Here is a 461,373-nt window from a genome sequence, read left to right on the forward strand (position 1 = left end):
ACTAACAGTGCCAAACCCGCTTCGGAAATGAAAAGCAGTGTGGCGGCTTATTTAAAAGCAAACCCTTTGGAAGAATTAATGCGTGTAAACGATAACGGTAAAAACGTAAAAATTTATGTAAAATCAGGAGCTACAAGCAGTCAGATTAAAGAGTTGCTGATGTATATCGAAGGAGGAAGCGGTAAAGGAAATGAAACCGTGCTAATGTCATTAACCGGTAACTTTGATCTGGATGAGATTGCAGCCTTAACAGAAAAAATGAAACTTCCGGGTGGTGAGTCTTTAAAAAAAGCATCACAGAAATAATATAAAAACAGAATTCCTGCTCTTTCCAAAAGGGCAGGTTTTTTTAACATAAATATCAGATATATGAAAAAAATAGGAATCCTGTTAGCTGCACTTTCGTTATCGCTGGCCGGTTGTGAAAGTAAACCGAGTTTACAAAAGTATTTTGTAGAAAATTCGGAAAAGAAAGAATTTATAGCTGTTGATGTCTCGCCTAGTATTCTTAATACGGATAAAGTAACATTGTCGGCTGAAGAAAAAGAAGCTTTAGAATCCTTTAAAAAAATGAATGTATTGGCATTTAAAGCAGATGCTAAAAATGAAAAAGAGTTTGAAGCTGAACGAACAAAAGTAAAAGAGATTCTTAAAGATGAAGAGTATCAGGAACTGATTAAAGTAGGAAACGGAAAAGAAGGCGGAGCTATCTATTTTGTCGGAGATACCGATCATGTTAGTGAGTTTGTTCTTTATGGAAGTAAAAAAGAAAACGGATTTGCTGTAGTTCGTATCCTGGGAGAGAATATGAATCCGAATCATGTAATGTCTCTTTTGGGCTTACTGAAAAAAGGTAATATCGATATGGAACAACTTAAACCGTTACAACAGTTAATGGTTAAACCATAAAAAAAAAGCCCGTCAGGGCTTTTTTTTATTTCTTCTTGAAGTTTCTTCCGTACCAGATTAAAAAGCCGGTAACCGGAAGCATTCCGCAAATAAAACACGCGATAAAAGCAATAATTTTACCGGGAATTCCTAATATGGCTCCGACATGAATATCGTAATTGGCCGTAATCAGTTTCTCTCCGAAATTTTTTTCGCTATGATCACGTTCCAGTAAAAGCTTACCGCTATATTGATCAAATTGTAAATTGTGACTAATATAATAGGCTCCTGATACTTGTTGTACATAGACATTGATCACATCTGTTTCACTTGCCGGTTTTCCATAGCTATAAGCACTCGCATCAGGATATTTTTCACGGCTAACCGCCAGAGTGGTATCCAAAGCGGAAACAGTACCCGGTTTTGCAATAACAGATTTTTCAGTTTTAACATCCGGAGGTGTAGTCGTTCCTGCTCCGGCTACATATACAATAGCCTGAAACCATGTAAAAGCCCATACCATACCGGTAAATGCAATGATTACTGCAATAGAAGCGATATAAAAACCGAGAATATTGTGCAGATCATAATTTTTACGCTTCCATTGTGTCGTTGGTTTCCATTGGAACCATACTCTTTGTTTTCGAGCTGCTTTGTTTTTGGGCCACCACAAAATAATACCGGTGATCAACATGATCACAAACGTAAAAGTGCCCCAACCGATAATCGGTTGTCCGATTTCGGTTTCTAATAACAAACTCCAGTGTAGAAATTTTACAATATTGAAAAAATCGGTGGTTTCATCATAAATACCCTGAATCTTTCCGGTATAGGGATTTACATAAATGGTCTGGTAATAGTCAATATTCCCGAAATAAAAGATTGAATCGGGTTTGTCACTTCTTTTAAAACTACGAAATGTCCAGGTTTTATCCGGATCATTATAAACACCGATGGAAGCACTTTTTATACGCTCTCCCAGTTGCTGTTGTGTACTTTCCCATAATTGACTGACAGGAATTGTTTTTTCGGCTTTTTCGGTTACGTAAATAGCGTCCCTGCGAAGCCATGTTGTAATCTCTTCGTTAAAAACAAAGATACAACCGGTTACGGAAAGAAACAGTACAATAATACCGGAAGCCAATCCCAGCCATAAATGGATTTTTCCGATCCATTGTTTAAAAGTTTTGTTTTTCTTTTTGGTCATTATGGAAAACAGTTTTAAGAATAATTAGTTCGGAAGCGTATAAACAGCACTATGCCAGATAAACTGATAGTCTTTACCGTTGTAATTTCCGGGTGTTTCTTCTTTATTTGTCGCTTCAACTACATATTGTGTCGCATACGGTGTTTTAAAAGTAAGCGTCCCGTTTTTATCGGTTTTGATTTTTCTGGACCATTGATCCGGAATAAATAAATCGATTTCTTTTTCGGCAAACGGTTCGTTTTTATAGGTAATTTTTAAAGTTACTTCTCCCGTTTTTTTGGAAATGTCAGCGATTGACAAACCGGATGGATTTTGAGAAACGGAATCAGTAGAATTAGTACCTACGGTTGTTTTAGCGGTAGCGTGATAATGGGTTTTAAAAATCCCGAAGTTATATTTGGTAAAATCGATCACCTCAATTTTATCGTTATCCAAAATAAAAGTGTAGGTTCCGTTTGTTTTTGGAGTGAATGATGCTTTGTAAAATAAATCGGAAGGGGTAACGTCCAGTTTTGTTTTGTCTCCGTTCGGTGCAATAGCCCAAAGGGTAAAATGCTGCATTTTATTAAAAGTATCACTGCCGACTTTCTCACGTACACCGTGTCCGTATTCACCGAAGTAAACTTTTACTTCCTGTGGCGTATTGATTTTTCCTTTTGAATTGGTTTCAATCCACATAAAATGGGCAAAACTTTTTGAAATTCCCATTACAAAAAGGGCAACAAATAAAAACAAATTTCTCATAGTGATTATATTTTAAGGATTAAGACAAAAACTCCCCATCAGGGGAGTTTTATAACTAACGAAATAAATTAAAATTTATAAGTTAATCCGGCCGTGATAGAACGTAATGCCTGCGGACTAACTGTTGACCATCCTGAATAATATTTCTCATTTGAAATATTGTTCATTTTCAGGATAATGTTGAATTTATCACCCGTATAGGATAATGCTGTATTGATTACCGTATAACTTGGTAGGGAGAACGTACCGATATTTGAACGGTTCAGTGTTTTTTGCTCACTGGCATAATTTCCTCCGAAACCAAAACCGAAACCTTTAATACTTCCTTCAGTAAAAGTATAATTAGCCCAAAGATTAACCAGAGTTTCCGGTCCGGCACTTTCGGGACGAAGTCCTAAATAACCGGAAGTTTCCAGGTCTTTGGTTACTTCTGCATTATTATTACTGAAACCGGCAATAATGTTTAATCCTGCTACCGGATTTGCTACTACGCTTACCTCAATACCTTTGCTTCGGATCTCTCCGCCTTGTGTATAAGTAGCCGGTCCGTTTCCTACATTCATTACAATATTGCTTACTTTAATGTCGTAATAACTTACTGTAGCACTTAATTTATTGTTGAAGAAATTTGATTTCACTCCAAATTCCAACTGATTGGCTTTTTCAGGATCGAAGGTACGGAAGCCTTCTCTTTCCATAGTAGTTTGGTTGGTGATAGCTTGTGGTAATACGTTTTTAAATCCGTTCATATAATTAGCAAAAACAGATAATTTGTCCTGAATCGGTTGGTATAATAAACCGAATTTAGGAGAAAAAGCAGTTTGTCCTTTCTTTTCATCTTCCACTTGTCCGATAAAATGATCAACACGTAAACTCCCCATAGCTGATAAAGTAGGTGTAATATTAATTACATCTGAAATATAAGCAGCATAGGTTTCCGTTTCAGCATTAGATCGGGTAAAAGTTGTTGTAGCCAATGCTGTATCGGCAGCTAATTGTGTCAGGTTTCCGGTATCGGCACCGGTAGATAAAGTTACTTTACCCAGTCCTGTCCATCCGGAACCGTTATCTTTTTGGATACCGTTATAATAGTCTAAACCAACTACCATACGGTTACGTAAACCGGCAATTTTAAAATCTCCGATAAAGTTTTGTTGAATATCAGTACTATACGTCTGAGCGTTTGCTTTTGTAATATAACGATCAAAAGAATCATCAGTTCCGGTACTGTATAAATAAGAATAATATCCGTCAGATTTTGCCGTACTTCTGGAAATTGCCGTTTGGGAAGTCCATGAATCGGATAGTTTGTATAACATCTGCGCCTGTAAGCTAAAACTTGGATTGCTGATAGAAAAGGCGTTTGAAGTAAATGAATTTTTATAGTTTTTATCGAATAGTTCGATGCTGTTAAACGGCAATGGCGAATTTCGGTTTAAGAACAGCATTGGAGCATAGGAACCTTCTGAACTTAAGAATTCTGTATTGATCATAAAGGTTAAACGATCGGAAGCTTTATACGTTAAGGACGGTGCTACAAAAAAAGATTTGTTATAACCCGCATCCTGAAAGCTGTCACCGTTTTGAAAAGCGGCATTTACACGTAAAAACACATCATTATTTTTACCAAGCGGCGTGTTAACATCTGCTGTTACTCGGTTTACACCGTAAGTTCCGGCTAAATAAGACAATTCTCCTCCGAAAGTTTCATATGGTTTTTTAGTCACAACATTGATCAAACCACCATAAGAGATCAGGCTACTTCCGTATAAGGTTCCGGACGGACCTTTGATTACTTCAATACTTTCGATATTTGAAAAATCAATTTTACCGTTATTGATATACGGTAAGCCATTTAACATCGTGGGTTGTACAGAGAAACCGCGCATTGAAAAATACTCGGCACCGTCACCGCCACGTCCGGTCGATTCCCATAAACGGGTTACTCCGGTAGCATTTTTAAGGGCATCATTAAAATTGGTTACTACCTGTTCTTTTAACAATTCAGCCGGAACCGATACATAAACCTGTGGGTTTTCGATATCTTTTAACGGCATTTTGGAAACCGTTGTGCTGGTTCTTCGGGTAAATTTGTTGGTTTTTTTCTCGTTGATCACGACATCGTCAAGCTCATTAACGGCTTCTTTTAAAATGATGTTCGGAACTACGGTTTCTGCTGTGTTGACAGTAACTTTTGTTTCTGTTCTTTTGTATCCTACCATGGTTATACGGAGTGTATATGTACCATAATTCAGATTGGAAAGTGTGTACTGACCATCATAATTTGATGCCGTACCGAATGAAGTTTTTAATATTGTAATACTGGCATTGGGCAGCGCAACACCGGATTCATTTTGAACAACTCCTTTTATCGTTCCTTTGTTTTGTGCAAATGTTACGATCGAGAAAAAACTCAATAGTAACACAAGGATTTGTCTGTTCATCGTATTGTTTTATTTAGATTTATTAAACTTTATGCAAAATTAAATTCCAGTGTTTTAATAGCCAAATTAATTTAGAATAAATAAAAAATAATATGTAAGATATTGATTGTTATTGTTTTGTGTTTTGTGTTGCGTAAAATTGAGTAGAAAATTATAAGATTTTTTTTCTAAATTCTAAGCAACAAAATTAGCATACCAAATCTGAATTGTTAATTTTTGTCGGATTTTTAAAATTTCACTTTTTTGTGACATAATATTGCAGGATCTTTAATTTGTAGCTTGTTATAACTTTTGGATCTACAACTATTTTATTTTTGGAAGAGCAATAAATCTTCTGTAACTATAGAAATCTTATAAGAAATCGTTGAAATTTTATAACGGTATAGGGTTGAAGTCTGACCTACTTTTGAGTAATCAAAATTTAAATTCAGACAAATGAAAGATAATATAGTAGTGATCGGTGGTTATGGTGCTGTTGGTGGTGTCATCAGTCGTAATTTGGCCCATTATTTTCCGGGAAAAGTTATTGTTGCCGGAAGGAGTTGGGATAAAGCGGAACAATTGGCAAAGAAATTAGAACATAAAGTGCTCCCGTATCAATTGGATATATCAGATCCGGAAAATATTGTTTTACCTGCTAATACAAGTTTAGTGATCATGTGTATTGATCAGGATAATGCCCGTTTTGTAGCACAATGTATCGAAAGAGGAATACATTACATTGACATTACAGCAAATCAAAAACTGATAACCGAAATTGAATTGCTGGACGATAAAGCTAAAAAGAATGAGGTAAGTGTTATTCTGAGTGTTGGTCTGGCTCCGGGAATTACTAATTTACTGGTACAACAAGGGATAAACCAACTACCCGAAAGTATTTCGGCTTCTATCTCGATGGTATTAGGTTTAGGGGAGAAGCATGGTGATGCCGCATATCGATGGACTTTCGACAATATACATTCTTCTTATATACTGATGCAAAATGATAAACCGGTAACCGTTAAAAGTTTTTCGATTCCTGAAAAAACAACATTGCTGGGAAATCGCCGGTTTTATTCGTTTAATTTTTCGGATCAGCACACTTTGTCAAAAACAACACAACTAAAACAAGTGGTAACGCGAATGGCATTCGATTCGGAATGGATAACGCGCGGTATGGCAATATTACGAAAGACAGGTCTAACTCGGCTATTCCGCTTCAAAATGATACAGAATAGTTTAATTCCGATATTTAAAAAATTGGGTATCGGGAGTGATGTATTTGGAGTGAAAGCGGAAGTTGTCAATTCGAAAGGCATGCGCTATAGTTGTAGTCTAACCGGCTATGGAGAAGGGAAAGTCACGGCATATTGTGCTATAGAAACGGCTTTATACTTAAATGATAATCCTGCTTTATTTGGTGTCAAACATTCGCATCAGATCATTAAAAATATTCCCGACTTTTTACAGCGCCTGAAAAAATATGATGAAACATTGCAAATTAGTATTGACTGATAAAGAAAAAATAATACATTTGCGATAAATAAATACTTGATCACTCAAATATATATCAATGATAAATAAAGATTTAATTTTTCTGATTAACATGGCCAAAGTTCAATCGGTTGTGGCGAGAAGATTCGATGCGCTTAGTGTACATGGAATCGGATTTAGTGATTTTATGATATTGTATTTACTCAATACGGCGCCGGAACATAAGATGCGTAGAATTGATTTGGCAGATAAGATCGGATTAACGGCTTCCGGTGTAACTCGTTTACTGGCTCCGATGGAAAAAATCGGATTAGTAGGAAGAGAGGCTAATCAGCGGGATGCCAGAGTTAGTTATGTAGTAATCACAGCAAACGGAGAAAAAATATTTGAAGAAGCGAAGGTAACGGCTGAAATAATTGCTAAAGAAATTCTGCCGGCTAAAAAAGGAAAATCACTTCGGATGATGTTGGAACTTTTGGCTGATCTCGGCGGAAACATCCAATAATGTTTATCGATAAGAAATGAAAATAATGACAACAACAAAATATTTATACCCTGAATATGAAGCAGGTAAAAGATTGTTTCAGAAAAACATATCGGGTTCGATTGTAAACCTGAATCTGATCCGGTTAAAAGAAATAGCAGACTATTCGGAGAATCCGGATTTAAAACCGGAAAATGAGATAACCGGTCGGGAAGCTTTTTTAAACTATATCCGGAAAACAGAACCGTTTCTAACAGCAGCAGGCGGAGAAATTCTGTATATCGGAAAAGGCGATCATTTCCTGATAGGTCCGGATTCTGAGCGTTGGGACATTGCGATGCTCATCCGCCAGAAAAGTGTTGGCGACTTTTTTAGCTTTGAACAAAACGAAGCCTATATGAAAATTGCCGGACATCGTAAAGCGGCTATTGAAGATTCCCGTTTATTACCGCTTGAAGATATTTTATTAACGGATTTATAAGATAGGATGCAAACGATAAAACAAGATAATGTCGAATTATGTTATGAGGTTTTAGGCGAAAATAATAAACAAAACCTGATATTGATTTCCGGCTTAGGAAGCCAGATGATTCGTTGGGATGCTGATTTCTGTGCTGTATTAGTACAAAAAGGTTTTCGAGTAATCCGGTTTGATAATCGGGATTCCGGTTGTTCCGTTTTTCTTTCGAAACAAAAAGAAGAATATGGAAATGACATTGAAAAAGCTTTTGAAAAGGTAAAAGCAAAAGGTGCTCCGTATTCGCTTTATGATATGGCTACAGATGTAATTGCTTTGATGGATCACTTGCATATTGATAAGGCTCATATCGTAGGTCGTTCTATGGGAGGGATTATAGCGCAATTAATCGGAGCAGATTTTCCGAACCGTGTTTTGTCACTAACCATTATTATGTCGACTTCTCTGAATCCGGTTTTGCCACCCGTAGCTCCGGATGTTATGGCAATGATGACTCGGAAACCGGTTAATCCGATTGCAGACAAACAAGGTTATATAAAGGATGCTTTGGCTTTTGCCCGACGAATTGGCGGAACAAAATACCCATTAGATGAAAACAGGGAGATCGAATTGATTGAAAATGAATTGAAACGTTCTCGATCTGAAAACGGTACGCTACGACAGTTGTTGGCGATGGGAACTATGGTGTTTGATGAAACAAAAGCAAAACAAATTACGGTACCGGTTGTGATCATCCATGGAACGGATGACCCGATTTTTCATCCTGATTGTGCCGTGGATCTGGCCCGTTTAATTCCACATGCTAAATTGCTACTGATGGAAGGTATGGGACATGCGATCCCTTCGGAATTGTATTCGTATTTCGGAGCGGTAATTGCTGAACAATCTAAAGGAATCTTATAAAGAGCCAATCCGGTTATTTTTTCTGTATCCATAAAAATAAGATTTTCTGTATCTGTAACTATAGGTTGTGACGCTATAGCTTTGTATTGTTTTAAAGAACAGAATTATGAAGCAAACCCAGTCAGACAAAGCGATCTTGCATATTCAGGAAGTATATGCTTCCGATATGACGCAATTAAAATCTTTCTTTAATGTATTGCAGGATCAATCACAGGAAATGCCGGTAAATGAAACTTTCGGAATCCCTTTTTTACAAATAAAAGAAGAAGAAAAGTTAATCGGTTTTGCTAGTTTGATACTAGATGAAAATGATAAAGCCGACTATGTTTTATATCCGAAGAACCTGACTAATGATAAAGATGATCAACAATGGAAAGAAAAAGTAGATAATGTTTTCCGTGAAAAACAACTGACTTTTTTTAAAGATAAAGATGCTTTTCAAAAAGGAATCATGCGATTGTTAAATTGGTTGAATCACAGTTATAATTAAACAGAGCAAAACAAAAAATGTACATTTGTGAAAACAGTTCCTATGAAGACTAAAGAAGCATTATATCAGAAAATAGCGCGAACCATTACGGAACAAATCCAAAACGATACTTTGCAGCAGGGTGATAAATTGCCCTCTATTCGTAGTGCCCAAAAACTATATAATGTAAGTCTTAATACGGTAAAACTAGCTTATCTCGAACTGGAAAGTCATTCTTTAATTGAGCCACGACCTAAATCAGGTTATTTTGTGAGTCAGACAGCGCAACGGAAACGGGCTTTACCGACTATAACCCGGATTACAACATCGGCGAAAGAAGAAACACCGCAGGATTTGATCGATAAGGTTTTCGGAACGATAGCCAAAGAAGATGTGACCCAATTTGCTCTGGGGATTCCGGGGAAAAACTTTCTTCCGTTGGCGAAGCTAAATAAAGCAATTGTAAAAGCTGTAAAAGATAGAAATGATAGCGGAACGTCCTACGAACCGGTTCAGGGAAACGAACATTTGCGTCGTGAAATTGCCAAATGGGCGATGGTGTTGGAAGGAAAAATTACAGAAGATGATCTGGTTATTACTTCCGGAGCGATCAATGCGATTTACAACGGATTAATGGCTGTAACTAAACCGGGAGATGCCGTTGCAGTTGAAACACCGGCTTATTTCGGAGTGTTACAGGCGATTCAACTTTTGGGATTACGAATAATCGAAGTACCGACACATCCGGTTTTGGGCGTCGATCTTGATGCATTAAAAAAAATACTACCGGAGGTAGCGGCCTGTTGTTTTGTGACTAATTTTAATAATCCGATGGGATTTCAAATGCCGGATGAAAATAAAAAAGAATTGGTTCGGCTGATTACACATTATAATGTACCGCTGATTGAAGATGATTTATACGGAAACTTATTTTTTGGTGCTGAACGTCCTAAACCCTGTAAATATTATGATGAAGCCGGATTGGTAATGTGGTGCGGATCGGTTTCGAAAACAATGGCTCCGGGTTATCGGGTCGGATGGATTGCACCGGGACAATTTAAAGACAAAATCATTCGGCAGAAGATCGGACAAACGGTTTGTTCCCCATCCTTATTTTCGGATGTGGTTGCCCACTTTCTGGAATACGGTAGATATGATCATCATTTGCGTACGTTTCGTCATAAAATGTATGCTAATTACTTACAGATTCAACGTGCTGTAGAAGCCTATTTTCCGGACAATACTAAAGTATCACAGCCCAAAGGCGGTTTTATGCTCTGGTTAGAACTCGACAAACGAATCTGTACGGAAGATTTATATGATCAGGCCATAAAACAAAAAGTGAACTTTGCACCGGGAAGGATGTTTTCACAATACAATCAGTATAATAATTGTATGCGTCTGAATTATGCAATGGAGTGGACCGACCGGGTTGAAAATGATCTGAAACTATTGGGGCAGCTGGTAAAAAATAGTATTTAGTTTTTTACCGTTATCCTTTTAAACCGTTTTACTAAGTAGCTGACGAATTCGTGATGGTAAGGTTCCGTTAACTTCTATTGTCATGATATCAAAATCCCAAATCCATTCGCTGAGTATTTCATTAACCTTATAACGAAGTTTTGGCAGATCGGATTTCTCACAACCTATTCGATCCGGATTCTCAATAGGAACAAAAACAAGAAGGTCTATTTCAGAGCTTAATTCCTGTACTTTTTTATAATAATGCTGAATGTTTTTATTTTTATCCATAGCGTGGATATAGGCTAAAAGGTCAATCGGACACCGATCAAAAATAACATCATCCTCACTTTCCGGAATTTGCTTTACAGAAAAATCGAATTGTGTAATAAAATCGTCAATATCGGGTGATTCTGAAAATAGATAGCCGGTATCTTCCAGTTCGTAATAGGGTTCCCGATACAATTTATAACCGGGTAAATGCTCGCATAGTTTCTCGGCTAATGTTGTTTTACCAACCCGATGGGCTCCAATTATTGCTATTCGCATCTTGCTTGTTATTATTTACGTAAGATTTTATCCATTGTCTTTCCCTTTGCCAATTCATCAATTAATTTGTCCAGATAACGGATCTTCTGCATAAGCGGATCTTCAATAGCTTCTACACGGTAACCGCAGATCACACCCGTAATTTTCGAGGCATTCGGATTAAGTTGAGGTGCCTGAGCAAAGAAATTTTCAAAATCGGTTTTGTTGGCAATATGATCCTGAAAAGAAGATTCATCATAACCCGTCAGCCAGAAAATGATAGTATCAACTTCCTCTTTAGTACGCCCTTTTTTTGTTGCCTTTTGGATATAATGCGGATAAACACTAGCAAACGACATTGTGTAGACTTTGGTGTTATTCATGTTGTTTGAATTTTAATTTACACTATCTGAATTGTACAAAATTATATAATTGAAAAAGTATTTATAATAAAAAGGAACCTATTTAAGATTAATATTTACACGATTTTATTACTTGTTGAAAATACAATATCGGGAGCTGGAATATACTGATTTTTGAAATAAATTTAGTATATTACAATTGTAAACAAAGGAGTTATGCAGGAATTGCAATTAGTGTCAGTTGGAGATGTACTTATAGGAGGTACTACAAAACCAGTCAATATTATTGCATTAAATGAGAATGGAACCCCGTGTAAATATATACTGAAGTTGTTTACTAAGAAACAGATTTTACAAGGTATATCAGTAGCAAAAGAAATAATAAGCTCGGAGCTGGCGAAACAATTTAATCTGATCTGTCCTGATTATGGAGTTATAAATTTTGAACATTCAGAAATCAATAATCTCTACGGAAAAGAAAGGTTGTATTCACTTGATGAAGGTTATAAATTTTGTAGTAAATTCATAGGGCAAAGTGTTATTTTTACTCCCTTGGTGACAAAAAGCTTTTTGAACGATTATGATTATGCAAATATTTTTGCGTTTGATTTTTTTGTTTATAATATTGATAGAGGAGGTGTACGTAAAAAACCAAATTTATTAATTAATGACTCAGATTTAATATTGATTGACCACGAACTCACTTTCTCTTTTATTGATTCAGATAAAAAAGTTGATTACGAGTCTTATTTAAGAAATTACCCCTACCAACATCACATTTTGATAAAGTATTTAAAGTCCTCGAGACAAAAAAAGCATTTGTTCGATGAGTTTTTGGAAATGTTAAAAGTATTGAATTTGAGCAGTCTAAATAGTACTTTTGATGGGTTAGAACGGCTGCAAATACCTCATTATGAACGAGAAAAATTTATTAATTATTTCATGTGGGCTAAACAGAATGTCACTATTTTTGAACGGTACTTAAAAGGAATGATTCAATGAAAACGGATTTTTACACATATTGTATATTAAAATACAAGCATTCGCCTTATTTAGACGAGAGTATAAATATAGGTGTGCTTATCTATTTTGAAGAAAGTAAAAAATTTGTTTTTAAATATTCTAAAGCCTTAAACCGGATTAAAAGTATTTATTGTGACGTTCCTGAAAAAACAATAAAGGAATATATCAGGCAAATCTCAAAATATCTGGATGGATATAGGAGTGAAGATACTATTTTCAATTCTTCGGAAGGTTTAAATTTGAAATCATTTATATCGGCCAATATTTTACCTGACGATAGTACGGTAATTCAGTTTTGTAATTTTAAAACAGAACCAACAAGAGGTTTGAATGAGGAATTAATTGAGAAAATAATACTTGAAAAAGAATTTATTGATGATATTAAAGGGAATTTAAATCAACAACAAGAACCTAAAATAATTTCTCATCTATATACTGAATTAAAAAAGTACGGATTAGAGAATGTTGCGTTCAAAAACAGATATAAAAAGGACTTCAACATCCAAACAAATACGGGTAATTTTCATTTTGATTTCGCATGGAAGAATGGTGTTTGGAATCTGGTAAAGCCAGTTGGGTTTGACTTAAAAACTCCTGAAGGAATCATACAAAAAGCAAGAAATAATTTAGGTGAATTTACAGATTTTAAAAGTGAAGTAAGTGAAACGGATTACAAGTGCAATTTAATTGTTGGTGAGCCTATAGACCATTCTCTTTTTAAAAACTATGAAAGTGCGTTGAGTATTTTACATAAAATACCAAATATCAAAATTATAGAAGAATCGATGCTAAAAGATTATTCACAGGAAATAATTGAAGCGCTATCTAAAAGTGATATATGATAAAATGTTCAAATAATCTAAATTTATAAGATAGAAAATTAAGTATAAAGGCCAATTCAACTTGTTGAATTGGCCTTTATACTTAATTCATTTTTCAGAAATTAATGCTCACTAAAAAATGCCAACATCGTTTCCAAGGCTTTTTCAGAATGCATACGTTCTCCGTTTTCCAGTGATTCCCGAGCGGCTTTGGCTGCTCTTTGGCGCATATTGACTTCGTAAGCTGTTATGGCTTCCTGTATTGTATCATATTGATCAGAAGTTAGGTGTTCACTTAGTTCCAAGGCATCCAGCATGGCCATATTGGCACCTTCTCCGGCAAACGGAGGCATAACATGTGCAGCATCACCCAGCAATGTTAAATTGGAACGACTTTTCCAGGTTTGATCCAAAGGCATACAGTAAATCGGACGGGGGATGGCCGGTATTGTTGCATTTTTAAAAAGTTCATACCAAATAGTTCCCCATTGCGGATATTCAGTTTGGAACCACTGTAGTAATTGATCGGTATCGGAGTTGTCCGGAATAGTTACTGTCGGATTGTTCTCATCGGTTTTATAACTCGCATAAAAAGTTAAGTCACCATTACCTTTCATTCCCATTAGTAAACATTTCGAATTTCCGAAAGCCATAATTTTTCCGCCATCCAACATAGAATGAATGTGAGGAGCTGCTTTTTCGGCATCGGTAACGTTTACCTCCAGCATAGTGATCCCGGAATAAAAAGCTTTGATATCCGTAAGATATGGGCGGATTTTAGAGTTGGCGCCATCTGCGGCAATAACAATATCGGCGTAAGCAGACGAACCGTTTTTAAAGTACAATTGCCAGCCGTCGTTTTGTGGTTCCATTTGCAAAAAATGACTGTCCCATACTACGGTTTCAGGGTGCAATGATTCCAGTAACATATTTCGTAACGGACCGCGATCGATTTCAGGACGAAAATGAGCACTGCCAAAATTTTCTTCCTGTTTCGCATCATGATCACTATAAAAAATGGCAGCATTTTGGTTTACGATAAGCTTTTTATCGGCACCGGGACGGAAATTCTTTTTGAAAACAGCTAATAAACCGGCCTGACGTATTGCGGCCAATCCCGATTCATCATGCATATCAAGCGGAGCACCTTGTATACGGGCTTCTTTATTGTAATCGCGTTCATATACTTTTACATTTACTCCTTTTTGCTGTAAAAGCCGCGCTAATGTTAAACCACCCGGACCACCGCCCACAATAGCGATTTGCTTGTTATTTAATTTCATACCATTAAAGTTTATTTACAGTACAAAACTATTGCTGTTTTAAAACGGATAATAGTATAAATCGGTCGTTTTGATTTTTAGATAATTCTCCCGGAGCCACACCGGAAAATTTTTTAATTTCCTTTATAAAGTGATTTTGATCTGTAAAGTTGAGTTCAGGGAAAAGTTTTCCCTGTGCAATATGTTCTAATGAAGCTCTGAACCGTAATATAGTGCAGAAGGCTTTTAATGATAATCCGAATTGCTGATTGAAATAACGATTAATTTGCCGACAGCTCCAGGCTACTTTCTCTGAAAGTTCTTTAATGCTCATTTCCCCATTTGACTGATAAATTAGTTCAAAAAGAAGGCGTTTTCGGTCATCAATTACTTTCGGTAAAAGCTCGGTTATCTTTTGGGTTGCTTTTGTCTGAAAATGATCAAAATCACTGAAATCATCTGGCGTAAAATTCCAGAAATCATTCGGGAGAAGCGTAGCGGTGTTCAATAAATTGGTAATAGAAGTGCGCAGAATATACTCAACCGCCAACGGTTTAAAACTAATTACAAAAGTATGAGTATGAGGAAGAATACTTCTTTGTTCGGGAAAGGTTTCTAATCCGACCAGTGTAATATGAAAAGGTTCAGATGCCGATTGAGAGAAAAACAGATCAATTCGCCCATCGGGAACAATCATAACTTCCTTTGCATGATCCGATGGATTATAAAACATACCGATGCTTTCTACAAAGTCGGATAACAAATGTATCGGCGGAATAAATTGATATCGGAAATCCTCGTTCATAGCCATTATCAGGTAGCAGTTTGTCGTTTTAAAAGTAACAAATTATCAAATACGGAAAAGGATACAGGTAAAATTAGAACACGTTATGATTATAGTTTATGAAGTAGATGTCTGAAGAGTCTTTAATGTGACTTTTTTTGTACGATGTTGAAATTTAGTGGATTGAATTCTGTTGTTTACTTTTATACTATATGGAAAAGTATAGAAAATGAGAATAGAACAATTTAATTCCGTTGCGTTAGAATTATATGAAATGAAGGGTATAAGAGGCGGACGAATACCCTGGCGTAAATTATATGAATGGATAGATAGAGGCGTTAAACTTATTGAATTAGTCGATATAGCTGATCGGTTTATAGAAGGTTGGAATGAAGTTGAATGTGATTGTAAATAAAAAAACAAGGATATTAGCGGCAGTTTTTTTTATACATATATTGGCTATTATAGTATTTGAGTTAATTGTATCCCATTGTAATATTGATGTTGCAAAATCCAAGCAGCATAATGATTTAAATAATCCGTTGAAATTATTATTTTCGGCGGTTGTTTTTGCACCTGTCATTGAGGAAATAATTTTTAGATATGGTTTAGTAAAAAGTAAATATTTTTATTGGGGTACTATTTTTAGCGTTGTTTTTATACTGGTAACTAATTTTAGTGACTATTTTAAAGGAGCTATAATTATATTAAATGTATTGTCATTTGGCTTTTTTTGTTTTTCAGACAGAAAAGTAGTTCCTCAAATGGTTTTGATAGCCAGTGTATTTGTTTTTACCCTTATCCATATTTCGAATTACGATTCAGTTGCTCTTAATGGACTTCCGGTTTATGCGTTAGTATTACAGTTTTTTCCGCAGGTTCTTGCAGGAATTATATTAACAGGTATTCGGTTGTATTCCAGGCGATTTTTGAGTGTTATAGTATATCATGGATTGTATAATCTGGTGTTTTTTGGTTTAGCATTACTACAGGTTTAAAAGAAAAAAATTATGAATGGTTTTAGTATAATATCAAAACAAGAATTAAGGCAAATTAACGGAGGTGACTGGTTAAAAGATTTTGGAGGTAGTTGCCATAGAGCATGGTGTAGCATTAAAAACGGACTGGAATATCTAAATGAAGTTGGTAATGGAGGAAGAATGCATTCCGCAGGTTAAATAGTGCAATAGAATTTCAGAGAGGAGAATAACGCATCTGTTTTGTTTTTAAGTGTGTTCCAGTCGAAAAATAGGAGTAAAGAAGAGAGAATAATTGGCAGTTTTTGTTTGCGGGTGCTTAAAAAATTCACATATGCGTGTAAAATTTTTTAAAATAACAATAAAAAGATAACACAATTTTAAAATAATAGTAGAAAATGAATTTTTATAAGAAAATTTAACAAATTCATAAAGTATTATTTTGTAGTAAAATTTTGATGTAGAATATAATACTCTATTTTTGGCACAATTTTACAAACACCCATGAATAGGTTTACACCTTTACTCTTATTATTAGCAGGTTCTGTTTTTTCACAATCGGATTCACTGTCAGTATTAAACAAGCGTTTTCAAGACCGAAAAACGCAAACATATACGATAGATTCCGAAACGGAGAGAATTTATTATCAACCCAAATGGCATGAACCGATTACCAATCTTTGGCAGGATTTTAAAGATACCAATAAGGATTTTGTAGCGGATGATCATGCCTGGTATTTAGGAGGTGCGTTAGCTGCAACAGCTGTGATGATTCCGTTAGATCAGGATATCGTCGATGAATCCAGAAGGTTTGCCGAAAGTATAGGATTGTCAGCAGATAATAAATACGGGACTTTAGGGCCATTGAGCAATATACCTCAGAATCTTGGTGCTGCATTCTATCTGACCGGTAACGGAACAACGGTATTATTACTAACGGCCGGTTTTATGACTCATGCTGTTTTTACAAATGATTACCGTGCTTATGCTACTGCTTCCGGTATGTTAGAAAGTATGGCACTTTCCGGTTTCTATATACAAGTGCTTAAAAGGACTACAGGTAGAGAAAGCCCTTTTATCGCCAGAGAAAACGGAAATCCGGGCGGTGATTGGAATCCGTTTCCATCTTTTACAGCCTATGGTGAAAATACACCAACTTACGATGCTTTTCCATCCGGACATCTGGCAACTATAATGTCGGCTTTTACAGTAATAACCACCAATTATCCGGAAGTGAAATGGTTGAAACCGGTGGGCTATTCCGCTATTGGACTTTTGTCTTTTCAAATGGTGCAAAGTGAAGTACATTGGATTTCAGATTATCCTCTGGCTCTACTTATCGGTTACTTCAGTGGTAAAAATATAGCCCGAAACCGATTTATCGACCGAAAAACCGGTCAGGCTAATCTTCAAAAAAAATATGACATCCGGGTTACCGGAAACTACCTTCGAGACTTTCAGACTTTAGGCCTTAAATTAACATTCTAAATGAATCAAATCGCTACTTTACTACGTTGCATTGCACTAACATTATGCCTGCCTACGCTGGTTTTTTCGAACACGGAAACCGATACTATAATTCATAAAAGCCACTTTTCGTATAAGCAACTAATTATACCTTCTGCGCTGATTGCCGGAGGAGCGCTTTTGAGACATTCAGCTATTAATAATGACGTAAAGGAATTCCGGGATCACAATTTTGGAAATTTTAAATCCTCATTCGATGACTATTTTCAATACAGTACGGTTTTGTTAACGTTTGGAGGGAACTATATGGGATTTAAATCGGAGCATAGTAATACCCAAATGGCTTCGAATATGCTGGTTTCAAAATTGTTGCTCACAGCAATAGCTTTACCGTTAAAAAATAATATAGGGGATTTAAGACCGGATAACTCAGGAAATAATGCATTCCCATCCGGGCATACTGCGGCAGCGTTTACTTGTGCGACCTTGCATTTTTTAGAGTATAAAAACAGTAATATCTGGTTTGCCAGTAGTGGTTTTTTAATAGCAACAACTACAGGAACTTTCAGAATATTAAACAATCGCCACTGGTTGAGTGATATAACGACCGGTGCCGGTATTGGAATGACTACAGCAGTTTTGACTTACTATTTTAATCCGCTTACTTTTGAAATCAAAAAAGATAGTAGGGTGAGTTTTTGCCCGGCTTACCTTGAGAATAAAGCCGGATTAGCGCTAAATTACAACTTTAAATAGTTTAAAGTAAAACATAGATTACACTGTATAATCAGAAGATACTTATTTGTGTCTTCTGATTTTTTTTTGCAGGATATTAAAAGGTAACAACCGGATTCTTAACATTAAGAATAAATAAATTGTATTGAGTAGGAGTTCTGGAAGATGCTATTCCAGAATGACTCCAGTTTTGAATTGTAGTATTGTCACTCTCAAGTTTCAAATTACAATTTAAAATCTTAAATGGCATTATGTTATCAACGACTAAAACCCTCATTTTATTTGTTTTATTCTCCTTTTTATCTTTTGAAAATACACATGCACAATTAAGTCCGCCGGGATTAGGTAAAGCAAGAAGCGCTTTTTGGTCCGCTTTCGGAATCAAACAAAAATTAGATTCATTAGGAAAGAAAGAAACTATGACGTATTTCGGATTAGGACAAAAAAGTGATCCGGATAATTATAATGCGTTCGATGATCAGGCTATTCTGGTGCTAAATCATGAGCGATACCACAATTTTAAACTCAATCAGCAATATAGTTATGCGGTAAGTTATCGCAGACAAAATAATTATGAAAGCCAATCACCATATCGTTCGGAAGGTGTGGAACAGGAATTTCGGGTATATGGGCGTTATAGCTATACGCTAGATTTGGCTAATCAGTGGAAATGGAAAAACACTATACGTCAGGAATTCCGGAAGTTTTATACGGCTGACTTTCGTCCGGCAGATGAAAATTTCCAGTTTAGAACCCGTTTAAAAACCCAATTGGTTTACCATTTTCCATCCAAAAATAAACAGGCGCTGGCTTTAAGTGCAGAAGGGCTTTTTGCAATAAGTAAGTATAATACAAACGAAAAAGAATCAAAATTCGGTTATAAAGAAACCCGTTTGGGATTGTATTATTTATTTCAAATTCCGAAAACGCCACTTTCTATGGATATCGGATATGTTAATAATCGGATCAAAGGTTATCGAGCAGCGAAATCCGGAGTGCATTATCTGGCTGTCGATCTGATTTGGACAATTCCATACCGACACAAATTAGAATGTAGGATATGATAATGTCAGATTACCCGGATTATAGTAACTTTAATTCCGAAATAGTTGAAATCCATACGTCAAACAGATGAATAAAATGATAAGCCTGTTTTCCGATAATCCGGGAAAGTTGTTTATAGTTGATGGAACAGGAGCATTAATTACAAGTGCGCTGCTTTTTGTATTTCTAAAAATACCGATGTTAAATACAGGTTTACCAGATGTAGTATTGGTTGGCTTATTAGTTATCAGCCTTTTGATTTCCTGTTATTCATTTGTTAGCAGTTTTGCGGTAAAAAAGAAACGGAAAAACTTTATTATACTGAACGGAATCCTGAATCTGTTTTATTGTTTACTGACATTCGGATTTCTGATGTATTATCATCGGGAAGTTACAGTACTCGGAAAGATCTATTTTACTCTTGAAATACTAATTATAGGCGTTCTGATTTATGTCGAATTACTAACGGCAAAAGCGATCCGAAACTAAAACGTATAAACGGATTTCAATTTTGAAGAATGTTTATAGTTTGTTTTTTCGGTATATATTCAAAGTTTCATGATCAAATCCGATAATAGCTGCAATTGCCAGAAAGGTTGCAATTTCATAGCTTACATTATCCGAATCAACAGGATGATAGGCACCGTCAATAACTTTGTAATTGAAACTGAAGCTGCTAAACGGAGAAAGTCCTTTCGGAATATTGATGATATTTTTTATTGTCGATAAAACGGCATCTATATACACAGACGGAATTTTCTCTTCCGAAACATCCCAGATAAATCTACCGAAGTCTCTTTGCATAACGATATGAATTACGCCATATCGACTACGCCCGGTGTGTTGTCGTATACAACTTCCTTTACCTTCATATAGGTCTTCTGTAAACTGAAATTTCGCAAAAGCCTCCCGGATTTCTTCATACGGAAGATGTTGTGATTTAGTAGTATGAATATAGAGTTCCATCGGATTTTAGATTGATCATACGAAGATAGAATTTATTTTGATCAATTTGAAAATGCAGCAACCGAATGTGTTACAGTCTTTTTTATAACTTGTGAGGAATGCATTAATTCGCTAATTTGCGAAATAAATTGACTTCCGAATCTTGTTATGATACGTATTTATTTTGTTGATGCGTTATCGATAATTATTCTAAAACCAAATGAAAAAATATATAGCTTTATTAGGTATCGCCGCAGTACTGGCTTCGTGTGCTTCTAATAAGAATTCCGCTACTAATAAAGAACCTGATTTTTATCAAAAAATAAAAAATGTTCCGGACAGTATAAAAGTTGGAGAGATAACGGTTCTTAATCTGTTTAAACATCAGATTTTAGCTCATGAAACACCAGAATATGACAGTCTGAGAATTGTTGAGAAAGTCTATAAGCCGCATAAAGAATTATGGGCTAATTGTTACGGGATGATATTCGGAGAAGAAAATGCTCCGAAATTCAATACGCCTGAAGGAATGATGGAATGGAACAAAAAATTGTATAAGGAGAATAAAATATTTTTTGATCAACGTGTTTCAGAACTATTAAAAGTGGATCTGGAAAAAATGATAAAAAACAATTTATTGAAATTTGAAAAGCTTGTTCCTTATATACCCAAAGCAAAAATCAGTATTCTTTTTACTCCGATTACAGGAATTGGTTTTGGAGGTTGCGAAGCGGAACAGTTTGCTTTGGAATTAAACAATAAGACCCTTGATGTCGCTTATACTGTTGAAAAAGGATTGCCACATGAATTAAATCATCTGGTCTATGAAAAATTCAGAGATGAGGATCCGGATAGCGGTACTGCGTTAAGTCAGACGATAGATGAAGGTTTTGCCTGTTATTTCACCTATTTGTTTTTTGATAAGAAGATTACGGAATATGAAGCGGTTGAAAATATGACTAAAGCGAATTGGAATTGGTTTTTACAACATGAAAAGGAAATTTATACAAAAGTAAAACCGTACTTTTCAGATAAATCAGGGAATAATCCGTTGTTGCGAAACGATAAGTTAAAACTGTTTCCTGATGCTCCTAAAACGTTGAACTATTGGCTGGGCTTTCGGATTATTTCGAAATATGTTGAGAAGCACGGAGAAAAATCATGGAAGGATATTTATAATTTGACAGCGAAAGAAGTACTCGAAAAAAGCGGGTACGAACAATTTATTAATACACTATAATCTTTATACAGCACTGATTTTACAGATGAAAAAAATACTATTTACCGGAATGTTACTGATAGCGGCTCTAAATTTAAATGCCCAAACAGAGAAGATACAACTTGTTTCTAAAAATTATGAATATAAAGCGGATGAACAATTTTATGATGATTTATTCGATGGGATTACGAAATTAAAGTTTCATTTTGAAGATCCGACATTGCTTTTAGGAAAGAGTTATCAGATTATTTTACAGGAATATACGAACGGAAAACTGTCCCGTGATGAGGTCGTTCTTAACACCAAAAAAGAAGGACTGCCTAAAATTGATAAGGAATTCTCATTTTATATTTACTCACAGCAATGTAACGGTAAACTTAAGTTGGGATTCTTTTTTAAAAATTTCATAAATAAAAAAATGTATCCGACCAACAAAATTTTTGAGGACGGAACATTTGATTTGAGAGATGTTACCGGTGATACCGGGAAAATAGATTTTGAAACAGATAAAAATATTCAGATTGCTTTGATAACGCCGCCTAATGAAAATCCGGCTATCGGAAATTTAGGCTATTGTGAAGTGTCAAAAGGAAATATTGACGTCAAATCCTGGTATGCTAAATATAAGATTCCACAGTTTTTCCTTATTTATCTTAAGGTTGAATAAGATATAAAGCAATCGATTGATCCGTTTACGGATCTTTAAAAGAAGCGAATAAAAGTAAAATTCCCATTCCCGAAAATATCCGGAAATGGGAATTTATATTATTCTACACCACCGCCTAAAGCACGATACAGATCAATAGCGGAATTAATCCGTTCCAATTTTATGGCTATTGCTTCCAGATCATTTTGTAACGCATTGTTTTGCGCAGTTATGACTTCGAGGTAGTTAACCATCCCATTTCCGTATAGCAACGTAGCATCTTTTACTGCTTTTTCCATTGCTAAGGACTTATGATCAATTAATGTTGATCGTTCTTCAGCATATTTCAGTTTAGCCATTGCATCCGAGACTTCACCTATCGCAGTCGTATAGGATTGTTTAAACGAAATTACGGCTTTCTCCTGTTCCAGTTTGGCAACTTTATAAGCAGTACTCAGCTCTTTTTTTCGGAATAAAGGTTGTACTAATCCGACAGCAATTGTTTTGGTTATGGAACCCGGAAAGTCAAACCATTTTTCGAATTCAAATGAATTAGCGCCTATTTGCGGTGTTAATGTAAGCGACGGATACATAGCCGCTTTTGCAAGTCCTGATTTTGCTGCGGCCGACATTACCATATATTCGGAAGCCTTAACATCCGGACGTCTGCTTAACAAAGAAGCCGGTATTCCGGCTGGAAATTTGGCTTCAATTGTACTGTTGTCAAAACTTCCGGAACGGATAATTTTATCAGGAAATGAACCGCATAAAAGTTGTAATGCATTTTCCTGTACCGCAATCGCTGTTTTTGCCTGGGGAATCAGAAGTTCGGCTGTTTTTTTCTGGGCTTCCGTTTGATTAACAGCAAGCGAACTTATAACGCCGGAGTTATACTGAAGGCGCATCATCTTTAAAGTAACATCCGTTATATCAATATTCTTTTCGGCTATTTTTAGCTGCTCGTCCAAACCTAAAAGCGAATAGTAAGCTTGTGCTACCTGAACAATTATTCTTGTTTTTAATGCCGATAGATTCTCTTTTTGTGCAAAATAGCTAGCTCTGGCATCTCGTTTTTGCAAGGCGGCCTTCCCCCAAATATCCGCTTCCCACGATAATGCCAGATTAGCGTTATAATCGTCAAGATACTTTTGCCCGGTAAACTGTTCGCTTAAAGAACCGTTTAGGGAAGTTTTCGATAAATACGATCTGTTGGCTGTTACATTCAGATCCAAAGTGGGCAGTAATGCCAGTTTAACCTGTTTGTAGTTCAGGTCAACCTGTTCCATCGTTTTGAGAGCAGTAGCAATTTCAAAATTTTTGGTCAATGCCTTATCGATCAGTTCCTGTAGCATCGGATCTTTGTAAAACGCTTTCCAGGGCATCGCAATGGTATCACCGGTAAGTAGAAATGCTTCCCGATAAGCTGTAGGCGAATTCAGTTCCGTACGCTGGTATTTTTGACCCACCACACAGGAGGAAAGGACTACCGATGCAAGGGCTGTTATGGTTATATACTGTATTCTTTTCATTATTTCTTGATAGTTGAATTAATCTTCTTATTCACTCCGAAAATTTTTTCCTGTAAGTATTGGAAGAGTATGTAGAGTAAAGGAATCACAAATAAGCCCAATACTACACCGCTAAGCATTCCGATGGAGGCACTAACACTGATCGATCGGTTACCGACAGCGGTTCCGCCTGAAGCGAACATAAGCGGTATCATACCTACAATAAAAGCCAGTGACGTCATAATGATAGGTCGTATTCTCGAGCGTGCACCTTCTATAGCCGACTCTATAATGGAAAGTCCTGATTGTCTTCTCTGAACGGCAAATTCTACAATTAGAATAGCATTTTTGGCTAGTAAACCGACAAGCATGATAAGTCCCACCTGAACGTAAATATTGTTATCCAATCCTACAGCTTTAATTCCTAAAAAGGCACCCAAAACTCCGGTCGGAATAGAAAGCATGACGGCTAACGGTAACAGATAACTTTCATATTGCGCAGCTAAAAGGAAGAAAACGAACAAAAGACAAAGTCGAAAAATGGCGATGGTTTGATTTCCGGCCGCTTTCTCCTCAAGGCTTAAACCGGTCCATTCATAACTATAATCCGATGGCAGTTTATCCATTACCGATTCAATATTTTGCATGATATCACCATTGCTAAAACCCGGTAATCCTACAGCCGTTATACTTACGGAATTGTACAAATTATAACGGTTTACCGATTCAGGACCATATACTTTTTTAAGCGTAACCAATGATTTTACAGGAACCATTTGCATATCGGCATTTCGTACGAAGATCTCATTAAACGCTTCTTCGTCTGTTCTGAAAATACCGTCAGCCTTTACATTAACTCTGTAAAACTTACCGAAACGGGTAAAATCGGATGATTGATCACCGGAAAAATACGTCTGAATATTGTTGAGTAATTCCCGTACGCTTACGCCCATTTGTTTCGCTTTATCTTCATCAACTTCGAGTTCCAGTTGCGGATAATCGGCTCTGAAAGTGGTATAAGCATATTGTACACCCGGTTGCTGCATGATCTGTCCGATTACGTTATCGGCCATCGCTTTTAGTACTGCGGGATCTTTAGCCATTCTGTCCTGTAATACAATTTCTGCACCGCTGGTAACACCGAAACCTTCTACCGGCGGACTTCTGAAAACCATTACTGAACCTTCTTTTATGCCGGCGAGTTTACCGCTAACGATGCTCATTATTTCATCAATGTCTTTAACCGTTCCCCGTTCTTTTTTAGGCTTGAGTTTGATAAAACCCATCGCATAAGCCGGGCTGGCACTATTACTTAAAATATTAAAACCGGTAATACTGGTGTTGTTTTCAATAGCTTCTACATTGTCCAGTTGTGCCTGTATTTTTTCAACTGTGGCTGTAGTTCTGTCCAATGCCGTTCCGGGTGGCATGGTAAGACTGTAAATCATAAAACCGTCATCTTCCAGGGGAACAAAACTTTTTGGAGTCGACATCATACTGTATACCGCCAATGCGATTATAGCCGTCACAAATCCGGTGGCAATCCATTTTCTACCGATTAAAAAACGGATACCTCTGATGTATCTTCCGGTCAGGTTGTTAAAAGAAGTATTAAAACCGGTAAAAAAGCGTTGTTTAAAACCGGATTTACCGTGGTGATCGTGATTATTCTTTAATAAAATGGCACATAGGGCAGGAGTTAGCGTTAGTGCATTAACCGCCGAAATAATAATAGCTATAGCAAGCGTATAAGCAAACTGTTTATAAAATATACCCGATGAACCGGTCATAAATCCGATAGGGATAAATACAGCCGACATAACTAAGGTAATTGAAATAACCGCTCCTGTAATTTCAGACATTGCATTGTGAGTGGCTTCTCTGGGACTCAAACCGGCATCTTCTTCCATTTTACTGTGAACTGCTTCGACGACTACGATAGCATCATCGACCACAATACCAATTGCCAGTACTAAGGCAAAAAGGGTCAATATATTTATCGTAAATCCGAGAATCAACAGGAAGAAAAACGTACCTACAATCGCTACGGGTACCGCGATAGCCGGAATAATAGTCGAGCGCCAGTCCTGAAGAAATAGAAAAACCACAATAAATACCAAAAGGAAAGCTTCAATCAGTGTCGATTTAACCTGTCCGGTAGCCTCATCAAGACGCTCTTTCGTACTCATTACGTTTACGTATTTTATACCGGGAGGGAATGATTTTGACAATCGTTCAATTTCACGATTAACACCAATTTCGATGTCATTCGCATTGGAACCTGAAGTTTGCAGAATCGCAATTGTAACGGCATTTTTACCGTCGGATTTATTATCACCGCTATAAGAAATTGAGCCAAACTCAATGCGGGCAATATCTTTAAGACGCAATAAATTACCACCGGTATTTTTAACGACGATATCAGCATATTGTTCGGGTTTGTTTTTCTTCCCTTTATAGCGGATAACATATTCCAAAGCCGATTGTGATTCTTCTCCTAATTTTCCGGGAGCCGACTCAAGACTTTGGTCAGCGATAGCATTGGTTACATCGGAAGGAACCAGTCCGGCATTGGCCATTTTTCTCGGATCCAACCATACACGCATTGAATAATCCTTTTGTCCGAAAATCTGGGCTTGTCCGACACCGGGAACCCGTTTAATTTGAGGAACAAGGTTAATATTCGCGTAGTTCTGTAAAAACAGCTCATCGTATTTTTCGTTGTCTTCCGTATAAAGGTTGAAGATAACGATCATACTGTTCTGTTGTTTCGATGTGGTTAATCCCATTCGGATAACCTCCTGCGGTAGTTTGGGCGTCGCCTGTTGCACTCGGTTCTGTACATTTACCGCAGCCTGATCCGGATCAACTCCCTGTTTAAAGATAACGTTAATCGAAAAGGTACCGTCATTACTGGCGGTTGATTTGATATACTGCATGTTTTCCACACCGTTGATCTGTTCTTCTAAAGGCGTTACAACCGAACGAATTACCGTTTCACTGTTACCGCCCGGATAGGAACCGGTTACCGTTACCGTGGGTGGAGAAATATCGGGAAATCGTGTAACCGATAATCTTGTCAGACCGAGGATTCCCAGTATGACAAGGACAATAGAGATGACTGTGGCCAAAACCGGCCTGTCGATTATATTTTTTAACATTTGAATGATTTTTGTGAAACGGAACTTATTTTTTTTCCTGTGTTGATGCGCTTACTTTGGGAGTAATTTCCAACCCGTCGGACAACGCATCGATGTTGTTTAGTGCCACCTTGTCGCCTGATTTGATGCCCTTGCTTACAAAGTAATTGCTATCAGTACTTCCGGCAATTTCAATAGGTGTCATCGCAACTTTATTTCCTTTTAAGATGAATACAAAGAACTTATCCTGTATGTCTTTTACGCTGGCCATCGGTACGCTGGTAACTGCCGATAGATTGCTGTTTAAGATTACTCTGGCTGAACCGCCGGAGCGCAGATATTTTTTCGGATTCGGGAAGATGGCTTTTAAGGCGATACTTCCGGTTGTTCTGTCGATATTCCCGCTGGCAATTTCTACAGTGCCTTTATGTTCGTAGGTGCTGCCATCGGCCAAAATAAGTTGTACCCCTTTATTGTCGGCAGTATCTTTAAGAAAAGCCAGATAATCGGCTTCACTTAAGGAAAAGTAAACAAATACCGTATTAATATCTGATAAAGTGGTAAGTGGTTCAGTATCACCCGGAGTGACAAGGTTCCCGATACGATTTGGAATACGACTGATATATCCGCTTACCGGTGCTTTGATCAAAGAGAAATCGGCGTTAATACGGGAAGAACCCAACGTTGCTTTTGCCTGGGCAAGTTGCGCTTTCGCAGCTTCATAGTTAGCTTCGGCGGTTTTTAACTGTATCGGAGCATATACTTTTCCTTCGACTAAAGGTCTTATTTTTTCCACTTCCAGTTTGGCATTGGCCAGATTTGCCTCAGCATTTTTGTACGCAGCACTACTGTTATTGACTTGTTCTTCATAAACATCACCCTTAATTTTAAATAGTGCCTGTCCTTTTTGAACGTAGTCGCCTTCTTTTACAAAAATAGCCTCAAGATAACCGGAAACCTGTGCTTTTATGGCAACATTGACACTTCCTTCGATCATCCCCGGATATTTTTTATTGATAGCACCCGTACCGGATTCTACCGTTAAAAAGTCAACTTCGGGTTTTGGTATTTGTTGTGAAAGATCAGCTTCTTTTTGCCCGCATGAGAATAATGTGGCTGCAACCAGTAAAAGAATTACCAGGTTACTATTGCGATAGCTTTGGATAAATTTCATTGTTATTTTTTGATTAAAGATTTATGAGGCAAAATAACAGTGTATCAAAACAGAAAATTTGAATATTTAACCGAAGTGTATTTTTTAATAATTGAAGCGGTAATTAGGAGGATTTAAAAAATAGGCAGTGCTTCGTTTTTTGTAGTATTAATAGTCAATCCAGGTTTTTAAAAGACCTGCTTTTTCCCGACTTACAATGATTTCAAGACCGGGATTATTTTTAATAAGCACTACCAGTTTGGAATTAAAATGATTGTAGATCTGATCGATTGCATCAATATGAATGATATACTGACGGTTTGCTCTAAAAAATAATTTAGGATCAAGCTGGCTTTCGAGTTCATCCATTTTTAAAGGGATAACTTCTTCAGTACCATTGTGAAGTTTAGCTTTTATGATTTTAAGTTCTAAAAAGAAATATTTGATATCGGATACCAAAAGTGTTTTAAATCCGTCGCGATAGGGAAGTAGAAAACGACTGCGATATTCTTTTGCGGAAACGAAATTAAGAAGGTTTTCCAGTTTTGTATTCAATTCATCTTTTACTAAGGTATCCAGTTTGGAAAAAGCGGCGGCTAATTCTTCCGGAACCACCGGTTTAAGCAGGTAATCGACACTGTTGAATTTGAAAGCTCTTACGGCATATTCATCATAGGCAGTTGTAAAGATTATCGGGCAGCTGATTTTTATCTTTGATAAAATCTCAAAACTAAGTCCGTCACTCAGGCGGACATCCATCATAACTAAATCAGGAGTAGGGTTTGTACTGAACCAGGCAATGCTGTCGGTTATACTTTCCAGAACAATAAGAATATGCGCATTCGGTTTTAATGCCATGATAAGTCGGGTTAACCGATCGGAATTCGGTTTTTCATCTTCAACTATTACAATTCTCATTTTTATGACTTTAAGTTGATTATTACTTTAAATGAATTTTCATTTTGAATGATTGTCGGTGCGGTTAAGCCAAGCAGATCGTATCGTCCTATAATGTTTTTTAAACCCGTTCCGGAAGAACTGACACTACCTTGTATGGGAATTATCGTATTTTCGACAACTAACTCGGTATCACTTTGGCTATATACAGAAACCTGTAAAGGATTTGTTTTGGTTGTCTGATTGTGCTTTAAGGCATTTTCGATTAATAGCTGTAATGTAAGCGGTGGCAGGAATAATCCGAAAGAAGCTTTGTCGATATTAATTTTAAAGTTTACACCCTGACCGATTCTGTTTTGTAATAAAAAGATATACGATTCTACAAATTTTAATTCTTCGGAAAGCGCTATCAGGTCTTTTCTTGAGTTGACCAATAAATAGCGGTACACCTTTGAAAAATTCTCCGAAAATTCATACCCTAATTTCTGATCTTTTAAGATAAGTTCAGAAAGGACACTAAGATTATTAAAGACAAAATGCGGATCGATTTGGAGTTTTAAAGCATTGAGTTCAGCTTCGGTTACGGCTCTTTTCATATCGGCGGCCTTTAGTCTTTGATCAGCGGCTTCAAGTGCTGTTTTTTTCCAGTTATCAATCAGATAACTTCCGGTATTGATGCTACCGATAATAAGCCCGATGATTATACTACCAATGGCCCACATCCAGAGATCTTCAAAATCACATAAAGGATCATCTGCGCATTCCTCATCATAAAAAAGCATACTTAATGCAATCTGAAACAGAACGATTACGATAACTCCGGCGATTTGTAAAAGGATCTGGGTTAAGGCGCGTTGTAAAGTTTTTTCAGTCCACGGTAACTTTTTATTGAGTGTTTTGTTCAGGAAAATACTAAACCGAGAAATTAAAATACAGAACAGCAACGATAAGCCGATATCGCAAAATATAACGGTTATCGGTTGGGTAAATAAAATTTTCCAGTAATAAGCACCCGGATGGAGCAAAAATGAAATGATATAATACAGTAAAAGGGAAAGAAGTGTATAAAGTACACGTTTCCATCTTCTGACAAGATATTGGTTTATTTCATTGATCATCATAATTGTTTGCTTCCGATAAATTCAGGTATAAATATAGGCTTTATCATTGAACATGTTTCGTATTATCCGTCAGGAAGAGTAATAGCCATATTGCTGATTCCGAGTTTTACGTACAAATAGAAAGATTAAACAAACACAAAAAGTGTAAAAAGTATTGAAGTGTCGTTTTTATTGTCTAAAGCGTATTGAGTTGCGACTGAATCTTTGAAATAAAAATAAATAATGAGTAGGAGTAGTGTGTGTCCGAAAAAAATAACGTCCGATGAGGTGAAAAGAATTTAAAAAAAAACAGGACATTATGGAGGAGGTGGATTTTGTCTTTATTTTAATGGGATACTGTATTTTTTTCGGCTCGGCTAAGCGTAGTCCGATTTTAAAATGGAAGTACCCCATTAAAGAATAGAGTTGTTTTTATAATAAGCCGGTTATTTCGGTGGCGATAACATCCGGATTTTTACCGTCAACCGACACTACGTGTTTGGCCTGATGATAAAAATAACTTCGATCGAATAAATGTTTGGCGATAAACTCTTCGACTTCCGCTTCTTTTAATCCGGATAATAGCGGTCGGTTGGCTCGTTCGTTCTCCAAACGCTTTATAAGCTCTTTAATAGACGCTTTCAGGTAAACCGATACAATTCCGTCTAATTTCAGAAATTCGTGATTATTGGCATAGCAGGGAGCGCCACCGCCAAGACTCAGTATATAATGCTCGTTTTCGGCGATAAAAGATTTCAGTTTTTCATGTTCCAGTTTCCGGAATTTAATCTCACCGAATTCCGAAAAAAGTTCCGGGATCGTTTTTTGTGTATCTTTTTCAATAATTTTATCTAAATCGAAAGCGGGGATTCCCGTCATTTCCGATAACAATTCACCAATGGTGGACTTTCCCGACCCCATATATCCAACAAGAACAATTTTACTCATAATAATAAATACCTCGCTTACAGAAACTTAAAAAAATAGTTACAAAAAAACACAAATTTAAACCAAAAAAGTCTTGGATAATAAAAAATAGGCCTTATATTTGCACCCGCAATCAGGAAATGATTTCAGACTCGGTAGCTCAGCTGGTAGAGCACATCACTTTTAATGATGGGGTCCTGGGTTCGAATCCCAGCCGGGTCACTAAATGACTTAAATTTATTTCTTGAAAGCACAGACTCGGTAGCTCAGCTGGTAGAGCACATCACTTTTAATGATGGGGTCCTGGGTTCGAATCCCAGCCGGGTCACAAAAAAAGTCGAACGCAAGTTTGACTTTTTTCTTTTATGGCCACGTGGAGGAATTGGTAGACTCGCCATCTTGAGGGGGTGGTGTCGCAAGACGTATGGGTTCGAGTCCCATTGTGGTCACCAAATGGTACAAATGTAAATCTACTGCATTTATACCATTTTTTTATTCTTTAATTCTTTGTTGATCAACAAGGTGAAAATCAAAACTTTATTTATCCGGATGGTTCGAAAAGCTGAACTGTTAAACATTACTTTTTAACGGGAACCGAACCCAATATCTTTCTTTTGGTTGCCGGTGAATCTCAAAATTTAATAGTAGGTGTATTCTTTGTAAAGAACATATTCTATTTTTTGCTTACTACTGTTTTTGTATTCACAAATAAAGGTTGGATTTTCAGAGCTGTTATATTTCTGAACGATCAGCTCTCCGAAGTTTGTAACTTCGGAGCATAAAGTCTCAAAATTTAATAGTAAGTATATTCTTTGTAAAGAACATTTTCCATTTTTTGCTTACTACTGTTATTGTATTCGTAAATAAAAGTTGGATTTCCATGGTTGTCATATTCTTGAACGACTTGTATTTGATATGACACCACCATTTTTCCATCAAAGTTGTTAGTTGTCTTAATTGTGGTTTCCAGTATTTTATCGTCTTTGTAGGTCGTTTTGTATTCTTCCATGAATAGGACAGTCTCTTTATGCTTATAAACACTTTTGAGCAAGCTGTAATTTTTATCTAAGGTAATAAAGGTTATAAAAGTACTGTCTTCCGGAGAGCGTATTGCGTAATTGTAATCGTCTGACCAAACGTGTTTGAAGTTGATTTTTTTTAAATCGCCGTCATCAAATCGTCCTGTTTCAATGAAGGATATTGCTTTTCCTTTGCCGGAATAACGGCTTAAAAACGCTGATTTACCCGTTGTACCAAAATCCCATAGTTTATTAATTGTAATGACATTACCTATGCTGTCGAACGTCATAGTAACTTTCCCTGTGTAGTTGGCGTTTTTGAGTGGTATTTTTCCGTTTTCTACTTTGTATGTGTAGGAGATTACTTCTTTTACAGCTCCTTTGAGTTCTGATTCTAATTTCTGTGTGTAAGTAGTTTCGGTAATTTTATTTTCTTGTCCGTTGCAAGAAAGGAATACCTGAAAGAATAAAAGTGCTATTGCTGTTTTTTTTATCATTTTTTTGGTGTCAATTTCGTATTTAATGATGTCCAGGTGTTCAGATAAGATTAACCCGGATCTGAAAATCTATTTCTTCAATCGAAAAATAAGATTATAGCGTCCTAAATTAGAAAAAATAAACATTTTTGACGGATAAAATTCAACAATTGTATTTCTCACAGATTCAGAATCATTAATATTTCTTTCTAATTATATTTGTAAAAAATTTCTGATTCATTTAAATAAGATAGAATTATGAAAGAAGTAGTAGGTAAGATCATAAGTAATCAAACAATAGCGTTAAAGGAGAATCATTCCTTTTTCTTCTGTGATTTACGTGGAACAAAGATTATTCTAAACGCAAATCAGTTACAAATTGTAGGTTGTATTATCGATGGACTGTGTTTGGATATAGAAAAAGAAAAAAGTAATGTAGTAATGGAGCTAAATCTTAATTTGGATTTAGACGATGAAACTAAAATAATACAAAAGCATATTGCGACTAATACGATCAATATACAGCGGCCGATTATTAGTGAGGAGTTATTGCAATTATTTAAAAAGGTGCTTACAGTTGAAAATTATTACAAAGGCCGGGATAATGAGCGCTTGATAAATTATATCATTGAAAAGCAATGTTTTGAGAACGTACCCTTGTTAGGTATTTGTTTTTTATATGCGGGGAAAGAGTGGGAAGTGAAAACTCAAATAATACAATGTTTATACGAAGAAGATAAATTTAGAAACCGGGTTTATGCCTACAAACACGATTTGTTAAAGCGATCTTATATGTTACTTTTTGATGAAGAATATATTGTCAGAGATTTTACGGCACATTTGATATTGGATTTAAATCCCGAGGCGGAGGAATTGAAACTAAATGATAAAAATTATATTCTTGGAATTAAAGCAAAATATTTATTTGACGGTTTAGCTATGCTTGATAAAAGCTATTATCAATATATAGAGGATACGATTTTATTAAACGGACTTAAAAGTGACGATAGCGATACAGTAATTAATAGCATTAAAATAATGAATGCTATTGCTGTTTTCAGATTCTGGGATAGGTTAGTGGCTTATATAAAAAACAAAGAATATGAAAAGTTAGGTGATACTTATATTTATGTTTTATATAAAATATTGTCCGTGTTTAGGGATAGTGATTATTATGAAGAAGATTTCAGCTTTTATGAGCTTTTATTGTCTTTTGAAGATGAACATATTCAGGAAGATACATTATACCTTGCCTATAAAGCCGATTATGAAAATACGGATCTTATAAAAGGTTTTATTGAGAAAAATAAAGATAAAAAAATGGTACAGCGGTTTCTTGAGGATATTAAGGAAGAATAATAAGGTGCTTATGAGGGAATGAATTATGTATTACTGATCATTATTGCAATTCAAATCCGGTAGAATCCACTTTTAATGGCTTTTTTGTTAGAAAATACTTATTTTTATACTCGAAAGATTGGGAGGAATCCGATTAAAAAATGCAGCGAATTGTTTATGCGATAATAAAAGATTTAGTAAATGAAAACACATAAAGAGAATTACCCGCTTGTTAGTTTTATTGTTGGCTTTTTGGTCTGGTTGTTAGCCACTGTTTTGTTTCGGGTTGCAGGACAACATTTTTTTATTGTCGACAATGTATTCGTAATGGTGGCTTTATATATTATTCTGATACCGGCATTGGGTTTTATTGCAACGATGGTCTTTAATAAGTTTAAATTGGATAAACTAGAAAGTATAAAATCGGCAGCCATTATGGTTTTACCGGGTATGCTACTGGATACACTATGCGTACAGTTTTTCGGAGAATTATTTCCTAATATGCCTGAAGCGTATAGTAAAACTTTTGCTTCCTGGTTAATGTTTGCATATTCTATTGTTTTGATTTCAGGTCTTTTGAGGAAAACTGGAAGGTAAAACGGATACTGTATAATCGGATAATACGATCGTTTTTGAAATGAAAGTATATAATATGATTTGCGGATATCTTTCCTTTATGGATAAAACAGTAATAATGATGAAAAATGATTATTTCGAATCTATTTCAGTTCTAAAGTGACATTTTTTTAATTTATATACTTCTTATAGTAAGTTACTTATGAATTTTTTAAAGATTCACCGATAAAAAAAGTAAAAAAAACTAGCACAGTAAAGTAAAATTTCCTTTCTTTGCACCCGTTAAAAACAACAGCTTAGTCGCTAATTAAGCGGTGATAATTTAAGCAGAAAGTTTTAAAATCATTGAACAGTTGATTTGAATTTTTTATCATTAGGTTCATTGATTAAAGTCTGAAATAGCGAAACAAAACAGACATTATATTTATAGACTCGGTAGCTCAGCTGGTAGAGCACATCACTTTTAATGATGGGGTCCTGGGTTCGAATCCCAGCCGGGTCACAAACAGAAAAGCGCACTATTTAGTGCGCTTTTTTCGTTTAACTATTTATCGTAGTGAAATCCTTAAAACAGTCTGATAACTACCAATCTTGATGAGCTTTAATTTGTAAATGATGATAAAGAAAGGATAACGCAGTCATTACTGTTGATCAAATCAAATAAAAATCAAACGAATTCTATTTTGTTTAAGATCGGATCAACAGCAGGAGACGCGTATACGTTATTATTCGTTTACCACCGGTGGCATCGCAGCATTGGCTTTTGTCATGCGATCTTCACCTTCTGGTGTCTGAAAGTCATAAGGGGTTTCGCCTACTTGAATAAAAATGCCGTCTTTTATCAGCTGTGCATCGATATAAGGATTGTCTAAAATGGCTTTTCCGCCTTGCTTTTTAAACTCTTCCGCATCATAATATTGCAGCCAGTATAACCCCGGAAAATCATAAGTGCGGCTATTTATCCTATATCTATCTCGATATGAATAAAAATCTACCGGAGAGACACTTAAGCCTTTTAAATTAATTCCTTCTACTAATTTTAAGGCCATTTTTTTAGTTAGATGATATTTGTCTTTTTCTACTAAAGGAATACAGATTAAGCCACTTCCGGCTGATTTTGTAATCCTGATACTCGGTTTTTCTGCTTCTGATTGATATTCTATACCGTATTTGTTACGACTAAATGCCTTTAAGGTTTCTTTGTCGAGATAAGAAGTTACAGGTCGTTCTATCACCTCTTTTGTTTGGTTAATATAAGCGATAGTTGGAGGAGAAAGTAATTCTTCACAAAGATTTAATATAAACAATATTTCCTCATCTGTTAAGGCTTCTTTTGTATCAAAAAAAATATAATTCTCTTTCATTAGGGAATATAATTATAGGTTTAAGGGAGTTCTAAATTTATTTTTTTACCAGCATTATCAATATAAGAAATTTTAACGTAACCACGTCGTTTAAAAACCTCTAATATTGAGTTTTTGTTTTTATTGGCAGCCTCTAAATTACTAAAAACATATTCAACTTCATGAATTTTTCCGGCGTCAAGCAATTTTTTATAATCGAGCATTTGATTTAGCTGTTCATTACCAAATTTGCCGGTAGTATTCTTAAATTCAAGTAATACAATGCCATTTTTGGTATAATGCGCATCACCGGTAATGGCTTTTTTTATTCCTAATGATTCCAGCTCTTCGGCAGAGAAAGAAAGTTTTCCTTCCAGTTTGTTCCAGTCATTTGCGCCAAGTTTTCCGCTTTTGTGGTTAGCGCGTAGCCATTCCTCAAAGATACTACCTCGGGAGGCCTGTTGGTCTACCAGTTTCAATTCATCGAGTTTACGGATGTCGGCAATTGTACTACTTTCACCAATGGCTTTGTTCATAGCTGCTACGACTTTACCACGGGCATTGGCTATACCACTGTTAAGTCCGATGCTGCCTAGAAGATCGGTGTTGATTAACTTGTCGATTGCTTTTTTAACATTGGGCGGCAGGGTATTGTTGGTGTAAGCTGTAACCAGTTTTTGTTCCGTAATTTCCCAAAGCTTGAGGTTTTTCTTGGAATGATTGGACGATGAAGCGAACCATCCCAGTACCTCGGTTTGACCTTCGAAATACTCTGCAATGGTTTTTGTGAAAGTCTTGCTGTTTTTTATATCAATACCTTTAGCATATTGATTACCGTAATTTAAGTATACCGAGAAGTCTACATCTTGGGATCCTTTTATATAGGCTTCCCATTTTTTTGTAATTTTTTTCAACACATCCAATGCATCTTCAGAACCGTTCAATACGGTATTCAGATAGCGATAGTCACCAAGTAGTATCTCAGTAAGTTCAGGGTGTTTCGCAGCTGGTGAGCGTTGAATAAGACTTACGAACTCTGGTAGATCATCTATGTATTTACCGCCCGGACCGCTAAAGTGCGTCATTACTTTGGTCCATTGTTGCATGTCTTTTCCTGTCAATTCAAATACGCCGTTAATGCCTTTGGCAAGACTCGGATTGACAGCCATTTGCGAACCTAATCTTGAAAACATTACCACGTCAAGGTTTTTAGCCTCTGACAGTAGTTTAAATAATTCAGGACTGTCCTTTTGTAAATGATATAAACCTACTTTTACCAGACCGGATTGTTCTTCGCCCAAAGCCTCCAGAAAACGCAGGAATTTTTTGTCGGTTACCAACTTTAGTTTTTGAGAGAAAGTAGTATACTGATTCAGGTTCTCCAAAAAGGCTTTTTCGGTTACATTAAGCAGCTTGCCTTGACCTTTTAATTCGGTTAACAGTAAAACAGCACTTTTTTCAACACTCTTACCTAATTTTACAGCCTGATTGACCGCTTTTATAGCCTTGACGGCATCGAAAAGATCGATTCCCAATCCGACAGCAGAGAGAATAACAGGAAGTAAAGACTGATCTAAATTGGCGAGTTCTTTGTTTCCGTCAAACGAGGTGTTGGAAGCGGCCGTATTGATTTTATATCTGTTGTATTCTATAACCAGATCGGTAACGCCAAGTCCGACACTACCTGCAACTAATGCTCCTCCCAATATGGTTGTAAGTCCACCGGTAAAGAAACCTGCAATGGCAAGTACCAAACTCAATCCTGCAATAAGCAGGCTGATCAGGCTATCGTTGAAAGCTACTTCGGAGATCTTATCATTGATCGCATTACTGGTGTTCGAGCCGTTGATGATACCGTAGTCATTCATTACTTTTCCGATAACCGGACTGAACGACCATAGGAAATCAGGATCATCTTCTATTTCCTCTCTTACGGAAATAATATTTTGTGGTTTTTCCGAATAGATTATATTTTTTAGTTCTTTTTTTAAGTCACTGCTGGATTTTATATGAGCCAATGAAACAAAGTTTAAACTCAGGTCTTGTAATACCAGATGATCTTTAGCTTTCTCCGGTTTTTGTAAACTGTTTAAAGTGTTTTGGTATTCCCGAACCGGAGCGACTATATCCTGATGGTAACTGTTAAGATAATCTGCGCCGTTAAACTCACCTTTATAAAGTGTTTCTCTCATCATCGATATGATTGTTTTATTCTTTAAGATAAATTCCTCAGGCAATTCATGCATATGTGCTGCAATCAGGTTCAGATAGCTGGCACAAAATGCGGGCGTATTAAGAATAAAACGGGTATTGTCCTTTTCGAGTAATTTTTTAGTTAGAGAATCCGGGCCAAACGACATGAATAGAGTAACCAAGAAGCTATCAAATTCTTCACCACCGTAAATTTCTATCAGTTTTTTATATTCTGCTTTTATAGGTGGAGTTAACGGTACTACATTTTCCGGGGTTACTATTTGGATGAATTTTCCTGCGGATTGAGCATATTTACGTATGGCGTTACGTATAGGTTTAGATGAACCTTCTATAATTTCGACAAGTTCATCAAGTTTTTCGTCATTTTTATAAAACATCTGGATTTTTGTCAGCTCCATTTCGTTCTGTTTCAGCATTTCCAGTGCTTTGTTTTTAATAGCCTTTTGAAATACATATAAGAATTCTTCAATGTATTTTTCGCTAAGCCCTTTAAATTGCAGCTCTTTTTTGAACTCGTCCTCTTTATATCCTTTAAGATAGCTTTTTAATAAAGCCGGGTCGAGTTGCTCAATGTTGGCGATATATTTGGTCAGGATGATTTTTTCAGTTTCAACCTCTTTGTGTGCCTTGTCTATAATCTTGTTAAAATTGGTCGTGTCAGTGACTTCCTTGGTTCCGCCGTCACCTTCTACGATATTAGCTTTACTTATGATTCTGGTTATAATTTCATTGATTTCTTCACTACCAACGTCTTGCCAGAAATAAAGATCGGCTATGTAAGCTTTCAGGTCTACTGTGTAGTTCGCCGAGTTTTCGTATTTTCTGTAAAGTCTAAAATTACGCCTCAGTTGTGCTATCATTACATTAGCTTGCTGTTCGCTATAACCAAATACAGATTGGTAATAATAAATAGTAGCAATGGTTTCATCTTTATCTTTTTCTATAGGTTGCGGAAGTTCTACTTTTACAGATATGTAATATTCTCCGTTAATGTGGTATAAGTTGTAAGGGGTTCCGTCTGATGTTTCTGAAAATTCTGATCCGGAAGTTTTTCCCGGCATCACTTCGTTATTTTGCTCAGGTGTTTCCAGTGCCTTGTTTAGTTGTAATAAGGTAGTAGCATCAACGATACCGGTAGGTTTGATGTCGTGCTCTTTCTGAAAGGCTATAACGGCCAATTGAAGATCTTCCCAAAAAAGCATGTCTTTCTCCTGTATATTGTATTTTAGAGTATTAAAAGCTTTTTTTAGCTTCAGTACATGCGGTCCCTTGTGATGAAGTTTGATGACCGATTGTCCCGTTGCTACTTTTCGGAATGCTTGATTTCTAAACGGTTGGTAGGTTAGAGCGATAGTATCTCCTTTTTCCAATAGAATGTCGGAGTCCTCATCGGTAATCTCAAATTTCTCTTTTTTTTCCGGATTATAGCCGGGATCCTCCTCCTTGTCGGCATCTGTGACACGGGAAGAAAATGTTTTAGTGTATTTGTACATGATTCATTTAGCATAGAATTAAAGCCCAAAAATCATATAAAAAGAGAAAAAAAAGACGTTTATTAGCGCGTGAAATCGGTCTTTGCAGTAAATAGGTTTACCAGTAGAATATTGAGTAATATGTATTTGGCCAGTATATAAACGTTTTCCCGTGCAGTACACAAAATCGGAAGGCTTATTTTACGGAAGGCTCAACCGACTTCCGGTTTTTAGCGGAAAAATGTATTTTAGGATAGACTTTGCAGAATGATAAAAAAAATACCCGACTTGTTGAAGTCGGGTGTAAATTTTTAAGTCTTTTTGATAAAAGAAGAATGTTCTCTTGATTGTAAAAAATGAAGCAGTTTAGCTTAAATATGCATATTCATCTGTATCTTCAAAAACAACCTGTATGTGTTCCAACAGGGAAGTCGATAATGATAAGCCTTTAAAATCCGCTTTTACCGGGTATTTTTTATGATTACGATCAACAAGTACCGCAGTTTTGAATTTCTTTAACGGAACATCTAAAAAGTGTTTTACACCGTAAATCAACGTGGTACCGGAGTTTAAAACATCGTCAATCAATACCAGACATTTATTCTTGTATTCTTCCGGTGTTAAAGAGGTTTGTATCGCTTCCTGTGGTTGTGTTTTGTTGATTTTTACTTCGCATAAAACGACTTTTAAATCGGAAATCTGTTCCAGTTCCCTTGCAATTTTTTGGGCGAAAATATAGCCGTTGGCCGCAATACCGGCTAAAACGACCTCCTTCTCATCAGCAAAAGTTTCATAAATCTGATAAGCAATTCGCTTGGTTTTATGATTGATTTCCTGTTGTGTCAGAATGATATTCTTCATAGTTGTTGTGTTGTTATTTTTTTTTCAAAGATAAAAAACAGTTCCCGATCCTGTCTCGGTTTAATCGAGTTATGTGCTCTTTCTAGTTTTTTGATAGTAAAAGTGTCTGCAAAAAGGCCTCGGTATTCGGTTTCGCTACCGCCAAACGGAGGGCCGGCTTCCGTAAGCGGAAAATCAAATAACAATCCGGCTATCTTTCCGCCGGGTTTTAGGATTTCGTGCATCTTTACAGCATATTGCGGACGTAATTCCGGTGACAGGGCGCAAAAAAAGGTTTGCTCTAAAATCAAATCAAACGTATCATTCAGATCAAAAAAATCACCCAATAGTAATTGAGAATCCGGGAAATTCGGATTTCGTGATTTTATGTTTTCTAAAGGAGTGGGAGCCAGGTCAATAATAAAAACATTATGGAAACCCTGTGAAAAAAGATAATCCAGTTCATGTGCGTTACCGGCACCCGGAATCAGGATTTTAAGCGTTTTATCTATAATTTGATCAATATATTCTTTTAAGGGTGCGGTAATAGAACCGGTATCCCAGGGCGCTTCATCGTTTAAGTAACGGTTTTCCCAGTATTCTTTGTTAAACGGCATCATCTTCAAAATCTATGTTATCATCAGTATAATCGTCAATGTCACGACGATCTTTTTTGGTTGGTCTTCCGGTTCCTTTGGCACGATAATGTTCTTTAGACAAGCGAAGTAGCTCCAGATGTTCAAATGCTTCTGCCGGTGTTTCATCTTTACGGTAAATATCGACCAGTTTGGCACCGACACGGTTGTCCGGAACGTCTAAAACAGTTAGAATATAGTTGATTTGGTCTTTTCGTAATGTGATTTTATCGGTTGGAAAAACCTCTCGCGATGGTTTGGCAGCCTGCCCATTTACAGTGATATGTCCTTTTTTACAAGCCTCTGTGGCGATGTTTCTTGTTTTGTAGTATCGGACGCACCACAAATATTTATCCACTCTCATATGAAAATTCAAAATTCGATGTTAATATTAAAACAAAAATAAAGGAAAATTGTATCTTGCACCGTTAAATTTTATTAATAATGAATAGAATATATAAGATAGTTGGAAGCGCCTTATTAATGGCAACTCTTTTTGCCTGTGATGATAAAGGTGCTGCTACTGTTGAAGTCCGTGATTACGCTCAACAATTTGCTGCTGATAATGTAGCTATTGAGGCTTATTTGAAAACACATTATATTGAGGTGACTCATAATGCACATGGCGATGTTGATGAAATGAACATAAAAGCAATTCCGGACGGCGGTTCTCAGGTCTCGATTTGGAATCAGACGACCTATCCGTTGCAATCGAAAATTGTAAAATTGCATAATATAGAGTATAAAATGTATTACCTGAAGATTGCCGAAGGTACAGGTGATGCGCCTTGTGGAGTTGATAAAGTATTTACGTCTTACCGCGGATTGTTGTTAAACGACGGTCAGTTTGATTATGCACCAAACGCAACTGAAATTAGTCTTATAGGAGCGATTAAAGGATGGGAATATATTTTCCCGGAATTTAAAAGAGGGGTGACAGTTGAAAATACAAACGGTGAAGGTGTGCCGGATGGTACATTACGTCATGAGGATTATGGTGCCGGTGTGGTATTCCTACCTTCAGGATTAGGATACTATGCAAGTTATGTTGGAAGTATTCCGGAGTATTCGCCATTAGTATTTACATTTAAATTATTCGACATCCAGTTTTTAGATCAGGATGGTGATGGTGTTTTATCGCGTTATGAATATGGATTTGATGCAAACGGTGTCTTAATTGATACGGATGGTGATGGTGTAGCTGATATTTTTGATATTGATGATGATAATGACGGTGTGTTGACAAAAGATGAGATTCGTATACCGGGCTCAACTACAGGCGCACAATATTCTTATGACCAGATTCCGACTTGTGAAGGCGGTAACGGAAAGAAGAAACATCTTGATCCGAGTTGTCACTAATAAAATAGAATTATAAGAAATAAAAAAGCGGTTCCGATTTCGGAACCGCTTTTTTTATAAGCTACGGTAAATTATTTACGTTTTAAAACTTTCTCAGCTGCTGCTTCGATAGCCTGGTGGTTCAGTTTGTATTTTTCCATTAACTGATCCGGTGTTCCGCTTTCTCCGAAACTATCCTGAACGGCAACATATTCTTGTGGAGCCGGATTGTGTAATGATAATGTTCTTGCTACACTTTCTCCTAAACCGCCAAGCATGTTGTGCTCTTCAGCAGTTACCACACATCCTGTTTTAGCAACCGATTTAAGAATTGCTTCTTCGTCCAGTGGTTTAATTGTATGAATGTTGATTACTTCAGCACTGATTCCTTTAGCCTCTAATGCTTCCGCAGCAACAAGCGCTTCCCATACTAAATGTCCGGTAGCGATAATCGTTACATCAGTACCTTCATTTAATAAAACGGCTTTACCGATTTCAAATGTTCCGTTTTCCGGTGTAAAGTTTGGAACGGAAGGACGCCCGAAACGTAAGTAAACCGGTCCGTGATGATCAGCGATAGCTAAAGTAGCTGCTTTAGTTTGATTGTAATCGCAAGTATTGATTACAGTCATTCCCGGTAGCATTTTCATTAAACCGATATCTTCAAGGATTTGGTGCGTTGCACCGTCTTCTCCTAAAGTTAAACCGGCGTGAGAAGCACAAATTTTCACGTTTTTATCCGAATAAGCAACTGATTGACGAATCTGATCATAAACTCTTCCGGTTGAGAAGTTAGCAAAAGTTCCGGTAAAAGGAATTTTTCCGCCAATTGTCATTCCGGCTGCAATACCGATCATATTTGCTTCGGCAATACCGATCTGGAAAAAACGCTCCGGATGATTTTTCTTGAAGTCATCCATTTTTAATGAACCGATAAGGTCGGCACATAAAGCGACTACATTTTCATTCTTTTGTCCTAATTCGGTTAATCCTGCTCCGAATCCGGAACGGGTATCTTTATTTCCTGTATTGGTGTATTTTTTCATTGTTGACTTTAAAATTAAAAGGTTTTAAACGGGATAAGCGAATTAATAGTCGCCTAATGTTTCAGGGTTTTGCGCCAGAGCACTCTCTAATTGTGCATCGTTAGGTGCTTTTCCGTGCCAAGCGTGCGTATGCATCATAAAATCAACTCCGTTACCCATTTCGGTATGTAATAATACACAAACCGGTTTTCCTTTTCCGGTTCTTGATTTCGCTTCGGTCATTCCGGCAATAATTGCTTCAAGATTGTTTCCTTCTTTGATTTCCAAAACATCCCATCCGAAAGCTGTGAATTTAGCATTTAGGTCACCAAGCGATAAAACTTCCTCAGTTGTACCGTCAATTTGTTTTCCGTTAAGGTCAACTGTAGCAATGTAGTTGTCAACTTTTTTAGCAGAAGCATACATGGCAGCTTCCCATATCTGGCCTTCCTGTAACTCTCCGTCACCGTGTAAGCTGTATACGATATGATTGTCTCCGTTTAATTTTTTGGTTAAAGCAGCACCGATGGCTACCGACATTCCTTGTCCTAATGATCCTGATGCTACACGAATACCCGGAAGTCCTTCATGTGTAGTTGGATGTCCTTGTAAACGAGAATTGATCAAACGGAAAGTAGCTAATTCCGATACCGGGAAATAACCGCTTCGGGCTAATACGCTATAAAATACCGGTGAGATATGTCCGTTGGAAAGGAAAAACAGGTCTTCTCCAATACCGTTCATATCAAAACCTTCTTTGCGGTTCATTACGTTTTGGTATAAAGCTACCAGGAATTCTGTACATCCGAGAGAACCACCCGGGTGTCCTGAATTTACAGCATGAACCATACGAAGGATATCTCTTCTAACCTGAATTGTTAAGTCGTTTAATTGTTGAGTGTTAGGCTTCATTTTTTATGTAAAAGTTAAACTAGGGCAAAAATAGTTTTATTTTAAAGATGTACCAACTCTTTTTCTCTTTTATGAATGTTATGGGTATAATAAATGCGGAATTGTCCTGTTAGATCTGCTTAAATTATAGTACTTTTAATGACTTTTTATAACATTCTATTTCCGATAAACAAAATGAAACGATTTTTAACGATCTATCTGGATTCGTACCGGGGATTGTCGCGCCCGGCCTGGATGCTGGCTTTGGTTATTTTTATTAACAGAAGTGGTGCTATGGTACTGCCTTTTCTGGGTATTTATATGACTCAAGCGTTGCATTTCTCTTTAAAAGAAGCCGGAACGGTTTTAAGTTGTTTCGGATTGGGAGCGGTAACCGGATCCTGGTTAGGCGGGTGGCTAACGGATAAAGTAGGACATTTTAAAGTTCAGACGGCCAGTTTGTTTTTATCTGTACCGATGTTCTGTGTGCTTCCGTTTTTTAAAAGTGTTACAACATTAGCAATCGGAATCTTTATTTTAAGTGTGATCACCGATTCGTTTCGTCCGGCCAATTCGGTTTCGGTAGCTTATTATGCTAAACCGGAAAATATTACCCGCGCGTTTTCCTTAAATCGGATGGCGATTAACCTCGGATTTTCGATAGGTCCGGCTTTGGGTGGTTTGTTAGCACTTATTTCATACGATTGGCTTTTCTACGGGAACGCTATCGGTGCTGTGTTAGCCGGTAGTATGTTTTTCTTTTACTTCCGCAACCGAAAAGGAAATGAAGCAGTACTGACAAAAGAAGCGCATGAAGCGGATTCGCAAAAGGAAATTTCACCCTATAAAGATAAACAGTTTATTCTCTTTAATATATTGACGGCATTATATGCGATTTGTTTTTTTCAATTGTTGAGCACATTGCCGTTGTTTTATAAAGAGATGCATAAATTATCTGAAGCGGATATAGGGATGTTGTTAGCGTATAGCGGTATCGTGGTATTTGCGTTGGAAATGCTGTTGGTTCATATTGCCGAACGAAAAATGACTTCGGGACAAGTAATTATTATCGGAACCCTTCTTTGCGGTTTGTCCTTTTCCATGCTGATTTTACCGGGTAAATTTTTATTGCTGTATAGCTCCATGTTCTTTTTGTGTATTTCCGAAATACTGGTGATGCCATTTGTAGCCACTGTAACCGTTCAGCGTTCGGGAGTGACAAATCGCGGCGCTTATATGGGATTCGGTGCTTTGGCTTATGCAGTAGCGCATATTGTTTCGCCGTATTGCGGAACCCGAATCGCTTCGTTTTATGGTTTTGATGTACTTTGGATTGTAACAGGTGTGCTAACAATAATAACGGCTATAGGATTTTATTTTGTAATGAAAAAAATGGAATAGCCTTTTGGGCTTACGACCCGAATGCCGTAGGAAATAAATGATTTATCGTTAATATTTTCTAAGTATCGTCCTGTTCAATTGTCGAATTCGATTATCTTTGCCGATTGTAAAAAGTAATTATGAAGTTCGATTTATTACACAAAGATCCGCTATCTAAAGCAAGAGCGGGAAGTATAACTACCGATCACGGTGTCATTGAAACACCGATATTTATGCCAGTAGGAACGGTGGCTTCTGTAAAAGGAGTACACCAGCGTGAATTAAAAAATGATATTAACCCGGATATTATTTTAGGGAATACCTATCATTTATACCTGCGTCCGCAAACCGAAATTCTGGAGAAAGCCGGAGGATTACACAAGTTCATGAACTGGGATCGTAATATATTAACGGATAGTGGCGGTTATCAGGTGTATTCACTTTCTTCTAATCGGAAAATCAAAGAAGAAGGAGTGAAATTTAAATCCCATATTGATGGTTCATATCACTTTTTTTCACCGGAAAACGTAATGGAAATCCAACGTACAATCGGAGCGGATATTATCATGGCTTTCGATGAATGTACACCGTATCCTTGTGATTATCGTTATGCGAAACGTTCGATGCATATGACACACCGTTGGTTGGATCGTTGTATCACGCATCTTGAAAAATTACCTTTTAAATACGGTTATGAACAAACTTTTTTCCCGATTGTTCAGGGAAGTACTTATAAAGATTTGCGTCAACAATCGGCAGAATATATAGCGAGTGTCGGAGCGCAGGGTAATGCAATTGGCGGACTTTCAGTTGGGGAACCGGCTGAAGAAATGTATGCAATGACGGAAGTGGTTACGGCCATTTTACCGGAAGATAAACCGCGTTACCTGATGGGAGTGGGAACACCAATCAATATTCTTGAAAATATCGCATTGGGAATTGATATGTTTGATTGCGTAATGCCAACCCGTAATGCGCGTAACGGAATGTTGTTTACGGCTAACGGAAGTATCAATATCAAAAATAAGAAATGGGAAGCCGATTTCTCTCCGATCGATGAAATGGGAATTACCTTTGTAGATACTGAATATTCAAAAGCCTATTTACGTCACTTGTTTGCAGCAAATGAATACTTAGGAAAACAGATTGCTACAATTCACAATCTGGGCTTTTATATGTGGTTGGTTCGCGAAGCCAGACAACATATTCTTGCCGGTGATTTTTATGAATGGAAGCAAAAAATGGTGAAACAAATGAGCCAGCGTTTATAATTGAACGCCAACTATTAATTTTCGAAACTCCGGATGAAAATAATTGATAAATATATTTTAAAACGTTATCTGGGAACCTTTTCGGTAATGTTATTGATGTTCATCCCGATTGGGATTGTAATTGACGTTTCCGAAAAAATCAATAAGATGCTGGCTAATAAAGTGCCGCTAACAGCGATTTTAAAATACTATTACGACTTTACAATATATTTTGCCAACCTGCTTTTTCCGATATTCCTGTTTTTATCGGTAATCTGGTTTACCTCAAAACTGGCTAATAATACTGAAATTATTGCCATTTTAAGTTCCGGAATTTCGTTTAGTCGCTTTTTGCGGCCTTACATTATCGGTGCAACACTGGTGTCGTTGTTTTCTTTGGTAATGGGATTTTTTCTCGTACCGAAAGCAAGTCAGGGATTTAATGATTTCCGGTACAATTATCTCTCCAGTAATCCTACCGTCAGGGAAAATCAGGATGTCTACCGGCAAATTAGTAAAGATGAATTTATCTATGTGAGTAATTTTAATTATGAATCAAAGATTGCGTTCAACTTTACTTATGAAAAATTTAAAGGGGATCAGTTAGAATATAAGATCAATGCAAGTCGAATCAAATGGAATCCGGCTGATAGTACGTATACTTTATTTAATTACAGTAAGCGTACCATTGGTAAACTGGACGATGTTATTGAAAGAAGAGATCAGAAAAAAGTAGACATGGATTTTGATCTGGAGGATTTAACTCCGGTAGTATATGTTGCCGAAACGATGACATTAGGAGAATTAAACCGTTTTATTGAAAAAGAAAAACAGCGAGGTTCACCCAATATCAATACCTATCTGGTTGTAAAATATAAAAAATACAGTATTCCGGTTTCGGCCTTTATTCTGACTATTATAGCCGTTTCAGTATCTTCAATGAAACGAAGAGGAGGAATGGGAGTGAATCTGGCATTGGGAATTGCAATTGCCTTTACTTTTATCTTTTTCGATAAGATCTTTGCTACACTGGCCGAAAAATCCAGTATTCCGCCATTGGTTGCCGTATGGTTTTCCAATTTTGTTTTCGGAATTTTAGCCGTATATCTCCTTAGAAATGCAAAACGATAATATTAAAAGTTATGTACACCTCCATTTAATCGTTTTTATATGGGGGTTTACTGCTGTTTTAGGCGGATTGATCACATTACAAGCATTGCCGTTGGTATGGTATCGAATGATGATTGCTTTATCATTGATTTTCCTTTTTCTTTTATTCCGTAAACGACCGGTTGCGGTTTCGGGTAAAGTAGCGACCGGCTTTTTACTCGGCGGACTCGTTATTGCCCTACATTGGCTAACCTTTTTTATGGCAATTAAGGTCTCCAATATATCAGTTACATTGGCTTGTCTTTCTACCGGTGCCTTTTTTGCATCCTTTCTGGAACCGATTTTTTACGGGCGGAAAATGATCTGGTACGAAGTATTGTTCGGTGTTATCGTCGTTATCGGATTGGGAATCATTTTTAAGGTGGAAGGAAACTATGTGGAAGGAATTGTTCTGGCTCTGATTTCGGCTTTTTTATCGGCATTATTTTCAGTGATCAATGGAAAATTTGCACAAAAGCACGAGGCTTCGGTAATTACGTTTTATGAATTGCTGGGCGGTGTAGGCTTTCTTACGCTTTATATGTTGTTCTCAGGCTATTTTACTAAAGACTTCTTTATACTATCCATGTCGGATTGCATTTGGTTGCTGGTATTAGGCTCGATTTGTACGGCCTATGCGTTTCTGGCATCGGTAAAAGTAATGAAGTATCTAAGTCCGTATACCGTTATGCTAACCATCAACCTGGAGCCTATTTACGGAATTATTTTAGCTGTTTTAGTCTTTAAGGAAAAGGAAAAAATGAGCTCGTCGTTTTATATGGGAGCAGCGATAATACTGCTCACGGTTATACTGAACGGAGTGGCTAAGAACTATAAAAAAATAAAAACAAATTAATAAATTGTTACTACAATATAAAATGATAATTTATCTTTGTAGCGCAACTAAACCCAAAAAGGTATAAGAAAATGGAATATTTAGATTTTGAACTTCCTATTAAAGAGCTTGAAGATCAATTGGATAAATGTCAGATCATAGGTCTTGAATCGGATGTAGACGTATCAAATACTTGCAAACAAATCGAGAAGAAATTAGAAGAAACGAAAAGAAATATCTATAAAAATCTAACGGCTTGGCAACGTGTACAGTTATCAAGACATCCAAGCAGACCCTATACAATGGATCACGTTAGAGCGCTTTGCGGAGATACTTTCCTTGAACTTTTTGGAGACAGAGGAGTTAAGGACGACAAAGCAATGATCGGTGGTTTAGGTAAAATCGGAGGTCAGTCCTTTATGATCGTTGGTCAGCAAAAAGGATACAATACTAAAACAAGACAGTACCGTAACTTCGGTATGGCAAATCCGGAAGGATATCGTAAAGCACTTCGTTTAATGAAAATGGCCGAAAAATTCGGAATTCCTGTAGTTACTTTAGTAGATACTCCGGGTGCATATCCGGGATTGGAAGCGGAAGAAAGAGGACAAGGTGAAGCGATTGCCAGAAATATTTTCGAAATGATTCGTTTAAAAGTGCCGATCATCACTGTTATTGTGGGTGAAGGTGCTTCAGGTGGAGCATTAGGAATTGGTGTTGGTGATAAAGTATATATGTTAGAAAACACCTGGTATTCGGTAATTTCTCCGGAATCGTGTTCTTCGATCTTATGGAGAAGCTGGGAATATAAAGAGCAGGCTGCCGAAGCATTGAAACTGACATCATACGACATGAAAAAGCAAAAACTGATCGATGATATTATCCCGGAACCGCTTGGTGGTGCCCATTACGACAGAGAAACCACTTTTAAAACAGTTGAACAGTATATCATGAAAGGATATAATGAGTTAAAAGACTTATCAACAGAAGAATTGGTGGAACAGCGTATGGATAAATACAGCAAAATGGGTGAGTTCAAAGAATAAAAACAATTAACTTACAAATACAATCATCCGAAGTCTTACAACTTCGGATTTTTTTTTACTTATCAACATTAACAGGTCGGTTATAAACATTTATATGCTGACAAATCAAAATATTTTTACCCAAAAAATGGCTACCTTAGCAATATGGAAAACCTCAAAAACATAAACCCCATTCGAGTAGATAAAACTACTATCATTAACCTGGAAAAAGGGAAATTGCCACCTCAGGCACTAGACCTAGAAGAAGCAGTTTTGGGTGCGATGATGATCGATAAAAAAGGTGTGGACGAGGTAATTGATATCTTACAACCCGATGCCTTTTATAAAGACGCACACAAATACATTTTCGAAGCAATTGTTGAACTTTTCAATGATACGCAACCAATTGACTTATTAACGGTATCGGCTCAATTAAAGAAAAACGGTAAGCTGGAATTGTCCGGTGGCGATTTCTATCTGATTCAGCTCACCCAGAAAATTTCATCTTCCGCACACATCGAGTTTCACTCGCGTATTATCCTGCAAAAATACATTCAGCGAAGTCTGATTAAGATTTCAAATGAGATTATTGAGGAAAGTTACGACGAAACAACCGATGTTTTCGACTTGTTGGATAAAGCAGAATCGAAACTGTATGAAGTAACGCAGGGAAATATTAAAAGAAGTTCCGAAACGGCACAGAGTTTAGTAATTCAGGCTAAAAAACGAATTGAAGAAATTTCGAATAAAGAAGGATTGAGTGGTATTCCGACCGGTTTCCACGATCTGGATAAACTAACCTCCGGTTGGCAGCCTTCGGATTTAATTATTATTGCGGCACGTCCGGGTATGGGTAAAACCGCATTCGTACTTTCGATGGCGCGAAATATGGCAATCGATGCCGGTGCACCGGTAGCTTTATTCTCACTGGAGATGTCATCCGTACAGTTGATCACGCGTTTAATCTCTTCCGAAACTGGTTTATCTTCCGAAAAACTGCGTACCGGAAAATTGGAAAAACACGAATGGGAACAGCTTTCAATTAAAGTAAAAAACCTTGAAAAAGCACCGTTGTATATCGATGATACACCTTCGCTTTCCATTTTTGACTTACGTGCCAAAGCCAGACGTCTGGCCTCACAATATGGAATTAAAATGATCGTAATCGATTACCTTCAGTTAATGACTGCCGGTGGAGGTGGTAAAGGAGGCGGAAACCGTGAGCAGGAAATCTCGACCATTTCCCGAAACTTAAAAGCACTGGCAAAAGAGTTAAATGTTCCGGTAATTGCTCTGTCGCAGTTATCGCGTGCCGTAGAAACCCGTGGAGCCAGTAAACGACCGTTACTTTCCGACTTAAGGGAGTCCGGAGCGATTGAGCAGGATGCCGATATCGTATCGTTTATCTATCGTCCGGAATACTATAAAATTGATGAATGGGATGATGAAGAACGTTCGCCAACACAAGGTCAGGCTGAATTTATCGTTGCAAAACACCGTAACGGGGGATTGGATAATATCCGTCTGAAGTTTATCGGAAATCTCGGTAAATTTGACAATTTAGATGATTTTAGCTCACCATTCGATGAATTACCTTCGCGAATGAATGCCGATGATACTGCATTTATAACCAAAAATCTTCCTTCTGCTAATGAAGCTTTCGGAAGTAATATGAATAATTTTGACGATGACAGCGATGTTCCGTTTTAAAAAATAATACAAGGTCTGCCGGTGGCGGACCTTTTTTATGTGCTTTGTTTTTGAAATAACGTATATTTGAAAATAAAAATACAGAATGCGTCTTAAATTAACCCTCTATATCACTTTATTACTGTTGTTCTCGCTGTCGGCAAAAGCCGCTTTTATTCTGTTACCGATGGAAGCAGAAGGACAACAAAACCATTTGAAAGCTTATGGGATTACCTATTGGGCTTTGGATAAACAATACAAAGTAAGTTGGTTACTCAATTATAGAGGCGGTTCATTTTTGTTACCGGATGCACCGGAAATCCGTAAAGAATGCCAGATTCGCGGCGTTACATTTGAAGTCCTTTCAGACGGAAAGGCTAATAGTATACTCGATGAAATCAGTTCGCCATCACAAAATATGGAAACCGTTGTATTGGAAAAAGCGCCCAAAATTGCAGTATATACACCAAAAGGAAAACAACCCTGGGATGATGCCGTTACTTTGGTGTTGACTTATGCGGAGATTCCATTTAAAGCTATATATGACGAAGAAGTTTTAAGTGACGCCTTGTTATTATACGATTGGTTGCACTTACACCACGAAGATTTTACCGGTCAGTATGGGAAATTTTTCGGAGCTTATCGCAATGCACCGTGGTATATTGAACAGAAAAGAGAAGCAGAAGCACTGGCTACTAAATTAGGATTCCGTAAAGTGTCTGAAGAAAAACTGGCAGTAGCCAATAAAATAAGAGATTTTGTAATCGGTGGCGGTTTTATGTTTGCGATGTGTTCGGCAACGGATAGTTTTGATATTGCATTGTCTGCCGAAGGGGTTGATATTTGTGAACCGATGTTTGATGGTGATGATAGTGATGCAAATTACCAATCGAGAATTGATTACAACAAGAGTTTTGCCTTTAAAGATTTTATATTGGAAAGAAATCCGATGGTTTATGAGTTTTCCGATATTGATATGTCCCGCAAACGAAAAGTAATTCCGGAAAACGATTATTTTTCATTGATGGAATATTCAGCAAAATGGGATCCGATTCCAAGTATGCTGTGTCAGAATCATACACAGTTGATTAAAGGTTTTATGGGACAGACAACAGCTTTTGACAGTGACCGGATCAAATCGAGCGTACTGATTATGGGGGAAAATAAAAGTAATGGAGAGGCGCGATATATTCATGGAACACGAGGAAAAGGAATGTTCACTTTTTATGGAGGTCATGATCCGGAAGATTATGAACATCGTGTAGGTGATGCACCAACCGTTCTGGATTTGCATCCTAATTCACCGGGTTATCGTTTAATTTTAAATAACGTGCTATTTCCTGCTGCAAGAAAGAAAAAATTGAAAACTTAGTTTTTGTTTGTACAATATAATATAAGGTCGGTTTTATACCGGCCTTTTTTATATAATTTATATAACATTTTTATAGCGGCTGAAGGCTTGTTTACCTGTTTTTGATGATTTGATCACTATTGTGTAACAAATAGTGACAAAATGCGATTATTTTTAAGCTGAGTATTGAAAATAAAATTAATAGTATTATTTTTACACTGAACTTAATCACTATTATATGGCAAAAAATACCATTACTTTAGACACAGCTCGGGAATGGGCGGAACGTTGGAACAAAAAAAAGGGTTTATATGAAGGACATCATAAGCTAAAAGCATTTTTAATTCCGGGAGTAGATGTTACTCAGGCGATGAGTGAACCGGGAGTTGTTAATGTAAGAGCTTATCTTGGTGTAGACGAAAATCATAAAGAAAAATTAATGATCGTAGGTGTTGACGCCGATGGGAATGATATGATCGACGCTGATAAAGGGCTTTATATTTTCGATTTCTCAGAACCATGCCCAAGTACGTGTAACAAAAAACCGCCATTTATTAATGCGGGAGAATAAAAACGTAGCTTTTGATTAATTATATCGTTTATTTAGGGTATCTGTTTTCGGGAATCAATCTGTTGTTGTATTTAAAAAGCTACAGGAGAGAAGAAAAAGCCTTTAAAATATTTACCCTTTATTTACTGGTTATCGCAATTATCCAGTTTTTTACCAGCTTACTTAAAAATAAAGGAATCCATAATCTGTTCCTTTCCCATTTTTATTTTATACTTCAAATGGTGTTTTTAAGCTTTTTTTATCTGGAAATACTGGAAACAAAAATGCAACGGCGCATTGTCCGAAGCTGTTTAATCGGATGCCTGGTTGTTTTAGGAATGCAATATTTAACCGATAAAGAACAGTTTTTCCGTTTTAATCTGTTCGAAATTTTTATCACATCGTATCTGATTATCATCTATTCGATGTTTCATTTTTACAACCTGTTAAATAAAGAAAAACGCTATTATTATTGTAATACCGGTGTGCTGATGTATCTGTTCGGAAGCACGGTGCTATTTCTTTCAGGGAATTTGATCAATACATTACAACTCGAATTCCGAAATATAGTCTGGTTGCTAAATGCCTGGTTGGTTGTAATCTATCAGATCTTTATCTTTATCGAATGGCGTAAACGTTCGCTGGAAAACAAAAGAAATAATGAATAACCTGAATCCAAAAGACATGGAAATAATCAGCGCGGTGATCTACACGTTCATTGCGTTTGTTCTTATGATTATTGCCGTGCTGTTTTTTGTGTATTATTCCCGGAAAAAAATCATTCAAAAAGAACTGGAGAAGAAAGATCTTGAAATCGATTATCAGAAAAAACTGTTACAAGCAACTATCCTGACTCAGGAAAAAGAAAGGGAGCGGATTGCACAGGATTTGCATGATGATATTAGTTCGAAGCTTAATATCATTTCGCTTAATAGTCACTTATTGGCTTCCGCTGATTTATCACCGGTTGAAGTAAAAGAAATAACAGATAATATTGTTACGACTACTGCTGTAGTTCTGGAAAGTTCCCGTACAATAGCCCATAATTTATTGCCGCCGATATTGGATAAATTCGGTTTGCATGCTGCGATCGAAGAATTGTGTCAGCAATGTAGCGGAGGCGATATCAGGATCGATTATAAAAACGGTTATAAACAACGGATTTTTGAAACAATTCCTAACGAACAACACCTGCATATTTTCAGAATTTTACAGGAATTGATCAATAATTCGTTGCGACATGGTAAAGCAACACGTATTACAATCAATTTTGATATAGATAAAAACGAAACACATTGTCATTATTCTGATAACGGAAAAGGATTTGATACAAAAGAAATTAAAAAACTGGCAGGTCTCGGTATGAAAAATATCGAAAGTAGGGTAGCAATGTTACATGGTACATTGAAGGTAGAAAGTGAAATCAATAAAGGAATTCAAGTGACGATAAAATTTTAATTGCAAATTATGGCGGATCTTATCAAAATAATTTTAGCGGATGATGAAGCATTATTCCGGAAAGGAATTGCTTTTATCCTGCAACGGGAGAAAAACTTCGAAATACTTTTTGAAGCTTCTAACGGGGCGGAACTGATCGATTACCTGAACTTAAACGAACAAAATTTACCTGAGATTATTTTAATGGACTTGAAAATGCCAACGGTAAATGGGGTAGAAGCAACAAAATTTATTCATAGGAGATATCCGCAAATCAAAATTATTGCCCTTACAAGTTACGATTCAAAACCGTTTATCGCCAATATGGTTCAGGTTGGTGCGGCATCGTATATGGTTAAAAATGCTACGCCAAAAGAAATGTTGTTTACGATTAACGAAGTAATGGATAAGGGATTTTATTACAATGATAATGTAATGCAGGTTGTTAACGAAAACATGATTCTGGAACAGAAAAAATCGAAGACAAACCTGGATGAAGATTATCTGACAAACCGTGAAATCGAAATTCTTAGATTGATTTGCAGTCAGATGAGTACAAATGAAATCGCAGACAAATTGTTTATCAGTCCGCGAACCGTCGAAGGACATCGTAATAATCTGTTACTGAAGACAGATTCTAAAAATGTGGCAGGACTTGTGGTTTATGCCATTCAGAATAAAATTATCTCTCTGGATAGTTTATCGTTCCAATAACAGCAAATTTTCTGAAAAAGTATAATTTTGTGGTTCAATTAGAGTGACTAAATGAATTATACGACAATACTTCAGGAAATATACCAACAAATAAAAAGACTACCGGTTACCGGAAACGTAGCCACAACGATACCGGAATTAGCTAAAATCGATCCGCAGAAATTTGGAATGCACCTGACAACTATCAATGGTGATGATTTCGGAGTCGGAAACAGCGAAGAAAAATTTTCCATACAAAGTATTTCTAAAACATTATCTGTAGCGATGGCTTTTTCGCTTTTAGGTGAGCGTATGTGGGAAAGAGTAGGTGTAGAACCATCCGGAAATCCGTTTAATTCCTTAGTTCAATTGGAATATGAAAAAGGAATACCTCGTAATCCGTTTATCAATGCGGGCGCTATTGTTGTAGCTGATATGCTATTGTCGCAATTAAAAGATCCTAAAAACGATTTCCTGAATTTTGTGCGCGCACTGGCAGGAAGTCCGGAAATAAACTTCAACCTACAAGTAGCGGAATCGGAAAAACTTACCGGTTTCCGGAATGTCGCATTAGCTAATTTTATTAAATCGTTCGGAAATATTGAAAACGATGTCGATGCCGTTCTGGATTTTTACTTCTTCCAATGTTCAATTGAAATGACTTGTAAAGAACTGGCACATTCATTTTTCTTCTTTGCTAATGGAGGAGTAACCAAAAACGGAGATCCGGTTTTAACCCAAAGTCAGGCGAAACGATTAAATGCGTTGATGCAGATGTGTGGTTTTTATGATGAATCGGGTGAGTTTACCTATAAGGTCGGATTACCGGGGAAAAGTGGAATAGGCGGCGGAATTGCAGCTTTATATCCTAAAAATTTCACAGTCACAACCTGGAGTCCGAGATTAAATGAAAAAGGAAACTCCGAATTAGGCATGAATGCTCTGGAATTATTGACAACCAAAACTGGAATGTCGATCTTTTAAATCCGATGGCTGACAATAAAATCCTGTAAACAACCCATTATTGGAATCGCTGTTTGCTCCAGTTTCGTATTTGTTCTTCATTTTGAAAAGACCAGACTAAAATTCGGGATACTTTATTTCCCTGTTCCATTGTAATTGTCTTAACTGTCGGAACTTTAATCTTTTTTAAAATCGAGTAGAAGGCTTTTAAATTATCATTTTTGGAAACCAATGTAGAAAACCAAAGACATTGGGATTGAAAATGCACACTTTCATAAATCATATTGGTAATAAAGGCACGTTCTCCGCCTTCGCACCAAAGTTCATTATTCTGACCACCAAAGTTGAGTATCGGTTTATCTGAAGTTGCTTTTCCAAGATTTTTTAGTTTGCGTTGGGTACCTTTTGTAGCCGCTTCGCGTGAATCGTGAAAAGGAGGATTACAAAGGGTAAAATCAAAAATGTCCTTATCGTTGATTATATTTTTAAAAATATGGCGTTTGCTTTCCTGTAATCTTACGACTATTTCGTTTTGAAGCGTTTCATTATTTGAAATAATTGTCTCAGCTGTAATTTTTGCCGGTTTGTCCAACTCAGTGCCAATAAATGACCATCCGTATTCCTGATGTCCAATAATCGGATAGATACAGTTGGCTCCGGTTCCGATGTCCAAAAGGCGAATAGTATGGCCGGTTGGGATTTTTCCGTTGTTGTATTCAGCTAAAACGTCGGCAATATGATGAATATAATCAGCACGACCGGGTATAGGCGGACAAAGATTTGTTTTGGGTAATTCCCAGTAATTGATGTTGTAATAGGCCTTTAAAAGACTTTTATTGAGTATTCTTATCGCGTCCGGATTAGCAAAATCAATGCTTTTATCGCCAACGGGAGTTGTAATGATATAAGCTTCCAGCTCCGGATAGGTAGTAATCAGAAAATCAAAATCGTAACGACTGTTATGTTTATTTCGGGGATGTAAGGTTTTCGTAGTACCGGAAGGAGTGCTTTTTTTCATTTTTCTAAAATAGGATACAAAGGTACTACAATTATCAGGAAAGGAAAAGTTTCCGTCTTGTATTAGCGGTAAACAAAAAACCCATTCAAAAGAATGGGCTTTGTAATAAGTAAGATAAATATGTTTAACAAACGTTTTATTTAATTTTAGTTACGATAGCTGCGAAAGCTTCAGGGTGGTTCATTGCTAAATCGGCAAGAACTTTACGGTTCAATTCGATGTTGTTAGCTTTGATTTTACCCATAAATTGAGAATAACTCATTCCGTGTAAACGAGCTCCTGCGTTAATACGCATAATCCATAATGCACGGAAATTTCTCTTTTTTTGCTTTCTTCCACGGTAAGCATATTGCATTGCTTTTTCTACCGCGTTTTTCGCTACTGTCCAAACGTTTTTACGTCTTCCAAAGAATCCTTTGGCTTGCTTCAATACTCTTTTTCTTCTAGCTCTTGAAGCAACTGAATTTACTGATCTTGGCATAATTCTTAAATTGTTTTTGTAGCAGGCGTCCTTTTCAGGTTCTTTTGAATATTATTCTTGGCACTGCTCCAGGGTTATTAAATTGTTTTAACCGAAAGAACGATTAGATAATTCTTAATTGTTCTTTTACACTCTTAACGTCAGATGGGTGAACCAAAGCTGCGTGAGTTAAAGCTAATTTACGCTTTTTAGATTTTTTAGTCAAAATGTGACTTTTAAAAGCGTGCTTTCTCTTGATTTTTCCAGAGCCAGTAACTTTAAAACGTTTCTTAGCACTAGATTTAGTTTTCATTTTAGGCATTTTCTTCCTAGGTATTAGATTTATCTTACTTATTATTTTGATTACAATTTGAAAAACAAACTGCAATATTATATCAGGGACTTAAAAAGTCCGTTGATTAAAATGGAAAGAATCAGCTTATTTTATTATTGCTTTTTCTTTTTTGGTGCGATGAACATGATCATACGCTTACCTTCAAGAACTGGTAAAGCTTCTACTTTTCCGAATTCTTCAAGATCCTGAGCAAGGCGTAATAACAAAATTTGCCCTTGTTCTTTATAGATGATTGATCGTCCTTTAAAGAATACGAATGCTTTTAATTTTGATCCTTCCTTAAGGAATTTCTCTGCATTCTTTTTCTTAAATTCATAATCGTGCTCATCTGTCTGAGGACCAAAGCGTATTTCCTTTACAACAATCTGCGAAGACTTAGCTTTTAACATCTTGTCTCGTTTCTTCTGCTCATAAAGGAATTTTTTGTAATCCATTATTTTACAAACAGGAGGAGCTGCATTGGGTGAAATTTCAACCAAATCCAATTCTTGCTCTTCTGCCATTTGTAAGGCCAAAGATGTTTTGTAAACACCTGGCTCAATGTTCTCTCCTACAAGGCGAACTTCAGGAACACGGATAGCATTGTTTGTTCTGTGCGGATCCTTTTTTTCTACTCTGGGCTGAAAGCCCCTGTTGTTTCTAATTGCTATGGCTCTAAAAATTTAAGTTAAACTTAGAATGATTTTAATGTCTTATTGATTTCTTCTTTTACCAAAGAAGCAAACTCTTCAATTGTCATGGTCTGATTAGACTTACCGGCATCACCGTGACGACGCACTGAAATTGTACCGTTTTTCTCTTCCTCTTCTCCAACAATCAGCATGAACGGTAATTTCTGAACTTCTGCTTCCCTGATTTTTTTACCGATCGTTTCGTTACGATTATCAATTAGGGCGCGAATTTCGTGATTTTCTAGCAAATCTAAAACTTTTTTGGCATAATTTTCATATTTCTCGCTCAAAGACAGTATAATAGCCTGCTCCGGCATTAGCCATAACGGGAAATTCCCACCAGTATGTTCTAAAAGAATTGCAATGAATCGCTCCATAGAACCGAAAGGCGCACGGTGAATCATTACAGGTCTATGTAGCTCGTTGTCAGATCCTTTATAAGTTAGTTCGAAACGTTCCGGTAGGTTGTAATCTACCTGAATCGTACCCAATTGCCAACTTCTGCCTAATGCATCTTTAACCATAAAGTCCAGTTTCGGACCATAGAAAGCGGCTTCACCATATTCTACAGTTGTATTCAGTCCTTTTTCTCTTGCAGCATTAATAATGGCGCTTTCAGCTTTTTCCCAGTTGTCATCAGAACCGATATATTTTTCCGGTTTTTCCGGATCACGTAATGAAATCTGAGCTGTAAAGTTTTCAAAACCTAAGGATCCGAATACATATAGTACTAGGTCAATAACGTTTTTAAACTCGGCATCCAATTGTTCAGGAGTACAGAAAATGTGAGCATCATCCTGAGTAAATCCTCTAACACGAGTTAATCCGTGTAATTCACCACTTTGCTCATAACGGTAAACAGTTCCGAATTCTGCATAACGTTTTGGAAGGTCTTTATAACTCCAAGGTTTTGCGTTGTAGATTTCGCAGTGATGCGGACAGTTCATCGGTTTTAATAAAAATTCTTCTCCTTCGGCCGGTGTGTGAATCGGCTGAAAACTGTCAGCTCCGTATTTAGCGTAGTGTCCGGACGTCACATAAAGTTCTTTCTGACCAATATGAGGGGTCACTACTTGTTCATATCCAGCTTTTTTCTGTGCTTTTTTTAAGAATTGCTCCAATCGGTCACGTAAAGCAGCTCCTTTAGGTAACCATAACGGAAGACCTTGACCTACTTTTTGGGAAAAATGGAATAATTCCAACTCTTTTCCTAACTTTCTGTGATCGCGACGTTTTGCTTCTTCCAGTAATTCCAGATAATCGGTCAAATCCTTTTGTTTCGGGAATGAGATACCGTAAACACGGGTTAACTGTTTGTTTTTTTCATCTCCTCTCCAATATGCGCCGGCAACCGATAATATTTTCATCGCTTTGATCAAACCGGTATTCGGAATATGACCACCACGACATAAATCGGTAAAAGTAGCATGATCACAGAATGTAATCGTACCGTCTTCCAGATTTTCGATTAACTCTGTTTTATAGGGATTGTTTTCTTTTGCGTAAAACGCTAATGCTTCTGCTTTAGTAGCGGAACGCATTTTGAATTCGTGTTTTTCTCTCGAAATAGCCAAAACGCGATCCTCGATAGCTTTAAAATCGCTGTCAGTTACTCTTTGGTCGCCAAAGTCAACGTCGTAATAAAAACCATTGTCAATAGCGGGACCGATAGTTAATTTAATCCCGGGGTACATTTCCTGTAACGCTTGTGCCATTACGTGTGAAGTAGAGTGCCAGAAGGCTTTTTTTCCTTCCTTGTCGTTCCATGTATATAATATAAGAGCACCGTCCGTGGTTAATTCGGTCGTGGTTTCAACTGTTGTACCATTAAAAGAAGCTGAAATAACATTTCGGGCCAATCCTTCACTAATGCTTTTGGCAACATCCATCGGAGTTACACCTTGTGCAAACTCCTTTACCGAACCATCGGGTAATGTAATCTTTATCATATATTAAATTTATAAAGCGCAAATATAAATGTTTACAAAACGACATACAATATATATAGGTAGGATAATTGTAAATATTTTATTAGGATATTGATGAGGATTTAGCGGATTGTATACTTATGAAGTAGTTTTTAAATTTAAAAGTTATGAAATTGTATGTGAAATGTATCGGATAGTCTACTGTTTATAAAGCCTGATCGTTTTATTTCATCCGGACACACCCGCCATATTTTTAAACCTGTCGGGTTTTGTATTTCGGTTTACTCTATATATTATAATGTAAAGTACCCGTTTTTTCTACCTGACAGGTTTTTAAAACCTGTCAGGTATGATTTCTCCAAACCGTCCTAATATATAGGAGTAGATGTCTTTTCTCTTTCTTCTTTTTTCGGGATGATTAGCATTAAAAACCGCCCTATATATAGGAGTAGATGTCTTTTCTCTAGCTTCTTTTCTCTTAGATCTTATGATTGCAGCAAAAAAGGAGTTGTGTTACTAAATGGTAATGAGGGAGTTAAAAAATAGTTTTAAAAAAAGGTTTAATAAAGTTTGCGAAATCGGAAAAAGGTTCTAGTTTTGCAGCCGCAATAAGGAAGTTCATTGAGAGTTAGCAGCAGATTGGAAATTGACTAAGGAATAGAAAAAAAGTCAAAAAAAGATTTGCGAGAAACAAAAAAGCGAATTATCTTTGCAGCCCGCAAAACAGGGAAGTTCTTAAAGATATTGAGTGAGGAAAACGAAGAAAATTTTTTCAAAAAAAACTTCAAAAAAATCTTGCACAGTTTTAAAAAAGTTTCTACTTTTGCAGCCGCTAACCGAGAGAGGTTAGTTGGAAAAAGAGAATGACACGTTCATAGACATATTGGATTGACAGCATACAAAGAGAGAGTAAGATTTTTCGAGTATAAAAAATTAGACCTGAGAATTATCGACAATATTAAAAATATACGATGAAGAGTTTGATCCTGGCTCAGGATGAACGCTAGCGGCAGGCCTAACACATGCAAGTCGAGGGGTAGGATTAGCTTGCTAATCTGAGACCGGCGCACGGGTGCGTAACGCGTATGCAATCTACCTTGTACAGAGGGATAGCCCAGAGAAATTTGGATTAATACCTCATAGTGTTTTAGAGTGGCCTCACTTTATTACTAAAGTTCCAACGGTACAAGATGAGCATGCGTCCCATTAGCTAGTTGGTGTGGTAACGGCATACCAAGGCAATGATGGGTAGGGGTCCTGAGAGGGAGATCCCCCACACTGGTACTGAGACACGGACCAGACTCCTACGGGAGGCAGCAGTGAGGAATATTGGACAATGGGCGCAAGCCTGATCCAGCCATGCCGCGTGCAGGATGAAGCATCTATGGTGTGTAAACTGCTTTTATACAGGAAGAAACCCTACCACGTGTGGTAGATTGACGGTACTGTAGGAATAAGGATCGGCTAACTCCGTGCCAGCAGCCGCGGTAATACGGAGGATCCAAGCGTTATCCGGAATCATTGGGTTTAAAGGGTCCGTAGGCGGTTTTGTAAGTCAGTGGTGAAATCTGGTCGCTTAACGATCAAACGGCCATTGATACTGCAGGACTTGAATTACCAGGAAGTAACTAGAATATGTAGTGTAGCGGTGAAATGCTTAGATATTACATGGAATACCAATTGCGAAGGCAGGTTACTACTGGTTTATTGACGCTGATGGACGAAAGCGTGGGGAGCGAACAGGATTAGATACCCTGGTAGTCCACGCCGTAAACGATGGATACTAGCTGTTGGGCGCAAGCTCAGTGGCTAAGCGAAAGTGATAAGTATCCCACCTGGGGAGTACGAACGCAAGTTTGAAACTCAAAGGAATTGACGGGGGCCCGCACAAGCGGTGGAGCATGTGGTTTAATTCGATGATACGCGAGGAACCTTACCAGGGCTTAAATGTAGAGTGACAGATTTGGAAACAGATTTTTCTTCGGACACTTTACAAGGTGCTGCATGGTTGTCGTCAGCTCGTGCCGTGAGGTGTCAGGTTAAGTCCTATAACGAGCGCAACCCCTGTTGTTAGTTGCCAGCGAGTCATGTCGGGAACTCTAACGAGACTGCCGGTGCAAACCGTGAGGAAGGTGGGGATGACGTCAAATCATCACGGCCCTTACGTCCTGGGCTACACACGTGCTACAATGGCCGGTACAGAGAGCAGCCACTGGGCGACCAGGAGCGAATCTATAAAACCGGTCACAGTTCGGATCGGAGTCTGCAACTCGACTCCGTGAAGCTGGAATCGCTAGTAATCGGATATCAGCCATGATCCGGTGAATACGTTCCCGGGCCTTGTACACACCGCCCGTCAAGCCATGGAAGCTGGGGGTACCTGAAGTCGGTGACCGCAAGGAGCTGCCTAGGGTAAAACTAGTAACTGGGGCTAAGTCGTAACAAGGTAGCCGTACCGGAAGGTGCGGCTGGAACACCTCCTTTCTAGAGAAAGATAAGCATCAGGTTTATGATACAAGAGATTTTACTCTCGCTGTTAGTTCAAAAAAAAGAAAAGTAAAAAGAGTTTAAACTATTTTTAGAGGAAAATGTGAGTTTTGATTTAAAATTCAGCATTTAAAATTTAAAATACGTTAAAAATAGTCTCGTAGCTCAGCTGGTTAGAGTACTACACTGATAATGTAGGGGTCGGCAGTTCGAGTCTGCCCGGGACTACAACTTTTACTTAGAAGGAAATTCTGGAAGTTGGGATTTGGATTAAGGGTTATTAATTCAAAATTCGAAATTCAACATTCAAAATAAGAAAGAATGGGGGATTAGCTCAGCTGGCTAGAGCGCCTGCCTTGCACGCAGGAGGTCATCGGTTCGACTCCGATATTCTCCACGATTCCATAATAATGGAAAATAGTTCATTGACATATTGAGATAAGAAAACAAAAAAATTAGAAAGCACAGAATTTAGGGTGCATCGTAAGATGTATTTTAAAAAAGTAAGTACAATAAGCAAAATAAGGGCGTATGGGGGATGCCTAGGCTCTCAGAGGCGAAGAAGGACGTGATAAGCTGCGAAAAGTTACGGGGATTGGCACATACGAATTGATCCGTAAATATCCGAATGGGGCAACCCACTATGTTGAAGACATAGTACATCGATAGATGGGCGAACCCGCTGAACTGAAACATCTAAGTAGGCGGAGGAGAAGAAAACAAAAGTGATTCCGTAAGTAGTGGCGAGCGAACGCGGAAAAGCCCAAACCAGTGCTGTTACGGCAGTGCTGGGGTTGTAGGACCACGACATTTCTTGCGGATTGAATTGGAATAACCTGGAAAGGTTAACGATATAGGGTGATAGTCCCGTACAAGTAAGAGAAGATAAGAATAGTGGTATCCTGAGTAGGGCGGGGCACGTGAAACCCTGTCTGAATCTGGCGGGACCATCCGCTAAGGCTAAATACTCCTGAGAGACCGATAGTGAACCAGTACCGTGAGGGAAAGGTGAAAAGAACCGTGAATAACGGAGTGAAAAAGATCCTGAAACCATACGCCTACAAGCGGTCGGAGCCCTTAAGTGGGGTGACGGCGTGCCTTTTGCATAATGAGCCTACGAGTTACCGTTGCTGGCAAGGATAAGCACTTCAGGTGTGGATCCGTAGCGAAAGCGAGTCTGAATAGGGCGCCATAGTCAGTAGTGGTAGACGCGAAACCGTGTGATCTACCCATGGGCAGGATGAAGCTGTGGTAACACACAGTGGAGGTCCGAACCGGTTGACGTTGAAAAGTCTTCGGATGACCTGTGGGTAGGGGTGAAAGGCCAATCAAACTCGGAAATAGCTCGTACTCCCCGAAATGCATTTAGGTGCAGCGCTGATTTAGTTATATAGAGGTAGAGCTACTGATTGGATGCGGGGGCTTCACCGCCTACCAATTCCTGACAAACTCCGAATGCTATATAATGATTTTCAGCAGTGAGGGCATGGGTGCTAAGGTCCATGTCCGAGAGGGAAAGAACCCAGACCATCAGCTAAGGTCCCCAAATGTATGCTAAGTTGAAAAAACGAGGTTTGTCTGCCCAGACAGCTAGGATGTTGGCTTGGAAGCAGCCATTCATTTAAAGAGTGCGTAACAGCTCACTAGTCGAGCGGACGAGCATGGATAATAATCGGGCATAAGTATACTACCGAAGCTATGGATTTGTATTTGATACAAGTGGTAGGGGAGCATTCTAAACTGGGTTGAAGGTGATATGTGAGTATTGCTGGACTGTTTAGAAAAGAAAATGTAGGCATAAGTAACGATAATGCGGGCGAGAAACCCGCACACCGAAAGACTAAGGTTTCCTCAGCTATGCTAATCAGCTGAGGGTTAGTCGGGTCCTAAGGCGAACCCGAAAGGGACAGTCGATGGCCAACGGGTTAATATTCCCGTACTACTTATAATTGTGATGGGGTGACGGAGTGATGAAAGTACCGCGAACTGACGGAATAGTTCGTTAAAGCACCTAGCTATAGGTCCCGTAGGCAAATCCGCGGGAACTGGTGAAATGCGATAGTACACGGAGTCTTCGGACAAAGTGATAGTGTACCTAAGGGCTTCCAAGAAAAACCTCTAAACTTAGATTATAAGTACCCGTACCGTAAACCGACACAGGTAGTCGAGGAGAGAATCCTAAGGTGCTCGAGAGATTCATGGCTAAGGAATTAGGCAAAATAGACCTGTAACTTCGGGAGAAAGGTCGCCAGCAGCAATGCTGGCCGCAGTGAAAAGGTCCAGGCGACTGTTTATCAAAAACACAGGGCTCTGCCAAATCGTAAGATGAAGTATAGGGCCTGACACCTGCCCGGTGCTGGAAGGTTAAGAGGAGATGTTATCTTCGGAGAAGCATTGAATTGAAGCCCCAGTAAACGGCGGCCGTAACTATAACGGTCCTAAGGTAGCGAAATTCCTTGTCGGGTAAGTTCCGACCTGCACGAATGGTGTAACGATCTGGACACTGTCTCAGCCATGAGCTCGGTGAAATTGTAGTATCGGTGAAGATGCCGATTACCCGCAGTGGGACGAAAAGACCCTGTGCACCTTTACTATAGCTTAGTATTGACCTTGGATAAGTGATGTGTAGGATAGGTGGGAGACTATGAAGCGGCTTCGCTAGGAGTTGTGGAGTCATTGTTGAAATACCACCCTTTGCTTATCTGAGGCCTAACTCTTCGGTGAAGAGGACATTGCTTGGTGGGTAGTTTGACTGGGGTGGTCGCCTCCAAAAGAGTAACGGAGGCTTCTAAAGGTTCCCTCAGCACGCTTGGTAACCGTGCGTAGAGTGCAATGGCATAAGGGAGCTTGACTGAGAGACATACAGGTCGATCAGGTACGAAAGTAGAGCATAGTGATCCGGTGGTTCCGCATGGAAGGGCCATCGCTCAAAGGATAAAAGGTACGCCGGGGATAACAGGCTGATCTCCCCCAAGAGCTCATATCGACGGGGGGGTTTGGCACCTCGATGTCGGCTCGTCACATCCTGGGGCTGGAGAAGGTCCCAAGGGTTGGGCTGTTCGCCCATTAAAGTGGCACGCGAGCTGGGTTCAGAACGTCGTGAGACAGTTCGGTCTCTATCTACTGTGGGCGTTAGAAATTTGAGTGGATCTGACTCTAGTACGAGAGGACCGAGTTGGACAAACCTCTAGTGTATCTGTTGTCCCGCCAGGGGCACCGCAGAGTAGCTACGTTTGGAAGGGATAAGCGCTGAAAGCATATAAGCGCGAAACCCACCACAAGATGAGATTTCTTTAAAGGGTCGTGGGAGATGACCACGTTGATAGGCTATAGGTGTAAAGGCAGTAATGTCATAGCCGAGTAGTACTAATAACCCGTAAGCTTATGTACGTGTCCTTCCGCCGCAAGGCGGAAGGGAAGTCTTTCTGACTGATGTTTTTGATTTTTTATCTCAGTATGTTAAAATATTAGTGTCTCGTTTAGAGAACGAGACCAACGATTTAAGGTGGTTATTGCGGCGGGGCTCACCTCTTCCCATTCCGAACAGAGAAGTTAAGCCCGCCTGCGCAGATGGTACTGCAATCCTGTGGGAGAGTATGTCGCCGCCTTTCTTTTAAAAACCCTATCATTACCGATAGGGTTTTTTGTTTTTATATAATGTCGGATCCAGCCCAAATGGAGCCGACATTTTTATTGCTACATGTTTTGTTTCTTAATAAAATGAAACTAAAAATAAAATACTTGCATTTTCATTCATTTTTACAACAATTTATTACAGATATAAATAAATTTCTAAAATATAATTATCTTTATTATCATTAATCACTTTATTTTAAGCCGAAAAACGAAAATAAACATTACATAATTGAATGGCAATTACTTCTAGTTTATAAAAAAAAATCAAATTAAACGATGTGTTTTGTCATGTTTTTTAGCTTTTATTAGCCGGAACTTTGTACTACTTAAATGAAAATCTTAACAGAGGAATTGAGAATATAAGTCTTAATAATTAAAATTTTAGTATTATGAAAAGCACAAGAAAAGAGCATGATTTTTTAGGAGAACTAGAAATCCCAAATGAAAAATATTATGGTGTTCAGACATTACGAGCTAAAATGAATTTTAATATTACAGGTATTACCCTTAATAATGAGAAAGGATTAATAAAGGCATTAGCACAAGTAAAAAAAGCGGCTGCTTTAGCGAATAAAGATTGCCATGTCTTAGAGCCTAAAATTGCAGATGCGATATGTTTTGCTTGTGATAAAGTGATAGAAGGAAAATTTGATGACGAATTTGTTAGTGATCTGATACAAGGAGGCGCAGGAACATCTGTCAATATGAATGCTAATGAAGTTATTGCCAACATAGCATTGGAATATTTGGGACATGAAAAAGGAGATTATAAATATGTACATCCGAATAATCATGTAAACTGTTCTCAATCAACGAATGATGCTTATCCTACAGCTGTACGATTAGCACTATATTATAAATTAGAAACTTTTTGCAAAATATTGACTCGATTAGGAGAGGCTTTTGCTGCTAAAGGTGAAGAATTTGAAGATGTCCTAAAAATGGGGCGCACCCAACTTCAAGATGCTGTACCAATGACTCTTGGGCAAGAGTTTCAAGGTTTTGCTACTACTATTGCTGAAGATGTACAGCGATTGCATGAAGCGCAAAAATTGCTGTTAGAAGTTAATATGGGAGCAACGGCAATAGGAACAAAAGTCAATGCTCCTGAAGGTTATCCGGAATTATGTGTGCGTTATCTCGCAGAAGAAACCGGATTACCACTTCAATTATCACCTGATTTAATTGAAGCGACCAGCGATACCGGTTCCTTTGTTCTTGTAATGGGAACTTTAAAAAGAACAGCTGTAAAGCTATCTAAAATATGTAATGATTTACGATTATTAAGTTCTGGACCTCGTACAGGTTTGAATGAAATAAATCTTCCTCCTTGTCAGCCGGGATCCTCAATTATGCCGGGTAAAGTTAATCCGGTAATTCCGGAGGTTGTTAATCAAACGTGTTTTTATGTCATCGGACAGGATATGACGGTTACAATGGCTTCCGAAGCAGGTCAACTACAACTTAATGTGATGGAACCGGTTATTGGTTTTGCATTGTTTACTTCACTGGAATATTTAGGTAACAGTATTACTACTTTAATTGATAAATGTGTTGTTGGCATCACTGCTAACAAGGAACACTGTGCTAAATTAGTAATGAATAGCATCGGTATAGTAACACAGTTAAATCCGATTTTAGGATATGAAACCTGTGCCAGTATTGCCGGTGAAGCTTTGTTATCGGGTAAAAATGTACATCAAATTGTTGTGAACGAAAGAAAATTGATAACCCAGGATAAGTGGGATGAGATTTATGCAATGGAAAATTTAATCCATCCGAAATTAATTGTATCTTAAAAATAAAGTATATAAAATGAGAAAGATAATAAGTTTATTGTTTACTGTTTTGATCGTATTTCAAATACAGGGACAATCCAAAAATACCAAGAATAAAGAGATAGAATTACCTCGTATAATGATCTTGGCTACCGGTGGTACTATAGCCGGTTCAGGAGAATCTTCCTCAAAAGCAGCTTATACTGCCGGACAAATACCGATTGATAATTTATTAAATGCTGTACCGCAAATTCATGAAATGGCCCGAATAAAAGGGGAGCAGATTGCTCAGATCGGAAGTCAGGATATGAATGTGGAGACCTGGTTAAAATTGAGTAATCGTATCAATGCAATTTTCGAAAATAATGAAGCAGATGGTGTTGTTATAACACACGGTACAGATACACAGGAAGAAACGGCCTATTTTTTATCACTAACCGTTAAGTCAGATAAGCCGGTTGTTTTGGTAGGTGCTATGCGTCCGGCAACGGCGATGAGCCAGGATGGAAACCGAAATCTTTTTGATGCTGTGATGGTTGCAGCCGCCCCGAATAGTCAGGGAATCGGAGTAGTAACGGCAATGAATGAAGAAATCTATGCTGCTCGTGATGTGACTAAAACGGTAACAACAAGTACAGCAACTTTTAAGTCTCGAAATTTTGGACCGATAGGCTTGATTTATGATGGAAAAGTAAGTTATTATTATAAGTCATTACGTAATCCTGAGCAAAAATTCAATATAAAAGGACTAAAAAAGTTGCCACAGGTTGAGATTATTTACGGATATGCAGATGCTAGCCCTAGAGCTATTACGGCTACGGTTGAAGAAGGTGCTAAAGGGATTGTATATGCAGGTATGGGAAATGGTAACTTTAATGCTCCGGTTGGAAAAGCATTAGAAAATGCGGTTAAAAAAGGAGTGACTGTCTGTCGGGCAGCTCGTGTCGGTGCGGGGAGAGTGACGCTACTCAATGAAGTGGATGATCAGGCGCTAGGGTTTGTAGTGGCTGACGATTTAAGTCCGCAGAAAGCCCGTATATTGTTGATGTTAGCTTTGACACAGACTCATGATCAGAAGACAATACAAGACATTTTCTTTAAATATTGATAAAGTCCGTTTTTACCACATAAAAGGGCAGGCAGTCTGCTTAGCCCTTTTTTATTTATAAACTTTAATAGAAATGCTTATGTTATTAATACAGTTTATAATCTTAATAGCAATGATTCTGATCGGATCTCAGATGAAAGGTATCGGATTGGGAGTAATGGGGATGGTAGGATTAATGATTTTTGTATTCCTGTTTCATATGCGTCCGGGTGATCCGCCGATTGATGTAATGCTAGTTATCATGACTATAGTGTCAACTGCAGCAACATTACAGGCATGTGGAGGTTTAGATTATTTAGTACAATTAGCCGAGAAAATTATTCGAAGTAATCCCTCTAAAATCGTTTTTATAGCACCGTTCACTGTTTATTTCTTTTGCCTTTTTGCCGGTACTGCTCATTTATTATATTCATTATTGCCTATTATATCAGAAGTTGCTGCCAAAAAAAGAATCCGGCCTGAACGTCCGTTAAGTGTGTCAGTTATCGCTTCCCATTTGGCGATAACCGGTAGTCCGATGAGTGCCGCAACAGCAGCTTTTGCAGGTGCGGGAATATTAGCGTATCCCGGAGCCTTGATAGACATTATGAAAATTTGTATTCCGGCATGTCTTGTGGGGATTTTATTTTCCTGTCTTGCTGTACTAAAAAAAGGAAAAGAACTGGAGGAAGATCCTGTTTTTATAGAAAAGATGAAAGATCCTGAGTTTGCCAAAAGCCTGGATTCTGAACCGGGAAATCAACCGAAAAAACTAAAAAAAGGAGCAAAAACCTCCGTTGTTATCTTTGCTATCGCCGTCTTATTAATCGTTCTTGCGGGTGCCTGTCCGCAATTATTACCTCAATTCGGATCCGGTGACGCTACTTTGATTTTAACGGCAAGCGGAGAACTAAAAATGGTGGGTGTTATCAGTATAGTTACCCTAACGGCATCGGCTCTTATGATGCTGTTAACAAAAACCAGTGCTGTCGAAGTAACAAAAGTCAGCTTGTTTAGTGCTATGGCTACCGCAGTTGTCTCTGTATTCGGTGTTGTTTGGATGAGTGCCACATTTATGGCACATAATCAGGTTGTTATAAAAGGATTTATGGAAGAAATCGTCACACAATATCCATGGTCTTTTGCTATTGCTGTTTTTGCTTTAGGCGCTTTAATGTTTAGTCAGGCTGCCACAACAAAAACAATGATGCCATTGGGGATGGCACTCGGTGTTCCTCATTATTCCCTGATCGCAATCTTTCCGGCTGTTAATGCTGATTTTGTATTACCCGGGTATCCGACATTATTGGCTGCTATCAACTTTGATAGAACCGGTAGTACAAAAATTGGAAAATTTGTGGTCAATCACAGTTTTATGGTTCCGGGGTTAGTTGCCGTTATTGTCGCCATTGCGATGGGATTCCTGCTAGGAGCCTTTTTATAAATGTAAATAATACATGCCATGAAAAAATATGTTCTTATAATATTGTTTTTATTTGTCCAAGCGATGATGTTCGGCCAGGATTATCAAATGAGTAATGATTCAATTTCAAAGCCGATCATTCCTAAAGATCGACTGGAGTTACTCAAAAATGTGGATTTGATCTTTAATATGCGGTTTGCTAATGATAATCTGTTTCGCAATGGAAAATTTGAAGAATCCACATTTAGTAATAACCAGCTGCGACTTGAAATCAGAGGAAAGATTCATGATAAAGTATATTTCAGATTCAGAGATCGTTATACAAAGAGTACGGATCCCGGTTCACGTGATAATACCAGCCGTTCAACTGATATGGCTTATATCGGTATAGATCTTACTCCAAAAATGCGTTTGAATCTGGGGAAAATGAGTGCCGATTGGGGCGGATATGAGTTTGATCTGAATCCGATTGATATCCTGGAATATAATGATATCATAGAAAATGCGGATAACTTTCTTACTGGTGTAGGTGCTACCTATCAGGCTTTCAAAAACCATTCGTTTGGCTTTCAGATACTGAATTCAAGAATATCTGATTTTGAAGATGTCTACAAAGACAAAATCCCGTTAAATCTTGAAAAAGCAAAAATTCCGATGGCTTATATTACTAATTGGAGAGGAAGTTTTTTCGGAGGAAAGTTGGAAACCATTTATAGTTATAGTTATTTTAAAGAAACTACCCAGAAAGGAATGAATTATTATTCCCTCGGCCATAAATACCAGGATAAAAAACTGACCTTAATGTATGATTTTAAATATAGTAATGAAGGAGTAGACAGAAAAGGAATTATCACCAATATGATCCCGGGAGAAGAAGTAGAAGTGCAGCAAAATGTCGAATATCTGGAGAATTGGATTAGAGCTGAATACCTGATTTTTCCGAAAGTAAATCTGTCCCTGACATTAATGAACAGTAATGCATATGCTAAAGATATTGTTGCTCCGGGCAGTGGTAATAGCCATATCCGATCTAGCTATGGTTATATTCCGGCTGTGGAATACCTGCCTTTTAAAGATTTGAATATCAGGTTCTATATCTCCTATGTTGGGCGCTATTATAAATACTCAACATTTGCACAGGAACATTTAGGACAAGTTGATTACAATACCGGACGCCTTAGTATCGGATTTATTGCACCTTTATTAGTTTTGTAGCTGAGTTCTTCGTTATTATGATGTAGCTTACAAAATTTGCTGTAAAAAATCCCTTTCGTTTTGAAAGGGATTTTTGTTTTAACCGTGTATCGTTTCTTGTTTTCCGTATTTGGTAATAATAGAGGTTTCATACGCAATCCATTCCTGCCAACGTTTTTCTACATCTGTCGTTTCAGTATATTTTCGGGCAAAATTTAAAAAGGTAGTATAATGTCCGGCTTCACTTATCATAAGCTCCCGGTAAAAAGTGGCCAGCTTTTCATCCTGAATGTTTTGTGATAAAACTTTAAAACGTTCACAACTACGCGCTTCAATCATCGCAGAAAATAAAAGTCGGTCAACAAGCGATTCATTGCGACTGCCTCCTTTTTTCAAGAATTTAGCCAGTTCATTTACATAATCATCTTTTCGCTCTCTGCCTAAAGCTAATCCCCGTTCTTTAATAATATCATGTACCATCTCAAAATGTTCCAGTTCTTCCCGGGCAATTTTAAGCATTTCGGTTACCAATTCTTCCTTTTCGGAATTAATTGTAATTATCGATATAGCGTTTGTAGCCGCTTTTTGCTCACACCAGGCATGATCAGTTAAGATTTCCTGAATATTCGATTCTACTATAGTAACCCATCTTGGGTCGGTTTTTAATTTTAAGCCTAGCATCGTAATAAAATTTAATCGTAAAAATACAATTTTAATACGAGAGTCCGAAATGGTCTTAACAAGTAGTATATTTGTTTTTTAGAAGCACAATAAAATGCCGTTACTACTTATCATCGGTTATGTTTGGCCGGAACCGGGATCATCGGCAGCCGGAAGCAGAATGCTGCAATTAATCCGCTTTTTTCAGTCTGAAGGTTTTGCGGTTACATTTGCCAGTCCGGCAGCGCACAGTGAATTTGCGATTAATTTGTATTCAATTGGCGTAACTCCCGAAACCATTCGACTTAATTGTTCCAGTTTTGATGATTTTATTCGGGAAATCAGACCGGATGTCGTGTTATTTGATCGTTTTATGATGGAAGAACAGTTCGGATGGCGTGTAGCCCGATATTGCCCTGATGCGATACGAATATTGGACACGGAAGACCTACATTGTCTACGGGAAGCAAGACGATTGGCCTATAAAAGACAAACCGATTACAGAGAAGAATTAGTAACTTTAGAAATAGCTAAAAGGGAAATCGCTAGTATTTTCAGATCGGATTTGACTTTGATGATTTCCGAATTCGAGATGGAGTTGTTGGTGAACAATTTTAAAGTAGATCCGGCAATTATACACTATATTCCGTTATTGGTCGATTCGGAACAAAGTAGTTTAGTACCTTTTGAGGAACGGAAAAATTTTGTTTTTATCGGTAATTTTTTCCATGAACCGAATTGGAATTGTGTCAAAGTGTTGAAAAATGAAATATGGCCGGTATTAAAAGAGAAAGTACCGGAGGCAACAATGCAGATTTACGGAGCTTATGCCACTCAGAAAGTAACAGATCTTCATAATCCGAAAGAACGTTTTTGGATAATGGGAAGAGCAGATGACGCAAAGGAAGTTATTACAAATGCACGGGTTTTGTTGGCACCGATTCGTTTCGGTGCCGGAATAAAAGGAAAATTATTGGAAGCTATGCTTTACGGAACGCCAACAGTAACAACAACCATCGGTGCAGAATCAATGCAGGATAATGGTGACTGGAATGGTTATATTTCAGATGATGCTGCTGCTTTTATTGCAAATGCAGCAACTTTGTATAGCGATTCGGAACTTTGGAATCGCAAACAGCAAAATGGCTACCGGATTGTAAAAGCACGGTATACGGCAAAATGGCATTTGGAAGCCTTAAAACAACGATTACACGATTTACAACATGATCTGAAACAGCATCGGCAAGCTAATTTTATCGGCGCCATGCTACAACATCATTCCATGCAAAGTACGCATTATATGGCAAAGTGGATCGCCGAAAAAAATAAAGCCACCCAATAGGTAGCTTTGTTATTTAGGTGTTGATTTCTAAATCACGGATATAATCTTCATATTCATAAAAGAAACGCTCGAAAGCATCCATCGTTTCATTGAAAAAATCGAAAGTCTCCGGCCAACTGGCTTTGTTAAAAAGACTAATACCGGTTTTCTCGATCCATATCTTACTGATTATTTTTCCGGTTTCCAGGTAAAAGTTGCGTTCTAAAATAGCATCCGGTAGAAATTCATCATGTAAAATACTGCGTAGCGACTCGATTTTTTCGTAATAGATCTTTCGCTTTTCATCATCTTTACTTTCAATATCCAATGTGACCTGAGCTTTTTTATTATCGACATAAAACTTAAAGGAAAAGTCCTTGATTTTGGTGTCATATAACAACCATTTCCGGGGATAAGCAGTCGCAAATTCGGTCCAGAATTCTTTTTTTATCTTTTGAGCTTCTTCTTTACTGAACATTTTTTCTTTAAATATTTGTTTTAATAAAATTTGCCAAGAGTTTTTTTTGAGGTAACTTTATAGTTAGGTTTTATAAGAAACGCAACAAAACAATGGACTTTCAGGATTTTTTAAAATATATACCAAAAATAGAAAAAGAAAAACTTCTGGCATCGGATGCACATATAAAAATGGCACCCCTGGAACGTATTTCGACCCTGAAGGAAGCAAGTTATGTTGACAAAAATCCTAGAAGGGCCGCAGTAATGATGCTGTTTTACCCGAAAAATCAGGTAACACATCTGGTGCTGATTGTACGAAATTCGTATCCCGGTATTCATTCGTCCCAAATCGCATTTCCCGGTGGTAAAGTCGAACCGGAAGACCGAAACCTGATTCACACGGCTTTACGCGAAACACACGAAGAAGTTGGGATTGCACCTAATCTGATCGAAGTGATCAAACCGTTTAGTGAGATTTATATTCCGCCCAGTAATTTTTTGGTTTCTCCTTTTATGGGAATTGCAATGAATGAACTGCATTTTATCCCGCAATTAGAAGAAGTCGCTCAGATTATTGAACTGCCATTAGATCAATTTCTGGATGACGAAATAATTGTGGAAGTCACCATGACAACTTCTTATGCAACCAATATCAAAGTGCCGGCCTTTCAGATCGAAGACCATATTGTTTGGGGCGCCACTGCTATGATGATGAGCGAACTCAAAGAAACTGTTAAGAATGTAATCTAATCGATTTGTTTTCTATACATTTGCAGTTCTTTTTTGATATTAAACAGTAAAAAAATGGGATTGTTTAAAAGAAATCCTTTTGGACATATACTCTTTATAAAAAAATGGCTGATCCGTGTTTTTGGTGCACTTACACATCGAAGATACCGCGGTTTTAACGAATTGCAGATTGACGGATCGGAAATTATAAGAGCATTACCGGATAAAAATGTACTTTTTATCTCCAACCACCAGACTTATTTTGCCGATGTCGTGGCGATGTTTCATGTATTTAATGCCAGTTTAAAAGGTAGGGAAGACAATATTAAGAACATCGGATACCTTTGGGAACCGAAACTCAATATTTATTATGTGGCGGCCAAAGAGACAATGCAGGCCGGACTTTTACCCCGAATATTATCGTATGTCGGAGCAATTACAGTAGAGCGTACCTGGCGATCAAAAGGTAAAGATGTCGCTGAAAATGAAAAAAGAGATGTAAATCCAAACGATACCGAAAACATTAAAATAGCCTTGGCTGACGGATGGGTGATTACATTTCCTCAGGGAACGACTAAATCATTCAAACCGGTTCGAAAAGGAACGGCACATATTATCAAACAGCATAAACCGGTTGTCGTACCGATTGTTATTGACGGATTCCGTCGATCGTTTGATAAAAAAGGACTGCGATTAAAGAAAAAAGGAATACTACAATCTTTTATCATTAAAGAACCGCTCGATATTGATTATGAAAATGATACCATCGATGAAATCGTAGAAAAAGTAGAATTTGCAATTGAACAACACCCGTCGTTTTTAAAAGTAATCCCGGCTGAAGAAATTGAAGCCCAGGAAGAACTGAACAGACAGCGACAATGGGATTATTAATAAAATAAAAAGAGGCTTTTAAGGCCTCTTTTTTTATAAGTCAATTTTCTTTAACTCTTCATAGTTCTTATATAAACGACGTAATAAATAGCCGTAGATCAGACGATAGAACAGCCATATTATACCCACAAATATGGAGAAGAATATAACTGAAAATCCAATAATCATCATCCAGAACAACAAACTTTGGTCATTTCCTTCAAACTGACCGGACATTCGATTGAATTTTTCATCATAAATAAAAGTGGCTACCATCATCGTGATAAATATAATACCAATCATAACCAGATTATACCAGATATAATACTGTACGGTTTTACGCGTTTTCAGAATACTTTTCATCAACGACTTCACACTGTCGGTTGTATTAATACTTTTAAAATTCCGGTAAAAAAGAAATATAAATGTAAAAATTACAATATAGTTAATCACTGTAAATGTATTGATCAGTGATTTAATATGATAGGACTCCAGTGTCTTTAGATAATTTTCGTCCGCAGTGCAAAGGCTGATTAAGCTCCAGGCGATCATTTCTAATATACTGATGATAAAAATCCATTTTACGATGGAAGACGACTTTTTATGCAGCATAGCATAAATTTCCTGTTCCGTAATTTTCGGAAAGGAATGCTCGTTTTTCTTCCAGTCTCTTTTTAATAAATCTAACTCTTCCATGACAATCGCTCCCGTTATGGATTTACAATTTTTTTTAGTTTCCCCTTGATCCGGTTCATTTTTACCCGGGCATTAACTTCACTAATTCCAAGGGTTTCGGCGATTTCTGTATAATCCTTGTCTTCAAGGTACATAAAAACCAATGCCTTTTCAATATCATTTAACTGATGTACGGCTTTATACAACAACTTAATCTGTTCTTCTTCTTCATAGTTATAATCCTCGTGGTTAAATCGGTGTATTTTACTGTCAAATTCTATGGTGTTAACCGATTTGGTTTTCTTTCGGTATAAGGTAATGGCAGTGTTTAAAGCAACCCGGTAAGCCCAGGTGGTAAATTTGGCTTCCCCGCGAAATTGCGGAAAGGCTTTCCAAAGCTGAATGGTAATCTCCTGAAATAAATCTTTATGCGAATCCTCATCAGAAGTATACAACCTGCAAATCTTGTGTATAATATTCTGATGTTCTTCTAATTGTGATACAAAGGACTGTTCCAGACTCAAACTCATAAACGATTAGTAGCGTTATAGCACGAATTGTTACAAATGTAAAGACTTTATTTTTCGAATAGTTGGTAGCGCTGTTCTATACAAGGTTTGACAAAAAAAGGAAGTGTGAGAATCCTGTTTAAAAAGCCATTTGAGCCGATTAAACTTCGTAACTTTATAGACTAAATTTTAACAAGAGAAAATGAACATTCCCAGGTCGAGTTTTCCACGGATAGTCATCATAGGAGGTGGTTTTGCCGGTATTGCACTGGCTAAAAAATTACGTAATAAAAATGTTCAGGTAGTGCTGTTGGACAAGCACAATTATCACACGTTTCAGCCCTTACTTTATCAGGTGGCAACCGGAGGATTGGAAGCCGGATCGATAGCCTATCCGATCAGAAAAGTGGTACAGGATTATGATAACTTTTATTTCCGATTGGCTCAGGTTAAAGAAATTGATACCGATGCAAAAAAAGTAACGGCCGATATAGGAGATTTGTATTACGATTATCTGGTTATCGCTACGGGATCGAAAACCAATTATTTCGGAAATAAAGAGATCGAAAAAAACAGTATGGCCATGAAAACCATACCGCAATCGCTTAATATTCGAAGTTTGATTCTGGAAAATTTTGAACAGGCTTTGCTGACAAATGATATCAACGAACGATTAAGTCTGATGAATTTCGTTATCGTTGGAGGCGGACCAACAGGAGTTGAATTGGCGGGAGCATTGGCCGAGATGAAAAAAGCGATTCTACCTAAAGATTATCCGGATCTTGATGTACGAAAAATGGAAATCAATCTGATTCAGGGAACCGATAAAATACTGGATGCAATGTCTCCGAAGGCATCCCGAAAAGCAGAAGATTTTTTAAGTGGTTTGGGGGTTAGCATCTGGAAAAATGTAAGGGTGACCAATTACGACGGTAAAACGGTTACCACAAATTCGGATCTGACTTTTGAATCGGCTACTGTAATCTGGACAGCGGGTGTTAAAGGAGCTGCCATTAAAGGTTTAAAACCGGAAGCATTAGCCGGTAATGAACGGATTAAAGTGGATGAATTTAATCAGGTATTAGGATATGAAAACATTTTTGCCATTGGTGATATTGCCGTGATGGAAGGTGATAAACATCCGATGGGACATCCGATGATGGCACAACCGGCATTACAGCAAGGTACATTGCTGGCTCAGAATATCATAAAAAAGATTCAAAAGCAAAAAATGAAGCCTTTTGTATATAACGACAAAGGTTCGATGGCTACTATCGGACGAAATAAAGCAGTTGTCGATCTACCGAGATGGCATTTCAACGGTGTTTTTGCCTGGTTTGTTTGGATGTTTGTCCACTTGTTTTCCTTAATCGGATTTAAAAATAAAGCCGTTGTATTTATGAACTGGGTTTATAATTATATCCGTTTTGATCGGGAAGGACGTTTGATCATTCGACCTTATAAAAAGAAAAGTGCACAGAGTTTTACTCCTGATGAGATATAATAGAAAAGACACCATTCAGGTGTCTTTTTTTATAACGGCTTTTCGCGATAATAATGAATCAGTAAGTCAACAAATTTACTGTAACTTTCCATACCGTCTTTTTGCTGATTGATCTTTAAAAAATGATCATAGAAAACTTTAAAAAGCGGTTCCATAAAATTCTGATGACTGTCCCAAAAGGTATCCGAATCTTTAAAATTCGCCAATACGCCGGGATGAATCAACGGGAGTAAGGCTTCACTTCCGCCTTCCTGTTTTAATTCGATATTATGTAAACAATAGCGTAGTGCATAGGTATAGCCGGAATATTGAAAATAGATATCATCATTGTGTATAGAGGCCATATAACCGATAAAATTGGCTTCACTCTCTGAAGCATAACCGATTTGGTGTGCCATTTCATGACAAGTTGTTGTCGCAAAATTGGGAAGCGGAATCAAATCATTAACCTGCGCTTCATTTGTAAACGGATTCAAATAACCGCTAAATCCCATATAGGTTAAAGGAGTGCTGATCAATGATGCTTTAACCGATTTATGCCGGTAACTGAAAAACGGAAATGTTTTAGCCAGATGTCCGTAACCGTTTATTGTTTTTTCAAAAATCTGATCACGGGTATACGGAACGGTAACTTTGAGGCTGTCGTTTTTTTCAATTTGGGAGTGGATTGTATTTACCTTAATAATAACACGTTCGGTAAAACGGATGAGTTCTTCCATAGAATAATCGCGTTCCAGCTTTAGTTTCTGATACAACGGAACCCGGATATAATTAATACCCCATAAAAGGTTAAACAGAAAGTAAAAAACAGAAACAAAACCGATAAGGCTTAACAAGTTGTCTTTCCACGCTGTTTTCCAGGTTTTTCGCTTGTTCCAAAACCAACGCAATAACAGAAAAATTACAATTCCATAAATCAGATCGCCTACGGAAAAAGGAATTTTACCCAATGTAATCCGTGAAATTCGGGACAAAACAGGATAAAAACCGTTGCTGTAATAACGCTCGACAAACTCAGGGAAAAAAGAAAGAAACTTTAGTAAAAGGAATTGAACCACAAGTAATAAGGGTAATACGAGCTTTTTATTCATCAGCAAAATTTTTATAAATATAAAAAATGTTAATTTAAGAAGCTGTTAATTTTCTTGTTGTATATTTGCATTTAATTAGAATAGATAAAAATAACGATAGCAATTATTCTGGGAATGAAAAAGTTAGAAGCGCCTCAAAAAGCAATTTATTTCTGTGATGGCAGCAAATGCAGCAAGGAGAATAAGAACAACCGTAAAGCAATCCGTTCACTGGTAAAAGAAGCGGGTTTGAAAAATGAAGTGACTTTGGTTAAAACGTTTTGTACGGATAATTGTAAATGTGCACCGGTTATAGCTGTTCAACCGGAAAATCTTTGGTTTGGCGATGTATCGGAAAAGAAAGCTATTCAGATCTTCGAAGAATATATAGCGCCTCCTGTTCTAAAAATCGCGAAATAAAAGTCCTTTTTCTTTCATAAATTTTCCTTTCCGTTTTCCTTAAAATAACCCGACTTGATAGTTGTCGGGCTAAAAATCTTTGTACCTTTGGAATTCAAAATTTGAATTATAACTACAAAAGGTAAACTATGAGCCAGGAAGTAAGAAATCTTGAGCCTAAACAGCTTTGGAATAAATTTGCTGATCTGAATGAAGTACCGCGCCCTTCTAAAAAAGAAGAGCGTGTGATCGCTTTTATGATGGACTTCGGTAAAAAATTAGGATTGGAAACCCTGAAGGATGAGGTAGGTAATGTGATCATTAAAAAACCGGCCACCGCAGGAATGGAAAATCGTAAAACCATAGTAATGCAATCGCATTTGGATATGGTTCACCAAAAAAATAACGATACCGTTTTCGATTTTGATACTCAGGGAATCGAAATGTATGTAGATGGCGACTGGGTTCGCGCTAAAGGAACGACTTTAGGTGCGGATAACGGTCTTGGTGTGGCTACAATCATGGCTGTTTTAGAAAGTAATGATATTCCACATCCGGCTATTGAAGCGCTGTTTACAATTGATGAAGAAACCGGTATGACCGGAGCTATGGGATTAAAAGGAGGATTACTGGACGGTGAAATCCTTTTAAATCTGGATACGGAAGAAGATGATGAAATCGATATCGGATGTGCCGGAGGTGTGGATGTAACTGCCGTTAGAGAATATAATGAAGAAGAAACTCCGGAAGGTTCTGCGGGTTATACGATTACTGTTAAAGGTTTAAACGGAGGGCACTCCGGAATGGATATTGACAAAGGATTGGGTAATGCCAATAAAATCATGAACCGTTTATTGTTTGACGGATTTGAAAACTTCGGATTACAGATCGTTGAAATCAACGGAGGAAGTCTTCGTAATGCAATTCCAAGAGAAAGTGTTGCAAAAGTGATCATTTCTCAGATTTATGATGAAGCTTTTGTTTTTGACATGCAGGAAGTAATCAATGATATCAAAACGGAATTCAAAACTACCGAACCGAATCTGACTATCGAAATTACAAAATCCGATTTACCGGCTAAGGTTATGGATTTAGGTGTTCAGGAAGGATTGATTCGTGCGTTGTATACTGCGCATAATGGTGTTTACCGTATGAGTGCGGACATGGAAAATCTGGTTGAAACGTCTAATAACATTGCTCGTGTGATTGTTAAAGACGGAAAGATTTCGATCCAGTGTTTAACGCGTTCTTCGGTAGAAACAGCAAAATTCGATTTGGCTAATGCTTTGCGTTCGGCTTTCGAATTAATCGGATGTGAAGTGACTTTCGCCGGTTCTTACCCGGGATGGACACCAAATGTAAATTCACCGATTTTGGATGTATTGACTTCAATCTATGAAAAGCAAAACGGAAACAAACCACACGTTGTAGCTTGTCACGCCGGATTGGAATGCGGAATTTTAGGAACAAATTATCCGGAGATGGATATGATTTCTTTTGGTCCGACGATCAAAGGAGCACATAGCCCGGATGAAAGAGCTTCGATTTCGTCTGCTCAGAAATACTGGAAATTTGTATTGGAAATTTTACAGAATATTCCGTTAAAAGGATAATATAGAAGTATTTATATAGAAAACGTCTCTTTAATTAAAGAGGCGTTTTTTGTTTTACTGTGTCTAATTGTTTAGCATAGGTTTTAAATCGGTGTTCTTATTGCGCAGATCTAATCCGCCTTCGTATACTGATTTTAGATTGACCAGATAAAATGACCAACCACCGTGGCAACCCAATCGTATATTTTTTTTGGAAGATTTGTCTGTTGGAATATTTTTCTGCGTCAGTTCAACCAAAACATAGTCTTCGTAAGCAGTCAGTTTAACGTCAACCAGACATTGACCGGCAAAAGTGAATTGTATAAGATCACGACCGTTGGCTTCGGTAAAAGTTCCCATTTCAATATCGGGATAAAGAAACCAGTTCCATTCATATCGGTACCCTTTGGAGATGCTTTCCGATTTAGGAATCAGTGTGCCTTCAGCATCAAAACTATCGGCTTTGCTTAAGAACCATTTTTCCAGTTCCGAAGCTTTGGTCCAGGCAGCATAAAGATTTGAAAGTGTTGTGTTTATTGCGATCTTAAGTGTAAAACGGGTCCAGTCGAAATTTTCCATGATTACCTGATTTTTAACCCAAATTTAGCGAAAATTCTAAAGGATTTTAACGATACAACTAAACGGATTTTTTTGTAATTTTGCACTCCAAACAAAGGAAAAACAAAATGTTAGATAGACTTCAGATAGTAAAACAACGCTTTGATGAGATTTCGGACTTAATTATCCAACCGGATGTTATTGCCGATCAGAAGCGTTATGTACAATTGAATAAAGAATACAAAGATTTAAAAGCATTGGTTGAAAAACGCGATGAGTATGTAAATCTTGACGGAAATATCAAGGAAGCCAATGAAATTATTGCGGATGGTTCAGATCCGGAAATGGTGGATATGGCTAAAATGCAATTGGAAGAAGCAAAAGAACGTTTACCGCAACTGGAAGAAGAAATCAAATTTTTACTGATCCCGAAAGATCCGGAAGATGCGAAAAACGTTATGGTGGAGATTCGTGCCGGTACAGGTGGAGATGAAGCCAGTATTTTTGCAGGTGATTTATTCCGTATGTATACAAAATACTGTGAAAACAAAGGATGGAGAACATCTGTAGTGGATTTGAATGAAGGAACTTCCGGTGGATTTAAAGAGGTAATTTTTGAAGTAACCGGAGAAGATGTTTACGGAACATTAAAATTTGAAGCCGGTGTTCACCGTGTACAACGTGTACCGCAAACGGAAACACAAGGACGTGTCCATACATCAGCAGCAACGGTAATGGTATTGCCGGAAGCAGAAGAATTTGATGTACATATTGACATGAACGATGTACGTATCGACTTTTTCTGTTCGTCAGGACCTGGCGGACAATCGGTAAATACAACCAAATCGGCAGTACGTATGACTCACGTTCCAACCGGATTGGTGGCACAATGTCAGGACGAAAAATCACAGCATAAAAATAAAGACAAAGCATTAACGGTATTGCGTTCCCGTTTATATGAAATGGAATTGGCAAAGAAACAGGAAGAAGATGCTAAAAAACGTAATTCACAGGTAAGTAGTGGTGACCGTTCTGCAAAAATCCGTACCTATAACTACCCGCAAGGTCGTGTAACGGATCACAGAATCGGATTGACGCTTTACGATCTGGACGGTGTAATGAACGGAAATATCCAGAAAGTAATCGACGAATTACAGTTGGTAAGTAATACGGAGAAATTAAAAGAAAGCGAAGTATTTTAATGATCTGAAATAAAATATCAAAATGTCACACCAAAGGAATCTTACGTGTGGCATTTTTTTTAAAATGATAACTCAAAACAACACACATCTTGACAACACAACAACTAATTGAACAGATTCATCAAAAACAATCCTTTCTTTGCGTAGGACTGGATGTTGATCTGACCAAAATTCCGGAGCATTTATTACAATATGAGGATCCGATTTTTGAATTTAATAAAAGAATTATCGATGCCACACATGACCTGACGGTTTCCTATAAACCGAATACGGCATTTTATGAGGCGTATGGTATTAACGGATGGAAATCACTGGAAAAAACCATTCGCTATATCAACGAAAAATATCCGAACATTTTTACTATAGCTGACGCGAAAAGAGGGGATATCGGTAATACATCATCAATGTATGCTAAAGCTTTTTTTGAAGATCTGAATTTCGATAGTGTAACTGTTGCACCTTATATGGGGAAAGATAGTGTGGAGCCTTTTCTGGCTTTTGAAAACAAACACACCATTATGTTGGCGCTGACATCAAATGAAGGGGCTTTTGATTTTCAAACGCTAAATATAGATGGCGAAGAATTATATAAAAAAGTAATTGCTACCTCTAAAACCTGGAAAAACAGTCAAAACCTTATGTACGTGGTTGGCGCTACTAAAGCAGAATATTTTTCGGAAATCCGAAACATCATTCCGGATAGCTTTTTATTGGTTCCCGGTGTCGGCGCACAAGGAGGAAGCCTTTCGGAAGTTTGTCGTTACGGTATGAATGCAAATGTAGGATTACTGATCAACTCTTCCAGAGGGATTATTTATGCTTCTAAAGACATGGATTTTGCCGAAAAAGCAAGAGCGGAAGCATTGAAAATCCAACAGGAAATGAAAGCGATTCTTGAAAACAGCTAACAGTTGATTAATCCGGAAGTTTATCCGTCAAATACAAATACGATTGTATTGAATGATGGACAAACAGATCGGTATCACTATCCGGATATTGCGCATAATAAAGCGAATCAGGGTAAAGAACGATCATATTTCCGGTTCGGACGTAATGATTGGATTCAAAATATTCCGGTGATTTAAAACCGACTAATTGTTTGACAACAAATTTAGATGCGACTTTACCCAGATATTGCTGGTAACGTCGCATTGCTTTTTTATTGTGTTTGGTTAATTGATTGTAAACGTGTTTTAAAGCCAGATTGGTAGGGAATTTCTGTTTCTTAATAAGACTTTTAGCATTCTTAAACGGATTGGTAACATTGAAATCGGTTAGCGTCTGAATCGAAACCGGTACTTCCGGAACCCAGTCGGCGGCATTGACAATCGTATAAGACCATCCCATTTGTCGGGAGGCTTCATATTCGTATGCAAACGGAAGATTGCCCGGTTTTGGGGCTGCGCTGCAATAGGTTTTAAAATGAATATCAGCAGGAAGTACACCGGTTTTCTGATAGTATAGAAGTTGTGCGGTGATGAGGTAGCTGATACCGCCTCCCTGACTGTGTCCGAAAATTATAAAATCCCGAACACCGGATGTATATTGTTTCCATAAAACGGGAATAATATCCTGAAGTAAATAAGCACTGGCTACGCTCCAACCTACATGAACAGCGGCACGCGGATTGTCAGCAAAATGATAATCAAAAGTAACAGTATCACTCAGATGTAATTGCCCTTTGGCCGGAATCATGGCAGCATAAAAATTAGCCAGCCAGCTTACTTCACTTGGCGTAGTACCGCGTATGCTGATCACATTGATCTGATCCGGACTTTCATACAGTTCCCATTTGTTAACCAATCCCATTTCTTCCGATCGGTACGTTCGTCTAAAACGGGAACTTTCCGGAATATCTTTATAATGTGTACTGTCACTCCAACGGGAATAAGCACGTAATAATTCGGTGTATTCCGATTTATCAAAACCGGGTTTTAATTTTTGGGCAGAAAGGTGACCAAAAGCCAGAATCCCGATTAGCAGGTATAAAATCTGTTTCATTTTATATTGGTTTTCCTTACTAAGATACTACTTTTTGTATTTTCGTAATATAGAAATTACTTGCGAAACAATTGAAAAATTGATCATTATTGAAGTAAGCTTTACTTATCGGTCATTTTTAATGAAGAAGTAACTGAAGAATTAAATGATTGAATTTGTCAGCATAATATAGAGGTGTAATATGATGTTGTTTTTCATTTAAAAAAAGATTTAGAATTATTCGGAAGTGATGTTAACAGAAAAATTATTGTGATAATGAAAACTGTATGGGATACCATTTTTCTTTTTTTTAAAGTATTAGCCGAGCCGTTTGTCTTGTGTGTTTTGATTATGATAATAACCGTCATTTTTAATAAGAAGAAAAAAAAGAGAGCAGTAACCATTAGTTCTATAGTATTAGTATTGGTTATTGTAGGGATCGGTAATGGATTTTTAGGAAAAATAACCGCAAACTATTTGCAAAAAGAGTATAAGAACAGGACGAATTCTAATCCCGATATTCCTGCGGTAATTGTTGTATTAGGTGGTGGAATCACCGATTTTAACGGTATAGAATCACCGCATATTACATCTTATTCCAGGTTGGTAGCGACTACCCGACTATATAATGAGGTCCGAAAACGACAACAATCCTGTACCATTCTTGTTTCCGGAAAAGGGAATAGTACCATTACTTCCGAAGCGGTGCTTTTCCGAAAAGCACTTATGGCTATGGGAATACCGGATTCGGATATTATAGAAGAAGACAGGAGTGAGAATACTTATCAAAATGCAAAATATTCCAGTGCAATTTTACAAAAACAGAAGCCGTCTCATGTGTATTTGGTTACTTCCGGTTTTCATCTGAAACGGGCGCTTCTGCTATTTGAAACTTTTGGAATTACAGGAGTTCCGTATCCTTCGGATTATATAAATACCAGACTAACCGTTTTTCCGAATAGCTATAATTTTGCTTTTACCTCTTTTATGTTAAAGGAAATTGTAGGAATTGCACAGGTTCATTTTTATAATAGTTTGGGACTTAATAAATCAGAAAAGCAAGTTCGCTAAATTTCAATTCCAAAAGATCGGGGAAGTTCGATTTTAAAGAACATTAAAGTATCCCTTTTTGTATTTTTGTGAAATGAAAACGTTAACAGATCAGTTAGGAACGCAGCATTTATTTGAGAATACGCCGTTACGAATAGTATCACTTGTTCCTTCGCAAACCGAATTACTTTTTGAATTGGGGCTGGAAGACCAACTTGTTGGAATAACCAAATTTTGTATTCACCCGTACCATCTTAAATCGACTAAAAAAATTATTGGCGGTACTAAAAAAGTACACTACGAAAAAATACGATTGCTAAATCCCGATATTATTATCGCGAATAAAGAAGAAAATACGGCTGAAATTGTTGCAGAATTGTCTAAAGTATGTCCGGTTTGGGTGACCAACATTATTACGATTGAAGATAATCTTCAGATGATTGCTGATTTCGGACAGTTATTTAACAAACGAACTGATGCGCAGAAATGGATTGAAAAAACGCGTTATGCCTACGAAGATTTTAAGCGCTTTATTGCTGATAAACCCGAAAAGAAAGCCGCTTATTTTATATGGCGGGAACCTTATATGGCAGCGGGATCGGATAATTTTATCAATGAATTGCTAAAGCTTAATCATTTTAAAAATATCTATGAAAATAAAGGCCGTTACCCGGAAGTAGAGTTGAAAAAAATACGACTAGAAGGGGATCCGGATCTGGTTTTCCTTTCTTCAGAACCGTATCCGTTTAAAGACGAACATGCCTTTGAAATAGGAAGATTTACCCATCATGCGAAAACCGTTTTTGTTGACGGAGAAATGTTCTCCTGGTATGGTAGCCGACTAGTAAAGGCTTTTGCCTATTTTAAGCAGTTACACGAACGCATTACCTGATAAAAAAAGCGGCTCCGATATTGGAGCCGCTTTTATTTTTGACAATAAATACCGGATTATTGTCGCTTGAACACGTATCGTTTCATAACTGAAATACCATTTACGTTTACCGCAACTTCATAATAGAATTTGTTTCCGTTGTCTGTAAAAATAATATTCATAGTATCTGTATTATTAGCATTAGTCAGGCTGTATAAGTTGTTCCCCGGATTGGTCCAGTAACCGATTACAGTATCGGATAAAACACAAGTTCCGCCGTTGTTTCCGCCGTGATCGTCATCGTCATCATCGTCACTGGTTCCGCCGCCGTTACCCGGGTTTGGATTAACCGGTCCGTGATCATCATCGTCGTCATCATCGTCGTCGTCACCGCCACTGTTATGATCGTCATCGTCGTCATCGTCTCCTCCTTTTTGAAGTGTTGAATCGTCAAATCGACGGCCACCGTTACCATACATTTCATGTGTAAATTGTTGTTCGCCGAAAATGTAAGTTTCCTGTAAGTTACAGTTGTTTAGGGTTACAAGCTGGTTGTTGCTGTATTCTTCAACCAGTTTCCAGGTTCCGATAACCGGATTACTTTGTAACGCTACAGTGTCTTCATCCTTGTTACAGCTAAAGAATACGATCGTAACGACCAGTGTTAGCATTAAAAATAGTTTTTTACTCATAATTGATTAAGGTTAAAATTAAATATAGTTATTGATCATTTGATTTTTACTGAACGAATTTGATTGCGAGAGAGATGATATCGGCTTTTAAAGCATCACTTCTTTCATAGCGATTGTAGCGTAGATCCAGGTTTTTTAAACCGAATCCAAGAACACGCTTACCGGTAAGCAGATCGGTATAACTCACGCCGAGGCCATATTGATGCGTGTCGAAAGTGGACAGATCATAATCAGACGTATAGTAACGTTGATACGAATAATGTTTTTCAAACGGAGCAAAATAGCGAACACCTTTCTGAGTATAAAAACGGTACATCGGTAGTAGCGTAAAGTGTTCCGAAATACGGTACGGAATTTCAATACTGGCCGTATGAGCTTCAAGTCCCCAGTCATCAGCATAAAAACGGTAATAGCTGCGAAGTACAAATTGCTCGCTGATATAGTAATTAAGACGAGCTCCGATCGGAATTTTAAATCGGGTATCCGGCAAACGTTCCACATCATCCGATAATCTGAAAACACCAACGTTACCGGGTTTGTCATAAATCGGGATATAGCGCGGCTGACCAATATAATAATTGGCTTTATCCGCAAAATAAATACGATGATACGGAGTCGAAAGCAATCCCTCCTGATATAAAGCATCCATAAATAAGGATACTTGCAGGTTTCGGTTTAATACCTGTGATAATCCTAATGAAAAGGAATACGAATTCCGGTTTTCATTCGAAAACTCATGGAATGACTTTGGAAGGTAATTGGTTGTTTGCTGACCGTATTCATCTAAAATAGTAACGCCTTTGAAATAACCGTTATTTTGGAAATTTACTCCATATAAAGAATATTCATGTAATTCAGTAGGGTAGATGGCATACCATTTATCAAAATAGGCACTCGCTTTAAAGTTGACTTCGGTATTTTTATCGTTAAATAATTTTGCGATTCCGGCACCTACACCAAAAGACTGATAATCGTATTCTTTCGAAACACTACTGTTGATATTCCAGATCGTATTTCGATTGTCTGAACTATGGCTATAACTGGCTGATAATGTTTTTAAAACATCTTTACGGGATGCTCCTGTCGATTCAATCCACGGACTTCCGTATGGAGCCGGTGTGGTTGTAGTCGTATAATCATCATCATCCTTATTGGTATAGGGAACAGATGATCCCATTCCACGGGAAGCGCCGGTATTGTTATTGTTGGTTGTAGTAAACGAACCATCGCTAACAAACGGGTTGATATTACTGGACGAAGCTGAGGTATAGGCTGAAAAACCGGCGTCAATTGTTAGTACATCATCATCGTTCACCGGGATGGTTAAAACGATATTCGCCGTATAATCTTTTAATTCTTCAGTACCGACACCACCGCCCACCGCAGAGTGTTTTCCTTTTTGTTGGTAATAGCTTCCCAGAAATTCGATTTCCGAAGTTTCTAAAACGCGTTTTTTATAGGTATTCGCGTTTTCGTCTTCCTGAGCATTTACAATCGAGCAACAGAAAAGACTGGTATAAAAAAGTATTTTTTTCATGATTTAATTGCAACCACAGCCTCCACCTGTTTTACCGCCATTTGCACCGGAGGCTCCTTCACGATAGATTTGAACGTTGGTTTCATAACGCTCAGATGAACGAGCGGATAATTTCATGTCGGGGTCGTTTATGTTTTGTTTTTCGTATTCCTTAACAGTATTACAGGAATAAAGAACGAAGCACAATAAAAAGATTATTGCGGGTTTCATTTGTTGGTCCTTTTTAACTTTTTGTGGTCAATATTTTTTGAATAGATAATCTTACCGTTGTCGGTAACAATTACAGCACTAATCTGAGGAATCTGGTTGATGAGGTTCATGCCAACTTCTTTACCGAGTACCATCACGGAAGTCGAAATTCCGTTAGCCATTTCTGCACTTTTGGCAAAAACAGTTACACTGGATAAACCGGAAGCCGGATAACCTGTTCTCGGATCGATGATATGGGAATAGCGTTTTTTATCGATTTCGATAAATTTTTCGTAACTGCCGGAAGTAACCACAGCACCGTCTGTAAGCGGAAAAATCGCAAAAATCCGGTCTTTGTTTTTCGGATTGGTAATTCCGATTGTCCAATCTTTACCATCCGGTTGTTTTCCCCAGGTATTCATATCGCCCGATGCATTGATAATTCCGGCAATAACACCTTTTTCCATCATGAGTTCTTTGGTTTTATCAGCGGCATATCCTTTTCCGATTGAGCCGAAACCGATTTTCATACCCGGTAATTTGAGGAAAATAGTACGATGTTCTTTATCCAGTATAATATTCTGGTACCCGATTTTTTTTACCGATTCCTTTACTTCTTCCGGAGAAGGTAATGAAGTCATACTTCCGTCATATTTCCATATTTTATCGGCTGCGGCAAAGCTGATGTCAAATGCACCGTCTGTGAGTTTTGAAAAACCGATGGCGCGTTGTGTCAGATCAAAAAGCTCCTGATCGACAACAACGGGTTTGATTCCGGCATTCCGGTTGATTTCGGAAACCTGAGTATGCGGCATCCATTCTGAGATCAGATTTTCAATCCGGGATATTTCGACTATAGCAGTGTCAATATAGGCATTGGCAGTTGGGATGTCTTTGGCTACTATGGTAATGTCAAAACGACTCCCCATAAGTTTTACAACTCTTTTCTGTGCTACCTGTGCCTGAACTGCAAAACTACCGATCAGGAAAAATGTTAGAAGTAAACGTTTCATATTTTATTTTCCAATGTGTGTAATAATTCGATATAAGCCGATGGAGGAATGTTTTTATAACCGGTTTTGCCAAGTACTTTTCCGTTTTTGTCCAGTACTACAACTAATGGGAAATGGCCTTCTTTGTTATATTGTTCCGCCAGGCTGTTATTTTGTGACTTTTGATTTTCAGATAAATTATTGGATTTCTTTTTCGGAAAGTCTACTTTTACCAAAATCCAGTTTTTTTTTGCTTCGGTTTTAAACTCTTCCGAACTCCAGATGGTTTTGTCCAGTTTGATACATGGCGCACACCAGTCGGAACCGGAAAAAACCAGTACGATATTTTTGTTTTCGGCTGTAGCCAGTTTTTTACCGTCTTCGAAATCAGACTCCCAATGTTGGGCATACGTAAAGGTACTGATTAGGAGTAAAAATAAGTAGGGGATTTTCATGGTTATTATTTTTTGATAATTTTTTGAGAAACGGTCTTACCATCTTCAAATTCAATCCGTGCTGTATAAATTCCGTTTGCAAAAGCGGTTAAATCGGCTGAATTAGTATTGGAAACGGCAATTATCTGACCGATTGGGTTAAAAAGGGTGATTTTTTTGATCGTATTGATTGATTCAAATGTAATATTACCCTGAGTTGGATTAGGGAATAAAGTTACAATGGGCTTATCAAAATCAGATATTGTCAAAGGTTGTTGTGTTATTGTGATGGCATAATCTTCAACTTCACCACGCGCACTTCCTATAAATTCGCAGGATTCAGCAGCTGTAACGGCAGTTAATCGTTTTGAACGGATTCGCATTCGGGTTGTACCGGCTAAAGCTGTCGTCGGAATTGTAATCTGGTTGCTGCTAAAAGTGGCACTGTTACTACTGTTAATAGTCCCTAAACTAAAAAATTCACTGCTTTCGAAGGTTCCGTTCTGATTAAAATCAATCCAGACACCAACACCGCCACTACTTCCCGGATTGTCTACGGTTACAGAAATTGTTTGAGTTGAACCTTTTGTTAGCTGACCCGCTGCTACAGTACCAGTATAGTCGATATAGGAATAATTATCCTGACTACAATCGGTTGTATTATTGATTCCGGCAAATGTTACGTTAGTAATAGTTCCGCCATACAGGCAACTGTTGTTATTCGTAATCGTACAGTAAGTCGCAGTAGGTGTATTCGCATTCATTGTAATCTGAATGTTCGGACGGTAATAATCACCGCTCATAGCCGAATTGCTGCTCCAGGGCGTTGCTGTTGGCGTAAAGAAATCTACACCACTACTGTATTTACGACACAAATAGTTTGGATTAGTTGTCGTAGCACGGAATCTCGGATAATTGTTGTCATCTTTGGTTGCAGCATCCCGAACTACCAATATGAATAGATTCCCGGCATTTTTGTCATAGGTAAACGGAGCTGTAAGGGTTACTGTATTCCAACCGGCCGATGCTATTGTTGGGATTGAACCTGAAAATACTTCAGTGTAACCTGAAAAACCGGTTCCGACTGTTCCCGATGGTAAAGCCGTTTGGGTTGTAGTTCTCAGATAAATCTTGATATTATTGGTTATTGAAGCATTAAAAGTTGAACTGTGTTGCCAGGATAAGGCAGTAATAGTTCCGGAATTGTCGATTTCGCTGGAAAGATAGAGGCTTTCACTGGCCGATTTTTCATAAACACAGTTTACGGGAGCATTACTGGTAATATTGTTGCTGGTCTCGTTTCCAATACGAATCGGTTGCGCCACACTGTCTGTGACAGCTAGCCATAGTAATGCAGTTAAACAGGCGTGTATAGTTCTTGTCATTTTGTAAGTTATTTTTATTTATACTAAATCTAAATAATTTGCAATACTACTAAATTTTCTCAATCATTTGGTCTTTGAACGATATTTTTTTGAATTTTATTTGATGAATATGACTTCTTGTTGTTAATAATTAGGTTATTCGTAAAGTAGAATCCATTCATTGTGAGTGAAATAGTTCCATTTGGCTTTGGCAAAATCAATATTAGGATCGATGAGCCTCCTGAGTGGTTTTTTATTTATTGAGACCTTCGAATCGATATAAATGTGAACCTCTTTTCCCTTTTTTTGATACTCTTCTTTTATTTTTTGAGCGGTTTGCCAGATCATATCGGGTTTGGTTTGCATCCCGCGAATCTGTTTTTTGGTCAGTATTCGTTTTAATTTATAGCGTTTTTTCTCCTTTGTAACCGGATCCACAACATAGAATTTGGAATAGCCGCTACGATTGCGAAGCATCATCCGCCAACTTAAACGATGACCTTCTTCTGTCCACAATACATCACCTTCAATCAGCCAATGGCGTAACGGGAATAGCGACTGGAAAATAAAATAAGGCACGAAAAAATAGATCAGGATTTTTTTTCCGGAATAATCAGCGTGAACAGGTATAGGTGCTGTAATTTTCTTTCGGAAGAAAATACGTCGAATGGTTTCAGGCGGAAAAAATAAAATGGTAAAAGAAAGCGCCAGAAAAGGAAATATACCGATTCCGAGGTGTAGTTTATTAAAAACGTGAAAAATCAGTGACGCAATAAAAGCCAGAAATCGGGTTCTGCGCCATAGCAACAACGGAACAACCATCAGATCAAACAGAATACCGGCATAGGCAATAAACAGGTAAAACCATTTTTGAGAATACAGATTTTCAAGTGTGGGTGTAGCATGTTTTCGTAGCATTTCCCGAGTAAAAGTACCGTCCAGCCAGTCGGGATATAATTTGGCAACCGTTGCATAAAAATACACAATACCAACCTGAAGAATCAAAACCCAGATACACCACTGTGGGATGGCATTACGCCGAATCGATGGTTTTAATTTTGCATCGACAGAATAGGCACAGTTAGCCGGTAAGAAAAGCATGATCAAACAAAGTAGTAAAAGCAGATAATGATGATTATTGTATGCGGTTTTCTGCATAAAGTACACACCGGTCCAGAGGATGGTAAATAATCCCAGACTCCAGCGATAAAAAAAACCAATTGAAATTAATAGTCCCAATAAAGCCATCGCATAGAAATAATAAAGCATTCCGTCACCGGGTAACGGTTGCAGCCAATCCATTCCGATATGGGAGAAAGTATAGGACGGTAGCATAAAGTTACGACGCACCCAATCGGAAGAAACCGACTGTACACTATGTAAGGCAATTAGTAAACCAAAAACAATCCTGAAAAGTACCAGTTGAGAATAGTCAATCGGAGTAAATAAGGCAGATACAAATTGATCCCGCTTTCTTTTTAGCTCGCTTATTGTCGATAATAAACTGTTGGAGGCTAAAACGTTAGCGAATCTTGATTCTTTTAACATAAAATAATCTTAAACAAAAGTTAGGGCAAAGTTAAAAAAATATTACACTTATTTAGACTTATTAAAAATAAATATATAGCTTTGCCCAAAATTTCAAAATTATATGAACCGAATATTACTATTATTACTCGCCGGATTATCGTATACTGGATATGCACAAACCGTTGATTCTACGAGTATTAAATTACTTAAAGAACAACTTAAAAAAGAACTTAAAGAGGAGTTGCGACAAGAAGTAAAAAATGATTTTGCGAACGACAATAAAAACCTTTTTAACTGGAGTAAATTTACTTTAAGCGGATACGGAGTAGTGAATTATTATAACTACCGTCGCTATGATACCGACCTTGGAATGAAAGATAAGTTTGATGCCGAACGTCTAAACTTATATTTGGGATACAATTTTAACGATTGGATCAGTTTTAAATCGGAAATTGAATTTGAACACGGTGGAACAGGTTCTACAGTAGAACTGGATACACAGGAAGAAGCAGGAGAATACGAACAGGAAATCGAAGCGGGTGGAGAAGTAAAAATCGAGCAGGTTCATGTGAATCTTGCAATTCGCCCGTACTTTAATGTACGTGTTGGTCGTATGAAAATCCACTTCGGATTGGCACAGGATTTAGATCGTCCGATCTCTTATTTTACAACGCACCGTCAGGAAATGGAAAACGAAATTCTACCGTTAGGTTGGTATGAAAACGGAGTACAGTTCCACGGAACTTTCTGGAAAAAAAGATTAAAATATGAAGTGTCGGTAACTAACGGTTTAGATGCTTCCGGATTTAGTTCAAGAGGATGGATCAAAGAAGGATACCAGACCCGTTTTGAAATGTCTGTTGGTGAAAGTTGGGCGCTTACTGCACGTCTGGATTATAAATTCGGAACGCATAAGAATACCTATTTCGGAGTTTCAGCCTATATCAATGATGCTGCTGCCAATCGCCCTAAAAACGATATGAAAGAATCAGCTTATGTGACCATATTCGAAGGACACATTACCTATGATGAAGATTACCTGCGTTTCAACTCTATTTTCTTATACGGTAACCTTGAAAATTCCAATATCGTTTCCCGTAGAAATGCCAGTTTATCCAATAATTTAGGAGTGAAAAGAACTCCGGTTGGTAAAAGTGTAGTCGGTTTTTCAGCAGAAGTAGGTTATGATATTCTTCACTTCTTTAATGCTAAAGCCAAACAAAGATTATATCCGTTTATGCGCTATGATTACTACGATACCATGCATGAAGTGGAAGGAAATGTTGTGCGTAAGCCACGTTGGGAACGCAGTGCTATTATGGGGGGGGTTAACTGGTTTGTACATCCGCAGATTGTGTTAAAAGCACACTATCAGAACAGAAAATTAGGATCATACCAGTTTGATCCGGTAACCGCTCTGAATACAGGTGAAAGACAACAGGAGAATACTTTTTCAGCCGGAATCGGATTCTCGTTTTAATTATAAATTACTAATTCAAATTATTTAATAAATGAAAAGAAGAATTTTAAGCTTAGGATTTGTCGCAATGGCAATGGCATTGGTAAATTGTAGTAATAATGACGATACTAACTATGTAGATCCGAATGCATCACTTTTTACAGACGTAATCAGCAATGTGTCTTCTAATGTAGTAGTGGAAACCTATAAAACATTAAATCAGAAAGCTGGAGAGCTTAGAACTGCAATCAATACATTAGCAACAACACCAAATGAAGCGAACCTTACAGCGGCAAAACAAGCCTGGATGAATACCCGAAAACCATGGGAGCAATCAGAAGGATTTTTATACGGTCCGGTTGCTGATGATGCTTTAGGTAACGGTGGTTTGGATCCGGCTATGGATACCTGGCCGGTTGACGTGGAAGCGATGAATAATATTTTATCGAGTAGCCAACAAATTACGGCTAACCTTATTGCAGCGAACCCGGAAGCACGTGGTTTCCACTTAATCGAGTTCTTGTTATGGGGTGAAAACGGAACAAAAACGGCGTCTCAACTTACAGCTCGTGAATTACAATATCTAAAAGCGGCTGCTGAAGATTTACAAAATAATACACAGACATTGATCAATGGATGGAGTGTTTCTTCCGGAAATTATGTTGGGTTTTTCTTGACTGCCGGAAATTCAGGTAACGTAAAATATCCTTCACAAAAATCAGCTTTAGAAGAATTCGTTCACGGTATTATTACTATTGCTGATGAGGTTGCCAATACAAAAATCCAGGAACCGTTAAACGGACCGAATGGAGAAGGTGTTTCACCACAGGCGGAAGAATCACGTTTCAGTAAAAACTCATTATTGGACTTTGCTGATAATATCCGTAGTGTTCAAAATATCTATTTGGGAGATTACGGTAGTGTAAACGGAAAAGGGTTAACAGATATCGTAGCGGCAAGAAATCCACAATTGGATACGGCTATCAAAGCTAAAATTTCTGAATCAATCGCTGCAATCGAAGCAGTACCGGTATCATTTACAGATGCAATCTATAACAACAGACCGGCTGTAGAAAATGCACAGCAAAAGGTAAACGAATTGTTTAGTATGCTACAAACACAATTGTTACCGTTAATTAACAATTAAGAATAGTAATTGCCATAGTAACTATAAATTTTGACTATAATTTAGTTTCACAAAACGCGAAATTTTGTGAACCTTTATTATGATGTCTTCCTAATCCCTCACCTAATATAATTTAAGTGAGGGATTTTCCAATGAAAAATAACATGATAAAAAAATACATAGCGCTTAGCTTGTTGGGAATGACTTTGCTTTCCTGTAGTAATAATGATGGTGATGCTGCCGAATATGAAAACATCCCGGATTTGAATGATCGGTTAATGGCCGGTGGAGAAACAACTGTTTTTCTGGCGACCAGTAATGCCTTCAGTACGCCGGCACCGAATCTGGATCCGCAGAGTCTGGGATTGCATTTGTCGGGTGATGTACAATTTGAATCGATTTTTGTTACAGCTCCGGCCAACGTAAATTCCGGTTTAGGACCGATTTTTAATAATTCTTCCTGTATTGCCTGCCATCCTAGAGACGGACGATCGGCGTTTCCATTGATCATTAATAATCGCAGCGGTTTATTAGTCAGAGCCAGTATACCGGGAACGGATGCACATGGCGGACCATTGGCTGCGCCGGGATTCGGATTGCAGATTCAAAATCAGGCGTTGTTCGGATATACACCGGAAGCAGCTTATCAGGTAACTTTTGAAGAACGTACGGAAACATTGGCTGACGGAACGGTTGTCACGCTTAAAAAACCAATTATTACACTTACAAATCCGTATACTCCGTTTCCGGCCGGTATGATGTTATCACCTCGAATCGGAACTCCGGTTTTCGGATTGGGATTATTGGAAGCAATTCCGGAAGCGAATATTCTCGCACTTCAGGATGTTAACGATAATAACGGAGACGGCATTTCCGGAAAAGCAAATTATGTATGGGATCCTGTTTTACAACAAACGGTTTTAGGACGTTTCGGATGGAAAGCCAATACCGGAACTATTTTGGTACAATGTGCTGCCGCTTATGTAGAAGATATGGGAATCACCAATTATGTTTTTCCGAATGAAACCGGACATAATCAGTCGAACGGACAAGACGGTCTGAATGATGATCCGGAGATTACAAATGATGTATTGGATCAGGTTGCCTTATATTGTAAGACACTCGCAGTACCGGCACCGAGAAATATTAGTAACCGACAAGTACGCGAGGGCGCCGGAATTTTTGAACGAATAGGATGTGCGCAATGCCACACTCCAAAACAAACTACCGGATTTAGCCCGATTGCAGCATTGTCTAATCAGACTATTTTCCCGTATTCCGATTTATTACTTCATGATATGGGAGAAGGACTGGCTGATAACCGACCTGATTTTTTAGCAAGCGGAAGTGAATGGAAAACAAGACCTTTGTGGGGGATCGGATTAACCGAACTGGTCAACGGACATACTTTTTTCCTGCATGACGGACGAGCACGTAATCTAACGGAAGCGATACTATGGCATGGCGGTGAAGGGCAAAAAGCAAAAGATCGCTTTAAACAACTTTCTACTTCAGAAAGAAATGCTTTGCTTGCATTTTTAAATTCCTTATAGAACTATTATATCCGACGGGTTTTCAAAATTTGTCGGGTATGACCATAAAAAAAGCCGGTGTGAGAAGCACCGGCATTTCTTTTTTAACTAACCCTAACCAAATGAGAAATCATTTATTACTCTGCAAATGTCCGACAATTTTTTAAGCTGTAGTGTTAACAGAATGTTATTTGTATGTTATTGATAATTAAAAAAATAGAATCCTGAGAATGTTTTAAGATTTTTCTTTCTGAACGGGTCGTTTTTGTATTTTCTATAATAAAAGATTATTTTTTATCCTGCATCGCGAAGACTTTTTTCAACAAATCCGAACTACGGGAATTCAAATTACCGCGGATGTCTTTTTCTTCTACCGAAATCATTTTAAATACACCTTCCATAGCTTCGTTAGTAACATAATCCGTTAAATCGGGATTCACTTTTTTCACCAACGGTATTCCGTTATATTTATTGATAATGCCACTCCAAACTTTATCCGCTCCGACTTTTTCAAACGAATTTTTAATCACCGGATTAAATTTAGCATACAATGCAGTCGATGTTGACGTTTGAAGATAACTCGTTGCTGCGGTTTCATTACCCAAAAGAATGTTTTTGGCATCAGTAAAAGTCATCCCTTTAATCGCATTTACAAAAATAGGTGTAGCTTCTTTTACTGCATCTTCTGCGGCACGGTTCATCATTTTTAAACCTTCATCTGCCAGACTTCCCATTCCCATACTACGTAGGGTCTTGTCTACTTTCTGTAATTCTTCCGGCATCAAAATCTTAACCATTTCATTTTTATAGAAACCGTCTACCTGCGTCAGTTTTACAACTTGCTTCTCTATACCTTTATTTAAGGCCTCTTTTAAACCGGAAGCAATATCGGTTTGACTTAACAATCCGGAGTTTTGAGTTTTAGTTTTAGTAGTGCTTTGGATTTTGTCGGTCAACTTTTTTAAAAGCTGTGCATCGGCAGAATGGGATAAAGGTAAAAGGGCAAGGAGTAAAATTATTTTTTTCATAGTAATTGTTATTTATAGTCAAAGGTAATCAAAGTTTATACCAAAATGTAATATAGTTTTTGGTTATCAAAAAATAAAAACAATCAATTTGAATTATATGTTTTGTGTGCTTTCATTCGATAATTTTGAGTAAATTTAAAGTGAATAGGAGTTGATACTCAAAACTTTAAACAACGAGCTATTTATTAATTCAAAAACAAAGTGAAAATGAAAGCACACAACAAACTAACAACTGCCTCAGGAAAACCGTATGTGGAAAATGAAAATTCACAAACTGCGGGAGCCCGTGGTCCCATTTTACTTCAGGATTTTATATTGCATGAAAAAATGGCACACTTTAACCGGGAACGTATTCCGGAAAGAGTTGTGCATGCTAAAGGTTCCGGAGCTTACGGGACTTTTACGGTAACCCATGATATTACGCAGTATACCAAAGCAAAATTGTTTAATAAAATTGGAAAAGAAACCCGTGTTTTTCTTCGTTTTTCTACGGTTGGAGGAGAAAAAGGTTCGGCTGATTCGGAACGGGATCCGAGAGGTTTTGCTATTAAATTCTATACCGAAGACGGAAATTGGGATTTGGTAGGAAATAATACTCCGATTTTCTTTATTAAAGATCCTAAAAAATTCGGCGATTTTATCCATACACAAAAAAGAGACCCGCAAACCAATTTAAAATCACCGACAATGATGTGGGATTTTTGGTCGCTAAACCCGGAAAGCTTACATCAGGTACTAATATTGATGTCCGATCGCGGAACACCGAAAGGATATCGTTTTATGCACGGATTCGGAAGTCATACTTTTTCAATGATAAATGATAAAAACGAACGTTTTTATGTGAAATTCCATTTTAAATCGGCGCAGGGAATTAAAAACTTTACCGGACCGGAAGCGGATCATATGCGTTCGCAAGATATGGATTATGCACAACGTGATTTGTTTGAAGCAATCGAAAACGGACATTATCCGAGATGGAATCTGAAAATTCAGGTGATGACGGAAGCAGAAGCGCAGACGTATCATATCAATCCGTTTGATCTTACGAAAGTATGGCCACATGGTGATTATCCGTTGATTGATGTTGGGGTATTGGAACTGAATCAAAATCCGGATAACTACTTTCAGGATGTAGAACAGGCCGCTTTTGCACCGGCACACGTTATAGACGGAATCGGATATTCTCCGGATAAGATGTTACAGGGACGTCTATTGTCCTACCCGGATGCACATCGTTATCGCTTAGGAACCAATTATGAGCAGATTCCGGTGAACCGTTGCCCGTTTGCAGTAAACAACTACCAACGCGACGGTATGATGCGAATTGATGGTAACGGAGGTAGTAATCCGAATTATTTCCCGAATAGTTTTGATTCTATTGAAGTTGATCAATCTTATAAAGAGCCGGCCTGGGATTTAGGAAATTCCGTAGCCGACTGGTACGATCGCAATGCGGAGGGAGAAAATGATCATTATTCTCAACCCGGTAAATTGTTCGCTATAATGACACCGGAAGCACAACAAAATACAATCAATAATATTGTTGGTGCGATGAAGGGAATTGGCGGACCGAAAAAAATGGAAATTATCAACCGACAATTATGCCATTGGTTTAGAGCCGATCCGCGACTTGGAGCGGGAATTGCTAAAGGTCTGGGTGTGGAAGTGGATATGGAAAATATTCATAAAGCGTAAACCGAAAATAATACACTAAATAAGTAAACGAAAAGGCTCCTGTTAAGGAGTCTTTTTTATTTGAAACAAATAAGCATTGTTATTTATGCGGATAGGGTTGATGATCATAACTGAGGCCGCGACTTAATTGCCATTCGCCGTTTTCAAGTAACCAGACATGTGTAAATTTTGCAATGCTGGTCGGATATTCCTTTTTGTTTTTACCGGTTTCATAAAAACGATGGCTTCCGGTTTGTATTGCGCCATATAAAACACCGTTTTGTTTTAAGGGATAAACTTGTAAACTTCCGCGAACTAATTCTCTGCGGGATTTGTATTCCGATTGACAAAGGCCGTTTTTTATCCCGGAAATAAAATCCGCTTTTGATTTTGTAATACCACCCAGATCGTGATAAAATTCAAAATGAGTGCTGACAAGTTTCTCAAATTGACGAATGTCACAGGTATTAAAACCGACCGTAAACAGCAAACTGTCTTTCTCTTTTAAAGTTCGATGTAATTCGGATGTTGGTGCTTCCTGACTAAACATAGTGGTAGCGGAACTGAGAATGATCAATAATAATACAGGTAGTTTCATCATTTTCTTTTATCAGTCCGATAAAGTGATCGTTTGTTACAGTTCATATGCCGCTGGTTTTTCAATTATAGTTGTAGTATAATTTAAAATCTCCCGTTTTTTATGTTATAAAAATAGGATAAAACCCTTTTGGAAGATCATCTATTAACAATCGAATCCTTTTTTAATCTTTCAGAATTCACTACATTGCGACCTCAAAATTCAGAATAAAAATGGAACAAGCACAACCTTACCAACCTGTTAATAAAGTTCGTATTGTTACGGCTGCGTCTTTATTTGACGGGCACGATGCGGCTATCAACATCATGCGTAGAATTATTCAGGCTACCGGTGTTGAGGTGATCCACTTAGGACACGACAGAAGTGTGGAAGAAGTAGTAAATACAGCAATCCAGGAAGATGCGAATGCAATTGCGATGACCTCTTACCAGGGTGGACATAACGAATATTTTAAATATATGTACGACCTTTTAAAAGAAAAAGGAGCCGGACATATTAAAATTTTCGGTGGTGGAGGCGGTGTAATCCTTCCGGAAGAAATCAGAGAATTACATGAATATGGAATTACAAGGATTTATTCGCCGGATGACGGTAGAGAATTAGGATTACAGGGAATGATCAACGATTTGGTGCAACGGGCCGATTTCCCGGTTGGAGATAAATTAAACGGTGAGATTAACCATTTGGAGGAAAAAAATCCAACGGCTATTGCCCGCGTGATTTCGTCGGCCGAGAATTTCCCGGAAGTAGCAAAAGAGACATTAGATAAAATTCATCAGAAAAATAAAGAAACTCAAATCCCGGTATTAGGTATTACCGGAACGGGTGGAGCCGGAAAATCATCATTGGTAGACGAATTAGTACGTCGTTTCCTGATTGACTTCCCGGAAAAAACAATCGGTTTGATTTCAGTTGACCCTTCTAAGCGAAAAACAGGAGGTGCCTTGTTAGGAGACCGGATTCGTATGAATGCAATTAACAACCCAAGGGTATATATGCGTTCATTGGCTACACGTCAGTCTAATTTGGCTTTATCTAAATATGTAGCTGAAGCGATTGAAGTATTAAAAGCAGCAAAATATGATTTGATTGTACTGGAAACGTCCGGTATTGGTCAGTCAGATACGGAGATTCTGGAACATTCCGATGTATCTTTGTATGTAATGACACCGGAATTCGGAGCGGCTACACAGTTGGAAAAAATTGACATGTTAGATTTTGCCGACTTGGTAGCGATTAATAAGTTTGATAAAAGAGGGGCTTTAGATGCGATCCGTGATGTTAAAAAACAATACCAGCGTAACCACAATCTATGGGATGTAAATCCGGATGCTATGCCGGTTTTCGGAACGATTGCTTCGCAGTTTAATGATCCGGGAATGAATACGCTTTATAAGTCGATCATGGATAAAATCGTGGAAAAAACAGGAGCGGCATTAGAGTCGACTTTTGAAATTACCCGCGAAATGAGCGAAAAAATATTTGTGATTCCGCCGCATAGAACCCGCTATTTGTCGGAGATCGCAGAAAATAACCGTAAATATGATGAGGTGGCAGCCAGTCAACAGGATGTCGCTCAGAAATTATATGGAATTTTTAAAACGATAGAAACGGTATCCGGTCAGAAACCGGTAATTGATAAATCGGGAATTGAAGAAAGTTCTATTGCTACGCAGGATGAAGATAAAAAGTTATTCTTATCCTTATTGGCAAAAGAGTTTGATCGGGTAAAAATGAATCTGGATCCGTATAACTGGGAAATTATTTTAACCTGGGATGAAAAAGTAAACAAATACAAAAATCCGGTTTACAGTTTTAAAGTTCGGGATAAAGAAATTAAAATCGCAACGCATACGGAAAGTTTATCGCATTCGCAGATACCTAAAGTGGCTTTGCCTAAATATCAGGCCTGGGGCGATATTTTGCGTTGGTCTTTACAAGAGAATGTACCGGGTGAATTCCCGTTTGCTTCCGGTTTATATCCGTTCAAGCGTGAAGGAGAAGATCCGACACGTATGTTTGCAGGTGAAGGAGGACCGGAGCGTACTAACAGACGTTTCCATTATGTAAGTTTGGGAATGCCGGCAAAACGACTTTCTACCGCTTTTGATAGTGTAACATTATACGGTAATGATCCTGGACATCGTCCGGATATTTATGGTAAAATCGGAAATGCCGGGGTATCAATCTGTTGTTTGGATGATGCTAAAAAATTATACTCCGGATTTAATCTGGCGCACCCGATGACATCCGTAAGTATGACGATTAACGGTCCGGCACCGATGTTATTGGGCTTCTTTATGAATGCAGCAATCGATCAGCAATGTGAACTTTATATTAAAGAAAACGGACTGGAGAAAGAGGTTGAAGCTAAAATTGAAGCCATCTATAAGAAAAAAGGCGTTGAACGTCCGCGTTATAATGGTGATTTGCCAAAAGGAAACGACGGATTAGGATTAATGTTGTTAGGAGTTACCGGTGATCAGGTATTGCCGTCGGATGTATATAATGATATAAAAGTAAAAACGTTGTCGCAGGTTAGAGGTACCGTTCAGGCGGATATCTTAAAAGAAGATCAGGCACAAAATACTTGTATTTTCTCTACCGAATTTGCATTGCGTTTAATGGGGGACGTTCAGGAGTATTTTATTACACAAAACGTAAGAAACTTCTATTCAGTTTCCATTTCGGGATATCATATCGCTGAAGCCGGTGCCAACCCGATTACACAGTTAGCTTTTACTTTGGCAAACGGATTTACGTACGTTGAGTACTACCTGAGCCGTGGAATGAATATTAATGATTTCGGACCGAACTTATCATTCTTCTTCTCGAATGGTATCGACCCGGAATATGCCGTAATCGGACGAGTAGCACGTAAAATCTGGGCGAAAGCACTTAAAAATAAATACAGTGCAAATGAAAGAGCACAGATGTTAAAATACCATATTCAAACATCCGGACGCTCATTACACGCACAGGAAATTGATTTTAATGACATTCGTACGACATTACAGGCGTTGTATGCGATTTATGATAACTGTAACTCGTTACATACAAATGCTTATGACGAAGCAATTACGACTCCGACAGAAGAATCGGTACGTCGTGCAATGGCGATCCAGTTAATTATCAATAAAGAACTTGGATTGGCTAAAAATGAAAACCCGATTCAGGGATCCTTTATTATTGAAGAATTGACGGATTTGGTTGAAGAAGCTGTTTTATCCGAATTTGACAGAATAACGGAAAGAGGTGGTGTGTTAGGAGCAATGGAAACAATGTATCAGCGTTCAAAAATTCAGGAAGAAAGTTTGTATTACGAAACATTGAAACATACAGGTGAATTCCCGATTATCGGAGTAAATACATTCCTGAGTTCCAAAGGATCGCCAACTGTTGTGCCGGCTGAGGTAATCCGGGCTACTGAAGAGGAAAAACAATTCCAGATTCATACATTGGAAAATCTTCATAAAGCCAATGCAAATGAAGTTATAAATCAATTGAGTATTATTCAGGAAGCTGCTATTCAGAATGAAAATATATTTGAAAAATTAATGGATGCTGCTAAATATTGCTCATTAGGTCAGATCACTTCGGCTTTGTTTGAAGTAGGAGGACAGTACCGTAGAAATATGTAAACATTGATTGAATTACAATAAAAAAGAGCACCTATTACAGGTGCTCTTTCAGTTATAACTAACCTCGATTATTAATTAATAATTATCTTCTTAGTGGTGGATTGGCTTTCGGAAGAAAGACGTAACAGATAAAAACCTTGTGGCAGATCGTTTAAAGTGTAAACTTCCTGATTGTGCGATGGTTTTTTGATTTGCTGTACGATTTGACCATTAATATTGATCAACTGAATTTCGTCCAGTTCTTTTTCCGAATGAATGTTAATTGTATGGTTGTTTGAAGGATTCGGGTAAATAGAAAGATTGGCGATGGCTTCAAAACTATCCGTAGACAATGTAGGACCCCAGATTATTTGTACGTATTCTGGATGATCAATATATGGGTTACGGTTGTTTTGGCGGGCATAAATAGCATTGTTACGGTCAATTTCTCGTTGACTTACCGGATCTTGTGTATGCCAGGTATATAAAATTCGTAAAAATGTAGTAGTGAAAACCTGGTTGCTGGTACCGTTAAACATCGCGTATGAATAACCGGCTACTGTATTTTCATAACGAGTAGCAAAATAAAAATACATACGGGCGATATCACCTTTAAATTCATCAATTGGTTCGAATACGGTTCCGGTATATCCGGCAGCATAACCACTGTTTGAGGCCGATCCTAATTTTGATCCGTTTGTTGATGTCCAGGTTGCAGTTCCTACAACACCATGTGGCCAGTTGTCTCTTCTGTTGTTTACGTAACCGTCAGTTGGCGGAATGTGGTGCGCATCAGAATACATTGGTGTTTGAGAACCAAAAACGGATTGTGGTATAGTGTGTTCTCTGTTATAACAGGCTCCTTCACCACTATAATTACCACACTGATCGGTTTGATAGGTATAGCTATAAGCATCCGGCCCTGCCGGTTTTTCGGAATAAATATCTAAAATGGTATTGTCATTTTCATAATAGTGGTCACGGTCTGAAGTGCCGTAAGTAACCCAAAGGCCATTATATGTCCTGTCGGTATGACCTTTAATGATGTTGTATAATTGGGTTTTTAAGGTATACCCGGTACCAGTTGCCGAATTGTAATATCCGGCCGGGATCTGGCTAAATCCCAAAAATACCGACATCAATAACGCGGTAGTGTAGAGTTTTTTCATATAGGCAATATTAGGATTCAAATGTAGAATGTTTGCCGTTACAAAAAAAGAATTTTAACTATTTAAAAACTAGTAGTTTACATTTTGAATAAATTTTTTTGTTTTCGTAAGAAAATAAATAATAAACCTGTAACTTTTCGTGATAATTGTAAAATTGTGATATAAAAAAAACCTGCCGGATAGCAGGTTTTGTATAAGTGAAAAAACAACGTTTAGTTGATGATAACTTTTTTCGTCGTACTCATATTTTCAGATGATAATCGTATCAGATAAAAACCTTGCGGTAAGTTCTCCAATGTATATACTTCCTCGTTATGAGCCGGTTTTTTAATTTGTTGAATGAGCTGCCCGTTAATATTGATCAACTGTATTTCGTCCAATTCTTTTTCAGAATAAATATTGATTTTTTGATCCTGAGATGGATTCGGATACACCATTACATTAGCCAATACATCAAAACTATCCGTAGATAGCATACCTGGCCAACGATTTTCAGCAGCCGGTCCGCCCCAAATAACTGTTGCTAAATACGGATTATCGATAAACGGGTTACGATTACCTTGTCCGTACGTATTACTGGCATTACCTAAATAAGTGTTTCTGCGATCTTCATATTCTGAAACCGGATCCTCAGCATTCCATTGTAATAATAAAGCAACCATATTATTGTCTGAAGAGACAGTAGAACCGGTAGCAACATTTTTCGGCAAACAACGGGTTGGGTAGCGTAGGTACATATACATAATCATTCGGGCTACATCACCTTTCCATTCATCGCCCGGATACCATCCGCCGGATACAGATCCTGAATTACCGGAACCCGGTGCAAACTTCAAACTTCCGCGGGCACCGTTACGTTGTACATCAGAAGCACGTAAGTGGTGTGCATCAGCTCCCGGACCGGAAGTTCCTAAATCCGGAGTTCCTAACGATTTAGCAAAAGTGTGTTCGCGGTTCCATTCGCAGGTAGTACCACCTCCGTTACTGTTCTTGTTACGTCTTCTGTGGTCATTATCATCAGAAGAAGAAGAAGGACAAATGTTGTTACTGAAACCGTACAATAATAATACGTTAGTGTTAGACGCATCATTCGGATCAAGATCAATAATTTTGTCTACACTCCAAATGTCATCATAACTCAGTGTCTTAGTATGTGTGCTGGTGATTTTGGTCGCCAACGCACTTTTTAAGTTGTTGCCGGTTACAGTCCAGTTAAAACCGTTATAGTACGGTGTAGCCGGAGCACCTGCTTGTGCGAAGCCCAATAGAGGAAGAAGGGCTAACGCGAGTGAGTAAAATTTGTTCATCATTAAGTTAGTTTATCATTTTTATTGCTTTCGGTTGAAAAGCGCCATATAAAACCCGTCAAATCCGGATTCTGACGCCAGAACCTTAATGTCTTTTACAAATTCAAACTGTTTACCGGATTCGGTTTTTAGAAATTTCTGAACCTGTTCCTGATTTTCAGAAGGTAATACCGAACAAGTTGCGTAAACTAACTTTCCGCCCGGTTTAACTATTTTGGAATAGTTTTCAAGAACTTCTGCCTGAACTTTACGAATGTTGTCAATAAATTCCGGTTGCAGTTTCCATTTACTATCCGGATTTCGTTTTAAAACACCTAAGCCACTACACGGCGCATCGATCAATACGCGATCTGCTTTTTCGTGTAATTTTTTGATCACTTTAGTGCTGTCGATAATGCGGTATTCAATATTAAAAGCACCGTTTCTTTTAGCGCGAAGTTTTAATTGCTTTAGTTTACTTTCATATAAATCCATAGCAATTAACTGGCCTTTATTTTCCATTAATGAAGCCATGTGAAGTGTTTTTCCGCCGGCTCCGGCACAAGTATCAACTACACGCATTCCCGGTTTTACATCAAGGAAACGGGCTACCATTTGAGAAGAAGCGTCCTGTACCTCAAACATACCGTCTTTAAACGCTTGTGTAAGGAATACATTGGCACGTTCTTTTAAAACCAAAGCATCCGGATAATCCGAAACGAATTCTGTTTCGATATCCTGATCCATTAAAATAGCACGTAACTTTTCTTTGGTCGTTTTTAATGTGTTGACACGTAGGATTACTTTGGCCTGCTCATTTTGCGATGCAATTTCTTTTGTCCATAAAGTTTCCCCTAATTCCTGTACACCCAAATCATCCATCCAATCCGGAATAGATTCTCTGAATTTTCTGATTTTTGATAATTCGTCAAAGCGACCTTTTATTTTTCGGGCCGGTGTATTTTCAAAATATTTCCAGTCCGGCAGCGTATAGCCGCGAAGGACAGCCCAAACGGCGAAAACCCGCCATACGTTATCACGATCATAAGGTTCTTTTACCTCTGCTATTTCAGCATAAAGGCGTTTCCAACGTACGATTTCATAAATGGTTTCTGCAACAAACTTACGGTCGTGGCTTCCCCATCTTTTATCTTTTTTTAGGGCTCTTGCCACTACTTTATCGGCATATTCTCCTTCGTTGAAGATAGCCATTATCGAATCAATAACTGTAAAAACTAGGTTTCTGTGTAATCTCATTTGTGTAAAAATCAGCTTGCAAAGATAGTTAATTTATTTACTTACAAGTCTATCTGTACCTGTTAATAAATGAAGAAGGCGTTTCGCCGCATTTTTTTTTGAATAATCTCGAAAAATAAGCATAATCATCATAACCCAGCTGAGCGGCTACTTCGGCAAAATTATTTTTAAAGCGTACCAATTCCCGTTTGGCTTCCAGAAATACCCGATCGAGAATTACATCGGAAGTAGTTTTTCCAACCATTGATTGCGTAATCCGGTTTAAGTGCTTCGGACTTACATTGAGCCATTCGGCATATTGCGAAGGGGATTTTTCGGTCTTATAATGCTTTTCAATTAAACGTTCCAATTCCTGAAAACGCAGTGCATACGGGCTTTGTATTGCAGGACCGGTAGTGTTTTTGTCAATATAAAGACGTGTACTCTCAATATAAATCCGATCGATCAGATTAATGATTTTCTGTGTTTTTAAAACAGCATTGCCTTGATATTCCACTAGAATTTCATTGAAAACGGATGAAAAGTTTTCAGCATTGTCATCAAGGTATAAAAAAGGAGCATTCTGTACACTGTAAAAAAACGGATAATTATTGATTTTGACCCGATTGTAATGTAGGTCATAAAAAGTTTGTGTGTGAAAAAAGATATAACCCCGAATATCTTCTGATAATTCCCAATGATGAGTTTGTCCCGGATTTAGAAAAAAAAGACTTCCGGGTTTAACGGGATACGATGTAAAGTCGATTTCATGAATACCGGTTCCCTGCGTAAAAAGTACAGTCAGGTAAAAGTTGTGCTTGTGTGGTTTATGAATGTTTCGGTGATTGGTAATTATATGGTTTTCAATAGTGTTTGCGTAAAATTCTTTTCTGTTTTCACCGGGTTCAAATTGTTTTATGTCAAGAATAGCGGTTTTCATAAAACGAAATTAGTTTTTTAATATGTCCTAAAAGTACAAAAACTTGTGTGATTCGTCTATAGCTTCTTCGGAAATTCTTGTGAAATTTGTAGAAAAAAAGAATATGTCAGTTATAAAGAACATCGTAACGGAAAAATGTCCTAAATGTCATCAGGGACAGGTTTTTGAAAAAAAAGGAAATATTTTACTTTTTCAAATGCCGAAAATGAATACGCATTGTTCCCATTGTGGGCATAAATTTGAAAAAGAACCGGGTTATTTCTTTGGTTCTATGTTCGTAAGTTATGCTGTGGCTGTGGCCGAAATGGTTGCTTTTTTCCTAATCATCCAGTTTTTTGTGGACAGTTTTGTGACTATCGTGGTACTCATAGGATTGTTATCCATCTGTTTAAGTACATTTAACTTTAGGATGTCGAGAATGCTATGGATGTATTTACTGGATGGTAAAAATAAGCAGTTGTAACGGGAAAATGTTTTGTACATTAGCCTTTTAACGCTGTACGGATGAAAAAAAGGCTGTTTGTAGCAATTGTATGTATTTGCTTTTCCTGTAATAAACTGAAAACATCGACCGGCTCTGTTGAGAATAATCATGTTGCCGAACTTCAAACGGATTTGAAAAATCTGGTTATTGATACATTACTGACCGATAAAATCAGTATTCGGGCTATTACGATTGATAGTAATCGCGTTTGGTATGCCGGAAGTAAAGGGAAATACGGTTATGTAATGCTGGACGGTACTAAAACGTTTAGCGGTCACATTGATAAAGAAACGTTCCAACCGGAATTCAGAAGTATAGCACAAACTAAAGATTACGTTTTTATGATTAGTATTGCCAATCCGGGATTACTATATCGGATAACTAAAGACGGAAAACAGGTGCAATTAGTATATGAAGAAAAAGGGGAGAAGGTCTTTTATGACAGTATGCAGTTTTGGAATGATCAGGAAGGTATAGTTGTAGGAGATCCGACTGAAAATTGTTTCTCATTATTACTAACAAGAGACGGCGGAACCAACTGGAAAAAAATTACTTGTGATCAATTACCGGAATTGAAAGAGGGCGAAGCCTTTTTTGCGGCAAGTAATACGAATATTGTAATAAAAGGAAACGAAACCTGGATGGCTTCAGGCGGAAAACATTCCCGTATTTTTTATTCACCGGATAAAGGAAATACATGGAAAGTATATACCACTCCGATTATTCAGGGAGAAGCAATGACCGGTATTTTTTCAGCTGATTTCTATGATAATGCTATCGGATTTGCCGTTGGTGGAAATTATGAAAAATCGTCCCAGAATCACGGAAATAAAATCAGAACGACTGATGGCGGACGTACATGGAATCGGGTAGCTGAAAATAAAGGATTCGGATATGGATCCTGTGTACAGTTTTTTCCGGATAGTAACGGAAAAGAGTTACTGACAGTTGGAGCAAGTGGCCTGTATTATTCGGCCGATTTCGGTGAAAACTGGAATAAAATTGCAGATTATAATGACTTGTTTACGATTCGTTTCGTCGATCGAAAAACCGTTATTGCTGCCGGAAATAATAAGATATTGCGATTCCGATTTCAATAATAAAAACGATAAATGGCTAATGCGTAAGCGTAGTTGTACGATATAAAAAATGCCCTCAATAGTGTTTACTGAGGGCATTTTTATTTGTTCCTTTTATATTATCGGCCGCGATCTTTCATTTGTCGTAAAAGCTTGCGGTTAAAATCATCTTCTGCTTTTTTGAGTTTCAATATTTTTGTCGGACTCAAAACCGTTTTAAGATCGGCAATAAACTTTAACTTCAGATTAAAAAGTTCTTCCTCGGTATTTTCCATCTGATTTAGAAAAACCAAGGCTTCTTTTTCACTCATCTTATCGATTGCGCCATCGTTCATATTACTTTGGAAAACCCGCATTTTTTTATGACGTAATTCAAACTGTCTCTCGTCGAAAGTGTTGTAAATCGGCCAGAATTTAGTAGCTTCCTCGGTAGTTAAACCTACTTCAGTAGTGATAAAAGCAACTTTTAATTGCTTGATCTGTTCTCTTTTTTCTTTAAAACCCTGTCCGAAAATTGTAGCAGACATCAGTAAAAACAGAAAAGGAAATATTCGTTTTGTAATCATAGTATTATTCATTTAAATAAAGGTCTAAATTGTTGTGATCAGACAGATAAGCTTCTACTGCATCATTATTTAAAACAATCGTTTTTTCCAATGCTTTAATATCACTTTCGTCCAGATGCTGGATAATATCATACGAGTTGACATTAGCCTGCAAATAGGTTTCAACCGTAGTATCGTCTAAACTTTTTACAGAATTTCGCTGACCGTTATAATAAATCGATAAACCGGCGACTAACAGGAATGTGGCGGCGATACTCGACATCCATACGCTGCTACGTTGCCATAACGGAATTACCCGGGCTTTTGGCTGCGGTAATTGCTCCATTATCTGGGTTTCTAACCGGTCAAAATAGTTATCCGGTGTTTTAAATCCGGATCCTATTTTCGGATCGTTCTGTAAATCAAACTTTTTCATTATTCTTATTTTTCGTTCTTCGCTAACACTTTTTGTGAGTTTTAATCGTGTTATTTCCTGTTCCTGTTATTTATTTGACAAAATTCCGCCCCAAAGGTTTAAACGGAATTTAAATATTCTTCAATTTTTTTTACGGCATGATGATAGGAGGCTTTTAATGCTCCGACTGAAGTACCCAAAATCTCCGATATATCTTCGTATTTAAGTTCTTCAAAATACTTCATCTTAAAGACCAATTGTTGCTTTTCAGGCAATATCGCTACCGCTTTTTGTAACTTTAACTGGATTTCATCACCGTCATAATTCACATCAGCTTCAAGTTTACCCACTGCTTTAGATTGTAATTCTTCACTGCTGATACCGGCTTTTCGTGCCCGTTGATTAATAAACGTAATCGCTTCGTTTGTGGCGATACGGTACATCCAGGAAAACAATTTACTTTCACCTTTAAAATTACTCAGATTGTTAAAAACCTTGATAAAGGTATTTTGAAGGACATCATCAGTATCATCATGATCGAGTACAATATTTCGGATATGACGATACAACGGCCGTTGGTATTCGGACAGCAATCTTCGAAACGCTTCATTTTGCGTTTTCGGATCGAGTAACTGACGGATAAAAATAGCTTCGTCCTGCAAAAGCGATTGTTTTTATGGGTAAGACTAAAGATAACCGAAAAAGTTTAATCGATAAAATTCTTTTTCCGCAACCCGAAACGAATAATGGAATAAAGCGTACTTTTGCAAAAACAACAACACGCTATGGTTAAAACCGTAATTTTTGATATGGACGGGGTAATTGTCGATACCGAACCGGTTCATAAATATGCTTACTACAAACACTTTTCGGAATTGGGTATCGAAGTTTCGGAAGAAATGTATGCCTCTTTCACCGGTAATTCGACCCGGAATGTTTTTCAGAAATTAAAAGAAACGTTTCATTTGTCGGATGATGTGGAAGAATTGATCCTGCGAAAACGCTTTCTTTTTAATGATGCTTTTGATACTAAGGAAGATCTGGAATTGATTGAAGGCGTAAAAAAACTGATCATTGATTTGCACGAAAACGGGATGCAACTGATTTTAGCTTCTTCGGCATCGAAAGGAACGATTGAAAGAGTGTTTAACCGATTTGAACTGAATCCGTATTTTACACATAAAGTTAGCGGCGAGGATTTCCCGAAATCAAAACCGCACCCGGCTATTTTTCTTCATGCGGCATCGTTGTCTGTTGCTCCTATCGAACATTGTATTGTAATTGAAGATAGTACCAATGGTGTGAAAGCTTCTAAAGCTGCCGGAATATTTTGTCTGGCTTATAATAGTCCGAATTCTAAATTGCAAGATCTATCGGAAGCAGATTTTGAAATAGGACATTTTGATCAGGTCAATTACGATATAGTATCACAGATAAAAAAGAAAAAATAAAAGCAGCCGTGGGTTTATCCTACGGCTTTTTTATAGGTTGTCAGACATCTTTCGCGTGCCGTTTTATGATCCACAATCGGTAACGGATAAGCAGCTGTTCCCAGTTCCGGGATCCATTTTTTGATATAGTCCAGGTTTTTGTCAAATTTTTTAATTTGCTCGGTAGGATTAAAGATTCTGAAATAAGGCGCGGCATCTACACCGGAACCGGCTGCCCATTGCCAGTTTCCAACATTGCTGGCTTGTTCATAATCGAGAAGTTTCTGCGCAAAATAAGTTTCGCCCCAACGCCAGTCAATCAATAAATGTTTACAAAGAAAACTGGCAACAATCATTCGTACCCGATTGTGCATATGTCCGGTCGCATTGAGTTCGCGCATTCCGGCATCAACAAAAGGATATCCGGTTTTACCGTCACACCATTTCTGAAACAAGGTCTCATCATTACTCCATTGGATGGCATCGTATTTTTCTTTAAAACTGCGATTGACCGTATGTGGGAAATGCCATAAAATTTGCATAAAAAATTCCCGCCAGATCAGTTCGTTCAAAAACGTTTGATTGCGAAATGTAGCAGCAAACCGAGCCATTTGTCGGATACTGACAGCACCAAAGCGAAGATGGGGTCCTAACATTGAAGTTCCTGAAATCGCCGGGAAATTCCGGGTTTCTTCATAGTGTTCGATCAGCTTATCGGAAATGTCATAAGGTTGCATCGCAATTTCAGAACGACGGAACCCGATAGTACCAAGATCCGGAAACGGATAGGAATGCGAAACCAAATTGTTTAATAAAGTTTCCGAAGGATAAAAAGGAAGGTTGGTTTTGTAAAAATGTTCTTTCCACTTTTTTGAATAAGGCGTATAGACAACATAAGGTGTGCCGTCATCTTTTACAATTTCTTTCTTCTCAAAAATCACCTGATCTTTAGCCGTTTTAAACGCAATATCGTTTTCTTTTAATAACGTATATATTGCAGTATCCCGTTTGCGTGCGGAAGGTTCATAATCATGATTGGTATAAACGGTTCGGATCTGATTTTCCGTGATCAGTTTTCGGAATATACTAACCGGTTCCCCATAAAAAACAGCAAGTGATTTCCCTTTTCCGGATAATTGTTGCTGTATTTTTGTCAGCAATTCATAAATAAAGGACACGCGCGCGTCATCGGCCGGTAATTGAGAAAGAATGTCAGTATCAAAAATAAATATGGGAAGTACCGGATTCTCACTGTTCAAAGCGTGAAAAAGACCAATATTGTCCGTGAGGCGTAAATCACGTCGAAACCAGAAAATGTTGATGGTTTGTTGCATGTTGTGTTTTTGCATTAGTTTATTCCGGATATCGGCCGAATAGTTGTTCCAGTTTTTTCTTTCGGAAATCGAAAATAGCATTTAGTTTCGGGCGTACCAAAAACGGATGAAAGAGATTCCCGATAAAACCGAAAGGAACCTTATAATGAATAAGGTCTTCCATTTCGATACCGCCTTCGATTTCACGGAAAAAATGTTTGTGATGCCAAAATTGATACGGACCGAATCGCTGTTCATCCACAAAATAAGCATTTGTTTCCATATGGGTGATTTCAGTTACCCATTGCATCGTTATACCGCGAAACGGACTGATTTTATAATGGATAATTTGTCCGGAAAACATCATACGGTCATCTCCGGATAAAGTTCTGAATTTCATATCGTCCGGTGTAATCGTATTCAGATTCGACGGATCGGAAAAAAAAGCCCAGGCTTCTGCTATAGAAATCGGGAGTTTTTGACGGGTATGTAAAGTATAAAGGCTCATGTTTACAACAAAATTACAAATGTTTGCTTTGATGCCGGATACAATCCGCAACGGTTTTTTCTTTTACATTAAAATTAACATTTTAAGTGCCTTTTTTTAGTATTTTCGTCTGAAAATAAACAAAATAATTATGAAGAGAATTATTATAACTGCGGCTTTTTTTATAGCAACTTTAGCTATTGAGGCTCAGGTAAAAACACCACAAGCCAGTCCTAAAGCAGAAATAGAGCAGGTAGTGGGATTAACGCAGGTAGAATTGGATTATTCGCGTCCGACAGCTAAAGGGCGTGGTGTATTCGGAGAATTGGTTCCTTACGGAAAAGTATGGAGAACCGGTGCGAATGCTAATACAACCGTTTCATTTAGCGATGATGTTGTTATTGACGGTAAAACGTTGAAAAAAGGAAAATATGCATTATATACGTTACCGAAAGCAGATTCATGGGACGTTATTTTCTATACGGAAACGAATAACTGGGGAACACCTCAGAAATGGGATGATTCAAAAGTTGCGTTACGTACAACTGTAAAACCGGAAACTTTAGGAAGAAAAGTAGAAACGTTTACAATTACGGTTAACAATATTGATAATGATTTCGGAAGCCTTGAAATTTCATGGGAGAAAACATTAATCGCAGTTAAATTCGGAGTGCCTACTCAGAAAGCAGCGATGAAAAGTATCGAAGATGCATTGGCCGGACCAAAAGCGGATGATTATTTCTCAGCTGCACAATATTACTATCAGTCAGGTGCTGATATGAATAAAGCATTAGACTGGGTAAATAAAGCTATCGGTGGAAAACCGGAAGCACCTTTCTGGTATTTACGTTTAAAATCGTTAATTCAGGCAAAACTGGGTGATAAAAAAGGAGCTATCGAAACAGCTAAATTATCACAGGCAGGTGCTGAAAAAGAGAATAATGCTGACTATGTGAAAATGAATAAAGATTCAATTTTAGAATGGTCTAAAAAATAATACCGCTTTTAGCGAACGGAAGCCGACTTTTAAGTCGGCTTTTTTTATGACTTTTTTAGTTGATCAAGACTCTTGATATAGGTTTTAATCAACGCCAGCCCATTGGGATCGGTGATGGTAGTGCCAAGCTTAGGCATATGTAATTCACCCGAAGTTTCCATACGGAATAGAATGTTTAATCGTTGACGGGCAATACCTGTTTTTTTATATGGGATTTCATAGGCTAAATACAAATTTTTAAAACCTGCCATTCCGGATGGATTATGACAATGGGCACAATTAATGTCCATATAAGCCCGCGCTCGTTTTTCTAAAGATTCCGTCGGATCATTATAATCCGGTAGTTTAGTATTGATGCTTTGCTTTGTGATACGTTGTTTACGGTGCAGATAATCCAATTGCGAAACCGTTTCGCCGTTTCGGATAACCATTCTGTTCAGATTACGAATCTTGGGTCCGATGGGTTGTAGCGTTCCGTTGTGCCGATGACAAGCTGTACATTCCGCTTCTGAAGGAATAGTATAGTGTATCGTTGCTTTATTTTTTCGTTTTACAGCTACGGTTGCGCCCTTTGAGATTAAGTAGGCTTCTGTTTGTGTAGCATTCCATTGATAGGTAGCCGCATTCCATTGCTCATTTTTTAAATACAATACCCGGGTTTCTATAATTTGTCCTTCGTAGTAAAAAGTTTTGGCTAGTAAAGATTCTTCCGGAAATTGAGGCAGTCCGCCATCAACGTTTTTGAGTTTGGTGCCTTTCGGTAGTCTTAAAAGACGTTGTTTTTCAGCATGATCGGTAAATAGCGTACTGTTTAATTCCAGTTGCTCAATACTATCATTAGGAATCAGATCTTGTAACGAACCTTTAAACAATCGTAATTCGGATAAACGATTCGGAAATTGATAATTGTTAGTTATCGGGCGATGGTATTGCCTACCCAAATAGGCTATTCCTATTGCTATAAGAAGCAGACCAATTACAATCGGTTTGGATGATCGCATTCGGATTAAAGTTTTAGAAAGGACGTAGTAACGGACGGGAAGCCAACGGTGAAAAAGGCCATGGAATGGCAATAAAAATCAGTACTAATCCCAGTGTAAACCAGGTCAACATCGTTCTGTATTTTTGAGTGTCGTCGGTTTGTCGCTTTGCTTTCGCGGAACCGATCGAAATAAAAAGAATCGCTATAAACATCAGTATGATATGAATGACCCCGAAAAATAAGGCTTCCGTATTCAAATTTCCGGATTTATAAGTATCATAAAAGTACGATACAAACGGACTCTGCGTATACAACAGCATTCCGATTACTAGCTGAATATGCGATATCGTAGCTGTCCAATGGCGTAAGTGATTCACGCTTTTACTAAACGCCGACTTTTTTATATATCCGAAAGCAGCTACGCCTATGGCTAGTAAGAGTGAAAGCAATACGAACCATCGAAATAAAGAATGAAGTGATAAAAGTATAGGATACATACTGTTTTATTTTGTCTGACAAAGGTATCTAAAAAAACATACTAATTAGTATGTTTTTTTGATTTAAATACAGAAATGAAAGAAAATACGTTCTTGATCATATAAAACGATACGAGTAGAGTATCTTTAAAAAATTAATTTTAGAAGATGAAAAAAACGTTATTCTCCTGTTTATGTCTGTTTATGCTTTCAGAATCGTATGCACAGAAAGCTAAGAATGATATTATTACAACAGATATTGATCATTTTTGGGAAGCGTATGATGCTATACTGGCAACAAAAGATAGTGCCCGCCAATATGAATTACTGCAAAAATTATATTTAGATAAAGGAACGGATGGATTAAAGTACATCCGGCAACGACGACGTTATACGGCTAAAGATTATATAGATGCCATTAATAAATATCCGGCGTTCTGGAAATCAATCCGAAAAAATACCAATAGCGTTGCTAAACTTAGTCCGAAAATATTAAAGGATATTGCACGCTTAAAAGAAGCTTATCCGGAATTGCAACCGTCTCCGATTTATTTTACGGTAGGGGCGTTTCGAACGAACGGTACGATTTCTAATCACAATGTATTGATCGGAAGTGAAATGGCTCTGGCGGATAAAAGTGTCAATGCAACGGAACTTCCGGAACATTTACAGGCATTTTATACGACCTTAAATCCGATAGATGATATTGCGCTTTTGTGTACACATGAATATGTACATACACAACAAAAAGAAATGACCGATAAGTTATTGTATTATTGTTTGTATGAAGGAGTCGCAGAATTTGTATCCACTAAAGTTACCGGAAAACCGTCTTACACGCCGGCAATTGAATTTGGAAAAAAGAACGAAGCACGTGTTAAAGCTCGTTTCGAAAAAGACATGTATCAAATTGACAATGCGTATAACTGGCTTTGGGGAACAAATCGGAATGAATTAAAAGAACGGGATCTGGGCTACTATATCGGATACTCGATTTGTGAAAACTATTACAATCAGGCAAAAGATAAGAAAAAGGCAATCAAAGAGATGATCGAACTGGATTATAACAATGAAGCGCAAATGGATGCCTTTGTAGATCAAACCGGATTCTTTTCCCGTACTGTAAAACAGATCAGTGAAGATTATGAGAAAATGAGGCCAACGGTTACTGAAGTAAAACCTGCTGCTAGCGGAAAAGATCTTATTCCGGCCGGTCGGATCACTGTTACATTGACATTCTCTGAAGAAATGGATAAAAATTTCAGAGGATTTGATTTCGGACCACTTGGAAAAGAGCATGTTTTGTTAGTCGATAAAATAATCGGTTTTTCAGAAGACGGGCTTTCCTTTAGCTTTGAAACCAAACTCGAACCCGGTAAGCAGTATCAGTCTACGGCAACCGCAAGATTTCGAAATAAAGACGGCATTATGATGCGTCCTTTCCTGATTGATCTTACAACAGCAAAATAATTATAAAAAATTGTCCTTTTTCTAAAAGTTCAATTGTCATACATACGGATAACAATAATTTAAAAACGAATGTTATGAAAGAATTTTTAATGCTGATCCGCGAAAGTGTGGATTACGGAAATTTTTCTGCTGAGGAAATGCAGGAAGATATTGAAAAACATATGGAATGGGTGGCTTCGTTAGCCGATAAAGGACACTTTAAAGAGGGAAATCCGCTTGAAGCTGAAGGATGCTGTATTCGCGGAAAAGAACGGATCATCACAGACGGGCCTTATATTGAAACAAAAGAATGCATCAGCGGATTTTATTTTCTACTGGCGCATTCACTGGAAGAAGCACGGGAAATCGCAAAAGGATGTCCGTCATTAGAACTCGGAGCAATGGTGGAAATCCGACCGGTTATGGCTACTGATGATGAAGCATTCGGAGGATAAACAACCGATTAATCACTTAACGGCACATCTTTTCCGTGAAAATGCGGGAAAGATGACAGCCGTATTGTCCCGATGGTATGGAATTGAAAACCTGGATTGTATTACCGATGCGATACAGGATACTTTTGAATCGGCTATTTTAAAATGGCGGTATTCCGGAGTGCCGGATAATCCTGCTGCCTGGCTCATGAGGGTCGCCCGCAATACGACCATTAACCAACTGAAACGGAACCGCAAAACGACTTCGTTAACCGAAATTGATAATATCAAAAAAACAGAACCGGATGTTGTTTTTTCAGATCATGAAATAACAGATAGTCAGTTTTGTTTGTTACTGGCTTGTTGTCGGTTGGAATTGTCTGTTCAAAAGCGAATTATCATTACGTTACATATTCTTTGTGGTTTCGGAACCAAAGAAATTGCAAATGCCTTATTGATGTCGGATGATGCCATTAAAAAAGCGTTATACCGCGCTAAAGCGGATCTGAAAAATAAACAGCAATTATTTGTAAATCCGGGGCAACAGGATATACAGACTCATATCACGTTACTACATACCTTGTTGTATCTTTTGTTTAACGAAGGATATAAAGTAACAAACGGAAAAACAGGAATTAATACCGATTTGTGTTATGAAGCGATTCGGCTGCTAAAAATGGTTCGGGAATATGATCCGACGCATACAGAAACAAACGGACTGCTGGCGTTGTTGTTTTTTACAATTGCCCGATTTCCGGCGCGTATGACTACAACCGGCGAATGGCTTACGTTGGCGGAGCAGGACCGAAACTTATGGAATGATAAATTGATAGCGGAAGGCTTTTATTATTTAAATCACGCTCGTCCGGAAAAGGAGTTAAATGCCTATTACCTGGAAGCTTTGATCGCTTCGTTACATTGTACTGCTCCGAATTTTGATCAAACCAACTGGACACAAATTGTTTATCTGTATCGTCAGTTGGAAGTACTACAGCCCGATTCCGTCTTGTTACGCCTTAATCGGATCGTCGCTGAAATGCATGTTGAGATGAACTTTGAATTATTGGAAGCAATAGACCGGTTGGAAACGTTACTAACCAACGAAGATCGTTTTGTATTCCTGACGGCTAAAGCTTACGGCTATAAAAAACTGGACGATACCATAATGGCGGCCAATTGGTATCGTGAAGCATTGTCTTATGCCAAAACGGAAATAGATAGGACCTTTATACTGAAAAAGTTGGCTTCAGATCAGTAAGGTAATTTTTTAATTCTTCCAGATAAAGTGCATAGCAGGAAATTCCTTCCAGTTTACCGATATTACGGATTCCGCCGTAACCGGTCATTATAAACAATGCGATTTGCTGCGGATTGCGATCAGGACGAATTGTCTGCTGTTGTTGCTCCGATACAAGACAATCGGTAATAGCAGTTCTCCAGTCGGTCATTAAAACTGAAAGTGCTTTTCGAAATGTTTCGTTTAAAGGCGCCATTTCTTCAATCAGATTAAATGCCGGACAGCCATAACGCACATCAAAGAAATCGGTGTCATGTAACAAATCACACATCATATTGTAAATTGCTTCCAACGGTTTTTCAGTTTGTTGTAAAGGACGTAGCATCACTTCATACATATTGGGGCGCATATACTCATTGATTAACGCGACAGCCATCTCATCTTTATTTTTAAAATGATAATAAAAGGCACCTTTCGTTACCTGAGTAGTCGCAATAATGTCATCAATACTCGTTGCCTGATACCCTTTTCTGTAAATCAGTTCAAAGGATTTTTGGAGAATGGACATACGGGTTTGGGCTGCTTTCGACATAGATAGACGGATCTGATAAGCGAATGTACTATAAAAATAAGAATGTGCCAATATCATTATCGCCAGAATGCCTTAACGCGCAGGTCTTCCGGATTCCAATTCTTTTCATTTCTGAAATAGTATTTGATTAGTTGACATACTTCCGGTGCACCGGTTATATAGGCCAATCGCTTTTCGTTGAAATCAGGAAGTAGTAAAGCCATTTTAGAGGTTATAGCTTCCGGATCAAAAGGAGAAAAAATATGATAATCAAAAGGGAAACTCCCGTCAATATCAGGAAAAATATCCCGCTGGTGTGGTGCATAGATAAAACTAAAAACAGTTTTACCCACCGGTAAATTACGGTTGATTTCATATAGATGCGAAAGTGCTGTTATATCACCGATCATGACATAATTATCGGCACTTTCATCGATAAGAAGTTTTCCCCGTGGTGTTTTAAAATAAACCGTATCTCCGGCTTCCAGTGTGTGAACCCAATGCGCTCCTTTACCGTTTGAAAAAGTGCAAATGGCTACATCAATACTATTTTGAACCGGTTCGTAATTCCAGATACTGTATTTACGGTGTTCTATATGTTGATCATCTATAAAAAGTTCAATTGTAAAGCCCGGAATGTATTCCATTTCAGCGAAATAAGGACTTGTTATTTTAAGATGAAAAGTATGTCGGGTTATCCGTTGTATACTTTTAATAAACCCTTTACAGGGTACTTCTGAGCTGTTTTTCTCGTTTGCCATACTAATGTTTTTAATAAGGCAAATTTGCAATATGGTCTCCGGCTAAACATTGACCTGAATCAAAAACGATTATATTTTGGATTTTAAACGACTTAACGTTTCCTGTGAAATGTTGAGGTAGGAGGCCACCATTTTATTGGATAAACGATTAACCAATTTCGGATTGATAGCCAGTAGCTCGCGGTACCGTTCTCCGGCATCCATTGTGATAAACGACATAAGGCGGTTGGTATTGTTCACATAAGCCATTTCGAGATAATGCCGGTAAAATTTTTCCCAAACCGGAATTTCTTCCAGTAAAGTATAAAAATCCTGTTGTGTGATATAGAGCAATTCGGTCTGTTCCAATGCCTGAATATATTCCAAAGAGGGTTTGTTTGTAATAAAACTAACCAAAGCAGTTGCAAAATTATTTTCAAAAGCAAGATAACGGGTAGCATCCTGACCATCTTCATTGATAAAAAAGATGCGTAAACAACCTTGGCCAACGAAAAACATCCGTTGGCTGGTTTGTCCGTTTGTAACCAGAAGTTCGTTTTTTTTTGGTTTTAACGGTTTAAAAAACGATAAAATGGTTGTAAGTTCGGTATCGGTAACAGCAATTTCTTTTGAAATATAATCCGCTAATTGTGAATACATCTTTATTTAATAGTCGGTTACAAATTTACGGTAATAGTAGATATCTTCGATCGATAGGACAATCAATTGCTGTTCGAGGGCAAAATCAATAATCTCCGGTAAGCGCGAAACCGTTCCGTCCGGATTGGTCAGTTCGCACAAAACCGCTTCCGGACGCAAGCCGGATAATTTCATTAAATCGATACTGCCTTCGGTATGGCCGTTTCTTCCGAGAACACCTGAATCATTGGCTCTTAACGGAAAAATATGCCCCGGACGAGCCAGATCTGTCGGTAACGCTTTCGGGTTACTGGCTGTACGAATTGTTTGTATACGATCGGAGGCAGAGATACCTGTTGTAATTCCTTTTTTAGCTTCTATTGTTATCGTAAACGGTGTTTGGTATTTACTGGAATTAGCGGTTACCATATAGGGTAATTCCAGAGCGTCTGCTTTTTCGTTGGTCAGGCATAAACAAACGATTCCGCTACAGGAACGAAGCATTAATGCCATATCGCAAACAGTCATATGCTGTGCCGGAAAGATAAGATCCCCTTCGTTTTCACGATTCTCATTGTCAATCAGTAAAATACCTTTTCCGTTTTGTAAAGCATTGATAGCATTTTCCACGCGAACTTTACTTGTTGTGCCAAACGGATGCAATGCGGTAAGTGTAGCGGTCGTCATTATTTTTCGGTAAATTTTTCCGCCAATTTTCGGGCTTTCGGTATAATAATAAAGGCAGCGAGATAGGCAACCGGAAGCATTACGCTCCAGGCTTTTAAAAATTTAAAAAACCAATCTTCTCCAAAACCATAGTTGCGAATCAATCCTACAAACGCCATAATAAGTGTCATCGGAATGACCACAAAAAGGGTGTTGATGTACTTAAAATACTCTTTTTTCATTTTATTTTTTTTTAAAATTATTATGGCACAAAATTGAAACAAGCGGATGTTTAAAACATTGACATGAATCAAAAAACGAACAAGAGAAAAGAAATACACAAAAGGGTATCGGCATTTTGTTTTTTTATGGAAATCCGTACTATTTATAGTATATTGTGATATACTATTGTAGATGTTTACTAGTTTAACTTAAAGCCAATAAAAAATGGGAAAATTTGTAATTACAAAAAGAAAAAATGACGAATTTCAATTTGATTTAAAAGCCGGAAACGGACAGACAATTCTAACCAGCGAAGGTTATACTGCTAAAGCGGGTTGTACAAATGGTATCGAATCCGTACGGAAAAATGCGCAACTGGATGAACGTTTCGAACGTAAAACGTCATCTAACGGGAAACCGTTTTTTAATCTGAAGGCGTCCAACGGGCAAATTATCGGAACAAGCGAAATGTATGAATCCGTAGCAGCACGTGATAACGGAATTGAATCCGTAAAAAAGAATGCTCCGGATGCAACTGTAGAAGATTTATCGTAATGAAGAGTATAAAACCGTCTGTTTCAGGACGGTTTTTTTATAGTATTCCAAACGGTAGCGTTAATCCGGAAAATCTGTACCGGCATTTCCATAAACTCAGTAGTTTTATCTATTTGCATCCCATTTTGAAAGGCCACTTTTTGAGAATCGGTATTGTGAATATTGATAATCGAAATAACGCTTCCTGCTTGTTCTTTTTCAAAAGCAAAATCCCTGCATTTTTGAGCCGCTTCCGATGCATAGCCTTTCCCCCGATGTTCCGGTAAAATGGAATACGTTACTTCTAATTCCAGGATACCGTCAATATTACGAACAATAAGTCCGCTTTGACCGACTATAATTCCGGTCGCTTTTTCCGTTACAATATAAGCACCGCCGAGATTGTTTTTATAGCGCTCGAAAGTAAGATTCAGCCAATAGCGGCATCGTTCTTCCGCAGTAGCAATAGCCGTCATTCCCAGATTTTGGATGACAGTTTCATCACTGTAAAACGGCAACCACATTTCAAAATCATCTTCTGTTACTTTCCGAAAGGATAAACGCTCGGTGGTGGCGCCTTCTAAGTTATGTCGCATGTTTAAGTGTCGTATTTGTTTCGTTGTCCTGCTAATTTTTGAAGTAACTAAAATAGGAAAAAAGGCAGTCAGGTCGTTAGGAACTCTTCCTTAATATTTAATATGTATATTTTTAAATTATTATTTTGTAGTTATAAATTATTGTTTTACGATAATTAATTATATATTTGCGTAAAATAATTTAAGATGAAAAAAGTGCGCTTACTCGCTACGACCTTGTTTTATATAACACGGACAGCAGCAATTCCTTATTTGCTTACCGCATTGTATTGTGTGATCTGTTTTGTATTAGGTACGGTACAATACACCGAAGGCGGGGAACGTTTTATTATTCATTATCCTTTTACTCAAAAACGATATTTGTTGGGAGATAGTACGGAATTTTACTATATCTTCGAAATGATTGCCTTTATAGGACTCTATGGCGTATTTTTCTGGTTGCTCGGGACTGTTTTTGATGCCTTTCGTCAACCCAGGCTTTTTACGGAAAAGAATGTCGGCCGACTCAAACTTTTTTATACGCTGAATTTTATTGTTCCGTTACCGTTTTTGATCGGACATCTATGGTATTCCTATGAAGTAAGCCTATTGATCAGTTTAACCTTTTTACATTTTGTAATCGGTATTTTTGCCTATTTTATGGCTGCCATTTTCGAACAAGGACTTAACTTGCAAGCCGAACAGGACTTATATATATAACCATGCCTATTATTGTAAATATCGATGTGATGCTTGCCAAACGAAAAATGCAAAGCAAAGAATTAGCTGAAATCTTAGGGATTACACAAGCTAATTTATCCATTTTAAAAACAGGAAAGGCAAAAGGATTCCGCTTTGAAACGCTGGAAGCCATCTGTAAAGCTTTAGATTGTCAGCCGGGCGATATACTGGAATACAGGGAAGCATAACATCATCTTAACAGCTCTTTTAAAAAAAAATACACCTATACAGGTGCCGGGCTTTTATTGCCCGAATTTTTTCAATAATCATCAATCAAATTCAATCAAAATGAACAGTTTACAAATCAACAAGCTTAGTAAGCGCTACAGTAACGGTACGCAAGCTATGCAGGAAATTTCGCTTCAGATCGGAAATGGAATTTTCGGACTTTTAGGTCCCAACGGAGCCGGAAAATCGACTTTAATGAAAACGATAGCCGGATTACAACAACCCGATAGCGGTTCGCTGCTTTTTAACGGAACCGATATTGTCGCTGATCCGTTTTATATTAAAAAACAATTGGGCTATTTGCCACAGGATTTTGGGGTTTATCCGAAAATCAGCGCCTATGATTTATTGGATCATCTTGCGGTTTTAAAAGGAGTAGAAAATAAGAAAGAACGGAAGGAACAAATCCTGGCTTTATTGGAAAAAACGAATCTGTTAGCCTATAAAAATAAAGCGGTTAGTTCTTTTTCCGGCGGTATGCGGCAACGATTTGGCGTGGCACAGGCTTTATTAGGAGCTCCCAAAATTATAATTGTTGATGAACCTACGGCCGGTCTGGATCCGGAAGAACGAAATCGTTTTAATACATTGCTAAGTGAAATAGGCGAGCAGGTTATTGTGATTTTATCTACCCATCTTGTGGAAGATGTACGGAATCTTTGTACGCAAATGGCCATTATTCAGGAAGGAAGTGTAAAAGCGTACGGCGAACCGATAACGTTTATCCGACAACTGGACGGATGTATCTGGCATAAAAGGATAGACAAAAAGGAACTTGATTTTTTCCGGGAAAAATACCACGTTATTTCGGTACAGTTATTTGCCGGGCAACAATCGGTAACAATCTTTTCAGAAACCGATCCGGGCGAAGGATTTTCAATGAAATCGCAGGATTTGGAGGACGTTTACTTTTATCAACTTTCTAAAAAAGGGTGATATGATAACCGAAATTTTGAAATTTGACTGGAATTTTTTCGCTAAGAAAAGATCCTTTCCGGTAATGCTGTTGTTTTTTCTGAGCTTTGGTATTTTTACTACCGTTGCAGCGAATTTTCCGTTTCCTGAAACGTATCGGAATGCGCCTTATACAATTACGTATATCATAGGAGTAATGTCATTGATCAATATTTTTACGGTGACGCTTTTGGCTGCTCAGGGTTTATTACGGGAAAGCGATACCCGATTTGACAGTATTTTGTATGCTACACCAATCCGAAAACGCAATTATCTCGGAAGTCGTTTTATAACCATTTTTCTGATAACGGTGCTGACTTTCGGATTGTATGGTATCGGATTATTTTTGGGACATCAATTATTTCGCGAACATCCCGGAGATTATACAAACACCGGAATCGGAACCTATTTATATGCATTTTCGGTTCTGGCATTACCCAATATTCTTTTTTGCACGGGGATAATTTGCAGTATCGGAGTACTGACCCGAAATAAGATTGCCATTTATATTTCGGGACTGTTTATCTATTTTTTGTATTGGGGAATTGCGATGTTTGCTAACTCACCTTTGTTAGCGAATGCATCACCGGTTTCAGACAAAACAATGCAGTTGATGGCTCGGATCGATCCGTTCGGATTATCAGCTTTCTTTGAACAAACCCGATATTGGTCGGCTTTAGAAAGAAATAATGAAGTGATCGCATTACAGGGTGATTTTCTGTTTAATCGGTTGTTGTTCATTGCAATCGCTTTCGGATTGGTTGGTTTGGCTTATAAACGTTTTACATTAAGTGTAGGAAAACAAAAAACAGAAAAGCAGAAAAGGGACAAAGAGATCGGAATCGTTTTTAACTATCAGCCGATAAAGACGAAAGTTAAAGGTTACAGTTATGATTTCAGAGCGTGGTTTAGTTTTGTAAAAACCGATGTAAAAGCAGTATTCAAAACCGTTCCGATATGGATTATGTTATTAGGTTGGGTGTTTTTCCTGGCTATGGAAATTGCCGGAAATATTAATGCAGGAGTCCGTTTACCGGAACGTTTTGCAACAACGGCATTGATGATAGGCGATATATTAAAACTATTTCCGATAATTGGTTTGCTGATTGTATTGTTTTACGGCAGTGAGATTTATTGGCGTAGTCACAGTAGCCGTTTTGATGCTCTGGAAAAAACAACACCGGTATCTGGAGGCGTTGTGCTACTGGCAAAAGTAACCGTTCTTTCACTTGTTCCGATTATTTTGATTGCCGCCAGTATAGTAACCGGATTGGTATTTCAGTGGGTATATAATGATGCAATAGTTGACTGGGGATTGTATTTGTCGCTTTTCTATCTGATCGGCTTACCGTTGATGTTAAGCGCAGCTTTTGTCATCGGTATTCAATCGGTAAGTCCGAATCGATATATCGGATTGATTATTTCGTCGGTTTTACTATTGCTAACAAATACTTCTTTGGGCGGTATGTTTGGGATGACCCATCCGCTGTGGCGTTTTGCTAATGCTTATCAGGGAAATTATAGTGAAATGACTGGTTTTGATATTTTTATAACAGCCTTTCATATAAAAATGATTTTTTGGACGAGTGTTACGACGGTATTTCTGATTGGAATAACAACCCGTGGGAAGCATTTTAGAAAAATACACTACCTTTTATTACTAATAAGTTTGACAGTAGCCGGATGGTCGGGAATTCAGATAGTCACAAAAACAACAATATCGAAGAAAAACGAACGAAACGATTGGAAGCAGGAATATGAAGTACGATATAAAAAGTACGAATCCTTACCACAGCCAATTATAACCGATGTAAAAACCGATGTAGCCTTATTTCCGGAAAAGAATGCCTATACCGTTACCGGTATTTATACTTTGATCAATAAAAATACTACGGCGATTGATTCGGTTTTGGTTTATGCTGATAAAGATTTCGAATGGTCCGGGATCACAATTTCAGGAGCGAAATTAGTAACAAAAGATACAGCTTACGGTCATTATTGGTATCGTTTTGCATCGCCGCTACAACCGGGACAAACCACCCGGATGCATTTTCATTTTAGTTATTCCGCTTCAGCGTTTAACGATTTTATCCGTTTTAATACAATAGTACAGAACGGAACGTTTATTCGCATCAGTAATTTTTATCCGGGATTCGGTTATCGGTCGGATAATGAAATTGAGGATCATAAAGAACGTAAAAAACGAGGATTAGAGCCTAGTACTCTTGTAATTCCTTTAGAGCGTAAAACCGATAACGTGGAGACTTTTATCAATCTGGATATGACTATTGCAACAGCATCGGATCAAACAGCTATCGGATTAGGAACACTGAAAAAGAAATGGAAGCAGGATAACCGACAGTATTTTCATTATAGTACGGAATCTCCGATACCGTTCCGTTTTGTTGTGACATCGGCTCGATATGCCGTAAAAAAACTAAAATACCGCGATATTGCTTTGGAAGTCTACTACCATCCGGAACACGATCAAAATATTGATCATTTAATTAAAAATGCAAAATATACCTTAGATTATTGTGAAGAAAATTTTAGTCGGTATCCGTATAAAATACTGCGTTTTGCTGAGATTTCATCCTTTACAAAAGGGTTTGCCGGCACTGCTTATCCAACCGGATTTTTTATTAATGAAACATTTGGCTTCCGAAATAAAGCCGAACAGAACCCGGAAAAAGACATCATTAATGAAATGGTTAGTCACGAATTAGCGCATACCTGGTGGGGAAATGCAATGATCAATCCGGATTATCGGGAAGGAAGTAAATTGCTGACCGAAACGTTGGCGATGTATACTGAACTAATGGTTTATAAGAAGACTTATGGTTCGAAAAATCTGCGGTCGCGGGTTGCAGTACATCGGGATCTGTATTTTTCCGGACGTTCGTTTACAACCGAAGAACCGTTGTATCGTTCCTATCCGGATAAATCATTTTTGTGTTACGACAAAGGAATGGTGGTGATGTATCAGTTGGAAAAGCGAATCGGAGAACAGCAGCTCAATAAAGCACTTCGTTCTCTTTTAAACCGATATGCTTATCCGAAACAACCGCCAACCGCCAATGATTTATTACAGGAATTTTATAGGGTAAGTCCACCTGAGATCCATTCTAAAATAGATGAATGGTTTAAAACGATTACGACTTATGATCTTGCATTGGAAGAAGTAAGCTGTACAAAAGACAAAAACGGAACGTATGATGTCAAAGTAAAGATAGCAGCAACGCAATATAAGGAAGATGGGAACGGTAACCGGAAAGAGCAGAACTTTACCGAGCCGATAGAAATCGAAATCAGTTATCAGGACGGAACTTCACAGCTATTGGTGATACCTAAAGAACAATTCGGATTATGGCAATTCAAATTAAAGCAAAAACCGGTTGCGATTACGCTAGACCCGAATCTGTTGTTTTTGGAGATGAATACCGAAGACAATCATAAAACATTGTAAAAAGAAAAAGGATGGTATTGAACTGCCCCCAAATAGTGTCTAAACTTTTGGGCGCACTCTAATTTAGCCATCCTTTTTTTATACATTCTTTCGATTACTCGTTTTTTAAAGAAGCCATATCAATAACAAAACGATAACGAACATCGCTTTTCAGCATACGCTCATACGCTTCATTAATGTCTTGCATCTTAATAATTTCAATATCGGAAGTAATATTGTGCTTTCCGCAGAAATCCAATAATTCCTGAGTTTCCGCAATACCGCCAATAACCGAACCGGCAACTGATTTTCGACCCATAATCATCGGAACAGTATTTAACATCGGCTCCAGATTCCCCAGATAACCGACTAAAACGATTGTTCCGTTAATATTTAAGGTTGGAATATAATGATTAACATCATGTACATAAGGAACAGTATCAATGATCAAATCAAATTTACCTTTAACCGTTGCCATTTGCGTAGCATCAGTAGAGATGATCACTTCATCTGCGCCTAAATCAAATGCATCTTGTTCTTTTTTCGGAGATCGGGAAAATAAGGTTACATGTGCACCTAATCCTTTAGCCAGTTTGATCGCCATATGACCTAATCCGCCTAAACCGACAACAGCTACTTTACTGTTTTGATTTACTTTCCAGTGACGTAAAGGTGACCAGGTTGTAATACCGGCACAAAGTAGCGGAGCAGTAGCCGCCAGATCCAGATTTTCCGGTACTTTTAGTACGAAATGTTCATCTACAACAACTTTTTCAGAATAACCGCCATAGGTGCGTAGTCCTAAATGTTTGTCCGGACTGTTATACGTTCCCGTGAATCCCGGAATACAATATTGTTCCAGATCGTGTTTACAGTGATCACACTCCCGACAGGAATCAACAAGACATCCCACTGCAGCCAGATCGCCGACTTTAAATTTGGTAACACCGCTACCCACTTTCGTGATTTTACCCACAATCTCATGTCCGGGAATAGCCGGATAAACAGTTCCGCCCCAATCGTTACGTGCCGTGTGAAGATCAGAATGGCAAACCCCGCAATACAGGATGTCAATTTCGACATCTTTCTCAGTAGCTTCCCTGCGCGGAATGGTTAACAGCTCCAAATCAGCATCAATTGCCTGGGTGCCGTATGCTTTTACATTAAATTTTTCCATAGTAGCTTTTAGTTTTATATGATTTGTATTGTTCAATTTGCAAACAGGGCTGCTGCATAACACTGAAAGACAGAAGAACCCTGCAAAATTCCAATCTATTTTTTAAACGGGGCGTATACGGATTACGGTATTACTTACCAATTTCACTGATTGTAATAATCGGATGATTGTTACAATAAAATTATGCAATAACTTTGATTCCTGAAATAAAATCAGAATGGAAAATATCGTACGATTTGATACAGTAAGTGAATATAATAGTTATTACAACAGTGATACACAGCATCCTTTGGTGAGTGTGATCGATTTATCGAAATCGGACAGAAAGATTAATGTTCGGATGAATTTCGGATTTTATACCGTTTTTCTGAAAGATGTTAAATGCGGAAATCTCCGTTATGGCTGTAATTATTATGATTATCAGGAGGGAACATTGGTTTTTCTAGGTCCCGGACAGGTGATGGGGATTGAAGATAACGGACAGCTATATCAGCCACAGGGATATGCCTTGGTTTTTCATCCGGATCTGATTCGCGGAACAGCACTCGGACGTTTTATTGATGATTATACGTTCTTCTCGTATGATGTGCATGAAGCACTCCATTTATCTGAAAATGAACGAAAGATTATTATTGATTGTCTTTTAAAAATCAAACAGGAGCTTGATCAACCTATAGATAAGTATAGTAAAAAACTGATTGTTAATAATATTGAATTGTTTTTAAACTATTGTGTTCGTTTTTACGACAGGCAGTTTGTGACGCGGGATACGGCTCATAAAGGTATTCTGGAACGATTTGAAACCGTACTGAACAACTATTTTCAATCGGATAAGCCGCAAACAATGGGACTTCCTTCAGTCGGTTTTTGTGCCGAAGCGTTATTTTTATCGGCTAATTATTTCGGCGATCTTATTAAAAAAGAAACCGGAAAATCGGCTCAGGAATATATACAATCAAAGGTGATCAATACGGCAAAGGAAAAAATGTTTGACCGTCATAAATCGGTAAGTGAAATTGCATATGAATTAGGATTTAAATATCCGCAGCATTTTAGCCGGTCTTTTAAACAACATGTAGGAGTATCTCCCAATGAATATCGTATTCAGAGTCATTCTTAAATAGAGATTGTTCCACCGGGAGATAACAGAGCATTATGAAATGCTTTTAATTAGCTGTAGCAACTATAAAGTCAATTATTAATGTCAGAATACTGATTATAAAATAACCCCAGGCTTTGATCCGGTTACTGCTTTGTTTTGCCGGATCAATGTCTACTTTAACATCAACCTTAACATCGCGATAGCCCATATGACGTAACCCGTCCCGATAGCGCAGGTCTTTTTTATAAACACTTTGTTTTTCGATACGATACATCAGTTTATAATTTTTGGTATAATTAAAATAACCGCGATAAAGTAGAATCAACGGACCTATAAAAGGAAAAAACAAAGAAAATACCGATGCCCAAAACAGTTTAATGATTATATATTCTTTGTGGGGTTTTAAATCAGCGGTATTCGCGTAGGGATTCGATTGTTGTTGTGATAGCGGAGCAACATATAAATTGTTTTGGGAATTACTATAATTCCGTCCCGCTTGTCGTGCAGCTGCAAAAGCATAGTTTTTTGCTAAGTCATAAATAAAAGACATAATAAAAGAGGTTAGTTATTAATACATTGTGAATGGTATCGCAAACTTACCCGCTGCAAGAGATTTTTCTTTACGGTTTTCCATAACGGATAAAACGGAACGAAAAGTAAAGATTTTATGAAGAAAAGTTCTTGTAAGAAACCCCGCTATTAAGGGTGAAATCACCTAATTTTGAGTAGGTTTTAATTGTTTTATATTTAAAAAATTGTGTTAATATTTGTTTTTTATCTTTAATATGTTGTATTTGGTCTAAAAAGTATATGTTAAAAAGTATAATATAATGGGTTTTTATATATTTGATGTTGCAAATTTAAACTCAATATGTCTAATTTATTTGGATCGATCATCAGGTTTTTTACAGGAAGCAGGAAAAAACAAGTAAGTTTTGAAAGCGACTCCAATGTAAAAAGACAAAATGGAAAGAAACTTTCCAAAAAGAAAAAACAAAACTGGTATTAAAAAAGGCTCCAAAAGGGGCCTTTTTGTTTTAGTACTATTGCTTACCGGTTCGGATTGTTTGTTATGTTATTAACGATTGTATGCGTAATCGGTTTTAGTGTTTTTTCGGTGACCGGATGTAAACCGTGATAGGTAAACAATTCGTATTGTCCGTTTAACTTGGAATACCAGATCAGCGGTTTGCCGTACGGATCAAAAAAAGTCAGCGTATCACTATAGGCAACTTTCCTAAATTTTTCTAATAGCTTATCATTTAACGGAATTCGGTAAACTTGTATTTCCGGATCGCTACAATCAATCTTTTCATAATGATCTTCCATCCATATCATACAGTTTTTAGGTGTAAAAACCGTTTTATTAAGTCCCCATACTAAAATAACCATTACCAGAATACTTCCGATGATGATATACATCTTATTCGGCCGGGGCGGAATTTTGCGTACTGTCGTTGCCGGCGGATAGGTGAGAAATCCCATAGGTTTTGTATCGTCATATTCGGAATCCGGCGGTTTATTTTCGGGATTGTCAATTACTTCTTTCGTTTCTGTTTCAGTCGGAGTTTCTTCCTCTCTTTTATCTTGATCAACTATATCGGTTGTTAGCTCCGGAGTTATCCCGGTAGACGGATCTATCGGATCATTATTAGCTGACGCGTTATCTTCACTATCGGGTGCTACTTCCGGGATTTCTTTCGTATCGGGTTTAATTTCTTTTGGTTTATCTAAAGGAGGTAAAGGCTCTTCGAAATCTCTAAATTTAGCATAAGGTCTAGGATTGTAGTTGACTAATATAGCTACTAATTCACACACTTTAGAACTGGGATTTTTTACATCTGTAGTTAAAAAATAAGTAACATTTCGAAAACGGTTTAGATTAAAATCTTCTATAGTTTTTAACTGAATTTTTTCATTTTGTTCGAGGCTAAAACGGAAGAAACTAGCAAACGTATTTTTATCATCAGAAGATAAACCGTTCTTAAATAAATCCTCACATAATTCTTTTAGAGGATTACGTTTAAGGTCATTAAAATAAAGAGCATATTGACCATTTTTTTCTTTCTCATATTTTGCTTTTATAGCGTTTATATATTCTTTACTGGTTCGCATAATGTCGTAAAAAAAGTAAAAATTAAAGGTTATTTAGTAAAAAAAGTAAATAAAGGATAAATGTTTAACTGCTTGAAAAATAACTGATTCCTTTGCTTCAGAATTAGTTCAGTCCCGATATGCATTACAGGACAAATGTACAAGACTACTTCTACTTTGATGATACGGAAAAACGTAATATAGTTATCCGGGAAGTATAATTCATATTATGCTTTTTCTGTCTCATCAACACTTCCCAACATCAAAAATCAACGGCGTTGCCACCAAACAAACCTCCGGGACAAGGTCCCGGACTGCAACGCCCATTTCTAATTTTTAACTGTAAATATCATGAAAAATTTATATTTGATAGCAGCTGTTGCTGTAATGGGATTGTCATTAGTATCGTGTTCAAATGATAAAAGTGCTGAAGAACTGTTCGCTCCTTCTACGAAACAACAAGAGGAAGTATTGCAAAATTTATCCGAATATGATGACTATCTGATAATGGCTAAACCGGGCGATACTATTCCGCCCAATCAAGAAGGTGGCGGTGGAACAGGTGAAGACGGTACAATTCCGGTAAAACCACCTAAAAAACCATAAAAATTGACATTATAATCTTATCGTAATTTTATTAACTTCGGGGAATGATACTTAAAAAGTTTTATTCCCCGTTTTTATTATTGCTAATTGCGATTTTTATAGCTTCCTGTGCGAAAAATAATGAGCACAACGCCAATCCTGCCATAACTCAGATTCAGCACTATATTCAAAATAGTACTACGGATGCTGACAGCTCGGGTGACTATCGGATGAAAGAAGCGAATAAGGCATTGGAACTGGCAATTGCAGCCGGCATTGATTCCCTGGAATTAAAAGCCATGAAGGCAAAATCGGAAACCTTTAGCTGGTATTTCCCGGATAAGGCGGAAGCTTTTGCTAAAGAATATCTGAAATTTTCGGAACAGAAAAAAGATACCTTTCATATTGCAATTGCAAAACGGGATTTAGGATTTTATTATAAAAATACGGAGAAGGATAGCCTGGCTTTTGCCTATTTAAATGACGCCAGAACATTATTAAGCAAAAGAAATTATGAAATAGAGGAAATGTATGCGCTGTTATTGATGTCGGATATTGCCGAAAGATCCAACGATTATTCAACAATGGAAGGATTGAATGTTGAAGTATTGTCTTTAAATAAAAAAGTAAATAGCCGGTATTATTTTACCAGTGCCAGTAACAATCTGGGAATCGTTTATAAATCGTTGCGAAATTATATGATTGCGATTGAAAATTTCCAAAATGCGGCCGATAGTACCGAAGATCCGAGTGACCGACTCATTATTAAAAACAACATCGGACTTAGTTATGCCTACAAAGCAAAGGAAAATAAAAAGTATTTTGAGGTAGCCCGGAAAACGATAGAAGAAGTAATCCAGGATGCGAAAGTTGAGCGTACTTTGGCCAGAGCCTATGATAATATGGGATTTGCCTATTATAATGCCGGTAATAACAAAAGCCTCGAATATTATAAGAAAGCCTATGAAATGCGATCCGCTGATCCGACTTTGGCCGGTGATTTAATTATTAGTAATCTGCATCTTTCGGATTATTATAAAAACAGCAATCCGGCTTTGGCCACACAATATGCAAAAGATGCCTATGACAGAGCCACAAAAATGAGACGGATTGACGATCGTTTGGACGCATTAAAAAAATTAACGGTCTTGACATCGGGACCGGATGTGAAAAAGTATTCCCTAAATTTTCAAAGATTAACGGATAGTATTACTGAAGTACGTCAGACTGCAAAAATGACCTTCACTCAGATTAAATTTAAGTATAGTGAAATTCAGGCTGAAAATTTACGCCGAAAAGCAAGTGAAGCACAAAAAACGGCACAGTTGGCATTAGCACAAAGACGACAGATTGCTATGATTGCGATTTTGGTAGCCGGTGTGTTGATTATTCTTTACGTGTTTCGCCGGATGCGGGAAAAAAATAGAATTGAAAAACTCCTGGAATCCTATAAAACGGAAACCCGAATCGCTAAAAAAGTCCACGATGAACTGGCAAATGATGTCTTTAATGTGATGACTTTCGCTGAGGTAAAAGACTTATCGGATTCGGAAAATAAAGAAATGCTATTGGAATCTCTTGATAAAATTTATATCGGAAGTCGTAATATTTCTCACGAAAACAGCGCGATCGATACCGGAAAAGAGTATCCGGAACAGCTTAAAGAAGTGATCAAAAGTTATAAAAGCGAACGGGTTAATGTGATGTCCAGCGGTATTGACGGAATTAACTGGGAAGAAGTGGATCCGACCAAAAAGATTGTTGTTTACCGGGTTTTACAGGAATTATTGGTCAACATGAAAAAACACAGCCGAAGTTCACTGGTTGTCGTGCGTTTCCAGTTAAACGATACCAATATCCAAATTGATTATTCCGATAACGGTATTGGTATCGATAAAAATAAGCTGGCATTAAAAAACGGACTTCGAAATGTGGAAACCCGTATCGAAAGCATTTCCGGAACCTATACTTTTGATTCTGTTCCCGATAAGGGATTTAAAGTAAGTTTTTCATTTCCAAAGTAAATTACACGAAGTATGTTTAAAAAGATTTTAATTGCCGAAGATTTCGATACCGTTAATTTAGGGGTAAAACAAATGTTGGAAGAGCTTGTCTCGGAAGATAGTATTCACCATGTTCAGTATTGCGATGATGCATTGCTGAAAGTAAAAAGAGCCAAAATCGATCAGGAACCGTTTGACTTATTGATCAGTGATTTGTCATTTGTCGAAAATAAATTCCGGGACAATAAACTGAATTCCGGAGAAGAGCTTATTGAAGCCGTACGCCGTGAGCAACCGGACATCAAAGTGATTGTATATTCGGTCGAAACAAAACCGTATGTAATTAAAGGTCTGCTGGAAGAATTGGATTGTGATGCCTATATCAATAAAAGCAGAGAAAGCATCCGGGAATTAAAACAAGCCATCAAAACGATTTATAATAGCGACGAAAAATTTGTATCGCCGGAGTTAAAATACGGTAAAGCCGATTGCGAGCTTGATGAAATAGACGAATTGGATATCCAGATCATTCTGCTATTGTCGAAAGGGTTTGATCAGGGCGAAATTGCCGATGATATGCATTATAGTAAGAGTAGTATTGAAAAGCGGATTAATCGGTTGAAAACATCATTAAAAGCTAAAAATAATCCGCATCTGGTTTCGATCTCAAAAGATCTCGGATTAATTTAACCCGGATGAGTCGAATAAAGCACCTCTTAATAGGAGGTGTTTTTTTTTGAATCGGTCCGGATGCTTTTACGTAAAACCGTAATGGATTCGTTTTACATCAGTTTAGTTTTGGAAAGTAAAAATGGTAACCACCTAAAAACAAACGATGATGAAACATTTTCTTTTTTCCTGCTTATTATTACTGACAATAAACAGTGTTCGGGCGCAACACAATACAACAAAACTTCTGGCTTCCTGCTGTGATAAAGGAAGCAGAGGTTGCACGGGATCCGATTATTGTACGGCCTGTACGAATTGTTCCGGATGTAAACACTGTTCGAACGGAGGTTCTTGCGGCGTTTGCAGAGATAGAAGTCCGGAAGTAGTCGAATATAAAAGAAAAGAGAAAAAAACGCCTACCGGCTCTAAGGTGAAAACGGTAACCATAACCCGTACACCCTCATTTTACAGCGGACAGCCCATTTTTATAACCACAATGTTTATTACACTCAGAGAAGGTCCCGGTAACCATTACAAAATATTGGAAACCGTGAAAAAGGGAGAAAGGATTATCTTTCAGGAAAAACGGAAACCCTGGATTAAAGTTAAAGCCGAAAAAACAGGAACAATAGGCTATGTTCATCAGGACGTCTTAGAATAGCAATGATAAAAAAGTTATTATTTTTAGCAATACTGCTACTTTACACTTGTATTCTTTCAGCCCAGATAAAATTGTGCAGCTGGAATTTATCGGATTTCGGAAAAAGCAAGAATAACAAAACAATAGCCTTTATTGCCAATACGATCCGGGATTATGATGTGGTTGCCGTTCAGGAAGTAGTAGCCGGATATGGAGGAACACAGGCTGTAGCCCGGTTAGCGGCTGAACTTAATCGTAAAGGAAGCAAATGGGATTATGCAGTTAGTGAACCGACATCAGGATCGTCTTATAAAACCGAACGCTATGCTTTTCTGTGGAAAACGGCAAGAGTACGAAAGATAAAAGTCTGGCTTGAAAAAGAGTACAAGACGGATATCGATCGGGAACCTTATTACGGAACATTTACCAGTAAAGGGAAAGAATTTACAGTGGTTAATTTCCATGCTATCACGAAAAGTAGCCAACCGGAGACGGAGATCAAGCATTTTAAAAAGCTACCGGCAAACTATCCGAACTGTAATTTGATATTCGCAGGCGATTTCAATTGTCCGCAACAACATACGGTTTTTAATCCGTTAAAAGGAATGGGATTTCAGCCGGTTTTTCGGAATCAGAAAACAACATTAAAACAGCATTGTATACAACAGGAATGTCTGGCTTCCGAATTTGATAATATCTTTTATCAGACAAAAAAAGTCCGATTGATCGATAAAAAAGCACATCTCTTTTTTCAGGAATTTGAAAGTCTGAATTGGGCGCGGAAAGTATCCGATCATATCCCAATCGGATTTAGCTTTTTGCTTTTGTAATTGTAAAGAAGAATAATCCACTAATTATAGCTTATGAAAACAAAATTACTGCATTACGCCCTGTGTATGCTCCTCACGGTAGCTTGTCAGGAGAAAGAATTACTGTTAAATCAGGAACCGGAATATAAACCGGCCGGCATTATGACAACTCCTTCCAGTGTTGCCATTATTAATGAACCGGATACGGGTTGGGATGGCGATTATTGTGCTACAATATCAATTAACGACCTGGAGGAGAAAAGTATTTCCAGTGAAAATCTGATCATTAAAGTCGCAAAAGGATACCTTAAGGAAATCAAAAATGAAGATCGTACTGTTATACAGGATTTTAAAGATGTTTTTTTTAATGAAGACGGATATACGGAATTTCAAACCCACGGAAAAGAATACCGGATTAACATTAAAGCATCACAGGAAGATTGCTTTAGCGGCGAATTAAAAGGATTCTCAGTTCAGTGCAACGGAAAAACACAAAAAGGGAAACGCTGTAAGAATAAAACACTCAGCGGAAAGTATTGCTGGCACCATAGAGAATAACCGGTTTGTAAGGATTATAACATCGTTAAAAGCACTTTTTATAAAGAATGCGATTAATTTGAGTTCGTTTTGACTTGTTTTTACAGGTTGATGGCTGCCATTTTAAGACCGGATTTTATAGAAAGTGTTTTTTTTATCTTAAAAAATACAAAGAAATCTAATGTATTGTATTACTTGTAGTTTTCCTGTTAATAATCGTTAAAATTATGTTTTTTTTAAGTTTGTCAGTGTTTGCATTTTGTAAATTTGTTTTTAGGGGATGAAGTTATAACACTTCATTATTGAGCAAATTACAATCTACGATTTTCATAATGCAAAAGAGTATAAAGGATCTTCGAATCTTGCTGGACAAGAATTCGGACGATAGCAATTTTAATATTATTTCTTCGATCACAGACATTAAAGGAACCATTATCTATGCCAACCAGAAATTTTGTGAAATTTCCAAGTATGAGGAAAGGGAACTGATTGGCGAAAACCATAGCTTACTCAATTCCGGGCATCACCAAAAAACGTTTTTTAAAGCGATGTGGAAAACCATCGGAAACGGAAACGTATGGGAAGGTGAGATCAAAAACAAAGCGAAAGACGGTAGTTTTTATTGGGTATATTCCATTATTTTTCCGGTTTTTGACACCAATAATAAAATTACGCAATACTTCTCCATCCGGGTTCCGATCGATGAAAAGAAAAAACTGGACGAACAACGCGAAAAAAGAATCCGGCGACTCGAAAAAATACTGTTTAAAATATCCCATGAAGTACGACAACCGGTAACTCAGATTTTAGGGGTTTCCGATTTGTTAAAAGAAACGCAATTGAATCAGGACGAATTACAAATGCTGATTGAGGGAATGAAAGAATCGGCCGATTTATTAAACTTATATACCCGCGAACTCAATCAGTATGTTCATAAGATGAAAACCGAAGAGTATGAACTGTTATTATCGGATTACGAAAATCCCGTTCTACCGGCCGGTACCGGACAATAGAGCGGCCTTGATTGGTACGGTTCGGATTACAAACGGAATAAAAAAAAATATATCTTTGTAAGATAACCAATCCCCATCCGATGACAGCTGAATATAATATACTAATTGCCGATGACCATAGTGTCGTACGACAAGGGGTGTCACTCATCCTGAAATATTCACTGCCTGATATCAGTATTGTCCAAACCGATACACTAAATGGGATTTTAGAAAAAGTAGCAGTAACTGCTTTTGATTTGATCATTTTAGATATCAATCTACCCGGCGGCAATAATGTCTCCATGATCGAAAAAATCCGAACAATAAGTCCGGAAGTCAAAATACTGATGTTTTCGGCTTTTGAAGAAGAAGTGTATGCTATGCGTTACCTTAATTCAGGAGCTAACGGTTACCTGAATAAACTAGGGAATGAAGATGAGGTTGTAGAAGCGGTTAAAAAAGTATTGACAACCGGGAAATATATCAGTGACAATCTGAAAGATAAATTGATCAATGATTTATTAAATAACGTCTCGCAAGCGAGTCCGCTTGAGCGTCTTTCGAATAGGGAACTTGAAATTAGCCGGTTATTGGTTAACGGTTACGGAAGTCTTGAAATCGCCAATCATCTGAATATTCAAATGTCTACGGTAAGTACCTATAAAAGCAGGATTTTTGAAAAACTGGATATTAAAAGTGTGGTTTCGCTGGTTGATCTTTTTAAACTTTACGAAGAAAACAGCTAATACTGTTTTAATGTCAGGGTAATAGCCGTTCCTTTATTTTGTTCACTTTCAATCGCAATTTCTCCGTCAACCAGATTAAGCAACTCTATAATGATATGAAAGCCAATTCCTTTTGTAAATTGTTTTTCATAGTTTTCTGATTTCATTTTTTGCGAAAGCGATTGGTAGTATTCCAACATTTCAGGACGCATTCCGCTACCGGTGTCAACCAATCTTATATGAACATAGCCGTTATTACATAGCGCACTAAAACGAATAGTACCGTTTACCGTATTTTTAATCGCATTATCAAGCAAATTATGAATGATAATGGTAAAAAGCTGTTGGTTCAGGTTCAGATAAATTCGGTCGGAAACAGTGTTTTCAAGAACATTTCGTTTTGACTTTGCAATCGGATCAAATAGTTTAATTTTTTCATTGATCAAATTGTATAAACTAAAGGATTCATTCTGGAGATTATCTTTATTCAGGTAAATTTTAGAGTATTCCAGTAAATTGTTTACAAAATGAAACAGTTCAAAGGATGAGGTATACATCGTTTTGATATTCTCCTGGAAATCCGGATTGTCGCGGTCCAGGTTTTCATATAGATATTTTCCGGTCAACGCCATATATTTTAGCGGACTCTTGATATCGTGCGTAATCGAACCGATCAGTCTTTTATGCGAATGAATCTGTTCGCTCAGATCGGCTTGTGTCTGAGTAAGTGCTGTAATCGTACTTTTTAATTCGGCTGTACGAAGGGAAACATTTCGTTCCAGTAACAGATTTTGCTGGCGGATGTATTGGGTACGCTGACGGAATCCGTAATACAAAAGTAAAGATGCACCTAAAATAACCAGACTTTTAAACCAAATCGTTTGCCAGAAAGCAGGAGGAACAATAATTGTGATGGTTTTATAATCATATTTCGATTCGAAACCGTTTAATTTTCGAGCCGTTAACCGATATTCACCGGGGGAGAGAGTCGTATAGGAAATCGTATAGTTTTCGGTGGTTTTGGTCCAATACGGATTGACTTCATTGCCTTCCAGTTTAACTTCGATATTCAGGTTTTCGGGATTTCCGTAAAACGGACTGTTAAAGGAGATGACAACGCGCCCGAATCCTCTGTTTAATTGAAGAGTATCATTAAAAAAAACGGGACGATCATCAATTCGCGCTTCATTGCTATAGATAGGTGCCGTTGGTAAAATAGGAGTGACGTTTTTACTGTCAAAATAAGTAAGGCCTTCAAAGGAAGGTAATGCAATATAACCGTTTGGTAAATTAGTAGCACACGGGAAACATCCGCCGTTAAATTCATTGGTGCTAAAACCGGAATTTTTATCGTAATAATGATAATATACTGTCTGCCGTTTTTTATCGGCATAATCCAACAGGTTTTGTTTTGAAGCCTGGAACAACCCCTTGTTGGTCGGAATCCAGATAAACCCTTTTTGATCTTCTGCAACACAATGTGCCGAACGGATATATTTGTTTTTATCGAACGGGAAATGAGTAGTGCCTTTTCCGTCCCGAATCAGAAATAAACCGTTGTTATAGGTACAGATCCAAATGTTTTTAGCATCGGAACTATTGATTCCGCGAACAAACGATTCGTTTACAACCGTATTTTTAGTGATATATTTATTATCGATATCCAAATGATATAATCCGGATGGCGATCCGATAATTACGGTATTCTGATTTGTTTTATAAATACTACAGGGTGAAAAATTTAGATTAGTGATTACGGGAATTAATTTGGGAGCTTTAGCATTGGGATCAATTTTATAGATTTCCCCTTTTTTATAGGTCTTACTGTCGGTTGTTCCAATCCAGATCATACCGTCCGGAGCTTTGTAAACCGCGCTCATAAAATAATTTAATGTCCAATGATCAAATTTAGTGTAACCGGATTCTTTTTTATAGCGGTACAAATCCCGGATATCAAGCGTCCATAAATCGCCGTTATTGTCCATTATGGAGTAAAACTTATTGGTTTTAACCGGCTGTTTTAAATGTCGTATAGCGCCTTTGTAATCAATAATCTGATCGGTTCCGGTTAATACACTGGTCGAGTCAAACAATACATTAGAATAGACAACCGGATCTTTTTCATCGACAAAATTTTTAAAAAAATTCTGTCGGATAATCGTAAAACCCTTAGTAAGGCTACCCAGATAGAGAATTCTTAGCTTAGCATCATAATAAATGGCACAAACTTTATTTTGAATAATATCGAATCCGGACAATACTTCGATTTTATGCAATCCGGTTTTATCGGCAGAAAGAAAATAGAGTTTTTTATCGGCATATAAAAAAGCCTGATCGATGGCATTGTTAATATAAATATCGCCGCTTTCTTTTGGCGGATTATCCAGTGCGATAGGAATCAGTTTTTGAGGAGTAACCTCAAAATAGGAAGCTTTACTTTTTAGATAGAGTATATTATTAAGGATAAAAAACCGGGAGTCCATGTCGAGCTTATGAGCGTAACGATTGATCACCTTTTTGGTAGTTGCGGAATAATAACGAATACTATCCGGAGAAATCTGAAAAACTTTATCACGGATTAGAATATCATAACGGCGATAATATTTAAAAAACTCCGATGATATTTGTACATTATTACCAAACAAACGACCGATTTCATTTAACGGATGAATATCTTTTCCGTCTTTATAATAGAGTTTCGGGTTTTGTTCGATCTTTAAAATCTGGCCGAGATCATTGCTGATATAATTACCGTCCTGATGATACGTTTTTTTTATAAACTTCATCCGGTTAGACTTTAGTCCTTTTACATTATCACTATTATATACTTTAAACTGTTGTCCGTCGAAACGAACCAGACCGTCTTCGGTAGCCAGCCAGATAAAGCCGTGTTGATCCGGGACTATCGATTTTACACTATTTTGAGGAAGCTCTCCGTTATCAGAGGTATACCATTTATAAGTATGTTCCTGTTGCCCGAATGCCGGTAAATAGCTGATTAATAAGAGTAATGTTAAACGGAGAAAAGTATTCATAGGAACGTTTAAAAAACCGGACTATTTTTAGATACGTCGGGAAAGGTTCAATATTACAAAAAAATAAACAAGATCGGACGACTATTTTTGTAGAAATAATTCTACAAGATGTAATAAAGAATCGTTACAGTAAAATCTCTTTTTAGTTCAGATATTTGTATTCCCCAAATTTTAGAATTGATACCGGTTTATAATCTAATCAAAATACAATCAATCCTAAATAAAACATTATGTATATCAAAATATTGTTTGATAATGCCCGGCTAAAAGGTGTTTTAAAGCTTATTTTAATATTGTCAATTGTACACCTTGCTTGTTTCTACTCCAATTTACGTGCACCTTTCGGATTGTTATACGGTCCGTTATTGTTGTTAATTGTCAGAAAAATGGAGGCAAGAAGATTCTGGATGCATATTCTGCCTTTCTTCCTGTTTAGCTGTTTGTATCTGGCTTTTACAATAGATGCAGCTGTTTTAGGAGGTTGGCAACGTTATTATGCCGCTTATCTGATTGTACTGGCAGTTTCGCTGTTTTCGTATGCTTTGACTATATCAATGATCAATAGCGTTAAAAACAATACAGCTTCGGATGCGGATAAAGAGTTTATACAATTATTATTGTATGGCTGTTATTTTGCGGCCATATTGGTCACTTTATTAGCGATTCGTATCGGATTAGGTATTCTGGATTTTGGTTTTGATCCGGTTTCGATGTTGTTTTTTCAGTTAGGGATCTTTATCGTATTGATTTGTATGTTTCTGGTATTTTCCGGAAAAAAAGAAAAAGGAAGAATAAAACAAAAAAACAGAACAGGAATTACGGGATTGGATGATTCGGTTTCTACACTGTACATAGAAACACTCGAAAAATGTGTAAGGGAAACCGATATATATCGTAATCCGGATATTTCACTGGAAATGTTATCCGTCGAAACAACGATTCCGAAACATCATTTGTCGCAATTGTTAAACGGATATCTGGGGAAAAATTTTTATCAGTATATAGCCGAATTACGGATTGAATATGCGTTAACCCGACTACAAAATGATTCCGGAATTAAGATTGAATCATTGGCTTATGATTGCGGATTTAATTCGAAAACATCTTTTAACCGCTATTTTAAAGAATACACCGGTTGTCTGCCATCCTATTATAAGACAAAAGTACAACACTTATAAAAGGATATCCTATGCTCTTTTTGCTCCTTATATTAGTATCAGCTACTAATGCTTTGACATTATATGTCATTTTAAGAAATAATTCAGACACTCCGTTTGATAAAGTAATCCGTTATGCGGTTCTTGTCTCGCTGGTCCATTCGGTTTACGCACTTTGTGCCCGATACTATTTTGCCGACAGCCCTTTTATTGACAGCGGCGTTCCGTTTGGTTTGCTGTACGGACCGATATTGTACTTTCTGGCTTTTTCAAATGATGAAAAACGACCGAGCCGGAAAAATATACTATTGCATTTGGGTCCCTTTTTACTGGTAACAATAGTTTACATTGTATTTTTAGTGAAAGCAGAAGTGCTACAAAACTTTAGTTTGCCATATTTTATCATATTGTATTCCGGTAAAGTTTTATCGATGGTGCTTTATGTGTCTTATCTTTTTTTGAACCAGAAAAAAATGATTGCAGATGGGCGTCTTAGAAAGCTGATCAATTCAGGGGCAACCTGGCTTTTACTGATCGCCAGTCTTTTTGCCAGTCTTATATTTTCGAAAGTTTTTCAAAAGGAGGAAATGGGGGCGTTATTTCCCGGCGTTATCCTATACGGTGTGATGTTGTTTGTTTCATTACTGATTTTTAAATATTGTATTGATAGTTTGTTACAATATAGTAAGACGGAAGAAGCTTTGTCGGATGATGATTTACAGATGACTAAAAAGCAATATCAAAAATCGGCACTGACTCCGGAAATTCTAAGGGAATATGAACAAAAGCTGAATGAAATGATGGAGAAGGAACAAATTTTTCTGGATACTGAATTATCATTGGAAAGTTTGTCGCGAAAGGTGAAAATTCCGAAACATCATTTGACGCAGCTGTTTAATATGACAATAAATCAGACTTTTTATCAATATATCAATTCGTATAGGGTAAGTTATTCTTGCCAATTACTATTGGACGAGCCGGAAACGAACCTCGAAGAAATTGCTTTTAAAAGCGGATTTAATTCAAAAGTGACCTTTAATCGCTACTTTAAAAATCTGATGGAATGTACACCATCGGAATACCGTCAATCATAAAAAAAGACAACAAAAGTAAAAAGTAGAAACAGGATTGTATATCCTGTTTTTTTGTACCCGTATTTCTACCCGATTTTTTACGGACTATTTTTAATTTATTGATATTCAGTATTTTGTAAAATATTTATCACGTTTCAATCGTGTGGGAAGTACATCATGCCACACGATTGAAACGTTTTAAGCCTTTGGTTTTTGGAATTTCGCACTTGTAAAATCTTACAAAGGAGTAAAAATTAAAAACCAAAAAAATGAACGAAAATTACAGTTATAGTGACAAGAAGTTGTCCTATCGACAGAGAAGTAGTTGTTTTCAATTGTTGTTGGCCAACAGGAAGAAAACATACCTCTTGTTCTTTATTTTTATGATTACTGGTTTCTGGAATGCAATGTTTGCCGATGGAAGTAAAGACTTCTATCCTTCAGGCGCTACAGGTAACCGAGCCTTTTTGTACAGTAATGCGTATGAATCTGGCGGAACTACAATCCGGTCATGGCCTTTTAAAACATTAGGAACTCATTATGTATATGCGAAAGTGGGCGAGACCATCGCTGCTGCTTCCAGTGCACAAGGGGTAACCAATGGAAGAATACGGCTTACAGCTCCGGATGGAACAGTTTATCTTTCGGCAAATAATGCAGTAGGTAGAATTGCGAACAGAGCGGAAGAACTTGCCGGACCGCTATATTCGGGGCAAGCTACGGGAGCAAATCGCTACCAACCTTTTACTACGGTAGTGGCTGCAGGAGAGGAAGGAATCTGGAAAGTTGAGTTCTTACCGTCCGGATCGGAGACCAGTTCATCAACCCCTGGTGTTACGGATATCGCAGCAGATGCCAACTGGACACAAGGAACAAATACCGAGCTTATTGCAGCCTGGGATGTATCGGTTCGAAACAGTACGAACACAGCCTGGTTAAATGGTAGGGTATATACCAATATCTTAAACCTGCATATTTCAGGATCGTCCTTTTTAGCTAATAAGGCTTTCTATGGTAATATGTATGTATTAACACGTGACGGTATTGCGTATCGTGTTACGAATAACGGATCTAATGGAGTAGGATTTACTTTTTTTGTAAATAATAAAGGATTCCTGACAGCTACGGGAGATCCGTCTTATAAAAGTTTGAATATTTCAGACCCGACTGATGCGCAGTTCCGGATTCATGATCCGAGAAGCCAGGATTCAGGGTCGAATGTAACGCACAAGATTTTTTATTCTAAACCGGCAGTGGATTTACCTTCAAGTGCCAGTATTAGCGGAGGAACAACATGGCTGAAAAATGCAGTTTTAACCCCTACAGCTTCTAATATTACCTATACCGGAGTAGAAGGAACACCGGATTTATCAGGTAATAAAGGAGCTTATATCGGTTTTGATTCGAACTTGGCGGGAACCTATCGAATTGAGATTATTGGCGGTTTCCCAACCCGAGTTATTAACGGAAACTGTATTGTAGGAACGAATACAGTATATTGGGACGGAAGAGATGGTAGCGGAAATATACTTCCGGCCGGAACGAATATCGGGGAAATCCGGGTTCAGCTATTCGGAGCCGAAGTACACTTCCCGTTTATCGATATGGAGATTAATCCGGGAGGAATTATAATCGAACAATTGGATAACAGTTATAATGTATATTCACCAACTAAAGATTTGGTTTATTGGGATGATACGGATGTAACCGGAGGTATGGCAACACACCGATCGAATCCTTTGGCTTCCGGAAATGCCGGAATTTCCAGTAATACTAACGGACACAAATGGGGATTATATACCTCAGGTAGTAGCGGAAGCGGAAACAGCGGAACCGGATCATCCAGTTTTGGAAATGAGAAATCAATGGATACCTGGAGTTTCGTTCCGGGTGAAGTGATTGTTAAAACATTGGATGTTGTTGTGGCAGCCGCCGATTTAGAGGTGGTGAGTGTTGTCCCTTCAACTACAACGGTTATTGCCGGGCAAAATATGAGTTATACGGTAACGGTGAATAACAACGGACCAAGTGCAGTTACCGGAGCAGGATTTAATTTTATAGTACCGGCCGGATTTACAATTAATACGGTAACGTATGTAAATAGTCAGGGAACGGTTGTTGTAGTAAATGGTACGATTGATCCGGTAACCGGAAATTATACGGCTAATCTGGATATGACAAATGGTGGTCAGGTAGTATTTACAATTAACGGAACTGTGAGTCCGACAGCGGGCGGACAACCGTTAACAGTAGAAGCAAGTATTATTCGACCGGCGGATGTAACCGATCCCGATGCAACAAATCCGGGAACGAACCCGCCAACTGATCCGCATTTGGAGTGTTTAAACGGAACAGCTGTGGAAAATTGTAACAATATCAAATACAATACAATTACACCAATCGTTGCTGCTGATTTAGCGGTGACAAAAACGGCGAGTAACATGACACCGTCTGTAGGGGATCAGATTACTTTTACGATAACGGCGACAAATAACGGTGCCGGAAATGCAACAGGAGTTCAGGTGGTAGAACAGCTACCAACCGGATATACCTATGTATCTTCCACAACAACTGCGGGTACTTTTAACCATGTAGCCGGTTTATGGACGATTGGTAACTTGACAAACGGTCAATCACAAACTTTAACCGTTACGGTTACAGTAAATGCTACCGGTATTTATACTAATAATGCTATTGTTTCAGGAAATGAGAATGATCCTAATCCAACTAATAATACAGCGACAAGTACGCCAACAAGAGCGATTAGCGTTGTAGTAGCAGAAAACGATAGTGCAACAAACATCAACGGAACAACAGGCGCAACAAACGTAGTTAATGTATATACAAATGATACCTTAAACGGCACAGCAGTTGTACCGTCAGAAGTAATTTTGACAACAACAGTTCCGAACCCGAACTTAGTATTAAATCCGAATGGAAATATAGACGTGATTCCGGGTACACCGGCAGGAACGTATACGTTGACGTATCAGATTTGTGAAGTATTGAATCCGACCAATTGTGATACAGCAGTTGTAAGTGTAACAGTTGTAGCACCGGTTATCAATGCCGAAAATGATAGTGCAACGAACATCAACGGAACAACGGGAGCAACAAACGTAGTTAATGTATATACGAATGATACCTTAAACGGCACAGCAGTTGTACCGTCAGAAGTAATTTTAACAACAACAGTTCCGAACCCGAATTTAGTATTAAATCCGAATGGAAATATAGACGTAATTCCGGGTACACCGGCAGGAACGTATACGTTGACGTATCAGATTTGTGAAGTATTGAACCCGACCAATTGTGATACAGCAGTTGTAAGTGTAACAGTTGTGGCACCGGTTATCAATGCCGAAAATGATAGTGCGACGAACATCAACGGAACAACAGGCGCAACAAACGTAGTTAATGTATATACGAATGATACATTAAACGGCACAGCAGTTGTACCGTCAGAAGTAATTTTGACAACAACAGTTCCGAACCCGAACTTAGTATTAAATCCGAATGGAAATATAGACGTGATTCCGGGTACACCGGCAGGAACGTATACGTTGACGTATCAGATTTGTGAAGTATTGAATCCGACCAATTGTGATACAGCAGTTGTAAGTGTGACAGTTGTAGCACCGGTTATCAATGCCGAAAATGATAGTGCAACGAACATCAACGGAACAACAGGCGCTACGAATGTGGTTAATGTTTATACAAATGATACCTTAAACGGCACAGCAGTTGTACCGTCAGAAGTAATTTTGACAACAACAGTTCCGAACCCGAACTTAGTATTAAATCCGAATGGAAATATAGACGTGATTCCGGGTACACCGGCAGGAACGTATACGTTGACGTATCAGATTTGTGAAGTATTGAATCCGACCAATTGTGATACAGCAGTTGTAAGTGTAACAGTTGTAGCACCGGTTATCAATGCCGAAAATGATAGTGCAACGAACATCAACGGAACAACAGGCGCTACGAATGTGGTGAATGTATATACGAATGATACATTAAACGGCACAGCAGTTGTACCGTCAGAAGTGATTTTAACAACAACAGTTCCGAACCCGAACTTAGTATTAAATCCGAATGGAAATGTAGATGTGATTCCGGGTACACCGGCAGGAACGTATACGTTGACGTATCAGATTTGTGAAGTGTTGAATCCAACTAATTGTGATACAGCAGTTGTAAGTGTAACAGTTGTAGCACCGGTTATCAATGCCGAAAATGATAGTGCGACAAACATCAACGGAACGACAGGCGCAACAAACGTAGTTAATGTATATACGAATGATGCATTAAACGGAATAGCAGTTGTACCGTCAGAAGTGATTTTGACAACAACAGTTCCGAATCCGAACTTAGTATTAAATCCGAATGGAAATGTAGATGTGATTCCGGGTACACCTGGAGGAACATACACATTAACCTATCAGATTTGTGAAGTATTGAACCCGACCAATTGTGATACAGCAGTTGTAAGTGTAACAGTTGTGGCACCGGTTATCAATGCCGAAAACGATAGTGCAACGAACATCAACGGAACAACAGGCGCAACAAACGTAGTTAATGTATATACGAATGATACATTAAACGGAATAGCAGTTGTACCGTCAGAAGTGATTTTGACAACAACAGTTCCGAATCCGAACTTAGTATTAAATCCGAATGGAAATGTAGATGTGATTCCGGGTACACCTGGAGGAACATACACATTAACCTATCAGATTTGTGAAGTGTTGAATCCAACTAATTGTGATACAGCAGTTGTAACGGTTTTTGTTATGGAACCGGAACTAACGTTGACTAAAGATGCTATCAGTGGTACATATGATAGTGTTGGAGATCTAATTCAATATACATTAGTAGTAACTAATACAGGAAATGTAACGGTTAGTAATATGACAATAACAGATGCCAATGCAGATGCAGGTAGTATTTCTCCTGCTACAATTAGTACTTTGGCACAAGGGCAGAGCGTTACGGTTACGGCAACACATACGGTAACTCAAGCGGATCTGAACAATGGATTTGTTCGAAATTTAGCAACTGTTACAGGAGAAGATCCTAATGGAGGTCCGGTTACAGATGAATCGGAAGATCCGACTAATCCGTCACAACCGGGAAATAGTGGATATGATCCGACTTGTCCGAAGTGTACAATTACAAACTTGACACAAAATCCTGCAATTGCTTTAGTAAAAACAGCGGTATTTAACGATACCAATGCGGATACTTACGCACAGGTTGGTGAAACGATTACGTATACTTTTACAGTAACCAACACGGGTAACGTAACGGTTAACGGATTAGTGATCAACGATGCATTAATCGGAGTAGCGAATTTATCGGTTAACCCTGCTATATTAGCACCGGGTGCTATCGGAACAGCTACAGCGACTTATACGCTAACTCAGGCAGATATTAATAACGGACAAATTAGTAACACGGCAGTTGCAAGTGGTACATCTCCGCAAGGTGATCCTGTAGAGGATACATCGGGAACCAGTACGACCAACGATACGCCAACAGTTACTACTTTACCGCAAAACCCTGCGATTGCTTTAGTAAAAACAGCGGTATTTAATGATACCAATGCGGATACTTACGCACAGGTTGGTGAAACAATCACTTATACTTTTACAGTAACCAATACGGGTAACGTAACGGTTAACGGATTAGTGATCAATGATGCATTAATCGGAGTAGCGAATCTATCAGTAACACCGGCTACATTAGCACCGGGTGCGATTGGAACGGCTACAGCGACCTATACGCTAACCCAGGCAGATATTAATAACGGTCAGATTAGTAATACGGCAGTTGCAAGTGGAACGTCTCCACAAGGTGATCCTGTAGAGGATACATCAGGAACAAGTACGACCAACGATACGCCAACAGTTACAACTTTACCGCAAAACCCTGCGATAGCTTTAGTAAAAACAGCGGTATTTAACGATACCAATGCGGATACATATGCACAGGTTGGTGAAACAATCACCTATACTTTTACGGTAACTAATACAGGAAACGTAACGATTAACGGATTAGTGATCAACGATGCATTAATCGGAGTAGCGAATTTATCGGTAACACCGGCTACATTAGCACCGGGTGCGATTGGAACGGCTACAGCGACTTATACGCTAACCCAGGCAGATATTAATAACGGTCAGATTAGTAATACAGCTGTTGCAAGTGGTACGTCTCCGCAAGGTGATCCTGTAGAGGATACATCAGGAACAAGTACAACGAACGATACGCCTACGGTTACAACTTTACCACAAAACCCTGCTATTGCTTTAGTAAAAACAGCGGTATTTAACGATATCAATGCGGATACTTACGCACAGGTTGGTGAAACAATCACCTATACTTTTACGGTAACCAACACGGGTAATGTAACAGTTAACGGATTAGTGATCAACGATGCATTAATCGGAGTAGCGAATTTATCGGTAACCCCTGCTACATTAGCACCGGGTGCTATCGGAACGGCTACAGCGACTTATACGCTAACTCAGGCAGATGTTAATAACGGACAAATTAGTAACACGGCAGTTGCAAGTGGTACATCTCCACAAGGTGATCCTGTAGAGGATACATCAGGAACAAGTACGACCAACGATACGCCAACAGTTACAACTTTACCGCAAAACCCTGCTATTGCTTTAGTAAAAACAGCGGTATTTAACGATACCAATGCGGATACTTATGCTCAGGTTGGTGAAACAATCACCTATACTTTTACGGTAACCAACACAGGAAACGTAACGGTTAACGGATTAGTGATCAACGATGCATTAATCGGAGTAGCGAATTTATCGGTTAACCCTGCTATATTAGCACCGGGTGCTATCGGAACAGCTACAGCGACTTATACGCTAACTCAGGCAGATATTAATAACGGACAAATTAGTAATACGGCAGTTGCAAGTGGAACGTCTCCACAAGGTGATCCTGTAGAGGATACATCAGGAACGAGTACAACGAACGATACGCCTACGGTTACAACTTTACCGCAAAACCCTGCGATTGCTTTAGTAAAAACAGCGGTATTTAACGATACCAATGCGGATACATATGCACAGGTTGGTGAAACAATCACCTATACTTTTACGGTAACTAATACAGGAAACGTAACGATTAACGGATTAGTGATCAACGATGCATTAATCGGAGTAGCGAATTTATCGGTTAACCCTGCTACATTAGCACCGGGTGCTATCGGAACAGCTACAGCGACTTATACGCTAACTCAGGCAGATATTAATAACGGTCAGATTAGTAATACGGCTGTTGCAAGTGGTACGTCTCCACAAGGTGATCCTGTAGAGGATACATCAGGAACGAGTACAACGAACGATACGCCTACGGTTACAACTTTACCGCAAAACCCTGCTATTGCTTTAGTAAAAACAGCGGTATTTAATGATACCAATGCGGATACATATGCTCAGGTTGGTGAAACAATCACCTATACTTTTACGGTAACCAACACAGGAAACGTAACGGTTAACGGATTAGTGATCAACGATGCATTAATCGGAGTAGCGAATTTATCGGTAACCCCTGCTACATTAGCACCGGGAGCGATCGGAACGGCTACAGCGACTTATACACTAACCCAGGCAGATATTAATAACGGTCAGATTAGTAACACGGCAGTTGCAAGTGGTACATCTCCGCAAGGTGATCCTGTAGAGGATACATCAGGAACAAGTACAACGAACGATACGCCAACGGTTACAACTTTACCGCAAAACCCTGCGATTGCTTTAGTAAAAACAGCGGTATTTAATGATACCAATGCGGATACATATGCTCAGGTTGGTGAAACAATCACCTATACTTTTACGGTAACCAACACGGGTAATGTAACAGTTAACGGATTAGTGATCAACGATGCATTAATCGGAGTAGCGAATTTATCGGTAACCCCTGCTACATTAGCACCGGGTGCAATCGGAACGGCTACAGCGACTTATACACTAACCCAGGCAGATATTAATAACGGTCAGATTAGTAACACGGCAGTTGCAAGTGGTACGTCTCCGCAAGGTGATCCTGTAGAGGATACATCGGGAACCAGTACGACTAACGATACGCCTACGGTTACAACTTTACCGCAAAACCCTGCGATTGCTTTAGTAAAAACAGCGGTATTCAACGATACCAATGCGGATACATATGCACAGGTTGGTGAAACGATCACCTATACTTTTACGGTAACCAACACGGGTAACGTAACGGTTAACGGATTAGTGATCAACGATGCATTAATCGGAGTAGCGAATTTATCAGTAACACCGGCTACATTAGCACCGGGTGCTATCGGAACAGCTACAGCGACTTATACGCTAACCCAGGCAGATGTTAATAACGGTCAGATTAGTAATACGGCAGTTGCAAGTGGTACATCTCCGCAAGGTGATCCTGTAGAGGATACATCAGGAACAAGTACGACCAACGATACGCCAACAGTTACAACTTTACCGCAAAACCCTGCTATTGCTTTAGTAAAAACAGCGGTATTTAATGATACCAATGCGGATACTTACGCACAGGTTGGTGAAACAATCACCTATACTTTTACGGTAACCAACACGGGTAATGTAACGGTTAACGGATTAGTGATCAACGATGCATTAATCGGAGTAGCGAATTTATCGGTTAACCCTGTTATATTAGCACCGGGTGCGATTGGAACGGCTACAGCGACTTATACGCTAACCCAGGCAGATATTAATAACGGTCAGATTAGTAATACAGCTGTTGCAAGTGGAACGTCTCCACAAGGTGATCCTGTAGAGGATACTTCGGGAACAAGTACGACCAACGATACGCCAACAGTTACAACTTTACCGCAAAACCCTGCGATTGCTTTAGTAAAAACAGCGGTATTTAACGATACCAATGCGGATACTTACGCACAGGTTGGTGAAACGATTACGTATACTTTTACAGTAACCAACACGGGTAACGTAACGGTTAACGGATTAGTGATCAACGATGCATTAATCGGAGTAGCGAATTTATCGGTTAACCCTGCTATATTAGCACCGGGTGCTATCGGAACAGCTACAGCGACTTATACGCTAACTCAGGCAGATATTAATAACGGACAAATTAGTAACACGGCAGTTGCAAGTGGTACATCTCCGCAAGGTGATCCTGTAGAGGATACATCGGGAACCAGTACAACCAACGATACGCCAACAGTTACTACTTTACCGCAAAACCCTGCGATTGCTTTAGTAAAAACAGCGGTATTTAATGATACCAATGCGGATACTTACGCACAGGTTGGTGAAACAATCACTTATACTTTTACAGTAACCAATACGGGTAACGTAACGGTTAACGGATTAGTGATCAATGATGCATTAATCGGAGTAGCGAATCTATCAGTAACACCGGCTACATTAGCACCGGGTGCGATTGGAACGGCTACAGCGACCTATACGCTAACCCAGGCAGATATTAATAACGGACAAATTAGTAATACAGCTGTTGCAAGTGGTACATCTCCGCAAGGTGATCCTGTAGAGGATACATCGGGAACCAGTACAACCAACGATACGCCTACGGTTACGATTTTACCGCAAAATCCACAATTGGCATTATACAAAGACGGAACGTATCAGGATACTAACGGTGACGGTGTTGTAAATGCGGGTGATACCATTGCCTATACATTTACCGTTTCAAATACCGGAAATGTGACGATTACCAATATCACGATTAGTGATCCTATCGTGACGGTTACCGGCGGACCTTTAAGTAGTCTGGAACCGGGAATGACGAATAGTACAACTTTTACAGCTATGTATACGATTACACAGGCTGATATCGATGAAGGTGCAGTGTATAACCTGGCTTTTGTTGAAGGAACTGCTCCTGATGGAAGTACAGTTGTAGACGATTCGGAAGATCCGACACCAATAGATCCGAATGATCCGTTAATTGATCCTGCTTGTCCGGATTGTACCGTAACACCATTAATACAAACGCCAAGTATTGCTTTAATCAAAACAGGTGTGTTTAATGATAATAACCATGACGGAATTGCTCAGGCCGGTGAAACGATTACTTATAGTTTTACAGTAACCAATACGGGTAATACAAGCTTGTCGAATGTAACAATTACTGATCCGCTACCGGGTGTGGTGGTAACAGGCGGACCGATCAATCTGGCTGTAGGAGCAAGCGATAGTACGACATTTACTGCTGTATATGTGATTACTCAGGCTGATATCATTGCCGGTTCGGTTAGTAACCAGGCATTTGTAAACGGAACAAGTCCGCAGGGAGAAGTGGTAACCGATAGTTCGGATGATCATGATCTGGTAGGAAATAATCCGACAGTTATCACAGTAAACGGTTGTACGATTAATGTATTCAACGCGGTTTCTCCAAACGGAGACGGTAGCAACGACATCTTATATATTGCAGGTATCGAGTGTTATCCGAATAATGAAGTGCTGATCTTTAACCGTTGGGGTGTTCAGGTTTTCGAAACCAAAGGATACAACAATAACGATAAAGTATTTAAAGGATATTCTGATGGAAGAGCGACAATCAGCTCATCAGAACCATTGCCGGACGGAACTTATTTCTATATATTGAAATATACGACTGCTGACGGAGCAACTCAGGAGAAAAACGGATACTTGTATATTACTAGATAATTGAAATCCCGGGGGAAATCACAGTACCCCGGGTTTATAAAACAAAATAAAAATGAGAACAAAATTTATACTTTTCGTTTTACTGTTAACCGGTATCAGCGGATTTGCCCAGCAGGATGCTCAGTATACCCAGTATATGTACAATACTATTAATGTTAATCCGGCTTATGCAGGTTCGAGAGGCGTAATGAGTATTTTCGGATTACACCGTACGCAATGGGTAGGTTTGGAAGGAGCGCCGGTTACCAATGCCGTATCGTTAAATACACCCCTGAATAATAGTAATCTTGGTTTGGGATTGTCTTTTGTTAATGACAGAATTGGCCCGGCCGATGAAAATGCGATTTCAGCTGATTTTTCGTATACCGTTAAAACATCGGAACGATTTAAATTGTCATTCGGATTGAAAGCAACTGCTCACTTGTTAAATGTTGATTTTACAAAACTGAATGTGTACGATTGGTCTGATCCGCGTTTCCAGAATAATATTGACAATAAATTTTCGCCCAATTTCGGAGCCGGAATCTATTTCCATTCCGATAAAACCTATGTGGGAATCTCGGTGCCTAATTTTTTGGAAACCAAGCATTATGATAAGAGTTCCCAATCTACGGCAAAAGAAAACATGCACTATTATCTGATCGCGGGACATGTGTTTGAATTGGGAGCCGATGTGAAATTTAAACCGGCCTTATTGACGAAAGTGGTTCAGGGTGCGCCTTTACAGGTGGATGTATCGGCTAATTTCTTGTTGTATGAAAAATTTACAGCCGGTTTGGCCTACCGTTGGGATGCAGCATGTAGCGCATTAGTCGGTTTTCAAATCACAAACGGATTGTTTGCCGGATATGCCTATGATATGGAAACAACTAAGCTGGCTGACTATAATTCAGGATCACATGAGATTTTCCTGAGATTTGAATTGTTTAACAGAAATAACAGGATAACATCTCCGAGATTCTTCTAATTAATATAAGGACTATGAAAAAAATAGTATTGCAGTTCGGCTTGATGATATTGATTTCATCCGGAGTATATGCTCAAAATGGAAAAATCAAAACGGCTAATAAAGAATATGATAATTATGCCTATATCGATGCGATTAAAACCTATGAAAAAATAGCCGAAAAAGGATATAAATCGGTCGAAGTATTGGAAAAGCTTGGTGATTCCTATTACTTTAACGGAAAGTTAGATCAGGCCGCCAAATGGTATGGCGAATTGTTTGCCTTTTCTCAGGATGTTGATGCTGAATATTATTACCGATATGCGCAGTCATTGAAATCGATTGGTGAATATGAAAAAGCAAATCAGATGCTGGCTAAGTTTCATCAGAAAAATGCCAGTGATGTCAGAGGGAAAATGTATCAGAATCAAACCGATTATCTGGAAGTGATTAAACGGAATTCGGGTCGGTTTACTATCGATAATGCAGGAATCAGTTCGCAGTATTCGGATTATGGAAGTGCTATTGTAGGTGATAAAATGGTGTTTACTTCTGCCAGAGATACTTCCGGTGTTTTCAGTAAAAGGGTACATACCTGGACCGGGGAATCGTTTACAAATATGTATGCCGTTACTGTAAATCAGGATGGTTCATTATCCAAACCGGAACGTTTTGCCCGCGAAATTAATACCCGTTTCCACGAAGCTACGCCGGTTTTTACAAAAGACGGAAAGACAATGTATTTTACCCGAAACAATTTTAATAACGGGAAAAAGGGAAAAGACAGTGATAAAACGACACTGCTAAAAATTTACAAGGCTACATTAGAGGATGGAAAATGGACGAATGTCACAGAATTACCATTCAATAATAATAGTTATAGTGTAGCACATCCCGCTTTAAGCCCGGATGAGAAAACGTTGTACTTTGCCTCCAATATGCCGGGAACATTAGGTCAGTCGGATATTTTTAAAGTAGAAGTTAAAGCAGACGGAAGTTTCGGAACACCGCAAAATCTGGGACCGACAATCAATACACCGGGAAGAGAAACTTTTCCGTTTGTATCGGATGATAATGAACTGTATTTTGCATCCGACGGACATTTAGGATTGGGCGGACTGGATATTTTCGTTTCAAAACCGACAAGTAACGGAATGTATAAAAATGTAGTAAACATCGGAGCACCGGCGAATAGCCCGAAAGACGATTTTGCTTTCCTGATCAATTATACAACCAAAAAAGGGTTTCTGAGTTCCAACAGAGATGGAGGACAGGGTATGGATGATATTTACACCTTTACCGAAAATAAAGTATTACAGTATGCCTGCGAACAATTATTAGCCGGTATCGTAACCGATTCGGAAACGGGAGCACCATTGCAAAAGGCAAAAGTTACGCTGTTTGATGCTAATTTTAAAATGCTGAAAGAGGTAACGACGGATGCTAATGGAAATTATAATTTCGGAGAAGTGGACTGTCAGCAGAAATATTTTGTAAAAGCAGAATCGCCACAATATAATACACGTGAGATTAGTGTTGTCATTCCGGAAACATCCGGTACAACCAATCTTCCGGTTGCATTGGATAAAACAGTTAAACCGGTGCAAACGGGAGACGATTTAGCAAAAACATTCGGAATAAAAATTATTTATTTCGACCTTGATAAATGGAATATCCGACCGGATGCGGCCGTAGATTTGGCGAAAATCGTAGAGGTAATGAAAGAATATCCGAAGATGAAAATCGATGTTCGTTCGCATACCGACAGTCGCCAAACGCATCAATATAATGAACGTTTATCAGACAGAAGAGCAAAATCGACGATCGCCTGGATGGTAAAACAAGGTATTGAAGCTTCCCGACTAACCGGAAAAGGATATGGTGAGACACAACTACTGAACAAATGTGCCGATGGTGTACCTTGTTCGGAAGCAGAACACCAGCTAAACCGAAGAAGCGAATTCATCATTATTTCAATGTAAGACAATAACGAATGAGTTTAGGACAATTAATAGTACTACTCCTGTTGGTCCTCGTTTTTGTGTGTTCCGGACTTATTGTCGTAAACGGGATGATACATGATCGGGAAAGGGCTATAAAAATAGGATTTGCAGGAGTAATCATTGCACTTTTGCTGCTCTTGGGAAGCTATTGTGTCATCTTTGAATTCTGAACATACACCATCATGTATATGTTTTAAATTAGGTTCTGACAGAGTCGGGTTTTCCCGGCTCTGTTTTATTTTATAAAAACGAAGTCGTGCTGTAAAACAATCCCAAATTATTATGATGGCATATAATAAATAACTACTTTTGGCACGTTTTTAATATACTTAATATAGAATAGTATGGTAAAAGATTTATTCGAAAGAATTCAAAGTAATAAAGGTCCTTTAGGAAAATGGGCTTCTCAGGCTGAAGGATATTATGTGTTTCCGAAATTGGAAGGACAGTTGGGACCTAGAATGCAGTTTCATGGAAAAGAAATTTTAAACTGGAGTATCAACGATTATTTAGGATTAGCTAATCACCCTGAAGTTAGAAAGGTAGATGCACAGGCAGCATTAGATTATGGTGCAGCTTATCCGATGGGTGCCCGTATGATGAGCGGACACACCACAATTCACGAACAATTGCAAAATGAACTGGCGACTTTTGTGCAAAAAGAAGCAGCTTATTTGTTGAATTTCGGTTATCAGGGAATGGTGTCTATTATTGATGCTTTGGTGACTAAAAATGACGTAATTGTATACGATGTAGATTCGCATGCCTGTATTATTGACGGAGTACGTCTGCATATGGGAAAACGTTTTACGTATAAGCATAACGATGTAGCCAGTCTGGAAAAAAACCTGGAGCGTGCTACTAAAATGGCTCTGGAAAACGGTGGTGGAATCTTAGTAATTACCGAAGGTGTTTTCGGAATGAGAGGGCAACAGGGAAAACTAAAAGAAATTGTTGCCTTAAAAGAAAAATATAATTTCCGTTTATTGGTTGACGATGCACACGGATTCGGAACATTAGGTACAACCGGAGCAGGAGCAGGTGAAGAGCAGGGATGTCAGGACGGAATCGATGTTTATTTCTCAACATTCGCTAAATCAATGGCGAGTATCGGAGCGTTTGTTGCAGCTGATCAGGATATTATCGATTATCTGAAATACAATTTACGTTCACAAATGTTTGCAAAGTCATTACCGATGATTATGACGGTTGGCGCTTTAAAACGTTTGGATATGTTACGTTCAATGCCGGAACTGAAAGCAAAACTGTGGGAAAATGTAAATGCACTTCAAAACGGATTAAAATCAAGAGGATTTAACATCGGAGATACGAATACTTGTGTAACGCCGGTTTATCTGGAAGGTAGTATTCCGGAAGCGATGGTAATGGTGAATGACCTACGTGAGAATTATGGTATTTTCTTATCGATTGTGGTGTATCCGGTAATTCCGAAAGGTATTATCCTGTTGCGAATGATTCCGACAGCTTCACATACTTTACAGGATATCGAAGAAACATTAAGCGCATTCGAAGCGATCCGTGAAAAACTGACTAACGGAACCTATAAAAAGATAGCTGAAGAGACAACAGTAGACGTAAGCGCTCAGTAGTTTTTTATACAAATAATTTTACACAACACCGGGAGTTTTTTCGGTGTTGTGCGTTTTTATACGATGAATAGCCCAATTTTTTAACACAGATTAACGCATAAAAGTCCTATTTTTGCTGCAAATAAATTAACTATGAAATTAAATAAATTAACAGGGATTGCCGCTTTGGCCCTTTTTGCAACTGTAATCGGTTGTCAGTCAGATGATACGAACGGTGTAAATCAGAACGGAGATGCTGATAAGATTATCTTAAATTCAGACAGTAATGCTTTAAACCAGCGAATTAGTTATGCTAATTCAGGAGTTATTGACCTAATCGGAAATACAGGTGGTAAGATGAGTTCTGCAGCCACTGCAAGTGATTTCCCTTTAGCTGTAGTAGCAGAAGTGAATGCTCCTGTTTACAACGGATTCCGATTAAAAGCGACACACGTGGATATTAACGGGCCTTATGCTTATGTTTCGTACAATACAGACGGAGATAAATATTTAGGAGCTATCGACGTGATTAATATTTCTAACCCGAATAACCCGCAATTGGTTGTTCAGGCGATTTTCCCGAAAAGTGATATCAGTGCAGTTTCCTATAACGACGGATATTTATTTATCGCAGGAGCAAGCAGTGTTGATGCTTCTCCTAACTTAACAAGCCCGGCTTTCGTGGCTAAAATGCCTTTACAAAACGGATTGTTGACAAATAACTATGCATCAACTAGTGTTTTAGGTAATGTAGCTACTGATATTTTTGCAACAAGTTCTAAATATTATGCAGTTTCAGGGAATAACGGAGAATTAGTGCGTTATAATAAAGCAGATAATACTTTTGAAGCAGCTATTCCGGTTGCGGATCTTAGAGCTTTAGGAAGTATCAACAATAAAATTGTTGTATTAAGCGGTACTCAGGGGGTTAAAGTTTATGATGCAAACTCTTTCGCATTACAATCTTCATTTGCAACGTCTCAAGATGTAGCGGATGCAAAAAGAACAATCGATTTCTCTGATAACAGAGTTTTAGTATCAGAAGGACGTAACGGTTTAGGTGTTTATAACCTTGCCAGCGGTTCAAAATTACAGACTATTGCAATTCCTACGAATGTAACAGGAGTTGATCAACAAGATGTAGTAACCAATGCAGTGTCTATCAATAACAATAAAGCGTTTGTTGCAAACGGAGCAGCCGGTTTATATATTTATAATACATCAGGTAATTTAAGTTTATTAGGTTCGTTACCATTAAACGGTACGATTTCTAATGCTTCAGCTAACTATGTAAAAAGTAGCGGTGATTATATCTTCGTAGCTAACGGTAACGGAGGTTTAAAAATCATCAAAATGGTAACACCTCCTAACAATTCAATTGATTGTACTAGTTTTGCCACTTACCCTGGTGACCAATGGTTGAATGTAAATTCAGGTCAAAACTTACAATATCAAGGTTCTGCTTCTGTACAGGGAGTTAACGTAAATGCTAACCTTACTTTCTGTGGTTCATTAGCAGTATCACAAGGATTAAATATTAATAGTGGTGGTGTGTTCTACATGAAAGGAGCTTTAGCACAAGGACAGGCAAGTAATCCTTGGAATGCATTAATCATCAACAGTAATGCGAAATTGAAAGTTGAAGGAAGTGTAGTGATCTACGGTAACCTGATACTAAACAGCGGGGCAACATTGGAATTTGTTGGTAACGGTTCTTCAATTACCATCCACGGAAGTGTAACAAAAGGAAACAATGTAACCATTACAGGAAATTATACCGATACAAATAATAAATTAAATTAATTTATCGGATCTCTCAAAAAAGCAAAAGGGCTCTTCTTATATAGGAGAGCCCTTTTTTATAGGGTAATTTTGTAAACAGGCGGTTTTATCCGTTTCGCATATGACCGGTCTGTTTCGTTTATTTATAAATCCTTGCGGAATGTTTTGCGTCTTTTATGAATAGTCGGGCTAAAGTTCTTCCACAACTGCTGTATCTTTTTATTTTCTTCCAACTGCGGATTGGTTTCTACTGTCAGAATGCCGCGTTTGGTGAAAACTTCATACATCCTTTTTAAAATCAATGCCGTTACGCCTTTGTTCTGATAGTCCGGATCAACACCGATCAGGTAAAATTCGGCATGGTCGTTTTTCTTCATCGCACGTAAAAGATGTAAGAATCCGAAAGGAAACAGCTTACCGTTTGCTTTTTGAAATGCTTTGGAAAAAGAAGGCATTGTAATGCCGAAAGCAATCATTTTACCTTCTTTATCGGTCACACAAGTGATAAAATCCGGATGGATAAATGAGATGTATTTTTCTTTATAATGATCGATTTGGAATTGTTCGATCGGTACAAAACTTTGTAATTCGGCATACGTTTTATTAAGTAAACCAAACATTTCATCTACATAGGGAATAATGTCTTTGGTTCTCTTAAAATTAAGACTTTTGACTTCATAACGTTGCTCGATAATTCGGGATAACGGTTCGATCTTACCTAAGTCGACCAGCTTAGCGTCAATTTTATATTCGAGCCATTCCGCTTCTTTTGAATAACCTAGTTTTTCAAGATGCTCCGGATAATAAGCATGGTTGTAAAGACCGATCATCGTGGCAATCTGGTCGAATCCTTCGGTTAGCATTCCGGCTTTGTCCATGTTGGAAAAACCCACCGGCCCCTCAATGTATTCCAGATTGTTTTTTTTACCGAGTTCGATCACTTTATCCAGTAATGCTTCGGTAACACTAATGTCATCAATAACATCAAACCAACCGAAACGTACTTTTGACTTTTGAAGTGTATTGACTTCGGTCCAGTTAATAATGGCCGCTATACGTCCCACAATCTTAGTGTCTTTATAAGCCAGAAAGTAATGAGCTGTTACGCTTTTAAAAATGTCATTTTCCGGATTAAAACTCTTTAATTCGTCTTTGATAAGCGGTGGAACCCAATATGGATTGTTCTTGTATAATTGAAAAGGAAAAGTGACAAAATCGGTCATTTCCTTTTGAGTAAGCGCTTCTTTTATTTGAATCATTTTAAAAACTATTCGGGTTGTATCTCATCGACACGTTTTTTCTTTTCTTCTTTTTTACCGCCTTTTTTGCCTTTTTCTTCTTTACCGCTCTTTATTTCAACCGGCTTGTAATTTTTGTCAAATCGCCATGAAAATCCGATTCCGCCAACAATTAAAGCGGGAGTGTCTTTGATATTGGCACCGATAGACGCATCGATCTGCATATTTTTTTGAAGTAAATAAGCAGCTCCGCCTCTAAAAATGACATCGGAATAATAATCACTTTTATACCCCTGATTCTCTATAAAAGCCGACCATTTAGCGTTGATACCGCGAGTTAAGGTAAGAATATAACCATAACTGGAATAATCGGAGATAAATTTATCCGCTATAAAGTTTCCGACCAATACCCATTGCGCACCGAAATGATTTTGAGTGATCAACATAAGTCTCGGACTAATAGAAGGTTCGTCGGGGATTTTATAATGATCAGAAAGGGCGAAATTAGCACCGGCATAAACACCTACAGCCGGAATAAATTGACGCCATTTAAAACGATGATTGGCTTTCCAACTGTAAATATTTACTTTTTCTTCGTGGTTTTTAAACGGATCATAAACCAGATATTTCGCACCGATTAAAGCTTGTTTGATTCCGTTACGATTCGTTTCGGAATAATCGGTTTTATAAGTATCAGATTGATATTGGATATCACCGATAAATTCCAATTGCTCCAGAATTGCACCGTAACGTAAACTCAATTCGCCCCCGAATCCGGACGATTTATACCCTAAATATTTATGCTTGTCATTAATATAATAGGTGCCGGCTTCTGCCTGAATTACTGTTTTTCCTACCGAAAAGGCGCCATGGGATTTACCCGGACGATTCGAGTTGATTTCGTCGGTAAACTGGGCATAGTGTACGGTAGTGCTTAAAAGTAACAGACCTGCGATCTTAAATTTAAAATGCTTTATCATGAGTGGGGGGATTTATGATAACGAATAAAACGTAAAACCAAAAGTAGTTATTTTATTATTATTTTAAGAATTAGAATTTATTTTTAACCGAAGGATTTAGTAAATTTGAAAAAATTTAATTATTATGGATACGGCATCATTGACTGGACTTGTAAAAGTATTGTTATGGATTATTGTAATTTACTATGCCTTAAAATTTGTAACGAAATTATTAGCCCCTTATTTTTTGCAACAGGTGGTGAAAAAGGCTGAAGAGAATTTTCAACAGCAGCAACAATATTATAATCAGCAACAATCACAACAACAAAATACACAAACCAACTTTTCATCCGACAAACCGAGAGAGAAGAAAAAAGTGGGCGAGTACATCGATTTTGAAGAAATAGAGTAGTGTTTAAAACTACTCTTTTCTTTTTTTACAATACTTTTATTTCTATTTTAGCCTACTATTATTAGGCTAAATTCGTTTTATGAAAAACCTTTCTAAATTTTATCCCCATGTACTGGCAATAATAGGCTTTGTACTAATCTCTTTATTATATTTTCATCCTGTATTGCAAGGGAAAAAAGTTTTCCAGTCCGATATCGCACAATATATCGGTATGGCGAAAGAACAAACTGATTTTAGAAAAACAACCGGTGATGAACCGTACTGGACCGACAGTGCCTTCGGTGGTATGCCAACGTATCAGTTGGGCGCGAATTACCCTAATAATTTTATCAAACAACTGGATTCGGTAATCCGTTTTTTACCACGCCCGGCCGATTATCTGTTCTTATATTTCCTTGGATTTTATATCCTGTTACGGGTATTTAAAGTCGATAGTCTCAAAGCGTTTTTCGGAGCACTCGCATTCGGTTTTTCGACTTATCTGATCATCATTCTGGGTGTTGGGCATAATGCTAAAGCCCACGCGATTGCCTATATGCCAATGGTCGTTGCCGGAGTAATCCTGGTCTTCCAGAAAAGATATCTGGTCGGTGGATTGCTAACGATGGTTGCTGCGGCATTAGAGATTAATGCGAATCACTTCCAGATGACCTACTACCTTTTATTACTCTTATTGGTAATCGGGATTTACTATCTGATTCAGTATGCTAAAAATAAGGAAATCCAGAATTTAGATAAAATCGCCGGAATTTTTGCAATCGCCGGAATTTTGAGTATCGGAGTGAATGCTACAAACTTGATGGCAACATCGGAATATGCAAAATACAGTACGCGTAGTGATAGTGAACTGACTTTTAACCCGGACGGAGCTAAAAAAGAAAGTACTAACGCAATGTCGTACGATTATATAACGGAATACAGCTATGGTATCGCCGAAAGTTTAAACCTGATTGCACCGCGTTTATTTGGTGGTTCTAATCATGAGAATGTGGGTGAAAACTCACCGATGTATGAATTTATTTCCAATCAGGGGGCATCGCCAAGTCAGGCTAAGGATTTTGTTTCCAGTGTACCGACGTATTGGGGAGCTCAACCAATTGTAGCCGCACCGGCTTATATCGGAGCGATCGTTTTCTTCCTGTTTGTATTGGCAATGTTTATCGATAAAAGAAAAATTAAATATGCATTTTTAGCCGGAGCTTTATTATCATTATTCCTGTCATGGGGGAAATATTTCCCGGCACTAACGGATTTCTTTATCAATTATGTGCCGATGTATAATAAATTCAGAGCCGTATCTTCTATTCAGGTCATTCTGGAATTGTGTATTCCGGTATTGGCAATATTAGGATTACAGTCCTTTTTTACGGCAGATGAAAAAGAACGTTGGAGTGCACTTTGGAAATCCGCAGCGATAACATTGGGTATTGTAGTACTATTGCTATTTGCTAAAGGAATGTTCAGTTTTACCGGTGGAAGTGACAGTGTTTACTTACAGGCTTACGGCGAAATGGGACCTCCGTTTGTGGCAGCATTAAAAGAACAACGAGCTGCAATGTATATGTCTGATTTATTACGTTCAGGCGGATTGATCCTTGTAGCAGCCGGAGTTTTATGGTTGTTTACTCAAAATAAATTATCTCAGATTACAACAGTGGTTCTGGTTGGAGTATTAATGGTAGGTGACTTGTTTATGGTGGATAAAAACTATGTGAACAGTGACAGTTTCGTATCGGCCCGTCAGGCGGATGTACCATTTGAAGCAACACCGGCAGACGAACATATTCTAAAAGATACAACACATTACCGCGTATTCGAAGTAGAAGGAAACATGTCGAGTGCGAGAGCATCTTACTTCCATAAATCAATTGGAGGGTATCATGCTGCGAAACCGAGAAAAATGCAACAGCTATTCGATTATCAGATTGCTAAAAATAACGTAGGTGTGTTGAACATGCTGAATGTTAAATATGTTATTCAGAAAGATGATCAGGGGAATGATGTTCCGCTTAAAAATCCGGAAGCTAACGGAAATGCGTGGTTTGTAAGTGACGTTAAAAAAGTGAACACTCCGGATGAGGAGATGAAGGCGTTGGACAAACTGAATACAAAAACAACAGCAGTATTGAATCAAAAAGAATTTTCCGGAGCTGTTAAAGAAAATACATTTGTGAAAGATTCTACGGCAACAATTGTTTTAAATACCTATAAACCGAACTATCTGAAATATACGTCGAATAATCCGAATAAAGGATTGGCCGTTTTTTCAGAAGTGTATTATCCGAAAGGGTGGAAGGCAACCGTAGACGGTAAAGAAGTACCGCATTTTGCAGTAAATTATGTGTTACGTGCTATGGAAGTACCGGCCGGGAAACATACGATCGAATTTAAATTTGAACCGGAAGTGATCAAAAAAGGTAGCACTATTGCATTAGTGAGCTTTTTAGTGATGGTACTATTGATTGTAGCCGGAATCTATTTCGACAACAAAAAGAAAAAAGCAGCGTAGTCGCCATATAAAAATTAAGAATGAAAAAAGTACTGATTATAACCTATTATTGGCCGCCTGCCGGAGGACCGGGTGTACAGCGTTGGTTAAAGTTTGTGAAGTACTTACCGGAATTCGGGATTGAACCAGTTGTGTATATACCAGAAAATCCCACTTATCCTTTATTGGATACCAAACTGTTGGATGAAGTTCCTTCAGAAGTAACAATAATAAAAAAGAAAATTACGGAACCGTATGCCTGGGCATCGGTTTTTTCTAAAAATAAAACAAAGAAAATCAGTTCCGGGATCATTCCGAATAAAAGGAAACAATCTTTTTTGGAACGCCTGATGTTATGGACCCGCGGTAATCTCTTTATTCCGGATGCCCGCGTATTATGGGTAAAACCTTCGGTAACATTTTTGCAGCGTTATATCAAAGAAAACGGAATCGATACGGTAATTACAACCGGTCCGCCGCATAGTTTGCATTTAATCGGAATGCATTTAAAAGAGAAAACCGGAATCCGATGGATAGCTGATTTTCGGGATCCGTGGACAACTATCGGTTATCATAAAGCCTTAAAGCTTTCGGATTATGCAGCCCGAAAACACAAAGAACTGGAAAGTAAAGTGATGCAGGAAGCCGATTTTTTATTGGTAACCAGTAACACCACTCAAAAAGAGTTTAAAGCTATTACATCCCGACCGATTCATGTGATTACCAACGGATATGATGTGGAAAATATAACCCGATTGCCTTTGGATGAGAAATTTACATTGGCACATATCGGTTCGTTTCTGTCCGAACGTAACCCGAGAATTTTATGGAAAGCCCTTAGTGAACTAATCAAAGAGGAACCTGATTTTAAAGACGATTTTCAATTGAAACTGATCGGTGCAACGAGTCAGGAAATACTGGAAACGATCGAGGAATTCCGACTTTCGCCTTATGTTAAGAACATGGGATATGTGTCGCATCAGGAAGCTGTGCAGCAACAAAGAAGTTCGCAGGTATTACTGTTGATTGAAATCGATTCGGAAGAAACGAAAAGTATTATTCCGGGGAAATTGTTTGAATATATGGTTTCGGAACGACCGATTCTGGCTATTGGTCCTGAAGATGCTGATTTTGCAACTATAATAAAACAAACGAATACCGGAGTATTTGCTTTATATGATGATAAAGATCGGGTGAAAGAAACGATTTTGTCTTATTACCGACTTTATAAAGATCAAAACCTAAAAGTATATCCGGTAGGATTGCAACAATACAGCCGTAAGAACCTCACGAAACAACTGGCTGATTTATTAAAATAGGATGGGAATTGTAATTAATCAATCCATAAAGAACACTATTATTACCTATATCGGTTTTGCAATCGGTGCAGCGAATACGTTGTTTATGTATCCGAAATTTTTAGGAGAAACCTATTACGGACTAACCGGGTATTTACTTTCATCTGCCAATATTATTATGCCGTTGATGGCTTTCGGCGTTCATAATACACTTATTAAATATTTTACCCATTATAAAACCGAAACGGAAAAAGAACAATTTTTAACCTTTGTATTATTTCTTCCGTTTTTACTGATTATCCCGATGATGTTGTTCGGAACGTTCGGCTATTCGGCAATCGCATCATTTTTATCCCGAAAAAATCCGATTATTTACGACTATGTATGGCAAATTCCTGTAATTGGTCTGTGTATGGGGTATTTTGAAATCTTTTATGCCTGGGTAAAAGTGCATATGCAATCGGTTTTCGGAAGTTTTATTAAAGAAATTGCCCTTCGGATTTTTATCACCATCTTCTTGCTTGCGGTTTATTTTAAATGGATTTCGCCGAAAGCTTTTGTGAATTTTCTAATGCTTATTTATTTGGCTTCCATGTTGTTAATGCTTTTTTATGCGTTTAAGGTCAAGCCGATAGTATTTCGCTTTAAATTACCGGAAAATAGCCGTGCCGTTTTGGTTTATTCGTCTTTTATTATCCTTTCGGGAAGTATAGCCAATATGTTATTGGATGTCGATAAAAATATGATCGGACAATATATAGCAATTGAAAATATAGCCTATTATTCGGTGGCGATTTTTATTGCGACGGTTATATCCGTTCCAAGTCGGGCGATGCATCAGATTACGTATCCGATTACAGCCAAACTGATGACGGAAAACAAGCACGACGAATTAAACGAATTGTATAAAAAAACATCGATTTCGTTACAAGTTATCGGCGGACTGGTTTTTTTAGGTATACTGGTTAATATTAAAGAATTATACACTTTGTTACCGGCTAATTATAGCGGTGGTATTTTTGTAGTCTTTGTAATCGGTCTTTCTAAATATTTTGACTTGCTATTAGGGAATAACAACGCAATTATTTTTAATTCGAAATATTACCGTGCCGTTTTATTTTTAGGATTGTTATTGGTTTTTCTGACGGTGAGTCTGAATATGTATTTTATTCCGCGAATGGGGATAGAAGGCGCCGCGATTGCTACATTAATTTCGATTACAATGTATAGCCTGGCGAAATTACTGTTTGTAGTTGTTCGTATGAAACTCTATCCGTTTTCCCGAAATACACTCTATTCTTTAGGGATATCATTGTTTTGCTTTTTCACCTTCTATTATTGGGATTTCCCGTTTCACCCGGTTATCGGGATTATGCTGAAATCCGCTCTAATCACAATCGTTTATCTTTATCTGAATTATATCTTTAAGATCTCAACTGATGTTAATGCTGTAATGAATAAAGTATTGGTGATGTTGAAATTAAGATCCTAAAAAAAGAAAACCCGATCAGCTGTAATTGCGTCACGGGTTTCTTCAAACTAACCAACCAAAATTTTAATGTAATCTCTTTTATTTCTTGTCGTTTATATCTTTGATATCGGCATCCGTCATTTTTACTTTGGTACCGTCGGCTTTATAGTAATAATAGTCATCATCATTAGTATTTTGCCAAGATCCGCTGTTGTCGTAACCATCCTGATAGTAGCCGTTACCGCCATTACCATTGTTGTAATAATCATTCCCAAAAGGAGCATAGCTATAACCTTGTGATGCATTGTTAACATAACCACGGATGTCTACAATCTGACCTCTTCTGTTATAGATGATGCGTAATCCGCCTACTTGTGTTAAAGCAAAACTGTTATAACTCATATATACGCTTCCTACTCGTTTTACACGGTTTGCACTGTCGTAATTGATGAATACATTACCAACGCGTCGTACTCTTCCGTAATTGTCGTGTTCAATGCGTACACCGTAGTTGCCACGACCCGGAGCACCATAAGTCGTATTTACACCACCACGTCTTCCGTCGCGATATACAATAGTTCCGCTTGTAGCAGGCTGTGTGTTAAAATCCAGTTCACCGTTAGGGAAAACATAAAAAGCAATTCCGCGTTCCATAAATTGAATAGGTTCTGCATTTCTGTAATCGATACCATAACGCGGTCCGTTTGCTTTTGCATCAGAAAAAACGGGATTTACTGAAGCCTGAGCCATACTTCCCACCAGGAAGATACTGGCTACTAAAAGTGTAATTTTTTTCATAATACCTTATTTTAATAGTTTCCTACTCGTAAAGTTTTTCGGTTCCACTTTCCGGAATCTGATATTGGATTCCCTTGCTTATCCTAAGTCCAATTTACGTGCCAAAATGTGAAAAGAAAGGCAACTATTTTTTAGAATTACTGTAAGTGGTTGGTTGACAGTTGATATAAAGTTTAGGTGAACTATTTTTTTAAAGTAAATTTTTAATTTCACTATGTAGAGAAATTAATATTTCTTATATTCGTTTGCCGATCTGTTGGTAATAACCTATTAAAACCCCCAAATCTTTACAAAAAAATGGAAAACTTAACTAAAAGCTTAATGCTTTCATTGTTTGCCACAATGTGTGGAAGCGTCGCAACCCGGGCGCAGACTTTTAAACAGGATTACGCGGATATCGTGAATCAGGCTTCGCAAACCGGGATCGTAACCAATCTAACGGAATTTGAGAATTTTGGTCTGAAATATCGCGGTACCGTAAATCAGGCCAATACGTTACAATGGCTAAAAGACAAATACCTGAGTTACGGGTATACGGCAAGTCAGTTATCGGAAGATACATTTAGCTATTCCGGATCGACTTGTAAAAACCTGATCGTGACAAAAATGGGTACGGTTTACCCGAATACGTATGTAATTGTCTGCGGACATTATGATACGGCTGTCGGAAGTGGTACAAATGACAATGGTAGTGGTGTCGTAACCATTTTGGAAATTGCCAGATTACTGCAAAATGTGCCGACCGAATATTCGATTAAATTCATCAACTTTAGTGGTGAGGAAGACGGATTACTGGGAAGTGAACATTATGTGAGTACCGTGGTAAACGGAACAACCCCGAAAATGGATATTAAATTGGTTTTTAATATTGATGAGATCGGAAGTGTAGCCGGAATGGTGAATGATAAGATTGTTTGTGAACGGGATCTTTTTGCGCCGACTTCAAATAATGCAGCTTCCGATGCGGTAACGGCAGAGTTAATGACATGTACCGAACTTTATTCGCCTTTAAAAGCAGAGTTATCCTATGCGTACGGATCGGATTATATGCCTTTTCAGGAAAACGGAGAAGTGATCACCGGATTTTTTGAGCATTATTATTCCCCTCATGCACATACAACACAAGATTTATTGATCAATTTGGATACGGTATATGTATATAATGTAGCCAAAGCGGCAATTGGTGCTACTTTGCATTTTGCTACAGCGGTGATACCTACGACACCGGATAGTGCTAAAAAAGATTTTAATGTAAGCTTTTTTCCGAACCCGGTTAAAGATCGCTTAACGATTAATAAAGGACAACTGGATAATAAAGAATACGTTTTTTCTATAGTTGATATTAACGGTAATACGGTATTACGCGAACAGCTTGCTAATGCAGAGTTGTTGGAAACAATCGATATTACAAAATTAAAGAAAGGTCTTTATTTGGGCGTTTTGGAAACCGGTGAACACCGAATTACTAAAAAAATCGTGATTGAATAGATTATAATACTACTTTTTTTATTGAGCAAATCGGTTCGGTTTTTCTGTGATGAACAGGAAGACACGAACCATTTGTTTTTGGAATTTATTGTCCGGAACTTTTATAATGCTTTGTTAGCGGACAAAATTCATTTCACGGACTAAAATTGAGTAATCTTTTTACAAAAGTTAAATGGTTTATTGTGTTGGTTTTTAGTTTTTTAGTTGGATAAAATGATGCGAATATTATTTTTAATATCAGCTATAGCCTAGTTTGAAAAATTACTATCTTCGTATGCCGGTTTTCGGTAATAACCCAGAGAAAAAGAATTAACTAACTAGGAAAAATGAAAAACTTAACTAAAAGCTTAATGATTTCATTATTTGCTACAGTATGTGGAACCGCAACCCAGGCACAGGTTTACATACAATCGTATGCAGATATTGTAAATCAGGCTTCTCAATCCGGTATTCTGACTAATCTGACAGAATTCGAGAATTTAGGAGTCAAATTCCGGGGAACACCGGCGCAGGCCAATACGTTACAATGGCTTAAAAACAAATATCTGAGTTACGGATATACAGCCAGTCAGCTAACGGAAGATGTCTTTACCTATTCGGGAGCAACCTGTAAAAACCTGATCGTAACGAAAATCGGTACCGTTTATCCGAATACCTATGTGATTGTTTGCGGACATTATGATACGATTACCGGAACCGGTACAAACGATAACGGTAGCGGTGTTGTGAGCATTCTTGAAATTGCGCGTTTACTGCAAAATATTCCGACAGAGTATTCGATTAAATTTATCAATTTTAGCGGTGAAGAAGACGGATTACGCGGAAGTCAGCATTATGTGAGTACAATTGTAAACGGAACGAGCCCGAAAATGAGTATTAAGCTCGTGTTTAATATTGATGAAGTAGGAGGAGTAGCCGGAATGCTAAACAATACGATTACCTGTGAAAGAGATACCGGAAATCCTTCGGCAAATAATGCGGCTTCCAATACGATTACAACTGAATTGATCAAATGTACTCAGTTGTATTCGCCTTTACAAACTAAATTGTCATATGCTTACGCATCGGATTATATGCCGTTCCAATCAAACGGTGAGGTGATTACCGGTTTCTTTGAAACAAACGAAACCACACATGCTCATACGGCACAGGATTTATTGATCAACATGGATCCGGTATATGTATATAAAGTTGCAAAAGCAGCAACAGGAGCTACGTTGCATTTTGCAAAAGCAGTTACAAATTCGACTTTAGGAACGGATGGATTTGAAAAAGATTTTAATGTAAGCTTTTTTCCGAATCCGGTTAAAGACCATTTAACGATCAATAAAGGGAATTTGGAAGTGAATGATTATATATTTACTATTGTCGATATTAACGGTAAAGAGGTATTGCGACAACAGGTAAGTAATGCAAAATTATTGGAAACAATTAATATTGCTAAACTTAGCAAAGGTATGTATATGGGAATCCTGGAAACGGGTGAACACCGTGTTACTAAAAAGATTCTAATTGAATAAGTTACGCATAAAAAAACAGCCTGATTATTAATCAGGCTGTTTTTTTATTATAATTTCTCTTTTAAATATTTTCCGGTTGCGGAATCTTTATTTCGGGCCACTTCCTCCGGCGTACCGAAAGCGATTAGTTTTCCGCCGTTTTCACCACCTTCGGGACCAATGTCGATAATATAATCGGCACATTTGATCAGATCAAGATTGTGTTCGATTACAATTATGGAATGCCCTTTATCGAGTAGCGCATCAAAAGAAGCCAGTAATTTTTTGATATCGTGAAAATGCAATCCGGTTGTCGGTTCGTCAAATACGAATAATGCTTTTTCTTTGGTTACCCCTTTGACTAAGAAAGAAGCTAGTTTAATACGTTGGGCTTCTCCTCCGGATAAGGTAGAAGAAGATTGTCCTAATTGTACATATCCCAAGCCTACATCTTGTAACGGTTGTAATTTTTGAGTGATTTTGGTTTGCTTATGCAGATTGAAAAATGCGATGGCATCATCAATCGTCATCGTTAAAACATCATCAATATTTTTGTTTTCGAAGTTAACCTCAAGTATCTCTTTTTTAAATCGTTTTCCGTTACAGGTTTCACATTCCAAATGAACATCGGCCATAAACTGCATTTCGATAGTCACGGAACCTTCTCCTTTACAGGTTTCACATCGTCCGCCGTCTACGTTAAATGAAAAGTGTTTCGGTTGATAGGCTCTCATTTTCGAAACCGGCTGCTTGGAAAACAGATCCCGGATATCATCATACGCTTTGATATACGTTACCGGGTTGGAACGGGAACTACGACCAATAGGATTCTGGTCGACATATTCAATATGTTTGATATGCGAATAGCTTCCTTTTAATTCACTGAATTGTCCTGCTTTTTCTCCAACGCCTTCCAGTTGTTTTTGGATGGCCGGAAAAAGGATTTTTTTAACCAATGTACTTTTTCCGCTTCCGGAAACCCCGGTGATTACTGTCAGACACTCTAAAGGAAATGTTACATCAATATTTTTCAAGTTGTTTTCCCTCGCTCCGACAACATCAATATGGTTTTTGAATTTTCTCCTTTTTTTCGGAACTTCAATTTCCATCGTTCCGTTTAAATATTGAGCGGTTAACGAATCAGCCTGTAGTATTTCATCATACGTACCTTGAGCGACCAAATGTCCGCCATAAGTTCCGGCTTCGGGTCCGATATCGATAATCATATCTGCGGCTTTCATGATATCCTCATCGTGTTCGACAACGATAACAGTATTTCCGAGATTACGAAGGTCTTCCAGTACTTTAATCAGTCGTTCCGTATCTTTCGGGTGTAAGCCGATACTGGGCTCATCCAGAATATACATGGATCCGACAAGGCTACTTCCCAGTGAAGTTGCCAGGTTAATACGTTGCGATTCTCCTCCGGATAACGTAGCGGAATTACGGTTTAAGGACAGATAATTTAATCCTACTTCATCTAAAAAGCGCAAACGGTTATTGATTTCAATTAAAAGACGTTTGGCTACTTTCTGATCATATTCAGATAGTGTAAGCTCTTTAAAAAACACAATCAGATTTTTGATCGGTAAATCAACCAGATCAGAAATTGTTTTTTCGCCTACTTTCACATAGTTAGCTTCAGGGCGTAATCGTTTTCCTTTACAGGTATTACATTTTGTTTTTCCGCGGTAACGCGATAACATTACCCGGTTTTGAATTTTATAATTCTTTTCTTCCAGTTCCTGAAAAAAATCATCCAGACCGGTAAAAAAATTATTTCCTTTCCACAGCAGGTTTTTTTGTTCTTCCGATAACTCGAAAAAGGGCTTGTGGATCGGAAAATCAAATTTATAGGCATTATTAACTAATTGATCGCGATACCAGCCCATACTTTCGCCACGCCACGGATAAATAGCATTTTCATATACGGACAATGCGGTATTCGGAATCACAAGCTCTTCATCAATACCGATTACATTTCCGTAGCCTTCACATTTCGGACAAGCACCATACGGGTTGTTAAAGCTGAATAAATGAACATTGGGTTCCAAAAACAGTATACCGTCCATTTCAAAATTATTACTGAAAATAATTCGTTTTTCGCTGTTCAGTTCCTGTAGGTAACATTCGCCTTTTCCTTCGTAAAAAGCGGTTTGTGCGGCATCGGCTAACCGATTGTAAAATTCCTCTTCTTCTTTGACGATAATACGGTCAATGATTAGGAGTATATCTTTATTGTCTAATGTATGTTGGTCGATCTCATCAAGACGAACCATTTGATTATCAATCAGTATTCGGGCAAAACCTTGCTGTAGTAAGACTTTTAATTTGTCTTCCAGTTTTCGTCCTTCTTCCAGATGGATAGGAGATAATAGCATCCATTTGCTTTCCAACGGAAGTTTTTTGACTTCGTTAACGACATCTGTAACAGTGTCTTTTTTAACTTCTCTACCGGTAACAGGAGAAAAAGTTTTTCCGATTCGGGCATAAAGCAATTTCAGGTAATCGTAAATTTCGGTGGAAGTTCCTACCGTCGAACGGGCGTTGGTTGTATTTACTTTTTGTTCGATGGCAATAGCCGGTGCGATTCCTTTAATATATTCCACTTTGGGTTTATCCAGCCTTCCTAAAAACTGACGGGCATAGGAGGACAAACTTTCTACATAACGGCGCTGTCCTTCGGCATATAAAGTGTCGAAAGCCAGACTCGATTTTCCGGAACCGGATAAACCGGTAATCACAACCAATTTGTTCCGCGGAATCGCTACATCAATGTTTTTTAAATTGTGTAATTGAGCCCCTTTGATAATAATGTTTTTTTTAGGCTCCAGAGTGGTGATGTCAGTTTTCATAGATTACAAAGATAAGCAAAAAGGGAATTTTTTGGTATAATAATATAATTCCCGAAAAAAAGAAGTTTCCTTTGTGAGACCCCGTTAAAAGTAGTGGTATCACTGAGATTTTCCTAAAAAATGGAGGATTTTACTACAGGAAAATATGTTAATTTTTAAAAAACGGTTGCGATGTAACAAAAAATTATGTTATATTTGGCTTAACATTAATTCCAATTTAACATTTGCCTATAGGATAAAAATACTTTTTAGACACTATTTTCTCAAAGAACCAAACCAAAAACTAAAAGGTATTATTATGGCTAATGTTGTACTTCCAGACGCTGTCTTAGTAAAAAATTATGTAGGGGGAGATGAAACTGCTTTGGCTACATTAATTGAAAGACATCAATCCAAAATTTATGGCTTTATTTATTCTAAAGTGATGGACAGGGAAATAACAGAAGATATTTTTCAGGACACTTTTATTAAAGTCATCAAAACGTTGAAATCGAAAAATTACAACGAAGAGGGAAAATTTCTGCCTTGGGTAATGCGTATTTCGCATAATCTGATCGTGGATTATTTTAGAAAATCAAAAAAAATGCCTTATCACAGGGAAACGGAAGAATTTTCTATTTTCTCTATTATGACGGATAACAGCCCGAACGTTGAAAGTAGAATTATCAGTGAACAGGTTGAAGTGGATCTGCAACGTCTTATCGAAGAACTTCCTGAGGATCAGAAAGAAGTGTTAGTAATGCGTATGTATCAGGATCTCAGCTTTAAAGAAATCGCTGATTTAACAGGAGTAAGTATTAATACTGCACTGGGACGTATGCGTTATGCATTAATGAATCTTAGAAAAGTAATTGAAAAGAATCAAATAATTTTGACGAACTAAACAATATTAGTGCTGAAGTTGCGTTATTGTGTATATATCCTAAATCACAAGTATGGCAAAACTTTACTCTAAGAAAAAAACAGCAAGTCAGACCATGTTACCTAAAAAAGAAACTATAAGTTTTTTACTCAGCTATTCAAAAGCGTTGAGTATTGTCAAAGTAGGCGATTTGACGTTTGAAAACCTTGCTAATTAAGGAAACATCCCGATGCTATGAGTATCGGGATGTTTTTTATTTAAGCGGTTTGGTTTTCTTTTTATAATAGTCATCGATAACCGATTTTCTACCGATGGTCTGGGTGATAATATCTTTTTCAAGATCCCATCCTCTGGCCGGTGAGTATTCTCTTCCGTACCAGATAATCTGTAAATGAAGATCGTTCCATAAATCTCTGGGAAAAATACGTTTGGCATCTTTTTCGGTTTGCTGAACATTCTTTCCGTTTGAAAGATTCCAACGGTACATCAGACGATGAATGTGAGTGTCTACCGGAAACGCAGGAACACCGAATGCCTGTGACATGACCACACTGGCTGTTTTATGACCTACAGCCGGAAGCGCTTCCAATGCATCAAAATCCTTTGGTACTTCACCGTTGTGCTTTTCAATCAGAATTTGAGATAAACCGTAAATTCCTTTCGATTTCATCGGCGATAATCCGCAGGGTCTGATAATTTCCTTAATTTCTTCTACACTCATTTTAACCATATCATACGGATTATCCGCTTTAGCAAAAAGCAAAGGCGTAATCTGGTTTACGCGTACATCTGTACATTGTGCTGATAATAAAACGGCAATCAGAAGGGTATAGGGATCTTTATGGTCTAATGGAATCGGAATTTCCGGATAAATTTCGTTTAACGTTCTTATAACAAAATCGACTTTGTCTTCTTTGGTCATTTTTCCTACTTTTATAAAAACAAATATACGGTTATGATGACATTAAAAAAAGGAGATAAGGCTCCGAATTTTTCAGGAGTGGATCAGGATGGGAAAACACATACACTGACCGATTATAAAGGGAAAAAACTGGTAGTGTTTTTTTATCCGAAAGCCAATACACCGGGCTGTACAGCGGAAGCGTGTGATTTAAGAGACAATTTTGAACGTTTTAAGGCAAATAATTACGAACTGTTAGGTGTGAGTGCCGATAGTGCAAAAGCGCAAGGGAAATTTAAAGATAAGTATGAATTTCCGTTTCCGTTATTGGCCGATGAAGACAAAACGGTTATCAATGCTTTTGGTGTTTGGGGACCGAAAAAGTTTATGGGTAGGGAATATGACGGAATTCACAGAACAACTTTTGTGATTGATGAAAACGGTGTGATTGAGGATGTAATTACGCAGGTTAAAACCAAAGCACATGCGGATCAGATTTTAAAATAAAAATGAAAAGGCCGGAATTTAATTCCGGCCTTTTGCTATAGAAAATTGATTTATTGTTCGATTTCGTTGGTTTCGCCACAGCTAAAAAGATGATCGCGTTTAATTAATTCGGATATCCCTTCGGGTAGCATATCTTCCCATCCTTCTTGTCCTTCGTGAATCATTTTTAAAACTTCACGGGAGAATATTTTCAGGTGCTCTTTATCAAAATCGGTAATGTCTACTACTTTTCCGTTATAGGCGAAGAACTTGTACAGCTCTTTCATTCGCGGATGTACTTTTAGATTTTGCGAAGTGATAACATTGCCTTCTTCGTCTTCCATCGGATAAAGGAATACTTTTAAGTCACGGTAGAATAATTTACCGAATGCTTCCAGAATTCCTCCGCTAAGGTGACGGTAATATTTCTCGTCAAAAATATCAATCAGGTTACTTACGCCCATTGCTAATCCCATTCTTGCTTTCGAGTATTCTGAAAAATATTCGACTACTTTATAGTATTCCTGGAAATTTGAAATCATTACGGTTTGGCCTAATGAACAAAGTAATTCGGCACGATCCATAAAGTCACGCTCATCGATTTCACCCTCGGAACGAAGGTTGGATAAGGTGATTTCAAAAATAACCATGGTGTTATCCTTGTCTACTTTTTTCTCCTTTAGGAACATTTCGTATGACTTTTGGTACATATCCATGTTCACTTTGGTTACCGGACGGAAACTTCCGCGTAATGCCAAAATATTTTTGCGATACAGAATAGATGCCGGTAAAATGTTGTTACCGTTCGGATCAAACATTACAGCATCAGTCATTCCGTTTTTAACAAGTTGTAAACTCATCAAACGATTGTCGACCTCTTTAAAACGCGGACCGGAAAAGTTAATAGTATCAATTTCTAATTGATCTTTGTCCAGGTGATCGTATAAGTAACGAAGTAATTTTTTAGGATCGTTGTATTTATAAAAGGCTCCGTAAATAAGATTTACGCCCAAAATACCTAATGTTTCCTGTTGTAGTCGGGAATCGGTTTCTTTAAAACGAATGTGAAGGATAATTTCGTTATAATCTTCTTCCGGATCCAGTTGGTATTTTATTCCGACCCAACCGTGGCCTTTGTATTGTTTAGCAAAATCGATAGTTGCTACCGTATTGGCATAGCTAAAGAACATTTTGCTGGGATGTTTATCTCTTTTTAAACGTTCTTCCACAAGTTGAATTTCGTGGGATAACATTTTTTTTAAACGACTTTCAGTAACATAGCGACCATCGTCTTCTACACCGTAAATTGCGTCACTAAAGTCTTTATCATAAGCAGACATCGCTTTTGCAATCGTTCCGGAAGATCCTCCGGCTCTGAAAAAATGTCTTACCGTTTCCTGTCCGGCTCCGATCTCTGCAAAAGTCCCGTAAATGTTTTTGTTGAGATTGATACGGAGTGCTTTCTCTTTCAGAGCAGGAATATGTTCTATTTCCCGGTCACCCTTAAGAGTAATTTCGTTATCTGTGTTTTTCATAAATGCCATAATACTGCAAAGTTAACAAAATAGGCAGTCTAATAAAAGCTAAATAATCCTATTTTTAATGTTAAAATAGATGTCGGTTATCATAAAAAACAGATAATCAGTGTTTTTTTTCTCAAGTGTGCGACTATAAAAAACAATGCCGGTCAGTTACGACCGGCATTACCAAAAAACTTAAGTAAGGATTAATCATACTATTTCAAGGCAACCTGAAACAGTATTATTGTCATCTTCTGTAAAAGAAAATTATATTTCATTTTTGAATACCACACTTATTTTGTTTCGGATCATTGTGTGTTCCAAAAAGCGAAAGTGGCATCCAGATTGTTTTCTGTAGAATTGTTAAACATGTTTTTGATATTATTTTTCCAGCCATCCCATTTTTTCTGATTTTGTAAGGCATCTTCCATTTGACGGATAGTATAACCGGATACCTGATCCTGATACGAACGCGTTAATAGTGAATATGGGTTAGAATCGGTGAAATAATAGGAAGAGGTACGTGTTTTAAAACCATCCAGCGCATCGTGTACCATTCCGGTATAACGAAGTCGGTTATAAGACGGTTCGTAGCTCGTGTACACCATTCGTGTCAGGCTACGTTCTACACCGCGTGCCCAGGATTCGATAACGATTTTATCAGCATCTCTGTAATTGTTACTGCTGCTCATACTCCAGTGCGAAGCATGTGTTAGCTCGTGAATGGTAGTGGCATAGGTGCGATAACGCGGATTTTGCGGATTAAAGATATGGATATGACTACCCAGACCTAAAAAGCGTCGCGCCGGATTAGCATTACCGTCGTACTCATTATTTACTTCATCTACAGCTTTAATCTTAAGCTGCGTTCTCCAGAAACCGTTTTGAGGTGGTCTTCTTAATCCTTGAATATTTTTGTAGTAGTAATGATGAGCAGCACGGAAAATAGTCGAGTAGTAGCTGTGAATACTGGTAGTTCCGTGGTGTACATCCCAGTTTCCGGTTTTTTTAGGACCATCCAGCTTTGCAGTTGAAAAGATCCATCCTTTACGGATTTCGAAATCATATCGCTCATATTTGTAGCTATAGTTAGCCGGGTTTTTAAACGTACCGTCACAGCTGTAATAACCAGCGGAATTTACAAATCCGACATGAGTGGTAAACCATCTTCTGGCCTCAACTTTCAGACCTTCCACACCGATAGTACCCAACAAATCGTCCTGCATTGTAATTCGTCCTGCCGGTCTCCATTTGCTTTTGGCTGCCAGTCCGTTTTCTTCTTCATAATTACCGGTTAAGAGTAAGGAACGGTCAACCAGTTCGTCAGCTGAAATTCCGTTTAAGATAACTGTAGAAGGGATTTCTCCTTTACCGTCTTCTATTTTTTCTTCATCCGGTATAAATAACTCTTCCAATATTTCATGTGGTACTTCCGGCATTGGTCGGTTAACCGGAACGGAAGCATATTGGAATCCGGGTTGATCTTCCGGAATGCCTTCGTCGCGATAAGTACTTAAATCAAATCCTTCAGGGAAAGAAACGTCCAGCGGGTAATTATAAAAAACAAGCGTGGAATCTTGTTTTAATAAAGCCATTGTTTCTTCGTTTTCAGGTCTGAACTTTACATAATAATGTGTGGTGGTGATTCCCGACATCTCTTTTGCCCGGTTAATATCACCATCTGTTAACAGATCTGCATAAGCTATTAACATGTTAGTAACGGAATACGGGTTTTGTAACTGTACCGCTTCATCCGGTAATCGCTGTCCGACAGCATTTGACTGCCCGGCTGAATCTTCTGTCCAGTCTTTTGTTTCACAGCTAACCATCAATAAAAGGGCAACTGTAAATACGCTTAGTAAAACTTTTTTCATTTTTTGTTTTTAAGGTTAATAGTAATGTTGCAACTCGTGTGGAATTCTGAAGATGTATGTACTTAAGTAATTTATTTGATATTTTTTTTAGGAATATCATGTTTATTCGCTTTTTGTGCTTTTTTTTAAAATTTTAAAGACGGGTAAAGCAATGGATAATGATCTCCTGAAAATGGATTTTAATGGTTTATTTTTATAAATACTTTAAAATTAATATGTTTAAAAATATATATAAATGTTATAGAAAAAACAATTGGTTGTTATTTTTGTGAATTCGATATCGCTTTAAGACTGGTTAATGGTTCAAAATGCGAATATTTTAAAAAATGCACTTGTTTTTTTTAATATCAAAAATATAGTGAAGTGTTGTAAATTATTTTTGTAGCTTTTTATTTGTTAAAAATATTTTGATTGTAAAATAAACCTACATTTTATAAATAAAAAGGGGCTAAGAGTTTGAAAAGTAATAAACGGAATGCAATAAAAAACCGTTCATTGAGAACGGTTTTTTATTATAACTGAAGACTTTGTTATTGTTGTTTTTCGACCGAATCGTAGCATAAATCGACAACATGGTCTAAGGCATCTAAAATAGCTTGTTTTCCTTCGGGTTGATTAACGTCGATTCCGCAAATCGTAACGCCGTTCATTTTAGCATGTAGGGATAGGTAATAAATTCCGCCGATTTGTAGTGCCATTAAAGCTCTGATGTTAACTTTAGCGTCTTTAAAATAGGGATCGGTGTATTTAAAAAACTCTTCACCGACTCTTTCACGTAGTTCTGCGATTTCTTTTAAAAGAGGAGTGAATTCGCTGAGTTCCCAAAGGATCATTTTTTGCATTTCAATATCTTCAAGGAAAGCTTCAAAATGGCCTTTTAAGAAATACTGACCATCCGTTCTGCTGACATGACTTGCAGTGATAATATCGGGAACTTTATCATCGTTAAATGAATTGGACCAATAATCCCGTTCCCGGATGTAAGTTTCAATAAGATTGTTAACGTCACCGAAATAAGCGTAAATCAATTTCCTGTCCAAACCGGCAACAGCAGCAATTTTTGCAACTGTAAGACCTTTATAACCTTCTGATTTTAGTACAACTCCCACGGCATCAATGAGTTTTCGCATCGTGCGGGCTTTTTCTTTAATCGGGCCCTGAGATACTTTTCTCTTTTTGGGTTGACCTTTATCGGGTTGCTCCTCGTTTTTCATGATAGTAGTTATTTGCCTTGCAATATCTGATTTTTTGTTCTAAAATTCAAGCCTATTAAGGCTTTATTGGCATGTTTTTGATTGATTATTGCTTATGGTTCACCACTTTTTGTTTGATTAGGACAGTGAAATCTGTAACGATTTAACGGAACAATAATACTAAAGGTACAAAAAAATTAACATAAATAACATACTGTTATTCGGATCATCTCTAAATTGCTAAAACAATTCATTTTTAACAGTAGGGAAATTCGCTATTATAAAAGAGAGATTCTTATTTTTGTAAAAAAGAACATTACTTTGAAAGTATATTTTTTGGGAACCGGAACTTCACAAGGTATTCCTATTATTGGAAGCGATCATCCGGTTTGTCTGAGTCCTGATATAAAAGATAAACGATTACGGGTTTCCGCTTTAGTAAGCTGGGACGATCATTGCTATGTTATGGATTGCGGACCGGATTTCAGACAGCAGATGTTGGCTGCCGATTGTCGTAAATTGGACGGTATATTATTTACGCACGAACATGCCGATCATACAGCCGGATTGGACGATATAAGACCTTTTAATTTCCGGCAAGGACCGATGCCGATTTATGCGCATAAACGGGTTATTGAAAGTCTTCAACGACGATTCGATTATATTTTTGAAACGGAAAACCGTTATCCGGGCGCTCCGTCGGTATTGGTTAATGAAGTAATCAATCATTCCGGATTTGAAATCGGCGGAAAAAAAGTGATTCCTATTAATGTATGGCACGCGGATTTACAGGTTTTCGGTTATAGAATTGACGATTTTGCTTATCTGACGGATGTTAAAACAGTTGATCCGGAAGAAGCTGAAAAACTTAAAGGGGTGAAAGTTTTAGTGATCAATGCACTTCGGATTGAACCGCATATATCCCATTTTAATTTGGAAGAAGCGCTGGATTTTATAAAATTTATTCAGCCTGAAAAAGCTTATCTGACCCATATAAGTCACCATATGGGATTTCATGAAGCGGTGCAACAAACCTTGCCTGAAAATGTATTTCTGGCTTACGATAATTTAGAAATAGAAATTTAATCCCTATGAAAAAAGCAATATTATATCTTTTTATCCTGTCTTTATTGTTTAATATTTTTCAGTATATGAATTCAACGAAAATACTGAAAACGCAGGAAAAAGAACTTGAAAGCGCCAAAACCAGAATTGGTAAGGTAAGAGATTCTCTGAACATCCTTCGGGAAGAAAAAAATGACAGCGATTTTTTCTCTTTGGATTATGACGATGACGCTCAGGAATATTTTTCGCAGTATGACGTAACTCAGGTTGCGGCAAAAGTTAAAGAGGATTTAGTAACATTAAACGATGATAAAACCGGAAATCGTTTGATACCCTATGAAGCGATTGACGGAAATAAGTTTTTTATCAATAAAATAAAAATTTTAAATCACCGTTGGATTATAGCCGACTTTTATAGCGGATCGGTTAGAGGACAAATTCTGTTAAAGTATTTCTATAATACGGACAAACCAACCGATTTTGAAAGAATAGACACAATTTTGTTCTCTAATACGGTGCAATAAAATGATTATTTTGTAAATTTAAAGCTTCAATTTAGCCTGATTACTGGGAATGGCCGGATTGAGAAACAAAAGATAACCGAATGAAAAATATTATTCCCTTAATAGTATGCAGCTTTCTTTTTGTATCATGTGATTTTATCATGAAAAAACATGATGATGAAAAAGAAGTTATCGTAAATCCGAAACCAATGGTATTAGGAACCGACAGAGATGAACACGGTTGTGTCGGCTCTGCCGGCTATCGTTGGTCTGTACTTAAAAATGATTGTATTCGTGTTTTTGAAGAAGGCTTTCGTTTAAATCCTGTTAAAGAAACTACGGTTGATGAAGAGGAAGAAATTGAAGAGCCGATTATCAGTGGGTTTGTAACTTTTGAAAAAGACGGTGACCGCGCGGAATTGTTTTTACCGGACAAAGAGAATTCTGTAATTCTTACACGGGAAAAAGAAGGAAAACCGTATAATGGAGAAGGATGGACCTTAGAAACGGAAGGCGGACTTACATTAAAGAAAGAAGGGACTGTAAAATATAAAGGTGCCTTAACAGAAGAAAAACAAGTGACAGGAAGCGATAATCCTGAGCAATAAAATAAAAAAGTCCGGTTTTACCGGACTTTTTTATTTATAAAGTTTGCTGTAACCAGCTTTTAAAATCGTAAAAATTTTGTGGAGCAACACCATGTCCAACCGGATATTCTTTATAAACAACATCCAGTTCCAGTGCTTTTAAAAATTCCGGTGCTTTTCTGGCCCAATCTACCGGAATTACCTGATCTGCCGTTCCGTGTGAAATAAAAAACTTCAGCTTTGAAAGGTTGTTTTCAGTATAGCCGTTACTTAATATAGCCGGATTGATATAACCGCTTAATGCGACCACACGTTGAATTTTTTCCGGATCTGATAAGGCCACGGCATAACTCAAAATGGCGCCCTGACTAAATCCGATAAGTGTTACTTTATTTTTATCAATAGGATATGTTGCAATTAATTCATCAATAAATGTTGAAATTAACTGACGGGATTCAATTGCTTCATCATCATCCGAAAACTTATTGGCATCATTATCAAAATGAATACTGTACCAGGCATTACCGTACGGTGGCATCGGATGTGGTGCGCGGGCAGAAATGACATAATATTCTTCCGGCAATTCCGAAGCAAATGAAAACAGATCTTCTTCGTTACTGCCATAACCGTGAAGTAATAGTAATAGCGGATTTGTATCTGATTTAATTTTGGGTTCTCTAACGAGATGAAATAAGGATAAGCTCATTGTTATGCTAAATTTTTAAACCATTTTTGGAAATATTCACCTAAAATCGGAGTCGTTTTCATATCATTTTGAATAGCGCCCACAAGGCTGTACGCCCAAAGTACAAAAAAGAAAATAAAAAAGGCAGAGGAAACCATCCAACTGTCAGCATAACCCACAAAATAAGCCAAAACATAAAAGGTCAGATTGATTCCGAGTGCCTGACGAATATGAAAACCGGCAAATCGGGTTTTGGATTCCATGTTCATTGTTAAGGCGATAATTGTTCCGATAATTGTAAGATAGCTGATGATAGCAACTGTACGGCTTTGATCTGCATTGTTTTTCATTTTTTATTCCTTTACGATTAATTTTTCGTTGTTGTAAATTCCATACACTTTTCCTTTCATCGGTTGTCCGAGAAAAGCGGAATTTTTAGACTTCGAAAGAATATTTTCTTTAGTAAATTCCCAGTTACCTTCGGTTGTAAACAAACTCAGACTGGCTTTATGACCTTCTTTTATCGGATGCTTTTCGATACCGAATGTGTTTTTACCGGCGGTAAGTTTTGTTATAATTACATCGACAGGTAATACAGTTAATAAAGCTCCGAAAGCACTTTCCAGGCCTATTGTTCCGTTTTTAGCATTGTCGAATTCCATTTTTTTATGCTCAATATCTAAAGGATTATGATCGGTAGTAATCATGTCGATAGTACCATCTATCACACCGGCAATTAATGCTTGTCTTTCTTTTTCGTCTCGTAACGGAGGCGTAACTTTATAACGGGTGTCAAATCCGGATAATTTTTCATCGGTCATAACCAAATGATGGACGGCGACACTACAACTTACCTGTAGTCCTTTTGCTTTCGCTTCGCGTATTAAAGACACGGATTTGGCTGTGGATATTGTGGGAATATGTAATTTTCCACCGGTATATTCCAACAGAAACAGGTTGCGGGCAACATGAATTTCTTCGGCCAGTGCCGGAATTCCTTTTAATCCCAATCGGGTACCGGCAATTCCTTCATTAACGACTCCGTTCCCTTTTATTTTTTCATCCTGACAATAAGTAATAATAAGTCCGTTAAAATCCTGAGCGTATTGTAATCCGATTTTTAACAGATTGGCATTGTCCAGACTTTTATTATAATCGCCGAACGCAATAGCGCCGGCATTAGTCATATCAAATAATTCAGCAAGGTCATTTCCCTCACTATTTTTGGTCAATGCGCCTATTGGGTGTAATTGCGTAGCGGTATCTTTGGCTTTATACAATACAAAATTAACTTCGGTCTGATTGTCTACTACCGGAGCCGAATTAGGTTGTAGTGCAATATTAGTGAAACCGCTTTTGGCAGCCACATTTAAACCGTTGGCAATTGTTTCTCTTTCTTCAAAACCCGGTTCACCAAGTGATACGGAACTGTCAAACCATCCTTGAGAAACATGAAGATTATCGAATTCGATAACAGTAGCATTCTCTTCATTTGAAAGATTCGGGCCAATATTACGGATAATACCATCGATAATTTTCAGGTCCGTTTTCTGATTGTGATACGGACTTTCGGTATCGATGATCGTTGCGTTTTTAAGAATTACATTCATTTTACGAATTTTTGGATCAGTAGTTCTAGTAATAAAAATAGTAGTGTTGCGATAATAAAATACTTCCAGGCTTCACTGGCTGTTCGGGTCGAATGAATATCGTTGTAAACAGTGGCAATAGAGTCGGTTTTGGTATATTTATTAAAAATGTTTTCGTTTTGTAAGCTCAGATCACTTTCGGTTCGGGCATGATTAAAGCTGATGTTTTTTAAGCTGTTATTGCCTTTGGTGATGGCATAATTTCCGGATTGTTCCGGGTAATCGCCAAATGATAATTTAATCTTGTTGTTCAGAATTTGTTGTGTCGGAATAAAATCGGATTTTTCATTTTTCACCGTTACGACTTCATCTTTCGATAAAATTACGTCCAGTATCATGCTCTGATTGTCACCTATAGTAAATTCAGCTATTCCGGTTTTCGGATTGTTTTGCGCCATATTATAGAATGTAGGCACAATTAAAGGTGAATTCTGAAAATTACTGTTTGCCTTATTTATCGGAGCTGAAAACAAGTATAAAGTTCCTATTTTGTTGGTTACGGCACTTAAGAACGGACTTTGGTCTTCGTAACTTAAAATACGGGCCGAATTCCCGCCGACGGTAAAGGAAGTATTTACCTTCGGATACTGGAAGTTATCGGTTTTCTTTTCAAATACGGTTTGATATAACGGATGATTAAAAGCTATTTTAGTGACCTGACGGGATGTGTTTTGTAATGGTCCGATTTTAGAAATACCGAAATTACCTAAAAAACCGGTTAAATTCTGAACGGAAGTTTCCGCAGCCGGAATTAGAATAATTGTACCTCCTTTGTCGTAAAAAGCCTTTAATGTTGTGGTTAAAGCTTGTGGAATATCTTTTAACTCATTAAGTAAAATCGCATCCTGTTTGTCAAGTGTATTGTAATCTAGTGTTGTTAAAACCGTGCTTTTATAATTGAACTCATCCGATGTGTAGATACGGGATAAAAAAGCATTTTTATCAGCTTCGCCAATAGCCATCACATTGGATTTTTCCGGTTTGGATATACTGAAATAATAGGTATTATCATAGTTAAGACTGTTGTCTTCTAAAGCGACATAACCGTGAAAATCTTTTCTTGGAAGATTAAACAGAATTGATTTTTTGGGATTATCAAACGTAATCACTGTTTTGGCCACCAGATTGGTTCCGTTATAAACAGCCATCGGAACTTCGGATTGCAGATCACCGTAAGCGCTGACATCTACTTTGATTTCGTAAAAATCGTCTGAGTGCTGATTGATTACAACCTTGTCAATACTGGCGTTGTTTTTGTTTTCCGCTTTTGGAATGATACAATAGGTCGGATTTTGATCGTTAAGTTTATCGGTACTTTGCGTATTTTGGTTTACGGCATCGGTAATGATAACAATATCTTTAGGTACATCCTGTTTTTTAGCTTCAACCTTATTCAATAAAAAATCAAGTCGGAAGGGAGTCGCACTATACGATAAAGATTGTAGTTCTTTCTGAATCGAACGAATGTCGGTATCCCAAAAAGCTTCGGTATTGGTTAGTAATGAAAAACGTTGATTATCGGATGTGTTTTCAAGAAGATCCTGTACGGCTCTTTTTAATAATTCTCCGCGATTCCCTTTAGCCTGCATTGAAAAAGAATTATCAAGCAGGATGATCATTTCATTTCCTGTGTTTTTAGTGTCTTTTGCGTTAAAAAAAGGTTGGGCAAAAGCAAAAATCAAACAGGCCAGTAACAATAGCCGGGTACATAACAGCAACCATTTTTTAAGTTGGGAACTCTTTCGTGTCTGTATGCTGACTTCTTTCAGAAAACGGACATTGGTGAAGTATTCTTTTTTAAATCGACGCAATTGAAACAAATGAACCAGAATTGGTATAACCAATACGAATAGGAAATACAGAATTTCAGGGTGTTTAAATTGCATCGTATTTTAATGTTTGTCAAAAATAGTAATTAGTTTTTAGTTTTGGACATTACTTTTAAGACCAATTATTTCTTTTTTCTTTTGGCAGCTCTGTTTTTTTCGACAGCCCGGTTACGCGGTTTTGTTTTTCGCGGATTACGTTTTCCGGGACCACCAAGATTTACTTTTTTGTTTTTTTCTGATTTGTCGTGATAAGCACCGCCACCGTCTAGTTTTGTTCTTTTTAAAAGGAATTTTACTTTTTGTTTTTCTTTTTCAAATTCCAGTCGTTTTTCTTCAATTTTTACCGCATCCGGAATTGCCAGCATTTCCAGTTCTTTTTCCATCAATAATTCCGATTCTACCTGGAATTCTTCTTCTTTCGGATCAATTAAACTGATTGCGATACCTTCTTTATCGGCACGACCGGTACGACCGATACGGTGAATGTATTGTTCCGGAACTTCTGAGAACTGCATATTAACAACATGGGTGATATCCGAAATATCCAAACCACGAGCCATAATATCAGTTGTTACAATACCGCGAAGGTTACCTTCCTGAAATTCGGCCATTGTATTCAAACGGTAATTCTGTGATTTATTAGAGTGGATTACCCCAAATTGACCCGAAAAGTCTTCTTCAAGATGCTCCATAAGGATGTCGGCTACTTTTTTGTTGTTTACAAACACCAGAATACGCTCCAGGCTTTCATCTTCCGTCAATAAATGTTTTAATAAATTGACTTTGGTCAGGAAATTAGGAACATGATATCCGATTTGGTGAATTTTTTCCAATGGTGTTCCGGATGGAGCCAATGAAACTTCTTCCGGAAAATCGAAATAGTCGTCCAAAATCTCATCTACCTCATCAGTCATTGTAGCTGAAAATAAGATATTTTGACGTTTTGGTTTCATCATCGATAAGATGGAAGTAATCTGAAAACGGAATCCTAAATTCAGAATCTCATCAAATTCATCAATCACCAGTTTTTGCATTTCGTCAAAACGAACTACATTGTCAAGCGCCAAATCCATTAAACGACCCGGTGTTCCGACTAAAATGTCCACACCTTCATAAACGGATGTTTTTTGTGTATTAATATTAACACCACCATAAACACCCAATACGCGGACGGACATGTATTTGGATAGTTTTTCAACTTCTTCTGCTACCTGAACCACTAATTCCCGGGTTGGTACTATAATGACCACTTTAGGCGTGTGGGTTGGTGTAAATTTCCACTGTTTTAGAATTGGTAATAAATAGGCAAAAGTCTTACCGGTACCGGTTTGGGCAATTCCCATCATATCGCGTCCCGACATAATTACAGGGAAAGAACGCTCCTGAATAGGAGTAGGCGTTGTTAATCCTATTTCGTCTATTGCTTTTTGTAAGGATTTGGGAAGATTAAATTGCTCAAAAGTGCTCATACAGTGTCTATTTTCGGCAAAGATACGATATTTATTTTTTTATAGAATTCCGGATAAAAGGCGAAATAGCTACTCTTTTTTTTCTGCCGTAATTTTATAGGTACAACGGGTGCCGCCGGATAGCATATGATCAAGGCGCTCTACCTGAACTTTTTTTCCTAATACGGACTGAAATGTTTCCAGTTCTGATCGGCAAAAGCCCTGACAAACCGCAGCGGCAGCGCAAATAGGGCAATGGTTTTCGTAAAGAATAAAGTGATCTTCTTCCTGAACGTATCCGGCCATATAGCCTTCATTATTACGGATTTCGGAGAGTATTTGTATTCGCTTTTCTAAATCAGCAACACCGGAAACGGCTTCGATATACTTGTTTTTGACCTCATTGGTATGCGCTTCAATTACCGCATCCAACGCTTTTTCGCCTAAAATCTCTTTTGTTTTCTGAATGAGCTTAACCGTTAAATCGGCATGCGTATCCGGAAAACGGGAATTACCGAGCTGAGTAAGTGACCAGATTTGTTGTGGTCGGCCACGTCCTTTGGAGATCGATTCGGAAACGACTAAACCTTCGGAAGCCAATTTTAAAATATTAAAACGAGCGCCTTCTGTAGTAACGTCAAGCTCTTTTGCAAGTGCAATGATCGATAGTGGTCCCTTTGTTTTTAATAGCCAGAGTGCCCGTTCATGTTCCGGTAATTTAATTTTCATAATAAACAAAGTGATTATTTGGTTTATTAGGCAAAATTAGTACATTTGCTGCATAATAAAAAAGTAACGATTGTATTTTTACAGGATTAGTGCGAAATTCGCAGGAATAATGTAAGCAGTGACGATCATTTTATAGTGAAATATGACAGATGATTATAGTCCGATTGAAAATAAAGTAACGGCATCCGGAATCGTAAGGCTGGATTTACAGGAATATTGTCCGATAGTATCTTTTGCTGATTTTGATATTCGTCCTTATCTGTATGAGGAACTGATCATTATGGAAAAAAGTTTTAGAACGGCAATGGATGCTGTAAATTGGGGAGATTATTCCGGGAAAGCAGTATCGGTTCGTTGTTCGGTTGATGCGATTATACCGCAATGGGTCTATATGTTAGTTGCAGCTAAATTAAAACCTTATGCGATGTCAGTAATATTCGGTACTGAAAAAGAACATCAGATAAAACTTTGGGAAAAGTCAGTTGAAAATGCTGATTTGTCTTTTTATTATAATAAAAAAGTGGCTTTTAAAGCCAGTGAACAAATACCGGACGCGTTGTATATTTGTGCAACTAATTTGTTGGCCGGTAAAGTAGCCACATTGATGTATGGCGAACCCGGTTTGCCGAAAGTGATCCGGAAATATTAACTCTATTACAAGTGATGTATGAATGTACTCGTATTTAACGGTGCTTTGGAAAGAAGATCAAATGCCACCTCTCATAAAATTGCCGATTATTTCAAAACCGGTTTTGAAGCAGCCGGTGCCAATGTAACAATCTTTAATTTGTCGGATTCCGGAATTCCATTGTTTGATGTAACCTTAAACGCCGTTCCGAAATCAGTAGAAATGATGGCAAACGTATTTCGAAATGCCGATATTCATATTTGGATGACACCGCTATATCATGGTGGGATGACCGGAGTAATGAAAAATTGCCTGGACTGGTTGGAAATCAGTTCAAAAGAATTTACGCCGTATCTGACAGACAAAACAATCGGACTGGTTTGTTGGGCCGATGGAAGTCATGCGATGAACGGGATTAATAATATGGATGCTGTAGCCAAATCACTTCGTGCTTGGACATTACCGTATAGCGTACCGATTGCCCGAAAAGCATTATATGATCAGGAAGGTGAATTTTCAGAAGAATACCGTCAGAAGTTTGATCAAATGGTGAAATTGCTCTCCAGCAGTAAACACTATAAATAATATACGGAGAAAGAGAATTAAGTACTTTTTATTTGTATTTGTAATGATGTTCTGATATACTAAAGTTTATACAGATAGATTGTATAGAACCGCAGTGGATAGTTGCTATGTAAAATAGTACTATTTGCTGCGGTTTATTTTTTTGTGATAGTGATGAAGGAGGAAATTAAAAGGACAAAATGGGTTCAGTAATGACAGCATAAACGGTTGTATTATTGTTTTATAGTAACTTCTGTTATGTTTTAACGGAGTGGGAGTGTTGTCATTTTTAAATTAAGAGAATATGAGCGTAATTACTATTGTGAAAAAGTATAAAATCGGTTTTTTAACCGTGTTGCTTTTTGTTTCGTGTAATTCTGATGAATCCATTATTGTAAGGAGAGATTTAAGCGAAGAAGAGAAGAATTATAAAAAGGAATTGATACTGGAAAAATTTAAAGAATTAGGGTTAAATCCGGATGAGGTATCGTTTACAGATGATATCAATCCTAATGAATGTATTATTCTGAAGTCATTAGACGATTTAGAAAAGATATTTCCCAGAGATACTATTTTAAACGAAGAAGAGCTGTTGCCTGTGTTGGATACAGTACAGGGTAATACTACTACTATAAAGTATGGTCGTGACTGGGATTGGGTTGATTATTGTTATTATTCCGGACAATTTCCGGTTCGTGGAGCTTTATATATGAATATGAATCTTAGTTTTAATTATAGCAGAAGTTTATTGGATGCAGGACAATTAGATGCAATTACCAATGTTTTTACGGATATTACAGGTTTTACATTAGGAGTGTCCTATAATCAAAGTTTTTTTTATTTTAATGCAGATCGAGGGGCGCCTTATGACCTAACTGTGGAAGGAATTTTAAATTATAATTTATTTTTCGAAGGAACTGTTACAGTTTATAGGTGTAGAATGATAACTAAAGGAAGATTTAGTCCTTCACTTAGTAAATATGGAGGACATACATCATTCGCTTTTTTTACGACATATTTAAAAGACATAGAATAAAAAGATTATTTGTGAATGATTTATTACTATTTAAAATTAAAGAAATGGATGTATTCTATTGGCAATTGTTCCTGCTGTTTTTGATTGCATTTATCATTTTCAGCTTGTTTCGATTAAGTAAATCGAGATTGGAATCGGATAGAAAAATTATCTGGTGTATACTGATACTTGCCTTTCCGGTTTTGGGAAGTCTGGCCTATTTTATCGTAGGAAATAAATAATAGTACGTTGATAAACTCCGCAAGCGTTTTAATCTGCATTTTGTGATAATTTAGCTTTTTATTTAGAATGATTCTTATTAATTTTGCCCGACCTTGAATTTGCAAGCGTTCTTGCAAAGAACAGGTGTAAAACCAAATTATCATGACTATAAACATAAAACAGCTATTTATCGCTTCGGTAATGTTTGCTTCTGTAACGCTACACGCGCAACAAAATGTATTTTTAGAAAGATCATTCTGGAAAACCAATCCGGATATTACTAAAATCAAATCGGAAATCCAAAAAGGAGGAAACCCGTCACAACTTAATAGTAATGCTTTTGATCCGGTAGTGTTTGCTATAACGGAACAGGCTTCTAATGATGCAATTAAATTCCTGTTGTCACAGGATGGTAATGATGTTAATAAGCTTACACACGACGGAAGAACCTATCTTTTTTGGGCCGCTTATAAAGGAAACATCGAGTTGATGGAATATTTGTTAAGCAAAGGAGCAAAAACCGATTTAAAAGATGATAAAGGCTATACGGTATTAAATTTCGCTGCTGCTTCAGGACAAGCCAATACAAAAGTATATGACCTGTGTCTTAAAAACGGAGCTAACCTTAAAAAGGACCTAGATCATGAAGGAGCTAATGCACTTCTTTTGATCGCTGCTTATGATAAGGATTTTACGTTAATCGATTATTTTACGACTAAAGGACTGGATCTTAAAAGTACCGATGCAAACGGTAATACAGCTTTTAATTATGCAGCCAGAACAGGGAATATCACTACGTTAAAAGCGTTATTAAAAAAAGGAGTGAAGTTTAATGATAATGCTATGATTTTTGCCAGTCAGGGTACTCGTAGCACTGCTAATACACTGGATGTTTACCAGTTTCTGGAAGAGTTGAAAATTAAGCCGACGGCTATCGGGAAAAACGGAGAAACGGTATTACATGCGATCGTAAGAAAAGACAAACAAGGTGAAATTATTAAATATTTCCTTTCTAAAGGTGTAGATGTAAACCAACCGGATAAAGAAGGAACTACTGCATTTATGAATGCTGCTGCGAGTAATAGTGATGTTGAAGTAATCAATATCTTATTGCCGATGGTTAAAGATATCAATCAGGCGAATAAAAAAGGACAGGCAGCATTGGCATTGGCAGTGCGTTACAATTCTCCTGAAGTAGTTCGTATCTTATTAAATAAAGGAGCTGATGTTAAAGCGGTTGATGCAGCCGGGGATAACGTAGTGGCTTACCTGATGCAATCGTATACACCACAAAAAGCAGAAATGTTCCAGGCGAAATTAAAAACATTGGAACAAACAGGTATAAATGTTGCAGCACCTCAGAAAAACGGAAATACGTTGTATCATATGGCTGTAGCTAAAAATGATATATCGTTAATTAAACTTGTCGAAAGTTATAATGTTGACATCAACAGTAAAAATAAAGAAGGAATGACTGCCTTGCACAAAGCAGCTTTGATCGCTCAGGATGATACGATCTTAAAGCACCTGATTAATCTTGGTGCTAAAAAAAGTGCGGTAACCGAATTTAAAGAAACTGCATTTGACCTGGCTTCTGAAAATGAAGCATTGACTAAAAATAAAGTAGCTATCGATTTCTTAAAATAAAAACATGAAAAACTGGTATAAAATTGCCTTGGCTCTGGCTTTAACCCTTGGTTCCGGACTTACGATGATGGCACAAAAAAGCGGATCTTCTAAATATAAATGTATGGTTCAGATGACGAACTATCCGGGAGAAGGAGCGTATATTGTTGTATCGTTAATTGATCCGAAAGGCGCTTATGAAAAAACGCTTTATGTGATGGGTGATGATAAAAAATGGTACAAGGACATTAAAGAATGGTATAAATTTCATTCTAAAAAACCGTCTAATATCAGTGCAATTACAGGAGCATCCGTATCAGGAGGTGAAAGAAGTATAACAGTACTGGAATTGGAAAATGCTAAGATTGATGCCGGATACAGTCTTCGTTTTGAAACCGCTGTGGAAAATCAGGAATATCGCGTTAAGGATATTGAATTTCCTTTGACAACCGCTAACCTGTCCGGTAAAAATGAAGGTACGGGATATATCCGTTACGTACGTATTAGTCCGAATTAACAACAGGAAATATGACCATCTCTATATGGAGATACAGCCATTTAACTTTGGCTGTATCTTCTTTTCTCTTTATAGCACTAGCCTCAATAACGGGAATTGTTCTTGCTTTTGAACCCGTTTTACAAAAAACACAACCGTATCGCGAAGGTGATTTTAACCAAATCACCGTGGCAGAAATGATTCCGGTACTAAAAAAGGAATATGCCGAAATTACAGATGTAACGATCGATGCGAATCAGTTTGTTATCGCTAAAGTAATTGATGATAACGGAAATGATACTACGATTTATGTAAATCCCAAAACCGGAAAATCATTAGGGACAGTTCCAAAAGAAAATGCCTTTTTTCAATGGGTAACCACGTTACACCGTTCTCTTTTTTTACATGAAACCGGTCGGATTTTTATAGGTATAACTGCTTTTTTACTTTTTCTTATCGCCACTTCAGGAACCGTTTTAGTGATACAACGACAACGCGGAATTAAACGTTTTTTCCAGCGTATCATAAAAGAGAATTTTGCTCAGTATTATCATGTGGTGCTGGGACGATTAACACTGATTCCGATTTTAATTATTACAATAACCGGAACCTATCTGTCACTGGTTCGATTTGAATTAGTACCATCGGATACCAAGATTACACATAAGATTGATTTTGATGCTATCCGATCAGAACCGGCCGGAAAACCAGCTGATTTTAAGGTGTTTAAAAATATGCCGTTATCCGAAGTGCAATCGATAGAATTTCCTTTTTCGGAGGATGTAGAAGATTACTATACATTTAAATTAAAAGATAAGGAACTGGTTGTCAATCAGATTACCGGTGATATTCTAAGTGAGATCTCCTATTCTAAGGCGACCATTTTTTCCAATTTGAGTCTTACATTACATACCGGGCGGTCGAGTGCCGTTTGGGCCGTTATTTTGGCAATAGCCGCCGCTAATATCCTGTTTTTTATCTATTCCGGTTTTGTTATTACATTAAAAAGACGTGGTAACCGAATCCGTAATAAATTTAAAGGAGATGAAAGCCGGTTTATCATTTTGGTCGGATCTGAAAACGGAACAACTTTCCGCTTTGCGAATGCATTACAGCAACAATTACTAAAGCAGGGTGAAAAGTCCTATATCACCGAAATGAATAATTATACCGTTTTCCCTAATGCAGAACAATTGATTTTGATAACGGCAACATATGGTTTGGGAGATGCTCCTACGAATGCTTCAAAATTCCTGTCATTATTGGAAAAGTTCCCACAACAGCAAAACGTTCAGTTTTCGGTTTTAGGTTTTGGTTCCAGATCCTATCCGGATTTCTGCAAGTTTGCGTATGACATTAATAATACACTTAATTTGCAAACCTGGGCACAACCTTTATTGGATATCCATACAGTGAATGATAAGTCACCGGATGATTTCCAACGTTGGATGAATTTATGGTCACAAACTACAGCTATTCCGTTTTCAGAACCGATACCGGATTTTAAACTAAAACCAAAACAATTACAATCGTTTACCGTAGTTTCAAAAACAGAATTGGCTCATACCGACGGTGCTTTCCTGATTCAACTTAAACCAAATAAAAAACAAAGATTCCGATCGGGTGATCTACTGGCTATTTATCCTGCGAATGATCATCGTGAACGACTTTATTCGGTCGGAAAAGTGAATCATAATTTACAGTTGAGTGTCAAATTACATACCGATGGATTAGGATCATCATTTTTATACCACTTAAAAGTAGGAGAGACCTTTAAAGGCCGAATTTCCAAAAATGAACATTTTCATTTCCCGGAAAAAGCCCGTAAAGTAATCATGATTTCAAACGGAACCGGAATTGCTCCGTTTTTAGGAATGCTGGACGAAAATAAAAATGCCGATTGTTATTTATACTGTGGTTTTAGAGGAGAAGCTTCTTTTGCATTGTACAACGAAAGTATAGACGGATACCTTAGCAAACTACAATTAAAAGAAGTGCATATTGCTTATTCGCGAGAAGGAGAAAAACAATATGTAAAAGATTTATTGGCACGGGATTCGGAATTTATAGCAGCAACTTTAAAATCCGGTGGCGTGATCATGATTTGCGGATCATTGGCAATGCAACAAAACGTAACCGCTTTACTTGAAGTAATCTGTAGCGAACAAAATAATGTGGAATTGGGCTATTACCAATCACATGATCAAATATTGACTGACTGTTATTAGTTATTAAACATCAAAAAAATTTAAAAGCGCACCGATTAGCAGTATAATCGGATGCGCTTTTCTTTTATTATGGCTCTATAATAAAATTTCATTCATAATGGCAGCATCCTGTAATTCAGTAATAAAAGCGGTCAGATGGTCAATTTCCACGTGATCCATCACAACAATTTTATACCATTGATTAGAAGCATCGTGTTTTTGCGGAACCAGATTATAACGGTTTGCTATCGGTTCCGGAATATAGGCAGCCTGAATGGTTACAATATTCATAAACGGTTCTCTGAAATAGGTTATTTCAAGTAAATCCAGTTGTTGACATAACCATGCTGTACGCATCTGTAATATGGATACTTTTTCAAACCATCCGTGAGCACCGTAAGTAGAAAGGATTAACCAAACAGCAACAGCGTTACTGCCGGAGCGACTTCCGCAAAGCGTAAGATCAAGACCTTCTACATATTCGGCTTCTTTAGTCAGTACATTTTGAATAAGTCCTTTACGACAAATAAAAATACCGGTTCCATAGGGTGCCTGAAGCATTTTATGCGCATCGATAGTAACAGAACTTATTTTCGGATTACGGAAATCAAGAGTAGAGGCAGCATTACTAAACGGATAAACAAAACCGCCGTATGCCGCATCAATATGTAGTTTGTAATCCAATTGTTGTTTTTCCAGCGCATTAGTGTAAACATCCGGATTGTCTACTGAACCGAACATGGTTGTTCCCATATTAGCAACTACAATAAAATATTTCTTTCCGTTATTTTTGGCTGTAGTAAGTAAATTGTCCAGAAGGGATACATCGATTGACCGGGTTAGAAAATCCACAGGAGCTTTTAACCAATCGATCATTAGTAGATTTGCACCTTTTGGAATAGAATAATGGGTGTCTTCCGAAGCCAGAATTGCGATTTCATTTGGTTGGGCTCCCACTGTATTCATAAAATAATTTCGATAAATCCACAACGCCTGTATATTCGCTTCGGTTCCTCCGGGCGCTATATAACCGTCAAAATGTTCCGGATCGGAGTGAAATATATCAACAGCAATTATATCAAGTACTTCGCGTTCAATTTCCTGAGTTCCTTTAAAAGCTTTTTCGGAAGTGCCAAATGTATGACATCCGATATGATTCGGATTGGCTACAAACGATTGCAACATAGGAGCATCCTTTAAAAACGGTGCTTCTTCGTAAAATACTTTTCCATCCAATTTAGACGCCGGATAACCTAATGAAGCATCTTTTGAAAAGTCAACATTTTCTGCCAATGCCCGCTGAATGCGAGTTTGTCGTTCTGTAACTGTTAATTTTTTCCAGTAATACATGTTTTGTGTGATTTTCCACAAAATAAAGGCAGGTTTTTTTACTAAAACATGATAAATATTAGGTTTTAAAAATAAAGAAAGCGTTTAATTATAAGAGGGAAATAAGCCTGTTTTTAAGAGAGGATCACTGTCATTTACATATAAAAAGAAAGGGCTGCCTTGAAAGTCAGCCCTTAATTAAAAGAAGTTATTCGGAATTAGAAAACCATTTTCAGCGTTTTCACTTCGTTGTTAACTGTTACAGTTCTTACAATAATTACCTGATTATTGCTGTTCAATTTATCGATTGCAATAACAGCAGTATTGTAATTGTCTCCGTTGAACAATACTTTTCCGGAAAGATCAAATATGGTTACAGATTGGATTGCATCAACAGAAGATACAAGGTTGATTACATTGTTTTGTTTGTAAACCGAGATAGCATTTACCGGTTGACCTAAAGTAAGGTTTTCACCCATTTTAGCAACGATTTCAGTAGTTGTAACCGCAATTACATTAGAATTATTACTAGTATTACCGGCAACAGCTCTTACTCTGTAGTAGTAGTTTTTGTTTGGTAATAATCCGGATACCGGAAGATTAACACCGTTAGTAGCAACATTCTCATATCCGGGAACAAAAGAAGGAGTTGAACCAGAGAAAGTATGCGTACCTAAGTTCGTTACATCATTCATAGGTAATACATCCCATTCTGTAGCCAATGTAGGGAATCCTGAAGTTGGATTTACAGTTACACCAGCAATAACAGATGCTTTACGTACTAAAGTTTTATCAACAGTAGTTAATGAACCGCTTGTCCAGGCTACTCCCGGATCTTCACCGATTCTTCCGATAATATCTACGTTTGAATTTGTAGAAATTTTGTATAAAGCTACAGCATCATTACCGTTAAAGTTTACAGAAGCAACTACAGTAGCAGAACCGGAGTAGATAGAAGCTCCTGAATTACGAATAACGATTGTACTACCGTTAGCTAAAGTTCCTGATAATTGAACATCATTTGCAGAACCTGAAGCACTTGTACTTCCGTTAGAATATAGACGTACACGGTAGTCTGATAAATTTACAGCAGCACCTGTACCGTTGTAGATTTCTAAATATTTGTTTGTAGAAGAACCTTCAACATACTCAGAGAAGAATAAATCAGTAGCAGCTGCAGTTGAACCAAATGTTGGCGACTCACTTACGTCAACACGGTAACTCATTGCTCCGAAAACCTCATCCCAGTTTGCAGTAAAGCTATTAGCAGTAACAGCAGTAGCAGGAGTAGCAACAGGAGCCGGAACCGGATTTGTAGTGAATGTCAATACCTGACCATAGCTGGTACCTCCGTCGTTTATAGCGTAAGAACGAGTGTAGTAAAGTGTTCCTCCGAATAAATCAGAAACATTTACAGTATAAGCTCCGATTCCCGTTCCGGAATCGGAATAAGCAATTACATCCGTTCCTCCGATCACAGGTGAAGGGTTGCTACTCACAAGAATACCTCTTTCAATTACAAGAGAACATCCTTCATCGGTAACTTCTCCGGTAACGTTAGCATCATAAGCAGATAATACTTCAGCTGTATTTGTAGCTACAACAGCAGCTTTGTTTACACCGGTTCCGTTGGCTACAGTAGTAATAGAAGTACCACCACCGGCAATAGTTACGTTAGTGTTATAAACAGTAGCAGTTGTCGGTTCGAAACGTACATATACTATTTGAGAATATGTTCCTCCGGTTTGTGTTAACGTAAGTGTAGCAGTAAATGGTCCTGCTGCATCAGTAGCAAAAGTGAAACCGGCAGCCGGTCCAACTTCGATATTGTCAGTTGTAAGGTTGATACCGGAAACAGTCATATTTTTTACAGTACTTAAGCCATTAGCACATACTTCACCGAAGTTCGCTAATTCCGTTACTGTAAATGTAGGCTGAGTGTTAGCAATAGTTAAAACCTCAATTGTGTTAGAGTTTCCGCTTGTATTACCGGCAACAGCTCTTACACGGTAGTAGTAGTGTTTTTCAGGAGTTAATCCGGTTACATTGAATTGTGTATTGTTTACAGTTACGTTTTCATATCCGGCAAGGAAAGAAGGAGCGATACCGTCGAAAGTATGAGTTCCTAAATTCGATACATCATTTAAAGGTAATGCATCCCACTCAGTAGCCAATGTAGGGAATCCAGAAGTTGGATTTACAGTTACACCAGCGATAACAGAAGCTTTACGTACTAATGTCTGATCCATTGTAGATAATGAACCGCTTGTCCAGGCTGATCCCGGATCCTGACCGATTCTTCCGATGATATCTACGTTAGAAGCTGTTGAAATTTTATATAAAGCTACAGCATCATTTCCGTTGAAGTTAACAGAAGCAACCACAGTCGCAGTTCCTGAATAGATTGAAGCACCTGAATTACGTAATACAACTGTACTGCCGTTTGCTAAAGTTCCTGATAATTGAACATCGTTTGCAGAACCTGAAGCACTGCTGCTACCGTTAGAATATAAACGTACACGGTAGTTTGATAAATCAACACTAGCACCGGTACCGTTAAAAATTTCTACATATTTATTTGTTGAAGTACCTTCTACATATTCAGAGAAGAAAAGATCAGTAGCCGGAGCTGAAGAACCAAAAGTAGCTGACTCACTTACGTCAAGACGGTAGCTTGCTGCACCTGCTGAAGCATCCCAGTTAGCTGTAAAACTATTGTGTGTAATGTTAGTAGCATCTGTAGCAACAGGAGCAATAACCGGATCAGTAGTAAATGTTAATTCCTGACCGTAAGTAACACCGCCGTTATTTACACTATATCCTTTTGTATGATATACTGTACCTCCGATTAAACCGGATAAGCTGGTTGTATAGTTTCCGATACCTGTTCCGGCATCCGTTACCTTGATTACATTTGTTCCGCCAATTAAAGGGTTAGCTGAAGTACTGTAAACAATACCTCTTTCAGTTACTGTAGAACAACCTTCAATGCTTACTTCAGAAGTAACTTTTGCAGTTGCAGCACTTAAAGCACCGGCTTCGATTGTAGTAATAGAAGATAAAGTGTTGATTCCGGTTCCTGAAGCACTGATTGTAACAGCCGGAGCACCTCCGCCAACGATGGCAATATTTCCGCTGTAAGCAATAGCATCAACCGGAGCAAAACGGATATATACGGTTTTAGAGAAAGTTCCGCCGGTTTGAGCAATAGATACAGAAGCGGTATATGTTCCTGTTTCGGTTTCAGAGAATACAAAACCGGCTAAAGGACCAACAACTACAGCATCAGTAGTCAGGTTGATTCCCTCAACAGTAAAGTTACTTGTATTTGAGAACTGGTTTACACAAACTTCTCCGAAAGCACGGATATTACCTACAGTTAAAGTTGGTAAAGTATTTACTAAAGTACTTTGAGTAGCATCAGGACCAAAAGAAGTTTCTAAGGCAGGAGTAGCCTGATTTCTGGCTTTTGCACTAAAAGTATAAGGTGTATTGTCAGCCAGACCGGTTACAGTAATTGTACCCCATTGTGCAGCTGTTCTCCATACCGGATTTACACCTAAAGTACCGTTAGCTTGTACATAACTGCCGTTAGTTTCACGGATAGCATAGGTAGTAACTGCCGGATTACTGTTTTGAGATGTAGTAGTAACAGTAATGTCTAATGTGTAGATTCCGGGATTGTTTACAGTTAACAACCCTGGAGTGTTAGCAGCTGTATAAAAATTAGAACCCGTACCGTTAGTAACTGTACTTCCTGAAATTCCAACCGCTCTGAAATAATATTGTGTATTAGGTAATAAGGAATTTAATGCAGCACTGATTCCTGTTACCGTTGTTCCGCTAACAGAAGAAGGAGTAGCAGCAATACTGTTTCCGTAAGCCGAAGAAATACCCCAGTTAAATGAAGCAGCCGTTGTAGTTCCGTTAGCATTTACAGTTCCGTTAAGTGTAGCAGATGCAGCAGCAATAGCAGATGCAGCAACAGTAGTTACAGTTGGCGCATCAGCACCCCACGAAAGAACAACATTGTCTAAAGCAATACCGTCACGACTTCCGGATCCGCTGATTTCATCATATTTCCAACGAATCCATACGTTTCCGCTAAGATTGTTGATTGCAGAAAGATCGATATCAGTATAATTGGTAACTGTACCTTCTGCCAATGAACCGGATGCATATGCACCACCGGCTACAGGTGTAAAACCGCTGGTAGCAGATGTAGTACTGATTTCAAGATCAAATGAATTACTACGGGCCTGTTCTCTGATTTTGATTACATCATAAGAAATTTTTAATCCGCTTTTTCCGGTTGTATTCGTTAATCGTAATACAATAGATCCCGGAGCGAAAGCACTTCCTGATCCTAAGATTCCGATTTTTGAACCGTAGTTGTAGTTGGCTCCGGAAGTTGACGCGGCATTACCTACTGTCATGGCATTATCCACAGCCGTACCGTTATAAGAGCTCCATCCTGTAGGATAAGAAGTCCCGGTAGTACCAGGTGTGGTGTTAAAATTTTCCGAATAGGGAGAGGTTCCGGGCAAAGTAACCTGACCCCACATTACTGTCGTTGCCAATAAAGACGTGAACAGCAGACAGGCATTGCCAAATGTCTTGTGTAAATGTGTTTTCATAAATTAAAAGATTTGGTTGTTGTATTGATTATCAATACAATACAAACATATAAGCTATCAGTTAAAAATGACCGTTTCTAAGATTGTGTTATGGTAACCTGTAGGTTATTCTTTATTAAACATAATGTTACCGGTTTAAATTATTTGTTAAATGAAATGAGATGTTTTTGTCTGTTTCGGTAGACGTAACGCGAATAATTTGACTTTTCATGTAATTATAGTATACGTGATGTAATTGTTAAGAAGATAATGGATTTCAATAAGTACCTCTGGTAGATGATTGAAAAAAAGGAGAAGATGAATTGATTATAGTATCAGAAATGCGGCTGATAACCTATTGGGTTAAACAAGGAAAAAAGATTCATTTTAAATGAAAAAAAGTGCAGCACTGATATAAACTGAACTATATTTTGAAAATTTAGCTACTAATTTATAAACAGATAGGTATGAAGCGAATAATTACTTTTATTTTAGTTGTAGTAGCATTGCCGGTTATGGCACAATGGCAAAATGTTGCTATTGAGTTTGACTCTCTTGATCGGCAGTACAGAATATATGTCCCTTCCGGACTTTCTGACAGACCCTTGTCTTTAGTTTTTGGTTTTCATGGGTTAGGAGGCAATATGACAGCGTTTAGCAATCTGATCGCAATAGATAGTATTGCTGATAATGATAATATTATTGTAGTTTGTCCACAGGGAATCGATGATTCACTTCTAGGTTTTGGACCGGCATGGAACGCCGGTGCGAGCCCGGCTACTTTTGACCTGGAATTGAATAAAGACATTGACGATGTCGGATATATTCGTTTCTTAATAGATAAATTATCGGTAGAATATGCCGTGAATCCGGATAATGTATTTGCCTTTGGTTTTTCCTTGGGCGGTTTCATGACTCAAAAACTTGCACTGGAATTAAATGATAAGATAAAAGCGTTTGCTTCTGTCGCGGGTACTATCGGTAATGAGATTTTGCCGATTCCGGACGATAAGCCCGGACGTCCGGTTTCAATAGCTCATTTTCATGGGACGAGTGATCTTGTTGTTGGATATGACGACAATTTTTTCGGATTAAATGTAGAGGATATGATTCAATTTTGGAACACCAATAATCTCGGAAATTTTTTACCTGAACATATCCTTTTACCGGATATTAAACCGGATAATTTAACTGTAGATTATTATAAATATACCAGTGATTTCAATGATTCGGAGTTGGTATTATATAGAGTAAATAACGGAGGGCATGAATGGCTACAAAAAGGGATTAACGATATTTCCTATACCGAAGAGATATGGAAATTTTTTAAACGGGATAATACGCTTTCAAATAGATCGTTTAACAATCCGGAAGTTGATTTGATCATTTATCCCAATCCGTCATATGGTGATGCGATAAATATCAGATTGACCGGAATAGAATCATATGGGAATAATCCGTTAATCGTTAGAATTTATGATGGTATCGGAAATAATATTATGGAGAAACAAATTAACCTATATTCGGATGAATGCAGAATAGTAACCAACGGTGTTTTGAGTAAAGGGATATATTGGGTTGAAGTGATGCATACTGATTTTAAAGTCGGTAAAAAATGGATTGTGTATTAATCATGAATTTATATAAGAGAAAAAGCATATTCATTTGAATATGCTTTTTCTCTTATTGTATACCGGCAAAAACAAAAGGTGGTGCATTTTTAAAATGTTCCAGAGCATTACCGGAATAGGTTTCCTGATTTTGGACACTAAGTTTTTTGACTGGTGCTTTTTCGTTAAAATCTATTTTTTTTAAGTCAACCCAAAAAGTATTGGGAGTTAGAACGGTTTCAAAATAATAAACCAGATGTTTCTGATCGGAAACCGAACGCCAGCGGGTGGAAGAAATATTTGGTTCTTCCGGAGAAGAAATTCCGAAAGGAACAGAACAATTTCGAATCACGCTTAAAACACTTCCCACTGCTATTCGGTTGTCATCCGTTTGTGGAATAGCACTCAAATAAAATTTTGCCCGGGTAAAACGATCAGCGGCCCGGTTAGTACCCGGAAGCATAATATTACCCGGAATACTTTTCCAATAGTTGTTTAATGCCAATTGTTCTTCAAATATAGGAGAATTGGTCATTACCGTATAAGTAGGATCATGATGGATCACTAGTTTACCGTCAATATATTCGAAAATAGCATTATCACCGTAAACATCAGAAATTGATAAATGAAGTGTAGTGAATTTATCGGTACCCGGAATAAAATCGGATACAATCACAAAACGCTCTTTGCTTAATTCTGAAACAGCCTCATTTACAGAAGCAAAATTATCAAGAACATATTGTGCCCAGGCTGAAATCGCAAGACCTTTTTGTTTCCCATTTTGATTATAAGTCGGGTATTTGGATTCAACAAGCCATAAAACATTAGCAACTAAACCTTTTTCGTTCATACCGTCTGTTGTTGCAATATCATAAGCACTTGTAATTAAGCTACCATATTTAGACTTCCAAAGCAATGAGTTTTTTCCTGCTTCTCCATTGCGTTCCATACCACGGGGGAAAATCCATAGATTGGCCGGAATATCATCTTTCCAGTCCATAGATCGGGCTGTAATAACAGTATTGTTAGGACCTTTATATACTAATCTTGTACAGGCAGTAAGATCTTTGGGGAGTAGAAAAATTAAAAGTAAAGCGAAACTCAAACAGTGCTGAATACTAAAAAGCCGGAATTCTTTTTTGAAAAAACAGTTCATATGAATAGAATTTGGAGTTACAATCAAATAAAAACGTATTCAATTTAATCAAAATTAACGGAATAACCAATGTTAGGATTCTTATTTATTGATAATTATAAAAGGAGTGAACTGTTTTTCATATAGGATCATAACGATATAATTATACAATGAGAGTTTCAAAATCGGGAATTAATGGTCAAAACATGTTCAGAAAAGGTCAGTAAGGTTACTAAGGATAAGTAATTAAGCTAGTTTTATGAATAGAAAAGAGAAAGAGATTTTTTAAAAACACAGGAATTATGGAAATAGTTACTTTAGAGAGTAAAGTGTATCGGGAACTGTTAGCTAAAATTGAAAGAATAGAAGAATATATAACAGGGAATAAACCGAAACCAGTTAAAGATCAGGATGAAATATGGATGGACAATTATGACGTATGTCAACTGTTCCATATTAGTACGAAAACATTGCAGCGTTTGCGTAAAGATGAGTTATTACCTTATACTAAATTAAGAGGGAAATGTCTTTATCGGATGTCAGATATTGAAATTGCATTAAATGAACGGTTAATTAACAGGAATCCTAAAAAATTAGATGAGTTCAGAAAAAGCTATGTAGGGAAAAACAAGTACAAATAGTACTATTACTAACGATTTATTAATTGGTGTAACGTTAAAACAATTGAATAAGAAATGATGAATAAAATAAGCTTGTCAGTGAAAGAACAATGGAAATTAACAGGTAATAAAGAGGCTGTTTTTTTGAAAAAATAGTTTTATTTATTACGATACAGCATATGAATAGGGTTGTTTGTGTTTGATTATGAGGTTTTTAAGTGATATTCGAAAGGACAAAAGAAACCTGAAATCAGAGAAAAAAGCATTGATTTAATAGTATTATTTTAATTGAAAATTTAACATTTCTTAAAAGGTCTGTATACACAACTTTATATAATTTTGATTCCATCATTATGAAGCTAAAAATTAGACTTTTTATAGCATTATGCATCGTGTTGCTGAGCAGTTCTGTCGGGCTTTCCGCCCGTACAGTGCATCAGCAATTTTTCGGTTATTCGACAGCAAAGAATTCTGAAAAAATTCAGGAAGCAGGTGTATACAGAGCACAAAGTGATATCACAAATTACACTTCTTGCCATGTAGAAAAGCTAAATGATAAAACATACTCAACCGATAATGAGACGGAAGAAAATGAACTGACGTCTTCTAAAAAATGGTTAGAGCTAAACAATTATTTTGCGACACTTTTAATTGCGCAAACACCCGATAGGGTATACTGCAACGTAAAAAAGAGCTTACTGTTTTGTAAGCCCTTTTTGTTTTTACCATCCTGCAAAAAATTTATTGTCTTCCGCGTCATCAGGATTTGATTTTTCACCTCACAATCGGTAGGTAACACTACTATCTCCTCAGTTGTATCACGGCTCATTCTCTCCGGAATCTTACGGTTAAGAGACAAGATAGTCATGCCTGTACACTAAAAAAAAACAAAAAAATATACTGCTTAAAAGCAAAACCATTATGAAGAAAATCCTAATGCTCACAGGGTTATGTGCCTTGTTGTGCTCCATTGGCTGTACGTCAAAAAAAGAAGAAGAAAAAGAAGAACAAGTTAAATTTCTGGTAACCAATCCTATAAAAAAGGATACACTGATCACGAAAGATTATGTTTCCCAAATCCATTCCATACGCCATATTGAACTTAGAGCTCAGGAAAGAGGGTACCTTGAAAAAATTTATGTAGACGAAGGACAATTTGTAAAAAAAGGACAATTATTGTTTCAGATTATGCCAAAACTGTATCAGGCTGAAATGCAGAAAGCCGCAGCTGAAGCCAGTTTTGCCGAAATTGAATATAAGAATACCAAAAGATTGGCGGATAAAAATGTAGTAGCTCCGAATGAGTTGGCTATGGCTAAAGCCAAATACGATAAGGCTAAAGCCGAATTATCGCTGACACAGGTTCATCTTGGTTTCACCGAAATCAGAGCTCCGTTTGATGGTATCATCGACCGTTTTCACGTAAGACAGGGAAGTCTTGTTGATGAAGGCGATTTATTGACAAACCTGTCTGATAACAGTAAAATGTGGGTATACTATAACGTACCGGAAGCAGAATACCTGGATTATAAAGCCAAAGTAAACAGCAACAGTGCACCAACAGTAAACTTATTAATGGCCAACAATAAAATGTTTGATTATACGGGTGTGGTAGAAACTATTGAAGGGGAATTTAATAATGAAACCGGAAATATTGCCTTTAGAGCCACTTTTCCAAATCCTAAAGGATTGTTACGACATGGGGAAACCGGTAATATCAAAATGGGAGTGCCGCTTAAAAATGCTATTCTGATTCCGCAAAAAGCAACTTTCGAAGTACTTGATAAAAAATATGTATATGTTGTAGATAAAGACAATGTATTGCGATCAAGAGAAATCGTACTTGGTGCAGAATTACCACATCTTTTCGTTGTAAAAAGCGGCTTGTCAACAAATGATAAAGTGCTTCTTGAAGGTATACGCCTTGTAAAAGAAAATGAAAAAATTGACTACAAATTAGCGAAACCGGAATATGTTATGTCGCATTTGGAACTATATGCGGAATAATCGAAATAAGTAAAAAGAAAAAACATGTTTAGTAAATTTATACATAGACCTGTATTTGCAATTGTAATTTCGATTATGATCGTTTTTATGGGATCCCTGGCAATTAAACAGTTGCCGACATCGCAATTTCCGGATATTGCACCAACAACAGTAAATATTTTTATTGCGTATCCGGGATCCAGTGCAGACGTATTGGTAAAATCAACCTTAATTACATTAGAGAACGCTATTAATGGTGTTCAGGATATGCGATATATGGCGACCGATGCTACCAGTGCGGGTGAAGCCACATTAAGAATCATTTTCGAACCGGGTACAGATCCGAATCAGGCCGTCGTGAGGGTCAAGACGAGGGTGGATCAGGTAATGCCGTTATTACCCGAATTGGTTCAAAGAGAAGGAGTTGTAATTACGCCGATTCAGCCAAGTATGTTGATGTATATCAACTTATATGCTAAAGGCAAAAACATGGATGAAAAATTCCTGTACAACTATGCCAACGTAAAAATGCTTCCTGAAATCAACAGGATTAAAGGGGTGGCCCGATCTCAAATATTAGGAAGTAGAACTTATGCAATGCGTATCTGGTTAAATCCGGATAGAATGAGAGCGTATAATATTTCTGTAGATGAAGTGATGAAAGCTTTGGGTGAGCAGAGTATCGTAGGTCGTCCGGGACGTATCGGACAAAGTTCCGGTATTCAGGCACAATCGTTGGAATATGTTTTGACCTATAAAGGAAGATATAGTGAACCGTCGGAATATGAAAACGTAATCATTCGCGCTAATGCCGAAGGAGAAAGCATAAAATTAAAAGATATCGGTAGAGCGGAACTTGGAAGTGAATTCTTTGATATCTATTCTAATTTAGACGGGCATCCGTCGGCTTCAATCGTACTAAAACAAAACTACGGAAGTAATGCAAACGATGTAATTAAACAGGTAAAAGCCAAATTGGAGGAGATGAAAGAAACGTTCCCTCCGGGATTGGATTATAAAATCAGCTATGACGTGTCGAAATTCCTGGATGCCTCTATGGAACAGGTAGTAGATACCTTACGTGATGCCTTTATATTGGTTGCTCTTGTTGTATTTATTTTCCTCGGTGACTGGCGTTCAACATTGATTCCGATATTAGCCGTTCCGGTTTCGTTAATCGGGGCCTTCTTTGTAATTCAGTTTTTCGGAATATCGATTAACCTTGTAACATTATTTGCCCTTGTACTGGCAATTGGTATTGTGGTCGATGATGCCATAGTCGTCGTCGAGGCGGTGCATGCGAAGTTTGAAGAATTCCCGCATATAACACCGTATCATGCTGTCAAAAAAGTATTAGGAGAAATCAGCGGTGCGATTATCGCGATTACGGCCGTAATGGTATCTGTATTCGTACCGATATCATTCATGTCGGGTCCTGTAGGAACATTCTATCGCCAGTTCTCTATTACAATGGCGAGTTCAATTGTGATTTCGGCCTTAATTGCATTGACCCTGACACCGGTATTGTGTGCTATGTTGCTGAAAAATAATCACGGTAAGGAAGTTAAAAAGAATATATTAACGAAGAGCCTGGATAGTTTTAACCGTGTCTTTGATAAAATGACCGGAAAATATGTAACGTTACTGAAATCGATCGTAAGCAGAAGATGGCTTACATTCGGGGTACTAATTGCATTTTGTGCGGGTACTTTCTATGTGAATAAGATACTTCCGTCCGGATTTATTCCAAGTGAGGATCAGGGAACTATTTATGCGATCATCCAGACACCGCCGGGATCTACTTTGGAAACAACCAATCAGGTTTCACAGCGATTACAGAAAATTTGTGAGCATGTAGACGGAGTAGAATCAGTATCTTCTTTGGCCGGTTATGAAATTATGACAGAAGGTAGGGGATCCAATGCCGGTACTTGTCTTATCAACCTGAAAGAATGGTCGGAAAGAAAGCATACGGTTACGGAAATCATGGAAGAACTGGAGGAAAAAACAAAAGGACTGGGAGCTAAAATTGAGTTCTTTGAACCGCCGGCCATTCCGGGATTCGGTTCCTCAGGTGGTTTCTCAATGCGTCTTTTGGATAAGAGTACTACGGTAGATTATAAAGACTTCGATAAAATAAATAAAAAGTTTATGGAAGACCTGGGGAAACGTAAAGAATTAACCGGTTTGTTTACCTTCTTCGCTGCCAATTATCCGCAATATGAACTGGAAATTGACAACCAGTTAGCAATGCAAAAAGGAGTATCTATCGGAAAAGCGATGGAAAACCTGGACATTTTGATCGGTAGTACCTACGAACAGGGATTCATCAAATTCGAACGTTTCTTTAAAGTATATGTACAGTCGGATCCTAAATTCAGAAGACTCCCATCGGATATCTTAAACCTGTATATCAAAAATGATCATGGTGAAATGGTGCCGTATTCAGCCTTTATGCACTTGAAAAAGACACAGGGACCGAATGAGATTACCCGTTATAATATGTACAATTCGGCTGCAATACAAGGACTTCCGGCTAAAGGATATACCACAGCCGAAGCAATTCAGGCCGTTCGTGAAGTGGCTAAAAAATCATTACCAAAAGGATACGATATCGCATGGGAAGGTCTTTCTTATGATGAAGCCGGTAAAGGAAATGAATCGATCTATATCTTCTTAATCGTATTGTCGTTCGTTTATTTTGTACTCGCTGCACAATATGAGAGCTTTATTATTCCGTTAGCGGTGGTGTTTTCACTTCCTGTCGGAGTTTTCGGTTCGTTTTTACTGCTAAAATTAATGGGACTACAAAATGATATTTATGCGCAGATCGGACTCATTATGCTAGTTGGACTACTCGGTAAGAACGCCGTATTGATAGTCGAATTTGCCGTCCAGAAGCGACATGAAGGTTCTACAATACTCGAAGCGGCGATTGAGGGGGCCAAAGTGCGTTTCCGACCGATTTTGATGACTTCTTTTGCCTTTATTGCCGGATTAATTCCGTTGATGTTAGCAAGCGGAGCAGGAGCTATCGGTAACAGAACACTTGGTTCAGCAGCACTTGGAGGTATGCTTTTCGGAACCGTTTTCGGGGTGATTATCGTACCGGGATTGTATTTTATTTTTGGTTCATTGGCTGATGGCCGAAAACTAATAAAAAATGAAGAAGATAATTCTTTATCAGAAGTATTTGTTCATCAGATAGATAATTTTACAAAAGAAGAAGAAGAAAATGAATAAGCAATTAAACAGATATATTGGTATAAGCGTAAGCTGTTTGTTCTTAACTGTTGCGGGGTGTAAAGCCCCGGCAACATTAGGAAGATCGGAAAACAAAAATGTCCCGGCTGCTTATAATGCCACTGCCGCTCAGGATACGGTTAATACCGGTAAAATGAAGTGGAAGAATTACTTTACGGATCAATACCTGACTGCACTTATTGATACAGCATTGGTTCACAATCAGGAATTAAATGTTACGTTACAGGAAATAGAGATTAGCAGAAACGAAATCAGAGCCCGTAAAGGAGAATACCTGCCGTTTATCGGACTTAAAGGTTCGGCCGGTTTTGATAAAGTAGCCCGCTTTACAAATATCGGGGCAATGGAAGCCAATACCGAAATCAAACCCGGAAAGGAAATGCCTGAACCGTTACAGGATTATGCAATCGGAGCTTATGCGACCTGGGAACTGGATATCTGGAACAAACTACACAATGCTAAAAAAGCAGCTGTAAGCAAATATTTGTCTTCCGTAGAAGGAAAAAATTTCACTGTTACAAATCTGATCGCTGAAATTGCAAATTCGTATTATGAGTTACTGGCATTGGACAATCAATTGGCTATTGTAAAGCAGAATATCGAAATTCAGGGGAATGCATTGGAAATCGTAAAACTGCAAAAACAAGCAGCACGTGTTAATGAATTAGCGGTTCGCCGATTTGAAGCACAAGTACTAAATACAAAAAGTCTTCAGTTTGACATTCAGCAGCGAATTACCGAAACAGAAAATAAAATCAATTTTCTCGTGGGACGTTTCCCGCAGCCGGTTCAGCGTAGTTCCGCAGCATTTGTTAGTTTGACTCCGAATATGATTCACTCCGGGATTCCGTCTCAATTACTGGAAAACCGACCGGATGTAAAACAAGCGGAGTTTGATCTTGTAGCTGCCAAATTGGATGTAAAAGTAGCCAAAGCCAGATTTTATCCTTCCTTAGGTATTTCGGCCGGAATCGGTTATCAGGCCTTTAATCCAAGTTATCTGATTAAACCGGAATCGTTGTTGTATTCATTAGCCGGTGAACTGGCAGCTCCGTTAATTAACCGGAATGCGATTAAGGCAACGTATTATAGTGCCAATGCAAAACAAATTCAGGCGGTATACAATTATGAACGTACAATTTTAAATGCTTATATCGAAGTCGCTAATCAATTGGCTAAGATCAGTAATACGGAAAAAACATTTGACTTGAAATCCAAACAGGTGGAAGCCTTGAACCAGTCAATTGAAATTTCGAATGATCTTTTCGGTTCCGCCAGAGCAGATTATATGGAAGTGTTAATGACACAACGCGATGCACTGGAATCTAAATTTGATCTGATTGAAACGAAGATGAAGCAGATGAACGCGATGGTTAATATCTATCGTGCATTAGGAGGTGGATGGAATTAAATATTCTGCCCGCAATGTCGGGCGATTATTAAATTTTATTGATAGTTAGTGAGTTAAAGCCTTCAGGGAATACCTGAAGGCTTTTTTAGTTCATAAGCCTGCCTTTTTCGTTGCTTGATGTATAAAAAAGATAAAAAAGTAAGATATTTGAACTTTTACTGTTAATTCATTATATATTCCTATTTTTATAGCATCTTTTTTGAAAGTGTTTAATTTAATTGTGAAGTATGAAACTAAGATATCTGTTAGTAATAAATATGCTATTTGTAGCTTTTGGATATGCCCAAACGTCTAAAAAGGTCTATTTTATCGGTAATAGTTATACGGAATATAATAACCTGCCGGAATTGGTACAAAAAATAGCATTGTCAACAAATGATTATATTGATTATCAAAGTTATACACCGGGAGGTTCCCGTTTCCAGCAACATGCTTCAAATCCGGTTGTGCTCAATAAAATAGCAGAAGGAAACTGGGATTATGTGGTCTTACAGGAACAAAGTCAGTTGCCGTCTTTTTCACAACAACAGGTTGCTGCTCAGGTTTATCCTTATGCGCAACAGTTGGTTAATGCAATCAAACAAGCCAATCCTTGTGGTTCGGCTATTTTTTATATGACCTGGGGACGAAAATTCGGAGATCAGCCCAATTGTAATAACGGTCTCACACAAGTATGTACGTATGAAGGAATGGATGATGCCTTGTATAATTCGTATATGCAGATGGCTGCCAATAATAAAAGCCTTGTTTCTCCGGTTGGAAGAGTATGGAGAGCGCTCCGGGAGCAAAATCCGGATATGGAACTTTATGTGGCGGATGAATCACACCCGTCTTATATCGGTTCGGTGGCTGCTGCTTTTACTTTTTATACCGTGATTTTTAAAAAGGATCCTACATTATCAACTTTTGTCGGAAATCTATCGCCAACAGATGCGAGCACGATCAAAGCTGTTGTTAAGAGTATTGTATGGGATCATCCGGAAACCTGGTATATGGGGATTCATGACAATCCAACGGATTTTAAATTTGAACTTCTGCAAAATGGAGCTTATCAGTTTACATCGTTAAATCCTACTGCAACAACATTTTTATGGAATTTCGGAGACGGAACAACATCGACTTTACCGGATCCGACACATACTTTTCAGAGTAATGGTAATTATACCGTAACATTGACAACAAATGCCTGTAATACAAATACAACAAAAAGCCAGACAGTTGAAATTACTTCATTATCCAATACCGGTTTTAATGTAAAAGACGTACGCATTTATCCGAATCCGACTTCTGATTTTGTTTATTTAACTACTGATCCATCCGATGTGATTACGCTTTATGACGTAGTGGGAAAAACCATAAATGCGCCTGTTTCTTTTACCAATGAAAATGTTCAGTTAGATATAAAAAATCTGACTTCCGGTATTTATTTTGTACACATTCAAAGAGGAACAGAAAAGCAGATTCATAAACTGCTGAAAAAATAATAGCTTGTACAATAAATGGCTATGAATAAATTTAATAGAAGATCACTTGAGAAATCACAGTGATCTTTTTTTTGGAGTAATTACAGTGGTTTACAGCTTAAAATAATTAGTTTTGTTTTTCCTCTTTTCTAGCTTTAACTAAGTTAAAATTACATACCAATATGAAACTGAATCTGGATCAAATCAGACAAGACACACCTAATTGTCTGGATAAATTATATTTTAATAATGCCGGTGCATCACTTATGCCGAAACCGGTAGTAGCCAAAATTCAAGAGTATCTCATAGAAGAAGAGAAGTACGGCGGTTATGCAGCCTTTGATCGGAATAGTGATGCGATTCAGCAGTTTTATAATGAAACGGCACAGATGATTGATGCAGCTCCTCATAATATTGCATTTGCCCATAGTGCGACCGATGCCTACGCAAAAGCGTTATCCGCTATCGATTTCAGAGAAGGAGATGTATTGCTAACTACAGCCGATGATTATGTGACCAATCATATGCAGTTTCTGTCGCTACAAAAACGTTTTGGGATTGTGATTAAAAAAGTGCAGACACAATCCAACGGTGATATTGATTTTGAAGATTTTGAACGAATCATTAAAGAGAAAAAGCCTAAGTTGATTGCTGTTACTCATATTCCGACCAATTCCGGATTGGTTCAGGATGTTGAGAAAGTCAGCGAAATATGTACAAGAGAAAACATTATATTCCTTTTAGATGCTTGCCAGTCGGTAGGACAACTACCGGTATCGGTTGCTAAAATAAAATGTGATTTTATGAGCGTTACCGGAAGAAAGTTTTTACGCGGACCGAGAGGAACCGGTTTTTTGTATATATCAGATGCAATGTTAGAGCAGGGGAGCCATCCGCTTTTTATTGACGGTGCCGGAGCTATATGGCGTTCAGAAAATAGTTTTGAGTTGATAGAGAAAGCCAAACGATTTCAGTATTGGGAACTTCCGTATGCGTTAGTATTGGGATTAAAAGAAGCAATCTTGTATCAAAAAAATATCGGGATAGAAAATATACAGCATTACAATGATGAGGTAATGGCCTATTTACGTCAAAATATTGCTTCGATACCGGGTGTTGCTACCTTTGATAGAGGTTCGGTTACCAGTAATATTCTCACTTTTACAAAAGAGAATAAACCGATTCTGGATTTAAAAGCGGCATTATTAAAGAAAGACGTTTATTGTAGTATCAGTGCCCGTGAATCCGGATTGATTGATTTTGATAAAAAGGGAATACCGGGTGTGGTACGAATTTCTCCTCACTATTATAATACGATTGCGGAAGTAGATCAACTTCTTAATCACATCAACGAATTATAATAAGAGTTGATTTCTATAAGTGATCAAAATACATCCCTTTTTTAGTGATTAATGTTTGAATAATTCTTTCAATGCGGGTTCATACCAAATATGATTTTCTACAGAATTTCCGGTATCGAAACAGAATATGTAATTCGTAAAAGGAATAGTATAATACCCGAATAAGTCAGAAGGTAGTTCGGGGACGATATCTTTACTGTTTATGATAAAAGTAAGTCTGGCAGCATTGGTGTCATGGATTCTCTTTATTTCATTTGTGAAATTCAAATCACCGGAGCGAGGCATTCCGTAAGTAAAAAGGATAGGTGTAAGCCCGGGTGTTGTAAGCGTAATATCGTAGGTTAGTAATAATGCAATTGATCCTCCCATACTGTGACCGGTAATTCGTAAACGGGAAGGATTCCATTGTTGTATGATATGAAATAACGCTTCCCGTAAACCTTTGTATACGCTGTAGAACCCTTGTTCTATTTTAACCTCTTTTTCCGATCCTGAAAAGGATATAAACGGGACTTGACTAACTTCTAAATCTTTAATCCAGTCCATAATGTTTTCCGTTCCTCTGATTGCAATAATGAGATCGCTCGGATCTGAATTGCTCTGATAAACATAAGACCAGACTTTTTCGTTTCCTTTGGCGATGTCGATCTGTAATCTTTCATCAATAATCGCTTTTTCGTTATTTAAGAGACTAAAAAATCGCAAAGATTCGATTTGGTGGTATCCGTCTAAAACGGGTCTTTGATCATAGACAGTCTGAACAGCATGCATCATAAATACTGCTTCATCGGGTTCAATAAAAGCTGCAAAGTTTTCTTCCGGACGCGGAGACGGAACCTGACACAATTGAATCCGACTTGGGAGTGGTGTCTTACAACAGGAAAAGAGTAGACAACAACAAAAAATAGCGATCAAAAGTCGAAAGCTGATTTTTACGGCACTATATTGTAATAGAGATGACATGGCTTATGATTAAACACAGATTAAATCTATGAAAATAGAAGTATATAGGTTGTTGAGCTATCTGTTTTGACTATTTAAAGGAGAGTATTGTCTTATATCTATGAAAAAATCCGGATTGTATATCCGGATTTCATGTTGTTCTTTAGAAACGAATACGATTATTTTATACGCTTCATCGGGAATGTTTGTTTGCGTAGCTGGCCGTTTTTTGTTCCTGAAATTTCAGCGGTCAAAGCGTCCTGACTCTTTTTGGTATACATAATAATTTGGGGAAAATCATGTTGTTTGTTCTCAAATACTAATTGTGTTTCGGTAACGGTTTTCGCAATAAAATGGACCGGCTTATTATTGTTCTGATCTTTAACCGTTGGAATATAAAATAAGGTGTTATGATCCTGAATCAATTGTATAGTTTCAAATACAATAGTGTCTTTGTCTTTCAAAATATAACTTTTTCCAAGATATTCCCGATCGTTTATTTTACGCCAGGTTTCATACATAATTCCTTTTGATGTTTTGTTTTCCCAGGTGCCGATTAACCATTCGGCTTTTTTAATAGCATCGGATTGTGGTGCCGTTCCGGCTCCGAAAAAGGTAAAACCGGCAATTAAAAAGCATAGTGTTGTTTTCATTTTTCTAATTATTGTATTGGATACCACAAAGTTGCAGGATATGTTTCTTTCGGAATTGTAAAAATGCGACAAATTTATGCTGTACCGTAAAAAAGGGATGACATTTTTAAATGATCACCATAAAATTCTTTAGGCGTCAATCCGGTTAATTCTTTAAAATCTTTGATAAAATGAGCTTGATCATAATATTCACCCTGATAAGCTAAAGCCGTCAGGCTACTAAATTGTTGTGCCAGTAACATTTTGAGCGTGGCTTGCAGCCGAATGGTTTTAGAAAGTTGTTTCGGACTTAAACCGATAACAGTCGCAAATTTTCGTTCCAGTTGCCGACGGTTAATATGAACTTGTTTTGATAATTGATCAATTGAAAGTTGACCGCTTGCGGTTAAAATTGTTTCTACCGTTGTTTTTATAATCCGATCTATAGTGTGAATATCCGTCAACCGATTTAATAAAAACGATTCGATTGCCTGTATTCGTTCACGGGTTGCAGTAGCATTGCCGATTTTTTGTCCGATTTCAAAACCTTCATTTCCAAAAAGCTTTTCAAGTGAAACAGCTGTGTTTTCCATCTCTTTGATCGGAATGGAAGCAAAAGGAAGGAATCCTTCGGGATGGAAACGAACGGAAAAGATTCCGGTGACGCCGGTCGGTTCAATTTCCAATGGATGTGTTAGCTGACCGATTACAAAACAGCGCGGTTGAAGGATTGAATTTTGAGCATTTGTATATTGCCGGTACAAATCGCCATAGTGGAAAATCATTTCCATACAACCGTCCGGTACAATAGTTTGCCGCTCCGTATTGGGTTCTTCCTGACTTTCCAGTGTCCAATAACATTTTACAAATTCCTGTAATGCTGATCCGGGTTCAAATGTCTGATAATCCATCGGAATTTTGAATTAGAAAGTTTGATATCTGGCTAAATTAAAAATAAATAACCTAATGCTGCTTTTTAAAAAGCCATTTCGGAATCGCATCGGTTAACAAAAAGGGGATCATGATATTGTGATGATTCAGATATGGAAATGAAGTGAATACCAGTTTTTTGTTGCCTTTTAATCTTCTGAACAACATTTCGCTACCCGGATAAGGGTTTTCATCATCTTTTTCACCATGAATGAGCCATATTTTTTTGGTAACCAATTTATCGGTATTCGAAAGATCCGGAACACCGGCAATGGAAACAAGAGCCGCAAATTGATCCGGATTCATAGAAAACAGATTCTGAGCGGTAGAAGCACCCATTGAATAACCAACAAGATAAATCCGATTGCGATCGATATTCGGATATTCCTGCTGTATTTTACGAATAAGATCTAATAACAGGACAACCTCATCAGAAGGTTTGGCTACTAAACCGTTACCCGTATCCGTATAATTTGATGAACGCCGACTAAATTGCGGAGCTAATACAAAACATTTATAAGTCGTATATATCGTATCCCGAACCCATATCCGGGCTAAAGGTTCCAGTTGATTTTCGTTGTCGGTTCCAATCCGACTGGAATTATGGAATGTAATAACTAACGGATATTTTAGGGTTGTATCATAATCTTTCGGTGTAAGAAACCGATACGGAATAGTAACATCCTTGTTTTGATACATCCGTTTTTTGTAATTGTCAACCGGAAGTTTATTGAGTTGTTTTTTAACCGTGATGGCGTAAAGACTGTCTATATGTGTCGTGTCTGAAAGTTGCTGTTGTGCAGTAACCACAGTTGTGAATAAGAAAAGGATTAAGGCTATAGAAGGTTTAAAATAGATCATATCGTGGCAACATATTCTTTTTGTAAAATAACGAATTCCTTTATTTTTTTCAAAGCCGGATCGCATATAATAAGCTTATTGTGCCCGATTGTTTTCGTCAAATTGAACTTTTTTTGTAGCACCGTTAATCGTTTCATTTCCGAATTTATAGGTTACAGATATATTGAAAAAACGATTACTGGATCGATTTGTGTAGGTCGATAAAAAGTTCGTAAAATATTCATCACCCCTTGATCGTGTTGTTGCAAATACGTCATTTAGCAGAATCGAATAAGAGAGTTTTTTATCCAATACGCTTCCTTTTAAGCCGATATTGCTTCTGAAATAGCTATAATATTGCGTATTTCCATATCGGTAGGGTGTATTCCCGTCTAGGGTTACAATGACAGACAATGTTTTATCTCTTTTAATAAAAAAGGTATTGGTCAGATTACATTCGCTAAAAAAACTGCCGGCTGCGGCAATTACTTCTTCTGAATGGGATTTTGCTTCCAGATAATTGCTTTGTAATGTGACTGTATTTTCCATCCAGCTTAATTTATTTTGCGTATAATTGATTTCAAAACCGTATCCGTATTGCGTAAAAAAGTTTTCAATTCTTTCTACGTTTACGCCGTCAACAAAGCGTATTACACGATCCCAGTTGTCGGTCGAACGAACATAATACATATTGACGTTGAAATTGTTTTTTAGGGTATAGTTCAGTTCAACGGAATTGCTGAAGGAAGGTTTTAAATACGGATTTCCTTCTTCGTATTCATAAACGGAAAAGTATTTTCGATACGGATTCAAATTCTGGAAATTGGGTCGGTTGATTCTTCTGGAATAACTTAAACTAAAACTATGATCGGAATTCGGTTTATAAGATAAATAACCGGTTGGAAAAAATTGCCCGTATCGACTGGAATGGGTTACATTTTGATTGGGTGATGTGCCTTCCAACGTCGTATATTCATAGCGTAAGCCTACTTTGGTTTCCCATTTGGAGCTCAGTTTTTTCATCAAGCTGAAATAGGCCGCAAAATTATTTTCCTTATAAAAGAAATCATTGCTTAAAAGCGGATTTAAAACCGGAAAGTTATTGATTACGTTATAGTTTTTGAGTAAGGCATCGTTTTGGATTGCCGTGTATTTTATCCCGAATTCGCCGTCAATGGTAAACATTTTTTTCTCCAGATCGGCTTGCAATGCATATATTTTATAACGGCTGTAATTGGTATTTACGATCGTATTTTCGGAATCGTTTTCGTAGGTAACCGACCATTTATCGGCATCGGTTTTGGCATCCAGAAAATTACCCGAAAGGCGAAGCATTGTGCCGATAGTGTCTAGTTTCAAATCGTAAAACAACGTACCGGAATGATAATGGTTTTGTAAGCTGTCATTGGAAGCCGACTGAAATTGTTTTTCACTGGTTCCGACTTTTCGATACGTATTGATTTGAAATAATTTGATAGCATTCATAGTCGAATAATTATAATTAAAACCGAGTACGCTTTTGGCATTTAATTGGTATTCCGACTTTATACTGGGATTTAAAAGCGGGGATTTATGAAGTACTTCTTCTTTAGTGTCCCAATAGTCACCGTTGTAATAATTGAGTGTGTTTTCGGAATTTTGTTGTCGTCTGAAATTACTGCCGTTAAAACCGAATGACATCGAAAGACGCTCATTCTGATAGTTAAATGTACTTCCGATGCGCCCGGAGTTTAGTTTGGATTTCGAATATAAATTGCCACCGGTCTGTAGCGAAGCATTCCATCCTAATTTTACGTTTTTCTTTAAAATAATGTTGATTAATCCGCTTTGACCTTCGGCTGTATATTTTGCAGGAGGTGTAGTGATGACTTCTATTTTTGCAATATCATCCGATCGGATACTTTTCAGATAATTTTGAAGATCTTCACCTTGTAAATTCAATAATCGGTCATTGATCATCACTGCGACAGAACTTTTACCAGCAATGGAAATCGCATTATCCGTAACTTTTACAAGCGGTGTATTCGATAACGCTTCTAGTGCATCGGTACCTTGTGAACTAATCGAATTTTCAACATTAAAAACAGTTCGGTCGACCTTGCGTTCAATTAATTTTTTTCGGGTCGTAACGGTTACTTCCTCCAGGTTTTTTTGAAGACCTGCCGGTTCGTGTAAGATGATGTTTCTTATCGTATCATCTTTAATTGTGATCATTTCTAATAATAAGGTAGTATTCTGTTTTGAAATTTCGAAAAAGTAATTACCGGCCGGTATTTCGATCTTATAATAACCGTTTTTGTCGGTAATGCCGGTTTTCGTAATAGTAGTATTATTAATTGTTAAAAGCGCACTTTCTACAGGATTATCAGTATTGTCTTTTAGTATTCCGCTAATGGTTTGTGAGTAGGTTGGTAAGGAACATAGCCAAAAAAAGAACAATAGTATTCTTCCGGTATAAACAGACTTTACAGCTATCATGTTTTTTAATTGTACTTGGGGTTTATTTGATAATAGAAGAAGTCAAATATAAAAACTACCAAAAGTCAGCCTTTGCTTTTTTATACAAAAGGGTACTTTTTTTATACCAAAATAACGTATTGTAATTCCTGTTTTTCGGAGCTAATTGTTTCGTATAAAAAGTTAAATGATTGGTATAATTATACAGATCGTATTGGAGTGACAAGAATAGTTTTACGGTAAAAAATAAAAATTATGAAAGCACTATCCGTATTCCTTTTATTCCTCATTTATAGTTTTATCAAAAATTCGAATGACTGCTCGTCCTGTTATTATTTTAAAAATAACAACGAGATAACCTTTATGAAATACAATGCTAAAGGCGAAAAAATCGGAAAAGAAATTGCATTGGTAGAAAAGATTGATGCCGGTAAATCCGGTTATAAATTGATGAAATATGATAAAAATGACACCTTTAAAGAAGAGTCCTTTGCCACGGTTACCTGTACCAATGATGCTTTAAAGATCGGTTTTCAGATTCCGAATGAGGTAGCTGATAATTCAGGATCAGCGTATTATATGTATCCGTCAGCGATGAAAGTGGGACAGCTATTGGAGGGAAGCATCAGTTTTGCGGTTAAAACCAAAGTAAACGGTAAAAAAACAGACATTTCATTTAGTGTCAAAGACCGAAAAGTAGTCGACACTGAAAAGGTAACCATACCTTATGGAACGTATGATTGTTATAAAATTCAATACAATCTGACCGTTAAGTTTAAGGTAATCGGCATTGCAATACCGATGAATTTAAAGATTATCGAATGGTTTAGTCCCGGTTTCGGCGTAGTTAAAACCGAAGCCTATAATAAAGACGGCAATCTGGAGGAAACTTCGGTACTAACCTCGATTCGGATAAAAAAATAGATATTGGTTTAGTTTTCTAAAAAGCAATCGATAAACGCTTTGCGATACGTATTTCCTAACGGTAATTCGGTTTCATTTATAAAAACGGTATTGGTACCCACTGAAGTTACCTGATTTTTATTTACAATATAGGATTTACTGATGCGTTTAAATTGACTTTCCGGTAAATAGGCATGAATTGTTTTCAGGTTCATGGCTGTAATGATTTTGTTGTCTTTGATATGAATCACGGAATAGTCTTTCATTCCTTCGATATAGCAGATGTCTTTATGCAGGATTTTATACACCCTGCGATCGGCCTTTACGATAATGGTATTTTCTTCCAGTGCATCCGGTTTTGATTTTTCGAAATCATCCGACAGGAAAAAATGATATTCGATTGCTTTGGTAACGGCTTTTAGAAAACGTTCTTCCCAAATGGGTTTTACCAGATAATCCAGTGCGTCAATTTCATAGCTTTCCAATGCATATTGTTGATGTGCCGTAGTAAAAATGATGAGGGTCTTTTTAGGAATACTACGGGCAAATTCAATACCGCTCACGCCGGGCATTTGTATGTCCAGAAAGATAAGATCGACCGGATTATTTTCGATATATTCCCGCGCTTCCCGTGCATTTTTAAATAATCCTTTTACGATAAGAGAAGGCACTTTGGCGGTTAACGAAAGTAATCCCTGGCGGGCAATCGGTTCGTCATCTACAATAATACAATTCATAGTGTGATGGTTAAGCTTACAAAAAATTCGGTATTTTGATTTTCAATAATCAGCTGGTTTTTTTCCGGAAAAAGTAATTGTAATCTTTTTTTGATATTGACCAAACCTAATCCGTTGTGTTCCGTAACGACATCACTTGTAATGCCAATGGAATTCCGACAACTGAAAAGTAAAATATTTTTTTCCAGATGAAAATGAACGGTTACAAAGGGATTTTCCTGATCAATATGTTTTACGGAGTTTTCAATAAAAGGAATGAATAATAAAGGCGGTAAAAATACGTCTTTCTGCTCTCCGGTTATTTCGATGTTATATTTGAAATTGTCTTTTCGTAGGGATTCGACAAAAAGAAAGTTTTTAATAAAGGCAATATCTGATTTTAAAGAAACGCGATCACCGGTACCGCTATAGATCTGATACCGCAATAATTCCGATAAATTAAGAATGAGTTTCGATGCCAGTCCGGGATTGCTTTCGGTTAATATGTTGATGTTATTCAGCGTGTTGAATAAAAAATGGGGGGATAGTTGGTTTTTTAAAATCGCAAGTTCATTTTCAAAATTTACTTGTTGTAACTGATTAAGCTGTTCCAGGTTTTTTAGCCAGTAACCTAATATTTTAATAAATATCGGTATAGAAATCAGCACCATAAAGGTTAGCGAAAAATAGAGAAACCGAATGAGTAATTTCGATGGAACAATAGGGTATATGGTATCGAGGTTGGGTTCAAAATGGAAATACAGCAGATATTCGACAGTAGTGATAAGAATAAAGATAATCAGTGCTGTAAGCGATATTCCGGTGATAAAAGCAGCGATTCGTCCTTTTAACAGGTATTTTGGAACCAAAAAATAAATGGTAAAATACGAGGCTGCCATGACATAGACAAAGTCAAGAATCTTACCGTAAAAAATAACCGTAGAAGTGATGCCCTGATTGACCGGGATAAAATAAATAAGAAAAAAAACAAAAAAGAGTAGGTGTCTCATTATGCGATATTTCGGAGACAACAAAAACTCTTTCCATATGGGAAAAGCAGTATCGGATTGCATAGTCAGTATTAAAATTCAGATGAACTGTCTGATTGATAGTAAACGGTTACTATTGTTAAATATAATTAATTTATAAACGGATAGCGAAGGAATATAAGGTTTGTTGTTGTATTTCAGTTTGTTTTTGGAAGTAAGAAAGTTGTAAGGAAAAGTATTTCGGCATTTTTCTGATAATTATTGTTTTCTGATTTTTGAAAGCCGTGTCCTTCATCTTTAGCTCCAAGATACCACACGGTTTTTCCTTTTTCCTGTAAGGATTGAACCATTTGTTCCGATACCTGATAATGAACTCTCGGATCGTTATAACCCTGAACAATAAATAAAGGCGAATTCATCCGGTTTACGTTGGTTACAGGAGAAATACGCAGTAAAAAATCCCGGATTTCGGGAATCCGTTCATCACCAAATTCAACCCGGCGCAACTCTTTCCGATAGTCAGCTGTTTTTTCGAGGTAAGTAACAAAATCGGATATGCCTACTACATCGATTCCGCACCGTATTTTGTCGGGAAAATTGGCCAGAGCGGCCAGAACCATGTAGCCTCCATAGGATTCACCAAATAACGCAATTCTTTCTTTATCGAACTGCGGTTGCGTAGCGATCCAGTCCAGTAATATTCCGATATCTTTTACAGCATTTTCACGGGACAGACCATCGTCTGATTTCATATACGATTTCCCATAACCGTTTGACCCTCGAATATTCGGAACAATTACAGCTATTCCGAGTTCATTGACCAAAAACTGATGCCATTTATTAAAAAAAGGTAGTGCCTGATATTCCGGTCCTCCGTGAATATCGATATAAACCGGATGCTTGCCGCTTGTTTTCGGTTCGTATAGAAAAGCAGGAATACTATAATTTTTATTAATGATAGGATCATAAGCCGGTAAACTAACGGACCGGGCTTGTATAAACGCGAAATCGGTTTTCTTAGATCCGTTTTTGTTGGTCCATTGGAACAGTTGATCTTTTTCAAAATCATATGTATATACTTTTCGTTTGAATGTACTGCCATAAAAATTAAAAGCAACTGCATTTCCGTTTCGATTTATTTTTAGATTTCGGATGATACCTGTCGGTAAAGTAGCGACCCGTTTATAAGTGAAATCGGTTAGATTCATCCGATATAGTGCCGAATATCCGTTTTCATTAACGGTAAAAGCCAGATAATGGCCTTTTGAAGCCATTGAAATTGCATCGATATCCCACAGAATTTCGTTTGTCAGTTTTCGTGAAGTACCCGTTTTATAGTTATAGAGCATCAAATGCTGAAACTCAGATCCTTCATCTGAGACGATCAGAATCGTATCACTATCGGAAAGAAACATAGCATTGGAATGAGCAATTTCTTTTCCGCTGTTGATTTGTTGTAATTCACCCGTATTAATGTCATATCGGTAGAGTTCTTTATTATTCTCCGAAATAATTTTGACAAAAAGAATACGATTTGTGCGAACATCCCAATCATATATAACGGCTTCATCGGTTATATTTTGAATTAAAAGCGTATCGTTATACGGAGGATTTATATTTCTAAGGTACAAATCGGTTTCCCGATCTGTTCTCGCATTGGATTTGTATAGTATTTGTCTACTGTCGGGTTTCCAAAATGGAGTGGTACTTCGCGTACCGATTTCCGTTATGACGGTATTGATACCGGTTTTAATCGAATGTAAAAAAAGCTGATACCTTTCATCACCATTGGTATCTTCCAGAAATAAAAAAGAGTTATGATCCGGAGAAAGATAGTCACCTAATCCTTGATTCATTTTATATTTTTCTGTTATGGATCCGTTTGGCCGATTCATTTTGTAGATAACCGTTCCGCCGTTTAATAAAATCCCATTATTGTCCCAGTCGATAAAAGCAGGGAAATCGATAGTACTATTATACGCTTTTAAAACCGCATTCGGATTGGCGTTTATCGTATCCGGAATACCAATAGTAACGAGATTGTTATTTTGTCCGAAAATAAACGGTGTTGTCAATATTCCGGTAAAAAGAAACAGGATGTTTAACAGTAATAATCGGTTTTTCCGTGTAGCATTCATAGCTCTTTTTGGTATCGGAAGCTTTTAAATCGGGTTTAAAGTACGATTTATTTGATAGTTTAAAAATCCTTTTTTATACAAAATGGTTATTTTTTTATACCAAAGTAAGGATTCAAGCCGAAAGAATGACTATCAGATGACCGGAACCGTTTTTTTATTATATCGCTATCAGGGTTGCGGTCATCTTGGCAATCAGCTTTTCCTGTAGACTGTCATAGACATAACCTTCACAAACGGTTAGTGTTCTTCCGGACTGAAGTACCTTACCAATGGCAATAAGTTTGTTTGTTTGTTTGTTTGTTTGTTTGTTTGTTTGAGCCGGTTTCATAAAATTGACTTTTTCGCTCTGCTATTGAGTAATTGTTTATTTCCTGTTTTTTTAGGATATGAATTTGTTTTTGTGTCGGTTTTGAAATCCGGATGTCCTTTTCAAATGTTTAGTTAATACTTAATAAACTTTGTCCGCTCAATGTTGTTGTTATCATGGATATAGTTGATTAAATATAAACCATTATCTTTTAATAAAAGCGGAGATATAGGGATACGATTTAAATCAGGACGGTTGCTCACCAATTCATATTTTAAGCTTTTTTAAATCCGGTCTCTATCGGTTTCTACAAAATCCTTCCTTCATCATAACAATCGATCAAATCAATAAAAGAATCTAAAGCCGGTATTGGATGTATATTTCCATTTGGATATTCTTGTTTACAGTAAGGATACTCTAAATCAGCATTGGTAACATAATTCAGTTCTCGTCCGTCCGTTCATTTTTTCAGGCTAAAATTTTGCAAAAAAATAATGTTGTTTTAAAAAAATAATGGGGAGAATATTTTTTTATTATTAGTTATCTTTTTTACAAGTTAGTTCTTCTTCCAGATTCTTTATCTTTTCATTTAACGAAAGAGTGTATAACGTTAGTTCTTCTATTTTTTGAATAAAAATCATATTCATTTGATGAGCTGTATAGCCGTTCTCTTTTATACTTTTTTCTGAAGGAACATTCGGTAAATGTTTATTTTGATAGATATAAGCTCTCAGTTCTTCTAAAGGCATTAAATCATAGTTGGTATTAAAAACAGTATCTTTCCAGGTAGCAACATTGGCAAACGCAAAATCTTCTGAAACAATACCTTTTTCAACCCACAACGAATAACGATCCAGATAACTCGGATTAAATTTTGCTAATATTCCTTCAGCTGCTAATTCAGCTTTTGGGCCAATATAAGTAGCACCTGCTACAGTTAACGTCGCATGTTCAACATGTTTACGGGTATTAATTGACATTTTTACATCATCGTCATTTATAGTTCCATAATCACAGATGATTTTATTGGAGTTTATAAAAACACTATCGTTACCGTCTCCAATCGTTATTTTATTCCCTGTCTTGGATTCTAAAAATATTCCGTCATCATCACCGGTACTCGACAAAAGTGTTTTTGTATTACTTGTGTTAATCGTAAAAACATCACCGTTTTCATGATTTGATGTAGATTCTACCCTAAAAACACCCTTAACATGTAATCTGGATTCCGGAGCTGTCGTTCCTATTCCAACCAAACCTTCTTTTGTGATTCGCATTAATTCGTTTCCATATGAATTGGGTCTGTTAGTAATATCTGCGCCTCCGGAATCAATAAAACGAAAACCATCCGCATAGGAAAAAGTAGAATGGTTTGTAGGCGCTTTAGGGTTTAATGAAAAATTTAAATAATGATCTTTTCCAAAAAATATACTCGTTCGGGCATCTCCGGTTTGAAGAAAAATATAGGGATAAACCTTTGATTCCTCAGCATAGGTTCGGGAATCATTAGCCATAAGAGAGAGATAAACATTGTTATTTGGCGAAGGAATTTCAAGAGATAAACCGCTTTGAAGTAGTATTAATTGCATCAATAAATCTGAAAATTGATTACCTCCATTGTTCCACCACTTAAAACCAGCTCCGACATCATTACTGTTATCATCATCATCTACAGTCCATGACCAGCTAGGAGAGTTTGTGAAATCATCTCTGGCTCCGTTATAGGTAGCATTGTAAGGAGGAGGAACTAAATTTGGTCTTCGGTTTTGAGCATTACATTTTAAACAAAATAGTAGTACCGGAGCAAGTATAAATAATACTTGAAATAGTGTTTTTTTCATTTTATTATCGTTTTAAATTTAGAAAACAAGTGATATAAAAGCCATGGCTTCCTGATTAGGGGGAATCGAAGCATTGGTTTGCCATTTTAAGAGGGATATTCTTTTGCGAATTATAAAAAGTAAAAAATAGAGGGGAATAATGTGTGCTTATTATCTACAGATGGGGAAATCAATCTGTTTTGTTTTTTTATACTGCTCAAAAATAGGAAAGTATAGGGAAATTTAAAAGGTAAACGAGTGACGTTAATAGGACTTTTAGGAATTATTATCCTAAATATTGGAAATAAATCCAGTTTGCTACATTGTATTTATTTTATAAGTTTTGACGCAAATAGGAATGAATTTGAGTAGCTGTAGCCTAAAAAAGTAAAGTATATTTTCCGGTATTGGAAAACTTAGAATAACAATACGAACAGGACTCAAATATGACGTATTTATTCTATAATTTCAGACAAGCTATACTACCTTTAAAACAGTATTATAGACTTTAAGTCTGTTTTGCCAGAATGGCGCATTCAGCCAGCGTTTTTCATTACTATAAAGTTGGGTTCGCTGTGTAAAATAAGTACTATAGGTAGCTTTACAATATTGTGCATATTGTTGGAGTACTTCCTTATTCTGAAAATCGGTTTCAAAGAGTTGAGCGGCTATTTTTCCGCTGCGAATACCCAATGACAGTGCTTTATGAATACCTTGAGCGGCTATTGGATCATAACAAACGGCAGCATCACCGGTAGCAAGCCAACGTGAACCATACGGTTTTTCCAGATATGATGAATGTACCGGTGCATGATACCACTGACCTTCCTGTAGTTGTATACAGGATAAGTGTTTTGCTATAAGATGGGTACGATCAAGAGCCGGTTTGCGGTTAAGAACATCATTATATCCGGTTTGTTTTAATAATTGCGGTTCGGTTACAAATAAAGTTATTAATTGGTTTTCGGGTAGTTTTGCCATATACCACCAACCGTTTTCTTCGGCTTCAATTAGTGTTTGTGCAGTAATATGGCCTTCGGTAATTTTCTGCATACCGATAAGGGCAACCATCTGATCGTCGATTCTACGTATGGCACCTTCTGTACGTGAAAAACGGGCCCGAGCACCTGATGCATCAATTACAAATCGGGTAATAACCTGTTCTTGTTTTTGCGTTTTTTGATTGGTAAATAGCATTTCATAGGCTGAAGTACTAGTATTAAACTGATGCTTAATATAATTATAGCCCCATTCAAGATGTACAGAAGGATAAGAGGTAAGAGAATCAACAAGCATCTGATCAAATTGTAATCGATTGAGTCGGTAAGGAGGACCCATAGGATCGAGCAGTGCATCGTTATATCCGGGTTCATTCCGTCCCCATACTGATGCATGACCGGGATAACTAAAATGGGATCCGTCACTGAAAATTTCCGATAAACCAAGAGCGGCGATACAAGATAATGCAGTCGGTGGTATACTTTCTCCAGGGCGATGAATACCGGGCAGACCGGCATCGGCAACCAGTATTTTAAGATCAGTATGCTGACCTAAAGTAATGGCTGCCGATAATCCGGCGGGTCCTGCTCCGAGTATTACAATATCATATGTGTTTACGTTCACTGAAAACTATAATTTTGGAGGATTGGTATTAAAAGGCCATTGTAAAATGGGATTATCGGAGATAAGTGAATCGTCAAATTGATTCTGTACTTCCAGATAATATTCCGGATCGTAATCATCGCCGATAGCCGTTCCCTGAATCACGATACCTAATTTATGCCAGTCGGTTACAGCCTGTAATGCTTTTTGAAAGGTACTGGCACTTTTCGGATCCAGAGCATACGTTCCCGGTCCGCGGATAGCCCATTTTTGATGTGGTAATACATTATCAACAACCTCATCGGCAACATAAACCGCATCCGGACGTTGTGCCGGCCACGACCAATATAAGGTGGTTCCGTTTCCGTTGGTCATATTTACGCCACCGGTATTAATACTCGGTTGATGGATCGAACATGAGTTATAATCGGTTTGCCACGGAATAGCCATAAATTTGGAAAGATCACCGGGTTCAAGTCCGGAAGCATTGTTTTGCATCGGAAACCAGCCGGCGGATAGAAACGGTGCAGTAGCTACCGCTTTATCATAATCGAGTGCTATAGCTTTTACACGGAAAGGTCCGGCACCGGTTTGCTTCCAGTCCTGATGGTAAATCTCCGGGCAACGTACTACATAACTCATTTCGATACCCGGCACATAACGACCGCCTAAGCAGTTGCTGAGAGAGGCCATGTCGAGTGTTTCACCCGGACCTAATTCCGGTCCGTTACCTTCAATATATTTTTTCTTACTCCATTGTTCTAAAAAGAAATATTGTGTCTTACTTACAGTTAAAAATGAAGTACCGGCATCACCCACGGATAAGGGCATTAATGGGACTCCGGTATTGACTTCCGTTGGTGTTGCATTCGGGTTACGGACGAAATTCAGTCCGGCCATAATGGTCCGGTCGGGATTATCTTTTGCGGTAATGGCATCGACTGCTTCGTGTGCCCGAACGGCCATTTTAGGTAAATTAACGGTCCATCTTTGTAATAATGCTGCTCTGAAAACAGGGCGGACCATCGTTTCAAAAGCGGGTAGATAAGCCGGATTAAAAATACCGGTTTTGGTATTAAATAAGTCCGGTTGCAAATTCATTTCTCTTACCCAGGTATCATATACATCATCCCAAATGGAAACAACATTTCGGATTTGAGGCGCATAAGCCGGATCACAACAAACGACCCAGGCATTAAAAGCTGTTTCTGTCGATCCGTCTTCAAATACAATAGTTGCAGATACCGGTCCGTCGGAAGTATCGTCAAACCAACTGGCATTATTTAAATCGCCGGTAAGCGGAACCGGATCGCCGTATTCATCGTATTGTGCTGCTGTACAGCCTTTTCCTGCCAACACTAAAAGTCGTCCCTGTTCGTCGGTTTGTACAGAACCTAAGGATTCTAGTTTCCCAGCCGGATAAAATAACTGACCTTTCGGAAAATGTTGCGGATAATTGTCGATCGGAGTAATTACTCCTTTATTATTAGCATAAGTCGGTTTACTCACACCGTTGAAGTCGGAACTGTTTTGTTGTCCTATTGAAACGGCTCTTGGTCCCGGATCGATCATCAGACTACTAAGTCTGGCGGGTGAATTTACATCACCGTATACCTGTGGATTACGCAACTGCGGAACTTTTCCGTCCTGATAAGCATTGATACCAACAAGCGGTACAACGTTATAAGCTGCCGATTTTTTATTGGCCAAATGTACGGTCCATACGATATCTTTTACAATACGACCATCGGCTAATTGTATGCCTTTGACAATTTCTACAGGCTTTTCCGGACAAGGATAAACACTGATGTCTGCCGGTTCATAATAATACAGTCGGAATCGGGCAGCCTGTCGTTTCAGATTACCGTCTTTGTCTCTGAGGTCGTGAATATCGATAGGGGTATTTTCGGTACCGGCTTTTATAGGTAGTCCGCCGGTTGTATTGGTCTCTTTTTGCGGTAATCCTGCGCTCGTTTCGGGCGAAAGATAGTATTCATCACTGGTCCCGATACGGGCAAAATTTATAGTAGGATGAATTCGAAATAGTTTAGATGACATAGTTGAATCGATTTAAGGTTAACTGAATTGAGGTGTAACACCGTTTTTCCAGCAATTCTGGATAGCAGCTCCGACACTAATCATGACGCGAACAAAATCTGCGGGGTTTTCACCCGCAAAAAGCAATTCGATACTGCGGCATAATTCGGCAAAGTGTTCTTTCAGAATGTGTAGTAATTCTTTGTCATAAGCCGTATACTCACTTTCCGGTTTTACCGGATAGGTAGGTTGCAATTGTTTGGCTTGCTTAATCTGCATAAACTTGTCGAAATGGTCGTCTTCCATAAACTTATCATCAGCAGTGTTTTGGAATGCATCCTTAATCTGTACTTGTTGGCTGGCGCCTTCTCCCTGATCGGTAATAAGGTTGATCAGCATTTTAACCTGATAAAAACCATCGGATCCGTTTTCCGAGATATTCATATTTGAAAGGTTACGGTAAAATGCGGAGAAATGATTCACCTGATTAATTCCGCCTTTGATCTGATTTTTAAATTGTCCGGCTCCGTATTCCAGCGCTTTGTAGAAATCGGCGATATTAGCGTATTCTTTTACATTCTCTTTTAGCGACGGTTTTGAAGAAGAATCCCAATCCGGGTACTCAACCAGACACATTGCATTAATACGGGAAATGTCGAGCGGACCAATCTCGGCACTATACGGTTGGTATTCACTTGTCGGATTAGGTACATCCAGATTAAAATCAAGATGCGGAATCGTTTGTCCGGAATATACCGGTGGTGTAATCTTGGGCGAATAGCCATAAGCATTTGCTATATTGGCCGCACTTTGAAGATGTAACATCTCCTGATTAACGATCGTCTGAATCAGTTGGAAGGCATCTGAAGTCCGATCGATAACTGAGTACATGGCCGACATATAGAATGGGATCGTCCATAGCTCAAGATCGGCGGCATATTGCAGATGCTCGTGCAGGTGTTTGATATTCCACGAGGGATTATCGGTTACTGTAGTTTGAGTTTGGGTTTGCATAATGTTTGTTTTTGTTGGTATAGTTAGGATTACCGGAAACGGCCAATGGATATGGCTACGACTTCCAGATTGGATGTTTGCGAGGCATAAGGATCATAGAGGTAGTGCGGTTCTTCCATTCCGCCTTTCCAGGGACCGAAAATAAAGCCTACCGGCACATCAGTGTTATCAGTAAACATATAAAGCTGACCGTAACCAACACCGGAATCCGTATCATTATCACCGGAGCGGGAATCGTTAAAGTGAAGTGAACTTCCGGATGCCGTACTGTCGTATACCGAAATACGATAGGCATTGCTAACCGAACCGGATAAGTTTTCAAACAAACTAAGCGATACCGGTTCCGGAGCTTCTGTAAGTACCATAAAATGCCCGTTGGATTCTCCGTTTTGATAGGCCATACAAACGATATCACCAGCCTGAGCCGTTGAAAAACCGCTTTTTGGAGCACCGTTATAATTTCCGTCATTTTTTTGTTTTTTTATACCGGGAACATAAACGTTTCCGGAAACATAACTCCAACGTCCGGATAATAATACAGGAACAGCTACAGCAAATTCAAAAGCAGAAGGAACCCAACCTAAAGCGGCAAAATGAGCTTGATCGGTATCGACCTGACTTTTAAACAAACAAAAAGCGTTTTGCGCCAGCTCATTATTACCTACTGCAATCAGAACCCGGGAAGCAAAACCTACGCAGTCAATATTGGCATTAAAGCTGGATGTTGCAGGATCATAAGCAGCATTCGGGAATTGGTTTTGTGTAGGCCATACAACCGAAAAGGCATCGGGAGTAGGGATATAGTAGTTTTTGCCGGGATTAATATAATCGGTGCTGACCGTAAAGAGGTTGCCGTTGTAGGCGACCTGCTTACCGGATACATTTACTCCCGGAATGGTTTGATTTTTCTGTTGAACCAGAAAAGGTGTGGCTATTGCTGTAGCAGCATCTAAAATAGTAGTGTAGTATCCCGGTGTATAGCTATCGGGATTGGCAAAAAAATTGATTAAGGCCATTTGTTTGTAGTATATTTAAGGTTATTGATTCAGGACTTATTTCAAAGATATACGGAAGCAATTGCCCGTCGAAACGTAGAAATACCTGTTATATAAAACCGTAGAAATACCCGGAAAATAGTATGAAGATTCGAAGATGGGAAGATCGGAATAAAGAAAGAATAACTTTGATAGCGCGGATTTACTTCGTCAGTTCGGCTAAAGCCTCGGGTGTAATCCGTGTCAATAAAAAAGAGTAATCTATTCTTTTAAAAAGTTGTCGTTTTATTTTTAATAGAGTAAGTAATTATATGAATTTGTTTACTTTAGTTTTGATACGGATTGCAAATCCGTACCGTTGAAATATTATAAAATACAAAAAAGGCTGTCTCTTTTTTGAGACAACCTTTTTTATGTACTGTAACTGTAATAACTTATTTTTTTCCGGGAGCATTAATAACGGCAAAAGTAGGTTGGCAATATCCGGTAATGGTTTTTGTACCAGATGACGTAACACCTTGTGTAATCACATTGTTAAAGACTAGCTTGTAGTTATTGTTACCGTTGTCGGTAATAGTAACAGATCCGGTTGCATTGAATTCTTCTCCTCCAAATCCACCATCAGAATCCATATAAGAAATCAGTGCAGAATTTTCATCAAAACTTAATGTTTGCATAATAGGATAGGTTCCGTTAATAGTTGCTTGTGTAGCGGGATAAGATACTGCAAGCGTTATTGTTTTCATGTCGGATACACTTTCCATCTGGTTAACCATAATGAATGTTCGTACTTTCGCAGTGTTATTTGTTGGTGCAGTCATAAACTGAGTAGTGTTGAATGAAGCACCGGGCTGATTAGCAGCAATAACAAATGGCATATCATTAACCCAAAGCGTATGAGTATCGTCTTGTCTTGCAATAACATCGTCATTGTCGTTACTACATTGTATGTTAGTTAATCCTAAAGTTATAACACTAAGAATAATTAAAACTCTTTTCATAAAATTTGATTTTTGGATTGCAAATATAGAATGTTTATAATTAAGTTGTAAGAATATTAATACTGGATGAGATTATATAACAATTTTGATAAATAATATGATTCTGCCGGAATCCCGATGGAGCGGATTTGTAACCGAACGCATCGGAAATAGTGTAAAAATAAAACCCGATAACGTGTATTATCGGGTTTATATACATATAACTTTAAATTACTTTGTTCGGAATGCAATTTTATATTCCGCTTGAGCAAACGAATAACCGTCAGCCGATTTGGTACCGCGATCGGTAATGTAAAAATCATATTCTGTATTTGGTTTTAATTCGGACGTTTCGACCGTTAGAATGGTTTTACTTTCGTCTAAACCGACAATGTTTTTTAACGGAAAATGTTCTTTGCCGTTTTTAGAGAAGTTAATCGAAACTTTATCGTGCATCGGTTTGGAAAATACAATCTGAATCTTTTTAATGTCGGTGCTTACTTGTTGATTTCCGTTTTCAAATTCCAGAATACTTACGACTTTCGGTTGATTTTCTTTATGAGTTGACCATAATTTTCGAACAGCAACCGCATCGTTAAAATAGTTGGATTGCTCTAAAAATGTCAAAACAGCTGTTTCATTATCAAAATCGAGATCAATAATATCCTTAATTGCCTTTTTCTTGTCTTTCGCGTTTTCGTAGTACTTTTTTGAAATGACATATCCGACAAAATAACCCAAGTCAGGATGTTCATTTATATCACTGTTAAAAAACCAGTTGCTGAAATGCTGACCAAACATTTCTTTTTGGAAAGCCGTTCGTACCGCATCATAATTTTTATAACCGTAATCGATATACTGTGAAACAAATTTCGTGTTTAAAGCCAGTTCGGCAATAAGATCACAGGAACCTTCCTTAATTGCTTTTGATAAGACATTTACTTCTCCGTTTTTTTGAAACGTATGAATAAATTCGTGAACGGTAATTTGTTCCAGTTGTGAGGCATTAATATACCGGAACATTTTCTGAAGATTTTTATTTTCAAATTCAGAAACAACAGTGTTTTTGTCGCCAACGATTTTTTCAATACCCAAAAGCAGATCTTCTTTATTGGTAGTTCCCCCGGATACAAACGTTCCGATGGTATAGTAAATATTCCCTTTTGAATTATTCGGATAAAGCACTTTTAATCTTTCCAAAGCTTTGTTGATGCTTTTAATTTTTTTGGCATCAATTAAAGTGTTAGGACGAATTGAATTCCAGAATTGAGGATATTTTTCAATGGCTTTCAGATAATCCTCTTCGTTAAATTTTTTGATGGACATAAAGGCTGTAAGTCCGTCAGTTTTTTTGTTTAAAAACAACTCTTCCAAAACCTGTTTTTTGTTTTGATCGGTTTGTTGCATCTTGTCGTAAGCCGACCAGAAATTTGTGATGTCGGATGTGTAGATTTTTTGCGCATTGACAGTAGTGCATAATGCCAAAACTGCAATGGCGGATACCATGTGTTTCATTACTGATTGTTTGATTTGATGATTGATCGGCAAATAAACGAAATAAAAAGAATACTGTTTAATAAAGAAGAGCCATATTTCAGAAGGAACGAAGTGTAAAGTACGTTGCTTAAATTATTGTTTTACTTTTATAAAATAGTAAGATAAAGAAAAGGAAAATCAATTTTCAAAAAAGTTGATAGCATTAGCGGAAAGAGACGTAGCTATAAGAGAAAAGCTAAGGAAAGAAAACCGCCTTTCCGTGTCAATAAAGAAAGAGCAAACTATAGCCCTAAAAAGTTGTCATTTTATTTTTAATAGAGTAAGTAATTAAAAGAACTTGTCTACTCTAATTTTGGAACGGATTGCAAATCCGCTCCATCGGGGTAAGTAATTATAAGAAGTAGGTTCCATTAGTTTTGGAACGGATTGCAAATCCGCTTCATCGGGGAAGCTTAAATGATATAGCTATAAAAATGGCTGAGGTACTGAAATCACCTTTTCAGTTTAGGCTTGGTTTTCATAATGGCATAATAAGAAGATGTAAAAGCCGGTAAGCTTTGGTAACCTACTTTAAAAGCAATTTCACTAAGGGTAAATTGTTGGGTATCGATCAACTCAATACTTTTTAAAATCCGGATCAGCTGCATGTATTTTTGGAGTGTAATTCCGGTTTCCTGCTTAAATATACGCTGTAAACTCCGAATCGACATTTTAGCTTTATCCGCAAGAACATCACTATCGAAATGATATTGGTAGTTAGCATTAATATAACTGCAAATCGGAATCAAACGACTATCAGTGGGAACAGGTATTTGTAAACCGCTGCTTTCTTTGCAAAAATGCGGCAGACTATTTTGAATGGCCTGTAAAAAGATTTGCTGTTCCGTATCTTCAGTCAATACCTTATTCCATTTTGACGCATATCGTAACATTTCTTTTAATACAGCGGGAGCCGAAAATACATGAACATTCTGATAAAATTCCAGCTCGGAAACCGATTTAAATAACACCAGCATCAGATTAACCGTTTTTGCTTCGGAAGTGGTGCGATGCTCTTTACCGGTAGGTATCCAGATAACGTGGTTTTGCGGAACCAGATATATCTTTTTCTCAATATGAAAATATTGGTAGCCTTCCTCCACATAGGTCAACTGGTAGCGCTGATGAGAATGATCATATTCATCATGTTGCCAGTTTTCTTCATACCACACATAGGCATCTGTAGCGATAGTGTCAACATATTGCCCCGGACTTTTTTCGGTTAAGCCACATTTTTGCATGTCGTTTTATATATGGTTTTTGACAAATTTAATAAAAACGCCAATATTATTTTTGTTATTGAACTTAATTATCCAAAAAGATGAAAAGAATTTCCGGACTTCTGACAGTCCTTATTGTATTACTAAACCTATCGACAGCAATGGCACAAGATTATACAACCCGAATTTTAGTACTGATTCATTCGGATAATGGCGGTACTTATGAATTGGCGAAAGAAATCGCGAAAGGAATAGAAACCCATAAGGCGGTAAAAGCAGTTATAAAACAAGTAAAAGCGAGTACGAATCCGAAGTTGAAAGCTATTCCGGTAGCGACAGTAGCAGAATTAACATCGTATGACGGGATTGCTTTCGGATCGCCGGTTTATTTTGGTAATATCAGTACGCCGATGAGCGAATTTTTATCAGGAACGGTTAATCTGTGGACAAACCACGCTTTAGAGGGCATGCCGGCAACCGTCTTTATGTCGGCGGGAAGTGGTGCAGGAAATGAATTGGCCGTACAAGCCTTCTGGAATTCTTTAGCTGTACACGGAATGGTATTAGTCTCAAATGGTATACGAGGCTATGAAAATATTGATAAAAACATTCCACAAGGTAATACTGTCTTAGGAACGACCAGTCTGGCATCCCATAAAACAGTTGAAAGACCAAGTGAAGGGGAACGTTATATTGCCAGATTACAGGGCGAACATTTTGCCAAAGTAGTAACAGCATTAAAAGGTACGTTTACTAAAAAAACGTTGGCGGCAACCGAGACTAAAAAGGAAAAAGACATTGAAGCTGTGTTAAAAGAAAAGAATATCATTATTCCGCAGGCGCCTAATCCGGTTGGAAATTATACGGTATTTTCCCGTTCCGGTAATCTGGTTTTTATTAATCAGGTGGCTTTAAAAGAAGGTAAAATCTTCAATCCCGGAAAAGTAGGTGTTACGATAACGGAAGAACAGGCAAAAGAAGCGTCAAAGCAAACGATGCTAAATGTAATGGCCGTTTTAAAAAATGCTGTAGGAGGTGATCTGAATCGGGTTAAAAAATGTGTCCAGTTAACCGGTTATTTTAATACCAAAGAGGATTATACGCGTCACGCCGATTTAATGAATCCGGCTTCGGATCTTGTAGTAGCGATATTGGGCGAAAACGGAAAACATGCCCGCGGTACAATGGGAGTTTTGTCATTACCACTGAATTCAGCTGTGGAAATTCAGGCCATTTTTGAAGTGGAATAACACAATTGAAAGCGTAAAAAATGAAAAAGAATAAAGAAAGATTACCCTGGTTGGGTTTACTTGTAGTGCTATTGATAGCGGGTAATTTACGATCACCGATCACCGCTGTTAGTCCGATACTCGGAGAAATACGGGAAGTGCTGAATCTGAGTAACGTACAGGGAAGTTTGCTGACTTCCATACCCTTAATCGTTTTTGCAGGCTGTTCGATTTTGATCAGCAGAATTGCAGCTAAAACGAATATCAATTATGGCCTGCTGTTTTCTCTTGTGATATTGATCACCGGATTATATTTTAGAGTATCGGGAACTATACCGATGTTATATATCGGTTCTTTTCTTTTAGGATTGGGAATTTGTATCGGAAATGTAACAACACCGGCCTATATCAAAAACGTATTTCCCGAAAAGATCGGTATTGTAACAGGCATTTTTTCTGTAGCGATGAATTTGTTGGCTGCCTTGGCATCCGGTTTTAGTATTCGTATCGGGGAATGGACAAAAATGGGCTGGAAGGGCTCTTTGGGAATATGGATTGTATGGGCATTTTTAGCGCTTATAATTGTAATGGCTGATATTTTTAACGCCAAAGGGAAACCGGTAAAAGCACAGTCGGCAAAAGTTGCGTCTACATTTTCTATATTCCGTTCGAAACAGGCCTGGAGTATCAGTGTTTTTATGGGACTTCAATCATTACTGTATTATTGTCTCGTTGCTTTTCTTCCTACAATATTAATCGAATACGGAATGGATAAAACCAATGCCGGTTGGGTGATTTCGATTATGCAATTAGCGATGTTGCCGGTTATGTTTATCGGACCGGTAATAGCTGCCAAAATGGATGATCAAAAAATATTAATTTATGGTTTGGGTTTGTTGATGTTTACCGGAGTACTGTTATTAGCCGTATTTAAAACCCGATATGTATATATTGCTGCCATGTTGATCGGAATGGCCAGCGGTTTGGCTTTTAGTTTATGTTTGCTGTTTTTCTCCTTAAAAAGTAAAACGACGGAAGGAACATTAAAAATATCCGGGAAAGCGCAATCTGTAGGATATGCCATTGCTGCATGCGGACCACCACTTTTCGGAATGTTTCACGATTGGGACAGCACGTGGCAAACCTCTTTTTATTTTCTGATGGGAATAGTTTTGATCATGACTGTAATAGGAAGATGGGCAGCCCGACCGCGTTATATTGAAGAACATTGATTTTTTATTTCTTCAATTTTGAAATAAATAATAAACCAAATGAGCAAGGTTTATTGGTAATAAAATAATTAATAGTAGTTTTTTTCTTATATATTTAAAAAGGTGGAAACATTTTATAATATATTTGTATGATCTATCATAGTGTAAGTAAAATATATAAATACAGGTATGTTATTTGAGTAACGGTATGGAAAAAAAGAAAGATATCAAATTAGATAGCAATCCTTTAAAGGAAACAGAAAACATTTTTGATCAAATTAAAATAGACTATTTGACTTTAATTCTGGGATTTTCATTAAATCGACCGAAAGCAGCTGTAGTTAAAGATGAAAACTCAAATTTAATTGATTGGTTTTTTGTTGATGAGTATAAAACAGCCAAAATATTTAAAGTGGTATGTGAAAAGCTTATAAAAGAATTAAAACTTACTGATGATGTAGTGCTTAACGAATATGAAGACGGGTATTCCGGCGTTAAATCGACATCTCTGGCGAATTATCTGCGAACAATAAATTTTGACTCTAAAAAAGAAGACTTTAAGCCTGAAAAGTATTTTTCGTTTGAGAAAGAGATGAGTAATGATGAAAAATTTTCTTTCCTTTTAGGAAAATTTATCAGGTTTTATAATGACAGAAAGTTTATCCTAATGGACGGAGCAAAAAACTATGTAACACTTGATTTAATTAATTCCCTTTGCATAGGGAATGATAAAACGGAGGCAAAATTCTATTTAGGAATTTCAAATGTTGTTCATATTACCCTTAATCCGAATGGTGTATTATTGGAATCACTAAAATTCTGGTACAATAAAATAAAAGAATAAAATAGGATAGGCTACTGTTAAACTATTTATCTGTTTTATCAGCAATTAATATTTGAAAAAGATCGGTAAAAAAAACTATCAAATAAGATAATACTACATTTATTATATAAAAGGCGGTTCCAACTCATGGAACCGTCTTTTTTTGTATAACGGCTATTCGATTTTAAAGGTATATAAGGCACCGGATAATCACGATAATAGCAACTCATTCTTACAAAACTTAGAATAGTATTTACTGCAAAGACTGAATCCATTTGACTTATAACAAGTAGGATAGAAGCGTTTCGGGTAATTTTGGTGTGAATAATATAAACGAGAAATTGTATATGAGCCATTCTGTATTTTCTGTGGAAAGTCATCCGGAAACAAGTGTAAAAAAAAGAGAAAACGGTCCTGAAAAAATAAAAAAACAGACCGGTATCCGGAAAAAGATCGAGATCAGCCATGATTCCCTTAATAAAGAAATGGAATGGTTGGAATCGTTGATCGCGATACGTTGTAAAGAACTGTTTTTACAAGGTAAACTGGATTTTGAACCGGTTGATGAAATCCCTGAATTGCCCAAAACGGATTCGGATTCACCTTATGGAATTATCGTCAACACCTATAAACTTCAGGAAATGGATCGGGTCGTATTGGCTTTAGGTATTGCATCGGCTCATTACCCGTCGTTATTTAAATCGTTTATACAAATTGAAGAAAGCAGTAGCGCATTAGCAATTGATGTTGGCGGTGAATACAACAAAACAAACCGATCGTTTAAGCCGACATTTCAGACCGCACTTTTTTTACTGGCCGGAAAGGATTTGTCCTTATGGTCCAATTATAACGCAAAACTAATATCGGGAAGTGTCTTATTGCAAAATGATATTATCTACAATCGTACGGACACCGACTTTATTTACGGAAAAATTGAATTGGATAGGGCGTATTTAAATTATTTCCTGTCGGGTACAAAACCACGATTGGATCACGGAGCCTATTTTCCGGGGAGTTTATACGAATCGGATCTGACATTGGACGATATTGTTTTGGAACCGATGGTAAGAGAACAGATAAAACCGATAGGGCAATATATTAAAGCATTGGAAAGCGGTTTTTTTAAAAGCAAGGAGCACCATTTTAAATCCGGGTTTATTGCTTTATTCTACGGCGCACCCGGAACCGGAAAAACAATGCTGGCCGGGATTTTAGCAAATACGTATGGTATCGAGATGTACCATGTTGACCTTTCGCAGGTGGTTAGTAAATACATTGGTGAAACCGAAAAAAACCTGGAGATACTGTTTAACCGTTTACAGGGAAAAAACTGCATGCTTTTCTTTGATGAAGCCGATTCATTATTCGGAAAGCGTTCGGATGTAAAAGATGCACACGATCGTTATGCGAATCAGGAAGTGTCGTATTTACTGCAACGAATAGAAAAATTTGACGGACTTACGGTTTTGGCTTCCAACTTTGAAAACAATATGGACGATGCCTTTAAACGTCGGATCGATTTGTCGATTAATATCATCCGTCCGACCGAAGCTACCCGGGAAGCCCTTTGGAAGCAATACCTGCCTAAAAATGTAACGTTCGAAAGCGACGCTTTTTTAAAACATCTGGCGAAAGATTATTCCTATACCGGTTCCAATATCCGTAACATCATGAAAAATGTAGCGATAGCACTGCATAATGAAGGCGGAAAAAGAATTACACAGGAGTTGATCAGTCCTTTTTTAGCGGTCGAAAGCGAAAAAGCTTTCGGAAAAAATCAAGCTCGTGTCAACACTTTTATCAGGAGACCGGAATAAAATAAATAAGATGGAATTTGTATCTCCTTCCTTTTCTGAATTTCTGGAAGAACCGGTTGATTATTCAGATGAATAGATCCGGCTGAACTTAGAGATCCCAAAACAAGAAAACCATAAGCAACTACTTATGGTTTTCTTGTTTTGGGACTAATATCTACTATTTAGTATTACTGTTTTAATAAAAATTAATGCTTCGTAATAATTAACATTTTAAAAATTATTTCGAATACTGTTCTTCACTTACTTTTTCCATCCAGGTTACGGCAATACCGTTTATTTCTTCCTGAATAGCGATATGGCTCATGGCTTTGTTTGGAGAAGCACCATGCCAGTGTTTTTCGTTCGGCTCAAAATAAATAACATCACCGGGTTGTATTTCAAAAACAGCTTCGCCTTCTTTTTGTACCCAACCTAATCCGGAAACAACGATAAGTGTTTGTCCGGCCGGATGGGTATGCCATGCGGTTCTTGCACCGGGTTCAAAAGTAACCAAATTACCGGCTGCTCGGGTTGTTGCTTCTTTTGCAAATAAAGGATCAATTCTTACAGCTCCCGTAAACCAGTCTTCGCTTCCTTTTATCGATGACTGTGTACCGTTTTTTATAATTTTCATACTAGTATTTTTAGCTATTTCCGTTATTTTTCAGAGTAAATCCATTTAGAATAATTCCTTTTAAAAGAAAGGAGTAGCGATCATTATTTCATTTCGTTATTCGGTCTTTAACTGAATAAAGTCTACAATTAGCTTTACAACTTGTTTGTTTTTGTCGTAACCGACATAGCGAGGGTAGATACCGTCGCCCCATCCGGAACCGAACATGATTATGTTGGTATTCGAATTTACAGGTGTATAATTAATCCAGTCTTCTCCTCTTGAACTTTCAGGAATGTTGGCGTTTACTAGAAAATGTGTTTCTAAGATATCAGTATAATAATTACCGTCTTTGTTATTCGCATAAAAGTTGTCAATCTCGTCATTATACGACTTCCACGTTTCGAAATCCGAAAAACTTCCTAATCCGGTTTCAACAGGGAAAATGCCGTTCATTTTTTTCTCAAAGTCATCACTCAACAGTGCTTCTGAAATTAATGAAAATTCCCAACTAACCGGAATTTCGTCTTTGAAGCTAAGTTCGGCATAAGCAACGCGTCCTTTAAAATGATCATCAAGTCCGATGTACAGATAAACGGGATAATCTCCGGGTGGAACACTCCAGGATTGCGGTAGCCCTAATTCTCGATATAACGGATCTGTACAAACAACTTGTCCGCTGGGTACTATAAGATTGCCGGCAAAAAACCGATCGTACGATTGATTTGTTTTTAGATTTTCAAAATCGGAATAGTTGAACTCGGCAGCTTCGTTAAAGATGATTTGCTTTACTTTTTTATTTGTAGGGTTTTGTTCGGCTTGTGCGGTATTATCGTATAGTTCCATAATTATTTTGCTGTTATTTTGGTTGTTCAACTAAATAACGGGTTGTATCCGTATTTAGCTCTTTCCGTTAATTATTCGGATCAAACTCGATTATCCACTCAATGCCGTATTGGTCTCTGAACATAGCAAAATAGGAACCCCACGGACTATCTGAAATGGGCATTTCAATTGCTCCGCCTGCGGAAAGACGCTGAAATAAGCGATCCGCCTCTTCTTTACTTTCAGCGCTAATTGAAATTTTACTTCTGTTTTCATTTTCATTCACACGACCTAAAAATTCCGGAACATCATTTCCAATCAGTACATTACTCGTACCGATGGGTAGTGCAATATGCATAATCTTATTTTCTTCCTTTTCGCTGATTTGAAATTCCGTGTTTTTTAAATCTTTAAATCGGATAACTTTTGAAAATTCCCCGCCAAAAGCAGCTCTGTAAAATTCAAATGCTTCTTCAGCATTACCGTTGAAGTTAATATGTGGATTGATCAGTGCCATAATTGTATTGTTTTAGATTTACGATTTGTTTGCAATGATAAGAGGCAGTTTTGTTGTGTCGCCGGTTAATTGGTTCGAAGATCTTTCGTCTTAGCGTTTTCAATCTCAGAAAGATCAAAATCATTTTCGGTTATAAAGGTTGCTGTAATCTGCTTGGGTTGACCAACGGGATTAAGCCGCAGTAAATCGCTGTCGTCGTTTAGTTCCGTTAAAAATGCCGTTTCGGAATTTGCTTCACCGATTATAATCCACGGTTTTCCGAATTCCGTTTCCATATAGTAAACATTCAACTCCAAATTTCCGTTGTCGTGATACAATTTTTCGCCAATCGGATCACCTTGAAATTCACCGATAAGTTCAAAGTTTACTTGTCCGTTTTGATGATACTTTTTTCCGATTTCAGCTAAAATAAAATCCCGTTTAAGCTGCTCGATTTGGTTGCCTAAATCTTCCTGAACCTGGGAAGCATTAGAAAAACCGGGTCTTTCTGTTCGGAGTAAGAAGTATTTTTCCTCATTTTGAGTGCTATAAAGATAGAAAATTGTCAATTCACTTGCCATAAATAAGTAGTCAAAAATTAGCAGTCGTGTTCGTTGTAAGGTATATAGTACTTGTTATGTACCGTTTTTTTTATCGATTAAAATGCTCTAAAATCTGTATTATTTCTACGAGATAATTTATTTCTAAATTTAATGTTTTATTTCCGTCACGGTTAATTTCTACAGCATTTTCAGCAGTATTGTATTTTATAAGCAGTTCGGATCCTTCAATTTCCCAAGAATATTCATTGTTGTTTTCTTTGCAAAGCTGACCGGCATAGGGTTTTCTTACGTAGTTGGGATCTTCCCAAATCTGTTTTGCAATTTTAGTCAATAATTCGATTATTTCTTCATTGTCAGTGGCTGTAAGCAAACAACTGTCTCCGTTTTCGTAATCCAGTTGCAACAAAATGCAATCACCGTTTTTTTGAATCAGTATGTTTCCGTTTTTTACGAACCAATTATAGACCTGATTTTCCATATTATATATTTTATGATGTCTGTTTTTTTGAATATTCTTTCCCGGGTAAAATTATTCTAACTGAACGCCTGTGCCAACAACCGCAATTGTTCTTTTAAATTTACTTTCTGAATATTGTTGATATTTTCTTCACCATCCAAAACCAAAGCCGGAACAAAGGCTAAACATTCATCCAACGCAACGGCTCCAAATTGTTCTACAGCGGGAAATTCAAAATGCCCGTAAGCTTCGTTTTCCATATGCAATTTATTTGCAAATAAAGTTTGAAAGAAAAGCGAAAATTCATAATCCACATAACTGTATTCCTCAGTATGAATGTTGTAAAAAGCAAGGCATATTTCATCATCCACTTCTCCTATAAGGTAAAAGTTGCCCATAGCCGTTTTGGCAAAAGGCATAATGGATTGCTGTCTTAATTTAGGAAATCCGTTTAATAGGTCTTCATAATCTGTCGGATTAACAAATGCGACTATCCCGTTTTTAAAAATGGCTTCTCCAAAATAGGCTAAATGATCCAAAAGGATAGTACTGTCTTCAAAATGATTTAGAAGCGCTTCATATTTTGTTTTTATAACAGTAACATCAATTTTTCCGACAATTTCAGGCGTTCCTAACCGTTTTATAAGATTTTCGGGCATTATTTTTTACTTATTAGATTAACGTATTTGCTCATTTAATGACTGGTATTGGTCTTCGTAAATCAAACGTAAAACACCTGTAAAAGTAATATCCGTTTTTTGATAGGGTCCGTCCTCAACATTATCTGAAATCCATAGAATATCCTCTTTAGGATTATTAGTGTTGTATGAAAAATACAGTATTTCACCTTCGGTATTACTAATGTCCAAAACCAGATGGAATCCGTTTTTCTCCGGAATAGGGTAGTCTAAAATATTTAAACCTTCCTCCCAATCATCCAATCCGTAAAAAGTAGCATAATCCCCATTGTTTAGTTGCAGTACGAGTATGCTCATTTCGCTCAAAAAGTACAAATAGGAGTTTATGTCCAGAAACGGAGCCGTTTTTTGAAGTGCTAAAGCCTCTTTTATAAAAAGGTTCGCTTTCCGATCGGTATTCGATCCGCTCGCTTCGTATTTTGTGATTAACTTTGTGATTAATTCATCAACTATTGGATTATGATCTATCATGTTTCAATTTTTATGCTTACTGGATCTTAGTAATGTAAAAATAAGAAAAATACTATAAATTAAAACCCCGGAGAATTTTATTTGAAGCGATCTGAAAATTGAATGTTTTTTACTTATTGTAAAATTAACTTTAGATATGCGAACTGAAATTATATTTAATATCGAATTTTTGACAAAAACTTCTAAGGTTGCTACAGCCGTCTAAACCGCTAAAATTCTCAGCTAATACTGATTTGATAGTACCCTCAGGGTTTTGTTCAGACAATTTTGTGATAAGAAGTAGTGTGTTTTCAGCATCAAAGGAGTACCAATATTCATAATCATCGTCATGGAAACGCTCTTTAACATAGTGACCCATATCCTGTCCGGATATTAAAAGAGAGGCATTACTAATCGTTGCCCATACATTTACCGAAAGTCGGGAACCGTCTCGGTACTCACACAGGTAAAATTGCTCAATATCTTCGATTGTAATTTTCTTTAATGTCATATTTCGATTTTGTTTTTCTTGTTTCATTTACCTTTTAACCGTTTCCACTGCTAAAGTAATGATCATGATTTGATAAACCATTTTCATTTCGTCTTATGTGGACACAATTCCAGTAGAACAGATTTACTTCGTTAGTTCGGTGTAATTGTTAGTCTTAACTTGATGAATATTCTTTGGAAAGACAACAAGAATTAATATTAGAGCGAATTTTTATATAATTGACTTAGATTATATAATTTTCTTCCGAGTAATTTTTCGGCATCTTTCGAAGCTGAGCCTATTTGTTGTTTTGATAAACTTTTTTCAAGTTCTTTAATTTCCTCAATAACTTCATTCTGTTTCAGTATACTGAAGTCAATTTTATACTCGTTATAAATCAAATACCATAGATAACTTTGATATAAATCTTTGGCAAAATATTTTCCATCTTTATGAAAATGAGCAAGTTCTAATCGAGCCGAAGTGATGTATCCGCTTTGTGTAAGATTTTCAGGATTTTGAAGTTTTGCCAATCTTTGAATCCATTCTTTAAATTTAGGAATGCTTTGTTGAACACCGTTTCCTGTTACATAGCATTCCGCAACATTCCAAACGCAAGTCGGATCATCATTATTAGCACATTTTAAGGCATATTCAAAAGCTTTTTCAGAATTTTGTTCAATTCCTTCACCATTTCCGTATGCCATCATCATGGCATAATGTCCATTGTTAAAACCGTTGTCAGACGATTTTTTATACCATTCAATTGCTTCTTTTTCATTTTTTTCACCGGCTGCACCGCTTTGAAGGAAATATCCAAGGTTATATTGAGCTTCGGCATTTCCTGATTCGGCCGCTTTTTTTAAAACAGGGAAGGCCTCTTTGTAGTTTCCTTGTCCTAATAAATCTTTTGACTGCCGATTCAATTCTTCAGCATTTTGGCCAAATGATATTTGAGCGAATAAAAAGAAAATAATGCTATTAAGAGTTTGTTTCATTTGCGTTTTGTTTGAATATCTATTGTCAAATTGTTCTGCTAAAAGTAGAATGCGATGCGTATGTAAGCTTTGTAAATTTAATTTTTAAATATAGCTCAATAATTTAGAATTTTCCTACTAAGTCGGTATCAAAAAATCACTTACTTTTAGCAGTTTTTTATAGTGCATATGTTAGAGATTATTTATCAGGACGATTATTTAGTTGCCATCAATAAACCACACGGTCTTTTAGTGCATCAATCTCCTATTGCAAGAGATGCTTCCGAATTTGCAATTCAGTTGTTGCGGGATCAAATTGATAAAAAAGTATATCCGGTTCACCGGATTGACCGTAAAACTTCGGGAATATTACTTTTTGCATTGGACAAAGAAGTGAATAAAAATCTGACGGAACAGTTAACGTTAAAAACCGTTGTAAAAAAGTATTGGGCAATTGTAAGAGGTTTTACACCTGATGAGCAACTTATAGATTATGCTTTATACAAAGATAATGGGGCTTTACAGGAAGCACAAACAATCATTAAGACTTTAGCAAAAGTGGAAATCGATATTCCTTCGGGGAAACACAGTACTTCCCGATATTCGTTTGTGGAGGCTTTTCCGCTAACCGGCAGAATGCATCAGATTCGCAAGCATATGGCTCATATTTTACATCCGATTATCGGTGATCGTCCTCACGGATGCAACAAACAAAATAAAATATGGCTTGAAAAATTTAAAATGAATACGATGTTACTCCATGCTCAGAAGTTGGTTTTTACACATCCTGTAAGCCATGAAAAGGTGGTGCTTACCGCTCGCCCACAAGAAGAGTTTATACGAGCAGCAGGAATTATGGGGTTTTATATTGATGAGAAAAATTGTGTTAGTATTGGGGATAAATAGTTTTTAAACTTATAGCTGTTTTTGAGACACAATTTGCATACTCCGATGCGCGGATTTAAATATGGAATTTTGTTAAGTTGTGGGCTGAGAGTGATAACAATCGAAAACCTTATGCCGCTTTTGTTTTGATATGTTTTATGATTGAAATCTAATAGTGCTCTATATGACTTAATTATTTATAAAGTTTCAGGGATTGGAATAGTGGTTGAACTTAAATAAGTATTCTAAAGATCCGAAAAAATTGAATTAGCAGATCATTTTCCAATGAAGATAAACGGGCCATTGTACTAAACCGCTGTTAAGTGCTGGCAATTTAGTAAATTGCTAAATTTATATTTTCGAAGGCTAAGTCATTTATGCCTTTTATTATTATTAATGATGCAGTATCACTATATATGCTTTTATAAATATTTAAACCCTTTTGAGGGTAAAGATTATTAAAGGCATATAATTCAAGTCTCTTTTCAATTAGGTTTTTTTCATAAAGAGTAATTGAAAATTCTATTAACGCAGTCATTATTGTTCCTGTTTCTATTGCTTGAGAATTATATATTTTTTTCAAGATAACACGGAAATCACTTAGTTGTTCAACTTTAATTATGTTATTATAATTTGATAAATCATTTAACCACCATTTAGTAGGAAAAAAACCTTCAGAAGTAAATTGTTTTTGATATGCTGTAAAATATAATGCTAATAATAAAGATAAAGACTTTTTAAATTCATTATCGGGAAGATTAATAATCTTGTTTAAATTATTATAGTCGTAGCTCAGTTTAATTAAAACAATTGGAGTATATGTTTCTTTTAATCCACTAAGTTTTATTGCAGATTCAACATCTTCTTTGGTGGGCTTTAATTGTAAAATGAAGAAAATAAGTTTTTTTATGAAATCGTCTTTTTCACTTTTTTCCAAAGAATCAAAATAGTTTATAATATCAGTTATGGTTAACAAATTTTGTCCAAATTGATTTATTTTTATGTCATTCTGTATCTTCATATTCTTTTAATTATTCAAATTTAATATAAGGACGGCTATAATCAATGTCTTCTTTGAATAAATCTATACGATTTGGCAAATTGTCAGGAAAATATTTTGCTCCAGGTAGTGAGTTTTTAATCTTTTGCCATTCACGACTGCGGATACCTGGAATTACATAATCAAAATCGGAACTTGGTCCAGCGGTACCAGATGCACGGCTTCCGACAAGAAAAATAGGTCTTCCTATTCTTGCACAAGCATTTGTAATTCTATGTTCTCCGCCTTCTTCAATTTCCATTTTTTCAAATAATATTAACTAATGTCAAAGTAGAATATTTTTTTGTAAATTATTAGTCTTTTGTTGTACTGGGAGTTGTATTGGCTTTCGCCCCGATAGTACGGATTTAAATATGGACTTTTGTAAAGTAGTGGGTTAAGAGGTGTCATAATCGAATATCTGATGCCGCTTTTGTTGTGTTTTAATAAGAATGGATAATTGTTTCACAGTTTGATCAATATTGCTTTTTCTGACTATTCAATAAACTGACAAGATCAATCGAATTAAAGTTCGTGTTGTCGAAACTTTCATTAGTTCTTGAAATCAAAGATATATTAATTCTTGGAATCAATTCTAAATCTCCAGGTTTTACTGGGAATGAATCGGTTTCAGTATTATAAATAGGATAAGTAACTAACAAATAATTTGTTTCTTCAGGATTTGAAAGATTTATTTTATCATAAACATAAAATCCTTTTTTAGCTAAAGAATCAAAGTCTCGGAAATATTGATTCAAATTCTCAGGATCGAAATCAACTATTGCTTGTATTAAATTGGTATTTCGGCCATTTTCAAACCTTTCAGGCAATTCATTAACAATGTTATGAAATTCATCATTTTGATTGTTTTCTTCATATAGAAAATTTGGTAGTATTCCACCAGCAGATGCTACTATGCACAAACGATTATATGGGTCAGTGAAATACCAATTTATGTCTAGGAAAAATTGTTCCGTAGAATTGTCAATATCCATTATCCAAATACGTTTCTACAGTTTTTACATCTTCTTATAGTTTGACCTGTTCGCGGTCTTATTGCCCGAGTAAATATTAAGTCAGCAATTGGAATACTGAGACGTTGTGAGATTATTTGATTAGAAGCTCTGACTTCACAGCAACATCCGACATAATTATCATATCCTTTTTTACCAAGTGGAGCAATTTTTATTAATTCCCTTTCTAATTTACTACAAATTGGATCTGGTACGTTACCGCTATGATCTACAGCTTGAAGTTCTCGATGTTCAACACCGATTATTGTTGCGGGTAATTTATTTGACCTTTTGTGTTTTGCAAATAAATTTTCTGAAAACTTTCTAAGTCTTCTGTTTAAACTTTTTGATCCTGACATTATTATTAGTTGTAAAGTTTAGTATGTTTAATGCCAACATTGTTTTAAACGAAACTTTCTCCTTATTTATTTCGTAAAAAGTTATATAGCTATATTTTATAGATCCACAAGGAAGCAATTTATAAACAAGAAAGCAATACGTGTTTTTACCTAATTTTATATTGTAAAATAAAAGTTAATAGAAATTAATTTGACTAAGATTTTGTAAATGAGATATATCCTGGAAACCAATCGTCTTATATTAAGAGAATTAAATCCAAACGATGCGAAAAGTTTTTATGACTTAAATTCAAATCCCAACGTAATAAAATATACCGGAAATGTCGTTTTTAAGAATGAGGAAGAAGCAACAGAATTTCTTGTAAATTACCAGGACTATAAATTGAACGGGTACGGAAGATGGGCGGTAATACTCAAAAGTACAAATACATTTATTGGATGGTGCGGACTAAAATTCGACGGAGTTGAAAATGAAACAGATATTGGGTTTCGTTTCTTTGAAGAAGAATGGGGTAAAGGATATGCAACAGAAAGCGCCATAGCTTGTCTGCAATACGGATTTGAAAAACTAAAATTGAAACGTATCATTGGGAGAGCAATGAAAGCGAATATTGGATCAATAAAAGTTCTTGAAAAAATCGGTCTTGAATACGAAAGGGATACATATCTGGATGGAAAAGATGCTGTAATCTATAAAATCGAGAAACCCGATAGCCGATAGTGCGGATTTATAATTCGTGTTTACAAAAAATGACAATAAAAAAAGCCCTGAAATTATTTCAGGGCTTTTGTAAAGTGGCGGAGAAAGAGGGATTCGAACCCCCGGACCTGTTACAGTCAACAGTTTTCAAGACTGCCGCAATCGACCACTCTGCCATTTCTCCAATAAGTCGCAAACCGTATCGGTATTGCGGTTGCAAATATAGTAAGCTTTTTTATTTCTGCAAATCTTTTTTTGTAAAAAAATAAAGATCATTTCGTAAGAAAAGTGTTTTGTTAAAGTCGGCCTTAAATACCGAAACTATGGTATCTTTGAAAAACCGATCGCTAATCGCCGGAATGAATTGCATATGAAAACTTTAAAAGTGACCTTTTTTCTGTTAAGTCTTACCGTTCTTTTTTGCTGTAACGATAAAAAAGAACTGCCGGTTTTGTTCCAATTACCTAAAAAATTAAAAGAAGTATCCGGAATTACAACTACCGACGGCGGTAAAAGCCTGTGGGTAATTGAAGACAGCGGCAATAAAAATAAAATTTACCAACTCAATAGGGAAGGGGATTTACAGCATACAGTAACGGTTGCCAATGCGACTAATACCGATTGGGAAGATCTGACCACCGATGATCAGCATAATATTTATATCGGGGATTTCGGGAATAATGATAATATCCGAAAAGATCTGGTAATTTATAAAGTTAATGCAGCCGATTTAGGAAAAGAGGAGGCCGATGCAAGCGCAAGTATTCATTTTTCATATCCGGAACAAAAAGCTTTTCCGCCTAAAAAAACGGAATTATGGTATGATGTGGAAGGTTTCTTTTTCTGGAAGGATAATTTCTATCTGTTTACCAAAAACAGAAGTAAAGGATTTGACGGAACTACTTTTTTATATCGGGTGCCGAATAAACCCGGTACACATAATGCCAAATTAATGGGATCGTTTAAAACCTGTAATATCTACAATCATTGCGCTATAACCGGTGCAACGATCAGTCCGGATGGGAAAAAGGTAGCATTGCTGAGTCATACTAAAGTATGGTTGTTTGAAGATTTTAAAAATGACGATTTCTTTAACGGAAAAATGACACGTTTGGAACTGAATCATATGTCACAAAAAGAAGCCATTACCTTTACAGATAATGGCACTTTGATTATTGCGGATGAAAAAGTCAAGAAAAACGGTGGAAATGTCTATGAAGTTTCGGTACAAACATTAAAATCCAAATCCTAAACCGAAGGCAATACGACTGTCTTCCGTACTTCTGAAATACGTTACACGGGCTGTAATCACATTTAGTCCGTTCAGCCATAAACCGCCACCATAGGAATTATGCCATTTATGGGAATTCTGACCGTCAAGCCAAACGCGACCGTAATCGAATCCGCCAATCATACCAAAGGTCATCGGAATGATACTTTTACGGATTTTTCCGAGTGTAAAACGCAAGTCGGAACTCTGATAAAACGCCTGTTTTCCTAAAAAGCGTTCGTTACGGAAGCCGCGAATATCATGATCACCACCAATGGTCGCACCCTGGTAGAATTCAAAATTATTATTCATTAAAAACTTTCCTTTTAAAATCGTAGCCAATACCAGATTCCCTTTCGGATCGATTTTATGATTAAAGTTGATTTTACTTTCCAGATACGGGAAATTACGATTGGTTTCCGACAGGTTCATTTTCCAGCTTCCCAATATCGAAAATCCCATTCCCATTGTAGGCAACGAAGGATTGTCGTAATTGTCAAAACTGTATTTAAAATTTAATCCGGCAAACTGAAGGTTTTCAAATACTTTCGGGTTGATTATCCCCGGAATATTGATATAGCGGTTTTGTGTATCTTCTACTTCAATGTTTTCGAAAGTGGCTTCGATTAACATATCACTGCCGTTTCGACCTACTTTCCGAAGTGCCGGAGCTGCTTTATACGATTGAATTCGGACACGGTTATAATCCATTCCGAGTGTCTCATCCTGATTGTCTGTTTCGTTGCCGTATCCGAAATGATTGATGGCAAAATTCGGACTCGTAAAACGGGCTTCAAATTCAAATTGCCAGTCACGAATTACTTTGGTTACAACGGCATTATACGTTAACTCAAAACCATTTGTTGCAAAATAATAATTGGCTTTAAAACCATGCATACTGGAAAAAGGAGCGCGGTTAAATCCGTTTATCGTATAAGAACCGACCATCCCGAGTTTAAAACCGTCATCCGGATTATAACCGATTGTCGGTAGGCTGTTAAAAGCGTTATATTTCGGTTTTTTATAATCGTATGAGTTGATCTCGTAATCATCGGTCAGGAATTTACGGGTTTTATGATCGATGTTAAAGGTGTTTTCCTTGGATTTAAAATCATATACAATTACTTTTTTTCCGTTTTCGATCGTGTAATTGTCATGATTTTGTCCACCCAGTAATCGGATTTTGATTTTCGATTTTCCGTTGCCTTTTACATCAAACTGATCATCGTCATTTAATCCGTAGATCCAGATTTCTTTCGTTTCGCTATCCGGATACGTTTTGGTGCTAACCAACTCTTCACCGCTGTTTTTTATTCTGTAATTCGAAACGGTAACCGCTCCGTCTTGCGACCGGTCGATTATAAATTTGTCTTTTTTATCCGTTCCTACTACTAATACGGTTTTGTGTAATACCTTGTAATATTCGGATGCATATTGTTCTAAATGGGTTTTACGGACTTTTAATTTCTTTTTGATGTCTTCAATTGTCTCGTCTTTTACTTCTTCCGGTAAATTCGAAAAAGCAGATTCGATTGCGGCATCAGTAAGATTTTCATTGATATAGCGCGCCTGAGCGATCCAGTCATTTTCGGTGGCATTGGCTGCAAAAGCCAGATCCATCGGATACGGTTCCATATTAAACCATTTTACACTGCGGATATTTTCACTGTAGCCTTGCATATGACGTAAAGCCGGAACACGCATTAAAGGTGTTAACAACGCTCCGTCGTATTTACTGAATGCCTGATCGCGGTCTCTCGGAATCGGACGATATACAATATGATTTCCGTCTTTATTTTCGGCCCATCTCCATTGATCACTATGTCGGTCCCAATCGCCGATTAGCATGTCAAACAAACGGGCTTTGATATATTCTGATTCGTTGATCTTGTATTTTTCGTCCTTTTTTAAATTTTTGAACACGTCATCGGTACCGACAATAGCATCAGATTCTCCGAAACTTTCCAATGTCGTATGACCGTCACTCGGACGTTCTTCTACCATATACAACTCATCACCGAAGCGATCGTTAAAGTTGCCTAATGCCTGTTGTTTCGGGATATAATACAATTTCGGATTGGTATAGCTTACGCCAACGGGTTTTGCCAGGTTGCCTACCATAAACGGGATATAGGGATGGGATGAGGTGTAGAAATCGAGTAAGAAATTTTCGGCAAAGGTATCTTCAAAATCATTTTCAATAAACTGATCTTTAAAGGCAACGGATTGCAGAAAACGGGAAGCACTCTTTTTTAAAGCCCGCATTACGAATTCGGTACCGTTTTTATCCTTTAATCGCAAGGATTTGGATTGATGTCCGCCACCGGCACGTACGGGTTTTAATCCGCCCATTAAGGTGTCGAGTGTTGCAGTTGGAGCGGCAATTGGCATGCTGTAGTATTTGCGATAATGCTCGCCCCATAAAAAACGATATAAACCGCTTTTATCCGTCATTTTTTCCGTGTAAATAGCGGCTTTGGTTATGGACGGAAAGGAATTCGGATAGGTTGCTGCTATAGCTTCCGGGGCCGGTTTAATGATCGATTGTTGGTATAATATGGTGTTTTGTTTGTCGAAAAAAGTTAATGTTACCGCTCCGTTATTGTGAAAATTCAGTTTAGCAAAACCATTGTCACCATAGGAAAAGTCATTTGGAAAGATAGTTCGGGCGGCTTCTCTTTTTGAAGCGGAACCGGTGATGATCTGTTTGATGTTATCGTGTTCGATATACTGCAAATTATGATCATGACCGGAAACAACGATGATATTGTCTTCGCCCTGAATCAAGGCTTTGATCCGTTTGGTTAGTAGGGTATATTGTTTGTTTTGTAGATCCTGCGGACTAATACCGGATGTTTTTCGGATCAGATTGATCAAGGAACCGACAAACGGTAGTGGGATGTCTTTTTCCAATGGAAAGAGTTCTTTTCGCAACGAATATTGCCCGCCATGCGAACCGTTGCTCATTAACGGATGATGGATCGCTAATACAATGGTTTTATCCTGATTTTTGTTGATAAGGCTTTCCAGCTCTTCAAAAAAATCTTCGCGGGTTTTAATATTACAATTGTCATTGATGTTGGGATGTTGGTCCCAGTCTTCTAAAAACCATTCGCTGTCTACAGTGATCATTGTAATACGATCATTCAATTTGATATCGTCAATCGGACAGCCTTTTCGCGGTAAAAATCCTTTTTTGTCTTTCAGATAATCAATAACATATTTTTCCTGACGTTCCAATCCTTTTACGCCGCTATACCAATCGTGATTGCCCGGAATAAAGATTGTTTTGCCTTCGAAGAGCTTCGCCATCTGTAACTGATTGTCTAACTTTTGACGTGCCAGTTGCTGGGCAGCCTGATCTTTGGCATCCGGAAATCCGTAGGGATAAATATTATCACCTAAAAATAATAAGGTAGTATTTTTATTCGCGCTTTTTAACTGAGTTTCCAGTGCCAGAAGTGTCTGTTTTCCATTGGCTTCATCCGAATTTCCGGCATCGCCAACCAAATAGAGCTGATAATCGGAATTATCGTTTATTGTTTGATTATCAATCGGATTCGTCAGGTTTTTTCCGGTCTGAAGCGTATGTGTGGCACATGACTGAAATAATAATGCAAACAGTATATACTGAAACAGTACATTATTTCGTTTCTTATCGATACTTAACCAAAACAATTTCATAATTTAGAGGATAAAAATTGGCTTATGAATATTATAGAACAAGCTGAAAATTATGTTTTCGCGTTACTCAAAGATAAACTTTCTATTTCATATACTTACCATAATTTTAATCATACCGTAAGGGTTGTTAATGCCGTAAAACAACTTGTTGAAAATGAAAAAGTTGATGCGGATACAGCCGAAAAGATTTTAGTTGCCGCCTGGTTTCATGACGTAGGCTATACGGAAGGGTGTACGGAACATGAAGAATGCGGAACCCGTATTGCAGGGAAGTTTTTACAGGAAAAAGGGAAAAATCAGGACTATATCGATGAGGTAAAAGACATCATTCGGGTAACCAAAATTGACCGGGAACCGGAAACATTAGCCCAAAAGATTATTAAAGATGCGGATTATTTTCACTTTGCCGCAGATAACTATATTGAGTTAAGCGAACTCTTACGGGAAGAATGGAAGCTGACGGGGCAAAAAACGTTTACGGATTTGGAATGGGCGATCGGAAACAGAAAAATGATGCTCCAATATCACCGGTTTTATACCGATTATGCGAAAGTCAACTGGCAACCCAAAAAAGAAAAAAATTGTATCGAATGCCAACGGATTATCCAAAAGCTAACGGAAGAAGGGACTGATTCGAAATCAAAAATCAAAAAAAAGAAACTGGAGAAACTCGAACGACCGGAACGCGGTATTGATACGATGTTCCGTGTTACCTTAAATAACCATACGCGATTGAGTGATATTGCCGACAGTAAGGCAAATATCCTATTATCAGTTAATGCGATTATCATCTCGATTGCGCTTTCTACTTTGGTTCCGAAACTGGACAGTCCGAGTAATGCCCATCTTATTATACCGACTTTTACAATGATTATGTTCAGCGTACTGTCGATCATCTTTGCGATTCTGTCAACACGTCCGAAAGTAACCAGCGGAACATTTACCCGTAAGGATATTGAAGATAAAAAGGTAAACCTGTTGTTTTTCGGTAATTTTTATAAAATGCCGATCGACGAATACCAATGGGCGATGAACGAACTGATGAAAGATCGCGATTATCTTTATAATTCAATGATCAAAGATTTATACTATCTTGGATTGGTATTGGATCGCAAGTATAAATTATTACGGATTACCTATACCATTTTCATGATCGGGATTATCTTCTCGGTAATTGTGTTTGTAATAGCTTTCCGATCAATTGGTGTTTGATCAGTTTAGCTCATCTAACAATTCTTTATAGCTATACGTTTTGGTAAGTGTTTTTAGTGCTTTATTGTTCACTTTTACACGTAAAGCCTTTAAACCGGAAACACCCTGAAGGCTTTCGACATCAAAACTTTCCACATTAGGTTCCAGAATTCCTTTGAATTGCAGGAACTGAATGTATTTTTTGTATTCCGTTTCTTCGGTTAAATGAGAATATACAATGGTGATTTTACCTTGTTCAGTAATTCGTTCGTTGGTTCCTTTTATATTCGCTTTGTCGATACGTTTTTTAACGACTTCATAGCGTGCATTATACGTGCCGTCGATATCAAAACGCTTCTCATCCATTCGGAAACGGATCGCAATAGGCGAGCTGAATACAAGGATTAATGAAGTTACTTCCAGTTGGAACGGTAATGATCGTTTGAGTTTTTCATGTTCCATCTCCATTTCGCATAAAGCCTGTAATTGCCATAAACGCAGGTTTTGAAGGAACATCAGGTCGAAATTCAATTGCGGAGCGATAGACGAACCGATATACAGGTTGTGTTCTACGCCGTCGGTTTTAAAACGTTCGTAATAATGAGGGAAAATGGCTTGTGCTTCGGCTTGTTTGGCATCGAGAATGGAGGCCATTTTTTTGTTAGTGAGCGATAAGGCCAGGTCGAATTTTTTACGGGCTTCATAAAAAGTACCGGTTTTTTCGTCCAGTTTTTCAAAATAAGAATCAATTCGGTTTTCGTCCAGATGATTGTATTGTGCATTTTTCAGAATAGGATGAATCTCATTCTGAATATACGTCTGAATTTGTTGTTCCGTATCGGCTTTTAATGAAATTGCCAATTCTTTTAACAGGGAGCCGATTTCAAATTTACGTTGCTCTAACAACATTAGATTTACACCGGATTTCATCTCATCCAATATTTGAATAATGGTCTCCAACTGGTTTTTTAAATCTTCCTGTACAGTTTTATTACGGGCATCAGACGAGCCTTTAATGTCAATCTGACCGTATAGCGGATATACGTTTTTAAATACGATTTCCTTAAAAATATATTCTTTCATCTGACCGCTTTCGATCAGGTAATTTTCAGCTTCAATTTTAAATTTCCAGTATACGCTCGGGTGAATAGCAGTATACTCTTTTTGAATAACAGCTTCGATATGATTTTGCCATTCCGAATGATAGCGATCGATAGTATCTACAAGGAAAGGCATGATCAATTCAAGCTTATTCGCATTCAGGCTATTTAACTTTTGCGGAAAAGAAGAGGCCAGTTCGATGATTCCCAGTATTTGATCGTCTTTAACCACCGGTGCCAGAATGCAACTTCTGATGTTTTGGTTTAACAGATGTTGGCCCAATGATTTATCTTCAGAACAGGCAACAAATCGCATCGTATCCGAAATGGTGAAATATTTCTGTTCGCGGATAAGGGTTTCGAAAGAGCCGCTACACAAAGCATTTTCACATTCGTGATTGAGTATAAAACTGTTGAATTTTTTTGTCGGAACCTGTTCGAATTTTCCCTCCTCACTGTTATAAGGCGTAAAACCGATCCGAAGATCCGGGATTTTATAAATAGAACGGAAAATCGTCTCAATATTATCGTCGTGATTGAGTTTGTGTTTATCGGGTTTCAGTAAGTTACTTTTCAGGTTGGATACTGAATTTTCAATAGTAGCATCAAATAGAATGACAATACCGAATCCTTTTAAAATCCAGCTTTCCTGTGGAAACTTTTCTTTCCATAAAGCGATATTGTCAAAATTATCAATTAGCAGATCAACATCTTCTTCTGTAAGTTGAACCGATTTTTCCGTTGGAATGATCTCCATAAAATCGGCATTGTATAAAATGCGGTAATGATGAATAATACCGTTTTTATCCGGAATGTCATAAAAAAGCGGTTTGCTGAAATCAAAATCCCGATTGTAAAAGGTATTCAGAATCAGACAGCAGTTCAGGATATAAAACTGATGTTGATCAAAATCCCGGATGGTCATGTCGAAATCGCTACCGGCTTCTTTCAGTATTTTTTTAAAACGTTCGGTATAGTTAAATGTGATATTCTGAAACGGAACCGTAACGGCTTTTATTTCATTATTGGTTAAAGCAGTAGGAAAGAGGTCGGCCAGTAAATTATGAATTAATTTTTCCTGTTGCTGAATCTGATCATAAGAAGTAATCCCGTCCCGTAGTTCCGGAACTGTGCCGGCTTCATTTAATAAAGCTTTGGCATAATTGGAACGGTAATCGGTATCATCCGAAAGTGCAATGTGTTCCAGGGTTTCTAATACTTTATGAAAGGAAACTTTGATTTTAAAGGGACTCTCAGGGTATTGGTTCAGATTCATCTTCATTGCATTTTATCCTGTAAAATTACTAATAAATATTGTAATGGCGTGCTTTGGAGGGGTTGAAATAAAGTTGTAAAAACAGGTATAAACACGCTGTTAGGGTGTTTTTTTAATCCGTAAAATTGCCCTCGTTATTCGAAACTGTAGCGCTTATACGGGAAATTAGGGATAAAAATGAATGTTGTTACGTATTTATACGGACAAAATTACGTGTTTTCGGGTATTTTGCCGGCAACGGTTGATCCCTAATTTCGCGGAAAATTTAAATCTATCAATAATGGAATTTAGTAAAAGTTTAGGAGACGAAATTAGTTTAGATGTAGCTGTACAGTATGTAAAAGCGCATTGTGGAAGATCCCCGAAAGGTGTAAAAGCAATTGCTTTTGGGGCGACTCATTTTCAGGATGTCCTGTCTCAGGAAGGATGTGTTGGAGTACGAATTTATAACGGTTATAACGAAGAGGAAGATTGCCCGAATTTCGTGGTAGTTGGTGTTGATGCCGAAGGGAAAGACATGACTGGCGGTAAAATATTTGACAGAGGGGTAAGATGTCCGGATATGTGTGACATTGAAAGCCCGCTTTTTCAGGGATAATCCGTCTCATATTTAAAAAAATCTAATTTTAAGCCTGTTGGATAATCTGACAGGTTTTAGTTTTATATATTTGTGTAATTTCAAAAATCACAATCGTATATATTTTGAGACCAGTATATGCTATAGCGGTAACGTCAACGTTTATAGGCTTTATTCCCCTTGTTTTATTCCTGATCCGGAAAAAACAACGGCAATTACCGCCCCTGTCATCCTATATTGCTCCTTATATCTGGCTCACTTTTATTGCCAGTGCTTATGAGCTTATCGGTACATTGATCTTAAAACTGAATTCTGATATTTGGTTCCGATCCTACCTTTTACTGGAGTTTGGCGTGCTGTTTTATTTCTTTTATAAGGTTTTTAAGAAGCGATACCGGCCGCTTTTCTACTTTTTCGGTGCCGTTTTTCTGCTTACTTTTATCGGTTTGCTCTTTGTTTGGAACGATTGGAGCAATTTAAAGACTGATTCTTATTTATCGCTGATTGAAGCGATCTTCGTCTATACTTTTGTTATTCTGTGGTTTAAAGATGTCTTCCATAACCTGTCGGAACAATACTTGTGGAATTTTCCGCTTTTTTACTTTATATCGGGTTTTATTTTCTACTTTTCCGGTACCTTATTTCTATTTTTGATGGGTGATTTGATTGATGAGAATCCAGAGCTGAACTTCGAAGATTTCTGGGTTTTTAACCTCATTTTAATCATTATTAAAAATATATTTTTAATGGTAGGGATATGGAGAAAACAGAAGAAATAAGAATTGTTTTTTGGTTGGGTACGCTGGGAATGCTTTTCCTGGCTTTTGGTTTATTATCGCTGGTATTGTATTACCAGAATCATTTTTACAGAATGAAGCGAAAAGAAACGGAACTATTACTGAAAACATCGCTTGAAACCGAAAAAAATGAAAGAAGACGTATCGCAGCCGATCTTCACGATAGTGTTTCTGGTGATTTAAACGCAATCCGAAATTATCTGACGATTTTACAACGAAGCAATACGACCATTGAAAACCGTGAAATTTTTGATGAAATCCGGACCGGTGTAGAAATGGCGATCGAAAATACCCGAAAGGTTTCGTATAACCTGATGCCGCCTTTATTGGAAATATACGGATTGGTAACGGCATTGGATGATTATCTGGAAGGACTGAAAAAGAAGACGGAAATTAATTTTCAAGTAACCAGTACGGAAGAGGAGTTTAAACTGGCTCCGCCGGTTGCTTATGAACTGTTTCGTATTATTCAGGAGTTTACAACCAACATGATTAAATACGGAAAAGTAACGGAAGCGACTGTCTCGTTGGAACTTATCGATACTTTTTTTACAATAAAGCTTCGGGATAACGGAATTCCGTTTAACTTTACCGAACTTTTGGCCACATCAAAAGGAACCGGAGTTAAAAATATCAATTCCCGTTTAAAAATAATCGGAGCTGATTTTCTACAGCAGGAAACCGAAACCGGGAATAGTTTTACAATAACATTAAAGAAAGAACAGTGCTTAGAGTAGGTATCGTTGATGATCATAAACTTTTCAGAAAAAGTTTATCTTTTTTGATCAATTCTTTTGAGAACACGACTGTTGTTCTGGAAGCGCAGAATGGTAATGATTTACTGGATCAGATGCAGGAACAGGATCATGCACTGGATTTATTGTTATTGGACATTCAGATGCCGGGAATGGATGGTTTTGAAACCTGTGAATACATTCGGAAATACTATCCGGAAATGAAAGTGCTGATTGTATCCCAACTCACCACAAAAGAAAGTATTCATAAAGTGATGGAATTGGGTGCGCATGGCTTCTTTACTAAGAATTCGGAGCCGGAACAGCTTGAAAATGCAATAAGAAGCATTCGTGATAAAGATTTCTATTTCGGACAGGAATTGGGAATGGTATTACGGGAAGCTATTTTATGGGAGAAAAACAACAAACCGAAAGTTACCGCTTCGTCAATTACAATATCCGACAGGGAAATGGATGTGATCCGTATGGCCTGTAAGGAATTAAGCAGTATCGAAATAGCCGACAGACTGCATATTAATGTTCGTACGGTGGAAACGCATCGTAAACGTATTATGGAGAAAACAAACTCCAAAAACTTCATTGGTGTGATTCTTTTTGCACTACGCCATCAGTTAATTTCGATAGAAGAATTGTCCGAATTTTAACCCTTTATGACTTCTAAACCCGCTGTATGTGGGAAATCCCGTGTTTTTCAGTATAAAAAATCAGTATTTTTACGTATTGTTTTTTGAACTTGAAATGTTGAATTTTGTCTCAATAGAGTTTTTCATTTAGTAAGTTTAAAAAAGACCATATTGCCCTTTATTGATTTATTAACTGTGTGTTCCTAAACTTTTTAAGTTGATAATAATATGGTCTAATTTTTTTTACATCTTGAAAGGTGTATTTTAGTTAGTGAAGTTCTTTTAATTTTGGGTTAAAATGCTGAACGGCTAACAGTTCAGCATTTTTATTTTTTTATTGAAAACCTTATTTATCATACATAAGTTTTTATTTGCATATCTTTAGTTTTTTTGAGAAAAAGCAGCTCATAGGGGGGCTGCTTTTTTCCTTTTATACTAATACCAACGCTTTTTATTTTTTTTGGATTCGTCGGATTTACGGGATTTCGTCGGATTTTTCTTTTTGTTGCGGAAATCTTTTTTCGCTGCCGGTTGTGCTTCAGTTGCAACGGCTTCTTTCCATGGGAACGGATGATCTTCTACCACTTTAATTTTCTGACGGGTAAGTTTTTCAATATCCTGTAAGTATGCCTTTTCGTCTTTTCCGCAGAAGGATAATGCCAATCCTGAATTTCCGGCACGTCCGGTTCTTCCGATTCGGTGTACATAAGTTTCCGGAATGTTGGGTAGATCAAAATTGATAACAAACGGTAATTGTTCAATGTCAATACCACGTGCTGCAATATCGGTTGCTACCAATACCGAAACTTCTTTGTTTTTAAAACCGTCTAAAACGCGTTGTCGTGCTGACTGAGATTTGTCTCCGTGAATTGCTTCGGCATTAATACCGTTCTTTTTTAACGCTTTTACGACATTGTCGGCTCCGTGTTTGGTTCTGGAAAAAACCAAGACATTAGAAAGCTTATCATTGCGGATGATATGGTATAATAATTTACGTTTGTCTTCTTTCTCTACAAAATACACTTTTTGCTGTACGGTTTCTGCAGTGCTGGAAATAGGTGCTACCGATACGTATTTCGGTTGTGTCAGAAAAGTATCGGCCAGTTCGCGAATAGCAATTGGCATCGTAGCCGAAAATAATAATGTCTGACGATTATCCGGAGTAAGCTTGATAATTTTTTTTACATCGTTAATAAAGCCCATATCCAACATCTGATCGGCTTCATCCAATACCAGATGATGTAAATGATTTAAATCGATAAAACCTTGTTTGTGTAAATCGAGTAAACGACCTGGAGTGGCAATCAATACATCAACTCCTTTTTTTAGCTGATCCACTTGTGAAGTTTGGTTTACTCCGCCAAAGATTACCAATGTACGGATATTCGTGTATTTACCGTAAGTATTAAAACTCTCTCCGATCTGAATAGCCAGTTCGCGTGTAGGCGTAACAATTAACGTACGGATGTGTTTTACCTTTTTTGCAGATCCGACAATACGGTGCAATAAATTTAAGATCGGAATAGCAAATGCTGCTGTTTTTCCGGTTCCGGTTTGTGCACAACCTACAAGATCACTGCCTTCCAGAATAATAGGAATAGCCTGTTCTTGTATAGGTGTAGGAGCTTCATAGCCTTCCTCTGTAAGTGCCTGTTGTATATTGCGTAGTAAATCTAAGTCTTGAAATTGCATAAAAAAACGATAACTTTTAGTAGCTATCGTTTGCAAAAATACTTTAAAATATTGGTTTAACTTACATATTGTACTTCGCCTTCATAAAATCAGTAATCAAATAGGCGATTAATTTGCCTACCAAATGATTGTTTTTGTCCTGATCCAAATCCGGAGCTCCTTCACAGATATGCAGATAAGAAGCATTCGTATTCTGTCCGAAATAATGAATAAACTGTCGTAATTCGGTTACGGAAAAACCACTTAATGTCATGGCACTACTGGCAATACCGGGTAAGGAATCAAGGTCGATTTCAATACCATAGGGATCGGTTGCCACATGTTTTTTGGCGGCATCCATTTCGGTTTCGAATGTTTTTTCCCGTCGGACGGCAATTTGTTCGTAAGTATTATACTTTATTTTTTCGGCTACTTTTTTGATCGTATCCAGAACACTTTTGGAAGTGTAACTTTCGTGTAAACCGAAAATAAAATATTTTTTCAGGAAACCTTCTTCAAAAGCATAAGAAAAACCGTTTCCGCTATGGCGTCCTTCCAATGCTCTGAAATCGGTATGCGCATCAAAATTAATGGCATTAACCGCTCTTCCTTTAGCTAAAGCCAATCCTTTGATATTACCGTATGCATTATTATGCCCGCCTCCGATTATAATTGGCGTTTTACCGGCTTTAATAATCTGGCAAACAATATGGGAGACTTCTTTGTCGATTTTCTCTACCATTTTGAAGAAATGCTTACGCTCCTCTTTATTCGTAATGTCCAGTTTTTGTACTTCTTCCATTTGCTCGGAAACATCGATACTGCCTAATATTAATAATTGGCTTCCTTTGCAAAAACGGTTATTTTGGATGTTTACAATGCTTTTCAGGGTGCTTTCCCATGCCGAAGCAGTTCCGGGTCTTCCCAGATTGGCACGAACTCCAATATCTTCCGGAATTCCGAGTAAAACAAATTCGGCGTCACTGGCCTGGAGAAATTCCAACGTATCCATTTCTTTAGGGACGGTTTGGATCCTTTCTCCGAATTTTATCTCACCGCTACGGTGATTGGTTATTTTCGTTAAGTCGTTTAGTGTAAATCGGATAAGCTTTTCCATATAAAAAATGTTGCTTCCAAAAATACTATTTTCTATAAAACTTTCGTTATTTTACGGAAATGAATAATTTTATTGCTAATTGTATTTGAAAAAAATGTGACTATGGAAAATCAAAAAAGTAACTCGAGCTTAAAAGCCATTATTGTTGTTTTGTCGTTGTTGTTAATAGGGAGTTTGGCCTATATGTACAAAATGAGTACTGATAATCAGACTACTGAAAACAAAATCATGTCGGAGAAGGATAAATTAAATGAAGAGCTTCAGGCTGCGATTGCTAAATATGATGCTGCGATTGCAGATAATACATCGCTTTCATCCGAGTTGACTGCAGAAAGGGAAAAACTGATCCAATTGCAAAAAGAACTGGAAAAATCGAAAGGAGATGCGGCTTCATTGGCAAAATTCAAAAACGATTATTTGCGTTTAAAGCGTGAAATGGACAATTTGATGCGCGAAAACGACGGACTTAAAAAACAAAATGCGGCATTGACTACGCAACGTGACAGTACACAAACGGTATTAAATGATGCGCGTAGAGTTAATGATACTTTGGTATCACAAAATGATCAACTGGCTAAAACGGTAGAAAAAGCGTCTAAACTAACGGTTCTGAATTTACAGACGACTGCTGTAAAACAAAGAAGTTCCGGAAAACAAATCGATACAGATAAAGCGAGAAGAGCAGATGTATTAAAAGTGAGCTTTACCATTGCGGAAAATCAAGTGGCTAAATCCGGAGATAAAATGTATTATATCCAGATTATCGACAGTAAAAACAATGTATTAGGTGAAAAACGTACGGAAACATTCGGTGATAAAGTCTTAACCTATAGTTTTGTTAAAACCGTGAAATATGAAAACAAAACGGTTCAGGTAGCACAGGACTTACCGGTTGAAAACATTGAAGGCGGTACTTTCTTTGTAAATATTTTCGATAAAGGAGAATTGGTATCAAAAACCAGCTTTACTTTGAAATAATAAAAGAGATAAAACAACAAAAAAGAGGAACTTAATGTTCCTCTTTTTTTATAAAATAAACTGACCTTCGATTAGTACCTGATCAATCAGATTGCTTCCAAATGCATAAGGTAACTGATAATAGGAGGTAAGCGGTTTTGTAATAATGATATTTGCTTTTTTACCTTTGGTAATGCTTCCGTGTGTATCGGAAACACCCATGGCATAAGCTCCGTTTATCGTAGCGGCATTAATGGCTTCTTCCGGCGTCATTTTCATTTTAATACAAGCCGTAGCTACTACAAAATTCATATTCCCCGATGGTGTGGTTCCCGGGTTAAAATCGGAGGCTAGTGCCAACGGTAATCCGGCTTCCAGCATTTTTCGGGCCGGAGTATACGGAATACTGATAAAATAAGAACAACTCGGTAATGCAACCGGCATTGTAATACTGTCTTTTAAAACGGCGATATCTTCATCGGTTACAATTTCCAAATGATCTACTGATAAAGCGCCGTGTTTAACACAGGCTTCAATACCATTGATTGCTGTAAACTGATTTACGTGTATTTTTGAAACTAAACCGTATTGTTTCCCGGCTTCGATAATCCTTTCGGTTTCAGCTACTGAAAAATAACCGGTTTCCAAAAAGGCATCAATATAATCAGCCAGATTTTCTTTGGCTATAGCCGGTAACATCTCATTAATGATCAGATCGATATAACCCTGATGGTTTTCTTTGAATTCTGTCGGAAAGGCATGCGCTCCTAAAAAGGTAGCTTTGATTTTTACCGGATAATCCTGAGCCAAACGTTTTATAACCCGTAACATCTTTAATTCGGCTTCAACGGTAAGTCCGTAACCGGATTTGATTTCTACAGCTCCGGTTCCCTGGCGCATTACTTCTTCCAGGCGTACTTTTGACTGGTTGTAAATTTCCTCTTCGGAGGTTTCCTGTAATTTTTTTGCTGAATTAAGAATACCGCCGCCGCGAAGCGCAATTTCTTCATAGCTCAGACCGTTAATGCGATCGACAAATTCCTGTTCGCGGTTTCCGGCATAAACGATATGAGTATGACTATCACACCAGGTTGGTAGCACGGTTTTTCCGGTAGCATCGAGGACTTCACATCCTTCAGAAGACGGACAGTCCTCCATCGGACCAAAATTGACTATTTTGTCGTTTTCTATTAAAAGGAAAGCAGTATCGATTTTGGGTAAGATGGCCATTTCTGCTCCGGAAACTTTAGCTATCGCGGTTTCCCGTACCTGTAGCAGCTCTTTTATGTTTTTAATTAAAAGTTTCATCGTATTTATGGTATTGAAATATCGGATTTCGGGCCGGTTATAAGCCCGCTTAAATTATTTTGTAAAAATAAACTGGAATTTTAAAAACTCCTATCTTTATATAAAATTATTGTGACGTGAGAAAAGTCAAATACCGAAAAGTCCGTAAGGTCCAGCCCAATTATTATGAATATACCGGTGTTCATACCAGTGAACCCGTAGGAATGCAGTTGTTTGTTTATAATGAAAAGCGTTTTGAAGAGTATCCGAAAGTTTCATTTAATAAGGTTGAAAAAGAACTGAATGATATATTGCAGGAAGAGGATGTGAAATGGTTAAATATTCACGGACTACACGATGTGGAGCTGATCCGGAAGGTTGGAGAATTGGCCGGTATTCAGAACTTTATTATCGGTGATATATTGAATACCCAACGTAGAACAAAACTGGAAGAACTGGATGATATGTTGTTCTTTAACATTAAATCCATTTTGCCGGGTGAAGATCTGGACAATATCAAAGTTGAGCAAATCAGTTTTATTTTAGAAGGGAATACGTTGTTATCGTTTCAGGAAAAAAGAAGTGATTTCTTTACGCATATCCGGGAACGAATCCGTACAGCGACCGGAATTGTCAGAAAAAAGAAAAATGACTACCTGTTGTATCTGATGCTGGATGCAATTATTGAAAACTTTTATATTACGATTGAAAGTTATGAAGACAGGATAGAAGCGTTAATGATCGAATCGAAAACCAACTACCGGCAGGATGTGTTGATTCGGATTGAGAAGAATCGTGAAAATCTTAATTTCCTGAAACGATCGATTGTTCCTTTACGCGATGCTTTATACAGTCTAAAAAGCTTTCAGGATGATGATCAGTATGATGGAATCGAACAGGCGAATTATACGTTTTTTGCCCGTTTGCATCAGAAATGCCTGGAGCTTTTGGAACAAATTGATTACGATACCAATTCACTGGATAGTGCATCTCATTTTTATTTTTCGGCTCAAAGTCAGCGTATGAATGAAATTATGAAAGTGCTGACAGTTGTTTCGGTTATTTTTATGCCATTAACATTTATCGTCGGAGTATACGGTATGAATTTCGAGAATATGCCGGAACTGAAAACGGAGAACGGCTATTTTGCGGTTTTGGGACTTATGGCCATTATGGCGATATTAATGGTGACTTATTTTAAACGAAAAAAATGGTTTTAAAAGAATTGAATAAAAATATGAAAACATTTATAAGCGCGATATCAGGGAAAGAATTTCCGGCGGCTGAAAAAGTTTCCGGTAAAACAATCCGATCTTCTATTTTGGATTTTATACTAAAAGAACATCCTGATTTTACAAGGGATCAGTTCCTGTCGGTAGGCGAATTAAACTACTATCGTGAAAAGTATATTTCTAACTTTTTAATCAAGGAAGTAGGGGAGATTTCCGAACTGGAAAAAACGGTATTACATGCTTTAAAAGATAAAAAGACAATTACTACTCAAATTGATGATGATGGTGCTCATTATACTTTCGGGCAACGCGTAGCCGATAAGGTAGCGGAATTTGGCGGTAGCTGGACTTTTATTATTTCATTTATGCTCTTCCTTTTTGCCTGGATTGCACTTAATGTTTTTATGTTGGCAAACAAAGGATTCGATCCGTATCCGTTTATTCTGTTAAACCTTATTTTATCGTGTATTGCAGCATTACAGGCGCCGGTTATTATGATGAGTCAAAACCGACAGGAAGAAAAGGATAGGGAAAGAGCTAAAAGCGACTATATGATCAATCTGAAGTCAGAATTAGAAATTCGGATGTTACACGAAAAAATAGATCATCTTATTCTGCATCAGGAACAATCGATGTTGGAAATTCAGAAAATCCAGATTGATATGATGAATGATATTATTCGCAGGATGGAAAATAAAAAATAGCTTTATTGAATCTCAATTTTAAAGGAGTCAAGTAATCCTAAAACAGACGGATAAGAAAATTTTGCCTTTGTAATTTTGTTTTTATTCGGGTCGATAGTATAATTTGTTGCCGTTCTGAAATCGGCTTTCTCAAGTAAAGTATTGTCGAAAATGGCTTTTTTAAAATCGCAATTCTGAAATGAAATGCCTGATAAATCAGCATCTGTAAAGTCGACATCCTCTAAAATGCAATTGGAAAACCGGGAGCTTTTTAGCTTTAAACTATAAAAAGAGGCGAGTTTTAAATTGCAGTGATTTAACGTTAGTTGAAATAGAAACGGGTTACAATTATTAAAATGTAAGCCAAGCAACTTACAGTCGGTAAACGTAACATCTTTAAAAGCGCTACCGCTTATATTGGCCATACTAAGGTCACAGTCGGTGAATTCACATTCTAAAAAAGAATAACCGTTAAGAAAGGCATTTCCGAACTGACAATTGATAAATTGACAATGGTCGTATTCTCCTTTTTCTAGAGTAGTTATTTTTTCAAAAACCTGATCTTCAAATATCATATTGTTTCGGTTTAAAATATAAAACCTGCAATTGTTTTCACAATGCAGGTTTTACCAAATATTGAGAAATAATTATTTTAAACTTCCAACCATGTCTTCCGGTTTCACCCAGGCATCGAAATCTTCAGGAGAAACATAACCCAAACGAACGGCTTCTTCTTTTAAAGTAGTACCGTTTTTGTGTGCCGTTTGTGCAATTTCTGCTGCTTTATAATATCCGATTTTCGTATTTAAAGCCGTAACTAACATTAGAGAATTGTCAACCAGTTCTTTGATACGTTTGTGATTCGGTTCGATTCCCTGTGCACAATGTTCGTCAAACGAAATACAGGCGTCTCCTAATAATCGAGCCGATTGTAGGAAGTTAGCCGCCATTAACGGTTTGAAAACGTTTAATTCGTAATGTCCCTGAGTACCACCGATCGTGATAGCTACGTCGTTACCCATTACCTGAGCACATACCATTGTTAAAGCCTCACATTGTGTAGGGTTTACTTTTCCTGGCATAATCGAAGATCCCGGCTCGTTTTCAGGAATAAAAATCTCTCCGATTCCGGAACGCGGACCAGATGCCAGCATACGGATATCATTTGCGATTTTATTTAAAGAAACAGCTAATTGTTTTAAAGCACCGTGTGTTTCCACAATAGCATCGTGAGCGGCTAATGCTTCAAATTTATTTTCAGCCGTTACAAACGGATGACCTGTGAATTTAGCGATATATTCCGCTACTTTTACATCATAACCGTCCGGAGTATTTAATCCGGTTCCGACAGCAGTTCCGCCTAACGCGATTTCTGATAAATGAGAAAGCGTGTTTTTAACGGCTTTTAATCCGTGGTTTAACTGGGCAACATATCCTGAGATTTCCTGTCCAAGAGTTAGCGGAGTAGCATCCATTAAGTGTGTACGCCCGATCTTAACCACATTTTTAAACTCTACTGCTTTTGCATGTAGTGTGTCTCTTAATTTTTCTACACCCGGAATAGTAACTTCTACTACTGCTTTATAAGCAGCGATGTGCATTCCTGTAGGATACGTATCGTTAGAAGACTGTGATTTGTTTACATCATCATTCGCTTTGATAATCTGTTCCCCTTCTCCGATTTTGAAACCGGCTAAAACCTGAGCACGGTTCGCGATTACTTCATTTACGTTCATGTTACTTTGCGTACCTGAACCGGTTTGCCAGATTACCAACGGGAATTCATCCTCTAATTTTCCGGCTAATATTTCATCACAAACTGCTGCGATAGCATCTCTTTTTTCTACCGGTAATACACCTAAATCGTGATTTGCATAAGCTGCTGCTTTTTTAAGATAAGCAAAACCTTCCACGATTTCTTTTGGCATCGATCCGGAAGGACCGATTTTGAAGTTGTTTCTTGAACGTTCTGTTTGAGCTCCCCAGTATTTTTCTGCCGGAACTTTCACTTCACCCATGGTGTCTTTTTCTATTCTGTATTCCATTTTATTGTTGTGTATAAGTTGTTACTGTCGATTTAAAGCGCGGAAAAACCGGTTAATTTCTGAAGGGAATATCCGGCTGTAAAATCCTTTCAAAAATAGGCAATATCGACAGCTTAAAAAAATGAATTAAAATAAATTTCTTATAAATATTGGTTAAGACGATTATTCGGCTTATCTTTGGCAGGTATTCAAAATTCCGGAAAACATGTTTGAATTTCAACAGTATTTAGGCTTTTTACTTTTCTTATGTATCTTAACCATCGGTTTTTGGTTAATGATATTCTTGGTAGGTTTCGTTCAATATTGGCTTGGAGGAGCTATCATAGAAATGATCAAAGAAAAGAGAAATAAAAAGAAAGCAGAATAATTAATTTTATTCAAGATATAAAAGGGAACGTTTTCGTTCCCTTTTTATTTTATATAAAAAAGAGCGCTTTTAAGCGCTCTTTTTTGTTATTAGAAATAGGTGATAGTACGTTCTACTAAAAATTTAGCTTCTCCGTTAATGGAAACGGTCTTTTTAATCCAGTTTCCTTTTTTGTCATATTCGAAATGTGTTTTTCGATCGACTATTAATTTACCGTCTCTTCCGATTGTTTTTTCAACGATTACATTGTTATGGTTGTCATAGGTCAGTAGTTGATGCGTAATTATTTCCTGATTGACAATTTCTTTACGCTCTGTCATATTGTTGTTCGTATCGTATTTGAATTCTTCAATCGATTTACTGTCAATAAAACCATCATAAACACGATTACTGGTCATGTTACCTTTAGCATCGTATGTACGTATTTCCGAGTATTCCTGTTTGTCGTCTTTGTTTAACGTTTCTGTTTCCAGTAAAAGATTTTTAGCCGTGTATTTGTTGTTAATCGTGTATAATCTCTTGTAATCCGGACTTAAACGCTGTTCTGTTAGTATATTATTATTGTTATCATACGTATAAGTGGTAATATACTGTACTGTGGTTTCTTTTTGGAACCCTTTTTCTTCGCGAACTTTGTCATTTGACCCGAAAGTATAGGTTGTTCTTTCAGTCAGGTTGTCTTTTCCGTCAAATCGGCGTACTTCTACACGTTGGTTTTTGATAAAAGTATTCAGGGTTTTTTCAATTTGTTCCCCTTGTGGATTTCTTCGGGTTATAATGGTGTTATTTCCGTTGTCATCCCATGAATATTTGGTTGTAAAAGCACTTCCGGGTTTTACATATTGTGAAATCAGCAGTTTCTTGTCTTTATTAAGAAAGGTAGTTTCTTCCAGTATAACACCGTCAGGTAATATTTTCTTTTCCTCTATAAGGCTTCCGGTAGTATTAAATGCCAGGTTTATATCATATCGGCTTGGGCTTTCTGTAGCGGCTTTTCCTTTTTTACCGTTTTCCAGATTATAGGATTTTTCGGTTACCGACTTTACATTGTCAGTGAGTTTAAAGTCTTTCCAGTTGTTTACGATTTCGGCTTGTTGTTCGTCGTTCTTTTCATCTTTTTTACAGGAGAATAATAAAAATGAAAGTAAAAGCAGGGTATAAGTTGATTTCATTTGGTGTGAATTAATCTTCAAAAATCTATTATTTTTTTGAAAAAGGCAATTATTTATTAAAATTAACAGTTGTAATTTGAGACAGACAAAAAAAATCTGCCTTTTTAGAGCAGATTTTTTTAAAATTATAACAGTGTAAAAGTATGATAAAATTAATAGACTCCGTTTTTCCGTAAAGGTTGCTTTGATTTGTAACTTTTTTTTATAAAAAAATAAAACAAGTTCTGTTTATATTGTAGTGTTAGTGAAATAAAAGAAGTGAAATACTTTAATAACAGTGTGTTATATTTTGTTTTAAACCAAAGAAGACTACAACTATTTTTTAATTTATTTGAATGCTATTGCCTGTTTTGGCAGCGGTAAATTGATTGCGATATTCCGAAGGTGTCTTATTTTCAAATCGTTTAAAAAATTTAGTAAAATTTGACGGATCAAATGTTAGCAGGGCGGCAATTTGTGCAATTGACATTTTAGAATCCGATAACAAGCGCTTGGATTCGTCCATGATTCTTTTTTCAAAGAAATAGCAGGGTGATTTTCCCGTTTCCATTTTGATGGTAGTGCTGAGGTGTACCGGATGAATGCACATAATGGCAGCTATGTGTTTTATTTCATACATCGTATCGCTATGGCCTTCCAGTATGCTGTCAATATGACGATTAACCTGATCAATAAACTCAAGTGTGATTTCTTCTTTTCGGCTACTGTATTTTAACGGTAATTTTGTCATTGTTAAAGTTTAAATTGCTCAGATAGTATTAAATTAAAAAAATCCGCATAAAGCGGATTTTAATTTATTTTTTGATCTTAGCTTGTGCTTCGTCATATTTTTTAGAAACAGCGTCCCAGTTAATCAGATTAAAGAAAGCGGTTATATAATCGGCTCTTTTGTTCTGGTAATTGAGGTAGTAAGCATGTTCCCATACATCCATACCTAAAACCGGTGTTCCGGAAATACCAACATTTGGCATTAGCGGGTTGTCCTGATTCGGAGTGCTTCCTACTACTAGGTTACCGGCTTTATCAACCACTAACCAAGCCCATCCGGAACCGAATTGTTTTGCACCGGCATCAGAAAATTGTGTTTTTAAATTTTCAAAGGAACCGAATGTTTTAGTAATAGCGTCAGCTAATGCTCCTTTAGGTTCGCCACCTGCTTTCGGAGCCATTATTTCCCAATATAAATTGTGATTGTAATAACCTCCGGCATTGTTACGAACGGCTTTATTTTCCATATCCAGTTTTGTCAGGATATCTTCAATTGTCAGTTTTTCCAGTGGTGTACCGGTAATGGCTTTATTTAAATTGTTAGCATAACCGACATGATGCTTGGAATAATGTATTTCAACGGTTTTGGCATCGATATAAGGAGCTAATGCATCATAAGCATACGGTAATCCTTTCATCTGGAAAGTACCGGGATCTGCTTTTACGTCCGCTGGATTGCCAACAGGAGTTGCGCTTTTCGTTTGTTCTACCGGATCCGGAATTTCAACTACTTCTTCAAGCTTGTTTTTGTCTTTACAGGAAAAAAGCAGAGTTGAAAAAAGGAAACCGGCAATAAGTATTCTTGAATTTTTCATGGCTTATTGATTATTGAATTAACGGTTTCGATATATAGTTTTTTGGCTTCATCAGGTGATAAATGGCGGACCTGCATCCAGGCGTTCATTTTAAAAGCATCTCTCAGGTCTTGTGGCTCCTGATGTTGTTTTGGTCTGTTTGTGCCTGATATGGCCTGTTTGTAATAGGCATAGAGACGCAACATGACATCTTGAGGTAAGCCTTCGGTCATATTGGATGCTTTTTCAAAAGCTTCCTGAAATTGCGTATCTAAACTTTGATCGGTCATTATTGTTTTTTTGCAATGATCGTTTTGCCGCCAACGGCCTTCTCATTTAATTTGACATTAACTTCCGTACCTAAAGGTAAGTATAAATCTACTCTTGAACCAAATTTAATAAAACCGGCATCAGTTCCCTGAACTACCTGCATACCTTCTTGTGCATAGTTTACGATTCTTCGTGCCAATGCGCCGGCAATCTGACGGTAAAGAATTTCTCCGTAGATACGATTTTCTACAACAACTGTAGTTCTTTCGTTTTCCTCACTGGCTTTCGGATGCCATGCAACCAGATATTTACCGGGATGATATTTGCTGTATTTTACAATTCCGTTTACGGCATAACGCGTTACGTGCACGTTAATAGGTGACATAAAAATGGAAACCATCAACCGTTTGTCTTTGAAATATTCAGGTTCGTATACTTCTTCGATAACAACAACTTTTCCGTCTACCGGAGCGATAATGTGATTGTCATCGATTACTACATCTCTTTTCGGATTTCTGAAAAATTGTAAAACAAGAACCAGCATGATTAATGCGAGTACCTGAATGGCTTTTTGTAACCACAGGATACTGATAAATTCACCGGCCAAAATAGCTGTGGCAGCAACCAAAAAGGTTGTAATTAGAATAATTTTAGCGCCTTCTTTATGAAACATAATTTAAAATTTGATAAAACAAATAAAGAAATGGTATTGCAAATATAACACTATCTAAGCGATCTAAGATACCGCCGTGTCCGGGCATAATCTTTCCACTGTCTTTTACACCGGCTGTTCTTTTGAATTTTGACTCAATTAAGTCGCCAATCGTTCCGAAAAAGCCTACAATAAGTCCTGTCATGATCCAGGTAACAGGGGAGAAGAAGGTGAAATAAAGGCTTAGAATATAACTTCCGACCATAGTAAATACTAATCCGCCGATAAAACCTTCAATTGTCTTTTTAGGGGATATACGTTCGAAAAGTTTCGTCTTTCCGAAAGATTTTCCGACTATATAGGCAAAGGTATCGTTAGTCCATATCAGGATAAAAATTCCGATGATGATTTGCGGATTAAACGTATTGTTGATAAAAGGTAGTTTCATCAACAACACAAAAGGTAATATGATATAACCGAATAATTTTACATATTTAGACGATTTGTCACCGCGAACCGGACGGGAAGATCCGAACAGATCCATCATCAGATTTACGGATACAAATAAAGTGGCAAGGCACAGCGCTGTATCGGTATAAAAAGAATTGATACGGAAAACAACAAACAATACATATGCTCCCAATCCTAATATAACCGGTAAGGCGCTTTTGAGATGAATTAATTTGCAGAATTCCACTACGGCAATGAGTAGGAATATACCGAAAAGTAAAGTAAAACTTACTTCAGAAAACAGTGTAGCTGATAGTAATAAGGCTATATAAACAAACCCTGAAAGGGCCCTGATAATACTTTCCCGCATGTTACAAATCTTCTAAAAGCAATAAGTATAAGTTTTTAGGACAACTTCCGTATTGCAGAAAATCCTCTTCTTTTGCTTTTTCGAAATATTTAAAAGTGGTGATATTGGTTGGGTATTCTTTGTCGTATTTTCGTTTAATTTCCCGTAATCCATCGCTTTTGTTGGCTAGGATCTGGCTTGTTGTTGCCAGGATGACGATATTGCTTGGTAGGTCGTTCGGTTTGTTTTGGCGTAATTGATTGGAAGAAAACAGGATAGAACCTTCGTCAGCAATAAGGTTTTCGCAGCTGGCAAATAAAAATTTAGGATTTTTAGGATGGTCGTGAATCAGTTTATTTTCGTCAAGAAGACTGAAAAGTTTAGGCTCCAGACAAATTACTTCGCTTTCAAACCAATCGTTTTCAACTAAAATATTTTCAAACTGTTCGTGTACTTCCGTTAAATTTTCACAATACAAAAACTTACCTCCATTTTTTTTGAAATTGAAAGTAAATTGCTCATCTATTGGCATCTCAATCTCGGGATGATATTGGCTCAATTCGGGCTCTTTCTCCTCCTTTGAAGCATCATTCGCACTGCCGAAAAGTTTTTTAAAAAGACTCATAAAAATAGGTCAGATCTTTGTTTTTTGCACTTGAAATCAATCAAAGATAAAAAAATCTTAATTCAATTTTACAATCGAATTAAGATTTTTATATAAAATGTTATAATTATTTTTCTTATGATTCAGTAACTACTTCATTTTCTGTTTTTTCATGTGGACGCTGTCCGAATATGGCTTCCAGGTCATCTTTGAAAATCACTTCTTTTTCAATCAGAATATCGGCTAGCTGATTCAATTTTTCCTTATTATCATTAAGGATCTGGATAGCTCTGTTGTATTGTGATTCGATTAAATCGGAGATCTCTTTATCAATGATTTTAGCCGTTTCTTCAGAATATGGTTTTGAGAAATTATATTCACTTTGACCCGATGAATCGTAGTAAGTGATGTTTCCTAATTTATCATTTAAACCGTATACCGTTACCATAGCACGAGCTTGTTTGGTTACTTTTTCAAGGTCACTTAAAGCACCGGTCGAAATTTTGTTGAAAATAACTTTTTCAGCGGCACGACCTCCCATAGTAGCACACATTTCGTCTAGCATTTGTTCCGGTCTTACGATAAGTCGTTCTTCCGGTAAATACCAGGCAGCGCCAAGACTTTGTCCGCGCGGTACAATGGTTACTTTTACTAACGGAGCTGCGTGTTCTAACATCCAGCTTACAGTAGCATGACCGGCTTCGTGAATGGCAATCGCACGTTTTTCTTCCGGTGTAACGATTTTGTTTTTCTTTTCCAATCCGCCTACGATACGGTCTACCGCATCCAGGAAGTCTTGTTTGTCCACTGCTTTTTTACCTTTTCGGGCAGCAATAAGAGCCGACTCATTACAAACGTTAGCAATATCAGCACCAGAGAATCCCGGAGTTTGTTTTGCCAGGAATTCGGTATCCAGTTCTTCCGATTTCTTTAACGGTTTTAAATGAACTTCAAATATTTCTCTACGCTCACGGATATCCGGAAGATCAACATAAATCTGTCTGTCAAAACGTCCGGCACGCATTAAAGCTTTGTCCAAAACATCAGCACGGTTAGTTGCAGCCAATACGATTACGTGTGTATTGGTTCCGAAACCGTCCATCTCAGTTAATAACTGGTTTAAGGTGTTTTCACGTTCATCATTAGATCCGGAGAAATTGTTTTTTCCACGGGCTCTACCAACCGCATCAATCTCGTCAATAAAGATAATCGAAGGTGATTTTTCTTTGGCTTGCTTGAATAAGTCTCTTACACGGGAAGCTCCGACACCCACAAACATTTCTACGAAATCCGAACCGGATAAAGAGAAAAACGGTACTTGTGCTTCACCTGCAACAGCTTTAGCTAATAAAGTTTTACCGGTTCCCGGAGGTCCTACTAATAAGGCTCCTTTCGGGATTTTACCACCGATACTGGTATATTTTTCAGGGTTTTTAAGAAACTCAACAATTTCCTGAATTTCTTCTTTTGCACCTTCTAATCCGGCAACATCCTTAAATGTTACCTTAATATCGTTCTTTTCGTCAAACAGACGGGCTTTGGATTTTCCGATTGAGAAAATCTGTCCGCCACCGCCACCGGCGCCACCACCTGACATTCTTCGGAACATAAATAACCAAAAGGCAATGATCAAAATGATAGGCAAGAAATTGATCAATATATCACCCCAGTTGCTTTCCGGTTCGGAAGAGTAATCGTTTAGTTTTCCTTCCAAACGGGCTTCTTCCAGTTTCTTCTGGAAAAGTTCACTGTTAGTACCGATGTCCAATGTATAATGCGGACCGGTGTTATCTTTTCCTAACAGGTTTTTCTTTTCTATTTTTTCATGAGTCTTGCTGTTAAGTGCTTCTTTTTTCAAATACACCTGCGCGGTATTTTTGTTAAAAACTACTTTTTCAACCTGACCGGAGTCCAGATATTGATAAAATCGGGATAATGAAGTAGGTTTTACTTCCTGAAAATTAGTCCCGCTTGAAACAAGTTGTATCGCAATTAGAATCAAAAGCACAGCACCATAAATAACCCATGGGCTTATTCTGATCTTTGAAGGATTTGGTTTTTTATCTTTTGACATGTGAAATGTGGATGTTAGTATTTGTTTTCAATGGAAGTGATCCTAGCGTCACCCCACAGGCTTTCAATGTTGTAGTACTCGCGGATGTGTTTTTGGAAAACATGTACTACAATGCTTACGTAGTCCATTAAAATCCATTCTCCGTTTTCAGTACCTTCAACATGCCAAGGTTTATCTTTTAGTTCCTTGGAAACAATTTTTTGTATCGAGTTGGCAATTGCGTTAACCTGTGTATTGGAATTACCGTTACAGATTACAAAATAATCACATACGGTATTTTCGATCGCTCTCAGATCCAGAATATCTATATCATTACCTTTTACTTCTTCTACTCCTTTAATGATGTTAGCTAACAGATCATCATTGTTAATATCTTTTTTTGCCATTTATTATTTTATATATTTTCGCAAAGTTATCAATTTTTGTCTTTATTTTTGAACCTTAACACAAGATTAGCGATATAAAGTTATTTATTTTTATGAATATTATCAAACTCGATGCCACATCTTCTACAAATGATTTTTTAAAAGATTTACTGACAAAACAATTTGTAGAAAACTTTACGGTTATTGTTGCGGAACATCAGACCAAAGGGAAAGGGCAAATGGGGTCGGAATGGACAGTTGAATTAGGTAAAAACTTGACTTTTAGTGTTTTGGTTAGGGATTTACTGTTGGATATTCAAGGGATTTTTCATTTGAATGTCGCTGTTGCTGTTAGTATAATTGAAGGATTGGAAACATTCAATATTGGCGGATTAGCGATTAAATGGCCTAACGACATTTTGGCAGAGAGTAAAAAAATCGGTGGCATACTGATTGAAAATAGCATCAAACGTAACGGGGAGATCTTTTCGATTGTAGGAATAGGGCTAAATGTGAATCAGGAACGTTTTGAAAACCTCCCGAAAGCAGCTTCTCTTTTGAGTGTTACCGGACGATTGTTTGATAAAGAAGCGGTAATGCTGGCTATTTTGAATAACCTTAAACGAAACCTGTCGCTTTTGCAGGCTAAAGAATACGAATTACTGTGGCAATCGTATGACAGCCGACTGTTTAAAAAAGGGATTCCTATGCCTTTTGAAGCCGGTGATAGTTCTCATTTTATGGGAATTATCCAGGGAGTGACTCCAAACGGTAAGCTTGAAGTACTCCTTGAAGATAATTCTGTTAAGACATTTGATATTAAAGAGGTAAAATTGCTGTATTGATTTTACCGGACAATGATTTCGTATTTCTGTAATAATCCTTTTAAACCTTCTTTTGAAAACTGAGCTTTACGCAGTTTGGTTTTTTCCGGATCGATCGTGAAATTATAACTGGTCAGAAAGTCAGCTTTTTCAGCAATCGAATCAGTAAAAATTGCTTTGTGTAAGTTGCAATTGTCAAACAAAACTTCGGTTAAATCTGTTGCCATAAAATCAACGGCAATCATACTGCAATTGGTAAATGACATTTTTTTTAGCTTTAGTGCGTAAAATTTGGCATAATCCAACTGGCAGTCTTTAAAATGAAATTCAAATAACAACTGATCTGTCATGGCAAAATTCACATCCGTAAAATCACAGTGATTAAATACGGCATTTCGTAAGCCAACATAATTGATCTGAGCTTCTCTGAAATTGCAGTTGTTAAAAATACAATCGGTAAAAACGACTCCTGAAAAATTACAGTCAGTAAAATTGCAATCCGTAAAAGTGCATTCTTCAAATTCTTTATACTTAATCTCGTTTTCGGAATAATGTAGGTTGTTAAAGTCGGTATTAAATATAAAATCGTTATTTGTCATTCAAAATAGGGTTGTTTAAGTAGGTTTTTTTCACGGGCTATTCTTTTTGGTTTTCTAAGTGAATCCGTTCCAGAATGTCTCGGTCAATTGGTTTGCATAAGTAGCCTACGATTTCTGAGAAACTGTTAGCTTTTTCGCGATCTTCGTTAGCAATGGAGGAACTGGCTATGTAAATGGCGGATTTTTTTTCGAACTTGAAATCAATCCGTCGCAACTCATTCATAAAGGCCCAGGCATCCATTTCCGGCATGTCGATGTCTAGTAGGATAACATCGGGAAATTCCTCGGCACTTTGAATTGCTTTTAATGAGTCGATAGCAACTTTTCCATTTTTGTAACTCAGAATCTGACTAAATAATTGACTTTTCTCAATTATTTTCTTTGTAATTAATTGATAAATGGGGTCATCATCAATTATACAGATACTTTTTGGGGCGTTCATCTGAAATATATTTTAAAAGTTGTTCCTTCGTCTAATGTACTTTTAACGACTATTTTTCCTCCCATAGCATCAATCTGGTTTTTCGAAATGAATAAACCTATTCCTCTTGCATCAGCGTGATTGGTGAATGTTTTGTACATTCCGAATAGTTTTTCTCCGTTTTTCTCCAGATCAATTCCGATTCCGTTATCGGTAATTTCCAATACGGTTTTCCCTTCTTCCTGATACGATTTCATATCGATCACAGTTTGTCTGTCAGGGTGTCCGTAGCGAATGGCATTCGATATAAAGTTAAGTAATATACTCTCTAAATAAGCAGGATTGTATTTAACTTCAATGTCTTTGTTTACTTCGTTGTGAATGATTACATCATTTTTGAGTAGTTGTTCCCGAAGTACATCCAGTGTTTTGTTTATATATTTCTTTAAATTAAGGGGTTCAATGATCAGGTTGATGTTTGTCTGAATCGTAACAACTTCGTTCAGATTGTTCATCGTTTCGTTTAGTACGGATGAAACCGATTTTAATAACTGAATCATTTCGTCTCTTTCTTCGTCGGAATCAGCAGTCTCAATCAGATTGGAAATCGATTGAATGTTGCTGGTGTGAGAGCGAAGATTGTGTGAAACGATATAAGAGAAGTTCAGTAATCGTTTGTTTTGTTCCGTAACCAGATGAAGGGTATTGTTTAATTCGATTTCGGCCATTTTGGCTTTTGTGATATCAATCATGATACCGCGTAGGGTAACGGCAATATCGTTTTCAACCACAACGCTTACGATGTCGCGAAGCCATACGATTTCTCCGTCTTTGCGAATCATACGATATTCGAAGTCGTGTTGTCTCTTTTCGTAGGTGTAACGTGACATAAAGGCAATAACCCATTCTTTGTCGTCCGGATGAACATGATTGATCCAGAATGACGGTACGCCCAACCATTCTTCCGGTGTATAACCCAGTATGTCTTCTACTTTGCGACTGATAAAAGTAAAGTCGAAAGTATTCGGATCGCCTTCCCACACAATTCCGTCAATTGTATTGATCAACGATTCTATTTTTTGTTGGGATTTTAAAATTACCTCTTCCGAATTTTTACGTTCTGTGATGTCTTCAGTAGAAACCAAAACGCGCTCCAGTGTTTTTTCATATTCCGGAACAACACTCCAGCGGAAGTGGATGTGTTTGTGCTGGTTGTCCATGAATTTTACCTGAGAATCACCTGTAATGTGGTTTTGTCGCTGAGTAATAGCGATTAACTGTTTGGAGAAAATCGGAATGGATTCATCGTCAAAAATAGTGCTCAGTTTTCCTTTTAGGATATTTTTATCTTTTACCGAATGTAAGGCTAGGCACATATTGTTAACATCGATAACTTTAACTAATGATAAGCATTTGCGAATGACATCGATATTGTTTTTTAAATACTGCTCCACTTCATCACGACTCATGTCCATCAGTCCTAACTCGGTAAGGTAGTGTTTTACTTCGGAGAAGTCTTCTTCCCAAAGCGGAATAGGAGAGTTGTTGAATAAGCTTTTGAAACGTTTTTCACTTCGTTTAATACGATCCTGCGCTTCTTTTTTATCGGTAATGTCTTCGATAATTCCGATATGTGAAGTTGGTTTTTCACCTACTGACCATAACGGTGTAATGGTTACGCTGGCCCATACAATATTGCCGTCTTTATGGAAGAAACGTTTTTCAAGTCCGAATTCCCGGATAACACCTCTTTTTAAAAGACGCATTTTTTTAAAATCATTTTCGAGATCATTCGGATGAGTGATCATCATATAATCCATTTTACTGATTTCGTTCGTTTCATAGCCGAGCATCTGACAAAAACGTTCGTTGGCTTCAATAAAAGTTCCGGAGTTAGAGTCGATATGGGCAATCCCGATTGCCGCTTGTTCGAAAATGGATTTGAACTTAATTTCACTTTTCATTAAACGAAGCGCCTGTGAATGTACAAGTCGCTGTAGTTCGGATGGACGTTTCAGTAAGCTGGTAGTAAACAATCCGCAGATCAGTGACAATACAATCGCCAAAATAGCGATAGGTATTAATTGTTTGATCAGGTAATAATTGTTTGTAGTGATAAGATATAATTTCCAGTCGCCGTCAGGAAAGGCCACTGTTAGATGTGTTTTATTAGCAAAACTCTTTTTGTTCGGAAGGAAAAATTCTTCTTTTCCGGTTACCGGATCCGTTTTAGAAAACTGAAAATAATATTTATCGGTAGAAAATGTTTTAATTCCGGATGTTTCCAGAAAGGTGTTGAATTTGATAACGACAGAACAAAATCCCCAGAATTTATTTGATTTGAATACCGGATACCAGCCTACAATTCCTTTTCCTCCTTGTTTTAATTCCAGTGGACCGGCATAATATATTTTTTTATTTTTGATGGCTTTTAATGCCCATTTATTTGCTTTAGAAGAATTCAGGATGTTGTAATCGATAACCGATTCGTTGCCTTTTAACGGATAAACGTATTTTATAATACCGTTTGGAACGAGCTCTATTGCATCGATATTGGGATTGGAGTCGACTAATTGTCTGCCGATTTCGTCAAAATTGCTGGGGTTTCCGTTGTCGTCAATTGTCATAGCCAGTGTTAGTGTGCTAATATGACTGTTTTTAAGCGATTGTTCAATGTTTTGATGAACAACATTCAGAATGCTGCTCATTTCGCGTTGCTCGCTTTCTTTGATAATCTGATACCGTAAAAAAAGAATTAAATTCGAAATTAAAAACAGGAGTGTAAAGACCAATATCCCAGTCGTTTTTGGTCTTGATAAAAACCAACTGATGAGAATTGTAATTTTTTTATCCAGATTCATTGGAGCTGCCTTTGGGGGTGGGTGTTAAAACTTTATAAATTTATAAAAAATGCAAATAAATGAATTATAAAAAGTGCAAAATACTCATTATTTCACAACAAAAGTTTGATTTGAATAAAAAAAAAGCTCATCATAAAGATGAGCTGATGTTGTGACCTCGACAGGATTCAAACCTGTAACCTTCTGAGCCGTAATCAGATGCGCTATTCAGTTGCGCCACGAGGCCTTTTGTTTTTACGGGTGCAAATATAGGGACAAATATGTAACTTGCAAATAAAATCGCAATAAAATTAAAAAAAAAATGATGTTAAAAGAGTATGTACGTGATATTCAGGATTTTCCTAAAAAAGGAATTTTGTTCAAAGATATCACTCCGCTATTAGCGAGTCCGGAAGCAACGAATGTGTGTCTTCAAAAATTAACAGAAAAGCTCAAAAATGTAAAAATTGACAAGGTGGTCGGAGTGGAAAGCCGCGGTTTTTTCTTCGGAACATTATTAGCGCATGAGCTGCAAGCTGGATTTGTTCCGGTACGAAAGGCCGGAAAGTTGCCGTTCACGACTGTATCGGCTTCCTATGAGCTGGAATACGGTACTGATACGTTGGAAATCCATGCCGATGCCATTCAAAAAGGAGATAAGGTGCTAGTACATGATGATGTATTGGCTACCGGCGGTACAATTAAAGCCGTTTGTGAGCTTGTAGAAGCTTTAGGAGGCGAAATTGTTCAGGTAAGCTTCCTGATGGAATTGTTATTCCTGAACGGAGGGGATAAAATTAAAGCTTATGACCGATTCGCGGTTATGGAGTATTAGTTTAAAGCTCGTGTTGTGACATAATAACGCCAGGCAATAATAAGTTTCTGGAAAGCGGTTGCTTTCGACAAATCAAGATTTTGTTTGCTATAGCTTGGCAAAATGATTTTATTGATTCGGGCTAGTGTTTTAAACATAATGCTTTGGTTTTGATAAAGATAAAAAAAAACGACCAATAATTTGGTCGTTTTTTTTAGTCATTATTGCGTAGTGCGCGTTCGCGATCTTTTCGGGCTGCTTCTAAAATTTTGTCTCTTTCTTTTAAAGCTTTATCACGTTCTTTCATGGCTTCTCTGTGGGCCTTCATGGCGATTTTTTGTTCTTTCATGGCTTCGACCTGAGCTTTCATTGCAATTTCGTGACCTTTCATGGCTTCTTCGTGTGCTTTCATGGCTTCAACTCGAGCACGGTCAATTTCCGGTTTGGCTTTTTCTATAGCGATACGAGCGTCTTCTAAAGCTTTTCTGGCGATTTCTTTTGTATCGATATTCAAATCTTCATCACTCCATACTTTATCGCCGTTAACGTACACTACAGATCCCCGGCTAGACGATGAAGATGTGGATGTAGTGGTTACTTTTCCGTTTTTAATGATCACTGAAGAAGAACTTTTAGTAGCTGGCGCTGTCGGAGCGGCAGGAGCTGCCGGTGGACTTACCGGGCTTATTGCATTCGGCGGTGATGGTGGGCTTGGCGGACTAGGAGGTGAAGGCGGGCTTAATAAATTGCTTAAATAATCACCTAATGATTCATCTTCTGATAAGTCGGCTGCATCATTGATTTGCGTTTTAACAGCTGTTCTGCCTGATGCATGTCGTTCTTTGGCATCGGAACTAAAACCGATTTTAGTTTTACCGTTGTCATCGGTTTTTTTGACAAAACGAATCGGATTTATCGGATCATTACTGTCAATTTGTGTAATACCGTTGTTGCCGTCTTTGTCTTTGTATTCGATCTTAATACGGATGATTTCACCTTGTTTGTTGCGTTTTACTTTGGAATACTTTAAATTAATGTTGTATTCTTTTTTAAGTAATGCTACATTGTTTTTTAGTTGATCATCTGTTGTGTTTTTGTCAACGATTACAGTAACATTGTCACCCGGTTCGGAAGGTGTGTTGTTGGCTTGTAATGTTGCGGTGGTTTGCTTTTCCTGCGCCAGGACTTTTACCTGGAACTGTAGGATAAAAAAGGCCAGTAGCGGAAGGATGATTAGGTACTTCCACAGATTCCTTTTTCGGGACTGGTTGGTGTTTAACATAACGATTCGTTTTTTGATTAATGATTGATAAAAATGATTGGTGATGGCAATGCATTGGGTTTGCATTGTTACTTTTACTAATGTCTTTTGATAGGCTTTGATGTCGTTTACCACTTTGGTTGCTTCGGCATCGGCAATGAATTCCAGATTTTGGGCAATCGCTTTTTTGTAAAGCCAGATTACCGGATTAAACCAGAAAAGGATACAGAAAAACTGTGCAATCATCATGTCTAATGAATGTTTCTGACGACTGTGGATTTTTTCGTGCTCAATAATATCGGTTAATTCGTTTTCTTGTAACAGCTTGGAATTGTATACGATATAGTTGAAAAATGAAAAAGGGGATTGTACTTTTTCGGTGTCAATAAAATGAAAATTATTACGGGTTATAGCTTTGGGTTTTTCGAGTATTTTTTTAAGGGAACGATACTCAAATAACGCCCGAATACAAAATATTAGAATACCGATGCAGTATAAAGCGACAAACAAATAGTGATAATTGATTTCAAAACCGGAGTTTGTCGTGGTTGCTAAAAGGTTGTCTTCCGTGCAATATTCATAGGCAACTGAAGCAAGTGGATCGCGTTTTACCCAAACAATTTTTGTAAATGAGATCAGCGGAAGTAAAACAGAAGTTAACAGTCCTGATAATAAATAACCGCGATTGGCATTAAAAAACGTTTCTTTTCGTAAAAAGAAGTGATACGCCAGAAAAAATACGGTTGTTAATACTGTTACTTTTAAAATATAAATACCAAATGCTTCCATATAGGCCTATTTTTTTTCGATCATATCTAAAATTTCGCGAAGTTCGTCCGCACTGATTTTCTCTTCTTTAGCAAAAAAAGAAACCATACTCTTGTAGGAATTGTTGAAATAGTTTTCAATGGCATTATTCATAAAACTCTTCCGGTAATCTTCTTTTTTTACTATCGGATAATATTGATGGGTGTTTCCAAATGCCTTATGTGACACATATCCCTTTTCTTCCAGATTTCGGATAATGGTGGATAAGGTGTTGTAATGTGGCTGATCGTCTTTGATTTCAGCTAATACCTCTTTTACGAACGCTTTTTCAAGTGTCCATAAAATTTGCATTACTTCTTCTTCTTTGTTTGTTAATTTCTGCATGATAATCAATTTCTAATAAAACCGGATTTTGATTTCCGATTTGGATAAAACAAATGTATAACTATATTTTTAGTTTTGCAACTATAAAAATAGTTAAATAACTAAAAAATCAGTTTTTTAAATGTAATGTATTGTTTTATAGTGTTTTAGTTGTTTTCTGATTTTACAATTTTTAAAAGCCAGATACCGACTAACGCTGCTATTGCGGCAAAAGTTCCCATAAAAATCCAGTTGGTGGTGTAGTTGTAACGGGATATTATTTCCATTCCGGTTTTGGAACTCATAATATGTGCCATACTAAAACTCATCGTGTATAAAGCCATATAACGACCTTCGTGTCCTTTTGGGGCGCGACTCATTGCGAAGGAATTGGAAAATGGAAAAGCAAACATTTCGCCAAATGTGATCAAAACTAAATTGATCACCAGTATACCAACCCAACCTTTTAATAGTAAGGCGTAAAAACCAAAAGCGATAAAAAGCGACCCGAAAAATATGATCTTAATTTTTTCTACTTTTTTGCGCTCAAAATAACCGACAAGCGGCATTTCAAAAAGAAAAATAAGCAGACCGTTAATCGACATCAGTAAGCCGGTTTGGAATTCAGTTAGCCCGTATTGTTCGTTATGATATAACGGTAGCGTACTGAAAAACTGAAAGAATACCATAGCTGAAGCAAAGCTGATAAATAGAAATAGCCAAAATGGTTTATCACTGAATACCGATTTTACAACCTGATTTTCATCGGCATGATGAATGACTTTCTCTCTTTTTTTCTCTTTTACCAATAAACGGAATAATAAAATGGCGGTGATACAGGAAATACCGTCAATCCAGAAAAGACCTTTGTATCCGATCCCCATAATAATAAGACCACCTAAAGCCGGTCCGGCGGCAAATCCCAGATTAACGGCTAGACGAACAAGGGTTAAGGCCCGGGTACGGTTTTCCGGTCGGGCGTATGTATTTAATGAAACAAACATGGCCGGTCGAAACATATCAGCAATGATCATTATAGCAAACATAGCCAGACAGAGTCCTTTAAAGCTGGTTACAAATTGTAAGCTTATAAATAAGAGTCCGCTTGTAAATAAACTGAAAATCATAATCCGGTAAAATCCGATTTTGTCGGATAATTTTCCGCCCAACCACGAACCGATCATCGATCCGCAACCAAAGCTCACCATAACCCAACCGACCTGATGATAATCGAAATGAAGATCTTCTTTCAGGTATTTGGAAAGAAACGGAAGGACCATCGTTCCGGCTCGGTTAATAAAGGTAATTAGAGTCAGAATCCATATCTCGCGTGAAAATCCTCTGAAATTATTGATATAACCGGAGAAAACTTTTTGTAACATATAAGGGGAGCTAAAGGTCAAATTTACAAACTATTTCGGTGCATAAAGGGTTACAGTTGTAATTTAATAATGAAATAATAAGGGCGGTTTCGGACTTCGGATTTTTGATTATTTTTGCAGCATCTGTTTCTTAAGCAATCAGATACTTAATAGCATGAAAAAAATAGTATTTATAATATTGGGAATTGTACTGCCAATGACGGCTTTTTCACAATGTGATCCGGCATCGGTATCGGAATTCCAAAAAAAGATGAATGCTGAGTTTGCCGACCCGGAACATTCACCGTTAAAAGAGAAGGATATAAAAGTGTTTCAATCGCTGGATTTCTTTCCGGTTGATATGAAATATTGTGTAACGGCCCGATTGGTAAAAACAACAAAAGAAAAGCCGTTTGCAATGCCTACGACCGGAAAAAGAACACCGTTATATGTAAAATACGGTGAGTTGTTTTTTACACTTGACGGAAAAGAGTTTAAACTGGCTATATATCGCAATCTGGAATTAGCAAAAAGGGACGAGTTTAAAAAGCATTTGTTTTTACCGTTTACCGATTTGACGAGTGGCGTGGAAAGCTACGGAGGCGGTCGTTATATTGATTTGGAAATCCCGGAGGGCGATACGATGACAATCGATTTTAATAAAGCCTATAATCCGTATTGCGCGTATAATGAAGGATATTCTTGCCCGATTCCGCCACAGGAAAACGATTTGAAAACCGAAATCAAAGCAGGCGTTAAAGCTTTTCATAAATAATGTTGTATAATCTGCATACACATAAAGCATCCGGAGCATCCGGAGTTTTGGAAATTGTAAATCAATATCCGAATGAATTTGATTCCAATGCTACATTTTATTCAATCGGGATTCATCCGTGGTATATAAATGACGATCGATTACAAGAGGATTTGGAGACAATCGAAAAACGACTTTTGGATGAAAATTGTCTGGCATTGGGCGAATGCGGATTGGATAAACGTATTGAAACCGATTTTAACAAACAACTTTCGGTTTTTGAAAAGCAATTGGAGTTAATTCAAAAACAGCCGAAACCGGTTATTTTACATTGTGTTGCGGCTTATCAGGAGGCAATAGCGGTAAAAAAACAAATGAAGCTGGAAGTTCCGATGATCATTCATGGATTTTCGAAAAATTATCAGGTCGCGCGATCGCTTCTGGATAATGGATTTTATTTGTCTTTCGGAAAATACCTGTTGCGTAATCCGGAGTTGGAAAGTGTGTTTAAAGCGGTGCCGGATGACCGGTTTTTTCTGGAAACGGATATGGTAGAAGAGACTATTTTTCAGGTATATGAAAAAGCGGCTTCTATTAAAGGCGGTACTGTTGAGGCTATAGTGGAACAAAATTTTAAGAATGTATTTAATAACAATAAATAAAAAATAAATGGCTGAATGGACAGAACGGGCAGAATTGCTGTTTAAGAAAGAAGGACTTGAAAAATTAAAAAATGCGAATGTACTGGTTGTCGGTATGGGTGGTGTCGGATCATTTGCTGCGGAATTTATTGCCAGAGCGGGAGTAGGAAAGATGACAATTGTTGACGGTGATGTTGTGGATATTACTAATATTAACCGTCAGTTACCGGCTTTGCATTCTACAGTCGGAAAACCGAAAGTAACGATTGTTGGCGATCGTTTAATGGATATTAACCCGGAATTAGCGCTTACAAGAATACAGGAATTTTTATCGCCGGAAAGAGCTTTTGAACTGATTACACCGGAATTTGATTATGTGTTGGATTGTATTGACAGTATTACGCCTAAATTGAATCTGATAGTAGCGGCAAAACGTAAGAAAGTAAAAATCATCAGTAATATGGGAGCCGGAGGAAAATTTATGGCTAGCAAAATTGTGGTGAAAGATATCAGTAAAACAGATGTATGTCCGTTAGCTAAAACAATCCGTAAGCGCTTGAAGAAAGAAGGAATTTCTACAGGAGTTAAAGCTGTTTTTTCGACTGAAACACCGGATGAAACAAGTTTAAAAATGACCGATGGATTGAACTTTAAAAAATCATTTTACGGAACGAATAGCTGGATGCCGGCTTTATTTGGGTTACATTCTGCTGAGACAGTGGTACGTTATCTTTTAAAAGACAAATAAGAGAAACCTTTTTAAAAAAGATAAGAAAATGAAAAAAGTCCTTCAATTGAAGGACTTTTTTTATAGCTATTCTGCTGTTTCTTTTGCTGTTGCCGGTGGAGGTGGTACCGGTTTTGGATTTGGTGTTACCGTTGGTGCCGGTTTTGGTTTTGCGGTAATCGGGATAAAAATCTCCGTTATCCATTCCGAAGGTTTACGACTTTGTAACGGGCCGACTTTATAAACTTCAAGGTATTTACCGTTAGGATCTTCCATCCATTTGTTTTTGGTGATCTCGGCATACGTTTTGTCCCATGCTTCTTTGCTATGCGAATAGTCACCGCTTAAAGTCGTTTTTAATGCTAAATACGGAATTAATTCTCCGGTTGCAATGTCGCTTCCCTGAGCGGTAAAAATCTCTTCTTTTACCGGAAGACAAACGGAAAAATCAACCTGGTTGGCCGCTTTATCATATTTGTTGTAGATAACAAAAGCACTTCCGTTTAGTGAAATGTTGTTGTCCTGTGCAAATTTCTTAAGATTGGTAAACATCGGTGCCATTAAACCGGTAAGCTCCGGAATTTTACAGGTTGCCGATTGTTTGATATAATACGTTCCGGCTTTTTTAACCAGTCCGTTAATTTTGATATTGTATTCTTTTAATTCTTTCACCAATACATTGTCGATATTTTCCAGTCCTTTTTGGAACATCGGACCTAACATTCTGTCAGAACCACCGCTTAGTATTGCGAAAGCTTTCATCATAAAGCCCATTTCTCCTTTCATTCCCCAGGTAACTTTAGTACCGCCTTTAACCGGTGTAAAAGTCCAGTAAACATCAGAAGGATCACCATGATCAAAATAAATCTTTTGTTCAATAGTATCGTTTCCTATTGTTTTGATGGTTTCCATTTTTCCGTTACCGTCTTTTCCGGTCCACGAAAATGAAGCACCGGTTCCTTGTGTTCTATCAGTATAACTGTTTCGGATAGTCGGATCGTCTTCTTTCCAAGGTCCCCAATCGTCCCAGTTTTTGTAGTCGTTAATATAATTGAATAAAGCAGTCGGAGAAGCATTGATGACTTTTGTTCGTTGTACATCAAACTTACCGCTCTGAGTAGCAATGTAAACCGTCAGGGCAATAGCCGCTAGAATTAATAAAAGAAATATGTATTTAACTACGCGCATAGAATTAAAAAAAATTTCATTTAGTTGTCCAAAGTTATAACAATTATTCTTTCAAAAAGAGTTTAATTATAAATAAAATTCCTATAAAAGCAAAAAAGGCTAATAGTATCCAAAGTGATCCTTTATAGTGTAATTTGTGCAGTGACAGGTCCTTTCGATACACGTAGATCATTGCGGTTACAAAAACAATAACAAAGAATAAAGCGAAATAAAGTTGACCTGATGTAAACATGAATTTTATTTTTACGCAAAATTAGCGTTTTGCGGGGAGATTTTCTATTTTAGACGGTAAAATTAAATGGTATGAAAAAACAATTACAGGCGGTTCGGGAGTTTCATGAATCCTTCGGGTTAGGCGTGAGCGAACTTCCAAAAGCGGATTTGGGCGAACAGGTAAATCTATTGCGTTTTAATCTGATGAAAGAAGAGAATGAAGAATATCTGGAAGCGGTACAAAATAAAGATCTGGTTGAAATAGCCGATGCATTGGGCGATATGCTTTATATTTTATGCGGAACAATACTGGAGCACGGATTACAACATAAGATCGAAGAAGTTTTTGATGAAATTCAACGCAGTAATATGAGTAAGTTGGGAGAAGACGGAAAACCGATTTACCGTGAAGACGGGAAGGTGATGAAAGGACCGAACTATTTTAAACCGAATTTTGAAGCAATATTAAAATAAAAAAACCGGGCTAAAACCCGGTTTTTTTATAGGTATAACTTTGGATTAGATTTTTACTGTCCAACCGAAAGTATCTTCAATTTGTTTGTATTGAATTCCGGTTAATTGTTGTTTGATATAAGTAGCAAACGATTTTTCCGGTTTTGTAAGTTCATAATAAGTGTCTTTATAAGAGAAACCTACAATCGGATTAACCACAGCAGCTGTTCCGGCACCGAAAATTTCTTTCAATGTTCCGTTTTTGGCAGCTTCAACTATTTCATCCACTAAAACAGGACGTACCTGAACATCGATTCCTTCTTTAGTTGCCAATTCGATAATACTTTTACGGGTAACACCATCCAGGATTCGTTCGCTGGTCGGAGCAGTATATAAGGTATCGTTAATTCTGAAAAACACATTCATCGTTCCGGCTTCTTCCAGTTTGGTATGCGTCGCGTCATCCGTCCAGATGATTTGTTGGAAACCTTGTTCATTAGCCAGTTTTGTCGGATAGAATTGACCGGAATAATTTCCGGCGGCTTTAGCAGCACCGATTCCTCCGTTTGCAGCACGACTGAAATGCTCGGCAATAACTACTTTTACTTCTCCTGAATAATACGATTTAGCCGGTGAAAGAATAATCGTAAAACGATATTGTGTAGACGGAGCTGCTACAACGCCGGATCCGGTTGCAATCATAAAAGGACGAATATATAAAGCATTTCCGTTTCCTTTTTTAACCCAGTCTTTTTCAATCTCAATTAATTTGTGTAATCCGCCAAGAAAAACATCTTCCGGAACTTCCGGCATAGCAAGACGTACCGCCGATTTGTTAAAACGATCAAAGTTCTGATCCGGACGGAATAACCAAATGTCATCTTGCTCATCTTTATAAGCTTTCATTCCTTCGAAAATCGCTTGTCCGTAATGAAAAACTTTAGCCGATGGATCCAATGTAAACGGTTCGTAAGGCATAATTACCGGTTTTTCCCATTTCCCGTCTTTGTAGTCACAAATAAGCATATGGTCGGTAAAAATGTTTCCGAATGTCAGGTTTTCAAAATCAACACTGTTGATTTTTGATTTATCTGCTTTGATAATAGTAATGTCAGTGGTTGTTTTTAATTCCATTTAATTGTTAATTTTAAAAATAAACTAAATTACTGGTTACCAATAATTAAGCATAATTTTTAAATTGATAAAAAACTTGTTGTGTCGTTGCAAATTTAATTAAAAAAAGCACTTTTAATAGTGCCCGATTAAAAATAATGTAATTAAACAAGGAATTACTAATTTTTTTTTGAATTGTTAAAATTTAAAACGAAATAATCCGAATTAATCGGAAATAGCGAAAAAATAAATTAGAATTATGCGCATTCAATATAAATTTGTTTCTTTGGAAGTCTTAAAATCGGGCGAGTTATAAAGTGTAGCCGTTCTTTTTTAATACATTGATAATCAAAATAACCAATCCAAACGAGATATGAAAAAAAGTATTTTTTTAGCCGGTGTTATCATTGCTCTGGCGAGTTGTAATCAAAAAAAAGGAGAAGAACCTAAAGTGGCCGAAAATAAAACGGAATATGCTGTTTTTGGTGATAGTATCAATGCTGACGGTGTGATAACCAAAGAAGCAATGTTGGCAAAATTTAAAGATTTAAAACAAGGGGATACCGTAAACCTGAAATTTAAATCAAATATTAAAGATGTATGTCAGAAAAAAGGATGTTGGATGACATTAGACCTTGCTGACGGTAAAGAGGCTTTTGTAAAATTTAAAGATTATGCCTTTTTTGTTCCGATGAATGCAAGCAATCAGGAAGCGGTTGTGAACGGAAAAGCTTTTGTAAATATTGAAACGGTAGATCAATTAAAGCATTATGCAAAAGACGGTGGAAAATCACAAGCAGAAATTGATAGTATTAAAGAGCCGAAAGTGACGTATGCATTTATGGCAGATGGCGTTCTAATTAGTAAATAATGAAAAAAATAGTGTTTTTGGCATCGCTTTCCGGTGTTTTACTGTTCGGTTCCTGTAATTCTAAAAAAACGGAAGAGCAAAAAAAACCCGCTGAAAAAACGGAAAAAAAAGATTTCAAAATGTATGAAATGTCCGAAATGGCGGCTTTAATGGAGCAGATGTATGTGGACAATCAACGTTTAAAGGACCGTATTAAAAACGGGGAAGTGGTTGGGAATTTTCCGGATCATTTCCTTAAAATACATAAGGCGGTTATGACCGATGAAAGTGAAAATGATGCTTTTTTTAAAGAGCAGGCGCAAAAATTTATTGAGGCGCAAAAATTGATCTATGAAGATCCGAAAAATGCCAAAACTCATTTTAATAACGGAGTAGATGCGTGTATACGTTGCCATGAGGTAAAATGCGGCGGCCCTATTCCGAGAATAAAAAAACTGTATATCAATTAATTTGAACCGAAAAATAATACAAACAGAAGATGGGTCAACCACTATTTATATAGAGGATTGGGATGAAACCTATCACTCCAAATTCGGAGCGATTCAGGAAGCCCGGCATGTATTTATAGGTAACGGACTGTCCCTTTTTGAGGAACAGTCTCTTGCTGTTTTGGAAATCGGTTTCGGTACCGGATTAAACGCTTTTATTACTTTTCTGGAAGCTGAAAAAAAACAGCAAATAATCGATTATGTTGGTATTGAGGCTTTTCCGGTGGCAAAAGAAGAATTAGCACATCTGAATTATGTTTCGGAACTGAATGCGGAGATACATCGAAATGCCTTCGAAACGATGCATAATTGTCCCTGGGAGGCAAAAACAGTACTGTCACCGTATTTCGCTTTAACAAAAAAGCAACAATACTTTAACGAAATAGATTACAAAAACCGATTTAATTTGATTTACTTTGATGCATTCGGATTTCGCGTACAACCGGAACTCTGGACTGCGGAGATTTTTCAAATTATGTATGATGCGCTTCAGGAGAAAGGAACTCTGGTAACCTACGCCTGTAGAAGTTCTGTAATCAAAGCGCTGCATGAAGTAGGTTTTACGACTGAAAAATTGCCAGGTCCACCGGGAAAACGAGAGATGTTGAGAGCTACAAAATGTTAAATTTTTAAATTTGTTATACTAAAATAACAATTATTACGTTTGCCTAATAAATGGCTTTCGTTTTGTAGATTTACGAAAGTAGTTACGTTCTTACCCTTGAATTAACCATTAATGCCCGTAGATTATGCCAAGAGCTATGTTTACTTACACCAAATCTATTTTAGAAAGAGTAAGCTTTGACCCAAAGTTATTTTGTAAAGAATTAGAAAAAGCCTTAAAGAACTTATTACCTTATGAAGTCGACCAATTAAGAGATTGGTTATTACATTATACCGTAGGCAAGCCCGAGTTAAAACAATGTCTTATATACGTTAATCAATGAAAAAAAGGAGTCTGATTTCAGACTCCTTTTTTGTTTTTAAGCGGACTTATAATTTCGACGTTATGAAAAGCAATAGCGCCTTTTATAACACCGGCAATAGTACTGCGGAGTGCTTCTATAATATGGCTTTTTAATTCGCTTTTCGGGAAGATAAGACTGACTTCACGTGCCGGACGCGGTTCTTTAAAATGGCGCAATTTTAATTTGTCTTTTTCTTTTAAATCTAATGTATGCAAATAAGGTAGCAGGGTAGTGCCTAATCCTTCATCGGCCAATTTTATCAGAGTTTCAAAACTGCCACTTTCAATATGGAACCTGTTTTCTGAAAAATTACCTTTGTTTTTACATAAGTTTAGAATACCGTCGCGAAAACAATGACCATCCTGAAGCAGTAAAATGGTATCAATATCCAAATCGCTGATGTCGATCTCGGTTTTGTCAAAATTTTTATTGTTTTCCGGGATATAAGCGACAAACGGTTCGTAATACAAAACAATCTCTTTTAAATTCTCTTCTTCTAACGGTGTTGCGGCAATGGCCACATCGAGATGTCCGTTTTTTAAACGTTTGATGATTTCTTCCGTATTGTGTTCTTCGATAATCAGATTGACTTTCGGATAACGATTTACAAAATTCGTCAGAAACATAGGTAATAATGTCGGCATTACAGTCGGAATGATACCTACTTTAAACTCACCGCCAATAAATCCCTTTTGTTGGTCAACTATGTCTTTTATCCGGTCGGATTCGTTTACAATATTCTTAGCTTGCGATACGATTTTTTGCCCGATTTCGGTTAATTGAATCGGTTTTTTACTTCGGTCAAATATCAATATATCAAGCTCATCTTCCAGCTTTTGGATCTGCATACTCAGCGTAGGCTGGGTTACAAAGCATTTTTCAGCTGCGAGGGTAAAGTTTTTATGTTCGGCTACGGCTAATACGTAATATAATTGAGTGATCGTCATTTTTATAGAAATTTTTGATAAAAATATAAAAAGTATCAATAATAATTATAGTTTGCCGGGTTAATTTTGGTTAAATTTGTAGTATAATATTTAAACGTAGAATAAATATGAAAACAAATAGCCTTGGATTACCCGTAAAAGAAACGAAAGTTTTAGTAGCCGAATTAAACATTTTATTAGCCAATTTTCAGGTGTATTATCAAAATCTGAGAGGTTTACATTGGAACATCAGAGGAAAGCGCTTTTTTGATTTACATGTTAAGTTTGAAGAATTATACAACGATGCTCAGTTAAAAGTGGATTTGATTGCAGAACGTGTTCTTACATTAGGCGGTGTTCCGTTGCATTCATTTGATGACTACATTAAAAACAATAAACTTCCGGTAGGTAAAAATATTTCGAATGATGAAGAAGCAGTTCATTTGATTATCGCTTCTTTAACCGACCTGCTAAAAATTGAAAGAGTCATTTTGGGACAATCAGGAGAAATCGATGATGAAGGAACCAATTCAATGATGAGTGACTTTATTAAAGAACAGGAAAAAACCATGTGGATGATGAAAGCGTGGTTGGAAGAAGAGATTTAAAAAAGGGGGAAACCTTAAAAAACCTAAAGTTGAGTGAAAAAGTATTAAAGAAATATTAATTGTTTTTCACTTAACTTTTTTTACATCATTTTTTTTGTAAGTTCGCGGCATGAAAGTATTGGTAAAAATAGTCTTATTTCTGTTTATTACTTTTCTGGCTACTCCAACGATTGTGAGTATCCTGAAGAGTGATGCGGATACTTCTATGGTATACAGTCTTTCAGAAGAAGAAACGGTAAAAGAAATCAAGGAAACCAAAGCCCAGTTAAAATTTGAGCTTCAGGTTCCGGTTCTGTTTACTACAAAACGGAACGCTACTGTTATTACCTTCGAAAATACTTTGAAACACGACAATCGTTTCAGAGAAATCTTCTCTCCACCTCCCGAGTTGGTATAATTCAATTACAGGAACCCTTGTGTTCACCATTTAAGCGTATTCTACACGCTTACAATCTAATTGTATTATACTTTATCGGTTATGACAAAAAAAATCAATCTTTTTGCTAACCTGAAGGCTGACTTTGCTTCAGGATTAGTAGTATTTTTGGTTGCTTTGCCGTTATGCCTTGGAATTGCCATGGCATCGGGAGCACCTTTATTTTCAGGAATTATCGCCGGAGTTGTCGGTGGTATCATAGTAGGCTATTTAAGCCAGTCTCATATCAGTGTTTCAGGTCCTGCTGCTGGATTAACAGCAATTGTATTAACAGCCATTACAGATCTGAATGCATTTGATGTATTCTTATTGGCGGTATTCATCGCCGGATTAATCCAAATCACACTGGGCTTTATCAGAGCCGGTAGTATCTCCAACTATTTTCCGACTAATGTAATTGAAGGAATGTTGGCGGGTATTGGTGTGATCATTATTCTAAAACAAATTCCGCATGCCATTGGTTACGACCGTGATTTTGAAGGCGATCAGGCTTTTATTCAGGCGGAAGGCGGTAATACGTTATCAACGCTTTTAGGCGCATTGGATTATATCAATTTAGGTTCTGTTATTATTACTTTAATCTCAATGGCTATCTTGATTTCCTGGGATAAAATCGGTTTTCTGAAAAGAATGAAACTGATTCCGGGAGCTTTGGTTGCGGTGATCATCGGAATTGTGTTGAATGAACTGTTTATTCAGACGGGAAGTTCATTGGCAATAGCAAAAGAGCATTTGGTAGCTTTACCGGTAATGACTTCTTTTGAAGATGTAAAGGCAATTATTGTCTTACCTGATTTTGCATCTATCACAAATCCTAAAGTGTGGATGGTCGCTTTTACCATTGCAATTGTAGCTTCTATTGAAACCTTATTGTGTATTGAAGCAGCTGATCGTATGGACGTTCATAAAAGATTTACCAATACGAATGTTGAGTTAAAGGCACAAGGTGTCGGTAATATGGTAAGTTCTTTATTAGGAGGTCTTCCGATGACTTCGGTTGTGGTTCGTTCGTCTGCGAATGCCAATGCCGGAGCACAATCAAAAATGTCGGCTATTATCCACGGAGTGTTGTTATTGATCAGTGTGGTTAGTATTCCTTTCTTATTGAATAAAATCCCATTGGCTACGTTAGCAGCGGTATTGTTATTAGTAGGATATAAATTAGCGAAACCATCGGTAATTATGCATTTCTGGCATAAAGGAAAATACCAGTTCGTACCGTTTATCGCAACATTATTAGGAGTTGTATTCACCGATCTTTTAAAAGGAGTACTATTAGGAATTATCATCAGTGTTTTCGCTGTATTACGCGGAAATCACAAAAGAGCCTATAACTTCCGTAAAGAGGAATACCACGATGGCGATATTATTCATATCGATCTGGCACAGGAAGTATCGTTCCTGAATAAAGCGGCAATTAAAAATACACTGAACGAGATTCCGGAGAATTCAAAAGTGATCATTAATGCTTCCGATACCGTTTATATTGCACATGACGTACAGGATTTGATTAAAGAATTTAAAGCAATCCGAGCGGTAGAAGATAATATTGAAGTTCATTTAATCGGATTTAAAGACGAATATGAACTGGAAAATACAGCTTCTGAAAAGAAAAATGTTTTTGTAGAACATTCAAAATAAGTAAATTAAAAAATAAACTAGTAATAAATAAGCTAAAAATTAGAGTCATTTCTGGATTAATGAGTAATTTTAAACCAATTTCAAAGCTTACTTTTTAGTATGGCCTAATGAAAGCTTCCAAAAAATTATAAAAAATGAAAGCACATACAGCAGAAACACAAGCAACAGTAACACCGGCTAAAGCACTTGAGTTCTTAAAAGAAGGTAATGCACGATTTGTAAACAACTTAAAAATGAACCGAAACCTATTGGAACAGGTAAACGACACAAAAGACGGTCAGTTTCCTTTTGCAATTGTTTTAAGTTGTATCGATAGCCGTACTTCAGCCGAATTAATTTTTGATCAGGGATTGGGTGATATTTTCAGTGCCAGAATCGCAGGAAATATTTTAAATGATGATATCCTGGGAAGTATGGAATTTGCCTGTAAATTAGCCGGAACAAAATTAATTGTGGTTTTAGGACACAGTAAATGTGGAGCCATTAAAGGGGCTTGTCAAGGAGCTGAATTAGGACACCTGACAAATTTATTAAGTAAAGTTAAGGTTTCTGTAGATGAAGTTAAGGCTGAAATGCCGGGTGTTGAAAATACCGATCCGGCTTTAGTAAGCGCAGTTGCACAACACAATGTGATTCATACAATGGATGAAATCCTGGATAGAAGTGAAGTGCTTCGTGAACTTTTTGAGTCTGGACAAATTGGAATTGCCGGAGGATATTATGATATCGAAACCGGAGAAGTACAATTCATGAAAGAAATTTTACACGACTAAAAAATAAATCATCATCCGGAATAGCCATTGTAATGAGTGAGTTTTATAGAAAATTAATCGAGAATAATGAGAAATGGGTCGAATCGAAACTAAGTGACGATCCTGAGTATTTTATTCGGTTATCTAAAAGTCAGAAACCACCGTTATTATGGATCGGTTGTTCCGACAGTCGGGTTCCGGCTAATGAAATTATAGGAGCACAACCAGGTGAAGTATTTGTACACCGAAACATTGCCAATATGGTCGTGCATTCGGATATGAACATGCTGAGCGTACTCGATTATGCGGTGAATGCATTAAAAGTCAAACACATTATTGTATGCGGACATTATGGTTGCGGCGGTATTAAAGCAGCGATGACCAACAGTTCAATCGGGATTATCGATAACTGGATCCGACATATTAAAGATGTGTATCGCTTTCATAAGGCAGAACTCGATGCGATACAGGATGAAACAGACAGATTTAACCGTTTTGTCGAAATTAATGTAACCGAACAGGTTTATGATCTGGCGAAAACATCTATTGTACAAGCTGCCTGGAAAGAGGACCAGGAATTGCATGTGCATGGATGGGTTTACGGATTAAAATCCGGTTATATAACCGATTTAAAAGTCAATTTAAGTTCAAATAAGGACTTAGATGAAATATACCAATTAGATTTATAGAAAAAGGCTGTCATTTGACAGCCTTTTTTATTTTATTAACCTGACAGGTCTATTGACACTGACAGGTTTTAATATTTTTATTCGATATCAAGATTTTCGTTAAAAGCGGAAGGCAATAGCTTCGGAATAAATTTGATCAAAATCGGAAGGAGTAAACTTCCGCCCGGTAAAAGGAAAATCGTAAGTGACGGTATCGTTTTACAAATATCCAATAATTGTTTTTTGACTTTTTTCTTTTCTTTCTGATCCAGATCTTTATGAGTTGACTTGGCGAGTAGCAGCATCAATTCTCCGCTTTCGCTAATCTCTTTTAAAAGCCTGTTTTTATTGCGTGTGATCAATACGATTACATTCTGTGTTGCCTGATCGTAAAAATGCTTTACGGGATTAGAATAACGGAAATACGGAATTTCTTTCTGGTATTTCATGATAAACTCATCGATAGCGCAAATGCTCTCTGACGCATATTCTTTATCTATTTGCAATTGTTCCGCAAGATTGTACATAAATTGCGTTTCGGATTCTTCAAGCAAATTATCACTCCATAAAGCCATTCCGGTAATATCCAACAGGTAATTTTTTTCTAAATCCGAATTAAAATAATCGAATTCGAGCATTTGGATATCCTGAATACTGATGGAATTAAATTTTGTAAACCGAACGGAAGACTCAAAAAGTTTTATCAGTAAATCATCATAAGTCGATTTATTAGTCTTTGTATTTAAGGCTAATGCTACCAGACTTACAATTGTTTCTTCTAATTTTTTCAGGTAATTATTGGGGATTTCTCCATGTAATAAATATTGACGAAATGCTAATACATCCATAAACAGTAATGCATTGGTCAATATATGAGAGAAGTTTTTACTGATGATATTATCATTGGTTCGAACCCGTTCACTGATCATTTTTTCCAGTTCGTTACTCGGAGAAGAACTCGGTAGCATTTTTTTAAGCAGATTAAAACCTTCCGGGTTCATCTGATTGTAAAATGAGATGGCTTTTAGGATAAATTTTTTGGGTTCGGAATCATGTGTGATTAAACCATAAACGCCATAAAGACTGTTTAATAGTGCTACTTTTGTAAGTTCTTCCGAAGTCCATCCTTTGGTTTCAATGGGTTTATCGGTTACAAAATCGACAACATGACCGTAAATAAATCCGGTATTCCGGATGTTAGTATAAAATTCTTTCGGATATACGACAACCGGTAACGGCAAAGGACTTTGCTTAATAAAAAATTTATCTATCCAACCGTTAATTGAAGGGTTAATCATTATCGAAAATTATTCCACAAAGCTAAATTTTTTTATCTGTCTGATAAAAGAATGTCGATAAGTTTTGAAAAAATATTATCGGGAAGTCTTTTTTAAAATTGAAATGACTTCCCGATTGTTTTTTAGCGGATTATTGCAGTACAGGCAACTCTTCCTCCGGCATTTCCGGTTGGCTGAGTTACAAAATCATCAGCACCCTGATGTACAATAATGGCTTTGCCCAGTACATCTTTAGTGGCATCACCACAACCGATACACCATTCGTTTGTAGTTAATGTAATTTTTCCGTTTCCGTTTTTATCGGCTGTAAAATTACCGATATCACCTTTATGATATTCACCTTCTCCCCATTTACCGTGTTTTTTGAAAGTCGGATTCCAATGTCCGCCGGCTGAAGTTGCATCAGCAGAAGAGCAATCTGCTTTTTCATGGATATGGATAGCGTGTACACCAGGAGTAAGTCCGGAAATTGTTGCGGTAAACGTTACTTGTCCGTCTTTTTCTGAAAAGGTTACATTTCCTTTGGTTTGCGTATTGCTTTTGGGTTCTAAAGCGATTTTCAGCTCGTTTGTTTTAGGTTCTGTTTTGGTTTTGCATCCTATTAATAGTGCGCTTAACCCTATGGATACTAGAAATATTTTTTTCATGATTGCTATTTTTATCAAATTTAGAAAATTTTTAAGCGGGTAGGGTGTTAAATCGTAAAATAAAAAAACCGCCCAGCAAAAATTGCCAAGCGGTCTTTTTTAAACAAACTAAACCAAAAATATTTATTGCTATTAATAACAGTAGTGATTCTCTTTTATTAATTTGTCAGCAATAACTTCTCGCAATGTCACTACATTCGGCACATTCGTATATTTTGTAAAGCGACGTAATCCCATTAGCATCATACGTTGTTCGTCACCTTCAGCAAAAGAGGCAATACCTTCTTTTCCTTTTAAGGTGATAATGTCAACGGCATGATATAAATACAATTGCGCCATAGCAATCTGTTCTTTTACATTTTCAGCACCATTCGCTTTTGCTGATTTTTCTGTTCTTAAAATAGCACTTTCGGCCATATAGATTTCAATCAGCATATCAGCGGCAGCCATTAATAACTGTTGGTGCTTATCAAGATCCGGTCCGTATTTTTGAACGGCACTTCCGGCTACCATCAGGAATGCTTTTTTCAGTTTTCCGATGATTTCTTTTTCTTCAGCAAACAATTCGGAATAATCCGGCGTATCGAAAGAAGGGATACCCATTAGCTCTTCTGCTACTTTCATAGCCGGGCCTAACAGATCTACGTGTCCTTTCATTGCTTTTTTGATTAACATACCTACGGATAACATACGGTTGATCTCGTTTGTCCCTTCATAAATACGGGCAATACGAGCATCACGCCATGCACTTTCCATTGGTGTATCTTCTGAGAATCCCATACCTCCGAAGATTTGGATACCTTCATCGGAACAGTTTTGCATGTCTTCAGATACGGCTACTTTAAGGATTGAACATTCGATTGCAAATTCTTCTACCCCTTTTAATTCGGCTTCCTGATGTGAAACACCATCAGCGATTCGGGCATTAATACGATCCTCAATACTTTTAGCAGCACGATAAGATGCGCTTTCTCCGGCATAACAAGATGCCGCCATTTCGGCTAATTTGGAACGGATAGCGCCAAAATTTGCAATTGGAGTGTTAAACTGGACTCTTTCATTGGCATATTTTACCGCGCCGGAGATCGTTCTTCTCTGAGCATCTAAACACGCCGCAGCTAGTTTAATACGACCAACATTCAGTGCATTCATAGCGATTTTAAATCCTTCGCCACGTCCTGCCAACATGTTTTCCACCGGTACTACAGTATCATTAAAGAATACCTGACGGGTAGAAGAGGAGCGAATACCTAGTTTGTGTTCTTCCTCGCCTAAAGTAATACCGTTATTCGGTACGTTTTCTACAATAAATCCGGTGATGTTTTTATCGTCTTCAATACGGGCGAATACAATAAAAACGCTACAGAAACCGGCATTGGAAATCCACATTTTCTGTCCGGTGATTTTATAGGATTTACCGTCTTCTGATAAAACGGCTTTGGTTTTACCGGAATTGGCATCCGATCCGGCTCCGGGCTCTGTCAAACAGTAGGCACCGAACCATTCACCGGTAGCTAATTTCGGTACGTATTTTTTCTTTTGTTCTTCTGTTCCGTATAAGGTAATCGGCATAGTTCCGATTCCGGTATGGGCTCCGAATGCAGTTGAGAAGGATCCGGTTGCTCCTGAAATATAGTCACACACGAGCATAGTCGATACAAATCCCATCTCTAAGCCACCGTAAGCTTCCGGAACAGCTACTCCTAAAAGACCTAATTCTCCTGCTTTACGCATACATTCTTCCGTGAAAGCATAATCTTTCTTTTCAAAACGGTCTTTATTCGGCCATAATTCTTTATCTACAAACTCTTTTACAGAGTCACGCATCATTAACTGCTCTTCTGAGAAATCCTCAGGTGTGAAGATGTCTTCACTTTTTGTTTCTTTTACAAGGAATTGACCTCCTCGGGTTATATCGCTCATGGTGTGGTTATTTTAAATGTTGAATTTTAAGTTTTAAATTATTTAGGAATGTTTTCCTGTGATGTTTTTACAATTTTGGTGATAATATTAATTAAATGTTCAATTGCTGTCAGATAGCTGTGTACGGGAATATTAGTGATATTTGATTTGTCTAATAGACGTAACCAATATTTCGTTTCACGCGCTTCTTTGGAAGCGATCGACATTTTATGAATAAAATCTTTTTTTGATTGTGCTGCAATGGCTTCCTCAACATTAGCACCAATGCTTGTTCCGCATCGCATTAATTGTTTTGAAATGATAAATTCTTTTTCATGCTGTAAATTTTTATAAAGACTGATAATAGATATCGCAAATTCAAAAGTTCTATTAGCAATCAGATTATCGGTTTTCACGGCATTTAAAATTTAAAATTCATCATTCAAAATTTTTTACAACAACTCATATATCCCGGCAGCACCTTGTCCGGTACCGACACACATTGTGACCATTCCGTATTTATTACCGCGGCGTTTCATTTCGTCAAAAAGCTGAACGGATAATTTAGCTCCGGTACAACCCAGCGGGTGACCTAAAGCGATGGCTCCTCCGTTTACGTTGATAATGTCCGGATTCAGATCCAACTCGCGAATTACAGCTAAACTCTGTGCTGCGAATGCTTCGTTTAACTCGATTAATTCAATATCCGATTGTTTTAATCCGGCTTGTTTTAATGCTTTTGGAATCGCTTTTACCGGTCCGATTCCCATAATTCTAGGTTCTACACCGGCAGCTGCATAATTAACCAGTCGGGCAATTGGCTCCAGATTAAGCTCTTTTACCATTTCTTCCGACATCACCAATACAAAAGCAGCTCCGTCACTCATTTGTGATGAATTACCGGCTGTAACACTTCCATCGGCAGCAAAAACCGGTTTTAATTTCGCTAAAGCTTCTTTAGACGTATCGGCTCTAGGTCCTTCATCTTTATTTACGATATACGATTTATTGGCTTTTTTCCCTTTTTCATCGATATAAACCTGCTCTACGGTAATCGGGACAATCTGTTTGTCAAATTTCCCTTCTGCCTGCGCTTTTAACGCTTTTTGATGAGATTGATAAGAGAATTCATCCTGATCTTCACGGGAAACGTTGAATTGTTTAGCAACAGCTTCAGCAGTTAATCCCATTCCCCAGTAATAATCTTCGTGTCCGGCTGCTGCCGCTTTATAATCCGGAGTTGGTTTATAACCTCCCATTGGAATATAACTCATACTTTCAGCACCACCGGCAATAATACAGTCGGCCATACCGGCTTGTATTTTAGCGGTTGCCATTCCTATTGTTTCGATACCCGAAGCACAGTAACGGTTTACAGTTACACCGGGAACATCTTCAATTTTTAATCCCATTAATGAGATTAGTCGCCCGACATTCAATCCCTGTTCGGCTTCCGGCATGGCATTACCTACCATCACGTCGTCGATACGGGTTTTGTCGAAGTTGGGTAGCTCATTCATCATATATTCGATGGTTTCGGCGGCCAGTTCATCGGGTCTTTTAAAACGGAACACTCCTTTTGGTGCTTTACCAACGGCTGTTCGGTATGCTTTTACTATATAGGCTGTTTTCATAAATTTACTTTGAATGATGAATTATTAAATACGGATTTATAATTCATATTGATACCTTAAATTAATTACGAAGCGGTTTTCCTTTGGTTAACATAAACTGGATTCTTTCCAATGTTTTTCGTTCTGTACAAAGGGAAAGGAAAGCTTCTCGTTCTAAATCCAGTAAATACTGTTCGTTTACCAATGTTGGTTCAGACAGATCACCACCGGCCATAACATAAGCCAGTTTGTTGGCAATTTTACGATCGTGTTCGGAGATGTATTTTCCGGCTTCCATACTGTCGGTTCCGACTAAGAACATACCCAATGCCTGTTTTCCTAACACTTTAATGTCTTTGCGTTTTACAGGTTGTGTGTATCCCGCTTCGGCCATTAATAAGGCGTGTTTTTTAGCCTCGGCAATCTGACGGTCTTTGTTTACAACAACAACGTCTTTCCCTTTTTGCAGAATGCCTAAGTCATACGCTTCATAAGCTGAGGTCGCCACTTTAGCCATACCGATTGTAAGGAAATATTCCTGTAGTACGTTTAATTCTACATCATTTTTATGGAAAGTATCAGCAGCACGTAATGCCATTTCTTTGGATCCGCCGCCACCCGGAATTACACCGACACCAAATTCAACCAAACCGATATACGTTTCGGCAGCTGCAACCACTTTATCGGCATGCATACTCATTTCACATCCGCCACCTAATGTCATACCGTGTGGGGCTGCAATTACCGGAATACCGGAATATCGTACACGCATCATGGTATCCTGAAAGGCTTTAATTGCCATATTTAATTCGTCGTATTCCTGTTCTACAGCCATCATAAAGATCATGGCTAAATTGGCACCGACAGAAAAATTAGCGGCCTGATTTCCAATTACAAGTCCGGAATATTCTTTTTCCGCAAGGTCAATGGCTTTGTTGATTCCCTGAATAACACCACCACCAATAGAGTTCATTTTGGATTGGAATTCAATATTGATGATACCATCACCCAAATCCTGGATTACAGATTCGCTGTTACTCCATATTTTTTTGCTTTCGCGGATGTTGTTCAGAATGATAAATGCATCTTGTCCCGGAACTTTAACCTGTGATTTGGATGCAATATTGTAGTAGTGCGTGATTCCTTCTTTAACTGTATAAAAGCTGTTGTTTCCGGATGCCAGCATATCGGTAACCCATGAAGCAGGAGCAAGTCCTTCTGCTTTCATTAATTCGATACCTTTTTCAACACCAATGGCATCCCAGATTTCAAACGGACCGTTTTCCCATCCGAAGCCGGCTTTCATCGCATCATCAATTTTATAAAGGTCATCTGAAATTTCAGGGATTCTGTTTGCTACATAAGCAAACATGGCCGAGAAATTTTTTCTGTAGAATTCACCGGCTTTATCAGTTCCTTTTACCAGAACTTTAAAACGGTCAACAGGTTTGTCTATAGTTTTGGTCAGTTCCAATGTAGCAAAAGATGCTTTTTTAGCGGAACGGTATTCCAATGTATCTAAATCTAATGATAAAATGTCTTTATCGACTTTTTTATAAAAACCTTGTCCGGTTTTGCTTCCCAACCAATTGTTGGTCATCATGGTATTGATGAAATCCGGTAATTTGAACAATTCGTGCGCTTCGTCCTGCGGACAATTTTCATATAAACCGTTGGCTACGTGAACCAAAGTGTCCAATCCTACCACATCTACGGTACGGAATGTTGCCGATTTCGGACGTCCGATAACCGGTCCGGTTAATTTATCCACTTCTTCAATGGTTAATCCCATATCTTTTACAAGGTGGAAGAGACTCATGATTCCGAAAATACCGATTCGGTTACCGATAAATGCAGGTGTGTCTTTAGCGACTACTGAAGTTTTTCCAAGGAATTTTTCACCGTAATTGTTTAAGAAATCCAGCACTTCCGGAGCTGTTTTCGGTCCCGGAATGATTTCGAATAATTTTAAGTAACGGGCTGGATTAAAGAAGTGCGTTCCGCAGAAGTGTTTTTGAAAGTCTTCACTGCGACCTTCGCTCATAAACTTAATCGGAATACCGGAAGTATTAGAAGTTATAAGGGTTCCCGGTTTACGGAATTGTTCGATTTGTTCAAACACTTTTTGTTTGATATCCAAACGTTCTACCACTACTTCAATGATCCAGTCGACATCTTTAATCTTGGCTAAATCGTCTTCCGTATTACCGGTTGTAATCCGGCCGGCAAACTTTTGGTCGTAAATAGGAGAGGGCTTCGATTTTAAAGCATTTGTAAAATGTTCATTTACGATTCTGTTACGAACAATTTTGCTTTCTAAAGTCAATCCTTTCTTTTGTTCAGCATCGGTTAATTCTCTCGGAACAATATCCAGAAGCAATACTTCCACACCGATATTGGCAAAATGGCAGGCAATACCCGAACCCATAATTCCCGAACCAATAACCGCAACTTTTTTGATTAGTCGTTTCATTTGTAATTACTGTTTTCTTTGTTTGTTGATTTTCAATACTTAAATCGTATTGGAAAATTAATTACTATAATATGATTATTTAGCGTCCTCTTCCGGATTGAATATGTTTTTGTCTAAGATCAGTTCGTTTATGATCTCAGCAACTTCCATAAAGTGGTTTAGCTTTTCGTCACTTACATATTGTTTTACAGTCTCATTAAACTTTAAAACGGTAGCTTTGGAAAGTTCCCGTTTTTCTTTTCCGAGTTTTGTAAGATGTATCAGAACGCCACGACCGTCAACCGGATTTTTCTTTCTAATGATCAATCCTTTTTCTTCCATTGATTTTAAGGTTCGTGTCAGACTGGTCGCTTCCATACCCATTTTCGGACCTAATGCTGTAGATGGCGTACCATTATCTCTGTCGATGCTCAATAATGCAAATCCTGTGGCCATAGTAGCTCCGTATTTGGTCGCTTCCTCGTTATACATTCTTGCAACGGCTTGCCAGGTTGCCCGTAAAACATAATCAATTGTTTTATCTTTCATTTTTTCTTCAATGATTTCAAATATACAAAAAAAATACTATGCATGCATAATATTGTCAAATTAATTTTAAGTTAAATAAAAAAAAACTCCTCGGCTATGAGGAGTATCTTTATTTTTTTAAGAGTTCTGATAAATTTTATCGTATAGATTCTGGTATTTCTCTTTGATAATCTTCCGCTTAAGTTTTAGTGTCGGCGTTAATTCACCACCGTCGATAGACCATACATTGGCAGTAAGTTCAAATTTTTTGATTTGTTCCCAATGTCCGAACTTTTTGTTGATATGATCCACTTCTTCTTTGATACGGTCGATAACCTGTTGGTTGGCTACAATTTCTTCGTTGGTTGTACCGATAGCGAGGTGTTTTCTTTCGGCCCAGTCTTTCAGGAATTCAAAGCTGGGTTGTATAAACGCAGCCGGCATTTTTTCGCCATCTCCGATTACCATGATCTGTTCGATAAAACGGGATTGTTTCATCGTATTTTCGATAATCTGAGGAGCGATGTATTTTCCGCCGGATGTTTTGAACATCTCTTTTTTCCGGTCGGTTATTTTAAGGAAACCTTCACTGTCAATTTCTCCGATATCACCGGTATGGAAATAACCATCTTGTAAAGCCTCAGCTGTTTTTTCGTCATCTTTATAATAGCCCATCATAATGCTAGGTCCTTTACAAAGAATTTCACCGTCTTCAGCGATCTTTACTTCCAGGTTGTCTAATACTTTTCCGACGGTACCGATTTTAAAGCCCCGGTTGCGTTGGTCATTTACGGCAATTACCGGCGATGTTTCCGTCAGACCGTATCCTTCCATGATTGGAATTCCGGCTGCGGCAAACACGCGTGTTAATCGAGGTTGCAGAGCAGCACTACCGGAAACCATCAGTTCCAGCTGACCGCCTAATCCTTCCTGCCATTTGCTGAAAATCAGTTTACGGGCGATGGATAGTTTTTTCTCATACCACCATCCGTTTTCGCCATAAGGTTTGTAATGTAGTCCCAAATCGATAGCCCAGAAAAACAACTTTTTCTTGATTCCGCTCAGGTCAGCACCTTTGGCATAAATCTTATCGTATACTTTTTCCAATAAACGCGGAACAGCTGTCATAACATGTGGTTTAACCTCTTTCAGGTTGTCACTCATTTTGTCGATGCTTTCAGCGAAATAAATAGAGATCCCGTAATATTGGTATAGATAAAGGATCATTCGTTCAAAAATATGGCAAACCGGAAGGAAGCTTAATCCGCGTGTGCTTCCGGCTCTTAACGGTACTCTTACGGAACTGGCCAGTACATTGGAAACAATGTTTTCGTGACTTAGCATAACGCCTTTTGGTCGTCCGGTTGTTCCTGATGTATATATTAAGGTAGCTAAATCAGTTGTTACGATACTGTTTTTAATATTCTCGACGTCCTGTTGATTGCTTTCATCTTTTCCTAATTCCAAAACTTCCGTCCAGTTTTTACAACCTTCAATGGTATTATAGGAGTAGATTTCTTTTAAAGAAGGTATGTTATTGCGAACGGCATTGATTTTATTGAATACTTCAATGTCGGAAATAAAACAATATTTGGCTTCCGAATGATTTAAGATATATTGGTAATCTTCTTCTGAAATGGTAGGATATACCGGAACGGTTTGGGCACCGGTTTGTAAAACCCCGATATCGGTAATATTCCACTCGGTTCTGTTATTGGACGATATGATAGCAATTTTATCGTTTTTCTGAATTCCCATCCGCAAAAGTGCTCTGGAAAGTGTATTGGCTTTGTCAAGATATTCTTTGGTAGAAGTTTTAATCCATTCTCCATGATATTTTGTTACCAATGCATCGGGTAGGTTGTATTTTTCCAGCTGATAGTAGGGAAAATCGAATAAACGTGTAACGTCGGTCATGTTTTGCTCATTTAGTTACTGCAAATTATAAAAAAAACTGAAATCAAAAAATTTAAAATTCATAATTTATGGAAGCGGTATCGGTAATTTTGTAATTTTGATTCCTTTATAATTTTGATTTTGTAAATTTTATATGAACTCCAATTATCGTATTCAGGAATATAAGGCCTTATTCTATCGGTTATTTTTAGCGTATTTATTTTATTTTGTAGCTCGTTTATTGTTCTTTACTTATAATTATAAGATACTTAAAGTAGATTCGGTTACCGATTTCCTGGCTTTGGCTTATCACGGAATGGTTTTCGATACGGCTGCTATATTGTATCTGAATGCCTTGTTTATTGTATTCTCGATCCTGCCTTTATGGATTACAACTAAAAAGGGATATCAGACATTTTTGTTTTATCTCTATTTTGTTTTTAATCTTATCGGATATGCGACGAATTTTATAGACTTTATCTACTATCGTTTTACTTATGCCCGGACTACGATTGCTTTTATGGATATCATAAAAAACGAATCGAATAAAGGGAATATGTTTTCGCGTTTTATTGTGAGCTACTGGCATGTTTATCTGTTGTTCTTTTTATGTGCTTTCCTTTGGATTTATTTGTATAAAAAAGTGAAGATAAAAGAGGTGGTGGCCGACAATAAAATGAAATATTTCCTGTCTTCTGTTTTAGGACTTGTTGTAATTGCGGTTATGGCTGTAGGCGGAATTAGAGGCGACTTCAAAAAGAGTACACGTCCTATTAATATTGTTGATGCGAACCGTTATGTAACAAAACCGGAACATGCGGATATTGTTTTGAATACTCCTTTTGCCATCATACGAACAATGCGAACCACTAGCTTTAAAAAGGTGAATTTTGTGACGCCGGAAGTAGTGAATCGCGAACTGGAACCGATTAAGTTGTATAAAAACAATCCTAAGACGAAACCGAATATTGTGATCTTTATTACGGAAAGTTACGGACGGGAATATATCGGTGCGTTTAATAAGGATTCTAAAATACCGGAATTTGTAAGTTATACACCGTTTATCGATTCGTTGGCGCAACACAGTCTTATTTTTACGAATGCGTTTGCAAACGGAAGTAAGTCAATTCACGGAATGTCTTCCGTTTTAGCGGGTATTCCATCTTTTCAGGATGCGTTTACCTCGTCACCTTATCCGAAACAAAAAATCCAGTCGTTGGTGTCTACTTTAAAAGAGGAGGGTTATGATACTTCTTTCTTCCACGGTGCGCCAAACGGATCAATGGGCTTCCTGGGATTTGGAAACATACTTGGTTTTGATCACTATTATGGTAAAACGGAATACAATAATGATGCGGATTTTGACGGTTCCTGGGGAATTTGGGATGAGCCGTTCTTTCAATATATGAAGCAAACGTTCGATAAGAAAAAACAACCTTTTATGGGGACTATCTTTACGGTATCGTCTCATGAACCGTTCGTGATTCCTGAAAAATACAAAGGAAAATTCCCGATGGGGACCATACCGATGCATCAGGTAGTGGGTTATACGGATTATGCGTTTAAAAAATTCTTTGAAGCGGCTCGTAAAGAACCGTGGTTTCAAAATACGATTTTTGTGATTACGGCCGACCATTGTAATCAGGTGGCGTATGGCGAATATGAGAAAGTGATAAATCGTTCGGCGGTGCCTATTCTAATCTATAAACCGGACGGAAGTCTGAAAGGTGAAAATAAAGAACTGGCACAGCAAATAGATATTTATCCAACTTTATTGGATATGATCGGTTATGATAAACCATTTAGAAGCTGGGGAAGAAGCTTAGTGGGTGAAAAATCGATAAAACCTTTTGTGATTAATTATAACGGTACGCAATACCAGTTCCAAAGAGGAAATTATATCTGTTTATTTGACGGTAAAAAAGCAACCGGTTTCTACGCCATTAGCGATAAGGGACTGGAAAAAAATCTGATTGCCAATCGAAACAAGGAAATGGATGATTTAGAGATTGCCTGTAAAGCCTTTTTACAGGATTACTATGAGCGAATCATTGATAAAAAAATGTACGCGAAATAAAGCTTAAATTACAATTTAGACTACAATGAACTCCGGTAAAAGCCGGAGTTTTTCTTTTAAAATAGGGCAGATACAAAATAGAATTTCGAATGGTTTTAAAAGGGTTATCTATGCTATCTTATTAATTAACAGAAGGTAAAATAGGTTTTTTTAAATAAAAAGATGGTTCAATTGTTTTTTTTTGTAATTTAGTTTTGGTACAATTTGTACCATAAAACATTTTATATGTAGTTATTTTTGTGTAAAAAATGTCAAATCAGGGGTTTGTACTCATGGTTAAATCAACGATACTATTTAATTTTATTCGATCAATTTAATTTGGTTTTAATTTAGGATGAACGAATAGAATTGGTGTTGTTTACTTACTGCTTTTTTAATATGTTAATTAGATTTTAAATGTTAAAAGTTGCCATAATAGATGATCATAAGCTGATACGAGACAGCCTGAAGCTGATGATAAGCTCTTTCTCTAATATGGAAGTGGTTTTTGAATCGGTAAATGATCCCTTTTTATTGCAAAAAATAAATGACAAAAAGGTTGATATAATATTGTTACATATACAAGTGCCTCATGTGCAGAGTTATGAAGCTTGTATCCGACTTCATGAGCTTTATCCGAATTCCAAAATATTGATTCTCTCTCAGTATGACGATAAATACAGCATTCGTAAAATTGTAGAATGCGGTGCGCATGGCTATCTTTCTAAAAATTCGGACCCGGAGCAATTTCAAAAAGCTATAGTGAGTATTCATAAAAAAGGATTCTATTTTGATGCTGATATTGCCGAAGTGCTACATGATATTCTGTTAATCGGTAAGAATTCCAATAAGTTATCGGATCCTTTGGGGAAACTTTCGGAACGGGAAATGGAAGTTATTAAGCTGGCGGCTAAAGGGCACCCGAATACTTTAATTGCTGATAAAATGTTTATCAATGTGCGAACGGTTGAAGCACATAGAAAACGGATAATGGAAAAAGCAGGTGCTAAAAACTTCACTAATGTAATCCTAAAGGCATTAAAGCATCACTACCTGACGATACGGGATTTGTAACTCACCTGTATTGCCTCTTTTTTCTGTTTGGTAAAAAAATGATTATAACTATAGTCTTTTTACCTATCAAAATGTAGTATTTATACGATACCTACTTTTTTTAAAATACTGTAATTTAGTGAAATAGTTTTTTATACTAATATTATAATTATGTCATATTGGTAATTTGATATATATGATATTAAAAACTATAATCAGATTGATGTGATCATTGTTGGATGTGTAAACATGATCGCGCTGTCTTTTTGTTGTTCTGAATTCAATCAATTCTAACCTAATAAATTAACATTTATGAAAAACATCGGAAACAATTCGAGAGATCTGAAGCTAACAGGCTCTAAAATCTTTATGGAGTCTAAAAGTCTGGGAAACCAAAGGTTTCTATTTCAGCAAAATTTTATGATGTCATCTGAGCAAATGATTGCTCCGGGAGGAACTACAACATGTATGGGCTGTACTTGTACTTCATGTTGCTGCTAATATCTTTAAGTTATAACCAAATCGTACAAATTAAAAATTTAAGAAAAAATGGGAAATAATAGTGAATTTAAGATCACAGGGGTGATGGATAAACCGCTGGCAAAACTAATAATGGTTAATATTCCTGCGCCTAACGTGGGAGAAGGACGTGATTTTTACAATGCTCTTTTCGGAACTCCTTTTGCACGTTCGTTACATGAAGAGGAAAGTTACCATGCTCCGGTTTCTGCCGGTGTAAAAGTGGATATTTCAAGACCACATGTGGATGGTCAACCGATAGCGGCAACACTAGCCGTACAAAATTTAGAAGATTCGCTTAAAAGTATTAGTAAGCACGGAGGAAGAGTCCTTGAGCGTGACTTGTCTTTGGATATACAGGAACATTTCAGAACGGCCTTGACACAAAACTGGAAAGCAATTTATAATGCCGCACCGGGAAAATCAATGGGGAAATCGGCTTGTATTATGGATCCCTTCGGTAATATTTTATATCTGGTGGAATTAGAGGACTGGGCCGAAAAAGCTTTTCAAGACGGACACCTGAATTTAATTGTACAAGGGCTTATACATGGTAATGCAATGCGATTAAGTAACGCCTTATTTTAGACTTAAGACTTTTGAACAGTATGAACAATGAAGAAGAGCTACTAGAAGAAAAAGAATTACTGGAAGAACAAGCGGGATTTGAAATGCTTGGGCAGGCGATCGAGATGAATTCGACCCGAACAATGAGCCTGAGCTTTACGTCTACTGGTCTTAGAACAAGTGAATTAAAATACCGATGTATCAATGCTGATGATCGACTGGCTGAAACTTTTTTAGTCAATTCAAGATTATTGAGAAACGAGCTGGAATCGACAGCTTCAATGTTACATTATTTTGAGGAACCGGTTACTAAGATGCTTTCATTGCCGAGAGGTAATGCACAGACTTCTCAGAAAAAAATATTTTTACCCAAACGGTTGGATCTGAATGTTTTTTTGGGAGATGCCATAGTAAACAGAAAATCGGTACGACAATATACCGGTGACGATATCCCGCTTGACTTTTTAGCTACAATTCTATTTGCTGCCGGAGGTGTTACGCACAAAGCAACAACAACTCTGGCTACCGGGGAAGAAGTGGAGTTAAAGTTCAGATCACCTCCCAGCGGTGGCGGACTCTATCCGATTGACCTGGCCGTAATGGTTAACAATGTACGCGGCCTTGCTAAAGGAATTTACAAATACGATGGTGATCAGCATATACTGGCACCGTGGTTAGGCGCCGATGATGCCGATGCGGTACTCAGAACAATGGCCTTCCCGGAAGAAGTGATTTCAGCGCAGCGATCGTCTGCTATAATTCTTTTAATTGCCCGTCCCTGGAGAAGCATGCGTAAGTATGGAACAAGGGGAATGCGGCTTGTATTTATGGAATCAGGCTATATTTCTCAGAATATACACCTTTCGACTCAAGCTTTAGGGTTTGGTAGTGTGGATTGTTCGGGAATGTATGATGATGAATTAAACAAAGCAATCAAGCTGGATGGTGTGTTTTCAACGGTAGTACATTCTATCCTGATTGGCTGTCCGGAATAATTTTACTCTAATAAATTTTAATCACTTATGGGAAACCTCGCAATAAAAAGATTTTTCACCTTAATTATGCATAGCCCTGATGAGGTCGAAATTAGAAATGGCGTCTGGAATACAACGTCATTTTCATTAAAAGACGACCATCAAAAAGGAATTTTGGCTGAAATTGTCAGATCATTGGACGGCAATTTTTCAGCATTGGAAATCGCGAAGAATCTCAACTGTAAACGTAAAGAAGTTGAAGATGTAATCGATTATCTGGATCAGCTCGGTATACTGGAAGATGGTCCGGGTTCTGCTCTCGATTATTATCTGGATACTATTGTACCTACCTTGATGGGAAGTGAAACACAATCGGAAAAGAAAGTAATTTTACTCGGATCAAGTGTATTAACGCAGGAATTACGTAAACTTTTGGAATCAAGCGAGAGTAATATCAAGATTTCTGAGATAACCGAACTTCCGGCTCAGGTATACGAAAATGGAGGAGAATGGCGATTTGACGGCTTAAAAAATACGTTAATGCTGGAACAATTCAAGTCCTTTTCCGATTCATTTCTAATCGGTGCGTTTTCATCTATCGATACACTGGCTTTCGAAGCGGTTAACCGGGCTTCAATTGAATATGGATTTCCGTGGCTTCATTTGGCAGTTGACGGACCAATGATCATTGTAGGACCGTTATTTACGCCGTCTAAAGGACCTTGCTATGAATGTTTTGAAAAACGGGTATCGTTAAACTTACGAAATCACGCTTCTTATGTCGACTATAAAAATGCCCTGACAGAAAAAAGGATTAAAAACGGAGTGGTGCCTATCGATGGAATTCTCGCGAATCTTGCGGCATCCCATGCTGCTCTTGAAGCATTAAACTTTTTGAATACAGGACAGTCTTTTACTTTTGGTAAAGCACTTTGCATTTATATTCCGACGATGGAGTTCTCGTATAATGAAGTTTTACGTTTACCGGGATGTCATGCCTGCGGATCGCTAACCGAGCTGGAGGATACGGAATTGTATTTTGATGTCAGAAACATATTTAATGAAAGCTGATATGAATATCTCATCTACTATAAAATTTCAGAATGATCATTTTTCAGCTGTTACCCATAAGCTACAGCAAAAAATGGTGAGCCCTTTATGCGGATTGGTACAACGTGTCAGTTATATGAATCGCAGTACTAATGATGCAACGTTTATGACGGCCGGAGGAGAGTTAACAGGTGTACATATCCTGCGTAATCAGAAAAATCCCGGTCCTAATGCTTATCATATCGGCGGCGGTGGTTTTTTACAGGATGAACCGTTAATCCGGGTGTTGGCTGAATCGGCCGAGCGTTATGCGCAACTTACCTCGGCACTTTATATGCAATCTAAAATTAAGTTTCACTCTTTTCAGGAAGGTGCTGCTATGGGATTAAAGCAGATTTCAAAAAGTGCTTTTACTTTATTCGGAGCTGATCAATATGAAGAAGAAGGATTTCCGTTTACGAAATTTTCTGAAGAGGTTCCGATGGGGTGGATAAAAATGCAATCGCTTACTCATGAGGATTTCAGCTATGTTCCGGCACAATTTTCCCTTGTTGGCTATGTACCGAGGATATCGAAAGGGGAACAATGGCTTTTTTCGGCTGTTTCGACCGGTTCGGCTGCTCATGTATCGCATACCCGTGCATTGCGTTCCGGAATTCTGGAATTGATACAGATTGATGCGGCTATGGGACATTGGTATTCCGATGGCCTGGCTCCGAGAATAATTTTCGATAATCGAACGAAAGGAATCGAAAAGATTATAAAAAAGCAGTTTAATACGACAAGCCTGATACCGACATTCTATTATTTAAAGTCAGCTGATTTACCCGGTATTTCGGTGGCTTGTATTGTAAGAGATGATCAAAATCTCCCGGCAGCAAGTGTTGGTCTGGGTTGTGATATGACGCTTGAATCGGCGATGTATAAAGCTTTGTTGGAAGCTGTTGCTGTCGTGCAATTGGTAAAACTGAATTTATTGTATTTGCCGAAAGAACAAAAAAGTATTCTGACGCACGGCGGGGAAATTGAATATCTGAATTTTGATTCAAATGTTGCGCGCTACGCCTTTCCGGTACATGCTAAAACATTAGACGATAAATTTATTTCAAAAGGTATTCCGGCGCAAGATTTACCGGCTGATTCGACGATGTCTTATGAAGAAGAGCTGCAACATTTAATTGATGCATTTAAACGTAACAATTTTGATTTGTTCGGCATTGATATGACAACTCCGGAAATTGATGAGCTTGGAATCAAGACGGTCAGAGCCTGGTCGCCGAATACGCTGGCGCTTTGTTTGCCAACCCGTCCGCAGGGACATCATATACGATTTGCGAAATACGGAGGTTGTACTCATTTTAATCCACATCCTTATGCTTAATATCGATCCGGCCAGTTATTATATATTAGAAATGGTTGTAGTTGTGGCCGGTCTGGGTGTGTTTGGTATTGCAACGCACTTACAAAGAGGGTATTTTCGTTTTGTACCGTATATATACATGCAGTTGCTAACGATGATCATTATAATTCTAACCGGATTGTTAACGATAGGGTTATCCCGATTCAATTCCGGTAATGGAATAAGAATAATGTTGGCGGTTATTACGGCCATTCCGCTTGCCTATGTTTCTTTTTATTTGAATAACCGTATAGTAGGTAAATATTTGAATAAAAAGAGAGATCAGGGACGAAAGAATCGGGTAGGACTTCAGCAGATAATGATCAGTAATGCCAACCGAAAAAAGGAAAATACGATAGGGAATGCAGTTACAAAACCTAAAAATGAAGAATGGATATTATTGTTTACACTGGTAGCTACCGCTGTTTTGGAAGAGATTATTTTTCGGGGTATATTAATTAGCTATGCTTTTAGTCAGACGTATTATTTATTATTTGTGATTGTAATACTAAGTCTGGTTTCATTTTGTAGTGCCCATATCTTTTTCGGAAGTATTCATATTCTGGCTAAGTTGCCTTTAGCGCTATGTTGTTTAGTAAGTCTTATCGTTTTTGAAAACCTGGTAGGTGCGATATTGATTCATGTTATTTTTAACTGGAGAATATGGTTGAAATCGGAACCGGGAACCTTAAGTTATTATTTTACCGTCTACAAAAAATAAGTCAAGATGAATCATCCGCAAGATTGGTATAAAACAAAAGAGCAGGCTGAAGGATACCAGGAGTTTCAAAAGAGCTATATGGGACCGAGCCGATTCCTTTGTTTGCAATTGGCCGGTCGGAAAATAGGAACTTCACCGTTACGGATTTTGGATCTCGGATGTGGTACCGGTGCCGCTGTTCCGATGCTACGGGAATTATTTCCGGAAGCAAAGATTACAGGAGTCGATATTGAGCCGGAGATGCTGGATGTGGCTAAAAGGTTATATGAAGATTCTAATATTGAATTTTTAGAAGGCAGTAGCCAAAAATTTCCTTACGAAATAGGGGAATTTGATTTTATATTCAGTTTTTCATCTTTTCGTTTATGGGATAATCCGGTTTTGTGTTTAAAAGAAATACAAAAACATTTAAGCGCTAACGGATTGGCTTATATAGCCGATTTAAGAAAAGATATTTCTTCTCAGATACAATCGGAAGCCTTAAAAAAGACCAGTGATTTTAAAAGTCTTGTTGAAGAGCAAATAGAATCGGCATATACAATTGATGAAGTAGAAAATCTTTTGGATAAAGCAGACATAAGCGATTATTTAATTTATGATCAACCATTCAGTGTGCTGTTTCAAAACAGGGCACAACAAAAAAGAATAACCGAAAAGCTGGCAGAATTTACAATAGATTCTGATGCGCTTAACGCCAAACAAAACCTTCATTCGATGCTGTATCATTTATTTATCTATCCTGAAAATCATGAGTAATTTTTTTGCGACTGAAGGAGAACGCTTAATCCGGTTATTAATCAGTATTATAATACTGGTTACTTATTATTATAAATTCTTGAATTGGGTTCGGGATTTTTGGGTGGCCCGGATCGCTAAAAAAGTAGGGGACTTTTATAAGGGGAAAACAAACTGGAAACTTTTTGATGTTGAAAATGTAGTAACACTGATGGTAAGTATATTGCTTCAGTTTGGATTATTTATTATTCTTGGGATAGTACTCGATTTTGATTTTCATTCTCTTTTTCCGGATACGTTTCTTCTTTTGCCTTTGTTTTTAGGTATTTTGCTCGGGTTTTCAGAAATGGCATTAGCAAGCGGATTTGTTTTGGTTGTAATGCGACTTATGATTCTTTTAAAACCATCGGCACCCACAAGTAATCATTATTGGTTTATCTTATTAAATTCGGGATGGATGCGCCTGTTTTCAAGAGCTGAAGCGCTTCTTCCGAAATGGCAGGCCAGAATATTAGTGGCGGGTTATGTCGGAGTGGAAGAAATTATCTACAGACCGGTTTATATTTCGGCTTTGTTGCCTTTTGGAAAGGTGATCGCTTTGTTGGTATCAACGGTTATTTTTGCCGGATATCAGATATTTAATGTACCTAATGCTAGAGCGGCTATTTATCCGATGATCGGAGCTTTGGTGTTAGGATTGGTCAACGGATCGATTTTTATCCATACCGGATTGATATGGCCTTTGGTGGTCGCGCATATTGTCTTTTTTATAAGTGTCAGCAATTCTGTAGACCGATCTTAAACGATCATATTACGATTACTGAATAAGTAGCTGAATAGGAACTAAGGACTCTGGTAAAAGCCGGAGTTTTTTTATGTGCCGAATTAAATAAAAAGGAGTTAAAATAAAAAAACCTGAACGTTGGTTCAGGTTTTGTGGGGAGAGCAGGATTCGAACCTGCGAAGACTTAGTCAGCAGATTTACAGTCTGCCCTCGTTGGCCGCTTGAGTATCTCCCCATTGGCTAATCAAGTGTTTTCCTTGATTATTTCGAGTGCAAATATAGGACTGTTTTCCGAGTATGCAAACTTATTTTAAATATAATTTCTGACTTTTTTTTAAGGTGTTGCTGTTGAGGTAAATAAAAAAATCTCCGTTAGGAGATTTTTTTATTTAAGTCTTATTTTGCGGCTAAAAGCTCTAAAACTTTCGTTTTTAATTCAGCACCTTTAAGGTCTTTTGCTACAATTTTTCCTGAAGCATCTAAAAGAAATGTCTGCGGAATCGATTTTACATTATATTGTGCAGCAATCGGATCCTGCCATGATTTTAAATTGGAGATTTGTGTCCATGTTAGTTGATCTTTTGTAATGGCTTCTTTCCATTTAGCAGCATCCTGATCTAAAGAAACACCAATAATGTTTAAACCTTTTGAATGTAATTCATTGTATAAGGCTACTACATTAGGATTTTCAGCACGACAAGGACCACACCAGGAAGCCCAGAAATCGATGATTGTTGCTTTTCCTAACGATTCTTTTAATGATACTGTTTTTCCTTCCGGATTCGGAGCAGAGAAATCAGGAGCCGGTTTACCTACTTGTACAGCAGTTTGTTTCGCTAAAAACTCTTTAATAGCGTTTCCGTGCTTGTTTTCTTTGGCTGCCGGTGTCAATTTTTTGTAGTAGCTTTCGATTTTATCAGCAGGCATTGTCTGATATAACATAAAGTTCTCTAATAACATCACAGATAAGAAAGAATCCGGGTGATTTTGGATAAAATCTTCTGATTTTTTATTCAGCTGATTCTGGAATTCCATATTTTGTTTGATCAGACTGTTTACAGTAGCGGTATCTTTTGCTTGTTGTGCTGCTGCTAACTTACTGTTGTTTGCTATTTGGAAAGCCTGCATTTTAGCATAAATCGGTTTCGATTCATCGTTGAATTTCTGGAACTGATCGTTAGTCACACTTCCGGTAACTTTTGAGTTACGGATAGAATCTTTTACAAATTCTACTTTAATATCTCCGTTTTCAAGGATAAAAGGTACTACATCACCTACATCCTGGATTCTGATAAAACAAAATTCAGGTGTTTCAGCTTTACCTTTAAATACGAATTTCCCGTCTTTGATTTTTACAGTGTCCTTAGAAATAGGGCCTAAATCGCTTTGCATGGCAATAATTACCATTTTGTCGTTGTCGATTCCTTTTGCTTCACCGGTAATTGTATAACCGTCGTCTTTTTTACAAGAAGCAAAAACTGCAGCAATTGACAGTACTAAAAAAAGTTTCTTCATTGTTATTTTTAATTTGTTATGTTACAAATGTATTTAAAAACTGATTAAAAGCAGTATCTAAATAGATTATTTTTAACAGTCTTATAGTAGAAGCCCCAAAATCGTATTACTCAGATTTTGGGGCTTTTGTTGTTAGTTTTGAGTGGACGGACAAACGAAATTTGTCAGTACGGTATTGGTATTCCGAATCCCGGACATACCTTTCTCTACATTTATAATGTTGTGATACCCTCTGGCTTTTAAAATGGAAGCCATAATTACAGAACGATAACCACCGGCACAATGAAGGTAGAAATCGTTTTCTGTAGGAACTTCAGCTAATTGACTGTTGACAAAATCCAACGGAATATTGATGGCGCCATCTACATGTTCAGCACTGAATTCTCCGGGTTTACGGGCATCTACTATCGTTAATCTGGTCTGATCTTTTTCGGCTGCAAATTGCTCCGCCGTTATTGAAACTACAGAATCAGTTTCAAAACCGGCTGCTTTCCAGGAGGTAAGTCCGCCTTCAAGATAACCAAGACAATTGTCAAATCCGACTCTCGATAATCGGGTGATGGTTTCTTTTTCTTTTCCTTCCGGAGCGATCAGTAATATCGGTTGTTGTACATCCATAATTAAAGCACCGACCCACGGAGCAAAGTTTCCCTGTAATCCGATAAAAATGGATCCCGGGATATGCTCTTTTACAAACTCACTTTCATGACGTACATCCAATAGTAAAGCTTCGGATTGATTAGCCAGTGTTTTGAATTCATCCGGTGACAAAGGAGAATTAGCTTTGGCCATTACGGTATCCAGACTGTCATATCCCTGAATGTTCATCAGTACATTCTGCGGAAAGTATGCCGGAGGCGCTCCTAATCCGTCCAATAGCTCGGTAATAAATTCTTCTTTAGTCATATCAGCACGCAATGCATAGTTCACTTTCTTCTGATTACCTAAAGTATCGGTGGTTTCTTTACTCATGTTTTTACCGCAAGCACTTCCGGCACCGTGATTCGGATATACGATTAAATCATCCGGTAAAGGCATGATTTTATTTCGAAGTGAATCATATAACATAGAAGCCAGTTTTTCCTGCGTTAAATCGGATACTAATTTTTGAGCCAGATCCGGACGTCCCACATCTCCTATAAATAACGTGTCTCCCGTAATAATGCCATGCATGTTCTCATTTTCATCCAATAGTAAATAACAAGTACTTTCTAATGTATGTCCCGGAGTATGAATGGCTCTGACGGTATAATTTCCGATTTTAAATTCCTGTCCGTCTGTAGCGATTATCGCATCAAAATTGGGTTGAGCTGTCGGACCGTATACGATTTGCGCACCGGTTTTTTTAGCAAGATCCAAATGACCGGAAACAAAATCAGCGTGAAAATGCGTTTCAAAAATATATTTGATCGTAGCATTATCTTTCGTTGCTTTATCGATATAGGGCTGTACTTCGCGTAGCGGGTCAAAAATTGCCGCTTCACCATTGTTTTCCAAATAGTAGGCAGCATGAGCAATACATCCGGTATAAATCTGTTCTATTTTCATAATTGCATTTTTTATTTTTTGTAAAGATAATGGGTTGTGTTTTTTCGAAAAGTGACTTTTGTCACAATCGGAAACTTTCTTTAAGCAGAATATAGATTGCCATTAATAAGACAAACCAACCAAAACCTTTTTTTAATTGTGTTTCGTTGATAAATTTATTCAGATAGATTCCTGCAAAGATACCAAAAACGGATACTAAAGAAAAAGTTAAAAGAAAAGTCCAGTCGGCATCCAGATTTTTTAAATCGCCGGTAAAACCTATTAAAGAGTTGATGGCAATGATCAATAACGATGTGCCGACCGCTTTTTTCATCGGTAGTTTAGCAAAGAAGACTAACGAAGGAATAATCAGAAAACCACCGCCGGCACCAACCATTCCGATTACCATTCCGATCAGGAAAACCTGAGGAATCAGAATCAAGAAGTTGTTTTTTCCGGGTTCTGATACAGTTACGTCACAATCTACTTTTTTTCGGAGCATGGCCAAAGCCGCCAAAAACATAATAACGGCAAAAAAGCCCATTAAGAATGTGTCTTTTGATACTGTCAGAAATGAGGTTTTAATAATAGTGTCCGGAATGGCCGGAACAATAAAACGACGGGTCAGAAATACAGCTATAAAAGAAGGTATGGCAAATAAAAAGGCCGTTTTTACAACAACAAGTCCTTTAAAGTAATTTCGAATGGCGCCAAATCCGGATGTTGTGCCAACAATAAAAAGCGAATAAGCTGTAGCGGTAACCGGAGGGATTCCTAATAAATAGACTAACACAGGAACGGTAAGGATAGAGCCGCCGCCGCCGGTAAGCCCTAATATAAGTCCGATGCAAAGAGCACCGATATAACCAAAAAATGATTCCATTTTAAAAAACAAGAATTTCGATCTTATTGCGATGTAGTTTGATCTTTTGTTCGTCCTGAAGGTGTTTTAGCAGGCGGGAAATAACAACGCGGGAGGTATTCATTTCGGAAGCAATTTCCTGATGGGTTGTTGTGATTTCGGTTGTGCCTAAAACTTTGGCTTTATCAGTGATGAATTTATAAAGACGTTCATCAAGGTTCATAAAAGCGAGTGTATCGATGGCTTCCAGCATTTCCATTAATCGGACATTATAGCTTTCGAATACAAAATTGCGCCAGGTCGGATATTTGACAACCCATTCTTCCATTTTGGCAATCGGGATTAAAACCATTTCACCGTCTGTTTCGGCTATGGCACGAATCTTACTTTTGTTTTTACCCATACAGCAACTTAGTGTCATGGCACAGGTATCGCCGCGTTCCAGAAAATAAAGGAGAAGCTCGTCGCCGTTCGGATCTTCCCTCATAATTTTGATGGCGCCTTGTAACAGGAGCGGCATCCATTCAATGTTTTCTCCTATTTCAATAAGGTAGTCATCGGCTTTAAATTTCTTATAACTGGAAACAGCATTAATTTCTTCCAGCAGTGCTTCTTCAAAGATGAAGTCATATGATTCGAATAAGAGTGATTTCATATAGTATTTTTTGTAAAGGTATCTTTTTGAAACGAAACTTGATGTAACATTTGTTTCAAAAGAAAGGGGATGGTGACGGACTGGATATAACAAGCAGAATGCCATTTTAAAACCGAATTGCAAAAGTCGTTGTCAGAACGGCAATAATGTGCGCTACAGAGCCGTTTAAATTATGTTAATTTATTATATAATTCGTTTTTGCTTCAATTTTAAAACTATATATTTGTATGCTTTTTTATAGAGCAATCTAACAAACAAACAAAAGTAAGTTGTAAATTATTAAATAGTATGGCAACAGCACAAAAGCCGAAGGCTAGCATGTATGAAAATGTTAAGAATCAGTTTGAAAAAGCTGCTTCTGTGATGGGACTGGATGAGACTGTTAAAAAAATCCTTTCTGTTACAAATAACGAAATTGTTGTTCATTTCCCTGTGAAAATGGATAACGGAACAGTTGAAATGTTCACCGGTTACAGAGTACAACACAATAATGTTTTAGGGCCTTACAAAGGAGGTTTGCGTTACCACGCAACTGTAGATATTGATGCTGCAAGAGCATTGGCTACCTGGATGACATGGAAAACATCTTTAGCAGGACTTCCTTACGGAGGTGGTAAAGGTGGTATCCAGTTGGATCCTAAAAAATATTCTCAAAGTGAATTAGAGCGTATCACGCGTCGTTTTGCCTATGCTTTAGGTGATAATATCGGACCGGAACACGATATCCCGGCTCCGGATGTGAATACTAACGCACAAATGATGGCTTGGATTGCCGATACTTATATGTCGACAAAAGCGCCGGCTGAGCGTTCTAAAAACCAACACGTTGTTACTGGAAAACCGGTAGGATCAGGAGGTTTAGAAGGTAGAGACCGTGCAACAGGATTTGGTGTAGTAGTAACATTGGAATCTTGGGCTAAACTAAGAGGAACTTCTTTAGAAGGTAAAAAATATATCGTTCAAGGTTTCGGTAACGTAGGATACTGGGCTGCACATTTTATGAACAAAAACGGGGCTATCCTTGTTGGAGTTCAGGATGCAACCGGAACAATCTACAATCCGGAAGGAATTGATCCGGAAGCTTTATTGCGTTTCCAGGCGGATAACAATACGATTTCAGGTTATAAAGGAACACAGGATTATAAAGCAGATGAATTCTTCGGAATTGACTGTGATATCGTAATCCCGGCTGCTTTAGGTAACCAGATCACTGCTGAAAATGCAAATTCTATCAAAGCTCAGGTTATCGCTGAAGGTGCTAACGGACCGATTGATACTGACGGTGAAGATATCTTATTAGCTAAAGGTATTGAAATCATTCCGGATATCTTATGTAACTCAGGTGGTGTAATCGGAAGTTATTTCGAATGGTTACAAAACCGTAACGGAGAAATCTGGACTATGGATGACGTAATCATCAAGTTAAGAAAAAAACTGGAAGATGCATTCAGTAAAGTAGTTTTAACCGGAAGTCAATATAAAACAGACTGGAGAACAGCTGCTTATATTCAGGCATTAGCCCGTATTGAAATGGCTTACAAACAAAGAGGTATTTTCCCTTAATCGGGTAGACTATAAAAAGGAGAAGGGACTATATAGTCCCTTTTTTTATTTCATAAGGTGGCTAAGTGCCATAAAGAACCATCCTAAAAATAAAAGAACACCGCCTATAGGTGTAATCGGACCGAGAAACTTTAATTTCTTACCGCCAATGCTACTTAAGCATAGACCATAGATACTAAATGAAAATAAAAAGGTGCCGATTATAAAAAAACTGGCAGCTAAAATTTCGCTGGTTTTTGTAAAAGTAAACTGGTTACTAATAAAAACGAGCGCCAATGCATGATACATCTGGTATTTGACTCCGGTTTCAAAACTACTGAGCGATTTAGTGCTCAGTTTTTTTTGCAATATATGAGCTCCGAATGCTCCGAAAATCACAGCTAACCCGCCATAGCATGCTCCGATGGTAAGTATCGTTTCTTTCATAAAATTCTGTTTGGTGGAAAGTAGTTATTGTATTACAAATATAAGGGGGACAGGATTAAATACCAATTAAAATTCTTAAATGTGCATTTACTATCTTTGCCGGATGAATGGGAAAGTGTACAATAAAACGAATTTTTTTAAACATACCTTTTGTATTTTTAAGGAAGTCGGCGCAGATGAAGTAAGCGGAATAAACTTTCATTATAACAGTAAATCGGGAAGCGCTTATCATTTTACGGAAGAAGGCGTTTATCGAACTTCCGATCACTGGGGGAGAGCGGCTAATTGTCGTTGGCGTTTGTTACCTTTAAAGGAAGGAAAGACGAATAATACGGTTGCTAAAACGGGTTATGCCAAATGGACGGATTTTTATCCGAATAATGAGACCGATCATTTGTTTTATATCGAATGGAATCCGGAAACCAATACAGTGAATTTTCAGCATAAGTCAAATCCGGAATATGATAATAAAGCAATATTACGCAATGCAGCCGAAACGACGAAAAGGATGCAACAGCTTAAAAAATTGTTTGAAGAGGATAGCTGGGCAAAATATCTGGAGTATGATGATTTTGAAGCAATGCGTAAAATCGTGATTACCGATTTGATTACAACCAACAAAACAATACAGCAAATCAAACAACAATTTTTGGGATGAGTCGGCAAAACGAAGAAAACAGAAAAAAGCACAGTAAAAAAATCAATCAAAAAAAACAGCGGGAACAACGTTCGGAAGTAGAGCGAAAAGCAAAATTGAAAATGATCCTGCAAAAATTTAATACAGAAGAAAATGAACAATAATTGTTATTGCGGTAATTCGCTTCCGTTTTCGGATTGTTGTGAAATTTATATAAAAGGAGATAAAGCAGCTCCTACAGCTGAAGCGTTGATGCGTTCCCGATATTCGGCTTATGCGGTTCATGCGATTGACTACCTACTCAAAACTACGCATATTTCACAACGTAAATACCATTCGAAAAAAGATATTGAACAATGGGCGGTGACCAATCAATGGCTTAAACTGGAAGTGATCAAAGCAACCGAATCGACAGTTGAATTTAAAGCCTATTTTCTGGATGCCACTTTACAGTCACAGATTCACCATGAAAAATCAACATTTAAACTACAAAACGGAAACTGGTTTTATGTAGACGGAAAGTTCTATTAATACTATTTTTTAATTGAATAATGATCAAATACAGCTTTGGATACACGCGCAATAATAGCGTTGTTTGTGATGTCGTCTTCCATTGAATTTTTGACAAATACAGCAATAGCATAGGTTTGTCCGCCCGGTAAAAAAACAATTCCGATATCGTTTTCAGCCGCTTTTAAGCCTTCTTTACTACGAAAAGAGCTACCGGTTTTATGCGCTACAAGTATATCTTTTGGTAAAAGACCTTTTATTTTATCCGGACCGGTTTGTGTACTCAACATTACATTTAATAAATAATCGTAAGACGAAGCAGAAAGAATCTTCATCTGATAAAACTGTTGTAGCAATTGTACCGCGGCAAAAGGGGAAGTGGTATTCAGATACTGGTTTTCCCAATTCTGATGCATTTGTTCTTCTGTTGCTGCAATCTTCGTATTTTTTATTTTCAGGTTCCGAATATACCGGTCTACTTGTTTCGTGCCTCCGGCCAGACGAAACAGAATATCACAGGCATTATTGTCGCTCAAGGATACCATATAATGGATCAGTTCGCTTAGTTTGATGTTGATATTTCCATACGGATAATTCTCCCGTAACGGACTATGCGTGTTTTCGAGTAATTCCGATTTCTTTACAAAAATATCCTGATCGAGTTGTAGTTTGCCTTTATCAACCTGATGGAGAATAGCCAGAGCAACATGAAATTTATAAACACTCATCGTTGGAAAGTCAGGAGTGTTATTGATCGTTAGTGTATCTTTAGTCGTAAAATTATATACGGCAATACCGACTGTTGCTTTTTTGTCTTTAATGATTTCCCGTAATTGTGTTTTTAATCGGTGGGTTTGCGCTAATAAATTGGCTCCGAAGAAGAGAGCGAGTATAACGGGTAAAATTTTAAAGAATTTCATGTTTGAATAGTATTTATATTAACGTTTCGAGGATCTATACACAAGACTAAAATTAAAGCGAAAAATTTCAATTTTGTGACAATGTAAGCAAAAGTCAATATAATTGCTTTTGAGGAATTAAAAAAACAAAGCTTTAAAAACTGCCTTGAATCCTTCCATTGGGCGAACTTCTGTTGTACATAATTTTACATCTTTATTTTAATACTATTTTTAAAATTTTCATTTATAAAATCATGAATGTCTGTGTAACTTCTATTCATATCAAAATTAAAATCAGATTTGTAATTATAAAGAAAATGAAAATAATCTTCTTTGAAATACTGGAACATTTCAAATCTGTTATGGTTGTCAATAATTGGGTATGCAACTAAATGAAAAAGATTTGAATCTGGAGCATCTAAATATGTTCTATCAAAAGAAAAAAAACCAAATTGAGCATATTTTATAAAATCTCTAGTATAATTTTCGAAATCAAACTCAGGGTCAATTTCTCTTTTATTAGCAATAATTTTCTCTAAATTTGGATTTAATCTGTATTCAAATTTAAATGGATTGTTGTTTAATGTCTTGTTTCTTAAATTATTGTGATATTGTGTGAAAAAATTTTCATCACTAATTTTTAATCCCCCAGTTGCAAAATGGCAAATAAATGGAAAACATTTACAACTAAAGAAGAGATCTAAATCAAAATCTGATGAGTTATTAATTTTCATATCCAAAAATTTTTTCACAATTTTCACACCTTAAAATTTTTTCTAATGTTCTAGGTCTAATAGCTTTAGTGAAAATAACATTATTTTCGCTAAGTTTTGATTCACGTTTTAAAAGGTTATTAAAAGCTTTGACTTCAGCACATTTCCCGATTATATTTGGTGTACGTGTTCGATTTGATTCATGCCCTATTTGACCAAGTTTATTCAGTAAAAGGGTTTTAATTGGTTTTAAGTATTTATGAGCAGGTAATATTCGATGTGATGAACCAAAGCTTGAATATTTAATTCCTTTAGCACCAATGCTACATGCAACTAATTCAAAAGATTGATGGTCTATGAAAATTTTGTTTTTATTAGTTGAATATAATTTTTGAATATCATTGATATTTTCTTTATATTTTTTTGCATTTGAAAGCAGTGTTTTATTTAATGATTGAAGACTTCTTTCTTTTTTTACTACATAATGCACTTTATCAAAACGATGATTTATGCGATCGATTAGAGTTTGAATTTCTTTTTTCATAGAATTGAAAATAACAACTAAATATACAATAAATCCGACTATTTTAATAGATAAAAAAAAGCCTTTTAGTCGAAACTAAAAGGCCGTATAATAATACGATATGTCGTATGAATTACAATTTATTCATGTTACCGGCTAAAGTTTCGATAAATTTACCGATAGGTCCTTTAACCATCATCGCCATCATGGCATTAAACTCACCTTCAAATAACAACTGAACTTCAGAAGTATTCGCTGTTAAAGCGTTAATGTTAGCGGTTAATGAAAAAGGTAATTTATCGCTTGCAGCACCTAAAACCACTTTGTTCGGAGCTACTTTATCTTTCATTTTTAATTTGATTTCCGGCATTCCTTTTAAACCGAAGATAAAAGCATTTTCGTCCAATACTTCGAATTTAGCGATATTCTCAGGCATTAACTTCTCAAAGTTTTTTACATCGGTTAGCGCATCAAATAAATATTGTGCGGATTTTTCTACGTTAACTTTCGGGCTTTCTAAATTCATATTGCGTAAAGGTTATTTGCTAAAATAATAGTGTTAAACTTCAATTCCCCAGGTTGACGGATTTTTACGCCACTCTTTCAGGGTTTCGTGCTCGGCTTCTGTGATGTATTGTTTGGCTACAGCTTCTTCCAAAAGGGTATCGTAATTCCCAAGAGTATATAAGTCGACATTGGCCGCTTTAAAATTATCCTGCGCCAGATCAAAACCGTAGGTAAAGATGGCAACCATTCCTTTTACATTCGCTCCGGCTTCTTTTAAGGCTTCAACGGCCATTAAACTACTTTTTCCGGTACTGATAAGGTCTTCGATAACCACTACGTTTTGTCCTTTTTGTAAAAAGCCTTCCACCTGATTTTGTCGACCGTGTTTTTTAGGTTCCGGACGTACATATACAAACGGAAGTCCCAGATATTCAGCTACCAGTATTCCGATTCCGATAGCTCCGGTAGCTACACCGGCAATAACATCCGGTTTCCCGAACTCTTTTTCGATGTGTTTCGCAAATTCGTCACGGATATAATTCCGGATCGGTGGAAATGAAAGTGTTATACGGTTATCGCAGTAAATTGGCGATTTCCATCCAGAAGCCCATGTAAAAGGATTTTTTGGATTTAATTTAATTGCGTTTATTTGTAAAAGCAATTCGGCAGTTTTTTTAGCTGTGTCTGTATTAAAAATCATAGTACAAATGTATAAAGTTTTTGTGAACGACAAACCACTTTTCTTGACAAATAAGATTGTTAAAGAAACCGATTTTCAGCTTTTTCTTTTGGAGAGTGTTGATATAAAGCAAGTTATTGTAAAAATGTTTCAAAACAAGATCTCAAAAGCTTTTTTGTATTATCCTGACGAAAAGGAGATTATGAAGAAACTAAAGGCCAAAATCCCGGTGGTAAAAGCCGGCGGCGGATTAGTTTATAATAAGAAAGGAGAGGTGCTTTTTATTTTTAGAAACGGGAAATGGGATTTACCCAAAGGCGGTATTGAAAAACGCGAAGAAATCGAGGAAACGGCTATTCGGGAAGTAGAAGAAGAAACCGGAGTAACGGGATTGAAAATTGTGCAAAAACTGCAAAAAACCTATCATGTTTTTAAAAGAAACGGGCGTTATAAATTAAAAGTAACGCATTGGTTTGAAATGAAAACCAACTTTGAAGGCATAACACAAGGTCAGATAGAAGAAGGAATCGAAAAAGTAGCCTGGTTAAAGCCAGATGAAGTGAAGGAGGCATTGAAAAACTCCTACGAAAACATTAAACTCTTATTTGAACCTGAAAAAGTAACAGAATAAAAAAGCCGGCAATTTTAATTTTTGCCGGCTTTTTTTATTTGATAATGCGATATACAGGGTATTGCATATGTGATTTTTCATAATATTTGGAATTGCGGTACACCCAATCCAGTTGGGCATCGCCACTGCTTTCAAATTTAGGATCATTTTTTCTTTTTTCATCCAGCGCTTTTTTTAATTCCGGATTGTCAATTAACAATTGTTTGGCGACATCTTCGAATACATAAGGCGAATAATACTCTTTTTGTTGCAGGATCGCATCAAAGAAATTCCAGTTAAAATAAGAATCTACAGCCTCCGGTTCCAGCGTTTCCAAAAGGAATTTTACATTTTTCTGTTGCGTTGGAATCAGGTAATCTCCTTTTTTAAATTTTTGCGCTACCGTTGTAGTTGTTACATTGGTATTATAATGCGAATAATGGCCTTCAAAAGCCGAATTCCCGGTTTTATAATCCGCTATTCGGTAACTTTCAACTGTGATAAGACTATCTTGTTGCAAGCGTTTCATCTCAATATTGTTAAGCTTTAGCAAATCAATTACATTCCACCATTGTTTCGGGATAACATAATATTCCGGGATGCTAACTTGTTTTTTGGGTTTATAGATTTCATAATGCGGGATCATTTTACGAAAAGGTTTAGTTCGGTCGTAATACAATCGCGGTTTACCGGAAACATCACTGGGTTTGTATTTTCCTTCATATCCCAAAAACGGAATCTGAGTTACTTTAGCGGAATCAATTACCCATTCTACCGTATACTTTTCATTCGGCTTATAAGCTTCCAATGTTTCTTTACGAATCTTTTTTAAGGTTTGATAGTTGTTATCCGTATAGCGAAGCGTACTGAGCATATATTCATATGTCACCTTAACACGATCGCTGTATTTTTTTAGCATATGCGTTTCGACCATCGCTCCGAACGAATTAAATAAAGAGGCATAACCGGTTGAAAAACGCGCTGTTTCCATATTTTTTGCAAAACCGTTTTCCGGAGTTTTATTGTAGATATTAACGTAAGGTACCGGTTCAATTTTTTTGGACTGCAAGTCTTTTAAAATGGAAGGATACATTTCGTTGTTAAAATAACTTCCGGCTTTACCGCCTAATTTCTGATAATGAGTAGCGATATAGGTTAATGTGTATTGGTAATCGGCTCCGTTACTTACGTGATTGTCGATAAAAACATCCGGATAGACCAATTGAAATATTTCGGCAAAACTACGGGCATTTCGGGTATCCGATTTGATAAAATCCCGGTTCAGATCATAATTTCGGGCATTTCCGCGAAAACCGAATTCTTCCGGTCCGTTTTGGTTGACTCTTGATGTAGCATTACGATTTAAAGCCCCTCCGATATTATAAATAGGAATCGTCACGATAACGGTATTTTTTGGAGCAGCAATTTTTCCCGAGGCCAGATCGCGAAATAGCAGCATTGTAGCGTCAATACCATCCGGTTCACCCGGGTGTATCCCATTATTAATCAGAATGATTGCTTTCTCCTTTTGCAACGTATTAAAATCAAATTTTTTTTCCGGGTTATAAGTAACAATATGCAAAGGTTCTCCGCTATCTGTCAATCCCATAGTTTTCATTGAAATACTTTCAAAAGATTTAGCAAGGACTTCATAGTAAGCTATCGTTTCTTCATAAGTGGCCGTTTGGTTTCCGTTTCCCTTTTCATAGGGAGTCAGCTGCTTTTGTTGAGCCATTAATGAAAAACAAGAAGACAAAAAGAGAAGGAGTAGGGATCGGGATGCTGTATTCATCTAGGTATTTGTTTTATTTGTAATGATATGTTTCTGAGTTGATTAGTTTACTTTTTTTACTTTCTGATTTTGGGTCATTTTGAACTGTAAAATAATATAAAAAAATATAAAGATGAAAACAATTACTTTTATTTGCGTGCTGTTTTTTGCATCACTTGTTGCAGAGGCACAGGTTACACTTACACAATCTTTATCACAGGAGATAGGAAATCATACACATAGTTGTATCGATACACTTACGACTACTTCGAGAGGTAATAAATACTATCGGCATTTTAAATTAAATGAGATGGGAGTTACAGGAGAATTTAACTTGCATTCGGTTCAGTTCGGTATTCAAACGCTTTTGATGGATGCTCAAAGCTTTGGATTTATTGTACATGTAAGAGTGTATAGGACAAATGCTGATTTTCCGGCAGGTTATCCTAATGACGGTTATACTTTGTTAAAGAAAAAGATGTATCCTGTAACAATAGATGATATCGGAAAAATAGTGAATGTTCCTTTAGATGTTGTGGTACCGTCGGGTAATAATTTGGTGGTCGAAATAGGCTATAACGGCCCGAAAACAAAAGGAAAATTATTGATTCTGGGATCTAACGCATCAGGAGAGACGGGGATTAGTTATTTTTCTTCCAATAGTTGTGGAATTCCATCCCCTGTCAACATTAATACGGTCAAAGCAGGTGGTACTCCTGATTCCAATCTTGTGCTCAATCTGATAGGCGTGCAAACACTTGCTAATCCTGCATTTTCTCAAAAAAGTGATCAGGTGATAATTTATCCGAACCCTACTTCAGGAAGTTTTAAAGTTACAATGCCGGAAGGAATTCGGATTAAAAATATTGATATGATGGATGTGAATGGTAGAAAATTTACGGTTAAAGCGGGAAGTGATGGTGAAGTAGATATTTCCGGTTTTATAAACGGTGTTTATTTCCTTAGCCTGGAAACGAATTATGGGATATTGGTTAAGAAGATTATAAAACAATAAGTTTGGGTTATATAAGTTAGTTGCTGTAGTTTGATTCGTGTAAGATTTTTATTGAATTAAAAGTAGGTGAAAAAATAATTGTCGCTTCGGTTTTCCTTTTAAAGAATTGATAGTGAAGAGAGTTATATAGGATAGAATGGTCAGAATGAAACGAGATATAGGATTATTATAAAATATGTCGCTTATTTGTGATTTTTTTACATTTATAACGTATTTTTTTGGGAATGATATTTTTTTATGTGTAATTTCGTACTATAACAAAAAACAAAACAAACATGAAAAAAATTACACTTTTATTTTTACTTTCTTTAATGTCTTTTGCGGTTGATGCACAAGTTGTATTGACGCATTCAAGTTCACAGGCTATCAATGGTAACACTGTTGCTTGTGGAAATAGCTCTACAGCAACTTCCAGCGACAATAGATATTACAGAGCTTTTAATTTGAGTTCAATGGGAATAACTTCTGCTTTTAACTTAGCATCAATTCAGTTTGGTGTTGCGTCATTAACGGCTCCTAACGGTTATGTAGTAACGGTTAAAGCGTATAAAACGACAGCAAATTTCCCATCCGGATTCCCAACAGGATATACTTTGTTAGGACAAGCTGACTATACTGTTCAAACTGCAAATGTCGGAACTATCGTAACGGTACCGGTAACAGTAACAGGAACGGTAGCGGCAAATGAAACATTAGTAGTTGAAGTTGGATATGCTGCAGCTACAACCGGAGTAAACATTTCATTAGGATCGAATACGGCTCCGCAAACAGCACCGAGTTATATCTCTTCTACGGCTTGTTCTATTGCAAACCCGACAGATGTAGCTGCAATTAATTTCCCGGATGTTCACATGGTAATCAATGCGGTAGGTTCTACACTTGGTGTTAATGAATTTGCATCAAAATTAGTTGCTGTTTATCCAAACCCGACTTCTGGTGTATTTACAGTAGAATTACCGAACGAATTACAAATTAATAAAGCGGAATTAGTTGATATTTCAGGAAAACAATTCGCAGTAAACGTAAACAACGGTAATACAATTGATATCTCTGGATTTGCTACCGGAATTTATGTATTAAACATGGAAACTGCTGAAGGTACTCTTGTAAAGAAAATTGTAAAGCAATAATATTGTTTTAGCTTATAAATAAAAAGTCGCCTTAAGGCGACTTTTTTTATGCTATAACTACAGATTCGGGAACCAAAACGGTATAATCTCCTCCGTTTCGAATTACATCTCGCACTATACTGGAACTGATGTAAGACGTACTGGCGGCGGTTAACAGAAATACGGTTTCGATTTGTGATAGTTTTCGGTTCGTATGTGCAATCGCTTTTTCAAATTCGAAATCGGCCGGATTACGAAGTCCGCGAAGAATAAACTGTGCGTTTAATTTCTGGCATAAGTCGATCGTTAATCCGGTATAGGTGATCACCGTGATTTTAGGTTCGTTTTTAAAAGCATCGGTAATGAACTTTAATCGTTCTTCCAGAGAAAACATATACTTTTTCTCAGCATTCACTCCGATGGCAATTACAATTTCATCAAACAACGGTAAAGCCCGGTTAATAATATCGTAGTGTCCCAAAGTAATCGGGTCAAAAGATCCGGGAAATATAGCTTTTCTCATATATTTTATTTTAAGGCTAAAGTAATCGCATTATCGAATAAATCGGTTAACGAAATTCCGGCTTCGCGCGCTTGTTGCGGGAGAATACTTTCGGTGGTTAGTCCCGGAATCGTATTCATTTCCAACATATGCGGTTCTCCGTTTACAATAATAAATTCACTACGGGAAAATCCTTTCATCTTTAATACTTCGTAAGCGCGTTTCGCAACGGCGTTTATTTTTTCAGTTAATTCCGCTGTAATTCGGGCCGGAGTGATTTCCTGAGATTTCCCAAGATATTTCGCTTCATAGTCAAAGAAATCATTTTCAGAAACAATCTCGGTTATCGGTAATACTTTAATTTCTCCTTTATAATTGATAACGCCAACGGAAACTTCGGTACCGTCAAGGAAACTTTCAATAATAATCTCGTTGTCTTCTTTATACGCGTTTTCAATTGCCGGCAGTAATTCGGCTTCCGTTTTTACTTTCGAAATACCAAAACTGGAACCGGATTTGTTTGGTTTTACAAAACAAGGTAAACCAACGGTCTGAATAATAGCTTCAGGATTGATGGTGTCACCCTGATTCAAATAATAGGATGTTGCCGTTTTGATACCATAAGGCTTTAAAACCGATAATAAATCCCGTTTATTAAAAGTCAGTGCAGCCTGATAATAATCGCAGGAAGTTTGCGGAATTCCTAATAACTCAAAATAAGCCTGCATTAAGCCATCTTCACCCGGTGTTCCGTGAATAGCATTAAACACAACATCAAACGTAAGCGTATTGCCTTCGTATGCAACAGTAAAATCATGACGGTTTACAGGGAATTCAACGTTATTGTCGTCAACCATAACCCATTTGTCTTTGAAAATATGGATGCGATAGGCGTTGTATTTGGATTTGTCTAAATAAGTGTAGACTACATTTCCACTGGTTAAGGAAATTTGGTATTCACTGGAATAACCTCCCATTATAATGGCAACATTTTTCATTTTACTACGTTTGAATAGTGAGTTAGTATATTACAAAAGTATTATTATTTGTTGAATCATTCTGGGTTAGGGTATAAAATATAAGGCGGTAATGAAAGTAAAACCTCTAGTATTTTATATATTTGCCAAAATTCGAATATCTATGAGCTGGAAAAAGTTTTTAACTAGTTTTACATTCTTTAAAAATTTAGCATTAGCATTAATTATCCTTATTGTTTTTGTGGTTTTAGTGATGCAATGGCTGGGCTATGCAACCAATCACGGGGAAGAAATTCCGGTGCCGAATCTGGGCAAAATGAGCGTTGAAAAAGCCGAAGAAAAATTAAATGATATTGATCTGGAAATCCATTTGTTAGACACAGTTGATTTCAGAGCCGATTTTCCGCCGTATTCTATTGTGGAACAGGATCCGTTACCGGGTGTGACGGTAAAAGATGGCCGTAAAGTTTACGTTAAGGTAAATTCAGGCGGTTATTCGCAGGTTACCGTACCGGACTTGATTCAGAAAACATACCGTCAATCATTATCGACTTTACGAGCGCTTGGCTTAGATGAAGGAACGATAAAATATGTACCTTATATGGCTAAAGATGTCGTTTTGGAAATGAAACAAAACGGTAAACCATTAAAAGCAGGTGATAAAGTATTAAAAGCATCTAAAATCGATTTGGTTTTAGGAGACGGTAAAACCGGTTATGTAGAAGAAACTACAAACGACAGTATTCCGGCTAAAGAACAGACAACAGAAAGTAATGCAGAATAATAGCAATATAGAAGACGCCGATTTAGACGGCGAATTATTTGAACATTATCGCTTTGAAGCTGCTAAAGGTCAGGCACCTTTGCGGGTAGATAAGTTTTTAATGAACCTTGTTGAAAATGCAACAAGAAATAAAATTCAACAGGCAGCGACTAACGGAAATATCTTTGTAAATGATGTTCCGGTTAAATCCAACTACAAAGTAAAAGCATTTGATGTAGTGCGGGTTTTAATGGAGCAACCGCCTTTTGAAAACATTATAATCCCTGAAAATATTCCGCTGGATATTGTTTATGAAGATGATCAACTTTTGGTTATCAATAAACCGGCCGGATTGGTTGTGCATCCGGGACACGGAAATTATACCGGAACGCTGGTCAATGCATTGGCGTATCATTTTGAAAACTTACCGCTAAACAGTAGTGAGCGTCCGGGATTGGTACACCGAATCGATAAGGATACTACCGGTTTATTGGTGGTAGCTAAAACGGATATGGCTATGGCGTATCTGACCAAACAGTTTGCCGACAAAACTTCTGAAAGAGAATATGTGGCACTGGTATGGGGTAATATTGAAGAGGAGGAAGGAACGATTGAAGGCTATATCGGTCGCCACATGAAAGATCGAATGCAAATGGCGGTCTATGACAGTGAAGATTTCGGTAAACATGCGGTAACACATTATAAAGTGATCGAACGTTTCGGATATGTGACATTAGTTTCCTGTATTCTGGAAACCGGTCGTACACATCAGATTCGCGCACATATGAAGTCCATCGGACATACTTTATTTAATGATGAGCGTTATGGCGGACATCTGATTTTAAAAGGAACAACGTTTACCAAATACAAACAGTTTATTGATAATTGTTTTAAAACGTTGCCAAGACAAGCGTTACATGCTAAAACACTTGGTTTCGAACATCCGACAACCAAAGAGTTTATGCGATTTGACACAGAATTGCCACAGGATATGAAAGAATGTATCGAAAAATGGCGTACGTATTCGAAGTCCCATACAATGGAAGAAGAAGAATAAAAGCGATTGTAATAAAAAAGCCTGAATCAATTTTGATTCAGGCTTTTTTATTAATCAGGCAAATAAGCGTTTGTTTGGGTAATGGTAAGATAATTTTCAGGATCGGTATACCAATCTTTAAATGTCTGAAATTGCTTTTGGTTTTGTTCCTGCCATTTTTTGAACTCTTCCGGATTACCCATTTGTAGCAGATAATACGTATAGGATTCCATTAAGTTATGGTCCTGTAATTTTTTATGATAATCGAAAAGCACATTCGGATAGTCTTTATAATCCTCTTTAAAATAATATTGTAAAAAAGCAGATCGCATTTTAGCTAATGATTTAAGATTAATTTCCTTTTCATTGGTCATAGCCAACATAAAATTCTTTCCGAATATACCGCAGAATGGCATTTTAAATTTACCGTTTTCTAATTCATTTGTCGTAATAATAATTTGACAGAAATCAATTTTAGTACTATCATTGGTTATAGTAATAGCATCTTGGTAGGTTTTATATAATAATTTACTTACTTCTAAAGTTCGCTTAGTTGTTCGCTCCAGATTCATAAAAATCTCACCATAAATAAGTCCCGAAAGCTTTTGATTTGAATCTGATAGCAATTGAGCTAGACGATAATAATTGGAAGAATACATCGGATCACTTTCCACCCCTTTTATATAATTGGAATAGGCTTCATCGTATTTTTTCTGTATTAGAAAAACATTTCCTTTTTCTAAGTGAAGGTTACCCGAATTAGGGAAAATTTTTAAACCCGCATCATATTCTTTTATTGCTTTTTCCGGCTGATTAAGGTAACTGTAGCAATTACCGGACATTTGGTATACCTGACTGTTTATGTTTTGGTACTTTTTGGTTTTGTTTAGAATAGCGATTGCTTTCTCGTAATCTTTTTTCTGCATATGAGCATAGGCAATTTCATACGAATAGATGAAATCTTTAGGGTCAATTTTTTGACACTCTTCTAAAAGGGTAATGCTTTTGTCGATTTCACCATTGTCCATTAATTTAATGGCTTCCTTGGCTTTTGCCCTGGCTTGTTCATTTGGAGTTTGAGAAAATGTATTCAGCGTGAATAGCATACCAAATAGAAAAAAAACGAATTTCATTTGTAATAAGTTTATCGATGAATTTGTTATTTGTAAGAGATCGCAAACATAAACCTTTCATTTCGATTTTTAGCAATATTCTATAAGATATAAAAAAATGCCCCGATGATCATCAGGGCATTTTTTATTATTTGTTTTTTGTCTCGTCCTGAAATAACGATACAAAAAAAAGCGTTATTATGGAAAAACAAACCACTTATGTTAAACGTACCCAAAAAGACTACTCCTTAAGTTTAAAGATTCAGATTACAAAGGAAATTGAATCGGGAGAATTGTCAACTTATGCAGCCCAGAAGAAATATGGTATCCAGGCACGGTCCACAGTTGTGAATTGGCTCAGAAAATATGGTAACTTTGATTGGGAGAACCAAACACCATCAAATATGCCAAAGACACCAGAACAACGAATTATGGAGCTTGAAGCCAAGGTAAAACTTTTGGAAAAGCAGAAAGCTCAGCTTGAAAAACAAAACCATATTTCTGATTCTAAAGCTATTATTTTTGATATGATGATAGACCTTGCGGAAAAGGAATACAATATCGATATTCGAAAAAACTTACCTCCCGGACAATCCAATCCTTTAGTCAAAAAAGGCAGGAAAACATAAGTTTTACCTGTGGTTTGTTCGGGATAAACAGGCAGGTTTATTATCGAAGTATTAAGCGCGCTAAATTCAGAAGAACCTTGGCAGAACAGGTTGTAACACTTGTAAAAGAGCAACGTATAGCTCAACCTCGGTTAGGAACACGTAAACTGTATCATATTCTTATAACTGAACTTAAAGCATTAAAAGTAGGCCGAGATAAGTTTTTTTCTATTTTAAAAGCTAATCATTTATTGATACACCCCAAAAGGAGTTATCATCTTACCACATGGTCACACCATCGTTTTAGAAAACATCCTAACTTGATAAAAGAGCTGGATATTACAAGCCCGGAACAAGTGTGGGTATCAGATATCACCTATATTGGAAAACGAGAAAAGCCTTGTTATCTGAGTTTAATAACTGATGCCTATTCAAAAAAGATAATGGGATATGATGTATCTGATTCTCTCAGTACACAAGGCTGTATCAGAGCCTTAAAAATGGCTCGTAAGAATAGGATATTTAAGTCTGAATCATTGATACATCATTCAGACAGGGGAATACAATATTGTTCGGATGAGTATCAGTATTTATTAAAGAAATACAGTCTAAAATGCAGTATGACACAAAACTCAGATCCGTATGAAAACGCAGTGGCTGAAAGAATAAACGGAATATTAAAACAAGAGTTTAGAATTGATACCTATCATCTTGAACTATATTTAATGAAGAAACTCATAGATGAGATTATTAAAAAATATAACCAGATTAGACCACATTGGTCAAACTATATGCTAACACCTAATCAAATGCATTTACAAAGAAGTATTAAAATAAAAACTTATAAAACAAAAAACAGAAGTAACTCGGAAGCTACTTCTGTCTAAAAAAGCTATTTTTACTAGTATTAATCCTGTATCGTTATTTTAGGACTAGTCATTTTGCTGTCAATCCATTTACGGGCATTTACAAACGCTTCGTGCCATGGCGAAACCTGATCCTGGTGACCGGCCGGATAATGCGCCCAGTTCCACGGGAAAGTCGATCGCTCGATATGCGGCATCATTACCAAATGACGTCCGGTTGTATCGCACATCATTGCGGTATTGTAATCCGAACCGTTCGGGTTAGCCGGATAGCCTTCGTAAGCATATTTGGAGACAATTTGATATTGATCTTCAGCATACGGTAATTTAAATTTACCTTCACCATGCGATACCCATACACCTAATGTGCTTCCTGCCAGTGTTGATAACATTACGGAATTGTTCGGTTGTACGGTTACGGAAGTAAAGATACTTTCGTGTTTTGCACTGGTATTGTGGTGCATTTTTCCGTGTACTTCATGTTCCGGATTGATTAGTTCCAGTTCCATAAATAACTGACAGCCGTTACAGATTCCTACTGAAAGCGTATCTTCACGTTGGAAGAAGTTTTTCAAGGCTGTGTTAGCTTTTTCATTATATAAGAAAGCACCGGCCCATCCTTTAGCGGATCCTAAAACATCGGAATTGGAAAATCCTCCTACAGCACCGATAAACTGGATGTCTTCCAATGTTTCACGTCCGGTGATTAAGTCGGTCATGTGTACGTCTTTTACGTCAAATCCGGCCAGATACATAGCATTGGCCATTTCACGCTCCGAGTTACTTCCTTTCTCACGGATAATCGCTGCTTTAGGTCTTGGCTTCGAGTTATCAATAACCGGTTTCTGACCGTCGAAATGTGACGGGAAGGTATATTGCAGCGGTTGGTTTTTATAATTGTTGTAACGCTCTTGCGCCATTCCGTTTTTAGACTGTTTTTGGTCTAATAAGAATGAAGTTTTATACCAGGTATCTCTTAATTCAGATACGTTAAACGTAAAGGTATCTGTATTATTCGTAATCGTTACGGTAGTACCGGATACTGCTTCTCCGATTTTAAAGAAAGCAACACCATTGGTATTTAAAATAGTTTCAGCTTCAGCATCGGCCTGGAATACTAAACCAATGTTTTCATTAAATAAAGCTTTCACGGTATCTTGCTCTCCTAAAACGGATAAGTCAAATGAAGCACCAAGGTTTACATCCGCAAAACACATTTCTAATAATGTAGTGATTAAACCACCGCTTCCGATATCGTGTCCGGCTTTAATATGCCCTTTTTCAATTAATTCCTGAATGCTGTTAAACGCATTTTTAAAATAAGTAGCATCGGTAATAGTCGGTACCGAATCACCGATAGTATTTAAAATCTGTGCAAACGATGATCCTCCTAATTTGAAATCATCTTGCGACAGGTTAATATAATAAATAGAACCTCCGTTATGTTGTAATACCGGTTCTACAACTTTAGTAATGTCTGTACAGTTAGCAGCTGCCGAAATAATAACAGTTCCCGGTGCAATTACTTCATCATTCGGATATTTTTGTTTCATTGATAAGGAATCTTTTCCGGTTGGAATATTGATACCTAATTCAATAGCGAAATCAGAACATCCTTTTACAGCTTCATATAAACGGGCATCTTCACCTTCATTTTTACAAGCCCACATCCAGTTAGCTGATAAAGATACTTTGTTTAAACGATCTTTTAGCGGTGCCCAAACAATGTTGGATAATGCTTCACCAATAGCAGTACGACTTCCGGCTACCGGATCGACTAAGGCAGCAACAGGGGAGTGTCCGATCGTTGTAGCAATACCTTCTTTACCCTGGAAGTCCAATGCCATTACGCCGACATTATTTAACGGTAATTGTAACGGTCCGGCACATTGCTGTTTGGCAACACGTCCGCCCACACAACGGTCTACTTTATTGGTTAACCAGTCTTTACAGGCTACTGCTTCCAATTGCAATACCTGATTTAAATAGGTTGGGATATTGGCTGTAGTATAAGCGGAGTTTTTATAGTTTCGGGCAACGGTTTTATCGCTCATGATCATTTTCGGAGAACTACCGAACATGTCTTCCAAAGCAAAATCCATTGGTTTGACACCGGTTGTAGCCGATTCGAATGTAAAACGATGATCACCGGTTACGTCACCAACAGTGTACATTGGTGAACGCTCACGATCCGCGATGCGTTGTAAAGTTTCAATATCTTTTTCTCCGATAACCAACCCCATACGTTCCTGAGATTCGTTTCCGATAATTTCTTTTGCAGAAAGAGTAGGGTCGCCAACAGGAAGTTTGTCTAAATCGATTTTACCTCCGGTTTCTTCTACTAATTCGGATAAACAGTTTAAGTGTCCGCCCGCTCCGTGATCGTGAATTGATACGATAGGGTTGTGGTCACTTTCGACTAAACCACGTACCGCATTGGCCGCACGTTTTTGCATTTCAGGATTCGAACGTTGGATGGCGTTTAATTCGATTCCGGAACCGAATGCGCCGGTATCTGCCGATGAAACAGCAGCTCCGCCCATTCCGATACGGTAATTTTCACCTCCTAAGATGACCACTTTATCACCTACAGACGGTTTTAATTTTTTAGCCTGACTTTCTTTTCCGTATCCGATACCTCCGGCTAACATGATTACTTTGTCAAAGCCTAATTTGCGAGCTTCTTCTTCATGCTCAAAAGTTAGTACTGAACCGGTGATTAGCGGCTGACCGAATTTATTTCCAAAATCAGAAGCACCGTTTGAAGCTTTGATCAGGATGTCCATCGGTGTTTGGTATAACCATTTGCGTTCGTCCATTGCTTTTTCCCACGGACGATTCTCTTCCAATCGGGAATAAGAAGTCATATAAACCGCAGTTCCGGCCAATGGTAACGAACCTTGTCCGCCGGCAAGACGGTCACGAATTTCACCTCCTGAACCGGTTGCAGCCCCGTTAAACGGTTCTACGGTAGTAGGGAAATTGTGCGTTTCCGCTTTAATGGAAATTACGGAATCAAATTCTTTAACGGCGTAAAAATCCGGTTTGTCTGCTGTTTTTGGAGCAAACTGCTGTACTTTCGGTCCTTTGATAAAAGCTACGTTATCTTTATAAGCCGATATAATGTCATTCGGATTGGTTTCCGATGTTTTTTTGATCAATTTGAATAAGGACGTCGGTTTTTCTTCACCGTCAATGACAAAAGTCCCGTTAAAGATTTTGTGACGACAGTGTTCTGAATTTACCTGTGAGAAACCGAATACTTCAGAATCGGTTAATTTACGGCCTAATTTTACCGATAAATTATTAAGATAATCCACTTCTTCCTCGCTTAAAGCCAAACCTTCTTTCTGATTGTAAGCAGCGATATCTTCAATTTCCAGGATTGCTTCCGGTTGGATATTAATAGTATAGATATCCTGATTTAGAGAAGTGTACTTTTGGAAAAGCATCGGATCAAAAGCAGTAAAATCCGCAGCTACTTTTTCAAACTCCTCGATACGGATGATACCGGAAATTCCCATATTCTGAGTAATCTCAACAGCATTAGTACTCCATGGTGTGATCATGGCTGCACGAGGGCCAACAAAAAAAGCATCCAAAGATGCCTTTATATCGTTAACAACTGTGCAAGGGTTTTCAGAAGTGCTTGCAAACAGCCAGTTTAATTTTGTAATGTCCTGAGCCGAAAGCTCGTTTTGCGATTGTACTGCAAAAACCGTATTAGTCGGGTTTCCGAAGAAATGAATCATTGTGTGTGTTGTTAGTGTGTTGTTTTAAAAAATGCAAAATTAATCTAATTCGGGCAATTAGACAATTCGTAAGCCTATATTTTTTACAGCCTAATTGTCAAATACAATATGATTATAAGCGCCTAAATCAGAACCTCCGTTCGGACGCGGATTCCCAAGTATATCTTCTAAAAACGGATTGGTCATGCCACCGAAAGCCTTAGCATCGGAATTATCTCCAATGATCAGCTGATTCTTATTCGGGTTCTTAAAATCCGGTTTAAACGAATTTGAATTGACAGCAATACGACAATTGTTATAATCCGTTGTGTTTGCTAAAGGGAATAACGTGTTATTTGTAAATTGCTGAGCGATATCAAAAAATTTAATCAGACAGTTGTTGAACCGGAAATTAAATGCTACCGAATTATGTTTGATCATTGATAGTGGTATGTTGCTGGATCCGAATAAAATACAATTGTCGAATTGCGCCATTTCCAACGGAATCATTTGTTGGTCAGAACCATTGTCAATTGTAACCGCTACCTGATTCGGACGTGACCAGTAATTCGCAAAAGTAGATTGACTGAAATGATATTTTCCGCCAAACGTACACGCCAATCCGGCTTGTCCGGCTTTATTGATTACGATATTATCCCCTTTGATATGGGCATTACGGGCCAATAAACCAACATTAGCGCTATTGTAAATCTGTACGTTAGTCATTTTTAAGGTTGTATCCGTACCATCATTGCCCTCGGTAAGAATACCGACAACAGCGTTTTTGATGGTCAGATTTTTTAAATCGTGTGCCGTACTTCCGTTACGTAACCAAATCGTTCCCCATTGTCCGGGTACTTCGGAAAAATCCTGTTCAAGTCGGTCGCCCTGAAAAATGACTTCGTTTTCCAATGCTTCGGTTACCGATTTTGTTCCGGCTACTTTTAGTGATGCTCCTTGTTGTACAATTAATCCTGATTCGGCGTGAAAATGAACACGGGCTCCGGCCTGAACATTCAGTGTTTCACCGGAAGGAACCGCTGCATAACCATATATCACATACGGTTTGTCTTTTTTCCAAAAGAATTCATCGCCATTAATCGGATGATTGTGATTTAGGTTTCGGCCTCGTGTGGTTAACGTATTTCCTTCTTCATCTACGCCCACTTCAACCTGTTCGTATACGCCGTTATTTCGCCCCGGATAAATAAAATAAGCATCTTTTACAAGTGTTACCAGGTCTACTTTCTGATAATTGGTTCCGTAATCAAATTCAATTTTATCGGTATACAAATACTGAGCATCAGGAGCGGAAAAATCATTGTAATTTATGGTTGTTTCCACAAAGATATACATGCTGTCTTTGGCTAATAATTCCACATTATTAAACACTTTCCCGGGAATACCGTCAACCATCAGACGATATTTGGAAGCATCACCTTGTCCTAAGCGTACACTTGGGATTTTAATGTCTTTATTGCTTCGATTGTATACTTTTAAAGTGTAGGTACTGGAACCGATATTTGAAAAAACAGTATCAAGATAGATCGTGTCTTTCGAAAATTCAAGGTTTCCGGTACTAGGCTCAAAAGAAAAATCGTTTCGACAAGAACTCAGTGCAATAAGTAAAAGGGTGACAAGGACGTAATAATAATGACGCATGTTTCTGATTTTTGGTAAAAATACTAATTTTTGGATGTTAAATTATACTTAAATTGTAATTTATCTATAACGTTAGGTGACTAAGTTTATTCTTACTTCGGTTTTGATTTTGTAATTTTACGTTTCAAAATAGTATATATGTCATTTGATAAAGAAAAAGTACTGCAGCTTTGCAATCATTTGTCGAAGAACACATTGATGCAAACCTTAGAAATTGAATATATAGATGCCGGAGAAGATTTTTTAGTCGCTAAAATGCCGGTTAATCCGAGAGTACATCAACCAATGGGATTATTGCATGGCGGAGCTTCGGTAGCCCTTGCAGAAAGTGTAGGAAGTGCCGCTTCGATTATGTTTGTAAACCCGGAAAAACAAGAGGTTAGAGGTATTGAAATTTCGGCCAATCACCTGAAAAGTAAAAGAGAAGGAATCGTTTATGGAACCGCCCGGATCATCCATAAAGGAAGAAGTCTGCATTTGTGGGAAATCAGAATCACAGATGAAGAAGGTAATCTTATTTCGCTTTGTAAACTCACCAATATGGTTTTACCAAAAAGAGAATCATGACCGATTTATTCCTGAAAGTAAAAGTGCACCAGGGGCAAAATTTGCCGTTTGTAATTTATTCAAAACCTGGTTCTGACGAAATTATTGGTTTGTTCCAGATGAATGATCATGTATATCTGGCTGAGCATTTTACGGAAACAGGCTTTATAATGGCTCCGTTTGAAGGGGAAAACTATGTGTTGATTCCGGAAGAACATGCTGAGATTATAACAGAAAAGTTTGAAAGACCGGCTGTTTCGGAAGAAACTGAAATTTCCGGGGAATATGATGATTCGGCAAAACAACATTTTGAAGAATTAGTCGAGAAAGGGGTAGCCGCTATACGATCAGGATATTTTAAAAAAGTGGTCTTGTCTCGCAAAGAAAAAGTAGCCGGAACATCCAAAGATGTGGAACATTTATTTCCGAGATTACTGGCTAATTATCCGAATGCCTTCAAGTATTGTTTCTATCATCCCAAAGTAGGAATGTGGATGGGGGCAACACCCGAGCAATTGCTGAAAGTTAAGGATTACCAGATGCAAACCGTTGCCCTTGCGGGAACACAGCTATATGAAGGAACCGAAAACGTACATTGGGAAGCAAAGGAGATTGAAGAGCAGCATTTTGTAACCGAATTTATTCTGGAAAATTTAAAAAACCGGGTTTCAGAAGAAATTGTATCCAGTCCGTATACAGCTAGAGCCGGGAATTTATTGCATATTAAAACGGATATTGCAGCAAAGTTAAACGATAAGGAAAGTCTGAAGCAGGTGCTGGAAATTTTACATCCGACACCGGCTGTTTGCGGATTGCCTAAAAATCTGGCCAAAGATTTTATATTGGAAAACGAAGGCTATGACCGGGAGTTTTACTCCGGATTTCTGGGCGAACTCAATAAGAATTTTTCAACCGGCAGAAGTGAGCATTCCGATTTATACGTAAACCTGCGTTGTATGAAAATTAAAAAAGAAAACATTCATCTTTATATTGGTTGTGGCGTTACGAAAGATAGTGATCCGGAAAAAGAGTTTTTCGAAACACTGAATAAATCCATGACGATGAAAAAGATATTAGTATAGTAAAAACAAACAAAATGAAATTAGATATATTGGCTTTCGGAGCCCACCCGGATGATGTAGAGTTGGGATGTGGTGCTACCCTGGCAAAAGAAATAAGTTTAGGAAAAAAAGTCGGAATTGTTGATTTGACCCGAGGAGAATTAGGAACGCGGGGTTCTGCTGAAATCCGGGATGAAGAAGCGCGTAAAGCAGCGGAGATATTAGGCGTTACGGTACGGGAAAATCTGAAGTTCCGTGATGGCTTTTTTGTAAATGATGAGACACATCAGTTAGAGATTATCAAAATGATCCGAAAATACCGCCCGGAAATTGTATTGTGTAACGCTATTGATGACCGACATATTGATCATGGAAAAGGGAGTAAATTGGTTTCCGATGCGTGTTTCCTTTCCGGATTACGACGTATTGAAACGGAAGTAGAAGGAGTGTTACAGGAAGCCTGGCGTCCTAAAGTGGTGTATCATTACATTCAATGGAAAAACATTACACCGGATTTTGTTGTGGATGTAACCGGATTTATTGATAAAAAAGTAGCAGCTATTTTGGCCTACGGATCGCAATTTTATGAGCCGAATTCAAGCGAACCGACAACACCGATTGCTACTAAAAACTTTTTAGACAGCCTGCATTATCGCTCGCAGGACCTGGGAAGACTAATCGGAACGGATTATGCGGAAGGATTTACAGCGGAAAGATATTTGGCTGTCAGTAGTTTAGAAAATTTGATGTAAATTTTTTTAAAAAATGCTTGCGTGATACGGAAATTGCCGTATATTTGCACCCGTAATCAAATGGTGATTGTAGCTCAGTTGGTTAGAGCGTCGGATTGTGGTTCCGAAGGTCGTGGGTTCGAGACCCATCATTCACCCTGAAATTCAAAAGCGGTCTTAAAAAAGACCGCTTTTTTTATACACTTAAGTGAAGCCCTGTAATTAAAGTTAGCTTCTGACTTCCCTTCATTTCTTCTTTTTGACTTTCAATGTCCTATGTGCTCTAAAAAATGATATTTAGAAATCGGTAACTTGCATTCAGTGAAATATAACTCCGAAAGCTTTTAGAAATAGCTTTGCTGTTTTACACTATTAACATATCTGCCTAAAGAATTTAATTTTTATCTGCCATGAAAAACTATCTGAAACATATACGGTTTTGGACAGGATTTAGTTGCCTGTTTTTATGTATCGCTTGTGAACCGGAAACATTTGAAGAAAAAGAACGGGATTCCGATCCCAATACTTCGATCTTCTTCAAAAAACTTACGCTGGAGGAGTTACGACAACAGCATCCGGTTATGGAAAAACTGGAAATTGTAAAAACAGATTTTCAGAAAAGTAATCAGAAAGGTAATTCGATATCAGCATCGGATTATGGTTTTACAGTTAATACCGATGAAATTACCTATATCGAAAACGGAGAACAACATTCCTATACTTTTTTGATTACAAGAGATAATCCGATTTCAGAAGTGGAAAACCTGGTGTTGGATTATGATAAAGGTCAATATAATGCCTATCTGGTGACTTATGAAGCAACACCGGATAAATTAGCCGCTACGGAAGGTCAGGGACATCGGGTAAGAATCGTTGCGTTATCTGATTTTAATCTGTTGTTAGCCAACAGAAAAAGACAGAATCCTTGTGTTACTGTAATAAAGAAAGCGGTTGCCTGGAACGAACTGGGGCAGGTTACGCATAGTGAATGGATTGAAGTAATTGATCAGGATTGTGTAAATCAGTCAAACGGCGGAGGACAATCAAACAGTTTTTCTTCATCCGGCGGCCACGGCAGTTCATCCGGTGGAGTTAGTAACGGCGGTTGGGGCGGTTGGATGGGAACGGGTTTTAATACCGGAGTTTACGGTCCGCCGCAAGGAGGAAGTCATGATGGTTATACCGGAGGAAATACGATTGGACATTCAGGAGCTGCCGGGTCGGCTACTACCGATTTTACTATAGGCGTTACTAATCCGTTGCCGACAATAAATAATAATGGGAATTCAGGAGGGCATTCGATACTAACGAAGCCGGTATTTAATTTAAAGTTTGGGTTGTATCTCAAAAACTTTAAAAATAGTATGCAAACGCTCGTTCCGAATCATTTATGGTGGCGAAGTGCCGAAGGAAAAGGAATTATCCAGTACTTGAAAGAACATTTTGATAATCAAACCGGAACTATAGATACAGAAACATCGGAGTTTGCGATTTGGGCAGTTCAATATTTGGAATCCCATCCGGAAGTGACCTGGGAACAGTTTGAAAATTGGTTTTTGGGTGAAGTAGAAGGGAATGATGGAGATTATGATAGTGAATTTTGGGAAAATCCGAATCTTACTTTTCAGCAGCAACAGTTGCCAACCTATCCGGTTTTTTTTGAAGCTTTTCCTAAAAAACAAAATGGAAATACCATTCGTAATATGCCCAATAATGAGGTGTTTCAATTGGTTGGAGGATCAATGTTAAGTAGTCACTTATCAGGAAATCCGAATTATAAAAATGCATGTGCTATAAGAGGTTCCAGAGCATTAAATTATTCCGGAATTAATATAGGTATTGTAAAGCATAATGGTGTACAAAAAACAGAAAAAGGAGATGATCTTAAGAATTATATACTATCAGCAACTGCTTTTAATGTATGGATGCATAAAACTTTTGGTGAACCAACTTATAGATTGTCGGGTTCTCAGGTTTCAGATAAGACTGCTGTTGTATCGTTTTTAAAAGGAAAAACAGGACTCTATACAATACTAAATGCAAGTCCGGGTATAGCGGCTATTCGGGTCATGTTGACCTAATAACAGATGGTAAGTGCTTGGGATCGGCCAGTGCTAACCCGAAAGGAGGAATCAAAATAATAGAAATATGGGAGTTAAAATAAAATGCATGAAAAAAAGAATTCTAATGTTGATCGTTTTGTTGCTGTTGCCATTGGTTATGTTTTCGCAGCAAACCGAAACGATTAATGGAATAAAATTTAAGGTGACTAATCAGCGACTCTTTCTAAAAGATGAAAAGTTGTTTGCAGTATATAAAAACTATCTTGATTCTAAAGGAAATTTTCAGTTCGGACATATTATTGTAGCAAAAAGGAATGATAGTCTTTTTATCACAGGTAAACTAAAAACAGATAAAAATGGAAAGATAGTTTGCACGGAAAAGTATAATTACGGAAATCTTTTTTTAAAAGATTCAATTCAACGTATATATAGAATAAACAAAAAAAATAAAGCAGTGCTAAAAGAATACAAAGAGTTTTATCAAGGGGTACTTATAAAAGATTTTATACCGGATAAACGGAAATGATTAGAATCCTTTAATTAATCTGATTTGTAATATTTTGTCAGTTTTGTTATAATTGTTATTTGTTTGTTGTTTTTTTAGTATTTTAGATGTTAATTTTTTAAGTTAAATTAAAATTCTGTTGAATGGGAAAGTATAAAATCGAGATTAAATGGGCGTTTATTTTTATTATAATGTCCTTATTATGGATGGTTTTAGAAAAACTATGTGGACTTCATAGTACACATATAGATAAGCAGCAATACTTGACAATGCTTTTTATGATTCCGGCTATTTGGGTCTATGTTCTGGCGTTAAAAGATAAGAAAAAAAAGGACTATGGCGGAATAATGAGTTTTAAACAAGGTGTTATATCCGGATTGATAATCACATTAATTGTAGCTCTTTTTAGTCCGTTGACACAGTGGATTATATCCTGTATCATCACACCGGAATATTTTCCGAATGTTATCGAATATTCCCTTAAAACAGGTTATCATAAAACGAGAGCAGAAGCAGAAGCTTATTTTTCGCTTGAAAATTATATGAAACAAAGTGTTATTGGTGCTTTGATGATGGGATTAATTACCACTTTAATTGTTGCCTTTTTTGTACGTACTGGAAAACCAAAAGACTAATTATAAATAATAAAACTATGAAAGTAATAAAACTGATTATTTGCCTGATTTTCGGACTCATGTTTATCAATGCCGGGCTTAATAAATTTCTAAATTATATGCCTATGGAAGAGATGACAACAGAACAAATGAAAATAATGCAGGCCTTTATAGAAATAACCTGGTTAATGCCTTTAGTAGGTGCAATTGAGATTATTGGAGGATTTCTATTTATTTTACCTAAAACAAGAGCTTTAGGTGCTATTGTTATCCTACCGGTTATGGTGGGGATTTTGTGCCATAATATTACTTTTGAACCATCTGGGATTATTATTGCATTACCATTTTTCTTGATCAACTTATTGGTTATTGCTGACAATTGGAAAAAATACAAACCGATGTTTTCCTGATAATTGTAGTATTATAATATCAAAAATCCTCTTATATTAAAAATACAAGAGGATTTTTATTTAAAGCCATGGTGCTACCTACTTAGTATCCTCAGGGCGGTCTTTTATTTGTGAGGCTTTTAAATGAACCTTTTTTCCTTTTTTGTTTACATAATACTTTTCGTTTTTATTATTGATGTAAACATCAGTTCCATCCGGAGCCATCTTACCTTTCCATACTTTATCCGTGATCTTGGAGGTTCCTTTTACAGCTACTTCAGCAGTTTTATCACCTACCTTTTTCGCTGTTTTTTCAATTTTATCACCTACGCTCTCTTTTTTTTCCTGTGCTTGAACCGTTTGGAAAAAGACAGTGGATAAGCCTAGAAATACTACAGTTAAAATGCTGCTTCTTTTCATATCATTATTTTTAGAGGTTACAAGTTTTAAGACAATCTTAGAATTCCTTTGGAATTTCAGGTAGTAAGGATACTATAAAGATAAGTAATAAAATACTAATATATTTATTATCAGGCTTTTTTTGAAGTCGTACGTTTAATAAAACTGTTATTTTTTATAAATGTATTTGTCATTTTAAAAACCGGTATAAATAGGTCGTTTTTAATTACTAATAATTCAAAATAATGGCTGGAATTAGATAAGACATTAATATTGTACCACGTTCTTAATAAATCTCATACTTGTAATTATTTTGGTAAGTTTTTTGTATTGATGAGGAAGGGATGTTAGAAGAAATGGTAACGATTAACATTTTGTATTTTGAGATTTTACAATTTGTTGTCGGCATTGATTTAATAATTAGCAAAAAGAATTTCTTTTTATTTTCCTTCCCCTCATCAATATATTTTTGTAAAACTACAAAATTGTATTGTGTATCAAGTAAATAGTATCTTGAGCAGTACTAATTTATATTGTATATAGGGTACACAAAAAAATCCCTGACCATTAATATGAGCCAGGGAGCAAATTATAACCTCGAGGGTTTTTGTATTACAGATATGAAATACCTAGTTTACAGAAGAAACCGATTTTCTATATTCTGAAGGCGTAATGCCATGATGCTTCTTAAAAGACTTAATAAAACTTTCATTCGTATTGAAGCCTAGAAAATCATATACTTTTATATTTTCTTTACTCTTCGTTTGTAATAAAACAGTCGCTTTGTCCATTTTTTGCATCAAGAAATATTTTTTAGGAGACATCCCGTAAATCTGTATAAAATGTCGCTTAAAGGTGGATAAACTAAGGTTACACATTGAAGCTAATGTAGCTATACTGATGTTTTTATATACATTATTCTCCACAATTTGTTGGATGGTTGACTCTTGCTGACATATTAAATTAATAAACCAGTTTATTTTTTCCGGGTTCTGACTAAATAGATCTAACATAAACTCTTCAAATTTTACAGAACAAATATTGTCCGGAGCATTACCGTGGGTAATATAATTTAAAGAGGGTAACAGGCAATTTTGAATAAAACTACTCTTTGTACACTCTATATGGTTTTTTAAATATTGTGAGGTACGATCCTTCTTAATTTTTTGAAAATCGGGATATTTTAATAAAAAATCATTGAGGATTTTGTTATTAAACATGATAAATATCCCTTCTATAAAATCACCGTCTTTTCTGTTGGTTTCACAAACAAATTGGGAACCGTTTGAAAGTATTACGAAATTATTTTCATTAAAAGTAATAGTATTCCTCTTGGTAACAATGCTTTTGAGACCATTTATAGGAAATAAAATCAAATTATACTGTAACTCTATTTTTATTTTCGAAATAGAACGTTTTGATTGAAAATGTACTATCCGAATATCATTTACTAAATCATTAGTTAAACAACAAGCTGTCTCTCTTGAATTAAATACACGATCCGCCATCATAAGGATATATAAAATTAAACATGATTCGGTACGGAACACATTGACAGAAATTATATTGCTTATTACTACTGGCTTGTAATAAGTTTATTGAATTTCGACTAACAATGCGAACAGCACTATTTTCTGAGGCATTCATAGTTAATAATACTGTGGGGGGAGACAAAAAACAGAAAAAATACCCTGTTTTATAGCTGTATTATTGTAATTAGAGGAGTAAAATCAAACTTGGGGTTTGTTTTATTTGTAACAAAAATAAATAAAAAATAATTTAAAATCACAAATATGGTGATAAATTTGTTTGAAAAGTTTTTAAAATGATCATTTTGGTAAGTAAAATAGGGATATTGGCAGCTTTTTTATTTGTCTTTAAGTGATAAAGAAATAAATCAGGAATTTATAGAATAATAGTTTATTATCCTGTACAAAACGATTGAATTTTATGATAACAATCAAACTCATCTTTTCTTTGCTGTGGATTTCTGAAAATACTATTTAGGAAATCAGATTTCAAATTAGCCAAATAATAATCTTTTTAATTACCAGAAATATTGATTTGAAAAATTAAAAAAGTTTCAAATGAAAAAAAATGTTTGAGTTAGTTTTTCCATTTAGGAATAGTTTATTTTTTTTTTCATATTTAATCTAAAAATGTATTTATTTCATTTTTTGCCGGTGTGGTTAGCCGGCTTTTTTTATTACTACAGGACTTATATTGGGGTATTCTATATAAGTAAGAAGAAGAATTTAACAGGATTTTATTAATTAACTTTTGGGTCAGTAACCTCGGAATCCTTAAATTTAAGGGATTAGAAAAAGCGATATAATCAAACCCCTTATTGACAATATAATCTACCAAAATAAATATGAAAACAATTATAGTCGCCACTGATTTTTCTGCGGAAGCCGAAAATGCTACGCAATATATCGCAACTGCTGTTGCCGGTAAAGATTACCGAATTGTATTGTATCACCTGTATAATACATCTATTCATGCTCAGAATGCCCGATTGTCGGCCGGAGAAATTGATAAAATGTTTCAGGCTAAAAAAACTAAAGTAAACGAAAAAGCTGCTGTTATAAATGAAAAATATAAGGTAGAGGTCCTCTCACATGTGGTACCCGGTAATTTTTACGATGAGCTGATCAATAGCATACAAAAGTATGATGCTGAACTGGTCGTAATGGGAATGGCTGAAAGATCGATAGAACAGGATCTATTAGGAAATACAACGACAGCAGCTATCAGTATGCTTAAATTTCCGGTGCTAAGTATTCCTTTAGGAGCGGAATATAAAGGAATAAAACACATTCTTTTTGCCTGCGATATAATCAGAGGTGTACACAAAATGATTCTGGACAGGGTAAGAGAAGTGGCTTCCGATTATAAAGCCACGGTTGAGGTGTTCCATATACGGGAAAAATCAGAAGAAATTGCCCAATCGGAAGAGCATAATAGTACAATGGAAGAAACACTTTCGGATGTGCATCATACATATAAAAATGTACAATCTTCGGAAATCATTAAAGCAATACGGGATGAAATTGAAGCTTCGCAAACCGATTTATTGGTAATGGTTCCCTATAAATATGGCTTTTGGGACTCAATGGTACATAAAAGCAAAACCAGAGCAATGGCATCCGGTAACAAAGTACCCTTATTATCATTGCCGTTATAACACAATTTAAAGAATAGGTTAAATTTAGAATAGAGCGTGTTTATTTGAGAAACAAGCTCTATTTTTGTATAGTGAAAAAGTTATCCGTATTCATACTTGTATTCCTGATTAGCCTGAACAATTGCTTCCTAGTGCAATTGTTTAAGGTACCGGTGTTGTTTCAACACTTTGAGGAACATCAGGCACATAACGGAAGCTTAGGATTTGTCGATTTCCTGGCCATGCACTACTGGGGAGATGATATCAACGATTCAGATGATGATCGGGATATGCAATTACCGTTTAAAAAAGTAGATCATCATGTACCTAATCTTGTCTTTATCCCGAATCGTATTACCTATACAAGCTCAGTATGTATTGTACCGGATACTTCCCGGTTAAAAATAACATACAATAACGAGCTGCATTCTAACCCTCATTTGGGCGCTTTATTCCGACCTCCAATCGTATAACTTCTTTATCGGATTAAAAAAATACCGTAGATGCATTTTTTGTGTCTGTCGGATCATTTACTATATATTCTAAAGAAGTCATGCTTAATAAAATAATTCAATTTTCAGTTAAAAATAAACTGGCAATTGGAATCTTTATGCTACTGTGGGTCATCTACGGTACCTACGAAGTTACCCGATTGCCAATTGATGCTGTACCGGATATTACCAATAATCAGGTACAAATTATTACAACAGCGCCGTCCTTAGGTGCCGAAGATGTAGAACGCTTGATTACCTTTCCGATTGAACAGGCGATCAGTAATATTCCGAAATTAAAAGAAAGCCGAAGCATGTCCCGTTTCGGGTTGTCGGTTGTAACGGTTGTTTTCGATGAAAAAGCCGATGTTTACTGGGCTCGCCAACAAGTAACCGAACGCTTGCAACAGGTTAGCATTGATGAGAATGCCAACCAACCGGAAATGGCACCGGTAACAACCGGATTAGGTGAAATTTATCAGTATGTACTTAAACCACAGCAAGGATACGAAAATAAATATTCCCTGGCGGATTTACGTACAATACAAGATTGGACGGTTAGAAGACAATTGCTAGGTACGCCTGGAATTGCTGACGTATCAACTTTTGGAGGGAAATTAAAACAGTATGAAGTTGCAGTTAATCCGTCGCAGCTTAAAGCTAATAATCTGACAATCAGTGATGTTTTTACCGCGCTTAACCGGAGTAATCAGAATACCGGTGGGGCTTATATCGAAAAAGGACCTACGGTTTCGTATATCCGTAGCGTAGGATTGGCCCGAAATATAACGGATATCGAAAATATTGTAATAAAAACAACACAATCGGGAACACCGGTTTTGGTTAAAAATATAGCGGAAGTAAAACTTTCGTCAGCCATTCGTTACGGCGCTTTGACTACCGATGATCGAGGGGAAGCTGTAGGCGGAATCGTAATGATGTTAAAAGGAGAAAATGCGAATAATGTTATCGAAAATGTAAAAGCAAAAGTCGCTGAAATTGAAAAGATACTGCCCGAAGGTTTAAAAATAGAACCGTTTCTCGATCGGACTAAAATGGTGGATAATGCTATTGGTACGGTGGAAAAAAATCTAATTGAAGGGGCTTTGATCGTAGTATTGGTATTGGTTCTTTTTTTAGGGAACTTAAGAGCGGGACTTATTGTAGCTTCTGTTATTCCGTTAGCAATGCTGTTTGCAATCAGTATGATGAATGCTTTTGGCGTTAGCGGAAATCTGATGAGTTTAGGGGCTTTGGATTTCGGACTTATTGTGGATGGAGCCGTTATTATTGTTGAAGCTATTTTACATCATCTGCATACCTCAAAAAAATACAAAGGACGTGACCAAATCGTTCAGAGTGAAATGGATAATGAAGTGACCGGATCGGCTTCCCGTATGATGAATGCTGCTGTTTTCGGACAAATTATTATCCTGATCGTATACCTGCCGATTCTTTCTTTACAGGGAATTGAAGGCAAAATGTTTAAACCGATGGCGCAAACTGTGGCCTTCGCTATTCTGGGCGCTTTTATTTTATCATTGACTTATGTGCCGATGATAAGCGCACTTTTTATCAGTAAAAAAGTGAATCACCAACCGAATATTTCGGATAGAATTATGATGCGCCTGGAAAGCGGATATGAAAAAATACTTTCCCGGGCGTTACATTTTCGTAAGAGTGTTGTAGCTGTTGCATTGGGATTATTTGCTATTGCGGTCCTAATGTTTACCCGAATGGGAGGTGAGTTTATTCCGCAACTGGAAGAAGGTGATTTTGCCGTAGAAACCCGATTACTCTTAGGAACAAATCTGACAACAACAACGGAGACTATTCAGAGAATTGCTGTAGCATTAAAAGAACAGTATCCTGAAGTAAACCGTGTTGTATCCCGAATCGGTAGTGCTGAAATTCCAACGGATCCTATGCCTATTGAAGGAGGAGATATGATTATCGTTTTAAAAGATAAATCGGAGTGGACAAGTGCTTCGTCTTTTTCTGAACTGGCCGAAAAAATGACGGAAACCGTTCAGGATGTAGCACCGGGCGTAACCACCGGATTTCAGTTTCCGGTTCAAATGCGGTTTAACGAATTGATGACCGGTGCAAAACAGGATGTGGTTTGTAAAATTTACGGTGAAGATCTGGATAAATTGGCACGTTATGCTGAACAACTGGGAACGATAAGCCGTAGTGTAAACGGAACTGCCGATTTATATGTGGAAAAAGTAACCGGAATGCCGCAAATCGTAATTGATTATAACTGGGCGGAAATGGCGAAATACGGCCTTTATGTACAAGATATCAATCGAACGGTAAATGCTGCTTTTGCAGGTGCGGTAGCTGGTAATATTTACGAAGGAGAAAAACGTTTTGATTTGGTCGTTCGGGTTAATGATGCCGGCCGTAAAGATATTAATGATGTAAAGAATCTATTAGTGGCAACGCCAACGGGAACACAGATACCGTTATATCAGGTTGCTTCGGTTCAGGAAATTGAAGGACCTAATCAGATTCAACGGGAGGATGCCAAACGACGTATTATAGTTGGCTTTAATGTCAGAGGCCGCGATGTACAGAGTATTGTAAACGAACTACAACAAAAAGTAAGTGAAAAAATCAAATTCGATCCGGGCTATTATGTAACCTATGGTGGCGCTTTTGAAAACTTGCAACAGGCTAAAAGCCGATTGGGAATAGCAGTACCGGTGGCTTTGATTTTAATTTTCGGACTCTTGTATTTCGCGTTTAAATCGTTTAAGGAAGGAATTATCATTTTTACTGCAATACCGCTTTCGGCAATTGGCGGAATATTAGCGCTGACACTAAGGGATATGCCGTTTAGTATTTCGGCCGGTGTCGGGTTTATTGCACTGTTCGGTGTTGCAGTTCTGAATGGTATCGTACTGATATCGGAGTTTAACCGTATTCAGAAGTCAGGTGAAATTACCGATCCTTTTGAACTGATTATTTCCGGAACGAAAAACAGATTACGTCCGGTATTGATGACAGCTGCTGTGGCTTCTTTGGGATTCCTGCCGATGGCGCTCAGTAACGGTGCCGGTGCTGAAGTACAACGACCGTTGGCTACAGTCGTGATAGGTGGTTTGTTAACCGCTACATTATTGACCTTATTTGTACTTCCGGCTATTTATTTGATGACCTATCACACTAAAATATTTCGAAAAAAGATGAAAAAAAAGAATATAGCTACAATAACAGTTTTGCTACTGACATTTTTGTTTGCGGATGAATTACGAGCTCAGGAAATAGTTCCGGTTACGTTAGACGGATCTGTAGCAGTTGCGATAAAAAATAATAAACGAATCCAATCAGCGCGATATAATGAACAATCGAAAAACTGGTTGCGTCAATCGGCTTATGATATCCCGAAAACAGCTGTTGATATGGATTACGGACAGTTTAACAGCAAGTTTAATGATACCCGGTTTGGAGTAAGTCAGACCTTTAATTTTCCAACGGTTTATATCAGACAAAAGAAGGCCTTAACGGAAGGATACCGGGTTGCTCAGGTTCAAACGCAATTAACGGAGCAGGAGTTGAAAGCTCAGGTACGCCACTGGTATTACGAATGGATATGGTTGCAACAGAAAAAAGAACTGCTGCATTATGCTGATAGTATTTATCGTTTGATGGAAGAGAAATCGGAGCTTCGTTTTAAAACCGGAGAAACAAATATCCTAGAAAGAAGCGCTTCACAGTCGGCACGCCAGTTTTATACCAACCAATTGAATATGATTAATCAGGATATTACAATCGCTCTGAAATCCTTTAATGCTGTCTTACAGGATAGTATCGCTTATACTCCTAAAATGACCAACATCAAAATGGAAGAAAAAGGAGTAGTCGAAAAGCAAACTGTAGAGCATCTTCCGGCAGTACAATTATGGCAACATGAAGCGGAAGGAGCTCGTTGGCGCTGGAAGACGGAACGGGCCCGAATGTTACCGGATATCACTTTAGGATATAATAATCTCAGTATTACGGGTTTTCAAACGAATGCTTCCGGTCAGGAAACGTATTATGATACCGGATCCCGTTTTAATTATGTTAACGCCGGTATCAGTGTACCGCTTTTTTTCGGGAGCCAATCAGCTCGCAGTAAAGCAGCAAAAGCAGAGTGGCAACACTACACTGCTCAGGCTGCTGCTGTAAAAGTAGAATTGAGCGCACGATTGGACAATGCGGTTAAGGAACTGGAAAAATTTAGAGAAAGCCTGAAATATTATGAATCGCAGGGATTGGCTAACGCAAAAACAATTATCGATGCTGCTAATAGTCAGTTAAATAACGGAGATATCGATTATCTGCAATGGGTGTTGGTCGTTAATCAGGCCATTACCATTAAAAATGAATACCTGGACACGGTCAATAATTACAACAAAGCTGTGATAACGGTACAATCTTTAAACAATCTGTAAAGCAATGAAAAAGAATATAATTTCCTCAGTAATATTGACACTTTTATTACTGATCTCTTGTGGTAAAAAAGAAAAGGAAACGGAAAAAGCAACCTTAACAACTATTCCGAATAGTATAAAGTTAACTGCGGAACAACAACAAAATGCAGGAATAGCAATTGGTCAGCCAACAGAAAAAGAATTGAGCGGAGTACTGACGTTACAAGGTTCTGTAGTTGTACCGCCGCAAAGTCGGGTAGATGTAACATTCCCGCTTGGCGGTTATATCCGGAAGACAAATGTGATGCCGGGTATGCATGTAAAAAAAGGTCAGGTATTAGCTGTAATCGAAGACATGCAATACATTCAATTACAACAGGATTACCTTACTGCAAAGGAGAAATTTAATCTGGCGGAAATGGAATTCAATCGGCAAAAGGAATTAAACGCTAAAAAGGCGAGTAGCGATAAAGTATTCGAGCAAATCAGTTCCGAACGCGAAACACAGCGGATTGCAATGACATCTTTAGGGCAGAAATTAGCCTTATTAGGAATCAATACGTCACGTCTTACCACCGCTACATTGAGTAAAGCGATAACAATTGTTTCTCCGGTTAACGGATTGGTTTCGAAAGTGAATATCAATATCGGAAAATACATTGCACCAACGGAAATGCTTTTTGAACTGGTTGGAATGCAGGATGTCGTATTGTCTTTTACTGCTTTTGAAAAAGATGTTCATGATTTAAAAATCGGTCAAAAACTGGAAGTATTTACAAATGATAAACCGGATCAGAAGTACAAGGCAACTATTGCTTATATCAATCAATCTCTTAATCAGGATCGGGCGGCTGAGGTAATCTGTAAACCGGATGCGTATCAGTCGGAACTATTGCCGGGACTATTTATAAACGGTACTGTTCAAATACGTAATAAAAAAGCATTGGCCGTTCCGGAGAGCGGTGTTGTTGACTGGAAAGGTAAAAAATATGTATTTAAAGCGCAGGCTGACAGTCAGTTTGTTATGATTCCGGTTACAGCAGGAATTGTTCAGGATGGACTACAACAGATTGTCTCAGATAAGATTGGTTCAACGACCAGAGTAGTTACACAAAATGCCTATACCTTATTGATGAAAGCTATGAACGGCGGAGATGAATAGGGAATAAGAGAAGAAAGAGGAAAGAAGAAAGAGGAAAGAGGACAAGGATTGTGAAAACCCGTCGGGATGAATGCCTGACGGGTTTTTATTTTAAGTAGTCGGATGAAAAACAAGTGCCGTCAGTTTTTCTAAAAAATAACGGGCAGCCTTTTTCTGATAAGCATCCTGATGAGTAATGATCATTGCACGGCGTGTCATTTTAATAGTATTAATGGATAAGATGGCCAGTTCCTTATCAAATGCGACAGTTGTTTTGGCCAGAATAGTATACCACTTTCCCGATTTGACCAAATCCAAAAGCGTAGGAATGTCATTGATTTCTACCGAAATTTGAGGATGAATATTATTCTTGGCAAAAATATCGCTTACAAATTTTCGGGTACTGTATCCGGCTGCGGGTAATACAATCGGTAAATCACTGATTTCCTTTAAATCGATTGATTTTCGGGTCGATAACGGACTGTTTTTGGCGGCTACCAAACATAACGGAGATTCGAAAAGTAAGCTATAGGTAAGGTTTTCATCGGCTACAATTTCCTCAAATGCCAATACCAAATCCAATTGTAAACCAATCAACTTGTCGTGTAATTCTTCCGATGTCCCGAAAACAACTTTAACTGAAATATTGGGGTAATCGGCAAGAAAAGCAATTAGAGCCGGTGTAAGCAGATGACGTAAGCCATAGGTCACCCCAATGGACAAATCGCCGGTTTTAAGATCACCGAGATCTTTTAATAAAGTAAGACCGCTATTGGCTTTATTAACGGTTTGCAAGGCATAACTGTAAAAAAGAGCACCGGCTTCGGTAAGAGTGATCCGTTTCCCGATTCGGTTAAACAAAGGGGTATCAAGCTCTATTTCCAATTGTTTGATTTGTTGGGATAGCGTACTCTGACTAATGTTGAGTGCTTCGGCGGCCGCGGTAAAATTAAGCAGCTCTTTGGCCTTTATAAAATAACGAAGTTGACGAAGTTCCATTCTTAAATCGGTTTTATCGATTGATATTATAGAAAAATAGCGTTTTACAAATTTATAATTTATCCGGAACTTTGTAGTGTTAAATGTTGTAAAGATGAATATGTTCCGGTCACTTAAGTATAGAAATTTCCAGCTTTTCTTTTATGGACAATCAATTTCTTTATTGGGAACCTGGATGCAAAAAACAGCGGTAAGCTGGCTGGTTTATAAGCTTACCGGATCGGCTCTTTTATTAGGACTGGTTACGTTTGCGAGTTTGATTCCTTCATTGGTGTTATCTCCATTTGCAGGAAGTTATATCGAAAAACACGATCGTTTTAAGATATTGGTAAAAAGTCAGATCATTTCGATGATGCAAGCCGGAACACTGGCAGTACTGATTTATTTCAAAATATACAGTATATCGGCATTAGTGTTTTTAAGTCTGTTACAGGGAATTATCAATTCGTTTGATGTAATTTGCCGACAAACGCTGATGATGGATATGGTCGGTAAAAAAGAAGATTTACCCAATGCCATAGCGTTGAATTCGACCATGACAAATCTGGCCCGTATTATAGGTCCGGCATTAGCAGGACTGGTGCTCGGCTCTTTAGGCGAAGATTTTTGTTTTATCGGTAACTTTGTAAGTTACATACCGGTACTGTTCTGTTTGTACCGTATGGACATAAAAATAACCGAAAATACAGAACAGGAGAATTATGTTTGGACCGAATTAAAAGAAGGTTTTGATTATCTGGTTCATGAAAAAGATTTGATCAGTTTAATAGTATTACTTGCGGTAAGTAGTCTGATTGTAATCCCGTTTAATACGCTGATGCCGATATTCGCAAAAGATATATTTCACGGAACGGCAGGAACCTTTAGCCTGTTTGAAAGTGCCATCGGATTAGGAGCTGTAATGAGTGCGGTTTATATGGCCAACCTTCAAAAATACGACCATATTATTAAGATTATCATCGTTTCGGGCTTTATGTTAGGTAGTAGTGTTATGCTTCTGGCGGGTTCTGAATTAATTCCGGTGACTGTCGTTTTATTGATCGTAAGCGGAATCGGGATGATGGCACAAACATCGGCTATTAATACCTATATTCAAACCCATGCGCATCCCAGCATGCGATCCCGTTCGATCAGTTATTATATTATGGCCTATCAGGGATTGATCCCGGTTGGTAGTTTACTCGCCGGTGTTGTAGCAGAAACGATCGGTGTACGGCTGACAGTTGTTTTACAAGGATTGATCGGACTTATAGCGGTTCTGGCATTCTACTTATACTGGAAGCGTATGAAAACCAATAGTATGATTAAAGAAAACGTTTTTATAAAGCATTAATTAAATAAGAAATGAAGATTATACCACTTAAGGAAGGTACTTTTTGGGCTAGTAAAAAGAAAGAATTTACGTTAATCGACACTAATTTTGATCAACCGGTTGAGCCCGGATCGTTAAAGATGGCTGTTTGCCCGTTTCTGATTGAACTTCCGGATGATCTGGTACTAATCGATACGGGATTAGGTTGGAAAGAAAACGGTAAATCGGTTCTGATTTCATTAATAGAAGCCGCCGGATATCAACCGGAACAAATCACAAAAGTATTGCTAAGTCATCTGCATAAAGACCATACGGACGGATTGGGTTTCTTTACTGAAGAAGGCTACAAAACCTATTTTCCTAAAGCAACTGTTTTTTTACAACAACGTGAAATGACATACGCTTTGTCACAGGAAAATAGCTATTCATTTGATCAGCAAACATTAAACGCGATTAAAGATTTGCCGAATTTAGAATATATGAATGCAGATAAAGGAACAATCGGCTCATATATCACTTACGAAGTTACAGGAGGACATTCTCCGTATCATCAGGTGTTTTGGATAAGGGAAGATGAAAATATTGCTTTTTTCGGGGGTGATAACCTGCCACAGGAAAGCTACTTGAAATACCATATTGCATATAAAACGGATTTTGAAGGAAAAAAAGCGATGGAATTACGTCAGATATGGGAACAGGAAGCCAGAGCGGAAGGATGGAAGCTATTGTTGTACCACGATCTGGAAAAACCGATAGTAGAATTATGATATATATGGTAACTGAGCGTATTATTTAGCAATGTATGAATTGGATAGCGAAGTATATTTATGCATTGAATCAATAGTCCGATAAGAATCAATAGTTACAAATTATTTAAAAGGAGCTTTATAAAACGTAAGGCTCCTTTTTGTATTTTAGGTCGGCTATAAATAAGAACCTTAACGTTTAGTATAGATAAGATGAGAAAAATTATTTGCGGATTTAGTTGCTTTTTACTGTTAGGTTGTGGTGGTTTTGGTTCGAAAACAACAAAAGATATTGTGATGGATTATTATCACAAAGGAAAATTAAATGGCGCAGTACTGATAGTGAAAAATAATCAGGTTATTTGTGATACTGTGTTGGGTTATTTGGACTTTAAAACAAAAACGCCGTTACAAAAAGAAACCCCGTTTTATATTGCTTCGCTGGCAAAACCGATTACAGCTCTCGGAATCGTATTACTCCAACAGGAAAACCGATTGGCATTTAACGATAAAGCGAGTCAGTATATTAAGGATTTGCCGGCTTATTTAAAGGAAGTCACAATTCACCAGTTACTCACGCATACATCGGGAGTTTGCGATTATGAAAACGGTTTTTCCGGGAAAAAAGGACTTACCAATCAGGAAGTCATGCAATGGTTAAAAAGTCAGAAATTACAATTTACACCGGGTAGTAAGTATCAATATAGTAATTCGGGATATATTATGCTGGCTTTGATCATTGAACAGATAACCGGAAAATCAATGAAAGCATTTGTTGCTGAAAAGATATGGGAGCCTTTAAAAATAGAACATTCATTTGTATATGATAAAACAACAAACAATATTCCGGATAGGGCAATTGGTTTTAATGAAGAAAAAGAATATGACGATTACAATTGGTTAACTGTAGGTGACGGAGGAATTTATGCCACAACAGGTGATTTGTATAAATTGGATAAAGCCTTGCGAAACGGTTCATTACTCAACAAAGAAAATGCGGAATTACTATATCATCTTCCGGAATTATCCGATGGTAAAAAAGGACCGTATGGTTACGGCTGGTTTGTAGAAACGGATAAAAACAGCAAAATTGCAATGCATACCGGCGGACTGGCGGGTTTTAGAAGTTTGTTCTGGCGGGATTTACAAAATAATAGCACAATCATAGTTTTAACCAATCAGGGCGATGCTTTTCCGGTTTATAACTTTTTGGATAAAATAACGAAAAGCCTTTAAAAACCGGACTTTTTTTGATTTTGGAATTAAAAAAACAAATGGTTTATTTTGTCAATAAAATAATGATAGAACCATTGATATAGAGTGCTTTAATGGCTATTTTTAATAGATAAACCTAAAAGCATTAAATATGATTTCAAAATTAAAAAGCTTGTTCCTGGTTGCTATAGTAGCCGGGTTCACTCAAAGTTTGAGCGCACAGGATATCAGAGTTGGTGTACATGCCGGATTTCCGGTAGGGGATGCTTCCGATGTTTCCTCGTTTAATTTAGGAATAGACGGGGCTGTTTACTTTTATAAAGTAAAAAACTTCCTGGATCTGGGTATTGCTACCGGTTATTCCCGTTTCTTCGGTAAAACGGAAACGGTGTACGGTGTGGATTTTACCTATGATGATTTTGGCTACATTCCGATCGCAGCTTCCGGTAGAGGAAATTTCGACCACAGTATTTTCTACACGGCTGATATCGGATATGGAATTGGTTTAAATAACGCTGATGGCGGACTGTATTATCAGGGTAAAATCGGTTGGACGAAAGATAATTTTGATCTTTTCGGCTTTTATCGCGGAATATCCGATAATATCAGTGTGGCCTCTATCGGTGTAGGTGTCGCTTATAAGTTACACTAATGCCACTAAAATTGTATCTTTTAAACGCTGCCGGGAAAAACGGCGGCGTTTTTTTATTATTGTTGTAAACATTCCGGGTTACGACAGAAATTGACTATTTTCGGACAAGAAAAATACCTTAAAAGGAAAATACAATTGACTAATTTTGATGAATAGTAGCACTGTAAAACAATTGGGTAAAGTACTGGATTTTATCGAGCAAAATCCGGATGAAAATATAACAATAGAAAAAGTGGCTGCCATTGGAAATTATTCGCCGTATCATTTCCATAGATTGTTTAAAGCCTATACCGGCGAAACAATATTAGAATTTAGTAACAGGAAACGCCTGGAAAAAATCGCAGCCTTATTGATTCGGGATAAAAAGCTTACAATTTCCGAGCTTGTTTTCCGGTATGGATTTTCTGATAATGCAGCACTGACGAAAGCGTTTAAAAAGCGGTATGGAATAAGTCCGTCTGCATTTCGTAAGTTAAGTTCCAGTCAGTATGATAAAGTAAAACAAAGCAAGAATGGACAAACTTTTGAAGGGCTTGAATCCTACATTTGTCGTATCGAAACTTTAAAAAACAAAATGATGAATACTAAGATCACAATTCAACCGATCGAGCCGTTGCATATAGTGGCAGTAAATCATATCGGAGTGGATAATCTGGATGCTGCTTTTACTACCATTATCAATTGGTCGGTGGAAAATGAAGGGATCGATCCGCAAAAAATGGAGGTCATTCGTATTTATCATGACAGTTTTAAGATTACTGCACCGGAAAAAGTCAGAATGGAAATAGGCGTACGGATAAACCGGGAAGTTAAACCCGAAGCCGGGATTTTTTATAGGCTATTGGAACCGGGCGAATGCATCACCGGAGATTTTGAAATGGATCCGCAGGATTTTGAAAAAGCCTGGTCGTATTTATATATAATGATGAATGAAAACGGATATACACCAACGGAAGCTTTACCGTTTGAAATCATTCGAAATAATTATAAGGAGCATCCTGAAAAGAAAATTATTGTAACGCTCTATATCCCGGTGAAACGAAAACAATAAATAGCGGAAAAGCGGATTTTAAAAGGTTTCCGTTACTTCAAAACGTAAGGTTTCTTTTGTATTGGGATGTATAAATTCAAGATAAGCAGCATGAAGATGCAATCGATTGGCGGCCGTACCATACAAATCATCGCCCACAATAGGTGCATTTAAACCTGCTTCATGAGCGGCATGCATCCGTAGTTGGTGTGTTCTTCCGGTGAGCGGCCAAAAATGTACACGGGTTGTATCGGAATTACGTTGTACAACTTTCCATCGCGTCACCGCTTTTTTACCGAATTCATAGCAAACCAATTGTCTGGGTCTGTTTTCTAAATCAACACGTAACGGAAGTCGGATTTCCCCTTCTTCCTGTTCAACACTATTCGATAATAAAGCTGTATATCGTTTGATCACCGTACGTTTTAAAAATTGTCGTTGAATATGTTTATGCGCTTCTTTAGTCTTGGCGACGACTAAAAGTCCGGATGTTGCCATATCCAAACGATGAATAATCAGCGGTTCAACAGGAAGCAACAGCGATTTTAGTCGGGTATAAACCGAATCCTGTATTTGAATTCCCGGTACCGATAATAACTCGGCCGGTTTGTCGACCACAATTAAGCTATCATCTTCATAAACGATTTTCAGTGTTGTATTTTCACCTAAGTTGATTAAAAGCGGATTTTCATCCATCGGAATGCCGTCTAACATATGCTTTAAAATAGGCTGGCATTTTCCCGTACAGGCCGGATAAAATTGCTTGTGTTTCCGGATATCCGATTTCGGAGAAGTTCCCCACCAGAATTCAGCCATAGCCAAAGGTTCATAACCTTGAAGAAAAGCATATTGCAATAATTTCGGCGTTGCACATTCTCCGGCAGCGGCAGGTGGTTTTCCAAATGCGGTTTCGCTGAAAATCGCTTGCAGACTTTTCGTTTTACCGCCTTTATTCAGAAAGGAATACTGTTCGAAAAGTTGTTGTTGTAAGGCAGCCGATTTTTCTTTGCGTTCTTTTTTTAACGCTTCAACATGATCTTCAACATGAGCAATTCCGGATCGGGTTTCCGCTAAAAGTTGTTTCCATCGGGTAAGTACAACCTGTAATTCCCTTTTATCCCGTAGACTTTGTTTGATTAAGTCAGATTCGAAAAGTATATATTCCGCTTCGGTTAAAAGCGTTTTTTGTACTTCACGGTCTTTTTTCCGATTGTCTTTATTGGTTTTTACCTGTTTTTTAAAAGCGGATATTTCAGTTTCCGATTGAACGGTAAATTGTTCCAGATCCGATTTCAGTTTGTGATAATCAGGACGGGATAATAGGATATCAATTTGTTTATTGATCTGATTTAAGATCGTTTCTTCTTTTAAGAAAAAACTGTTTTCAAGTAACATATCAAAAACGGGCGGAACAAATTTCGGATGTTGATTTGTACCGGCCAGTTTACCGGAAAAGGCAGATAAATAACCGATTTTTCCGTTGGTATCGCGAACAATAAGAACACCAAACATTTTACCGATCACTAAACCCTGCTGATTTTCAATAAGTCCGAAATTATGATCCAGATCCGTTTGGGTTTCCAGATAATCCTGTAATTCGGAAGCGGCAATTTGAGTCAGGGGATGCGGTTCATAGTAAAACGGAAAGGTAAATCGTTCCGGTAATGCTATGCCGTTTAGTGTACTATCGGTAAAATACGTAATTCTATTTTGGGTGTCGTTGCCCACATTTTGTGTTTTGATAATGCGAAATTAGAGCTTTTCAGGCTAATGAAAGGCATAACGGTACACTTTTATTCTAATTGACGTATATAGAGTAAGACGTTTTACAGAATACCGAACCGATTCAACCAAAAACCATCTCCCTTAGAAGATGGTTTTATTAAAATAAAGAAAATACGTTAGCGTTCCGATCCACAAAAGTAAAGTAAGCAGAAAGAGGAATTTAAAAGTAGGATCAGCCTTTTTTCTATGACTTCGACCTGGTTTTTCTTCCTGTGGATACGAATCATCATAACCAAACAGCCTTTGTTCCGTTCTTTTATCTGTAGTTACTGGCCTGGATAAAGTTGGAATGGTACTATTCGTACTGTATTGACCGGCAGTAGTTATAAATTCCCGTTGATTTTCATGATAAGTCTGCTTGACTTGTTCCGGTTTTTTTCCGGATTTTAACTGTTGAATAAACTCGTCTGTCTTTTTTAAAAATGCAGCATAGGTCTGATTTAATTTCTCTAAATCGGTTTTAGAATTTTTAATCCGTAATCCGTTTTCCTGATGTAATTTTTCATTTTGCTCGATTTGAGCTTTATAGTTTTCAATTACATTTTTTCGGTTCTTTTCCAGCTTTTGCTTTTCGGTTTCAAGATCGCGGATATAGGTTTCTATTTTCTGTTTTCGTTCTTCCTCGAGATGCGCAAGCTCTTCTTCAAATTGTTTGACATCACCTACGTTTTGGATAAACTTAAATATCGCTTTCCGGTTTACGAATTCCGCAATTTTTTCATCGGAAGTAAAATAAATGGCATCGTACACCTGTAACAAATCGATAGATTGTCGAAACAATTGCTGTAATCGGTGTGTATTGGTTTCTGTATAAACAACCAGATTTTTGTCGGCAGTTCCGATAAAATTTAAAGGTTCGATGTCTTTTAACTGAAAACCGATTTTGTCAAAATCCTTTGGTTTACTAACACTAAAATTATCAGAGTGATTTACCATAATGATGTTGTTCTGTACATTTTTGCGTGCCAGATCTTTATGGAACTCGTTTAGCAGTCGTAATGTCAGATTTTCATCGGCAATTTTACCCGTAAAAAGAAGACTCGATCCGATAAAAGTACCGCCTCTGTCGGAATGTTGTTCTTTAGCATATGTATAAATGGTATAGGCAATGGCCGTATGTCCGCCTCTGTTTTCCTTTCGGATGCTATAAACCGTACTATCGGGAAAAAGTTGTATGGCATCCGTTTTCAGATCAAATGTTTTTACGTTTGGAGCTCCATCCGTATTTCCGGAAAAAAAGCTTTGTTTAAAACCGTTCGGATTGCCAAAAGTGCCAAAGGCTATAAGGTTGATAGTGTTGCTCATTGATTGTTCAAACTGAATTTTATACGTTCCCAAAAAGTTCCTTCATAGTCCAGATCGTATCCTACGATACTGCTGTAAAGCCATTTCGATACAATTTCGGCTGTGGTCAGACTTAATAATTCGATAGTTTCTGTTCCGTTATTATTGTTAAGATTCCCAATGGTGTAATAGGTTTTACTTAAACCATAAGTATCAATACGTTGACTCGTCATACTTAATCGTTCATTGATAAAAGTATCCAGTTCATCGGAATTGTCGACATCGATTCGCCCGGATTTATCCCATTTGGAAACAACCAGAATTACATTGACGGATTTTAAATTTTTACCTTTTCGTTCCAGTTCATCTAAAAATTCATTGATCAATCTATCATCTTTATGCGCCGTATCATAACTGGTCACAATAATAAAAGACAGCGGAATATTAGCATTCAAATACGCTTCGATACTACTGTGATAATTTCCGCCACGACGGATTTCATTATGATTTTCACCGGAAGTTTCTAAAAATGTCAGGTTAATAGGCGGTACTTTTTTAGACTTATTATTCGGTTCAAATACCAGATCAATTCGGGTAACCTGATCACGGGTTGTTCGGTTCGGTAGGTTGCCGCGTCTAAGATCTTCAAAAAAGTCGGCTAATAAAACCTGTGCTTCTCGGGTATTCGGTGTGCCTAATTTGGGACGTAAAACACCGGCCTGTGAACTCAGATAATACAACATGGAAGATAATATCACTGATTTTCCCGATTCGGCTGTTCCGAAGAAAAAAACAAAATTACTGTCCTTATTTTTGATCTCATGTCCGGTAGGTTTGGCTATCGGAACAAAAGTGTCGTTTGCGGTCTTATAAATGGGTTTCAGTGAAGTATCATCACCAAAGGACAAAGGTTTTAAAGATTCGTTTTCGTTATTCATGGGATTAATTATTTGGGATTAAAGTTCTTCCGCTACGTCTGGAAGTAAATACACTGTTACCGCCATTATTTCCTTTGCTTCCGGTGCTGGTTACCAGTAAAATAATAATCACGATTACAAAGTCGAGCAGAATACATCCGGCCAGTACAACAAACTGATACATGCCGAAATTGGTAATCGCGTGTTCAAATGCATAACCGATTTTTCCGACATCCTGTGTTTTGGAAAATACGGGTTCGAACTTAAATTTATTTTCACCCAATACGGTATGCGCCCGGCTTCCCAGTTTATTGTATTCGGATAGCGATTCGTCAATTAAACCCTGTGAGAGATCGTCTTTTTCTTTTTTGGATAATAAAAGCAGGTCCTGGATTCGTTTGTTCCACTTTAATACGGCGTTATTGATATCGGCTTTTAATTCTCTTTCGTCTGGGGAAAGAGTAAGTAACATATTGTCAATTTGTTTCCCCATTCGTTCGGCTAAGTCGTCATAATCGTTACCAACAGGAGTAAGATAGTCGATTTTTTGCCCTGTTAGTTTTTCGAGATCTTTAATCAATACTTGTGCCCGTGGACCAATTCCTTTCTTGGTATCTTTTATTTGTTCCATCAATTGTTTCTTTTTAATCTCAATTTTTTGGAGTGTTTCTTTTGATAGATTGCCATAGTCTAACTTGGATTGAACATCGGTTTCCAGATTGTTAAACTTTTCATTGATTTCGCGCAATTCGGTCGTGTAGATATCCGTTCGCATAAAACGGGTGTAGAGCGCGTTAAAATTGGCAATAAAACAAAAGGATGCAATAAAAATATAGATCCATAATAAATTGGAAGTGGGTTTGCCTTCGGATTTCGCCGATCGTAACATCCAACATAAAAAGAGTAATAAAAGTGAAAGAACTAAGGCGATCACAAAGGATGCCGGACCGAAAATTTGTTGTAAACCAAGCCAGGTTTGGTAAAAACTGACACTGATTAATAAAACGGCAAGTATCGCCAGAAATAAGTCGGTAACTGTAATGGATTTTTTGCTCATATGCTATTGTTTTGATGAATATTGAATATGCTTTATCGGTTGTAAACTTAGAATGGTATTTATGGGATTCCTTACGGATTTCCGTAATCGGTGTTTGAAGCGCTTTAAAACCGTGTTTTTTATGTTGAAATAAAAAGAATAGTATCAGAATCTTCCCGTTTTGATCAAATCTAAAACAGGTATTTGTACGTTCACGGTACCAAAAGTTATGCTGTAAGTTTGATAGCCTGTTATGTAAACAGGAGTTAACCAAATCGAACAACTAAATGCTATAACGATGAACAAAGTCATTATTTTAACAATAGACGGCGGAGGGATAAAAGGAATTATCCCGGCCTATTTTCTTCAGGAACTGGAAAGTCAGTTAAATAAAAGCTGTTATGAAATCTTTGATATGATCGGCGGAACCTCTACCGGCGGAATTATTGCAACCGGATTAACGTCGCCGATACAAAACGGCCAACCCTTTACAGCCAGTGAAGTATTCAACATTTATCAAAATGACGGTAGTAAAATTTTTGTATCGCAATTTTCAGCAGACGATTATGCGGAATATTACGGCGATGACGGAACCGGAAACGGAATTGAACCTTTTTTACAGCAGCAATTCGGAACATCCACATTGAGTGAGGCGCAGGCCAATATGCAAAAGCTGGGCGGAAGAACCAAACATGTTTTTACAACCAGTTATACGATTAACAGTAGCGGTAATGCAATACCGAATCCGGTTATGGGAAAAGATTACGGACCGTATTTGTTTAATTGGAAAGACGCTGCTAATGCGGCCGATGACTATAAAGTATGGGAAGCAGCCCGGGCAACCAGTGCTGCGCCGACGTATTTCCCGGTAGCGAATGTTGGTGGCGGACAAAATGCGAATTCAAATGCAAGCGAACGATGGGCATTGGATGGCGGTGTGATGTCTAATAATCCGACAGTATGGGCTGTTGCTGAAGCGTTTCGTACCGGAATGGCAAAAACGTTAAGCGATATTGTTATTATATCATTAGGAACCGGAACCTATCCTTGCGGAGCCGGTTTGGTGACAGCTGATCAGGGCGGTTTAGATCCGGATAACGGAAATTGGGGTGTCGGACCATGGGCGGTTAGTAATCTGGACGATTTATCCGGAAATGAAAACGGTCGCGGTGCAATTATCAATATCATTACCGAATCCGTACAAATGGTATCCGATCAGCAAATCACATCGATGACGGCATCCGGACTGACGTATTACCGACTGGAACCTACTATTCTTCAGGATCAATCGAAAATGGATAATATCGATCAATCGAATATTGATTCCCTGATTGTTACCGCTACCGATTATCTGAATGGTGACGGGCAGAAAAAATTTAATGACATCGTAAGTTTATTAAAAACATTGTTGCCTGTTTCTGTAACAGCATAATAATTTTCAATCCATAGAAAGCGATCTCATAATTTTATGAGATCGTTTTCTTTTTAATGGCACTATACAGTTTTTGGTAAACCGGTGTCGGGATAGCATATGTCAAACCTTCGTGAACAACATATCCGATAAGGGATTCGATTTCCGTTTGTTTTTTTCCGTTTATAAAATCACTATGTAAGGATGAGGTTGCTGTAGCGGGCAGGTTTTCCTGTTTGGCTATCGTAAGCGCAATATTGTTTTCCGGTAACGAAATCTGTTTAGCTTGAGCTAAAAGACTTACTTCCGTGATAAGACGGATAAGGATGTCTTTTTTATCGGGATCCTCCAAAATAGGACCTATTGGCAAGTCATAATAGGTCGTAGCAGTAGCAATCGAAGAAACGAAAATAAATTTTTCCCAGATTACCGAGGCAATATCCGGCGTAAGTGTTGCATTAATCCCGGCTTGTATCAATCGTTGTTCCAAAACGGATAACCGTTCGTCGGAAATGGTATCAGATCCGAAAAAGAGTCTTTCGATAGTGCCGGTATTGGTAATTACACCCGGTTCTGTTAATCGGGAAACGATATAAACACATCCGTCAGCTACAATCGTGTCAGGATAATGCTGTTTGATTTTTGCAGTACTGTCCAAACCGTTTAGTAAAGGAAGGATCACGGTTTCTTTTTTGATACAAGGGTGCAATTGACTAAGTGTGGTTTCCAGATCATAAGTTTTCGTACAAAGAATAATAAAATCGGCTTTATCAAGATCGGAAGGGCTATCACTGACTTTCTGCGGATAGGCTATAAAGGTATCAGATCCTTTGATCACTTTAAGTCCGTTATGTTGAATCGCCTTCCGATTTTCGCCCCGTACCAGGAATTGTACGGCAACATCAGCATCATTTTCAAAACGTTTGGCCATGAGTCCGCCAAAATAGCCACCGACGCCGCCGATTCCTACAATTAAAATTGCTGTCATTTGCTTTTGATTTGAACGAAAAATACACCAAAATATTTAGTTTTTTAGTATTATCAATCTTTATTCCGGCTTATCAATAGCTTACCGGTTGTTTATTTATTGTCCGGATGTATTGGTTCGTTATCCGAAATTGAAAGTAAGAAAATGAATCAGATCAGTTTGTTATTCATGGCATAAAACAAGGCTTCTGTAATATTGTTTACACCAAAATTTTCAAAGATTTTCCGACGATGGTATTTAACCGTATCAGCAGAAACAAATATCTTTTCGGCTATCTGATTGATACTATAACCTTGTTTGTATAGTCGTAAAATTTCGATTTCTTTTGCCGACAATTTTTGCTTTTCTTCCGGGATCCATTCTTTTCGTTTCAGATCCAGTTTCCAGATAATATTGGAACTTTGCTTACTAATTATAACGTTACCGGATTGCTGATTATCAGAGAGCGAAACGATACACAACGATTTCCATAATTTACCGTCATCGGTTAGAAAAACCGGAGTAAGCTTATGACTGATCAACATTGGTTTACCTTTTTCATTGATCAAATGAAAATCATAGCTTATCGTATAAAGCTTACGTTCGTCATTGTTCGGTAGCTTATCGAAAAAATTAAATCCTTCCGTATTAATAATTTCAAGTAAATTGATATCGTCTGCAGGAACGTGCTTCAGATAAAAATTATAGCCCATCTGTCGCACTTCTTCGGCCGTATGTCCGCACAAAAACAACGGATTGTCCGACACATATTCAAATGTCATCTCTTTATAGTCGATCACATACAAGCTTTCGTAAGTCAACCGGGATAGTGATTGTGCTACTTCAAGATAGTTCTCCAAACGTACAGTTTCTTTTTCTGTAACGTTTTCGATGCGATTTTTATCCGAAAATAATAGCTTTTTTGTATTTCCCATCTGATTAAAACTACACTGTAGTGTAAAGTACAAATTAAATATCTTTCTGTTCTTTGTACAAACTTTTAGGATTAAAAGATCACTTAATTCAACACTAAATGCTAAAAAACGATGATCAGAATAATAATTGAAATAATCGAAATCATAAAAATAATAATCTTATGAGTAGTAAAAAAGGGTAGCAGTTTCCTTTGGGAATCATAGCTTTGATTTTAGGATTGAGTATTCTTAAACAATTTGATTGGAAAAATGTACGATTTGAAAAACCGGCATTGGTTATTGTATACGCAATCGCCTTTTTGATGTCTGTTTACTTTATCGTTAGAAGTATTAAAGAAAAAAAATAATATTTATTCTACTTAGGCTCCGACTTTTATGTGGGAAATCGTTTAAGAATGTAGGTTCTATAAGGAATTACAAGGATTTTAATCGATTTTAATATTTCACTTATTGATGAAATTTTATTTTATTTGCGCTACTCAAAATTACGCAATAATATAAAAACGATACATGATGAAATTAAAAAGAATCTTGCTATTTCTTTTGTTAGGGATGAATCTGACATGGGCGCAACAAACTGTTAAAGTGACGAATAATTATGCGAGTGAGAACAAAGAAATTCAGGAGCTGATCGATTTTCAAAATATCTATATCGAACAATTGAATTTTGTAGGAGCGGCACTTAAAGGAAAGTATTACGAAATAAACATACAGGAATTTAAAAACGGTAAACCGGTTCGTAAAGTCAATCTTTTTGAAGGAAGTGAATCGGATTATTTCAAAATCACCTTAGAAAATCTGTCGCTGAAATTTTTCTTTAGTATGACCGACGGAAAATTAAAAACCTATATGAAAGGTCCCGGTTTTGGAAGTAAAAAGAGCTATTTTAAGCTGAATAATGATGCCGAAATATATGCATTAAAAGACTTTTTCGGTTCCAAAGAATCGCTGGAAATGAATATTAGTACGGGAACAGATATTCCTGTTTTTGCAATTATAACGCCAACAATGCACAAAGATGGTTCCGGATCTTATTGTGAAGTGGTACAATCAGATGTAAAACCGGAAAATCTGGGAACTCATTTTAAAATCCCACACCACTTTTTAGTGAGCATACGATTTAAATAATTTTTTGAAATAAAATTGGTCTAAAACTTAAAAGATGAACAATTGTAAAAGCTGTACAGCAGAATTAACGGGCAATTACTGTATAAACTGCGGTCAACCGGCAAAATTAAAGCGGATTGACAGACATTATATTATTCATGAAATCGAACACGTTTTGCATTTCGATAAAGGCATCTTATTTACAACCAAAGAATTGTTGATCCGTCCGGGAGAAAGTGTTCGGGAATACCTGTCGGAAAACAGAAGCCGATTGGTTAAGCCGATTATTTTTGTGATTCTGACTTCTCTTATCTATTCTTTGGTTAATCATTTTTTTCATATTGAGCAGGGATATGTTTCGTATCAGCAAGAAGCGCTGAAAGATTCGGCTATTTTTAAAATGCTGGATTGGATTCAGTCCCATTATGGATATGCTAATATTTTAATGGGTGTTTTTATTGCCGGCTGGATAAAACTGTTTTTCAGAAAATACCAGTATAATTTTTTTGAAATTCTGATTTTGCTTTGTTTTGCAATGGGAATCAGTATGCTGATATGTGCCATTGCGGCAATTTTCGAAGGATTGCTTCAAGTGCATCTGATGCAATATGCCGGTATGCTGATGGTGGTCTATAGTGCCTGGGCAATCGGACAATTTTTTGATAAAACAAAAGCGATTAACTACTTTAAAGCTGTTATGGCTTACCTGATAGGGATTCTTTCTTTTTATATTCTCCTTAGTATTTTAGGAATCGTAATTGATTTGGCATTAAAAAAAATATAACAAAAAAAGATCGGATATAATTCATATCCGATCTTTTTTTATTCTGTAATCCATTTGATTAAGTCCTGTTGCTCGACAATATTCCAGGAATGAGGATGACGATCACCGTTAGCTCTGTAACCGCGATTTTTGGTTGCAATAAATTCAGCTTGCGTACTTCCCAATTGTTTTAAACTCAGAATAGCTTGTTCCAGTTTATAAGCATTCAGATCCTGATACGTACGCTTTTTATGTGTATTCTGCCATTCCAGATCCGGTTCGCTGTAAAACCGGGTTTTTATATCTTTTAATGAACGAATGTTTTGAGTCGAATTACAGGAAACAAGATAAGGAGATAAGGCTTTGTATTTTTCGATGTTTTCATTGGGTTTGCCTAACGTATTGTCAAATAATTCCATTAGATATTGTCCTTCAGCTACAGCTTCCGCATCGACATTTTTAATTACTTCTTTTTGAGACTCATTGTATAGCGCTTCCAGGTCGATAGGAGAGTCTATAACCATAAGTCCTTTTGGCTGTGTTTGATTTTTGGTCTTTAGCATATAATCAGTGAGTAAAAGAGCTATATTGCCGCCACCTGAAAAACCACCGATATAAACATTGTCTTTAGCCACTTTATTTTGATCCAATATGCTGTTGAGTGTTTTTGCGTATTCCGTTTTTTCAGAATCTGTTAAAAACAGTTTTAGGTTGTAATTTAAAAGTAAGGTTGTAATACCGGCTTTTTCGATGTCTTTTAAAAATTTAGCTTCAGTTTTGGTATTCGCAATGTCACACGGATAACAAGGAAATAAGACCAAAACAGCTTTCTGCGGATCGGTTATTTTAAGCTCGTAATTATCTCCTTTTACAATCTTTACGGATCGTTCCGGGGATTTACAAGCTATTAAAAACAGTACGGTAAATACAAGGAAGATGCTTTTTTTCATTATAAACAAATACGTTAATTCGGAGACTAATGTAAGAAAAATAGGTATATGGAAATCAAATGTTTTGTTAAAGAATAAAAGGGCAAAGGATTGTTAGTCGATGTAGCACTTTTCGTAAATTTGTATGCCCTTGATGGTAAAAACGAAATTAATATGATTATACGAAAAAAAGAACATTGGTTCAGAATGCTTTTTATCTGGAATGGCTCGGTATTACCGGCGTTACTGCCTCGTTTGATTTTAATATTTCTTTTGTCGGTTGCAGTAGTCTATTTCCACGGTGTTATATTTTCGTTTAAAATACCGCTTAATACCACGCCGTTAACATTGTTTGGTTTTGTATTGGCATTGTTTCTCGGATTTCGGAATAACGCCAGCTATGATCGCTTCTGGGAAGGACGAAAACTTTGGGGCGCTTTACTGAACACTACTCGCTCACTAACACGCCAGGCATTAACATTGGGAGAAAATATTGATAAAACAGCGGTTTATGAATTCGTACAATTGTTAAGCGCCTTTAATTATGCATTAAAACATCAATTGCGACATACCGATCCGATTGCGGATTTACAAAAACGATTGAATAAGGAGCAATTGAATATTGTAACCGATTCGCAATATAAACCGGCAATGATTTTGAAATTTTTAGGCGAATGGGTACAAAAAGCTAAAAAAGAAAATAAAATTGATACGATTCAACAAGCTCGTTTTGATGAAAACCTGAATAAGTTAGCCGATGTTTTAGGTGGATGTGAACGCATTCAATCAACGTTGATTCCGTATAGTTACAGTGTATTATTACATCGAACGGTCTATTTATATTGTCTGTTATTACCCTTTGCTCTGGTAGATAGTCTGGGGTGGTTTACCCCTTTTATTGTTGTATTTATTGCTTATACTTTTGTAGCTTTTGAAGCTATTGCCGATGAAATAGAAGAACCTTTCGGTACAGAAGCTAATGATCTGGCGTTAACCAGTATGTGTGAAATGATTGACACTACAATATTTGAAATGATTGATGTTCATATTGATGTAGTACCTAAATCTTCACAGAAAATAATCGATTAATTAGAGCATTAGTTGTAGCGGGAAGAATACTTCGTTTTTGTCATTATTTTTTTGTTCCAGGTTACCAATAAGAGTATAAACAGGGAAAAACAGATCAATGACACGATGTTCATCTGAATAATAAAAGCATGCATGGCTGCTGCAACGATTATGGATTTCGTACGTAAAACAGCAAAGGTCAGGATAAAAGAAAACACAATACAAAAGGCCATAAAGATCCAGAAACCACCATATTGATCAAAGTTTTTAAAAATCAGAATATGCCATATGGCCCATAATATACCGGAAATCAGACTTTTTAAAACGTAATTTATTGTACCCGTACTTTCAATTAAATAACCTCTCCAGGCATATTCTTCCATCAGGTTATAAATAAAAGCAAAGGAACAGGTCAGTAAAGCCCACAAATGAATGTTTACACCATGACTGTTATTGATTCCGTATATCGAATAGGCTGTGAATAAAATAACCGGAAAAAGGATACTCTTGATTTTATTGTTTCCTAAAAGTGTAATCTCTTGCTTTATACCACTAAAACGATAGGCCAGAAACGAAACAATTAAAACCACAAAACCGTGATTATAGTTAAACGAGAAAGGAATATCGGTTAGCTGAGTTAAAATCAGATTTAGAAGATTAGGAAGTTGCCGTGCCAAATAAGTTCCGATCAGAATGATACCGTAAAAGGCTAAAATAGGTAACCAGTTGACTGTTTTGATTTGTTCTGATATCTTCTTCATATAATATAAGGACTGATTTTTTAGTAGCTAAGATTGTTTTTACAAATATATATTTTAATCGGTAAAAATAAACTTACAATACAGAAAGATGAATATAATTGATCATAGAATTATCAGATCTTGTATTTGAAAAAGAAAGACTTCCGATTATAGTGACGTTATTTGATAATCGGAGGTGTTCTGAAAAGAATTGTCAAAATATTATTTTTTCAACGTTTTTAAAGCCAATGTTGTAATATCCCGGGTTACCTGAGTCGGTGACTGACAATCGCAATTACTCAGTCCTAAAACATAAATAGCTTCGCCGGGAATATAAACTCCCATTGCTTTAAAACCGAAAACACTACCGCCATGTTCGCGGGACGGAACGCCGTTAATTTGTTTTAAATGCCAACCGTATCCGTATTCAATCTCCTGTCCGTTGTTCAATTTATAGGGCTGAAACATCTTGGCTGTGTATTTAGCATTCAGTAAACTATTTTGATTCAGTCCGTTTTGCCATTTCTGAAGATCATCTACAGTCGACATCAGCGCACCGGAAGCAAAAGGAATACTAAAACTAATGCTCGTTTTGTTTACATAACCGGAGCTTTTTTTGTGGTAACCGTAAGCACGCATCGGGATCACTTTTCGGTCACTGGCATAATAGGAATGCGTCATTCCCAATCGGTCAAAAATATGCTGTCGGATAAATTCCTCATAAGTTATTCCGGATGTAAGCTCAATCAGATAACCCAATAAAACATAACCGGAGTTGTTGTATTCAAATTTTTCTCCGGGTTTAAAGTCAACGGTTTCATTTTTAAAAAAATCAACCACCATTTTTGGCGTCATTTCTTTTTGGGCTATTTCCGATAACGATTTCATTTTGGTAAAATCTTTTATTCCGGAAGTATGCGTGAGTAAATGATGAATTGTGATAGCATTCCCGTTCGGATAATCCGGGATATATTTGGATATCGGATCATTAGCGTTTAGCTTTCCCTGTTGTTCAAGCATGAGGATGGCGACAGCAGTAAATTGTTTGGTCATCGAACCGATTTGAAAAACATTATCGGAAGTCATTGGAACATTTAATTCCAGATTGGCTTTGCCAAATGCTTTTTTGTAAATCGGCTTGCCTTTTTGAGCGATATAAAAGACACCGCCGGGACCGTTTTCGTCTTTAAATTCGGTTTTAATGATACTGTCAACTTTCTTTTCTAATTCCTGTGAAAATAAGGACAGCGAAAAAAATACGCATAAGAATGCGATTGCGGTTTTTTGAAACGCCATAATTTTTACTTGTTTTTGATTGATGATGATGATTGGATGCTCAAAAGAGAATCGATTGCAAAGTACTAAAAAAAGCGATGTCCGAATGGGATTTATCGGAGGTTATTTGGAAGAAAAATTCTTTTAAAAGTAGTATGTTTGCGGCCTAAAAAACAAACAGATGCAAAAACTTTATTTCTTCTTTTTTACTTTTTTACTTTCCGTAATTGTATATGCCCAGCCTAGTAAAGGTGAATTTATCAATGTTTCTATGGGTTTTGGTTTAACATCTCCTTATAATGAAACAGATACGGATATGAACAGTAACGGATTTTATGCGCAGGGAGAATATATCTGGAGTCCGCGTAGTTGGTTTGGCGTCCGACCTTATGTAGGTGTTGTTATCACTTCAGGAGAAGCAAAAGTCAAACGAGCCGGAGCACCGGATTATAAAATCCAAACAAATGCGGCTTTATTGGGCGCTAAAGTTCGCCTTGCAGCACCGATTCCTTACGTAGCACCTTTTATCGAAACCGGTTTCGGTGTATCGATCGGTTCTTTTGAAACGTTTACAGAAGAGGAAAACCTGAAAAAATCCGGAATCATTACACATATTCCGCTTACATTAGGTTTAGCTATAGGTCGCAAGCATAATTATGAAGTTAAATTGATTTATTATTATCAGGAACAAGTACGACAGGTTACCGGAGCAGCCGCTTTAGGTTTTTCGTTTCCGATTGATTAATAAGATTGCGAAGTAAATTTATACAGATAGATTTTGTTTAAGACATACTTATGGGAGCTATTGAAAGGCTATTGATTTTAATATTTATAGTAGCGTTAGGTTTTACGCTTTGCATTGCCTTTGTTTTTAGAAAAATGATAAAGAAAAAGCTAATACTTTCAATACCGGTTTTGCTAATACTATTTGTGATTATTTATTTACTGATAGCTCGTAATTTAGATATTATATTGGGTTAGGTTTAATGCACCAGAACTATCTTCTGAATTAAAACAAATGAAAAATACTTATTAGATTAAAGCATGACAGCAAATCAAATAATACAAGAGTTAAAGGAAAACAACACGATAAGTCGCGAGACTATTTTAGAAATAGAAAAGCATGCGCTTGTCGGACAGGAATTAGTACGATATTTTAAAGAAAATAAAAATAGGGAATGGGCACTTCAACTGCTTAGAAGAGCCGTAGAAATCAGAAACGAACCGTATCCCAAAGGTTATGATATCGGTACCGGAACGCTAATGCTAGCCGGTTATATTGTAGGACTTCATCAGCAGATCGAAGATTGCCTGGAAATCTGGAAGGCCAAAACGGTTGATTTTGATACTTTTTGCGGGTTTGACATTCAATTGGTTGTGTTTGGAGGTGTAGCTAATACAATTGCTTATCTAAAGCAACAAAACGCAGAAGATGCAGTAAAATATATAACGGAATGCGACGAATCAGGCGATTTTGATACATTGGATCAGTATTTTAATCCGGATGGAATGCCGTATTATATATAAGTACAATTTTGCTCTTTTTTTGCGATTGATTCAAGGTGCAATTACCTGTTTTTTCTTGACGAAAAGACGATACATAAAAAGCAACGGTATCAAATAATAGAATGATATTTGATCTTTCAAAAGGGGAGCAATCCATGAATTACTTATGTCTTTATAATCGGAAATTCTTTCATTTCTTCTTCGGTATGTTTGACAATATTGGCAATAACGGAGTCTAATTCTTCAGCAGAATGGGTCAGATAACTTAAAAACTGATCCAGTTCTGTTTCATCGATGCCTTCAGAGCGCAATAGATTCGTGATACCTAAAATTCGGGATAGCGGACCACGAATAACATGCGATTGTAAATAAGCAATCTCTCGCATCTTTTCGTTTTTTTTCTCGATTGCCGTTATATATTCAGACTCGGCCGTAATATCCCGCACAATGGCCAAACGTACCCAAGAACCGTTAAGCCGTATATTACTCGCGTTAATATCAACCAAAATATGCTGTCCGTTTTTATTAAAATGAATATCCTTTTGATGTACATAATCCTTGCGAATCTTATTCCGAAACGTATCTTCGGCACATTGTACCAGATAATTGACTTTCATTCCAAAAAACTCTTTCCGGGTATAGCCGTAACATTTTATAGCACTCTTATTAACGTGAAGCAAACGCAAACTAACAGGATCGTAAATAAGCATCGGTAGCGGATTAAAAAAGAACAGACTCTTATAGTGTGTTAGCGATTCTTGTAATAAGGTCTCTTTGGCGATTTTTTCCTGAATTTCCTGATGAAGTTTTGAATACAGACTTTCCGATTTCAGAATGGTTTTCTCAAAACCTGATATAATATATAAAATGACAAATACCATAACCAGATTTGAGAATACAAAATTGAAGGTGTAGAGCATCCATCGATCCGGAACATCATAATTTAGTAAATCAAGATCGTGTAAGTGAAATCCTTTGATCAAGGCAATATTAAACGTAACACAGATAAACGCATTTACTGCGACAGAAAGATAGGCTACTTTTTTGTTAAACAGAAGGGTAACAAATACACTGAGTAGCAGTAGGAAAATCGTTCCGAACATTAGAGAGTGTAAGGTTACAATTTTTAGAACGGAAAATAATACCATTATGGTAACACCAAAAAATTTTTTATAACGAATCGGTATTTTGGTATGTAACAGTACGATAGTGATCGATGTAAATGCCACGAAATCAATAATGGCAGTCAGGTAATTATTGTGATAGCATTCTATCAATATGGAAGCAATGAGTGATAAGGCTCCGGTTGGTAATGCAAATTTTATGATCTCCGTAAAAAAACGGTCTTTCCAGATTTGGTTTCGGTCTTGATCTTTTTTTTCCGAACGTGTTCGGTTGTGTATAAAGACGACGTATCTTCTCCACAGATTTTTTAGATGATCAGTTGATGGGTAGCGGGCTTTTTTCATAGATGATTGGGGTCATACTTCAATTTTACGAATAAATTCTGTATTTGTTGCGATAAAAAAGCCTTGTTTTTTGAGGATTTTAAAATAGTGATGTAGAATACTGATGGTGACTAATACTGTTTACAGGTATTTGTTTTTTATACATAAGATTTTTATTACAGATGTAAAATTGAAAAAGAGAGAACAGTTAGTAAACCGGAATTCAAAGCAAAATACGATTGACAGCATAGTGCAACTGTTTTTTTTCGTATTTTGTATAGTAAATCAATAAAAATATTCGGTATGAAAGTGGTTATAATAGGTGCTACAGGCGCAACGGGAAAAGAATTGCTTGAGTTGCTTATCGCAAATCCGGAAGTAACTGAAATTATCGCATTGGTTCGAAAACCGCTCACAGTAAAAGAAACGAAACTCCAAGAAGTAGTAGTCGATTTTGACAGGATTGCGGATTGGGATTATGACCTTTCCGCTGATGTCGCTTTTTCCTGTATGGGCACAACATTAAAAGCGGCCGGAAGTAAAGAAGCGCAGTATAAAGTGGACTATACTTACCAATATGAATTTGCCCGAATAGCAAAAGCAAAACAGATTCCCGCTTTTATCCTGATATCAGCAACATCGGCTAATCCGTATGCTACGATATTCTATTCTAGGATAAAAGGAGAATTAGAACAAGCGGTTGAAAAATTAAATTTTGAAAATTACATTGTTTTTCGTCCGGGACCACTTATCCGCTCTAATTCAGATAGAGGAGGAGAAAAAATCAGCATTTCGATTATCTCATTTTTAAATAAACTCGGATTCTTACGGAAAATGGCTCCGTTACCGGTAAAAGAACTGGCTAAACTGATGATCCGATACGCTAAAAATCCACCTCCCGGACATACTATATTGGAATCAGAAATTATACTAGATGAAATAAAGAAAGCGGATTAATTTAGCTTATCACTGTAGATGATTGAAAGATATAGCACCGGTGTATTACGGTTATATTTTATGATCATATGAAACAGATTCGGTTTCATCCTCCTCAGAATCCGGTAGTGTTACATTTATTGCTATCGTTTCTTTTCGAAGATGATGGAATGGAAATTCTACTTAGACAGATGATTGCAATATTGGAACATAATAGGTTTAATACCATAAAAGAACTCAGTTGAATAAAAAAATCACTATATTTATAAGTGAGACCAATTGAGTATCAGATAATTTCCTGATTTTCTAGTAAGCAAAGCTGAGTTTGTCTTTCCAATGCGTTTCAATTGTATTTTGAGATAAGTAAAATGGGTAGAATAACAAAATTAATTTTGATATGAAAAAAATTTCCCGATACCTTCCTTTTCTTTTTTTTATACTTCTGATGAATTGCAAAAGCGATCAAAACGAAGGCGATGCACTATATTTCGGCGGAACGATCCTTACTATGGAAGATGATCAGCCGGAAGCGGAAGCGCTGGTTGTAAAAGACGGAAAAATAATCTTTGTCGGAACCAAAGAAAAAGCCGGTAAATGGATTGGAAAAAATACGAAACAAATAGATTTAAACGGTAAAACACTGCTTCCCGGTTTTATTGATGCACACGGACATATTACTTCTCGTGCCGGTATGGAACAAGCCGTTGATCTTTCGCCAGGTCCTTATGGTACGGTAAACTCGATTCCCGATTTACAAAAGACTTTAAAAGGGTATATTCAGAAAAATAAATTAGCGGCAGCAACACCTATTTTAGGAAACGGATATGATGATGCAATTATGACAGAACACCGTCATCCGACACGGGAAGAATTGGATGCCATTAGTACGACAAACCCGATAATTGTTATTCATGCATCCGGTCATGCGAGTGTGGTTAACACGGCTATGCTGAAATTACTGAATATTCCGGAAGATATAAAAGATCCCGAAGGAGGTCATTATGGGAGAGATTCTAAAACCCATCGGTTAAATGGTAAATTAGAAGAAAACGCCAATTTTATGGCTTTGATCAAGTTTACGGAAATGATGCCGAAACCCAAACCTGCTGCAAACGGACTTTCTCAATCGTTACAGGATTTTGTAAAGGCACAGGATGAATGGTTGCGTTACGGACAAACGACGATTTGTGACGGTCGTTCAATGGGAACTAGTGTGGGTTTGTTGAAAGAAGCCGCTGAAAAGAATCTTTTAAAAGCAGATGTAGTTTACTTTCCCGATTTTGAAGCCAACAAAAAGGAATGGAAATCCTTTTTACCGCATTATATGAAATATGAAAAGCGATTGAAATTCGGCGGATTTAAATTTTCGGATGACGGTTCGCCACAGGGAAAAACAGCCTGGTTGACGGAACCGTATCTAATTCCTCCGGAAGGCCAGACACCCGATTATAAAGGCTTTCCTATATTTACAGATGAAACGTTGTATACCGATCTGAAAACCATTTTTACCGATAATATTACAGCTCAACTTCATGTCAATGGTGATGCTGCAATTGATCAGGCAATCCGGGTTATTGGAAAGTTAAAAGACGAAGGAATTTATAAACCGGAAATACGGGCTACCTTAATTCACGTTCAGAACAGCCGACCTGATCATATTGCTAAAATAAAGGAAATAGGTGTTATCCCGTCTTATTTCTCATCTCATGTGTATTTATGGGGCGACTGGCATTATCAAAGCGTATTCGGACCGAAACGCGCCGCCTATATAAGTCCGGCACAATCGGCAAAAAAGGCCGGTATTTTGTTTACGATTCACCACGATTCACCGGTTACGCCACCTGACTTGCTAACGGGTGTTTATTCCGCGGTTAACCGAACTACACGTTCGGGGATGATTTTAGGACCTAATGAGCGGATTAGTGTTTTGGATGCCTTGAAAGCAATTACGATTAATGCGGCGTATCAATATCAGGAAGAAAACCGAAAAGGTTCTTTAAAGGAAGGAAAGCTAGCCGATCTGGTAATTTTAGACCAAAATCCATTGCGTATTGACCCCAAAAAACTGAGAGATATTCAAGTAATGGAAACGATTAAGGAAGGAAAAACGGTATTTAAAAAAGAGTAAATTTCGATATTACGCGTTGTTTGAATTACAATTAAAGATGCTGATCATCAGTGGTTAAATAAAAAATGCAGTTCTTTTAAAAAGCAGATTTTCTTAAATAAGAATATTGTTTTTAGTATCCGAACCGACCGATTTTTAACAACAAAGCAATCCAACCCCATCGTTTGGTTATATAGGCGACTTTACGTTTTTTAGTGATCGCAGTATAAATTTGTTTGGCTGCTTTTTCTGTAGGTGCAACCCAAAACTGACCTTCTCCTTTTGCCATTGCAGTATCAACAAATCCCGGACGGATATCGGTAACCAATATTCCGGACTTTAGTTTTCGGGCTTTTTGCCGTAATCCGCTCATATAATTGATTTGATAGGCTTTTGATGCATTGTAAGCCGGTGCAATTTCACTGCTTAACAGTCCGGCTAATGAACTGATACCAACCAGATGACCGGAATGTTGTTTCATAAAATAATGAAAAGCCCAATCGGCAATATAAGTAAAGCCGCTTACATTGGTGTTGATTGTTCTTTGTTCCGGCTCAAAATTCAAATCAGGATTAAGTTCTCCTGTTCCAGAACTGATGATCAGTAAATCAAGACCGCCTAATTTTCGGACTAATAGTTCCAGTTTTTCCTGTAAAGCAGGAATATCGGTAATATCCATCGGCATAATCTCAAAAGCATCCGGATTTTCTGACTTAACAGATTCAAGTAGTTTCTGTCTTCGCCCGGTTATTCCAATACAATATCCCTTTTTTGCGAGTAGTAAAGCCAACTCTTTTCCGATACCGGAAGTCGCACCAATGATAACTGCTTTTTTCATGCTTTAAAAATACATCGTTTTTTAACGATATCCGACAATTTATTGTTTGATAAATTCCATATTTAAAGCCCGTTCATGGTTCAGCATAAAGCCTGTAACGGTACCGGTTTCGTTTTTTATAAAAGTTATTTTACCGTGTTTTGTAAAGAATAAATCGTCACTTTCAGGCGGGCTTGCTATATAGGATATCGTATCGTTCCATTTGTAACGCAGGATCCCGTTTTCCGTAAAAAATACTATTGTAGCGTTTAAAGCTTTATTATAAAATTGACCGGTATATTTAGTATATAAAGTCAGATCCGGCTCTTTATCCGTACGTTTATAAACACTATTTTCATCTGAAGTTATAATCTGTAATTGCATCGCTTTATCCTTAGTAAAATCACCAAAAGTTAAGCTGATATCACCAATAGTAAAATGATGTACTTCTTTTGCAGGCTGAATAAATGCGGTAACATTATCCCATAATTGTGTTAACTTAAGCAGGTCTCTTTCGTTTGTTATAGCGATTATATAGCCGGAACGAAGTTCATAATTACCGGTATAGCTTTCAAGTAGCGCAGGTGGAACGGTTATAACTTCTTCTATAACTTTCTTTTTTGCTTCGGTAGGCATTTCCGTTTTCGGATAAGTATATTTTTCGCCTAATAACTGACTTACAGTTGCATCTAAAATAGTATAACGTTCAAAATCATCATCGTTTGCTAAAATTACCACAGCTACTTTATCATCCGGAAAATAAGCGGTTATGGGATGAAAGCCGATCAGATCACCGCCATGACTGATCATCATATGGTTGTTATATTTAAAATGAAACAAACCTTTAGTATAAAGAAAGCCTTTTCCTTTAGCCGGATTTTCGGTTAACATTGTAGTCCAGAAAGCAGTACCGAAAGTACGGTGGGTTTCCATTTCGGATAACCATTTTTGCAGATCTTTAGTCGTACTATAGACACTGCCACCGCCAACAGAAAATTCATCGATGTCATTGGAATTATAAGAGTTTCCGTCATATTGATAGCCTATTGCTGCCTTTTTTACTTTGTTGTTCGGTTTTATAACATAACGGGTGTTTGTCATCTTTAGCGGACGGAAGATATTTTCTTCTGCAAATGTGGTTATAGCCTGGCCGGATACTTTTTCAACAATTTGCACCAGACACCAATAACCGGAATTACTGTAGCTCCATTGGGTACCGGATTCGCTATTCAGTTCCTGCACACTGAGTAAAGCTTTAATCGCTTCTGCATTATAAGTATCGGAATTTTCACCTCTTAACATGGCCAAAGCACGATAATCTTTTAATCCTCCGGTATGATGTAATAATTGATCAATCGTTATTTTTTCAGCATATTCCGGGAATTCAGGGATATAGTGTCTTAGATTATCGGTGAATTTTAGTTTTCCCTGTTTTTCTAAAAGTACAATACAGGCTGCTGTAAATTGCTTGGAGGTTGAAGCCAGTGCGAATACGGTTTTATCACTGATCTTTTCTTCCTTTTTAAGATTCGCATATCCGGCATGCTTATGATATAGCGTTTTTCCGTTTTTAGAGACAAGTACTGAAAAACCGGGTGTTTTTCTTCCTTTGTAATGGTGTATAATAGAATCAATGGGTTTAAAGTAATCCTGAGCATTGACAGGAATTCCGATCATTATAATTACCCAAAACAATATAAGTTTTTTCATTTTGAAGACATTACGTTGTCACTAGTTAAGTGAAAACCGACAGGGCTTCCTGTTTTGAAAGCCCTAAACCGATTTAAATAGTAAACTGTTAGTTGATGATTGATGAGGTACAAAAATAGAAATAAAACACTTAATGGTGTCTTAATTTTTTTTATTAGTTTTGTTCTATTGGCAACCTATTAATAATCAGTATGGAAAGAAAATCAACATCGGGTACAATTCGGAATAAGGAACGCAGTAAAGAAAAATTTATGGAAGCGGTAGGAGAAATTTTAACGAAAGAAGGATATTTGGGTTTAAAAGTAAATACAATCGCAGCAACTGCCGGAGTTGATAAAAAAATGATATACAACTACTTTGGCGGAACTGATCAATTGATTGATACTTATGTAACCTCTCAGGATTTCTGGAGTAATGTAAAGGAAGATAGTGTTGAAATTAATGATGGCGGTAGGGAATTTTCAAAGAAAAGCCTGACAGCACAATTTGATTATGTATCCCAAAATAAAAGCCTGCAAAACATACTGCTTTGGGGATTGGCCGAAAAAAGGAGTTCTTTACAACATATAGCCGGAGAGCGGGAGCGAAACGGAGAACAATTGCTAACACAAATTACCGATCCGTATTTTGCCGAAAATGCAACCCAATATCGGGCTATCATGGCTATATTGATCTCCGGAATTTATTACCTGAACCTGTATAAAGACGGTAATTGTGATACGTTTTGCGGAATAGATCTGACAAAAGAAACAGGATTGGATACAATAAAAAAGGCCATTGAAAAATTGATTGACCTTGTTTATGATGATCAAAATAAAAAAAGCCAGATTTTAAAGAAATAGGCTAACTACAGCCGTAATCCATAATCAAAACGTTTGTTGATCACCCGTATTAACATTCCCAATTGTCCGCAATGATACCCGGTGTGTTGGATATTCCATTCAATGGCTTCTCTTTTATTTTTTGCAATCGGATGTGGAAATCCGGTCGGTTCCAATGGGAATTCCAGGATATCATCTGATAGTTGGCTTAGGATTTCGATCGATTTTTGCTGAATAAAGACAAGATCCCGAAATAACTCGTTCGGATTAAAACGCCCGATACTGTCATTCGGTGAACCGGATGTAAAATAAACACCGTATTTTTTTAACGGCAATGTCTGTAACAGGTCTGTTTGCATACCGATGATAACCCAAACGGAATGGTAATAATGACTAACAATCAGATGACCGACCTGCCAGTTTACCGTAGTCTCCATTATATCGGGCATAATATCCCATTTTTCATAAGGAACGGATTGCAGAAGGGTATTGGTTTGTTTGTAGACATTTTCTGTCTGACGTAATAAGATTTCCGTTTCTTTCATTTTAATGGCCAATTAAACAAAATGATGTTTTTTATTTTCTAAGGATTTAGTAGTGCAGGTAATAGATATTCCGTCACTATTTTTTCGACTTGAGAATGAGCATATGACTGATTATAGGCAGTGGCAGTAATTACAATAACCAAAGGCAACTCCTGAAAAATATAAATTTTATTACCGCCGTTTCCGCTACAGGCATAAGCCTCATAATTTTTTCCGTTGACAGTAAAAAGTTCACGCCAGAACAGATAACCGTAACCTTTGTTGTGCTCATTTTCGGGGAAATAATTAGTAAAGGATTTAGTAACCCACGATTGCGGAATAAGCTGTTTTCCGTTCCATTTTCCTTTGTTTTGATAAAGCTGACCGTATCGCGCCAGATCGAGTGTATTCAATTGTAATCCTCCGGCCGTATTGGCTACTTTTTGAGGGGTATATTGCCATTTATAATTCCGGATACCTAAAGGATGAAACAGTTTTTGATCCGCATACGTTTCCAATCCACCGGGAACATTTTGATGGAGTATATCACCGATTAAAACGACTCCGGCTGTAAAATAATTCCATTGCTCTCCGTTTCTTTTGTTGCGGTCAACCGGCAGATTGAGTGTAAACTGAACCCAATTAGCTGTCGGATACATATTTTCTTCATTACCGGGCGAATCGGAATCAAAATCAAAACCATCAAAAACAGAACTCATTGTCAACAGGTTTTTTAAGGTGACGCTATCTTTTTGCACATCATAATGATCATATTTTTTCAGCTCATAGAAATCCTTTAGTGATTGGTTTTCACTTTTAATATACCTGTCTTGAATTGCGATTCCCGTTAGGGTTGAAGCAAAGGATTTCCCAACGGAACGCGTATCGTGAAGCGTATTTCGGTTGGCTTCATTAAAATATTCTTCGAGTAATAGTTTTCCGTTTTTAATCACAGCAATACTAGTGATGTTTTTAAAACGTTTTTCGGCAATTCGTTTATTTAATTCCTCAATTTTTTTCCGGTTTAAAGGTTCTTTTGAGAGTGGCCAGTTACTACCGGGTTGTATGACTTGTAAGGCTATTTGTTTTGCTGTTAATTGAATAACCGGCGTACTAAAGTTTAGTTCACCGGATGCGATTACGGTTCCGGTTTTGATACCGTTTACTGTTTTAAGATAAGGACGTACTTCAATTTTTAACAGATGTTTGCCGCCGAATAATGCATCGCTTCCGCCATTTCCATAATAAAAGCGTCCCCAGAGAAAACGCCCCCAACTGTCTTCATTTGTTATACTGATCAATGGAATACGAAATTGCGTCCATTGATTTTTACTTTGAACTGTTCCGGCACCGGTAGTAAGGTTTTCGGTATAAATCAGCTTATTATCGACATAAAAAGAAAATTGATAATTTCCGTTTTGAATTAATTGCTCAACCGATAATGTTTGATCAAGCTGATGCAGGTAATTCGTTAAGGAATTGGCCAGAAAAAAGCGGGCTGCTAAAGGTTGGCCTTCCTTTAATTCAAAACTGTCGATAAAATCAGAAGCCGCGATTTGTTGGCTATCGGAAGGTTGGGAAAGAAAAACAATTTTCCCGGAATATTGTCGGTGAATCGGATTATCAATTGCATTTGGTGTGACAATGTTTTGTGCCGATAAAAAAGGAAGTCCGATAAAGAGGTAAATAATACAAAGTACCCAGGTTTTCATATTTTGTTTTTTGATTGATGATGTGCTGCTAAAATACTCTTTATAAAAATACCGGTATAGAATGAAATTAACATTAAGGCTGTAAAAACTTACGATAGTGTAAAGGAGTTATTCCCAACTGTTCTTTAAAACAGCGGTTAAAATGACTTTGATCGGAGAAACCCGATTCCAAAGCAATAGCTGCAAGTGATTTATGTCGAACGGATAATAAATGCAAGGCTTTTTTGATTTTGATTTTCCGAATGTATTCGCCTAGTGAACAACCGAAAAACTTTGGAAAATAACGGGATAGATGTACCGGATGGATACTAAATAATTCCGACAAATCGGATAATGTCCATTCGCTGATATCCTGTTCATGAAGTAATTCCCGTAACGGATTAATCCATGAAGGAGCGGTATTGATCATTTCCTTATTTTGTGTCTTGATCGTGTTTAAAGCCTCCAGAAGTAAAAGCTCAGTTGTAATAGATGTCAGGTTATCTGAAAGGAGACTCTCTTTAAAAAGCTGATAAAAAATTAAATTGGCATCCGGATCTTTTACAGAAAAACTGCCCTGTAAATCATGTGTATTCCAATCGCGTTTTGTAAACCAATCATGCTCCATTTCAATATGAAAGCCTCGCGTATATCCGGGTGGTTTTATATTATAATGGGCATCGTCCCAATTGTGGAATAGGAGCGAACCGGCCGAACAATGATAGGTTTCTTTTCGGTTGGTTTCGATTACCTGACCTTGTAGAATAAAAGTAAAATAGGGATTTTCATGATAATGCCAGTCTACTTTTTCATGAGTATATTCGGTATCGGTTATGGTGAGTCCGTCCAATGTGAGCCGTCTGTTGGTTTCCCCGAAAAATTGACCTTTTTGTAATAGCTGCATACGCAAATATAGAAAAGTTACCGTGTTTTGATCTGTAGGTTAATTGTGAAATTTTAAAAGTAGGTTTGATATCGGGATAATCAATGGATATTTCTAAAATAATTGATCAATAATATTACAAATTAGATATTGAATTGAAAATTTAACAGTTTTTAATCCACTTTCAGATAAAATAATTTAAATTTTGATTAACGATTACTTTTAAATAATTGATCACTTTTTTATTGGCTATTAACAAATAACAATTTAAATTGCAATAAAATTATTTAAGAAAATTTTTACAAATAATTAAAATCAACCAACCAATAAAATATGGATTTCCAACAAGAACTTAATGACATTTTTGAGATTATAAAAGATACACTTCCCGCTGGTGTAGAATTCATAACGTATAACATTCCATCGTATTCCGGTAATGGCTCTAGCGGTAAATCCTACTTTACCATTGTCGACGGAAAAGCGAACAGAGAGACAATTCCCAATGTGTTAAAAAGCGACCGCGAACATCGCAATAATGACATAAACAGACGTATCAGAAAAGCCGAATTCGATATTACCGTTGCTCAGGAACCGGGACGTTTTGTTGTCTTTTCGATTTCGAAAGAAAACGGATATAGCTACAGAATCGCCACTCCGGAAGAGTTGGTACAATTCACAAAATTAGATCTAATAACAATTGTCGATCCGGGAATGCGCAAGGAGGTTTTTGCCGAAGTCGCTCCGGATAAAAAAACGGGTAAACCGGATGTCGTAGGAAGACAAATACTCTATTACGCAAACGGAGAAGTAAAGGAATATACGGGCGTACCGGCTTCCGATTTTGCAAGAGCGGCTTTTCATGCACTCGACGGAAAACTCAAATTTGTATATGTAATGATTTCCGAAACGGATGTGATCATCAAAACATCACCTGCAATTCCGGGTGTGACGGAATTATATGAAATCAACGAAGATTTGACGTTGGATGTATCCAAAATCGAAAATATTTACGAATTTCTGGAATCATTCAGCGAAGCCAAAATCGAAAAAGCTTTGGAAGCATTGGAAGCGAATCCGGAATTCAAAGCTAAAGCCGAAAAGCGCTACGGCGAATTTATTAAAGTAAGAGTCGGAAAAGAGGCGGGTATCGAAAGTTTCGAAAAAGCAGCATTGACGCGTAAGGAAGTCGAACTGTTTAGCGATCAGCATTTTGTCAAAAAAGTGATTTCACTATCGCGTTTGTATGAAGAGGAATGCCAGACGATTGTCGATTTTATAGGAAGTATGATCATGAGTCATCTCGACATTCACGAATTTAAAAAACGTATGGAAGCCACCGAAAGCGAAGAGGAGTTGAAAGCGTTTTATGATGTGGCAGCCGAAAAAGTCAAAAAGGGAATACAGGCCGAAGTGAAGGTCTATAACAAAGGCTGGTTCGGAGAAATAAGCGAAATGCTCGCAAACCATAAAGTAGAACAACTGATGTTCGAAAAAACAGATTTTAGTCTCGAAAACAACGACGCACTCAAAGGGTTTATGTTCTACTTAGACCTGAATAAAGGAAGAGAGTTGTATTTCGATATCTACCAGTCGTACTTTAATAACCCTACGGAATTCTTCTGGTTCTTGCCGAATGTACCTCAAACGGCATGGGGCGATACCACTGTTAAATGGCCGGAATACACACTGAAATTTAGTAGAAAAGCAGCTTACAAAATCAACGACAGCGGCAGATGGAAAACACATATCCCGGAACCGGCTGGTAAAGAATAATTTTTAACTCATTTTCGTATCGCTTTTAAAAGAAATTAAACAATCTATTATTATGGCTACACAAATGTACGAGGTGCAGTGGAACGACGCTGTGCCGGAAAAACCGATATTAACAAAACAAGAAATAATCAATTATTGTCGTCATTTCGGACAGGCGACACCTGATCTTGACGAATTCCTGACGCGTTTTGATTTTGACGAATGGAAATGCATGCAACTTGCTTTTGATTATGTTTACGGGAAACATTCCGATGAAAAAGGGGGAGTGGGAAGCGATGCCGTGACGTATCTCGGACTGATTGCAACGACGTTTCTTTCGGATGAAGGAGAAGCAAAACTACACGAATATGTCGGGAAAGAACGCTTTATGTATCCCGAAGACGACCGTACATCGTTTCAGGTTTTCGACGATTGTCCGCTTTGGATGATACAAGTCGTGGAAAAGGAAAAACAATATGCCGACTGTCTGTTTTTTATGCCGGCCGTTTTCTGGAAAGATGCACAAATGCGTGACGATTCCTATGGTTACGAAAAATATACAGTAGGTGACAATAGAACCTATCATCAATGGTATGGTGAATCAACAAATAATTACCGCCCGATTCGCTATTGGCGAAAACGGATCGGGTCCTATTCACCGAATTTTATTGAACGCGAAGGAACCGCGATTGAATTCGGAATGGCAATTCCCGTTTTCGACAAATGGCAAAACCGTATTGTTTATTATGAAGGAAATAAATGTGACGTAATGTATTTTTACGATCTTGACAATCCCGAAATAAAACACGAGGCGAAAGGCTATCTTACCGAGTGGTATAACAGTTATTTTATGATTACGCCCGAGGAATACCATTTCGGGCAAAAGGGTAGTCTGGTCATTACCGACAAACAATTCAATAAAATTTCCAAAACAAAAACGAACGTTTACAATACGTTTGAAAATGATTTCTGGCGTGTTTTTCTCGATACAAAAGGTATTGTGATGATCAGAAAAGATACGAACGAAGAAAGACGTTTTAAGTACAGCGAAGTAAAAATGACCAATGATATTAAGAGGAACAATCCGACATCGCTTTCGATTTGGGCACTCGACGACAATACGGTAATTTTTCAGAAGGGTGGAACAATCATTTCGATCGACACCGACTTTATTATCAATATAACGGTTCTCGATAAAGTATTTAAAAAAGAAATTCCGGCCTATTTTTATAATTGTTCCGTTTGGGAGGTATCACTTCAGCTTTCCGAAAATCGAAGATTGTTGTTTACAGATGAAGGTGTTTTTAAAATCGGGACAGATGGGAAAGTGGAATATTTTAATCCGAAGCTGACTGAAATTACAGGCGAAGCTATTTTCTATAATGGTATTTATGACGAAGCGTTAGGCGGAATATGGTTTGTCACATCCAATGACCGACTGGTTTTTACCGATGAAAATTTCGAAAAAGGCTATGTGTTTAACTATACCGAACAATTTTCCAATACGCATAGATCTGATTATTATTACAGTCAACTGTATTTCGACAAGGAACAAAACCTTTGGACTTCGCACTATCGTGATAAACTATACAAAATCAACCGAAAAGAATTGGATAACAAGTTAAAAACGGCTGTTGCCTATTCTAAAAACCAACTTCAAACATTCTAAAACAGATGGCTACACAAATTTTTGAGGTAGAGTGGGATGATACGCCTGCCGGAAAACCGATACTTTCAAAATCGGAAATTATTGATTATGTCCGACATTTCGGGCAAGACACCAAAGAACTACATGAATTCCTGTCCCGTTTCGACTTTGACGAATGGGTTTGTATGGAACTTTTTGTGGATTACATTTATGGACGAGTGGACAAAAGCGGTGAGGTAGGAAGTGATGCGGTGGAATATCTGAACATCGTTTCGGGTACTTTTTTTACCGAAGAAGCTGAACTGGCACTTCATAATTACGTTGGATTTGATAAAAAAGGATTTGAGTACAACTACGACGGATCGCCGCCATTCGCACCTTTTCCGGATTGTCCGCTTTGGATTGTTCAGGTGACAAAACAGGAAAAATATGAGTCGAGTGCGATTTTCTTTATGCCGGCAATTTGGTGGAAAGATGCGCGTATGACCAGTGAATCCTATGCCTATAGTCATTTTACAGTGAATTCAAAATGGAACCAATGGTATAATGATCCTTTCGGAAAAAACCAGGATCAGAATATGTACTGGAGAAATCGAATAGGGAGTTATTCTCCGAATTTTATTGCCCGTGAAAACGGCTCGACGATTCCGTTCAATAGCTATAAAATTCATTTCGACACCTTTAGAAATCGGGTATTTTTAGAAGAATCACGATCGGAAGAATTATGTTATTACGATTTATCCGATTTTAAAACAGAACTTAGAACGCAGAATTTCCTTAAAGATAGCGCGAACGGATTTATCGAAAGTTCGGCCGACGGTTATCGCTTTTATACCGGGAAAAAATTATTGATCACCGATGCGAATTTCAATGTGATTTCGGAATCCGCTTCCAAAATTGTCAATATTTTCGAAGATGATTTCTGGAAAGTGGTACTCGATAACAAAGGGATTTTGATGACCAAAAAGGAATCGGGAGACGAAAAACGCTTTAAATATAGCGAGCTTAAACTCACGACTTCGGAGTATTCGAATAATCCGGATAGTTTGAAGATTTTCGTAAATGCAAACCGTTCGGTGATTTTCTTCGGAAGCCGGCTTTCGATTGTAGATGTTTTGTTTCAAATAACGAATATAAAGTTGGATAGTTTGTTTAAAAAGGAAATCGCGCCTTATTATTATGGAAACGGACAAAAAAAGGAGCTCGTTGCACTTTCTGCGGAACGACAATTACTACTAACTGAGAATGGTGTTTTCGAACTGGGAAAAGACGAAACACCAAAAATAATCAACGAAAAGCTTAAGGAAATCACAGGGGAAGCCTTATTTTATAATGCTGTAAAAGACGATGCTTTAAACGGAATCTGGTTTATAGCCGGTATCGACCGACTGGTTTTTACCGACGAAAATTTTGAGAAAGGTTATGTGTTTAATTTTACAGAACAAGACCTTTCAGACGAGTATCTCAATACGTATCGTTGGAGCAATCTCTTTTTTGATCAGGACGGGAATTTATGGTATTCGCTTTTCGGACCGATACTTTATAAGATTTCCCGTGCCGAACTCGAAAATAAACTAAAAACGGCTATCGCTTTCGGAAAATAAAATATATGGAGACATTGGAATTAGTGCGAACGACAGAAATTCCGGGCAACATCACCATTATTTGAACCTGGAGTTTTGGGGATTGATTTTTGTATTGGTTTCCTGTGATTCCGAAGTTGAGAAAGAAACAATTTCAGCATTTAAAAAAGCAGATTTTTTGCCGAAATTAGATGATCAAATGGAAATCCTGAGCCGTTACGAAACCGCAGCAAGCCAATTTAAAAACAAAAAATAAAGCACACTTTATCAATAAAATTTCGAATTGAAAGACTTCATGAAATCGGAGCTTTTATAAAAGGACTTTGTTGATAGTAGTTTAAACTTTATACGATCTGACCAACCAAAAACAAAATACTATGGAAAAAATGACGCTTGAAAACGCTACATCCATTCTTAAAAAACACAATCTCGAACCCGACGGAAAACACCTTTTTGATGCTTTTGGAAATATGGAATTATTGGAAGCACTATTGGTGGCAGGAGCAGACGCAAACTACGTTGAGGCCCAGTTCAACGTTCCGGTACTTTCGTTGGCCTATAGCCGACAAGAATATACAAATTTCCGATTACTTCTTGATTATGGTGCGAATCCCGATGTACCTTCAAGCGTGTTTACGAATCGCGAACCGATTATTTTCGAAATTGCGAGTCCGCAAACTGGAGTTGACGGCTTTCTTTACCTTATGATCAAAGCCGGAATCGACTTGAATCAAATGCATCCGGAATCGGGATATACCTTGTTACAACACGCCGCAAGCCGCTATTATGTGTCGCTTGAAAACCTTGAGCATTTGATCGAGAAAGGAGCTGATCCAAATCTGCCAAACCGGGATGGACAAACGCTTTACGACTTGATCGACAGCGAAAAGATCAAACTTGATAAACCGGTTTTACTTGCCTTAAAGAAACATCAAACGGGTTATGTCGAACGTCCGATTGCATTTCAGATTGTTGCACCGCCCCAAAAACCGGAATGGGACACTTATTTTTCTTGTCCCCGTGGTTCGTTCCGGGTTGTAAAAGTGCTGGATAAAACCAATGATACGCTTACCGTAAGAATGTATCGTACCGAACGACACGACATCGATTTCCCGAGAACACATACCGATTCGTTGAGCATCATTTTTGCACTTCTGGAACATTCGAAAACACCATCGGAATGGAAAGATGCGGTTTCAGTGTTCCATTTCACGGGTAATCATGCTGCTTTGGCACGCTATTATATCCAATCGCATATCGTTTCGGATTTCAATCTGACTATGAATGCCGAGATATGGGAGGAGAAAAATTATAAACCTTTCGACGATATGGCTGAAGAAACGCGTGAAAAATTACAGCAAGCTACAATGACGATTACCGTAACCGAACCGGAAATGCTCAAGACGATCGAAGTAGGAAGCTGGGCTAAAATCCCGGGATTCAACGTTGCACCGCTTTGGTATCTCGAAAACAAGACGACTTCACAGTATTACTTTTTTTATATCAGTGGCGGTGGCAGATGGATAGCAAAAGAAGGCGAAATCGGTACGGAAGCGAAAGGTAAAGTCATCGGTGGCATTGCCAGCGGCGGGTATTATAAAGAAGAATATATTCGGGCGGAAGCGTTCGTTTCAAAGAAATTTGAGGAAGGTTTTGAACTCATCTATAAAAATTTTGATACGGCTTATAACCTTGAAGAAGGAATTGAGGAGGCAGCAAGGGAAGCGAAAATCAACGAAAATAAAAATCAGGATTACAGTGAAGCAGCATTTGAAGCGTTAAAAGAAAAAGATGTTGAAAAACTGGCGGAAATACTTAAAACCGGGGTTCATCCGGATACACTGAAAGACAATTATGGAAACAGCATGCTTGAAGCTACCGGAGGAGCCTATTATCCGGAAGCGTTTCATCTCGAAATGCTCAAGCTTTTGCTGGATTACGGAGCGGATCCGAATCATGAGCTGTATCAACACGAACCCTTGTTACAGAAAGTGTGCCGACACGCAAAAAATGAATTAGCGGATGAAATGGTACGTGCATTACTTGATGCCGGAGCGGATATTTCGACCGTCGGATCTAAAATGTACCAGTTCACTTCAAACCTGCAAGCCGCTTGCCAGGGCGGTATGTTGTGGTATATTGAATACCTTCTGGAAAAGGGGGCCGATGTGCATTATAAAGATGAGAATGGCCTTTCGGCATTGAATTATGCCGTGAGGGCGGAACGGAATGTGGTTGAAACCATCGATTTACTACTCAAAAACGGAGCTGATAAAAACGATCTGAATATGTTTTGCTATTCCAAAAATGTGTTTGAATATGCTGAAACTCCTGAGGTCGTGTATAAGCTTGTCGACTTAGGATTTGATATCAATATGCCAACGTATAACAGTGATTACCCGGCTATTCTGACCATGGCCAAAAGAGGTTCGGTGACCATGTTTGACACCTTCCTGAAACTGGGTGGAATGGATGAAATGCACCGCGTTTTGAATTGTCTTTACGAACCGCTGGACAGAAATAGTAAATCCACGATCGAGGAACAAATCGAAAAGATACGACTGATACAGAAACTTGGGTATTCGTTGCTTTCGTATACCAATCTCAATCCGATTGAACGGCTTGTCGAAAAGAATCTCAAAAAGCGCAAGAAAATTACCAAATGGGAAGAAAAAGCCTTGCTTGATCTTTGGGAAATGGATTGCGCACCAAGACGTCTGCATGAGCTTAACAAACTATACGAATACGTAACAAAAGTGGATTGTAAGCCGATGATCGAAAAATGCGGAAACTATATTACTGAGATTCAAACTGCTTTGAATTAATACCTGAAAAACATTCAAATGGAAAACTATTATGCTAAAGCTGTAGACATATCGGGGAAACGATTTTATATTCCGGTTTCCGAAGATGGTACGGTTCAAATATCCAGTGTACTCAAAATAAAGGCGCTTGAAACAAATGCGCTCAAAGTTTTTTGTCGCAATAACGAACTTCAGAAGCTAATTGCACCGAACGCGATTTCGGTGGGGTGCAACAAAAATAAACTGACATCACTACATCTTGAGAATGCCGAAAATGTACATTGCGGTGAAAACAAATTAACGGAATTGTATGCACCGAAAGCTACGGTCGTGAAGTGCTACCTTAACCGGCTAACCGAATTAAGACTCGATAGCGCAGTCGAAATTGAATGTTACGGAAACGATGATTTGAAAGTTATTTACGCTCCGAATTTACGGAAGATCGATAAATTTGAAAATCTGGTGCAAACCGAAAATTTTGCCTCGCGTAAAGAAATCGACATCACGTTCAAAAATCATTTCGATCGTAGAAATCCGGAAGGCTATACAACGGAAACATTCGATCTTGAAATCGCCTTTGATTTGGACAAACCCAGAACGGTAGACAAAATTAAACTCGCGATGACGATTTATGATCCGGCGGTACAATTTGAGGTTTTCCTGATGGAATTCGATGATGAATTTGGTCAGCATGACAGTATCGAAAAGCAAATCGAACTTCCTTTTGTGGCAGATAAACCGATGCGTTTTCCATTTTCCGTTCCCATACGATCGTATAAAACCGGAACGAAAAACCTGCTGGACATCATTCGGGAGCTACCCGAAAAAGAACGTTTATACGAAAGAGAATTCCACATCGACACGACGTGTTATCTCAAATCCCAAAATATGCAGGACAAAATCTTTACCAAGACGTTTGTAACCGATAATCCGTTTTACGGTCGTTACCAATGGGAAACCGATTCGTTTACTGAACCGGTAAAAATTTTGCAAGATGCGAAATACCTACCGGAAGCGCTTGCAAAGGTTGCGGATGATCTCGAAGATGCTTTGCTCGAACTTTTCGAATTACACAAAGACGAGATTGAAGAAATCGCGGAATCTGTTGATGGGATTTCCTACGATATTCTTCCGCATGAGCGTTATGCAGCCGTTTCGTTCAGGACTGTTGATGATGAGGAAAAATACAGTCCGGCTGATTGGGAAAACTATAGTTTATTGGAATACAGAAATGACAAATCACCGAAATTCAAGGCTTTTTCGAATCGGTTGTTTCAATTGTTTTTTGAAATTCAGGCAAGTTCGGATGATTTTGAAGATATAGAAGCGCACATCAAGGATTTGTTACTAACCGCAATTGCCAAAGCGGTGTTACGACCATCGATTGCCGAAAAACTAAGGGATTGCGGGATTTCGAATGCGCCGATACTTACGAATACTTTTGACAAAACGGTCGAATATATCGTTTCCGTTTCCGAATACGGAGAAGATCCGTTCAATTACTGTGAATCGGTGCTTTTGAATACCGAAATAAAACCTATAGACGAACGAATCCGCCTTGATAAATTTTAAGATATGAAACAACTCAAAACTCGCGAACTGCTTTATGACGGAATGGAAGGCGAATCGCTTTACAACGAAAGTCACGACTTTTTCGGACGTAGTTTTACGATGACGGAAATCCTGCGAAATCCATTCGACAGACTCAAAAGAAGAATCGAAAGCGAAGCCTATGAAAAAGTTATTTCGGATGCCGGATTTACTAGCGTAAGCTCCTTTTTTAAACCTTTGGAAGAAAACAAGGAAGTGCTATATCGTTCGCAAAACGGATTGTCGTTGTATTATGTGACGCACCTGCATATGTTGTTTGTTTTTTCATTTGGCGAAACCCAACCGGCACGGTATCAGTTATATTGTGAAGGCGTTTGGGAAATGTATACGAATCGTTGGGAAGACACACCGTAAGTTATAAAGAAAAAGGGGCTGTCTCAAAAGTGAGGCAGCCTCAATTTTTTTATACAAATAAGGGAGCCCGAGAGCTCCCTATATTTTGCAAGTTTGTTAACTTGCGGTGTGTATAATAAATCAAAAGTAGTCTTTAAAGATTACAATCCCAAGCAAAATTTTCTACTTCCTCCGAGTTTAGAGGAGCTGATAGAACTCAACCATCCAGTAAGAACCGTTTCCGATGTGATTGACGGTCTTGATTTGGAATGCCTTATTAAGAATTACAAACCAGGCGGCACTTCCAGTTACCATCCCCGCATGCTTCTTAAAGTGTTGGTTTATGGTTATTTGTGCAATATTTTTTCCAGCCGCAGGCTTGAGGAAGCCTTGAAGCAGAATATCCATTTTATGTGGTTAAGCGGTATGAGCCGTCCTGACCATAATACTATAAACCGCTTTAGGAGTGAACGCCTTAAAGATGAGGTACGCAGCATCTTTACCCAGGTTGTATTGCTTTTAGAATCCCAGGGACATGTGAGCCTTAAAACTGTTTTTACCGATGGTACAAAAATAGAAGCCAATGCCAACCGGTACACTTTTGTATGGGGCAGATCCATCGAAAGGAATAAAAGGCGCATAGAAGAGCAGCTTCAGGACTTATGGGAGTATACGCAGCAAGTTGCCGCTACTGAATCTAAAGACAAGACAGAAGTTGAGTTTAAGGCTATTGACAAGGAAGCTGTTGAAAAGACTATTAAGAAGATTGACACCGCCCTTAAAGGCAAAAAGATATGCCCTAAAGTACGGCAGAAGCTTAACTATGCCCGTAAGAACTGGCCTGCAAACCTTGAGAAGTATGCTAAGCAAGAAGATATAATGGGTAAGCGAAACAGCTTTTGTAAGACCGATACTGATGCTACTTTTATGCGGATGAAAGAAGACCACATGAAGAACGGACAGTTAAAACCGGGATATAACTTACAGATAAGCACACACAACCAGTTCATTGTAAATTACTCTTTACACCCTAATCCCAATGATACAAGGACGCTACCCGAACATATAAAAATTTTTAAAGAACACTACAATAGACTACCTGAAGAACTTGTGGCTGATGCAGGTTATGGTTCGCAGGAAAACTACACATTACTTGATAATGAAGGTGTTGAAGCATATGTAAAATATAATCATTTTGACAAAGACACCAGAACAGGAATACCAAGTATCTCTTTATCTAATCCCGAAGTAGCCCAGTTAAGAACAAAAGCTTATAACCTGCTCGTAACCGACAGGGGAAAGGAACTCAGAAAGCAACGCTGTCATGATGTAGAAACCGTGTTTGCCCAGATAAAAAACAACAAAGGCTTCCGCAGGTATAATCTGCGTAGCAAAGCCAAGGCCGAAGTGGAAACGGCATTACTTGCTATGGCTCATAACCTCAAAAAATGCCCTGTTAGGACATCATAAAAGGGATAATTTTCTCTTTTTTGAAAAGTAGATGCTTTTACTGGCTAAAAGAGACATCAAAATAGCTAAATCAGAAAAAATAAATCAGAAGATTGTCGGCAATAAAAAAGGGGATGTCCTTTTGAGACAGCCCCTTTTATTTGACTTCATTTTGTCGGATTATTATCTTTTAATCATTTTCTTGGTAAAAGCATGACCATCAGGAGTCGTTATTTTTAAAACGTAAGTTCCGGCAGCTAAATCAGCAATATTTAATTGATTGCTGTCGCTGGATGTTTTGATAATTCTTCCGTTCAGATCCAATACAACTACTTGTGTTATTTCTTTATTGAAATTTACAGTTGAAGTAGCCGGGTTAGGGTAGAAGTAGAAATTAGAAGCGGTTGGATCATTAACGCTTAAAACGTTTTCAACATTAACTACATTTTTAAAAGTAGATCCCCAGAGTCCCTGGTTATCTTTTAAACGAATGTTGAATACATGTAACCCGACTGAGCTTGGAAGAGGAATTCCATTTGAAAGAAGTTTTTCGTAAGCACTATTAAAATTTCCGTCGGCGGCCAGGATCGGTGTTCCGTTACCATAACCGGGATCGGTATCCCAAAAATATTCGGCCTGTATAATCGTAACAGGTTCTGTGGTGGTGGTAGCTTCTACAGCAACAATAGTTGTAAAAGTAGATCCCCATAGATTCTGATTATCTTTAAAACGAATATTGAATTTATGTAAGCCGACACCTGGCAGATTTATACCGGAAGCGGCAATTTTTTCGAAAGCGCTGTTAAAGTTACCGTCGGCTGCTGAAATTGCAGTAGCATTACCTTGTCCCGGATCGGTATCCCAAAAATATTCGGCTTGCGCTATAGCTACTTGTCCCTGAACAAAATTAGCTATAAAAAAGGCGATCAATATATAAAGTTGTTTTTTCATCTCTTTGTTTCAGTATAAATTATTTAGAAAAACCGGAGCCTGAAACATTTAATGTAGTACCCGTTGTGATTCTTCTCGGTACGTTTAAATAATTTATTTGCGCCCGGTTACCTCCGTCAGCCGGCCAGTAATTGCTCCAGCTGTTAGAACCTCCTCCGTTTCCGGCATCATTTCGCGTTAAATCCAAATCGGTGTATTCCACTGCCGGCGAACCTGCGTTTACATTAGCACCGCTCACACTGTAACTATTATTGTTAATTGTAAAATTACCCTGTGTATTAGATCCCTGGTTAGCAACATTATTTAAAGCAAAAGGACCACTAATCATATTATAGTAAGCCGATACCGTTGCGTTAGTGTTGTAATTGTAGATTACATAATCATTATTAAGTGCTAATACATTGTTGTAGATCAAAATCGTTCCGGTATTTCCCGTTGTCAGATTGATCGTGATACATTCACCATACTGGCCTCCGCCGTTGCTTCGTACATCAGATGTATTATTGGTGATCTCATTTGTACTTCCGTTTTTTACACCCCAAACACTAATCGAGCTTTGAGGAAGGAAATTGTTTAAGATTTTAAACGTATAGTTTCTTTGATAATTTGTAATACCGTAATTCACACTATTAGCGATGATTTCAACATCATCAGTCGCCAAACTGGTATCATCGGTATGCGTTACAAACAGACTGCCTAAAAAATTACCGGTACATTTTCCGTGCGCTATAATCGTTTCACTTTCTACTGTACATCCTGAAATAATGGTAGTTGCATTTACTTGCCCGGCATCCAAAAAGCTCAGGAAAGAGTTAAACACGTTTAAAGTGGTTCTGCCACCGGTAGTAGCGCCGGAAATCGTGATACTACCTGCAATTGCATTGTGAATTGTCACCACACGTCCGGCAAGTGGAGTTATTACAACCGTTCCCTGCAATTTGTATTTTTGATAGTTGGTTTCTGATACAAAAGTCAACGATTTGTTAATCGTCAGATTTTCAACATAAGCAGCCGAGGCATTTTTCGGCTTTATAATGATTCGGTCGCCGTTTGATGCTGCTGTAATCGCTGCACTCACAGTGGAGTAAGCACCATTGGCACCGTTTTCACGAACATATAAATCAGCAGCTGAAGCCATTGCGGTAAACAGACCTGCGATCGCAATAAAAAGTAGTCTTTTTTTCATTGTTTTTTGAATTGATTGTATTCGGGTTAAATGATTGATTGTTTTAAAAACTTACCATTATCTTTTCCGCAACAAGCATTAAAAAAGCGAAAAAAATAATGGTAAGGAAGAAGTGCTGTTATTTTTCCAGTTTCATCCAGAAATAGTCATTCCAGCCTTCTATAAGTCTTGTAGGATCGGTATTTTTTGTTCTGTCTTGTTCCGCAATTTGAACGATTCTTTTATCTTTTACGTTGAAATTATAATTTCGAGGTTTCTTTTCGCCTTCAATTGTAAGTTCAACTTTGTATGCTCCGTCAGTAAGGTTTGCAAATTTGAATTCTCCCGGTTTGTCTACCAGTTTTAAAGCACATCGGTATTCATTCCATTTGGCTTGTTCTACCTGAGCCACATTCGGCGTACCGGTTCCGTATTGTTGAGCAAAAGGCTTGTTGTCTTTTAATACTTTCAGGCTCCATTTTACGCTTTTGTTGGTTTTTCTGTTATTAGCCGGATTCGGTTGGAATTCTTCATGATTATAATAAAAACCGAAAACAAGGTTACCCGATTCATCATAATTCATATAGGCATAATTATTCCACGGACCGCGTGTTACATACATTTCGTTCATAGCAGCATAAGGGTCTGAGTTAACCAGTTTTTGAATTTCAAAATCGAAAGAGTAATACATTTTATCTCCTGCATAAAAATCAAGTCGGTAATCGCCGGTACCCCATTTTTTAACATCGATTTCGGTTCCTCCAACCCATTCACCGTCACGTTGGTATCGGCTGTTTGGTGTATTGTATTTTATTTTTTTTCCGTCGTCAAATTGTTGGAACCCGTCATATTCAAAGTAAGTAATGTATTGGTCGCCTTTATAGACTTTAATTTTTAGAAATTCGGCTTGATCATGAACGGTATTTACAGTAGTACCGTCAGCCTTTTTGTTCGGAACAAAAGTTGCGGTGTAACCCGAAAACTGCGTTAATCCGCCGGTTCCTATATTAGTTGCATACAATAAAGAGTTAAAAGTAACGGCAGGCGTTTGTTTGTACATATTCCAGTCCAGTTTTAATCCGCTGGAAGCACCGCCTTTATTTTTTACCTTTTTAGCTGCTTTTTCTCCTTTTTTTACAACTTCTTCTGCTGTTTTTACAGTTTCAGTTGCGTTGTTAGCCTGATTGGTTGCTTTTTGAATCTTGCTTAAAAGTTGCGCATTGGAGTTGGTAAACGCGCATAACAATAGTCCGACGATTACTAATTTTTGTTTCATTTTTTTTATTTATTGGTTGAATGCAAAACCGTTTTTTCGGAATTACAATGCAATAATAAAGCAAAGGAAAATGACAAATTTAACGAATGTACATCCGGTTGTTTTAGGAAAATATTCGTAGCAACCGGATGTAAATTCGTTTTTAGTAAAATTTAGACATGAAGATTTTCAAGTAAAATAAGGAACTCTTCTTTTTTGCGAACAGAAAGAGGAATTGAAGTCTTATTTTTTAAAACGATTGTATTTCCGCCATCTGATTTAATAAAATGGTCGAAATAAGCCATATTGATCAGGTGCGATTGATGCGTCCTGAAGAAATTGTGAGGCGTTAGCATTGTTTCATATTCTTTAAGATTGGTCGAAACAATGAGTTTTGGTGCATTAATAAAAGTAAAAGTGGTATAATTTTTATCCGATTCACAGTGTACGATGTCCTGAATACTTACAGAATAAATTCTATCGGCTGTTTTCAGAACCAGTTTTTGTGAATTTTTCGGACTTCCGAGATTACTGAACAGGTTATTGAGTTTTAGATCAAAAATTTCTTTGCTAAGCGATTCTTCCGCTTTTGTAACAGCTTCGACCAAATCGGCCGGATCTAAAGGTTTTAAAAGGTAATCAATGGCCGAAAAACGGAAAGCCCTGATGGCAAAGTCTTCATATCCCGTTATAAAAATAACTTTAAAAGTAATCGGTTGTAATTCCTGAAGTAAATCAAATCCCGTTCCGTCGGGCATTTCTACGTCGAGAAAAACAATATCCGGTGTAAGTTGCCTGATCAGATTAATTCCTGATGCTACAGAATCTGCCTGGCCAATAATAGTAATATTGGGGCAGTTTGATTTTATGATGGCACTATTTTTCTTTCGAATAGTTTCAATATCGTCAATAATAACAGCTCTTAACATAGGATAATTAATTTTCGTAAATGTAAGGAATTTCAAAAAAAACTTTAGCCCCGACAATATTTGTATTTTGATCCAGGATATTATCGGTTTGCACCAGAAAGTCTTGATTTTTGGTATAACCGATCAAGCGTTCTTTGGTAATTGTCATAGCCAACGATTTGTGGTTGGCGATTTTTTTGTCGGTTTCAAATCCTTTTCCGTTATCGGTAACTTCAAAGAATAATTTGTCTGCTTTAAGATAAAAATGAATCGCAATCATTCCGTCTTCTGATTTGTTGCTTAAACCGTGTTTGATCGCATTCTCTATAAAAGGCTGCGTTAGCATTGGCGGTAAAAAGATAGTTTCGGCATCAATACTCTTTTCGATAGCAATGGTAAAGTTGAACTTATTGTTGTATAAAAGTTGCTGGATGGCTAAATAATTTCGGGTCATTTCCACTTCCTCTGCCAACGAAATATAATTTTCATTGGAATTTTCAAGAATCTGACGGGTCAGTTTTGAAAATTTAGTCAGGTAATCTACGGCTTCCTTGTCTTGTTTGTCCTGAATCAATCCTTGAATGTTATCGATAGAATTAAAGATAAAATGCGGATTCATTTGTGTGATCAATAGTTTTTGTTTGATTTGATCTTTTTCAAGAAGTGTTATCGCTTGTTTTTGTTTGGTATTTCGGTAATAAAAATAAGCGCCCAAAAGAAACAATAGAAGCACGCCTGAAAGTCCGATCAGCCAGTTATTTTTTGCGGCTGTTTCCTTTTCGCCTTTTAATTTGATGGCCGCTACTTTTTTACCTTCAATTAATTTTTGATTTAGCGTTTTTTTCTCGAAATCATATTTTAGCTGTTGATGCGCCAATTTATTTCGGGATGTTTCCAACGCCGATTGTTTTTCATTTTCCAGTTTGATAGCCGCTAATTTATTTTGTTGTTCTAATTTAACTTCCGTCAATTTCTTTTGCTGCATTATTTTTTGTTGCAGTTCTTTTCTTTCGAAATCATATTTCAGTTGTTGTTGTGCCAGCTCATTTTTTGAAGCTTCAAGATTACTGGAATCTTTTAGCACAATCCAGGCTTCATACATTTTAAGGGCGTTGTCATATTGTTTACTTTCCTTGTAAATTTTATGCAATAAGTTACTCATACCTGTTCTTGCCCCGATATTTTTTAACTTAAGGGCTAAGGCATAACTCAACTCGCCGTATTCAGCTGCTTTTTCGTATTTTTTTGATTTGTAATAGACTCTGGCAGCATTACCGTATACCCCTTGTCTGGAAAGGTCATCTTTGCATAAAGCCAATGCCTGATCGAGGTAGATTTGTGCCTGAGTACTATCTCCCATGTCGCTGCTGGAATTTGCCAACTGTACCAATATCATCGATTCTGCCTGCGGATCTTTGTTCGGTTTTATGATTTCATAGGCTCTTAGGAAGCTTTTGTGCGCTTCCGGATATTTTTTAAGTCGGCTGTAGGCAACTCCTATGTTGTTATTGATAACCGCAATTTCATGTCGGTCGCTTTTCCATAATTCCGATTCAGGAACGTCAAAATAAACCAGGGATTTTTTTAAGTAAACAATTGCTTTTTCCCAATCTTCTTGTGCTATACAGGTAGTTCCGATTTCCTGATTCACATGTGAAATTCCCATTTCATTTTTGATGCTTTCGTAATATTTAAGTGCTTCAAAAAAGTTTTCAAATGTTTTGGGCCAATCGGCTATTTTTCGATAGTAGGTGCCTTTACCGATCATAGCTGAGGCTACGGTTTTATAATTTTTTGCTTCTTTCCAATATTTTATGGCCAAATCATAATTTTCCGGCGCTTTATCACTACCGTCAAAGGTTTCTTTTTTAGCGATATTATAGTAATAGACTCCGGCCGCATAGAGATATTCGTTCTTCATCTTGGGAGTAAGATGATCCATTTTGAGTCCTTTAGAAAAAATAGGTAGCAATTGATTGTAAAAAGCAATGTGTTGTTTGCTCCAGCCAATTGAGTTACTCATCCCCGCATAAATAGTACTTATGCGTACCATATCACTGGTTTTAGGGTTGGCGAGAATCGTTTTTAAGGAATCAATAGTCTTATCCTGAGAATAAGAAATCGTTGAAATAAAGAAAAATACAATTACGGTGGCTAGCCAAGTAGTTTTACTCATAAGAGAATTTTGGAAGTTTTAAATTCGACGTTAAATGTAAGTAATAAAAACATATTTTTTTAGAATTAAGCCACTAAATACAATGCTTTACAGCCATTTTTTTTGGCATCAAATTTAAAGTAATAATACGCTTTCCGATGTAGCAATCTAACGGAGACTAATTAGAAGTGTAAGGTAGGTCTTCTCCTGAATTTTATGCCCGGATTCCAAGACAAAAAAAGTGATAAAAGGGATCGTCTTAACTGCTGTAACTGTTTTTGATAAAACGAATTTTCATTGCCGTGTTACTAAATTGTTTCAAATGGCTACAAATTTTCATTTGCCCGTTTCTCTTTTGCATTAAATTCTACCTTAGCACTGTTAATAATTTAATCTTATCAAATAGCCAACTATAATGGATGCTAAAAAGGAGGAATTAATGCGTACGATAGGCGAGGCCTATAGTCCCTATCTTGAGACCGGAAAAATTTATCATGTAGATGTTACCAAAAGTAATTACGGCGCTCAAAAAAGCGGCATATTTTACATCAAAGATGATATAAAATACAATTATAATACGAATCTTCCGAAAAAAGAAAGGGAGGCACTAAATAAAGAATTACGCGAATTAGGTAATAAAATAAGTGATTTGGGTGATAAAGCAGATCTTTGGGATCTTTATAGCGACTTGCCCGGAAATACGCAGATACGATTTACTTTTATAAAAGAGGAAGCTGTAGGCATGCAGATATATGGCGTGACGGAGCTTATTTCGATGTTAAAAGAAGAACTTCTTGAAAATACGGAACGGGTTACAAATCAGGGCGCTTTTAAAAAGGCTGTTGGGTTCGGTAATTTTGTAGAACAGGCAGACAATATTAATATCGTGGGTGACTACAGTCTTGAATTTGAAAATAAGACCTATTCACTGGACTCTTTTTACGGACTTGGAATCGACCTGTTGAACACTGCACTTGATGAGCAGTTAAAAAGTATCTGGTTTAGTCTGGAGAATGATCAGCTTACGGTACAAACGGAACCGGCATTCCCGGAACATGGTTTGTATGCTATCGAAAATGCTACAGTAAACCTGGATCCGGCCTATGCTAAAAGGAAAGAAGCGATTACTGAAGCCATACGCCTGCGGCATGAGTTTTTCAGATCGATAGGTACACTGCACGATGAAATATTATATCTGAACATCGGTGGTTTCCGTGACCACAATTGGCCGGGGTATACTTCGGGAACGATTGCAGCAAAATTCCGTATTATTTATACCGAAAATACAACCATCGTAATAACTGACGGCCTTTCTGATATTTATACCAAAGAGGATCAGGATAAGGAATTGGCTTACAATGGGACAGGAGCGGAATACTATATTGAATTTGACAGTATTGTGCCGTTTCATAAAGTGAGAGATCATTATACGATGGCTTTACTGAACAGTGTAACGCAAGTGGCGTTGAGACACGGCGAATTTAAGGCACTGATGGAGAAATTTGAGTCACTCACATTGCAGTTTAACAGCAACGATGTGGAGACGTGGGTCATAAAAGATAATGATGCTAACGACGGACCAACTACTTTCTTTAACAGTTCCCAATATGATGCTAATAAGCCATTTGGAACACTGCTGACAATGGGGTCAAAAAGCTTACCAAAACGGACCAAGTTAAACATTGAAAAAATAGTACTGGTAAGTGTAAAACCGTTCGGAAAAGAATGGTTTAGCAGCGATAAGCTTTCTAATTCTGATGACGCAATAAAAACAGCTGCACGAATGGCTATGATAAAAGGATTTGAGGAAGACGGATCGTTTAACACCATACCGGTTTCTTATCTATAATAATCGTAAACATTAAAATCATTTAAACAACCAAAAAAATGAGCCATAACGACGAACAATACCTTACGCATTACAATCTGAAATAACAGGCCATTGAAAATATTCTGGGGCCATCTGAGGAAGTGATCGGGCATGCAATGATTCCTTTCAGGGTAATTGCAGGTATGACATTTGGAGCTGTGGACATGTATTATTACTCAAATCACATTGAAGGAACCGGATTTTCCACTATGGAACTTATCCAGACCGATGGTACCGGTCCCGTTCCGAATAAAAAAGGAACTTATGAACTGATTGCTTTTACCAAGCAGCCGTTCAATGCTATCAATCAGGATCCGCCAACACCATTCAACATAATGGAGAGACGCGTTTGCGAAAACTTTACGCAAATCGCAGGTGCCGCACAGGGAAAGGCTTTTAATCCGTATGAGATATGCCAGATATCCGGAAACGACGGTAAGCCGAGATATATCTTATTTGATGTGTATAAAGAATTTGAGATCGAAGGTCACAAGCACCATCTGTTGCTTTGTATCGAAATATTTGAAGAAGAGTTGACTACCGTAGCCAATTTTGGTCATAAAAGATTTCTCGAAATGCTGAAAATGATAAAAATTTATCCTTACAGCGATCTGGACAGGAATTGGGTAGGCATTAAAAAATAAGCCTTTAACTATTACAACATGAAAGAACTTATACTATCTCCATCAGAGAAGAAATCTAAAATAGAAGGGTTTCCCAGCCTAAAAAGCTGTCTGGCTGATATAAAAGGTTTTAACAAAGTACTGTTGCCTATTGTAAAGCTCGATGGCAGCGTGGTTAACGAAAAATGGGAAGGTATCCCGTTTACCTTTATTCTCCAGAACGTGGATGTTAGCCGTATGGATTTCCAGTTGGAGGACGGCAAATACCAACTACTTGCTCCGCTTAATCTTAGAAAACTGGAAGAGTACGGAGAATCGGATGTTAAACGCGAGTACCTGCAAACTTCGGTCGATAAGATCGAAAAGGTAAGTTACGAGCAGGTGGATCAATATAGTAATGATGGAATGCTAATGCAATCCGGGTCATTTGATTATGATCCTAACAAACGCGTGCTATATGGTTATGACCAAATTAACGGGCATTCTGTTTTGGTTACCCGAACGATACAGTATTATCAGGGTAACGACGAGTGGCTGGATTTGGAACACTATACTTATCAATATGATCAAGATGGCTTTTTGGAAATGACTATCTTGCATCAACCGGCTCGTGATATAACAATGACCGAAAAAATACTGTACCAAAACAACAGCGATGGTTTTACGGTATCCAAAGAACTGGCTCCGCACCTTATTCCGGCAACAGATAAGGACCTGGGCGTTATGCATACAGAGATCCCTTTTTCTGCCGTTTTCAGAGAAAATGAAACCGATTGGAATGTTAGTGTAAATGGTTGGTTTGTTGATGGTAAAAAAGTTCCTGATTTCAAATCCATTCAGGGAGAACTGATACAACGGTATGCATTTAACCATTTCTATAACCTGAATTCCGCATTCCTTCAATTTAATTGTAAAATTGAAAATCAACGGGAGATTGCTGTAAAAGTCAACGAAAAAGACGGGCTTCCCGATACTATTGCGTATGCGATTAGTTGCCCGGAAGAAAAAGGGAATTGGCCTATAAAATACATTGAAAAGAGCGATAAAAAAGTCGTAATGGAATGGAAAGGCAACTACACGTTGGAACATCTGGGACATGAGATACGAATAGCAAAAGAAAATCAATATGGCACTAAACATTTTACGCTTTCCGGGCAATATACATTGCAACAGGTTGTAATGATGATTCAGACTCAAAGTTATTTGTGGTGGTATGACTTCGGACAGAATAAGTTTTCCGACCTATTTATGAATCTATACAATGGCCGTTCCGTGGAGTTACATTTTATCTATACTAAAACCGAAAAGGGAATTGAGCGTGTTGTACAGAAAGTAGAAATTGAAGAGGATATAACCGAAGGAAAGCTAACGTTTAGTAAACCGAAATGGCTTCAGGATGAAGAAACGCCACGTGACCCCGACGGGCAAAAGATGCAATTTGTAGCACAGCTGGATCACAGTAATATGTTCGGTAGGTTATATCTGTTTTATTCAGAAAAGCACCAATTGGTATCACAGGTATTCCAGTGTACCTAATAAATAAAAACAATTCCGGCACTGATTTTAAATATTGGGGAATATGTTATTTCTTAGTAGATGAAATTTAGCGCAAAATAAAAATAACCTTTAGGAATTGTAAGATAATAAGATATGCAGCAAGAACCTTTATTTATAACCCATATTACCATCGGGGATGAAATCCAGGAGGTAAAAGTCTACGGAAATGTTGACAAAACAACCAATTTTATTTACTACACATTTCTACTGAATGATGATAAAAGCATCATAATTTCAAAATTTGACGGTGATAAATGGTTGGACATAAACGCAATCCGCAGTAATAATGATCTAACGGAAATGTTAGGGAAATTAATCGATAGCGATACAAAATAGAATAATGACATCTGAATATTTTTATACTCTGAGAAATAGGAAGACTATATGAATAAAACAGATAAACAAATTAATACAGTTGAGCGATTTATATAATTGCTGAGTTATAAGCTTCCGGTTTGTTATATGAATTACACCGTCTTCTTGTTAGGGGATGTTACACATGGAATTCGGTGATATAAGTAATTCATTTACAGTAATCCTTATCCGGAGAGCTTTTACTAATTTTAATTGTATAAAAAACGCCCTGATTATCAGGGCGTTTCTATTGGTAGTTTTTGTTATTGTTCTAATAGTGCAATATCCTTGATATGAAAAAGGCTTTCGTATTTAGTAGCCTCGTGACCCCATTCGTTAGGTTTCGAAAAGGTAAAAGAAATAGAGTTAACAGTAATCGCTTTCCAATTGTTCGGATTATCGAAATCAAGATCTCTGTGCCCGTTAATGTGATTGATCGTGAATACACCTACTCTCGCTTGTCCGAAAAGGTCATCAGTCATACGTACCACTTTTTTGTGCATTTGACCTAAGCTATATAAAGCAAATACTTCCATACCTTCCAGAGCAAACTCTACTTCGTGGTCATCAGAAAGGATCAGTTTTCGTTGTTCCGGTGTAAAGGAGATTTCTTCATCTTCGCCTTCTAATGCTATGGTTTCATTATAAATACTCGATTCATTTTCCTCTTCGTATTCCGGTTCCGGTTTACGTTCGTTATGATAAACCTCTATTTCCTGGGTAAGGGTAGGGTCGAACAAGTCAAGTGTTTCTTTTACATCCACTTCTCCCTCAAGGAAAAAGGTAATACCGTTTGCTTTTGCACTGGCCGGTGTTTCACCGCCCCATGCTGCCAACGCGGCAGGAACGTCCATATCCATGATAAAGAAGCCGAAAGACATCTCGCTGTTACCTTCCAACGCGCATGGAAATTCCTTTACGAACTCACCGTTGCGCTCCGTACGGGCACATTTATCAACGTTACTGATGTCGGTTCCCAATACGATTTTTTCTTCCACATTGTTTACCGTACGCTTGGCATAAAAAGTACCTTTTGTACCTATAATGGTCACGGCATCCTTACCGGCCTTTACATTTATAGTTGCCTTGATCATCGGATCGAAGTAAGGCCATGGATTCTCGATCCATGTATATTCCAGTTTCACGCCGGTGACACCCACCATGCTTTTAATTTTGTCAAAAAATCCCATAATTATTTACAAAGTTTAATTTCTTTTCCGCTATCTGAATCTTCAAATTTCTTGAATAATTTGCCGTCTACATACACTTCATATCCGGCTTTTACAGGTACTTTTATTTTTTCACCTGTTTTGTATTTTGATGTTGAGGAAGAACCGTCTGCACGTACACGTACCTCGATTTCTTTTGTACAGTTATTCACCAGGTACACGTCGAAGTAACCGCCAACCGTTTCTTTAACGACCTTAATTTCTGCGGTCGAAGCAGTTATTGCCTGTGATGCCAAAATGGTCAGCAGTACTAAGGCTGAAATTTTTTTAAATGTGTTCATACTTCTTTTTTTAAGGTTATAAACGGTGCTTTTTTAAAGCAAACAAGCTAAAGTAGGAATAAATAGGATTACTACAACACCGTGTGAAAAACTTGTTAATTGTTTTTTAATTTATTAAAGAACTATTGTTATGTTTGAAAAAAAAGTACTTTTTTAAAGAATATCTGTTATTATCAACTCATATCGGTTCGTTTGATATCCCGTTATAGACCGCAAATTACCAATTTACAGGTTGTCTGTATTGGCAAATGATTATTTGTTGTTACTGACTGAAAATTCGTGGTTGATTGTATGAAAATCGTTATGTCAGTCATCCGATATATAGTCTATCTCCAACTGTGTCATGACACCGGCCGTACCATCTTCGAGACTAACATTTTCAACCGTTACAGGAGTTGAAAGTCTTTCAGCCGTTATACTTATATCTTTTGAATCCAGAATACGCTGTAGTTCACCCGGTTTTAAAGATCCGCCGGAGTCACTTACCTGAATTAACAGCTTGTTGTTTTTCAGAAGTAATTGTACCGCAACCGAATGCTGTCCGCTACCGGCTAATACTCTTTTTACAGCATTGGCTAGCAAGGGTTGTGTGAGCATAGGAGGGATGTAGATCGTTTCGGTATCCATACCATCGTCGTCAACCGTAAAGCTAAAACCGCCGGTATGGAGTAGTTGCTGAACAGTAAGATAGTTGGTTATGATAGCGATTTCTTCATCCACCGAAATTGAGTCACCGGTACTGCTTTCCAATATCTGACGGGTTAGACGAGTAAATTTAGAAAGATAAGTGGCCGCAATATCCGGTTTGTCTTCTCTGATAAGATTTTGTATGCTTTCAATGGATGACGTTATAAAATGTGGACTCATTTGCGTGAGTAGCAATTGTTGGCGTAGTGTGGCGCTCTTTTTGGACAGTAATAGATTTTTCTTTTTGTTGAATCTGTACAGCGCCAGTGTAACGGTAACCAGAAAAAGGGTTATCGCTACAGAAACGCCTATTTTTACGTTATTACGGAAGCTTACCTGCTCCTGTTTTAGTCGTTGTAATTCGCGTTGCTGTTTCAGGAGTTTATTTTGAGTTTCAACTCTTCCGGTCTTAAAGTTAAAAGCCATCTTAGCAGTTGTGCTTTTTTTCTGCGTAGTAGCATACAGTTCTTCGAGCGATTCGTGTTTTTTAAGGTAACGATAGGCGGTTTTAAAATCCTTAACGGCAAAATACACTTCACTAAGACAAAATGCGGCAACCGACTGTTCATCGGTGTTATTGGTGACAGCGGCATTTTCGTAGACTAGCTTTAATTGCTGTTCCGCTTCTTTGTACTTTCCGTTAGCAGTGCATATTTTGCCGTATTGTATGCGATTATAATTCACCTCTTTTTTGTCATATTTTAATGCAGCCTCCAAAGCCATTTTAAAATAACGCTCAGCAATTGCGGCGTCATAGACTTCCATATAAGGCTCAATATAACATTGTCCCAGCGAATTGTAAATGTTATCCAGGTTGTACAGTTCCGGTATTTTTTGCGCCAAAACCAGTGCCTCTTTAAGCATAGGTATAGCCAATGCGGTATTTATTTCCCGATATATTTCTCCTTGTCGCCAAAGTGCTAACTCCAGTAATGTATCGTTTTTTACAGGGCGTAAAGCCTTAACCGCACTGTCGGCATAGGTCATAGCGTTGATCAATATCCCATGTTGTCGCCAACATGTTTCAAGGTTGATCAGACACCTCGCAATGGTTTCTTTATCGTCATATTTTTGTAGCACTTCAATACATTCTTCACCAAGTTGTATTGCCGTTTCATAATTGGCAGTTTCGGTATATAAGGAAGAAAGGTTGTACAGGCTCTGACCTAGTTTTTTGTTGTATTTATGTTTACGGGAAAGTGCTATGGCTTGCTGAAAAAGAGGTTCTGCTTTTTCAACGTTTCCCTGTTTATTGTAGGTTAGTCCCATACGATTCAGAGCGTCGATTTCTGCTTCATACGAAGTTTTCCGGTCATTCTGTTGTGCCGTTATTGCCTGTGAGAAAATCAGCAGGAAAAAGGAGAGAAAGCATAAGGCACGGAACTGCTTCATGCAAGATTGTTTTTTATTTTATAGGGAATAGCAAAACGGCTTACAGTACCTTTTACAATACCTTCTTCAACTATATTGGCTACTTCAATAGTATCTTGCGTAGCATTTAGTCTTTCGGATGTGATTTTCGTCGCCATCGATCGGTGACCTTCTCTTGTTTTGCCGGTTAGTCCTTTTCCGTTATCGATTACCTCAAAATACAGTTTGTTGCGTTTTTTGTAGAACCGTACTTGTATCCGGCCATCTGATTTTTTTCCGGCGATTCCATGCTTTACAGCGTTCTCTATAAACGGTTGGGTAAGCATCGGCGGAATAAAAGTACTTTCGGTGTCAATTCCATCTTCTGCAATGACTTCGTAATCGAAATTGTTATAAAGCAGTTGTTGGATAACCAGATAGTTGACCGTCATGTTGATTTCTTCCCTGAGACTAATGTATTGTAATGAAGAGTTCTCCAGAATCTGAAGGGTAAGCTGTGAGAATTTCGAAAGGTAATCTACGGCTTCGTCATTCCGATCTTCATAAATAAGATTTTGTATCGTATCTACCGAGTTAAAAATAAAATGCGGATTCATTTGAGTAAGCAGTAATTGCTGCTTCAATTCGTTATTTCTGCTAGCCGCGATGGCTCTTTTCTGTCTGAAGTAAAAATATAAAAAAATCAAAAGAGTGGCTAATACAACAATGGTAAATATAAAACCAAGCAGGAATACATTTTTCCGTGCGTTTGCCTGTTGTGCTTCAATTTTTTGCGTTTCGACGGTTGTCTGGAGGAGACTGTTTTGCAATGCCAGCTGTTCGGTATCAAATTTTACAGAACGGGCCTCTGTATCGGTAAGCATTGCCTCGTCCATTAGCTTCCTTTTGGCTTGCACGGATTCCATACCATAATTATAGGCCAGTTCGTAGTTACCCAGTCCTTCATATAATCCGGCAAGCAGTCGGTTAGCCAGAACATAGTCTTCGTTTTCTTCGGTCAATGGTTTTAAAGCAATACATTGCTCCAAAAAAGACTTCGCTTTTGTGATATCATTAAGGGAAAGGGAAAGTTCCCCCTGATGTTTTAAAATCCGCATCCGAATGTCAACATACCGATTTGTTTTTTCATCGCTCAGTGCCTCGCGGTAATACAAATCTGCTTTTCGGGTATCACCAAGCATAGCATAGCAAAAGCCCAGTTTATCCTTTATATAAGCTTTTGAGTTATAAAAGCCGGTACCGTGCGTAACGGAAAGCGCTTCGGATAGTAGTTTTAAAGCTGTGGTATACTTCTTTTGATAGATAAGAAAATCGGCATAAAGTATTTTGGCTGTGACAATGTTTTCTTTTTGACGGGCATTTCTTTTGAGAATATTCAATGCTTTATAATGATATTCACCAGCTTTAGCGTCCTCTTTTTTAAAGGCGAAGATCTGTCCCATTACGCTGTAACAATAGGCAAGGCCAATAGAATCGTTTGACTGGGACATTCCTTCAAAAGCTCTGGTAATATGATAAAAAGCTTCGTCATATTGTCCGGATCTTACATAAGCCTGAGCAGTACGGTATGCCGATCTGTCCCGAAGAGGTCTGTCAGCTGCCATAAAGGCGACGTCCACATCAAGCTGAGCAACAGCTGCTTTGTAGTTCTGTCCGGTTCGGTTATAGATATCAGCTACATATTGTAATGAATCAATGCGTTTATAATCCTGCGCATAAATCAAGCTGCCCGCATCGAAAAAGATGCAGTAAAACAGGCATAACAGCCACTTGATTTTAAAACGCTTTATCATGTCCGACTACGATTACTGGCATTTTACGGTTCCAATGCATAACCTCTATCCTGAAGCTCTTCGATTTCATCGTCGGTCATTGTAGCCCCTTTCTCTTTAAGTTGAGCAAAGAAATCTTTACTGTTGTAATAGGCCATTCCCAGTATGCTTCTTTCATTGATGCCCATAAAATTGTCACTTTCAACAACAAGATTCAGGTCCGATCCGGTATCAATAAGCTTTTGGATAATTGCAGGTGATACACCATGTTTGTTGATCACATAGGCAAGCGCACTCCATCCCTCACTGTCTGTTTTATTTGCATCGGCACCGCCATCAAGCAGCGATTCAACGATTCGGGCATAAATATCGGTAGCATTATGGCAGGCTTCCGCGATCATAGTCAGAGGAGTCTTACCGTCTGTAGTTTCATTCAGGTCAATGAATTTGTTCTGCGCAAAAATAGCAACGATTTTGTCATACCCTTTTTCAGGAAACCAGGAATCATTAAAATTAAGTGCCAGATAAATAGAAGGCGCATTATCTTTAGTAACGGCATTCATTAAATCCAGTATTTCATTAAAATCCCGATTGTCTATCGCCTCTACTAATTGATCCTGCATTTGCTCACGCGATATAGGAGTAGAAGAGGCGGCGGAAGTACTTTTTTTGTTAGTCTCGTCAGTTTGTTTTTTTTTGAAGAAATTAAATAAACTCATGATTATATAATTTGTATTAGTTTGCTTTAGAATACCCTTTGCCTAGTTTTTCGTTTATTAGCTTTTCACGCTCTTTTTCGGCTTTTTGTACAGAATCAAATTCTTTTACTATTTTCTGTCCGGTTGTTCCTGTTTTTCCGTAGCTAATAGTTAACGTGTTATCATTTTGTATCACCTGCCAGAATTTATCGCTTTTGGCATCTTTATACTGCAACAGTACCGGTTCGCCTTCTGTTACTTTTATTTCTGGTTTGTAATAGGAGGAAAGGTTCCAGGCAGCCGTCTCATAACGCATTTTTTCCCGAAGGTGGTACAGGTATTCCGCATCGGCAACTTCAAATTCCAGTGTGTACAGGTCTTTTTCAAGTTTTTTCTTTACTGGTTTTGATAGAATTACCTTGTTTGCAGCTTCGATTACTTTTAACGGTTCGTTATCGAATTGTACATAATATTGACCATTCGACATTCCGCTGGCTGACACTTTCTTACCATATTGAAGGGAAAGTTCTTCGTTGTGTTTTTGCCAATAGTCACGGTCCTCTCTTTTTTTACCTTCTTCAGGTGTAATATTAAGTTGTAAACCGTCGTTATACTGATGCATTAAATCGTATTCTTCTTTTCGCGGATGTTCAGTAACGAGTTTTTTCCATTCTGCCTCCGAAATGGGAAGTTTTTTGAAATAAGGTCTTTCCGAGTGACCTGCTTCTAATAGTAATTGTAAAGCAAAGTCTTTAGAACCGAAATTGCTCCCTGCGTCGGGATGGTCTACGCGAACTTCTGCTATTACTTTGGTTGCTTCAATGCTTTTTACCGTGATGGTGTATAGTGTTGCCATTTTAAATTGTTTATAGCGCTAAGATATCAGAAATGCCTTGTGCTATAAGTTGTTAATGAAGATTCGTCGGATGTAAATGTATATTCGTTTTTAGCTAGTTACATTTTGTCCATACGACGTAAAAATGCTTCACGCAGTTCGATTTCCCGTTCTTTATAGGCATCGGCTTTCGCATCGTCCTGCGGTACACCTTCACCATAGCGATACATTAAGCTAAGGGTTTCCGTTGCCCGCACATTACCAAGTTGTGAAGCTTTATCATACCAGTCTACAGCTTTCTCCATATCCAAAGGCACATTGTTTCCGGTGGCATAAAAAGTACCCATATTGTAGCACGCTCTGTTGTTACCGGCATTAGCTGCTTTTAAGTTCCAGTCGGTAGCAATTTCCGGATTTATTTCGGTTCCGATACCCGTCGCGTAATAAACATACAATTCAAACATCGCATCGATATTGTTTAATGCAGCCGCTTTTTGGTGGTATTCCAATGATACGGCATAATCAGACGGCAACCAGAATTCGCCGTTGTAATACAATAACCCAAGTTCGTATAATGCAGGACTATAACCTTTTTCGCCAAGTTTTTTATAGATGTCAACATATATACCAAGGGTTTCCTCTCCAAAGAAAGGCGCGGATTTCATCGATTCGAAATAGTATTTAGTATCCTTAAAGATCTGTTCGTTAGTGTATTTATCAAAAGCATCATTTTTGATTATTGCTTTTAGTTCTTCGTGATCAATCTGTTTCATGTTTTTGATTTGGTTAAGATTTTAAACCTACAAAATTTTTTACTGCAAATGTTTTTAAAAATCACACTTATGTGATAAATTTTGTGATTATACGAACCGGTTCCGTAAGCATCATTACGATCTATAATGTTAGGTAACGGATGTGAGCTGGTAACTACATTTAATTAATAGAAAAGCCCGGAAAGTAATACTATTCCGGGCTTTTTAAATTTCAGAACGTTTTTATTTTAACGCTTCGAATTGCTTTTGTAATTTATTGTATTCTTTTCTGTCAGCTGGAGTAGCTACCATCGCTTCAATTTTCGGAAGCTGAATTTCAGCATCAGCTTTACGTTTGTGGTAAACTAAGAAGTCACCATAATTCCAGTTGTTAAGGAAATAAGGCTTAATAGCAATACTTTCTTTGTAATTGGCTTCAGCGTTAGTTAAATCTTTATTCATTAGATAGCACGAACCTAATTGATCATGTAAAAATGCTTTATCGGTATCATCCCATTGTTCGTTAAGAGCATTTCGGTATACATCGATAGCATCCTGATATTTACCTTTCATGATTAGCTTTCCGGCTTCATTAATATACGGTGTTGTTCTGCTGCTTGTTTGAGGAAATTCCGGATCACCGGCTGAAGAAGAAGAATCAATGCTGATTTCTCCGCCAAAAACAGAATTTTTCAGGTAATTGACTAATTTTTCATCTGTGTCAGTTTCTTCAAAGAAATTCTCTAATGCCTTGTAGTTTCCTTCGTTTAATACCACGGTATTATTAACGGAATTGGTAAGCTTATCATAAAGCGGATCAATAAGTTTGCTTCCTGAAATATTCATGTCAGCGAATATTTTTCTCAATAAATCCAGTACGGCGATAAGGTGCGTTTTGTGTTCCGGTTTTACGTGATTGTCAAGCGGAATCACAAATGCTTCTCCCAAAGTTCTTAAAGCCGCATTGGTTTCGCCGGCTTCAAATTTATTTTTAGCTTCAATCAGTTTTTCCGGAGCTTTTTTCATGTTCTTTTTTGCAGCGAACATAGAATAGATAAAGAAGAGCACAACAAGGCCACCTCCAATGTAAAGATAATTCATAATTTGTAGATTTTATTGAAATGGTTGATTAGTAAAATTCACCAAATGAGAAATGATGAACCTTACAAAAATAGATCTATTTTTTATATACGCAAATGCCTACAAAAAAAATCATAAAAATTTCACATTATATTTCATAATTTAATAATATCTTCATCTTTTAAATGATCATAAAATGAACAGAGAAGAAAGTTTACAACAAGACGAAAACGAGTTGTCTAAAATATTAGCCGGCAACGGTGGAAAAATATATCCGGTACTTAGAGACAATAACTGGTCCGGATTAGAATACGGCGCACTATTCAAACCTTTGATAGGGACGTTCGAACAGCCGAAAATTGTGATTGCGGTTGCCCATGATATGCCCAATAATTTAGTTTATATTCCATATAGCCAGGAATTTGGTGTTGATGGTCTTAATGCCATTTACGACGAAGCGCAAATAAACCTTGAAGCGATTCAGGTAACGTATAAAGTGAAGAAACACAGGAGTCATTGTGAAGTGGATGCTTCCGGACATGAATTCAGCAGTGAGTTTTTATTACACAATCCGTTTATACAGGAACTGCATACCATTCTGAAATCGGATGAAATTGCCGTTGCGGTTCCGAGACGCGGTTATTTCAAGGCCATTGCACTGTCAACTTCAAAGGATTTGTACAACGCATTTATAGATGACTATGAAGCAGCCTATGATTCTGAAGAAATAGAGAAACCGCCAATAACAAAAGGTGTGTTTGTTATCCGAAACGGTAAAATAGTACAGCGCGGTGAATTGGAGAAATATTAAAATGAGATAATCCCTAATAAAAGAATATGACGCAAATCATTGTACCGAACTCAAAAATCGATGAGGGACAGTTGGTTGAATTCGAAAAAGAGATCGAAGCTCGTCTTCCTGAAGCTTATCGGCAATTCCTGCTTCTGCATAATGGCGGGCAACCCGATAATACTGAATTTACGGCAAAAAAATACGGTGGCAGCATTATACAGCGTTTTTTCGGCTTTAATACACCTTATAATACCGATAATTTCGATTACATAAGAAGTACTTTTAAAGATCGCGTTCCCGACAGTTTTTTGCCAATTGGAAGAGACATGTTGGGTAACCTGATTTTAATCGGAATCCGGCAAAAGTATCAGGGTAGGATCTATTTTTGGTGGCATGAGAACGAAAGCGATAAGAAAGCCTGGTTCAAGAATATTTACACAATCAGTAACTCGTTCACCGATTTTTTTGACAATCTGAAGGAAGAAGAGGAAGAGTCATACGGTTTTCTGGTGGATCTGTTCGACAGTGACGATTCTCAAAAGCAACTTGACTTGATCAATAGTGGCTGGGATGTCAATACGCCTTTAGAAAATAATTTCGGTTTTGCTATCGAACGATTGGCATTGAGCGGTGATACCGAGGTGCTCAAAGCGTTAATTGCCAAAGGCGCGAATTTTGGAGAGGCTATGGAAAAAACGTTAACGTTCGGAAATGTTGAAGCAGCCGGGTTATTGCTGGCAGCCGGAGCCGATCCTAATTACGCAACTGAGAAAGCCAGAAATAATCGGGATACCCTTTTAATGTCGGCCGTTAACACTCCGGGTGCGCGTCCTGAAATAGCAAAATTATTAATTGAATATGGTGCTGATGTTAGAGTAGAAGATGCCTATGGATGGACCGCTTTGAAAGTCGCAGTAAGAACAGTATCTCGTGACAATCCTGAAATGCAGGCTATAGTTGATTTGATACAATCTAAATTAGAAACAATAGCTGATTAAAAGCTGAAATCCTGATTTTGTCAAAAATTTTCAGTTATTACTTTTTTAGTAACTAATAGTATCCCCTATAGATAAATAGGGGATATTTTTACAAATAAAACTTGACTTTTTCTTTTATTTGAGCGAGTCTGTTTTGATGATAACTAAAATCCTTTTCAGGGAATATTAGCGGTAAATTTTTTGCAATTATATCTAATTCCGTTATTAAATAACTCAATCTCGGACTGTTTAAATCTTCGTCTTCAATCGGGCAATTAACTAATATTCCATTTCGTAATATCATTTGTTTATTTTGTTGAATAAGCTCATCAATATCAACATAAAAGTACTGCCAATAGCTAACCGCGCAACTATCGATTAAAGCCTGAATATATTCTTCCGGTTTCATATCCATTTTGATGCGCAGACCGTCATCAAAAAAATAGATGTCCAATGGCCATTTACCATGCGTTCTATAGAAACAGCCTCTTCCGCGTTGCGACATATGACTTCGTATTTCGCTATTATTAAAGGCATACAGATTTTCGACCAACTCTTGTGAATGATTCAGCGGGTTTTCTCTAAGCCACTCATCCTGAGCACCGCAAAGTGCACTATATAGTAGAAAATTAGTTCCTCCGCCAACATTTCCCTTTATGTTAGGATTCCGTTTTGTATCCCATTTTACTGAAAGAGAAGTTGGACCTAATAGCTTTATAGTATCGTAGTCAAATTCGATACCGGCTTCATCAGCAATTTTCTTTTGGTATCTTTGAAGAAATCGATCCGTCAGGCCAAATTCTTGCGGAACTGAAGATTCTTTGTGTATTTCTATTAAATCATTTGAACTTAATTCATTAGAAAGGGCTACTAGTTTTTTAAATAAATGCTCCATTTTTGATGAAATCTTTCGTTAACGGTCATAATCTGTTACGGTAAGAGCTATAGGTGTTGGATTGTTAAGTACCCATTTTACACCTAATTCACTCATTACATATATATTTTCAGAATTTTTAGCTTTTACTTCATTTGTAATAATAGTCAGTTCCTTTATTTCTTCCGGGGAAAGTTGATTTTCCTGCTGGATATATTTGAAATAACCGTCCACCATTTTTTGATATTGAATGTCCCAATTTCCTCCTCCGTTATCTAATAATTCCCGGGCGACTTTACCTGTGATCCGAATAACTTCTCCCTGTACGGTTTGGGCGGCACCACGTCCGGGAACCAAAAGCTCCCATAATTCTTCGTGTTGCTTTTGCCAGGTGGTCGCTTTGACAGTAATAGGTGATTTACCGTCATATACAATCCTTCTTGGAACAGGTTCAACCTCAAAAATACGGTAAAGTTCATCTAAAGCATCACTAGTTTGTTCTGTTGATTCATCATAGAAATTCGGTCTGTGATGTTCAAACATTTTTCCGATTCCGGTAACAAACGCTTTCATCTTTTCCGTTTTCGGAGTACCGGCATGCAACAATATTTTTGAAATTTCAAGGGTGTCTTCTATGTCGATGTTACGACAATTCATCAAAGCTAACTCCAGCGCGGTGTAATCGTTTCTTTTTTCGCCATAACCTTCCGAAACTATAGTCTTAATGTCAGCTCCGTATTCAAGCAGTATTTTTATGTTCTCCGTATTATGGTTTCTCGCTGCACAATGCAAAGCTGTTCCTCTGCTGTTGTTGGCGTTTACATTGGCTCCCAGTTCTAATAAGCTTTTGATGTTACTCGAAAAACGTCTCCCGGAACGTTCCTGAAGTGGCGTATAGCTATAGTCATTAGAGGCTTCTATGTCTGCTCCTTGTTCAACCAGCCATTTGGCTAATTCATGCGGACATTCTGCAAACGACAAGGCTGTTCCTTTGCTGTATCCGCCACGAGCTTCTATCTCGCATTTGTCAAATAGTTGAATAAGTTCCTGAATATCCCCTTTCTTTAGAAGTTCCTCAAAGTCTTTCGGTAATGTTTTTCTTTTTTGTGCCATGTTTTATTTTAATTATAGCTAGTTCAAATCGATCTTAAATTCTCAATTTTTTGTGCTGGTTTACAAATCTATAACTATGTATTATAGAATATCTCAGGTACTAAAGATAATAATTTAATTGATTATTTGTAAGAAATAAGTTACTTAAAAGCTATTTTTTACATGATAGCATTTTAAACTGCGAATATTTTAAAATTGGAGCAGTTTCTTAGTCTTTATTTTTAGACGTTGTTGCTGTAATTTTTATGTTGTAGATGGAAGTAATTGTAAATGCAGCACTGATTTGGATATAACGTATCAGTCAGATTCTCAAATATTTTTTATAAACTATTTGGAATCATACAAGTAATTTATTTATTTTAGCAACTAAAATATTTAGTTTATGAATGAAAATGATCCCAACAATATTATTCAAAAGTTTAGAATAGCGAGCCGAAAGTATTCCGATGCTTCGATCTTTATGCACGAGGCAATCGCACGAAAAGCAGGACTTACCGGCTCAGATCACAAATATTTGGGTGTTATTCTACAGCATGATCGACTCACGGCAGGCGATATTTCAAAGCTTACAAGATTAACAGGAGGTGCTGTTACAGGTTTAATTGACCGTTTGGAAAAAAAGAAACTACTGAAGAGAGAGTTTACAAAAGATGATAGACGAAAAGTGATCATTGTACCCAATATGGAAAATAGCATGAAACTATTACAGCCGATATTTAGTGAATTACAACAAAAGACAACGGACCTGCTCGCAACATTTTCGGAAAAGGAAATTCAGATTATCGAACGCTATTTTACTGAAGCGACATCCATAATGAATGAAACAACCAATAATCTAAATAATAAATAAAATGGTTAAAATGGAAAATATAACAGCATCATATTTGATAAGGGCCGAAATATGGCTTTGTATTACGACACTCATTTATTTCTTAATGAACGGAGCGCAAATATTTGAGACACTAGTATTTGTTCCTAAATGGACGACTTCACCTCCTGATAATTTTCACCTTCTTTTGGACGGTAAAGGAGCAAGTCTGAAAAATTTTTGGATTATTTTCCATTCCATACACGAAATCACTTTTGTGGTCGCCATTGTTTTTTGCTGGAAAATAGATCCGGTGAGAAATTGGTTATTGATTTTATTTGTCATTCATTTTGCCGTAAGAGTTTGGACACTTTCATTTTTTGCACCAAATATTATTGATTTTCAAAAAGTAGCCGAAACACCATCGTTGGCAATAGATCTGGTAAATCGAATCTCGCTTTGGCAGAAATTAAACTATGTAAGAGTTGTTATTTTTATTGCCGTTTCTGTTGGCCTTATACCATTATGTATAAAGCTCTTTAGTCTACGGCAATAACGCAACACTATAAACAACTTCCAAAAGAAAAAACAGGTAAGAAAATGAGAAGAATGTGGCGATAATTTATTTTGAAACCTATATTCAGAATGGTCTGTCAACACTTCATACCCTAAATTCTGAATTCGATCGTAAAATTGATTTAATTACTGTCGATAATCCGTATTTTTACATTAGATAATTTATCATATGAAATATCTGATTGTAGAAGATGAACGGTTTGCATACGTAGAATTAAAGAGAATGATGACCAAGCTCCGTCCGGACTATATACTTGAGGGAAGGACGGAATCGGTTGCCGATACAATTCTCTTTCTCAAAAAGAATTCAGTAGATTTTATTCTCCTGGACATCCATCTGGCTGATGGAAATTGCTTTGAAATCTTCGAACAGCTTCAGGTATTGACACCGATTATTTTTACCACGGCTTATGACGAACATGCTATTCAGGCTTTTAAGTTGAACAGTATCGACTATCTGTTAAAACCTGTCGAAGAATATGATTTATTAGCTGCGCTGACAAAACTAGAACGACAGACCACAGTAATAGAAACGGTCTTTGACTACAAAAGGATAGAAAAAGCATTGTTGGAGAATCAAACGAAAAGACGTTTTCTTGTTCAGATCGGGGACACCTATAACCATATAGACATACATGAAATAGCTTTTTTCTATAGTGAAGAAAAAGTAGTTTTTCTACATACGTTTTCTAATAAAAAATTTGTTATCGATTATACATTAACACAGATAGAATCACAAATTGACAAAAAATCATTTTTTCGGGTTTCACGCAATTGCGTGGCAAACATTATTTCCATAAAAAAGATTTCCAGATACTTTAACAGCCGTCTGAAACTTAACTTCCAGCCCGAGTGTCCGCATGAAATTTTAGTTAGTCGTGAACGCGTGTCTGATTTCCTGAAATGGGTAGATGCATAGAGCGAAAAAAGATGAAAAGGATAAATATAAAATATATTATTGCTTTTATACTTATTGTAGCGGTACTACTGGTCTTTTTCTACTATGTGTTTCAAACATTAACAGGAAAAGAAAAGAACTTTTTACAATTTTTTGCGATCAATCTGGTTCCATGTGTATTTATTGCATCTGTCGATTTTATCATTGTTCATACCATCTATAAATATTTAAAAACATCCAATATTTATTTTCACGTTGCACTGAATTTATTCATTTCCTCACTATTCTCACTACTGGTAATATTTCTCGGTAATTTTATCTTTTTAGGTTTTTCTGCTTTTGAGATTAATCCCGAAATTATTAAGTCTACAATATTTATCTTACTTTGGAACAGTATTATAGTCTTGTTAATTGAAATTTTCTTTTATAACCAACGGCAAATTGTTGCTAAAGATAAAATAGCGATAATGGAAAAAGAAAAAATACAATATCAATACGAAATGCTTAAAGCACAGATCAATCCACATTTTTTATTTAATAGCTTAAATGTTTTGTCATCATTGGCTTATGAAGATGCAGAAAAAGCAAATTTGTTCGCAAAAAAAATGTCAGGGGTATACCGTTATCTGCTATTGACAAACGAACGTCCGACGGTAACGCTAAAAGAAGAACTGGCTTTTTTAGATTCCTATATATTTTTGGAAAAGATTCGGTTTGAAAACAACTTACTTATAACGCTCAGTAATCATATCAATACTAATAAAAATGTAATCCCCGTTAGTCTGCAATTACTAATAGAGAATGCCATAAAACACAATATAACCACTTCTAATCAACCGTTGAACGTTCACGTTGAAATCACAGAAGAAGGGATTACTGTTTCAAACAATCTTCAACTGAGAAATACAATTGATTCTAGCGGTGTGGGACTAAAAAATCTACAAAGGCAATATGCTTTGCACAAAAAAACGATTGCGATTATAAAAACGGATACGCAATTTATAGTAAAAATGCCGTTTCTGGATTAAGTCCGAATTTTACGATTATCTGCTTTTAACCTTTACTGATTTAATGAACAATGGAATTTTGATCTATTGTGAATAAGCTTCATCATGTTTATACTGAACTTCGTCGGAAAAGACTTTGTCTCCGTATTTTCAATCTGCAATTTTGCCTCACAATTAGTTCAATTTATTTATCATTTTTTTCACAATGAGAAAGCAAGTAATTTTATCAATTGTTGCGATGGCAACATTCTTTATGGCTTCAGTTTCTGTAAACGCTCAAACAAGGGTTTCTTTAGGAATTAAAGGAGGAGTCAATTCAACGTTTTATAAGTATGATTCGGAGAGTCCCTATTCAGACAGCTCACCGGAATTAGGAGGTTCTGTCGGAGGATTTTTAAAGTATGATTTTGGCAAGTGGTTTGCGCTTCAAACAGATTTGATGATTCATTACAGAAATTCTGAAATGGAAAACAAGTATACAGCAGAAAAATCCAAATTGGAATCGTATGATCTGGAATTGCCTGTCTATGCAGTTTTTCAGACCAAGTTGGGAACAGGAAAGTTATTTTTCGGTGTTGGTCCTTACATCGGTTACGGAATAAGAGCTAAAACAGGTAATATTGATATGTATGATAAGGATATAGCAGGAAATAGACCAATGAAGCAGCTTAATTATGGTGCAGCGACGATGCTCGGATATGATTTTGGACGCTTCCAGATTAACTGTTCCTATATATCACAAAACGGTATAGGAGTAATGAATAATAGTTCAGGTATAAGACGTCAGGCTTTTGGATTAGGAATCGGTTACAGTTTATAATGGTTATCGTATAGTTCATTCTATAGGTGTAGTTCACTCACTGACCCTAATACTGTTATAAAAAATAGCAAAATGAAAAAAGTAATTCCATTGTTGATCACCATTGTAATATCGTCATTCTCGATTTTTGCACAGGATATTAAACCCAATAGGCCACAAGAACCACAGCAACCCTACCCGTATTATTCAGAAGATATTATTTTTGAAAACAGACAAGCCGGAATAACTTTAGCCGGAACGCTAACACTTCCTAAAAAAGAAGGTGTTTTCCCGGCTGTTGTTTTGATAACAGGAAGCGGGCCACAAGATAGAAATGAGGCTTTAGCAGGACATAAACCATTTCTTGTTTTGTCTGATTATCTTACGAAAAATGGGATTGCAGTTTTACGTTACGATGATAGGGGAACCGCTTTGTCAGAAGGAGATTTCAATAGCGCCACCTCTGTAGATTTAGCAAGTGATGTAGCAAATGCCGTTGCCTATCTAAAAAACAGAAAAGAGATTGACCGGACAAAAATAGGTTTAATAGGGCATAGTGAAGGTGGTCTAATTGCGCCATTGGTGGCTACAGAATCCAAAGATATCGCATTTATTGTAATGCTGGGCGGGCCGGGAATTCCGGGAGACAAAATCCTTTTGATACAACAGCGGCTGATAGCAAGAGCATCAGGAATCAGTGAACAGGAAATAAGACAGACGGAAAGGATAAACAAAAGAATATTTAGTATTGTAAAAAAATCCTCGGATGTCGAACAGTTAAAAACAGAATTACGTAGTGATCTGAAAAAATTCTTGAGTAAGAATGCCCGTTCTAAAAAAACTAATGGTAAGAGTGATGAGGAATACATCAATTTGCAGGTTAAAACCTATGCTACTCCCTGGATGCAGTATTTCATCAAATATAATCCTGAGCCAACGTTGAAAAAAGTGAAAATTCCGGTTTTAGCTCTTAACGGAGAAAGAGACCTGCAGATTACACCAAAGGAAAATTTGAGAGCCATAAAAAAAGCATTATGTAAAGCCGGGAATAAAAAATTGACTATTAGAGAATTGCCGACTTTAAATCATTTGTTTCAGGAATCGGATACCGGAGCGCCTCATGAATATGAGACTATAGAACAAACCTATTCGCCGACAGTTTTGAAAGAAGTGTTGAAATGGTTAAAATTGCAAATAGAATAGGATAAGAAAGGTAAATTCTAAGCAAAAAATATAAAAAAGCAACGATATGAAAGAGAATAGGATCGACTTAGGTTTTTTTCCAACACCGTTACAAAAACTCGAAAATTTGTCCAAAATTTATCCCGATTACAACATCTATATAAAAAGAGACGACAATACGGGATTAGCTTCTGGCGGGAATAAAACTAGAAAATTAGAATTTTTAATCAAAAAAGCATTGGACGAAGGTTGTAATACTGTTATTACTGCAGGAGCCCAACAGTCAAATCATTGCAGACAAACTGCGGCAGCCTGTGCTAAAGCGGGACTAAAATGTCATCTGCTTTTGGGAGGTGACCAACCCGATATTTACGATGGAAACCTGCTATTGTCTTCAATACTGGGAGCAACCATACATTTTACAGGTGAAAACAGGAAGGGTGAAGATCAGGAACACTTAAAAGAAAAACTGGAGCGAGAAGGAAATAAATGTTTTGTGATTCCATATGGCGGTTCAAATTCCATAGGAGCATTGGGATTTGTAAATGCAGTGAAGGAATTAATAGAACAACTTTCCGAAAAGAACATGAAAATAGATTATATATTTTTTGCTTCTAGTTCAGGTGGAATGCAGGCTGGACTAACTGTAGGCAAAGAACTTTATGATTTGGATGCAGAGCTGATTCCGATTAGTATAGATAAAGACGAAACGAATGGATTCTCGCTGGAAGAAGTTGTTTTTAATATTGTTAACGAGCTCACACAGAAGTTACTTATTAGCAGAAAAATAGAACTTTCAGAAATTAAGCTTAATAAGGATTTTGATCATGCAGGATATGGCGTTATAACTGCCAATGAAATTAATGCAATAGATGAGTTGGCAAAAATGGAAGGGATTCTTTTAGATCCTGTTTATACAGGACGGGCATTCTATGGCATGCTGGATTTTATAAAAAACAAAAAACTGCCAATAAATTCTAATATTCTATTTTGGCATACAGGAGGTTTACCGGCTGTTTTTAAATTTGCGAAAGAATTAGGAAATAAAATGTAATAAATATCAACAAGTAAATAATAACCTGTCCCGTTATTGGAGGATGATAATTGTGCTTTAGAAAGTTTTATTGCATAGTTTAATACTTTTTATAAAGAAAAAGCTCAACTTTTGTTGAGCTTTTGTTTTCTGTGGAACCGGAGAGAATCGAACTATTGTTCTGTAGACCCTATAAATGCTGATTTCTATATTTTTTTTAAGCGTTGCGCCACAAATGTGCCACAAAAAACTTCCCAATGCAAAAATGCCATCGATTATGACGGCATTTCCCTTGCAAAATAAAATTTTGATCTTTTGTGGAGCTGAAGGGTCCGACACACATGCCGTTTTTGATATCTTCAACCCTGTTTTATAAGGTTTTTTCAACATGTGCCACGAATGTGCCACGACAGTAAAACCAGTATGTTTTATATGCAAAGGCTCCTGCACGAAGCCATCTGATTTGAAAGAACGATATTATCCAATATTTCAAATATACAAAAAAAGCTCCAGTTTTTTATATTCAGATTTGCCGTTGGAATTTCAACTTATCAATTTAAAATTGAAATAATACCATTAATCATATGAAAAAATAAAATAGACAAATTGCCCTGTTAATAAGTTCTGTTATTTTAATACTTTTCTTAATTGAATATCAACTGCACTTGGGTTAGCTTTTATAAAATACTTCTTCTCCAATTGTCCGAAGACATTGATAGTATCGTGACCTGTTATATAACTACTTTCATAAATAAAGTTGATATTTCTGAAAAGTGTGGTTTCAATTTCAGAGGATTGTTTTACAACAGGTGTTCCAAAGCTATTCTGATAACTATTTTTTATTCTATTAATGAACGGATTGTTGGGTATAGCGGAAAATGGATGTAATACTATCAGGTAGTCTCTAGCACGGCTAATAGCTACATTATAGATATATTCCTTTGATAATAAGCACTTTTGATGACCAGTATAATAATCTTTGTTCGGATTAGAGACAAAAAAAACCAAATCACATTCATCTCCCTGAAAGCCGTGAACTGTATCGGCATAGATTTTTATTTTCTCAGAGATACCGAAAGAGGCGATAAGTTTATTCATCATAACGGCCTGAGCTTTATATGGAGCAATAAGTCCGATTGACCACGATTCATCCCCAGAAAGTGCAGTGTCAAAGAATTTAATTATTTCACTTATCAAAATAGCACTGTATATATGATATGAACTATAGAATAATTGCCTGATCTTAAACACGGAATCTTCGTTATTTAGCGGAACATCAATAAACAGAACATTATTACATATCAATTTCTGAAGTTCAGATGGTAATTCTTTAGATTTACTTCCTGTCTTTTCCCTATGATGTTGCAATAAACCGCCATACGATAATTCGCTGAAAAGCTGACCGATTTTACCTAGACTTCTATATTGAATACTCAAATTCTGAATAGAATCACCATTTCTCAATGTTTGCTCATTTTCCTTAAAACTTCTAATGTTCATCATTGAATAAACGTTTTCATCCTGAATATCCAATTCTTCCAGTTCTTTATCATTTACATCTACTACCGGAGGAATTTGTTTAGGATCACCAGCTATAATGAATTTCACATTAGGACTGAACTTAGATATTGCCATAATCGCAAATACCAAATAAGGTAGGTTTATCATAGAAGCCTCATCAAATATGACATAATCCCAATGCCCCTCTAGTTTGAATAATCTAATTTCATTGTTTAGTTCTTCCGTAAACACGGAGGTATAAGGTAAACGATGAATCGTCATTGCGAGAACACCTGCCCACTTAAGTACCGAATCATTCACAGAAGACTGATAAACTTCTGCATTAAATCCTTCTAATTCGGGGTCGGTAGGTCTTCCGATACGGGTAACGCTTAAATATTCATTGCTGTCATTCAATTTTTTCAACCTGACACCTATTCTATCATCTGGATTATCAGTTGGTATCAGTAATTTTTTAGATAAAACATCAGCCGCTTTATTAGTAGGCGTCAAAAAGAGTATTTTTGTTTTTGGATTTTCTTCCTTTATATCAATTATTCTTTCACAAAGCGAGGTAGTTTTTCCTGTTCCCGGAGGACCATAGATAAAATGTAGCGGAGACAAACTTTCGTTTATTTCGTTCCACCTTTCCAAGTTACTTTCATTCGCGAATGCACTCCTTAACTCTTTTAATAAATCAATTTGAGGAACAAAGGTTATTTCTGCCTGAAAAACAGTATCCAGATTTTCCGTTATTTCATTAGAAATGCCTTTGGGACAAAAGATCAACAGATCCTGGCCTTGCTTTTGAGCTCCTTCTACGATTACTTCTATCCTCTTGTTATTCTTCATCGTGACTGACAATGAAAAATCACTGGTTTCCTCTATGGACTCGCTCACATAGGAACTTGCACCACTCAACAGAAAATATTTGCCTGATATCAGATGATTTACAGTCTGACGTTTTATGGATTGGAATCGGATTGTTTTTTGCTTATTGTTATCAGCACTATTGCTACTAAAAGTAAGTAAGTAATCTAAATAAGATATAAACCAATCATAGGAATATTTTGCATTTTGTCTAATATTTTCGATTAAATCATTACGCTCTTGCTTCAAATTTTGTGCTCTAAAAGCTTCTTGTAATGCCCTTAAGTGTTCGCTATTCACATCGTCTATATTGGCAGCATTATAGGCATTGTAAATACTCGCCAGCATTGTATCTCTTCTCGAAATTAAATCCTCAATCGAGTCCGTTATTGAGTTTCCTGATTCTTCCATTGCAGACTTTAAACCTTCCAGATGAATACTCTTAGGGTAATAAATTGTTATCAGTTCATTTTCTTCTACAATGTGAAAACTACCATCCTCAATTGTTCCAATGTGTTTTCGTTTCTCTTCATCCGAATCAAAGATTTTAAATTTTAATTGATCCTGCTTTATGAGTATAATGTTATAATGTTTGCTCCAATTATGGTAAAAAGGTTCATCATGTTCCTCTTTGTTTATTGGGATGAACTCCCGTTTAAAATCAAATTGACCTGTTTGATCATTAAGCTTCTGAATGGAGAGTAATTCTGACTTAACAATGTAGTAGTTGGAATAAATTTGATTCAAATTATTTTCTTCGCTTTGTTTCAGTTTTGAATGTAGCTTATCTTCTATTTGCCAAACCTCGGTTGCGGAGGGGTTTACAAGTTTGAATGAAATACTGTCATTATGCACCAGTAAAGGACATTCGACATCGCTTTCGATTAAATAAGTTATGATACGTTCAAGTATTGAAATCCTAGAATTATCTTTCCCATTATCATATATTACCGGTTGATTATTCAAAGAGGTAAATGCGCCACATAATCCTTTAAGCGTATTGAGTAAGATAGTATCGTTAAATTTAAACGGGTCAATATCCTCTGGCAATGTTTCTTTCTCCTTCAAAAGAAAGTTTCGTAACGGCTCTAAAAATTTGTCATTTATAAGAACGCCTATACCTTTTAGAAATTCTTGCTTCGGTTTTTCATTATTGCACCATTCTAAAAAATCAGTAGGTAGTATCTCACTTTCAATGTGTTTTCCATTCAGTACATAGTGCAATGGATTTATACCTAAAATATCTTCCCAATCAGCATCTTTTTTGTAATCTCTTGTTGAATAAGGCACTCCTTTCCAGCCGTTGTACAGATAGTCCAACTTATCTAAAAATTCACCTTTTGAATTCAAGATGTAAGGATCTATTCCTTTAACAAACAGGAATTTGGAAGCTATAATATCATCTTCATTTTCACTAAAATTGAATACATCGAAATCTCCTAAAGAAAATACTGATTGTAAATCATTGTATTGTTCATTTAATAGATAACTTTCATTTATATACGCTTCATTTTCACTAGAAAAAATAATCTTTTTACCTTTTAAAAAATACCACTTGTTATCATGACATTTTACTGCAAACTTTTTTAATTCGGAAGAAGTATATTTATTAGAAAGTACTACAAAGGCAAGCTGATGAGAATTGGTAATTGGTAATGCATCTTTCAGCAAGTTTAATGATCTAAGAGCATTTTCAAATCGATTCATCAGATCGTCTGTAATGCTAACGCTTGAAATCTTAAATAATTTGTCTGCTTTAGCAGGACTTATCAAATTTCTACCTAAAACTTCATCGTGAAAATGCTGAATAAGGTTTATAGTCTGTGAATTTTCCAAATCCAAAATTTGAGATTGAGAAAGATAAATAGACTTATCGTCTCTTTTTACTTCTATAGAATCCTGAGCGCTTTCAATATCACTAATATTAACCTCCTCATCACCATTGTATATTATTATCTTGCGCTGAATGGTTTCTAAGTCATCCGTTTCTATTGTTTCTTCAATAACCGAATTGATTAGCTTTAAATATAATTCGTTCTGATGTTCTTCCTGCCAGGAAGCATCTAATCTCAAATAAGTCAAAGAATTTAATAAATGCTTTTTGTCTTCTTGTCGTTCATTCAGTACCAATCCAATTAAATCCAGTTTTTGTTCTATTGTTTCTTCTGGAAATAGTTCGATTAATTGTTCTATCAAAGCAGTACCAGACATTTTAATTGTTCCGGCTTTAACTTGAATAGAAGGAGGAATTAGAATAAACTGTTCCGGATGATACTTTCCTATATAATCAACAATACGTTTATCTGAAGAAAAATACTGTTTTAAATCTGATCCGTTGTTAATCAGGTAGCTGACTCCATTATAGGATATTGTATTGTGCTCGAAGAAATCGATATCGCAAACAGTGCAAAAAAGCAATAAATCGTTAATATCGTCAATTGATATATCTTCAACGTTTATGAATAAGTTAGCTGTAATACTAGAATAAGAAAGTGGTATTTCATCCAAATGCTTAATAAGAATAATATCCGGTATATGAAGTCCATAAAGCTTGAACGCTATATCTTGAATCTTAGAAAAATGCTCTTCGGACAAAGTTGCAAGAGTACTTTTATAGAAAATATTTTCGGATCTTACTACTTCGCCTTTAAACAGGATCAGGCCCTGATTTGATAACGAATGCTGCTGTTTTTCAGACCAATTGCTTTCATTAAAAATAGATACAATATCGCTAATGATAGTGTTTACTTCCTTGGGTTTTGCAGCTATCCGGTTTAGTATATCTTCCCAATAGGGGTATACAATTTGTTCATATAGCATCTTCGTGTCATCCAATAAGTAGGCCTTTATCTGGTCATTGTGTTCCCTAACAGAAATACTGAAAATATTTATCCAGGTATTGTTTGATTGTCGTGCTAATAAGGACTTGAAAGCAGTTGGTTTACCCAGATTATTCTCAAATAATTTCAGTTCTCTGATCCGATCATTTACATTGTCAGCATTAAAAGTTCTAAAGGCGTTGAATATTTTTAATTTTTCGTCTTTACTCAGCTTAGACAATTTTTCATCTTCTACCGACTGGCTGAATAATTTAGTAAGTTCGGTATATCCACTATGTTTGGAAGATTGCAATAAGAATGTCCGGTATTTTTCAACGAATTCAAATTCTTTCAAATCCAGTTCGGTTGTAATCAAACCTGCTTTTTGTAAAATATACTTTATTTCACCCAACGTATTGTGCAAAAGAAAATAACCATTGGTTTCTTTTTCTAAAAATTCAGAAAGCGAAAGTAAATCACCATTTGAAAATTTAAATAGTTTTAATTGTACTAACTGTGACTTTATGCGATCAATTAAAGGTTTGTCTGGCGTAACTGACGACAACTCCTTTAATACTAATTTTATTCTACTCTCATCTCCATTCAGCCAATTGTTTATTTGTTCTTCAATGCCTACATTTTCAAGTAAGTCAAAAATGGTATAGTCTTTAATTTCAAGTTTTTCAATTCCTTTTAGGATGATGTTTAAGGCTGCCCCATTCCAATAGAACCAATTTACATCCTGTAAGCCCCATACATCCGGATCAATATCTATTTCTGTTCTTTTAATAAATACAGTACGATCATCAGCAACAGTTTTGTAACTATTTATCTCAACATTATTCCGTACAGGAATATATTCCTTCAATCGATCGTTTACCGGATTTATGTACGGTGTTTCAATCCACAGTCTGTCTTGGTTGGTGCTTTTTCCGGAGGTTAATAGTGATGCATAAAAATGAAGAAACAACGATTTATCATCCGGATTCTCGGATTGAGAAAGCACTTTTAGTTGTTCTTGTATTTTGTCAACAAGAACTTTCAGCAAACGTTCATTAATCCCATCTTCCTTACTGTTGCCCTTATGTAAAAAGGTTCTTGAACTACCCTTATAAAAAGCATTGGAGTGGAGTATATAATTGAAATTATGGACTTCTTCAGATAAGGGAAAATATAAATACAGATTTGGAGCTCCTTTAAAATACTCACCAATTTCATTATGCTTTCTAAATCCGAATAGTACTTCAATATCAGCCTCATCTGTGATTTTTCGCTGCTGTTCATTATTCAAATCCTTATAACTATCTACTCCAAACCTGATATAAGCGTAAGTATCTTTATCCGTTTCTTTTGAGATATTCAGTCTAATGTACTCTAATTCAGGATAGGTAATTGGTTCATCATCATTCAACTGGACTGTATGTAACAACTTTTCCCTTTGATCTTCATCACTGGCAGTTTCCTTTAAAATAGCTATGGCAAATTTTACACCTTCTTTCAGATTCACTTCCGCCAGTTCTTCTTCTTTACCTTTACCCAATTTGATAAAAAATAAAGCCCCTTCGTTATAAGTATCCTTATTTAAAATCTTCTGATGTTTTTTTACCCAACGTGAGAGTACCTTATATTCTTCACTGCTGAATGGATTAACTTCGGCTGACTGACCGTTTGCCATTTTTGGAAGTTCTTCTACAAGACTATTTTCTGGTAAGCAAGGAAAACAGGTAATAAGGATTTTAAACAGCCATGGATACTCGTCTGCCATTTCAAAATTACGATTGGCTTTAGGATTATAGCTGAATGTTTCCGGTTCAATCGCATCTCCACCGGCCAGTTGTTCAATTTCATAATTTTTCCAGCTGAAAAGTATAGGACCTGAATGCTCATTGATTAATTCCTGCAAGCCATTGTCTTTACCTACTAATCGGTGTGCGAGCTTAAAACCAATACCAAATTTACCTATGGTTTGACTATCGTTGCTTTTGGTAGATGACCCTACATTAAGAATAGAACGTACACTGTCCAGATTAAACATTTTACCATTATTGGCAACGAGCAAATAGTGGTTTCCGTCTAGCTCATCCTGTCCCCAAACCATTGCATAATGCGTACTGCCTGCATCTACGGCATTTTGTAAAAACTCATATACAGCCTGTCCGTCTTTTGCCATATCGAGGAAACTCTGCAGAAAATTTTCAATTCCTGCTTCAGCTTTTCCATATCCTTCTTTGTCACCATGGTATATTTCAAACCACCCAAATTCAACTTCATTAGAATCGGGTTCATTTAAAAAATTACCGATAAAGTTTTCGTTACGATCTGGTAATCTTAAACGACGAATCTCGTTTTTATAAAAACTGCGGTATTCCTGAATATTCTTTATTTTCATAGAGCTTAGATCATTCTGTAATCTGATTAATTTATTTATATGTTCACAAGTTTCTTTCAAATGCTTGTAAAGTAAATGTATAATAAAATTACATGTAGATACAGAATAAAATTTAAAGAATGAATGCACATTATATTGGATAAAACAATGAACAGTTGTTTGGCCTTATTAATAGATTTTACGAACCAAAGCATTTTACAAGGGATACAAATTATTTAATTTGAAATAAGACGTTGGTTTCTATGAATGGTAGTTTCAAATCTTTAATTAAATCGTGTTACGAAATAACAGGTGAAAAATAATCCTTTCAGCATGTAACAATTTATTACTTTTACTACAAACGCTATTAAGAATGGATGCCTTTAAAACTCACGAAAATGTAATATCTGATTACAAATCATATTTACAATCTTTCATTAATATTAATGATGGAAGAATATTGAATTTTGTCAATAATTCTACTTTAGTTGAAAATATTCTCCCTGAACCGCTTATACAATTTAACCCCTCTTTTGAAAGAGGTCAGTCTTTCGATGAACTAATTCAGGAAAATACAATACATCCAAATTTGTCAAAAGCGCTGGGTTCTTATAGGTTATACAGGCATCAGTCCGAAGCAATCCAAATAGGTGTTCAAGATCAGGGGTTCGTAGTAACTTCCGGTACCGGTTCAGGTAAATCTCTAACATTCCTCGCTACTATTTTCAATGATCTTTTCAAAAGGGGTAATGGAAAAGAAAAAGGCGTAAAAGCTATATTGGTTTATCCAATGAATGCATTAATAAATTCGCAAGAAGAGGAAATCAAGAAATATAAGATCAATTATTTAGAAAAATATGCAAGCCTTTCGGATATTGATAGATCTAATAAAACTCTGGACGAAATTATTGATCATCTGGAAGACCGTACTACCGAAAGATTTCCCATAACATTTGCAAAATATACGGGACAGGAATCGAGTGTTGATAGAGATCGGGTAAAAAATAATGAACCCGATATTCTTTTGACCAATTATATGATGTTGGAATTAATAATGACTAGGCAGTCTGAAAACTGGTTAAGGGATTCAATGACTAAACATCTTAAATATCTAGTCTATGATGAGCTTCATACATATAGAGGCAGACAAGGTGCTGATGTTAGCCTTCTAAATAGGAGAATTCAGGCTCTTGTAATGAATAATTTAATTTTCATTGGCACATCTGCCACAATGGCTTCCCACGGGTCTCCTGAAGAAAAAAAGAAAAAAGTAGCAGAAGTTGCCACACAAATATTTGGTAAAGAAATTTCATATGAGTGCGTTATTAATGAATACCTTGAGCCATGTACACTTGCTAAAAAAGTAAATCCTTCTCAGCTAGCCGATGCTGTGAGAAAAGGAATCAGTGTGGAAAATTCAGAAGAAGAATTCATAAATAATGATTTAGCTAATTGGTTGGAAATGAATATTGCACTTCAGTACAACCAAGATATAATAGAAAGAGGGAAACCACTACGTATTGATCAAATCACTAATCAAATTGCTGAAACAGTTACTTCGTTGTCACGAGATGAGATTCGAAACATAGTTATTGACCTATTAAAATGGGCGGAGCGGATCAATGAAGATAATAGACAAAAGGGAACTCGTAAATCATTTCTTCCTTTCCGTTTTCATCAATTTATTTCTCAGACAGGATCTATATCGGTAACACTAGAACCAAGAAATATACGCTATATAACTTCATCCGATGAGCCGTACGTTAAGATTGGAAATAAAGAGAGAAAGCTATATCCATTATTATTTTCCAGATATTCTGGTTACGAGTTTTTAACTGTTGAGTTAGACATTGATAAAGCAGAAATTTTACCTATCATTTCTATTAAAGACTTTAAAAATAAAAAGAAAGACGATGTTGATCAAAAGAGTCCGGATATAAGAGATTTCAGATATGGGTACATTATATTGGATGAAGGTGAAGAATTTTGGAAAGAAGACTTTAAAGATTTAGTTCCTCGTGAATGGTGGAATAAGGCAGAAACAGCTTTACTGCCATACTATCAAATGTTAATGCCTCATACGTTATATTTTAATAGTGAAGGACAGTTTTCTTTTGAAGCTAAATTTCCGATTAAAGGATATTTTATTCCTAGTCCATTAATATTAGATCCTACATGCTCAATCGTTTATGAAGATAGTCGTTTAAAAGACTCTACAAAACTAGCCAGACTAGGTTCTGAGGGACGTAGCACAGCTACTTCAATTCTTTCCATGTCCGTAATAAGAAGTTTATCAGATGAAAAATTAGCGGATCAGAAATTATTAAGTTTTACAGACAACAGACAAGATGCATCATTACAGGCTGGCCATTTTAATGATTTTTATAATACGATTCGTTTTAGAGCCGGTCTCCTTAAATCAATAAAGCATAAAGGCGGGTCAATAGAAGTACATGAATTGGCAGAAGAGTTATTAAAGGCATTGAATTTAAGAGAAGTAGATTATGCTAGAAACCCTTCAGAAGATGAAGATTTTGGTAATGACAGAAATAAAGATGCTATTAAATACCTTTTGTTATACCGCGCATTTCAAGACCTTAAAAGAGGATGGCGTTATATTTTACCCAATCTAGAACAAGTGGGATTGATTAAAATTGAATATAAAAAACTTGAAAAATTAGCTAATGTTCAGGCGAAATTTAAAGGCATAGAATTTCTTGAAGAATTAACAGCTGCAAAAAGGTATGAGATTTTAAAAAATATACTTGACTATTTTAGAACAAACTTTGCTCTAGATCATCGTTTTTTTGATAATGTCGCTAATATTGAAACATTGATAAAGGATTTATTAGATGTAGATAAGCCGTGGTCACTGGGTATAGAAGAAAAATTAGATAAGCCTCGAGTAATGGTTGTAGGTTCTATCAAACCTAAAGTAAAAGGAATTTTCGATGCATCTATTGGTGTTCGTTCAAGTTTAGGTAAATATTTGAATCGTGAACGAATCGAATCCGGTCTAGCAAAATTAAAGAAAGACGAATATGAGTTGTGGATCAATGACATTCTGAAAGTATTATGCGAAACAAATTTTATAAGAAAGACAAATGATAAACGTTTGCCAAATCAAAATCTTTATAAATTGATTGTCGATAATATTACTTGGATACACAACGAGGATGGTATCGTAGAAATTGATAAAACAAGGCTTAATTATCAAAACGAATTACTAGAAATTCAACCAAATCCATATTTTAAAAAATTGTATCAATTTGACTTTAGTCAATTCAAAAAAGAGTTGATTGCTAAAGAACACACTGGTCAAATTGGTGCACAGGAAAGAATTAATCGTGAGGATGCTTTTAGAAAAGGAGAAATATCCACTTTATACTGTTCTCCTACTATGGAATTAGGAATTGACATTGCCAATTTAAACATTGTACATATGCGAAATGTACCTCCAAACGCTGCAAACTATGCTCAAAGAAGTGGACGTGCGGGAAGAGGAGGGCAGACTGCATTGGTTTTTACGTACTGTTCCACGATGTCTCCTCACGATGTCAATTATTTTAATAATTCCTCAGAAATGGTCGCTGGCATTGTACAACCGCCTAGGATTGATTTGATTAATGAGGAATTAATCGTCTCACATCTCAATGCTTTTCTTCTGATGAAGCTTGAGATTAAAGAACTAAAAACTTCAGCAGCGGACGTATTAGATTTATCTGATGAAAGAAATGTATTCTTAAAGCATGATATATTGGAAAGAATAGAACATCTTGTTTCTATTATGAAAAAAGAATTATTGCTGGAATTTGAAAAGATAGCATATTCTTTACTGCCGGAGCTTGATAAAACCGTTTGGTTTACACAATTATGGATTTTGGACAAAATTGAGAAATTCCCAGCCCATTTTGACTTTTCATTCAAACGCTGGATCAAAATGTTTCAAAATGCTTGTATGCTCAGAAATAAAGCGCAAGCAATTTTGGACAATCATACTTATAAATCAGATAGCACAGAGCGAAAAGAAGCAGCCAAACAAGAAAGATTTGCCAGAAAACAAATAGCTTTACTAAAAAATGAAGAGCAGCAGAGTTCAAGCAATTCTGAGTTTTATGTATTTCGTTATTTGGCTGCAGAAGGTTTTTTACCTGGTTACAATTTCACCCGTCTTCCAGTTAGGGCTGTACTAGGCAAAAGTTATCAAGATGATGTAGAAGTTATTTCAAGACCTCGCGCTTTGGCTTTATCCGAATTTGGCCCATTAAACACGGTTTATCATTCTGGTAATAAATTTAGGCTTAATCGAATGATGGTTTCAGATATAGAGCATAACTTACAAAAAATAAAGGTTTCCAGTAAGACTGGTTACGCTTTTATGAATGAAGAAATTGATTTGGCTAATATTGATCCTATTAATAAAAAGTCACTTGTAGGAGATGCTCTGGAGTTATATACAAAAGTCATAGAGTTATCAGAATGCGAAGGTATTCCTTTACAGAAAATCTCTTGTATTGAAGAAGAAAGAAGTCGTTCCGGTTATGAAGTTGCATCGTATTTTAATTTCCCTCATGGAATCGAAAATACAGAATCAGTTGTTTTAAAAAAAGGTGGTGAAAAGCTATTACAATTATATTTTAGTAAAACAGCAAGCCTTATTAAGCTTAATAAAAAAGCAAGAAGATCACAACAAACTGGTTTCAAAATTGATCAAAGAAATGGTGTTTGGATACAAGAGAGAAATCTAAACAACAATCAAGAGCTAATTGATAATACCAAAGAAATAATGCTTTTTACCAAAGATACTGCTGATGTTCTATATATTCAGCCCCTCGGTAATATTGGAACAATACCTGATCAGGTTGTGTCTCTTAGCTATGCTTTAAAAAGAGGGATAGAAAAATTATTTCTTGTAGAAGAAAGTGAAATGGCTGTTAGTGTAATGGGAGATAAAGAAAAACCTAATATTCTTATCCACGAAGCATCAGAAGGCTCTCTTGGTATTCTTTCACAATTAATTTCTGATCCTGTTAAAATGAAGGAATGGTTTAAAATGAGTTATGAGATTCTTCATTTTGACTCAGAAACCAGAGAAGAAACGGAACAAGGTAAAGAATTGCCTCACGCTACTTATCAAGACTTGCTAAGTTATTATAACCAGATTTATCACAAACAACTAAATCGATACATAATTAAAGAAGTTTTAGAATATTTGATGGACTGTGATATTGAAATTATTCAAGGGAATGAAAATGATCGGGAAGAACAATATCGTTATTTGCTAAATGCGTATGATAAAAACAGTGGTACAGAATTGAAGCTGATAAAACACCTGTATGAAAATGGATATGCACTTCCTGATAAAGCTCAATTTAATATGGAGAGCTATTATATTAATGCTGACTTTATTTATAAAACCAGCTCTGGATTTACATTAATATTCTGTGATGGCTTTGTACACGACTTGAAAGAAGTTAAAAAACGTGATCAAATGATTGATCAGATATTAAAAGAAGGAGCTTATGATGTAATACGTTGGCATTATATGGAGTCTTTGGATGAATTAACGACAAGAAGAAAAGACATTTTTAGAAAAATAAGATAACCTGCCAGCGAAAATCAATAATGAAATAGGGATAAATAATGAACAATAAATATACTCCAGGAAACTTAGTCCGATATAGAAATCGAGATTGGATGGTACTCCCATCTAATGAAGATCAGGTTATTTTGGTAAAACCACTTGGTGGTTCCGATGAGGAAACTACTGGTATTTTTATGCCTTTAGCCAAAGATATCGAAGCTGTAGAAAAAGCTACATTTAAAGAACCGACACCAAATCAGATCGGAAACTTTGAAACTGCGAAACTTCTGTATAATGCTTCCCGCCTTTCTTTAAGAAATGCCGCAGGTCCATTTAGAAGTATGGGTAAGCTATCCTTCAGACCCAGATCGTATCAGGTTGTTCCATTAGTAATGGCACTAAAGCAGGATATTACGAGACTGTTGATCGCTGACGATGTTGGTATTGGAAAAACCATAGAAGCTTTACTCATTATCAAAGAGCTGATTGAAAGAGGCGAGATCAAAAGATTTGCAGTGATTTGTCCACCTCATTTGTGCGAACAATGGCAGCAGGAATTAAAAGACAAATTAGATATTGATGCGGAGATTATCCGTTCCAGTACAGCATCCCGTTTGGATCGTTTGGTACCTGATGATCGCTCTGTTTTTTATCATATCCCATATCAAGTAATTTCGGTTGATTATATAAAAACAGATAAACGTAGAGGTATTTTTCTGAATGATTGCCCTGAACTAGTTGTGGTGGATGAAGCACATACCTGTACTTTACCTAAAGGAGCATCTTCAAAAAATCAACAACAACGATATAACCTCATTCACGATATTACTTTAAATAAAAATCGACATTTGATATTGCTTACCGCAACACCGCATAGTGGTAAAGATGAAGAGTTTCTTTCTCTTTTAGGCTTATTAAATCCAGCTTTCGAACGATTGGATTTTGAGAAATTGGAACAGGCTGACAGACGAAAAATTGCACAGTATTTTATCCAACGTAAGCGTGAAAATATCCGTAGATGGTTAAATGAAGACACGTTGTTTCCAGAAAGAGATTCTAAGGAAGTAGGTTTTATATTGTCAGAAGAAACTAAAGCCTTTTACAATGAATTAGTGGCATTTGCACGAGGAATTTCTGATGTTGAGACAGATAATGAAAACACAAGACTTTTGCGTTCCTGGGCAGCAATTGCCTTAATTAAAGGTGCTATGTCAAGTCCTGCTATGGCTAAAGAAATGTTGGAAAAACGTCAGGCAAAATTGACTGTGGAAGAAGAAATGACCGAAATTGCTACAGATGCTGTGGAAGATACATTGTTTGAAGAAAATGATTTTGGAGTAGATTTTTCAAGATCTGATCTGTTGAATGCTGTTGATTATAAAACAGCAGAATTGGAGGGACTTACCAAATTATTAAAACGAGCAGAGTTTCTAAATGAACATGAAGAAACGGATCTTAAGATAAAACATACCATTGATCTGATTCGAAAATGGATAAAAGAAGGCTTTCAGCCGATCATTTTCTGTCACTACATCGCTACAGCAAAATATGTGGAAGAAAAGTTAAAAGAAGCGCTTCCTAAAAACATATTGGTACAAGCTATTACTTCTGAACTAGCGGACGAGCAGCGTAAAGAAGAAATTGAAAGAATGGGAGAACAGGAAAAAAGAGTTCTTGTAGCTACAGATTGTTTAAGTGAAGGAATCAATTTACAGGATCACTTTAATGCAGTGTTGCATTATGATCTTCCTTGGAATCCAAACAGAATAGAACAACGAGAAGGTAGAGTTGATCGTTTCGGGCAAGCTTCAAAGGATATTAAAACATATATGCTTTATGGAGAAAATAACCCTATGGATAAGTTTATTCTGGAGGTACTGATTCGTAAGGTACGTGAAATTCAAAAAAGTATCGGAGTTACGATTCCTATAGGTGAAAATAATAAATCGTTGATGGCAGAACTTACGCAAAAGATTTTGAAAACTGCATCAGAAACCGAACAACTGACACTTTTTGCCGAAGACAAAATAAGAATTGATAACGAGTTGGAAATGGCTCGTAAAAAAGGAGAAAACTTGCGCTCTATTTTTGCTCAGGAATCCGTTGATGCGGAAACAATTAAAAAAGATCTGCAAGAAGTAGATGAAGCTATTGGTGATCCAAAAGTTGTGGAAAGTTTTACTGTATTTGCTTTACAATCATTAGGAGCCTCAGTCATACCTGATTTTGAAGGGTATAAAATTCAGACAACGAATCTTCCTAAACATTTACAAGTTGCGTTGCTTTCAAAAACAGAACAACTAAAAGGAAAAACAGAAACTAAAATTGCTTTCATTTCACCTACCCCTAAAGGCTATCAATATATTGGAAGAAATCATCGCTTTGTGGAGCAACTTTGTCACTACATAGTAAGTAATGCGTTTGAGGAAAAAGGTAATTCTTATGGTTTGGCAAGAACTAGTGTGATACAAACAAAAAGTGTTCAAAATAAGACGACTTTGGTAATGTTCAGGGTTAGAAATGTAGTAAAAGAAGTACGTTCCCGAAATGAATCCGTGGCAGAAGAAATGTATCTGTGGGGATATACGGAAAATACAATTGGTTTACAACCTATTGATTTTGGACAAGCACAGAACCTCTTAAATGAAGCTATTCCTTTGAGCAATATGTCCTTTGAGCAACAGCAACAACTTTTGAGAATAGAACTAAAATCTTTTGAAAATAAAAAAGATGCTTTTATAGAAATTGCCACAGAGCGTGCCGATAAATTGGTTGAGGCTCACGGACGATTTAAAACGTTAATTGGGGGGCGTAGTTATGAAAAGTCAACTCCAGTGCTTCCACCAGATGTAATGGGGGTTTATATCTTATTGCCAAAACCTAAAGACCTTTTCTAAGCTATGAAATTAACAACAATTAATATACAGGGAAACATTTTTACCAGTGAAATTCTTGAAAAAATTCGTCAGGATGATATTAGTTTTCAAAAACCGCAAGACTTTGGCTTAAAGCCCAGTGAACAAGTTCGCGATGAGATAAGTAATGCCTGGAGTCTGCTCAATACACATTGGCAAATCTTTAAACAGAAGCGAAACTCTTTTTCTGAAATTGATAAAGGAATTTCTGAAACCCGTAAATATTGGATTGTCCCGCTTCTCAATCTTTTGGGCTATCAGGTTGCTATTTCCAATGCTGAAATTGTTAACGGAAAATCTTACGCAATCTCTCATAGGGCTTCCAATAAAGATGGTTTTCCCATACACATTGTGGGAAGTGAGCAATCAATGGATAAAAAGGCAGAGAGCGGACCCAGACTGTCCCCTCATTCGTTGATGCAGGAATATATTAATTCTACAGAATACATTTATGGCTTTGTAACCAATGGCAATCATTTTCGTGTATTGCGTGATGCTACACGACTTTCAAGACTAAGCTATCTGGAGTTCAATCTGGAGCAAATGATGGAAGAAGGACACTATGCTGAATTTGCTATTTTCTACCGTTTGTTACACGCTTCACGTATCAATGATAAAAAGGAAGATGGAAAAGATGCTGTTCTTGAATATTACCATAACGAGGCTCTAGCTTCGGGATCACGTATTCGTGAGCGATTAAGTTTGGCTGTTGAGCATTCAATCCTAACGTTAGCAAATGGGTTACTTTCTCAACAGGAAAATACGGAATTAAGAACTGCTTTTGAAGAAGGAACACTCTCCGCAAAAGATTACTACCTACATATCCTAAGATCTGTATATCGCATATTGTTTCTATTAGTCATCGAAGAGCGTAATCTGATATACAGAGATAATTTGACCGACGAGGAAAAGAAACTCAAAGATATCTACTATCAGTATTATAGCATTCAACGTCTTACTTTCCTGGTAAATAAAGCCGTTTATATCGATCCGAAGAAAACAGATCTTTGGCAATCGTTAATGACAACATTCAGACTATTTGAAGATAGACATTATGGTAAAGAATTAGGAATTGATGCATTAAGCTCCGGTATTTTTAATAGAAATGCTATTGAAAGCATCGAATCCACGGCATTGAATAATAAAGATGTATTGAATGTATTTAAGTCTTTAGTCACATTTGAAAATGAAAATAAACAAACCATTCGGGTCAATTATGCCGATTTAGATGTAGAAGAATTTGGTTCGGTGTATGAAGGATTATTAGAATTTGAGCCTGTAGTAGAAAATGCCGAATTTAGATTTAAACAGGGAGATGACCGGTCTTCATCAGGTTCACACTATACGCCAGAAGAGTTGGTAAAGCCATTGATTATCCATTCTTTGGATCATGTGATTACTGACAAATTAAAAGAAACCGATCCCGAAAAAGCATTGTTGAGTATTACAGTATGTGATGTGGCTTGTGGAAGTGGGCATATTTTACTTTCCGCTGCCCGAAGAATTGGATTTGAACTAGCAAGAATAAGAAGTAATGAAGATCAGCCTACACCATCTGTTTTACGTATAGCAATTCGTGATGTAATTAAAAACTGCATTTACGGAGTCGATTTAAATCCCTTAGCTGTAGAACTATGTAAAGTAGCTTTGTGGTTGGAAGCGCATGATCCAGGTGAACCTTTAAATTTTTTAGATCACCATATTAAAAACGGTAATGCCATTGTAGGATTAGCAAATTATGAAGAACTACAAAATGGTATTGCCAGTGAAGCTTTTAAGTTGTTGTCTGGCGATGAAAAAGCAATAGCTTCTGCCTTTAAGAAACGTAATGATGGGGAGCGTAAATTGCAAATGAGTGAACTTTTTGATCTGAATGCAGTAGATGGAGATCTTGTAGATGTACAAAAATCAATAGATCAGTTTAATCAAATGCCAGAGAAAACTTCTGAGCAAATTGAAAAGAAAGCTAAAGTTTATTACGATTTAACCAACGGCAAAAAATGGTTCAGACTCAAACAACTGGCAGACTTACAAGTAGCACAGTTCTTCATTCCCAAAACGACAGAAAACAAAGAAAAGCTAACTACACATAGCAAATACAAGACTTATCTGAATTCTGGCACTCAGATCTTAGACCGTGGTGCAAGTATGGCAATTGCAGAAAACAAAAAATTCTTTCACTGGTTTTTAGAGTTTCCTGAAGTTTTCCAGCAAGGCGGTTTTGATTGTATTTTAGGTAATCCACCATTTTTAGGAGGGCAAAAGTTAAGTGGAAATTACGGAACTAATTTCCTTGAATATCTTAAATATACATACAGACCTATTGGAGCAGTAGATTTAGTTACTTATTTCTTCAGAAGAATTTTTGATGTAATTAAAATAAAAGGATTTCAATCTTTAATCTCCACAAATACTATTGCTCAAGGCTCTGCCCGTGAAGGAGGCTTAGATGTTATATGTTCAAATGAGGGAGTTATTAATCATGCCATTCGTTCGATGAAGTGGCCGGGACAAGCTGCCGTTGAGGTTTCTTTAATTACTATCCATAAAGGCGAATGGAAAAATAAGTTTATCTTAGACAATAAATCGGTAGATAGAATTACTCCTTATTTGGATGATTCCGAAGTGATGGGAAAACCTATGCCTTTATTATCGAATAAAGGGAAGAGTTTTCAGGGAAGTATTGTACTGGGGAAGGGGTTTATATTAACACAGCAAGAAGCTTTAGCTTTGATTTATAAGGATCCTCGAAACGAAGAAGTATTGTTTCCTTACCTGAATGGA

The 461,373-nt window shown here is 37.2% G+C and carries 403 protein-coding genes, 10 tRNA genes and 3 rRNA genes (2 of these 416 running past the window's edge); 218 read left to right on the plus strand and 198 right to left on the minus strand.

The features are described 5' to 3' along the window. Both NOX80_RS08750 and NOX80_RS08755 read left to right on the plus strand, forming a co-directional pair. A protein-coding gene (locus tag NOX80_RS08750) for a DUF4252 domain-containing protein (protein WP_256552905.1) crosses the window boundary here: on the plus strand, positions 1–306 show its 3' portion. Its footprint begins 234 nt before the window's first position; only the last 306 of its 540 coding nucleotides appear in the window; its start codon lies beyond the left edge, outside the window; the stop codon is at positions 304–306. A 63-nt stretch (positions 307–369) separates the two neighbouring features. After that, positions 370–909 (plus strand): DUF4252 domain-containing protein, encoded by a 540-nt coding sequence (locus NOX80_RS08755; protein WP_256552906.1) that lies wholly within the window; start codon positions 370–372, stop codon positions 907–909. A gap of 25 nt (positions 910–934) precedes the next feature. Here the strand turns inward: NOX80_RS08755 and NOX80_RS08760 are convergent, their stop codons facing one another. The 3 genes from NOX80_RS08760 to NOX80_RS08770 all read right to left on the minus strand — a co-directional run bounded on the left by NOX80_RS08760 (position 935) and on the right by NOX80_RS08770 (position 5,283). Beyond that, positions 935–2,095 (minus strand): PepSY-associated TM helix domain-containing protein, encoded by a 1,161-nt coding sequence (locus NOX80_RS08760; protein ID WP_256552907.1) that lies wholly within the window; start codon positions 2,093–2,095, stop codon positions 935–937. A 24-nt stretch (positions 2,096–2,119) separates the two neighbouring features. Then, complete coding sequence (locus tag NOX80_RS08765) at positions 2,120–2,839, minus strand: DUF4198 domain-containing protein (protein ID WP_256552908.1); 720 nt, start codon at positions 2,837–2,839, stop codon at positions 2,120–2,122. Between the two features lie 68 nt (positions 2,840–2,907). Further along, positions 2,908–5,283 carry a TonB-dependent receptor gene (locus tag NOX80_RS08770; protein WP_256552909.1) on the minus strand — a complete coding sequence of 792 codons (2,376 nt, stop codon included), beginning with the start codon at positions 5,281–5,283 and terminating at the stop codon, positions 2,908–2,910. Between the two features lie 435 nt (positions 5,284–5,718). On the opposite strand from NOX80_RS08770, the gene NOX80_RS08775 reads away from it, so the two are divergent. The 6 genes from NOX80_RS08775 to NOX80_RS08800 all read left to right on the plus strand — a co-directional run bounded on the left by NOX80_RS08775 (position 5,719) and on the right by NOX80_RS08800 (position 10,572). Further along, positions 5,719–6,777 (plus strand): saccharopine dehydrogenase family protein, encoded by a 1,059-nt coding sequence (locus NOX80_RS08775; RefSeq protein WP_256552910.1) that lies wholly within the window; start codon positions 5,719–5,721, stop codon positions 6,775–6,777. Positions 6,778–6,835: 58 nt separating this feature from the next. Then, positions 6,836–7,261 (plus strand): MarR family winged helix-turn-helix transcriptional regulator, encoded by a 426-nt coding sequence (locus tag NOX80_RS08780; protein WP_256552911.1) that lies wholly within the window; start codon positions 6,836–6,838, stop codon positions 7,259–7,261. 25 nt (positions 7,262–7,286) lie between these two features. Then, entirely contained in the window at positions 7,287–7,721 is a 435-nt protein-coding gene (locus NOX80_RS08785) for a DUF1330 domain-containing protein (protein ID WP_256552912.1), read from the plus strand. 6 nt (positions 7,722–7,727) lie between these two features. Further along, entirely contained in the window at positions 7,728–8,621 is an 894-nt protein-coding gene (locus tag NOX80_RS08790) for an alpha/beta fold hydrolase (RefSeq protein ID WP_256552913.1), read from the plus strand. A 106-nt stretch (positions 8,622–8,727) separates the two neighbouring features. Next, on the plus strand, positions 8,728–9,111 hold the full coding sequence (locus NOX80_RS08795) for a hypothetical protein (protein ID WP_256552914.1): 384 nt from the start codon (positions 8,728–8,730) through the stop codon (positions 9,109–9,111). A gap of 42 nt (positions 9,112–9,153) precedes the next feature. Then, positions 9,154–10,572 (plus strand): aminotransferase-like domain-containing protein, encoded by a 1,419-nt coding sequence (locus tag NOX80_RS08800; RefSeq protein WP_256552915.1) that lies wholly within the window; start codon positions 9,154–9,156, stop codon positions 10,570–10,572. A gap of 18 nt (positions 10,573–10,590) precedes the next feature. Here the strand turns inward: NOX80_RS08800 and NOX80_RS08805 are convergent, their stop codons facing one another. Together NOX80_RS08805 and NOX80_RS08810 are read right to left on the minus strand one after the other, a co-directional pair. Continuing rightward, positions 10,591–11,100, minus strand: a complete 510-nt coding sequence (locus NOX80_RS08805) for an AAA family ATPase (protein ID WP_256552916.1) — start codon at positions 11,098–11,100, stop codon at positions 10,591–10,593. A gap of 11 nt (positions 11,101–11,111) precedes the next feature. Continuing rightward, positions 11,112–11,462: a DUF2200 domain-containing protein gene (locus NOX80_RS08810; protein ID WP_256552917.1), complete on the minus strand. Its 351-nt coding sequence runs from the start codon at positions 11,460–11,462 to the stop codon at positions 11,112–11,114. A gap of 195 nt (positions 11,463–11,657) precedes the next feature. Between NOX80_RS08810 and NOX80_RS08815 the strand changes: the two genes are divergently transcribed. Both NOX80_RS08815 and NOX80_RS08820 read left to right on the plus strand, forming a co-directional pair. After that, positions 11,658–12,443: a HipA family kinase gene (locus tag NOX80_RS08815; protein WP_256552918.1), complete on the plus strand. Its 786-nt coding sequence runs from the start codon at positions 11,658–11,660 to the stop codon at positions 12,441–12,443. Further along, complete coding sequence (locus tag NOX80_RS08820) at positions 12,440–13,306, plus strand: DUF3037 domain-containing protein (RefSeq protein WP_256552919.1); 867 nt, start codon at positions 12,440–12,442, stop codon at positions 13,304–13,306. Before NOX80_RS08815 ends, NOX80_RS08820 begins: the two co-directional genes overlap by 4 nt. 101 nt (positions 13,307–13,407) lie before the next feature. Here the strand turns inward: NOX80_RS08820 and NOX80_RS08825 are convergent, their stop codons facing one another. Next, complete coding sequence (locus NOX80_RS08825; RefSeq protein WP_256552920.1) at positions 13,408–14,568, minus strand: FAD-dependent oxidoreductase; 1,161 nt, start codon at positions 14,566–14,568, stop codon at positions 13,408–13,410. Between the two features lie 28 nt (positions 14,569–14,596). Next, entirely contained in the window at positions 14,597–15,358 is a 762-nt protein-coding gene (locus NOX80_RS08830; RefSeq protein ID WP_256552921.1) for a helix-turn-helix domain-containing protein, read from the minus strand. 202 nt (positions 15,359–15,560) lie between these two features. On the opposite strand from NOX80_RS08830, the gene NOX80_RS08835 reads away from it, so the two are divergent. From NOX80_RS08835 to NOX80_RS08860, 6 genes are all read left to right on the plus strand, one after another. Continuing rightward, complete coding sequence (locus NOX80_RS08835) at positions 15,561–15,746, plus strand: hypothetical protein (protein WP_256552922.1); 186 nt, start codon at positions 15,561–15,563, stop codon at positions 15,744–15,746. Continuing rightward, entirely contained in the window at positions 15,721–16,329 is a 609-nt protein-coding gene (locus tag NOX80_RS08840; protein WP_256552923.1) for a CPBP family glutamic-type intramembrane protease, read from the plus strand. The genes NOX80_RS08835 and NOX80_RS08840 overlap by 26 nt, the downstream gene beginning before the upstream one ends. Positions 16,330–16,812: 483 nt before the next feature. Beyond that, positions 16,813–17,796 carry a phosphatase PAP2 family protein gene (locus NOX80_RS08845; RefSeq protein ID WP_256552924.1) on the plus strand — a complete coding sequence of 328 codons (984 nt, stop codon included), beginning with the start codon at positions 16,813–16,815 and terminating at the stop codon, positions 17,794–17,796. Next, complete coding sequence (locus tag NOX80_RS08850; protein ID WP_256552925.1) at positions 17,797–18,531, plus strand: phosphatase PAP2 family protein; 735 nt, start codon at positions 17,797–17,799, stop codon at positions 18,529–18,531. Between the two features lie 230 nt (positions 18,532–18,761). Then, positions 18,762–19,574 carry a DUF2490 domain-containing protein gene (locus NOX80_RS08855; protein ID WP_256552926.1) on the plus strand — a complete coding sequence of 271 codons (813 nt, stop codon included), beginning with the start codon at positions 18,762–18,764 and terminating at the stop codon, positions 19,572–19,574. Between the two features lie 67 nt (positions 19,575–19,641). Then, positions 19,642–20,043, plus strand: coding sequence for a hypothetical protein (locus tag NOX80_RS08860; protein WP_256552927.1), 402 nt, complete (start codon positions 19,642–19,644; stop codon positions 20,041–20,043). Positions 20,044–20,076: 33 nt separating this feature from the next. Here the strand turns inward: NOX80_RS08860 and NOX80_RS08865 are convergent, their stop codons facing one another. Then, complete coding sequence (locus NOX80_RS08865; protein WP_256552928.1) at positions 20,077–20,520, minus strand: hypothetical protein; 444 nt, start codon at positions 20,518–20,520, stop codon at positions 20,077–20,079. A gap of 199 nt (positions 20,521–20,719) precedes the next feature. On the opposite strand from NOX80_RS08865, the gene NOX80_RS08870 reads away from it, so the two are divergent. Continuing rightward, positions 20,720–21,739: a DUF2268 domain-containing putative Zn-dependent protease gene (locus NOX80_RS08870; protein ID WP_256552929.1), complete on the plus strand. Its 1,020-nt coding sequence runs from the start codon at positions 20,720–20,722 to the stop codon at positions 21,737–21,739. A gap of 25 nt (positions 21,740–21,764) precedes the next feature. Then, on the plus strand, positions 21,765–22,385 hold the full coding sequence (locus NOX80_RS08875) for a hypothetical protein (protein ID WP_256552930.1): 621 nt from the start codon (positions 21,765–21,767) through the stop codon (positions 22,383–22,385). Positions 22,386–22,483: 98 nt separating this feature from the next. Here the strand turns inward: NOX80_RS08875 and NOX80_RS08880 are convergent, their stop codons facing one another. The 6 genes from NOX80_RS08880 to NOX80_RS08905 form a co-directional block, all read right to left on the minus strand. Next, entirely contained in the window at positions 22,484–23,893 is a 1,410-nt protein-coding gene (locus NOX80_RS08880) for an efflux transporter outer membrane subunit (protein WP_256552931.1), read from the minus strand. After that, complete coding sequence (locus NOX80_RS08885) at positions 23,893–27,033, minus strand: efflux RND transporter permease subunit (RefSeq protein ID WP_256552932.1); 3,141 nt, start codon at positions 27,031–27,033, stop codon at positions 23,893–23,895. The genes NOX80_RS08880 and NOX80_RS08885 overlap by 1 nt, the downstream gene beginning before the upstream one ends. Positions 27,034–27,058: 25 nt before the next feature. Next, positions 27,059–28,186 (minus strand): efflux RND transporter periplasmic adaptor subunit, encoded by a 1,128-nt coding sequence (locus tag NOX80_RS08890; RefSeq protein WP_256552933.1) that lies wholly within the window; start codon positions 28,184–28,186, stop codon positions 27,059–27,061. Between the two features lie 147 nt (positions 28,187–28,333). Beyond that, positions 28,334–29,083, minus strand: coding sequence for a LytR/AlgR family response regulator transcription factor (locus NOX80_RS08895; protein ID WP_256552934.1), 750 nt, complete (start codon positions 29,081–29,083; stop codon positions 28,334–28,336). Positions 29,084–29,085: 2 nt separating this feature from the next. Beyond that, positions 29,086–30,183 carry a sensor histidine kinase gene (locus NOX80_RS08900; RefSeq protein ID WP_256552935.1) on the minus strand — a complete coding sequence of 366 codons (1,098 nt, stop codon included), beginning with the start codon at positions 30,181–30,183 and terminating at the stop codon, positions 29,086–29,088. A gap of 411 nt (positions 30,184–30,594) precedes the next feature. Further along, positions 30,595–31,110, minus strand: coding sequence for a shikimate kinase (locus NOX80_RS08905; RefSeq protein ID WP_256552936.1), 516 nt, complete (start codon positions 31,108–31,110; stop codon positions 30,595–30,597). Between the two features lie 128 nt (positions 31,111–31,238). Here NOX80_RS08905 and NOX80_RS08910 point away from each other — a divergent pair. From NOX80_RS08910 to NOX80_RS08920, 3 genes are all read left to right on the plus strand, one after another. Next, a tRNA-Lys gene (locus NOX80_RS08910) sits at positions 31,239–31,311 on the plus strand. Between the two features lie 33 nt (positions 31,312–31,344). After that, positions 31,345–31,417, plus strand: a tRNA-Lys gene (locus tag NOX80_RS08915). Between the two features lie 39 nt (positions 31,418–31,456). Further along, positions 31,457–31,541, plus strand: a tRNA-Leu gene (locus NOX80_RS08920). 341 nt (positions 31,542–31,882) lie between these two features. Here the strand turns inward: NOX80_RS08920 and NOX80_RS08925 are convergent. Then, a complete protein-coding gene (locus NOX80_RS08925) occupies positions 31,883–32,605 on the minus strand; it encodes a hypothetical protein (RefSeq protein WP_256552937.1) in 723 nt (240 codons plus the stop codon). A gap of 237 nt (positions 32,606–32,842) precedes the next feature. Between NOX80_RS08925 and NOX80_RS08930 the strand changes: the two genes are divergently transcribed. From NOX80_RS08930 to NOX80_RS08940, 3 genes are all read left to right on the plus strand, one after another. Beyond that, the gene (locus tag NOX80_RS08930) at positions 32,843–33,943 is read left to right on the plus strand and encodes a hypothetical protein (protein ID WP_256552938.1); all 1,101 of its coding nucleotides are present in this window, start codon (positions 32,843–32,845) and stop codon (positions 33,941–33,943) included. Positions 33,944–34,123: 180 nt separating this feature from the next. After that, complete coding sequence (locus NOX80_RS08935; RefSeq protein ID WP_256552939.1) at positions 34,124–34,519, plus strand: DUF5367 domain-containing protein; 396 nt, start codon at positions 34,124–34,126, stop codon at positions 34,517–34,519. Positions 34,520–34,927: 408 nt separating this feature from the next. Further along, positions 34,928–35,000: transfer RNA gene (locus tag NOX80_RS08940), tRNA-Lys, on the plus strand. Positions 35,001–35,223: 223 nt separating this feature from the next. Here NOX80_RS08940 and NOX80_RS08945 read toward each other — a convergent pair. The 5 genes from NOX80_RS08945 to NOX80_RS08965 all read right to left on the minus strand — a co-directional run bounded on the left by NOX80_RS08945 (position 35,224) and on the right by NOX80_RS08965 (position 41,366). After that, positions 35,224–35,862 (minus strand): hypothetical protein, encoded by a 639-nt coding sequence (locus NOX80_RS08945; RefSeq protein WP_256552940.1) that lies wholly within the window; start codon positions 35,860–35,862, stop codon positions 35,224–35,226. A gap of 20 nt (positions 35,863–35,882) precedes the next feature. Next, positions 35,883–39,548 (minus strand): peptidoglycan-binding domain-containing protein, encoded by a 3,666-nt coding sequence (locus NOX80_RS08950; protein ID WP_256552941.1) that lies wholly within the window; start codon positions 39,546–39,548, stop codon positions 35,883–35,885. A gap of 345 nt (positions 39,549–39,893) precedes the next feature. Next, positions 39,894–40,388: a phosphoribosyltransferase family protein gene (locus NOX80_RS08955; RefSeq protein ID WP_256552942.1), complete on the minus strand. Its 495-nt coding sequence runs from the start codon at positions 40,386–40,388 to the stop codon at positions 39,894–39,896. Beyond that, entirely contained in the window at positions 40,385–40,987 is a 603-nt protein-coding gene (locus NOX80_RS08960; RefSeq protein ID WP_371926085.1) for a methyltransferase domain-containing protein, read from the minus strand. Before NOX80_RS08960 ends, NOX80_RS08955 begins: the two co-directional genes overlap by 4 nt. After that, positions 40,974–41,366, minus strand: coding sequence for an RNA-binding S4 domain-containing protein (locus NOX80_RS08965; protein WP_256552943.1), 393 nt, complete (start codon positions 41,364–41,366; stop codon positions 40,974–40,976). Before NOX80_RS08965 ends, NOX80_RS08960 begins: the two co-directional genes overlap by 14 nt. Positions 41,367–41,446: 80 nt before the next feature. Here NOX80_RS08965 and NOX80_RS08970 point away from each other — a divergent pair, with 80 nt between their 5' ends. Beyond that, a complete protein-coding gene (locus NOX80_RS08970; protein ID WP_256552944.1) occupies positions 41,447–42,364 on the plus strand; it encodes an FKBP-type peptidyl-prolyl cis-trans isomerase in 918 nt (305 codons plus the stop codon). A 71-nt stretch (positions 42,365–42,435) separates the two neighbouring features. Here the strand turns inward: NOX80_RS08970 and NOX80_RS08975 are convergent, their stop codons facing one another. Both NOX80_RS08975 and NOX80_RS08980 read right to left on the minus strand, forming a co-directional pair. Beyond that, positions 42,436–43,389 carry a transketolase family protein gene (locus NOX80_RS08975; RefSeq protein WP_256552945.1) on the minus strand — a complete coding sequence of 318 codons (954 nt, stop codon included), beginning with the start codon at positions 43,387–43,389 and terminating at the stop codon, positions 42,436–42,438. A gap of 42 nt (positions 43,390–43,431) precedes the next feature. Further along, the gene (locus NOX80_RS08980; protein ID WP_256552946.1) at positions 43,432–44,280 is read right to left on the minus strand and encodes a transketolase; all 849 of its coding nucleotides are present in this window, start codon (positions 44,278–44,280) and stop codon (positions 43,432–43,434) included. A 174-nt stretch (positions 44,281–44,454) separates the two neighbouring features. On the opposite strand from NOX80_RS08980, the gene NOX80_RS08985 reads away from it, so the two are divergent. The 12 genes from NOX80_RS08985 to NOX80_RS09040 all read left to right on the plus strand — a co-directional run bounded on the left by NOX80_RS08985 (position 44,455) and on the right by NOX80_RS09040 (position 56,602). After that, positions 44,455–45,660, plus strand: a complete 1,206-nt coding sequence (locus NOX80_RS08985; RefSeq protein WP_256552947.1) for an MDR family MFS transporter — start codon at positions 44,455–44,457, stop codon at positions 45,658–45,660. Between the two features lie 119 nt (positions 45,661–45,779). Beyond that, a complete protein-coding gene (gene tgt / locus NOX80_RS08990; RefSeq protein ID WP_256552948.1) occupies positions 45,780–46,910 on the plus strand; it encodes a tRNA guanosine(34) transglycosylase Tgt in 1,131 nt (376 codons plus the stop codon). Between the two features lie 33 nt (positions 46,911–46,943). Continuing rightward, complete coding sequence (locus tag NOX80_RS08995) at positions 46,944–48,020, plus strand: LptF/LptG family permease (RefSeq protein ID WP_256552949.1); 1,077 nt, start codon at positions 46,944–46,946, stop codon at positions 48,018–48,020. After that, positions 48,007–48,894 (plus strand): DMT family transporter, encoded by an 888-nt coding sequence (locus NOX80_RS09000; protein ID WP_256552950.1) that lies wholly within the window; start codon positions 48,007–48,009, stop codon positions 48,892–48,894. Before NOX80_RS08995 ends, NOX80_RS09000 begins: the two co-directional genes overlap by 14 nt. 71 nt (positions 48,895–48,965) lie before the next feature. After that, positions 48,966–49,919, plus strand: a complete 954-nt coding sequence (locus NOX80_RS09005) for an acetyl-CoA carboxylase carboxyltransferase subunit alpha (protein ID WP_256552951.1) — start codon at positions 48,966–48,968, stop codon at positions 49,917–49,919. 144 nt (positions 49,920–50,063) lie between these two features. Next, the gene (dnaB, locus tag NOX80_RS09010) at positions 50,064–51,608 is read left to right on the plus strand and encodes a replicative DNA helicase (RefSeq protein WP_256552952.1); all 1,545 of its coding nucleotides are present in this window, start codon (positions 50,064–50,066) and stop codon (positions 51,606–51,608) included. An 85-nt stretch (positions 51,609–51,693) separates the two neighbouring features. Continuing rightward, positions 51,694–52,959, plus strand: a complete 1,266-nt coding sequence (locus NOX80_RS09015) for an asparagine synthetase B (RefSeq protein ID WP_256552953.1) — start codon at positions 51,694–51,696, stop codon at positions 52,957–52,959. 217 nt (positions 52,960–53,176) lie between these two features. Then, positions 53,177–53,509, plus strand: coding sequence for a hypothetical protein (locus NOX80_RS09020; RefSeq protein WP_256552954.1), 333 nt, complete (start codon positions 53,177–53,179; stop codon positions 53,507–53,509). Positions 53,510–53,520: 11 nt separating this feature from the next. Then, on the plus strand, positions 53,521–54,156 hold the full coding sequence (locus NOX80_RS09025; RefSeq protein ID WP_256552955.1) for a hypothetical protein: 636 nt from the start codon (positions 53,521–53,523) through the stop codon (positions 54,154–54,156). 16 nt (positions 54,157–54,172) lie between these two features. Next, complete coding sequence (locus NOX80_RS09030; RefSeq protein ID WP_256552956.1) at positions 54,173–54,946, plus strand: sensor histidine kinase; 774 nt, start codon at positions 54,173–54,175, stop codon at positions 54,944–54,946. A gap of 9 nt (positions 54,947–54,955) precedes the next feature. Continuing rightward, positions 54,956–55,639, plus strand: coding sequence for a response regulator (locus NOX80_RS09035; RefSeq protein WP_256552957.1), 684 nt, complete (start codon positions 54,956–54,958; stop codon positions 55,637–55,639). Positions 55,640–55,690: 51 nt separating this feature from the next. Then, on the plus strand, positions 55,691–56,602 hold the full coding sequence (locus NOX80_RS09040; protein ID WP_256552958.1) for a glutaminase: 912 nt from the start codon (positions 55,691–55,693) through the stop codon (positions 56,600–56,602). Positions 56,603–56,639: 37 nt separating this feature from the next. Here the strand turns inward: NOX80_RS09040 and rlmF are convergent, their stop codons facing one another. The 5 genes from rlmF to thrS form a co-directional block, all read right to left on the minus strand. Next, positions 56,640–57,599, minus strand: coding sequence for a 23S rRNA (adenine(1618)-N(6))-methyltransferase RlmF (gene rlmF / locus NOX80_RS09045; protein ID WP_256552960.1), 960 nt, complete (start codon positions 57,597–57,599; stop codon positions 56,640–56,642). A gap of 136 nt (positions 57,600–57,735) precedes the next feature. Next, positions 57,736–58,080 (minus strand): 50S ribosomal protein L20, encoded by a 345-nt coding sequence (rplT, locus tag NOX80_RS09050; RefSeq protein WP_136403191.1) that lies wholly within the window; start codon positions 58,078–58,080, stop codon positions 57,736–57,738. Between the two features lie 103 nt (positions 58,081–58,183). Continuing rightward, a complete protein-coding gene (rpmI, locus tag NOX80_RS09055; protein ID WP_136403190.1) occupies positions 58,184–58,381 on the minus strand; it encodes a 50S ribosomal protein L35 in 198 nt (65 codons plus the stop codon). A gap of 125 nt (positions 58,382–58,506) precedes the next feature. After that, positions 58,507–59,058: a translation initiation factor IF-3 gene (gene infC, locus NOX80_RS09060; protein ID WP_136403189.1), complete on the minus strand. Its 552-nt coding sequence runs from the start codon at positions 59,056–59,058 to the stop codon at positions 58,507–58,509. A gap of 29 nt (positions 59,059–59,087) precedes the next feature. After that, positions 59,088–61,034 carry a threonine--tRNA ligase gene (gene thrS / locus NOX80_RS09065; protein WP_256552961.1) on the minus strand — a complete coding sequence of 649 codons (1,947 nt, stop codon included), beginning with the start codon at positions 61,032–61,034 and terminating at the stop codon, positions 59,088–59,090. A 947-nt stretch (positions 61,035–61,981) separates the two neighbouring features. Here thrS and NOX80_RS09070 point away from each other — a divergent pair. The 9 genes from NOX80_RS09070 to NOX80_RS09110 all read left to right on the plus strand — a co-directional run bounded on the left by NOX80_RS09070 (position 61,982) and on the right by NOX80_RS09110 (position 72,639). Then, positions 61,982–63,497: ribosomal RNA gene (locus tag NOX80_RS09070) — 16S ribosomal RNA — on the plus strand. 157 nt (positions 63,498–63,654) lie between these two features. Then, positions 63,655–63,728: transfer RNA gene (locus NOX80_RS09075), tRNA-Ile, on the plus strand. Positions 63,729–63,823: 95 nt separating this feature from the next. Further along, positions 63,824–63,897, plus strand: a tRNA-Ala gene (locus NOX80_RS09080). Positions 63,898–64,010: 113 nt separating this feature from the next. Beyond that, positions 64,011–66,890 (plus strand): 23S ribosomal RNA (locus NOX80_RS09085). 111 nt (positions 66,891–67,001) lie between these two features. Next, positions 67,002–67,111 (plus strand): 5S ribosomal RNA (gene rrf / locus NOX80_RS09090). The 16S, 23S and 5S rRNA genes sit together here with 2 tRNA genes alongside, the layout of an rRNA operon. A gap of 414 nt (positions 67,112–67,525) precedes the next feature. After that, complete coding sequence (aspA, locus tag NOX80_RS09095; RefSeq protein WP_256552962.1) at positions 67,526–68,935, plus strand: aspartate ammonia-lyase; 1,410 nt, start codon at positions 67,526–67,528, stop codon at positions 68,933–68,935. A 16-nt stretch (positions 68,936–68,951) separates the two neighbouring features. Then, entirely contained in the window at positions 68,952–70,022 is a 1,071-nt protein-coding gene (locus tag NOX80_RS09100) for a type II asparaginase (protein WP_256552963.1), read from the plus strand. Between the two features lie 79 nt (positions 70,023–70,101). Then, positions 70,102–71,445 (plus strand): anaerobic C4-dicarboxylate transporter family protein, encoded by a 1,344-nt coding sequence (locus NOX80_RS09105; protein WP_256552964.1) that lies wholly within the window; start codon positions 70,102–70,104, stop codon positions 71,443–71,445. Positions 71,446–71,463: 18 nt separating this feature from the next. Beyond that, positions 71,464–72,639, plus strand: coding sequence for a porin (locus NOX80_RS09110; RefSeq protein ID WP_256552965.1), 1,176 nt, complete (start codon positions 71,464–71,466; stop codon positions 72,637–72,639). Between the two features lie 78 nt (positions 72,640–72,717). Here the strand turns inward: NOX80_RS09110 and NOX80_RS09115 are convergent, their stop codons facing one another. After that, complete coding sequence (locus NOX80_RS09115; RefSeq protein WP_256552966.1) at positions 72,718–73,299, minus strand: tRNA-(ms[2]io[6]A)-hydroxylase; 582 nt, start codon at positions 73,297–73,299, stop codon at positions 72,718–72,720. 94 nt (positions 73,300–73,393) lie between these two features. Here NOX80_RS09115 and NOX80_RS09120 point away from each other — a divergent pair, with 94 nt between their 5' ends. Continuing rightward, positions 73,394–74,620 carry a glycosyltransferase family 4 protein gene (locus NOX80_RS09120; RefSeq protein WP_256552967.1) on the plus strand — a complete coding sequence of 409 codons (1,227 nt, stop codon included), beginning with the start codon at positions 73,394–73,396 and terminating at the stop codon, positions 74,618–74,620. A 13-nt stretch (positions 74,621–74,633) separates the two neighbouring features. On the opposite strand, the gene NOX80_RS09125 is transcribed toward NOX80_RS09120, so the two are convergent. After that, the gene (locus NOX80_RS09125; protein ID WP_256552968.1) at positions 74,634–75,077 is read right to left on the minus strand and encodes a DUF4268 domain-containing protein; all 444 of its coding nucleotides are present in this window, start codon (positions 75,075–75,077) and stop codon (positions 74,634–74,636) included. A 92-nt stretch (positions 75,078–75,169) separates the two neighbouring features. Between NOX80_RS09125 and NOX80_RS09130 the strand changes: the two genes are divergently transcribed. Together NOX80_RS09130 and NOX80_RS09135 are read left to right on the plus strand one after the other, a co-directional pair. Continuing rightward, on the plus strand, positions 75,170–75,808 hold the full coding sequence (locus NOX80_RS09130) for an NUDIX hydrolase (protein ID WP_256552969.1): 639 nt from the start codon (positions 75,170–75,172) through the stop codon (positions 75,806–75,808). A 54-nt stretch (positions 75,809–75,862) separates the two neighbouring features. Beyond that, positions 75,863–76,678, plus strand: a complete 816-nt coding sequence (locus tag NOX80_RS09135; RefSeq protein ID WP_256552970.1) for a lysophospholipid acyltransferase family protein — start codon at positions 75,863–75,865, stop codon at positions 76,676–76,678. 33 nt (positions 76,679–76,711) lie between these two features. Here NOX80_RS09135 and NOX80_RS09140 read toward each other — a convergent pair whose 3' ends face one another. Together NOX80_RS09140 and NOX80_RS09145 are read right to left on the minus strand one after the other, a co-directional pair. Beyond that, positions 76,712–77,353, minus strand: a complete 642-nt coding sequence (locus NOX80_RS09140) for a hypothetical protein (RefSeq protein ID WP_256552971.1) — start codon at positions 77,351–77,353, stop codon at positions 76,712–76,714. A 14-nt stretch (positions 77,354–77,367) separates the two neighbouring features. Further along, on the minus strand, positions 77,368–77,862 hold the full coding sequence (locus NOX80_RS09145) for an RNA polymerase sigma factor (protein ID WP_256552972.1): 495 nt from the start codon (positions 77,860–77,862) through the stop codon (positions 77,368–77,370). Positions 77,863–78,043: 181 nt separating this feature from the next. Here NOX80_RS09145 and NOX80_RS09150 point away from each other — a divergent pair, with 181 nt between their 5' ends. Beyond that, on the plus strand, positions 78,044–79,345 hold the full coding sequence (locus tag NOX80_RS09150; RefSeq protein ID WP_256552973.1) for an NAD(P)/FAD-dependent oxidoreductase: 1,302 nt from the start codon (positions 78,044–78,046) through the stop codon (positions 79,343–79,345). Positions 79,346–79,374: 29 nt separating this feature from the next. On the opposite strand, the gene NOX80_RS09155 is transcribed toward NOX80_RS09150, so the two are convergent. Next, on the minus strand, positions 79,375–80,436 hold the full coding sequence (locus NOX80_RS09155) for a DUF3810 domain-containing protein (protein WP_256549467.1): 1,062 nt from the start codon (positions 80,434–80,436) through the stop codon (positions 79,375–79,377). Positions 80,437–80,550: 114 nt separating this feature from the next. Here NOX80_RS09155 and NOX80_RS09160 point away from each other — a divergent pair, with 114 nt between their 5' ends. Together NOX80_RS09160 and NOX80_RS09165 are read left to right on the plus strand one after the other, a co-directional pair. Then, a complete protein-coding gene (locus tag NOX80_RS09160) occupies positions 80,551–80,835 on the plus strand; it encodes a (2Fe-2S) ferredoxin domain-containing protein (RefSeq protein ID WP_256549468.1) in 285 nt (94 codons plus the stop codon). Between the two features lie 128 nt (positions 80,836–80,963). Further along, positions 80,964–82,427 carry an aminoacyl-histidine dipeptidase gene (locus NOX80_RS09165; RefSeq protein ID WP_256549469.1) on the plus strand — a complete coding sequence of 488 codons (1,464 nt, stop codon included), beginning with the start codon at positions 80,964–80,966 and terminating at the stop codon, positions 82,425–82,427. A gap of 63 nt (positions 82,428–82,490) precedes the next feature. Here the strand turns inward: NOX80_RS09165 and NOX80_RS09170 are convergent, their stop codons facing one another. Further along, positions 82,491–82,985: an SRPBCC family protein gene (locus NOX80_RS09170; RefSeq protein WP_256549470.1), complete on the minus strand. Its 495-nt coding sequence runs from the start codon at positions 82,983–82,985 to the stop codon at positions 82,491–82,493. Positions 82,986–83,092: 107 nt separating this feature from the next. On the opposite strand from NOX80_RS09170, the gene prfA reads away from it, so the two are divergent. Beyond that, on the plus strand, positions 83,093–84,166 hold the full coding sequence (gene prfA / locus NOX80_RS09175) for a peptide chain release factor 1 (RefSeq protein ID WP_256549471.1): 1,074 nt from the start codon (positions 83,093–83,095) through the stop codon (positions 84,164–84,166). Positions 84,167–84,255: 89 nt separating this feature from the next. Then, positions 84,256–85,074, plus strand: a complete 819-nt coding sequence (gene pyrF / locus NOX80_RS09180; RefSeq protein WP_256549472.1) for an orotidine-5'-phosphate decarboxylase — start codon at positions 84,256–84,258, stop codon at positions 85,072–85,074. Positions 85,075–85,081: 7 nt separating this feature from the next. Here the strand turns inward: pyrF and NOX80_RS09185 are convergent, their stop codons facing one another. After that, positions 85,082–86,167 (minus strand): lipase family protein, encoded by a 1,086-nt coding sequence (locus NOX80_RS09185; protein ID WP_256549473.1) that lies wholly within the window; start codon positions 86,165–86,167, stop codon positions 85,082–85,084. Positions 86,168–86,422: 255 nt separating this feature from the next. On the opposite strand from NOX80_RS09185, the gene NOX80_RS09190 reads away from it, so the two are divergent. After that, positions 86,423–87,217 (plus strand): YdcF family protein, encoded by a 795-nt coding sequence (locus NOX80_RS09190; protein ID WP_256549474.1) that lies wholly within the window; start codon positions 86,423–86,425, stop codon positions 87,215–87,217. Between the two features lie 73 nt (positions 87,218–87,290). After that, entirely contained in the window at positions 87,291–88,088 is a 798-nt protein-coding gene (locus NOX80_RS09195; protein WP_256549475.1) for an ABC transporter substrate-binding protein, read from the plus strand. A gap of 56 nt (positions 88,089–88,144) precedes the next feature. Here NOX80_RS09195 and NOX80_RS09200 read toward each other — a convergent pair whose 3' ends face one another. The 7 genes from NOX80_RS09200 to NOX80_RS09230 all read right to left on the minus strand — a co-directional run bounded on the left by NOX80_RS09200 (position 88,145) and on the right by NOX80_RS09230 (position 94,823). Beyond that, positions 88,145–88,759, minus strand: coding sequence for a hypothetical protein (locus NOX80_RS09200; protein ID WP_256549476.1), 615 nt, complete (start codon positions 88,757–88,759; stop codon positions 88,145–88,147). A 46-nt stretch (positions 88,760–88,805) separates the two neighbouring features. Beyond that, positions 88,806–90,296 carry a DUF3570 domain-containing protein gene (locus tag NOX80_RS09205; protein WP_256549477.1) on the minus strand — a complete coding sequence of 497 codons (1,491 nt, stop codon included), beginning with the start codon at positions 90,294–90,296 and terminating at the stop codon, positions 88,806–88,808. A 3-nt stretch (positions 90,297–90,299) separates the two neighbouring features. Further along, positions 90,300–90,506, minus strand: coding sequence for a DUF4266 domain-containing protein (locus NOX80_RS09210; protein ID WP_256549478.1), 207 nt, complete (start codon positions 90,504–90,506; stop codon positions 90,300–90,302). Further along, entirely contained in the window at positions 90,503–91,498 is a 996-nt protein-coding gene (locus NOX80_RS09215) for an FAD:protein FMN transferase (protein WP_256549479.1), read from the minus strand. Before NOX80_RS09215 ends, NOX80_RS09210 begins: the two co-directional genes overlap by 4 nt. Further along, positions 91,495–91,932, minus strand: coding sequence for a thioredoxin family protein (locus tag NOX80_RS09220; RefSeq protein WP_256549480.1), 438 nt, complete (start codon positions 91,930–91,932; stop codon positions 91,495–91,497). Before NOX80_RS09220 ends, NOX80_RS09215 begins: the two co-directional genes overlap by 4 nt. Positions 91,933–91,937: 5 nt before the next feature. Beyond that, positions 91,938–93,296: a T9SS type A sorting domain-containing protein gene (locus NOX80_RS09225; RefSeq protein WP_256549481.1), complete on the minus strand. Its 1,359-nt coding sequence runs from the start codon at positions 93,294–93,296 to the stop codon at positions 91,938–91,940. Between the two features lie 135 nt (positions 93,297–93,431). Next, positions 93,432–94,823, minus strand: a complete 1,392-nt coding sequence (locus tag NOX80_RS09230; RefSeq protein ID WP_256549482.1) for an HTTM domain-containing protein — start codon at positions 94,821–94,823, stop codon at positions 93,432–93,434. A 103-nt stretch (positions 94,824–94,926) separates the two neighbouring features. Between NOX80_RS09230 and NOX80_RS09235 the strand changes: the two genes are divergently transcribed. From NOX80_RS09235 to NOX80_RS09245, 3 genes are all read left to right on the plus strand, one after another. Then, positions 94,927–96,285: an autotransporter outer membrane beta-barrel domain-containing protein gene (locus NOX80_RS09235; protein WP_256549483.1), complete on the plus strand. Its 1,359-nt coding sequence runs from the start codon at positions 94,927–94,929 to the stop codon at positions 96,283–96,285. A 31-nt stretch (positions 96,286–96,316) separates the two neighbouring features. Further along, complete coding sequence (locus NOX80_RS09240) at positions 96,317–97,411, plus strand: imelysin family protein (RefSeq protein ID WP_256549484.1); 1,095 nt, start codon at positions 96,317–96,319, stop codon at positions 97,409–97,411. 143 nt (positions 97,412–97,554) lie between these two features. Then, complete coding sequence (locus NOX80_RS09245; protein ID WP_256549485.1) at positions 97,555–98,943, plus strand: di-heme oxidoreductase family protein; 1,389 nt, start codon at positions 97,555–97,557, stop codon at positions 98,941–98,943. A 266-nt stretch (positions 98,944–99,209) separates the two neighbouring features. Here the strand turns inward: NOX80_RS09245 and NOX80_RS09250 are convergent, their stop codons facing one another. Continuing rightward, on the minus strand, positions 99,210–99,950 hold the full coding sequence (locus NOX80_RS09250; RefSeq protein WP_256549486.1) for a DUF4197 domain-containing protein: 741 nt from the start codon (positions 99,948–99,950) through the stop codon (positions 99,210–99,212). A 207-nt stretch (positions 99,951–100,157) separates the two neighbouring features. Between NOX80_RS09250 and NOX80_RS09255 the strand changes: the two genes are divergently transcribed. Continuing rightward, positions 100,158–101,645 (plus strand): catalase, encoded by a 1,488-nt coding sequence (locus NOX80_RS09255; RefSeq protein WP_256549487.1) that lies wholly within the window; start codon positions 100,158–100,160, stop codon positions 101,643–101,645. Positions 101,646–101,724: 79 nt separating this feature from the next. On the opposite strand, the gene NOX80_RS09260 is transcribed toward NOX80_RS09255, so the two are convergent. Continuing rightward, entirely contained in the window at positions 101,725–102,225 is a 501-nt protein-coding gene (locus tag NOX80_RS09260) for a nuclear transport factor 2 family protein (RefSeq protein WP_256549488.1), read from the minus strand. Between the two features lie 209 nt (positions 102,226–102,434). On the opposite strand from NOX80_RS09260, the gene NOX80_RS09265 reads away from it, so the two are divergent. Beyond that, positions 102,435–105,863, plus strand: coding sequence for a methylmalonyl-CoA mutase family protein (locus NOX80_RS09265; RefSeq protein WP_256549489.1), 3,429 nt, complete (start codon positions 102,435–102,437; stop codon positions 105,861–105,863). Between the two features lie 71 nt (positions 105,864–105,934). Here the strand turns inward: NOX80_RS09265 and NOX80_RS09270 are convergent, their stop codons facing one another. The 4 genes from NOX80_RS09270 to NOX80_RS09285 all read right to left on the minus strand — a co-directional run bounded on the left by NOX80_RS09270 (position 105,935) and on the right by NOX80_RS09285 (position 110,473). Further along, a complete protein-coding gene (locus NOX80_RS09270; protein ID WP_256549490.1) occupies positions 105,935–107,011 on the minus strand; it encodes an endonuclease in 1,077 nt (358 codons plus the stop codon). A gap of 212 nt (positions 107,012–107,223) precedes the next feature. Then, the gene (locus NOX80_RS09275; protein ID WP_256549491.1) at positions 107,224–108,321 is read right to left on the minus strand and encodes an endonuclease; all 1,098 of its coding nucleotides are present in this window, start codon (positions 108,319–108,321) and stop codon (positions 107,224–107,226) included. 18 nt (positions 108,322–108,339) lie between these two features. Then, positions 108,340–109,554 (minus strand): RsmB/NOP family class I SAM-dependent RNA methyltransferase, encoded by a 1,215-nt coding sequence (locus NOX80_RS09280; protein ID WP_256549492.1) that lies wholly within the window; start codon positions 109,552–109,554, stop codon positions 108,340–108,342. 49 nt (positions 109,555–109,603) lie between these two features. Further along, positions 109,604–110,473 (minus strand): helix-turn-helix domain-containing protein, encoded by an 870-nt coding sequence (locus tag NOX80_RS09285; protein WP_256549493.1) that lies wholly within the window; start codon positions 110,471–110,473, stop codon positions 109,604–109,606. A gap of 103 nt (positions 110,474–110,576) precedes the next feature. On the opposite strand from NOX80_RS09285, the gene NOX80_RS09290 reads away from it, so the two are divergent. Then, entirely contained in the window at positions 110,577–110,936 is a 360-nt protein-coding gene (locus tag NOX80_RS09290; RefSeq protein ID WP_256549494.1) for a DUF983 domain-containing protein, read from the plus strand. Positions 110,937–110,977: 41 nt separating this feature from the next. Continuing rightward, positions 110,978–112,057 (plus strand): WD40/YVTN/BNR-like repeat-containing protein, encoded by a 1,080-nt coding sequence (locus NOX80_RS09295; protein ID WP_256549495.1) that lies wholly within the window; start codon positions 110,978–110,980, stop codon positions 112,055–112,057. Positions 112,058–112,155: 98 nt separating this feature from the next. Here the strand turns inward: NOX80_RS09295 and NOX80_RS09300 are convergent, their stop codons facing one another. The 3 genes from NOX80_RS09300 to NOX80_RS09310 all read right to left on the minus strand — a co-directional run bounded on the left by NOX80_RS09300 (position 112,156) and on the right by NOX80_RS09310 (position 113,658). Continuing rightward, the gene (locus tag NOX80_RS09300) at positions 112,156–112,602 is read right to left on the minus strand and encodes a sensor of ECF-type sigma factor (RefSeq protein ID WP_256549496.1); all 447 of its coding nucleotides are present in this window, start codon (positions 112,600–112,602) and stop codon (positions 112,156–112,158) included. 4 nt (positions 112,603–112,606) lie between these two features. Next, on the minus strand, positions 112,607–113,017 hold the full coding sequence (locus NOX80_RS09305) for a hypothetical protein (RefSeq protein WP_256549497.1): 411 nt from the start codon (positions 113,015–113,017) through the stop codon (positions 112,607–112,609). Positions 113,018–113,115: 98 nt separating this feature from the next. Further along, positions 113,116–113,658, minus strand: coding sequence for an RNA polymerase sigma factor (locus NOX80_RS09310; RefSeq protein ID WP_256549498.1), 543 nt, complete (start codon positions 113,656–113,658; stop codon positions 113,116–113,118). A gap of 123 nt (positions 113,659–113,781) precedes the next feature. Between NOX80_RS09310 and NOX80_RS09315 the strand changes: the two genes are divergently transcribed. Beyond that, positions 113,782–114,447 carry an HAD family hydrolase gene (locus NOX80_RS09315; protein WP_256549499.1) on the plus strand — a complete coding sequence of 222 codons (666 nt, stop codon included), beginning with the start codon at positions 113,782–113,784 and terminating at the stop codon, positions 114,445–114,447. Between the two features lie 14 nt (positions 114,448–114,461). Here the strand turns inward: NOX80_RS09315 and NOX80_RS09320 are convergent, their stop codons facing one another. After that, positions 114,462–115,760: a cryptochrome/photolyase family protein gene (locus NOX80_RS09320; protein ID WP_256553001.1), complete on the minus strand. Its 1,299-nt coding sequence runs from the start codon at positions 115,758–115,760 to the stop codon at positions 114,462–114,464. Between the two features lie 19 nt (positions 115,761–115,779). After that, positions 115,780–116,247, minus strand: a complete 468-nt coding sequence (locus tag NOX80_RS09325) for an SRPBCC family protein (protein ID WP_256549500.1) — start codon at positions 116,245–116,247, stop codon at positions 115,780–115,782. A 130-nt stretch (positions 116,248–116,377) separates the two neighbouring features. Here NOX80_RS09325 and NOX80_RS09330 point away from each other — a divergent pair, with 130 nt between their 5' ends. Then, the gene (locus NOX80_RS09330) at positions 116,378–117,223 is read left to right on the plus strand and encodes a DUF2911 domain-containing protein (RefSeq protein WP_256549501.1); all 846 of its coding nucleotides are present in this window, start codon (positions 116,378–116,380) and stop codon (positions 117,221–117,223) included. 44 nt (positions 117,224–117,267) lie between these two features. On the opposite strand, the gene NOX80_RS09335 is transcribed toward NOX80_RS09330, so the two are convergent. Both NOX80_RS09335 and NOX80_RS09340 read right to left on the minus strand, forming a co-directional pair. After that, positions 117,268–118,224, minus strand: coding sequence for a hypothetical protein (locus NOX80_RS09335; protein WP_256549502.1), 957 nt, complete (start codon positions 118,222–118,224; stop codon positions 117,268–117,270). A 13-nt stretch (positions 118,225–118,237) separates the two neighbouring features. Beyond that, on the minus strand, positions 118,238–118,702 hold the full coding sequence (locus tag NOX80_RS09340) for a hypothetical protein (RefSeq protein ID WP_256549503.1): 465 nt from the start codon (positions 118,700–118,702) through the stop codon (positions 118,238–118,240). Between the two features lie 147 nt (positions 118,703–118,849). Here NOX80_RS09340 and NOX80_RS09345 point away from each other — a divergent pair, with 147 nt between their 5' ends. The 3 genes from NOX80_RS09345 (at position 118,850) to NOX80_RS09355 (ending at position 121,822) form a co-directional block, all read left to right on the plus strand. Next, the gene (locus NOX80_RS09345) at positions 118,850–120,151 is read left to right on the plus strand and encodes a DUF2268 domain-containing putative Zn-dependent protease (RefSeq protein ID WP_256549504.1); all 1,302 of its coding nucleotides are present in this window, start codon (positions 118,850–118,852) and stop codon (positions 120,149–120,151) included. Between the two features lie 74 nt (positions 120,152–120,225). Next, positions 120,226–120,585 carry a YciI family protein gene (locus NOX80_RS09350; protein ID WP_256549505.1) on the plus strand — a complete coding sequence of 120 codons (360 nt, stop codon included), beginning with the start codon at positions 120,226–120,228 and terminating at the stop codon, positions 120,583–120,585. Continuing rightward, positions 120,563–121,822 (plus strand): RNA polymerase sigma factor, encoded by a 1,260-nt coding sequence (locus tag NOX80_RS09355; RefSeq protein WP_256549506.1) that lies wholly within the window; start codon positions 120,563–120,565, stop codon positions 121,820–121,822. Before NOX80_RS09350 ends, NOX80_RS09355 begins: the two co-directional genes overlap by 23 nt. Here NOX80_RS09355 and NOX80_RS09360 read toward each other — a convergent pair. The 5 genes from NOX80_RS09360 to NOX80_RS09380 all read right to left on the minus strand — a co-directional run bounded on the left by NOX80_RS09360 (position 121,791) and on the right by NOX80_RS09380 (position 124,659). Further along, positions 121,791–122,393, minus strand: coding sequence for a TetR/AcrR family transcriptional regulator (locus NOX80_RS09360; RefSeq protein ID WP_256549507.1), 603 nt, complete (start codon positions 122,391–122,393; stop codon positions 121,791–121,793). The two genes, NOX80_RS09355 and NOX80_RS09360, sit on opposite strands and share 32 nt — an antisense overlap. 56 nt (positions 122,394–122,449) lie before the next feature. Further along, positions 122,450–123,133: a siderophore-interacting protein gene (locus tag NOX80_RS09365; RefSeq protein WP_256549508.1), complete on the minus strand. Its 684-nt coding sequence runs from the start codon at positions 123,131–123,133 to the stop codon at positions 122,450–122,452. Between the two features lie 69 nt (positions 123,134–123,202). After that, entirely contained in the window at positions 123,203–123,772 is a 570-nt protein-coding gene (locus NOX80_RS09370) for a Crp/Fnr family transcriptional regulator (RefSeq protein WP_256549509.1), read from the minus strand. Between the two features lie 6 nt (positions 123,773–123,778). Then, entirely contained in the window at positions 123,779–124,438 is a 660-nt protein-coding gene (gene ribB / locus NOX80_RS09375; RefSeq protein WP_256549510.1) for a 3,4-dihydroxy-2-butanone-4-phosphate synthase, read from the minus strand. Beyond that, entirely contained in the window at positions 124,438–124,659 is a 222-nt protein-coding gene (locus tag NOX80_RS09380) for a DUF2798 domain-containing protein (protein WP_256549511.1), read from the minus strand. The genes ribB and NOX80_RS09380 overlap by 1 nt, the downstream gene beginning before the upstream one ends. A gap of 205 nt (positions 124,660–124,864) precedes the next feature. Here NOX80_RS09380 and NOX80_RS09385 point away from each other — a divergent pair, with 205 nt between their 5' ends. After that, positions 124,865–125,194 (plus strand): YegP family protein, encoded by a 330-nt coding sequence (locus NOX80_RS09385; protein WP_256549512.1) that lies wholly within the window; start codon positions 124,865–124,867, stop codon positions 125,192–125,194. A 23-nt stretch (positions 125,195–125,217) separates the two neighbouring features. Here NOX80_RS09385 and NOX80_RS09390 read toward each other — a convergent pair whose 3' ends face one another. Then, entirely contained in the window at positions 125,218–125,769 is a 552-nt protein-coding gene (locus NOX80_RS09390; protein ID WP_256549513.1) for a GNAT family N-acetyltransferase, read from the minus strand. 186 nt (positions 125,770–125,955) lie between these two features. Between NOX80_RS09390 and NOX80_RS09395 the strand changes: the two genes are divergently transcribed. The 4 genes from NOX80_RS09395 to NOX80_RS09410 all read left to right on the plus strand — a co-directional run bounded on the left by NOX80_RS09395 (position 125,956) and on the right by NOX80_RS09410 (position 131,137). After that, positions 125,956–126,468 carry a DUF2975 domain-containing protein gene (locus tag NOX80_RS09395; protein ID WP_256549514.1) on the plus strand — a complete coding sequence of 171 codons (513 nt, stop codon included), beginning with the start codon at positions 125,956–125,958 and terminating at the stop codon, positions 126,466–126,468. A 2-nt stretch (positions 126,469–126,470) separates the two neighbouring features. Then, complete coding sequence (locus NOX80_RS09400) at positions 126,471–126,677, plus strand: helix-turn-helix domain-containing protein (protein ID WP_256549515.1); 207 nt, start codon at positions 126,471–126,473, stop codon at positions 126,675–126,677. A 100-nt stretch (positions 126,678–126,777) separates the two neighbouring features. Then, entirely contained in the window at positions 126,778–127,653 is an 876-nt protein-coding gene (locus tag NOX80_RS09405; RefSeq protein WP_256549516.1) for an ABC transporter ATP-binding protein, read from the plus strand. A 1-nt stretch (position 127,654) separates the two neighbouring features. Beyond that, positions 127,655–131,137, plus strand: coding sequence for an ABC transporter permease/M1 family aminopeptidase (locus NOX80_RS09410; protein WP_256549517.1), 3,483 nt, complete (start codon positions 127,655–127,657; stop codon positions 131,135–131,137). Between the two features lie 94 nt (positions 131,138–131,231). Here NOX80_RS09410 and NOX80_RS09415 read toward each other — a convergent pair whose 3' ends face one another. Beyond that, entirely contained in the window at positions 131,232–132,293 is a 1,062-nt protein-coding gene (locus tag NOX80_RS09415; RefSeq protein WP_256549518.1) for an NAD(P)-dependent alcohol dehydrogenase, read from the minus strand. Between the two features lie 217 nt (positions 132,294–132,510). Between NOX80_RS09415 and NOX80_RS09420 the strand changes: the two genes are divergently transcribed. Beyond that, on the plus strand, positions 132,511–133,413 hold the full coding sequence (locus tag NOX80_RS09420; protein ID WP_256549519.1) for a helix-turn-helix domain-containing protein: 903 nt from the start codon (positions 132,511–132,513) through the stop codon (positions 133,411–133,413). 46 nt (positions 133,414–133,459) lie between these two features. Here NOX80_RS09420 and NOX80_RS09425 read toward each other — a convergent pair whose 3' ends face one another. Together NOX80_RS09425 and NOX80_RS09430 are read right to left on the minus strand one after the other, a co-directional pair. Beyond that, entirely contained in the window at positions 133,460–133,945 is a 486-nt protein-coding gene (locus NOX80_RS09425; RefSeq protein ID WP_256549520.1) for a hypothetical protein, read from the minus strand. A 500-nt stretch (positions 133,946–134,445) separates the two neighbouring features. Then, positions 134,446–135,510 (minus strand): hypothetical protein, encoded by a 1,065-nt coding sequence (locus tag NOX80_RS09430; protein ID WP_256549521.1) that lies wholly within the window; start codon positions 135,508–135,510, stop codon positions 134,446–134,448. A 330-nt stretch (positions 135,511–135,840) separates the two neighbouring features. Between NOX80_RS09430 and NOX80_RS09435 the strand changes: the two genes are divergently transcribed. The 8 genes from NOX80_RS09435 to NOX80_RS09470 all read left to right on the plus strand — a co-directional run bounded on the left by NOX80_RS09435 (position 135,841) and on the right by NOX80_RS09470 (position 142,470). Further along, entirely contained in the window at positions 135,841–136,095 is a 255-nt protein-coding gene (locus tag NOX80_RS09435; RefSeq protein WP_256549522.1) for a hypothetical protein, read from the plus strand. A gap of 44 nt (positions 136,096–136,139) precedes the next feature. Further along, positions 136,140–138,098: a tetratricopeptide repeat-containing sensor histidine kinase gene (locus tag NOX80_RS09440; protein ID WP_256549523.1), complete on the plus strand. Its 1,959-nt coding sequence runs from the start codon at positions 136,140–136,142 to the stop codon at positions 138,096–138,098. A gap of 12 nt (positions 138,099–138,110) precedes the next feature. After that, on the plus strand, positions 138,111–138,767 hold the full coding sequence (locus tag NOX80_RS09445) for a DNA-binding response regulator (RefSeq protein ID WP_256549524.1): 657 nt from the start codon (positions 138,111–138,113) through the stop codon (positions 138,765–138,767). A gap of 145 nt (positions 138,768–138,912) precedes the next feature. Beyond that, the gene (locus tag NOX80_RS09450) at positions 138,913–139,407 is read left to right on the plus strand and encodes an SH3 domain-containing protein (RefSeq protein WP_256549525.1); all 495 of its coding nucleotides are present in this window, start codon (positions 138,913–138,915) and stop codon (positions 139,405–139,407) included. Between the two features lie 71 nt (positions 139,408–139,478). Next, positions 139,479–140,216 (plus strand): endonuclease/exonuclease/phosphatase family protein, encoded by a 738-nt coding sequence (locus NOX80_RS09455; RefSeq protein ID WP_256549526.1) that lies wholly within the window; start codon positions 139,479–139,481, stop codon positions 140,214–140,216. Between the two features lie 33 nt (positions 140,217–140,249). Continuing rightward, positions 140,250–140,753, plus strand: a complete 504-nt coding sequence (locus NOX80_RS09460; RefSeq protein ID WP_256549527.1) for a hypothetical protein — start codon at positions 140,250–140,252, stop codon at positions 140,751–140,753. 311 nt (positions 140,754–141,064) lie between these two features. Then, positions 141,065–141,745, plus strand: a complete 681-nt coding sequence (locus NOX80_RS09465) for a PAS domain-containing protein (RefSeq protein WP_256549528.1) — start codon at positions 141,065–141,067, stop codon at positions 141,743–141,745. Between the two features lie 80 nt (positions 141,746–141,825). Then, positions 141,826–142,470, plus strand: a complete 645-nt coding sequence (locus tag NOX80_RS09470) for a response regulator transcription factor (protein WP_256549529.1) — start codon at positions 141,826–141,828, stop codon at positions 142,468–142,470. On the opposite strand, the gene NOX80_RS09475 is transcribed toward NOX80_RS09470, so the two are convergent. After that, positions 142,467–145,484 carry a sensor histidine kinase gene (locus NOX80_RS09475; protein WP_256549530.1) on the minus strand — a complete coding sequence of 1,006 codons (3,018 nt, stop codon included), beginning with the start codon at positions 145,482–145,484 and terminating at the stop codon, positions 142,467–142,469. The genes NOX80_RS09470 and NOX80_RS09475 overlap by 4 nt on opposite strands. Positions 145,485–145,714: 230 nt before the next feature. Between NOX80_RS09475 and NOX80_RS09480 the strand changes: the two genes are divergently transcribed. The 7 genes from NOX80_RS09480 to NOX80_RS09510 all read left to right on the plus strand — a co-directional run bounded on the left by NOX80_RS09480 (position 145,715) and on the right by NOX80_RS09510 (position 164,758). Then, positions 145,715–146,662, plus strand: a complete 948-nt coding sequence (locus tag NOX80_RS09480) for a helix-turn-helix domain-containing protein (protein WP_256549531.1) — start codon at positions 145,715–145,717, stop codon at positions 146,660–146,662. An 11-nt stretch (positions 146,663–146,673) separates the two neighbouring features. Further along, positions 146,674–147,735, plus strand: coding sequence for a helix-turn-helix domain-containing protein (locus NOX80_RS09485; protein ID WP_256549532.1), 1,062 nt, complete (start codon positions 146,674–146,676; stop codon positions 147,733–147,735). A 248-nt stretch (positions 147,736–147,983) separates the two neighbouring features. After that, positions 147,984–158,417, plus strand: coding sequence for a DUF7507 domain-containing protein (locus tag NOX80_RS09490; protein ID WP_256549533.1), 10,434 nt, complete (start codon positions 147,984–147,986; stop codon positions 158,415–158,417). Positions 158,418–158,469: 52 nt separating this feature from the next. Then, positions 158,470–159,384 (plus strand): PorP/SprF family type IX secretion system membrane protein, encoded by a 915-nt coding sequence (locus NOX80_RS09495; RefSeq protein ID WP_256549534.1) that lies wholly within the window; start codon positions 158,470–158,472, stop codon positions 159,382–159,384. A 14-nt stretch (positions 159,385–159,398) separates the two neighbouring features. Further along, a complete protein-coding gene (locus tag NOX80_RS09500; protein ID WP_256549535.1) occupies positions 159,399–161,345 on the plus strand; it encodes an OmpA family protein in 1,947 nt (648 codons plus the stop codon). A gap of 365 nt (positions 161,346–161,710) precedes the next feature. After that, complete coding sequence (locus NOX80_RS09505; protein ID WP_256549536.1) at positions 161,711–162,976, plus strand: aminotransferase class I/II-fold pyridoxal phosphate-dependent enzyme; 1,266 nt, start codon at positions 161,711–161,713, stop codon at positions 162,974–162,976. A gap of 132 nt (positions 162,977–163,108) precedes the next feature. Beyond that, positions 163,109–164,758, plus strand: coding sequence for a hypothetical protein (locus NOX80_RS09510; RefSeq protein WP_256549537.1), 1,650 nt, complete (start codon positions 163,109–163,111; stop codon positions 164,756–164,758). A gap of 122 nt (positions 164,759–164,880) precedes the next feature. Here NOX80_RS09510 and NOX80_RS09515 read toward each other — a convergent pair whose 3' ends face one another. Together NOX80_RS09515 and NOX80_RS09520 are read right to left on the minus strand one after the other, a co-directional pair. Next, positions 164,881–165,996, minus strand: coding sequence for a GNAT family N-acetyltransferase (locus NOX80_RS09515; protein WP_256549538.1), 1,116 nt, complete (start codon positions 165,994–165,996; stop codon positions 164,881–164,883). Between the two features lie 8 nt (positions 165,997–166,004). Next, positions 166,005–166,955, minus strand: coding sequence for a transporter (locus tag NOX80_RS09520; RefSeq protein WP_256549539.1), 951 nt, complete (start codon positions 166,953–166,955; stop codon positions 166,005–166,007). A gap of 124 nt (positions 166,956–167,079) precedes the next feature. Between NOX80_RS09520 and NOX80_RS09525 the strand changes: the two genes are divergently transcribed. The 4 genes from NOX80_RS09525 to NOX80_RS09540 all read left to right on the plus strand — a co-directional run bounded on the left by NOX80_RS09525 (position 167,080) and on the right by NOX80_RS09540 (position 172,624). Beyond that, on the plus strand, positions 167,080–167,346 hold the full coding sequence (locus tag NOX80_RS09525; protein WP_256549540.1) for a DUF4834 family protein: 267 nt from the start codon (positions 167,080–167,082) through the stop codon (positions 167,344–167,346). 79 nt (positions 167,347–167,425) lie between these two features. Next, the gene (locus tag NOX80_RS09530; RefSeq protein WP_256549541.1) at positions 167,426–169,855 is read left to right on the plus strand and encodes a YfhO family protein; all 2,430 of its coding nucleotides are present in this window, start codon (positions 167,426–167,428) and stop codon (positions 169,853–169,855) included. Positions 169,856–169,875: 20 nt separating this feature from the next. Further along, positions 169,876–171,153 carry a glycosyltransferase family 4 protein gene (locus tag NOX80_RS09535; protein WP_256549542.1) on the plus strand — a complete coding sequence of 426 codons (1,278 nt, stop codon included), beginning with the start codon at positions 169,876–169,878 and terminating at the stop codon, positions 171,151–171,153. A gap of 1 nt (position 171,154) precedes the next feature. Continuing rightward, positions 171,155–172,624: a lipopolysaccharide biosynthesis protein gene (locus NOX80_RS09540; RefSeq protein ID WP_256549543.1), complete on the plus strand. Its 1,470-nt coding sequence runs from the start codon at positions 171,155–171,157 to the stop codon at positions 172,622–172,624. Positions 172,625–172,702: 78 nt separating this feature from the next. Here the strand turns inward: NOX80_RS09540 and NOX80_RS09545 are convergent, their stop codons facing one another. Next, positions 172,703–173,401: a hypothetical protein gene (locus NOX80_RS09545; protein WP_256549544.1), complete on the minus strand. Its 699-nt coding sequence runs from the start codon at positions 173,399–173,401 to the stop codon at positions 172,703–172,705. A gap of 297 nt (positions 173,402–173,698) precedes the next feature. On the opposite strand from NOX80_RS09545, the gene NOX80_RS09550 reads away from it, so the two are divergent. Both NOX80_RS09550 and NOX80_RS09555 read left to right on the plus strand, forming a co-directional pair. After that, positions 173,699–174,889 (plus strand): M28 family peptidase, encoded by a 1,191-nt coding sequence (locus tag NOX80_RS09550; protein WP_256549545.1) that lies wholly within the window; start codon positions 173,699–173,701, stop codon positions 174,887–174,889. A 326-nt stretch (positions 174,890–175,215) separates the two neighbouring features. Then, positions 175,216–176,409, plus strand: a complete 1,194-nt coding sequence (locus NOX80_RS09555) for a M28 family peptidase (RefSeq protein ID WP_256549546.1) — start codon at positions 175,216–175,218, stop codon at positions 176,407–176,409. 47 nt (positions 176,410–176,456) lie between these two features. Here NOX80_RS09555 and uvrA read toward each other — a convergent pair whose 3' ends face one another. Continuing rightward, positions 176,457–179,243 (minus strand): excinuclease ABC subunit UvrA, encoded by a 2,787-nt coding sequence (gene uvrA / locus NOX80_RS09560; protein WP_256549547.1) that lies wholly within the window; start codon positions 179,241–179,243, stop codon positions 176,457–176,459. 298 nt (positions 179,244–179,541) lie between these two features. On the opposite strand from uvrA, the gene NOX80_RS09565 reads away from it, so the two are divergent. Then, positions 179,542–180,126, plus strand: a complete 585-nt coding sequence (locus tag NOX80_RS09565; protein ID WP_256549548.1) for an RNA polymerase sigma factor — start codon at positions 179,542–179,544, stop codon at positions 180,124–180,126. 52 nt (positions 180,127–180,178) lie between these two features. After that, positions 180,179–180,322: a hypothetical protein gene (locus tag NOX80_RS09570; RefSeq protein ID WP_256549549.1), complete on the plus strand. Its 144-nt coding sequence runs from the start codon at positions 180,179–180,181 to the stop codon at positions 180,320–180,322. Between the two features lie 36 nt (positions 180,323–180,358). Here NOX80_RS09570 and NOX80_RS09575 read toward each other — a convergent pair whose 3' ends face one another. Next, positions 180,359–181,027, minus strand: coding sequence for an endonuclease III domain-containing protein (locus NOX80_RS09575; protein WP_256549550.1), 669 nt, complete (start codon positions 181,025–181,027; stop codon positions 180,359–180,361). Positions 181,028–181,060: 33 nt separating this feature from the next. On the opposite strand from NOX80_RS09575, the gene bcp reads away from it, so the two are divergent. Next, the gene (bcp, locus tag NOX80_RS09580) at positions 181,061–181,513 is read left to right on the plus strand and encodes a thioredoxin-dependent thiol peroxidase (RefSeq protein WP_256549551.1); all 453 of its coding nucleotides are present in this window, start codon (positions 181,061–181,063) and stop codon (positions 181,511–181,513) included. A gap of 50 nt (positions 181,514–181,563) precedes the next feature. Here bcp and NOX80_RS09585 read toward each other — a convergent pair whose 3' ends face one another. From NOX80_RS09585 to NOX80_RS09595, 3 genes are all read right to left on the minus strand, one after another. Further along, positions 181,564–183,027 carry a TonB-dependent receptor gene (locus NOX80_RS09585; RefSeq protein ID WP_256549552.1) on the minus strand — a complete coding sequence of 488 codons (1,464 nt, stop codon included), beginning with the start codon at positions 183,025–183,027 and terminating at the stop codon, positions 181,564–181,566. Positions 183,028–183,320: 293 nt separating this feature from the next. Then, complete coding sequence (locus NOX80_RS09590; protein WP_256549553.1) at positions 183,321–184,886, minus strand: hypothetical protein; 1,566 nt, start codon at positions 184,884–184,886, stop codon at positions 183,321–183,323. Between the two features lie 530 nt (positions 184,887–185,416). Beyond that, positions 185,417–186,100 carry a TetR/AcrR family transcriptional regulator gene (locus NOX80_RS09595; RefSeq protein WP_256549554.1) on the minus strand — a complete coding sequence of 228 codons (684 nt, stop codon included), beginning with the start codon at positions 186,098–186,100 and terminating at the stop codon, positions 185,417–185,419. A gap of 300 nt (positions 186,101–186,400) precedes the next feature. Here NOX80_RS09595 and NOX80_RS09600 point away from each other — a divergent pair, with 300 nt between their 5' ends. From NOX80_RS09600 to NOX80_RS09610, 3 genes are all read left to right on the plus strand, one after another. Further along, a complete protein-coding gene (locus NOX80_RS09600) occupies positions 186,401–187,165 on the plus strand; it encodes an MBL fold metallo-hydrolase (RefSeq protein WP_256549555.1) in 765 nt (254 codons plus the stop codon). 5 nt (positions 187,166–187,170) lie between these two features. Further along, positions 187,171–187,668, plus strand: a complete 498-nt coding sequence (locus tag NOX80_RS09605; RefSeq protein ID WP_256549556.1) for a hydrolase — start codon at positions 187,171–187,173, stop codon at positions 187,666–187,668. 80 nt (positions 187,669–187,748) lie between these two features. Further along, a complete protein-coding gene (locus NOX80_RS09610) occupies positions 187,749–188,255 on the plus strand; it encodes a hypothetical protein (protein WP_256549557.1) in 507 nt (168 codons plus the stop codon). Between the two features lie 34 nt (positions 188,256–188,289). Here NOX80_RS09610 and NOX80_RS09615 read toward each other — a convergent pair whose 3' ends face one another. The 6 genes from NOX80_RS09615 to NOX80_RS09640 form a co-directional block, all read right to left on the minus strand. Continuing rightward, a complete protein-coding gene (locus NOX80_RS09615; protein WP_256549558.1) occupies positions 188,290–188,940 on the minus strand; it encodes an alpha/beta hydrolase in 651 nt (216 codons plus the stop codon). A gap of 2 nt (positions 188,941–188,942) precedes the next feature. Continuing rightward, positions 188,943–189,269, minus strand: a complete 327-nt coding sequence (locus tag NOX80_RS09620; RefSeq protein WP_256549560.1) for a hypothetical protein — start codon at positions 189,267–189,269, stop codon at positions 188,943–188,945. A 3-nt stretch (positions 189,270–189,272) separates the two neighbouring features. Then, the gene (locus NOX80_RS09625; RefSeq protein WP_256549561.1) at positions 189,273–190,529 is read right to left on the minus strand and encodes a dihydroorotase; all 1,257 of its coding nucleotides are present in this window, start codon (positions 190,527–190,529) and stop codon (positions 189,273–189,275) included. After that, positions 190,526–192,454, minus strand: a complete 1,929-nt coding sequence (locus NOX80_RS09630; protein WP_256549562.1) for a vWA domain-containing protein — start codon at positions 192,452–192,454, stop codon at positions 190,526–190,528. The genes NOX80_RS09625 and NOX80_RS09630 overlap by 4 nt, the downstream gene beginning before the upstream one ends. A gap of 65 nt (positions 192,455–192,519) precedes the next feature. Next, the gene (locus NOX80_RS09635; protein ID WP_256549563.1) at positions 192,520–193,866 is read right to left on the minus strand and encodes a DEAD/DEAH box helicase; all 1,347 of its coding nucleotides are present in this window, start codon (positions 193,864–193,866) and stop codon (positions 192,520–192,522) included. A 69-nt stretch (positions 193,867–193,935) separates the two neighbouring features. Beyond that, a complete protein-coding gene (locus NOX80_RS09640) occupies positions 193,936–194,574 on the minus strand; it encodes a helix-turn-helix transcriptional regulator (protein ID WP_256549564.1) in 639 nt (212 codons plus the stop codon). 142 nt (positions 194,575–194,716) lie between these two features. Between NOX80_RS09640 and NOX80_RS09645 the strand changes: the two genes are divergently transcribed. The 7 genes from NOX80_RS09645 (at position 194,717) to NOX80_RS09675 (ending at position 201,353) form a co-directional block, all read left to right on the plus strand. Continuing rightward, positions 194,717–195,223 (plus strand): DUF2480 family protein, encoded by a 507-nt coding sequence (locus tag NOX80_RS09645; protein WP_256549565.1) that lies wholly within the window; start codon positions 194,717–194,719, stop codon positions 195,221–195,223. A gap of 18 nt (positions 195,224–195,241) precedes the next feature. After that, positions 195,242–195,787 (plus strand): NADPH-dependent FMN reductase, encoded by a 546-nt coding sequence (locus NOX80_RS09650; RefSeq protein ID WP_256549566.1) that lies wholly within the window; start codon positions 195,242–195,244, stop codon positions 195,785–195,787. A 283-nt stretch (positions 195,788–196,070) separates the two neighbouring features. Next, complete coding sequence (locus NOX80_RS09655; protein ID WP_256549567.1) at positions 196,071–196,802, plus strand: hypothetical protein; 732 nt, start codon at positions 196,071–196,073, stop codon at positions 196,800–196,802. A gap of 11 nt (positions 196,803–196,813) precedes the next feature. Then, positions 196,814–197,023 carry a PLDc N-terminal domain-containing protein gene (locus NOX80_RS09660; protein ID WP_256549568.1) on the plus strand — a complete coding sequence of 70 codons (210 nt, stop codon included), beginning with the start codon at positions 196,814–196,816 and terminating at the stop codon, positions 197,021–197,023. A gap of 142 nt (positions 197,024–197,165) precedes the next feature. Next, positions 197,166–198,650, plus strand: coding sequence for an ankyrin repeat domain-containing protein (locus tag NOX80_RS09665; RefSeq protein ID WP_256549569.1), 1,485 nt, complete (start codon positions 197,166–197,168; stop codon positions 198,648–198,650). A gap of 4 nt (positions 198,651–198,654) precedes the next feature. Next, entirely contained in the window at positions 198,655–199,146 is a 492-nt protein-coding gene (locus tag NOX80_RS09670) for a DUF2271 domain-containing protein (protein ID WP_256549570.1), read from the plus strand. An 11-nt stretch (positions 199,147–199,157) separates the two neighbouring features. Further along, entirely contained in the window at positions 199,158–201,353 is a 2,196-nt protein-coding gene (locus NOX80_RS09675) for a PepSY domain-containing protein (protein WP_256549571.1), read from the plus strand. Between the two features lie 75 nt (positions 201,354–201,428). Here the strand turns inward: NOX80_RS09675 and NOX80_RS09680 are convergent, their stop codons facing one another. Continuing rightward, positions 201,429–202,682, minus strand: a complete 1,254-nt coding sequence (locus NOX80_RS09680) for a pyridoxal phosphate-dependent decarboxylase family protein (RefSeq protein WP_256549572.1) — start codon at positions 202,680–202,682, stop codon at positions 201,429–201,431. Between the two features lie 197 nt (positions 202,683–202,879). After that, positions 202,880–207,298 (minus strand): lamin tail domain-containing protein, encoded by a 4,419-nt coding sequence (locus NOX80_RS09685; protein ID WP_256549573.1) that lies wholly within the window; start codon positions 207,296–207,298, stop codon positions 202,880–202,882. Positions 207,299–207,744: 446 nt separating this feature from the next. Here NOX80_RS09685 and NOX80_RS09690 point away from each other — a divergent pair, with 446 nt between their 5' ends. After that, complete coding sequence (locus tag NOX80_RS09690; RefSeq protein ID WP_256549574.1) at positions 207,745–208,908, plus strand: T9SS type A sorting domain-containing protein; 1,164 nt, start codon at positions 207,745–207,747, stop codon at positions 208,906–208,908. Between the two features lie 52 nt (positions 208,909–208,960). On the opposite strand, the gene NOX80_RS09695 is transcribed toward NOX80_RS09690, so the two are convergent. Next, the gene (locus NOX80_RS09695) at positions 208,961–210,043 is read right to left on the minus strand and encodes a linear amide C-N hydrolase (RefSeq protein WP_256549575.1); all 1,083 of its coding nucleotides are present in this window, start codon (positions 210,041–210,043) and stop codon (positions 208,961–208,963) included. Positions 210,044–210,324: 281 nt separating this feature from the next. Here NOX80_RS09695 and NOX80_RS09700 point away from each other — a divergent pair, with 281 nt between their 5' ends. The 7 genes from NOX80_RS09700 (at position 210,325) to NOX80_RS09730 (ending at position 220,127) form a co-directional block, all read left to right on the plus strand. After that, positions 210,325–210,663, plus strand: a complete 339-nt coding sequence (locus NOX80_RS09700) for a helix-turn-helix domain-containing protein (RefSeq protein ID WP_256549576.1) — start codon at positions 210,325–210,327, stop codon at positions 210,661–210,663. Between the two features lie 332 nt (positions 210,664–210,995). Next, positions 210,996–211,412, plus strand: a complete 417-nt coding sequence (locus tag NOX80_RS09705) for a hypothetical protein (protein ID WP_256549577.1) — start codon at positions 210,996–210,998, stop codon at positions 211,410–211,412. A gap of 151 nt (positions 211,413–211,563) precedes the next feature. Then, a complete protein-coding gene (locus tag NOX80_RS09710; protein WP_256549578.1) occupies positions 211,564–212,649 on the plus strand; it encodes an efflux RND transporter periplasmic adaptor subunit in 1,086 nt (361 codons plus the stop codon). 24 nt (positions 212,650–212,673) lie between these two features. After that, positions 212,674–215,871 (plus strand): efflux RND transporter permease subunit, encoded by a 3,198-nt coding sequence (locus NOX80_RS09715; RefSeq protein WP_256549579.1) that lies wholly within the window; start codon positions 212,674–212,676, stop codon positions 215,869–215,871. After that, entirely contained in the window at positions 215,864–217,303 is a 1,440-nt protein-coding gene (locus NOX80_RS09720; protein ID WP_256549580.1) for a TolC family protein, read from the plus strand. Before NOX80_RS09715 ends, NOX80_RS09720 begins: the two co-directional genes overlap by 8 nt. Positions 217,304–217,530: 227 nt before the next feature. Beyond that, positions 217,531–218,787 (plus strand): T9SS type A sorting domain-containing protein, encoded by a 1,257-nt coding sequence (locus NOX80_RS09725; RefSeq protein ID WP_256549581.1) that lies wholly within the window; start codon positions 217,531–217,533, stop codon positions 218,785–218,787. Between the two features lie 161 nt (positions 218,788–218,948). Continuing rightward, entirely contained in the window at positions 218,949–220,127 is a 1,179-nt protein-coding gene (locus NOX80_RS09730) for an aminotransferase class V-fold PLP-dependent enzyme (RefSeq protein ID WP_256549582.1), read from the plus strand. Between the two features lie 48 nt (positions 220,128–220,175). Here NOX80_RS09730 and NOX80_RS09735 read toward each other — a convergent pair whose 3' ends face one another. The 5 genes from NOX80_RS09735 to NOX80_RS09755 all read right to left on the minus strand — a co-directional run bounded on the left by NOX80_RS09735 (position 220,176) and on the right by NOX80_RS09755 (position 225,949). Next, positions 220,176–221,090, minus strand: coding sequence for a lipase family protein (locus tag NOX80_RS09735; RefSeq protein ID WP_256549583.1), 915 nt, complete (start codon positions 221,088–221,090; stop codon positions 220,176–220,178). 158 nt (positions 221,091–221,248) lie between these two features. Then, the gene (locus NOX80_RS09740; RefSeq protein WP_256549584.1) at positions 221,249–221,722 is read right to left on the minus strand and encodes a DUF6265 family protein; all 474 of its coding nucleotides are present in this window, start codon (positions 221,720–221,722) and stop codon (positions 221,249–221,251) included. A gap of 74 nt (positions 221,723–221,796) precedes the next feature. Next, positions 221,797–222,612: a helix-turn-helix domain-containing protein gene (locus tag NOX80_RS09745; RefSeq protein WP_256549585.1), complete on the minus strand. Its 816-nt coding sequence runs from the start codon at positions 222,610–222,612 to the stop codon at positions 221,797–221,799. 52 nt (positions 222,613–222,664) lie between these two features. Then, complete coding sequence (locus NOX80_RS09750; RefSeq protein WP_256549586.1) at positions 222,665–223,558, minus strand: dienelactone hydrolase family protein; 894 nt, start codon at positions 223,556–223,558, stop codon at positions 222,665–222,667. 9 nt (positions 223,559–223,567) lie between these two features. Beyond that, positions 223,568–225,949 (minus strand): TonB-dependent receptor domain-containing protein, encoded by a 2,382-nt coding sequence (locus NOX80_RS09755; RefSeq protein ID WP_256549587.1) that lies wholly within the window; start codon positions 225,947–225,949, stop codon positions 223,568–223,570. Positions 225,950–226,183: 234 nt separating this feature from the next. Here NOX80_RS09755 and NOX80_RS09760 point away from each other — a divergent pair, with 234 nt between their 5' ends. Further along, complete coding sequence (locus NOX80_RS09760; RefSeq protein WP_256549588.1) at positions 226,184–226,852, plus strand: DUF3108 domain-containing protein; 669 nt, start codon at positions 226,184–226,186, stop codon at positions 226,850–226,852. Between the two features lie 8 nt (positions 226,853–226,860). On the opposite strand, the gene NOX80_RS09765 is transcribed toward NOX80_RS09760, so the two are convergent. From NOX80_RS09765 to NOX80_RS09820, 12 genes are all read right to left on the minus strand, one after another. Beyond that, positions 226,861–227,568, minus strand: coding sequence for a LytR/AlgR family response regulator transcription factor (locus tag NOX80_RS09765; RefSeq protein WP_256549589.1), 708 nt, complete (start codon positions 227,566–227,568; stop codon positions 226,861–226,863). Next, positions 227,565–228,557: a sensor histidine kinase gene (locus tag NOX80_RS09770; RefSeq protein ID WP_256549590.1), complete on the minus strand. Its 993-nt coding sequence runs from the start codon at positions 228,555–228,557 to the stop codon at positions 227,565–227,567. Before NOX80_RS09770 ends, NOX80_RS09765 begins: the two co-directional genes overlap by 4 nt. Before the next feature lie 176 nt (positions 228,558–228,733). Further along, a complete protein-coding gene (locus NOX80_RS09775; RefSeq protein WP_256549591.1) occupies positions 228,734–230,674 on the minus strand; it encodes a S9 family peptidase in 1,941 nt (646 codons plus the stop codon). A gap of 157 nt (positions 230,675–230,831) precedes the next feature. Continuing rightward, entirely contained in the window at positions 230,832–231,002 is a 171-nt protein-coding gene (locus NOX80_RS09780; RefSeq protein ID WP_256549592.1) for a hypothetical protein, read from the minus strand. Positions 231,003–231,517: 515 nt separating this feature from the next. Further along, entirely contained in the window at positions 231,518–232,822 is a 1,305-nt protein-coding gene (locus tag NOX80_RS09785) for a hypothetical protein (protein WP_256549593.1), read from the minus strand. 456 nt (positions 232,823–233,278) lie between these two features. Further along, positions 233,279–234,424, minus strand: coding sequence for an FAD-dependent monooxygenase (locus tag NOX80_RS09790; protein WP_256549594.1), 1,146 nt, complete (start codon positions 234,422–234,424; stop codon positions 233,279–233,281). Between the two features lie 6 nt (positions 234,425–234,430). Next, entirely contained in the window at positions 234,431–236,461 is a 2,031-nt protein-coding gene (locus NOX80_RS09795; RefSeq protein ID WP_256549595.1) for a LodA/GoxA family CTQ-dependent oxidase, read from the minus strand. An 18-nt stretch (positions 236,462–236,479) separates the two neighbouring features. Next, positions 236,480–237,454 (minus strand): ferritin-like protein, encoded by a 975-nt coding sequence (locus NOX80_RS09800; RefSeq protein ID WP_256549596.1) that lies wholly within the window; start codon positions 237,452–237,454, stop codon positions 236,480–236,482. Between the two features lie 29 nt (positions 237,455–237,483). Continuing rightward, on the minus strand, positions 237,484–238,470 hold the full coding sequence (locus NOX80_RS09805; RefSeq protein WP_256549597.1) for an amidase domain-containing protein: 987 nt from the start codon (positions 238,468–238,470) through the stop codon (positions 237,484–237,486). A 413-nt stretch (positions 238,471–238,883) separates the two neighbouring features. Beyond that, on the minus strand, positions 238,884–239,450 hold the full coding sequence (locus NOX80_RS09810) for a hypothetical protein (protein ID WP_256549598.1): 567 nt from the start codon (positions 239,448–239,450) through the stop codon (positions 238,884–238,886). Between the two features lie 210 nt (positions 239,451–239,660). Next, positions 239,661–240,944 carry an Ig-like domain-containing protein gene (locus NOX80_RS09815; protein WP_256549599.1) on the minus strand — a complete coding sequence of 428 codons (1,284 nt, stop codon included), beginning with the start codon at positions 240,942–240,944 and terminating at the stop codon, positions 239,661–239,663. 473 nt (positions 240,945–241,417) lie between these two features. Beyond that, positions 241,418–242,206 carry an AraC family transcriptional regulator gene (locus tag NOX80_RS09820; RefSeq protein WP_256549600.1) on the minus strand — a complete coding sequence of 263 codons (789 nt, stop codon included), beginning with the start codon at positions 242,204–242,206 and terminating at the stop codon, positions 241,418–241,420. An 80-nt stretch (positions 242,207–242,286) separates the two neighbouring features. Here NOX80_RS09820 and NOX80_RS09825 point away from each other — a divergent pair, with 80 nt between their 5' ends. The 4 genes from NOX80_RS09825 (at position 242,287) to NOX80_RS09840 (ending at position 247,265) form a co-directional block, all read left to right on the plus strand. Continuing rightward, positions 242,287–243,435 carry an Atu1372/SO_1960 family protein gene (locus NOX80_RS09825; RefSeq protein WP_256549601.1) on the plus strand — a complete coding sequence of 383 codons (1,149 nt, stop codon included), beginning with the start codon at positions 242,287–242,289 and terminating at the stop codon, positions 243,433–243,435. Between the two features lie 20 nt (positions 243,436–243,455). Then, positions 243,456–244,646, plus strand: coding sequence for a CynX/NimT family MFS transporter (locus NOX80_RS09830; RefSeq protein WP_256549602.1), 1,191 nt, complete (start codon positions 243,456–243,458; stop codon positions 244,644–244,646). Between the two features lie 187 nt (positions 244,647–244,833). After that, on the plus strand, positions 244,834–245,469 hold the full coding sequence (locus tag NOX80_RS09835) for a hypothetical protein (RefSeq protein ID WP_256549603.1): 636 nt from the start codon (positions 244,834–244,836) through the stop codon (positions 245,467–245,469). Between the two features lie 326 nt (positions 245,470–245,795). Then, the gene (locus tag NOX80_RS09840) at positions 245,796–247,265 is read left to right on the plus strand and encodes an ATP-binding protein (RefSeq protein WP_256549604.1); all 1,470 of its coding nucleotides are present in this window, start codon (positions 245,796–245,798) and stop codon (positions 247,263–247,265) included. Between the two features lie 217 nt (positions 247,266–247,482). On the opposite strand, the gene NOX80_RS09845 is transcribed toward NOX80_RS09840, so the two are convergent. The 9 genes from NOX80_RS09845 to NOX80_RS09885 all read right to left on the minus strand — a co-directional run bounded on the left by NOX80_RS09845 (position 247,483) and on the right by NOX80_RS09885 (position 252,834). Continuing rightward, positions 247,483–247,878, minus strand: a complete 396-nt coding sequence (locus NOX80_RS09845; RefSeq protein ID WP_256549605.1) for a (R)-mandelonitrile lyase — start codon at positions 247,876–247,878, stop codon at positions 247,483–247,485. 96 nt (positions 247,879–247,974) lie between these two features. Beyond that, on the minus strand, positions 247,975–248,703 hold the full coding sequence (locus tag NOX80_RS09850) for a DUF4241 domain-containing protein (RefSeq protein ID WP_256549606.1): 729 nt from the start codon (positions 248,701–248,703) through the stop codon (positions 247,975–247,977). Between the two features lie 67 nt (positions 248,704–248,770). Beyond that, positions 248,771–249,199: a VOC family protein gene (locus tag NOX80_RS09855; protein WP_256549607.1), complete on the minus strand. Its 429-nt coding sequence runs from the start codon at positions 249,197–249,199 to the stop codon at positions 248,771–248,773. 65 nt (positions 249,200–249,264) lie between these two features. Further along, positions 249,265–249,759, minus strand: a complete 495-nt coding sequence (locus NOX80_RS09860) for a hypothetical protein (protein ID WP_256549608.1) — start codon at positions 249,757–249,759, stop codon at positions 249,265–249,267. 70 nt (positions 249,760–249,829) lie between these two features. Then, entirely contained in the window at positions 249,830–250,219 is a 390-nt protein-coding gene (locus tag NOX80_RS09865) for a hypothetical protein (RefSeq protein WP_256549609.1), read from the minus strand. Between the two features lie 56 nt (positions 250,220–250,275). Continuing rightward, positions 250,276–250,857 carry a T6SS immunity protein Tdi1 domain-containing protein gene (locus NOX80_RS09870; protein ID WP_256549610.1) on the minus strand — a complete coding sequence of 194 codons (582 nt, stop codon included), beginning with the start codon at positions 250,855–250,857 and terminating at the stop codon, positions 250,276–250,278. A gap of 18 nt (positions 250,858–250,875) precedes the next feature. Further along, complete coding sequence (locus NOX80_RS09875) at positions 250,876–251,367, minus strand: hypothetical protein (protein WP_256549611.1); 492 nt, start codon at positions 251,365–251,367, stop codon at positions 250,876–250,878. Positions 251,368–251,497: 130 nt separating this feature from the next. Then, entirely contained in the window at positions 251,498–251,884 is a 387-nt protein-coding gene (locus NOX80_RS09880; RefSeq protein WP_256549612.1) for a hypothetical protein, read from the minus strand. Between the two features lie 170 nt (positions 251,885–252,054). Then, positions 252,055–252,834 carry a tetratricopeptide repeat protein gene (locus tag NOX80_RS09885; protein WP_256549613.1) on the minus strand — a complete coding sequence of 260 codons (780 nt, stop codon included), beginning with the start codon at positions 252,832–252,834 and terminating at the stop codon, positions 252,055–252,057. 168 nt (positions 252,835–253,002) lie between these two features. Here NOX80_RS09885 and NOX80_RS09890 point away from each other — a divergent pair, with 168 nt between their 5' ends. Beyond that, a complete protein-coding gene (locus tag NOX80_RS09890; protein ID WP_256549614.1) occupies positions 253,003–253,719 on the plus strand; it encodes a pseudouridine synthase in 717 nt (238 codons plus the stop codon). Positions 253,720–254,032: 313 nt separating this feature from the next. On the opposite strand, the gene NOX80_RS09895 is transcribed toward NOX80_RS09890, so the two are convergent. From NOX80_RS09895 to NOX80_RS09910, 4 genes are all read right to left on the minus strand, one after another. Continuing rightward, positions 254,033–254,719, minus strand: a complete 687-nt coding sequence (locus NOX80_RS09895) for a DUF5958 family protein (protein ID WP_256549615.1) — start codon at positions 254,717–254,719, stop codon at positions 254,033–254,035. A 10-nt stretch (positions 254,720–254,729) separates the two neighbouring features. Further along, positions 254,730–254,999 carry a nucleotidyltransferase domain-containing protein gene (locus NOX80_RS09900; RefSeq protein WP_256549616.1) on the minus strand — a complete coding sequence of 90 codons (270 nt, stop codon included), beginning with the start codon at positions 254,997–254,999 and terminating at the stop codon, positions 254,730–254,732. Positions 255,000–255,213: 214 nt separating this feature from the next. Then, positions 255,214–255,732, minus strand: a complete 519-nt coding sequence (locus NOX80_RS09905; RefSeq protein ID WP_256549617.1) for a hypothetical protein — start codon at positions 255,730–255,732, stop codon at positions 255,214–255,216. Beyond that, positions 255,732–256,109, minus strand: coding sequence for a hypothetical protein (locus tag NOX80_RS09910; RefSeq protein WP_256549618.1), 378 nt, complete (start codon positions 256,107–256,109; stop codon positions 255,732–255,734). Before NOX80_RS09910 ends, NOX80_RS09905 begins: the two co-directional genes overlap by 1 nt. Before the next feature lie 208 nt (positions 256,110–256,317). Between NOX80_RS09910 and NOX80_RS09915 the strand changes: the two genes are divergently transcribed. After that, on the plus strand, positions 256,318–256,830 hold the full coding sequence (locus NOX80_RS09915; protein WP_256549619.1) for a GNAT family N-acetyltransferase: 513 nt from the start codon (positions 256,318–256,320) through the stop codon (positions 256,828–256,830). Positions 256,831–256,905: 75 nt separating this feature from the next. On the opposite strand, the gene NOX80_RS09920 is transcribed toward NOX80_RS09915, so the two are convergent. Then, a tRNA-Ser gene (locus NOX80_RS09920) sits at positions 256,906–256,993 on the minus strand. A gap of 186 nt (positions 256,994–257,179) precedes the next feature. Between NOX80_RS09920 and NOX80_RS09925 the strand changes: the two genes are divergently transcribed. Beyond that, positions 257,180–258,061 (plus strand): hypothetical protein, encoded by an 882-nt coding sequence (locus tag NOX80_RS09925; protein ID WP_256549620.1) that lies wholly within the window; start codon positions 257,180–257,182, stop codon positions 258,059–258,061. Here the strand turns inward: NOX80_RS09925 and NOX80_RS09930 are convergent. Further along, entirely contained in the window at positions 258,044–261,763 is a 3,720-nt protein-coding gene (locus NOX80_RS09930; protein WP_256549621.1) for a metallophosphoesterase, read from the minus strand. The two genes, NOX80_RS09925 and NOX80_RS09930, sit on opposite strands and share 18 nt — an antisense overlap. A gap of 24 nt (positions 261,764–261,787) precedes the next feature. Between NOX80_RS09930 and NOX80_RS09935 the strand changes: the two genes are divergently transcribed. Continuing rightward, positions 261,788–262,975, plus strand: a complete 1,188-nt coding sequence (locus NOX80_RS09935) for a Pycsar system effector family protein (protein WP_256549622.1) — start codon at positions 261,788–261,790, stop codon at positions 262,973–262,975. Here the strand turns inward: NOX80_RS09935 and NOX80_RS09940 are convergent, their stop codons facing one another. Beyond that, the gene (locus NOX80_RS09940; protein ID WP_256549623.1) at positions 262,976–265,330 is read right to left on the minus strand and encodes a GAF domain-containing protein; all 2,355 of its coding nucleotides are present in this window, start codon (positions 265,328–265,330) and stop codon (positions 262,976–262,978) included. Between the two features lie 280 nt (positions 265,331–265,610). On the opposite strand from NOX80_RS09940, the gene NOX80_RS09945 reads away from it, so the two are divergent. The 4 genes from NOX80_RS09945 (at position 265,611) to NOX80_RS09960 (ending at position 268,103) form a co-directional block, all read left to right on the plus strand. Then, positions 265,611–265,928, plus strand: coding sequence for a hypothetical protein (locus NOX80_RS09945; RefSeq protein WP_256549624.1), 318 nt, complete (start codon positions 265,611–265,613; stop codon positions 265,926–265,928). A gap of 104 nt (positions 265,929–266,032) precedes the next feature. Further along, entirely contained in the window at positions 266,033–266,686 is a 654-nt protein-coding gene (locus tag NOX80_RS09950; protein WP_256549625.1) for a hypothetical protein, read from the plus strand. After that, the gene (locus NOX80_RS09955) at positions 266,665–267,441 is read left to right on the plus strand and encodes a sensor histidine kinase (protein ID WP_256549626.1); all 777 of its coding nucleotides are present in this window, start codon (positions 266,665–266,667) and stop codon (positions 267,439–267,441) included. The genes NOX80_RS09950 and NOX80_RS09955 overlap by 22 nt, the downstream gene beginning before the upstream one ends. Beyond that, positions 267,429–268,103, plus strand: a complete 675-nt coding sequence (locus tag NOX80_RS09960) for a response regulator transcription factor (RefSeq protein ID WP_256549627.1) — start codon at positions 267,429–267,431, stop codon at positions 268,101–268,103. The genes NOX80_RS09955 and NOX80_RS09960 overlap by 13 nt, the downstream gene beginning before the upstream one ends. Positions 268,104–268,517: 414 nt before the next feature. Here the strand turns inward: NOX80_RS09960 and NOX80_RS09965 are convergent, their stop codons facing one another. Together NOX80_RS09965 and NOX80_RS09970 are read right to left on the minus strand one after the other, a co-directional pair. Beyond that, the gene (locus tag NOX80_RS09965) at positions 268,518–269,774 is read right to left on the minus strand and encodes a DEAD/DEAH box helicase (protein WP_256549628.1); all 1,257 of its coding nucleotides are present in this window, start codon (positions 269,772–269,774) and stop codon (positions 268,518–268,520) included. Between the two features lie 61 nt (positions 269,775–269,835). Further along, positions 269,836–270,870, minus strand: a complete 1,035-nt coding sequence (locus NOX80_RS09970; RefSeq protein ID WP_256549629.1) for a formimidoylglutamase — start codon at positions 270,868–270,870, stop codon at positions 269,836–269,838. Between the two features lie 102 nt (positions 270,871–270,972). Between NOX80_RS09970 and NOX80_RS09975 the strand changes: the two genes are divergently transcribed. Next, positions 270,973–271,848, plus strand: coding sequence for a hypothetical protein (locus NOX80_RS09975; RefSeq protein ID WP_256549630.1), 876 nt, complete (start codon positions 270,973–270,975; stop codon positions 271,846–271,848). A gap of 48 nt (positions 271,849–271,896) precedes the next feature. Here NOX80_RS09975 and hutI read toward each other — a convergent pair whose 3' ends face one another. After that, on the minus strand, positions 271,897–273,135 hold the full coding sequence (gene hutI / locus NOX80_RS09980; RefSeq protein ID WP_256549631.1) for an imidazolonepropionase: 1,239 nt from the start codon (positions 273,133–273,135) through the stop codon (positions 271,897–271,899). Positions 273,136–273,251: 116 nt separating this feature from the next. Between hutI and corA the strand changes: the two genes are divergently transcribed. Next, on the plus strand, positions 273,252–274,334 hold the full coding sequence (gene corA / locus NOX80_RS09985; RefSeq protein ID WP_256549632.1) for a magnesium/cobalt transporter CorA: 1,083 nt from the start codon (positions 273,252–273,254) through the stop codon (positions 274,332–274,334). A gap of 17 nt (positions 274,335–274,351) precedes the next feature. Beyond that, complete coding sequence (locus NOX80_RS09990; RefSeq protein WP_256549633.1) at positions 274,352–275,050, plus strand: DUF1003 domain-containing protein; 699 nt, start codon at positions 274,352–274,354, stop codon at positions 275,048–275,050. A 2-nt stretch (positions 275,051–275,052) separates the two neighbouring features. Here NOX80_RS09990 and NOX80_RS09995 read toward each other — a convergent pair whose 3' ends face one another. Then, positions 275,053–275,604, minus strand: coding sequence for a pentapeptide repeat-containing protein (locus NOX80_RS09995; RefSeq protein WP_256549634.1), 552 nt, complete (start codon positions 275,602–275,604; stop codon positions 275,053–275,055). Between the two features lie 72 nt (positions 275,605–275,676). Continuing rightward, the gene (gene fumC, locus NOX80_RS10000) at positions 275,677–277,074 is read right to left on the minus strand and encodes a class II fumarate hydratase (protein ID WP_256549635.1); all 1,398 of its coding nucleotides are present in this window, start codon (positions 277,072–277,074) and stop codon (positions 275,677–275,679) included. 205 nt (positions 277,075–277,279) lie between these two features. Between fumC and NOX80_RS10005 the strand changes: the two genes are divergently transcribed. Next, on the plus strand, positions 277,280–277,441 hold the full coding sequence (locus NOX80_RS10005; RefSeq protein ID WP_256549636.1) for a hypothetical protein: 162 nt from the start codon (positions 277,280–277,282) through the stop codon (positions 277,439–277,441). Positions 277,442–277,530: 89 nt separating this feature from the next. Here the strand turns inward: NOX80_RS10005 and NOX80_RS10010 are convergent, their stop codons facing one another. The 9 genes from NOX80_RS10010 to rsfS form a co-directional block, all read right to left on the minus strand. After that, on the minus strand, positions 277,531–278,613 hold the full coding sequence (locus NOX80_RS10010) for a hypothetical protein (protein WP_256549637.1): 1,083 nt from the start codon (positions 278,611–278,613) through the stop codon (positions 277,531–277,533). A gap of 322 nt (positions 278,614–278,935) precedes the next feature. Continuing rightward, the gene (locus NOX80_RS10015) at positions 278,936–279,343 is read right to left on the minus strand and encodes a helix-turn-helix domain-containing protein (RefSeq protein WP_256549638.1); all 408 of its coding nucleotides are present in this window, start codon (positions 279,341–279,343) and stop codon (positions 278,936–278,938) included. Between the two features lie 64 nt (positions 279,344–279,407). Further along, positions 279,408–280,196 (minus strand): superoxide dismutase, encoded by a 789-nt coding sequence (locus NOX80_RS10020; protein ID WP_305880315.1) that lies wholly within the window; start codon positions 280,194–280,196, stop codon positions 279,408–279,410. Beyond that, on the minus strand, positions 280,193–280,465 hold the full coding sequence (locus tag NOX80_RS10025) for an acyl-CoA-binding protein (protein WP_256549639.1): 273 nt from the start codon (positions 280,463–280,465) through the stop codon (positions 280,193–280,195). The genes NOX80_RS10020 and NOX80_RS10025 overlap by 4 nt, the downstream gene beginning before the upstream one ends. After that, positions 280,465–281,118: a phosphatidylserine decarboxylase family protein gene (locus NOX80_RS10030; RefSeq protein WP_256549640.1), complete on the minus strand. Its 654-nt coding sequence runs from the start codon at positions 281,116–281,118 to the stop codon at positions 280,465–280,467. Before NOX80_RS10030 ends, NOX80_RS10025 begins: the two co-directional genes overlap by 1 nt. Beyond that, positions 281,108–281,917, minus strand: coding sequence for a phosphatidate cytidylyltransferase (locus NOX80_RS10035; protein ID WP_256549641.1), 810 nt, complete (start codon positions 281,915–281,917; stop codon positions 281,108–281,110). Before NOX80_RS10035 ends, NOX80_RS10030 begins: the two co-directional genes overlap by 11 nt. 1 nt (position 281,918) lies before the next feature. Next, entirely contained in the window at positions 281,919–282,521 is a 603-nt protein-coding gene (locus NOX80_RS10040; RefSeq protein ID WP_256549642.1) for a lactate utilization protein B/C, read from the minus strand. Between the two features lie 115 nt (positions 282,522–282,636). Further along, a complete protein-coding gene (gene ftsH / locus NOX80_RS10045) occupies positions 282,637–284,574 on the minus strand; it encodes an ATP-dependent zinc metalloprotease FtsH (protein ID WP_256549643.1) in 1,938 nt (645 codons plus the stop codon). Positions 284,575–284,588: 14 nt separating this feature from the next. Beyond that, on the minus strand, positions 284,589–284,960 hold the full coding sequence (gene rsfS, locus NOX80_RS10050; protein WP_256549644.1) for a ribosome silencing factor: 372 nt from the start codon (positions 284,958–284,960) through the stop codon (positions 284,589–284,591). 92 nt (positions 284,961–285,052) lie between these two features. Here rsfS and NOX80_RS10055 point away from each other — a divergent pair, with 92 nt between their 5' ends. Further along, complete coding sequence (locus tag NOX80_RS10055) at positions 285,053–285,784, plus strand: biotin--[acetyl-CoA-carboxylase] ligase (protein ID WP_256549645.1); 732 nt, start codon at positions 285,053–285,055, stop codon at positions 285,782–285,784. A 2-nt stretch (positions 285,785–285,786) separates the two neighbouring features. Here NOX80_RS10055 and NOX80_RS10060 read toward each other — a convergent pair whose 3' ends face one another. The 4 genes from NOX80_RS10060 to NOX80_RS10075 form a co-directional block, all read right to left on the minus strand. Beyond that, positions 285,787–286,362, minus strand: coding sequence for a pentapeptide repeat-containing protein (locus NOX80_RS10060; protein WP_256549646.1), 576 nt, complete (start codon positions 286,360–286,362; stop codon positions 285,787–285,789). Positions 286,363–286,399: 37 nt separating this feature from the next. Then, positions 286,400–286,804 carry a response regulator gene (locus tag NOX80_RS10065; RefSeq protein ID WP_256549647.1) on the minus strand — a complete coding sequence of 135 codons (405 nt, stop codon included), beginning with the start codon at positions 286,802–286,804 and terminating at the stop codon, positions 286,400–286,402. Then, the gene (locus tag NOX80_RS10070) at positions 286,801–289,644 is read right to left on the minus strand and encodes a PAS domain S-box protein (protein WP_256549648.1); all 2,844 of its coding nucleotides are present in this window, start codon (positions 289,642–289,644) and stop codon (positions 286,801–286,803) included. The genes NOX80_RS10065 and NOX80_RS10070 overlap by 4 nt, the downstream gene beginning before the upstream one ends. 152 nt (positions 289,645–289,796) lie before the next feature. Next, positions 289,797–289,870: transfer RNA gene (locus tag NOX80_RS10075), tRNA-Arg, on the minus strand. 75 nt (positions 289,871–289,945) lie between these two features. Between NOX80_RS10075 and NOX80_RS10080 the strand changes: the two genes are divergently transcribed. Beyond that, the gene (locus NOX80_RS10080; RefSeq protein ID WP_256549649.1) at positions 289,946–290,458 is read left to right on the plus strand and encodes an adenine phosphoribosyltransferase; all 513 of its coding nucleotides are present in this window, start codon (positions 289,946–289,948) and stop codon (positions 290,456–290,458) included. Here NOX80_RS10080 and NOX80_RS10085 read toward each other — a convergent pair. From NOX80_RS10085 to NOX80_RS10100, 4 genes are all read right to left on the minus strand, one after another. Then, positions 290,455–290,595, minus strand: a complete 141-nt coding sequence (locus NOX80_RS10085) for an SsrA-binding protein (protein WP_256549650.1) — start codon at positions 290,593–290,595, stop codon at positions 290,455–290,457. The genes NOX80_RS10080 and NOX80_RS10085 overlap by 4 nt on opposite strands. Positions 290,596–290,651: 56 nt before the next feature. Continuing rightward, a complete protein-coding gene (locus tag NOX80_RS10090) occupies positions 290,652–292,487 on the minus strand; it encodes a M56 family metallopeptidase (protein WP_256549651.1) in 1,836 nt (611 codons plus the stop codon). 6 nt (positions 292,488–292,493) lie between these two features. Continuing rightward, entirely contained in the window at positions 292,494–292,850 is a 357-nt protein-coding gene (locus NOX80_RS10095; protein WP_256549652.1) for a BlaI/MecI/CopY family transcriptional regulator, read from the minus strand. A 146-nt stretch (positions 292,851–292,996) separates the two neighbouring features. Next, positions 292,997–294,211 carry an MDR family MFS transporter gene (locus NOX80_RS10100; protein ID WP_256549653.1) on the minus strand — a complete coding sequence of 405 codons (1,215 nt, stop codon included), beginning with the start codon at positions 294,209–294,211 and terminating at the stop codon, positions 292,997–292,999. A gap of 154 nt (positions 294,212–294,365) precedes the next feature. Between NOX80_RS10100 and NOX80_RS10105 the strand changes: the two genes are divergently transcribed. Genes NOX80_RS10105 through NOX80_RS10115 form a run of 3 tightly spaced genes read left to right on the plus strand, consistent with a single transcriptional unit; the run spans position 294,366 to position 296,333 of the window. Continuing rightward, positions 294,366–294,965, plus strand: a complete 600-nt coding sequence (locus NOX80_RS10105; protein ID WP_256549654.1) for a DUF1684 domain-containing protein — start codon at positions 294,366–294,368, stop codon at positions 294,963–294,965. Next, positions 294,962–295,606, plus strand: a complete 645-nt coding sequence (locus tag NOX80_RS10110) for a TatD family hydrolase (RefSeq protein WP_256553003.1) — start codon at positions 294,962–294,964, stop codon at positions 295,604–295,606. The genes NOX80_RS10105 and NOX80_RS10110 overlap by 4 nt, the downstream gene beginning before the upstream one ends. Positions 295,607–295,613: 7 nt before the next feature. Next, a complete protein-coding gene (locus NOX80_RS10115; RefSeq protein WP_256549655.1) occupies positions 295,614–296,333 on the plus strand; it encodes a tRNA threonylcarbamoyladenosine dehydratase in 720 nt (239 codons plus the stop codon). Positions 296,334–296,399: 66 nt separating this feature from the next. Here NOX80_RS10115 and NOX80_RS10120 read toward each other — a convergent pair whose 3' ends face one another. Continuing rightward, positions 296,400–297,500 carry an SRPBCC family protein gene (locus NOX80_RS10120; protein WP_256549656.1) on the minus strand — a complete coding sequence of 367 codons (1,101 nt, stop codon included), beginning with the start codon at positions 297,498–297,500 and terminating at the stop codon, positions 296,400–296,402. Positions 297,501–297,803: 303 nt separating this feature from the next. Between NOX80_RS10120 and NOX80_RS10130 the strand changes: the two genes are divergently transcribed. Beyond that, positions 297,804–298,187 (plus strand): nucleoside triphosphate pyrophosphohydrolase family protein, encoded by a 384-nt coding sequence (locus NOX80_RS10130; protein ID WP_256549657.1) that lies wholly within the window; start codon positions 297,804–297,806, stop codon positions 298,185–298,187. Positions 298,188–298,232: 45 nt separating this feature from the next. Here the strand turns inward: NOX80_RS10130 and NOX80_RS10135 are convergent, their stop codons facing one another. Beyond that, on the minus strand, positions 298,233–299,300 hold the full coding sequence (locus tag NOX80_RS10135) for a branched-chain amino acid aminotransferase (protein WP_256549658.1): 1,068 nt from the start codon (positions 299,298–299,300) through the stop codon (positions 298,233–298,235). A 352-nt stretch (positions 299,301–299,652) separates the two neighbouring features. On the opposite strand from NOX80_RS10135, the gene NOX80_RS10140 reads away from it, so the two are divergent. The 4 genes from NOX80_RS10140 to NOX80_RS10155 all read left to right on the plus strand — a co-directional run bounded on the left by NOX80_RS10140 (position 299,653) and on the right by NOX80_RS10155 (position 301,585). Beyond that, positions 299,653–300,150: a DUF4920 domain-containing protein gene (locus NOX80_RS10140; RefSeq protein ID WP_256549659.1), complete on the plus strand. Its 498-nt coding sequence runs from the start codon at positions 299,653–299,655 to the stop codon at positions 300,148–300,150. Beyond that, the gene (locus NOX80_RS10145; protein WP_256549660.1) at positions 300,150–300,599 is read left to right on the plus strand and encodes a hypothetical protein; all 450 of its coding nucleotides are present in this window, start codon (positions 300,150–300,152) and stop codon (positions 300,597–300,599) included. The genes NOX80_RS10140 and NOX80_RS10145 overlap by 1 nt, the downstream gene beginning before the upstream one ends. 1 nt (position 300,600) lies before the next feature. Next, entirely contained in the window at positions 300,601–301,263 is a 663-nt protein-coding gene (gene mnmD / locus NOX80_RS10150) for a tRNA (5-methylaminomethyl-2-thiouridine)(34)-methyltransferase MnmD (protein WP_256549662.1), read from the plus strand. A gap of 124 nt (positions 301,264–301,387) precedes the next feature. Further along, entirely contained in the window at positions 301,388–301,585 is a 198-nt protein-coding gene (locus tag NOX80_RS10155; protein WP_136401914.1) for a hypothetical protein, read from the plus strand. Between the two features lie 17 nt (positions 301,586–301,602). On the opposite strand, the gene NOX80_RS10160 is transcribed toward NOX80_RS10155, so the two are convergent. Next, positions 301,603–302,553 carry a LysR substrate-binding domain-containing protein gene (locus NOX80_RS10160; protein ID WP_256549663.1) on the minus strand — a complete coding sequence of 317 codons (951 nt, stop codon included), beginning with the start codon at positions 302,551–302,553 and terminating at the stop codon, positions 301,603–301,605. A gap of 107 nt (positions 302,554–302,660) precedes the next feature. Here NOX80_RS10160 and NOX80_RS10165 point away from each other — a divergent pair, with 107 nt between their 5' ends. The 5 genes from NOX80_RS10165 (at position 302,661) to can (ending at position 306,658) form a co-directional block, all read left to right on the plus strand. After that, positions 302,661–303,140, plus strand: a complete 480-nt coding sequence (locus NOX80_RS10165) for a Dps family protein (protein WP_256549664.1) — start codon at positions 302,661–302,663, stop codon at positions 303,138–303,140. 109 nt (positions 303,141–303,249) lie between these two features. Continuing rightward, a complete protein-coding gene (locus NOX80_RS10170; RefSeq protein ID WP_256549665.1) occupies positions 303,250–303,537 on the plus strand; it encodes a hypothetical protein in 288 nt (95 codons plus the stop codon). An 81-nt stretch (positions 303,538–303,618) separates the two neighbouring features. Next, complete coding sequence (locus NOX80_RS10175; protein WP_256549666.1) at positions 303,619–305,217, plus strand: SulP family inorganic anion transporter; 1,599 nt, start codon at positions 303,619–303,621, stop codon at positions 305,215–305,217. A 134-nt stretch (positions 305,218–305,351) separates the two neighbouring features. After that, the gene (locus tag NOX80_RS10180) at positions 305,352–305,990 is read left to right on the plus strand and encodes a carbonic anhydrase family protein (protein WP_256549667.1); all 639 of its coding nucleotides are present in this window, start codon (positions 305,352–305,354) and stop codon (positions 305,988–305,990) included. Positions 305,991–306,022: 32 nt separating this feature from the next. Then, positions 306,023–306,658: a carbonate dehydratase gene (gene can / locus NOX80_RS10185; RefSeq protein ID WP_256549668.1), complete on the plus strand. Its 636-nt coding sequence runs from the start codon at positions 306,023–306,025 to the stop codon at positions 306,656–306,658. 77 nt (positions 306,659–306,735) lie between these two features. Here can and NOX80_RS10190 read toward each other — a convergent pair whose 3' ends face one another. From NOX80_RS10190 to NOX80_RS10225, 8 genes are all read right to left on the minus strand, one after another. Continuing rightward, positions 306,736–307,935, minus strand: a complete 1,200-nt coding sequence (locus tag NOX80_RS10190; protein ID WP_256549669.1) for an LETM1-related biofilm-associated protein — start codon at positions 307,933–307,935, stop codon at positions 306,736–306,738. A 122-nt stretch (positions 307,936–308,057) separates the two neighbouring features. Then, positions 308,058–308,582, minus strand: coding sequence for a superoxide dismutase family protein (locus NOX80_RS10195; protein WP_256549670.1), 525 nt, complete (start codon positions 308,580–308,582; stop codon positions 308,058–308,060). Between the two features lie 132 nt (positions 308,583–308,714). After that, positions 308,715–310,505 carry an acyl-CoA dehydrogenase family protein gene (locus NOX80_RS10200; protein ID WP_256549671.1) on the minus strand — a complete coding sequence of 597 codons (1,791 nt, stop codon included), beginning with the start codon at positions 310,503–310,505 and terminating at the stop codon, positions 308,715–308,717. Positions 310,506–310,543: 38 nt separating this feature from the next. Further along, complete coding sequence (locus NOX80_RS10205; RefSeq protein ID WP_256549672.1) at positions 310,544–310,900, minus strand: four helix bundle protein; 357 nt, start codon at positions 310,898–310,900, stop codon at positions 310,544–310,546. Between the two features lie 36 nt (positions 310,901–310,936). After that, positions 310,937–312,118: an acetyl-CoA C-acyltransferase gene (locus tag NOX80_RS10210; RefSeq protein WP_256549673.1), complete on the minus strand. Its 1,182-nt coding sequence runs from the start codon at positions 312,116–312,118 to the stop codon at positions 310,937–310,939. A gap of 61 nt (positions 312,119–312,179) precedes the next feature. Continuing rightward, positions 312,180–314,570 carry a 3-hydroxyacyl-CoA dehydrogenase/enoyl-CoA hydratase family protein gene (locus tag NOX80_RS10215; protein WP_256549674.1) on the minus strand — a complete coding sequence of 797 codons (2,391 nt, stop codon included), beginning with the start codon at positions 314,568–314,570 and terminating at the stop codon, positions 312,180–312,182. A 75-nt stretch (positions 314,571–314,645) separates the two neighbouring features. Further along, positions 314,646–315,098: a MarR family winged helix-turn-helix transcriptional regulator gene (locus NOX80_RS10220; RefSeq protein ID WP_256549675.1), complete on the minus strand. Its 453-nt coding sequence runs from the start codon at positions 315,096–315,098 to the stop codon at positions 314,646–314,648. Positions 315,099–315,215: 117 nt separating this feature from the next. Beyond that, a complete protein-coding gene (locus tag NOX80_RS10225) occupies positions 315,216–316,994 on the minus strand; it encodes an AMP-dependent synthetase/ligase (protein ID WP_256549676.1) in 1,779 nt (592 codons plus the stop codon). A gap of 133 nt (positions 316,995–317,127) precedes the next feature. On the opposite strand from NOX80_RS10225, the gene NOX80_RS10230 reads away from it, so the two are divergent. The 10 genes from NOX80_RS10230 (at position 317,128) to NOX80_RS10275 (ending at position 326,849) form a co-directional block, all read left to right on the plus strand. Beyond that, positions 317,128–319,050 (plus strand): LTA synthase family protein, encoded by a 1,923-nt coding sequence (locus tag NOX80_RS10230; protein WP_256549677.1) that lies wholly within the window; start codon positions 317,128–317,130, stop codon positions 319,048–319,050. Positions 319,051–319,446: 396 nt separating this feature from the next. After that, a complete protein-coding gene (locus tag NOX80_RS10235; protein WP_256549678.1) occupies positions 319,447–320,103 on the plus strand; it encodes a response regulator transcription factor in 657 nt (218 codons plus the stop codon). 291 nt (positions 320,104–320,394) lie between these two features. Beyond that, the gene (locus NOX80_RS10240; protein ID WP_256549679.1) at positions 320,395–320,583 is read left to right on the plus strand and encodes a hypothetical protein; all 189 of its coding nucleotides are present in this window, start codon (positions 320,395–320,397) and stop codon (positions 320,581–320,583) included. Between the two features lie 48 nt (positions 320,584–320,631). Continuing rightward, on the plus strand, positions 320,632–321,189 hold the full coding sequence (locus NOX80_RS10245; protein ID WP_256549680.1) for a VOC family protein: 558 nt from the start codon (positions 320,632–320,634) through the stop codon (positions 321,187–321,189). A 20-nt stretch (positions 321,190–321,209) separates the two neighbouring features. After that, entirely contained in the window at positions 321,210–322,163 is a 954-nt protein-coding gene (locus NOX80_RS10250) for a SagB/ThcOx family dehydrogenase (RefSeq protein WP_256549681.1), read from the plus strand. 27 nt (positions 322,164–322,190) lie between these two features. Beyond that, positions 322,191–323,213 carry a TOMM precursor leader peptide-binding protein gene (locus NOX80_RS10255; protein ID WP_256549682.1) on the plus strand — a complete coding sequence of 341 codons (1,023 nt, stop codon included), beginning with the start codon at positions 322,191–322,193 and terminating at the stop codon, positions 323,211–323,213. Beyond that, positions 323,185–324,573 carry a YcaO-like family protein gene (locus NOX80_RS10260; RefSeq protein ID WP_256549684.1) on the plus strand — a complete coding sequence of 463 codons (1,389 nt, stop codon included), beginning with the start codon at positions 323,185–323,187 and terminating at the stop codon, positions 324,571–324,573. The genes NOX80_RS10255 and NOX80_RS10260 overlap by 29 nt, the downstream gene beginning before the upstream one ends. Further along, the gene (locus NOX80_RS10265; RefSeq protein WP_256549685.1) at positions 324,566–325,312 is read left to right on the plus strand and encodes a CPBP family intramembrane glutamic endopeptidase; all 747 of its coding nucleotides are present in this window, start codon (positions 324,566–324,568) and stop codon (positions 325,310–325,312) included. The genes NOX80_RS10260 and NOX80_RS10265 overlap by 8 nt, the downstream gene beginning before the upstream one ends. Positions 325,313–325,318: 6 nt before the next feature. Continuing rightward, positions 325,319–326,068 (plus strand): methyltransferase domain-containing protein, encoded by a 750-nt coding sequence (locus NOX80_RS10270; protein WP_256549686.1) that lies wholly within the window; start codon positions 325,319–325,321, stop codon positions 326,066–326,068. Next, positions 326,061–326,849: a CPBP family intramembrane glutamic endopeptidase gene (locus NOX80_RS10275; RefSeq protein ID WP_256549687.1), complete on the plus strand. Its 789-nt coding sequence runs from the start codon at positions 326,061–326,063 to the stop codon at positions 326,847–326,849. The genes NOX80_RS10270 and NOX80_RS10275 overlap by 8 nt, the downstream gene beginning before the upstream one ends. 135 nt (positions 326,850–326,984) lie before the next feature. Here the strand turns inward: NOX80_RS10275 and NOX80_RS10280 are convergent. The 5 genes from NOX80_RS10280 to NOX80_RS10300 form a co-directional block, all read right to left on the minus strand. After that, a tRNA-Tyr gene (locus NOX80_RS10280) sits at positions 326,985–327,066 on the minus strand. Positions 327,067–327,227: 161 nt separating this feature from the next. Continuing rightward, on the minus strand, positions 327,228–328,346 hold the full coding sequence (locus tag NOX80_RS10285) for a TlpA disulfide reductase family protein (protein WP_256549688.1): 1,119 nt from the start codon (positions 328,344–328,346) through the stop codon (positions 327,228–327,230). Positions 328,347–328,478: 132 nt separating this feature from the next. Beyond that, the gene (locus NOX80_RS10290) at positions 328,479–329,894 is read right to left on the minus strand and encodes an MBL fold metallo-hydrolase (protein ID WP_256549689.1); all 1,416 of its coding nucleotides are present in this window, start codon (positions 329,892–329,894) and stop codon (positions 328,479–328,481) included. Between the two features lie 61 nt (positions 329,895–329,955). Then, complete coding sequence (locus NOX80_RS10295) at positions 329,956–330,756, minus strand: sulfite exporter TauE/SafE family protein (protein ID WP_256549690.1); 801 nt, start codon at positions 330,754–330,756, stop codon at positions 329,956–329,958. Position 330,757: 1 nt separating this feature from the next. Further along, positions 330,758–331,390 (minus strand): Crp/Fnr family transcriptional regulator, encoded by a 633-nt coding sequence (locus NOX80_RS10300; protein ID WP_256549691.1) that lies wholly within the window; start codon positions 331,388–331,390, stop codon positions 330,758–330,760. Positions 331,391–331,678: 288 nt separating this feature from the next. Here NOX80_RS10300 and NOX80_RS10305 point away from each other — a divergent pair, with 288 nt between their 5' ends. Continuing rightward, positions 331,679–332,953, plus strand: a complete 1,275-nt coding sequence (locus tag NOX80_RS10305) for a Glu/Leu/Phe/Val family dehydrogenase (protein ID WP_256549692.1) — start codon at positions 331,679–331,681, stop codon at positions 332,951–332,953. Positions 332,954–332,998: 45 nt separating this feature from the next. On the opposite strand, the gene NOX80_RS10310 is transcribed toward NOX80_RS10305, so the two are convergent. Beyond that, positions 332,999–333,379, minus strand: a complete 381-nt coding sequence (locus NOX80_RS10310; protein WP_256549693.1) for a DUF423 domain-containing protein — start codon at positions 333,377–333,379, stop codon at positions 332,999–333,001. Between the two features lie 79 nt (positions 333,380–333,458). Here NOX80_RS10310 and NOX80_RS10315 point away from each other — a divergent pair, with 79 nt between their 5' ends. The 3 genes from NOX80_RS10315 to NOX80_RS10325 are packed head-to-tail and all read left to right on the plus strand — an operon-like array spanning position 333,459 to position 334,547. Next, positions 333,459–334,037 (plus strand): hypothetical protein, encoded by a 579-nt coding sequence (locus tag NOX80_RS10315; RefSeq protein WP_256549694.1) that lies wholly within the window; start codon positions 333,459–333,461, stop codon positions 334,035–334,037. Next, positions 334,034–334,180, plus strand: a complete 147-nt coding sequence (locus NOX80_RS10320) for a hypothetical protein (RefSeq protein ID WP_256549695.1) — start codon at positions 334,034–334,036, stop codon at positions 334,178–334,180. The genes NOX80_RS10315 and NOX80_RS10320 overlap by 4 nt, the downstream gene beginning before the upstream one ends. After that, complete coding sequence (locus NOX80_RS10325) at positions 334,170–334,547, plus strand: YchJ family protein (RefSeq protein ID WP_256549696.1); 378 nt, start codon at positions 334,170–334,172, stop codon at positions 334,545–334,547. The genes NOX80_RS10320 and NOX80_RS10325 overlap by 11 nt, the downstream gene beginning before the upstream one ends. A gap of 2 nt (positions 334,548–334,549) precedes the next feature. Here NOX80_RS10325 and bla read toward each other — a convergent pair whose 3' ends face one another. The 5 genes from bla to pyrE form a co-directional block, all read right to left on the minus strand. Beyond that, a complete protein-coding gene (gene bla / locus NOX80_RS10330; protein ID WP_256549697.1) occupies positions 334,550–335,446 on the minus strand; it encodes a class A beta-lactamase, subclass A2 in 897 nt (298 codons plus the stop codon). Positions 335,447–335,631: 185 nt separating this feature from the next. Beyond that, positions 335,632–336,159, minus strand: a complete 528-nt coding sequence (locus NOX80_RS10335; protein ID WP_256549698.1) for a hypothetical protein — start codon at positions 336,157–336,159, stop codon at positions 335,632–335,634. Further along, positions 336,149–336,682, minus strand: coding sequence for a hypothetical protein (locus NOX80_RS10340; RefSeq protein WP_256549699.1), 534 nt, complete (start codon positions 336,680–336,682; stop codon positions 336,149–336,151). Before NOX80_RS10340 ends, NOX80_RS10335 begins: the two co-directional genes overlap by 11 nt. Positions 336,683–336,794: 112 nt before the next feature. After that, positions 336,795–337,187, minus strand: coding sequence for an SRPBCC family protein (locus NOX80_RS10345; RefSeq protein ID WP_256549700.1), 393 nt, complete (start codon positions 337,185–337,187; stop codon positions 336,795–336,797). Between the two features lie 33 nt (positions 337,188–337,220). Next, positions 337,221–337,868 (minus strand): orotate phosphoribosyltransferase, encoded by a 648-nt coding sequence (pyrE, locus tag NOX80_RS10350; protein ID WP_256549701.1) that lies wholly within the window; start codon positions 337,866–337,868, stop codon positions 337,221–337,223. Between the two features lie 7 nt (positions 337,869–337,875). Between pyrE and NOX80_RS10355 the strand changes: the two genes are divergently transcribed. Then, positions 337,876–338,478, plus strand: coding sequence for an NUDIX hydrolase (locus NOX80_RS10355; protein WP_256549702.1), 603 nt, complete (start codon positions 337,876–337,878; stop codon positions 338,476–338,478). Positions 338,479–338,512: 34 nt separating this feature from the next. Here NOX80_RS10355 and NOX80_RS10360 read toward each other — a convergent pair whose 3' ends face one another. After that, the gene (locus NOX80_RS10360; protein ID WP_256549703.1) at positions 338,513–340,249 is read right to left on the minus strand and encodes a M14 family metallopeptidase; all 1,737 of its coding nucleotides are present in this window, start codon (positions 340,247–340,249) and stop codon (positions 338,513–338,515) included. A gap of 112 nt (positions 340,250–340,361) precedes the next feature. Between NOX80_RS10360 and NOX80_RS10365 the strand changes: the two genes are divergently transcribed. Beyond that, the gene (locus NOX80_RS10365; protein ID WP_256549704.1) at positions 340,362–341,243 is read left to right on the plus strand and encodes a T9SS type A sorting domain-containing protein; all 882 of its coding nucleotides are present in this window, start codon (positions 340,362–340,364) and stop codon (positions 341,241–341,243) included. 275 nt (positions 341,244–341,518) lie between these two features. Then, positions 341,519–342,373: a T9SS type A sorting domain-containing protein gene (locus NOX80_RS10370; RefSeq protein WP_256549705.1), complete on the plus strand. Its 855-nt coding sequence runs from the start codon at positions 341,519–341,521 to the stop codon at positions 342,371–342,373. Between the two features lie 46 nt (positions 342,374–342,419). Here the strand turns inward: NOX80_RS10370 and coaD are convergent, their stop codons facing one another. Both coaD and NOX80_RS10380 read right to left on the minus strand, forming a co-directional pair. Then, positions 342,420–342,875, minus strand: coding sequence for a pantetheine-phosphate adenylyltransferase (gene coaD / locus NOX80_RS10375; protein WP_256549706.1), 456 nt, complete (start codon positions 342,873–342,875; stop codon positions 342,420–342,422). 5 nt (positions 342,876–342,880) lie between these two features. Next, a complete protein-coding gene (locus tag NOX80_RS10380; RefSeq protein WP_256549707.1) occupies positions 342,881–343,852 on the minus strand; it encodes a D-alanine--D-alanine ligase in 972 nt (323 codons plus the stop codon). Positions 343,853–343,994: 142 nt separating this feature from the next. Here NOX80_RS10380 and NOX80_RS10385 point away from each other — a divergent pair, with 142 nt between their 5' ends. After that, positions 343,995–344,615 carry a PASTA domain-containing protein gene (locus tag NOX80_RS10385; protein WP_256549708.1) on the plus strand — a complete coding sequence of 207 codons (621 nt, stop codon included), beginning with the start codon at positions 343,995–343,997 and terminating at the stop codon, positions 344,613–344,615. After that, positions 344,605–345,651, plus strand: coding sequence for an RluA family pseudouridine synthase (locus tag NOX80_RS10390; RefSeq protein WP_256549709.1), 1,047 nt, complete (start codon positions 344,605–344,607; stop codon positions 345,649–345,651). Before NOX80_RS10385 ends, NOX80_RS10390 begins: the two co-directional genes overlap by 11 nt. A 50-nt stretch (positions 345,652–345,701) precedes the next feature. On the opposite strand, the gene NOX80_RS10395 is transcribed toward NOX80_RS10390, so the two are convergent. Then, positions 345,702–346,763, minus strand: coding sequence for a tetratricopeptide repeat protein (locus NOX80_RS10395; protein ID WP_256549710.1), 1,062 nt, complete (start codon positions 346,761–346,763; stop codon positions 345,702–345,704). Between the two features lie 179 nt (positions 346,764–346,942). Here NOX80_RS10395 and NOX80_RS10400 point away from each other — a divergent pair, with 179 nt between their 5' ends. After that, positions 346,943–347,371, plus strand: a complete 429-nt coding sequence (locus NOX80_RS10400; RefSeq protein WP_256549711.1) for a hypothetical protein — start codon at positions 346,943–346,945, stop codon at positions 347,369–347,371. Between the two features lie 14 nt (positions 347,372–347,385). Then, complete coding sequence (locus NOX80_RS10405) at positions 347,386–348,237, plus strand: IS3 family transposase (RefSeq protein ID WP_256549712.1); 852 nt, start codon at positions 347,386–347,388, stop codon at positions 348,235–348,237. Between the two features lie 20 nt (positions 348,238–348,257). On the opposite strand, the gene purL is transcribed toward NOX80_RS10405, so the two are convergent. After that, positions 348,258–351,968 carry a phosphoribosylformylglycinamidine synthase gene (gene purL / locus NOX80_RS10410; RefSeq protein WP_256549713.1) on the minus strand — a complete coding sequence of 1,237 codons (3,711 nt, stop codon included), beginning with the start codon at positions 351,966–351,968 and terminating at the stop codon, positions 348,258–348,260. 90 nt (positions 351,969–352,058) lie between these two features. Further along, on the minus strand, positions 352,059–353,609 hold the full coding sequence (locus NOX80_RS10415) for a hypothetical protein (protein WP_256549714.1): 1,551 nt from the start codon (positions 353,607–353,609) through the stop codon (positions 352,059–352,061). A 138-nt stretch (positions 353,610–353,747) separates the two neighbouring features. Between NOX80_RS10415 and NOX80_RS10420 the strand changes: the two genes are divergently transcribed. The 8 genes from NOX80_RS10420 (at position 353,748) to NOX80_RS10455 (ending at position 359,539) form a co-directional block, all read left to right on the plus strand. Then, positions 353,748–354,176: a PaaI family thioesterase gene (locus NOX80_RS10420; protein WP_256549715.1), complete on the plus strand. Its 429-nt coding sequence runs from the start codon at positions 353,748–353,750 to the stop codon at positions 354,174–354,176. Continuing rightward, positions 354,173–355,237, plus strand: coding sequence for an isochorismate synthase (locus tag NOX80_RS10425; RefSeq protein ID WP_256549716.1), 1,065 nt, complete (start codon positions 354,173–354,175; stop codon positions 355,235–355,237). The genes NOX80_RS10420 and NOX80_RS10425 overlap by 4 nt, the downstream gene beginning before the upstream one ends. 14 nt (positions 355,238–355,251) lie before the next feature. Continuing rightward, positions 355,252–355,968, plus strand: a complete 717-nt coding sequence (bshB1, locus tag NOX80_RS10430; RefSeq protein ID WP_256549717.1) for a bacillithiol biosynthesis deacetylase BshB1 — start codon at positions 355,252–355,254, stop codon at positions 355,966–355,968. A gap of 62 nt (positions 355,969–356,030) precedes the next feature. Beyond that, a tRNA-His gene (locus NOX80_RS10435) sits at positions 356,031–356,106 on the plus strand. Between the two features lie 251 nt (positions 356,107–356,357). Next, positions 356,358–358,028, plus strand: a complete 1,671-nt coding sequence (locus NOX80_RS10440; RefSeq protein WP_256549718.1) for a T6SS effector amidase Tae4 family protein — start codon at positions 356,358–356,360, stop codon at positions 358,026–358,028. An 88-nt stretch (positions 358,029–358,116) separates the two neighbouring features. Next, on the plus strand, positions 358,117–358,536 hold the full coding sequence (locus tag NOX80_RS10445; protein ID WP_256549719.1) for a hypothetical protein: 420 nt from the start codon (positions 358,117–358,119) through the stop codon (positions 358,534–358,536). A 122-nt stretch (positions 358,537–358,658) separates the two neighbouring features. Beyond that, a complete protein-coding gene (locus NOX80_RS10450; RefSeq protein ID WP_256549720.1) occupies positions 358,659–359,150 on the plus strand; it encodes a DUF4199 domain-containing protein in 492 nt (163 codons plus the stop codon). Positions 359,151–359,167: 17 nt separating this feature from the next. Continuing rightward, complete coding sequence (locus NOX80_RS10455) at positions 359,168–359,539, plus strand: DoxX family membrane protein (protein WP_256549721.1); 372 nt, start codon at positions 359,168–359,170, stop codon at positions 359,537–359,539. A 78-nt stretch (positions 359,540–359,617) separates the two neighbouring features. Here NOX80_RS10455 and NOX80_RS10460 read toward each other — a convergent pair whose 3' ends face one another. Together NOX80_RS10460 and NOX80_RS10465 are read right to left on the minus strand one after the other, a co-directional pair. Next, positions 359,618–359,938, minus strand: a complete 321-nt coding sequence (locus tag NOX80_RS10460) for a hypothetical protein (RefSeq protein ID WP_256549722.1) — start codon at positions 359,936–359,938, stop codon at positions 359,618–359,620. A gap of 608 nt (positions 359,939–360,546) precedes the next feature. After that, complete coding sequence (locus NOX80_RS10465; RefSeq protein ID WP_256549723.1) at positions 360,547–361,428, minus strand: helix-turn-helix domain-containing protein; 882 nt, start codon at positions 361,426–361,428, stop codon at positions 360,547–360,549. 863 nt (positions 361,429–362,291) lie between these two features. Here NOX80_RS10465 and NOX80_RS10470 point away from each other — a divergent pair. The 4 genes from NOX80_RS10470 (at position 362,292) to NOX80_RS10485 (ending at position 369,157) form a co-directional block, all read left to right on the plus strand. Further along, positions 362,292–363,104 (plus strand): universal stress protein, encoded by an 813-nt coding sequence (locus tag NOX80_RS10470; protein ID WP_256549724.1) that lies wholly within the window; start codon positions 362,292–362,294, stop codon positions 363,102–363,104. A gap of 131 nt (positions 363,105–363,235) precedes the next feature. Further along, positions 363,236–363,556, plus strand: a complete 321-nt coding sequence (locus NOX80_RS10475; protein WP_256549725.1) for a hypothetical protein — start codon at positions 363,236–363,238, stop codon at positions 363,554–363,556. Between the two features lie 80 nt (positions 363,557–363,636). Beyond that, positions 363,637–368,016 (plus strand): CusA/CzcA family heavy metal efflux RND transporter, encoded by a 4,380-nt coding sequence (locus NOX80_RS10480; RefSeq protein WP_256549726.1) that lies wholly within the window; start codon positions 363,637–363,639, stop codon positions 368,014–368,016. 4 nt (positions 368,017–368,020) lie between these two features. Next, positions 368,021–369,157: an efflux RND transporter periplasmic adaptor subunit gene (locus tag NOX80_RS10485; RefSeq protein ID WP_256549727.1), complete on the plus strand. Its 1,137-nt coding sequence runs from the start codon at positions 368,021–368,023 to the stop codon at positions 369,155–369,157. A gap of 90 nt (positions 369,158–369,247) precedes the next feature. On the opposite strand, the gene NOX80_RS10490 is transcribed toward NOX80_RS10485, so the two are convergent. Next, a complete protein-coding gene (locus NOX80_RS10490; RefSeq protein ID WP_256549728.1) occupies positions 369,248–370,135 on the minus strand; it encodes a LysR substrate-binding domain-containing protein in 888 nt (295 codons plus the stop codon). A gap of 94 nt (positions 370,136–370,229) precedes the next feature. Here NOX80_RS10490 and NOX80_RS10495 point away from each other — a divergent pair, with 94 nt between their 5' ends. The 5 genes from NOX80_RS10495 to NOX80_RS10515 all read left to right on the plus strand — a co-directional run bounded on the left by NOX80_RS10495 (position 370,230) and on the right by NOX80_RS10515 (position 375,111). Continuing rightward, complete coding sequence (locus NOX80_RS10495; RefSeq protein WP_256549729.1) at positions 370,230–371,468, plus strand: MFS transporter; 1,239 nt, start codon at positions 370,230–370,232, stop codon at positions 371,466–371,468. An 11-nt stretch (positions 371,469–371,479) separates the two neighbouring features. Continuing rightward, positions 371,480–372,214, plus strand: a complete 735-nt coding sequence (locus tag NOX80_RS10500; protein ID WP_256549730.1) for an MBL fold metallo-hydrolase — start codon at positions 371,480–371,482, stop codon at positions 372,212–372,214. A 192-nt stretch (positions 372,215–372,406) separates the two neighbouring features. Then, positions 372,407–373,429 carry a serine hydrolase domain-containing protein gene (locus NOX80_RS10505; RefSeq protein WP_256549731.1) on the plus strand — a complete coding sequence of 341 codons (1,023 nt, stop codon included), beginning with the start codon at positions 372,407–372,409 and terminating at the stop codon, positions 373,427–373,429. Positions 373,430–373,559: 130 nt separating this feature from the next. Further along, positions 373,560–374,060 carry a hypothetical protein gene (locus tag NOX80_RS10510; protein WP_256549732.1) on the plus strand — a complete coding sequence of 167 codons (501 nt, stop codon included), beginning with the start codon at positions 373,560–373,562 and terminating at the stop codon, positions 374,058–374,060. 148 nt (positions 374,061–374,208) lie between these two features. Beyond that, complete coding sequence (locus NOX80_RS10515; protein WP_256549733.1) at positions 374,209–375,111, plus strand: AraC family transcriptional regulator; 903 nt, start codon at positions 374,209–374,211, stop codon at positions 375,109–375,111. Positions 375,112–375,129: 18 nt separating this feature from the next. On the opposite strand, the gene NOX80_RS10520 is transcribed toward NOX80_RS10515, so the two are convergent. The 4 genes from NOX80_RS10520 to NOX80_RS10535 all read right to left on the minus strand — a co-directional run bounded on the left by NOX80_RS10520 (position 375,130) and on the right by NOX80_RS10535 (position 380,133). Further along, positions 375,130–376,818, minus strand: coding sequence for an RluA family pseudouridine synthase (locus tag NOX80_RS10520; protein ID WP_256549734.1), 1,689 nt, complete (start codon positions 376,816–376,818; stop codon positions 375,130–375,132). A gap of 138 nt (positions 376,819–376,956) precedes the next feature. Further along, complete coding sequence (locus tag NOX80_RS10525; RefSeq protein ID WP_256549735.1) at positions 376,957–378,180, minus strand: hypothetical protein; 1,224 nt, start codon at positions 378,178–378,180, stop codon at positions 376,957–376,959. Continuing rightward, complete coding sequence (locus tag NOX80_RS10530) at positions 378,177–379,097, minus strand: hypothetical protein (protein WP_256549736.1); 921 nt, start codon at positions 379,095–379,097, stop codon at positions 378,177–378,179. The genes NOX80_RS10525 and NOX80_RS10530 overlap by 4 nt, the downstream gene beginning before the upstream one ends. 4 nt (positions 379,098–379,101) lie before the next feature. Next, complete coding sequence (locus NOX80_RS10535) at positions 379,102–380,133, minus strand: hypothetical protein (protein WP_256549737.1); 1,032 nt, start codon at positions 380,131–380,133, stop codon at positions 379,102–379,104. 277 nt (positions 380,134–380,410) lie between these two features. Between NOX80_RS10535 and NOX80_RS10540 the strand changes: the two genes are divergently transcribed. After that, positions 380,411–381,544: a patatin-like phospholipase family protein gene (locus tag NOX80_RS10540; protein WP_256549738.1), complete on the plus strand. Its 1,134-nt coding sequence runs from the start codon at positions 380,411–380,413 to the stop codon at positions 381,542–381,544. Positions 381,545–381,578: 34 nt separating this feature from the next. Here the strand turns inward: NOX80_RS10540 and NOX80_RS10545 are convergent, their stop codons facing one another. Further along, positions 381,579–382,511: a ketopantoate reductase family protein gene (locus NOX80_RS10545; protein WP_256549739.1), complete on the minus strand. Its 933-nt coding sequence runs from the start codon at positions 382,509–382,511 to the stop codon at positions 381,579–381,581. Between the two features lie 149 nt (positions 382,512–382,660). After that, entirely contained in the window at positions 382,661–383,425 is a 765-nt protein-coding gene (locus NOX80_RS10550) for a helix-turn-helix transcriptional regulator (protein WP_256549740.1), read from the minus strand. A 510-nt stretch (positions 383,426–383,935) separates the two neighbouring features. Here NOX80_RS10550 and NOX80_RS10555 point away from each other — a divergent pair. Both NOX80_RS10555 and NOX80_RS10560 read left to right on the plus strand, forming a co-directional pair. Then, positions 383,936–384,553, plus strand: coding sequence for a hypothetical protein (locus tag NOX80_RS10555; protein WP_256549742.1), 618 nt, complete (start codon positions 383,936–383,938; stop codon positions 384,551–384,553). Positions 384,554–384,587: 34 nt separating this feature from the next. Next, positions 384,588–385,316, plus strand: coding sequence for a DUF3667 domain-containing protein (locus NOX80_RS10560; RefSeq protein WP_256549743.1), 729 nt, complete (start codon positions 384,588–384,590; stop codon positions 385,314–385,316). 38 nt (positions 385,317–385,354) lie between these two features. Here NOX80_RS10560 and NOX80_RS10565 read toward each other — a convergent pair whose 3' ends face one another. After that, positions 385,355–386,245, minus strand: coding sequence for an alpha/beta hydrolase fold domain-containing protein (locus NOX80_RS10565; protein WP_256549744.1), 891 nt, complete (start codon positions 386,243–386,245; stop codon positions 385,355–385,357). A 153-nt stretch (positions 386,246–386,398) separates the two neighbouring features. Between NOX80_RS10565 and NOX80_RS10570 the strand changes: the two genes are divergently transcribed. After that, positions 386,399–387,313 (plus strand): bestrophin family protein, encoded by a 915-nt coding sequence (locus NOX80_RS10570; protein ID WP_256549745.1) that lies wholly within the window; start codon positions 386,399–386,401, stop codon positions 387,311–387,313. Positions 387,314–387,321: 8 nt separating this feature from the next. Here NOX80_RS10570 and NOX80_RS10575 read toward each other — a convergent pair whose 3' ends face one another. Next, positions 387,322–388,053, minus strand: a complete 732-nt coding sequence (locus tag NOX80_RS10575) for a CPBP family intramembrane glutamic endopeptidase (protein WP_256549746.1) — start codon at positions 388,051–388,053, stop codon at positions 387,322–387,324. Positions 388,054–388,254: 201 nt separating this feature from the next. Then, entirely contained in the window at positions 388,255–389,328 is a 1,074-nt protein-coding gene (locus NOX80_RS10580; RefSeq protein ID WP_256549747.1) for a serine hydrolase domain-containing protein, read from the minus strand. Positions 389,329–389,488: 160 nt separating this feature from the next. Between NOX80_RS10580 and NOX80_RS10585 the strand changes: the two genes are divergently transcribed. Then, a complete protein-coding gene (locus tag NOX80_RS10585; RefSeq protein ID WP_256549748.1) occupies positions 389,489–390,052 on the plus strand; it encodes a hypothetical protein in 564 nt (187 codons plus the stop codon). Positions 390,053–390,351: 299 nt separating this feature from the next. Then, positions 390,352–390,834: a hypothetical protein gene (locus tag NOX80_RS10590; RefSeq protein WP_256549749.1), complete on the plus strand. Its 483-nt coding sequence runs from the start codon at positions 390,352–390,354 to the stop codon at positions 390,832–390,834. Positions 390,835–390,977: 143 nt separating this feature from the next. Here NOX80_RS10590 and NOX80_RS10595 read toward each other — a convergent pair whose 3' ends face one another. Further along, positions 390,978–392,282: a PAS domain S-box protein gene (locus tag NOX80_RS10595; protein ID WP_256549750.1), complete on the minus strand. Its 1,305-nt coding sequence runs from the start codon at positions 392,280–392,282 to the stop codon at positions 390,978–390,980. Between the two features lie 282 nt (positions 392,283–392,564). Between NOX80_RS10595 and NOX80_RS10600 the strand changes: the two genes are divergently transcribed. Both NOX80_RS10600 and NOX80_RS10605 read left to right on the plus strand, forming a co-directional pair. Beyond that, positions 392,565–393,218, plus strand: coding sequence for an NAD(P)H-binding protein (locus NOX80_RS10600; protein WP_256549751.1), 654 nt, complete (start codon positions 392,565–392,567; stop codon positions 393,216–393,218). Between the two features lie 376 nt (positions 393,219–393,594). Further along, positions 393,595–395,325, plus strand: a complete 1,731-nt coding sequence (locus NOX80_RS10605) for an amidohydrolase (protein WP_256549752.1) — start codon at positions 393,595–393,597, stop codon at positions 395,323–395,325. 112 nt (positions 395,326–395,437) lie between these two features. Here NOX80_RS10605 and NOX80_RS10610 read toward each other — a convergent pair whose 3' ends face one another. Both NOX80_RS10610 and NOX80_RS10615 read right to left on the minus strand, forming a co-directional pair. Next, entirely contained in the window at positions 395,438–396,142 is a 705-nt protein-coding gene (locus NOX80_RS10610; RefSeq protein ID WP_256549753.1) for an SDR family NAD(P)-dependent oxidoreductase, read from the minus strand. 39 nt (positions 396,143–396,181) lie between these two features. Beyond that, on the minus strand, positions 396,182–397,831 hold the full coding sequence (locus NOX80_RS10615) for a serine hydrolase domain-containing protein (protein WP_256549754.1): 1,650 nt from the start codon (positions 397,829–397,831) through the stop codon (positions 396,182–396,184). A gap of 191 nt (positions 397,832–398,022) precedes the next feature. Here NOX80_RS10615 and NOX80_RS10620 point away from each other — a divergent pair, with 191 nt between their 5' ends. Beyond that, positions 398,023–398,673: a TetR/AcrR family transcriptional regulator gene (locus tag NOX80_RS10620; protein WP_256549755.1), complete on the plus strand. Its 651-nt coding sequence runs from the start codon at positions 398,023–398,025 to the stop codon at positions 398,671–398,673. Positions 398,674–398,678: 5 nt separating this feature from the next. Here NOX80_RS10620 and NOX80_RS10625 read toward each other — a convergent pair whose 3' ends face one another. The 3 genes from NOX80_RS10625 to NOX80_RS10635 all read right to left on the minus strand — a co-directional run bounded on the left by NOX80_RS10625 (position 398,679) and on the right by NOX80_RS10635 (position 401,771). Next, positions 398,679–399,197 (minus strand): DinB family protein, encoded by a 519-nt coding sequence (locus tag NOX80_RS10625; RefSeq protein WP_256549756.1) that lies wholly within the window; start codon positions 399,195–399,197, stop codon positions 398,679–398,681. A 38-nt stretch (positions 399,198–399,235) separates the two neighbouring features. Next, positions 399,236–400,888 carry a serine hydrolase domain-containing protein gene (locus tag NOX80_RS10630; protein WP_256549757.1) on the minus strand — a complete coding sequence of 551 codons (1,653 nt, stop codon included), beginning with the start codon at positions 400,886–400,888 and terminating at the stop codon, positions 399,236–399,238. A gap of 73 nt (positions 400,889–400,961) precedes the next feature. Beyond that, complete coding sequence (locus NOX80_RS10635) at positions 400,962–401,771, minus strand: helix-turn-helix transcriptional regulator (RefSeq protein WP_256549758.1); 810 nt, start codon at positions 401,769–401,771, stop codon at positions 400,962–400,964. A 312-nt stretch (positions 401,772–402,083) separates the two neighbouring features. On the opposite strand from NOX80_RS10635, the gene NOX80_RS10640 reads away from it, so the two are divergent. The 7 genes from NOX80_RS10640 to NOX80_RS10670 all read left to right on the plus strand — a co-directional run bounded on the left by NOX80_RS10640 (position 402,084) and on the right by NOX80_RS10670 (position 412,951). Next, a complete protein-coding gene (locus NOX80_RS10640) occupies positions 402,084–403,523 on the plus strand; it encodes a hypothetical protein (RefSeq protein ID WP_256549759.1) in 1,440 nt (479 codons plus the stop codon). A gap of 52 nt (positions 403,524–403,575) precedes the next feature. Continuing rightward, positions 403,576–405,171, plus strand: a complete 1,596-nt coding sequence (locus tag NOX80_RS10645) for a hypothetical protein (RefSeq protein ID WP_256549760.1) — start codon at positions 403,576–403,578, stop codon at positions 405,169–405,171. A gap of 5 nt (positions 405,172–405,176) precedes the next feature. After that, positions 405,177–406,754: a hypothetical protein gene (locus NOX80_RS10650; RefSeq protein WP_256549761.1), complete on the plus strand. Its 1,578-nt coding sequence runs from the start codon at positions 405,177–405,179 to the stop codon at positions 406,752–406,754. A gap of 356 nt (positions 406,755–407,110) precedes the next feature. Continuing rightward, on the plus strand, positions 407,111–409,558 hold the full coding sequence (locus NOX80_RS10655) for an ankyrin repeat domain-containing protein (RefSeq protein ID WP_256549762.1): 2,448 nt from the start codon (positions 407,111–407,113) through the stop codon (positions 409,556–409,558). Between the two features lie 18 nt (positions 409,559–409,576). Then, positions 409,577–411,109, plus strand: coding sequence for a hypothetical protein (locus NOX80_RS10660; protein WP_256549763.1), 1,533 nt, complete (start codon positions 409,577–409,579; stop codon positions 411,107–411,109). 3 nt (positions 411,110–411,112) lie between these two features. Continuing rightward, positions 411,113–411,502 (plus strand): hypothetical protein, encoded by a 390-nt coding sequence (locus tag NOX80_RS10665; protein WP_256549764.1) that lies wholly within the window; start codon positions 411,113–411,115, stop codon positions 411,500–411,502. A gap of 108 nt (positions 411,503–411,610) precedes the next feature. Beyond that, positions 411,611–412,951 (plus strand): IS1182 family transposase, encoded by a 1,341-nt coding sequence (locus NOX80_RS10670; RefSeq protein ID WP_256549765.1) that lies wholly within the window; start codon positions 411,611–411,613, stop codon positions 412,949–412,951. Positions 412,952–413,113: 162 nt separating this feature from the next. On the opposite strand, the gene NOX80_RS10675 is transcribed toward NOX80_RS10670, so the two are convergent. The 5 genes from NOX80_RS10675 to NOX80_RS10695 form a co-directional block, all read right to left on the minus strand. Beyond that, positions 413,114–413,881, minus strand: a complete 768-nt coding sequence (locus tag NOX80_RS10675; RefSeq protein WP_256549766.1) for a T9SS type A sorting domain-containing protein — start codon at positions 413,879–413,881, stop codon at positions 413,114–413,116. Between the two features lie 19 nt (positions 413,882–413,900). Next, positions 413,901–415,067, minus strand: a complete 1,167-nt coding sequence (locus NOX80_RS10680) for a hypothetical protein (RefSeq protein WP_256549767.1) — start codon at positions 415,065–415,067, stop codon at positions 413,901–413,903. 118 nt (positions 415,068–415,185) lie between these two features. Beyond that, on the minus strand, positions 415,186–416,322 hold the full coding sequence (locus NOX80_RS10685) for a hypothetical protein (RefSeq protein ID WP_256549768.1): 1,137 nt from the start codon (positions 416,320–416,322) through the stop codon (positions 415,186–415,188). 152 nt (positions 416,323–416,474) lie between these two features. Next, positions 416,475–417,230 carry a LytR/AlgR family response regulator transcription factor gene (locus tag NOX80_RS10690; protein ID WP_256549769.1) on the minus strand — a complete coding sequence of 252 codons (756 nt, stop codon included), beginning with the start codon at positions 417,228–417,230 and terminating at the stop codon, positions 416,475–416,477. Positions 417,231–417,237: 7 nt separating this feature from the next. Next, positions 417,238–419,385 (minus strand): tetratricopeptide repeat-containing sensor histidine kinase, encoded by a 2,148-nt coding sequence (locus NOX80_RS10695; RefSeq protein ID WP_256549770.1) that lies wholly within the window; start codon positions 419,383–419,385, stop codon positions 417,238–417,240. Between the two features lie 394 nt (positions 419,386–419,779). Here NOX80_RS10695 and NOX80_RS10700 point away from each other — a divergent pair, with 394 nt between their 5' ends. The 4 genes from NOX80_RS10700 to NOX80_RS10715 all read left to right on the plus strand — a co-directional run bounded on the left by NOX80_RS10700 (position 419,780) and on the right by NOX80_RS10715 (position 423,750). After that, complete coding sequence (locus NOX80_RS10700; protein WP_256549771.1) at positions 419,780–421,213, plus strand: hypothetical protein; 1,434 nt, start codon at positions 419,780–419,782, stop codon at positions 421,211–421,213. Positions 421,214–421,350: 137 nt separating this feature from the next. Then, a complete protein-coding gene (locus NOX80_RS10705) occupies positions 421,351–421,878 on the plus strand; it encodes a hypothetical protein (RefSeq protein ID WP_256549772.1) in 528 nt (175 codons plus the stop codon). 18 nt (positions 421,879–421,896) lie between these two features. Further along, positions 421,897–423,393, plus strand: a complete 1,497-nt coding sequence (locus tag NOX80_RS10710) for a hypothetical protein (protein WP_256549773.1) — start codon at positions 421,897–421,899, stop codon at positions 423,391–423,393. Positions 423,394–423,507: 114 nt separating this feature from the next. Further along, on the plus strand, positions 423,508–423,750 hold the full coding sequence (locus NOX80_RS10715; protein ID WP_256549774.1) for a hypothetical protein: 243 nt from the start codon (positions 423,508–423,510) through the stop codon (positions 423,748–423,750). A gap of 281 nt (positions 423,751–424,031) precedes the next feature. On the opposite strand, the gene NOX80_RS10720 is transcribed toward NOX80_RS10715, so the two are convergent. The 8 genes from NOX80_RS10720 to NOX80_RS10755 all read right to left on the minus strand — a co-directional run bounded on the left by NOX80_RS10720 (position 424,032) and on the right by NOX80_RS10755 (position 432,494). Then, positions 424,032–424,958: a hypothetical protein gene (locus NOX80_RS10720; RefSeq protein WP_256549775.1), complete on the minus strand. Its 927-nt coding sequence runs from the start codon at positions 424,956–424,958 to the stop codon at positions 424,032–424,034. Between the two features lie 2 nt (positions 424,959–424,960). After that, a complete protein-coding gene (locus tag NOX80_RS10725; RefSeq protein ID WP_256549776.1) occupies positions 424,961–425,278 on the minus strand; it encodes a hypothetical protein in 318 nt (105 codons plus the stop codon). Positions 425,279–425,584: 306 nt separating this feature from the next. After that, entirely contained in the window at positions 425,585–427,357 is a 1,773-nt protein-coding gene (locus NOX80_RS10730; protein WP_256549777.1) for a tetratricopeptide repeat protein, read from the minus strand. Then, on the minus strand, positions 427,354–429,129 hold the full coding sequence (locus NOX80_RS10735) for a tetratricopeptide repeat-containing sensor histidine kinase (RefSeq protein WP_256549778.1): 1,776 nt from the start codon (positions 429,127–429,129) through the stop codon (positions 427,354–427,356). Before NOX80_RS10735 ends, NOX80_RS10730 begins: the two co-directional genes overlap by 4 nt. Positions 429,130–429,152: 23 nt before the next feature. Further along, the gene (locus NOX80_RS10740) at positions 429,153–429,827 is read right to left on the minus strand and encodes a hypothetical protein (RefSeq protein ID WP_256549779.1); all 675 of its coding nucleotides are present in this window, start codon (positions 429,825–429,827) and stop codon (positions 429,153–429,155) included. A gap of 16 nt (positions 429,828–429,843) precedes the next feature. Then, positions 429,844–430,662: a WGR domain-containing protein gene (locus tag NOX80_RS10745; RefSeq protein WP_256549780.1), complete on the minus strand. Its 819-nt coding sequence runs from the start codon at positions 430,660–430,662 to the stop codon at positions 429,844–429,846. Between the two features lie 98 nt (positions 430,663–430,760). Further along, entirely contained in the window at positions 430,761–431,414 is a 654-nt protein-coding gene (locus NOX80_RS10750) for a tetratricopeptide repeat protein (protein WP_256549781.1), read from the minus strand. A gap of 222 nt (positions 431,415–431,636) precedes the next feature. Next, positions 431,637–432,494, minus strand: coding sequence for a tetratricopeptide repeat protein (locus tag NOX80_RS10755; RefSeq protein WP_256549782.1), 858 nt, complete (start codon positions 432,492–432,494; stop codon positions 431,637–431,639). 175 nt (positions 432,495–432,669) lie between these two features. Here NOX80_RS10755 and NOX80_RS10760 point away from each other — a divergent pair, with 175 nt between their 5' ends. Together NOX80_RS10760 and NOX80_RS10765 are read left to right on the plus strand one after the other, a co-directional pair. After that, positions 432,670–433,284: a hypothetical protein gene (locus NOX80_RS10760; RefSeq protein ID WP_256549783.1), complete on the plus strand. Its 615-nt coding sequence runs from the start codon at positions 432,670–432,672 to the stop codon at positions 433,282–433,284. A 26-nt stretch (positions 433,285–433,310) separates the two neighbouring features. After that, entirely contained in the window at positions 433,311–434,264 is a 954-nt protein-coding gene (locus NOX80_RS10765; protein WP_256549784.1) for an SMI1/KNR4 family protein, read from the plus strand. Positions 434,265–434,352: 88 nt separating this feature from the next. On the opposite strand, the gene NOX80_RS10770 is transcribed toward NOX80_RS10765, so the two are convergent. Next, positions 434,353–435,138, minus strand: a complete 786-nt coding sequence (locus NOX80_RS10770) for a hypothetical protein (protein ID WP_256549785.1) — start codon at positions 435,136–435,138, stop codon at positions 434,353–434,355. Positions 435,139–435,156: 18 nt separating this feature from the next. Continuing rightward, the gene (locus tag NOX80_RS10775; protein WP_256549786.1) at positions 435,157–436,230 is read right to left on the minus strand and encodes an ankyrin repeat domain-containing protein; all 1,074 of its coding nucleotides are present in this window, start codon (positions 436,228–436,230) and stop codon (positions 435,157–435,159) included. A gap of 382 nt (positions 436,231–436,612) precedes the next feature. On the opposite strand from NOX80_RS10775, the gene NOX80_RS10780 reads away from it, so the two are divergent. From NOX80_RS10780 to NOX80_RS10810, 7 genes are all read left to right on the plus strand, one after another. After that, on the plus strand, positions 436,613–437,080 hold the full coding sequence (locus NOX80_RS10780) for a MarR family winged helix-turn-helix transcriptional regulator (protein ID WP_256549787.1): 468 nt from the start codon (positions 436,613–436,615) through the stop codon (positions 437,078–437,080). 10 nt (positions 437,081–437,090) lie between these two features. Continuing rightward, positions 437,091–437,594: a transposase gene (locus NOX80_RS10785; RefSeq protein ID WP_256549788.1), complete on the plus strand. Its 504-nt coding sequence runs from the start codon at positions 437,091–437,093 to the stop codon at positions 437,592–437,594. Between the two features lie 189 nt (positions 437,595–437,783). Then, positions 437,784–438,533 (plus strand): LytR/AlgR family response regulator transcription factor, encoded by a 750-nt coding sequence (locus NOX80_RS10790; RefSeq protein ID WP_256549789.1) that lies wholly within the window; start codon positions 437,784–437,786, stop codon positions 438,531–438,533. Between the two features lie 11 nt (positions 438,534–438,544). Further along, the gene (locus NOX80_RS10795; RefSeq protein WP_256549790.1) at positions 438,545–439,540 is read left to right on the plus strand and encodes a sensor histidine kinase; all 996 of its coding nucleotides are present in this window, start codon (positions 438,545–438,547) and stop codon (positions 439,538–439,540) included. Between the two features lie 184 nt (positions 439,541–439,724). After that, entirely contained in the window at positions 439,725–440,339 is a 615-nt protein-coding gene (locus NOX80_RS10800) for a porin family protein (protein ID WP_256549791.1), read from the plus strand. A gap of 72 nt (positions 440,340–440,411) precedes the next feature. Continuing rightward, positions 440,412–441,521, plus strand: a complete 1,110-nt coding sequence (locus tag NOX80_RS10805; protein WP_256549792.1) for an alpha/beta hydrolase family protein — start codon at positions 440,412–440,414, stop codon at positions 441,519–441,521. 46 nt (positions 441,522–441,567) lie between these two features. Then, positions 441,568–442,554: a D-cysteine desulfhydrase family protein gene (locus tag NOX80_RS10810; protein WP_256549793.1), complete on the plus strand. Its 987-nt coding sequence runs from the start codon at positions 441,568–441,570 to the stop codon at positions 442,552–442,554. Between the two features lie 606 nt (positions 442,555–443,160). Here NOX80_RS10810 and NOX80_RS10815 read toward each other — a convergent pair. Then, a complete protein-coding gene (locus tag NOX80_RS10815) occupies positions 443,161–450,111 on the minus strand; it encodes an AAA domain-containing protein (RefSeq protein WP_256549794.1) in 6,951 nt (2,316 codons plus the stop codon). A gap of 352 nt (positions 450,112–450,463) precedes the next feature. On the opposite strand from NOX80_RS10815, the gene NOX80_RS10820 reads away from it, so the two are divergent. The 3 genes in view from NOX80_RS10820 to NOX80_RS10830 are tightly spaced (at most 38 nt apart) and all read left to right on the plus strand, a layout consistent with a single transcriptional unit that may run on beyond the window. Then, complete coding sequence (locus NOX80_RS10820; protein ID WP_256549795.1) at positions 450,464–455,695, plus strand: DEAD/DEAH box helicase; 5,232 nt, start codon at positions 450,464–450,466, stop codon at positions 455,693–455,695. 38 nt (positions 455,696–455,733) lie between these two features. Continuing rightward, positions 455,734–458,571, plus strand: a complete 2,838-nt coding sequence (locus NOX80_RS10825) for a helicase-related protein (RefSeq protein ID WP_256549796.1) — start codon at positions 455,734–455,736, stop codon at positions 458,569–458,571. Positions 458,572–458,574: 3 nt separating this feature from the next. Beyond that, on the plus strand, positions 458,575–461,373 hold the 5' portion of the coding sequence (locus NOX80_RS10830; protein WP_256549797.1) for an Eco57I restriction-modification methylase domain-containing protein. It continues 948 nt past the right edge of the window; only the first 2,799 of its 3,747 coding nucleotides appear in the window; it begins with the start codon at positions 458,575–458,577; the stop codon falls past the right edge of the window.

It is taken from the genome of Flavobacterium cerinum, from assembly GCF_024496085.1.
In the GTDB taxonomy this organism is placed as follows: Bacteria; Bacteroidota; Bacteroidia; order Flavobacteriales; family Flavobacteriaceae; genus Flavobacterium; species Flavobacterium cerinum_A.

Coding starts and splice junctions, on each gene's coding strand:
- NOX80_RS08755 (WP_256552906.1), top strand. CDS start 370: ATGAAAAAAATAGGAATCCTGTTAGCTGCACTTTCGTTATCGCTGGCC.
- NOX80_RS08760 (WP_256552907.1), bottom strand. CDS start 2,095: ATGACCAAAAAGAAAAACAAAACTTTTAAACAATGGATCGGAAAAATC.
- NOX80_RS08765 (WP_256552908.1), bottom strand. CDS start 2,839: ATGAGAAATTTGTTTTTATTTGTTGCCCTTTTTGTAATGGGAATTTCA.
- NOX80_RS08770 (WP_256552909.1), bottom strand. CDS start 5,283: ATGAACAGACAAATCCTTGTGTTACTATTGAGTTTTTTCTCGATCGTA.
- NOX80_RS08775 (WP_256552910.1), top strand. CDS start 5,719: ATGAAAGATAATATAGTAGTGATCGGTGGTTATGGTGCTGTTGGTGGT.
- NOX80_RS08780 (WP_256552911.1), top strand. CDS start 6,836: ATGATAAATAAAGATTTAATTTTTCTGATTAACATGGCCAAAGTTCAA.
- NOX80_RS08785 (WP_256552912.1), top strand. CDS start 7,287: ATGACAACAACAAAATATTTATACCCTGAATATGAAGCAGGTAAAAGA.
- NOX80_RS08790 (WP_256552913.1), top strand. CDS start 7,728: ATGCAAACGATAAAACAAGATAATGTCGAATTATGTTATGAGGTTTTA.
- NOX80_RS08795 (WP_256552914.1), top strand. CDS start 8,728: ATGAAGCAAACCCAGTCAGACAAAGCGATCTTGCATATTCAGGAAGTA.
- NOX80_RS08800 (WP_256552915.1), top strand. CDS start 9,154: ATGAAGACTAAAGAAGCATTATATCAGAAAATAGCGCGAACCATTACG.
- NOX80_RS08805 (WP_256552916.1), bottom strand. CDS start 11,100: ATGCGAATAGCAATAATTGGAGCCCATCGGGTTGGTAAAACAACATTA.
- NOX80_RS08810 (WP_256552917.1), bottom strand. CDS start 11,462: ATGAATAACACCAAAGTCTACACAATGTCGTTTGCTAGTGTTTATCCG.
- NOX80_RS08815 (WP_256552918.1), top strand. CDS start 11,658: ATGCAGGAATTGCAATTAGTGTCAGTTGGAGATGTACTTATAGGAGGT.
- NOX80_RS08820 (WP_256552919.1), top strand. CDS start 12,440: ATGAAAACGGATTTTTACACATATTGTATATTAAAATACAAGCATTCG.
- NOX80_RS08825 (WP_256552920.1), bottom strand. CDS start 14,568: ATGAAATTAAATAACAAGCAAATCGCTATTGTGGGCGGTGGTCCGGGT.
- NOX80_RS08830 (WP_256552921.1), bottom strand. CDS start 15,358: ATGGCTATGAACGAGGATTTCCGATATCAATTTATTCCGCCGATACAT.
- NOX80_RS08835 (WP_256552922.1), top strand. CDS start 15,561: ATGAGAATAGAACAATTTAATTCCGTTGCGTTAGAATTATATGAAATG.
- NOX80_RS08840 (WP_256552923.1), top strand. CDS start 15,721: ATGAAGTTGAATGTGATTGTAAATAAAAAAACAAGGATATTAGCGGCA.
- NOX80_RS08845 (WP_256552924.1), top strand. CDS start 16,813: ATGAATAGGTTTACACCTTTACTCTTATTATTAGCAGGTTCTGTTTTT.
- NOX80_RS08850 (WP_256552925.1), top strand. CDS start 17,797: ATGAATCAAATCGCTACTTTACTACGTTGCATTGCACTAACATTATGC.
- NOX80_RS08855 (WP_256552926.1), top strand. CDS start 18,762: ATGTTATCAACGACTAAAACCCTCATTTTATTTGTTTTATTCTCCTTT.
- NOX80_RS08860 (WP_256552927.1), top strand. CDS start 19,642: ATGAATAAAATGATAAGCCTGTTTTCCGATAATCCGGGAAAGTTGTTT.
- NOX80_RS08865 (WP_256552928.1), bottom strand. CDS start 20,520: ATGGAACTCTATATTCATACTACTAAATCACAACATCTTCCGTATGAA.
- NOX80_RS08870 (WP_256552929.1), top strand. CDS start 20,720: ATGAAAAAATATATAGCTTTATTAGGTATCGCCGCAGTACTGGCTTCG.
- NOX80_RS08875 (WP_256552930.1), top strand. CDS start 21,765: ATGAAAAAAATACTATTTACCGGAATGTTACTGATAGCGGCTCTAAAT.
- NOX80_RS08880 (WP_256552931.1), bottom strand. CDS start 23,893: ATGAAAAGAATACAGTATATAACCATAACAGCCCTTGCATCGGTAGTC.
- NOX80_RS08885 (WP_256552932.1), bottom strand. CDS start 27,033: ATGTTAAAAAATATAATCGACAGGCCGGTTTTGGCCACAGTCATCTCT.
- NOX80_RS08890 (WP_256552933.1), bottom strand. CDS start 28,186: ATGAAATTTATCCAAAGCTATCGCAATAGTAACCTGGTAATTCTTTTA.
- NOX80_RS08895 (WP_256552934.1), bottom strand. CDS start 29,083: ATGAGAATTGTAATAGTTGAAGATGAAAAACCGAATTCCGATCGGTTA.
- NOX80_RS08900 (WP_256552935.1), bottom strand. CDS start 30,183: ATGATGATCAATGAAATAAACCAATATCTTGTCAGAAGATGGAAACGT.
- NOX80_RS08905 (WP_256552936.1), bottom strand. CDS start 31,110: ATGAGTAAAATTGTTCTTGTTGGATATATGGGGTCGGGAAAGTCCACC.
- NOX80_RS08925 (WP_256552937.1), bottom strand. CDS start 32,605: ATGATAAAAAAAACAGCAATAGCACTTTTATTCTTTCAGGTATTCCTT.
- NOX80_RS08930 (WP_256552938.1), top strand. CDS start 32,843: ATGAAAGAAGTAGTAGGTAAGATCATAAGTAATCAAACAATAGCGTTA.
- NOX80_RS08935 (WP_256552939.1), top strand. CDS start 34,124: ATGAAAACACATAAAGAGAATTACCCGCTTGTTAGTTTTATTGTTGGC.
- NOX80_RS08945 (WP_256552940.1), bottom strand. CDS start 35,862: ATGAAAGAGAATTATATTTTTTTTGATACAAAAGAAGCCTTAACAGAT.
- NOX80_RS08950 (WP_256552941.1), bottom strand. CDS start 39,548: ATGTACAAATACACTAAAACATTTTCTTCCCGTGTCACAGATGCCGAC.
- NOX80_RS08955 (WP_256552942.1), bottom strand. CDS start 40,388: ATGAAGAATATCATTCTGACACAACAGGAAATCAATCATAAAACCAAG.
- NOX80_RS08960 (WP_371926085.1), bottom strand. CDS start 40,987: ATGATGCCGTTTAACAAAGAATACTGGGAAAACCGTTACTTAAACGAT.
- NOX80_RS08965 (WP_256552943.1), bottom strand. CDS start 41,366: ATGAGAGTGGATAAATATTTGTGGTGCGTCCGATACTACAAAACAAGA.
- NOX80_RS08970 (WP_256552944.1), top strand. CDS start 41,447: ATGAATAGAATATATAAGATAGTTGGAAGCGCCTTATTAATGGCAACT.
- NOX80_RS08975 (WP_256552945.1), bottom strand. CDS start 43,389: ATGAAAAAATACACCAATACAGGAAATAAAGATACCCGTTCCGGATTC.
- NOX80_RS08980 (WP_256552946.1), bottom strand. CDS start 44,280: ATGAAGCCTAACACTCAACAATTAAACGACTTAACAATTCAGGTTAGA.
- NOX80_RS08985 (WP_256552947.1), top strand. CDS start 44,455: ATGAAACGATTTTTAACGATCTATCTGGATTCGTACCGGGGATTGTCG.
- tgt (WP_256552948.1), top strand. CDS start 45,780: ATGAAGTTCGATTTATTACACAAAGATCCGCTATCTAAAGCAAGAGCG.
- NOX80_RS08995 (WP_256552949.1), top strand. CDS start 46,944: ATGAAAATAATTGATAAATATATTTTAAAACGTTATCTGGGAACCTTT.
- NOX80_RS09000 (WP_256552950.1), top strand. CDS start 48,007: ATGCAAAACGATAATATTAAAAGTTATGTACACCTCCATTTAATCGTT.
- NOX80_RS09005 (WP_256552951.1), top strand. CDS start 48,966: ATGGAATATTTAGATTTTGAACTTCCTATTAAAGAGCTTGAAGATCAA.
- dnaB (WP_256552952.1), top strand. CDS start 50,064: ATGGAAAACCTCAAAAACATAAACCCCATTCGAGTAGATAAAACTACT.
- NOX80_RS09015 (WP_256552953.1), top strand. CDS start 51,694: ATGCGTCTTAAATTAACCCTCTATATCACTTTATTACTGTTGTTCTCG.
- NOX80_RS09020 (WP_256552954.1), top strand. CDS start 53,177: ATGGCAAAAAATACCATTACTTTAGACACAGCTCGGGAATGGGCGGAA.
- NOX80_RS09030 (WP_256552956.1), top strand. CDS start 54,173: ATGGAAATAATCAGCGCGGTGATCTACACGTTCATTGCGTTTGTTCTT.
- NOX80_RS09035 (WP_256552957.1), top strand. CDS start 54,956: ATGGCGGATCTTATCAAAATAATTTTAGCGGATGATGAAGCATTATTC.
- NOX80_RS09040 (WP_256552958.1), top strand. CDS start 55,691: ATGAATTATACGACAATACTTCAGGAAATATACCAACAAATAAAAAGA.
- rlmF (WP_256552960.1), bottom strand. CDS start 57,599: ATGAAAAAAAGCACTCCTTCCGGTACTACGAAAACCTTACATCCCCGA.
- rplT (WP_136403191.1), bottom strand. CDS start 58,080: ATGCCAAGATCAGTAAATTCAGTTGCTTCAAGAGCTAGAAGAAAAAGA.
- rpmI (WP_136403190.1), bottom strand. CDS start 58,381: ATGCCTAAAATGAAAACTAAATCTAGTGCTAAGAAACGTTTTAAAGTT.
- thrS (WP_256552961.1), bottom strand. CDS start 61,034: ATGATAAAGATTACATTACCCGATGGTTCGGTAAAGGAGTTTGCACAA.
- aspA (WP_256552962.1), top strand. CDS start 67,526: ATGAAAAGCACAAGAAAAGAGCATGATTTTTTAGGAGAACTAGAAATC.
- NOX80_RS09100 (WP_256552963.1), top strand. CDS start 68,952: ATGAGAAAGATAATAAGTTTATTGTTTACTGTTTTGATCGTATTTCAA.
- NOX80_RS09105 (WP_256552964.1), top strand. CDS start 70,102: ATGTTATTAATACAGTTTATAATCTTAATAGCAATGATTCTGATCGGA.
- NOX80_RS09110 (WP_256552965.1), top strand. CDS start 71,464: ATGAAAAAATATGTTCTTATAATATTGTTTTTATTTGTCCAAGCGATG.
- NOX80_RS09115 (WP_256552966.1), bottom strand. CDS start 73,299: ATGCTAGGCTTAAAATTAAAAACCGACCCAAGATGGGTTACTATAGTA.
- NOX80_RS09120 (WP_256552967.1), top strand. CDS start 73,394: ATGCCGTTACTACTTATCATCGGTTATGTTTGGCCGGAACCGGGATCA.
- NOX80_RS09125 (WP_256552968.1), bottom strand. CDS start 75,077: ATGTTCAGTAAAGAAGAAGCTCAAAAGATAAAAAAAGAATTCTGGACC.
- NOX80_RS09130 (WP_256552969.1), top strand. CDS start 75,170: ATGGACTTTCAGGATTTTTTAAAATATATACCAAAAATAGAAAAAGAA.
- NOX80_RS09135 (WP_256552970.1), top strand. CDS start 75,863: ATGGGATTGTTTAAAAGAAATCCTTTTGGACATATACTCTTTATAAAA.
- NOX80_RS09140 (WP_256552971.1), bottom strand. CDS start 77,353: ATGGAAGAGTTAGATTTATTAAAAAGAGACTGGAAGAAAAACGAGCAT.
- NOX80_RS09145 (WP_256552972.1), bottom strand. CDS start 77,862: ATGAGTTTGAGTCTGGAACAGTCCTTTGTATCACAATTAGAAGAACAT.
- NOX80_RS09150 (WP_256552973.1), top strand. CDS start 78,044: ATGAACATTCCCAGGTCGAGTTTTCCACGGATAGTCATCATAGGAGGT.
- NOX80_RS09155 (WP_256549467.1), bottom strand. CDS start 80,436: ATGAATAAAAAGCTCGTATTACCCTTATTACTTGTGGTTCAATTCCTT.
- NOX80_RS09160 (WP_256549468.1), top strand. CDS start 80,551: ATGAAAAAGTTAGAAGCGCCTCAAAAAGCAATTTATTTCTGTGATGGC.
- NOX80_RS09165 (WP_256549469.1), top strand. CDS start 80,964: ATGAGCCAGGAAGTAAGAAATCTTGAGCCTAAACAGCTTTGGAATAAA.
- NOX80_RS09170 (WP_256549470.1), bottom strand. CDS start 82,985: ATGGAAAATTTCGACTGGACCCGTTTTACACTTAAGATCGCAATAAAC.
- prfA (WP_256549471.1), top strand. CDS start 83,093: ATGTTAGATAGACTTCAGATAGTAAAACAACGCTTTGATGAGATTTCG.
- NOX80_RS09185 (WP_256549473.1), bottom strand. CDS start 86,167: ATGAAACAGATTTTATACCTGCTAATCGGGATTCTGGCTTTTGGTCAC.
- NOX80_RS09190 (WP_256549474.1), top strand. CDS start 86,423: ATGAAAACTGTATGGGATACCATTTTTCTTTTTTTTAAAGTATTAGCC.
- NOX80_RS09195 (WP_256549475.1), top strand. CDS start 87,291: ATGAAAACGTTAACAGATCAGTTAGGAACGCAGCATTTATTTGAGAAT.
- NOX80_RS09200 (WP_256549476.1), bottom strand. CDS start 88,759: ATGAGTAAAAAACTATTTTTAATGCTAACACTGGTCGTTACGATCGTA.
- NOX80_RS09205 (WP_256549477.1), bottom strand. CDS start 90,296: ATGAAAAAAATACTTTTTTATACCAGTCTTTTCTGTTGCTCGATTGTA.
- NOX80_RS09210 (WP_256549478.1), bottom strand. CDS start 90,506: ATGAAACCCGCAATAATCTTTTTATTGTGCTTCGTTCTTTATTCCTGT.
- NOX80_RS09215 (WP_256549479.1), bottom strand. CDS start 91,498: ATGAAACGTTTACTTCTAACATTTTTCCTGATCGGTAGTTTTGCAGTT.
- NOX80_RS09220 (WP_256549480.1), bottom strand. CDS start 91,932: ATGAAAATCCCCTACTTATTTTTACTCCTAATCAGTACCTTTACGTAT.
- NOX80_RS09225 (WP_256549481.1), bottom strand. CDS start 93,296: ATGACAAGAACTATACACGCCTGTTTAACTGCATTACTATGGCTAGCT.
- NOX80_RS09230 (WP_256549482.1), bottom strand. CDS start 94,823: ATGTTAAAAGAATCAAGATTCGCTAACGTTTTAGCCTCCAACAGTTTA.
- NOX80_RS09235 (WP_256549483.1), top strand. CDS start 94,927: ATGAACCGAATATTACTATTATTACTCGCCGGATTATCGTATACTGGA.
- NOX80_RS09240 (WP_256549484.1), top strand. CDS start 96,317: ATGAAAAGAAGAATTTTAAGCTTAGGATTTGTCGCAATGGCAATGGCA.
- NOX80_RS09245 (WP_256549485.1), top strand. CDS start 97,555: ATGATAAAAAAATACATAGCGCTTAGCTTGTTGGGAATGACTTTGCTT.
- NOX80_RS09250 (WP_256549486.1), bottom strand. CDS start 99,950: ATGAAAAAAATAATTTTACTCCTTGCCCTTTTACCTTTATCCCATTCT.
- NOX80_RS09255 (WP_256549487.1), top strand. CDS start 100,158: ATGAAAGCACACAACAAACTAACAACTGCCTCAGGAAAACCGTATGTG.
- NOX80_RS09260 (WP_256549488.1), bottom strand. CDS start 102,225: ATGATGAAACTACCTGTATTATTATTGATCATTCTCAGTTCCGCTACC.
- NOX80_RS09265 (WP_256549489.1), top strand. CDS start 102,435: ATGGAACAAGCACAACCTTACCAACCTGTTAATAAAGTTCGTATTGTT.
- NOX80_RS09270 (WP_256549490.1), bottom strand. CDS start 107,011: ATGAAAAAACTCTACACTACCGCGTTATTGATGTCGGTATTTTTGGGA.
- NOX80_RS09275 (WP_256549491.1), bottom strand. CDS start 108,321: ATGATGAACAAATTTTACTCACTCGCGTTAGCCCTTCTTCCTCTATTG.
- NOX80_RS09280 (WP_256549492.1), bottom strand. CDS start 109,554: ATGAGATTACACAGAAACCTAGTTTTTACAGTTATTGATTCGATAATG.
- NOX80_RS09285 (WP_256549493.1), bottom strand. CDS start 110,473: ATGAAAACCGCTATTCTTGACATAAAACAATTTGAACCCGGTGAAAAC.
- NOX80_RS09290 (WP_256549494.1), top strand. CDS start 110,577: ATGTCAGTTATAAAGAACATCGTAACGGAAAAATGTCCTAAATGTCAT.
- NOX80_RS09295 (WP_256549495.1), top strand. CDS start 110,978: ATGAAAAAAAGGCTGTTTGTAGCAATTGTATGTATTTGCTTTTCCTGT.
- NOX80_RS09300 (WP_256549496.1), bottom strand. CDS start 112,602: ATGATTACAAAACGAATATTTCCTTTTCTGTTTTTACTGATGTCTGCT.
- NOX80_RS09305 (WP_256549497.1), bottom strand. CDS start 113,017: ATGAAAAAGTTTGATTTACAGAACGATCCGAAAATAGGATCCGGATTT.
- NOX80_RS09315 (WP_256549499.1), top strand. CDS start 113,782: ATGGTTAAAACCGTAATTTTTGATATGGACGGGGTAATTGTCGATACC.
- NOX80_RS09320 (WP_256553001.1), bottom strand. CDS start 115,760: ATGCAACAAACCATCAACATTTTCTGGTTTCGACGTGATTTACGCCTC.
- NOX80_RS09325 (WP_256549500.1), bottom strand. CDS start 116,247: ATGAGCCTTTATACTTTACATACCCGTCAAAAACTCCCGATTTCTATA.
- NOX80_RS09330 (WP_256549501.1), top strand. CDS start 116,378: ATGAAGAGAATTATTATAACTGCGGCTTTTTTTATAGCAACTTTAGCT.
- NOX80_RS09335 (WP_256549502.1), bottom strand. CDS start 118,224: ATGCGATCATCCAAACCGATTGTAATTGGTCTGCTTCTTATAGCAATA.
- NOX80_RS09340 (WP_256549503.1), bottom strand. CDS start 118,702: ATGTATCCTATACTTTTATCACTTCATTCTTTATTTCGATGGTTCGTA.
- NOX80_RS09345 (WP_256549504.1), top strand. CDS start 118,850: ATGAAAAAAACGTTATTCTCCTGTTTATGTCTGTTTATGCTTTCAGAA.
- NOX80_RS09350 (WP_256549505.1), top strand. CDS start 120,226: ATGAAAGAATTTTTAATGCTGATCCGCGAAAGTGTGGATTACGGAAAT.
- NOX80_RS09355 (WP_256549506.1), top strand. CDS start 120,563: ATGATGAAGCATTCGGAGGATAAACAACCGATTAATCACTTAACGGCA.
- NOX80_RS09360 (WP_256549507.1), bottom strand. CDS start 122,393: ATGTCGAAAGCAGCCCAAACCCGTATGTCCATTCTCCAAAAATCCTTT.
- NOX80_RS09365 (WP_256549508.1), bottom strand. CDS start 123,133: ATGGCAAACGAGAAAAACAGCTCAGAAGTACCCTGTAAAGGGTTTATT.
- NOX80_RS09370 (WP_256549509.1), bottom strand. CDS start 123,772: ATGTATTCACAATTAGCGGATTATATTTCAAAAGAAATTGCTGTTACC.
- ribB (WP_256549510.1), bottom strand. CDS start 124,438: ATGACGACCGCTACACTTACCGCATTGCATCCGTTTGGCACAACAAGT.
- NOX80_RS09380 (WP_256549511.1), bottom strand. CDS start 124,659: ATGAAAAAAGAGTATTTTAAGTACATCAACACCCTTTTTGTGGTCATT.
- NOX80_RS09385 (WP_256549512.1), top strand. CDS start 124,865: ATGGGAAAATTTGTAATTACAAAAAGAAAAAATGACGAATTTCAATTT.
- NOX80_RS09390 (WP_256549513.1), bottom strand. CDS start 125,769: ATGCGACATAACTTAGAAGGCGCCACCACCGAGCGTTTATCCTTTCGG.
- NOX80_RS09395 (WP_256549514.1), top strand. CDS start 125,956: ATGAAAAAAGTGCGCTTACTCGCTACGACCTTGTTTTATATAACACGG.
- NOX80_RS09400 (WP_256549515.1), top strand. CDS start 126,471: ATGCCTATTATTGTAAATATCGATGTGATGCTTGCCAAACGAAAAATG.
- NOX80_RS09405 (WP_256549516.1), top strand. CDS start 126,778: ATGAACAGTTTACAAATCAACAAGCTTAGTAAGCGCTACAGTAACGGT.
- NOX80_RS09410 (WP_256549517.1), top strand. CDS start 127,655: ATGATAACCGAAATTTTGAAATTTGACTGGAATTTTTTCGCTAAGAAA.
- NOX80_RS09415 (WP_256549518.1), bottom strand. CDS start 132,293: ATGGAAAAATTTAATGTAAAAGCATACGGCACCCAGGCAATTGATGCT.
- NOX80_RS09420 (WP_256549519.1), top strand. CDS start 132,511: ATGGAAAATATCGTACGATTTGATACAGTAAGTGAATATAATAGTTAT.
- NOX80_RS09425 (WP_256549520.1), bottom strand. CDS start 133,945: ATGTCTTTTATTTATGACTTAGCAAAAAACTATGCTTTTGCAGCTGCA.
- NOX80_RS09430 (WP_256549521.1), bottom strand. CDS start 135,510: ATGCGAACCAGTAAAGAATATATAAACGCTATAAAAGCAAAATATGAG.
- NOX80_RS09435 (WP_256549522.1), top strand. CDS start 135,841: ATGAAAAATTTATATTTGATAGCAGCTGTTGCTGTAATGGGATTGTCA.
- NOX80_RS09440 (WP_256549523.1), top strand. CDS start 136,140: ATGATACTTAAAAAGTTTTATTCCCCGTTTTTATTATTGCTAATTGCG.
- NOX80_RS09445 (WP_256549524.1), top strand. CDS start 138,111: ATGTTTAAAAAGATTTTAATTGCCGAAGATTTCGATACCGTTAATTTA.
- NOX80_RS09450 (WP_256549525.1), top strand. CDS start 138,913: ATGATGAAACATTTTCTTTTTTCCTGCTTATTATTACTGACAATAAAC.
- NOX80_RS09460 (WP_256549527.1), top strand. CDS start 140,250: ATGAAAACAAAATTACTGCATTACGCCCTGTGTATGCTCCTCACGGTA.
- NOX80_RS09465 (WP_256549528.1), top strand. CDS start 141,065: ATGCAAAAGAGTATAAAGGATCTTCGAATCTTGCTGGACAAGAATTCG.
- NOX80_RS09470 (WP_256549529.1), top strand. CDS start 141,826: ATGACAGCTGAATATAATATACTAATTGCCGATGACCATAGTGTCGTA.
- NOX80_RS09475 (WP_256549530.1), bottom strand. CDS start 145,484: ATGAATACTTTTCTCCGTTTAACATTACTCTTATTAATCAGCTATTTA.
- NOX80_RS09480 (WP_256549531.1), top strand. CDS start 145,715: ATGTATATCAAAATATTGTTTGATAATGCCCGGCTAAAAGGTGTTTTA.
- NOX80_RS09485 (WP_256549532.1), top strand. CDS start 146,674: ATGCTCTTTTTGCTCCTTATATTAGTATCAGCTACTAATGCTTTGACA.
- NOX80_RS09490 (WP_256549533.1), top strand. CDS start 147,984: ATGAACGAAAATTACAGTTATAGTGACAAGAAGTTGTCCTATCGACAG.
- NOX80_RS09495 (WP_256549534.1), top strand. CDS start 158,470: ATGAGAACAAAATTTATACTTTTCGTTTTACTGTTAACCGGTATCAGC.
- NOX80_RS09500 (WP_256549535.1), top strand. CDS start 159,399: ATGAAAAAAATAGTATTGCAGTTCGGCTTGATGATATTGATTTCATCC.
- NOX80_RS09505 (WP_256549536.1), top strand. CDS start 161,711: ATGGTAAAAGATTTATTCGAAAGAATTCAAAGTAATAAAGGTCCTTTA.
- NOX80_RS09510 (WP_256549537.1), top strand. CDS start 163,109: ATGAAATTAAATAAATTAACAGGGATTGCCGCTTTGGCCCTTTTTGCA.
- NOX80_RS09515 (WP_256549538.1), bottom strand. CDS start 165,996: ATGATTCAAATAAAAGAAGCGCTTACTCAAAAGGAAATGACCGATTTT.
- NOX80_RS09520 (WP_256549539.1), bottom strand. CDS start 166,955: ATGATAAAGCATTTTAAATTTAAGATCGCAGGTCTGTTACTTTTAAGC.
- NOX80_RS09525 (WP_256549540.1), top strand. CDS start 167,080: ATGGATACGGCATCATTGACTGGACTTGTAAAAGTATTGTTATGGATT.
- NOX80_RS09530 (WP_256549541.1), top strand. CDS start 167,426: ATGAAAAACCTTTCTAAATTTTATCCCCATGTACTGGCAATAATAGGC.
- NOX80_RS09535 (WP_256549542.1), top strand. CDS start 169,876: ATGAAAAAAGTACTGATTATAACCTATTATTGGCCGCCTGCCGGAGGA.
- NOX80_RS09540 (WP_256549543.1), top strand. CDS start 171,155: ATGGGAATTGTAATTAATCAATCCATAAAGAACACTATTATTACCTAT.
- NOX80_RS09545 (WP_256549544.1), bottom strand. CDS start 173,401: ATGAAAAAAATTACACTTTTAGTAGCCAGTATCTTCCTGGTGGGAAGT.
- NOX80_RS09550 (WP_256549545.1), top strand. CDS start 173,699: ATGGAAAACTTAACTAAAAGCTTAATGCTTTCATTGTTTGCCACAATG.
- NOX80_RS09555 (WP_256549546.1), top strand. CDS start 175,216: ATGAAAAACTTAACTAAAAGCTTAATGATTTCATTATTTGCTACAGTA.
- uvrA (WP_256549547.1), bottom strand. CDS start 179,243: ATGAAAACTGACATCACCACTCTGGAGCCTAAAAAAAACATTATTATC.
- NOX80_RS09565 (WP_256549548.1), top strand. CDS start 179,542: ATGGCTAATGTTGTACTTCCAGACGCTGTCTTAGTAAAAAATTATGTA.
- NOX80_RS09570 (WP_256549549.1), top strand. CDS start 180,179: ATGGCAAAACTTTACTCTAAGAAAAAAACAGCAAGTCAGACCATGTTA.
- NOX80_RS09575 (WP_256549550.1), bottom strand. CDS start 181,027: ATGACCAAAGAAGACAAAGTCGATTTTGTTATAAGAACGTTAAACGAA.
- bcp (WP_256549551.1), top strand. CDS start 181,061: ATGATGACATTAAAAAAAGGAGATAAGGCTCCGAATTTTTCAGGAGTG.
- NOX80_RS09585 (WP_256549552.1), bottom strand. CDS start 183,027: ATGAAAAACACAGATAACGAAATTACTCTTAAGGGTGACCGGGAAATA.
- NOX80_RS09590 (WP_256549553.1), bottom strand. CDS start 184,886: ATGAAAAAAGTTTTACTAAGCGTATTTACAGTTGCCCTTTTATTGATG.
- NOX80_RS09595 (WP_256549554.1), bottom strand. CDS start 186,100: ATGAAAAACGAGGAGCAACCCGATAAAGGTCAACCCAAAAAGAGAAAA.
- NOX80_RS09605 (WP_256549556.1), top strand. CDS start 187,171: ATGAAAAAAGCAATATTATATCTTTTTATCCTGTCTTTATTGTTTAAT.
- NOX80_RS09610 (WP_256549557.1), top strand. CDS start 187,749: ATGAAAAATATTATTCCCTTAATAGTATGCAGCTTTCTTTTTGTATCA.
- NOX80_RS09615 (WP_256549558.1), bottom strand. CDS start 188,940: ATGAGCTTATCCTTATTTCATCTCGTTAGAGAACCCAAAATTAAATCA.
- NOX80_RS09620 (WP_256549560.1), bottom strand. CDS start 189,269: ATGAAAAACAATGCAGATCAAAGCCGTACAGTTGCTATCATCAGCTAT.
- NOX80_RS09625 (WP_256549561.1), bottom strand. CDS start 190,529: ATGAATGTAATTCTTAAAAACGCAACGATCATCGATACCGAAAGTCCG.
- NOX80_RS09630 (WP_256549562.1), bottom strand. CDS start 192,454: ATGCAATTTAAACACCCTGAAATTCTGTATTTCCTATTCGTATTGGTT.
- NOX80_RS09635 (WP_256549563.1), bottom strand. CDS start 193,866: ATGAGCACTTTTGAGCAATTTAATCTTCCCAAATCCTTACAAAAAGCA.
- NOX80_RS09640 (WP_256549564.1), bottom strand. CDS start 194,574: ATGAAAATTAAATTACCGGAACATGAACGGGCACTCTGGCTATTAAAA.
- NOX80_RS09645 (WP_256549565.1), top strand. CDS start 194,717: ATGACAGATGATTATAGTCCGATTGAAAATAAAGTAACGGCATCCGGA.
- NOX80_RS09650 (WP_256549566.1), top strand. CDS start 195,242: ATGAATGTACTCGTATTTAACGGTGCTTTGGAAAGAAGATCAAATGCC.
- NOX80_RS09655 (WP_256549567.1), top strand. CDS start 196,071: ATGAGCGTAATTACTATTGTGAAAAAGTATAAAATCGGTTTTTTAACC.
- NOX80_RS09665 (WP_256549569.1), top strand. CDS start 197,166: ATGACTATAAACATAAAACAGCTATTTATCGCTTCGGTAATGTTTGCT.
- NOX80_RS09670 (WP_256549570.1), top strand. CDS start 198,655: ATGAAAAACTGGTATAAAATTGCCTTGGCTCTGGCTTTAACCCTTGGT.
- NOX80_RS09675 (WP_256549571.1), top strand. CDS start 199,158: ATGACCATCTCTATATGGAGATACAGCCATTTAACTTTGGCTGTATCT.
- NOX80_RS09680 (WP_256549572.1), bottom strand. CDS start 202,682: ATGTATTACTGGAAAAAATTAACAGTTACAGAACGACAAACTCGCATT.
- NOX80_RS09685 (WP_256549573.1), bottom strand. CDS start 207,298: ATGAAAACACATTTACACAAGACATTTGGCAATGCCTGTCTGCTGTTC.
- NOX80_RS09690 (WP_256549574.1), top strand. CDS start 207,745: ATGAAGCGAATAATTACTTTTATTTTAGTTGTAGTAGCATTGCCGGTT.
- NOX80_RS09695 (WP_256549575.1), bottom strand. CDS start 210,043: ATGAACTGTTTTTTCAAAAAAGAATTCCGGCTTTTTAGTATTCAGCAC.
- NOX80_RS09700 (WP_256549576.1), top strand. CDS start 210,325: ATGGAAATAGTTACTTTAGAGAGTAAAGTGTATCGGGAACTGTTAGCT.
- NOX80_RS09705 (WP_256549577.1), top strand. CDS start 210,996: ATGAAGCTAAAAATTAGACTTTTTATAGCATTATGCATCGTGTTGCTG.
- NOX80_RS09710 (WP_256549578.1), top strand. CDS start 211,564: ATGAAGAAAATCCTAATGCTCACAGGGTTATGTGCCTTGTTGTGCTCC.
- NOX80_RS09715 (WP_256549579.1), top strand. CDS start 212,674: ATGTTTAGTAAATTTATACATAGACCTGTATTTGCAATTGTAATTTCG.
- NOX80_RS09720 (WP_256549580.1), top strand. CDS start 215,864: ATGAATAAGCAATTAAACAGATATATTGGTATAAGCGTAAGCTGTTTG.
- NOX80_RS09725 (WP_256549581.1), top strand. CDS start 217,531: ATGAAACTAAGATATCTGTTAGTAATAAATATGCTATTTGTAGCTTTT.
- NOX80_RS09730 (WP_256549582.1), top strand. CDS start 218,949: ATGAAACTGAATCTGGATCAAATCAGACAAGACACACCTAATTGTCTG.
- NOX80_RS09735 (WP_256549583.1), bottom strand. CDS start 221,090: ATGTCATCTCTATTACAATATAGTGCCGTAAAAATCAGCTTTCGACTT.
- NOX80_RS09740 (WP_256549584.1), bottom strand. CDS start 221,722: ATGAAAACAACACTATGCTTTTTAATTGCCGGTTTTACCTTTTTCGGA.
- NOX80_RS09745 (WP_256549585.1), bottom strand. CDS start 222,612: ATGGATTATCAGACATTTGAACCCGGATCAGCATTACAGGAATTTGTA.
- NOX80_RS09750 (WP_256549586.1), bottom strand. CDS start 223,558: ATGCGATCCGGCTTTGAAAAAAATAAAGGAATTCGTTATTTTACAAAA.
- NOX80_RS09755 (WP_256549587.1), bottom strand. CDS start 225,949: ATGATAGCTGTAAAGTCTGTTTATACCGGAAGAATACTATTGTTCTTT.
- NOX80_RS09760 (WP_256549588.1), top strand. CDS start 226,184: ATGAAAGCACTATCCGTATTCCTTTTATTCCTCATTTATAGTTTTATC.
- NOX80_RS09765 (WP_256549589.1), bottom strand. CDS start 227,568: ATGAATTGTATTATTGTAGATGACGAACCGATTGCCCGCCAGGGATTA.
- NOX80_RS09770 (WP_256549590.1), bottom strand. CDS start 228,557: ATGAGACACCTACTCTTTTTTGTTTTTTTTCTTATTTATTTTATCCCG.
- NOX80_RS09775 (WP_256549591.1), bottom strand. CDS start 230,674: ATGAATGCTACACGGAAAAACCGATTATTACTGTTAAACATCCTGTTT.
- NOX80_RS09780 (WP_256549592.1), bottom strand. CDS start 231,002: ATGAAACCGGCTCAAACAAACAAACAAACAAACAAACAAACAAACAAA.
- NOX80_RS09785 (WP_256549593.1), bottom strand. CDS start 232,822: ATGAAAAAAACACTATTTCAAGTATTATTTATACTTGCTCCGGTACTA.
- NOX80_RS09795 (WP_256549595.1), bottom strand. CDS start 236,461: ATGTCATCTAAACTATTTCGAATTCATCCTACTATAAATTTTGCCCGT.
- NOX80_RS09800 (WP_256549596.1), bottom strand. CDS start 237,454: ATGCAAACCCAAACTCAAACTACAGTAACCGATAATCCCTCGTGGAAT.
- NOX80_RS09805 (WP_256549597.1), bottom strand. CDS start 238,470: ATGGCCTTAATCAATTTTTTTGCCAATCCCGATAGCTATACACCGGGA.
- NOX80_RS09810 (WP_256549598.1), bottom strand. CDS start 239,450: ATGAAAAGAGTTTTAATTATTCTTAGTGTTATAACTTTAGGATTAACT.
- NOX80_RS09815 (WP_256549599.1), bottom strand. CDS start 240,944: ATGAAACACATGGTATCCGCCATTGCAGTTTTGGCATTATGCACTACT.
- NOX80_RS09820 (WP_256549600.1), bottom strand. CDS start 242,206: ATGCAAAAATGTGGCTTAACCGAAAAAAGTCCGGGGCAATATGTTGAC.
- NOX80_RS09825 (WP_256549601.1), top strand. CDS start 242,287: ATGAAAAGAATTTCCGGACTTCTGACAGTCCTTATTGTATTACTAAAC.
- NOX80_RS09830 (WP_256549602.1), top strand. CDS start 243,456: ATGAAAAAGAATAAAGAAAGATTACCCTGGTTGGGTTTACTTGTAGTG.
- NOX80_RS09835 (WP_256549603.1), top strand. CDS start 244,834: ATGGAAAAAAAGAAAGATATCAAATTAGATAGCAATCCTTTAAAGGAA.
- NOX80_RS09840 (WP_256549604.1), top strand. CDS start 245,796: ATGAGCCATTCTGTATTTTCTGTGGAAAGTCATCCGGAAACAAGTGTA.
- NOX80_RS09845 (WP_256549605.1), bottom strand. CDS start 247,878: ATGAAAATTATAAAAAACGGTACACAGTCATCGATAAAAGGAAGCGAA.
- NOX80_RS09850 (WP_256549606.1), bottom strand. CDS start 248,703: ATGGAACTATACGATAATACCGCACAAGCCGAACAAAACCCTACAAAT.
- NOX80_RS09855 (WP_256549607.1), bottom strand. CDS start 249,199: ATGGCACTGATCAATCCACATATTAACTTCAACGGTAATGCTGAAGAA.
- NOX80_RS09860 (WP_256549608.1), bottom strand. CDS start 249,759: ATGGCAAGTGAATTGACAATTTTCTATCTTTATAGCACTCAAAATGAG.
- NOX80_RS09865 (WP_256549609.1), bottom strand. CDS start 250,219: ATGGAAAATCAGGTCTATAATTGGTTCGTAAAAAACGGAAACATACTG.
- NOX80_RS09870 (WP_256549610.1), bottom strand. CDS start 250,857: ATGCCCGAAAATCTTATAAAACGGTTAGGAACGCCTGAAATTGTCGGA.
- NOX80_RS09875 (WP_256549611.1), bottom strand. CDS start 251,367: ATGATAGATCATAATCCAATAGTTGATGAATTAATCACAAAGTTAATC.
- NOX80_RS09880 (WP_256549612.1), bottom strand. CDS start 251,884: ATGAAACAAGAAAAACAAAATCGAAATATGACATTAAAGAAAATTACA.
- NOX80_RS09885 (WP_256549613.1), bottom strand. CDS start 252,834: ATGAAACAAACTCTTAATAGCATTATTTTCTTTTTATTCGCTCAAATA.
- NOX80_RS09890 (WP_256549614.1), top strand. CDS start 253,003: ATGTTAGAGATTATTTATCAGGACGATTATTTAGTTGCCATCAATAAA.
- NOX80_RS09895 (WP_256549615.1), bottom strand. CDS start 254,719: ATGAAGATACAGAATGACATAAAAATAAATCAATTTGGACAAAATTTG.
- NOX80_RS09900 (WP_256549616.1), bottom strand. CDS start 254,999: ATGGAAATTGAAGAAGGCGGAGAACATAGAATTACAAATGCTTGTGCA.
- NOX80_RS09905 (WP_256549617.1), bottom strand. CDS start 255,732: ATGGATATTGACAATTCTACGGAACAATTTTTCCTAGACATAAATTGG.
- NOX80_RS09910 (WP_256549618.1), bottom strand. CDS start 256,109: ATGTCAGGATCAAAAAGTTTAAACAGAAGACTTAGAAAGTTTTCAGAA.
- NOX80_RS09915 (WP_256549619.1), top strand. CDS start 256,318: ATGAGATATATCCTGGAAACCAATCGTCTTATATTAAGAGAATTAAAT.
- NOX80_RS09925 (WP_256549620.1), top strand. CDS start 257,180: ATGAAAACTTTAAAAGTGACCTTTTTTCTGTTAAGTCTTACCGTTCTT.
- NOX80_RS09930 (WP_256549621.1), bottom strand. CDS start 261,763: ATGAAATTGTTTTGGTTAAGTATCGATAAGAAACGAAATAATGTACTG.
- NOX80_RS09935 (WP_256549622.1), top strand. CDS start 261,788: ATGAATATTATAGAACAAGCTGAAAATTATGTTTTCGCGTTACTCAAA.
- NOX80_RS09940 (WP_256549623.1), bottom strand. CDS start 265,330: ATGAATCTGAACCAATACCCTGAGAGTCCCTTTAAAATCAAAGTTTCC.
- NOX80_RS09945 (WP_256549624.1), top strand. CDS start 265,611: ATGGAATTTAGTAAAAGTTTAGGAGACGAAATTAGTTTAGATGTAGCT.
- NOX80_RS09955 (WP_256549626.1), top strand. CDS start 266,665: ATGGAGAAAACAGAAGAAATAAGAATTGTTTTTTGGTTGGGTACGCTG.
- NOX80_RS09965 (WP_256549628.1), bottom strand. CDS start 269,774: ATGCAATTTCAAGACTTAGATTTACTACGCAATATACAACAGGCACTT.
- NOX80_RS09970 (WP_256549629.1), bottom strand. CDS start 270,870: ATGGAAAAGCTTATCCGATTTACACTAAACGACTTAACGAAAATAACC.
- NOX80_RS09975 (WP_256549630.1), top strand. CDS start 270,973: ATGGAAAATCAAAAAAGTAACTCGAGCTTAAAAGCCATTATTGTTGTT.
- hutI (WP_256549631.1), bottom strand. CDS start 273,135: ATGAAACTTTTAATTAAAAACATAAAAGAGCTGCTACAGGTACGGGAA.
- NOX80_RS09990 (WP_256549633.1), top strand. CDS start 274,352: ATGAAAACATTTATAAGCGCGATATCAGGGAAAGAATTTCCGGCGGCT.
- NOX80_RS09995 (WP_256549634.1), bottom strand. CDS start 275,604: ATGATATTTGAAGATCAGGTTTTTGAAAAAATAACTACTCTAGAAAAA.
- fumC (WP_256549635.1), bottom strand. CDS start 277,074: ATGGAATACAGAATAGAAAAAGACACCATGGGTGAAGTGAAAGTTCCG.
- NOX80_RS10005 (WP_256549636.1), top strand. CDS start 277,280: ATGTTTGAATTTCAACAGTATTTAGGCTTTTTACTTTTCTTATGTATC.
- NOX80_RS10010 (WP_256549637.1), bottom strand. CDS start 278,613: ATGAAATCAACTTATACCCTGCTTTTACTTTCATTTTTATTATTCTCC.
- NOX80_RS10015 (WP_256549638.1), bottom strand. CDS start 279,343: ATGACAAAATTACCGTTAAAATACAGTAGCCGAAAAGAAGAAATCACA.
- NOX80_RS10020 (WP_305880315.1), bottom strand. CDS start 280,196: ATGAAAAATTCAAGAATACTTATTGCCGGTTTCCTTTTTTCAACTCTG.
- NOX80_RS10025 (WP_256549639.1), bottom strand. CDS start 280,465: ATGACCGATCAAAGTTTAGATACGCAATTTCAGGAAGCTTTTGAAAAA.
- NOX80_RS10030 (WP_256549640.1), bottom strand. CDS start 281,118: ATGTTTCATAAAGAAGGCGCTAAAATTATTCTAATTACAACCTTTTTG.
- NOX80_RS10035 (WP_256549641.1), bottom strand. CDS start 281,917: ATGCGGGAAAGTATTATCAGGGCCCTTTCAGGGTTTGTTTATATAGCC.
- NOX80_RS10040 (WP_256549642.1), bottom strand. CDS start 282,521: ATGAGTCTTTTTAAAAAACTTTTCGGCAGTGCGAATGATGCTTCAAAG.
- ftsH (WP_256549643.1), bottom strand. CDS start 284,574: ATGTCAAAAGATAAAAAACCAAATCCTTCAAAGATCAGAATAAGCCCA.
- rsfS (WP_256549644.1), bottom strand. CDS start 284,960: ATGGCAAAAAAAGATATTAACAATGATGATCTGTTAGCTAACATCATT.
- NOX80_RS10055 (WP_256549645.1), top strand. CDS start 285,053: ATGAATATTATCAAACTCGATGCCACATCTTCTACAAATGATTTTTTA.
- NOX80_RS10060 (WP_256549646.1), bottom strand. CDS start 286,362: ATGACAAATAACGATTTTATATTTAATACCGACTTTAACAACCTACAT.
- NOX80_RS10065 (WP_256549647.1), bottom strand. CDS start 286,804: ATGAACGCCCCAAAAAGTATCTGTATAATTGATGATGACCCCATTTAT.
- NOX80_RS10070 (WP_256549648.1), bottom strand. CDS start 289,644: ATGAATCTGGATAAAAAAATTACAATTCTCATCAGTTGGTTTTTATCA.
- NOX80_RS10080 (WP_256549649.1), top strand. CDS start 289,946: ATGATGTTAAAAGAGTATGTACGTGATATTCAGGATTTTCCTAAAAAA.
- NOX80_RS10085 (WP_256549650.1), bottom strand. CDS start 290,595: ATGTTTAAAACACTAGCCCGAATCAATAAAATCATTTTGCCAAGCTAT.
- NOX80_RS10090 (WP_256549651.1), bottom strand. CDS start 292,487: ATGGAAGCATTTGGTATTTATATTTTAAAAGTAACAGTATTAACAACC.
- NOX80_RS10095 (WP_256549652.1), bottom strand. CDS start 292,850: ATGCAGAAATTAACAAACAAAGAAGAAGAAGTAATGCAAATTTTATGG.
- NOX80_RS10100 (WP_256549653.1), bottom strand. CDS start 294,211: ATGTTACAAAAAGTTTTCTCCGGTTATATCAATAATTTCAGAGGATTT.
- NOX80_RS10105 (WP_256549654.1), top strand. CDS start 294,366: ATGAAAAAAATAGTATTTATAATATTGGGAATTGTACTGCCAATGACG.
- NOX80_RS10115 (WP_256549655.1), top strand. CDS start 295,614: ATGGCTGAATGGACAGAACGGGCAGAATTGCTGTTTAAGAAAGAAGGA.
- NOX80_RS10120 (WP_256549656.1), bottom strand. CDS start 297,500: ATGCGCGTAGTTAAATACATATTTCTTTTATTAATTCTAGCGGCTATT.
- NOX80_RS10130 (WP_256549657.1), top strand. CDS start 297,804: ATGAAAAAACAATTACAGGCGGTTCGGGAGTTTCATGAATCCTTCGGG.
- NOX80_RS10135 (WP_256549658.1), bottom strand. CDS start 299,300: ATGGAATTAAAAACAACCACTGACATTACTATTATCAAAGCAGATAAA.
- NOX80_RS10140 (WP_256549659.1), top strand. CDS start 299,653: ATGAAAAAAAGTATTTTTTTAGCCGGTGTTATCATTGCTCTGGCGAGT.
- NOX80_RS10145 (WP_256549660.1), top strand. CDS start 300,150: ATGAAAAAAATAGTGTTTTTGGCATCGCTTTCCGGTGTTTTACTGTTC.
- NOX80_RS10155 (WP_136401914.1), top strand. CDS start 301,388: ATGCCAAGAGCTATGTTTACTTACACCAAATCTATTTTAGAAAGAGTA.
- NOX80_RS10160 (WP_256549663.1), bottom strand. CDS start 302,553: ATGACGATCACTCAATTATATTACGTATTAGCCGTAGCCGAACATAAA.
- NOX80_RS10165 (WP_256549664.1), top strand. CDS start 302,661: ATGAAAACAAATAGCCTTGGATTACCCGTAAAAGAAACGAAAGTTTTA.
- NOX80_RS10170 (WP_256549665.1), top strand. CDS start 303,250: ATGAAAGTATTGGTAAAAATAGTCTTATTTCTGTTTATTACTTTTCTG.
- NOX80_RS10175 (WP_256549666.1), top strand. CDS start 303,619: ATGACAAAAAAAATCAATCTTTTTGCTAACCTGAAGGCTGACTTTGCT.
- NOX80_RS10180 (WP_256549667.1), top strand. CDS start 305,352: ATGAAAGCACATACAGCAGAAACACAAGCAACAGTAACACCGGCTAAA.
- can (WP_256549668.1), top strand. CDS start 306,023: ATGAGTGAGTTTTATAGAAAATTAATCGAGAATAATGAGAAATGGGTC.
- NOX80_RS10190 (WP_256549669.1), bottom strand. CDS start 307,935: ATGATTAACCCTTCAATTAACGGTTGGATAGATAAATTTTTTATTAAG.
- NOX80_RS10195 (WP_256549670.1), bottom strand. CDS start 308,582: ATGAAAAAAATATTTCTAGTATCCATAGGGTTAAGCGCACTATTAATA.
- NOX80_RS10200 (WP_256549671.1), bottom strand. CDS start 310,505: ATGAGCGATATAACCCGAGGAGGTCAATTCCTTGTAAAAGAAACAAAA.
- NOX80_RS10210 (WP_256549673.1), bottom strand. CDS start 312,118: ATGAAAACAGCCTATATAGTAAAAGCATACCGAACAGCCGTTGGTAAA.
- NOX80_RS10215 (WP_256549674.1), bottom strand. CDS start 314,570: ATGAAACGACTAATCAAAAAAGTTGCGGTTATTGGTTCGGGAATTATG.
- NOX80_RS10220 (WP_256549675.1), bottom strand. CDS start 315,098: ATGAAAGATAAAACAATTGATTATGTTTTACGGGCAACCTGGCAAGCC.
- NOX80_RS10225 (WP_256549676.1), bottom strand. CDS start 316,994: ATGACCGACGTTACACGTTTATTCGATTTTCCCTACTATCAGCTGGAA.
- NOX80_RS10230 (WP_256549677.1), top strand. CDS start 317,128: ATGAACTCCAATTATCGTATTCAGGAATATAAGGCCTTATTCTATCGG.
- NOX80_RS10235 (WP_256549678.1), top strand. CDS start 319,447: ATGTTAAAAGTTGCCATAATAGATGATCATAAGCTGATACGAGACAGC.
- NOX80_RS10240 (WP_256549679.1), top strand. CDS start 320,395: ATGAAAAACATCGGAAACAATTCGAGAGATCTGAAGCTAACAGGCTCT.
- NOX80_RS10245 (WP_256549680.1), top strand. CDS start 320,632: ATGGGAAATAATAGTGAATTTAAGATCACAGGGGTGATGGATAAACCG.
- NOX80_RS10250 (WP_256549681.1), top strand. CDS start 321,210: ATGAACAATGAAGAAGAGCTACTAGAAGAAAAAGAATTACTGGAAGAA.
- NOX80_RS10255 (WP_256549682.1), top strand. CDS start 322,191: ATGGGAAACCTCGCAATAAAAAGATTTTTCACCTTAATTATGCATAGC.
- NOX80_RS10260 (WP_256549684.1), top strand. CDS start 323,185: ATGTCAGAAACATATTTAATGAAAGCTGATATGAATATCTCATCTACT.
- NOX80_RS10265 (WP_256549685.1), top strand. CDS start 324,566: ATGCTTAATATCGATCCGGCCAGTTATTATATATTAGAAATGGTTGTA.
- NOX80_RS10270 (WP_256549686.1), top strand. CDS start 325,319: ATGAATCATCCGCAAGATTGGTATAAAACAAAAGAGCAGGCTGAAGGA.
- NOX80_RS10275 (WP_256549687.1), top strand. CDS start 326,061: ATGAGTAATTTTTTTGCGACTGAAGGAGAACGCTTAATCCGGTTATTA.
- NOX80_RS10285 (WP_256549688.1), bottom strand. CDS start 328,346: ATGAAGAAACTTTTTTTAGTACTGTCAATTGCTGCAGTTTTTGCTTCT.
- NOX80_RS10290 (WP_256549689.1), bottom strand. CDS start 329,894: ATGAAAATAGAACAGATTTATACCGGATGTATTGCTCATGCTGCCTAC.
- NOX80_RS10295 (WP_256549690.1), bottom strand. CDS start 330,756: ATGGAATCATTTTTTGGTTATATCGGTGCTCTTTGCATCGGACTTATA.
- NOX80_RS10300 (WP_256549691.1), bottom strand. CDS start 331,390: ATGAAATCACTCTTATTCGAATCATATGACTTCATCTTTGAAGAAGCA.
- NOX80_RS10305 (WP_256549692.1), top strand. CDS start 331,679: ATGGCAACAGCACAAAAGCCGAAGGCTAGCATGTATGAAAATGTTAAG.
- NOX80_RS10310 (WP_256549693.1), bottom strand. CDS start 333,379: ATGAAAGAAACGATACTTACCATCGGAGCATGCTATGGCGGGTTAGCT.
- NOX80_RS10315 (WP_256549694.1), top strand. CDS start 333,459: ATGTGCATTTACTATCTTTGCCGGATGAATGGGAAAGTGTACAATAAA.
- NOX80_RS10320 (WP_256549695.1), top strand. CDS start 334,034: ATGAGTCGGCAAAACGAAGAAAACAGAAAAAAGCACAGTAAAAAAATC.
- NOX80_RS10325 (WP_256549696.1), top strand. CDS start 334,170: ATGAACAATAATTGTTATTGCGGTAATTCGCTTCCGTTTTCGGATTGT.
- bla (WP_256549697.1), bottom strand. CDS start 335,446: ATGAAATTCTTTAAAATTTTACCCGTTATACTCGCTCTCTTCTTCGGA.
- NOX80_RS10335 (WP_256549698.1), bottom strand. CDS start 336,159: ATGAAAATTAATAACTCATCAGATTTTGATTTAGATCTCTTCTTTAGT.
- NOX80_RS10340 (WP_256549699.1), bottom strand. CDS start 336,682: ATGAAAAAAGAAATTCAAACTCTAATCGATCGCATAAATCATCGTTTT.
- NOX80_RS10345 (WP_256549700.1), bottom strand. CDS start 337,187: ATGAATTTAGAAAGCCCGAAAGTTAACGTAGAAAAATCCGCACAATAT.
- pyrE (WP_256549701.1), bottom strand. CDS start 337,868: ATGATTTTTAATACAGACACAGCTAAAAAAACTGCCGAATTGCTTTTA.
- NOX80_RS10355 (WP_256549702.1), top strand. CDS start 337,876: ATGTATAAAGTTTTTGTGAACGACAAACCACTTTTCTTGACAAATAAG.
- NOX80_RS10360 (WP_256549703.1), bottom strand. CDS start 340,249: ATGAATACAGCATCCCGATCCCTACTCCTTCTCTTTTTGTCTTCTTGT.
- NOX80_RS10365 (WP_256549704.1), top strand. CDS start 340,362: ATGAAAACAATTACTTTTATTTGCGTGCTGTTTTTTGCATCACTTGTT.
- NOX80_RS10370 (WP_256549705.1), top strand. CDS start 341,519: ATGAAAAAAATTACACTTTTATTTTTACTTTCTTTAATGTCTTTTGCG.
- coaD (WP_256549706.1), bottom strand. CDS start 342,875: ATGAGAAAAGCTATATTTCCCGGATCTTTTGACCCGATTACTTTGGGA.
- NOX80_RS10380 (WP_256549707.1), bottom strand. CDS start 343,852: ATGAAAAATGTTGCCATTATAATGGGAGGTTATTCCAGTGAATACCAA.
- NOX80_RS10385 (WP_256549708.1), top strand. CDS start 343,995: ATGAGCTGGAAAAAGTTTTTAACTAGTTTTACATTCTTTAAAAATTTA.
- NOX80_RS10390 (WP_256549709.1), top strand. CDS start 344,605: ATGCAGAATAATAGCAATATAGAAGACGCCGATTTAGACGGCGAATTA.
- NOX80_RS10395 (WP_256549710.1), bottom strand. CDS start 346,763: ATGAAATTCGTTTTTTTTCTATTTGGTATGCTATTCACGCTGAATACA.
- NOX80_RS10400 (WP_256549711.1), top strand. CDS start 346,943: ATGGAAAAACAAACCACTTATGTTAAACGTACCCAAAAAGACTACTCC.
- purL (WP_256549713.1), bottom strand. CDS start 351,968: ATGATTCATTTCTTCGGAAACCCGACTAATACGGTTTTTGCAGTACAA.
- NOX80_RS10415 (WP_256549714.1), bottom strand. CDS start 353,609: ATGCGTCATTATTATTACGTCCTTGTCACCCTTTTACTTATTGCACTG.
- NOX80_RS10420 (WP_256549715.1), top strand. CDS start 353,748: ATGTCATTTGATAAAGAAAAAGTACTGCAGCTTTGCAATCATTTGTCG.
- NOX80_RS10425 (WP_256549716.1), top strand. CDS start 354,173: ATGACCGATTTATTCCTGAAAGTAAAAGTGCACCAGGGGCAAAATTTG.
- bshB1 (WP_256549717.1), top strand. CDS start 355,252: ATGAAATTAGATATATTGGCTTTCGGAGCCCACCCGGATGATGTAGAG.
- NOX80_RS10440 (WP_256549718.1), top strand. CDS start 356,358: ATGAAAAACTATCTGAAACATATACGGTTTTGGACAGGATTTAGTTGC.
- NOX80_RS10445 (WP_256549719.1), top strand. CDS start 358,117: ATGAAAAAAAGAATTCTAATGTTGATCGTTTTGTTGCTGTTGCCATTG.
- NOX80_RS10450 (WP_256549720.1), top strand. CDS start 358,659: ATGGGAAAGTATAAAATCGAGATTAAATGGGCGTTTATTTTTATTATA.
- NOX80_RS10455 (WP_256549721.1), top strand. CDS start 359,168: ATGAAAGTAATAAAACTGATTATTTGCCTGATTTTCGGACTCATGTTT.
- NOX80_RS10460 (WP_256549722.1), bottom strand. CDS start 359,938: ATGAAAAGAAGCAGCATTTTAACTGTAGTATTTCTAGGCTTATCCACT.
- NOX80_RS10465 (WP_256549723.1), bottom strand. CDS start 361,428: ATGATGGCGGATCGTGTATTTAATTCAAGAGAGACAGCTTGTTGTTTA.
- NOX80_RS10470 (WP_256549724.1), top strand. CDS start 362,292: ATGAAAACAATTATAGTCGCCACTGATTTTTCTGCGGAAGCCGAAAAT.
- NOX80_RS10480 (WP_256549726.1), top strand. CDS start 363,637: ATGCTTAATAAAATAATTCAATTTTCAGTTAAAAATAAACTGGCAATT.
- NOX80_RS10485 (WP_256549727.1), top strand. CDS start 368,021: ATGAAAAAGAATATAATTTCCTCAGTAATATTGACACTTTTATTACTG.
- NOX80_RS10490 (WP_256549728.1), bottom strand. CDS start 370,135: ATGGAACTTCGTCAACTTCGTTATTTTATAAAGGCCAAAGAGCTGCTT.
- NOX80_RS10495 (WP_256549729.1), top strand. CDS start 370,230: ATGAATATGTTCCGGTCACTTAAGTATAGAAATTTCCAGCTTTTCTTT.
- NOX80_RS10500 (WP_256549730.1), top strand. CDS start 371,480: ATGAAGATTATACCACTTAAGGAAGGTACTTTTTGGGCTAGTAAAAAG.
- NOX80_RS10505 (WP_256549731.1), top strand. CDS start 372,407: ATGAGAAAAATTATTTGCGGATTTAGTTGCTTTTTACTGTTAGGTTGT.
- NOX80_RS10510 (WP_256549732.1), top strand. CDS start 373,560: ATGATTTCAAAATTAAAAAGCTTGTTCCTGGTTGCTATAGTAGCCGGG.
- NOX80_RS10515 (WP_256549733.1), top strand. CDS start 374,209: ATGAATAGTAGCACTGTAAAACAATTGGGTAAAGTACTGGATTTTATC.
- NOX80_RS10525 (WP_256549735.1), bottom strand. CDS start 378,180: ATGAGCAACACTATCAACCTTATAGCCTTTGGCACTTTTGGCAATCCG.
- NOX80_RS10530 (WP_256549736.1), bottom strand. CDS start 379,097: ATGAATAACGAAAACGAATCTTTAAAACCTTTGTCCTTTGGTGATGAT.
- NOX80_RS10535 (WP_256549737.1), bottom strand. CDS start 380,133: ATGAGCAAAAAATCCATTACAGTTACCGACTTATTTCTGGCGATACTT.
- NOX80_RS10540 (WP_256549738.1), top strand. CDS start 380,411: ATGAACAAAGTCATTATTTTAACAATAGACGGCGGAGGGATAAAAGGA.
- NOX80_RS10545 (WP_256549739.1), bottom strand. CDS start 382,511: ATGACAGCAATTTTAATTGTAGGAATCGGCGGCGTCGGTGGCTATTTT.
- NOX80_RS10550 (WP_256549740.1), bottom strand. CDS start 383,425: ATGGGAAATACAAAAAAGCTATTATTTTCGGATAAAAATCGCATCGAA.
- NOX80_RS10555 (WP_256549742.1), top strand. CDS start 383,936: ATGATGAAATTAAAAAGAATCTTGCTATTTCTTTTGTTAGGGATGAAT.
- NOX80_RS10560 (WP_256549743.1), top strand. CDS start 384,588: ATGAACAATTGTAAAAGCTGTACAGCAGAATTAACGGGCAATTACTGT.
- NOX80_RS10565 (WP_256549744.1), bottom strand. CDS start 386,245: ATGAAAAAAAGCATCTTCCTTGTATTTACCGTACTGTTTTTAATAGCT.
- NOX80_RS10570 (WP_256549745.1), top strand. CDS start 386,399: ATGATTATACGAAAAAAAGAACATTGGTTCAGAATGCTTTTTATCTGG.
- NOX80_RS10575 (WP_256549746.1), bottom strand. CDS start 388,053: ATGAAGAAGATATCAGAACAAATCAAAACAGTCAACTGGTTACCTATT.
- NOX80_RS10580 (WP_256549747.1), bottom strand. CDS start 389,328: ATGGCGTTTCAAAAAACCGCAATCGCATTCTTATGCGTATTTTTTTCG.
- NOX80_RS10585 (WP_256549748.1), top strand. CDS start 389,489: ATGCAAAAACTTTATTTCTTCTTTTTTACTTTTTTACTTTCCGTAATT.
- NOX80_RS10590 (WP_256549749.1), top strand. CDS start 390,352: ATGACAGCAAATCAAATAATACAAGAGTTAAAGGAAAACAACACGATA.
- NOX80_RS10595 (WP_256549750.1), bottom strand. CDS start 392,282: ATGAAAAAAGCCCGCTACCCATCAACTGATCATCTAAAAAATCTGTGG.
- NOX80_RS10600 (WP_256549751.1), top strand. CDS start 392,565: ATGAAAGTGGTTATAATAGGTGCTACAGGCGCAACGGGAAAAGAATTG.
- NOX80_RS10605 (WP_256549752.1), top strand. CDS start 393,595: ATGAAAAAAATTTCCCGATACCTTCCTTTTCTTTTTTTTATACTTCTG.
- NOX80_RS10610 (WP_256549753.1), bottom strand. CDS start 396,142: ATGAAAAAAGCAGTTATCATTGGTGCGACTTCCGGTATCGGAAAAGAG.
- NOX80_RS10615 (WP_256549754.1), bottom strand. CDS start 397,831: ATGAAAAAACTTATATTGTTTTGGGTAATTATAATGATCGGAATTCCT.
- NOX80_RS10620 (WP_256549755.1), top strand. CDS start 398,023: ATGGAAAGAAAATCAACATCGGGTACAATTCGGAATAAGGAACGCAGT.
- NOX80_RS10625 (WP_256549756.1), bottom strand. CDS start 399,197: ATGAAAGAAACGGAAATCTTATTACGTCAGACAGAAAATGTCTACAAA.
- NOX80_RS10630 (WP_256549757.1), bottom strand. CDS start 400,888: ATGAAAACCTGGGTACTTTGTATTATTTACCTCTTTATCGGACTTCCT.
- NOX80_RS10635 (WP_256549758.1), bottom strand. CDS start 401,771: ATGCAGCTATTACAAAAAGGTCAATTTTTCGGGGAAACCAACAGACGG.
- NOX80_RS10640 (WP_256549759.1), top strand. CDS start 402,084: ATGGATTTCCAACAAGAACTTAATGACATTTTTGAGATTATAAAAGAT.
- NOX80_RS10645 (WP_256549760.1), top strand. CDS start 403,576: ATGGCTACACAAATGTACGAGGTGCAGTGGAACGACGCTGTGCCGGAA.
- NOX80_RS10650 (WP_256549761.1), top strand. CDS start 405,177: ATGGCTACACAAATTTTTGAGGTAGAGTGGGATGATACGCCTGCCGGA.
- NOX80_RS10655 (WP_256549762.1), top strand. CDS start 407,111: ATGGAAAAAATGACGCTTGAAAACGCTACATCCATTCTTAAAAAACAC.
- NOX80_RS10660 (WP_256549763.1), top strand. CDS start 409,577: ATGGAAAACTATTATGCTAAAGCTGTAGACATATCGGGGAAACGATTT.
- NOX80_RS10665 (WP_256549764.1), top strand. CDS start 411,113: ATGAAACAACTCAAAACTCGCGAACTGCTTTATGACGGAATGGAAGGC.
- NOX80_RS10675 (WP_256549766.1), bottom strand. CDS start 413,881: ATGAAAAAACAACTTTATATATTGATCGCCTTTTTTATAGCTAATTTT.
- NOX80_RS10680 (WP_256549767.1), bottom strand. CDS start 415,067: ATGAAAAAAAGACTACTTTTTATTGCGATCGCAGGTCTGTTTACCGCA.
- NOX80_RS10685 (WP_256549768.1), bottom strand. CDS start 416,322: ATGAAACAAAAATTAGTAATCGTCGGACTATTGTTATGCGCGTTTACC.
- NOX80_RS10690 (WP_256549769.1), bottom strand. CDS start 417,230: ATGTTAAGAGCTGTTATTATTGACGATATTGAAACTATTCGAAAGAAA.
- NOX80_RS10695 (WP_256549770.1), bottom strand. CDS start 419,385: ATGAGTAAAACTACTTGGCTAGCCACCGTAATTGTATTTTTCTTTATT.
- NOX80_RS10700 (WP_256549771.1), top strand. CDS start 419,780: ATGGATGCTAAAAAGGAGGAATTAATGCGTACGATAGGCGAGGCCTAT.
- NOX80_RS10705 (WP_256549772.1), top strand. CDS start 421,351: ATGATTCCTTTCAGGGTAATTGCAGGTATGACATTTGGAGCTGTGGAC.
- NOX80_RS10710 (WP_256549773.1), top strand. CDS start 421,897: ATGAAAGAACTTATACTATCTCCATCAGAGAAGAAATCTAAAATAGAA.
- NOX80_RS10715 (WP_256549774.1), top strand. CDS start 423,508: ATGCAGCAAGAACCTTTATTTATAACCCATATTACCATCGGGGATGAA.
- NOX80_RS10720 (WP_256549775.1), bottom strand. CDS start 424,958: ATGGGATTTTTTGACAAAATTAAAAGCATGGTGGGTGTCACCGGCGTG.
- NOX80_RS10725 (WP_256549776.1), bottom strand. CDS start 425,278: ATGAACACATTTAAAAAAATTTCAGCCTTAGTACTGCTGACCATTTTG.
- NOX80_RS10730 (WP_256549777.1), bottom strand. CDS start 427,357: ATGAAGCAGTTCCGTGCCTTATGCTTTCTCTCCTTTTTCCTGCTGATT.
- NOX80_RS10735 (WP_256549778.1), bottom strand. CDS start 429,129: ATGATAAAGCGTTTTAAAATCAAGTGGCTGTTATGCCTGTTTTACTGC.
- NOX80_RS10740 (WP_256549779.1), bottom strand. CDS start 429,827: ATGAGTTTATTTAATTTCTTCAAAAAAAAACAAACTGACGAGACTAAC.
- NOX80_RS10745 (WP_256549780.1), bottom strand. CDS start 430,662: ATGGCAACACTATACACCATCACGGTAAAAAGCATTGAAGCAACCAAA.
- NOX80_RS10750 (WP_256549781.1), bottom strand. CDS start 431,414: ATGAAACAGATTGATCACGAAGAACTAAAAGCAATAATCAAAAATGAT.
- NOX80_RS10755 (WP_256549782.1), bottom strand. CDS start 432,494: ATGAATTATCTTTACATTGGAGGTGGCCTTGTTGTGCTCTTCTTTATC.
- NOX80_RS10760 (WP_256549783.1), top strand. CDS start 432,670: ATGAACAGAGAAGAAAGTTTACAACAAGACGAAAACGAGTTGTCTAAA.
- NOX80_RS10765 (WP_256549784.1), top strand. CDS start 433,311: ATGACGCAAATCATTGTACCGAACTCAAAAATCGATGAGGGACAGTTG.
- NOX80_RS10770 (WP_256549785.1), bottom strand. CDS start 435,138: ATGGAGCATTTATTTAAAAAACTAGTAGCCCTTTCTAATGAATTAAGT.
- NOX80_RS10775 (WP_256549786.1), bottom strand. CDS start 436,230: ATGGCACAAAAAAGAAAAACATTACCGAAAGACTTTGAGGAACTTCTA.
- NOX80_RS10780 (WP_256549787.1), top strand. CDS start 436,613: ATGAATGAAAATGATCCCAACAATATTATTCAAAAGTTTAGAATAGCG.
- NOX80_RS10785 (WP_256549788.1), top strand. CDS start 437,091: ATGGAAAATATAACAGCATCATATTTGATAAGGGCCGAAATATGGCTT.
- NOX80_RS10790 (WP_256549789.1), top strand. CDS start 437,784: ATGAAATATCTGATTGTAGAAGATGAACGGTTTGCATACGTAGAATTA.
- NOX80_RS10795 (WP_256549790.1), top strand. CDS start 438,545: ATGAAAAGGATAAATATAAAATATATTATTGCTTTTATACTTATTGTA.
- NOX80_RS10800 (WP_256549791.1), top strand. CDS start 439,725: ATGAGAAAGCAAGTAATTTTATCAATTGTTGCGATGGCAACATTCTTT.
- NOX80_RS10805 (WP_256549792.1), top strand. CDS start 440,412: ATGAAAAAAGTAATTCCATTGTTGATCACCATTGTAATATCGTCATTC.
- NOX80_RS10810 (WP_256549793.1), top strand. CDS start 441,568: ATGAAAGAGAATAGGATCGACTTAGGTTTTTTTCCAACACCGTTACAA.
- NOX80_RS10815 (WP_256549794.1), bottom strand. CDS start 450,111: ATGAAAATAAAGAATATTCAGGAATACCGCAGTTTTTATAAAAACGAG.
- NOX80_RS10820 (WP_256549795.1), top strand. CDS start 450,464: ATGGATGCCTTTAAAACTCACGAAAATGTAATATCTGATTACAAATCA.
- NOX80_RS10825 (WP_256549796.1), top strand. CDS start 455,734: ATGAACAATAAATATACTCCAGGAAACTTAGTCCGATATAGAAATCGA.